Source organism: Chthoniobacterales bacterium, assembly GCA_039930045.1.
Classification (GTDB): domain Bacteria; phylum Verrucomicrobiota; class Verrucomicrobiia; order Chthoniobacterales; family DASVRZ01; genus DASVRZ01.
Map to the genome: position 1 here is coordinate 1 of JBDSQB010000016.1, position 389,528 is coordinate 389,528.

The 389,528-nt window shown below is 58.1% G+C and carries 341 protein-coding genes, 4 tRNA genes, 1 other RNA gene and 2 pseudogenes; 182 read left to right on the forward strand and 166 right to left on the reverse strand.

Translation table 11 applies throughout. The features are described from left to right. On the forward strand, positions 1–1,455 hold a 1,455-nt coding region (locus ABIT76_11465), incomplete at its 5' end, for an ATP-binding protein (protein ID MEO7933764.1). An 11-nt stretch (positions 1,456–1,466) separates the two neighbouring features. Here the strand turns inward: ABIT76_11465 and tyrS are convergent. Beyond that, positions 1,467–2,645 carry a tyrosine--tRNA ligase gene (tyrS, locus tag ABIT76_11470; GenBank protein MEO7933765.1) on the reverse strand — a complete coding sequence of 393 codons (1,179 nt, stop codon included), beginning with the start codon at positions 2,643–2,645 and terminating at the stop codon, positions 1,467–1,469. A gap of 113 nt (positions 2,646–2,758) precedes the next feature. Here tyrS and ABIT76_11475 point away from each other — a divergent pair, with 113 nt between their 5' ends. Together ABIT76_11475 and ABIT76_11480 are read left to right on the forward strand one after the other, a co-directional pair. Beyond that, the gene (locus ABIT76_11475; GenBank protein ID MEO7933766.1) at positions 2,759–3,274 is read left to right on the forward strand and encodes a rhodanese-like domain-containing protein; all 516 of its coding nucleotides are present in this window, start codon (positions 2,759–2,761) and stop codon (positions 3,272–3,274) included. A 297-nt stretch (positions 3,275–3,571) separates the two neighbouring features. Then, positions 3,572–3,922: a DUF6799 domain-containing protein gene (locus tag ABIT76_11480; GenBank protein MEO7933767.1), complete on the forward strand. Its 351-nt coding sequence runs from the start codon at positions 3,572–3,574 to the stop codon at positions 3,920–3,922. Between the two features lie 123 nt (positions 3,923–4,045). Here the strand turns inward: ABIT76_11480 and ABIT76_11485 are convergent, their stop codons facing one another. From ABIT76_11485 to ABIT76_11500, 4 genes are all read right to left on the reverse strand, one after another. Beyond that, positions 4,046–4,720 (reverse strand): response regulator transcription factor, encoded by a 675-nt coding sequence (locus tag ABIT76_11485; protein ID MEO7933768.1) that lies wholly within the window; start codon positions 4,718–4,720, stop codon positions 4,046–4,048. Between the two features lie 27 nt (positions 4,721–4,747). Then, the gene (locus tag ABIT76_11490) at positions 4,748–5,965 is read right to left on the reverse strand and encodes a HAMP domain-containing sensor histidine kinase (protein MEO7933769.1); all 1,218 of its coding nucleotides are present in this window, start codon (positions 5,963–5,965) and stop codon (positions 4,748–4,750) included. 170 nt (positions 5,966–6,135) lie between these two features. Continuing rightward, on the reverse strand, positions 6,136–6,852 hold the full coding sequence (locus ABIT76_11495; GenBank protein MEO7933770.1) for a type II secretion system protein: 717 nt from the start codon (positions 6,850–6,852) through the stop codon (positions 6,136–6,138). A gap of 241 nt (positions 6,853–7,093) precedes the next feature. Continuing rightward, positions 7,094–8,701, reverse strand: a complete 1,608-nt coding sequence (locus tag ABIT76_11500) for an ABC-F family ATP-binding cassette domain-containing protein (protein ID MEO7933771.1) — start codon at positions 8,699–8,701, stop codon at positions 7,094–7,096. A gap of 174 nt (positions 8,702–8,875) precedes the next feature. Between ABIT76_11500 and ABIT76_11505 the strand changes: the two genes are divergently transcribed. From ABIT76_11505 to ABIT76_11520, 4 genes are all read left to right on the forward strand, one after another. Then, positions 8,876–9,388 (forward strand): DUF2231 domain-containing protein, encoded by a 513-nt coding sequence (locus tag ABIT76_11505; GenBank protein ID MEO7933772.1) that lies wholly within the window; start codon positions 8,876–8,878, stop codon positions 9,386–9,388. A gap of 84 nt (positions 9,389–9,472) precedes the next feature. Then, the gene (locus tag ABIT76_11510) at positions 9,473–10,150 is read left to right on the forward strand and encodes a response regulator transcription factor (GenBank protein MEO7933773.1); all 678 of its coding nucleotides are present in this window, start codon (positions 9,473–9,475) and stop codon (positions 10,148–10,150) included. After that, positions 10,147–11,199: a HAMP domain-containing sensor histidine kinase gene (locus ABIT76_11515; protein ID MEO7933774.1), complete on the forward strand. Its 1,053-nt coding sequence runs from the start codon at positions 10,147–10,149 to the stop codon at positions 11,197–11,199. Before ABIT76_11510 ends, ABIT76_11515 begins: the two co-directional genes overlap by 4 nt. Then, a complete protein-coding gene (locus ABIT76_11520; protein ID MEO7933775.1) occupies positions 11,196–13,550 on the forward strand; it encodes a heavy metal translocating P-type ATPase in 2,355 nt (784 codons plus the stop codon). Before ABIT76_11515 ends, ABIT76_11520 begins: the two co-directional genes overlap by 4 nt. 17 nt (positions 13,551–13,567) lie before the next feature. On the opposite strand, the gene ABIT76_11525 is transcribed toward ABIT76_11520, so the two are convergent. From ABIT76_11525 to ABIT76_11550, 6 genes are all read right to left on the reverse strand, one after another. Next, complete coding sequence (locus ABIT76_11525; GenBank protein MEO7933776.1) at positions 13,568–15,355, reverse strand: chloride channel protein; 1,788 nt, start codon at positions 15,353–15,355, stop codon at positions 13,568–13,570. Beyond that, positions 15,352–15,774: a MarR family winged helix-turn-helix transcriptional regulator gene (locus ABIT76_11530; GenBank protein ID MEO7933777.1), complete on the reverse strand. Its 423-nt coding sequence runs from the start codon at positions 15,772–15,774 to the stop codon at positions 15,352–15,354. The genes ABIT76_11525 and ABIT76_11530 overlap by 4 nt, the downstream gene beginning before the upstream one ends. A gap of 71 nt (positions 15,775–15,845) precedes the next feature. Continuing rightward, the gene (locus ABIT76_11535) at positions 15,846–16,232 is read right to left on the reverse strand and encodes a type II toxin-antitoxin system death-on-curing family toxin (GenBank protein ID MEO7933778.1); all 387 of its coding nucleotides are present in this window, start codon (positions 16,230–16,232) and stop codon (positions 15,846–15,848) included. Beyond that, positions 16,229–16,456 (reverse strand): AbrB/MazE/SpoVT family DNA-binding domain-containing protein, encoded by a 228-nt coding sequence (locus ABIT76_11540; protein MEO7933779.1) that lies wholly within the window; start codon positions 16,454–16,456, stop codon positions 16,229–16,231. The genes ABIT76_11535 and ABIT76_11540 overlap by 4 nt, the downstream gene beginning before the upstream one ends. Before the next feature lie 48 nt (positions 16,457–16,504). Further along, positions 16,505–16,891, reverse strand: a complete 387-nt coding sequence (locus ABIT76_11545) for a translation initiation factor (GenBank protein MEO7933780.1) — start codon at positions 16,889–16,891, stop codon at positions 16,505–16,507. Beyond that, positions 16,891–17,517: a hypothetical protein gene (locus ABIT76_11550; GenBank protein ID MEO7933781.1), complete on the reverse strand. Its 627-nt coding sequence runs from the start codon at positions 17,515–17,517 to the stop codon at positions 16,891–16,893. Before ABIT76_11550 ends, ABIT76_11545 begins: the two co-directional genes overlap by 1 nt. Between ABIT76_11550 and ABIT76_11555 the strand changes: the two genes are divergently transcribed. The 9 genes from ABIT76_11555 (at position 17,516) to ABIT76_11595 (ending at position 27,685) form a co-directional block, all read left to right on the forward strand. Next, entirely contained in the window at positions 17,516–18,241 is a 726-nt protein-coding gene (locus ABIT76_11555) for a LysM peptidoglycan-binding domain-containing protein (protein ID MEO7933782.1), read from the forward strand. The genes ABIT76_11550 and ABIT76_11555 overlap by 2 nt on opposite strands. Before the next feature lie 73 nt (positions 18,242–18,314). Beyond that, positions 18,315–19,319: a hypothetical protein gene (locus ABIT76_11560; GenBank protein MEO7933783.1), complete on the forward strand. Its 1,005-nt coding sequence runs from the start codon at positions 18,315–18,317 to the stop codon at positions 19,317–19,319. Then, complete coding sequence (locus ABIT76_11565) at positions 19,316–21,724, forward strand: SUMF1/EgtB/PvdO family nonheme iron enzyme (GenBank protein MEO7933784.1); 2,409 nt, start codon at positions 19,316–19,318, stop codon at positions 21,722–21,724. Before ABIT76_11560 ends, ABIT76_11565 begins: the two co-directional genes overlap by 4 nt. Positions 21,725–21,733: 9 nt before the next feature. After that, positions 21,734–22,585 carry a hypothetical protein gene (locus tag ABIT76_11570; protein ID MEO7933785.1) on the forward strand — a complete coding sequence of 284 codons (852 nt, stop codon included), beginning with the start codon at positions 21,734–21,736 and terminating at the stop codon, positions 22,583–22,585. Positions 22,586–22,608: 23 nt separating this feature from the next. Continuing rightward, positions 22,609–23,319 carry an N-acetylmuramoyl-L-alanine amidase gene (locus ABIT76_11575; protein MEO7933786.1) on the forward strand — a complete coding sequence of 237 codons (711 nt, stop codon included), beginning with the start codon at positions 22,609–22,611 and terminating at the stop codon, positions 23,317–23,319. Positions 23,320–23,418: 99 nt separating this feature from the next. Beyond that, positions 23,419–23,712: a DUF485 domain-containing protein gene (locus tag ABIT76_11580; protein MEO7933787.1), complete on the forward strand. Its 294-nt coding sequence runs from the start codon at positions 23,419–23,421 to the stop codon at positions 23,710–23,712. Positions 23,713–23,723: 11 nt separating this feature from the next. Next, positions 23,724–25,490 carry a cation acetate symporter gene (locus ABIT76_11585; protein MEO7933788.1) on the forward strand — a complete coding sequence of 589 codons (1,767 nt, stop codon included), beginning with the start codon at positions 23,724–23,726 and terminating at the stop codon, positions 25,488–25,490. An 86-nt stretch (positions 25,491–25,576) separates the two neighbouring features. Continuing rightward, entirely contained in the window at positions 25,577–25,804 is a 228-nt protein-coding gene (locus tag ABIT76_11590) for a hypothetical protein (protein MEO7933789.1), read from the forward strand. A 168-nt stretch (positions 25,805–25,972) separates the two neighbouring features. Further along, positions 25,973–27,685: an NADPH-dependent assimilatory sulfite reductase hemoprotein subunit gene (locus tag ABIT76_11595; protein MEO7933790.1), complete on the forward strand. Its 1,713-nt coding sequence runs from the start codon at positions 25,973–25,975 to the stop codon at positions 27,683–27,685. A 107-nt stretch (positions 27,686–27,792) separates the two neighbouring features. On the opposite strand, the gene ABIT76_11600 is transcribed toward ABIT76_11595, so the two are convergent. Together ABIT76_11600 and ABIT76_11605 are read right to left on the reverse strand one after the other, a co-directional pair. Beyond that, positions 27,793–28,728 carry a 5'-3' exonuclease H3TH domain-containing protein gene (locus ABIT76_11600; GenBank protein MEO7933791.1) on the reverse strand — a complete coding sequence of 312 codons (936 nt, stop codon included), beginning with the start codon at positions 28,726–28,728 and terminating at the stop codon, positions 27,793–27,795. A gap of 13 nt (positions 28,729–28,741) precedes the next feature. Continuing rightward, positions 28,742–29,365, reverse strand: coding sequence for a BsuPI-related putative proteinase inhibitor (locus ABIT76_11605; protein ID MEO7933792.1), 624 nt, complete (start codon positions 29,363–29,365; stop codon positions 28,742–28,744). A 63-nt stretch (positions 29,366–29,428) separates the two neighbouring features. Here ABIT76_11605 and ABIT76_11610 point away from each other — a divergent pair, with 63 nt between their 5' ends. The 9 genes from ABIT76_11610 to ABIT76_11650 all read left to right on the forward strand — a co-directional run bounded on the left by ABIT76_11610 (position 29,429) and on the right by ABIT76_11650 (position 39,897). Beyond that, positions 29,429–29,914: a hypothetical protein gene (locus ABIT76_11610; protein MEO7933793.1), complete on the forward strand. Its 486-nt coding sequence runs from the start codon at positions 29,429–29,431 to the stop codon at positions 29,912–29,914. Between the two features lie 156 nt (positions 29,915–30,070). Continuing rightward, complete coding sequence (nusA, locus tag ABIT76_11615; protein ID MEO7933794.1) at positions 30,071–31,318, forward strand: transcription termination factor NusA; 1,248 nt, start codon at positions 30,071–30,073, stop codon at positions 31,316–31,318. A 55-nt stretch (positions 31,319–31,373) separates the two neighbouring features. Continuing rightward, positions 31,374–33,605, forward strand: coding sequence for a translation initiation factor IF-2 (infB, locus tag ABIT76_11620; GenBank protein MEO7933795.1), 2,232 nt, complete (start codon positions 31,374–31,376; stop codon positions 33,603–33,605). Positions 33,606–33,649: 44 nt separating this feature from the next. Then, positions 33,650–34,045, forward strand: a complete 396-nt coding sequence (rbfA, locus tag ABIT76_11625) for a 30S ribosome-binding factor RbfA (protein MEO7933796.1) — start codon at positions 33,650–33,652, stop codon at positions 34,043–34,045. Further along, the gene (locus ABIT76_11630; protein MEO7933797.1) at positions 34,042–35,028 is read left to right on the forward strand and encodes a bifunctional oligoribonuclease/PAP phosphatase NrnA; all 987 of its coding nucleotides are present in this window, start codon (positions 34,042–34,044) and stop codon (positions 35,026–35,028) included. The genes rbfA and ABIT76_11630 overlap by 4 nt, the downstream gene beginning before the upstream one ends. Continuing rightward, a complete protein-coding gene (gene truB / locus ABIT76_11635; GenBank protein ID MEO7933798.1) occupies positions 35,006–35,728 on the forward strand; it encodes a tRNA pseudouridine(55) synthase TruB in 723 nt (240 codons plus the stop codon). The genes ABIT76_11630 and truB overlap by 23 nt, the downstream gene beginning before the upstream one ends. Further along, a complete protein-coding gene (locus tag ABIT76_11640; protein ID MEO7933799.1) occupies positions 35,729–36,667 on the forward strand; it encodes a bifunctional riboflavin kinase/FAD synthetase in 939 nt (312 codons plus the stop codon). Positions 36,668–36,771: 104 nt separating this feature from the next. After that, positions 36,772–38,283 (forward strand): PhoH family protein, encoded by a 1,512-nt coding sequence (locus tag ABIT76_11645; GenBank protein MEO7933800.1) that lies wholly within the window; start codon positions 36,772–36,774, stop codon positions 38,281–38,283. 207 nt (positions 38,284–38,490) lie between these two features. Beyond that, positions 38,491–39,897 carry a PEP-CTERM sorting domain-containing protein gene (locus tag ABIT76_11650; protein MEO7933801.1) on the forward strand — a complete coding sequence of 469 codons (1,407 nt, stop codon included), beginning with the start codon at positions 38,491–38,493 and terminating at the stop codon, positions 39,895–39,897. 59 nt (positions 39,898–39,956) lie between these two features. On the opposite strand, the gene ABIT76_11655 is transcribed toward ABIT76_11650, so the two are convergent. Further along, positions 39,957–40,409 carry a L,D-transpeptidase gene (locus tag ABIT76_11655; GenBank protein ID MEO7933802.1) on the reverse strand — a complete coding sequence of 151 codons (453 nt, stop codon included), beginning with the start codon at positions 40,407–40,409 and terminating at the stop codon, positions 39,957–39,959. 94 nt (positions 40,410–40,503) lie between these two features. Here ABIT76_11655 and ABIT76_11660 point away from each other — a divergent pair, with 94 nt between their 5' ends. Then, the gene (locus ABIT76_11660) at positions 40,504–41,505 is read left to right on the forward strand and encodes an aspartate-semialdehyde dehydrogenase (protein ID MEO7933803.1); all 1,002 of its coding nucleotides are present in this window, start codon (positions 40,504–40,506) and stop codon (positions 41,503–41,505) included. 17 nt (positions 41,506–41,522) lie between these two features. Further along, the gene (locus tag ABIT76_11665) at positions 41,523–42,710 is read left to right on the forward strand and encodes a glycosyltransferase family 4 protein (GenBank protein ID MEO7933804.1); all 1,188 of its coding nucleotides are present in this window, start codon (positions 41,523–41,525) and stop codon (positions 42,708–42,710) included. Here ABIT76_11665 and ABIT76_11670 read toward each other — a convergent pair. From ABIT76_11670 to dinB, 3 genes are all read right to left on the reverse strand, one after another. After that, complete coding sequence (locus tag ABIT76_11670) at positions 42,707–43,978, reverse strand: Amuc_1099 family pilus-like system protein (protein ID MEO7933805.1); 1,272 nt, start codon at positions 43,976–43,978, stop codon at positions 42,707–42,709. The genes ABIT76_11665 and ABIT76_11670 overlap by 4 nt on opposite strands. Further along, a complete protein-coding gene (locus tag ABIT76_11675; protein ID MEO7933806.1) occupies positions 43,975–45,948 on the reverse strand; it encodes an alpha-1,4-glucan--maltose-1-phosphate maltosyltransferase in 1,974 nt (657 codons plus the stop codon). Before ABIT76_11675 ends, ABIT76_11670 begins: the two co-directional genes overlap by 4 nt. Positions 45,949–46,108: 160 nt before the next feature. Continuing rightward, complete coding sequence (gene dinB, locus ABIT76_11680) at positions 46,109–47,179, reverse strand: DNA polymerase IV (protein MEO7933807.1); 1,071 nt, start codon at positions 47,177–47,179, stop codon at positions 46,109–46,111. Positions 47,180–47,221: 42 nt separating this feature from the next. On the opposite strand from dinB, the gene ABIT76_11685 reads away from it, so the two are divergent. Together ABIT76_11685 and rpsT are read left to right on the forward strand one after the other, a co-directional pair. Continuing rightward, positions 47,222–47,824, forward strand: a complete 603-nt coding sequence (locus tag ABIT76_11685; protein MEO7933808.1) for a hypothetical protein — start codon at positions 47,222–47,224, stop codon at positions 47,822–47,824. 77 nt (positions 47,825–47,901) lie between these two features. Next, complete coding sequence (rpsT, locus tag ABIT76_11690) at positions 47,902–48,165, forward strand: 30S ribosomal protein S20 (protein ID MEO7933809.1); 264 nt, start codon at positions 47,902–47,904, stop codon at positions 48,163–48,165. 80 nt (positions 48,166–48,245) lie between these two features. On the opposite strand, the gene ABIT76_11695 is transcribed toward rpsT, so the two are convergent. Next, entirely contained in the window at positions 48,246–48,575 is a 330-nt protein-coding gene (locus tag ABIT76_11695; protein ID MEO7933810.1) for a hypothetical protein, read from the reverse strand. A 109-nt stretch (positions 48,576–48,684) separates the two neighbouring features. Between ABIT76_11695 and ABIT76_11700 the strand changes: the two genes are divergently transcribed. Further along, positions 48,685–49,473: a tRNA threonylcarbamoyladenosine dehydratase gene (locus ABIT76_11700; GenBank protein MEO7933811.1), complete on the forward strand. Its 789-nt coding sequence runs from the start codon at positions 48,685–48,687 to the stop codon at positions 49,471–49,473. On the opposite strand, the gene ABIT76_11705 is transcribed toward ABIT76_11700, so the two are convergent. Beyond that, a complete protein-coding gene (locus tag ABIT76_11705) occupies positions 49,453–50,817 on the reverse strand; it encodes a class I adenylate-forming enzyme family protein (GenBank protein MEO7933812.1) in 1,365 nt (454 codons plus the stop codon). The genes ABIT76_11700 and ABIT76_11705 overlap by 21 nt on opposite strands. A 97-nt stretch (positions 50,818–50,914) precedes the next feature. Between ABIT76_11705 and acs the strand changes: the two genes are divergently transcribed. From acs to htpG, 3 genes are all read left to right on the forward strand, one after another. Further along, positions 50,915–52,861 (forward strand): acetate--CoA ligase, encoded by a 1,947-nt coding sequence (gene acs, locus ABIT76_11710; protein MEO7933813.1) that lies wholly within the window; start codon positions 50,915–50,917, stop codon positions 52,859–52,861. A gap of 327 nt (positions 52,862–53,188) precedes the next feature. Beyond that, the gene (locus ABIT76_11715) at positions 53,189–56,356 is read left to right on the forward strand and encodes a vitamin B12-dependent ribonucleotide reductase (protein ID MEO7933814.1); all 3,168 of its coding nucleotides are present in this window, start codon (positions 53,189–53,191) and stop codon (positions 56,354–56,356) included. Between the two features lie 142 nt (positions 56,357–56,498). Beyond that, on the forward strand, positions 56,499–58,358 hold the full coding sequence (gene htpG / locus ABIT76_11720) for a molecular chaperone HtpG (protein MEO7933815.1): 1,860 nt from the start codon (positions 56,499–56,501) through the stop codon (positions 58,356–58,358). A gap of 239 nt (positions 58,359–58,597) precedes the next feature. On the opposite strand, the gene ABIT76_11725 is transcribed toward htpG, so the two are convergent. After that, positions 58,598–60,241 carry a hypothetical protein gene (locus tag ABIT76_11725; GenBank protein ID MEO7933816.1) on the reverse strand — a complete coding sequence of 548 codons (1,644 nt, stop codon included), beginning with the start codon at positions 60,239–60,241 and terminating at the stop codon, positions 58,598–58,600. Between the two features lie 160 nt (positions 60,242–60,401). Between ABIT76_11725 and ABIT76_11730 the strand changes: the two genes are divergently transcribed. From ABIT76_11730 to ABIT76_11765, 8 genes are all read left to right on the forward strand, one after another. After that, positions 60,402–61,202 carry a hypothetical protein gene (locus ABIT76_11730; protein ID MEO7933817.1) on the forward strand — a complete coding sequence of 267 codons (801 nt, stop codon included), beginning with the start codon at positions 60,402–60,404 and terminating at the stop codon, positions 61,200–61,202. Between the two features lie 50 nt (positions 61,203–61,252). After that, positions 61,253–62,005 carry a Nif3-like dinuclear metal center hexameric protein gene (locus tag ABIT76_11735; GenBank protein ID MEO7933818.1) on the forward strand — a complete coding sequence of 251 codons (753 nt, stop codon included), beginning with the start codon at positions 61,253–61,255 and terminating at the stop codon, positions 62,003–62,005. Beyond that, positions 62,002–62,199, forward strand: coding sequence for a hypothetical protein (locus ABIT76_11740; protein ID MEO7933819.1), 198 nt, complete (start codon positions 62,002–62,004; stop codon positions 62,197–62,199). The genes ABIT76_11735 and ABIT76_11740 overlap by 4 nt, the downstream gene beginning before the upstream one ends. Next, positions 62,180–62,782 (forward strand): DNA-3-methyladenine glycosylase, encoded by a 603-nt coding sequence (locus ABIT76_11745; protein MEO7933820.1) that lies wholly within the window; start codon positions 62,180–62,182, stop codon positions 62,780–62,782. Before ABIT76_11740 ends, ABIT76_11745 begins: the two co-directional genes overlap by 20 nt. A gap of 387 nt (positions 62,783–63,169) precedes the next feature. Beyond that, a complete protein-coding gene (gene hpt / locus ABIT76_11750) occupies positions 63,170–63,709 on the forward strand; it encodes a hypoxanthine phosphoribosyltransferase (GenBank protein MEO7933821.1) in 540 nt (179 codons plus the stop codon). After that, entirely contained in the window at positions 63,706–63,951 is a 246-nt protein-coding gene (locus ABIT76_11755) for a MoaD/ThiS family protein (protein ID MEO7933822.1), read from the forward strand. Before hpt ends, ABIT76_11755 begins: the two co-directional genes overlap by 4 nt. 12 nt (positions 63,952–63,963) lie before the next feature. Next, positions 63,964–65,247 carry a sodium:proton antiporter gene (locus ABIT76_11760; GenBank protein ID MEO7933823.1) on the forward strand — a complete coding sequence of 428 codons (1,284 nt, stop codon included), beginning with the start codon at positions 63,964–63,966 and terminating at the stop codon, positions 65,245–65,247. Positions 65,248–65,314: 67 nt separating this feature from the next. After that, positions 65,315–65,908, forward strand: a complete 594-nt coding sequence (locus ABIT76_11765; protein ID MEO7933824.1) for a riboflavin synthase — start codon at positions 65,315–65,317, stop codon at positions 65,906–65,908. Between the two features lie 76 nt (positions 65,909–65,984). Here ABIT76_11765 and ABIT76_11770 read toward each other — a convergent pair whose 3' ends face one another. The 3 genes from ABIT76_11770 to ABIT76_11780 form a co-directional block, all read right to left on the reverse strand. Further along, positions 65,985–67,109 (reverse strand): M20 family metallopeptidase, encoded by a 1,125-nt coding sequence (locus ABIT76_11770; GenBank protein MEO7933825.1) that lies wholly within the window; start codon positions 67,107–67,109, stop codon positions 65,985–65,987. Further along, on the reverse strand, positions 67,106–68,053 hold the full coding sequence (locus tag ABIT76_11775; protein MEO7933826.1) for a GDP-mannose 4,6-dehydratase: 948 nt from the start codon (positions 68,051–68,053) through the stop codon (positions 67,106–67,108). The genes ABIT76_11770 and ABIT76_11775 overlap by 4 nt, the downstream gene beginning before the upstream one ends. Positions 68,054–68,455: 402 nt before the next feature. Continuing rightward, a complete protein-coding gene (locus ABIT76_11780) occupies positions 68,456–68,950 on the reverse strand; it encodes a hypothetical protein (protein ID MEO7933827.1) in 495 nt (164 codons plus the stop codon). Here ABIT76_11780 and ABIT76_11785 point away from each other — a divergent pair. Genes ABIT76_11785 through ABIT76_11800 form a run of 4 tightly spaced genes read left to right on the forward strand, consistent with a single transcriptional unit; the run spans position 68,937 to position 70,688 of the window. After that, positions 68,937–69,395, forward strand: coding sequence for a hypothetical protein (locus ABIT76_11785; protein MEO7933828.1), 459 nt, complete (start codon positions 68,937–68,939; stop codon positions 69,393–69,395). The genes ABIT76_11780 and ABIT76_11785 overlap by 14 nt on opposite strands. Positions 69,396–69,399: 4 nt before the next feature. Then, a complete protein-coding gene (trxA, locus tag ABIT76_11790) occupies positions 69,400–69,726 on the forward strand; it encodes a thioredoxin (GenBank protein ID MEO7933829.1) in 327 nt (108 codons plus the stop codon). A 21-nt stretch (positions 69,727–69,747) separates the two neighbouring features. After that, positions 69,748–70,209 (forward strand): cyclic pyranopterin monophosphate synthase MoaC, encoded by a 462-nt coding sequence (gene moaC, locus ABIT76_11795; protein ID MEO7933830.1) that lies wholly within the window; start codon positions 69,748–69,750, stop codon positions 70,207–70,209. Continuing rightward, complete coding sequence (locus tag ABIT76_11800; protein ID MEO7933831.1) at positions 70,206–70,688, forward strand: MogA/MoaB family molybdenum cofactor biosynthesis protein; 483 nt, start codon at positions 70,206–70,208, stop codon at positions 70,686–70,688. Before moaC ends, ABIT76_11800 begins: the two co-directional genes overlap by 4 nt. A gap of 3 nt (positions 70,689–70,691) precedes the next feature. Here ABIT76_11800 and ABIT76_11805 read toward each other — a convergent pair whose 3' ends face one another. Beyond that, the gene (locus tag ABIT76_11805) at positions 70,692–71,705 is read right to left on the reverse strand and encodes a glycosyltransferase family 2 protein (protein MEO7933832.1); all 1,014 of its coding nucleotides are present in this window, start codon (positions 71,703–71,705) and stop codon (positions 70,692–70,694) included. 30 nt (positions 71,706–71,735) lie between these two features. Between ABIT76_11805 and hpnJ the strand changes: the two genes are divergently transcribed. Beyond that, positions 71,736–73,157 (forward strand): hopanoid biosynthesis associated radical SAM protein HpnJ, encoded by a 1,422-nt coding sequence (gene hpnJ / locus ABIT76_11810; protein MEO7933833.1) that lies wholly within the window; start codon positions 71,736–71,738, stop codon positions 73,155–73,157. Between the two features lie 2 nt (positions 73,158–73,159). Further along, complete coding sequence (gene murJ, locus ABIT76_11815; protein MEO7933834.1) at positions 73,160–74,722, forward strand: murein biosynthesis integral membrane protein MurJ; 1,563 nt, start codon at positions 73,160–73,162, stop codon at positions 74,720–74,722. Here murJ and ABIT76_11820 read toward each other — a convergent pair. Both ABIT76_11820 and ABIT76_11825 read right to left on the reverse strand, forming a co-directional pair. Continuing rightward, the gene (locus ABIT76_11820) at positions 74,699–75,502 is read right to left on the reverse strand and encodes a PhzF family phenazine biosynthesis protein (protein MEO7933835.1); all 804 of its coding nucleotides are present in this window, start codon (positions 75,500–75,502) and stop codon (positions 74,699–74,701) included. The two genes, murJ and ABIT76_11820, sit on opposite strands and share 24 nt — an antisense overlap. Positions 75,503–75,519: 17 nt before the next feature. Next, positions 75,520–76,806 carry a glucose-1-phosphate adenylyltransferase gene (locus ABIT76_11825; GenBank protein ID MEO7933836.1) on the reverse strand — a complete coding sequence of 429 codons (1,287 nt, stop codon included), beginning with the start codon at positions 76,804–76,806 and terminating at the stop codon, positions 75,520–75,522. A gap of 91 nt (positions 76,807–76,897) precedes the next feature. Here ABIT76_11825 and glmS point away from each other — a divergent pair, with 91 nt between their 5' ends. After that, positions 76,898–78,751, forward strand: a complete 1,854-nt coding sequence (gene glmS / locus ABIT76_11830; GenBank protein ID MEO7933837.1) for a glutamine--fructose-6-phosphate transaminase (isomerizing) — start codon at positions 76,898–76,900, stop codon at positions 78,749–78,751. A 3-nt stretch (positions 78,752–78,754) separates the two neighbouring features. On the opposite strand, the gene ABIT76_11835 is transcribed toward glmS, so the two are convergent. The 3 genes from ABIT76_11835 to rhaT form a co-directional block, all read right to left on the reverse strand. Further along, positions 78,755–79,393 carry a hypothetical protein gene (locus ABIT76_11835; GenBank protein MEO7933838.1) on the reverse strand — a complete coding sequence of 213 codons (639 nt, stop codon included), beginning with the start codon at positions 79,391–79,393 and terminating at the stop codon, positions 78,755–78,757. A 129-nt stretch (positions 79,394–79,522) separates the two neighbouring features. After that, complete coding sequence (locus ABIT76_11840) at positions 79,523–80,773, reverse strand: L-rhamnose isomerase (protein MEO7933839.1); 1,251 nt, start codon at positions 80,771–80,773, stop codon at positions 79,523–79,525. A gap of 4 nt (positions 80,774–80,777) precedes the next feature. Next, positions 80,778–81,938, reverse strand: a complete 1,161-nt coding sequence (gene rhaT / locus ABIT76_11845) for an L-rhamnose/proton symporter RhaT (protein ID MEO7933840.1) — start codon at positions 81,936–81,938, stop codon at positions 80,778–80,780. Positions 81,939–82,322: 384 nt separating this feature from the next. Here rhaT and ABIT76_11850 point away from each other — a divergent pair, with 384 nt between their 5' ends. Then, complete coding sequence (locus ABIT76_11850) at positions 82,323–85,913, forward strand: NEW3 domain-containing protein (protein ID MEO7933841.1); 3,591 nt, start codon at positions 82,323–82,325, stop codon at positions 85,911–85,913. Between the two features lie 70 nt (positions 85,914–85,983). Here the strand turns inward: ABIT76_11850 and ABIT76_11855 are convergent. Further along, a tRNA-Met gene (locus ABIT76_11855) sits at positions 85,984–86,060 on the reverse strand. A 185-nt stretch (positions 86,061–86,245) separates the two neighbouring features. Between ABIT76_11855 and yajC the strand changes: the two genes are divergently transcribed. The 4 genes from yajC to ABIT76_11875 all read left to right on the forward strand — a co-directional run bounded on the left by yajC (position 86,246) and on the right by ABIT76_11875 (position 89,964). Further along, a complete protein-coding gene (gene yajC / locus ABIT76_11860) occupies positions 86,246–86,569 on the forward strand; it encodes a preprotein translocase subunit YajC (protein MEO7933842.1) in 324 nt (107 codons plus the stop codon). Between the two features lie 27 nt (positions 86,570–86,596). After that, complete coding sequence (gene secD / locus ABIT76_11865) at positions 86,597–88,927, forward strand: protein translocase subunit SecD (protein ID MEO7933843.1); 2,331 nt, start codon at positions 86,597–86,599, stop codon at positions 88,925–88,927. 111 nt (positions 88,928–89,038) lie between these two features. Then, positions 89,039–89,236 (forward strand): 30S ribosomal protein S21, encoded by a 198-nt coding sequence (gene rpsU / locus ABIT76_11870; protein ID MEO7933844.1) that lies wholly within the window; start codon positions 89,039–89,041, stop codon positions 89,234–89,236. Between the two features lie 62 nt (positions 89,237–89,298). Beyond that, on the forward strand, positions 89,299–89,964 hold the full coding sequence (locus tag ABIT76_11875; protein ID MEO7933845.1) for a 4'-phosphopantetheinyl transferase superfamily protein: 666 nt from the start codon (positions 89,299–89,301) through the stop codon (positions 89,962–89,964). Between the two features lie 7 nt (positions 89,965–89,971). Here ABIT76_11875 and rpoN read toward each other — a convergent pair whose 3' ends face one another. Beyond that, a complete protein-coding gene (gene rpoN / locus ABIT76_11880) occupies positions 89,972–91,363 on the reverse strand; it encodes an RNA polymerase factor sigma-54 (GenBank protein ID MEO7933846.1) in 1,392 nt (463 codons plus the stop codon). A 96-nt stretch (positions 91,364–91,459) separates the two neighbouring features. On the opposite strand from rpoN, the gene ABIT76_11885 reads away from it, so the two are divergent. Both ABIT76_11885 and ABIT76_11890 read left to right on the forward strand, forming a co-directional pair. Beyond that, a complete protein-coding gene (locus ABIT76_11885) occupies positions 91,460–91,714 on the forward strand; it encodes a hypothetical protein (GenBank protein MEO7933847.1) in 255 nt (84 codons plus the stop codon). 7 nt (positions 91,715–91,721) lie between these two features. Then, on the forward strand, positions 91,722–91,940 hold the full coding sequence (locus ABIT76_11890; GenBank protein MEO7933848.1) for a hypothetical protein: 219 nt from the start codon (positions 91,722–91,724) through the stop codon (positions 91,938–91,940). Here the strand turns inward: ABIT76_11890 and ABIT76_11895 are convergent. Genes ABIT76_11895 through ABIT76_11915 form a run of 5 tightly spaced genes read right to left on the reverse strand, consistent with a single transcriptional unit; the run spans position 91,937 to position 96,835 of the window. After that, positions 91,937–93,319 carry a sigma-54 dependent transcriptional regulator gene (locus ABIT76_11895; protein ID MEO7933849.1) on the reverse strand — a complete coding sequence of 461 codons (1,383 nt, stop codon included), beginning with the start codon at positions 93,317–93,319 and terminating at the stop codon, positions 91,937–91,939. The two genes, ABIT76_11890 and ABIT76_11895, sit on opposite strands and share 4 nt — an antisense overlap. A 57-nt stretch (positions 93,320–93,376) precedes the next feature. Continuing rightward, a complete protein-coding gene (locus ABIT76_11900; protein MEO7933850.1) occupies positions 93,377–94,201 on the reverse strand; it encodes a D-alanyl-D-alanine carboxypeptidase family protein in 825 nt (274 codons plus the stop codon). Further along, complete coding sequence (locus tag ABIT76_11905; protein ID MEO7933851.1) at positions 94,198–95,397, reverse strand: amidohydrolase family protein; 1,200 nt, start codon at positions 95,395–95,397, stop codon at positions 94,198–94,200. The genes ABIT76_11900 and ABIT76_11905 overlap by 4 nt, the downstream gene beginning before the upstream one ends. A gap of 29 nt (positions 95,398–95,426) precedes the next feature. Then, positions 95,427–96,056, reverse strand: a complete 630-nt coding sequence (locus ABIT76_11910; protein ID MEO7933852.1) for a DR2241 family protein — start codon at positions 96,054–96,056, stop codon at positions 95,427–95,429. Next, a complete protein-coding gene (locus ABIT76_11915) occupies positions 96,053–96,835 on the reverse strand; it encodes a CbiX/SirB N-terminal domain-containing protein (GenBank protein MEO7933853.1) in 783 nt (260 codons plus the stop codon). Before ABIT76_11915 ends, ABIT76_11910 begins: the two co-directional genes overlap by 4 nt. 207 nt (positions 96,836–97,042) lie before the next feature. On the opposite strand from ABIT76_11915, the gene ABIT76_11920 reads away from it, so the two are divergent. The 4 genes from ABIT76_11920 to ABIT76_11935 all read left to right on the forward strand — a co-directional run bounded on the left by ABIT76_11920 (position 97,043) and on the right by ABIT76_11935 (position 101,489). Beyond that, complete coding sequence (locus ABIT76_11920) at positions 97,043–98,854, forward strand: ATP-binding protein (GenBank protein MEO7933854.1); 1,812 nt, start codon at positions 97,043–97,045, stop codon at positions 98,852–98,854. Between the two features lie 320 nt (positions 98,855–99,174). Then, positions 99,175–99,906: a L,D-transpeptidase family protein gene (locus tag ABIT76_11925; GenBank protein ID MEO7933855.1), complete on the forward strand. Its 732-nt coding sequence runs from the start codon at positions 99,175–99,177 to the stop codon at positions 99,904–99,906. Beyond that, positions 99,864–101,240: a HAMP domain-containing sensor histidine kinase gene (locus ABIT76_11930; GenBank protein ID MEO7933856.1), complete on the forward strand. Its 1,377-nt coding sequence runs from the start codon at positions 99,864–99,866 to the stop codon at positions 101,238–101,240. Before ABIT76_11925 ends, ABIT76_11930 begins: the two co-directional genes overlap by 43 nt. Positions 101,241–101,252: 12 nt before the next feature. Next, positions 101,253–101,489, forward strand: a complete 237-nt coding sequence (locus ABIT76_11935) for a hypothetical protein (protein MEO7933857.1) — start codon at positions 101,253–101,255, stop codon at positions 101,487–101,489. Between the two features lie 2 nt (positions 101,490–101,491). Here ABIT76_11935 and lpxA read toward each other — a convergent pair whose 3' ends face one another. The 5 genes from lpxA to ABIT76_11960 all read right to left on the reverse strand — a co-directional run bounded on the left by lpxA (position 101,492) and on the right by ABIT76_11960 (position 105,996). After that, on the reverse strand, positions 101,492–102,295 hold the full coding sequence (gene lpxA, locus ABIT76_11940) for an acyl-ACP--UDP-N-acetylglucosamine O-acyltransferase (protein ID MEO7933858.1): 804 nt from the start codon (positions 102,293–102,295) through the stop codon (positions 101,492–101,494). Continuing rightward, complete coding sequence (radC, locus tag ABIT76_11945; GenBank protein MEO7933859.1) at positions 102,292–102,981, reverse strand: DNA repair protein RadC; 690 nt, start codon at positions 102,979–102,981, stop codon at positions 102,292–102,294. The genes lpxA and radC overlap by 4 nt, the downstream gene beginning before the upstream one ends. 13 nt (positions 102,982–102,994) lie before the next feature. Further along, positions 102,995–104,254: a UDP-N-acetylglucosamine 1-carboxyvinyltransferase gene (gene murA, locus ABIT76_11950; GenBank protein ID MEO7933860.1), complete on the reverse strand. Its 1,260-nt coding sequence runs from the start codon at positions 104,252–104,254 to the stop codon at positions 102,995–102,997. Continuing rightward, positions 104,247–105,095 (reverse strand): peptide chain release factor N(5)-glutamine methyltransferase, encoded by an 849-nt coding sequence (prmC, locus tag ABIT76_11955; GenBank protein ID MEO7933861.1) that lies wholly within the window; start codon positions 105,093–105,095, stop codon positions 104,247–104,249. Before prmC ends, murA begins: the two co-directional genes overlap by 8 nt. A gap of 103 nt (positions 105,096–105,198) precedes the next feature. Further along, complete coding sequence (locus ABIT76_11960) at positions 105,199–105,996, reverse strand: SIMPL domain-containing protein (GenBank protein ID MEO7933862.1); 798 nt, start codon at positions 105,994–105,996, stop codon at positions 105,199–105,201. Between the two features lie 53 nt (positions 105,997–106,049). Here ABIT76_11960 and ABIT76_11965 point away from each other — a divergent pair, with 53 nt between their 5' ends. Continuing rightward, positions 106,050–106,640 (forward strand): hypothetical protein, encoded by a 591-nt coding sequence (locus ABIT76_11965; protein MEO7933863.1) that lies wholly within the window; start codon positions 106,050–106,052, stop codon positions 106,638–106,640. Here the strand turns inward: ABIT76_11965 and ABIT76_11970 are convergent, their stop codons facing one another. From ABIT76_11970 to ABIT76_11985, 4 genes are read right to left on the reverse strand one after another with little or no spacing between them, the layout of a single operon-like run. Then, positions 106,641–107,828, reverse strand: a complete 1,188-nt coding sequence (locus ABIT76_11970) for a folylpolyglutamate synthase/dihydrofolate synthase family protein (GenBank protein MEO7933864.1) — start codon at positions 107,826–107,828, stop codon at positions 106,641–106,643. 18 nt (positions 107,829–107,846) lie between these two features. Continuing rightward, positions 107,847–108,701: an acetyl-CoA carboxylase, carboxyltransferase subunit beta gene (accD, locus tag ABIT76_11975; GenBank protein MEO7933865.1), complete on the reverse strand. Its 855-nt coding sequence runs from the start codon at positions 108,699–108,701 to the stop codon at positions 107,847–107,849. Between the two features lie 33 nt (positions 108,702–108,734). Beyond that, positions 108,735–109,460, reverse strand: coding sequence for a ComF family protein (locus ABIT76_11980; protein ID MEO7933866.1), 726 nt, complete (start codon positions 109,458–109,460; stop codon positions 108,735–108,737). Beyond that, positions 109,457–110,347: a CPBP family intramembrane glutamic endopeptidase gene (locus ABIT76_11985; GenBank protein MEO7933867.1), complete on the reverse strand. Its 891-nt coding sequence runs from the start codon at positions 110,345–110,347 to the stop codon at positions 109,457–109,459. The genes ABIT76_11980 and ABIT76_11985 overlap by 4 nt, the downstream gene beginning before the upstream one ends. A gap of 70 nt (positions 110,348–110,417) precedes the next feature. Here ABIT76_11985 and ABIT76_11990 point away from each other — a divergent pair, with 70 nt between their 5' ends. The 5 genes from ABIT76_11990 to ABIT76_12010 are packed head-to-tail and all read left to right on the forward strand — an operon-like array spanning position 110,418 to position 112,793. Next, a complete protein-coding gene (locus tag ABIT76_11990; GenBank protein ID MEO7933868.1) occupies positions 110,418–110,696 on the forward strand; it encodes a hypothetical protein in 279 nt (92 codons plus the stop codon). Beyond that, a complete protein-coding gene (gene bioA / locus ABIT76_11995; GenBank protein ID MEO7933869.1) occupies positions 110,680–111,930 on the forward strand; it encodes an adenosylmethionine--8-amino-7-oxononanoate transaminase in 1,251 nt (416 codons plus the stop codon). The genes ABIT76_11990 and bioA overlap by 17 nt, the downstream gene beginning before the upstream one ends. Beyond that, entirely contained in the window at positions 111,911–112,117 is a 207-nt protein-coding gene (yacG, locus tag ABIT76_12000; GenBank protein ID MEO7933870.1) for a DNA gyrase inhibitor YacG, read from the forward strand. The genes bioA and yacG overlap by 20 nt, the downstream gene beginning before the upstream one ends. Positions 112,118–112,153: 36 nt before the next feature. Continuing rightward, the gene (locus tag ABIT76_12005; GenBank protein ID MEO7933871.1) at positions 112,154–112,423 is read left to right on the forward strand and encodes a type II toxin-antitoxin system VapB family antitoxin; all 270 of its coding nucleotides are present in this window, start codon (positions 112,154–112,156) and stop codon (positions 112,421–112,423) included. Positions 112,424–112,445: 22 nt separating this feature from the next. Next, positions 112,446–112,793 carry a PIN domain-containing protein gene (locus ABIT76_12010; GenBank protein ID MEO7933872.1) on the forward strand — a complete coding sequence of 116 codons (348 nt, stop codon included), beginning with the start codon at positions 112,446–112,448 and terminating at the stop codon, positions 112,791–112,793. Here the strand turns inward: ABIT76_12010 and ABIT76_12015 are convergent. The 4 genes from ABIT76_12015 to ABIT76_12030 all read right to left on the reverse strand — a co-directional run bounded on the left by ABIT76_12015 (position 112,790) and on the right by ABIT76_12030 (position 116,794). Continuing rightward, positions 112,790–113,386: an MBL fold metallo-hydrolase gene (locus ABIT76_12015; protein ID MEO7933873.1), complete on the reverse strand. Its 597-nt coding sequence runs from the start codon at positions 113,384–113,386 to the stop codon at positions 112,790–112,792. The two genes, ABIT76_12010 and ABIT76_12015, sit on opposite strands and share 4 nt — an antisense overlap. A gap of 15 nt (positions 113,387–113,401) precedes the next feature. Next, positions 113,402–113,992 (reverse strand): thioredoxin family protein, encoded by a 591-nt coding sequence (locus ABIT76_12020; protein MEO7933874.1) that lies wholly within the window; start codon positions 113,990–113,992, stop codon positions 113,402–113,404. 33 nt (positions 113,993–114,025) lie between these two features. After that, positions 114,026–116,017 (reverse strand): protein-disulfide reductase DsbD domain-containing protein, encoded by a 1,992-nt coding sequence (locus ABIT76_12025; GenBank protein MEO7933875.1) that lies wholly within the window; start codon positions 116,015–116,017, stop codon positions 114,026–114,028. A gap of 111 nt (positions 116,018–116,128) precedes the next feature. After that, positions 116,129–116,794: a response regulator transcription factor gene (locus ABIT76_12030; GenBank protein MEO7933876.1), complete on the reverse strand. Its 666-nt coding sequence runs from the start codon at positions 116,792–116,794 to the stop codon at positions 116,129–116,131. A 531-nt stretch (positions 116,795–117,325) separates the two neighbouring features. Here ABIT76_12030 and ABIT76_12035 point away from each other — a divergent pair. The 4 genes from ABIT76_12035 (at position 117,326) to ABIT76_12050 (ending at position 120,566) form a co-directional block, all read left to right on the forward strand. Next, complete coding sequence (locus ABIT76_12035) at positions 117,326–118,021, forward strand: hypothetical protein (protein ID MEO7933877.1); 696 nt, start codon at positions 117,326–117,328, stop codon at positions 118,019–118,021. 158 nt (positions 118,022–118,179) lie between these two features. After that, positions 118,180–118,728 carry a hypothetical protein gene (locus ABIT76_12040; protein ID MEO7933878.1) on the forward strand — a complete coding sequence of 183 codons (549 nt, stop codon included), beginning with the start codon at positions 118,180–118,182 and terminating at the stop codon, positions 118,726–118,728. A gap of 35 nt (positions 118,729–118,763) precedes the next feature. Next, the gene (locus ABIT76_12045) at positions 118,764–119,741 is read left to right on the forward strand and encodes a hypothetical protein (protein MEO7933879.1); all 978 of its coding nucleotides are present in this window, start codon (positions 118,764–118,766) and stop codon (positions 119,739–119,741) included. A 3-nt stretch (positions 119,742–119,744) separates the two neighbouring features. Beyond that, positions 119,745–120,566, forward strand: a complete 822-nt coding sequence (locus ABIT76_12050) for a hypothetical protein (GenBank protein MEO7933880.1) — start codon at positions 119,745–119,747, stop codon at positions 120,564–120,566. Here ABIT76_12050 and ABIT76_12055 read toward each other — a convergent pair. Together ABIT76_12055 and ABIT76_12060 are read right to left on the reverse strand one after the other, a co-directional pair. Further along, positions 120,541–121,002 (reverse strand): hypothetical protein, encoded by a 462-nt coding sequence (locus ABIT76_12055; protein ID MEO7933881.1) that lies wholly within the window; start codon positions 121,000–121,002, stop codon positions 120,541–120,543. The genes ABIT76_12050 and ABIT76_12055 overlap by 26 nt on opposite strands. Before the next feature lie 160 nt (positions 121,003–121,162). Continuing rightward, positions 121,163–122,632: an esterase-like activity of phytase family protein gene (locus tag ABIT76_12060; protein ID MEO7933882.1), complete on the reverse strand. Its 1,470-nt coding sequence runs from the start codon at positions 122,630–122,632 to the stop codon at positions 121,163–121,165. Positions 122,633–122,793: 161 nt separating this feature from the next. On the opposite strand from ABIT76_12060, the gene ABIT76_12065 reads away from it, so the two are divergent. Further along, entirely contained in the window at positions 122,794–124,680 is a 1,887-nt protein-coding gene (locus tag ABIT76_12065; protein ID MEO7933883.1) for a potassium transporter Kup, read from the forward strand. Positions 124,681–124,895: 215 nt separating this feature from the next. Here ABIT76_12065 and ABIT76_12070 read toward each other — a convergent pair whose 3' ends face one another. Next, the gene (locus ABIT76_12070) at positions 124,896–126,695 is read right to left on the reverse strand and encodes a DEAD/DEAH box helicase (protein ID MEO7933884.1); all 1,800 of its coding nucleotides are present in this window, start codon (positions 126,693–126,695) and stop codon (positions 124,896–124,898) included. 67 nt (positions 126,696–126,762) lie between these two features. Beyond that, a complete protein-coding gene (locus ABIT76_12075) occupies positions 126,763–127,707 on the reverse strand; it encodes a GDP-L-fucose synthase (protein ID MEO7933885.1) in 945 nt (314 codons plus the stop codon). On the opposite strand from ABIT76_12075, the gene ABIT76_12080 reads away from it, so the two are divergent. The 7 genes from ABIT76_12080 to ABIT76_12110 are packed head-to-tail and all read left to right on the forward strand — an operon-like array spanning position 127,678 to position 132,180. Then, complete coding sequence (locus ABIT76_12080) at positions 127,678–128,424, forward strand: hypothetical protein (GenBank protein ID MEO7933886.1); 747 nt, start codon at positions 127,678–127,680, stop codon at positions 128,422–128,424. The two genes, ABIT76_12075 and ABIT76_12080, sit on opposite strands and share 30 nt — an antisense overlap. 12 nt (positions 128,425–128,436) lie before the next feature. Further along, entirely contained in the window at positions 128,437–129,636 is a 1,200-nt protein-coding gene (locus ABIT76_12085; protein MEO7933887.1) for a bifunctional 3,4-dihydroxy-2-butanone-4-phosphate synthase/GTP cyclohydrolase II, read from the forward strand. A 40-nt stretch (positions 129,637–129,676) separates the two neighbouring features. Beyond that, positions 129,677–130,162, forward strand: coding sequence for a 6,7-dimethyl-8-ribityllumazine synthase (ribH, locus tag ABIT76_12090; GenBank protein ID MEO7933888.1), 486 nt, complete (start codon positions 129,677–129,679; stop codon positions 130,160–130,162). 27 nt (positions 130,163–130,189) lie between these two features. After that, complete coding sequence (gene nusB / locus ABIT76_12095) at positions 130,190–130,615, forward strand: transcription antitermination factor NusB (protein ID MEO7933889.1); 426 nt, start codon at positions 130,190–130,192, stop codon at positions 130,613–130,615. A 7-nt stretch (positions 130,616–130,622) separates the two neighbouring features. Continuing rightward, positions 130,623–131,468 carry a signal recognition particle-docking protein FtsY gene (gene ftsY, locus ABIT76_12100; protein ID MEO7933890.1) on the forward strand — a complete coding sequence of 282 codons (846 nt, stop codon included), beginning with the start codon at positions 130,623–130,625 and terminating at the stop codon, positions 131,466–131,468. 41 nt (positions 131,469–131,509) lie between these two features. After that, positions 131,510–131,791, forward strand: a complete 282-nt coding sequence (locus ABIT76_12105) for a hypothetical protein (GenBank protein MEO7933891.1) — start codon at positions 131,510–131,512, stop codon at positions 131,789–131,791. After that, positions 131,788–132,180, forward strand: a complete 393-nt coding sequence (locus tag ABIT76_12110; GenBank protein ID MEO7933892.1) for a PIN domain-containing protein — start codon at positions 131,788–131,790, stop codon at positions 132,178–132,180. The genes ABIT76_12105 and ABIT76_12110 overlap by 4 nt, the downstream gene beginning before the upstream one ends. 34 nt (positions 132,181–132,214) lie before the next feature. Here the strand turns inward: ABIT76_12110 and ABIT76_12115 are convergent, their stop codons facing one another. The 3 genes from ABIT76_12115 to rpsN are packed head-to-tail and all read right to left on the reverse strand — an operon-like array spanning position 132,215 to position 134,211. Then, positions 132,215–133,612 (reverse strand): hemolysin family protein, encoded by a 1,398-nt coding sequence (locus tag ABIT76_12115; protein MEO7933893.1) that lies wholly within the window; start codon positions 133,610–133,612, stop codon positions 132,215–132,217. A gap of 40 nt (positions 133,613–133,652) precedes the next feature. Next, positions 133,653–133,898, reverse strand: a complete 246-nt coding sequence (locus ABIT76_12120) for a zinc ribbon domain-containing protein (GenBank protein MEO7933894.1) — start codon at positions 133,896–133,898, stop codon at positions 133,653–133,655. Positions 133,899–133,941: 43 nt separating this feature from the next. Beyond that, positions 133,942–134,211 carry a 30S ribosomal protein S14 gene (gene rpsN / locus ABIT76_12125; GenBank protein MEO7933895.1) on the reverse strand — a complete coding sequence of 90 codons (270 nt, stop codon included), beginning with the start codon at positions 134,209–134,211 and terminating at the stop codon, positions 133,942–133,944. 253 nt (positions 134,212–134,464) lie between these two features. On the opposite strand from rpsN, the gene hisI reads away from it, so the two are divergent. From hisI to ABIT76_12140, 3 genes are read left to right on the forward strand one after another with little or no spacing between them, the layout of a single operon-like run. Beyond that, complete coding sequence (gene hisI, locus ABIT76_12130) at positions 134,465–134,854, forward strand: phosphoribosyl-AMP cyclohydrolase (GenBank protein ID MEO7933896.1); 390 nt, start codon at positions 134,465–134,467, stop codon at positions 134,852–134,854. After that, a complete protein-coding gene (gene trpE, locus ABIT76_12135) occupies positions 134,851–136,350 on the forward strand; it encodes an anthranilate synthase component I (GenBank protein MEO7933897.1) in 1,500 nt (499 codons plus the stop codon). The genes hisI and trpE overlap by 4 nt, the downstream gene beginning before the upstream one ends. A gap of 12 nt (positions 136,351–136,362) precedes the next feature. Continuing rightward, on the forward strand, positions 136,363–136,926 hold the full coding sequence (locus ABIT76_12140; protein MEO7933898.1) for an aminodeoxychorismate/anthranilate synthase component II: 564 nt from the start codon (positions 136,363–136,365) through the stop codon (positions 136,924–136,926). Between the two features lie 2 nt (positions 136,927–136,928). Here the strand turns inward: ABIT76_12140 and ABIT76_12145 are convergent, their stop codons facing one another. Together ABIT76_12145 and ABIT76_12150 are read right to left on the reverse strand one after the other, a co-directional pair. After that, a complete protein-coding gene (locus tag ABIT76_12145; GenBank protein ID MEO7933899.1) occupies positions 136,929–137,438 on the reverse strand; it encodes a hypothetical protein in 510 nt (169 codons plus the stop codon). Between the two features lie 27 nt (positions 137,439–137,465). Beyond that, positions 137,466–138,497, reverse strand: coding sequence for a hypothetical protein (locus ABIT76_12150; GenBank protein ID MEO7933900.1), 1,032 nt, complete (start codon positions 138,495–138,497; stop codon positions 137,466–137,468). 55 nt (positions 138,498–138,552) lie between these two features. On the opposite strand from ABIT76_12150, the gene ABIT76_12155 reads away from it, so the two are divergent. Then, a complete protein-coding gene (locus tag ABIT76_12155; protein ID MEO7933901.1) occupies positions 138,553–139,215 on the forward strand; it encodes a L,D-transpeptidase family protein in 663 nt (220 codons plus the stop codon). A gap of 1 nt (position 139,216) precedes the next feature. Here the strand turns inward: ABIT76_12155 and ABIT76_12160 are convergent, their stop codons facing one another. Then, a complete protein-coding gene (locus ABIT76_12160) occupies positions 139,217–140,557 on the reverse strand; it encodes an Nramp family divalent metal transporter (GenBank protein MEO7933902.1) in 1,341 nt (446 codons plus the stop codon). Positions 140,558–140,620: 63 nt separating this feature from the next. Between ABIT76_12160 and mntR the strand changes: the two genes are divergently transcribed. Continuing rightward, entirely contained in the window at positions 140,621–141,052 is a 432-nt protein-coding gene (gene mntR / locus ABIT76_12165) for a manganese-binding transcriptional regulator MntR (protein MEO7933903.1), read from the forward strand. Here mntR and zwf read toward each other — a convergent pair. The 4 genes from zwf to ABIT76_12185 form a co-directional block, all read right to left on the reverse strand. Continuing rightward, complete coding sequence (gene zwf, locus ABIT76_12170) at positions 141,049–142,572, reverse strand: glucose-6-phosphate dehydrogenase (protein MEO7933904.1); 1,524 nt, start codon at positions 142,570–142,572, stop codon at positions 141,049–141,051. The genes mntR and zwf overlap by 4 nt on opposite strands. A gap of 130 nt (positions 142,573–142,702) precedes the next feature. Continuing rightward, entirely contained in the window at positions 142,703–143,482 is a 780-nt protein-coding gene (locus ABIT76_12175) for a ThuA domain-containing protein (GenBank protein MEO7933905.1), read from the reverse strand. 92 nt (positions 143,483–143,574) lie between these two features. Beyond that, a complete protein-coding gene (lysA, locus tag ABIT76_12180; protein MEO7933906.1) occupies positions 143,575–144,861 on the reverse strand; it encodes a diaminopimelate decarboxylase in 1,287 nt (428 codons plus the stop codon). A gap of 146 nt (positions 144,862–145,007) precedes the next feature. Next, positions 145,008–146,471: a hypothetical protein gene (locus ABIT76_12185; GenBank protein ID MEO7933907.1), complete on the reverse strand. Its 1,464-nt coding sequence runs from the start codon at positions 146,469–146,471 to the stop codon at positions 145,008–145,010. 135 nt (positions 146,472–146,606) lie between these two features. Here ABIT76_12185 and ilvD point away from each other — a divergent pair, with 135 nt between their 5' ends. Next, positions 146,607–148,328 (forward strand): dihydroxy-acid dehydratase, encoded by a 1,722-nt coding sequence (gene ilvD / locus ABIT76_12190; GenBank protein ID MEO7933908.1) that lies wholly within the window; start codon positions 146,607–146,609, stop codon positions 148,326–148,328. Between the two features lie 189 nt (positions 148,329–148,517). Further along, entirely contained in the window at positions 148,518–149,342 is an 825-nt protein-coding gene (locus tag ABIT76_12195; GenBank protein MEO7933909.1) for a histidinol-phosphatase HisJ family protein, read from the forward strand. A gap of 6 nt (positions 149,343–149,348) precedes the next feature. On the opposite strand, the gene ABIT76_12200 is transcribed toward ABIT76_12195, so the two are convergent. Together ABIT76_12200 and ABIT76_12205 are read right to left on the reverse strand one after the other, a co-directional pair. Then, positions 149,349–149,822: a CYTH domain-containing protein gene (locus tag ABIT76_12200; GenBank protein ID MEO7933910.1), complete on the reverse strand. Its 474-nt coding sequence runs from the start codon at positions 149,820–149,822 to the stop codon at positions 149,349–149,351. 5 nt (positions 149,823–149,827) lie between these two features. Beyond that, the gene (locus ABIT76_12205; GenBank protein ID MEO7933911.1) at positions 149,828–151,216 is read right to left on the reverse strand and encodes an MBL fold metallo-hydrolase; all 1,389 of its coding nucleotides are present in this window, start codon (positions 151,214–151,216) and stop codon (positions 149,828–149,830) included. Positions 151,217–151,314: 98 nt separating this feature from the next. Between ABIT76_12205 and ABIT76_12210 the strand changes: the two genes are divergently transcribed. After that, entirely contained in the window at positions 151,315–152,724 is a 1,410-nt protein-coding gene (locus ABIT76_12210) for a DUF1800 domain-containing protein (GenBank protein ID MEO7933912.1), read from the forward strand. Positions 152,725–152,736: 12 nt separating this feature from the next. After that, positions 152,737–154,008 carry a DUF1501 domain-containing protein gene (locus ABIT76_12215; protein MEO7933913.1) on the forward strand — a complete coding sequence of 424 codons (1,272 nt, stop codon included), beginning with the start codon at positions 152,737–152,739 and terminating at the stop codon, positions 154,006–154,008. On the opposite strand, the gene ABIT76_12220 is transcribed toward ABIT76_12215, so the two are convergent. Next, positions 154,005–155,276, reverse strand: coding sequence for an NAD(P)/FAD-dependent oxidoreductase (locus tag ABIT76_12220; GenBank protein ID MEO7933914.1), 1,272 nt, complete (start codon positions 155,274–155,276; stop codon positions 154,005–154,007). The two genes, ABIT76_12215 and ABIT76_12220, sit on opposite strands and share 4 nt — an antisense overlap. 88 nt (positions 155,277–155,364) lie before the next feature. On the opposite strand from ABIT76_12220, the gene ABIT76_12225 reads away from it, so the two are divergent. After that, on the forward strand, positions 155,365–156,930 hold the full coding sequence (locus ABIT76_12225) for an NAD(P)/FAD-dependent oxidoreductase (protein MEO7933915.1): 1,566 nt from the start codon (positions 155,365–155,367) through the stop codon (positions 156,928–156,930). On the opposite strand, the gene ABIT76_12230 is transcribed toward ABIT76_12225, so the two are convergent. Beyond that, positions 156,890–157,897, reverse strand: a complete 1,008-nt coding sequence (locus ABIT76_12230; protein ID MEO7933916.1) for a hypothetical protein — start codon at positions 157,895–157,897, stop codon at positions 156,890–156,892. The genes ABIT76_12225 and ABIT76_12230 overlap by 41 nt on opposite strands. Next, the gene (locus tag ABIT76_12235) at positions 157,897–159,387 is read right to left on the reverse strand and encodes an MBOAT family O-acyltransferase (GenBank protein MEO7933917.1); all 1,491 of its coding nucleotides are present in this window, start codon (positions 159,385–159,387) and stop codon (positions 157,897–157,899) included. Before ABIT76_12235 ends, ABIT76_12230 begins: the two co-directional genes overlap by 1 nt. A 144-nt stretch (positions 159,388–159,531) precedes the next feature. Here ABIT76_12235 and rmuC point away from each other — a divergent pair, with 144 nt between their 5' ends. The 5 genes from rmuC to ABIT76_12260 all read left to right on the forward strand — a co-directional run bounded on the left by rmuC (position 159,532) and on the right by ABIT76_12260 (position 165,960). Beyond that, complete coding sequence (gene rmuC, locus ABIT76_12240; protein ID MEO7933918.1) at positions 159,532–161,004, forward strand: DNA recombination protein RmuC; 1,473 nt, start codon at positions 159,532–159,534, stop codon at positions 161,002–161,004. A 224-nt stretch (positions 161,005–161,228) separates the two neighbouring features. Continuing rightward, the gene (locus ABIT76_12245; protein ID MEO7933919.1) at positions 161,229–162,932 is read left to right on the forward strand and encodes a GspE/PulE family protein; all 1,704 of its coding nucleotides are present in this window, start codon (positions 161,229–161,231) and stop codon (positions 162,930–162,932) included. A gap of 5 nt (positions 162,933–162,937) precedes the next feature. Beyond that, on the forward strand, positions 162,938–164,185 hold the full coding sequence (locus ABIT76_12250) for a type II secretion system F family protein (GenBank protein MEO7933920.1): 1,248 nt from the start codon (positions 162,938–162,940) through the stop codon (positions 164,183–164,185). A 44-nt stretch (positions 164,186–164,229) separates the two neighbouring features. Further along, positions 164,230–165,000, forward strand: coding sequence for a tetratricopeptide repeat protein (locus ABIT76_12255; protein MEO7933921.1), 771 nt, complete (start codon positions 164,230–164,232; stop codon positions 164,998–165,000). 63 nt (positions 165,001–165,063) lie between these two features. After that, positions 165,064–165,960 (forward strand): hypothetical protein, encoded by an 897-nt coding sequence (locus tag ABIT76_12260; protein MEO7933922.1) that lies wholly within the window; start codon positions 165,064–165,066, stop codon positions 165,958–165,960. Here ABIT76_12260 and truA read toward each other — a convergent pair. Continuing rightward, complete coding sequence (truA, locus tag ABIT76_12265; protein ID MEO7933923.1) at positions 165,902–166,648, reverse strand: tRNA pseudouridine(38-40) synthase TruA; 747 nt, start codon at positions 166,646–166,648, stop codon at positions 165,902–165,904. The two genes, ABIT76_12260 and truA, sit on opposite strands and share 59 nt — an antisense overlap. Positions 166,649–166,766: 118 nt before the next feature. Beyond that, the gene (locus ABIT76_12270; GenBank protein MEO7933924.1) at positions 166,767–168,335 is read right to left on the reverse strand and encodes a sigma 54-interacting transcriptional regulator; all 1,569 of its coding nucleotides are present in this window, start codon (positions 168,333–168,335) and stop codon (positions 166,767–166,769) included. Positions 168,336–168,541: 206 nt separating this feature from the next. On the opposite strand from ABIT76_12270, the gene ABIT76_12275 reads away from it, so the two are divergent. From ABIT76_12275 to ABIT76_12310, 8 genes are all read left to right on the forward strand, one after another. Next, entirely contained in the window at positions 168,542–168,910 is a 369-nt protein-coding gene (locus tag ABIT76_12275) for a thioredoxin domain-containing protein (GenBank protein ID MEO7933925.1), read from the forward strand. Next, positions 168,907–170,376 carry a TolC family protein gene (locus ABIT76_12280; protein MEO7933926.1) on the forward strand — a complete coding sequence of 490 codons (1,470 nt, stop codon included), beginning with the start codon at positions 168,907–168,909 and terminating at the stop codon, positions 170,374–170,376. The genes ABIT76_12275 and ABIT76_12280 overlap by 4 nt, the downstream gene beginning before the upstream one ends. A gap of 30 nt (positions 170,377–170,406) precedes the next feature. After that, positions 170,407–171,516 (forward strand): efflux RND transporter periplasmic adaptor subunit, encoded by a 1,110-nt coding sequence (locus ABIT76_12285; GenBank protein MEO7933927.1) that lies wholly within the window; start codon positions 170,407–170,409, stop codon positions 171,514–171,516. 1 nt (position 171,517) lies between these two features. Next, entirely contained in the window at positions 171,518–174,646 is a 3,129-nt protein-coding gene (locus tag ABIT76_12290) for an efflux RND transporter permease subunit (GenBank protein MEO7933928.1), read from the forward strand. Between the two features lie 3 nt (positions 174,647–174,649). After that, the gene (locus ABIT76_12295) at positions 174,650–174,982 is read left to right on the forward strand and encodes a hypothetical protein (GenBank protein MEO7933929.1); all 333 of its coding nucleotides are present in this window, start codon (positions 174,650–174,652) and stop codon (positions 174,980–174,982) included. A 22-nt stretch (positions 174,983–175,004) separates the two neighbouring features. After that, positions 175,005–175,451: a hypothetical protein gene (locus ABIT76_12300; protein ID MEO7933930.1), complete on the forward strand. Its 447-nt coding sequence runs from the start codon at positions 175,005–175,007 to the stop codon at positions 175,449–175,451. 62 nt (positions 175,452–175,513) lie between these two features. Continuing rightward, positions 175,514–177,979, forward strand: coding sequence for a glycogen/starch/alpha-glucan phosphorylase (locus tag ABIT76_12305; GenBank protein MEO7933931.1), 2,466 nt, complete (start codon positions 175,514–175,516; stop codon positions 177,977–177,979). A 170-nt stretch (positions 177,980–178,149) separates the two neighbouring features. After that, positions 178,150–179,661: a hypothetical protein gene (locus ABIT76_12310; protein MEO7933932.1), complete on the forward strand. Its 1,512-nt coding sequence runs from the start codon at positions 178,150–178,152 to the stop codon at positions 179,659–179,661. A 301-nt stretch (positions 179,662–179,962) separates the two neighbouring features. On the opposite strand, the gene ABIT76_12315 is transcribed toward ABIT76_12310, so the two are convergent. Both ABIT76_12315 and ABIT76_12320 read right to left on the reverse strand, forming a co-directional pair. Next, on the reverse strand, positions 179,963–180,967 hold the full coding sequence (locus ABIT76_12315) for a site-specific integrase (GenBank protein ID MEO7933933.1): 1,005 nt from the start codon (positions 180,965–180,967) through the stop codon (positions 179,963–179,965). Between the two features lie 74 nt (positions 180,968–181,041). Beyond that, positions 181,042–181,117: transfer RNA gene (locus tag ABIT76_12320), tRNA-Thr, on the reverse strand. A 118-nt stretch (positions 181,118–181,235) separates the two neighbouring features. Between ABIT76_12320 and ABIT76_12325 the strand changes: the two genes are divergently transcribed. Continuing rightward, positions 181,236–181,946, forward strand: a complete 711-nt coding sequence (locus ABIT76_12325) for a YgaP-like transmembrane domain (GenBank protein ID MEO7933934.1) — start codon at positions 181,236–181,238, stop codon at positions 181,944–181,946. 24 nt (positions 181,947–181,970) lie between these two features. Here the strand turns inward: ABIT76_12325 and ABIT76_12330 are convergent, their stop codons facing one another. Then, entirely contained in the window at positions 181,971–183,356 is a 1,386-nt protein-coding gene (locus ABIT76_12330; protein MEO7933935.1) for a family 43 glycosylhydrolase, read from the reverse strand. Between the two features lie 147 nt (positions 183,357–183,503). Between ABIT76_12330 and ABIT76_12335 the strand changes: the two are divergent. The 3 genes and pseudogenes from ABIT76_12335 to lon all read left to right on the forward strand — a co-directional run bounded on the left by ABIT76_12335 (position 183,504) and on the right by lon (position 186,821). Further along, positions 183,504–183,955: pseudogene (locus tag ABIT76_12335) on the forward strand (DUF5069 domain-containing protein). Between the two features lie 26 nt (positions 183,956–183,981). Next, positions 183,982–184,386, forward strand: coding sequence for an Hsp20/alpha crystallin family protein (locus tag ABIT76_12340; protein MEO7933936.1), 405 nt, complete (start codon positions 183,982–183,984; stop codon positions 184,384–184,386). Next, positions 184,383–186,821 (forward strand): endopeptidase La, encoded by a 2,439-nt coding sequence (lon, locus tag ABIT76_12345; protein MEO7933937.1) that lies wholly within the window; start codon positions 184,383–184,385, stop codon positions 186,819–186,821. The genes ABIT76_12340 and lon overlap by 4 nt, the downstream gene beginning before the upstream one ends. Positions 186,822–186,835: 14 nt before the next feature. On the opposite strand, the gene ABIT76_12350 is transcribed toward lon, so the two are convergent. Continuing rightward, positions 186,836–187,717: a hypothetical protein gene (locus tag ABIT76_12350; GenBank protein ID MEO7933938.1), complete on the reverse strand. Its 882-nt coding sequence runs from the start codon at positions 187,715–187,717 to the stop codon at positions 186,836–186,838. Positions 187,718–187,852: 135 nt separating this feature from the next. Continuing rightward, positions 187,853–187,925, reverse strand: a tRNA-Ala gene (locus ABIT76_12355). A gap of 116 nt (positions 187,926–188,041) precedes the next feature. On the opposite strand from ABIT76_12355, the gene ABIT76_12360 reads away from it, so the two are divergent. Beyond that, positions 188,042–188,263, forward strand: a complete 222-nt coding sequence (locus ABIT76_12360) for a DUF2945 domain-containing protein (protein MEO7933939.1) — start codon at positions 188,042–188,044, stop codon at positions 188,261–188,263. Between the two features lie 30 nt (positions 188,264–188,293). On the opposite strand, the gene ABIT76_12365 is transcribed toward ABIT76_12360, so the two are convergent. Next, entirely contained in the window at positions 188,294–188,935 is a 642-nt protein-coding gene (locus ABIT76_12365) for a PIN domain-containing protein (protein ID MEO7933940.1), read from the reverse strand. A gap of 85 nt (positions 188,936–189,020) precedes the next feature. Here ABIT76_12365 and ABIT76_12370 point away from each other — a divergent pair, with 85 nt between their 5' ends. Further along, the gene (locus tag ABIT76_12370) at positions 189,021–189,779 is read left to right on the forward strand and encodes a ZIP family zinc transporter (GenBank protein ID MEO7933941.1); all 759 of its coding nucleotides are present in this window, start codon (positions 189,021–189,023) and stop codon (positions 189,777–189,779) included. A 131-nt stretch (positions 189,780–189,910) separates the two neighbouring features. On the opposite strand, the gene ABIT76_12375 is transcribed toward ABIT76_12370, so the two are convergent. Beyond that, positions 189,911–190,414, reverse strand: coding sequence for a hypothetical protein (locus tag ABIT76_12375; GenBank protein ID MEO7933942.1), 504 nt, complete (start codon positions 190,412–190,414; stop codon positions 189,911–189,913). Between the two features lie 219 nt (positions 190,415–190,633). Between ABIT76_12375 and ABIT76_12380 the strand changes: the two genes are divergently transcribed. Then, a complete protein-coding gene (locus ABIT76_12380) occupies positions 190,634–191,749 on the forward strand; it encodes a hypothetical protein (GenBank protein ID MEO7933943.1) in 1,116 nt (371 codons plus the stop codon). Here the strand turns inward: ABIT76_12380 and ABIT76_12385 are convergent. Beyond that, positions 191,641–191,985 (reverse strand): prolyl oligopeptidase family serine peptidase, encoded by a 345-nt coding sequence (locus ABIT76_12385; protein MEO7933944.1) that lies wholly within the window; start codon positions 191,983–191,985, stop codon positions 191,641–191,643. The genes ABIT76_12380 and ABIT76_12385 overlap by 109 nt on opposite strands. On the opposite strand from ABIT76_12385, the gene ABIT76_12390 reads away from it, so the two are divergent. Continuing rightward, positions 191,970–193,169, forward strand: a complete 1,200-nt coding sequence (locus ABIT76_12390; protein MEO7933945.1) for a hypothetical protein — start codon at positions 191,970–191,972, stop codon at positions 193,167–193,169. The genes ABIT76_12385 and ABIT76_12390 overlap by 16 nt on opposite strands. A 231-nt stretch (positions 193,170–193,400) precedes the next feature. Here ABIT76_12390 and ABIT76_12395 read toward each other — a convergent pair whose 3' ends face one another. After that, a complete protein-coding gene (locus tag ABIT76_12395) occupies positions 193,401–195,545 on the reverse strand; it encodes a prolyl oligopeptidase family serine peptidase (GenBank protein MEO7933946.1) in 2,145 nt (714 codons plus the stop codon). A gap of 62 nt (positions 195,546–195,607) precedes the next feature. Here ABIT76_12395 and nuoD point away from each other — a divergent pair, with 62 nt between their 5' ends. Both nuoD and ABIT76_12405 read left to right on the forward strand, forming a co-directional pair. Beyond that, positions 195,608–196,846 (forward strand): NADH dehydrogenase (quinone) subunit D, encoded by a 1,239-nt coding sequence (gene nuoD, locus ABIT76_12400; GenBank protein MEO7933947.1) that lies wholly within the window; start codon positions 195,608–195,610, stop codon positions 196,844–196,846. Positions 196,847–196,873: 27 nt separating this feature from the next. Beyond that, positions 196,874–197,932 (forward strand): hypothetical protein, encoded by a 1,059-nt coding sequence (locus ABIT76_12405; protein ID MEO7933948.1) that lies wholly within the window; start codon positions 196,874–196,876, stop codon positions 197,930–197,932. 9 nt (positions 197,933–197,941) lie between these two features. Here ABIT76_12405 and epsC read toward each other — a convergent pair whose 3' ends face one another. Next, positions 197,942–198,838: a serine O-acetyltransferase EpsC gene (gene epsC, locus ABIT76_12410; protein MEO7933949.1), complete on the reverse strand. Its 897-nt coding sequence runs from the start codon at positions 198,836–198,838 to the stop codon at positions 197,942–197,944. 1 nt (position 198,839) lies between these two features. Then, positions 198,840–199,907 carry a galactokinase gene (gene galK / locus ABIT76_12415; GenBank protein ID MEO7933950.1) on the reverse strand — a complete coding sequence of 356 codons (1,068 nt, stop codon included), beginning with the start codon at positions 199,905–199,907 and terminating at the stop codon, positions 198,840–198,842. A gap of 109 nt (positions 199,908–200,016) precedes the next feature. On the opposite strand from galK, the gene ABIT76_12420 reads away from it, so the two are divergent. Both ABIT76_12420 and ABIT76_12425 read left to right on the forward strand, forming a co-directional pair. Continuing rightward, positions 200,017–200,994 carry a hypothetical protein gene (locus ABIT76_12420; GenBank protein ID MEO7933951.1) on the forward strand — a complete coding sequence of 326 codons (978 nt, stop codon included), beginning with the start codon at positions 200,017–200,019 and terminating at the stop codon, positions 200,992–200,994. A gap of 69 nt (positions 200,995–201,063) precedes the next feature. After that, positions 201,064–201,672, forward strand: coding sequence for a superoxide dismutase (locus ABIT76_12425; GenBank protein ID MEO7933952.1), 609 nt, complete (start codon positions 201,064–201,066; stop codon positions 201,670–201,672). Positions 201,673–201,737: 65 nt separating this feature from the next. Here ABIT76_12425 and thpR read toward each other — a convergent pair whose 3' ends face one another. Continuing rightward, positions 201,738–202,409, reverse strand: coding sequence for an RNA 2',3'-cyclic phosphodiesterase (gene thpR, locus ABIT76_12430; protein MEO7933953.1), 672 nt, complete (start codon positions 202,407–202,409; stop codon positions 201,738–201,740). Between the two features lie 174 nt (positions 202,410–202,583). On the opposite strand from thpR, the gene ABIT76_12435 reads away from it, so the two are divergent. From ABIT76_12435 to ABIT76_12480, 10 genes are all read left to right on the forward strand, one after another. Further along, complete coding sequence (locus tag ABIT76_12435) at positions 202,584–203,717, forward strand: ABC transporter permease (protein MEO7933954.1); 1,134 nt, start codon at positions 202,584–202,586, stop codon at positions 203,715–203,717. Positions 203,718–203,886: 169 nt separating this feature from the next. Continuing rightward, positions 203,887–204,585, forward strand: coding sequence for an ABC transporter ATP-binding protein (locus ABIT76_12440; protein ID MEO7933955.1), 699 nt, complete (start codon positions 203,887–203,889; stop codon positions 204,583–204,585). A gap of 16 nt (positions 204,586–204,601) precedes the next feature. Beyond that, on the forward strand, positions 204,602–205,540 hold the full coding sequence (locus tag ABIT76_12445) for a biotin/lipoyl-binding protein (protein ID MEO7933956.1): 939 nt from the start codon (positions 204,602–204,604) through the stop codon (positions 205,538–205,540). A gap of 71 nt (positions 205,541–205,611) precedes the next feature. Next, the gene (locus tag ABIT76_12450) at positions 205,612–205,959 is read left to right on the forward strand and encodes an FmdB family zinc ribbon protein (protein ID MEO7933957.1); all 348 of its coding nucleotides are present in this window, start codon (positions 205,612–205,614) and stop codon (positions 205,957–205,959) included. A gap of 9 nt (positions 205,960–205,968) precedes the next feature. Next, complete coding sequence (locus tag ABIT76_12455; GenBank protein MEO7933958.1) at positions 205,969–206,718, forward strand: zinc ribbon domain-containing protein; 750 nt, start codon at positions 205,969–205,971, stop codon at positions 206,716–206,718. 29 nt (positions 206,719–206,747) lie between these two features. Continuing rightward, on the forward strand, positions 206,748–208,046 hold the full coding sequence (locus tag ABIT76_12460) for a hypothetical protein (GenBank protein MEO7933959.1): 1,299 nt from the start codon (positions 206,748–206,750) through the stop codon (positions 208,044–208,046). Between the two features lie 76 nt (positions 208,047–208,122). Then, positions 208,123–208,458, forward strand: coding sequence for a glutaredoxin (locus ABIT76_12465; GenBank protein MEO7933960.1), 336 nt, complete (start codon positions 208,123–208,125; stop codon positions 208,456–208,458). Between the two features lie 2 nt (positions 208,459–208,460). Beyond that, positions 208,461–208,937, forward strand: coding sequence for a hypothetical protein (locus tag ABIT76_12470; GenBank protein MEO7933961.1), 477 nt, complete (start codon positions 208,461–208,463; stop codon positions 208,935–208,937). Beyond that, positions 208,934–209,815, forward strand: coding sequence for a hypothetical protein (locus tag ABIT76_12475; GenBank protein MEO7933962.1), 882 nt, complete (start codon positions 208,934–208,936; stop codon positions 209,813–209,815). The genes ABIT76_12470 and ABIT76_12475 overlap by 4 nt, the downstream gene beginning before the upstream one ends. Beyond that, the gene (locus ABIT76_12480; GenBank protein MEO7933963.1) at positions 209,812–211,311 is read left to right on the forward strand and encodes a glycosyltransferase family 39 protein; all 1,500 of its coding nucleotides are present in this window, start codon (positions 209,812–209,814) and stop codon (positions 211,309–211,311) included. The genes ABIT76_12475 and ABIT76_12480 overlap by 4 nt, the downstream gene beginning before the upstream one ends. Here the strand turns inward: ABIT76_12480 and ABIT76_12485 are convergent. From ABIT76_12485 to ABIT76_12495, 3 genes are read right to left on the reverse strand one after another with little or no spacing between them, the layout of a single operon-like run. After that, complete coding sequence (locus ABIT76_12485) at positions 211,292–212,707, reverse strand: MBOAT family O-acyltransferase (protein MEO7933964.1); 1,416 nt, start codon at positions 212,705–212,707, stop codon at positions 211,292–211,294. The genes ABIT76_12480 and ABIT76_12485 overlap by 20 nt on opposite strands. Continuing rightward, positions 212,704–213,753 carry a hypothetical protein gene (locus ABIT76_12490; GenBank protein ID MEO7933965.1) on the reverse strand — a complete coding sequence of 350 codons (1,050 nt, stop codon included), beginning with the start codon at positions 213,751–213,753 and terminating at the stop codon, positions 212,704–212,706. The genes ABIT76_12485 and ABIT76_12490 overlap by 4 nt, the downstream gene beginning before the upstream one ends. Beyond that, positions 213,750–215,258, reverse strand: coding sequence for a phospholipid carrier-dependent glycosyltransferase (locus ABIT76_12495; protein MEO7933966.1), 1,509 nt, complete (start codon positions 215,256–215,258; stop codon positions 213,750–213,752). The genes ABIT76_12490 and ABIT76_12495 overlap by 4 nt, the downstream gene beginning before the upstream one ends. 100 nt (positions 215,259–215,358) lie before the next feature. On the opposite strand from ABIT76_12495, the gene ABIT76_12500 reads away from it, so the two are divergent. The 5 genes from ABIT76_12500 to pgl all read left to right on the forward strand — a co-directional run bounded on the left by ABIT76_12500 (position 215,359) and on the right by pgl (position 220,906). Continuing rightward, on the forward strand, positions 215,359–217,134 hold the full coding sequence (locus ABIT76_12500) for a hypothetical protein (protein ID MEO7933967.1): 1,776 nt from the start codon (positions 215,359–215,361) through the stop codon (positions 217,132–217,134). Continuing rightward, complete coding sequence (locus ABIT76_12505) at positions 217,131–218,636, forward strand: hypothetical protein (protein ID MEO7933968.1); 1,506 nt, start codon at positions 217,131–217,133, stop codon at positions 218,634–218,636. Before ABIT76_12500 ends, ABIT76_12505 begins: the two co-directional genes overlap by 4 nt. Beyond that, the gene (locus tag ABIT76_12510) at positions 218,636–219,058 is read left to right on the forward strand and encodes a GtrA family protein (GenBank protein MEO7933969.1); all 423 of its coding nucleotides are present in this window, start codon (positions 218,636–218,638) and stop codon (positions 219,056–219,058) included. The genes ABIT76_12505 and ABIT76_12510 overlap by 1 nt, the downstream gene beginning before the upstream one ends. After that, positions 219,055–219,930, forward strand: a complete 876-nt coding sequence (locus ABIT76_12515; GenBank protein ID MEO7933970.1) for a glycosyltransferase family 2 protein — start codon at positions 219,055–219,057, stop codon at positions 219,928–219,930. Before ABIT76_12510 ends, ABIT76_12515 begins: the two co-directional genes overlap by 4 nt. A gap of 73 nt (positions 219,931–220,003) precedes the next feature. Then, on the forward strand, positions 220,004–220,906 hold the full coding sequence (gene pgl, locus ABIT76_12520) for a 6-phosphogluconolactonase (protein MEO7933971.1): 903 nt from the start codon (positions 220,004–220,006) through the stop codon (positions 220,904–220,906). A gap of 5 nt (positions 220,907–220,911) precedes the next feature. Here the strand turns inward: pgl and ABIT76_12525 are convergent, their stop codons facing one another. From ABIT76_12525 to ABIT76_12550, 6 genes are read right to left on the reverse strand one after another with little or no spacing between them, the layout of a single operon-like run. Further along, positions 220,912–222,204 carry an ABC transporter permease gene (locus ABIT76_12525; protein MEO7933972.1) on the reverse strand — a complete coding sequence of 431 codons (1,293 nt, stop codon included), beginning with the start codon at positions 222,202–222,204 and terminating at the stop codon, positions 220,912–220,914. 31 nt (positions 222,205–222,235) lie between these two features. Next, complete coding sequence (gene feoB, locus ABIT76_12530) at positions 222,236–224,119, reverse strand: ferrous iron transport protein B (protein MEO7933973.1); 1,884 nt, start codon at positions 224,117–224,119, stop codon at positions 222,236–222,238. Positions 224,120–224,121: 2 nt separating this feature from the next. Then, positions 224,122–224,352, reverse strand: coding sequence for a FeoA family protein (locus ABIT76_12535; protein ID MEO7933974.1), 231 nt, complete (start codon positions 224,350–224,352; stop codon positions 224,122–224,124). 32 nt (positions 224,353–224,384) lie between these two features. Beyond that, a complete protein-coding gene (locus ABIT76_12540) occupies positions 224,385–224,678 on the reverse strand; it encodes a ferrous iron transport protein A (GenBank protein ID MEO7933975.1) in 294 nt (97 codons plus the stop codon). A gap of 54 nt (positions 224,679–224,732) precedes the next feature. After that, positions 224,733–225,725 (reverse strand): 2-hydroxyacid dehydrogenase, encoded by a 993-nt coding sequence (locus tag ABIT76_12545; protein MEO7933976.1) that lies wholly within the window; start codon positions 225,723–225,725, stop codon positions 224,733–224,735. After that, positions 225,722–226,219, reverse strand: coding sequence for an MOSC domain-containing protein (locus ABIT76_12550; protein ID MEO7933977.1), 498 nt, complete (start codon positions 226,217–226,219; stop codon positions 225,722–225,724). The genes ABIT76_12545 and ABIT76_12550 overlap by 4 nt, the downstream gene beginning before the upstream one ends. Here ABIT76_12550 and ABIT76_12555 point away from each other — a divergent pair. Continuing rightward, positions 226,218–226,817, forward strand: coding sequence for a molybdenum cofactor guanylyltransferase (locus ABIT76_12555; protein MEO7933978.1), 600 nt, complete (start codon positions 226,218–226,220; stop codon positions 226,815–226,817). The genes ABIT76_12550 and ABIT76_12555 overlap by 2 nt on opposite strands. Here the strand turns inward: ABIT76_12555 and ABIT76_12560 are convergent. The 10 genes from ABIT76_12560 to ABIT76_12605 form a co-directional block, all read right to left on the reverse strand. Further along, positions 226,759–228,993, reverse strand: a complete 2,235-nt coding sequence (locus ABIT76_12560; GenBank protein ID MEO7933979.1) for a nitrate reductase — start codon at positions 228,991–228,993, stop codon at positions 226,759–226,761. The two genes, ABIT76_12555 and ABIT76_12560, sit on opposite strands and share 59 nt — an antisense overlap. Continuing rightward, on the reverse strand, positions 228,990–230,495 hold the full coding sequence (locus ABIT76_12565) for a DmsC/YnfH family molybdoenzyme membrane anchor subunit (GenBank protein MEO7933980.1): 1,506 nt from the start codon (positions 230,493–230,495) through the stop codon (positions 228,990–228,992). Before ABIT76_12565 ends, ABIT76_12560 begins: the two co-directional genes overlap by 4 nt. Position 230,496: 1 nt before the next feature. Then, complete coding sequence (locus ABIT76_12570) at positions 230,497–232,206, reverse strand: NirA family protein (protein MEO7933981.1); 1,710 nt, start codon at positions 232,204–232,206, stop codon at positions 230,497–230,499. Position 232,207: 1 nt separating this feature from the next. Continuing rightward, positions 232,208–233,923, reverse strand: coding sequence for a sulfite reductase subunit alpha (locus tag ABIT76_12575; GenBank protein MEO7933982.1), 1,716 nt, complete (start codon positions 233,921–233,923; stop codon positions 232,208–232,210). Positions 233,924–234,020: 97 nt separating this feature from the next. After that, the gene (locus ABIT76_12580; protein MEO7933983.1) at positions 234,021–235,532 is read right to left on the reverse strand and encodes an alginate export family protein; all 1,512 of its coding nucleotides are present in this window, start codon (positions 235,530–235,532) and stop codon (positions 234,021–234,023) included. Between the two features lie 42 nt (positions 235,533–235,574). Next, positions 235,575–236,444: an ABC transporter ATP-binding protein gene (locus tag ABIT76_12585; GenBank protein MEO7933984.1), complete on the reverse strand. Its 870-nt coding sequence runs from the start codon at positions 236,442–236,444 to the stop codon at positions 235,575–235,577. Then, positions 236,441–237,364 carry an ABC transporter ATP-binding protein gene (locus ABIT76_12590; protein ID MEO7933985.1) on the reverse strand — a complete coding sequence of 308 codons (924 nt, stop codon included), beginning with the start codon at positions 237,362–237,364 and terminating at the stop codon, positions 236,441–236,443. The genes ABIT76_12585 and ABIT76_12590 overlap by 4 nt, the downstream gene beginning before the upstream one ends. Positions 237,365–237,366: 2 nt before the next feature. Beyond that, positions 237,367–238,251, reverse strand: a complete 885-nt coding sequence (gene ntrB / locus ABIT76_12595; GenBank protein ID MEO7933986.1) for a nitrate ABC transporter permease — start codon at positions 238,249–238,251, stop codon at positions 237,367–237,369. Between the two features lie 33 nt (positions 238,252–238,284). Beyond that, positions 238,285–239,592, reverse strand: a complete 1,308-nt coding sequence (locus ABIT76_12600; GenBank protein MEO7933987.1) for a CmpA/NrtA family ABC transporter substrate-binding protein — start codon at positions 239,590–239,592, stop codon at positions 238,285–238,287. Between the two features lie 34 nt (positions 239,593–239,626). Then, entirely contained in the window at positions 239,627–240,658 is a 1,032-nt protein-coding gene (locus tag ABIT76_12605) for a CmpA/NrtA family ABC transporter substrate-binding protein (protein MEO7933988.1), read from the reverse strand. Positions 240,659–240,767: 109 nt separating this feature from the next. On the opposite strand from ABIT76_12605, the gene ABIT76_12610 reads away from it, so the two are divergent. The 3 genes from ABIT76_12610 to ABIT76_12620 all read left to right on the forward strand — a co-directional run bounded on the left by ABIT76_12610 (position 240,768) and on the right by ABIT76_12620 (position 248,226). Further along, positions 240,768–241,676, forward strand: coding sequence for a LysR family transcriptional regulator (locus tag ABIT76_12610; GenBank protein MEO7933989.1), 909 nt, complete (start codon positions 240,768–240,770; stop codon positions 241,674–241,676). A gap of 144 nt (positions 241,677–241,820) precedes the next feature. Further along, on the forward strand, positions 241,821–247,814 hold the full coding sequence (locus ABIT76_12615) for a PAS domain S-box protein (GenBank protein MEO7933990.1): 5,994 nt from the start codon (positions 241,821–241,823) through the stop codon (positions 247,812–247,814). Between the two features lie 31 nt (positions 247,815–247,845). Further along, the gene (locus tag ABIT76_12620; protein ID MEO7933991.1) at positions 247,846–248,226 is read left to right on the forward strand and encodes a response regulator; all 381 of its coding nucleotides are present in this window, start codon (positions 247,846–247,848) and stop codon (positions 248,224–248,226) included. Between the two features lie 756 nt (positions 248,227–248,982). On the opposite strand, the gene ABIT76_12625 is transcribed toward ABIT76_12620, so the two are convergent. Genes ABIT76_12625 through ABIT76_12655 form a run of 7 tightly spaced genes read right to left on the reverse strand, consistent with a single transcriptional unit; the run spans position 248,983 to position 253,947 of the window. After that, positions 248,983–250,263: a dihydroorotase gene (locus tag ABIT76_12625; GenBank protein MEO7933992.1), complete on the reverse strand. Its 1,281-nt coding sequence runs from the start codon at positions 250,261–250,263 to the stop codon at positions 248,983–248,985. A gap of 1 nt (position 250,264) precedes the next feature. Next, the gene (locus ABIT76_12630) at positions 250,265–250,855 is read right to left on the reverse strand and encodes a lysozyme inhibitor LprI family protein (protein MEO7933993.1); all 591 of its coding nucleotides are present in this window, start codon (positions 250,853–250,855) and stop codon (positions 250,265–250,267) included. Beyond that, positions 250,852–251,562: a DUF1003 domain-containing protein gene (locus tag ABIT76_12635; GenBank protein MEO7933994.1), complete on the reverse strand. Its 711-nt coding sequence runs from the start codon at positions 251,560–251,562 to the stop codon at positions 250,852–250,854. The genes ABIT76_12630 and ABIT76_12635 overlap by 4 nt, the downstream gene beginning before the upstream one ends. 1 nt (position 251,563) lies before the next feature. Further along, positions 251,564–252,517, reverse strand: a complete 954-nt coding sequence (locus tag ABIT76_12640) for an aspartate carbamoyltransferase catalytic subunit (GenBank protein ID MEO7933995.1) — start codon at positions 252,515–252,517, stop codon at positions 251,564–251,566. A 5-nt stretch (positions 252,518–252,522) separates the two neighbouring features. Then, entirely contained in the window at positions 252,523–253,071 is a 549-nt protein-coding gene (pyrR, locus tag ABIT76_12645) for a bifunctional pyr operon transcriptional regulator/uracil phosphoribosyltransferase PyrR (GenBank protein ID MEO7933996.1), read from the reverse strand. Between the two features lie 56 nt (positions 253,072–253,127). Then, positions 253,128–253,343: a hypothetical protein gene (locus ABIT76_12650; GenBank protein ID MEO7933997.1), complete on the reverse strand. Its 216-nt coding sequence runs from the start codon at positions 253,341–253,343 to the stop codon at positions 253,128–253,130. Between the two features lie 46 nt (positions 253,344–253,389). Further along, positions 253,390–253,947, reverse strand: coding sequence for a YqgE/AlgH family protein (locus ABIT76_12655; GenBank protein MEO7933998.1), 558 nt, complete (start codon positions 253,945–253,947; stop codon positions 253,390–253,392). Positions 253,948–254,040: 93 nt separating this feature from the next. On the opposite strand from ABIT76_12655, the gene ABIT76_12660 reads away from it, so the two are divergent. The 8 genes from ABIT76_12660 (at position 254,041) to ABIT76_12695 (ending at position 261,966) form a co-directional block, all read left to right on the forward strand. Beyond that, on the forward strand, positions 254,041–254,829 hold the full coding sequence (locus ABIT76_12660; GenBank protein MEO7933999.1) for a thiazole synthase: 789 nt from the start codon (positions 254,041–254,043) through the stop codon (positions 254,827–254,829). Beyond that, positions 254,826–255,611 (forward strand): ATP-binding cassette domain-containing protein, encoded by a 786-nt coding sequence (locus ABIT76_12665; GenBank protein MEO7934000.1) that lies wholly within the window; start codon positions 254,826–254,828, stop codon positions 255,609–255,611. The genes ABIT76_12660 and ABIT76_12665 overlap by 4 nt, the downstream gene beginning before the upstream one ends. Beyond that, positions 255,611–256,741, forward strand: coding sequence for a rod shape-determining protein RodA (rodA, locus tag ABIT76_12670; GenBank protein ID MEO7934001.1), 1,131 nt, complete (start codon positions 255,611–255,613; stop codon positions 256,739–256,741). Before ABIT76_12665 ends, rodA begins: the two co-directional genes overlap by 1 nt. 66 nt (positions 256,742–256,807) lie before the next feature. After that, the gene (locus ABIT76_12675) at positions 256,808–257,035 is read left to right on the forward strand and encodes a KH domain-containing protein (GenBank protein MEO7934002.1); all 228 of its coding nucleotides are present in this window, start codon (positions 256,808–256,810) and stop codon (positions 257,033–257,035) included. 12 nt (positions 257,036–257,047) lie between these two features. Beyond that, positions 257,048–258,343, forward strand: a complete 1,296-nt coding sequence (locus ABIT76_12680) for a hypothetical protein (protein MEO7934003.1) — start codon at positions 257,048–257,050, stop codon at positions 258,341–258,343. 10 nt (positions 258,344–258,353) lie between these two features. Then, on the forward strand, positions 258,354–259,352 hold the full coding sequence (locus tag ABIT76_12685; protein MEO7934004.1) for an AAA family ATPase: 999 nt from the start codon (positions 258,354–258,356) through the stop codon (positions 259,350–259,352). Continuing rightward, positions 259,349–261,013, forward strand: coding sequence for a hypothetical protein (locus ABIT76_12690; protein MEO7934005.1), 1,665 nt, complete (start codon positions 259,349–259,351; stop codon positions 261,011–261,013). Before ABIT76_12685 ends, ABIT76_12690 begins: the two co-directional genes overlap by 4 nt. Then, positions 261,010–261,966: an ABC transporter ATP-binding protein gene (locus tag ABIT76_12695; protein ID MEO7934006.1), complete on the forward strand. Its 957-nt coding sequence runs from the start codon at positions 261,010–261,012 to the stop codon at positions 261,964–261,966. The genes ABIT76_12690 and ABIT76_12695 overlap by 4 nt, the downstream gene beginning before the upstream one ends. Before the next feature lie 17 nt (positions 261,967–261,983). Here the strand turns inward: ABIT76_12695 and ABIT76_12700 are convergent, their stop codons facing one another. The 5 genes from ABIT76_12700 to ABIT76_12720 all read right to left on the reverse strand — a co-directional run bounded on the left by ABIT76_12700 (position 261,984) and on the right by ABIT76_12720 (position 272,137). Continuing rightward, positions 261,984–264,134 (reverse strand): ATP-binding protein, encoded by a 2,151-nt coding sequence (locus ABIT76_12700; GenBank protein MEO7934007.1) that lies wholly within the window; start codon positions 264,132–264,134, stop codon positions 261,984–261,986. A 51-nt stretch (positions 264,135–264,185) separates the two neighbouring features. Continuing rightward, the gene (locus tag ABIT76_12705; GenBank protein MEO7934008.1) at positions 264,186–265,061 is read right to left on the reverse strand and encodes a peptidoglycan-binding domain-containing protein; all 876 of its coding nucleotides are present in this window, start codon (positions 265,059–265,061) and stop codon (positions 264,186–264,188) included. Between the two features lie 147 nt (positions 265,062–265,208). Then, a complete protein-coding gene (locus tag ABIT76_12710; protein MEO7934009.1) occupies positions 265,209–266,258 on the reverse strand; it encodes a tRNA-dihydrouridine synthase in 1,050 nt (349 codons plus the stop codon). Positions 266,259–266,264: 6 nt separating this feature from the next. Beyond that, a complete protein-coding gene (locus tag ABIT76_12715) occupies positions 266,265–268,349 on the reverse strand; it encodes a BamA/TamA family outer membrane protein (protein MEO7934010.1) in 2,085 nt (694 codons plus the stop codon). After that, entirely contained in the window at positions 268,346–272,137 is a 3,792-nt protein-coding gene (locus ABIT76_12720; GenBank protein ID MEO7934011.1) for a translocation/assembly module TamB domain-containing protein, read from the reverse strand. Before ABIT76_12720 ends, ABIT76_12715 begins: the two co-directional genes overlap by 4 nt. A gap of 200 nt (positions 272,138–272,337) precedes the next feature. Here ABIT76_12720 and ABIT76_12725 point away from each other — a divergent pair, with 200 nt between their 5' ends. The 8 genes from ABIT76_12725 to ABIT76_12760 all read left to right on the forward strand — a co-directional run bounded on the left by ABIT76_12725 (position 272,338) and on the right by ABIT76_12760 (position 280,985). Next, positions 272,338–273,225 (forward strand): YihY/virulence factor BrkB family protein, encoded by an 888-nt coding sequence (locus ABIT76_12725; protein MEO7934012.1) that lies wholly within the window; start codon positions 272,338–272,340, stop codon positions 273,223–273,225. A gap of 210 nt (positions 273,226–273,435) precedes the next feature. Beyond that, entirely contained in the window at positions 273,436–275,445 is a 2,010-nt protein-coding gene (locus ABIT76_12730) for a CAP domain-containing protein (GenBank protein ID MEO7934013.1), read from the forward strand. A gap of 3 nt (positions 275,446–275,448) precedes the next feature. After that, the gene (locus ABIT76_12735; GenBank protein MEO7934014.1) at positions 275,449–275,727 is read left to right on the forward strand and encodes an acylphosphatase; all 279 of its coding nucleotides are present in this window, start codon (positions 275,449–275,451) and stop codon (positions 275,725–275,727) included. A 1,059-nt stretch (positions 275,728–276,786) separates the two neighbouring features. Continuing rightward, complete coding sequence (locus tag ABIT76_12740) at positions 276,787–277,632, forward strand: ABC transporter ATP-binding protein (GenBank protein ID MEO7934015.1); 846 nt, start codon at positions 276,787–276,789, stop codon at positions 277,630–277,632. After that, on the forward strand, positions 277,629–278,522 hold the full coding sequence (locus tag ABIT76_12745; GenBank protein MEO7934016.1) for an ABC transporter permease subunit: 894 nt from the start codon (positions 277,629–277,631) through the stop codon (positions 278,520–278,522). The genes ABIT76_12740 and ABIT76_12745 overlap by 4 nt, the downstream gene beginning before the upstream one ends. Then, on the forward strand, positions 278,519–279,277 hold the full coding sequence (locus ABIT76_12750; GenBank protein ID MEO7934017.1) for a hypothetical protein: 759 nt from the start codon (positions 278,519–278,521) through the stop codon (positions 279,275–279,277). The genes ABIT76_12745 and ABIT76_12750 overlap by 4 nt, the downstream gene beginning before the upstream one ends. A 17-nt stretch (positions 279,278–279,294) precedes the next feature. Further along, the gene (locus ABIT76_12755; protein MEO7934018.1) at positions 279,295–280,017 is read left to right on the forward strand and encodes a metallophosphoesterase family protein; all 723 of its coding nucleotides are present in this window, start codon (positions 279,295–279,297) and stop codon (positions 280,015–280,017) included. Between the two features lie 5 nt (positions 280,018–280,022). Then, on the forward strand, positions 280,023–280,985 hold the full coding sequence (locus tag ABIT76_12760) for a glycosyltransferase family 9 protein (GenBank protein ID MEO7934019.1): 963 nt from the start codon (positions 280,023–280,025) through the stop codon (positions 280,983–280,985). Here the strand turns inward: ABIT76_12760 and ptsP are convergent. The 4 genes from ptsP to ABIT76_12780 all read right to left on the reverse strand — a co-directional run bounded on the left by ptsP (position 280,977) and on the right by ABIT76_12780 (position 284,636). Further along, positions 280,977–282,737, reverse strand: a complete 1,761-nt coding sequence (gene ptsP / locus ABIT76_12765; protein MEO7934020.1) for a phosphoenolpyruvate--protein phosphotransferase — start codon at positions 282,735–282,737, stop codon at positions 280,977–280,979. The two genes, ABIT76_12760 and ptsP, sit on opposite strands and share 9 nt — an antisense overlap. A gap of 99 nt (positions 282,738–282,836) precedes the next feature. Next, positions 282,837–283,145 carry an HPr family phosphocarrier protein gene (locus ABIT76_12770; GenBank protein ID MEO7934021.1) on the reverse strand — a complete coding sequence of 103 codons (309 nt, stop codon included), beginning with the start codon at positions 283,143–283,145 and terminating at the stop codon, positions 282,837–282,839. After that, a complete protein-coding gene (gene hprK, locus ABIT76_12775; GenBank protein MEO7934022.1) occupies positions 283,145–284,119 on the reverse strand; it encodes an HPr(Ser) kinase/phosphatase in 975 nt (324 codons plus the stop codon). Before hprK ends, ABIT76_12770 begins: the two co-directional genes overlap by 1 nt. 52 nt (positions 284,120–284,171) lie before the next feature. Beyond that, positions 284,172–284,636: a hypothetical protein gene (locus ABIT76_12780; GenBank protein ID MEO7934023.1), complete on the reverse strand. Its 465-nt coding sequence runs from the start codon at positions 284,634–284,636 to the stop codon at positions 284,172–284,174. 81 nt (positions 284,637–284,717) lie between these two features. Here ABIT76_12780 and ABIT76_12785 point away from each other — a divergent pair, with 81 nt between their 5' ends. The 3 genes from ABIT76_12785 (at position 284,718) to ABIT76_12795 (ending at position 287,611) form a co-directional block, all read left to right on the forward strand. Beyond that, on the forward strand, positions 284,718–285,947 hold the full coding sequence (locus ABIT76_12785) for a hypothetical protein (protein MEO7934024.1): 1,230 nt from the start codon (positions 284,718–284,720) through the stop codon (positions 285,945–285,947). After that, positions 285,836–287,134, forward strand: a complete 1,299-nt coding sequence (locus ABIT76_12790; GenBank protein MEO7934025.1) for a hydroxyacid dehydrogenase — start codon at positions 285,836–285,838, stop codon at positions 287,132–287,134. Before ABIT76_12785 ends, ABIT76_12790 begins: the two co-directional genes overlap by 112 nt. Before the next feature lie 198 nt (positions 287,135–287,332). Continuing rightward, complete coding sequence (locus ABIT76_12795) at positions 287,333–287,611, forward strand: hypothetical protein (GenBank protein MEO7934026.1); 279 nt, start codon at positions 287,333–287,335, stop codon at positions 287,609–287,611. Positions 287,612–287,667: 56 nt separating this feature from the next. Here the strand turns inward: ABIT76_12795 and ABIT76_12800 are convergent, their stop codons facing one another. Continuing rightward, on the reverse strand, positions 287,668–288,135 hold the full coding sequence (locus ABIT76_12800; GenBank protein MEO7934027.1) for a cyclic nucleotide-binding domain-containing protein: 468 nt from the start codon (positions 288,133–288,135) through the stop codon (positions 287,668–287,670). Positions 288,136–288,386: 251 nt separating this feature from the next. Here ABIT76_12800 and ABIT76_12805 point away from each other — a divergent pair, with 251 nt between their 5' ends. After that, positions 288,387–289,760 carry a porin gene (locus ABIT76_12805; GenBank protein MEO7934028.1) on the forward strand — a complete coding sequence of 458 codons (1,374 nt, stop codon included), beginning with the start codon at positions 288,387–288,389 and terminating at the stop codon, positions 289,758–289,760. Positions 289,761–289,763: 3 nt separating this feature from the next. On the opposite strand, the gene ABIT76_12810 is transcribed toward ABIT76_12805, so the two are convergent. The 8 genes from ABIT76_12810 to hemE all read right to left on the reverse strand — a co-directional run bounded on the left by ABIT76_12810 (position 289,764) and on the right by hemE (position 298,437). After that, the gene (locus ABIT76_12810) at positions 289,764–290,444 is read right to left on the reverse strand and encodes a response regulator transcription factor (protein ID MEO7934029.1); all 681 of its coding nucleotides are present in this window, start codon (positions 290,442–290,444) and stop codon (positions 289,764–289,766) included. A gap of 2 nt (positions 290,445–290,446) precedes the next feature. Further along, positions 290,447–291,514, reverse strand: a complete 1,068-nt coding sequence (locus tag ABIT76_12815) for a PAS domain S-box protein (protein MEO7934030.1) — start codon at positions 291,512–291,514, stop codon at positions 290,447–290,449. Positions 291,515–291,551: 37 nt separating this feature from the next. After that, a complete protein-coding gene (locus ABIT76_12820; protein MEO7934031.1) occupies positions 291,552–292,436 on the reverse strand; it encodes a helix-turn-helix domain-containing protein in 885 nt (294 codons plus the stop codon). Positions 292,437–292,626: 190 nt separating this feature from the next. Continuing rightward, the gene (locus tag ABIT76_12825) at positions 292,627–293,484 is read right to left on the reverse strand and encodes a radical SAM protein (protein ID MEO7934032.1); all 858 of its coding nucleotides are present in this window, start codon (positions 293,482–293,484) and stop codon (positions 292,627–292,629) included. 24 nt (positions 293,485–293,508) lie between these two features. Further along, positions 293,509–294,618, reverse strand: a complete 1,110-nt coding sequence (locus ABIT76_12830; protein MEO7934033.1) for a ferrochelatase — start codon at positions 294,616–294,618, stop codon at positions 293,509–293,511. After that, the gene (hemG, locus tag ABIT76_12835) at positions 294,615–296,000 is read right to left on the reverse strand and encodes a protoporphyrinogen oxidase (GenBank protein ID MEO7934034.1); all 1,386 of its coding nucleotides are present in this window, start codon (positions 295,998–296,000) and stop codon (positions 294,615–294,617) included. The genes ABIT76_12830 and hemG overlap by 4 nt, the downstream gene beginning before the upstream one ends. Continuing rightward, positions 295,997–297,352 (reverse strand): oxygen-independent coproporphyrinogen III oxidase, encoded by a 1,356-nt coding sequence (gene hemN / locus ABIT76_12840; protein MEO7934035.1) that lies wholly within the window; start codon positions 297,350–297,352, stop codon positions 295,997–295,999. The genes hemG and hemN overlap by 4 nt, the downstream gene beginning before the upstream one ends. A 5-nt stretch (positions 297,353–297,357) precedes the next feature. Then, complete coding sequence (hemE, locus tag ABIT76_12845; GenBank protein ID MEO7934036.1) at positions 297,358–298,437, reverse strand: uroporphyrinogen decarboxylase; 1,080 nt, start codon at positions 298,435–298,437, stop codon at positions 297,358–297,360. Between hemE and ABIT76_12850 the strand changes: the two genes are divergently transcribed. Beyond that, on the forward strand, positions 298,412–300,082 hold the full coding sequence (locus ABIT76_12850) for a nitronate monooxygenase (GenBank protein MEO7934037.1): 1,671 nt from the start codon (positions 298,412–298,414) through the stop codon (positions 300,080–300,082). The two genes, hemE and ABIT76_12850, sit on opposite strands and share 26 nt — an antisense overlap. Positions 300,083–300,161: 79 nt before the next feature. Here ABIT76_12850 and ABIT76_12855 read toward each other — a convergent pair whose 3' ends face one another. From ABIT76_12855 to ABIT76_12875, 5 genes are all read right to left on the reverse strand, one after another. Next, positions 300,162–301,142 carry a malate dehydrogenase gene (locus tag ABIT76_12855; GenBank protein MEO7934038.1) on the reverse strand — a complete coding sequence of 327 codons (981 nt, stop codon included), beginning with the start codon at positions 301,140–301,142 and terminating at the stop codon, positions 300,162–300,164. An 18-nt stretch (positions 301,143–301,160) separates the two neighbouring features. Beyond that, entirely contained in the window at positions 301,161–301,928 is a 768-nt protein-coding gene (locus ABIT76_12860) for a succinate dehydrogenase/fumarate reductase iron-sulfur subunit (protein MEO7934039.1), read from the reverse strand. 3 nt (positions 301,929–301,931) lie between these two features. Then, positions 301,932–303,851, reverse strand: coding sequence for a fumarate reductase/succinate dehydrogenase flavoprotein subunit (locus ABIT76_12865; protein MEO7934040.1), 1,920 nt, complete (start codon positions 303,849–303,851; stop codon positions 301,932–301,934). Between the two features lies 1 nt (position 303,852). After that, on the reverse strand, positions 303,853–304,545 hold the full coding sequence (locus ABIT76_12870; GenBank protein MEO7934041.1) for a succinate dehydrogenase cytochrome b subunit: 693 nt from the start codon (positions 304,543–304,545) through the stop codon (positions 303,853–303,855). An 89-nt stretch (positions 304,546–304,634) separates the two neighbouring features. After that, positions 304,635–306,299, reverse strand: a complete 1,665-nt coding sequence (locus tag ABIT76_12875; GenBank protein ID MEO7934042.1) for a putative transporter — start codon at positions 306,297–306,299, stop codon at positions 304,635–304,637. Between the two features lie 256 nt (positions 306,300–306,555). On the opposite strand from ABIT76_12875, the gene ABIT76_12880 reads away from it, so the two are divergent. Both ABIT76_12880 and ABIT76_12885 read left to right on the forward strand, forming a co-directional pair. Then, positions 306,556–307,347 (forward strand): threonine/serine exporter family protein, encoded by a 792-nt coding sequence (locus ABIT76_12880; GenBank protein MEO7934043.1) that lies wholly within the window; start codon positions 306,556–306,558, stop codon positions 307,345–307,347. Beyond that, entirely contained in the window at positions 307,344–307,814 is a 471-nt protein-coding gene (locus tag ABIT76_12885) for a threonine/serine exporter family protein (protein ID MEO7934044.1), read from the forward strand. Before ABIT76_12880 ends, ABIT76_12885 begins: the two co-directional genes overlap by 4 nt. Positions 307,815–307,831: 17 nt before the next feature. Here the strand turns inward: ABIT76_12885 and pdxH are convergent, their stop codons facing one another. Then, positions 307,832–308,470 carry a pyridoxamine 5'-phosphate oxidase gene (gene pdxH, locus ABIT76_12890; protein MEO7934045.1) on the reverse strand — a complete coding sequence of 213 codons (639 nt, stop codon included), beginning with the start codon at positions 308,468–308,470 and terminating at the stop codon, positions 307,832–307,834. A 74-nt stretch (positions 308,471–308,544) separates the two neighbouring features. Continuing rightward, entirely contained in the window at positions 308,545–310,374 is a 1,830-nt protein-coding gene (locus tag ABIT76_12895) for a phosphoenolpyruvate carboxykinase (GTP) (protein ID MEO7934046.1), read from the reverse strand. Positions 310,375–310,580: 206 nt separating this feature from the next. Between ABIT76_12895 and gap the strand changes: the two genes are divergently transcribed. From gap to ABIT76_12910, 3 genes are read left to right on the forward strand one after another with little or no spacing between them, the layout of a single operon-like run. After that, positions 310,581–311,627 carry a type I glyceraldehyde-3-phosphate dehydrogenase gene (gap, locus tag ABIT76_12900; GenBank protein MEO7934047.1) on the forward strand — a complete coding sequence of 349 codons (1,047 nt, stop codon included), beginning with the start codon at positions 310,581–310,583 and terminating at the stop codon, positions 311,625–311,627. A 29-nt stretch (positions 311,628–311,656) separates the two neighbouring features. Beyond that, positions 311,657–312,412, forward strand: a complete 756-nt coding sequence (locus ABIT76_12905) for an alcohol dehydrogenase catalytic domain-containing protein (protein ID MEO7934048.1) — start codon at positions 311,657–311,659, stop codon at positions 312,410–312,412. Continuing rightward, positions 312,394–312,774: a zinc-binding dehydrogenase gene (locus ABIT76_12910; protein MEO7934049.1), complete on the forward strand. Its 381-nt coding sequence runs from the start codon at positions 312,394–312,396 to the stop codon at positions 312,772–312,774. The genes ABIT76_12905 and ABIT76_12910 overlap by 19 nt, the downstream gene beginning before the upstream one ends. 177 nt (positions 312,775–312,951) lie before the next feature. Here the strand turns inward: ABIT76_12910 and pta are convergent, their stop codons facing one another. From pta to nifJ, 6 genes and pseudogenes are all read right to left on the reverse strand, one after another. Next, on the reverse strand, positions 312,952–315,042 hold the full coding sequence (gene pta, locus ABIT76_12915) for a phosphate acetyltransferase (GenBank protein ID MEO7934050.1): 2,091 nt from the start codon (positions 315,040–315,042) through the stop codon (positions 312,952–312,954). After that, positions 315,039–316,244 (reverse strand): acetate kinase, encoded by a 1,206-nt coding sequence (locus ABIT76_12920; protein ID MEO7934051.1) that lies wholly within the window; start codon positions 316,242–316,244, stop codon positions 315,039–315,041. Before ABIT76_12920 ends, pta begins: the two co-directional genes overlap by 4 nt. Positions 316,245–316,265: 21 nt before the next feature. Continuing rightward, a pseudogene (locus ABIT76_12925) lies at positions 316,266–317,920 on the reverse strand (fumarate hydratase). A 6-nt stretch (positions 317,921–317,926) separates the two neighbouring features. Beyond that, positions 317,927–319,219, reverse strand: coding sequence for a class II aldolase/adducin family protein (locus ABIT76_12930; protein ID MEO7934052.1), 1,293 nt, complete (start codon positions 319,217–319,219; stop codon positions 317,927–317,929). 22 nt (positions 319,220–319,241) lie between these two features. Next, entirely contained in the window at positions 319,242–320,234 is a 993-nt protein-coding gene (locus tag ABIT76_12935) for a dihydroorotate dehydrogenase-like protein (protein ID MEO7934053.1), read from the reverse strand. Next, positions 320,231–323,839, reverse strand: a complete 3,609-nt coding sequence (gene nifJ, locus ABIT76_12940; GenBank protein MEO7934054.1) for a pyruvate:ferredoxin (flavodoxin) oxidoreductase — start codon at positions 323,837–323,839, stop codon at positions 320,231–320,233. The genes ABIT76_12935 and nifJ overlap by 4 nt, the downstream gene beginning before the upstream one ends. Before the next feature lie 142 nt (positions 323,840–323,981). Between nifJ and ABIT76_12945 the strand changes: the two genes are divergently transcribed. Genes ABIT76_12945 through sufU form a run of 3 tightly spaced genes read left to right on the forward strand, consistent with a single transcriptional unit; the run spans position 323,982 to position 326,703 of the window. Continuing rightward, positions 323,982–324,983, forward strand: a complete 1,002-nt coding sequence (locus tag ABIT76_12945) for a sugar kinase (GenBank protein ID MEO7934055.1) — start codon at positions 323,982–323,984, stop codon at positions 324,981–324,983. Beyond that, positions 324,980–326,233 carry a cysteine desulfurase gene (locus ABIT76_12950; protein MEO7934056.1) on the forward strand — a complete coding sequence of 418 codons (1,254 nt, stop codon included), beginning with the start codon at positions 324,980–324,982 and terminating at the stop codon, positions 326,231–326,233. The genes ABIT76_12945 and ABIT76_12950 overlap by 4 nt, the downstream gene beginning before the upstream one ends. After that, positions 326,230–326,703, forward strand: a complete 474-nt coding sequence (gene sufU / locus ABIT76_12955; GenBank protein MEO7934057.1) for a Fe-S cluster assembly sulfur transfer protein SufU — start codon at positions 326,230–326,232, stop codon at positions 326,701–326,703. Before ABIT76_12950 ends, sufU begins: the two co-directional genes overlap by 4 nt. Positions 326,704–326,842: 139 nt before the next feature. Here sufU and ABIT76_12960 read toward each other — a convergent pair. Both ABIT76_12960 and bioD read right to left on the reverse strand, forming a co-directional pair. Next, positions 326,843–326,917 (reverse strand) — tRNA-Asn (locus ABIT76_12960). 61 nt (positions 326,918–326,978) lie between these two features. Beyond that, the gene (gene bioD, locus ABIT76_12965; GenBank protein ID MEO7934058.1) at positions 326,979–327,638 is read right to left on the reverse strand and encodes a dethiobiotin synthase; all 660 of its coding nucleotides are present in this window, start codon (positions 327,636–327,638) and stop codon (positions 326,979–326,981) included. 92 nt (positions 327,639–327,730) lie between these two features. Between bioD and ABIT76_12970 the strand changes: the two genes are divergently transcribed. Continuing rightward, positions 327,731–328,570: a hypothetical protein gene (locus ABIT76_12970; protein ID MEO7934059.1), complete on the forward strand. Its 840-nt coding sequence runs from the start codon at positions 327,731–327,733 to the stop codon at positions 328,568–328,570. Here the strand turns inward: ABIT76_12970 and ABIT76_12975 are convergent. From ABIT76_12975 to ABIT76_12995, 5 genes are read right to left on the reverse strand one after another with little or no spacing between them, the layout of a single operon-like run. Continuing rightward, positions 328,552–329,670: an Lrp/AsnC family transcriptional regulator gene (locus ABIT76_12975; protein ID MEO7934060.1), complete on the reverse strand. Its 1,119-nt coding sequence runs from the start codon at positions 329,668–329,670 to the stop codon at positions 328,552–328,554. The genes ABIT76_12970 and ABIT76_12975 overlap by 19 nt on opposite strands. 3 nt (positions 329,671–329,673) lie before the next feature. Then, positions 329,674–332,262 (reverse strand): DNA gyrase subunit A, encoded by a 2,589-nt coding sequence (gene gyrA / locus ABIT76_12980; protein ID MEO7934061.1) that lies wholly within the window; start codon positions 332,260–332,262, stop codon positions 329,674–329,676. Positions 332,263–332,271: 9 nt separating this feature from the next. Beyond that, entirely contained in the window at positions 332,272–332,688 is a 417-nt protein-coding gene (locus tag ABIT76_12985; protein MEO7934062.1) for a type II toxin-antitoxin system VapC family toxin, read from the reverse strand. 9 nt (positions 332,689–332,697) lie between these two features. Next, positions 332,698–333,051 carry a type II toxin-antitoxin system prevent-host-death family antitoxin gene (locus tag ABIT76_12990; GenBank protein MEO7934063.1) on the reverse strand — a complete coding sequence of 118 codons (354 nt, stop codon included), beginning with the start codon at positions 333,049–333,051 and terminating at the stop codon, positions 332,698–332,700. A 17-nt stretch (positions 333,052–333,068) separates the two neighbouring features. Beyond that, a complete protein-coding gene (locus tag ABIT76_12995) occupies positions 333,069–335,630 on the reverse strand; it encodes a DNA gyrase subunit B (protein MEO7934064.1) in 2,562 nt (853 codons plus the stop codon). Positions 335,631–335,822: 192 nt separating this feature from the next. Between ABIT76_12995 and ABIT76_13000 the strand changes: the two genes are divergently transcribed. Next, positions 335,823–337,310 (forward strand): hypothetical protein, encoded by a 1,488-nt coding sequence (locus ABIT76_13000; protein MEO7934065.1) that lies wholly within the window; start codon positions 335,823–335,825, stop codon positions 337,308–337,310. 125 nt (positions 337,311–337,435) lie between these two features. Here ABIT76_13000 and mutL read toward each other — a convergent pair whose 3' ends face one another. Beyond that, positions 337,436–339,379, reverse strand: coding sequence for a DNA mismatch repair endonuclease MutL (gene mutL / locus ABIT76_13005; GenBank protein ID MEO7934066.1), 1,944 nt, complete (start codon positions 339,377–339,379; stop codon positions 337,436–337,438). Between the two features lie 121 nt (positions 339,380–339,500). Between mutL and ABIT76_13010 the strand changes: the two genes are divergently transcribed. Genes ABIT76_13010 through der form a run of 4 tightly spaced genes read left to right on the forward strand, consistent with a single transcriptional unit; the run spans position 339,501 to position 343,238 of the window. Continuing rightward, positions 339,501–339,845 (forward strand): iron-sulfur cluster assembly accessory protein, encoded by a 345-nt coding sequence (locus ABIT76_13010; protein MEO7934067.1) that lies wholly within the window; start codon positions 339,501–339,503, stop codon positions 339,843–339,845. Further along, positions 339,842–341,302, forward strand: coding sequence for a hypothetical protein (locus tag ABIT76_13015; protein MEO7934068.1), 1,461 nt, complete (start codon positions 339,842–339,844; stop codon positions 341,300–341,302). Before ABIT76_13010 ends, ABIT76_13015 begins: the two co-directional genes overlap by 4 nt. 14 nt (positions 341,303–341,316) lie before the next feature. Beyond that, positions 341,317–341,886 carry a CDP-diacylglycerol--glycerol-3-phosphate 3-phosphatidyltransferase gene (gene pgsA / locus ABIT76_13020; GenBank protein ID MEO7934069.1) on the forward strand — a complete coding sequence of 190 codons (570 nt, stop codon included), beginning with the start codon at positions 341,317–341,319 and terminating at the stop codon, positions 341,884–341,886. Then, entirely contained in the window at positions 341,883–343,238 is a 1,356-nt protein-coding gene (gene der, locus ABIT76_13025; protein ID MEO7934070.1) for a ribosome biogenesis GTPase Der, read from the forward strand. Before pgsA ends, der begins: the two co-directional genes overlap by 4 nt. Positions 343,239–343,360: 122 nt before the next feature. On the opposite strand, the gene ABIT76_13030 is transcribed toward der, so the two are convergent. Beyond that, on the reverse strand, positions 343,361–346,933 hold the full coding sequence (locus ABIT76_13030; GenBank protein ID MEO7934071.1) for a PAS domain S-box protein: 3,573 nt from the start codon (positions 346,931–346,933) through the stop codon (positions 343,361–343,363). A 72-nt stretch (positions 346,934–347,005) separates the two neighbouring features. Between ABIT76_13030 and ABIT76_13035 the strand changes: the two genes are divergently transcribed. After that, positions 347,006–347,545 carry a tetratricopeptide repeat protein gene (locus ABIT76_13035; protein ID MEO7934072.1) on the forward strand — a complete coding sequence of 180 codons (540 nt, stop codon included), beginning with the start codon at positions 347,006–347,008 and terminating at the stop codon, positions 347,543–347,545. Positions 347,546–347,551: 6 nt separating this feature from the next. Further along, positions 347,552–348,073 (forward strand): gamma carbonic anhydrase family protein, encoded by a 522-nt coding sequence (locus ABIT76_13040; GenBank protein MEO7934073.1) that lies wholly within the window; start codon positions 347,552–347,554, stop codon positions 348,071–348,073. On the opposite strand, the gene ABIT76_13045 is transcribed toward ABIT76_13040, so the two are convergent. Beyond that, positions 348,066–348,890 carry an ABC transporter ATP-binding protein gene (locus ABIT76_13045; GenBank protein MEO7934074.1) on the reverse strand — a complete coding sequence of 275 codons (825 nt, stop codon included), beginning with the start codon at positions 348,888–348,890 and terminating at the stop codon, positions 348,066–348,068. The genes ABIT76_13040 and ABIT76_13045 overlap by 8 nt on opposite strands. 84 nt (positions 348,891–348,974) lie before the next feature. Between ABIT76_13045 and ABIT76_13050 the strand changes: the two genes are divergently transcribed. Next, positions 348,975–349,757: a transporter substrate-binding domain-containing protein gene (locus ABIT76_13050; protein MEO7934075.1), complete on the forward strand. Its 783-nt coding sequence runs from the start codon at positions 348,975–348,977 to the stop codon at positions 349,755–349,757. A gap of 261 nt (positions 349,758–350,018) precedes the next feature. On the opposite strand, the gene ABIT76_13055 is transcribed toward ABIT76_13050, so the two are convergent. From ABIT76_13055 to ABIT76_13065, 3 genes are read right to left on the reverse strand one after another with little or no spacing between them, the layout of a single operon-like run. Continuing rightward, on the reverse strand, positions 350,019–350,561 hold the full coding sequence (locus tag ABIT76_13055) for a ribonuclease H-like domain-containing protein (protein ID MEO7934076.1): 543 nt from the start codon (positions 350,559–350,561) through the stop codon (positions 350,019–350,021). Positions 350,562–350,564: 3 nt separating this feature from the next. After that, a complete protein-coding gene (locus ABIT76_13060) occupies positions 350,565–351,215 on the reverse strand; it encodes an NAD(P)H-dependent oxidoreductase (protein ID MEO7934077.1) in 651 nt (216 codons plus the stop codon). A gap of 26 nt (positions 351,216–351,241) precedes the next feature. Further along, positions 351,242–352,222: an ABC transporter ATP-binding protein gene (locus ABIT76_13065; protein MEO7934078.1), complete on the reverse strand. Its 981-nt coding sequence runs from the start codon at positions 352,220–352,222 to the stop codon at positions 351,242–351,244. A gap of 139 nt (positions 352,223–352,361) precedes the next feature. Here ABIT76_13065 and ABIT76_13070 point away from each other — a divergent pair, with 139 nt between their 5' ends. From ABIT76_13070 to ABIT76_13085, 4 genes are all read left to right on the forward strand, one after another. Next, complete coding sequence (locus ABIT76_13070; protein MEO7934079.1) at positions 352,362–353,273, forward strand: MoxR family ATPase; 912 nt, start codon at positions 352,362–352,364, stop codon at positions 353,271–353,273. A gap of 14 nt (positions 353,274–353,287) precedes the next feature. After that, positions 353,288–354,142, forward strand: coding sequence for a DUF58 domain-containing protein (locus ABIT76_13075; protein MEO7934080.1), 855 nt, complete (start codon positions 353,288–353,290; stop codon positions 354,140–354,142). Further along, positions 354,139–356,175: a DUF3488 and transglutaminase-like domain-containing protein gene (locus tag ABIT76_13080; protein MEO7934081.1), complete on the forward strand. Its 2,037-nt coding sequence runs from the start codon at positions 354,139–354,141 to the stop codon at positions 356,173–356,175. The genes ABIT76_13075 and ABIT76_13080 overlap by 4 nt, the downstream gene beginning before the upstream one ends. A gap of 62 nt (positions 356,176–356,237) precedes the next feature. Beyond that, positions 356,238–357,212 carry a deoxyhypusine synthase family protein gene (locus ABIT76_13085; protein ID MEO7934082.1) on the forward strand — a complete coding sequence of 325 codons (975 nt, stop codon included), beginning with the start codon at positions 356,238–356,240 and terminating at the stop codon, positions 357,210–357,212. Positions 357,213–357,217: 5 nt separating this feature from the next. Here ABIT76_13085 and ABIT76_13090 read toward each other — a convergent pair whose 3' ends face one another. Together ABIT76_13090 and ABIT76_13095 are read right to left on the reverse strand one after the other, a co-directional pair. Continuing rightward, on the reverse strand, positions 357,218–358,303 hold the full coding sequence (locus ABIT76_13090; protein MEO7934083.1) for a glycosyltransferase family 4 protein: 1,086 nt from the start codon (positions 358,301–358,303) through the stop codon (positions 357,218–357,220). Positions 358,304–358,371: 68 nt separating this feature from the next. Continuing rightward, positions 358,372–359,316, reverse strand: a complete 945-nt coding sequence (locus tag ABIT76_13095; GenBank protein MEO7934084.1) for an SAM-dependent methyltransferase — start codon at positions 359,314–359,316, stop codon at positions 358,372–358,374. Positions 359,317–359,564: 248 nt separating this feature from the next. Here ABIT76_13095 and ABIT76_13100 point away from each other — a divergent pair, with 248 nt between their 5' ends. From ABIT76_13100 to argF, 3 genes are read left to right on the forward strand one after another with little or no spacing between them, the layout of a single operon-like run. Further along, positions 359,565–361,349 carry a tetratricopeptide repeat protein gene (locus ABIT76_13100; GenBank protein ID MEO7934085.1) on the forward strand — a complete coding sequence of 595 codons (1,785 nt, stop codon included), beginning with the start codon at positions 359,565–359,567 and terminating at the stop codon, positions 361,347–361,349. Between the two features lie 36 nt (positions 361,350–361,385). Beyond that, entirely contained in the window at positions 361,386–362,681 is a 1,296-nt protein-coding gene (locus ABIT76_13105; GenBank protein MEO7934086.1) for an acetylornithine/succinylornithine family transaminase, read from the forward strand. Next, entirely contained in the window at positions 362,678–363,586 is a 909-nt protein-coding gene (argF, locus tag ABIT76_13110; GenBank protein ID MEO7934087.1) for an ornithine carbamoyltransferase, read from the forward strand. Before ABIT76_13105 ends, argF begins: the two co-directional genes overlap by 4 nt. Here the strand turns inward: argF and ABIT76_13115 are convergent. Further along, on the reverse strand, positions 363,583–364,461 hold the full coding sequence (locus ABIT76_13115; GenBank protein MEO7934088.1) for a TIGR01777 family oxidoreductase: 879 nt from the start codon (positions 364,459–364,461) through the stop codon (positions 363,583–363,585). The genes argF and ABIT76_13115 overlap by 4 nt on opposite strands. Before the next feature lies 1 nt (position 364,462). Next, positions 364,463–365,449 carry an N-acetylmuramoyl-L-alanine amidase gene (locus ABIT76_13120; protein MEO7934089.1) on the reverse strand — a complete coding sequence of 329 codons (987 nt, stop codon included), beginning with the start codon at positions 365,447–365,449 and terminating at the stop codon, positions 364,463–364,465. A gap of 199 nt (positions 365,450–365,648) precedes the next feature. Here ABIT76_13120 and ABIT76_13125 point away from each other — a divergent pair, with 199 nt between their 5' ends. Next, a complete protein-coding gene (locus tag ABIT76_13125; protein ID MEO7934090.1) occupies positions 365,649–367,586 on the forward strand; it encodes a PHP domain-containing protein in 1,938 nt (645 codons plus the stop codon). A 5-nt stretch (positions 367,587–367,591) separates the two neighbouring features. Here the strand turns inward: ABIT76_13125 and ABIT76_13130 are convergent, their stop codons facing one another. Next, the gene (locus ABIT76_13130; protein MEO7934091.1) at positions 367,592–370,831 is read right to left on the reverse strand and encodes a M12 family metallopeptidase; all 3,240 of its coding nucleotides are present in this window, start codon (positions 370,829–370,831) and stop codon (positions 367,592–367,594) included. A gap of 186 nt (positions 370,832–371,017) precedes the next feature. On the opposite strand from ABIT76_13130, the gene ssrS reads away from it, so the two are divergent. After that, positions 371,018–371,197, forward strand: a non-coding RNA gene (gene ssrS / locus ABIT76_13135) — 6S RNA. Between the two features lie 269 nt (positions 371,198–371,466). Here the strand turns inward: ssrS and ABIT76_13140 are convergent. Further along, positions 371,467–373,146, reverse strand: coding sequence for an AAA family ATPase (locus ABIT76_13140; GenBank protein MEO7934092.1), 1,680 nt, complete (start codon positions 373,144–373,146; stop codon positions 371,467–371,469). A gap of 251 nt (positions 373,147–373,397) precedes the next feature. Beyond that, the gene (locus tag ABIT76_13145) at positions 373,398–373,577 is read right to left on the reverse strand and encodes a DUF3606 domain-containing protein (protein ID MEO7934093.1); all 180 of its coding nucleotides are present in this window, start codon (positions 373,575–373,577) and stop codon (positions 373,398–373,400) included. 557 nt (positions 373,578–374,134) lie between these two features. On the opposite strand from ABIT76_13145, the gene ABIT76_13150 reads away from it, so the two are divergent. The 3 genes from ABIT76_13150 to ABIT76_13160 all read left to right on the forward strand — a co-directional run bounded on the left by ABIT76_13150 (position 374,135) and on the right by ABIT76_13160 (position 376,618). Next, positions 374,135–374,833: a hypothetical protein gene (locus ABIT76_13150; protein ID MEO7934094.1), complete on the forward strand. Its 699-nt coding sequence runs from the start codon at positions 374,135–374,137 to the stop codon at positions 374,831–374,833. A gap of 129 nt (positions 374,834–374,962) precedes the next feature. Further along, on the forward strand, positions 374,963–376,099 hold the full coding sequence (gene carA, locus ABIT76_13155; protein MEO7934095.1) for a glutamine-hydrolyzing carbamoyl-phosphate synthase small subunit: 1,137 nt from the start codon (positions 374,963–374,965) through the stop codon (positions 376,097–376,099). 12 nt (positions 376,100–376,111) lie between these two features. Continuing rightward, the gene (locus tag ABIT76_13160) at positions 376,112–376,618 is read left to right on the forward strand and encodes an FHA domain-containing protein (GenBank protein MEO7934096.1); all 507 of its coding nucleotides are present in this window, start codon (positions 376,112–376,114) and stop codon (positions 376,616–376,618) included. Here ABIT76_13160 and ABIT76_13165 read toward each other — a convergent pair whose 3' ends face one another. The 7 genes from ABIT76_13165 to ABIT76_13195 form a co-directional block, all read right to left on the reverse strand. After that, a complete protein-coding gene (locus tag ABIT76_13165; GenBank protein MEO7934097.1) occupies positions 376,619–377,953 on the reverse strand; it encodes an outer membrane protein transport protein in 1,335 nt (444 codons plus the stop codon). 41 nt (positions 377,954–377,994) lie between these two features. Continuing rightward, positions 377,995–381,459 carry an ATP-binding cassette domain-containing protein gene (locus ABIT76_13170; GenBank protein ID MEO7934098.1) on the reverse strand — a complete coding sequence of 1,155 codons (3,465 nt, stop codon included), beginning with the start codon at positions 381,457–381,459 and terminating at the stop codon, positions 377,995–377,997. 217 nt (positions 381,460–381,676) lie between these two features. After that, entirely contained in the window at positions 381,677–382,819 is a 1,143-nt protein-coding gene (locus ABIT76_13175; GenBank protein ID MEO7934099.1) for a HAMP domain-containing sensor histidine kinase, read from the reverse strand. A gap of 225 nt (positions 382,820–383,044) precedes the next feature. Next, positions 383,045–383,782, reverse strand: coding sequence for a hypothetical protein (locus tag ABIT76_13180; protein MEO7934100.1), 738 nt, complete (start codon positions 383,780–383,782; stop codon positions 383,045–383,047). A gap of 392 nt (positions 383,783–384,174) precedes the next feature. Next, a complete protein-coding gene (locus ABIT76_13185) occupies positions 384,175–386,751 on the reverse strand; it encodes a PAS domain S-box protein (protein MEO7934101.1) in 2,577 nt (858 codons plus the stop codon). 93 nt (positions 386,752–386,844) lie between these two features. Beyond that, positions 386,845–387,516 carry a response regulator transcription factor gene (locus tag ABIT76_13190; protein ID MEO7934102.1) on the reverse strand — a complete coding sequence of 224 codons (672 nt, stop codon included), beginning with the start codon at positions 387,514–387,516 and terminating at the stop codon, positions 386,845–386,847. Further along, positions 387,516–388,394 (reverse strand): ATP-binding protein, encoded by an 879-nt coding sequence (locus tag ABIT76_13195; protein ID MEO7934103.1) that lies wholly within the window; start codon positions 388,392–388,394, stop codon positions 387,516–387,518. Before ABIT76_13195 ends, ABIT76_13190 begins: the two co-directional genes overlap by 1 nt. Before the next feature lie 457 nt (positions 388,395–388,851). On the opposite strand from ABIT76_13195, the gene ABIT76_13200 reads away from it, so the two are divergent. After that, positions 388,852–389,528: ribonucleotide-diphosphate reductase subunit beta (locus ABIT76_13200; protein ID MEO7934104.1), on the forward strand; the 677-nt coding region annotated here is incomplete at its 3' end.

A 389,528-nucleotide genomic window follows, 5' to 3' on the forward strand; every position in this document is an offset into this window, starting at 1 on the left:
CATGTGGGCGTCGACGGGGGATTCCTCCGGGTGAACGACAAGCTCAGCGAAATCACGGGCTATCCGCACGCCGAGCTGCTGCAGATTACGTTTCTCGAACTCACCCTTCCGGAAGACCGGGCCGAGAGCGACGACGCCCGCCGTGCCATGCTCGCCGGTACGCAAGCGGTCTACGTCGCCGAGAAACGGTACCGGCGCAAAGACGGTCGCATTGTGTGGGTCAACGTCGTCACGACGCCGCTGCGCGATTCGACCGGCGCGCCGAAATATTTCATCTCGGTCTTCTCCGATGTCACCGAGCGCAAGCTCCTCCAGGAACAATTCCTCCGGGCGCAGCGCATGGAGAGCATCGGGACACTCGCCGGCGGCATCGCGCACGACCTGAACAATCTCCTCACGCCGATTGTCATGGGGATCGGCCTGCTCCGACGGGAGAATTCCGACCCGGCGAACGAGCCGCTCTTCGACACGATGGAAAAAAGCGCCCAACGCGGCACCAATCTCGTGAAACAGGTTTTGTCCTTCGCCCGCGGCATCGAGGGCTCGCGGGTGACGATCCACCTCAGCCATCTCATCCGCGAGATCCAGGATTTCGTGCAGAGCACGTTCCCCAAAAATATCCGTTTCGCGGCGAGCGTGCCCAAGGATACCTGGCTGGTGCACGGCGATCCGACCCAGCTCAACCAGGTCCTCCTCAATCTCTGCGTCAACGCCCGCGACGCCATGCCCCAAGGCGGAAGCCTGCGTCTGACGGCGCGAAACTTAAACGTGGACGAACCGTACTCCACGATGCTCCGGACGGTGCCCGCGGGGCGCTATATCCTGCTCGAAGTCGCCGACACCGGCTGCGGAATTCCGGCCGGCGTGCGCGATCGGATCTTCGAGCCGTTTTTCACCACCAAGGAAATCGGCAAAGGCACCGGCCTCGGACTTTCCACAGCTCTCGGCATTGTCAAAAGCCATGGGGGTTTCATGCGAGTCTATAGCGAGCCTGGCAAAGGCACCACCTTCCGCATTTATCTGCCCGCGCACACCGAATTCTCCGGGGAACTCCCCAACTCCCGCGAAGATGAAATGCCGCGTGGCAACGGCGAGCTCATCCTCGTGGTGGACGACGAACCTTCCGTTCGCCAAATCTCCCAGATGACTCTCGAAGCCTTCGGCTACCGGGTCATCGTCGCGTCCGACGGAGCCGAGGCCATTGCGGTTTACGCCACTCGCAGCAACGAGGTCGCCGCCGTCATTACCGATGTGATGATGCCCGGAGTGGACGGCATCGCCGCGATTCAGGTTCTCCTAAGAATGAACCCGAACCTGCCGATCATCGCCGCCAGCGGACTCACCACCGACAGCCAGAGCGCGCGCGCCACGCAAGTCGGTGTAAAGTATTTCCTCCCCAAGCCCTGCACCGCCGGCAAGATGCTGCAGATGTTGCGCGACATCTTCACCACCTGAGGCGCAGAAAACTATCGAACTCGGATCGCCCGCGTCTTGTCGAGCTTCAGCACCTGATTCGACTGCAACTCGATCGGGGTTTTCAAATCCGCAATCTTCAGCCCCGCCAGTTGCACGCTGCCGCCTTCGATCAATCGCCGCGCATCGCTCTTCGACTTCGTAATCTGAAACCCCCGCTCGTAGGCCGCGACGACTAGATGGATAATGTCCGTTCCCACATCGGCCAGGTCGAGCACGGGCAGCGTATCGCTTTCCGCCAGCTTGCGCGCACTGAAGCGCGTCTGGAAATCGGCCACCGCGTGATCCGCATCCGCCGCCGAGTGGAAACGCTCCACCAACCGACGCGCCAGCGACTTCTTCGCCTCCATCGGATGCTGACTCGGATCGAGTTTTTCAAAGAAAAGCAACTCATACCAACGCGCCATCAACTCGTCGGAAATACTCATCACCTTGCCAAACATCGCCACCGGCTCATCGTTCACGCCGATGTAGTTATTCAGACTCTTGCTCATCTTCTGCACGCCATCGAGCCCTTCTAATATCGGCACCATCAGCGCCACTTGCTGCGGCTGGCCTTCCTCTTTTTGCAAATCGCGCCCGACCAGAATGTTAAACAACTGATCCGTCCCGCCGATCTCCACGTCGGCATGAATCATCACCGAATCCCACCCTTGCATGATCGGATATTGAATCTCGTGCGCCCGCACCGGCTGATCCTTCGCCATGCGTTCCTTAAAGTCCTCGCGCTGCAACATCTGCTGCAAAGTCACCCGGCTGTTCAGCTTGATCACCTCCTGAAACGACATCCCCTCAAACCATTCGCCATTAAAGACCGTCTTCGTCCGTGACCGATCCAAGATTTTGAATGCCTGCTCCGTGTAAGTCTTCGCATTCGCCATCACCGCATCGTGGGTCAGTTGCGGTCTCGTCGTCGAACGCCCGCTCGGATCGCCAATCATCGACGTAAAATCGCCAATGATCAGGATCGCCTCATGCCCGAGATCTTGAAACTGCCGCAGCTTCGAGAGGGAAACACTGTGACCCAGGTGAATATCCGGCGCCGTGGGATCGACCCCCAGCTTTACTCTGAGCGGACGCCCGAGTTGCAATTTTTTCAGCAATTCCTCCTCCGATAAAATCTTGGCGGAACCGACACGGAGCTGGGCGAGTTGTTCTTCGGGAGTAAGCATGGCGCCGACATTCTGCCCGCAGAACCCTGACGATTTCCACAGATTTTTTCATGACTCCGGACGGTGTGCTTCTTCGGTTCTAAGAAACGGTTTGCCTGCCGCGTTGTCACCACATGAAGCTCCTCATTTCCTCCTTTCTAGCCCTCGGCACTACCCTCTTTGCCGCCGACCCGATTCCCAATCCTCTCATCGATTACCCCGGCTTCCAGCGCATCGTCACCGAGTCCGCCGCCACCCGCGAGGCGCACCGGCTCACCGAGGCGCAATTCCTTCAGGCTATGGCCGAGCCCGGCGTCATCCTGCTCGATGCACGGAGTGCGTCCATGTTTGAGCTGCGGCACATTCGCGGCGCGATCAACCTCCCATTTACCGACTTCACCGCCGGGAGCCTTGCCAAAGTCATCCCGTCCCAGGCCAGCAAGATACTCATCTATTGCAACAACAACTTCCTCAACAGCCCGCGCGTCTTCGCCTCCAAAATGGCCACCGCCTCCCTCAATCTCTCCACCTACACCTCCCTCGCTTCCTACGGCTACACCAACGTCTTCGAACTCGGCCCGCTCCTGAAAACAGACACCACTTCCATTCCATTCTCAGGCACAGAAACGCTACCGCCTGCGGCCAAATAATGTAAGCCGCCGGGATTAGCCGTTCCCTTGCGACAGCAAAGCCAGGCAATCGCGCGGGTTCACAATGGGGAAGCCGTGAATTTCCTGGAGAACCATTGGCGAGTGAAAAGCCAGCGCCCTCATTCCTCCCACGATTAAAAAATACAATGGAATAAATCTGCACCACGTTTCTCAGATGGATGTAGCACAAATGCCGGACTTGTTTCGGCTGCCATCGGTTACCCGAAGGCTCCGGTTCCCCTCTGTCTGGAGAATTTATGCTGCGCATTAAAAACACAGTCAAAACAAACTCCAAATATGAAAAACAACCTACTGAAATACAGCTTCATCGCTGCCTGCATCGCACTCACGCCTGTCGCCAGCCTTCGCGCTGAGGACGCCATGAAACCCGACGGCACCAACCATGAGAAAAACGAAAAAATGCAAATGGACGGCTGCATGATGATGAATGGCAAAATGATGGAATGCAAAGGCGGCAAGCAGATGGAAATGACCAAGGACATGGAAATGTCGGACGGCACGAAAGTCATGAAAGACGGCAGCGTCATGATGAAGGGCGGCAAAACCATGAAGATGAAAGACGGCGACATGATCGGCATGGACGGCAAAATGATGCCTAGAACGCCAGCCGCCACGATGGCCCACTAAGTCAGACACGACCTAACTAAAAAAAGCCGGAGCGTCACTGCCCCGGCTTTTTTTTATTTTAGGAATGCGAAGGTCGCCATGGGCGAAGCGAATGATGTCGGCTGATGATGAGCGTCCCCCGTTTTACTTCACCAGCTTGTAGCCAAACTCGCGGACGGTTAACAGATGCACGGGCTGATGCGGATCGCACTCGACCTTCTGCCGCAGCGTGGTGATGAATCGGTCGATGCTCCGGCTCGTGACGCGGTTTTCGTAGCCCCAGACTTTGTTAAAAATCTCGTCGCGGCTGAAGGCGTGGTTCGGTTTCCTAGCTAGAAAATGGAGCAGCTCAAACTCCTTGGGCGAGAGTTTCACTTCCAATCCATTGCGAGTGAAACGTCGCGCCGTCATGTCGAGGACGCACGCGCCAAAGGCGATCTGCATTTCCGCCGGCTCGCGGTGACGACGCAGGATGGCTTCGGCCCGCGCGAGCAGTTCCTTGATGCTAAATGGCTTCGTGACGTATTCGTCCGCGCCGAGATTTAACCCGAGCACGACTTCCGATTCCTGCCCGCGCGCTGTTAGGAAAATGATGGGAGTTTCGATCCGTTGCTGGCGGAGCAAGCGGCAGATTTCATAGCCATTGATCTTCGGGAGCATGACGTCGAGCACGATGAGATCGGGTTGGCTGTTAGTAGCGAGTTCGAGTCCACGCTCGCCATCGGATGCCGTGAGCACGCGATGCCCGAGGAAGGCAAAATTATCGCGCAACCCGCGCAGCATCACCGCGTCGTCTTCAATCAGGAGAATGGTTTCCATGTTAGTTAGATGCGAGTTGTACTCCGCTCACGCGGTCGGCAGCCAGACGGTGAAGGTGCTGCCTTTGCCGGGCTGACTCTCGACTGTGATTCGGCCGCGATGCAATTCGACGATGCGTTTCACGATGCTCAAGCCCAGGCCGCAACCTTCCGCGCTGCGGGCGAGGCGGTTGTCGATCTGGTGGAATCGGTTGAAGATCGCCGCGCGTTCGGCGGGTGCGATGCCGATGCCGTTGTCGCGAATGGAGAAGGTCACGCCGCCGTTTTTGCAGCCGACTAACAATGCGATCTCTTTGTTAGGACCCGTGTATTTCCAGGCGTTGTCGAGGAGGTTGTCTAACATGCAGACGAGTGCCGCCGCATCGCCGGGAATGTTAGGAAGATTCGGTTCCAACTCGCTTCGGTAGCTAGTTCCCTCCGCGTGCCGCCGCTGGCCGAGATTTTCCTCCGCCGCGCTGACCATGTCCGCCGCCGCGATGGAACTCGCGGCCAGCCCATCGTTTCCTAACTCGAGTCGCGAGTGAGTGAGAAATTGATCCACCAGACGCGAGAGCCGGGTGTTTTCGCGGGCGAGCAATTCGAGATATTCCGCCTGATCGGGGCAGCGTCCCTCGCGGATCGTGTCGAGCAGCAGCCGCATCGAGGCGACCGGCGTGCGCAATTCGTGCGCCAGCGTGGCGAGCGAACTGGTCTTGAGTTCCTGCGTTTTGATCTGCCGCAGAAAGGCCCAGCCCGCGAGCAGCGCGATGAGGATGTTAGCACTAATCGTGAAGATGGCGGTGCGCGTGTAGCTGTCGATCTGGTCCCGCACCGCCTGCTGGATGAGCGAGCGGTCCGCGGTGTAAAGCTCGACCGTCGCATCCGGCAGCAGCGTCGAAATGTTCGTGCTCGCCACCGGACTGCCCGTGACTTTGGCAGCACCGGCCAGCAGCGTGCGATCCTTCGCCAGCACCCGGATGCGCACCTCGTGATCGAAGGAACGGCGCAGCGCGGCGGCGATGATCTCGGCGGAATGGCTGGGAGCGGCGGCGATTTCGTTCTTCAAAGTCACGCTCAAAGTCCGCGTGGCAATGGAGAGCGAATCCTGCCAGGCCGAGGCAATCATATCGCGCGCGGCCTCGCGTTCCTGCTGCACGGTTTCAAACATGAAACGCAGGAGGAGTCCGGTCGGAATGAGCGGCGCTAGTACTAGCAGCAGCAAGAGCGCGCGAATCTGCCGGGGCTTGATTTCCTGAAGGCTGATCATGAGGGGAACCGGGGAAGTCTGAGACGGAGTGGAACATGAGTCGAGTTCCATCGCACTGTTAGGATCTGGGCAGGGAATTCACACGAAGGCACGGAGAAACACGGAGGGGAGGAGTAGTTGCTCTTTTTCCCATCTCCCTGTTTCTCCGTGCCTCCGTGTGAACCTATATATCAGGGCCTGGCTGGATCGAGCAGGCGCACCGTCGAGCCCATGTATTCCGTCAGCGCCAGAGCGTCCTTCGTGTCGTCGTTGTAACGGGGAATGATCCGGTCCGCACCCGTGCCCTTGGTTTTCACAATGCTCGTGCTGCCATCGACATTCACCACGACCGCCTTTACCCCGCCCCAGGTGCCGCCGAAATCGCCCTCCTGATCGGTGTATTTGCCGGTACCATCCGTCCCGCTCACCAGCAACGGCCAGCTCGACACGCTCGTGGTGGTGAGGCCCTCGATGTAGGAAAATTCATTTTCCCCAGCCTTCACCGCCTCCGTGGCGGGTTCGATCTTGTTATCGCACTTCGCGCCCGTCTTTGAGGGCGGTGTGACGAAGACCTGCTCATTGTCCAGATAGGCGGGCAGCAGATCGCGAAAGGCGTCGTTCGAGGTGATGATAGGTTCGCCCGCCGCCGTCTTCGTAACGGGAAACAGTCCATTGGAATCATTGGCATACATGCGCAGCGCCAGGGCGATTTGGCGGCCATTTTGCATCGAGGTGCTCATGCGCGCCGTCTTGATCGTGGTGGTGTAAACCGGCACCGCAATGCCGACGAGAATGCCGATGATGGTGATGACTACGAGGAGTTCGACCAATGTAAACGCGCCGCTCGGAGTGCGACGCAGCGAGACGGAAGCGCGAGGTGTGAGAGTGAGACGGGAATGTGTTTTCATGGGATGCATTTTGTTTGGGGTTGTGGACGTCTGGGAGACATCCGATGTTGCATCCAATGAAGCAGGGCGATGTTACCGATTGGTTACCGCCGCGTCCGTTTTTAGTGATTTCTAAGCTTTGCGCATGTCCTCACCACGGCGAAGCGACTTTTCCCCATGCACAGACCATTTCTAACTTCCTAACCTCGCGGTGGCGGAAGGCTTGAGGACTTGCCTCGTGATGGAAATGCAACTCCGCTCTTTACTCCGCCGTGAGGGCGGCGCGGGAGTCGGCGAACTGGCTTTTCTCGATGAAGTAATCGTAGCCGCCGGGATAGCTCTTAATCGTACCGTTGTTTACGTGGATGACGCGGTTGGCGAGCTTGCGGATGAAATGCACGTCGTGGCTGATGAAAACCAAAGTCCCGGCGTAGGCTTCGAGGGCGAGGATGAGCGACTCGACGGTGTGGATGTCGAGGTGGGTCGTCGGCTCGTCCATGAGGAGGAGGTTGGGCGGGTTGACGAGAAATTTGATGAGGTTAAGCCGGCTTTTTTCGCCGCCGCTGAGGACTTTGGTTTTCTTGTAGATGTCGTCTTTGCGGAAAAGGAAGGAGCCGAGAATGCCGCGGGCGTCGTCCTCGCGGAGTTCGCCGTTGCTAGCTAATACTTCGTCGAGCACGGAGGCGTCGGGGTTGAGAGTGTCGGCGCGATATTGGGAGAAGTAGCCGATGACGGCGTTGTGGCCGAGATTGCGGGTGCCGCGTTGAAATTCGAGGTTGCCCGCGAGGATCTTGAGCAACGTCGATTTTCCCGCGCCGTTCGGGCCGACGAGCACGGTGCGTTCGCCGCGTTCGATGGTGAGGTCGAGCCCAGTGTAAACTTTGTGTTCGCCGTAAGCCTGGTGGATGCCTTCGAGGGAAATGGCGCGCTGGCCACCGCGCGGCGGCTCGGGAATGTGGAAGCGGAAGGGCTTCTTCGGCGGGAGTGGTTTCTCGATTTTTTCCATGCGCTCGATCTGCTTGATCTTGCTCTGGGCTTGTGACGCTTTGGAAGCGACTTGGCGGAAGCGGTCGTAGAATTCCTGGAGGTTTTCGATTTCTTTCTGCTGGTTTTTGTAGGCGGCGAGTTGCTGATCGTAGGCGGCGTCGCGCTGGGTGAGAAAAGCGGTGTAGTTGCCGGTGTAGGAAATGAGGCGCTTGTCGGAAATGTCGTAGATTTTCTCAGCGAGATCGTCCATGAACTGGCGGTCGTGCGAGATCATGAGGACGGCGCCGGAATACGACTTCAAGTGGGCTTGCAACCAGAGGAGGGAAACGAGGTCGAGGTGGTTCGTCGGCTCGTCGAGCAGGAGCAAATCGGGCTCCATCGAGAGCAGGCGCGACAAGTGCGCGCGCATCACCCAGCCGCCGGACATCTCGCGGGCGGGACGATTGAAATGTTCCTCCTTAAAACCGAGGCCGCGGAGGATTTTCTTGGCCTTGGCCTCGATCTGCGGATCGATCAACGCCTCGTGCTTGGCGTGCGCTTCGAGGTATTCGGGGCCTTCCACAGTGCCCGCTTTTTCCAATCGACTGAGAGTCGATTCGAGCGCCTGGATTTCCCCGGCCTGGCCGGTGGCGACTTGCAGAACGGTCTCGTCGCCAATCGGCTCCGACTCCTGCGGGAGATAGCCGATCATGGTCCATTCATCGCGGTCAATGGCACCGGAGTCGGCCTCGTTTTTGCCGAGAATGACGGAGAACAAAGTGGATTTTCCCGCTCCGTTGGGCCCAACCAGGGCGACGCGTTCGCCGTAATTGACCTGGAGCGAGGCGTTTTCAAAAAGGGTGCGGCCTCCTACGGAGACTTTGAGATCGCGAATAGTGAGCATGGGGCGGGAAACTACGGGATGAGGCGGAAACCTGAAAGCTGAAACTTGAAAGCGGATGGCACTCATTTCCGCATTAGAAAACTCTAATTCGTCAGAAGCCATTTCTCTAATCTTTGGCCCGTAGGGTGCGGAAATGAAGAAGCACATTCGGCCAGCCTTGCCTCAGGAAACAGCATGATCTCATTACCCAATCCACTTCACCCGGCGATTGTCCATTTTCCCATTGTCCTGATTTTAATCGGGGCGTTGGTGGCGGTGGCCGCCGTTTTTCTACGCCGCTGGAATTTATCCTGGATCGCGGCCGGGCTTCTGACGTTCGGTGCGCTTGGGTCGTTTGCAGCCACCTGGTCAGGCGACGAAGCCGGGGAAACCGTTGGCAAGCTCTCCCCGCAAGCCGAAAAGATTCTCGAAGAACATGAGGAATGGGGTGAAATGACGCGCAATGTCGCTCTGGTCGCCGCTTTCCTCGCGGTGGGGACGGTTGCCACGACACGCTTTCCGAAAGTCGCCCGATCACTCTCGGTCGGGGCGGCACTGACAGCCCTCTGGGCCAGCTACTGCGTGGCGGTGACGGGTCATTACGGCGGTCTGCTCGTTTACCAAAACGGCGTCGGAATTACCGCTGTAGCTGACAATTCAATACCTGCCGTTCGGCCTGAGAAGCACGGTGACAAAGACGATGACTAAGCCTTTCCGACTGACGGAAACGGCCAGTTCTACTTACAAAACATAAGCTCGCGACCTGTGCCTGAATTCCTTATTTTTGCGAATATGCGTATCCTCGTCGCTGAAGATGATGCGAAAGTTCGCTCTCATGTCGTCCATGCCCTCCAGGAGGCGGGCCATGCTGTGGACGAGGCCAAAGACGGCGATGACGCACTCTGGTTATTGAAAGAACACCCCTACGATGCGGCTGTGCTGGACATCACGATGCCGGGTCGCGACGGAGTGAGTGTCACCCGCGCCGCCCGGGTGGCTGGATGCACGTGTCCCATTCTCCTGGCAACAGCGCGGGGAGAGATTCGCGATAAAGTGAGCGGACTCGATGCCGGGGCCGACGACTATATTGTGAAGCCCTTTTCCACCGAGGAGCTGCTCGCCCGGTTGCGGGCGCTCTATCGTCGGGCACGGCCGGAGATGGAAGTGGTGCTGCGTGTGGCAGACCTCGAAATCGACCTCCGATCCCGGCTGGCGCGACGTGCGAATCGGGAAATCGTGCTGACCAACCGTGAATTTGCCTTGCTCGAAACCCTCGCCGAAGCGTCACCTCGTCCCGTTTCCAAGACCACGCTCGTCGAACGCGTGTGGGATCAACATTTCGACTCCGGCACCAACGTGCTCAATGTTTACGTCAACTACCTGCGTAAAAAAATCGATCTCCCCGGTTGCACCCCGCTGATCCAGACGATTCGCGGGGTTGGCTTTGCTCTCCGGGAGGAAACTTCATGAACTTCCGGCTGAAGATCGCCGCCTGGTTTACGCTTTCGGTTTTTCTCATCGTAGCGGTGCTGATTTTTACCGCCCATGCGCACCTTGATGGGGAACTGCGCCATGATCGCAAGGATCCTTCGCATCCGGCATATGCCCAGTGGGTCATCCATGGCAGCTACACCAACGCAGAGGTGGAAGACATCCTCGGCGAGCTTCTGCACATCTGGCTTTTGGTGGGCATTCCCCTGGTCGTTGTCAGCGCGGGAGTGGGTTACTTCCTGGCAATCCGGTCTATTCGCCCGATTCGGCAAATCAACCGCGAACTGGCCAGACTTAATTTTCACTCGCTCGACCGCGGTGTGCATGTTCCAGAGAAAGATCCCGAACTCAACTCGCTCGCCCAGCACATCAACGACCTCCTCACGCGACTCGGACGCTCCTATCATGAAATGTCGGAGTTTTCCGCTCAAGTGGCTCATGAACTCCGCAACCCCCTCACGCTGCTGCGGATGCGGCTGGAGTCGGCTGCACCACAATTGCCGGCCGAGTTTTCCGAGGAAATGCAGGAGGGTTTGCGACACCTTTCCAAGCTGGTCGAACGTTCCTTGCTCGCGGCAAAAGCCGACGGCGGTAAATTGGAAACCCAGGCAGCCAACGTGAATCTGGACGCCTTGCTTGATGATTTGCGCGACGGCTACACGCTCCTCTCCGCCGAACGGTCCATTGTTTTGGACTGGCAGGTTGCACCTGCTCTCGTCTGCGTTTCCGACCCCGATTTGCTCCGCCAGATTTTGCACAACCTTCTGGGCAATGCTGTTCGCTATGGGCAACACAAAATCTGCCTCAAAGCGTGGGCTTCCGAGTCAAAAAAGCGTATCATTGTTCAAATCGCGAATCTGACTGGAGACAGCCAACCCACATCCTCCGGCACCGGGATGGGGCTGCGACTCGTTCGAGCACTGGCTCATGCCTTGGTTGAGACTCGCTTCAACAACCGTCATACGCCTCGATTTTTTCTAACCCGCCTTTCTCTACCGGCCGCCACAGCGTCCCAATCTTTAACATGAAATCAAACCAACCCGAAGACAATACTCCGCATTTCATCACCGATCACACCGGGATCGTCGCTCTGGAGCCTGTCGCTGAGGGCGAAAAAGTGGAGATCGCTTTCGACCCGGCGCAGCTCTCCGAAGAGGACATTCGCCACATTGCGCTGGAACACATTCATCCGGTGAAGACCGGGATGCAGCGAGTCGTGTTGCGTTTGGATGGTGAGGCTTGCGAAGCGGCAGCGGGCAAACTGGAGCGCCGCATTCAAAAAGTCCCCGGCGTGCGACGCGCCACGGCCACTTACATCGGACGCGTGCTGTGCCTGACCTTCGATTCCGCCATCTCGGGCGAGGCGAGCGTGATGGAAGGTGTGCGTGCCGCCGGAGCCAAAGTCGAGCCTCTCGAAAAACACGCACCGGGTCCAACTCCTCTCTGGCAACGCCTCCGCACCGGCGATCTCAACGAAGAAATCTCCGTCGCCCTCGGAGTCATTTTCCTCGTTTCGGCCATGCTCGTGAGTCGCACGATGGGCAAAGGCACATTGACCACCGTTCTCTACGTCTGCGCGTATCTTTTTTGCGGGCAAAACGGCGTCCGCTCGGCCATCGCTTCGCTGCGCGAAAAGACCCTGGATGTCGATGTCTTGATGGTGCTCGCTGCCTTGGGAGCGGCTGCTGTCGGCGCGCCATTCGAGGGCGCGTTGCTCTTGTTTCTCTTCAGTTTTTCCAATGTCTTGCAACGCTATGCGCTGGAACGGACACAACGCGCCATCGAGTCGTTGCTCACATTGCGCCCTGACCGCGCCCTGAAAAAAGTCGGCAACTCCACCGAAGTCGTCGCTGTCGATTCCTTGATTCCGGGCGATGTCGTCGTCGTGCGACCTGGCGAACTTCTTCCGGTCGATGGACGCGTCGAAGAAGGCAGCAGCAGCATTAACGAATCGAGCCTTACCGGCGAATCCATGCCCGTCGGAAAAGCGACCGGCGACAATGTTTTCGCAGGCACGCTCAACCAGACGGGTGCGCTGGAAATCGTCGTCACCAAGAAATCCGAAGACTCGACTTTGGCTAAAATGGTCAAGCTCGTCGCCGAGGCGCAGGCCGAGAAATCCGGCACGCAGCGTTTCCTCGAAAAGGCCGAGCAAGGTTACGCCGCCGGAGTCATCGGCCTCACGATCCTCGTCTTTCTCGTTCCGTGGCTGGGTTTCGGTGAATCCTTTGCCATCGCTTTTTATCGCGCCATGACCGTGATGGTCGTCGCTTCGCCCTGCGCCCTCGTCATCAGCACACCGGCGACCGTTCTCTCCGCGATCGGTGGCGCGGCCCGGCGCGGCATTCTCATTAAAGGCGGCGCGCATCTCGAACAAGCGGCCAAGGTCACCATCGTCACCATTGATAAAACAGGCACGCTGACCACGGGCAAACCGACCGTCACCGACGTCGTTTTGGCCGAAGGCTCGTTCGCCGTGGCCGATGGACGTTTGCCCGGCGAAGCCACCAGCCTGCTTTCCATTTGCGCGGCACTGGAGGCGAAATCGGAGCATCCGCTCGCCACCGCCATCGTCACGGGAGCGAAAAAATTGAGCCTCACGCTGCCGGTCGCAACCGAGTTCCAATCGACTCCCGGCAAAGGGGCGGAGGCAGATATCGATGGCACTCGCTATGTCGTGGGCAGCGAACGCCTTTTCCGGGAACTCGCCGCTGCTGGACGCGAAAATTTCCAGGCGAGTTCCAGTCTATTGCAAAACAAAGGCAAGACCTGCATCTGGATGGGCGAACGCCAGGGAAAAACGGTCGTGACCCGCGCGGTCTTTGCGTTGGCCGACACATTGCGCCCCGAAGCCCGACTTCTCACCCAGCAACTCCACGCGCTCGGCATTCAAAAAGTCGTCATGCTTACTGGCGATCAAAAAGGCGTCGCCGCCGCCATCGCTGCCGAGGCCGGAGTCGATGAATTTCGTGCCGAACTTCTGCCCGAAGACAAAGTCACCGCCATTCGCGAACTGAAAAAAGAGGGAATTGTCATGATGATCGGCGACGGCGTCAACGACGCCCCGGCACTCGCCACCTCGCATCTGGGAGTCGCCATGGGAGCCGCCGGAACGGATGTCGCCATGGAAACGGCCGACGTCGTTCTGATGGGCGACAAATTGGAAAACATCGCCACGCTCCTCGGCACCGCGCGGCAGGCCAAACGCGTGCTCATTCAAAACCTCATCTTCGCGAGTTCCATCATTATCATCCTGCTCATTTCCGCGCTGGGCTTCCGCCTGCCGCTCCCGCTCGGCGTCGTCGGCCACGAAGGCAGCACAGTGCTGGTCTGCCTAAACGGACTGCGCCTGTTAGTTTATCGCCCGAAGAAACGCTGAATCGATTGGAACTCGGATCATTTCCGGAACGAACGCCACCAGCCGTCGTCGCGGGTGTGCTCGTGGTGCAGACTGCGCATCCGCGTGGAAAGCAGACTGGTGCGACTGAGATAGCCAACGAGTTTTTTCGCATCAGAGCGATCCACCACGAGCAGCCGCCCGACACCGTGCTGGAGCATCCGCGCCACGGCGTCGTGCATGGATTCCTCGGGATAAGCCGTGACGAGTCGCGTGCTGCCGATATAGCTCAAACTCGCCTCAGAATTTCCCAACGACCGGAGCAAGTCGTGGCGCGTGACGATTCCCGCAAGCTGCCCGGCGGCATCGACCAGAGGCCAGGCTTGATAGGCGGAAATCTCCGGGTCGTGACGCGAAATTCTTTCCGCTAGTTCGCCGACTGTGGTGGTCGCTCCGAGCGTGCGAATTTGCGTGTCCATGAGTTGCGCGACGGTCGCCTGATGAAACACATCCGCCTCAAAGTCGTCTGGAATTTTTAGTCCACGGCGGGCGATTTTCTCAGTCATGATGGAGTTTTTCATCAGCATCCGGGCCGTCAGAAAAGCCAGCGCCGACCCCGCCAGCAACGGCAGCAAACCATTCGGCTGCAGCGTCGTTTCAAAGGCGAAAACCACCGACGCCAGCAAGGCCCGCGAAGCTCCCGCAAAGACCGCCGCCATGCCGAGCAAGCTGGCGACCCGCACATCCAGCCCGCTCGCCGGAAATAAGGTTAGGAGAAACGCGCCGAGCACATTTCCCGCTCCGCTGCCGATAGTTAGGAGTGGAGCGAGAGTGCCGCCCGAAGTGCCGCTGCCGAGGGAGATCGCCCAGGAAATGAATTTCATCACGCAGAGAAACGCGATCGCATTCAGCGGCAGGCGATTGCAGAGGATGTCGGAGATATTCGTGTAACCCACGCCTAAAGTGCGCGGCGCAAACCAGCCGATCACGCCCACCGCGACCGCGCCGATGGCCGGCCACCACATCCAGTGAATCGGTAGCAACTCAAATGCATCCTCGATCCAGTAAACTGCCCTCGTCACGCCGACCGCGAGCACTCCCATCGCTATCCCGATGAGCGCGTAAAATCCGAGTGCCGTGAGCGACACCGGAGCCAGCGCTGGCATCGCAAAAATCGCCTCCGCTCCCTCGAAATGGATGCGCATTCCCGCTGCCGTCGCCGCCGCCAGTGCGACGGGCACCACAGAGCGCGGACGAAATTCAAAAAGGAGCAATTCCACCGCTAGCAAGACGGCGGAGATCGGGCTGCCGAAGATCGCGGCCATGCCAGCGGCGGCTCCCGCAGCGAGCAGGGTTTTTCGTTCCGCCGCCGTGGTGCTCAGGATCTGGCCAAGCAACGATCCGATCGCTCCGCCCGTGGCAATGATCGGGCCTTCCGCTCCGAACGGCCCGCCGGTGCCGATGGAAATCGCGGCCGAGATGGGTTTCAGAAGAACGATGCGCGCCGGGATGCGACTGTGGTTTTCCAGCACCTGCTCCATCGCCTCGGGAATGCCGTGGCCGCGAATCGCCTTCGACCCGTATCGCGCCATCAGACCGACTAACAAACCGCCGATCACGGGAACAACGATGACCCATGCGCCGAGATGATTTCCGGCAGGCGAGACAAACTCGGTGGAGATGCGTCCATAGAAAGAGAGGTTCGTCACCAGCCCGATCAATCGCGTCAAAGCCTGCGCGACAAACGAACTAATCACGCCCAGCACAACCGCAATGGCCGAGATAAAGATGAAAGTCCGGTGTTCGCTGACCGGCGCTGAGTGCGTGGAAACGTGAGTCGAGTTCAATTCGATTCCTCCAGAGTTTGCAGCATGGAGCGCAAGGCTGGCCCGAGACGCGCCAGCTCGGATTTATGAGCGGAGGAAAGGTTTTCCAGCATTCGCTGTCCCTCCGCCGTAAGCCGGAGCGAGACCTTGCGGCGGTCGCTGGCGTCTGGCTCCTTGGTAATGAGCCCGGCGCTACGCATGCGTTCGACGAGCCCGACCGCGCTGTGATGTTTGATTTGCAGGTGCGCCGCCACTTCGCCGACTGTCACCGCCCCGGCTGGCGGACAGGCTCCGATGACTAGCAGCGTCTGGTGTTGTTGTGGGGCGATGCCCTCCGCCAGCGCCGCCTCCTCACTGAAGCGGAGGAATTCCCTCAGTGCTTTGCGAAACGCGGCCAGCGTCTGATAATCCTGCTGGGAGACTGGCTTCAACCGCGACATGGGTTCTGGAAATACATCGCGTCACGATATATCTTGGGCGAGTCAAGTCCAAGAAAAAATCTACGGGACGCTCAGGCCGGTTTGCAGTTGAGTTCCATCCAACTGGCAAACTCCGCTTCCGACATTTCGCGAGCGGCGAGTGCGAGCGTTTTAATCACCGATTCGGCCTCATCGGCGAAGAATTCGCAGCCATTTCTTTCCAGAAAACCGGCACCCAACATGAAGCCAGTGCGTTTGTTTCCGTCGATGAACGGATGGTTTTTCACGACTCCCGCCGCGTAAGCCGCCGCCATTTCCACTAGGGAAGGTTGCCCGTAGGAAAAAAGCTGGCGCGGTTTGGCGAGCGCCGATTCGAGCATATTGTCGTCGCGAATCCCGGCCATGCCGCCGTGTTGGGCCAGCATCATATCGTGTAACGCGAGACACTCGTCGCGACCAAACCAATACGGTTCAGTCACTTGGCGAGTTCCCGCAGAGTGTTGCGATAGCGCCGGCTCAAATTCTCAAACACCGCCATCGATTTGGCGAAATCCGCATTGCCGGTGGTTAGTCGCAAGCCGTCTTTGGCATCGGTGAGCGTAATCGTATCGCCTTCCTGAGCGTTAAGCTGCGCTAGAGCTTCCTTTGGGAGAACGAGGCCGACGGAGTTGCCGATTTTGCGGAGCTTCAGTTCGAGGATCATCTGCTGAACGTAGGCACGAATGTTATAACGTCAAACTCTTCCTCGAATTTAGCGCACGCCAGCGACTTGGAAGCCTTCGGATTCGAGTAGCATTCGTATCTTCGCCACTTGATCGCCCTGAATTTCGATCCGGCGATCTTTCACCGTGCCGCCGCAACCGCAGGCGGCGCGGAGTTTTTTCGCGACGCGCTCGATTACGCTCGCAGGCAGATGCGTGGCGAAATCCTGCACGACGACCACCGTTTTTCCGCCGCGATGCGCCGTTTCTCTCTGGAGAACGACTCGGCCCAATTTCCAGACGGGGTCCACGGGAGTTGCATTCGACTCTGACGGTCCGGGTGGAAGTGAGTCGAGTTGCAGTCCACTGAAAGCCGGGTTCAGCCCGCCCGACTGCGGCTGGTCTGTGGGAATGCGATGCGGCGCGGGACGTTTCATCAGCGCAAATCGGTGGTGAGCCGAACCTCGGAAACTTTGTCGAGTCCAATGATCGCCTGCAACGCGGCGATCGCCTGGTCTGCAGTCAATTCCGGGCTGCCGAGGACGACGCTGCCGGAGTTGCAGCTATATTTCCAAGTCGTGGCGCGCAGGCCAGCCGCCGACTGGAGCCGCGCGTGAATGCCCGAGGTAATGATCGCGTCCTCCATCAGCGACGGCGGTGAATCGCTCAGGCTCAGACGGCGCATCGGAGTCACCCGCCATTCGCGGGCGGAAAGCCGGGTCACACGCCAATTGGAAATCTCGGACGGCAGATCAGCCGAACGTCGTTTGACCTGCGTGTCTTGAGTCGGTGGCGCGGGTTGGGGAACCATCTGCCGCGTCACCGGATGACCCGACGGTTGGAGCGGAATCGGGGCCGGAATGGCCGGCTCCTGCGCCAGCGTCGGCTTCTTCCCTGGAGCGAGAAAAGCATTCGCCGGCGACCCATTGGCTTGGGCAGCGGTTTGCGCGGGAGATTTTTTCCCATTCGTCTGGCAGCCTGCAAGTGAGAGCAGGAGGATGAACAGGAAAGTGAGCGCGCGGATTTTCTGAATGGACGCTGAGCGGGGCGGTGTGTTTACCATGAGAGTGATGCAAGGAAGTCTGAAACGAGAACACCGGTGGCGCAGCGTTTCACACCTGACTGGGATCGCCGTCATTTTATTCAGCTTCACTGCCTGTGAGCAAGTCGTCCGCAAGCACGACGCAAAATTATTGCAGGAAGCCAGTCAGGCCAACCAGCGCGGGGATTATGTCGCGGCGCTGAATCTTTACGAGGCTGCCCTCGACGACTCCACCGCCTCCGCCGACATCCATTTCCAGATGGCGCTCATCTGCGAAACGAAATTGCACGACCCCCTCGCGGCGCTCTTTCACTTCCGGCGCTGCGAACACGTCTTCCCGCGAGGGCCGCACGCTGCCGAGGCCCGGAAATCCTGCGAACGCCTTGAGCCCATGGTCGTCAGTGCGCTTTCCAAGGAAAACATGCTCTCCAAAACGGACGCCGTCATCCTGAAAAACGAAGCGCAGACCCTCCGCAAACAAATCCTCCAACTCAAGGCTCAGCTCGCCGCCGTGCCGCGCCCGGTCGCTGATAAAAACGCCAAAAACTCCGAGCCCGACCCCGAGTTGCTCAAGAAAATGGGCGGCCGCACCTACGTCGTCGAGCCCGGCGACACCCTGGAAAAAATCTCGCGCAAACTCTACAAAAACAAAGGCCGCATCCAGGACCTCGCCGACGCTAACATCAACAACCTGCCCAATCCGAAGAAACTCCAAGTCGGCCAGACCCTCATCGTCCCGCCGTAGAGAGGGAATCTGTTGACGCTGCGGGACGAAATGATAGTAAATCTGCTGCCCCAGCCAAGCGTTCCTTTATCCCGTGACCACTTCTTCTCAAAAAACAGCGATCATTGCTGCGTCGGTGTTGTCGGTGCTCGGGTTTTTTCAACTGGTCGTCGTGGTTATCGTTCTGGTCCGCCATCCCAATGGAACTCCGATCGCAACGGCAGTTCGCCCAGATTCGACTTTAACTCCGGTCGCTCCGACAGCTTCGGCGACAGCCAGGAAAACTCCGGTGCCTGCAGACGCGGCCAACATCGGTCCTGATAACACGCCCGATCTGCCAGAGGCGGCGGTGGCTCCGTCGGAGGTCGATATTTTGGTCAAGCGCGCGACCGACATTCGGGCGAAGGGCGACATGACCGGCACGCTCGCCAGCCTGCGCGATGCGCAGAAGTTGTATCCCGATAATCCGAAAATCGTCGCCGAGTTTGCCACGACTTACGAGCAAATGGGCCTCGTGGACAAGGCGCTCGCCCAGTGGAAGCGCGTGGCGGATTTCGGCGACAAAGCGGGGGATCTCTATGGTGTCGCCGCCGAAAAAGTGCACGCCGGACTGTCTCCGAAAGAGCCGCTCTCCGGGCGCGACGAGGAGGGATTGCAACTCGGCTCGACTCTGGGTTTTACGGATGTGCAGAAGAATTACGAAAGCTCGGGCGATGCCGAAAAGGTGAGCCTGCGCATGGGGATCAAGGCCCGCTCGGGTGCGGCGATCACGGCGTCGGATGTGAATATTCAGGCGATGTTTTACGATTTGGTGGACAACAAGGACGTGCAGCCGACCGATCCGCACGCGACTCGTGTGACATCGGAATGGCTGACGGTGCCCGCCGATTGGAAAGAGGACGGCGTGGAGGTGCTGAAGGTGCGTTATGAGCAAAAACCTCCCGCGTCCGGCGAGAAACCTGCTGTGGAAAGAAAATATCTCGGCTATATCATCCGGGTTTACTATGAAAATGAATTGCAGGATGTGATGGCGGACCCGGTCCGTCTCCTCCAGACTTTTCCACCCCCTGTTAGTTTGCAGAAAGAAATCCCCCAATGAAGATACTGGTCGTCGATGATGAAGAAATCATAGTGGAGTCATTGGTCGAAATCATTCGATCCTACGGAGATTTCACGGTGGAGGGTGTGTTGAGCGGTCCCGATGCGCTGGCCAAGGTGGATGAAATGGGCGGCATCGATCTGCTGATCACGGATGTGGTGATGGATCGGATGGATGGTTTTGCGCTGCGCGATGTGCTGCGAAGGATGCACCCCAAGTTGCATGTGATTTTTGTGACGGGCTATGATTTGAGCGACTACGCGGCAAACGTGGGCGAGGCGTTGATCCTGTCGAAGCCGATCCAGTCCACGGCGATTTTGCAGGAAGTCCACCGTGTATGGGAGGAGATCGAGGGATTGGGCGTGGGTTCTACGCAACCCGAGCCCTCCACGGCGGTGTTTGCCGCGCCGACGAGCACGGCGGAACTGACACCGGTGATCAAGGCGGAGCCGACGGCGGCAACCTCGACCGATCTGCGGGCGCTGGTGCAGAAGCAGGGTTTCACGGGGCAGCTCGATCAATTTCAGCTCGTGGACATTATTCAAATGTGCTGCATGAGCCGGCGCACGGGGCGTCTGCGCGTGTCGCATGGGGTGGAGAGCGGCATTATTTATCTGAGGGAAGGAAACATGACGCACTGCATCGTCGGCGATCTGCGCGGCGAGCACGGCGTGTATAAAATCATCGGCTGGGACGTGGGGCAGTTTACCTTCGAATACGGCATGGTGCCCGAGGAGCAGACGATCATGGTGGGCTGGGAACATCTCGTGATGGAAGGCTGCCGCCGCCGCGACGAGAGCGGGGAGGGGCAGGAGATGCTCACCGAGGCCGAGCGCAGCCTGGTCGGCAAAGTTTTGGGCGATTATGAAGTCGTCCGCAAGCTGGGCGAGGGCCGCTGGGGCGAAACTTACGAGGCGATCCAGGCTTCCGTGCGCCGTCCGGTAGCGATGAAAGTCCTGCGCGCCGATCTGGCGAACGAAGGCAGCATGGTCCAGGAATTTGTGGCCGACGCCAGCACAAAGGCGAACGTGCAACATCCGTCGATCGTGTCGGTCTTCGAGGCTGGGCAATCCAATGGGCTCTATTTCTACACTCGCGAATATATCGACGGGGCGACTCTGGCAGATTATCAGGCGCAGGGAGCGGTGATCGACGACCAGACAGCGTTGAAAGTCATCCGGGTCGTGGCGGAGGCGTTGTCCTATCTCAGCCAGGGGAAAGTGCCGCGCAGCCTGCTTTCGGCGAAAAGCATTTACATCGCCAATGACGGCCGTCCGCGCCTGGCGAATCTGGCTCATGTGAGGCACGATTCCGAGGCTGTCGTGCAACGGGAAATCCAGGAGTTGTCCCGAATCGTGAGCGCTACCATGCAAGGCGCGGTCGGGGCGTCGCCCGGGATGCGGGCGATGCTGTCACGGATGCGGATCGACGGCGCGGGCGGGTTCCTTTCCTATGGCGCTCTGCTGCAAGGGGTGAAAGCACTCGAACCCAACGTCGTCCCGGCGGAGGCCTTTAAGATGAACGAGCGCGACCGCGCCGCGATCAAGGCGGTCGAGGCCGCCAAGAAACAGCAAAAGCGCACGATGCTCTACTCGACCATAGGGATGTTCATTCTGCTCTGGCTGGTCGCAGGGACGTTCTACGTGAAGTTCATCCGCCCGCGCTCGAAGGTGACCAACGTTCTCGTGAAAGTCCCCGCCGGGCCATTCATTTATCAGGACGGCAAGACCCTCAGCCTGCCCGATTTCTGGATCGACAAATACGAGGTGACCATCGCGCAATACGCCGCTTTCCTGGAAGCGTTGGAGAAAAATCCCACGACGAAATACGACGCGCCGAGCCAGCCGAAAGGCAAGTCGCACACGCCGAAGGATTGGGAGCGTTTCTATGTGCAGGCGCGCAAGGCGAAGACGTTTGAGTTTGCCCCGATCAACCTCGATACCCCGATTTTTAACGTCGATTGGTACGACGCCTACGCCTTTGCCAAATGGGCCGGACGCCGTCTGCCGACCGAGCAGGAATGGGAAAAAGCCGCCCGCGGTCCAAACGGCAATCTCTACGCCTGGGGCAACACCTTCGACACATCGAAATTGAACTCAAGCGCCGACTACAATAGCGATCCGCGCGTCGAGGGAACCAAGGACGGCTACAATCGCTGGGCTCCGGTCGATAAACATCCCACCGATAAGAGCGAATATGGCGCGCTCGACATGACGGGTAACGTCTCCGAATGGACCGCCTCTACGGAGCGCGTGATGGGATTCGACACGCCGGTGATTCGCGGCGGTTCCTTCCGGTTGCCCGATTACGAATTGACCAAGCGACGACTGGACCTTTTGCAGGAACAAGCGACCATGTCGGTGGGTTTCCGGACTGTCTCGGACACGCCGCCCGCCGCCAAATAGTTTTCCCCTATGTTTAATCGTCTTCTCATTCTGCTGGCAGTCGTTTGCCTCGGCCAGACCGCTAGCGGTCAGATGCAAGTCTCCCTCGAGATGACGCGCTCGCTCTACATGATGAACGAGCCCGTGCTGGCAAAAATCTCCATCACCAACCTCAGCGGACGCGACCAGAATTTCGCCGACGCGCCGGGGAAACCGTGGTTCAGCTTCGAGATTTTTGCGGGCAAGGACAGCCTGATTCCGCCGGTGAATCCCGATTATCACCTTGGCGAACTCTACGTTCCGACGGGGAAAACCGTCACCCGCAATATCAATGTAACTCCGCTCTACGGCCTCCAGGAATACGGGCCGCACAGCATTCGCGCCGTGCTTTACGACAAGGACAAGGACCAGTATTACACCTCGGCGCGCCGGGCGTTTGAGATCACCGAGGGCCTCCTCCTCTGGAAACAAAGCGTCGGAGTTCCCGCGGAAAACAGCACGCACACTTACTCGCTGCTCACCCATCGACTGCCGGCGGAAAACCGCCTCTACGTCCGCATCATCGACGACACCGGGAGCCGGGTTGTTTCCTGTTTTTCCATCGGACGCGTCCTCTCTTTTTCGCCGCCCGAGCACGTTCTCGACAGCCAGAATAATCTCCACGTCCTGCAAATGGTCGGGCCGAAGGCGTATCTCTACACCTCGATCACGCCCAATGGGGACATCGTTTCCCGCGACCCTTACATTGATGGCCGGTCCAATCCGCATCTCGTTCGCAATGAAAATGGCGAGGTGCGCGTGCGTGGCGGCAAGATGGAGTCGGCCGTGCCTGCGGAAAAGAAACGCAACATTCCGCGTCTCTCGGATCGTCCTCACATCTAGCGAGTCACAGGAAAATAGAGGAAGTGGCGACTCCCATCTTGACCCTGCGGACATTTCCACGGATAGGAGAACGTCCTGACGGCGCGGCTGTTCGGGGCATGGCCAATCTCATGAATCGCGCACGACTCCTCACCTTCCTCGCGGGCATCCTGCTCGCCTTCGGCTGGCTGCCAAATCTACAGGCCGATTCGCTGCGCAACTTCAGCACCGTCGTCATCGACGCGGGCCACGGCGGCCACGATCGCGGCGGCATCCCAGGCAACTACGTCACCGAGAAAACCGTCAATCTCGACGTCGCCGCGCGTCTCTCGCAGAAACTCCGCGCTGCCGGTCTGCGCACCGTCATGACCCGCTCCGACGACACTTTCATTCCGCTCAGTGGCCGGGTCGCCGCCGCCAACTATCGTTCGGGTTGCATCTTCGTCTCAGTCCACTTCAACTCCGCTCCAAACCGCGACGCGCGCGGCATCGAGACCTACTTTTATTCGTCGAAATCCTACCCGCTCGCCGCCGCCATTCATCGCCGGGTCATCACGGTGGCCGCCGAGGACCGCCACATTCGCCAGCGCGGTTACTACGTTTTGAGAAACTGCCGGGCGCCTGCGGTGCTGGTCGAATGCGGCTTCCTCACCAACCGCGAGGACGGGCGGCTCGCCCTCAGCGCCAGCTACCGCGACCGGCTCGCCAGCGAAATCTCGCGGGGCATCCTCGCCGCCCGCCGGAGCAGTTACTAGGCGGAGTTGGCATCTGAGGACAGATGCCTTCCACGGCGTCTTCTAACATTTTTCACTTTTATCATCGACCACGCCCCCGCCGTTTCCTAGAAGAGCGGCATGGCACTCCCCTCTGGTCAGCAACGCACGGCATTTCTGCATTACCTCATGGCGCAACAGCTTCGGCTTTCGATCTTTTGCGCGCTGACATTTCTCGTCGTCCTCCTCGGGTTGCCTCTGGCGAACTATTTTCTGCCCGACCTGATGGCGACGCGGGTTTTCGGTTTTACCCTGACTTGGTTTGTCTTGGGCATCGCATTTTTCCCGTTCGTCTGGGTCATTTCTTATTACTTCATCCGCCGCTCCCTCGCTCTCGAAGCCGAGGAAGTTTCCAAGGCGTCCAATAAAATCTAACTCCCCTCATCATGCATTTCCCCCTGGCTGCCGCTGCGATCGATCCGTGGATCGTGGTTTTCTCTCTCGTCACCGTCGCGATCACGATCTACATGGGCTTTCGCTCAGCGAAAACGTCCAAGACCGCCGGTGATTTCTTCGTCGCCGGACGTAGCGTTTCCGTCGGCTGGAACGCTTCCGCCATCAGCGGCGAATACCTTTCTGCGGCGAGTTTCATGGGTATCGCGGGAATGGTCATGTCCAGCGGCTACGACGCGCTTTGGTATCCGGTTTGTTACGCTTGCGGCTATTTGTTTTTGCTCCTCTTCATCGCCGGACCGCTCCGTCGCTTCGGGGCTTACACGATTCCCGATTTCGCCGAGGGGCGTTTCGATTCGCCTCTTTTCCGCAAGATCGCCGTCGTCTTCGTGCTCTTTATCGGCTTTTTCTACACCATGCCGCAGATGAAAGGCGCGGGGACCACACTCGCCTACATCTTCCCCGGCATGCCGTATTGGGGCGGCGTCGCATTGGTTGGCGGCGTCATCACCCTCAACGTCTCCTTGGGCGGCATGAAAGGCATCACGCTCGTCCAGGCGCTGCAATACTGGATGAAACTTTTCGCCATCACAGTGCCGATCTTCGTCCTGATGTTCGTCTATGGCGGGTATAACAAAAACCTCGGAGCCAACGCTTCTGCACAAACTCCCGCAGCCATCGTCCAGAACGTCGATCGCAAGCCCCTCGTCGAAAAAGCCCCCAAGGACGAAGCCTGGATCGCCCCCTTCGGACCGCTCACCACCAAGGCCGCCAAAGCCGCGCACCTCAGTCCCGAGCAATCCCGCCCTTACTCCCTTCTCTACACTTACAGCCTCATCATCGCCTTGGTCTGCGGCACTGCCGGTCTGCCCCACATCCTCGTCCGCTTCTACACCAACCCCGACGGCGTCGCCGCCAAACGCACCACCATGTGGGTCATGATCCTCATCGGCGTCTTCTACGTATTCCCGCCCGTCTTTGGCGTCATCGGACGCAACCTCATGCCCGAGCTTTACACCGGCCTCACCGGCATCAAAGGCACCGACCAAGTCGTGCTCAAACTCCCCACTTTGATCCGGGAAAAATACGGCGTCCTCGGCTCCATCCTCAGCGGCATCACCTGCGCGGGAGCTTTCGCCGCCTTCATGAGCACCTTTAGTGGACTCCTCGTTTCCATGACTGGCGCCCTCGCTCACGACGTTTACGGGCGGATGCTGCGTCCGAATTCCACTCCCGAGCAGCGGATGAGAGCCTTCAAAGTCGCCGCCGTCCTCATCGGTGCCATCTCCGTCATCCTCGGCTGCTTCGTCGAACCCCTTGAGATTAACTTCATGGTCGGCCAGGCCTTCGCCATCGCCGCCGCCAGTTACTTTCCACTCCTCTTCATGAGCGTCTGGTGGCGTGGAATGACCATGGCCGGAGCCGCCACCGGCATGTTGACCGGCGGTATCTGCGCCCTCATCGCCGCCGCCCTTACCAACGCCAGCAACCTCTCCCTCGACAAAGGCCCCATGGGCCACGTCTTTGCCGGATTCGCCCCCCTCAACCCCTTCTGGGCCCAGCACCCACTCCTGCGCATCCTCTGCGAGCAACCCGCCATCTGGACCGTCCCCCTCGCCATCGGATTGATGGTCATAGTCAGCAAAGCCACCGCCGCCAAAGTCCCCGGAGACGTCGAGACCAAAATGCTCGTCCTGCACGCCCCCGAAGCCCTCGGCTACCGCCAGGACTACATCGCCGAGCACACCGGCGGACATTAAGCGCTCCTTCGGAAGCCGGATATTGATAGCAGACTCAAGGTCGAGGCGTTTCTTGCAAAGGCGAATCGCATGCTTATCGTCTGGCCATGTCACACGAAGCGCGGATTTTGTTTCAAACCCTCTTCACGGTGGGTTTTGTAGTCACCTTGCTGGCGGCGGTCTGGCTGGTGAAGAACGACCAGAAACTCTTCGGTCACAACCCCGATATTCCGGGCGATCACGCCAGCGGGCGCACTTACAACAAGACCATGGTCTGGGCAATCTGGGCGCATGTGGCGGTGCTGACCGGCGCGTTTGCGCTCTACCTGCATTAGGCCCGCATCTGGGGACAGATGTCCTCCAAGGGAGCAGATGCCAGCCGCAGACCTTCCTTGGAGGGCACTTGTCCTCAAGTGCCTCGGCTCGGCTCCCCCTGCAAATGGACCGGCTGTGAATAAAAACTAGGTCATCCGCCATTTTTGAGTATTATTAACGCCCATTTTATGAGCACTGAAACACCCGCCGCCTCGAAGCCTCTCAACGCCAACGAAGGCATCAAAGTCGCCTCCAACCTCCTTCGCGGCACCATTGCTGAGGATCTGGCCGACACCTCGACCGGGGCCATTTCCGAGCAAAACGGCCAGCTCACCAAATTCCACGGCATGTATTTGCAGGACGATCGCGACCTGCGCAATGCCCTTAAAAAAGTCGGAAAGGAAAAGGCATTCGCCTTCATGCTCCGCGTCCGTCTGCCCGGAGGTCGCGCCACGCCCGGGCAATGGATTGCCCTCGACACGCTCGCCGGAGAAATGGCCTCGCCATCGCTCCGTCTCACCACGAGGCAGACATTCCAGTTCCATGGGATTCTAAAGGGCAACGTGAAGGCGCTCGTCCAGCGGATGCACCGGGTGTTATTGGACTCGATTGCCGCCTGCGGCGACGTCAACCGCAACGTCATGGCTCCGCCGAACCCCGAATACAGCGGCGTCTCCCGCAAGGTTTACGATCAGGCCGTCGCCTGGAGCGAATTCGCGCTGCCGAAGACGCACGCCTATCACGAGATTTATCTGGATGAGGAATTGGTCGCTGGCGGCGAGGCCGAGCCGATGTATGGCCCGACCTATCTCCCGCGCAAATTCAAGACCGCCTTTGTGCTCCCGCCATCGAACGACGTGGATATTTTTTCCCAGGACTTGGGTTTCATTGCCATCGTCGAGCACGGCGAGGTCGTCGGTTACAACGTCACCGTCGGCGGCGGACTCGGCATGAGCCACGGCAACGCCGAAACATTTCCTCGCCTGGCCGATGTCCTCGGTTTCATCACGCCAGAGAAGGTCAACGCCATCGGCGAGGCCGTGCTCGTCACCCAGCGCGATTACGGTGATCGCACCAATCGCAAGCACGCCCGCTTGAAATACACCATCGAAGATCGCGGCATCGAGTGGTTTAAGGGCGAGGTCGAACTCCGCTCCGGGATCCAGTTTGAGCCCGCACGGGAGTTCCATTTCACCACCATCGAAGACCCGCACGGCTGGCACGAATGCGCCGACCACACGTGGTTCTACGGCCTGCACATTTTGAGCGGACGCATCAAGGACATCCCCGGCTGGTCCATGAAGACCGCGTTGCGCGAGATCGCGGAACTCCTCAACGGCACCACCGCTGATTTCCGTCTCACTCCGTCGCAAAACCTGAGCATTTCCGGCGTCACGGCTGAGAAAAAGGACGAGATCGACGCCATTCTCGCCAAGCACAGCCTCACTCGCGAAAACCACCACACCAAGCTGCGCCTGAACGCGCTCTCCTGCGTCGCACTGCCCACCTGCGGGCTGGCCCTGGCCGAGAGCGAGCGCATTCTGCCCCAGCTTTTGGAGAAATTCGAAGTCGTCCTCGACGAGGCTGGCCTGCGGGAGGACGCCATCAGCTTGCGCATCACGGGCTGCCCGAATGGCTGCGCCCGCCCGTATCTTGCCGAGATCGGCTTGGTCGGTCGCGCGCCCAACAAATACGCGCTCTACCTCGGGGCGAGTTACAATGGAACGCGACTCAACCGCCTTGTTTCCCCGAGCGTGACCCTCGACGACGCCGTCGCTTTGGTGACGCCGATCATCAAGCGCTACGCCTTGGAGCGGAATGCTGGCGAAGGTTTCGGAGACTTCTGCGACCGCTCCGTGCTCCCCGCCGACGCCACCTTCCACAGCATCGGGACGGTGTAGTTTCGGGAGCGCACGCGTCTCGCGTGCTCCATTGGGCGTCTCGCCCAATGGGTGAATCCAGCTTCCCGGCGAGACGCCGGCAAGGACACGCGAGACGCGTGCGCTCCCTAGAACGTAAATTCGCCTTGGCCTTTTGCTGGAGTTGAAACAGCGGCGTTGCCTAGTTTCGCGGCCTCGGTTTCGATCTCGGCGGTGAGACCTTTGAATTCGCATTTCCGCATCTCGGCGATCCACTCGGGATATTTCGGCGAGATGGTCAATTTCTCCAGCGGCAGGGGCAGGGGAAGATCAAGGTCGAGGCGGACCATTTCGCAGTTTTGCTCGATCTGGGCTCGGGAGCTGATGATTTTCTCGCGGACTTTTTCGCTGGCAATGGCGCTGGGGTTGTCGAGCATGGCGCCGATGCTGCCGAATTGCTGAATGAGTTGCGTGGCGGTCTTCGGGCCGATGCCGGAGACGCCGGGGATGTTGTCCACGCTGTCGCCGATGAGAGCGAGAATGTCGCCAATCTGCGGAGGAGCGACGCCCCATTTTTTCAAGACAGCGTCGGGTCCGAGCAAGGCGTGCGGGTCGGTGGGCTGGGCGAGGTCGGTTTTGTTCGTCGAATAGACGTGGACGAGCGGTCCGACGAGTTGGAAGAGGTCTTTGTCGTTGGTAGCCAGGAGAGTTTCGTAACCCATATCGCGGGCGGCGACGGCGTAGCTGGCCATGAGGTCGTCGGCTTCGTGGCCTTCGAGTCCGAGGCTGGCGAGACCCATCATCGGAACGAGATCGCGGATGAGCCCGAGTTGGGGAATCATGTCGCCGGGCATCTCGGTGCGCTGGGCTTTGTAGTCGGGTTGCAACTGGGTGCGACGTTCGGGAAGTCCCTCGTCCCAGATGACGGCGGCGAGGTCGGGCTGGAGGTCTTTGAGCATTTTCCGCACGGTCTTGACGAAGCCATAGACGGCGTTGGTCGGAGTCCCGGCGGAATTCGTCAGGCCGCGAATGGCGAAAAACGAGCGGTAAACGTAGTAATGCCCGTCGATGAGAAGCAGCTTCATGCGAGTTGCTTGTTTATGGCACGGGGGTGACGGAGACGGTGCCCTCAAGTCCGGGCTGGCCCTTGACGGCGGCGGTGATGAGGTAGGTGTTGCCTGCCGTCATGGTGCGGGTGGGGACGGCTTCGTTGTACTCCAAGCGCTCGCCGGGGTTGATCGTGAGGACGCTCACCTCTTGGGCAAACGTGCGGTTGGTCGAATAGGAGTAGAAGATTTTTCCATCGATGTTGCGTCCGGTGATCTCGATGCGCTGACTGGTGGGGAAGGTGAGCGAAACCATCGTGCTGGTGTAATTGGTGACCAAAATGCGGAGGCCGAGCTGGCTGGTGCCGTGGAGCGACGGCGCGGCGGAGTCGGGTTCGACGGTGACTTGAATGCCTTTCAGGCGGGCAGTGGACGCGGAGTCATTTTTGGCGAACGGATGCAGCACGCGCCAGCCGAGGCCGTGCTTCGGAGCGGGCTGGAAAGCAGTCGCGGCAGCCGACGGAGCGGGGGCGGGTTCGCTGCGGGCGAACGGATGCAAAATGCGCCAGCCGAGGCCGTGCTCTCCGGGCGGATGATATTTGGGAGCCTTGGGTTCGGTGGAGCAGGCGGCGAGGCCAAGCAGAAGGAGGGCGAAAACGGAAGAGCGGACTTGCATTCCAATCGGATACACAAATGGGTTGGAGGTTGCAATGGAGTTCGATTTCGCGGACAAGAGACCATGCGCCGTTTCCTCCTGTTCCCTCTGCTCGTCGTGCTCGGCCTGGCCTCCATCGCCGGAGCGAAAAAATCGCCGCAGGTGATCGTCCGCTTTTACGCTGAGGTCGCGGAAAACAATGGCGATACCTTTGGCACACCAGTGCCGCTGCTCGATGGGTCGGGTTCCATTCGAGTCTCGAAGATCGCCACTGTCTCGGAGCAGGACATCGTGGCGTTCACTCCCTTTCAAAATGCCGACGGCTCGATCGGTGCTTACTTTTACCTCGATGAACACGGCCAGCTCCTCCTCGAAACGCTCAGCATGGAGCAGCGGGGGAAGGTGCTCGTGGCGCTCGTCAATGGCCGTCATGTCGCCGATCTGCTCATCGACAAACGCATCAGCGACGGGATCGCGGTCATTCCCGCCGGACTGACTCCGCAGGATCTCGATCTCATGCGCAAGAAGATGAAATTGCGCGAGAGTCGCAATGCGGCTGTGAAAACGTAGCAGGTTGAACTGACCCAAAGGCGGGAAAATTTTGCCCCCGGAGGCATCGTCCCTTGACGCATCGCCGCCGGTCGGGTATTTGTAGGCCAGTTGATCGAGTGAGCAGAGTGGGAACGACTTCCCACTCTTTTTTGTCTCGACACGAAATTTCAAATCATGAACGCCGAGCTTATTGCCTATATCGACCACCTGGAACGCGACAAAGGGATCAACCGCAGCGTCGTTCTGGAAGCTTTGCAGACCGCGTTGTTGTCCGCTTCTCGCCGTTCCGTCGGTCCTGCCCGCGAAATGCGCATCGACATCGATCCGAAAACGGGCGCCATCAAGGCACTGGCCAACCTGATCGTGGCCGATCCGGTGATGAATGAGCACGAGCAAATCTCGATCACGAAAGCCCAACGGATTAAGAAAGACGCGCATGTCGGCGAGGTCATTGAGGTGGAAGTCACCCCTAAGGATTTTGGTCGTGTCGCCGCGCAGACCTGCCGCCAGACCATGCTGCAACGCATCCGGCTCGCGGAAAAAGAGAACCTTTACGACGAGTTTAAGGATCGCGCCGGAGAGATCGTCAGCGGGACAGTTCGCCGGTTCGAGCGTTCCGACGTGATCATCGACTTGGGCAAGTTTGAGGCGATCATGCCTCAGCGTGAACGGGTTACGACGGAAGATTACAACATCGGCGACCGCATTCGTGCTTACGTCGTTGCCGTGGAAAACGGAGCCCGCGGCCCGGAAATCATTCTTTCCCGCAGCCATCCCAATTTTATCCGCCGTCTCTTTGAACTTGAAGTCAGCGAAATCGCCGACCGCACGGTCGAGATCAAAGCCATCGCTCGCGAAGCCGGTTTCCGAGCGAAAGTCGCCGTTCACAGCAGCATCGACAAAGTGGACCCGGTCGGTTCCTGCGTCGGAATGCGTGGCAGTCGCGTGAAAAACATCGTCCGCGAACTCAACAACGAAAAAGTGGATATCATCCGCTGGAGCGCCGACCCCAAGGAGTTCGTTCTCGAGGCTCTCAAGCCGGCCAAGGTCAAAAACATCGTCATCGACGAGACCAAGAAAGCCATGCAAATCACCGTGGACGAGGATCAGCTTTCCCTCGCCATCGGCAAGCGCGGCCAGAATGCCCGCCTCACCTCGCGCCTAACTGGCTGGGAGATCAATATTTCCAAAGGCGAATCCGCCGCCGACGTCTTCGAGCATCGCGTCTCCGCTGCCGCGAAAGCACTGGCCACACCGCTGGGCATCGAGGAATCCGTTGCGCGTCAACTGGTTACGGGTGGCGTCAGCACACTCGAAATGCTGGCCGACCTAGAAGCAGAGGACATTGCCGGCATCCTCGGAATCGATCCCGAAGCCGCAGCCCCGATCCTCGAAGCCGCCAAAAAAGCACGCGGCGAATGAAACCGCTACCCTCTCACGAGGTGGCAGCAAAAAAGCACTTACTAAAATTTTCTGAATGGCAACACGAGCAACAACCAAATCCAGCTCTCCGACGAAGTCCTCTGGCAAACCGCCATTAGGCAAGAAGCACGTTCCGCACGCTGCTCCTGAAAAAACGGCTCCCGCCGAGCCTGTCACACCGGCTGTTCCTGTCGTCGCCGAGGATCTGATTTCTCCCAAGAAAAAGAAGGTGATCTCGGCCGATGCCATCAAGCCAACGGTTCGCATCGGTGCCGCGCCCATTCACAAGCCGAAGCCCGTCGCTCACGCTCCGGTCGCACCTGCGCCGAAAGCTCAGGCCGTTTCTCTGATCGACGCCAAGCCCGCCAAAAGCGGCGACGAAAAAAAACATCGTCACACATTGCCGCCGATCTCGCGGATCACTGGTGCCAGCACGCCGGTGGCCGAAGTGGTCCCAGCGCCCGTCGCTCCTGTGGAAAATGCCGAACCGGAAGTTTCTGAGTCGGGTGAGATCATTATCCACATCAAGCCGCCGATCATCGTCAAGGAACTGGCGACGCAGCTCAAACTCCGCCCGTTCGAGGTCATCAAAGACCTCATGGCGATGGGTATTTTTGCGAACATCAACCAAACCATCGAGCCCGACACGGCGGCGGCGGTCTGCAAGTTGCATGGAGCGATTTTTGAAGTCGAGAAACGCGAAAAAGGCGGCGGCGTCCACAAGGCCGAGGTCGTCATCGTTGCGCCACCCGCTCCCGTCGAAGTCCAGGAGGACGAACTCGTCCCGCGCCCACCGGTCATCACATTTATGGGCCATGTCGATCACGGCAAGACCTCGTTGATGGACGCCATTCGCAAAACTCGCGTTGCCGCTGGTGAAGCGGGCGGAATCACCCAGCACATCGGCGCGTATTCCGTCGAGCGGAACGGCCATAAAATCACTTTCCTCGATACTCCAGGCCACGCCGCTTTTACCCAGATGCGCGCTCGTGGAGCGAATCTTACCGACATCGTCGTGCTCGTCGTCGCCGCTGATGACGGTCTGATGCCGCAGACGATCGAGGCGATCAACCACGCCAAGGCTGCCAAGGTCAAAATCGTCGTTGCGATCAACAAAATCGATCTTCCTTCCGCCAACGTGGACCGCGTGAAAACGCAACTTCAGGACAAGGGTCTGCAACCCGAGGATTGGGGCGGCGATACGATCTGCGTTCCCGTCTCCGCAACGAAGGGCAAAGGCATCGACGAACTGCTCGAGCTCGTGCTTCTCGAAGCCGAAGTCCTCGAATTGCGAGCTGACCCGAAATCCGCCGCTCGCGGCACCGTCATTGAATCGCAAGTCGAAACGGGCCGCGGTCCGACCGCCACCATTTTAGTGCAAGTCGGCACGCTCAAATTGGGTGATCCATTCATCTGCGGAAATTTCTCTGGCAAAGTCAAAGCGATGACCATCGACACCGGTGCCTCTGTAAAAACAGCCGGCCCCTCGACTCCGGTCAAAGTCCTCGGCTTCACCGGCGTTCCCGCTTCAGGCGACGAATTTCTTGTCATGGAAACCGAAAAAGCCGCCAAGGCTCTCGGGGAAGAACGCCTCCATTCCGTTCGCCAGACGAAGCTCGCCGCCCCGGCGCGTGCCACGCTGGAAAACCTTTTCGACGCGATGGCCGACGAGCAGCACAAGCTCATCGAGATTATTCTCAAGTGCGATGTGCACGGCTCCCTGGAAGCCGTTTCCTCCTCGTTGAACGACATCAAGAGCAAGAAAATCAACCTGCGCATCATCCACAGCGGCGTCGGTCCGATTACCGAATCCGACGTGCTTTTGGCGACCGCATCGAATGCCGTCATCATTGGTTTCAACGTCAAAGTCGAGAACTCCGCAGCCAACTCGGCTCGTCGGGAAGACGTTCAGATCAAGCTGTTTAGCATCATTTACGAGCTCATCGACCAAGTGAAGGAAGCCATGGTCGGCCTGCTCGATCCAGAGACTCGTGAAGCCATCGTTGGCCATGCCGAGGTCAAGCAAGTGTTCGATCTCACCCGCGGCACGGTCGCCGGTTGTATCGTCACCGACGGACGCATCGTTCGCACCGGACGCGCCCGCGTTCTGCGGCGCAAACAGGCAGTGTTCGACGGCTCGATGTCCACGCTGCGCCGGTTTACGGACGAGGTTAAAGAGGTCCGCAACGGTCTCGAGTGCGGCATCAAGCTGGCCAACTACGACGAATATCAAGAGGGCGACATCATCGAGTGTTACACCCTCGAGAAGTTCACCCAGAAGCTCTAGTTTTCATGGGAGTTGCAGTCCATTCTGCGCTCCCCCTATTAGCCATGAACCATCGTCTTCAGCGCGTGCAGGAGCTCATCAAACGCGAGCTCAGCGACATCATCCAGCGGCATATCCGTTTCGATGGCGTCATCGTCACGATCAACGAAGTCGATATCACGCCCGATCTGAAGCAGGCGCACGTCTTCATTTCCGCCCTTGGCGGCACGGGGCAAACGACGAATTACCAGAGCATTCTTCACAAGCTGGAGAGCAATCGAAAAATGCTTCAGCAGGAAATGAGCAAGCGCGTGGTCATCAAATACACACCGCATTTGCACTTCAAATTCGACACCACCGCCGAACGCGCGACGCGGATTTTCTCGATTCTCGAGGAACTCGACAGCGAGGGCAATCCCACGGGAGTTCCATCGGAATCTGAGGACCGCGAGGATTCGTGAACGCCACCTTTGCCGAGATTGGCGACGCGATCGCACGCCACCAGAAGTTCCTTGTCCTGAGTCACATGCGACCCGACGGAGACGCCCTCGGCTGCGAGATTGCGATAACGCTCGCCTTGCAAAAACTTGGCAAAGATGTCACCGCTTGGAACGAAGACGGGATGCTCGCCAAACTGCGTTTCTTGCCCGGTTCTGACTCCGTCGCCAAGCCGACTGAAACTCCGCTGGATTTCGACGTTGTCCTCGTGCTCGACACTGCTGTGCAAGAGCGTGTTGGAACTCCGCTCAAAAGCATCGGCAGCGCTAAAATCTGGATCAACATCGATCACCACCACAGCAACCCGGAATACGGCGATTTGAGTTACATCGACTCGAAAGCACCAGCGACGGGTCAGATTTTGTTCGAGCTGTTCACCGCTCTGGGCTGGGAAATCGACGCAGCGATGGCGGAAAATTTGTTCGTCGCCATCTCGACCGACACCGGCTCGTTTCAATATCCCTCGACCACGGCGCGCACTTACGAGATTGGCGCGGAACTCATCAAACGTGGGGCCGATGTCGGTCGCATCTCTCGTGATCTTTACGACAGTTACCCACTGCGACGCATCCAGCTTTTGCGGTCGCTGCTCAACGAACTAACCTTTTCCAGCGACAACCGCGTTGCCAGCTTCGCTCTCACCCAAGCTGCCGCGCAATCCATCGGCGTCATTCCCGAGGACAATGAGGGTCTCATCGACCACATTCGCGCCGTCGAAGGCGTCATCGTCGCCATCTTTTTCGAGGAGCTTTCCGGAAAAGACTCGGGTCGCATTCGTATCAGCATGCGCTCGAAAGACCCGAAAGTCAGCGTTTCCGCCATTTGCCAGCAATTTGGCGGCGGCGGACATATTTTGGCCGCCGGAGCCCGCATGCGCGGCACGCTCGACGACGTCCGCCGACAAGTTTTAGAAACCACAGATCATGAAATCCGCAGCCACGCTTGACGGCGTTCTCCTCGTCGATAAATCCTCCGAAATGACCTCGCACGACGTCGTCGCGATTGCGCGCCGCACGTTTTCCATGACGAAGGTCGGCCATTGCGGCACGCTTGATCCGCTCGCGACTGGATTGCTCATCGTCGTCCTTGGCAAAGGCACCAAAATACAGGATCTCCTGATGGCAGAGGACAAGGAATACGTTGGCAGTATGAAGCTCGGCGAAACGACCGACAGCCAGGACGCCGACGGCGAAATCCTCGAAATGAAGCCCGTCCCAGAGTTGGATGGAACTCAAATCGAAGCCGCCTTCGCTAAGTTTGATGGCGATTTTTACCAGTTGCCACCGATGGTTTCCGCGATCAAACAACAGGGCGTGCCTCTTTATAAACTTGCGCGCCAGGGCAAAACGGTCGAGCGCGAGAAGCGTTTCGTCCACGTTTACGCGCACCAGATCAATCGCGTGGAACTCCCCGTGATCGACTTTCGCGTCGTTTGCTCGAAGGGTTTCTACGTTCGCACTTACGCGCACGACATTGGAGCGGAACTCGGCTGCGGCGCGCATTTGCAGGCGTTGCGCCGAACGAAATCGGGCAAATTTAACCTCGATCGCGCGGTCACGGTCGACCAATTGAAAAACAGCTCGCTCGACGAATTGCTCTCGAAAGTCATCAGTCTGCCCGAAGTCTCTCGCATGCGCGGAGCGTAGATGAACGCGCTCCGCCGCATCGCCGATCTTGCAGAATTGCCCGGGCCGCTTGCGCTCGGCATCGGAGTTTTCGACGGAGTGCATCTGGGGCATCAGGCGGTGATCGATTGCACGCTAGCCTCGGCGCGTGAGTCGGATGGAACTCCGGTCATCGTCACTTTCGACCCGCATCCGGCGCGGGTTTTGCGCCCGGAAAATCCGCCGCGGCTGCTCACTTCGACTGCGCACAAGCTGCAACTCCTCGCCGCCGCCGGTGTCGAAAACGTCCTGCTCGTGGAGTTCAACCGCGAGTTTGCCAGCCATTCGCCGGGCGATTTCATTCGTTTGCTGGCGACTCATTCAAAGGCACTGAAGTCGATTTGCGTCGGCGAGGATTGGGCTTTCGGACGCAATCGCAGCGGCAATGTGGAGTTTCTGCGAGAGCAGGGGAACGAGTTGGATTTCCATGTGATCGCCGTTCCACCGGTGAAGATCGATGGGGAAATTGTCAGCAGCACGCTGATTCGCCGTGCCGTCGAGGCCGGTGACATCAATCTCGCCGCGCAATATCTGGGGCGCCCTTACACCATTTTGGGAACCGTCGTAAATGGACTTGAACTCGGGCGCACCATCGGTTTTCCGACCGCGAATCTAAGCGCGCACAACGAGCAATTTCCCCCCAATGGCGTTTACGCGATCCGCGCCAGAGTCGGCTCTGACTCGCATGAGGGCGTCGCCAATATCGGCGTTCGTCCCACGGTTAAAGACGCCGCGCCCGGACGTTTGCTGGAGGTGCATCTCTTCGACTTCGATGGCGATCTCTATGGTCAGGACATCGAGGTTTCCTTTCAAAAATTCCTCCGCGCCGAGGAGAAATTTGCCAGTCTCGAAGCTTTGCGCGCCCAGATTGCCTGCGACAGCGCCACGGCCCGCGATTATTTCGCTGCCGGGGGAAAATAGTTGTCGCCAACTGGGGGAATCCCGATTATTCGTGCTGCATCGCGGCCAAACCCGTGAGACTTCCGGAAATCTGAATGTCAGTTTTCCGGCGCAGATATTATCCAATGCAATATCCTTCCGGTCCCAATGATGGGCAGACTGGCGATCTGCAGCTTCCCACTCCCTCGCCTACAAATTCGTCCAAGCGGGCGAAAAAAACTCCAGGCCGCATCAAGAATTACGTTCTCGATACCAACGTCCTGCTCCACGATCCGAACAGCCTGCATCGTTTCGAGGACAACCACGTCTGGATTCCCGTCGAAGTCCTGACCGAGCTCGACAAATTTAAGAACGAGCAAAACGAGCGAGGTGCCAACGCCCGCACCGTGCATCGCACGCTTTCCCAAATTTTTGGCCACAACCGTCCCGCCGTCATCAAGGGCGCGACCATGCCCAACGGCGGCAGCATTCGCATCGCGGTGAATGATCGCGTCGCGAACAAGCCCGACACCAAGCTGAAGCGGTTCCAAACGCTCTTTCCCGAGAGCGGCATCACCGACAATCGCATCATCGCCAGCGCCCTCGAAATCGAACGCCGCTGCCTTGATGGTAGCCCCACGATTTTGGTCACCAAAGACCTCAACATGCTCCTCAAGGCGCTCGCCATCGGATTGGAAGCCGAGGATTATCTCAACGACAAAGTCGAGACCGAGAACATTGATTCGCAGCTCGCCACCATCGAGGTCGCGGCCCACGAATTGCAGCGGTTTGGCAGCTCCCGCGTGCTCACGATTTCCGACAAGCGGACCCGCGACCTGCTGCTCAACGAATACGTTCTCCTCGCCGTCGATGACAACAAAATGCTCCCGGCGCGTCACATCGGCGACGGCATTTTCAAGCGGCTGACCATTCCCGCCGGGCTCGAAATCCCCAAAGGCATCACGCTCAAACCCGCCAACGCCGGCCAGCAATGCCTCCTCGACGCGCTCCTCGATCCCACGATTTCACTCGTCACCTGCTACGGGCAGGCCGGCACCGGCAAGACGCTCATGGCCGTCGCCGCCGGGCTCTACGCGACCTACGGCAACATCTATAATGGCATCACGGTCAGCCGCCCGGTCGTCGCGATGGGCGATACCCTGGGCTTCCTCCCCGGCACCCTCGACGAAAAAATGCGGCCCTGGTTGCAATCCATTTACGACGCCTTCGACGTTCTCCTGCCCCAGCGCTCCTTCCATGGCGAAGGCAAGAATGGCAAAATCAAAAAACTCCCCGAATCTTCTGCCGGCATGCCGCAAATGAAGCCCTACGAGAAGTTGATCGAGCAGGGACTCGTGGAAATCGAGGCGCTTTGCTACATCCGCGGACGCTCCATTCCGAATCGGTTCTTCGTTCTCGACGAGGCGCAGCAAATCACCCCGTTGGAAGCGAAAACGGTCGTCACCCGCATGTCGCGCGGCTCGAAGCTCGTGATGGTCGGCGACCCGGCGCAGATCGATCATCCCTATGTGGACAGCCATTCCAATGGGCTCGTCTTCACCCGCGACCGGTTGAAAGGCCAAGCCATCACCGCGCACGTCACACTCTCCAAAGGCGAGCGCAGCCCGCTTGCCGACATCGGCGCGAATCTGATGTAACTCCTGTTGGAGATACATAAAGAGGCTTCCAAATCGGCCACTGTGAGCTAAATAGCTCCAGATAAATCCCCGTTGTCTGCCCGGTCGATACTTTAATCAACTGAATAATGAACTGTATTGCATGGCCACATGGGGGTAGGCCTTTCTTGAATGGCTAATGGCATCTTCACTGCTTGGTCGGAAACAACATTTAAGCCAACCGACTCCATGAAATCCAACCGCATCACCATTTGCACGACTCAACCTGTTCTCTCTAAAATCATCCTCGCCAGCATTATTGCTGTCAGCGGCCAATTTTCTGTCTCGACGATGAACGCAACAGCCAGAACATGGAATAACGCGGGAATAGACTTTAACACTGCCACCAACTGGACTACTACGACTCCAGGACTGGGAGATGTAGCCCAATTTAATGCGGTCGAAACCGTGCAGCCTAATCTTAGCGCGTCTCTTTCAATTGCCGGCCTTTATTTTAGCGGCACTGGCTCCTCTGGATATGATCTGACTAATACTAACAGCGCTGTTCTCACACTTACTGGCTACAGCACAACCGGCTCAGGGGGCACATCCAATTCAAGCGCCGCAGCCATCCGCTCCGAAATTACTTCTGGCACAAACACGATCGATGCTCCTTTGGTGATTGCACCTGCGGTCGTTCCCAACTCATCAATATTTTACCAAGCGAACGGAGGCACGCTAGTCGTAAATGGCCCTGTATCGGGCGGAACCAATTTGAGCTTGAAGGGAACGAGCGGCGGAATCATCCAACTCAACGGGGGAAATGCCTTTGCAACCGGCTCCATAGATACTGCAGGTATAGTTGTAGTTGTGGGCAACGACAGCGGCTTGGGCAGCGGGACGTTTTCTGTTAATAGCACGGCGTCACTACAAGCTGGTGGTGCCAGCCGAACTCTCTCGAATAATATTGTTCTCGCAGGCAGTACGACACTCAGCGGCAGTAACGCTTTCACTCTCAACGGCACTGTCACCAGTTCTGGTTCCAATAGCCGCAGTCTCACGGTCAGCAATACGGGCGGGGCTATCATTGGAGGGAACTTGGTCCTTCAAGAAGCCACTGCGACAGGCCGAACTTTTACGATCCTCGGCACCTCCGCAGTATCCGTAAATGGCGTGGTGCAGGATGGAGGAACAGGGCCAGCGATACTGAAATACACCGGCTCCAGCACACTGACACTTAGTAACGCCAACACTTATTCGGGAGGCACCCAGATGACCGTAACGGGTAGCACGATCATCGCCAATAGCGATGGAGCCTTGGGCGCGGGGAATGTCACGTTGACCATTGCTGGTGCGACGTTGACTCTGCAAAATGGCACTACTCAAAACTACATCAGCGACAGCGCTACGCTGAGCCTCTTAACAGGAGATACAGTTAATCTGAGTTTTCTAGGCACCGACACTGTTTCCTCGCTAATAATCGATGCCACAGCACAAGCTGCCGGAATCTATAACGCCACCACAAATCCGGGCCTTTTCATCGGCACGGGTTCCATTACTGTGGTTCCCGAGCCTTCTACCTACGCAATGCTGTTGAGTGGTGCTGGGCTGATGATCCTGATGGCTCGCCGCAAGCGTGCTGAGGCTCGCATCTAAATCGCTCAGTTTTTTCAAACAAAGGCGGTTGCGAAAGTGGCCGCTTTTTTTGTTTCCGGTTAGGGTGCAATGTCGAGGGACGTGCCCGTTTCCACTAATGCAAAGAGATCGGCCATCATCGTATTTGTCAGCCGGATGCAGCCGTGGCTGGTCGGGAGTCCGAGTTGATCCTCGTGATTGGTGCCGTGCAGATAAATGTAGCGGCTGCGCGTGTTGGCGTTTTCGGGATCAACGCCGTCCAGCCAGAGAATGCGCGTGGTAATCTGGTCGTCGGGTGAATGCGGATCGGCCAGTGCTCCCGTGATCTGGCGACTGCGAAAGACACTCCCGAGCGGCGCACCGGCCCCGATCTTTTCCGCGATGACGAAATTTCCGAGCGGAGTTCGATTGCTATTGGGCTTGCTGCCGGTGCCGACGAAGGACGATGAAATGGCGCAGGCAAAGACCGGACTTCCATTGCGATGGAGCGTGAGCCGCTGTCGCCGAAGATTGATCTCGATGTGCGTATCCATGCAGGCAATTTAACATCGGCTGGCGGCGGCAGGCGAGGCCTCAAGTTTCCACTTTTCGCAGCGCGGTTTCAGCTTTACCTTCGCAACCCGATTTATGAGCAAGTCCTATCATGTAGCCATTGTGGGCGCAACCGGAGCCGTAGGGATCGAAATGATCCGCGTGCTGGAGCGCCGCAATTTCCCCGTCGCTAAACTCACCCTGCTGGCCTCGGCCCGTTCCGCTGGCAAGACGCTCACCTTCAAGGGCGAGCCTATCGTCGTGCAGGAGCTCACGGAAAACTCTTTCGTCGGAGTGGACATCGCGCTTTTCTCCGCTGGCGGCGGCATCTCGAAACAATACGCGCCGCACGCCGTGGCTGCCGACGCCGTCGTGGTGGATAATTCCTCCGCCTTCCGCATGGACCCAAACGTCCCGCTGGTCATCCCCGAAATCAACGGAGCCGACGCCGCGCAGCATCGCGGGATCATTGCCAACCCAAATTGCACCACCGCGGTCACGCTCATGGCGCTGCATCCGCTGCACGAAGCGTTTGGCGTCACGCGCGTCTGGGCGTCGAGCTATCAGGCCGTCTCCGGCACCGGCGCGGCGGCGATCATCGAGCTCGAGGAGCAGGTGAAGGCCATTGTGGCAGGCACTGAGATTCCGCGCAGCGTTTACCCGTATCAAATCGCCTTCAACGCGCTCCCTCAGGTCGATTCCTTTCTCGACGATGGCTACACGAAGGAGGAGATGAAAATGCAATACGAAGGCCGCCGCATCCTGCATCATTCGCGCTTCAAAGCCTCGGTCACCTGTGTGCGCGTGCCGGTTTATCGAGCGCATTCCGTGGCGATCAGCGCTGAGTTTGAGCGCCCGGTGTCCTTGGACAAAGCCTACGCCGCGCTGCGCCAGGCACCGGGCCTCAAAGTCACCGACGATCCGGCGAACCAAAAATATCCAATGCCCATCTTCACCGCTGGCCAGGACGATTGCGAAGTGGGCCGACTCCGACTCGATTGTGCGCTGGACAACGGCCTCGCCTTCTGGGTTAGCGGCGATCAGATCTTGAAAGGCGCCGCGCTCAACGCCGTGCAAATCGCCGAGCTGCTGGTGTAGATTCGAGTTCCATCGCCATGAGCCGCTTTGCCTATCTGCTGGAGCGGTATCCGGCGTTCACGCAGACGTTCATCGTCCGGGAAGTCGAGGAAATGCGGCGACAGGGTGTCGGGGCTCCGGTCGTTTCCCTGCGGTCAGCGGAGGAAAATGTCCAGTCGAGTTCCAACGTTATCTACGCGCCCGAATCCGACGCTCTCGTTGCCGAAATCAAACGCCGTCGCGCTGCTGCCGAACTTCCAAAAAAGATCAACCAGCGCCTCGAAGCCTGGGGCAAGGAACCTGACAAACTCCGTCTTTACGAAGCCATCTGGACCGGGGATCTCCTGCAAAAACGCGGCATCCGCCATGTTCACGTCCACTTTGCCGGACTCGCCGCGCGCACGGCCTGCCTGATGAAGGAACTCTACGGCATCACCTACAGTTTCACCGGACACGCGCAGGATATTTTCTGCAAAACGGAGCACACCATCGACCTCGGACGCCTTATTCGCGAGGCCAGCGCCGTCATCACCGTCGCCGATTTCAGCGCGAAACATCTCCAGCACACCTACCCCGCAATGGTTAGGAAAATCCATCGCGTTTACAACGGACTCGCCCTCCCGGAAACGCCACCGGAGCGTCGGCCTGGCTCGCCGCCGCTGATTCTTTCCGTGGGGCGGCTGATCGCCAAAAAGGGTTTCGCCGACCTCATCGCCGCCTGCGTCATTTTGAAAACGAGCGGAGTTCCATTCCAATGTCAGATCGTCGGCGACGGGCCGCTGGAAGACGAATTGCAGGCGCAAATTTCTGAGTCGAGCTTGAGCGAAATGGTCACGCTCACCGGTCCGAAATCGCAGTCGGAAATCTCCGCGCTCCTCGACCAAACCCAAGTCTTCGCCCTCGCCGCCGTCGTTCTGTCCGATGGCGACAGCGATAATTTGCCCACCGTCATTACCGAGGCGATGGCGCATGGAGTTCCAGTCGTTTCCACTCGAGTCGCGGGCATTCCCGAGCAGGTGGACGATGGAAAAACTGGCTTCCTCGTCTCCCCCGGCGATGTGGCTGCGTTCGCGGAGAAGTTGAAAATCCTCCTCACAGATAACACCCTAACTCAGGTCTTCGGCCCCGCCGCTTTCGCCAGGGCGCAGTCGGAATTTTCCCTCACAGCGACCGTCAGTCAGCTTCGCAAATTCGTCGTCCCCACGCCGTGGTGGAAGATTTGCTAACGTCCAATCGTAAACGTCTGACCCGTCTTCGTTTCCTTCAGCACGACCTGCTCCTCGCGCAGATCGAGCACCACGTAACGCCGGTTGCCATCGTTCGGCAATGTTAGTTCCTCGCCCACGCGTAAGTGCTGCGATTCATCGGAAAACGGCAATTTCACCTCGGCATACGACGCGCTCGCCGGCGGACGAATCCCCGGAATGAGCCGGATTTTCTGCCCGCCTTTGTCTGTGACTAACAAATCGCTGCCATCATACGGATGCCCGTCCTTATCGACCGATTTCCGGGCGCGCACTTGAGTTACAGTCCAATCGCCGACCACATCGCCCGCCTTCGCTTTTTGCGGAGTTCCATTCTTATCTAACAGAACCGCAGAGTCCTCTTCCACCTTGTCCAACGAATACGGCAGGCTCTCGCGATGATAACCCTTCCAGGTGAGTTTGGCCGCAGCGGGCGGATGCGACGATGGATCGATCGGACTCGTGTCGGCGAGGAATTCCTCACTGTTAGGAAAGCCGTCGTTGTCGCTGTCCTTTTTGAAAATGTTAGCATCGTTCAGATCGAGCCCGAACTTCTTCCACCACGACTCCTCGGATGAGGCCCGCATTGCCTTCAGATCCTTCAACAACGCCTCGCGTCCAGCGAGGTTAGGAGTCGGCACGGGAGTCGCGGCGGTTAAGACGGGAGTTACATTCGACTGTGGCTCCGCGCCAGCATCGAGCAGGAGTTTTTCGAGGGCTTTATTGCCCGACTTTCTAGCATAGGTCAGCGAGGTTAGACCCTCCGGACTCATTGCATCCACCTCGGCTCCGGCCTTGAGCAGCGTCTGGGCCGACTCGGTGTGACCCAGCAAACTCGCCAGTAACAACCCACGGTCCAGATCGTCCTTGGAACTCTCCGCCAGCATCTGCACCGCATCGACCTTGTTTCCGTAGATTGCCTTCATCAGCGGCGTCCAGCCTTCCTTGTCCTTTTGATCGTAGGCTACGTTTTGTTTTCCTAACAACTTAATCACCTCGGTGGCGTTGTTTTCGGCGGCTCCGATCAGCGCGGTCGAGCCATTGTTAGTTGCGGTGTTCACATCCATTCCGGCGTCGAGAAAAAGCCCGACGGCCTTCTCATCCCCGGCTCGGGCGGCGCGAACGAAATCCTCCGCGTTGAACTGGTAGTTCATCTTCAGCAAATCCGATTTCGCGTGGCCCGAGTCGCGTCCGCATCCTGCTAACAATGCGAGCGCCATAACTAGCGCGAAGGATTTGTGGAGTCTCATGCAAGTCGGCGAATGCGGAGAATATGCGCCGGTTTCGAGTCCGGGTCCAGCTTCACAAACTGCCGCACACCCGTCCAAGTGAAGCGGTCGCCGGAGAGAAGATCCTCGGCGAGAAACGGCTCATTTGTGGCGATGCCCCACTCGCGCAGCGGGAGTTCGATGAAGCCCGACTGCGAATAGTTAGGATCGAGGTTGACGATGGTTAGGAGAATGTTATCACCGGCCAGCGTGCGCTTGCTGTAGGCCAGCAGCTGTTCGTTTTCGATCCGTGCGAAACGCAGGTTGGCGTAGATCTGAAACGCGCGGTTTTTGTGCCGGATTCGGTTCAAGCTCGTGATCAAATCCTTGATGTTTCCCGGCGCGTTCCAGTCGCGTTCCTTCCACTGATACTTCTCGGAGTAGTTATATTCCTCCTTGTTAGGATAGGGCTCATTCTCGCATAACTCGAAGCCGCTGTAGATGCCATAGATCGGCGACAGCGTGGCCGCTAATATCGCGCGAATCTTGAACATCGAGCGCGGCGCATTTTGCAAATGCAGCGGGAGAATGTCGGGCGTGTTCGGCCACAAGTTGGCCCGGAAACATTCCTTCATATCGGTCTGGGTCAGCTCGGTGAAATACTCGGTGAGTTCCGCCTTGCTCACGCGCCAGGTGAAGTAGGTGTAGCCCTGGGTGAAGCCCGCCTTCGCCAGCGCCTTCATCATCTTCGGCTTGGTAAAGGCCTCGCTTAGGAAAATAGTATCGGGATACTGAGTTCTAACCTCGCTGATGACAAACTCCCAGAACGCCACGGGCTTGGTGTGGGGATTGTCCACGCGGAAGGTTTTCACACCGTGGCCGCACCAGAAAAGAATAATGTCGCGCATCTCCTGCCAGAGATTTTTCCAATCCTTGCAATAGAAGTTCAGCGGATAAACATCCTCGTATTTCTTCGGCGGATTTTCCGCGTACTTGATCGTGCCATCGGGCCGCTTGAAGAACCAATCTGGATGCTCCGCGACGTAGGGATGATCGGGCGAACTGTTAATCGCGAAGTCGAGGGCGACTTCCATTCCTCTCTTCGCGATCTCGCCGACTAACCAATCGAAATCTTCCAGCGTTCCCAGCTCCGGCGCGACATCCTTGTGACCGCCCCCGTTTGGACAACCCTGATGCCGGTTGCCGATGGCGTAGGGCACGCCCGGTTCGCCCGGCTCGCAGGTCGTCGAGTTGTTTTTGCCCTTGCGATTCGAGAGACCGATGGGATGAATCGGCGGGAAATAGATCACGTCGAATCCCATCGCTTTCGCATCGTCAATGCGCGGCAGACAATCGCGGAACGTCGAGCCGCGGTCGGCGCGACCCTCGGCGTTGCGGGGAAAAAATTCATACCACGCCGCAAAACCCGCGCGTTTCCGATCCACGACGACGCTCACATAAGGCTTCAACTCGGTTGAAAGCGAGCGGTCCTGGTAATGCGTCATCAGCGCGATCAGCTCCGTGTTCTCGGAAATGCGGAACACCTCGTCATTCGCACCGAGCCGGATGCGGTCGGAGAAACGCTTCAGGATCTTCTTGTCGGCGGGCGAGCGGGCCTGTTTCGACGCCGCATCGACGATGGCCGCGCCCTCGAGAATTTCGCTGGTCAGCTCCGTCAGACCGCCGTGAAATTTTTTCTCAAATTCGTGCTGCCACGTCTGAAAAAGATCGGTCCACGCCTCGATCGTTACCTCGTAGGTCGCGTTCTCGAAGAACGAACAAGTCCCCTCCCAGCGATCATTGACGAGGGGGCGCATGACGGTTTGAAACCAATTTGCGTCGCCCAGTTTCCGCCACTTCAGGCGGGCGGTGAGAATGTCGTGCCCGTCGCGAAAAATATCCGCGCTGAGGGTGAGATCATCACCGACGAGGCGCTTGAGGGGATAAAGCCCGCCATCGAGCAGCGGCGAGACATTTTCAATGACGACAGTGGTGCGGGTGGTCGGGATCACGAGATAAGGAAATCAAAAAGGAGAACGCAGGGCAAGGCGCGACTGGCCGCTCCGAGTTCCCTCCGCCGCCGTTCGGCGAATCTGCCTTATGCCGCATGTTACCAGCGCTCAGGCATTTGAGGACAACCGCCCTCCAGAGACTGGCTGGCTATTTCCAGGCTCAGTCGAGTTCCAGTTCCATCTGGGGAATGGCGTCGGGGTCTTGGAAGCGGACTCCGACTCCCATCAGGCGGACGGGTTTGCCGGTGCGGGCGTGACCTTCCCGGAGCAAGGATAGATACGACTGGAACTCGGGCGCGAGTCCGGCGCGATCCACGCTGGTGCGGGTGAAGTCGCTGAATTTCAGCTTCAGGAAAATGCCGGCGATGGGCGGGAGATCCTTCTTGGAAGCGAGGTCGGTTTGCAGTTCCTCGAAGAGAGCGGGCAGGCGCTCGATACAGGCGTCGAGCGTGTCGAGGTTGATGGAATAAGTGCGCTCGGTGCTGAGGGATTTGCGTTCGCGATGGGGTTCGACGGGGCGTTCGTCGTAGCCGCGGCAGAGCTGGTAAAGTTCAAGGCCAAATTTGCCGAAGAGCTGGGCCATTTCAATGCGGCTGAACGCTTGGAGCTGGCCGCAGGTGGTGACGCCAAGTTTCTCGAGTTTGTCGGCGCTGACCCGGCCGATGCCCCAGATGCGTTTGACGGGTAGCGTGTCCATGAACGCCGGGATGTCGTCGGGGCGGATTTGGAATTGGCCGTTGGGTTTGCGCCAGTCGGAGGCGATTTTGGCGAGGAGCTTATTGGGCGCGATGCCGGCGGAGGCGGGGAGTTTTGTTTTTTGAAAGATCTGCCGCCGGATGACGTAGGCGAGCGCGGCGGGATCGCCGTTATGCGCGGTGACGTCGAGGTAGGCTTCGTCGAGGGAGAGGGGCTCGACGAGCGGGGTGTGGCGGCGGAGGATGGCGCGAATCGTCTCGGACTCGGCCCGGTAAACGTCGAAGCGGGTGGGGAGGAGGATGAGTTGCGGGCATTTTTGCAGGGCCTGAAACGTGGGCATGGCGGAGTGGCAGCCGTATTTGCGCGCCTCGTAGTTGCAGGTGGTGAGGACGCCGCGCTGGGAGCTGGTGCCGCCGACGGCGACGGGGAGCCCGGCGAGTTCGGGGCGGTCGCGGATTTCGATGGAGGCGTAGAAGGCGTCCATGTCGAGGTGGATGATTTTGCGTTCGGCGACGGACACGAGCGACGTTAGCACAGGAAACGTGGATATTAATGGAACTCCGCTGTAAATAGGGTCGTGGCTTCCCTCATCCAGCATTCCGTGCAACATCCGGGCCGTGGGTTGCACTCCAACTCGGGAGTCGGCGACTGGCATTTCCAGAATGTGCGTGTGGTGGGTCGGCCGATTCGCATGGAAGTCGAACGGAACCCGAACCCGGCGATGCGGGATCATTTTTGGATCACGATCAGCGTGGCGGAGGTGGGGCCGGTGTTGCTGACGGTAAATACGATGTCGCTGCGGAATGCGCGCGCGGGATTCGACGACCGCATCCGCGTGGGCCGGGTGCGCTGTGCGTTTCATCGGCCGCCGACCGGGGGAATGTCGCGTTCGCGGCTGCTGAATTACGCGTCAATCGAGTCGAACTCTAATGTGTTTTACGAAGTTTATGAGAGGGATGCGCTGGAAAACCTGCTGCGCGAACAGACGGAACGCGCGACCTGGGTGCAAGCCTGGGGTGTGGCCTTCGAGCGGCGCTCGCTCGGGGTGCATCAGATTCATTGCCGCCGGGCGAGCTGCGCTGTGGCGGAGGATTTGCAGCAGATGGACGGAGCGCTGCGGTTTTATCGGGAGAGCGAGGGCGTGGCGGAGATGCTGCTCTTTAAGTATTGCGGGCAGTAGTTTCTCCCGGATGTGGGGAAATCCCGCTTGACTATCGGCGAAGTAGTTTTAGTCTTCGCGTCCCACAAACTCTTTTTATGGCCAATACCAAATCCGCTGCTAAACGCGCCCGTCAAACCATCGTTCGCACCCAACGCAATCGTGCGATTGTTTCCGGTGTGAAGAATCAACAAAAACGCGTCCGCGCAGCCATCGCCGGTGGCAAGAAAGACGTCGCCCTCGCCGAGTCGATCAAGCTCGCCTCCGTTCTCGACAAAGCCGCCAAGCGTGGCGCGATTCACACGAACGCCGCCAGCCGCCAGAAAAGCCGCACCACCAAGGCCATCGTCGCCCTGGCTTGATTTTCCATCCGCACGTCCTGCAGCGTCCTTGAGACGTTGCCAGTTTTAGAAATGCCCCTCGATTCGCTTCGAGGGGCGTTTTAGTTTCCCGTGAAAATCACCGTAATGTCGTAAGTCGTCCCGCAGGCCGACCGCTGGCAATCCACCACGATCGCCTCGGACCGCAACGAATCGTCGTTATCCGAGGCCGCCGGCGCAAAATCCACCAGCAATACCGCCCCGATATTGTGCCGCACCTTTGAGGAAAAACACATTCCCTCGTCACATAGACTCACCTCCACCGCCTCGTGGCTGGCCCTAGCCTCGCTTTCGCATGGGTTATTCGTACCAGCGCCAGCAGAGATCACTTTGGGGGCCACCATGGACGAGTGGCGCGGCCCTTTTTTCGTGAATATACGATTGACTTCCATGCGAGCGGTTTCCCCAGTAAACGATGGAAAAAAATAGCACTCGGCATCGCTCTGTCAAACGGCTCGACCGATCTAATTTCCTGTCGCACATTCCTTTGCAACTCCGCTGATGACCCCGCCCACGCCTGATTTTGACCGTTTCGGAGGCATCGCCCGCCTCTATGGAAAGGCCGCGCTGGAGACGCTGGCGGCGTCGCATGTGGCGATCATCGGCGTCGGTGGCGTGGGCTCCTGGACTGCCGAGGCGCTGGTTCGCTCTGGTGTCGGAGGGCTGACTTTGATTGATCTCGACGACGTTTGCGTGACGAATGTGAACCGCCAGTTGCCCGCGCTCGACGGCGAAATCGGCAGATCCAAGGCTGAGGTCATCGCCGAGCGAATGAGGAAGATCAACCCCAGATTGCAGTGCAACTCGATTCTGGAATTTCTCACCGAAACCAATGCCGACCGGTTGCTCTCCAGCGATTTTCAATTCGTCATCGACGCCGTGGACCGCATGTCGATCAAAGCGCTGATTATTGCAAAATGTGTTGAGCGCCAGATCCCGGTGCTCACCGTCGGCGGGGCGGGCGGACGGCGCGATCTGACTCAGATCAAAATCGGCGACCTCGGCATCACCGGCGGCGATTTGCTTCTGAAGCAGGTGCGCAAAAAACTCCGGCGCGACTACGGCTGGAGCCGGGGCGAAGGGAACGATTATGGCGTCGCCGCCGTCTATTCCGCCGAGCCGCAAATGTTCCCCTGGGCCAACGGTGATGTCTGCGCCACCAAGGAGCCGGAGTCGAATCTAACCATGGATTGCGCGAGCGGTTTTGGCGCGGCGTGCTTCGTCACCGGTGCGTTTGGATTTGCGGCAGCAGGCGAGGTGGTTAGACGACTAACCTTGCGTTCGAGTTAGATAGGATGCAGCCAGTTCGCGGCGGCTGATTTTTCCACGCTCATTCACCGGGATTTGTTCCAGCAGCCAGACATCGGAGGGAACTTGCCATGGGGCGAGGATGTTGCGACAAATGGTTAGGATTTTTTCGCGACTAACATGGCTCGTTTCCACAATGGCAACGGCTAGTTCGCCGCGCCGTTCGTGCGGCACTCCGCAAACAATCGCGCGCGAAACCCCAGGGATTTTTTCGATAATCGTCTCCACGGTTTGCGGGTCGAGTTTCTTGCCCGTGATGTTAATAAAATCGGACACGCGGCCCGTGATGCGAAAGCCCCACGATGTTAGTTCGACCAGATCGGATGGACGGAAAATTCCCTCCAGCAGCGAATCGTTTTCAGTCGCGGGAAAGTAACCCAGCCCGACGGCGGCGCTGCGGACGGCGATCCTTTCGTTTTCCAATTCGACTTCCACTCCACTCATCGGCTGACCGACGAAACCCTGTGGCAGATCGACTTCCTGGCTGGCGTCGTAGCAGATCCCACCGCATTCCGACGCGCCATAAAACGAATGAATCTTGCGCCCATTTTGCGAATGAAATTCCCGGGCAACTTCGCTGGATAAAGGAGCGCCTGCCGTGATGCAAAGTCTCACAGTCGGCGGCAAGGTAAGGTTAAGTCGTGTCAGACTTTGATAGAGAACGGGAATGCCCGCGAGCACGGTGGCGCGCGTGTTAGTCAGCCCGGCTAACATCGCCTGCGGAAGGTTGTCCTGCGAAATGACGAGCGGTATGCCGAAGGTTAGGAGCGGTGTTAGGAGATTGCTGAAACCGTAGGAGTGCGAGAGGGGGACAGCGCCGTAGTTAACATCGGATTCCAGCAGTCCCATCGTCGCGAAGATGTTGTCGGAATCGGCCAGAATCTGCGCCAGCGTAAAGGCGATCAGGCGCGGAGTTCCAGTCGTTCCCGAGGTGACTTTGAGCAGACTCGTGTCGCTGGAAAAAGCCCCATTCGACTCTAACTCGAATCTGGAAATTTTTGAGTCGAGTAAGAGCGCACTGGCACCGGCGGTTTGCAAAATCTGTCGGGTTAGCTCCTCGCGTAACGAGGCGTCGAGCGGCAGCGCGATCTGATTGTTTCTCCAAATCGCCAGCAACACCGCCGGCCACGCGGGATGATTGCCGAGTTGGATTCCTATCACGGCGATTGCCGGAAACGCGGTCAGCTTTTCCTGCCAGACGCCGCTCTCTCGCTCGATTCCGGCAAACGTCGCCAAAACACTTCCATCGGCCGCAAAAAGCGCAGGTTGGTTCGCCTTTTTCTCCAAAACGAGCGACCAGCGTTCCAGCAACGTGAGAGATGACATCGCTGCGATTTTCCCCACCACCCGCTAACTGACAAGGTGGAATTTTCATTTTGGAGATTGTCTCCGAGGGAAGTTTGGTGGAATTGTTAGCACCCCTATGAGCAAACCCCCCGCCGGCCACACCGAAGAGAATCGCGTTTTCAAACCCTCGAAAGAGTTTTCCAAGGCCGCGCGAATCGGTTCGCTGGCTGAATACAAGGCGTTGCACGCCGAATCCATCTCGAAGCCGGAGAAATTCTGGGCGCGCGAGGCGAAGGAGTTGATCTCCTGGGATGCAAAATGGTCGAAGGTGCTTGATTGGAAACTGCCCTTTGCGAAGTGGTTTGTCGGCGGGAAGCTGAATGCCTCTTACAATTGCGTGGATCGTCACGTGGAGAATGGCCGCAAGAACAAGGCGGCGATTATTTGGGAGGGCGAGCCGGGCGAGAAGCGGACGTTAACTTACCAGCAACTCCAGCGCGAGGTGTGCAAATTTGCCAACGTCCTCAAGCGCAATGGCATCAAAAAAGGCGACCGCGTGATTATCTACCTGCCCCAGATTCCCGAGGCGGCGATCGCCATGCTGGCTTGTGCGCGAATCGGCGCAGTGCATTGCGTGGTTTTCGGGGGATTTAGCGCGGAAAGTATCAAGGATCGGATTAACGACAGCGGCGCGACGGCGGTGATCACGGCGGACGGCAGCTATCGGCGCGGGTCGATTGTTCCGCTGAAGAAAAACGTCGATGACGCTCTGAAAACTCTCGATGTCATCAAGCGCGTGATCGTTTTTCGTCGCGCCCATAACGAGATTCACATCGAGGAAGGTCGCGACGTCTGGTGGCATCGGGAAATGGAATACGTCGATGCCACTTGCCCGGCGGTGGCACTCGATAGCGAGCATCCGCTTTTCATTCTTTACACGAGCGGATCGACGGGGAAGCCGAAGGGGATTTTACACACGACAGGCGGGTATCTGGTGGGCACGAGTTGCACGATGAAATATGCCTTCGACCTGCGCGACGACGACATTTACTGGTGCACCGCCGACGTGGGCTGGATCACGGGTCACAGTTATATGGTCTATGGTCCGCTGGCGGTGGGCGCGACGGTTTTGATGTATGAAGGTGCGCCAAACTGGCCGGAGCAGGATCGTTTCTGGAAGATCATCGAAGAATACAGCGTCACCATTTTTTACACGGCACCGACAGCGATTCGGAGCTTCATCAAATGGGGCGACGAATGGGTGACGAAACGTGATTTGAGTTCCATTCGACTCTTGGGAACGGTCGGTGAGCCGATCAATCCGGAAGCCTGGATGTGGTATCACAAGATGATCGGTGGCGAGCGTTGCCCTATCGTGGACACATGGTGGCAGACGGAGACGGGCGCTCTAATGATTACGCCGCTGCCGGGTGCGATTGCCACGAAACCAGGGACGGCGACGCTGCCATTCTTCGGCGTGGATGCCGCGATTGTGGACGACAATGGAGTGGAAGTCGGACCTAACGTTGGCGGCAAACTGGTCATTCGCAAGCCCTGGCCGTCCATGCTGCGCACGATCTACGGCGACAAGGCGCGTTACAAAAAACAGTATTGGACCGAAGTAAAAAATTACTATTTCACCGGCGACGGTGCGCATCGCGACAAGGATGGCTATTTCTGGATCGAAGGGCGCATCGACGACGTTCTCAATGTCGCGGGTCACCGACTCGGGACCGCCGAAGTCGAAAGCGCGATTGTTTCGCATCATTCCGTGGCAGAAGCTGCCGTGGTGGGCCGCCCAGATGAGATCAAGGGCCAGGGCGTGGTCGCATTCGTCACACTGAAGGAAGGCCAGGAAGCTACCAAACATCTCAAGGAACTGATCCGCAAACATGTGGGCGAGGTCATCGGACCCATCGCCAAACCGGACGAAATTCGTTTCGCCGATGCTTTGCCAAAGACGCGCAGTGGAAAAATCATGCGTCGCCTCCTCAAGCAAATCGCCGGAGGTGGTGCGGTCACGGGCGACACCACGACTTTGGAAGATCTAAGCATCCTGGCGAAACTCGCCAAAAGCGAATAGGGAACTCCCGCTCGAAGAAGAGGCCGCGACTCCTGTTTGTGAGCGCGGCGCACGGTTGCCTGTGCTTTTTACCTACTCGCCATTGGGCGTAGCCGGGACGAAAATAATTCGTGTCGGAGCCAGCGGTTTTTAAGTCGCACAGGCACAGCCACTAACGCCGAATGGCGGGCGATTAGATGTCATCGGGACAGCGCGACGCTGGCGAAAACATTTGTCTGGCATCCATATATTGTGGTCTAATTTGGGAAGCGCCCCATATGGAGTGGTTATCCCCAGCTTATTCACAAGCTTGCCCTTTCCCCAAAACAACAAACCCATACCGTTACCATGATCCAATTAGAGTCCGACGTCGAAGCCACTGAAGCCACCCAAGAAACCGTTCCAAGTCGCAGTGTGGCGCCGACGAAGCGCACGCCGACGCCTCGCCAGGGTCTCAAATTTAGCCGGGCATTTTCCACTGAGGGCGTCTCGCCTTTTGACGAGATTGAGTGGGAATTTCGCACAGCCGAGATCACCGATGACGGTGGTAAAACCATCTTCAGGCAGGAAAATGTCGAAGTCCCGAAAAGCTGGAGTGCGCTCGCCACGAAAATCGCCGTCTCCAAGTATTTTTACGGCGACATCGCCCGCGGCACCGATCCCTATGCGGGCGGTCGCGAAAACTCGATACGCCAGCTCATCCACCGCGTCACTCGCACGATCACCGATTGCGGGATTAAAGATGGCTATTTCGCGGACGACGAGAGCGCAGAAATTTTCTACAACGAACTCACCTGGCTGACCCTCAACCAGTATGGAGCCTTCAATTCTCCCGTCTGGTTCAACGTCGGGCTTCATCATCAATACGGCGTCGGCAAAGAGGCGGGACAAGGCAACTGGTTTTTCAATCACGTCACCGGCCAGGCCGAACGCGCCTCCACTCAATACGAATATCCCCAAGGCAGCGCCTGCTTCATTCAATCGGTGGCTGACAACATGGAAGACATCATGCGCCTGGCTCACAGCGAAGCCATGCTCTTCAAATATGGCAGCGGCACCGGCAGCGACCTCTCCACCCTCCGCTCGACTCGGGAGAAACTTTCCGGCGGCGGCAAACCGAGTGGCCCGCTCTCGTTTCTGAAAATATACGATCAAGTCGCCGCGACCGTGAAATCTGGCGGTAAAACCCGGCGCGCAGCCAAAATGAACACCCTCAAGGACTGGCATCCGGACATTGAGGAATTCATCGCCGCCAAGCAAAAGGAAGAGCGCAAAGCTTGGGCGCTCATCGAACAGGGCTACGACGGTTCCTACAACGGCGAAGCCTACGGGAGCGTAATGTATCAGAACGAAAACCTCACCGTCCGCGCCAGCGACGAATTCATGCAAGCCGCCATCGAGGGCCGCGAATGGTGGACCAAGCGTGTGACCGACGGCCAGCCATGTGAACGCAAGGACGCCCGCACCATTCTGCGCGGCATCGCCGAGGGCACGCACGTTTGCGGCGACCCCGGAATGCAATTCGATACCACGATTCATAAATGGCACACTTGCAAAGGCACCGGGCGGCAGAATTCCACCAACCCGTGCTCCGAATACCTCTTCCTAGATAACACCGCCTGCAATCTGGCCTCGCTGAATCTCGTCAAATACAAAAAGGCCGATGGCGCCTTCAACATCGAGCGAATGAAAGACGCCGTGCGCCTCTTCATCACCGCACAGGAAATCATTGTCGATAACGCCTCGTATCCGACCAAGGAAATCGCCGAAAATAGCCACATCTTCCGCACTTTGGGCCTCGGCTACGCCAACCTCGGTGCCCTCATCATGAGCTACGGACTCGGCTACGACTCCGATGGCGGCCGCGCTCTCGCCGGAGCCATTACCAGCGTCATGACCGGCCATGCTTACGAGCAGAGCGCCGTCATTGCCCAAGCCATGGGACCGTTTCCGGGTTACCGGGATTCCCGAGCCACGGGAGTGGAAAAAACGGTTGCGCCGGACAACGTCGCCCCCATGCTCGAAGTGATCGAGTTGCATCGCGCCAGCGTCGCGGACATCGCCGTTTCCGACGAATTCAGCTACCTCAAAGACGAGGCCCTCGCCACATGGGATAAGGCGGTCAGCGCAGGCCGCCGGCACGGTTATCGCAACGCACAGGTCACCGTCCTGGCCCCCACCGGCACCATCGGATTTCTGATGGATTGCGACACGACCGGTATCGAACCCGACATTGCTCTCGTAAAATACAAACTCCTCGCAGGCGGTGGAATGTTGAAAATCGTCAACCAGACCGTCACTCCCGCGCTTCAGAAGCTGGGCTACAGCCCCGAAGAGATCGCGGGCATTATTGCCCACATCGACGCTCACGACACGATCGAGGATGTGACGGACGACGATGGTGGCCTCATCAAATCTGGACTGAAGAGCGAGCACGTCTCGATCTTTGACTGCGCCTTTAAGCCACACAAAGGCACTCGGAGCCTGCATTACATGGCTCATCTGCGTATGATGGCGGCGGCTCAACCTTTCTTAAGCGGCGCAATCAGCAAAACCGTCAACCTCCCGGAAACCGCCACGGTTGATGAGATCGTCCACACCTATGTCGAAGGCTGGAAACTCGGCCTCAAAGCCATCGCTATCTACCGCGACGGCTCGAAACGTTCCGCTCCGCTCAACGTCAAAAAAACCAAAGACATGGGCGGCATCGAATTCAACGCGCCGATTTCAGTAGGCGCTCTCGCCGACCTCGACTCCGAACTTGTCAGCAAAAACGAAATGCAGGCGCGCATTCTCGACTTGGAAAACGAACTCGCCAAAGCCCGCGCCAAGATCGGACAGCCGAGTCGCAATCGACTCACCGACACCCGCATGTCGCTCACCCACAAGTTCGAGATCGCCGGTCACGAAGGTTACATCACCGTCGGCCTTTACGAGAACGGCGAGCCCGGCGAACTCTTCATCCAGATGTCCAAGGAAGGCAGCACGATTGGCGGCCTCATGGACACCGTGGCCACCCTCACCAGCCTTTCCCTGCAATACGGAGTGCCGCTGGAAAGCCTCGTCAAAAAATTCGCCTACCAACGCTACGAACCGAGCGGCTTCACAAAAAATCGCGACATTCGCAACGCCACCAGCATCACCGATTACGTCTTCCGCTGGCTCGGCTGCCAGTTCATCAAAGGTTACCGCGAAGCCACCAGCCCGCGTGAAACACAGCCCGAGCTGGCCATGAAAGAACTCTCCGAAATGGAGAAAAAAGCCGTCAATCGTCCCGTTGCCAGCCTGTCCCGCACGGCAGAACGCGAAATCATGGATGTCCTGACCAACCGCGTAAACAGCGAAGGCACCCCGGAAAGTCTTATCGGCAGCAACACCCACGCAGATCGGGTCAAGGAAGCTCTCGGCAACATGTTCATGGACGTCATTTGCAGCAACTGCGGCAGCAACAAAGTCATCCGTGCCGGAGCTTGCGGCTGCTGCACCGAATGCGGCACCAGCCAGGGCTGCAGCTAAGTCCGCGCTTCATCCCGCTCCTCAAAAACGTCAGCAGCGTCAGCTTCGGCATTTCGTGCCTAAGTTGCTGATTGATTGTGCGTGCACGCCCTTGCAATCTCTCCTGCCCGCGTAAATTCTTTGCCCACACCATCCCTATTTTATGTCCACCACAGCCACACCCGAACGCCACGAATTCCAAGCCGAGATCTCCCAGCTCCTCGACATCGTCATTCACTCCCTCTACACCGACAAAGAAATCTTCGTCCGCGAACTCATTTCCAACGCCGCCGACGCCATCGAGAAGCTCAAATTCCTCCAGACTTCCGGCAAATCCGTCTTCCAACCCGATCTGGAAACCAAAATCTCCATCGCCACCGACGACACCGCGCACACCATCGCCTTCACCGACACCGGCCTCGGCATGACCCACGATGAACTCATCGAAAACCTCGGCACCATCGCGCATTCGGGTTCCAAGGCATTCTTAAAACAACTCACCGAAAACAAAGGCGACACCAGCCTCATCGGACAGTTTGGCGTCGGCTTCTACGCCGCCTTCATGGTCGCCGACAAAGTCTCCGTTTACTCCCGCTCCTACGAAACCGAAGGCGACAACGCCCAGGGCTGGTGCTGGACCTCCGACGGCAAAGGCGGCTACGACCTCGAACCTGCCGACGACCTCCCGCGCGGCACCAAAATCGTCGTCCACCTCAAAGAAGACGAAAAACAATTCGCCACCAAATACACCATCGAGAGCGTCATCAAACGCTACTCCAACTTCGTCAGCGCCCCGATCGAACTCAACGGCGACAAAGTCAACACCGTCAAAGCCATCTGGAGCCGTAGCAAAAGCGAAATCACCGACGAGGAATACAAGGAATTTTTCCACTTCATCTCGCACGAATCCACCGACCCGCTTTACCGGCTCCACTTCAACGCCGACGCCCCGATTTCGATCCAGTCGCTCCTCTTCGTCCCCGAGCGCAACATGGAAAAAATCACCATGACCCGCGCCGAGTCCGACGTCAGCCTTTACTCGAAGCGCGTCCTCATCACGCCCAAAGCCAAGTCCCTTTTCCCCGAATGGCTGCGCTTCCTGAAAGGCGTCGTCGATAGCGAAGACCTCCCGCTCAACATCTCCCGCGAGACCATGCAGGACTCGTCGTTGATGCAAAAACTCAACAAAGTCATCACCGGACGGTTCCTTAAATTCCTCGGCGAAGAAGCCACCAACGACCCCGAAAAATACGCCAAATTTTTTGCCGAATTTGGCAACTGCATCAAGGAAGGCGCCGTCAACGACTACGCCCACCGCGAGCCACTCTCCAAGCTCCTCCGCTTCGAAAGCAGCTTCACCCAAAAGGGGAAAGTCACCTCCCTCGCCGACTACGTCAGCCGCATGAAAGACGGCCAGACCGAGATCTACTACGTCCTCGCCCCGAACCGCGAAAACGCCGAGACCAGCCCCTACTACGAGGGCCTCAAGGCCAAGGGCTACGAATGCCTCTTCCTCGCCGACCCCTGGGACGAATTCGTCATGGACCACCTCCGCAACTTCGACGGCAAAGACCTCAAACCCGCCGAGAAAGCCCAGATCGAAGTGGAACCCGACTCCACCGCCGACGCCCTTAGCGCCGACGCCGCCACCGGCCTCGCCACCTTCTTCCAGGAAACCCTCGGAGCCGACCGCGTCAACGAAGTCCGCGTCTCCAAACGCCTCGCCGACAGCCCCGCCGTCGCCCTCGAAAGCGACAAAATGCTCACCAGCTCCATGCGCCGCATGATGAAACAAATGAACCCCGGTGGCATGGACATGCCCGACGGCAAACCCGACTTCGAGATCAACCCGCGCCACCCCGTCATCGTCCGCCTCGAAGCCATGCGCGCCAAAGACGCCGACCTCGCCGCCAAAGTCGCCGAGCAAATCTTCGACAGCTCCCTGGCCGCCGCCGGCATGTTGGAAGACCCCAGAGCCATGCTAAAACGCATGAACGACCTCATGGAAAAACTCCTCGCCTAACCCGTTGTAGCGGCGGTCTATGACCGCCGTTCCTCGCGCCATTGGTCAAGCGGTCACAGACCGCCGCTAGATTCTCCCGTCCTCGTTCCCAAGTTGCACTTGGGAACGCATTTATCCCGGAAGCTCTGCTTCCCCTTCAGACGCGCCACCAACGAGCGAAGCCTAGTTTTCAAAACATCAACATTCCCAAGTGCAACGTGGGAACGAGAAAATCCCCATTCGCACGCCGCGGTTCTGAATTACGGCACGAGGGAGATCGCCTGCTCGACGGGCTCGGCGGTTTGCACTTTCGGGTCGAGCGAGCGGCCCCATTGCCAGGCGATGACGGTGATCGTTACCGGGAATTTCGCTCGCGGCGGAAGCGCGGTGAGTTTCAAGGTATTGCCGTCGATGGTGGCGGGACCTTCGCGGACGAAATAATACACGGGCAACCCGGAGTCGGCGGTGGCGGTGAGTTGGATTGCACTGGCGGTGCGGTGGATTTGCGCAGGCAGATGGAAGTCGATTTTCTGCGGCTGCCCGTCGGCGTTGCGAACAGGAATTTGCAGGGTGGATTGCTGCACGGGACGCTTAAACTTCGCATCCCCCGGCCAGGTGGCCACGAACCAGGCGTCGTTCCCACGGCGGTCGCCGAGGAGGGAACTGCGATTCAAATCCAGTATCCAGGTATCGGCGGAAATCTGACGCACGGGGCCGGTGATCCGACGGATTTCCACGGGCGGATTGCCCGCGGGTTTCTCAATGATCTCGCCCTCTTTTTTGCCGGTCCAGCGGGTGGGGCGTCCGCCAGGAACCGTGTCGATGAATGCGCCCGTGAGATGAAAAGTCACTCCGTCGGCCTCGGGCAAAAACTTCAGCCAGACCTGCGGGTGGGTGCCCGGACGTTGGGGAACGACTTCGCCGTTTTGCACGTAACCCACCAAGGCTGCCTGTCCGCGATGCTTTTTCTGGAAAGCTTCCGCCGCTTGGGCGATCTCGCCGTCGAAATACCAGAAGGCTTGCGCCGGGTCGCCCTTGTATTCGCCGACCGGGGCGGCGGGTGCGGACGGATCTGTGTTGATCTGGTAACGGTCCACCAGCCAGCCGGTTTTCGTGGGATCGATCGCGTTCAAAGTCACCGGGCCGACTTTGGGAGTAATCTGCGGCAGCCGGTATTGCGCGGCTTTTCTGAGATAGAGCGCGAGAAATTCCACCTTCTCGTCGGTGGCGGCAAAGTGGCCGTCCGCCGGGCAGCCGAGTCCGCTGAGCGGCATCTGCGGGTGGTCGGCCTTGGTTTTAAGACCGCGCGACATGGATTCATCGGCCCACTCGTATTCGCCGGCGGTGACGAGGCCGGGCACGGTATCCACGCTGCGTCCGGCGACTTGAGGGGCCTCTTTTACATCGGGAACATAAGGCCACTGGCCGCTGAATGAGATGCCGGCCAGCACGCGCTCCGGCTTCCAGGCGGCGATATACCACGGGGTGGAGGCGGCGGCGGAATGCCCGACCGGCACGAGCGGTGCGGTCGTGAGTTCTGTGTAACCCGATTGAGTGGCCAGCGCCTGGAGCATGGCGTCGAAACGCTCGCCCGCGCCGAGATCGAACCGGAAGTTGCGATCGAATCCCGGTGCGACCCACACCTCGGCGAAGCCCAGATCAGCGGCGGCTTTGCGGAAAGTGGGATGCTCCAACACGCCTTCCTCCTCCATGTTGTTATGGCCGAAGATGACGCCGCGCACGCGTTGGCAATTCGGCGGAATCCAGAGGTAGGCACGGGGTTGCTCGGTCTGCCCCGCCATCGGCGGCACGGGGACGGACCATTGCCACTCGGCGGCAGGAGCGACAGTGGGAAGGGTAAAAAGAAAGACCGCAAGCCAGCGGCAGAGGGGAGTGAGGTTCATATCGGAGGGGATCGGGTTTGTAAGGAGAGATGGGGATTTTAGTGTCACTGCGCGGCGACTGGAAACCTAGCTGCGGCTGACTGACGCGGTTTAGATTTATTCGATTCATTCTGGGCACGGGGCGTGCTGAATGTTTACGGAAACCCCACAAAAACAATCCATGCATCTTCATAGAAACATCACTCCCAATGGAGTCGCCAAAAGTCTACTCGCCTTCATTGCCTTTTTGGTGATCGCAGATTTGATCGTGGTCTTTCTCGAATATGTCGATGGCTACAAGACGGCGCTGGGTTTCGTGCCGCTCTTCGACATGGATGTGGAGTTTAATTTGCCGAGCCTTTACTCGACGTTCGGCATTCTTCTGTGCGCCTTTACCCTGTTTCACATCGGGAAAATCGCCGCCGCCGACCGCAGTTCCGAGAGCCGCTATTGGCGGGCGATGGGCGGGGTCTTTGTCTATCTCGCGCTCGATGAATTGATCAGCATCCACGAGCGGCTGGACGGCGTGGTCTCGCATTTTCTCGGGCACAAGATTCATCACCACGAGGGGCCGCTCTGGGTGCTGCCTTACGCGGTTTTGCTGATTTGTTTCGGGCTCTATTTCATTCGCTTCTACCTGCGGCTGCCCACGGAAACGAAGATCCAGTTTTGCCTCTCGGGCGTGATCTACGTGTCGGGCGCGGTCGGCGTGGAGATTCTCGGCAACCCCTTCGACAATCACCCGATGGCCGGCTTCATAAAGGGGCTCTATTCCACCCTCGAGGAGACGATGGAAATGGTCGGCATGGTAATGTTTCTGCGGGCCTTGCTAATTTACCTCGCCAACCACACCCGGAGCGCGAGCCACACTTTGACCTTCCATCTTCAGGGGAAAAACACGCCGCCGCCAAGAGAGCTGGACGATCTTTTCGAGACCAAAGCCGTGCGCCAGCCTGCGGAGCGGAAAACGGCGGGCGTCTGAGAAAATAATCCGTGGCGTCGGCGCGGGTCCGTCGTTATTTGTGGAGAGCGATGCAACTCGACTCCCTAGTTCACCACCTCGACGCCGAGTTGCGCACCGGCGAAATTGCCGACTGGTCGGGCGCGTTGAATGGATTGCAACTCGAGAACGACGGGAGTGTGAATCGGATTGGCGCGGCGGTGGATGCCACGCTGCCGGTGATCGAAAAAGCCATCGGAATGGGAGTCGATTGCCTGCTGGTGCATCACGGGCTTTTCTGGGCGGGAGCGCAGCCGGTGCGGGGCGCGCTCTACCGGAAATTTAAGGCGGCCATGGACGCGAATCTCGCCATTTACAGCTCCCACCTGCCGCTCGACTTGCATCCGACTCTGGGGAATAACATTCAGCTCGCAACCCGCCTCGGGCTGACTCAGCTCGCGCCATTCTTTCCTGAAAAAGGGCAGCTCATCGGCATTCGCGGCGTCTGCGAGATGCATCGCGACGAACTCATCGTTCTCCTCGAAGAAACGCTTGGAACCCGCCCGCACCTCGCTCCCGGCGGACCCGCCATCGTCCGGGAAGTCGGGATTGTGACCGGCGGCGCGGGAGCCGAAATCGCCCGCGCGGCTGCCGCCGGACTCGACACGTTTATCACCGGAGAGGGGCCGCATCACAGTTACGGGATGGCCGAAGAGCTGGGTCTGAATCTTTTCTACGGCGGTCATTATGCGACCGAGACCTTTGGCGTGAAGGCGCTCGCCCGGCATGTCGCGGTGACCTTCGATCTCCCGTGGCAATTCATCGATCACCCGACCGGCCTGTGAAATTTCTCGTTCTCAGTCTCATTGCACTCTTGCTGGCTGGTTGCGAGACCGACCCGGAGTCGCGCGATTTCTTTTACTCGGGCTGGATGCATCCGCAACAGGGCTCCGACGAGCGGATGTATGGCAAAAAAGGCCCGCCGCCAAACGAGGGTGGACGCTCCATGGAATCGCTGGATGAAGTTCCCAGCCGATAGCGCGCCGTTGCCGCGGGCGTTTTTTCAGCGCGATCCGCTGGTCTGCGCACGCGAAATGATCGGCTGCGAACTGGTCTGGGACGAGTGCCGCGGCCGAATCGTCGAGACGGAGGCGTATGCGGAATTTGGCGACGAGGCGTGCCACACGTTTGCGCGTCAGTCGGCGCGGAAATTCATCGCGGAGCAACCACCGGGAGCGGCTTACGTTTACCAAAATTACGGCATTCACTGGCTGCTGAATGTTCTCATCAAAGGCGGGCAGGGGAATGGCTTCGTGCTCATCCGCGCGATCGAGCCGACGCAGGGAATCGAGAAAATGCGCGAGCGCCGCAAGCTGGAGCCGGTGCGCCAGCTTTGCTCCGGGCCGGGAAAACTGACGGTCGCCTTCGGGATCGGGCGCGCCGAGCACGGGTTCGATCTTTGCAGTGATCCGAGTCACGCCTTTTACTCGTCGCAGAGTGCGATGGAAGTCGAATCAGACGTTCGAGTCGGCATCACGAAGGCTGCGCATTTCCCCTGGCGCTTTGTCGAGCGCGGCTCGCCGTTTCTGAGTGTGAAGGTGAAGTCCGGCATCACCCCATAAAAAGACCGGGGCAATCCCCGTAAAGAGATTGCCCCGGCGAAATCAGTGGTAACGATTTACTTGGACATACCGGTCGTCGATGCGCCGGTGGTGCTCATCGTTTCCTTCTTGTGTGCACACGCGCCTAGGCTGAGTGCGCTCGCTGCGATAGCAACGATTGCGAGAATTTTGATAGTTTTCATAGTTATTTCCCTCCTTTCTTGAGCGGGTAGCTCGGTGACAGATTTAGGGGCTGCCAGTGGGACTGACAACACTTAATTCCAAATCTTTCACCTAACCATCGCGTGAAAAGAAAAATGGGGCCCTCTTTTTTTTCCAAAATGGGGTTGTTCTTTCCTGACAAACTCCGCCATCTTGCGCAGTGCCACGGCCCTGGCATTCCTTATTATGCAAGAAGATCTCTCCAAAGTCCTCCTTCACACCTCCACCATTTTCGCGCGGCTCGATGAAATGGCGGCCACCCTCACCGAGGAATACGCCGGGCGCGAGCTCACTGTGCTTTGCCTGATGAGCGGTGCCTTCATGTTCGGCGCCGACCTCCTGCGCCGCATCCCGCTGCCCTTGCGCATTATCTGTCTCAGCGTCTCGTCCTACCACGGCGGCACGTCCACGAGTGGCCAAGTTACCTTCCAGGCCGCCATGCCCGACCTGGAGGGCCGCCATGTTCTCATCATCGACGACATCCTCGACACCGGGCTGACTTTGAGCTGCCTCCGGGAAAAAATCTTCCGCGAAACGCACACCCTCAGCACGAAGATCTGCGTCCTGCTTCGCAAAAACACTGGCGCTGACCGTCCCATCGAGGCGGATTACGTCGGGTTCGACATTCCGAATGAATTCGTCGTCGGCTACGGTCTCGATTTCCAGGAGAAATACCGCAACCTCCCGTTCATCGGCGTCCTCCGAAACGAAGTCGCCGGTCTGTGACCATTCGAATTCAATTCTTTTCGCGGCTGCGGGAGATTGGCGGTTCAGCCGTGCTCGAACGCGAAGTGGCACCCGGCACCACCGTCGGAGCGGCCTTGGCCGAGTTGGAGCGCGATCTGCCGAAACTGGCCGACTGGCAGGGGAAACTCCTCCTCGCCGTCGGAGTCGAATTTGCCCCGCACGACCAGATTTTGCAGGCAAACGATCTCCTTAGTGTGATGCCACCCGTCCAGGGCGGCTGATTTTTTTCCCCAATGATTGCTGCCACACTCCAGCCACATCCGGCGATGATTCTGCCGTTTGCGCTCCTGCTTTTCTGCATCGCCGCCATGCCGTTCGTTCACCGGCATTGGTGGGAAAGTCACTACCCGAAGATCGCGGTCGGTCTTGGACTCATCACGGCTGGCTACTACGTTTTCGCCCTGCATCACCCGGAGCGCATGGCCCATGTGGCGCTGGAATACGTCAGTTTTATCGCGCTCATCGGCAGCCTGTTCGTCGTCTCGGGTGGCATTCATATCCAAGTCAAAGGCGAGGCCACGCCACGGGTAAACGTCCTTTTTCTCGCCATCGGCGGCGTCCTCGCCAGCATCATCGGCACCACCGGCGCGTCCATGCTCCTCATTCGGCCTTGGATTCGGATGAACCGCTATCGCATCACCGCTTTTCACATCGTCTTCTTCATTTTCATCGTCAGCAACGTCGGGGGCGGGCTCACCCCGATTGGCGATCCGCCGCTGTTCCTCGGATTTTTGAAGGGAGTTCCATTCGGATGGGTCATCGAGCATTGCTGGCCCGCCTGGCTGATAACCATGGGACTCCTCCTCGCCGTTTTCCACGTCCTCGACCGGAGAAACTTCCGCCGCGCGCCGCAGACCGTCCGCGACCAGGAAACCGCCCACGAGTCGTGGAAATTCGACGGACTCCATAACCTCCTCTTCCTCGGCGTCATCCTCGGCGGCGTTTTTTGCCCCACGCCCTGGCGCGAAATCCTCATGATCGCCGCCGCGCTCGGTTCGTATTTTTCCACCCGACGACACGTCCATCGCATCAACGATTTCTCCTTTCTCCCGATCCAGGAAGTCGCCTGGCTCTTCGCCGGCATCTTCGCCACGATGGTTCCTGCGCTCGACCTTTTGGAAACCCATGCCGCGTCCCTCGGAGTTAGCCAGCCGATGCAATTCTACTGGTTCAGCGGCATCCTCTCCGGCCTGCTCGACAACGCCCCGACCTACCTAACCTTCCTCGCCGCCGCCTTCGGTTTGCAAGGCCTCAGCCTCGACAACCCCGCCCACATGGAGACGTTTCTGGCCACGCGCACGCACGATCTGATCGCCATCTCACTCGGCTCCGTCTTCTTTGGAGCCATCACCTACATCGGCAACGGCCCCAATTTCATGGTGAAATCCATCGCCGACCGCGCCCAGGTCGAGACGCCCGGATTCGTCGGCTACTTCCTGAAGTTCGCCCTGCCGATCCTGCTCCCGATCTACTTTTTAATCGGCCTGCTTTTTTTCTCACGCTTCCACCTTTTCTGATTTCCTGATTGTAATTCTCCCTCCCGATGGAAACCTGACTTTCCGTCAGCCCTCTCTATTCTCCCAAATGTTTACCGGAATCGTCGAAGAAATCGCCCAGGTGCAATGGTTGCGTCGCACCGCCAAGAGCACCCAGCTCCTCCTCACCAGCCGCTACGGCAAACGCGTCAAACGCGGCGACAGCGTCGCCATCAACGGCGTCTGCCTCACCGTCACCTCGCATCGCGACGACCAGATCGGATTCGAACTCCTCGAAGAAACCCTCAGCCGCAGCAACCTGCGCGACGTCAAACCCGGCTCCCACGTCAACGTCGAACGCGCCATGCGGGCCAGCAGCCGCATCGACGGACACCTCGTCCAAGGCCACGTCGATTGCGTCGGCACCGTCGCTTCCTTTGAGCAACAAGGGGCCGATCACCGGCTCGAAATCCTGTTTCCGCCCGACTTCAGCCATTACATCGCCTTCAAGGGAAGTATCTGCGTCAACGGCGTCAGCCTCACCGTCGCCGAAGCGGGTGAATCGAGCCTCGTCTGCTGGATCATCCCCTTCACCTTTGAAAACACCAACCTGCGCCACCTGCAAAGCGGCGAAACGGTGAATCTGGAATTCGACATTCTCGCCAAATACGTTGAGCGCATGTTGATCCGCCGCGAAGGCTGACTAAATAGCGGCGTCAAGGGACTAAGTATTGGCGTCAGAGGACTAAGTATTGGCGTCAGGGGACTAAGTATTGGCGTCAGCCTTGGAGTGATTGCAAAAAGCGAGCAAAAAACTCTGCGCCGCGCTCCAGTTCGGCGACTTCGATCCATTCGTCCGCCGTGTGGGCTTGCGATATCGAGCCGGGTCCCATCGCTATCGACGGGATGCCCGCCGCTGCAAACATCGCCGCGTCACAAAACCACGGGGCACCGACGGGTTTTGAGCCGAGTTCCATTAAATTCGCGATGAGCGGATGGCCGGTTTCGGTGTGCAGGGCAGGGGATTGTTTGCTGACGGTCACCGTGGCTGTGGGACAAACGAGTTGGATCTCCTGCGTCAGCTGGGCGAGGAAATTTTCCATGCCGGGGATGGTCCGCACATCGACCTCGAGCTGGCAGTTGTCGGGCACGACGTTGATCTTTTGTCCGCCGCGAATCACCCCGGCGCTGATCGTCGGAGAGCCGAGAATCGGATGGAACTCGTCTGCGAGCCGGGGCGCGAGGCGTTCCTCGATGCAGCGCACGACGCGGGCCATGTCGTAGATCGCATTCTTCCCCAACTCGGGCCGCGAGCTGTGCGCCGCCAGACCGTGCGTGGCGACCTCGAGCCAGATGCTGCCCTTGTGGGTGTGGACGATTTCCATGGAAGTCGGCTCGGCGACGATCACAAAATCCGCGAGGTCGTCCGCTGCCGCTGCGATGGAACCGGCCTGGCCCGCCTCTTCATCCATCAGGCCGAGGAAAATGATTTCGTGCGAGAGATCGGCGAGCTGGTGGCGCATCTGCCAGAGCGCCCAAAGTTGCGCGGCCATCGGACCCTTGGTGTCGCAAGCGCCGCGTCCGTAGAGTCGTCCATCGCGCACCTCGCCGCCAAAAGGGGCGACTTCCATTCCACTCACGCCGACCGTATCCGTGTGCGGCGCGAAGGCGAGACGTGGTTTCTTTGCAGTCGAGTTGGAGTGAAATCGGGCAACGACATTGGGCCGTCCCGGGAGGATTTCCACGAGGGAAACGTCGGCCCCAGCCTCACGGAGGAAGCCGCAAAGGTAGTCAGCGATGGCCTTTTCCCCGATCTGATCGGTGCCCGGATCGCCCGCCGGGTTGACGCTCGGAATGCGGATCAACTCACGGGCGAGATCGAGGACGGAGCCGGGCATTTTCATTGCTGCTGGCTGCGATACCAGGCGACAAATTTCGGGATGCCCTCGGCAATCGGAGTCTTGGGGGCGTAACCGAGGAGGCGCCGGGCTTTGCTGATGTCGGCGAAAGTGCGCGGCATGTCGCCAAGCTGCTCGGGGAGGTAATTGATGAGGGCTTTCTTGCCGACGGCGTCTTCGATTTTGGCAATGAGCTGGGCCAGGGTCGTGGTCTCGCTTTCGCCGAGATTGAAGATGTCGAAGAGCTCGCCCTGGTAGTCGATGGCCCCCTGAATGCCCTGCACGATGTCGTCGATGTAAGTATAATCGCGTTGGGTCGAGCCGTCGCCAAACTGGTCAATGGCGATGCCTTGGTCGATCTTTTTGGTGAATTGATGGATGGCGAGGTCGGGACGCTGGCGCGGTCCATAAACGGTGAAGAAACGCAGGCAAACGATGCGGATGCCGTAGAGGTAGGCGTAGTTCGAGCAGATCGTTTCCCCGGCCAATTTGGTCGCCGCGTAGGGGGAAAGGGTCATGCTGAGGCGTTGTTCCTCCGAAAAGGGGACGACTTGCGACGCGCCGTAAACCGACGAGCTGGAGGCGAAGATGAAGCGTTTCACCCCAGCCTCGCGAGCAGCTTCGAGCATGTTAAAGGTGCCCTTGATATTGGTGTCGAGATACAGCTCGGGGTTCTGCATCGAAGGACGAACGCCGGCGCGCGCCGCGAGGTGAACGATGGTGTCGTAACCGCCGTCCTTGACGAGTTTTTTGACCACGGCCTGTTCGCCGAGATCGACCTGATGCAGGCTGATTTGGTCGAGAACACCAGCGAGGTTGGCCTTTTTCACCTCGGGGGAGTAGTAGTCGTTGAAATTGTCGAGGACGCCGACGGTGTCGCCGCGTCGCAAGGCGTGTTCCACTAGATTGGAGCCAATAAATCCGGCGCCGCCGGTCACAAGAAGTCGCATATTTCACAGACAATGGAGGAAGAGATTTCGGTGGTAAAGCACGTTCCTGAGCCGACTTCCATCGCACTCACGGCGATTTGTAAGATGTGGCCGGAAAATATTCGCAATTTGGCTCGGTGGACGATTGACAATAATTTCGCCGGGTGCGATACCACCGAGAGCCAGCAGTGGATTGTCTGGCAAATAAATTTCACCCCAGAAGCACCCCATGAGCGACGAACCTAAAAAAGAAACAGTCAGAATCACCCTTCCACCCCGTCCGATGGGCGGTGGTCCCGGCGGCCCAATGGTCAAGCGCGAGACGGTGCGCATCAATCTTCCCCCGGTCGGAAATACCGCGTCGCAAAACCCGGTGATCCCCCAAGCGGGCCTGCCAACGACTTTGCCGCCGTCGCCTGCTTTTCAGCCGCGTCCGGTGAATCCAGTGCCGTCTATCCCGAGCGCCTCGCCGACTCCGAGCGTTTCGGCAGTGCCGTCAGCAACGCCCTCAACTCCGGCTGCGCCAACATCGCCCCAGCCATTCACGCCATCGGCTCCACAGGCCTTTGCGCCCAAAGCATTTACCCCGATGCCGACAGGCCAGCCATCCGTGGCCGCCGTTCCTCCAGTGGGAACCACTCCGAGCGCTCCAGCTTCGTCTGGTCCCACCGCGGTGCCCGCTTTCCGTCCGGTTTCTCCAGTATCGCCAGTTGGCGCGACTCCCAGTTCGCCCTCGGCTCCGACTGCGACGACTCCAGTGGGAGTTTCAACTCCATCACCGACGCCCAGCGCACCAGCGGCGATGCCTCCGATGGCTCGTCCTATGCCGCCTGTGGCTGGTGGAACTCCTCCGACGGCTCCCGGATTGCCCGGTGGCATCCGCCCAACCGCTCCCGGCGCGCCTGTGACTCCGCTCATTCCGCCGTCGAGCCTCGGCAAACCCGGCATGCCTCCCGCCGCTCCCGGCGTGGGCGTTCCACCTCCTTCCGCACCGACCCTGCCGACGGCAGGTGTTCCTCCTCTCGCGCCAGCAGCACCGATCGCCAAGCCAGCCGTGCCTGCGAATGTTTCCGCTCCGAAAGCCACGTCTGAAGTGGCTCCGGTAACGATGAAACCCAGCCCGAAAAAGGAAACCGCCCGCATCCAGATTCCGGCGCAAGCGAAGGATTTGCCCAAAGCCACCGTGCGCTTGCAGCAAACCGTCCCGCTAACCAATCCGACGAGTTCGATCAAACCCGCGATTTCTCCGGTCACCGTTACCCAGACCGGCGGGGGCGATTCCCTCAGCATGCCGCTCTGCGTGGGCGCATTCGTCTTTGCGCTCATCGCATTCCTGATCCAGCTTTGGATCTTTCTCATCTAATCTTATGGCCAGCGCAAATATCGTCACCGTCACCGACTCTTCCTTCGATTCCGACGTTCTGAAATCCGACAGCCCCGTGCTCGTCGATTTCTGGGCCGAATGGTGTGGACCCTGCAAAATGATCGCCCCGATTCTTGACGAGATCGCCTCGGAAAATTCCGCCATCAAGATCGCCAAGATCGACGTGGATGCCAATCCCGCGACTTCCAGCAAGTTCGGCGTTCGCGCCATTCCGACACTGCTCATCTTCAAAGGTGGCGAAGTGGTGGATAAAATCGTCGGCCTCGCCAGCAAAAAAGCCTTGGTGGACAAGCTGGCTGCGGTCGCCTAAGGCCCGCTTTTTTCCACCGGCATGACCGCTGGTTCGCAACTGACTCACGTCGATGCCACCGGCGCGGCTCGCATGGTCGATGTCGGAGCCAAGCCAGTCATTCAGCGCGAGGCGGTCGCCAGCGGGGAGATCACCTTGTCGTCCGAAGTCATCCGGCTGATCCAGTCGGATGCGATTGCCAAGGGAAACGTCCTCGCGGTGGCTCGCGTCGCCGCGATTCAGGCGGTCAAAAACACGGCGAGTCTCATTCCACTCTGCCACACCCTGCCGATTGATGCGGCCAGCGTCGATTTTGAGTGGAGTTCCAATGGGCTCACCATTCGCTGCACCGTCCGCACCACGGCGAAAACCGGCATCGAAATGGAGGCGCTCACTGGCGTTTCCGTGGCTGCGCTGACCATTTACGACATGTGCAAAGCCGTGGACAAATCCATGTCCATCAACGGAATCCAACTCGTCTCGAAAACGAAAACACCTCTATGAATCCTCAAGTTGGCATCATCACCGTCTCCGACCGCGCTTCCATCGGCGTTTACGAAGACAGGGGCGGCCCCGCACTGGCCGAAGCTTGCAAGAACTACGGTTGGACCGTGGCCGCAGACGTGCTTGTTCCCGATGAGATTGATGCCATCGCTTGCGCCGTCGAATCGCTTGAAGTCCAGGGCTGCCAGCTCATTCTCACCACCGGCGGCACGGGTGTCGCCCTGCGCGATGTTACGCCCGAGGCCATCCGCAGCGTCATGCGAGTCGAACTCCCCGGTTTTGGAGAAATCATGCGCGCCGAGTCGATGAAGATCACGCCGAACGCCATTCTTTCCCGCGCCATGGCTGCCATCGTCGGCAAATCGCTCGTCATCGCGCTTCCCGGCAAACCCAGCGGCGCGGTCGAATGTCTCAGCTTCGTCTCCGGGACGATTCCCCATGCGGTGGAAATCGCCGCCCGCATTCCGACGAGCTGCTAAACGCTACCAGCGCGTCCCAAACCAGCGCAGCCTTGGACTGACCCCGGCCTCGCGATGGATTTTTTTGGCCGCCTTTCGCAACGGATGGAGCAGGCGATACAGCGAGTCGTCCTCGCGCATGGCAAAACGGCGGTCGCCATGTCGCAATTCCCCGCGATGCACCGAGGAAGCCATCCATTCCGAGGCGAGTTGCATGGCATTCATCGAAACGAGGCGAGTCAGATGCCAGCTGTTTCCCAGCACATAGTCCGGTGACGCGAGAATTCGTTCCCCGGCTTTCCTGCGTTCCTCCGTTTTTTGCTGATGACGATGCGGCAGATGGTGGATGATCAAATCTGCGGCAAATTTACTTTTGCGAGACATGCCCTCCCAGCGGTGGCCGCCCTGTTCGATGAGCAGACCGCGGTCGGCGCGAAAGAAGCACTTGTGCAACGGCTCCAGCAGACTCACCGGAATCCGGCCATCGCGGGCATCTTCCCGATTCGTTTTGGACTGCTCCAAAGTCTCAACCGTCACCCAGCGCGCGTGCAAGGCGCAACTCAGCCGCGGGCTGCGCTCCGACATGGGCACAAAATAATTTTGCACCGCCACACGCTGGCCTGGTTCCTCGTCTTTGCAGCGGCGAAAAATCGTCGCCAGTTTCCTGGAACCCGGATCCCAGAACTCGTCCGCGTCGATTGGCACAATCCATTTCGCACCTTGCGCGAGAGCGGTTTGAGCGAGTTCGTTGGTGATGCGTTTTTGCTCGAAGGGCCCGTCGTGTCGCGTCACCGATACGGGTCCCATTCGGCTCATCGTTTCCAGCAACGCCTCTGTGCCATCCGTCGAGCCATTGTCCACGACGTGAATCCGATCCAACCCGAGTCGGAGATGATGCAGCAGGTTGAAAGCAATCACGTCCCACTCGTTGCGCACGACCATCACACCGTGAATGCCCGTCGCTGGCTTGGCTGGGATTTCGCTCATGAAGGGCGTGATGCTAAACCGGCTGCGGGCCGCGTCAATCCGCTTGCTCATCGCGGGGTCACCGCCGATAAATCAGGGACCATGGAATGCCGTCCGACTTTGTTTTTAAATCCACCGTCGTGGCAGGGCTTCGATGGAGGCGCTGGCTCCCGCTACCAGGCGAAACGCGAAGTTCGCTCGTTCTGGTATCCCACCTGGCTCGCGCAGCCGGCCGCTCTGGTGGATAATTCCCGGCTCGTCGATGCTCCGGCGGACGATCTGTCCGTCGATGACGTCCTGAAAATCGCCCGCGACTACGAGGTCGTGGTCATTCACACGAGCAACCCAACTTTGCGCGGCGACGCCTTGCTGGCGGAGGCCTTGAAAAATCAGAAACCGCAAACCAGCGTCGGCCTCGTCGGAGCGCAGGCGGCGGTGCTACCCGACATCACCATCGGCGCTTCCGAGGCGATCGACTGGGTCGGCAGAAAGGAGTTTGATTTCACTTGCCGCGACGTGGCGCTCGGAAAACCTCTCGCCGAAATCACCGGCCTCTCTTACCGGCACGAGGGCAAAATCATTCACAACAGCGAGCGCGCTCTCATCCACAATTTCGACGAATTGCCCAGCGTGATGGACATCTACAAGCGCGATCTCACCATCGAAAACTACGCCATTGGCTACCTAAAACATCCCTACGTTTCCCACTACACTGGGCGCGGATGTCCGGCGCAATGCACCTTTTGCCTCTGGCCGCAGACCGTCGGCGGGCACCAATATCGCGCCAAATCCCCCGCCGCTGTCGGTCGCGAAATGGCGCACGCGAAGTCCTTGTTTCCACAGGTGAAAGAGTTCTTTTTTGATGACGACACCTTCACCGCCTACGCGCCGCGAGCCCGCGAGATCGCCGTGGAAATGGGAAAACTTGGAGTTACCTGGAGCTGCAACGCGCGCGCCAACGTCAACTACGAGACGCTGAAAACGATGCGCGACAACGGACTTCGATTGTTATTGGTCGGCTACGAAAGCGGCAGCCAGGCCATCCTCGATAACATCAAAAAAGGCGTCACCATCGAGCAGGCGAAACGTTTCACCAAGGACTGTCACGCACTCGGCATCACCATCCACGGCACCTTTATCGTTGGCCTGCCCGGCGAGACGCCCGCCACCATTCGCCAGACGATGGAGTATGCCAAGGAACTCGATTTGTTTTCGATTCAGGTCAGCCTCGCCGCGCCATATCCGGGCACGGAATTGTATCGTCAGGCCATGGAAAACGGCTGGTTTCGCGAGGGCGATCTAGTCAACGACGCGGGCCAGCAAATCGCCGCGCTGGAATATGCGGATCTCACCAAAGAGGAAATTTTCGCCGCCGTGGAGAAGTTCTACAAGAGCTACTACTTCCGGTTCAAGCCGATCAGCCGCATCGTGAAAACCATGTTGCGGGACAAGGACGTGATGAAGCGCCGACTGCGCGAGGGCGGGGAATTTTTCAAGTTTCTCCAGTTGCGCGGAGTTCGATAACAATGGCGGCCAAATCCCGCAGTGCCAGCTTCCTCGTTGCCGCAGGAATTTTACTGAGCCGCATCGCCGGGCTCGTGCGCCAGCGGGTCTTTGCACATTACTTCGGACAATCGGCGGCGGCGGACGCCTTCAACGCGGCGTTTAGGATTCCTAACTTCCTGCAAAATCTCTTCGGCGAAGGCGTGCTCTCCGCTTCCTTCATCCCGGTTTATTCGCGATTGCTGGCAGGCGACGATGAGAAAGAAGCGGGCCGCGTCGCCGGGGCCATCGCGTCGATCATTTTGTTAGTCGTCTCCAGCATCGTGTTAGTCGGCGTGCTTCTAACACCGTGGCTCGTCAGCGCCATCGCGCCCGGATTTGTCGGTGAACGCCGAGAGCTCACCATCGTGTTGACGCGCATTCTTTTTCCCGGCGCAGGACTGCTAGTACTATCAGCGTGGTGCCTGGGAATTTTGAACAGCCACCGCAAATTTTTTCTCTCCTACACCGCGCCGGTTTTGTGGAATGTCGTGATGATCGGCGCGATGTTTTGGTGGGGCCGCCATTCGACTCAAAGTCAGCTCGCCGTCTCACTCGCCTGGGCCTCCGTCGCAGGAAGCGCCGCGCAATTTCTCATTCAGCTTCCCGTCGTATTGCGCTGTGCCCCAGCGATTCGGCTCGGCGCGAGCTGGAAAAATCCGGCGGTGCAAATCGTTACACGCAACTTCGTTCCCGTCTTCATCGGACGCGGCGTGGTGCAGCTCAGCGCCTTCATCGACGCGTTGATCGCGAGTCTCCTGCCTATCGGCACGGTGTCCGCGCTGGCTTACGCACAGGTGCTCTACACGTTGCCGGTGAGCTTGTTTGGAATGTCCGTTTCCGCCGCCGAACTGCCCGAGATGTCGTCGGCGCGCGGCACGGAGGAGGAAGTTTTCGCCTACCTGCGGAAGAGGTTGGATAAAGGTCTAACTCGCATTGCGTTTTTCATTGTGCCCTCGGCGATGGCGTTTCTAGCCTTGGGTGATGTTCTGGTCGCGGCGCTTTTTCAAACCGGAAAATTCACTTCCGGGGATGCAAACTACGTCTGGGCAATCCTTGCCGGCTCGACGGTTGGATTGCTGGCCGCGACCCTGGGACGGCTCTACGCCTCCACCTACTACGCGCTGCAAGACACCAAAACTCCGCTCAAGTTTGCCATCATCCGGGTCGTGTTAGTTACGGTGTTAGGATATTGGGCCGCAGTCATTTTGCCAGGCTGGATGGGCTGGAGCGCCGTCTGGGGCGGGGCGGGGCTCACCGCTTCCGCAGGCGTTGCGGGGTGGGTGGAATTTTTCCTCCTTCGCCGCAAGCTTAATCAGAAAATCGGCCCCACTGGACTCCCCGCTGGACTAACTTCACGGCTCTGGACGTCGGCTTTGTTAGCAGCAGGATTGGGCTGGTTGGTAAAACTATCTCTTCCAATCGAGTTGCATCCGATTGTGCGCGCGGCGGTGATTCTGCCGGTTTTTGGAGCGAGTTACTTCGCCTTGGCCGCAATTTTCAAAGTGGAGGAAGCGTTGGCGCTATTCCGGCGATTGCGGCGCTAGCCATTCTACCCGGCTCATCAACACGGCCTGGCCTTTTAGAAGGATCCGGTTGCCTTGAATGCTAACTTTGACCACACCGCCGCGTGCGCTGGCTTGATACGCGGTGAATTCATTTTTGCCTAACTTCTCCTGCCAGAACGTCGCCAGCGTGCAATGGGCGGAGCCGGTGACAGGATCTTCCGCGATGCCGGCGGATGGCGCGAAGAAGCGCGAGATGAAATCGAACTCCGCCGCTGCGCTGCGGCAGGTAACGATGATTCCTCGAACGGCAAACGCCATCAGTCGAGAAAAATCTGGAATTAGCGCGCGCAAAGTCGCTTCATCCGCCACTTCGACTAACAGATCACTGGAACTCCGCAGCACGGAAACTAACTCGCAACCGAGCGCCTCGGCCAGACCGCCCGGAGTCGGGCAGGGGACCGCGATGTTAGTCGGGAAATCCATTTCGATCCAATCGCCCGCACGGCGACATCTGAGCCAGCCGCTGGTGGTGAGAAATCGCGCCTCCTCATTATGATCTAACTCGCCTGTTTTCCACAGAATCATGGCGCTCGCCAACGTGGCATGGCCGCAAAGATCGACCTCGACCGTGGGCGTGAACCAGCGCAGCGACCAGCCGTCCTTGATAGGATGCAGAAACGCCGTCTCGGATAGATTCATCTCGCGAGCGACGAGTTGCATCCAACTCGCATCACGCGGAGCATCGAGCACGCAGACCGCCGCCGGATTTCCTTGGAATGGAATTGCGGTGAAAGCGTCAACGACCCAGAGAATCGTCATGCACTTGGATGTGACGTCTAAATCCAGCGGCCAGCGGGGATGACGCCGTTCTTGGGGATAACGATGATGCCGTCCCTCACGAAGAAGCCGTCGCCGTCCATGTGGTCGGGTTTGCCTTCGGGCGTGATGACGCAGCCGTCGCCGATGCGGGCGTTTTTGTCGATGATGGCGCGGTCCACGACGCAGTTTTTGCCGATGCCGATGGCGGGCAAGCCGGCGGGCGGGGTGGTTTCGTAGAAGTCGCTGCCCATGATGACGGAGTGCCGCACGGTGGCCCCGCTATTGATGATGGATCGGATGCCGATGACGCTGCGTTCGAGGGAGCAGTCGGAGATGATGCATCCGTCGGAGATGATGGCCTGGCGGACCATGGCGCCGTTGATCTTGGTGGCGGGCAGGAACCGGCGGTGGGTGTAGATGGGGCTGTCCTTTTCGAAGAAGGAGTACTCGGGGACGAGGTCGGTGAGTTTGAGGTTCGCCTCGAAGAAGGCGCGAATGGTGCCGATGTCTTCCCAGTAGCCTTGGAAAATATACGCGCTGACGTGCCGCTCTTTGATCGCGGTGGGGATGATGTGTTTACCGAAGTCGGCGAAGTCGTTATCGAGGCATTCCTCGAGGACTTTGCGGTTGAAGACGTAGATGCCCATGGAGGCCTGATAGAGATCGGAGTCGGCTGGCTGGCCGAGTTTCTTGAGGAGGTCGGCTGGAATGCGAAGGGTGTCGAGGACGGCGGGGTCTTTGGGTTTCTCCTCGAAGCGGGTGATGCGGTAATCGGCGTCGCTGTCCATGATGCCGAAGTCGGTGGCGGCAGCACGGGCGACGGGAATGGTGGCGAGGGTGATGTCGGCCTTGGAGCGAATGTGGCTGGCGAGGAGGTCGGCGTAGTCCATCCGGTAGAGCTGGTCGCCGCTCAGGACGATGTAATATTCATACGGGTCCTCGAGGAAGTAGCGCATGTTTTGCCGGACGGCGTCGGCGGTGCCTTGATACCAATGGGAGCCCTCGGGGGTCTGCTGCGCGGCGAGGATTTCGACGAAGCTCTTGGTGAAATGGTCGAACTGGTAGCTGGCGTTGATGTGGCGGTGGAGGGAGGTGCTGTTAAACTGAGTGAGGACGTAAATTTTCCGCAGGCCGGAGTTCAGGCAGTTCGAGATCGGGATATCGACGATGCGATATTTTCCACCGAGTGGGACGGCGGGTTTGCTGCGGTCCTTGGTGAGGGGATAGAGCCGGGAGCCAGCTCCGCCACCCATGATGACAGCGAGGGTTTTCCGAACGACAGAGGGGAGATTGAGGGTATCCATGGCGGGTAGCATTGACTCATTGCGGCGGAAAGTCACGCCTGAACCTTTCACTTTTCAGCGACAATTTTTCCTCCTAAGCTCTGCGCCAACTATGTGTGGAATTGTTGGTTACATCGGTCAGGCAGAGGCGAGTCCCATTCTATTGGACGGGCTTCGGCGCTTGGAATATCGCGGCTACGACTCGGCCGGTCTCGTGACGGTGTATCAGGGCGCGATGCAGATTCGCAAAGCCGTTGGGCGCATCGCCAGTCTGGCCGAGCATCTTGAGAAACAACCCGTCTGCGGCACGATCGGGATCAGCCACACGCGCTGGGCCACCCACGGGCCGGCGACGGAGACCAATGCCCACCCGCATGTCGATGCCAGTGGCCGGCTGGCGATCGTTCACAATGGAGTGATTGAGAATTACCAGACGATCAAGGCCGGATTGGTGGCTGAGGGGCACACCTTCCAGAGCCAGACCGACACCGAGGTGCTGGCGCATTTCATCGGGAAATATTACGACGAGGCGGGTGGGACGCATGGGGCCTCGCGCCTGCTCGATGCCGTGCGTTCCGCGCTGAAAGGCGTCATCGGGACTTACGGCCTGGCTATCACGCATCTCGACGTGCCGGAGGTGATCGTCGGCGCGCGCCGGGGCAGTCCGCTGGTGGTAGGCCTGGGCAAAGGCGAAAACTTCCTCGCGAGCGATCCGCAAGCCATCGTCGCCCACACGCGCGAGGTGATCTATTTGAAGGACTACGACATCGCCTGCGTCGGGCGGGATTCGTTTGAAATCAGCAGTCTCGTGGGCGCAGTGACGGGGAGTTACGAGGTGACCAAGGTGGAATTCACCAGCGACGACATCGAGCTCGGGAAGTTTCCGCACTACATGCTGAAGGAGATCTACGAGCAGCCGAACAGCGTGCGCGACGCCATGCGCGGGCGGCTTTCCAACGAGGACGCGACGGCGATTCTCGGCGGCTTGAACATGACTTCGCAGGAACTCCGTGCCGTCGAGCGAGTGGTTCTCACCGGTTGCGGCACGGCGTCGCACGCGGGCTTGGTTGGCGAATATCTCATCGAATCGCTGGCGCATCTGCCTGCCGAAGTGGAGATCGCGAGCGAGTTTCGCTACCGCAATCTGCCATTGAGCAAGGACACACTAGTCTTCGCGATTTCGCAGAGTGGCGAAACCATCGACACGCTGGCCGCCGTCCGCGAGGCGCAGCGCAAGGGGCAGCGCACGCTCGGCATTTGCAACAACGTCGCCAGCACCATCGCGCGCGAATGCGGTGCCGGAGTTTACATGCACGCCGGGCCGGAAATCGGCGTCGCCGCGACGAAGTCCTTCACCAGCCAGGTGACGGTGCTGACTTTGATTTCACTCTTGCTCGGACGCATCCGAAATCTGTCTGCGACCGAGGGACTGCGTATCGTCAAGGCGCTCGAAGCCATCCCCGGCCAGATCGAGCAAATCCTCACCCAGAGCGAGCACATCCGGCACATCGCGGAGAAATATGCCGACGCCAAGTCGATGCTTTTCCTCGGGCGCCAATACAACTTCCCGATCGCTCTCGAAGGCGCGCTGAAGATGAAGGAGATCACCTATATTTCGGCCCAAGGCTACCCCAGCGCGGAGTTGAAACACGGCGTCATCGCGCTGGTCGAGCCGAGTTTGCCGAGCGTTTTCATCGCGCCGAGCGACGGCGTTTTCGAGGCCAACTTGAACAGCATCGAGCAAGTCAAGGCGCGCCAGGGCCCGGTCATCGCCATCGGCACCGAGGGCGAAACGGAACTCAGCCGCATCGCGGACGACGTCATCCACATTCCCGCCTGCCCCGATTATCTCAGCCCGCTGTTGACGGTGATTCCACTGCAACTCCTCGCTTACCACACCGCTGTCGCTCTCGGTCGCGACGTGGACAAACCCCGCAATCTCGCCAAAAGCGTGACGGTGGAATAAGCTCTAACTCGAAAAGGAAATATTAATGAAATCCGGCTCGATGGCCGGTTTCGGAGTTGGATGCGGACGCGGCTGTGATGCGGGTGCGGTTGTGTCGGATGGTGCGATCAGCCCGCGTAGTTGATCCACCGATTTCTCGATGCTGCTAAGAATGTGAGCCGCCTGCGGATGGGAAATGCGCGCGCCGCGAACGCTGACTAGTGGGGACGGGGGCTGCTCCTGAGCGGCTGTGAGTTCGCTGGCGAGCTTGGCGATTTCCCCGGCATGTTCGCTCTTCATTTTTTCCAATTCCTGCTGCAGCGCGTCGCGGTCGGCGGCGGCTTTTTGCAAGAGGAGGTCCAAGGCCGTGGCGCGCATCGCCTCATTGGCCAGCCGATGGCGCTCCTCCCGCAGCTCCTCGATGTCCTTCTGGAGTTGAGTGAGGCTCTTCTGTGTTTTCTCAAAAACGTGTTTGAGCAGCGCAAACTCGTTCGATTTTCCGGCGAGTTGACACTGGAGATCCTGCGACATGGCGTTGGCTTGCTCGAAGTCGTTTTGCAACGCCTCAAAGTCCGCCCGCAGCGACGCGCTGAGATGGATATTGACCCCGGAACTGGCGGGTTCCTCGGGGGCGGGGGATGAAGCGGAAAGGTCGTCGGGCACAAGCGTGGATTACAAATTCACCTGCAAAGCTAGAAGCAGAACGCGAGCCCAGCCGCAAATGACTGTGCGTTTCTTCCATTTTTTCGAGGACCACTCCCTCTGTAACCCCGAGGGCCGGGCTTGTCCGACTTAGCTGCGCTGCGAGAGAATCTGCCGCTCGTGGGCCTGAACCTCGCGCAGCCAGGCCGCGCCGATGGGCGTGTTCTGGCGGCGACAATATTCATCCCAGACGATGCCGAAGGGCAGCGTTTTCATCTCCTCGATCAAGGCGAGCCGCGAGGTGTTGTCGCCTTGGGTTTCCATTTCGCGGAGCGTGGCGGTGGGTTCCAACAAGGCGATGAGCAGTGCCTTTAACGTGCTGCGGGTGCCGATGACCCAGGCCGCGATGCGGTTGATGCTGGCGTCGAAAAAGTCGAGTCCGATGTGAGTCCGCGACAGGAAATCGCCACGGACGACTTCCTCCATGATGGCGCGGGTCGGGTCGTCGAGGAGGACGACGTGATCGCTGTCCCAGCGAACGCCGCGGCTGACATGCAGGAGAATCTCCGGGACGAATTGGAGCGTGGAGGAAATCTTGTCTGCGACACTTTCCGTGGGATGAAAGTGGCCCGCGTCGAGGCAGTAGAGCTTCTGGTTTTTCGTGGCGTAAGCCAGATAAAATTCGTGCGAGCCGACGACATACGACTCCGACCCGATTCCAAAAAGTTTCGATTCCACGGCGTCGAGGTTATGGCGCGGGTCGAGATTTTCCTGAAAGATCGCCCGGAGCGAGGCTTCGAGGAGTTCACGCGGACCTTTGCGATCGACCGGAATGTCTTTCGAGCCATCGGGAATCCAGACGTTCGTCACGGTCGGCGAGCCGAGCTGGCGTCCCATGTCTGCCCCGATTTTGCGGCAGGCAATGCCGTGATCGATCCAGAACTGGCGCACTTTTTCGTCGGGATGCGTGAGGGTTTTTCCGTCATTGGCCAGTGGGTGCGAGAAATAAGTGGGGTTGAAATCCAAACCGAGTCCGCGTGTCTGGCACCAGTCGATCCAGCTTTGAAAATGTGTGGTGGTGAGGGCGTCGCGCTCCACTTTTCCGGCGGTGAAATCGGCGTAGCAGGCGTGCAGATTCAGCCGATGCCGGCCGGGGATGAGCGAAAAAGCCTTGTCCAGATCGGAGCGCAACTCGTCCAGCGTGCGCGCTTTTCCAGGGTAATTTCCGGTGGCTTGAATGCCGCCGCCGGTGATTCCAGTGCCGGGGTTTTCAAAGCCGCCGACGTCGTCGCCCTGCCAGCAGTGGAGTGAGATTGGTATCGAAGTCAGACGTGCGAGGGCGGCGTCGGTGTCCACGCCGAGCGCGGCGTATGTTTCTTGAGCGAAGGTGTAGGGATTCATAAAATTAGTGGCCTTTTAACCAGGTGCCGTAGCCAATGATGACGGTGGAAAGAATGAGCACCGCGATGCCGGTGGCGATGAGCCGGTGGACCTTCGGGCTGGAGCCTTTCCATTCGCGGAAATAGACGCCCCAAAGGGTGCTGAAAATGATGATGCTCGCCATGTGCAGCGTCCAACTGGCGAAGCCAAATTTACCCATTTGCGTCTCGCCCATGGTGTAGAAGAAAAATTGCAGATACCACGTGACGCCGGCCAGGGCGGAGAACAAATAGTTGCTCAAACGCGGCACTTGGAGGTCACCTGCCGGTGCGCTGGCGGCGGTGTGAGACGGGCCGTGTTCACCTCCGCCCGCTCCACTGTGGCCGGCGTGCTCTGGCTTTACCGTGGCGCTGATATACTGGTAGCCGGTGCGGTTTTTGAGGTTGAGAAACAGGCACCAGATAAAGTTGGTCGTGAAGCCGCCGAGGAGCACAACCACAAGCTTGGGCAGTCCGGTCCAGATAACGTTGGTGCCCGCAGCTAGCGAGGCAGTTCCGATGGGATTGCCAGCGGCCAGGGCAAAGGCGAAGCAAGCGCTCATGATTCCCGAAAACGTGGCGACGAGGAGGCCTTTCTTGAAGTCAAACTCGGCTATCGCCTGCGTCTTTTCGGCACCAGACATTTCCTTTTCCTTGGTCAACCCAGCGAGCGCGGCGATGCCGATGCCGAGCAAACAGACGGCCACGCCAGCGAGGGTGACCTGGCCCGGTGTTGTCGAGGCGATCTGCGCGATGGATTCCGCCACGGGAATGGACGGCGCGAACATCTTGAAGATCGGCGGGAGGAGCGTGCCGAAAGCGGCGCAATAGCCGAGCGCGACACCCATGCCGAGCGACATGCCGAGATAGCGCATGGTGAGCCCGAAGGTGAGTCCGCCCAAGCCCCACATGGCTCCGAAGAAATAGGTCCACCAGAGTGTGGGTGTGGTCTGTTGATGCAGCACGCCGGCGAGATCTTTCGTCATGAGCGACGCCAAGGTGACCGGGCAGATGATCCAGGAAAAGAAGCCGCCGACGAGCCAGTAGGTTTCCCACGACCATTTACGGACGCCTTTGTAGGGCACGTAAAAGCTGCCGGAAGCGAGGCCGCCCAGCCAGTGAAAGAAGACGCCGAGGATGGGATTCATAGGGGAGAATTGTTGTTATGGATGACCAAAGATTCAGGCTGGCCCTGTGTTTGTCGACGCCGATATTCAAAATGTGACAAAGTTTTGGGTTCTGGCACCGCGATGAAAGTCTGCTGAAGCGCTTCGCCCACCGAATCTTTCACTTGGGCCAGCGGAGTCGGCGCGGCAGACGCGAGCGTGGTCCAGAAGGCGAGCAGAAGGATTCTTTGTCATTCGGGAAACGCGTCGGGGGAATATGAGTTTAAGAGGGAAATAGAAAATCAGCCATCATCCGTGAATCCACAGATTACGCCCCCCTTGGCAGGTGCAATACAGTGGAACTCGAACTCAAAAATTTTCGGCATGAACACCCCGGCTTCATCGCCTAAGCTGACCGCAAATTTTATGAAATCCCCCCTGCTGACCCTCGGTCTGTTTGCTGTTTTTTGTCTTTTTTCCGTGAAGGCGGCGGAGCTAACGCCGCTCGTCTTGCCTTTGGGCGGCGCGGCCTTTGAAAACTGGAAGGGCCTCGAATCTACCGCTGGAGCCGCGACTCTGAAATGTCCCAGCGAGGCGGTTTTTCGTTATCCGGACGGCCCACGCGGCGCTTACAAACACGGCTTCCGGAACTTCAATGACGGCACGGCGGACTGGCATTTTTTTTACGGCGTGCAGATGGAGGTGCAACTCGCCGATGGGAGTCCGGTGGAGTTGATCTCGACCATTTTTCCAGCCAGCAAGGACCCGGGCCGGGGCTGGTCGACTCTCACTCGATTGAGCGGTCCGGACTGGCACACGGTCACGCTGCCGTGGTCGGCATTTGGCGCGCCATCCGCGAACCGGTCGTGGTTGTTTCAGGTGAAAGAACTCAAGCTCGCCGTGCGTCCGGTGGATGGAAAATCGGCGGGCCCGCTGCAAATTCGCCATCTGCGAGTCGTCAAAGCGCCCGCTGTTTCCCTGGAAAGCGAAGTCCTCGGAAAAGCCGCCGCCGCCGGTGAGACCGCGACCTACAGCGTTACCGTCGGCAATACATCCGCGGTGCCTCAATCGGTCGTCCTCTCCTTCGCGCCGTATGGCTGGGAAGCCTTTCCGCCGAGTGTGACGCCGTCCGCCTTGGACCTGGCTCCGGGCGAAACCCGGAAGCTGGAAGTGCGCGTGCAGGTTCCCTCAAACGCGCCGGCTGGCGGACACGAAAAGCAGGTGCTCCAAGCCGTCGGCAACGGCGACGCGGCGGCCCGTTCTGAGCTGACTTTCATTACTTCCTCGCGGGTGGCTTACCCGAACATTCTTCATACCAAGGAGCGCTGGGATGAAGTCCGCGCCAAGGTGAAAAATTATCCGTGGGCGAAGCAGGCGCAGGATGAAATGGTCGCCAAGGCCGAGAAATGGCAGGTGCCCGACGTCGCGCCCGCGCCCGGGAACGACCCCGACGACACGATGGGGCCGTTTCTTTTCAAGACTTCTGTCGAGCACGACATGATGGCCTGTGGCGTTTCCTGGCAGCTCACCGGCAATCGTGTTTATGCCGAAAAAATCGCCCGGTTTCTGCGCAATCTCTCCAATCCGGCGAATGGCTACCCGACCACTTTGCGCGGGTGCAATCAGGCGCTCGTGCAGGAGGGGCATTTCTTTCAGCACATCGCGATGGCCTACGACATGGTCCACGAGTCAGGAGTTTTCAGCGAGGCGGATCATCAGCAGATCGAGGCGACGTTCCGGATTTTCATGGAGACGATGAACCTCGCGAGTCTGAATGGCTCGATCAACAACTGGAATCTCTCCGAGGTCACCGGCGCGTTGTATTGTGCGCTGACTTTGCAAGATTTCAGCCTCGCCGAGCGTTTCTTTTCCGGTCCGGCGGGCGTCTGCGACCAGCTCTCCAAGGGAACGATGGACGACGGCTGGTGGTACGAATGTTCGATCAGTTACAACGTCTGGTGTGCCAGCGAATTTTCCCAAGTCGCCCTCGCCTTGCAGCCGTGGGGGATCAATTTCAAGGACATGTGGTTGCCCGCGAGCTATCTGCCGAGCGTGATGCTCAACGCTGAACTGAACGGCGGCGCGAAGCCTGCGGCCGGGGCCGGCCAGCCACCGAATCGGCCCTTTGGCATGACGCCCGAACTTTGGGGGCCGAACACCCGGCCCTATCGGAAAATCACTGATCTCTGGAACAGCCTCCTGCCATATCTCGACTATCGCGGTGTGATGTTTGGCGTGAATGATTCCTCTGAAAATCTGGTTGCCACTCCGCGTGCCGAGGTGGGCGGGCAGCCATTCGAGTTGGCTTATTATCTGTTTCGCGATCCGGCCTACGCGGCCATCGCCCGGCTCTCTGCCAAACGCGATCTGCTCTATGGCGTTCCCCAGCTGCCCGACAAGACCACCGAGCGTTTCCTCAACTCCGCCAGCGCAGACAATGTAGGGCTCGTCATGCTGCGTTCCCAGACGCCGGATCGACCGATTCGCGAGCAGATCCAAGCCGTGCTCCACTATGGCATCCACGGCTGGGCGCACGGGCATTTTGATCGTACAAGCCTGCTTTCGCTGATGCGTTACGGGCGTAGTTTCTACAATCCAGAGATGATCTGGTACGGCTACGAGCCGTTCATGTACAAGTTTTACGTGCAGAACTCGGTCGCGCACAACATGGTCGTGGTCGATCAGAAAAATCAGGAGGCCTCGCCCGGCGAGCGCACCCTATTTCACACGGGGAAAATGATGCAAACCACGTCCGTCGAGACCGTTTCCCGGTGGTCGAATCCACCCTACGGCGGCATGGTTTACGACTACGTGCCGGTGAAAACCTTTGAGGAAAAAACCTGGCGAGAGGGACGTTTCGTGCCGATTCCGGAGAATCCGCCGACGTATGGCACGCTCACCGATTTCACCGAGCCGATCCTCCAGCGCCGTCTGATGGTGGTCACGGATGATTACGTCGTTTTGGCGGATTACCTGAAATCGGAGCAGCCGCACACCTTCGAGAGTCTCTACCAAATGAAGGGTTTTCTCGGCCTCGACGCGCCGGATAAAACGCCGCTCCGGCACGACGCGCAGTGGACTTCCAATCCACTCAGCAGTGCGCAATTTGTCACCGACGCCGACTGGTTTTCCGTCACCGCGCCGGCAATAAGCCGCTTCGAAATACGCTTCGGCCCCGGCGCTGATAACACTGGAACTCGTGCGGAAAACAGCGAGCCGGGCGTGCTCCAGCTCGACGTGCATTCGCTCTGGCCGCAGAAGCAGGAGATCATGGTCGCCACCGCGCCCGAGGATCATGCCGTGGAAAAACGGCTTTTCTACACCGTGCGCGGCGACGGCAAAACGCTGGCCGAGGGAAAATTTGGCGCGTGGATTCTGGGCCAGTCCGAGATCGACGTTCCCCTCGACGGCTTGAAACAACTCGAACTCGAAACCCGCACCGAGCTGGCGAAAATGCCCACGCTTTTCTGGGCCAATGCCCGGATCGTCACCCGCGATGGAAAAGAGATTCCAGTTAGGCAGTTATCAGCGCAATCCGAGAACGTCGTCGCTCCGAAGGCGCCGGGTCAGGATTACTTCGGAGGTCCGATCAAAATCGCCGGCGTTCCCTTCACCGAAGCCACCGCCGCCGAGCCGCAGGATGCGAAAAAATCTGCCTTCGTCCGCGTCGATCTGAGCCAGGTGCAGGCCGTTCGCTTCAAGGCGACGCTGGGGGGCGATTACCCGCTTGGCGACGAAAGCCAGCGTCGCAAAACCTACGCCATCAAGGCTCCCGGCGGGAAAACGAAAGAGGCGCGTTTTCTCACCATCATCGAGCCTCACGAAAACCAATCCGTCATCCAATCCGCCCAAGCCACCGACGCCGATCACATACGAGTGCAACTCACCGATGGACGAGTTCAGGAGATCACCTTGAAGAGTTTCACCGGCCCAAAAAACGAGCCCGCCGTGGAAATTACCGAGACGAAAAACGGAACTGCGATTCGTTCCGAGACAACGCTCCAACCCGCTCCATAACGAATCGCGAGTCTGCAAAAAAGGCCGCAGTCTGAGACTTTTCTGCGGAGAAACCACCTCTAAAAAGAAGTGGTTGCGGGGCTGGGATTTGAACCCAGGACCTTCAGGTTATGAGCCTGACGAGCTACCAGACTGCTCCACCCCGCGTTTGAAGAAGGCGACCATACCAGCACGAAACGAGGGCGCAAGGACGATTTTCAAAAACCTGCCAGCATTAACCTCGCCCAGAGGTATTTTCTGTTTGCTCCCACGGGGCAACTGCATTACTGAATCCATCCCTCTCTGATCGGCTAATTGCCCGGTCTTTGACTTCAGCCTTCTAAATAAGACCCATGATATTTTCCAGTTTTACTCTTCTCGCCCAGGCGACTCCGAATGCCAATCCTTTGAGCAGCCTGCTCCCAATCCTGTTCCTGGTCCCGATTTTTTATGTGCTGATCATTCGGCCACAACAAAAGCGGCAGAAGGAACTGAAAACCCTCATCACCAGCATGAAGACCGGCGACAAGATCATCACCAATGCCGGTCTTCACGGCATCGTCTCGAATGTGAAAGAGAAAACCTTCCTCCTGAAGGTCGCTGACAACGTCAAACTCGAGTTCGACAAGTCGGCCGTGGCCGTGGTCGAGTCCCGTTCCGATGTCGTGGAAGCCTAAGCGCTTCAGCTATTTCCCCACTGATTTATGGTTCTGTCGCCCGCCCTCACTTTCGGTCTCGGCATCGTCCTGCTGATTCTTTTTGCCGTCTATTTTGCCGCCGAGGAGCCGCGTCGGAAACGTATTGCCGGCTTGGTTTTGACGCTGTTTATCACGGCGTTTTGCATTCAGTCGATGACGCCGTTTGATAAGAAGATTCGACTCGGACTCGACTTAAAAGGCGGCACGTCCTTCCTGATGCGCCTCGTCCGCGAGAACGACGATAAAGGCCAGCCGCGGAAAATTTCCAAGGACCAGCTTGATCAAGCCGTCGAGACGATCCGCAAGCGCGTGGATCAATTTGGCACCGGCGAACCCGTCATCAGTCCGCAGGGCGAGGATCGCATTTTGGTCCAGATTCCCGGCTTGAAAACCGAGGATGTGGAAATGGCGCGTCAGCAGTTGGAAAAAGTCGCCAAACTGGAGTTCAAGCTGGTGCATCCCGAGAGCCAGTCGCTGGTTCCGCAGATCGAGGCAGGCACGGCTGTAACTCCTCCCGGTTACCGTGTTCAGACCGAGAAAGTGGATAAAAAAGGCGACAAACCGAACAAGGTTTTGGTGAAGCAGCGCGCAGAGATGAATGGAACTGGAATCGAAGCGGCTTACCCGCAGTTCGACGGCATGAAATATCTGGTGGCGATGAAGTTCACCAAGGAAGGCACCAAACAATTTGCCGATCTCACTGCGAAAAATGTGGGAAATCAGCTCGCGATTGTCCTCGACGGCGAAGTGCAGTCGGCACCTGTGATTCGCGAGGCGATGCCCAATGGGCAGGCGACGATTTCTGGAACCTTTACCGACACGGAAGTGCGCAATCTTTCCAGCGTTCTCGAGAATCCGCTGCAAACTCCTGTGAAAATCGACGAAAGCCGTAGCGTCTCCGCCACATTGGGCCAGGACTCGATTCATTCCGGCATTCTGGCGGGTTTGCTCGGGGTCGTGGTCGTGGCGATTTTCATGGCCATTTATTACCGAACAGCCGGTGTGGTGGCTCTCGTCGGCTTGGTGGTGAACATCGCCATTTTATTTGGTGTGATGTCGCTTTTTAACTTCGTGCTCACACTTCCGGGTATCGCCGGCATCATTCTCACGATCGGCATGGCGGTCGATGCGAACGTCCTCATTTACGAACGGTTGCGTGAGGAACTGGCCACCGGCAAATCCATCATCGCCGCGGTGGAGGCGGCGTACGAAAAGGCTTTCAGCGCCATTTTCGACGCCAACGCTACGACTCTCATCACCGCCGCGATCCTCTTCTGGCAATCCAGCGGACCGGTCAAAGGCTTCGCCGTCACCCTTATGGTCGGCATTATCGCGTCGCTCTTTTCCGCCTTAGTCGTCACCCGCATGTGCTTCGGCTGGATGACACATTTCGGCTGGTTGAAGGAGTTCACCATGATGAACATTCTCTCGAATCCGAAGTTCGATTTTCTCGGCAAACGCAAGATCGCGGTGGCTGTTTCCGTGATTGTCCTGCTCGCTTGCGGGGCCATTTTCGCGCTGCGCGGAGAGAAAAATTTCGGTGTGGACTTTCGAGGTGGCGACTTGCTTTTGATGTCGATGGAAAAACCGATCACCGATGCCGAGGCGCGCGCCGCCCTGGGACGTGACGATCTGGTCGTGCAAAGCGAAACCGCCGGCACTGCCAAATACCTGCAAATTCGCGGCCCATTTGACTCCAGCCCGGCTGTGGCTCAAAAACTGATCGCCAGTTTTCCCGATGCGGGCCTGAAAATCAGCCAGAAAGACACCGTCGGAGCCCTCGTCGGCAAGCAACTCGCCCAGCAATCCCTCATTGCGCTCGGACTCGGCATGTTGGGAATTTTGATTTACGTCACGATGCGATTTGAGCTGTCGTTCGCCATTGGAGCCTTAGTAGCCGTGCTCCACGATGTCGTGATCACGATTGGCATGTTTGCTCTGTTCGGACGCGAGCTTTCGCTGGTCATGGTGGGCGCTGTGCTGACGATTGCCGGCTATTCGATCAACGACACCATCGTCGTCTATGACCGCATTCGCGAAGGCTTGCGCAGTGGTCGCAAAGGCTCCGTGCAAGAAATCATGAACGCCAGCATCAATGAGACCCTGAACCGCACCTTCCTCACCGGCGGCGTGACGCTGATGTCGATGATGGGCCTTTATTTCCTCGGTGGCGACGCGCTCAACGACTTCGCTTTCGCCATCCTGATCGGCATTCTGGTCGGCACTTATTCCTCCGTCTTCATCGCCTCGCCAGTCGTTCTCTGGTGGTCGAAATGGAAAGGCGAAGCACTAGATCGCCAGATCAAAGCCAGCGATCTGGTCGTCGTTCAGGGATGATGTTTTCCCACGTAGTTTCTCAGAAACGCCGGTTGACGACATAACAGAAGCCAGCTAATCTCCACCCTCACTCAACAGATTTTTTAACCAGCCAAAACCACTAAATACATTATGCCAGAGGTAATTGTTCGCAAAGGAGAGCCCATTGATCGCGCTCTTAAAAGACTCAAAAGCAAGCTCGACGCCGAGGGAATCATGGAGGAAGTCCGCCGCCTGCGTGCGTTTGAGACTCCGGTCCAGAAGACCCGCCGCAAGGCCAAGTCCAATGCGAAAAAAGCGAAGCTGAAATTCCGTTTCAACCCAGCCTAACTCGTTTTCCAAAGATTTTCGAAAATCCCGCTGCCCATTGGGTTGGCGGGATTTTTTCGTTTATGACTCCAGCGACCATCTGGCGGAAAGCGCCCGCCGAACGGCATTTGCCGCAGGACGAGATTCATCTCTGGCGCGCGTCGATTCAGGAACTGCTCCCGCAGGCCCAAGTTGCAGACTTATCTGAACAGGAAAGAATCAAACTTGGCGCGCTGAAAAATGAAACCGTCCGAGCGCAGTTTTTCGTGTCGCATTGGCTGACGCGTCAGATTTTGGCCAGTTACCTGCAACTGGCGCCCTCGGAGTTGCAGTTCAATCAGAGCAAAGCTGGCAAGCCCAATTTGATTGGAACTCCGCTGGAGTTCAATCGAAGTCACTCCGGCGGCTGGCTCGTCCTCGCTCTTTCGACAAAAGCAGTCGGCGTGGACATCGAGAAAGTCGGACTGCGCTCTCAAATGGACGCGATTGTCGAACGCTGGTTTGAGGAGCCGGAAAAAGAGGAATTTCGCCGTTTATCGGACGCTGAAAAGCCAGCGTTTTTTCACAGCCGTTGGACGCAAAAAGAAGCCGTCCTGAAAGCCTGGGGAGTCGGTCTGGTTCAGCTCAGCGACTACGCAAAATTCCAGAGAGCGTCCTGGAGCTGTCGTTTTGAGCCCGCGCCCGGCCTCGCTGGCTGCGTCGCCCAAGTGGACCTGACGCCGCGGCAGTTGCAGTTCTATCGGGCCTGAGTCGAGTTCAATACTGCTTGCGCAGATTGCTCGGCAGAATATTCAACTCGTTGCGATACTTGGCCACCGTTCGGCGTGCGATGGGAATGCCGCGTTCCGAGAGAATTTTGACGATGTCCTTGTCGCTGAGTGGACTGGAAGTGTCCTCGTTTTTTACCATCTCGGCGATGCTGCCCTTCACGCTGGTATTGCTCATGTTTTGCCCCGCATCGGTCTGATATCCGGGCGTAAAGAAATATTTCATGTCGAATACACCCTGCGGCGTGGACATGTATTTGCCGGAAATGGCCCGGCTGACGGTTGTTTCGTGCACGCCGACGATGTTGGCGATCTGCACCATGGTCAGCGGCTTCAAATGCGCCGCGCCATTTTCGAGAAACTCCTGCTGATGCTTCACGATCTCGGTCGCGATGTTATGAATTGTCTGCTGGCGCTGGTGGATGCTCTTGATGAGAAACTTCCCGCTACGAATTTTTTCGCGAATGTAATCCTTCACCTCGGCCCCGTTGCCTTCCTGCGACATAAGATCCTTGTAAGTGTTGCTGATGCGCAGATGCGGGATTTGTTCGCCATTGAGGGAAATGGTGAATTCGCCGCTGATTTTCTCCACGTTTACGTCGGGCAGCACGTAGTTATTCGGGTCCGGCGTGAAAACCTGGCCGGGTCGCGGGTCGAGCGTGCCGATCATATTGGCGTGCCGCTGGACTTGTTCGGGCGACATTCCGAGTTTGCGTCCAATCTCCGGAAAACGGCGTTTGCCCAAGTCGGCGAGGTGGTTTTCCACAATGCGATACTCGGCGGAATTTTCTTTGCCCAGCCGCCGAAGTTGAATCATCAGACAATCGCGCAAATCGAGCGCACCAACGCCGACGGGATGAAACCCCTGCACGACATCGAGCATTCTCCGAAAATTTTCCTCGGGAATGCCGGTGTTCATGGACATTTCCTCGGGCGTGGTTTGAAGAAAACCAACGTCGTCGATGTTGCCGACAATGAGTTCGGCGGTGCGGCGATCATCCTGGTCGAGATCGAGCATGTTGAGCTGATCGAGTAAATGCTGCTGGAGCGTTTCCTCGTTCACAATGGAATCGAAGAAAAATTGGCGCCGCTCTTCCTCGTCCGCCGTGCGCCCGGAGTAACTGCTGCTCTGCGCCATGTAATCGCGCCATTCCTCATCGAGTTTGGCTAGCTTCTCAAACTCGTCCTTAAAGTCCTCCATCTCCCGCTGCTTGTCCTCAATGCTCGGCTCGGTGATGTCTTCCTCGATCACGGGATTGGTCTGCATCTCCTGCTGAATGATGTTGCGCAGCTCGATCATGGGAGCTTGCAGAATGGCGAGACTTTGTTGCAACTGCGGTGCGAGCACCTGCTGCAGCGACATGTTCTGGGACTGGTGCATTCCTGAAGCCATTGAGAAGACAGTATCTGGGTATATTTCCTGCTGCAAGACTATAGTGCGGCAAATCGCTCCCCAACACCCACTCTCCCAACGCTCATGAAAATTCCCGTTCCCTATTTGTTGACTGCCGCCGTGCTGGCGTCGCTCGCCTGGATGCTCCCGCTCGGGGCGCAAAGCCCCGCAGGCACCAGCGATGAACTCGTTCCACTCGTGCAGGCGATCACGGCGCAGCAGAAGTTAATCGATGAAAATCAGGCCAGCATCGACAAGAGTCTGGCCACCATTCAGGAAGATCTGCGGCAGGCGAAAATCTACGTCAGTCGCGCGGGCAAAGCCAAGGGAACAAAATAAGCACGAAATGAAACCCATTTATCTCATCCTCACCACGCTCTTTCTGGGAGCCACATCGCTGCGAATCCATTCACAAAGTAAACCCTCGGAAAGCGCCGGAGCCGCTCTGATTCAAATCAAAGCTGCCAACGAATCTTTGATCACGCGTCAGGCCGCGACTTTGGAAGTGCTGAAAGCGATGGAAGCCGACTCGAATCAGCTTCGCATTGTGGCGAAGCGCGGCTAAACCAAAACGTCCTTGTCGCCCTTTTTGATCTCCAGCTTGCGATAAAGCGTCGCAATGCTGATGTCGAGCATCCCGGCTGTTTTCTCCCGGGAATCGTTGTTAAAGGCAAGCGTCTGCTCAATGTAACGGCGCTCCATGCCGCGCACAAATTCGTCGAGTTTTTGGCCGATGCGCCATTCGACGTTCGGTCCATTGACTGTGGTGTCGTGATTATTGGCGACGTGCGGCGGCAAATCCTCGGGCTTGATTACGCCGTTATCGCACAAGGCGCAGGCGCGTTCGACGGCATTTTCCAGTTCGCGCACATTGCCCGGCCAACTGTAGCGACCGAGGAGTTCGAGTGCTTTCGGCTCGATTTTCTTGGGCTCGGTGCTCGTCTGCGACGCGTTTTTGGCTAAAAAATGATTCACCAAAAGCGGCACGTCTTCCAGACGATCGCGCAGCGGCGGGAGTTCCAATGGAATCACAGCCAGGCGGTAATACAAATCCTCGCGGAATCCGCCGCCCTTGATTTTTTCGCTCAGAGCCTCGTTGGCGGCAGCGACAACGCGGACATTGATTGCCACGCTTTTCGTTTCACCAACCCGACGAATATGACGCTCTTGCAGCACGCGCAGCAGCTTGGTTTGCAACGCAGGGGCCATGGAATTCACCTCATCAAGGAAAATGGTGCCCTCGTTGGCTTCTTCGAAAAGGCCCAATTTGTCCTGCACCGCGCCGGTGAAAGAGCCTTTTTTGTGACCAAACAATTCCGACTCCAGCAAGTTTTCAGGTAAAGCCGAGCAGTTGATCGCGACAAATGGATGATGCTGGCGATGGCTGTTGAAGTGTAAAGCCCTGGCGACCAGTTCTTTACCGGTGCCGCTCTCGCCTTGTATCAGGATCGTGCTGTCGGTGTCCGCAACCTTGGCGATGAGATTGTAGATCGCCTGCATCTTGCCGCTTGTGCCGATGATATTCTCAAATTTGTATTTTTCCTTTAGTTCGCGTTTGAGATAGACATTTTCGCGAATGGCCGCTTGGAAATCCAAGGCGCGCTGCACAGTCAACTGTAACTCGTCGATTTTGAAGGGCTTCGTGATGTAATCGAAAGCGCCGAGCTTCATCGCATCCACGGCCGTTTCCACCGAGGCGTAACCGGTGATCATAATCACCGCCGTATTCGGGAGCTTCTCCTTGCACTCTCGGAGGATGTCGAATCCGCCGACTTTTTCCATTTTGATGTCGACGATAACCAGTTGAGGCGCAGCCTTTTCCAACTGATCCAGGGCGGCGACTGAGGAGCTGAATGGCATCGCTTGATGCCCTTTTTCGCGACAGAGAGTGGCGATGACTTCGACCATGGAAGGTTCGTCATCAACGATCATTATTTTGGCCATATTGAAACGATTTTATCTCAACGATGAGAATCGGCAATCCAAAATTGCAACTGATTATCAGAATTGAGTGGAGGCAAATCCGAAGTCGAGCATCTTGGTGCTGTCTTCCCAGATTCCGGGGCGATTCGTATGCAACACGACTGCGAGATATTCGCGCCCGTCGCGGAGGGCGCTGCTCACCAACACCTGCTGCGCCTGACTGGTGTAGCCTGTCTTGATACCGATACAACCCGGATAGCGCACGAGCAGCCGGTTGTGATTGCGGAGCGGCACCATCCCACGCGGCGACTGCCAGTCGAAGGCTTGGGTGCGAACGATTTCGCGGAAATACGGCAGTTGCATCGCGGTCCGGCTGATCAGCGCCAAGTCGTGCGCCGTGGTGTAATGCTGCGGGTGATGCAGCCCGTTGGGGTTCATGAAATGACTGTCAGTCGCCCCCAACTCGGCGGCGCGTTTCGTCATCTTTTCGGCAAAGGCAGCCACGCTTCCGGCGTTGTCGCGGGCGAGGGCCATAGCGACGTCGTTGGCGCTTTTCAGCATCAGACCGAAGAGCAACTGCCTCCGCGTGTAAGTTTCGCCCGGCTTGAGATCGAGCGAACTCGGCTCCACTTTCGTGTCTTCCAACGTGACTGTGACAATGTCGTCCAAGTGGCCGGACTCGATGATCAGCAACGCCGTGAGAATCTTCGTAGAGCTCGCCGGGAAAAAACGCTGGTCCGCATTCTTCTGCCAGAGAAATGTGCCAGCGAAACTATCCATCACTGCGGCTCCCCCGGCGGCCACCACCAATTCACCGGGAGCCGGTTTTACCTCCGCTGATTCGCATGGAACTCCACTGCAAAAAAGCAGGGCAGCCGCGGTGAGGCAGGCGAGCGTTTTCATGCACCGACGACCTCGCCCGCGATCATCATCCAAGGGATCGGGCGTTTGTTTTGCAGGATGGTTTCGTAAACTTCCGAGGTCCGAATGTCTCCCGCCGGGATGGCAATCGCATCCGCCCAAGCACCGGGCCGGAGCACGCCGAGCTTGTCGGGCTGGCGGAGCGATCGCGCCGGATTGCGCGTGACCATTTCCACGATTTCGACCGGAGCAACGTCTGGGAAAGCCTCCGCGAAACGGCGCATTTCGGCAAAGAGATCGAGCTTGTCGTTGCTCGCGAGACTGTCGCTGCCGAGGCTGATATTCGCATTCGCGGCGAGCAGTTTCTCGTAAGGAAACACACCGTGCTGGAAAAACTGGCTGCTCTTCGGACAATGCACCACGTGGATCATTTCCCCCTGCGACCAACGTGCCAGCAGGGCGTAATCGTCGGCGCTCAATTCATTCAAGTGCACCAGCAGCGCGTCCGGTTTCAGGCAGCCATATTCGATGACATAACGCAGCGGAGTCATCCCTCCGCAATCGCTCATGTCGCGCCCGAGACTCTCCAGAAACTCATAGAGCGGGCCGGTGGCGTCGAGCAGCATTTGCATCTCCTCGGAGGACTCGGCGACATGGGTGGTGACGAGCAAATCACCCGCCTCTGCCGCCGCGGTGGACAGCCGGTAAAGCTCCGCCGACGCCGTGTAAGGCGCGTGCGGACTGAGCGCGAAATGAGTCAGCTCCGACTCCGCTGGATGGAAGAAACGCAGGGCGCCGCGCATGGATTCCTCGCTGTGATTGCGCTGGCGGATGTCCAGCATTTCGTAACACCACCATGTGCGCAGCGGGAGCTTCGGCTCGCGATCCAGCAGCTCGGGAAACGACTCGATATTCACCACCGTCGTCGTGCCGTGGCGGAGGAGTTCCGCCGCACCCGCGAGTGTCGCGGCGAGATAATCGTCGTCCGTAAGATTGCGCTTCGCCGCATTGATCCGCTGAATCCATTTCGCAAACGTCGTTTGAGTCAGAATCAAATGCCGCAGCGAGCTAAATTCCAAGTGGCAATGAGCGTTGATCAGGCCCGGCATCAGGATCACCTCGCCGAGATCGACTTTGCGCCCGGCGTGTTGCGCGGCGAGATCGTCATACTTACCGAGAGCCACGATTTGGTCGCCTTCGACGAGCAATCCACCATCCTCGATGGGCGGGGAATCCATGCTGACCAAGTGGCGGGCTCGATAAAGAATCATGCGGGGGCTCTCTTTACCGTCTCGCGGGCGGCGGCGACAAGGATATTGCAACATTCTTCGCAGGGCAGGGGAATGAAACCGCGCCCGCACTCCAGCAGATCGTGACCCAACTCCAATTTCCCTGCTGGCAGACTCGTGATCGCCACCCCCGGCTCGATCTGCCAGGTGATCGTCTTCAGGCAGCGATTCGGTGGGCAGACCTCGCCGATCAACGCGTCGGCTTGTTCGTTGGTGATCTTACCCGCCACGCGATACATGCCCGACTGGCGATTCAACGTCTCGCGCAAATCCACCGGACGTCCGGCCTTTTCCTCAAACGCCGCCGCCGTCCCCAGCATCGCCGGATAGAAAAACTCCAGCGCCCGCACCACGTCCTCAAGACTGCCCAACTCCAGCCGCCAGCCGCGCTGCAACGTCGGCGCACTGCGCAGCGGACGATATTTTCCCGCCGCATCCAGCTTGCCGAGTTCGATAGCGTCCTCCGCCTGCTGATACGACTGCAACTCCCCCGGTTCATCCAGATAGTGATGCAACTCGAATCCTTCCGCCGTCCGCCCGATTCGCACCTCGCCCAAGTCGGCGCGGCCCGCCTCCAGCCACGCGGCTAATTTCTCCGCCAGCTTCATACGGCCAGCGCGTGTTTCTCATCAAACGCCGCCACTTGATCCAGAATCACGTCCGCCAGCAGAGACGATGTCCCGATGGCGCTTGCGTAGTAAAGCTGCCGCCCGCGCAACGGCACCGGATTTTGCCGAGTCGCCCCCGCCTCCATCCCCAGTAACACAGGGATGTCCTCATAACTATGTAACCCGTCTGCGATAAAAAACGGCACCACCACCACATGCTTCAGCGTCGTCAGTTGATCCCACTCCGCCACATTCGGCGACTCCTCCATAAACGCATCCACCACCTCGCCAAATTGCCCCAGCGCCCGAATCCGCGCCACCTGATCGCGGATCGCCCGCGCCGAATTATCATTCAACCCCGTGCCGTGCCCCACAATGATGAGACTGATCGCAGCCAAGTCCACTCCCGGTGCCACCTCGCGGGCGCGTTGCAGGAGCAGGCCCGTCATATTGGCGTGATTCCCCACCGGCTCGCAGTATTTGATTACCCGTCCATCGCGCTCGGTGATTGGCCCATTTAACCCTAACTCCCGCGGCAGCACCGTCTGGGTAAAATACCCTTCGCTAATAAAATTCGGCACCACATAGACCTCGTCCGCCTCCACCATCCGCCAGATCTGACGAAAACTCGGCTCCTCCTTCCAGAAACAGACATGCACCTCGGCAAAAATCCCCCGCGCCCGAATCGTCGCCGCGTGGAGATGCGTCGGCCCGCTGGAATCCGGGTTCAGCGTGGACCCATGCCCGGCCAGAACGAGAGCGCAGCGAGATTTATCCATGCCCTCATCTACGATTGAAACCGCCCTCCCGACAAGACTTCGGCGAAAAAATGCGCCAACCCTCGTTTGGGCGCACTTGGCTGGGAAACTTCAGTTTCTATGGGACTCAGACTTTCGGACGAAACAGAAGCTGAGGCGTGTTGATTTGGCTGTTGGAAGAGGCTTCCAACTTGAAAAGTTCAATAGAGTCCGCAATTTAGGGGCGTCATGCCGAATCTGACTTCGCCTGCCACTCTCCGGGAACAAGCCGCGCTGCTGGATCGCCACATTTTCCATCAGTCGCTGCGGAGTGCGACGCGGGCGGTAATGATCGGTCTCGGAGTTCCCAGTCTGGCGTTGCTGGGGATGATTTTTATTCTCCTCCGTGCCTCGGCCTGGGTGGAGCACACGGACGCGGTGATCGCGCAGGCGCATGAGGTGGAGACGACGATGCTCGCGATGCAGGCCGGGTCGCGGGGTTTCTGGCTGACGCATGAGGAGGCTTTTCTGGCTCCCTACACGGAGGGCGAGGAGGCGCTGGAGGGTCGGCTAAAGGGATTGCAGAATCTGGTGTCGGACAATCCCTCGCAAACGGCCCAAGCCGGGAAAGTGGAGGCTGCCCTGCACGAGTGGCGGTCGCGGCTCGCGGCCTCGATGGCGGAGGAGCGCACCGCGCCGACGAGTCTGCAGCTGGAGGCGAGCGCTGCACTGTCGGCCCGGGCGAGGCAGGAGTTAAAGACCTTTGTCAACGAGGAGGAGCGCCTGCGCGATGAGCGGGTGCGCCGTGTTAAATGGTCGGTGGCCGTGCTCTTCGCCACTCTGGGCGGTGTCGCGCTCGTGGGCATACCTTGGTTGACCCTGCGGTTGAAGAGTCTGCTGCGCAAACTCAATGCCACCTATAGTACGAGCCTCTCGGCGGTGCATCGGCGCGCGGACGAGTTGCATGTGACTCTAAACTCGATCGGCGACGCGGTGCTGGCCACAGATAGCACGGGGCGGGTGGAATTTCTCAATCCCGTGGCGGAGGAGATGACGGGCTGGACGAATGCGGAGGCGCAAGGGAAGCCGCTGGAGGCGGTGTTTGTTATTTTCAACGAGGAGACGGGTGCTACGACCGAGAACCCGGTCGCCCGCGTACTTCGGGAAAATGTGGTCGTGGGTCTGGCGAATCACACCGTGCTGCGTTCGCGACAGGGCGTGGAGGTGGCGATTGAGGATTCTGCGGCTCCCATCCGCGATGAAGCGGGGAAGGTGCTGGGTGTGATTCTCGTTTTCCACGATGCGAGCGCGAGTCGCGAGGCTGTGCGCCTGCTGGGGATCGCCAAGAAAAAGGCCGACGAGGCGAACCGCTCGAAGGATGCGCTGCTGGCGACGCTCTCGCACGAGTTGCGCACGCCGCTCACGCCGGTGCTGTTTGCGGTGGAGTTTATTCGTTCTCACCCGGAGCTGCCCGCCGAATTGCTGGAGGAAGTGGCGATGATCAAGCGCAACATTCAGGTGGAAGTGCGGCTGATCGACGATTTGCTGGATATTTCCAAGATCATCCAGGGGAAGCTGTTTCTGGAGTTGGAGCGGCGGGACATTCACGACTTGATCGTGCTGGCGATGGAGATGGTGCGACCCCAGGCGGTGGAGAAAAAGATCGAGCTGGTTTGCGAGTGCGAGGCGTCGAAGCGGGAGTGGCGGGTGGACCCGGCGCGTTTCCAGCAGGTGATCTGGAATCTACTGCGCAATGCGATCAAATTTTCGCCGGATGGCGGGAGCATCCAGGTCATCACTCGCGAGAAGGAGGGCGGCGGTCTGCGGATCGAGGTCATCGATCACGGCATCGGCATCCAACCCGAAATGCTGGGGCGGATCTTCCAGCCCTTCGATCAGGGCGAACTCCGGGAGAATCATCGCTACGGCGGCATGGGCCTGGGGTTGGCGATCAGCAAAGCCGTCGTGGAAGCGCACGGGGCAACGATTCGAGCGGTGAGCGAAGGCCTCGGTCGCGGCGCGCAGTTTATTGTGGAATGGCCCGCGCCCGACGCGAAGTAACGGGGGGCAGGAGGGTTATTTTGGCCGTTTCAAGCAGCGAATCGCGGCTGTTCTAAAGGGGGGATAAGCCAGAGGCCGGGGCGGCGGCAGAAGGGGCGCGGGCCGCTGAACCGGGGCATGGCGATGCGCGGCACCTATGACTGGAAGTGGGAGCTTCATTAGTCACGGAGTTATAGTTCAAAGTGGGCGGAGTGGAAGTGAGACGATGAGAAACAGTTTACGGCCTTTGCTGGCGATTGCTCGTTTCCGTGGAAGATGCGTTGCGGCTCATCTTTTCCCGCTTGCGGGGCGAATAGGGATTAGGCTTGGCTCTCTCGATCATGCGTTTTGTGTTTCTCTTTTTGTTATTGATGCCGGGCGTGATCGTCGCCGCGCCGCTCGATGGGGTGGGGCAACTGATCGTGAGTGTGGCACCAGACTGGAACTCGAATCAGGGCCAGCTCCGGCTTTTCAATCGAGTGGCAGGGAAATGGCAGCCCGCGTCTCCGGCGATCCCGGTCCTCTATGGAAAGAATGGCCTGGCCTGGGGCCGCGGCGTGCTGGGTCAGGAGCAGGCGGGCGCGCACAAGGTGGAACGCGATAAACGCGCTCCGGCGGGGCTGTTTGCCATAGGTAAAATCTATACCTACGACGCTGCGCTGCCGCCGGGGGCGGATTATCCGTTTCACACCGTGGGGCCGAACGATGCCTGGGTGGATGACCCGCGGCTGCCGCATTACAACGAATTGGTAACGGTCGATCCGCAAAATCGCCCCGAGTGGTGGGAGCGGCAAAAGATGCGGCACAACGACGCGGCTTACCGTTGGCTGGTGGAGATCCGGCATAATCGCGACGACATCGTGCCGGGCGACGGGAGTGCGATTTTCTTTCACATCCGGCGCGGGCCGACGCGGCCGACGGCGGGTTGCACGACCATGGCCGAGGCCGATCTGGTGTCGCTCATTCGCTGGCTGCGGGCTCCGGCGCATCCGCATTATGTGCTGCTGCCAAAGTCGGAATACTTGAAGAAATGGCGCGAGTGGGGTCTGCCGCCACCGGAGGCGATGGAATGAAGCTCTGGATGCGCTTGCTGGAGTGGCTCGATGGGTTTGTGGACGACAAGTTCCGCTCGAACCCCGATGAGTTGCGTCACGCCCGGCTGGTGGTGAACTTCGGCTACCTCGGCGGCATTTTTGGGTTGATCTACTGCTGCTTCTACCTCGCGGTCGGCCACTACTGGGGCGCAGGGATTGTGATGATTTGCACGCTGGGGCTGCTCTCGGTGGCGTTCAGCCGGTTTCAAAACAGTGTGCGCGCGGGGAACCTGATTGCGTTCTATCTCACGCTCGGTTTCGCCGGGTTGTCGGCGGTCGAGGGAGGAGTGGAGGGTCACGCGGTAAGCTGGCTGGCAACGGTGCCGATCAGCGCTCTCGTCCTCGCCAACCAGCGTTCGGGCGTTCTCTGGTTCATCGGCTCGCTCCTGGGAACGATGTTTTTCGCGGGGCTCTACGGCATGGGGTATCGCGTGCCGATTCGCTACGACGCACATTGGCATCCGCTGATCACGGCGATGGGTTACGTCAGCCTCACGCTGTTTGCCGGCATTCTGGGTTTCATCATCGAGGGCGGACGCAAAAGCGCCTTTCTCCGCATGGAGCACGCGCTGAAGAATCTCCGTTTCGCCAACGACCGGCTGGAGGCGCTCAACCAGGAGAAAACGCACATCTTGCAAGTCGTCGCGCACGACCTGCGGAGTCCGTTGCAAGCCATCCTCGGCCACAGTTCGCTCATCGCCGAAGGCATCGTCACCGATCTGCCGCAGGTGCAGGCGAGTGGGGGTCAAATCGTAAAAACGTCGCGACGCATGTCGCATTTGATCGACGATTTGCTCGATCTGAACGCGATGGAGGAGGGCCGTTTCACCCTGAATATCGCGCGGGTGGATTTTTCCGAGATGGTCGTCGAAGCCGTGCAGCATCATCGGTTCGTCGCGCAAAACAAGGACATCACACTGGAAGTCCACACACCGCAGGAGACGGTCTTCGTTCTAGCCGACGCCAAACCGACGCTGCAAATCCTCGATAATCTCCTCTCAAACGCGATCAAGTATTCGGCCAAGGGCACCACGACTCGCATCGCACTGGAACTCCGCGAAAAATTCGCCGTTCTCTCCGTCCAAGACGAGGGCCCCGGCTTGAGCGAGGAGGATCAGGCGAAGCTTTTCCAGAAATTTACCCGGCTCACCTCGCAGCCCACCGGCGGCGAATCCTCCAGCGGCCTCGGACTTTCCATCGCTAAGAAAATGACCGAATCCATGGGCGGCACGATCGGCTGCCGCAGCCAGCTCGGGAACGGCTCGACATTTTTCATAGAATTGCCCGTGTCTGCGGAGAGCGACCTTGTGTGATATTCTAATTCCATGAGCGGGCTCTTTCTCACGGCTGGACGGCGGCTGCGTTTGCTCGCGGAAAACGATCCTCACACCCATTGGTGGAGCCTCGACGAGACGCGTTTTTGCAACCGCTGCGAACACCTCATCGTCGGCCGGGACATCGTCATCACGCTGGACGAGCACGAGGCGCCGCACTTTGCCTGCCCGAGTTTTCGCTGCCCCGGCACCTTTGCAAACTGGGAATATCCCCAACTCCATTTGTAACGTTAATCTAGAGAACCGGGTGTGTCGGCGCTCGCAATCAGGGCGCAGATGCCGCGCTTTTTCGCTGCGCGGATGAACTCAAAAAACTCCGCCGCCTCCGGTCCCCATGGGCGTTCGTCCGAGGCGGCGAGGGCTTGGGAGACGTTCAATCCGCTGCGATAGATCAGGGCGAAAGCGGCCTTGATTTCATTGCGCGTCTCGGGCGAAAACCCGGCGCGTTTGAGTCCGATCGCATTCAGCCCGGCGACGGTGTTGATCTCGGCAGCCATCGTGAATGGCGGGATGTCTTTGCTGAAACCGGAAAGTCCCTGGGCGATGACGAGTCGTCCGATGCGCGTGTGCTGATGCACCACGCTGCCGCCGCCGAGAAAAACGCGGTCGCCCACAGTGACGTGGCCAGCCAGCAGGACGTTGTTCGCGAGGATGACATGGCTGCCGATCGCGGTGTCGTGGCCGAGGTGCGCGCCAGCCATCAGGAAACAATCGTCGCCAATCTGAGTCAGGCCGTTCTCTTTCGCGCCGCGATGAATGGTCACGTTTTCGCGGATGACATTTCGTTCGCCGATGACGACCTGGCTGATGGTCATTCGATTGAAACTCACGTCCTGCGGATCGCCGCCGAGAACCGCGCCGGAGTGGACGATGTTGCTAGCGCCCAGCTTCACAAAGGGATGAATCACCACATGGGGATGCAACTCGCAATCGTCGCCGAGGGTGACATTTGCGCCGATAATCGAGTAAGCGCCGATGTTGACATTCATCCCTAACTCCGCTGCGGGATCGATGATGGCTGTGGGATGAATCATAGGATGCCGCTCTCGCGATAGCTGTAATAACCCCGCTTCGTTTCCGTGGGAACGCCGCAAATGAGGTGATCCATCAGACGCACCTGCATGAGCTGCGCAACCTCGGCCAGACGGCGGGTAAATTGGTTGTCCGCCGAACTCGGCTCGGGATTTCCCGAGGGGTGATTGTGGACAAGGATGAAGGCGTAAGCCTGGCTCGCCAGCACCGGCCGGAAGATGAGCGGAATGTGGGCGACGGTCTCGTTGATGCTCCCCTTGGAAACCTCCTCGATGCTGATGAGATGAAGCTGGGTATTCAGCAAAACGACCTGCAGCGACTCGGTGGAAAGCATCCGCATTTGCGCGCCGAGAAACTGGTAAATGACCTCTGGATTATCAAATGGCTCGGTGGTGATCCGCTCGTAACCAAGCCGATGGCCGAGGGCAAAAGCGGCGGCGAGTTGCACGGCTTTGGCGGGTCCGACGCCCTTGATTTTGCTGAGTTCCTGCACTGAGCAGCGCGCGATGGCGGTGAGCGTCTGGTAGCGCGTGAGCAACTGGTCGGCCAGCTCGAGGACGTGCGTGCCCTCCATCCCAGTGCGCAGGAGAATGGCGATCAACTCGGCATTGGAAAGCGACCCGGCTCCGTGGCGTTGCAGCCGTTCGCGCGGCAGCTCGTCGGCGGGAAGTTCCTTCAGGCGCGCCATTAGATCAAAGGATTCAGGCCTTCACGCGCTCGATCTGGGCACCGAGGTTGTTCAGCTTCTCGTCGATGGATTCGTAGCCGCGGTCGATGTGGTAAACGCGGTTGATTTCCGTGATGCCCTCCGCCTGCAATCCTGCCAAAACCAGCGCCGCCGACGCGCGCAGATCGCTCGCCATCACCGGGGCCGCGCTGAGCCGTTCCACCCCGCGAATGACCGCCGTCGAAGCTTCCAGATGCGCCTGCGCACCCATGCGTTTCATCTCCGAAATGTGCATGAAACGCTGCGGAAAAACATTGTCCGTCACCGTGCTGAGTCCGTCCGTGGTCGCGAGCAAGGCGCACATCTGGGCCTGCATGTCGGTCGGAAAACCAGGGTAGGGTTCGGTGCAAATCTCCAGCGATTTCCCCGCGCCATTGGCTTTGACTCGAATGGAAGTCGCCTCAATTTCGAGGTGATGCCCCGCAGCAATCAGCGCGTCGGTCACGGCCACGAGATGACTCGGATCGAGCCGGGTGATGTTTACATCGTCACCCGCGATGGCGGCGGCGGCCAGAAATGTGCCCGCTTCGATGCGATCGGGGATGACATCGTGTTCGGCCCCGTGGAGTTCCTCGACGCCCTCGACGACGATTCGATGCGTGCCCGCGCCTTCGATTTTGGCTCCCATTTTAATGAGGAAATTCGCCAGATCCACGACTTCGGGTTCCTCCGCCGCGCCGTCGATGACGGTCGTTCCCTCGGCGAGCACGGCGGCCATCAGGACGTTGCCGGTGCCGAGAACGGTGGAGCCAAATTTGCCGCTCAGATTCACGGTGTTGCCGATCAGGCGGCTCGCAAAAAGTTTTACATCACCCGATTGAATCCGCACCGCCGCGCCGAGCGCCTCGAAGCCACGCAGATGCAAGTCGATTGGCCGGTCGCCGATCACGCAACCGCCCGGCAGCGAGACGGTGGCCTCCTTTTCACGTCCGAGCAGTGGCCCGAGAATGCAGACCGACGCGCGCATTTTTCGGACGATCTCGTAGGGCGCGGTCGTCTTGATTTTCTCCGCCTTGATCTGGACGGTGCCGCTGGCGCGCTCGACCTCGGCCCCGAGGCTGCTGAGGATCTGGAGGAGAAAATGCACGTCGCTCAAGTCAGGCACGCGGCGGATGATGCACGGTTCCTTCGTCAGCAGTGTCGCGGCGAGAATGGGCAGCGCGGAGTTTTTCGAGCCGCTGATGCGGACCGTGCCAGTGAGGCGGGGGCCGCCGTGAACGAGAATTTTATCCATGTGGTGCGATGAGAAATCGGGGGACGCCTTGATAGTCTTTTTCGATGCGAATGTCCCGGAAATTTGCGGCGCGCAATAAATCGGCGACCCGCTCCGATTGGTCGTGCCCGATTTCCAGGGCGATGAATCCATTGGAACTCAAATGGGCCGGAGCCTGCGCGATGAGGCGGCGAACCAGATCGAGCCCGTCCGGGCCGCCATCGAGCGCGGACACCGGATCGTGCTGCACCTCGCGGGCCAGCCTCGGAATTTCGCCCGCTGGAATGTAGGGCAGATTGGCCACGATCAGATCAAACTCGCCTGTCGCCGACCCCAGCAGGTCGCCCGATACGAATGCAACTCGACTGGAAAGCTCCAGCAGCGCGGCGTTTTCCCCAGCGAGCGCGAGTGCAGCGGGCGAGAGATCGATGGCGGTCACGTCAGCCTCGGGCCATTCGGCGGCGAGAGTGAGCGCAATGATGCCGCTCCCGGTGCCGACATCGACCACTTTCACGGGCCGCCCTCGCAGCAGCGGCAGGAGGAGTTCGATCAATCGCTCCGTCTCCGGTCGCGGCACGAGCGCACGGGAGTCGCAGCGGAATGTGCGCCCGTAAAATTCCTCCGTGCCGAGCAAATGCTGCAACGGCACCCCCTGGCTGCGGCGTTTCACGAAGTCGCGCAACGGAGCCAGCTCGTCCTCAAATAACTCGCGCTCCGAGTCCATATAGAGCTCGATGCGTTTCACCTTGAGAACATGCGCCACGAGATGCTGCGCATTCAGCCGGGCGCTTTCCACGCCATGTTTCTCGAAATAGCCCGTCGTGGACTGGAGGATTTCGAGGACAGTTTTGCGCGCAGCCATGAGAAGAGGGCAAGGCTTACCAGCGAATCCCCCCAGCGGCAAGTGGGGTTTGGTTCAAGCGGTGAGTCTGCGGTGCCAGCCTGATGTCATCTTCGAGTCGCTCTCACTTCACCTCAAACTCCGCATGGACAATCGTGATGATGTCTTTCTCCAGCGACGATGTGTCGTTGTTGCCCTCGTTGGAGGTCGCAGTTTCATTCGCCGGGTTGATGTTGATGATTCCCATGTCGGCGGTGACGAGTTTGCCGATGGAGGCATTACCGGCGGATTGCAGGATATTCTCGGCTCGCGTGCGGGCATCCTTGGCGGCGGCGGCGAGCATTTCGACCTTCAGGTCGCCCAGCTTGGTATAGAAATAATTCGGTGACTCAGAATTGACCGTCACGCCTTGTTCCAGCAGCGAGGTGATTTCCCGCGAAGCTTTTTCCACTCGCGAGACATCCGTGGAACGCACGGCGACGACCTCGCGACTGCGGAATCCCTTGGAAACTTTGGTTTCGCTGCGGACGGCTGTCGTGGTGCCGGGCAAGACTTTGTCTTCGATCACTTTTTCAAAGAGCTCCTCGGAGGAGGCTGACTGAGGGATGATTTCCTCGGCTTTGATGCCTTGGGCCGTGAGAAAAGCGACCACTTTTTCGCGTCCTTCTCGCGATGTTTTGTAAGCTGCGGCGCGATCTTCGCCTCGGCCTTCCACCGTTGCCTGCCATTGGATCAGATCGGAGACGATCCGTTTTTTGGCCGAGCCAGTGATGCGGATGTTGTGCTTTTCCGGACGGTAGCGAACTTGAAACCACCGTTGGGAAGCGATCGCTGTGCAAAGAACCAAGGCTATCGCAATGGCTAACGAGCCGATAAAGCGAAGATCGAGGGCAGTTCGGGAGGATTCGTCAGGTGTTCTCATAGAGGGGTCGATCACTGCATACTCAGGGACAACCACTTTAGCCATCGCAAACTATGGCGACCTCCCATTTTCCCGTTGGTGGCAGTGGGGGATTTGCGCTAATTTGCGGCGTGCGCAAACTGGTGTCCCTCCTTTTTATTCTCTCGGCAGGGGTGGTCCTTGGGCAGGAGTCGCGGCAGGAAAATGAGTCGGAGGGGATGAAGCGCATCCTGCATCCGACCCTGAATGCGGCGACGGATTTGCAGGACAAGGCGTTCTACGGCGGGGCGGACAAGGGATTTTCCACCAATGCGGGGAATGTGAAGACGTTTCACTGGATCGATCTTTTTCGCCTGAAGGCTTTTGCCGGCTCGAAGAAATACGGCGCGAACGATTACTGGACGGGCGACTACGAGGCGGGCGGAAAAAAGGCACGAACGCAGGGAAATTACACCATTCCCAATGCCGACACGAAGACCGAGGTAAAGACGAATCCGGTGAAGGAAGATCGCGACGCGGGCAAGACGCAGGAGACGCGGGACTACGATAAAAACCGGCCGTTTCTAGTGCCCGGAAAGTCGCAGAAGGTGCTCGACGCGCAGGAGAACTCCAAAAAAGCGCTGACGGTGGACGATGTTAGGAAGCTGCTGAACACGACGCGCTAGCTATTGCGTGGTGGTCCTCGCCTTCGGCTCGTTTTGAAAGTGGGCCAGCGCATCGCCGACCAAAAAAAGGCTGCCGCAAACGAGCAGGGGCGGAGGAGCGACGAGGGCCTGCGCGAGCGATGAGGCGATGTGAACAGGCGCAGAACTAACCTTGGCGATTTGCGTCGCCAGATCGACGGGAGCGAGGCTGCGGGGAGAGCGGGGTGCGAGACAAATCCAACTCGCGGCCAGCGGGGAGAGTGCGCTCAAGGTGGCGTCGATTTCCTTGTCGCCTAACATCCCGATGAGGATGGTCGGTTTCGCTGCCGGGCCATCCGTTTGCCAGGTTTTGACGAGCTCCCCGGCGGCGGCGGGATTGTGCGCTCCGTCGAGGTAAATGCCGGGGCGAATCTGCTGGAAACGTCCGGGCCAACGGACGTTTTTCAGACCGGTGGCGATGCTCGCAGAATCGATTGGAACTCCGATGGTTTGCAGGGCGGAAATGGCGAGCGCGGCGTTCCATTTTTGATGCTCGCCGCTGAGTGCGATGGAACTCGAATCGCAGGGATCGTCGAGGATGGTTAGCAGCGGTGTGGCGCGGCGGAAGACTTCGAGCACTTCCGGCGCTTGCGGCCCGGTGATGGCGGGGATGCCGGGCTTGATGATGCCGGCTTTTTCGGCGGCGATTTTCTGCAGCGTGTTGCCGAGCCATTGGGCGTGGTCGAGGTCGATCCGGGTGAGGACGGATACTGCGGGGGTCACGATGTTAGTCGCATCGAGGCGCCCGCCCATGCCGGTCTCGAGGAGGATGATTTCGCAGGCGTGTTTTTTGAAAAGGAGCAAGCCGAGCGCAGTGGTGATTTCAAAGAAAGTCGGATGCGTTTCCCAGTCGGCGACGATGTCGCGAATGCGGGTGAGGCCGTCGGCGATTTCGATGTTAGTCGCATCGGTGCCGTTGATTTTGATGCGCTCGTTGTAGTGGACGAGATGCGGCGAGGTGAAGAGTCCGGTCGTGCAGCCGGCGGCGCGGGCGACGGACTCGGCCATGGCGCAGACGGAGCCCTTGCCGTTGGTGCCGGCGACGTGGATGATTTTTCTAGTCGGGTTGCAGTCCAATGCGACTGCCAGCCGGTGCATGTTTTCCAGGCCCAGCTTGATGCCGAACATCTGGGTAGAATAAAGCCAGTCGAGGGATTCCCGATAATCCATGGCGACGGCGAAAAGGAGCTAGGCTGCGTGTCGCTTCGGAGTGAAGTAGGTGAGGATTTTCCCGAGGGTGCTGCGCATTTTCCGGCGGTCGCAAATGAGATCAACGAGGCCGTGCTCGACGAGAAATTCCGCCGTCTGGAAACCCGGAGGCAAATCCTGGTGCGTGGTTTCCTTGATCACGCGCGGGCCGGCAAAGCCGATCATGCATTTGGGTTCGGCAATAATCAGGTCGCCGAGCGAGGCGTAACTGGCCATGACGCCGGCGGTCGTCGGATTGGTGAGGATGGAGAGATAGGGGAGTTTCGCCTGGGCGTGGCGGGCGAGCGCGCCGCTGGTTTTGGCCATTTGCATGAGACTCAACATGCCCTCGTACATGCGCGCACCGCCCGAGGCGGAGACGACGATGACGGGGATGCCCTCGGCGGTGGCAAGCTCGATGGCGCGGGTGATTTTTTCCCCAACGACGGAGCCCATGGTGGCGGCGAGAAATGAGAAATCCATCACGGCGATGCTCACGCGGTGGCCTTCGAGCGTGCCAGTGCCGGTGATGACGGCGTCCACGAGGCCGGTGTCTTTCTGGTATTTGCGGAGGCGGTCGGCGTAAGTGGAGACGCCTTTGAAATTCAGCGGATCGACGGAGGCCATGCGGGCGTCGCGCTCCTGAAACGAGCCGGGGTCGAGCAGCAACGCGATGCGTTCACGCGCAGACTGGGTGAAATGGTGGTCGCACTTGGGGCAGACGCGGCTGTTTTCCTCGAGTTCGAGATTGTGAATGACCTCGCCGCAGCTCGGACATTTTTGCCAGAGACCTTCGGGCATATCTTTTTTCTTGGTGTTGTCGGTCTTGATTTTCGGTTTGGAAAAAATACCCATGGGAGTTGCAGTGTTATGGAGTTTCGGAAAAAATCAGCCCCTTGCCACGCAGATGGCGCGGACGCTGGCAGCCCCGCTGGCGAGCAGGACGCGGGCGCACTCGTTGAGCGTGGACCCGGTGGTCAGGACGTCATCGACGAGAACGAGGTGTTTGTTTTGCACAGCCGTATTCTGACTCACGTGAAAGGCATCGTGCAAGTTTTCCATGCGCTCGGCCCGGTCAAAGGAGGTTTGCGTCTGGGTGCGGCGGACGCGTTTCAACGTATGGAGCAAGGGAAAATGGAACTCGGCCGCGAGAATTTCGGCGAGGAGCCGGGCCTGATTGTAACCACGCTCGCGCTGGCGCGTGGCGTGGAGCGGCACGGGAATGAGCGCGTCGATGGGAGTCGCAGTCATCCGCGAGTCGTCGAGCGTGTCCGCCAGCCAGCCGGCGAGCGGGCGGCGAAGGTGCTCGCGGTGATTGTATTTGAAGTCGTGAATGAGGTTGCGGACGAGGCCCTGGGCGTGACGCGACGCGACGGCGCAGGTGAAATGCATGGGCCGATCCTGACAATTCGGACACTGAAATTCCGTGTCAATCGCGCCGTCAAACGGATGCGAGCAGCATTGGCAAAACGGCGGCTTCACCCGGCGCGTGAGGCGGGTGCATTTCGCGCATAGCCAGCCCGATTCGAGCCGACACTGGCAGCCGGCGCAGAGTGGCGGGATCAACAAATCCGCCGCCGTCTGCGTCCAGCGTTGGAGTGTGGGAAACGTCATCGCGCGGAGTTTTTGCGGAGCGTCAGCCAGACTAAAACGAAGAGCAAAAGCATCACGCCGAGTGCTCCGAAACCGATGGTCAGGTCGGTGTCGAACCACGGCATCGCGTTTCGTTTCACGTCATATTTCGCCAGTTTGGTGAAGGAAAATTTGCTCAGGATCACCCCCGAATGCAGGCCGATGGAGAACCACAAACCGCGCGTTTTCATGGCCGCGTAACCGAGCGTGCAGCCGAGGATGAAGAGCGTGCCGCAGCCGGCGAGGACGAGCTGCGGATGCGAGAAACGTTCGAAGGAAAGGGGAATCAAATGGAACCCGGAAAGCCAGGTGACGGACTTGGCGGCGATGACGGTGTCCATCGGTTTCAGGAAGTGGACGACGGCGTAGAGCGCCGAGACGAAGATCAGCGCCCACCAGCGATTCGACGAGCGGGTGACGAGCTTGGTCAGCGCGCCGCGGAAGAAATATTCCTCGATCACGGGCGCGACGATGGCGGTCAAAACCACGCTTTGGACGCGGCTCCAGGGGAGGGGACTTTTCCAGTTCCAGTAATCGAAATGGATCAGCCCAAAGACGAGCGCCGTCAGAACGAAGAACGCCAGGAGGAAGCCGATGACTAAATTTTTGAGCGGAGTTGGATCGTTTTGAGCGAAGAGCACTTTCGCGCCGGGCAAATGCAGCCAGCGGCAGATCGGCACTAGTAACACCACCGCTGCGATCAATATTGCGCGGTGAAAATACCGCTGAAAGTCGCTCTCATGGAGAATCCGCAGCCAGTGATGCTGATGCCCCAGCCAGTTGCCCGCCCAGAAAAGCCACGGGGCCAGCAGTGCGCCAAACAACACGACGGCAGCGAAGTAAACGAGGATTTTAAGGCTGTCTTTCAAGAATGAGGCGGTTTGAAGTGACCCGTTTTTAGAGTGGTCAAGACGCGTCCGCCAGTGAAAAACTGCGCGTGTGCACAACGAACACACATGGAAGGAACGGACCGCTGACGGCGACAAACGCGAGGTGCGCGCGGTGAAATTTGGCGGCAACTGGCGCATCCAGGCCAAGCTCCGCAACGATCCGCAGTGGACCTATTTCGACACGCCGCTGATGGACGATTTGCTGGAGTTGCGCGAGGTGCTTTTTCGGAAATATCAGCGTCGGCGCGCGGCGGTCGAGGACGTGCTTTTGATTAACAGCCTCATCGTCAAACGCGGCGGCGAGTCGAAATATGCCGACTCCGAGTGAAGTCATTGCGCTGGACAAGGCGCACGGCTGGCACCCGTTTACTCCGATGGCGCAGTGGTGCGATCCGGCGCATGAGCCGCTGGTCATCGTTAGTGGCGACGGGCCCTATTTATTCGACTCGAATGGAAATCGTTACCTCGATGGAAATTCCTCGATCTGGACGAATATCCACGGGCATCGGCATCCGAAAATCAACGCGGCCATCGCGGCCCAGCTTGAGAAAATTGCGCACGTTTCGTTTCTCGGTTTCACCCATCCACTGGCGGCGGAACTCGGCGCTCGGCTCTGCGGTTTCTTTCCAGATAACACTCTAACTCGCTGCTTTTTTTCCGACGACGGCTCCACTGCGATGGAAGTCGCCTTGAAAATGTCGGCGCAGTTTTGGGAAATGACCGGCCAGCCGCAGCGGACGCGGTTTGTGAGTTTTCGGTCGGCGTATCACGGCGACACGCGCGGCGCAGCGAGCTTGGGAGACATCCCGCTTTTTCGCGGAGGACTCGGGGCGCAGGATTTTCCAGCGGCGCGGGTTTCCAGTCTGGAGGAGCTGTCCCGCATCGAGGCGAATGACGTCGCAGGCATCGTCATCGAACCCATCATTCAAGGCGTCGCCGGCATGAAACCGTGGCCGGTGGGAATGCTGGCGGAACTGCGCAAATGGACAGAATCGAATGGAACTCACCTCATTTTGGACGAGGTGATGACGGGCTTTGGGCGCACCGGGAAAATGTTTGCCTGCCAGCACGAGGACGTGATTCCCGACTTTCTCTGCCTCGCCAAAGGACTCACCGGCGGCTACCTCCCGATGGCTGCGACGCTGACCAATGAGACGATTTTTCGCGCTTTCCAAGGCGATGTCAGCCGGACGTTTTTCTACGGCCACAGCTACACCGCAAACCCGCTGGGTTGCGCCGCCGCGATGGCGAGTCTGGATGTTTTCGAAGAGGAAAAAACGCTGGAAAACTTGCAGCCAAAGATCGCTTTCCTCGGAGAAAAACTGGCCGAGTTAGGGCGTAATCACGCGGTCAGCTTTCGCCAATGCGGCTTCGTCGCCGGGATCGACGTCCCGCCCGGAACCGGCGCGAAAGTCTGCCTCGCCTCCCGCGCTCATGGATTGCTCACGCGCCCGATTCGCGACACCGTCGTCCTCATGCTGCCGCTCTGCGTCTCGCTCGCGCAGATTGCAGAATCCGTCGCTGCGCTCGATAGTGCCCTCCATGAAGCCGAATCTCGTTAAATGCCCCATTTGCGGGAAGGAAAATGAGTTTTTCTCCGAGCCGACCGGGCCGTTTTGCTCGGCACGTTGCAAGAATGTCGATCTCTACGGCTGGCTCAAGGAGGAATATGTCATTAGCGAGCCGCTGCGCCCCGATCATCTCGCCGAATACGAGGAATTGTCGGGCGAGGATCTCGACCGGCCTTAAAAAGACTTGCGGATTGGAAAGTTAGCCATACGATGTATGGCAATGAAAATGACCATGCATATCGACGACGACTTGTTAAGAAGCGTGATGGCGGAATATGGCTGCGACTCCAAGACGGAAGCCGTGGAGATGGCTTTGCGCGAAGCAGACCGGCGAGCCAAATTGAAAAAATTTGCCACCGCTGGCCTCGGCTTCACCGCCGACGAATTGCGCGATGCCGTGGAGCCCGATTACGATGTCATGAGCCTGCGCGTAGCCGAGGCGCCTGCCCGATATGGAAAATCTGGAAGCTCCGACGCTCGTTGATTCTAATGTGTTCATTGGCCTCATGCGCAAAGGGCTCGACCCGGCGGAGACGCTGACGCAGACCGTGTCGCTGACCGATCTGGCGACGTGCGGCATGGTGCGCCTGGAGGTGCTGCGCGGGGTGAAAAATCCCCGTGTGCGCGACAAGCTCTCCAGCTTTTTCGATGTGCTGCAAAATGTCCCCACCGACAACCGGCTCTGGGAAGAGGCGGCCAGTCTCGCCTGGAAACTCGACCGCGTGGGGCGTGTGCTGCCCGCGCAGGATATTCTCATTGCCGCGTCCGCCATGCGGGTGGGTGCGGTGGTGCTGACGGCGGATGCTCATTTCCAAAACATCCCCGGTTTGCGTGTGAATAAATGGGTGGACTAATCCACCAGTGCGGCGAGCCGTTTTGAGGTTTCGCCTCGAACTGGCAGGCCGTGGGCGAAGCAGATCGTGCTCACATCGAGCGTTGTTAGCAGTTGCAGACTGCGCCGCATTTGCTTGGCGTCGGTGGCGTATTTGTCGGGCAGGGGAGCGAAGGAGAACGAGTCGAGATTGATCACGATGTCGCCGAGGATGAGCAGTTTCTTTTGAGGGAAATAGAACCCGACTTCCCCCGCTCCCGCTCCGGGAAGTGTTAGGACTTCCAATCCATTCAGGCCGTCGGGAAATGGCTCAGTCCCGATGGAAATTTCCGCCGCCGCCTCAGGATGCGCGAAGACGGGAACGCCGTAGCGGTCGCGATAAAACGCAGAGTCGCGCTCGTGGTTTCCATTGGTTAGAAGAATCGCTGACACCTTCGCCGGCAACTCCTCCAATTGACTCAAACCCGAATGTGTTAGTCGAATCGGATCGACCAAATAAAGCATTCCGCCGCAGCCCACCGCGTGGCTGGTGATCTCGACTTTGGCTTGCGCCGAATAGGCCTGCCAGAGATGGACGCCGGGCTGGACTTCCTGAATTTCCTCGGCGGCAGCCATAAGCAAACCGCGAGGTTAGTATTTAACTCCGCAGCCGTAGGGCTTCGACGTACTAACAGTGACCGGATTGCCCGCCATGGCGGCGTCGAGTGTTGACTTCACATAGTTCTCCGCAGTCGCGATGTCGGCGGGATCGGCGGACGGTTTGTTATCAATGCCGCCCTGGTAAATGAGGTTGCCCTCGGGGTTAATGATGAAGATGTGCGGAGTCGTTTTCGCACCGTAGAGATGGCCAACTTTGCCATCGTGATCTAACAATAGCGCCGTGGGGGAGGTCTTCTTCTCAGCGGCGATTTTGTTATACTCCTCGGGAGAATAGTTACCCTGCTTGCCAGTGGCGGAGGAGTTGATGGAAAGCCAGACGACGCCTTTGTTAACATAGGTCTTTTGCAGCGTCTGCATGTTGGAGCTGTCGTAGTGTTTCCTAACAAATGGGCAATCCGGGTTATACCATTCGAGGACCACAAACTTGCCTTTGAAATCAGTCAGCGAATGCGTCTTTCCCTGCGTGTCGGTGAGGGTGAAATTTTCCGCGGGTTTGCCGACTTCCACTGCCGCAAACACAGGCGAAAGAAGTCCGATGAGAAGGAGGGCGAGGAGTTTCATGTTAGCCTGAGACAGAAGGAAGATAGATTGCGTTCAAAGTCGTCCCAAGGCATCAAGCACCGTCTGCGGCGTGAGCAATTCTGGAAGCACCACCGCCGGCCGCGAACGGTCCGCTGGATAGATCAGGTAGAGTGGCACTCCGGCGCGTCCATATTGCTTCAGCACGCGGGTAATTTCCGGGTCGCCGTTGGTCCAGTCGCCTTCGAGAAAGAGGACGTTTTTCTCTCGAAACACCTGCTGCACGGCGGCGGAATCGATGGCGACGCGCTTGTTGACCTTGCAGGAAAGACACCAGTCGGCGGTGAAATCGACGAAGACAATCCGTTCGCCAGCCAGAGCGCGATCCAACTCGGCTGCAAAACTTTTCTGCCCGACTGGCGTTTCTTTCACCGGACGAAACCAGCCCAGCGTCACCGCGATGCCGCCGAGGACGACTAACAGTGCGATCACGCCAAATCTGCGGCTTCCCGGCGACGCGACCGGCGTGAGAAACGCCCCATAAATCCACGCGCCCAATCCGCAGAGCAGGAGCAGCGCGCCGAGGAAAACGATGGCGTCGATGCCGAGTTGACGCCCCACGATCCAGACAAACCAAAGCAGCGTCGCGAGCAGGAGAAACCCCATGAATTCCTTCAGCCGCACCATCCAGAGACCCGGCTTTGGCAGAAATCGCATCCAGCCCGGATTCGCGCAGAGCAGCAGATAGGGCGCGCTCATTCCGAGGGCGATGGCGGCGAACACCGAGAGCAGCGCCGGCGCGGGCTGGGTGAGCGCAAAAGCCAGCGTCGTCCCCAGATACGGCGCCGTGCAGGGCGTCCCGAGGATCGTCGCAAAGACGCCCTGGAAAAACGCCCCGCCGTAGCCGTCGCCCGTGTCGTCCAGTTTCGTCGTGGCGCTGCCGGGCAGGGTGATCTCGTAAACGCCGAGCAGATTCAGAGCGAAGAGGAAAATGAGCACGGCGATCCCGATGTTAAACCATGGGTTTTGAAACTGCTGCGCCCACGAGATTTCCCGTCCGGTCGAACGCAAAATCAGCAGTACCACGCCGATGCCGAGAAACCACGCAAACATGCCGCCAGCAAAGGCGAGCCCGAGCCGAAACACGCGCTGCCGCGACTCGCCCGCTTGTTTGACGAATGAAAACATCTTCAGCGAAATCACCGGCAGCACGCAGGGCATGAGGTTCAGGATCAGCCCGCCGATGAAGCCGAAAAGCAGCGCCGGGAGCAGGGTGAGGCTGGAGGTCGAAGCTGGTGTGGCTTGAGTGGCGCTAGGGGTTTTCTCGCCGACCATTTCGATGAAACTCCCATCCGCAGTTTGCAGGACGCCCGGAATTTTCTTGGCGGGCTCGCTGCCGTCGAGCAGGGGAATGGTGACCGTCAATCCATTGCCGGTTTGCTGCAAAGTCGGATGTCCCACGAGCACGCCATCCGGTGGATTGGGAAAATAATTCGTTTCCGAGCCGTCACCGATGGGCCCGGCGATAAAGAACTCCAGCGCCTTCCCAGTGCTCTTCCATTCCACTTTTAGACTGGGCGCACGCTCCGGGATGCGCTTTTCATACCGCTCAAACTCCGCTCTGTTTTCCTGATTCCCCGGGATGGTTAGTTGCAGTTCCGCCTTGCCCGGCACGCAGAGTTTCTCGCAGACCAGCCAAGACGCCTTCGCCCCAATTTCCACGGGAGTTCCATTCCAATCCTTCGGCGGTGTCACCGTCGCAAAGAGCAGCACCTCGCCCGAGTAAACATACACCTGCAAGCCGCCGTCCTCGTTGTCCACCGTGGGCGCGGGCCATTGCAACTCCCCCGCGACAAACCCCGGCGGGAGCGTCCATTCGATCTTCGTCGGCAAGCCCGAATCGCCCGGATACCGCCAATACGTGTGCCAGCCCTCCGCCATTTTCAGGAGCACGCCCACACGAAATGGCTTTCCCGCCTGCACCTGCGTCGTGTCGGCAATGAGACGCGGCTCTACGAGCGTCTTCCCCTGATAATTCTGCGCCTGCGCCGGCCAGAGCGTTGCCATCCACAGGAGACAGAGAAAAAAGCCGGACCGGAAAAAATTCACCGCACTACCTACCATTCCCCCGCGCCCCGCGCAAAACCGCCCCGCCCGGCACTTGTCCTCAAGTGCCACCTACCCCTCGCGCAACTTCCCGCCCGTCACATAATACATCGCCTGACGCTGCAACTCGTGACCCGTCCGCAGCCCCAGCTTGTCCTTGATCTTGCCGCGATAGCTTTCCACCGTCTTCACACTCACCCGCAACTCCGCCGCCACCGTCTTCGTCGCCGCGCCGCCGCCGATCAGTCGAAAAATTTCCAGCTCCCGTCGCGTCAACGACTCCACCCCATTCGACCGCAACTCCACCCCGCCCGACGCCAGATTTTCCAGCAGCAAACTCTCCACTTGCGGACCCACCATGCGCCGCCCCTCCGCCGCCTCCAGCATCGCCCCGAGCAGCGCCGACACCGGGTCCAGCCGCGTCACATACCCCAGCGCCCCCGCCTGCAACGCCCGTTGCACCGTTGTCGCATCCGCCTGCCCGGTAAACACCACCACCCGCGTCGCAGCCGACCACTGGGGCAAGTCCTGGATCAGCGTAAACCCATCCGCCAGCACCGCATCGAGCACCAGCAAACCCGGCTGCCATTTCGCGCAAAGATCGCGGGCCGACCGGGCGCACGCCGCCTCCGCGCACACCTCCAATCGGTCATGCGCCTCCAGTAAATGACGCACCCCCAGCCGGGCCATCGGCTCGGCATCCGCCACCACCACTTGGATTTTTTTGGACTTAGGCATACATCCCCTTTCAAAAACAGCAATTCGCTGATCCGTTCCTAATCCAATCGATGAGAAAACGGCAACGTAAATAATCAGCTTTTTTCTTAATCCCGAGAAACCCCGCTTCCGGCAAGCCTGAAAGGAACTTCAGCCAAGCCCCGATTACAGGTCTCTGCGATTTCTGTTTTCATCCATCCATGCCCCCACCTCGGATCAACATCGCCTCCGCAATGCGCTCCGGCTGGACCATTTTTCCGCACGGTGAAATCGTCCTACCGCACGGCGGAGCTTTTTCAGCGGAGTTGGGGACGATTCTACCGCACGGCTGGAGAGTTTCACTGCACGGTCAGACCATTCCACCGTGCGGAAGAACCGCCCTGCCGCACGGTCGGCCCCTTTCACCGCACGGCAGAATCTCCCAACCGTGCGGCAGAATGATTCCACCGTGCCGGAAAATCATTTCACCGCGCCGAAAAACCGCTCTACCGCAGTAAAACACCCTCCAACGCCTCCCAAACACCCGCAAACCAACTCCAACACCCGTTCCTCATGGCCAAATCCGACTACATCTCCTCCAACGACGAGGCATTTTCTGCCCAGTTGCTCACCTTTAAGACCAACATTCCCGCCTACGCCACCACCCTGGGAGTAACCCCAGCCGTGGTGACCAGCCAAGCGGCGGACTCCGATTATTTCGCCTACGTCCTCACGGGTCAGGGCCTTATGCGCAATGGCTCCCAGCAGTGGACCTCCTGGAAGACCATCGCCCGCAACGGCGGCACCCCGCCACCCACCGGAGCGCCCATGCCGCCCGCCTTTCCAGCCAGCGTCACCGCCACCGCGCCGGGGATCGAAGTCCGCTTTCGCGCCTTGGTGAAGTCGATCAAGGCGCACGCCAACTACAACATCTCCATCGGCGAGGCCCTCGGCATCGAAGGCACCCAGGAAACCGCGCCCGACCTCACCACCATTCAGCCCGACATCGAAGCCAGCGTGAGCGGCAACCGCGTCAATATCGATTGGGGCTGGGGCGGCAAAGGAGCATTTCTCGACCAATGCGAGTTGCAGGTGGATCGCAGCGACAGCAAAGGCTTTGTCTTCCTCTCCATCGACACCACCCCCGGCTACACCGACAGCACCCCATTCCCAGCCACCCCAACAAAGTGGACCTACCGCGCCATCTACCGAGTGAACGACCAACAAGTCGGCCTCTGGAGCAAGCCGGTGAGTGTGTCGGTGGGGTAACTTCCACCCTAAGTCCACTAGACATGACAAAAAAGATCATACAAAAGCCGTGTTTGTTACTGTGCATTTTGATTGTAATCAATGTATTGGGATGCTCCAACTATTCCTCATATCGTATAATCAGCAAAGACCCGCCTCCGTCTCATGATCCATATCCTGTGCTGAAAAAAAATCCTGTAATTTCTGAGGAATCTTTTAACGTTTATGAGTCGGAAAAGGAAAGCGAATTGTATTATTATGTGCCCCTTCAACTAGAGCCGTTCAAAGGACAGAATACGGAGGTAATGGGAAATGCCCTCTTTAATAAAAATAACAACCATTGGATTTTTTCTATTCCGGTTGGTCCTGCGGCAGGTAGCTACAACTCCGCTTTAGAAAAGCTAAAAGCTATTCACCCCAAAGCAAGTTTAGGATTCTATCCAGTTGCAAACTACAGTATAGCACCGATAACAGACCCTGGGGACCCAAGTATAATATCTAGCACAATTGTAGCTAGCAGCGGAGATCCTATCCTAGCCTTGCTTGTTATACAAACGAAAGGTCGGGAAGCTGGGGAAAGTATAAGAGATCTTCTTGGTTTGCCTTCAGGATTTCTTGCTCAAGCTGTCTTTACCATTCTTGCCAAGGATGGTAACTCTACTCAAGAAATAAGGATACAAGCGAGCATTAGAATCGGCAGTATAAACTTAAGCTCCACCACTCACTAAAACCCCAACAACTAACAACTAACAACTAACAAATTATGATACTACTATACGATATTGCAAAATCTGGCCCATATGCGACGATTTACAGAGACTCTAATGATGCGAATTTATTTTATTTTTCACCAGAATTTGCTGAGGTCAGAATATTGCCTAGTCACCGATTAGCATTTGGCGCTAGAATGTTTCATAAGAATCCAAATATACCCGATGACGGATTTTCGCTTTACAACTTTGGAGTAAAAGCTGTCGTGCCGAGTTCCATTCTTACTAACACTCTTGATGAATTGAAACAACAATATGGTCCCAATGTAAGTCTAGTTGCAATCCCGTCACAAAATCCTACTCTCAGTCCATTAACACAGGGCATTTACACAAATATCAACTGCCAAGCTAATGGAGGTAATATTCATACTGATCTTGCGTGTTCTTTTCGAGTGCCGGAAGATCTGGAACCCGATATGTCGAAGTTCTTCAAATCTGCGTTGGGTTGGGCTGGTGCCATCGATTATAAGGTGCGCACTAAGAAGACATCTTTTGAATGGAAGATTACCGCCAACTGGCATCGGGTTCAGACTCATTTCAAAGCTCAAACCAGCGTGTCTCATTGGTTTGTAAAAACAAACTTGTCCTACGAAACTAGAACGCTTATCGAAAATGACACAATTAAGGTCGAAATAAGTGGGGGTACGCCAAGTGATAAAGAAAAAATTTACACTATGGCAGAAAAAGTGGCCGCGAGACTATTCGTGCAAAGTCTCGAAGAAACGCCTTTACCTGCACACCCCTCAGGGGCCGTTGTCTGTCTGAGCATTAACTATAGCAAAATAGAAGAAGACAAGACTAGCATTAGCATGGGAAGCGAAAGCGATTTCGAAGACCGTGAAATGAGTATCGCTGTGTATGTACAAAATATACCAGCAGACTATTTTTCAGGGTTCGATAAGAAAATTGCAGCCGCTGCAGAGGCGTTCGCGCCAAGTTATCCTCCTGGCTTTGAACTTGGATTTGTGTGAAATATGGAACAGCCCATTTTTAATATTTCCGAGCAGATCGGGCAGAATACGCTACATCCAGATTTTCTTGATTCTAAATTGTGGCACATTGAGCCGCTTCCAAAATGGAGCGTTCTTGATTCCCAAGTTGGTGTGCAACTTGCCATTTTCAGGTCCTTTGTATCTTTCGAAGTTACACAACAAGAAATGGACTCCTTTTCTCAAGCAAAACCAGGATGCCGCTTTTCGTTGATTTCGCCGCTTATAGTCAACGGTCAGCCAATTTCGAATGTTACTACACATTCACCACATTCTATAACAGTCAGAACCCTTCCGAATTTACCTTTACCGAAGTATGCGTTTGAGGCTCTGTTGCGAGTTAATGAGGCCGACTACCCAAGTTTAGAAGCAGCAATCCGAAACGCTTATAATAATAAAACACTATTTCGTGGACCTGTTAATTTTGTGTTGAGCGGAAAGGAACTAGTTTCTTCTGCTGACATTCAGTTGGATTTGCGCAAGGCTGCACTGGACGTTTCTAACAGCCTGCATGGAATTCCTGCACCGTACACTAATTCATTCGAAGCGATCGTTGGCTGGGTTGACCTTAATCTTCCAAATATTGTCAGGCCGATAACAAATATTCCGCTTCCTGCAACGTACAGACATGTCATTGCAACTGAGTTGGCCAAAAGCGTTTTGTTTGAGACTGGGGAATTGGAAGTGTTCGACAATGGGATCAAAACAATGGGGTATGGCGTTCGCCAACCTGTGGAACTTGCCCCCGAAATGAAGATGCACCTTGTAAGGTCGCAATCTCTCACTTTGAACCAGCGAATTTTTTAGGATGAATTGGGCAGTCGAAGATGTGGAGTTGCTCGAAGTCGGTGAGGACGGCTAACGGCGTGCCAGCATTCCACCCGTAACGGAGAGTCTGGAAAGCGGCGTCGGCGTCGGTGCGAAGCTGGATGTGGGGCTTCTTGGCCTCGTAGAAAAAACGGGCATCGCGAAAGTTGGGCGCGACGTGGAAGGCGTAATCAGCGCGACGATTGGCCCCGGCGATTTTCTGCGGGTCCTCGACTTTCACTTCCTGAGCGTAGGGGTTCTTTTGGAGCTGATGGGTTACGTCCCAACCGAGCGCCTGCCAGAGTTTGTCGATGAAGCTGATGCGGGCCTGAGCTTCGGAGTAGCTGGGGGAAAGATAGTGGACTTCGTTCGCGGAGAAGTCGGCGATGAGCTGGCAGACGGCGGCGTGAGCGGAATCGAGGTCGTGGCAGAGCATGATCGGGCTGCATTATGCCTGCGACATCTGCAACGGCGAGAAATTTACTCGGCGGTGATAGTTTAATCGCATGAAAAAAGGCGCGCCCGGTGTGGACGCGCCTTTTTTGTTTATTTGACCGTTGTGAGTTACGAAAAAACTCGCCGGGGTCAGAGTCGTTTCACAGGCGGCGGCGGTGGGTGATGCCGAAGAGGGTGAGGGCGCCCAGGAAGATGGCGCTCCAGGTGCCGGGTTCGGGGACGGCTTGCTGCTGGAAGACGGTGGGGCTGCTGAGGGCGGTGCCGTTGGCGGTGGTGGTGCCGAGGTCGGCGTCGCTGAAGCTGAAGGCGTAGATGTTGCTGGGCCCTGCCACGCCGGGGACGAAGTCGTTGTCGTTGCCGACGTAGAGGGTGTGGATGCCGGGTGAGAGGTCGAGTCCGAAGGTGGCTCCCTCGAGTTTGGCGGGTATGTTGGCATCGGTGATGCCTCCGGTGTTGAGCGCGACCCGGAGGTCGAGGAAGAGGCTTTTCGTGACGGCGTAGGTGAGGAGGTTGGCCTCGCCGCTGATGCCGGTGCCGGCGTTGAGGGCTCCGATGTCCACGGCTCCCGTGAGGTCGATCTTGTAGAGGCGCTTGACCACGGCGGTGGTGCCGTCGCCCTTGCCTTTGCCGTCGCGTTCGAGGACGAGGAATTCGTGGCTGTTGATGGCGAGGATTTCGCTGCTGTTGTAGGTCTTGCTCTTGTCGATGAGGAAGTTGTCGTAAACGTATTCGTGGGTGGTGCCAGTGGCGATGTCGATGGTGACAATGCGGTTGGCGCGCCCGCCGTCGCCGCCGTCCTGGGCGAGCGGGCTTTGCATGAATCCGATGAGAGTCGTGCCGTCGGGGGTGATGGCGAGGCCTTCCATGCCTTTGTTGGTCACGCGGCCAGAGGCGGTGTTGCTGCTGATCTCGGTGGCTCCGACGGAGTTTTGATTGGCGATGGCGTAGCCGGCGGGGAGATTGTAGGTGGCGGTGCGCTGGCCGGAGGCGCGGTCGAATTTATAGACGTAGGGGCCGTATTCGTCGGCGATGAAGACGCTCTGGCCATCGTTGGAAACGCGGATCGCCTCGGGGTCGAAGCGGGCGTTGTTGACATTGGCCGAGGTGCTGCCGCCCGTGCTGCCGAAGTTGTCGGAGCGTCCGTTGAAGTAATAATGGCTGGCGTCGTTGGCTGCCGGGGTGGCGGCACCGTAGTTGAGAGCCGTCGGGCTGTAGAGCAGGGTGGTGCCGGTGAGCGTGGGAGTGAGGGTGTAGGGCAGGCTGCCAGAGGCGGTGTTGGTGAGAGCGAGGTTCAGCGTCTCGAACCGGCCCGTGTAGGAGGTGGTGTTATCAATCGCCGCGCCGCCGGTGTAGGTGGTGGCATTGGGCCCGCGATCGGGCGTGGCGACGAAGGTGGTGCCGCCGGCCCAGGCGAGCCCGGAGCCGATGCCGCCGAAGACGTTGTTGCTGTCCACGCCATTTTCCAAAAGATTGGTCTGCGTGGAAAAGTCTGTGGTGTTGCCAAAGGTGCCGATGGCGATGAGGCTCGGATTGGCGGAGACGGGTTGAATGGCGAGCAGCGCGGCGGCGGCCAGACTGGCGGAGAAGATGTGTGAAGCGTGTGGTTGCATGGAATGGCGATGGTTGGGTTGGTTCGCGCAGGGGACCGGGTCCTCTCCGCGCCGATCCTTATGCAACACAACCGGGCCGCTGGCACGCGGTGTATGGTTACGTTTTCATGACAGAGGGAATTTGACACAGCGGGCCAATAATTGTCTCCTCCCACTCGCCCATGCATCATCAACGCAGCAAAACTCTTGGACTTTCCCTCGCGGCGCTGGGCGTGGTCTATGGCGACATTGGCACGAGCGTGCTCTATGCCTTTAAGGAATGCCTGCATCACGGGTTGCAGACCACTCACGAGATCATTGGCGTGCTCTCGCTCATTATCTGGACGCTGTTTCTCCTCGTGGGCATGAAATATCTCGGCCAGATCATGCGGGCCGATAACCAGGGCGAGGGCGGCATTCTCGCGCTGCTTTCCCTGACGGGTCCAAAGGGCCAGCCGCGCCTCGGCCGCTCCGGCTTGGTGATCGTGGCCGTGGGCATCGGCGGCGCGGCGCTCTTGTATGGCGATGGAGTGATTACCCCCGCGATCTCGGTCTTGTCGGCGGTGGAAGGTTTGCTCATCGCCACGGAGAAACTCAGCCCATTCGTCGTGCCGCTGACGCTGGGGATTCTCGTTGGATTATTCGCGCTCCAATACAAGGGCACGGGGTTGATCGGGAAATTTTTCGGGCCCGTCATGCTGGTCTGGTTCGGCACGTTGGCGGTGTCGGGCATCATTCAAATCACCAATCATCCCTCCGTCCTGCACGCGCTCAATCCGCTGGAGGGTTTCCAGTTTCTGATCCATCACGGCAAGGCCGGATTGGTCATCATGGGCAGCGTTTTCCTCGTCGTCACCGGCGGCGAAGCACTCTATGCCGACATGGGACATTTCGGGCGCAAACCCATCGCCATCGCGTGGAATTGCCTCGTTTTTCCCGCACTCATCCTGAACTACCTCGGGCAGGGCGCACTCGTCCTCACCAACCCTGCGGCGCGGGAAAATCCTTTCTTCTTCATGGTGCCCGAGGCGCTGCTTTATCCGCTTGTCGCCCTGGCCACGGCGGCCACCATCATCGCCTCCCAGGCGCTCATCTCCGGGGCATTCTCCTTGACCATGCAGGGCATTCAGATGGGCTACATCCCGCGGATGGAAATCCTCCACACCTCGCAGGAGGAGCACGGGCAAATCTACATTCCGAAGCTCAACATCATGCTCGCCATCGGGTGCGCGGCGCTCGTTCTCACCTTCCAGAGTTCCACCGCACTGGCCAGCGCCTACGGCATTGCGGTCACCCTGACCATGCTCTCGACCACGTTCCTTTTCTACTTTGCCTCGCAGCAACTCTGGGGCTGGCACTGGGTGCGATCCGTCATTTTCTGCGCCCTCTTCGGCTCGCTGGAGCTGGTTTTCTTCGCGGCAAATTCCTTGAAAATCCTCCACGGCGGCTGGTTTCCGCTCGTCGCTGGCGCTCTCATTTTCACGATCATGACCACTTGGAAAACGGGTCGCCAGATTTTGCAAAGCCGGCTCTCACCTGGCATGCCGCTAGATGATTTTATCTCCTCCATCAGCCTCGCCGGAACGCTCTCCGAGGAGAACAAACTGCATCGCAGCCACGGCACGGCCATCTTTCTCGCGAGCAATCCCGTAGGCACTCCCAATGCCTTGGTGAAGAACATCAAACACAACCAAGTCGTCCACACGCGCAATATTTTCCTCACCATCCTCACCGACAAAAGCCGCGCCTACGTGCCCGTCGAGGAGCGTGCGGAAGTGTCGGATCGCACCGAGGGCTTCTGGCGCGTGGTCACGAGTTTCGGCTTTATGGAGAGCCCGCACATCGCCGAAGTCGTGCGCGCCGCCAAGGAAAAAGGGCTCATCATCCAGCCCGAGCGTACCACGTTCTTCGTGGGCAAAGAGCGCATCGTCGCCTCCGGCAAACCCGGCATGGCGCTCTGGCGCGAGCATCTTTTCGTCTTCTTGAGCAAACACTCCGAGAACGCCGCCGACTTCTTCCAGCTCCCGCCCGACCGCGTTTACGAAGTCAGCCAGGTCGTGGAGATCTGAGTCGAGTTCCAATCGATTCTCCGCGCGGAGCAGAAAACTAGTCCACTGAACGCGAAACGTCTTTTTGGGGCCTGTAAACGTCTCCACGCGGTGGGTAAACGGCTGCCGCAGGGTAGAAAACGTCTGCGCACACCCCGGAAACGTCTCCGAGTGGGCTGCAATCGTCTTTTTGCCCCAAGTAAACGTCTTTGGGACGCCCGAAAGTCGCTTTCGGGTTAGCCCGAGACGACGACGCTGAGTTTTTTGCCTTTGAACTCGATGCCGTTGAGCTTTTTCAGGACGGACGTGAGCTGACTTTCAGCGATATCGATCAAAGTCGCGTGGTCCTGGAGAATGATCGCGCCGATGTTTTCCTTTGGGATCTTGGAGGCGCCAGCGATCACGCCAACGAAGTCGCCGGGGAAGACGCCGTCGTCCCGGCCGATGTTGAATTTGACGCGGGTCATGCCTGGCTCGTGGGAGAGCGGCTCGGCGTTGTCCATGTTTTTGCGGCGTTTGGAGGGGCCACGATCTTCGAATTGATCGCCGCCAGCAGGCCGGTCGCTGAAGGTTTCTTCGCGGCGTTCGCGGCGATTGGCTGGCGGGGCGACGCGGGCACCTTCATAACGTGGATATTCGCGCTGGCCGCCGCCGAAGTTTCCCTGCGGACGATCATCTCGGGAAAAGCCGCGATCTCCACCGCGCTCGGGACGCTGCGGGCGATCCTCAAAAATGGGCTCAGGGTTTTGCTCGGAGTTGAGCAAGTGAATGAGGGCCGATGCGATGTCCGTCGGCTGGTGCCCTTGGGACAGGAGTCGGTCGATGAGATCGTCGTGTTTCTTGTATTTGCCGCCTTCGAGGGTCTCGCGCAGGGTGTCGAAGAAGACGTTGACGCGCTTGACCTCGACCTCGTCGGCAGACGGGATTTTTTCCCGGCGGATCTGGCTTTTGGTGAAACGCTGGATGTTTTGCAGTTTGTAAACTTCGCGGCCGGCCACAAACGTAATCGCGCGGCCCGTGCGCCCGGCGCGTCCGGTGCGTCCGATGCGGTGAACGTAATCCTCGCCGTCGTGCGGCAGATCGTAGTTGAAGACGACTTCGATGTCGTCCACGTCGAGACCGCGCGCGGCGACGTCCGTCGCCACGAGAAACTCGATCTGGCGCTTGCGAAATTTATTCATCACCCGCTCACGGAAAGCCTGGGAAATGTCGCCGTGCAATTTATCGGCGGAATAGCCACGGGCGACGAGGTGATCGGTGAGTTCGTCGCACATCATCTTGGTCGCGCAGAAAATGATGCCGAGCTTGATGTCCTGGAGATCGATCAGGCGGCAGAGGACTTCCAACTTCGAGCGGCGATCCACTTCGTAATAGACCTGCTCGATTTGCGGAACGGTGAGTTCCTTCGACTCGATCTTCACGCTTGTCGGGTTCTTCGTGAAGGTGCGAATGAGGTCCTGGATCGGCTTCGGCAGGGTGGCGGAAAAGAAAACCGTCTGACGCTCCACCGGCGCTTGTTTCAAAATCGTGCGGATGTCATCCACGAAACCCATGTCCAACATGCGGTCGGCCTCATCGAGGATGATCATTTTTAACTGGTCGAGCCGGAGCGACTTGCGGTCGAGGTGATCCATCACGCGACCTGGAGTGCCGATGATGATTTGCGCGCCGTTTTGCAGGCCGCGGAACTGGCGCTCGTAGGATTGGCCGCCGTAAATGGGGAGTTCGCGCACGCCGCGTTTGAACTGGGCGAGCCGGGCAATTTCCTCGGCGACCTGCACGGCGAGTTCGCGCGTCGGACACAAGATCAGCACCTGCGGCGCCTTCAGGTCGCCATCGACTTTTTCAATCGCGGGAATGCCAAACGCGGCGGTTTTCCCCGAGCCGGTCTGTGACTGGCCGACCACATCGACGCCCGTCATGAGCACCGGAATCGCGGCGGATTGGATGGGTGACGCCTCCTCGTAACCGACCTTGTCGATCGCCTTCAACAACTCTGGCGATAGGCCAAGTTCCGTAAATAATTTCTTCTGCATCGGCCCTATTTAGCGCGGAATGGCCCAAAAGTCCGTCGAAATCTGGATGAGTCCGAGACAATCCGCTTTAGGATGCGCCTTTAGCGTCGCCAGCGCCTTGTTTCAGATACCAGTGATAGGTGCTGGCGATGCCGTCGCGGAGGTTGATCTCTGGCATCCAGCCTTGCTCGCGGAGAAGCGTGCTGTCCATGAGCTTGCGCGGCGTGCCGTCGGGCTTGCTAACATCGAACTCTAACTCGCCTGTAAACCCCACGACTTCGCAGATGATCTCGGCCAGCTCGCGAATGGTGACGTCGTCGCCGTAACCGACATTGATCAGGTCGGGAGCGTCCGATTTTTCCAGCAGAAACCGGCAGGCGCGGGCGAGGTCGTGATTGTGCAGAAACTCCCGCCGCGGCGTGCCGCTGCCCCAGATGCCAACGCTTTTGTCGCCGCGCTCCCTGGCCTCATGGACCTTGCGGAGGAGCGCCGGGAGCACGTGAGACGACTGCAAGTCGAAGTTGTCGCCGGGGCCATACATGTTAGTCGGCATCGCACTGGTGAAGTTCGCGCCGTGTTGTTTGCGATAGGCGGCGCAGAGTTTGATGCCTGCAATTTTGGCGATGGCGTAGGCTTCATTGGTCGGCTCTAGCGGACCGGTGAGAAGTGACGATTCCAGGATCGGCTGCGGGGCAAATTTCGGGTAAATGCACGAACTGCCGAGAAAGAGCAATCGCTGCACGCCGGAGTCGTATGCGGCTGAAATGAGGTTGTTTTGGATCTGCAGGTTTTGCAGCAGAAACTCCACGGGGAAATCGTTGTTCGCCTTGATTCCACCGACCTTGGCTGCTGCGATGATGACGGCCTGCGGCTTGGTTTCCTGGTAGAAATCCCGGACGGCTTTCGTGTCAGTCAAATCCAACTCGGATCGCGTTTTCGTGATCAAATTCGGGTAGCCAGCCGCAGTGAGTTCGCGCACAATCGCGCTTCCGACCAGCCCGCGATGACCCGCTACAAAGACAGATTCAAACATGCGGCTACGATATGGTGCATCGGGGTTTTTTGGGCAAGCGTTTTCCCCGTCAAAGCCCAGAACGCCCAATCCGGGAAAATCCACGAACTGGTCTCGTGGCTGCTCACCAACGACGAGTCGTTGCGAGCGATGCCGTTTGCAGAAGTCATCGCAGCCACCTCGGGCAAGCGCATCATTCCGATCGATCGGGAAAAAGACGCCGCTATTTTGCAGCAGATCGGGAGTACGATGGATATCGTTCTAACTCGCATGAACGCCGAGAACAGCCCGGTGAAAAAGACGGGGCGCATCAATGAGGCATCGCACTTTTTCGAGGACGCGATGCAGGAGGAGCTTAATAAAATTCCTGGCTGCAAATGCGGTTTCCCTCTCACCGCAGACGGCAAAGTCCAGCGTTCCGGTTACCCGGACTTGCAGCTCGATCTCGCCGACGGACGCACCTTTTATCTCGACCCGAAATTACTCGCCAAGGGCAGCCGCGCGAGTTCGTTTCGGACCTTCTATTTCGAGCCGCGCATGGGCACGAACAAGGTGAACCGCGACGCCTGTCATCTCGTCGTCGGTATCGAACACGATTTCGCGGCGACCGGACGTTTCCTGAGTTGGGAACTGATCGACTTGTCGCAGTTTCGCGTGCAACTGAAGGCGGAATTTCAAGGATCGAACCGCGATCTTTATCGGGATGAGGCGGTTGTCGGACGGGGAGAACCACATTAGACTCCGACTCGCATGGAAAGTTCTTTCGACAGCATAGATTCCGTCATCGCCGACATCGCCGCCGGCAAAATGATCGTCGTGACGGATGACGCGGACCGTGAAAACGAGGGCGACCTGCTGATGGCGGCCGAAAAAGTGACCGCAGCGGATGTCAATTTCATGGCCATGCACGCCCGTGGATTGATCTGCAACCCGATCACCGAGGAACGCGCCGCCGCGCTCGGTTTGCAACGAATGGTGGCGCACAACCGCGAGATGTTTCGCACGGATTTTACCGTTTCCATCGACGCGGCGCAGGGCATCACCACCGGAATCAGCGCACAGGATCGGGCGGCGACGGTGCGGCTGCTGGTCGATCCCTCGGCGACGGCGGAAAGTTTTGTGCAACCCGGCCACGTTTTTCCGCTGCAAGCGCGTGCGGGCGGCGTCCTGCGCCGGGCGGGTCACACCGAGGCGGCGGTCGATCTGGCGAAAGCGGCCGGACTCCAGCCAGCGGGAATGATTTGTGAGATCCTGAACGACGACGGCTCGATGGCGCGCCTGCCGGAACTGCTGAAATTCAAGGAAAAGCACGGGCTGAAAATCTGTAGCATCGAGGCCTTGATCGCCTGGCGCCGCTGCCGCGAAAAGCTGATCGTCCGCGAGCAAGTCGTGCAAATGCCGACCGATTACGGCGACTTCCAACTCTATCTTTACCGTTCGCAAATCGACGGGGCGAATCATCTCGCGCTCGTGAAAGGCCCGATCCAGACCGAGAAACCGACGCTCGTGCGAGTCCACAGCGAATGTCTCACCGGCGACGTGTTTGGCTCGCGCCGTTGCGATTGCGGGCCGCAGCTCCAGGCGGCTTTGAGTCAAATCGAAGCCGAGGGCAACGGCGTCCTCGTTTACATGCGGCAGGAGGGACGCGGCATCGGACTCGCGGGAAAAATCAACGCCTATAAGCTCCAGGAGGAAGGGCTCGACACGGTCGAAGCCAACGAAAAACTCGGCTTTTCCATGGACCTGCGCGATTACGGACTTGGCGCGCAGATTCTCGCCGACCTCGGCGTTTGCCGGATTCGTTTGCTGACCAACAATCCCAAGAAAATCGTCGGACTCGAAGGCTACGGCATGGAAATCGTCGAGCAGCTCCCCATTAAATCCGTTCCAAATCCGCACAACGAAAAGTATTTGGCCACGAAGAAATTCAAGATGGGCCATCTTCTTTAGTTGCGAGCCGCCTCGTTTTTTCCGATTCTGATCCTTCGCCATGTCGAACGCCCTTCCCACACGCCCACGCAATCTGACCGCCAAGCGGAATTTCGCCATTGTGGCCAGTCAGTACAACCCGAAATACGTCCAGGGCTTGGTCGATTTCACCTCGAAGGAACTCTACGCCAACATCCCGAACGCCGGCATCGCGCTGTATCAGGTGCCTGGCGCGTTTGAGATTCCGCTCCTCGTCCAGGAACTCGCCCGGCGCGGCGGAGTGGACGTCATCATCGCGCTCGGAGTCATTATCGAAGGCGAAACGGGGCACGCCGGCCACGTTGCTGCGGCGGTGACCGATGCGTTGATGAAGATTTCCCTGAGCGCGCGCATCCCGATCATTCACGAGGTGCTCTCGGTAAAAAGCGAGGAGCAGGCCGCGAAACGCTGCCTCGAGCCAGAGATCAATCGCGGCACCGAGGCCGCCCGCGCCGCTGTTCACATCGCCGCCGTCATGGCCGACCTCAAGGAAAAAAACGCCATTTAGGCCGCAGTCGAACGCACTTCAATTTTTATGGGAAAACGCCGCGATGGACGCGAAGCCGCCGTCCAATATCTTTATCATCACGACCTGAATTCAGGCGAAAACGCGGGCACTCCCGAGGACTTTTGGGAACTCCGCCCGGCCAAGCCGAATGTGCGGGAGTTTGCCATGCAACTCGTCGCCGGAGTGCAAGAGCATGCACCGGAAATCGACCGCCGCATCTCGCGCTACGCGGAAAATTATCAACTCGGCCGCATGTTGGCCGTGGATCGCAACATTCTGCGGCTGGCCATTTACGAGATGAATTTCGCAAAGGACGTGCCACCGGTTGTGGCGATCAATGAGGCCATCGAGATTGCGAAAAAATTCGGAGCCGACGAGTCGAGCCGCTTCATCAACGGCATTCTCGACCGGGCGAAACAGGACGTGGCGCGCCCCCTACGCACAGTGAACTGAAACTCGGATGGCTTTCGGTTTTTTTAAGAACCTGGTCCAGAAATTCGCCGGCAAACCGGTCGATTGGGATGAGTTGGAGGAAACGCTGATCCGCGCCGATCTCGGGGTGCCGATGACGCTGAAAATTGTCGCCGAATTGCAGACGCGCGAGAAAATTACCGCCAACGATATCGCCGAAGTCACGCGCGAGCAGATCGAAAAAATCCTCCCGTATTACACTCAGCCGCTGCGACCGTTTCCGGATCGTCCGAAAGTCATCCTCATCGCGGGCGTCAACGGCACTGGCAAAACCACTAGTACAGCCAAGCTCGCCCATTTTCTGAAGGCCCAGCGCCACAGCGTCATCCTCGTCGCAGCGGATACGTTTCGCGCCGCCGCCATCGAGCAACTCGGCATCTGGGCCAGCCGCATCGGCGTGGAAATGATCCAGGGCCAGTATAACGCCGATCCCGCTGCGCTTTGCCATGACGCCTGGCAAGCGGCGAAAAGCCGCAACATCGAGTTTGTCATCTGCGACACCGCTGGTCGCCTACACACGAAGCACAACCTGATGCAGGAACTCGACAAGGTGAAACGCATCCTCGCCCGGCTCGACCCCGAGGCGCCGCACGAATGCTGGCTCGTGGTCGATGCCACCACCGGCGGCAACGCCTTGCAGCAGGCGAAGGAATTCAACCAAATCCTCGGCCTCACCGGCGTGATTGTAACCAAGCTCGACGGCAGCGGCAAAGGCGGTGTTCTCGTGGCCATTCAAAACGAACTCGGCATCCCGGCCAAATTCATCGGCACTGGCGAAAAACTGGAAGACCTCTCTGCATTCGACGCCCGAGAGTTCGTCGAAAAAATCCTCTAATTTTCAGTTGCGAGTGGTGTCGCGCGGTAATACGATACCACATGAGTTACGCATTAACCCGCACCAGCATGGCCCTCGACCAAGGAACCTTGGGAGCTTTGCAGAGTCTGGCCCAGAAATGGCAGATATCCAAAGCCGAAGTCATGCGACGTGCTGTCCAGAAAATGAAGGAGGATGCTGAGCGTGAAGAACAAAGACAAAGTCCCTTGGAAGCTCTCGCCTGGCTGCAAAACGGTGGCGGTCTTAGCCCGGAAGAAGCTACCCGACTTCGCGAGGAAGTAGCCGCCGAACGTGTGGCCAAGCGATACTGGTGGGAAGAATGATTCACCTCGATACGAATCTGCTGATCGACCTTGTTACCGTTGGTTCGCCGCACGTGGCGGTCATTGAAAATTGGCTCAATAATGGAGAAAAATTGGGCACCTCGGCGATTGCCTGGTCGGAATTTTGCAATGGGCCGCATACCAAGCAACAGAAGGACTCCGTGTTCGCCGTCCTGAATCGAGAAGTCTGCGATTTTACCTGGCAACAGGCGGAGCAGGCATCACGGCTGTTTCATTACACTGGACGCCGCCGCGGGTCTCATGCGGATTGCATGATTGCGGCCTGTGCGATTCTGAAAAACGTGCCGGTTGCCACTCGCAACGTCGAGGATTTTAAGAAATTCGTGCCGCATCGCTTGCAGCTTCTGCCAATCGAGACGCTGGACTAAGATTCGGCTTTAACTCGAATCAAAGACGACAAAATTACTCGTCGTCCTCGGAGTCAGTTTTCACCAGCGGCGCGCGCTGGAAGTGGACTTGGAGCACGCGGCGACCGTCGGTTTCGGTAATGGTCGCGAGATATTCCTCGATGCGAACGCTTTCGCCTTGTTTCGGCAAATGGCCGAGCAAATGCGTGACGTGTCCGCCGACGGTGCTGACCTCGCTGCTTTCGAGGTGGAGATCGACCAAATCCTGCAATTCGTAGAGGCCGAGGCTGCCTTTGACGGTGAATTCGTCCTCGTTCACTTTCTTGAATTCGTTGTCGTCGGTGTCGAACTCGTCCTGAATTTCGCCGACCAATTCTGCGAGGACGTTGTCCAAAGTCACGATGCCGACCGTGCCGCCAAATTCATCGACGACGGCGGCCAGATGCGACTGTTTGCCGAGAAAAAGCTTAAGCAATTTCTCCAGCGGCATCATTTCGGGCACGGGCAGCAGGTCGCGTTTCAGAGCCATCAGATCGGGCGCCGGCTTTTGCATGGCACGAATGAGATCCTTTACGTGAACGAGCCCGATGGTGTTGTCGAGATGCTCTTTGCAAAGTGGAAACCGGGTGTGGCCCGACTCGATGGCTTTCGCGAGATTGGTGGCGAAATCCTCCTCAATATCGAGGGAAACGACCTCGCCGCGCGGGGTCATGATGTCGCGCACAACTCGCTTGCGCATGTCGAGGGCGTTCATCAGGATTTCGCGGCCGAGCGAGCTGACTTCCTCCGATTTCTCGCTTTCGGTAAGGATCACGCGGAGTTCCTCCTCGCTGTGGGCGAGTTCGGTTTCACTCACCGGATCGACGCGAAAGACGAGTTTGAGGATTTTATTGGCCGATCCATTGAGCAGAAAAATGGCGGGCTTGAAGATGTAATGAAACGCCGCCAATGGCCGGGCGACGAAGAGCGTGACCGACAGCGCCTGGCGAATGGCGAGCGATTTCGGAGTTAATTCCCCAAGGACGATGTGGAGAAAGGTGATCAGAGTGAAGGCCGCACCGAAGGCGACGCCGGAAATCACCGAGTGCGATGTGACTCCGATCTTGAAGAGCAGCGGCTGCACCATCGTGGCGAGATACGGTTCGCCGACCCAGCCGAGGCCGAGCGAGGCGAGCGTGATGCCGAGTTGCGTGGCGGAAAGGTAGGCGTCGAGATGACCAGTGACGTGCCGAGCGAATTTCGCGCCTTTCAGCCCTTCGTCGATCGCGGCCTCGATCTGCGTCCCGCGCACTTTGACGAGGGCAAACTCGGCGGCCACGAAAAATCCATTCAGAAAAACGAGGAAGCCGATGACGAGCACCTGCCAGAGAATGACGCCCGAGTCGGACCATTCCGACTGCAGGACGTGGCCGTTCTCCGTGACGGCTAATAAAAAAGGTGAAAAGGCAACCATGGGTGAGTGCTGAAATTAATTTCCCGCTGCGGGAAGCGTCTCAGAGCCGCTCGTAGGTTCCTGTATCTTTTTTTTCCAAGACGGTAAAGCCCGCCTTTTTCGCTTCGGAAATGGAAACCGGCTTGGTCAGGCTTGGAGTGTTGACCGAAGAAATGACCTTGCGAACCGCTTTTTTGCAGAGCGGACATTGCGTCAAAGCTGGGCGGGAAACAGGACGGCGGAGTTCGAATCGCCCCTGGCAGGTTGTGCAATCTCCCTCCACCAGCTCGTATTCATAGATCGGCATGGCGGAAAAAAGGAGGACGCCAGCGCTGGCTGGCTGAGTTGGATTACCAACTGGACTTCGTAATCCCAGGGATGAGCCCGTGGGAAGCCAGTTCGCGGAAAGTGATGCGGGAAACTCCGAAACGGCGGAGGAAGGCGCGGCGGCGGCCACTGACCGAGCAGCGATTGACGACGCGGGTTGGGCTGGCGTCGCGGGGAATGGATTGCAAACCGACGTAATCGCCCTTCGCTTTGAGTTCAGCACGAATGGCGGCATATTTAGCCACGGTTGCTTTTTTGCGGTCGTTACGTTCGATCCAGGATGTTTTTGCCATAAGAAAGGTCGGCAAGATAGAGGCGCGGAGTTGGTTTGCAACCACTTTTTTCAGCAAAACGCGCATCGCCCTCCTGTGGAAAAAATCCGTTGCCTTCCGCCCGACTTGGGGCAATTCTCCTGCCGTGAGTTTACCTGCAATCCACTGGTGGCATTGGTAATCGAGTCCGATCCCTTCGATCCGGACTCCGCTTGTTTTTCCCGGCCATCCTTCGGCCATTTCACTGCAACTCGACTCTCTTTTTCTCTTTTCCATGAACCTCAAATACAACTCCGACGGCCTCATTCCCGCCATTGTCCAGGAAGCCAGCGACACGCCCATCCCGAGCGGGCGCGTGCTGATGATGGCTTGGATGAACGAAAAAGCCGTCGCCGACACGCTCGCCACCGGCAAGATGCATTATTGGAGCCGTTCGCGGCAGAAATCGTGGTTCAAGGGCGAAAGCAGCGGACACACCCAAGAAGTGGTGCGCTGGTTCATGGATTGCGATCGCGACACGCTGCTCTTTGAGGTGCGGCAAAACGTCGCCGCCTGCCACACGGGCCACGTCAGTTGCTTCTTTCAGGAGCTCGATAAGAATGGAACTCCGCTCGCCGTCAACGAGGCGAAAGCGTTTGATCCCGATGCCGTCTATCACCCATGAGTGCGATCCTGCCCAGCTACGAGGATTTTCTCGCCAAGACGGCTCAGGGAAATCTCATCCCGATCTATACGGAACTCGTCGCCGACTTTGAAACGCCGGTCTCGGCCTTTCAGAAAATCGACACGGGTGAGAATACTTTCCTGCTCGAATCCGCCGAGACCAACGACCACGTCGGGCGCTATTCCTTTCTCGGGAGCAACCCCTCCGTCGTCTTCGAGAGCCGAGATCGGGAAATCCGCATCGTCGAGAACGGCTTGGAAACCGTCTTCACCACCGACACCGATCCACTCGCCGAACTGGAGAAACTTATGTCGCGCTATCGACCCGTCCGCGAACCGGCGTTGCCTGCGTTCACCGGCGGTGCGGTCGGGTTTCTCACCTTCGACGCCGTGCGTTTCTTCGAGCCGAGCGTCGGCCCGTCGCCCAAGGACGATCTCGGTCTGCCGGAAACGAAATTCCTCATTACCGACACGCTGCTCGCCTTCGACCACCGCAGGCGCAAGCTCCAGATCATCGCCAACGCCTATTTGCCCGAGGGCACCGATCCGCGCTCTGCGTATGACTCCGCCAGTCAGCGCATTGCGGATATTGTTAACAGACTCCGCCAGCCTGTTGCCTTCGAGCCGCTGAATACATTGGAAGTCCGATCACCGGTCACACCGACTTCTAACACCACGCACGACGAATACTGCGCGACGGTCAGCCAAGTGCAGGAATACATCCACGCAGGCGACATTTTCCAGATCGTGCCGTCGCAGCGATTCGAGATTCCCTACACCGGCGAACCGCTCGATTTCTATCGGTCGCTGCGTTCGGTCAACCCGTCGCCGTATCTCTTTTGCTTCCGCTTTTCTCCAACCTTCGCCGTCGTCGGCAGTTCGCCGGAAGTGCATGTTAGATTAACTAACAAACTGGTCGAAATCCGGCCCATCGCCGGGACGCGCAAGCGCGGTGAAACTCCGGCCGAGGACGATACGAATGCAACTCAACTCTTGGCCGATCCGAAGGAACGCGCCGAGCATTTGATGTTAGTCGATCTAGCTAGAAACGACGTGGGCCGCATCGCGGAATACGGCAGCGTGCGCGTGACGGATTTCATGACCATCGAGCGTTACAGCCACGTCATGCACATTGTTAGTAATGTCGTCGGCACCTTGCGTGGCGACCGCACCTCTTACGACGTGATGAGGGCCACTTTTCCCGCCGGAACCGTCTCTGGATCGCCGAAAGTTCGCGCCATGCAGATCATCAATCAGGTCGAGAAAAACAAGCGCGGCATCTATGCGGGTGCGGTCGGTTACTTCGGTTTCGACGGCGCGCTCGACTCCTGCATCGCCCTGCGCACCGCTGTTCTGAAGGACGGCAAAGCCTACGTGCAAGCCGGCGGCGGAGTCGTGGCCGATTCCACTCCCGAGGGCGAATATCAGGAGACCGTCAACAAAGCGATGGGCCTCATGAAAGCCTTCTCCCGCGCACAGCAACTAACCAAATCCTAACATCCGACTAACATGGTCCTGGTCATCGACAACTACGACTCGTTCACCTACAATCTCGTGCAGTATTTCGGCGAACTCGGCGCGGAACTGTTAGTCAAGCGCAACGACGAAATCACCCTCGAAGAAATCGCGCAACTCGCCCCCGAGCGCATCGTCATTTCACCCGGCCCCTGCACACCGCGCGAGGCGGGCATCAGTTGCGCCGTGATCGAGAAATTTGGACCTCACATTCCCTTGTTAGGAGTCTGTCTCGGGCACCAGAGCATCGGCGACGTCTATGGTGGCAACGTCATTCGCGCCGGACGCCTCATGCACGGCAAAACCTCGCCCATTCTGCACAACGGCACGGGCGTGTTCGCCGGCCTGCCGATGCCCTTCGAGGCCACGCGCTATCATTCATTGTTAGTTGAACGCAGCAGCTTCCCCGACGTGCTGGAAATCACCGCTGAGACGGCTGAGGGAGAAATCATGGGCCTGCGCCACAAAGAATTTCCCATCCACGGAGTCCAATTCCACCCTGAGTCGATTCTAACTCTCGAAGGTAAACAGCTCCTGAAAAATTTCCTGTCGCTCTGAGGTTAGCTCTTGGCCGCGTTGGTGACGAACTCGGTGAAGGTTTTTTCCAGCTTCTGCACGGTGGCTTTGGGGCCGGTCATTTTGATAAAGATCAGACCCGAATCGGTCTCGATGATCGCGCCGCAAAGGGCGTAATCGGGCAGGGGAGTCGTCGGTCCGCCGGGCATTCCGCTGGTGAAGGTGCCCTCGCTGCGGGCGAAGGTGATGGTGCGGTGGTTCATTGCGACAGTGGCGCTTTCGCCCTTGGTCGCGCTCTCGGAGAATTGCCCGAACCAGCGCTGGATGTTTTGGTTTACGCTGCCGCCTTGGTCTTTGCCGAAGGTGAAAAAGGAGATCTCGGCGGCATCTGCGCCCGCACTGGTGCGCCACGTGGCCTTGCGCATGGGCGAGGTCACCGGCACATCGACCCAGTCCACCGGGGAAGTGAAGGTAAGGTTTTCCACGGTGAGTTTGAGCGGTTCGCCCGCGAAAAGTGGGGCGGCGAGGAGCAGAAGGAAGGGCCAGAGTTTCATGGAAGTCGAATGGTGTTGGAATGTGTTTTAAGGCTGGGCCGGGCGCAAGCCGGATGCGCTGACTTCGACGCGGCTGGCGTAGGTGCCGGCTTTGAAAACGATGGAAGTCGCGAGCACGCCGCTGCCGCTGTCCTCGATGGGGAGCTCGCGGGTTTCGCCAAATTGCAACGCCACGCTTTTCGGCAGGCCGAGGCTGGAGGCGACTTCGATCGTGATGGGTTCCGGGCTGTTGTTTTGCAATGTGACCACGCCCCGGCGTTTGCCGTCGAGGGCGGGCGTGAGGACGAGTTTGGCCGGGCTGGCGAGGAAGGTTCCGAGGCCCTCGCCTTGCAGGTTGATGAAGGCGGGTTTAGTGCCCTCGAAGATGAGGCGTCCCTCGCATGGGCCGTTGGTTTTCGGGGTAAAGAGGACGTCGATCTTGTGTTTTTCCCGCGGCTTGAGCTGATAGGTGGCCGCCTGCACGAGATGCCACGGTTCGCTGATGGTGATTTTGCCGCTGAGGATTTCGCCACCTTCGTTCACCACCACAAAACTGTCGCTGGCGGTCTGGCCGGTGAGCGTGGCGGGAAAAGTGAGCGCGTCGGGCACGAGCAGGCGGCTGGGAGAGGTCGTGATCGTGATCTTCGCCTGACCCGGCGAAAAGGGGCCGCCCGCCGCCGAGCGCACGCCGAAGACAAACGAATCTTGATCGCTTTTCAGGTCGCCGGAGTGCCGATAGGTGACGTCCACGCTGTCGAGTCCGACGGTTTTCGAGCGAATGATGCGTCCGTGCGCCGGTTTTTGCAGGAAGCTAAACTCCAACTGCCCACCGCCGCTGGCGATGCCGTGCAGCCGGATGACGACCTCCCCAGCGCGATCCACGCTGGCGCTCGCGACGTCGGCCAGGGCGGTCGGCTGGTTGCTGCCGGTGCCCGCCGGTTTTCGTTTCACCTTCGGAGTCGTATCCAAGTCGGCCCAGAGCGGTTGCGTGGACCATAAAACGACCCCGCAGGCCAGCACCCGCAACCCGCTTTGGAGCATTCCAAAAACTGGCGGCAATTTCCTGATTGAAGAGGGCATGGGACTCCCTTATACGGTGGGGCCAGCTATTTCCCTGTCAATTCCAGATTCCCTCATGCGCCGTCGTTTTGTCTCTCCTCAATCGCCTCGTGGATGGAAAGTTTTCTGGTGTTCGACCGGTGCGACGCTGGCGCTGACGGGAATGATTTTCGCCGGGGCTCCCGCGCCAGTAGCGACGCCTGCTCCGATGATTCCGCCCAAACTCACGACGACTCAGAAGTCGGCCCAGGAATTGATCGGCAAACAGGAGCCGCCGAAAATCACCCCGCGTGTGCTGGAGCAAATGACGCCGGAGACGAGTTCCATTCTAGTCTCGCTCTCGAAGCAGCGCGCCTACCTGATGCTCGGCGGCGAGATCGCAGTGGACACGCCGATTTCCTCGGGAAAAAAATCGCGCATGACTCCGAAGGGTCGCTTCAAAGTCCTTGAGAAAGACAAGGATCACCGGTCGAGCGTCTATGGCACGTTTGTGGATCGTCAGGGTCGTGTGGTGCGCGGCGGGGTGAGCACGCGGATCGATTCGGCTCCGAGCGGCACGCATTACGTGGGTGCGCCGATGTTGTTTTTCCTGCGGCTGACGGATGAGGGCGTCGGCATGCACATCGGGATTTTGCCGGGCTACGCGGCGTCGCATGGCTGTGTGCGGTTGCCAGCGGAGATCGCGCCAATTTTCTACGAGAAAACGAAGGTCGGCACGCGCGCGGAGATCGTGGACTGAGTTAGAACAAGGTCTCGACGAGCAGTTTCACGTTCAGGCCGATGATGAGAATGGCCGAAGCCCACCCGAGGATTTTGATCCAGAGCGGGTTGACGAATTCGCCCATTTTGCGCCGGTCGCTGGTGAAACGCACGAGCGGCCAGACGGCAAACCCGAGCTGCATGGAGAGGCAGACCTGGCTGGCGACGAGCAGTTTGGTCGTCTCGCCTTCGCCGTAAAGTCCGATCACGATGACCGCGGGAATGATGGCCAGGGACCGCGTGACGAGCCGGCGCGCCCACGGTTTCATGCGGAAATTGAGGAAGCCCTCCATCACGATCTGACCCGCCAGCGTGCCGGTGAGAGTCGAGTTCTGGCCCGATGCGAGCAAGGCGATGGCGAATAAAATGCCCGCTCCGGTGACGCCGAGCACGCCATCGAGGAGGTGAAACGCCTCCTGGATTTCGGCGACATCCTGGTGGCCGGTATTGTGAAACGCGGCGGCGGCCAGAATAAGGATCGCGCCATTGATGAAGAGGGCAAACATCAGCGCCACCGTGGAGTCGATCGTGGCGAAACGGATGGCCTGCCGCTTGCCGCCAGGGGTGGGTTCGATGGCGCGCGTCTGCACGATGGAGGAGTGCAGATACAGATTATGCGGCATGACGGTCGCGCCGAGAATGCCGATGCTGATGTAGAGCATTTCGGGGTTGGTGAGGATGGCGGCGGAAGGCACAAACCCCAGCAAAACTCCGGTGATGCTCGGTTTCGCCAGAAAAAGTTCGGCCACAAAACACCCGCCAATCGTGGCGATGAGGACGATGACGACCGCCTCGATGTAGCGGAAACCGCGCTGTTGCAGGAGCAGGATGATCATCACGTCGAGCGCGGTAATCAGGCAGCCCCAGACGAGCGGGATGCCAAAGAGGAGTTGCAGTCCTATCGCGGAGCCGACGACTTCGGCGAGATCGCAGGCGATGATTGCCAGTTCGCACAGCACCCATTGCATGATGACGACGGGCTTGGAATAACTGTCGCGGCAGGCTTGGGCTAGGTCGCGCTGGGTGACGACGCCGAGTTTCACGCAGAGGTGCTGCAGAAGGATGGCGATGAAGTTGGAAATGAGGATGACCGCCAGCAGGGTGTAGCCAAACTGCGCGCCGCCCGCGAGATCCGTGGCCCAGTTGCCGGGGTCCATGTAACCGACGGCGACCATGAAGCCGGGTCCGGCAAACGCGGCCAGCCGCCGCCAAAACGAGGCGTTCGATGATAACAATGGAACTGGAATCGAGCCGTTGACTTCGGCGAGCGATTTCATGGTGCCGGTGCGCAGCCAGGCGGTGGAACTTGCTTCAGACTTCATAATGTAGGGGATGCTACGTTTTACAGGATTGACTCGTCAATGGAGCTTTTGTAATTTCTTTTCATGCCTGCCGAAGTCATCCAAGAAGTCACTCCTGAAACGGCGGCTTTTCGCCAGGTGCGTCATCAGCACGCGAGTGAAACGGCGCAGGATTACGTCGAGGCCGTGGCGGATTTGATCGAGGAACACGGCGAAGCGCGGGCCGTCGATCTCGCCCGTAAACTGGGCGTGACGCACGTCACGGTGAGCCAGACCGTGACGCGCCTACAGAAGTCGGGCCTCATCCAGAGCCAGCCGTATCGGTCGATTTTTCTAACCGATGAAGGCCGCGAACTAGCCGCCAAATGCAAGGCGCGCCACCTCGTGATCGTGGAGTTTCTCAAACGCCTCGGCGTCTCCGAGGAAATCGCCATCAGCGACGCCGAGGGCATCGAGCATCACGTCAGCGAGGAAACGCTGGCCGCAATGCAGGCGTTCGAACCGAAGTCGGCTTAGAATTTCCGCCAGCAGCGCTCGTCTTGATTGATGAGATCGTCGGCCTCTTTCGGCCCCCAACTGCCGGAGGCGTAGAAGCAGAGCGGGACGTTGTCGTCGTTCACCTGCCAAGCTTTTTCGATCTCGTCGATGAACTTCCACGCGAATTCCACTTCGTCGCGGCGGGCAAACAAGGTGGCGTCGCCAGCCATCGCATCGAGGAGGAGTCGCTCGTAGGCCTCGGGCGTGGCTTTGTTGAAAGTCGTGCCGTATTTGAAGTCCATCTTTACGCGCTCGATCTGCACGGCAGCGCCAGGTTTTTTCGAACCCATGCGCAGGGAAATGCCCTCGTCGGGTTGAATGCGAATGACCAGCTCATTGCGATCAAACCCGTCTGTGGCCTTGTTGAAAAGCACCGGCGGCGCCTGCTGGAATTGGATCGCGATCTCGGTCCCGCCCTTCGGCAAACGCTTGCCGACGCGGACGTAAAACGGCACATCGGCCCAGCGCCAGTTGTCCACGTGGAGGCGGAGCGCGGCGTAAGTTTCGGTGTTCGACTCGGGGTTCACGCGCTCCTCGTCGCGGTAGGCTTTGACTCGCGCACCATTCAGCGAACCGGCGGAATACTGGCCGCGAACGACGTTTTTCCCCACCGCCTCGGTGCCTATAAGCGGACGCAGAGAGCGGATGACTTTCACCTTTTCATCACGAATCGAGTCGGCGTGAAGATCGACCGGCGGTTCCATGGCGACAAGGCAGAGAAGCTGGAGCAGGTGATTTTGCACCATGTCGCGCAAGGCACCGGCGCCTTCGTAATAACCGCCGCGACCCTCAACTCCGAGCGGTTCGCTGGCGGTGATCTGGACGTGGTCGATGTAACGATGATTCCAGAGCGCTTCCCAGATGGAGTTGGCGAAGCGGAGAACCATGATGTTTTGCGCGGTTTCCTTGCCAAGATAATGGTCGATGCGGAAGGTATCGCGCTCGCGGAAGGAGCCGGCAACGACTTCGTTGAGGTGGTGAGCGGACTCAAAGTCGGTGCCAAAAGGTTTTTCAACGACGACACGCGCCCAGGCACCCTCGGGGGCTTTGTTGAGGCCGGCGGCTTTCAAGTTGACGAGGATTTCCTCAAACTGGTCCGGTCCGGCGGCGAGATAAAACAGGCGGTTGCCCTGAGTCGCGCTCTCGGTGTCAATTTTATCCAACTCGACTGCGAGCGATTTGTAGCCCTCGACATCGCTAAATTCGCTGCGGTGATAGGTGATCGACGCGGCAAATTTCGCCCAGAGCGCCTCGTCGATTTTCTGACGAGAAAACTTCTTCGTGGCCTCTTCCAGCTCAATGCGGAACCCCTCATCCGTCTTCTCGCGGCGGGCAAAAGCAACGACCCGCGTGCCCTCGGGGAGATCTCCGTCGGCGGCCAGATTGTAAATGGCGGGGATCAGTTTGCGATGGGTCAGATCGCCGGTGGCACCAAAAATGACGATGGTGCAGGGCTGGGGAATCGGACGGGTGGGTTCGGTGACGATGGGTTTTTCCATGAGGTAATTGGGTTGGGCAACCGCCTGAGCCTGGCACTCACCGGTTGCGCATGAGGGGAATAAGGTAAACCCCTACGAGCTTCAATCAGAAATCCACATTAACCGCAAAACCACGGCTGCCAGCGCGGCGTTATTTGTAACCAGCCTCGCCCTCTTTGTGCAGGCGGGGACCTTTGGCTTCAAGCGGTTCGGGAGCCTTTTCGATGGGAATATTCGGCGCGCTGTCGATCCAGCGGCTGCCCTCGGGTGCGGCCCAGTGGACGGCGTTTCGCAGGACGAGCTGCACGTTTTTGTCGTGATAAATCGGGTACGTCTCGTGGCCGGGGCGAAAGTAGAAAATCTTCCCGTTGCCGCGCTTCCAAGTCGCGCCGGAACGGAAGACCTCACCCCCCTCAAACCAACTGATGAAAATCTGCTCGTCAGGAGAGGGGATGCCAAAGGGCTCGCCATACATTTCCGTGTTGGGCAGCTCGAAATAAGGCCCGAGTCCCTGCACGATCGGATGGCCCGGATTGCACACCCAGAGCCGCTCTTTTTCGCCCGCCTCGCGCCAGGTCAGGGAACAGCTTGTGCCCATCAGGCGCTTGAAGATTTTGGAATAATGCGCCGAGTGCAGCACGATCAATCCCATGCCCTGAAGCACGCGCTCCTGCACGCGGGCCACGATTTTATCCTCCACCTCCTGGTGTGCGCAATGTCCCCACCAAAGCAGCACGTCGGTCTCGGCGAGCACAGCCTCGGTCAGCCCGTGCTCCGGCTCTTGCAATGTCGCTGTGCGGACTTCCAATCCACTGTCGGCGCGCAATCCGGCGGCGATGCATTCGTGCATTCCCTCGGGATAAATCTCGCGAACGATGGGGAGTTTTTGTTCATGGACGTTCTCGCCCCAGACGGTGACTTTCAGCATAATGTTAGGAGTGTTGAATGAAGACAAAGGCACTTGAGACAAGTGCCCTCCAGGGAGTGTCTCTGGAGGGCATCTGTCCTCAGATGCCAGGGGGGTTAGTCGGTAGTCTCGCCCGCGATCAATTCATCCCAAGTTTCGCGGCGGCGGACCACGCTGGCCTTGTCGCGGGTCACCAAGATTTCCGCCGGGCGCGGACGCGAATTGTAGTTCGACGCCATGGCAAATCCATACGCGCCGGCACTCATCAGCGCCACCACAGCGTCCTGCGTGAGCGGACTTACATCGCGATCTTGCGCAAAGAAATCGCCGCTCTCGCAGACGGGGCCCACCAGATCGATGCGCTCCGTGATCACGTCCTCCGCCTTCCGCACCGGCACGACTTCGTGGAAACCCTGGTAGAGCGCTGGGCGAATGAGGTCGTTCATGCCCGCATCGACGATCACAAATTTCTTACTCTCCGCCTGCTTCACATAATGCACCCGCGTTAGCAGCACGCCGGCGTTGCCCACGATCAGGCGACCGGGCTCGAAGAGAATTTTCACGCCCAGGTTCTTCAAGAGCGGCACCACCGATTGCGCATACTCCTCAATCGTGATCGCGGGCGATTCCTCCTGCTTCCACCACGCCTCCTGACCGGCCCCGATGGAATCGTGGTAAACAATCCCCAGCCCGCCGCCGATGCTAAAAAACTCGATCCCATGATCGCGCTTCAAGTCGGCCACCAGCGGGAGCATCTTCGTCACCGCATTGGCAAACGGCGCGCTCTTCGTAATCTGCGAGCCGATGTGCATCTGAACGCCGCGCAAATGCAGATGCGGCAACTTCGCAGCCGCCGCGTACACGTCGCGAATCCGATCAATACCGATGCCAAACTTATTGTCGCTCTTGCCCGTGGAAATGTATTTGTGCGTGCCCGCCTCCACGTTTGGGTTCACCCGGATCGCCACCGGCGCGCGCAAGTTCAGGCGCTGGGCGACTTCGTTAATCCGCAGCAGCTCGGCCTCGGATTCGACATTGAAACTGTGAATGCCCTCGCGCAGGCCCTGCTCGATCTCCTCGGTGGTTTTTCCCACGCCGGCAAAGGTGCATTTCGAGGCCGCGCCGCCCGCTTTCAGGACGCGGAAAAGTTCGCCGCCCGAGACGATGTCGAAGCTGCAACCTTCCTTCGCGAGAAGGTTCAATACGGCCAGATTCGAGTTGGCTTTGACCGCGTAACAAATCTGATGATCCAACTCCGCCATCGCCCGATCCAGCCGCCGGTAATGGTCCAGAATCGTGGCCGAGCTATAAACATAGAGCGGAGTTCCATGTTGATTGGCGAGCGTTTCGAGATCGACATCCTCACAGCGGAGCCGCCCGTTTTGATATTGAAATGAGTGCATAAAGGAACGCTCATCTTGGGCAGAAAGAAGCCGGACTCAATCGAAAAAGGTGAGTTTGAGAGCCATCGCCCAAGAGTCGCAAGTCTCGATTTGTTAACCGACGGTGTCTGCTACATGCGTTCGCAGCCGCTTTTGAAGCACGCCGGTTACTGAGGAAGTGGCAGGCTCACCCAGACCCAATCCCCTTTTTCCCTCGCTTTATCGGCTACGCCGTCGTCGTCTTTCTCATTCCAGCCAATGGACCAGATGCGGTAGCGGCCATCCGGCTCCAAGCGATAACGGAGCGGCTGTCCATCGATCGGGTCCAACGGAATCTGGGGAAGAAAACCGGGCTGCAAGGCTGCGAGTTGAGTGGGCCAGGACTGGTGAACCAGACGGCAGCGTTCGAGAGCGATGGCGACTTGGGCGGAGTTGAGCCGGGCCGTCGTCTCGGCTGCACCGACCTGCAATGTACTAAAAACAGGCAGAGAGATAGATGACAGCAGGTGAAGCATGCGCTGGGGAAAGGTGTCTTCTTCTTTAAATCTAGCCTCCAGTTCATGGGCTTTCGCCACATGGACTCGACCGCGAGCCGTATCGAGCACTCCATCCATCATCTGTTGCATATACTGCGAGTAATAAGCTCTGTCTGCGAGCCAGATGCCCTTGGGAATGCGATTCGCGCCAGTTAACTTGAGCATGGAGGTGGGGTCTAATTCGCCAAGCGTCCGAGCTGGGTCGGACCCTAATTGGCGGCTGAAATGGAAAAAGGCCGCCCGCTCCTTGCCGAGTGCACTGGTTATCTGGGCAAGCGGCTGGCAGGTGCTTATTTCTGCGGCCAGTTCTTGCAGTTGCGCATCGTTCCATACATGGGTGGCCAAGCCCTCACGGATGGCTGTCGCAGCCTTGGCTTCAATGGTCGAAGCTACCAAATGCCCGATCAGTGTCTGACTTGGCTCCGAGGCTCGGGCGAGAAGGAGGATGGTTTGAATATCTTGCAATGAGTCCCCGCTGTTTCCCAAGCGAATGCTTGTGATGGCCCGTAGAGAGTAGAGGGCGCTGAGCTTGTCCAACACAGTAAGGTGCGGAAGGCTCATGGCGAAGGTGCGCTCGTATTTGACGGGCGCCCTCATGCGAGGCTGCTCGCGCAAGTCGCGGGCGACTTCGTCCAGGGGAGCGCCCAGATTGATAATGGCCTGCCGGATGTCGGCCAGCGGTGCGCCGTAAGCCGGGGCAAGTTGAAACTCGGGCGAGGCGTGGACGTATTTTTGCCAGGCCGCAGCGTCGAATGGCTCCTCGCTTTTCACATTCATCTTCGGTGGCGGCAGCGTCTTGCTGGGAAGCGCCCAAGCCTCGGTGCGCGCCTTCGCTGTGATAAATTCCGGCGTGCCGCTGTCGGCGAATATGCCCGTCAGAAACGGGCTGAGAGCGAAGTTTTCCGCATCTGAAATCGGCGGCGGGATGATTTCCTGCAAGGTGACCGGCTCCCCTCTGGCACGCAGGTTCGCCTCCGCTTTTTCCCACTGGCGGGCTCCATACCACTCAATGCCCAGAGCTGGAAAAACGATCAACAAAACCAATGCTGCCATGCACCCGACGAGGATTCGTATGAGCAGCTTCTTTTTCGTCATGATCTGACTCAAGAAAGGCGAAACGGCGTGTCCTTGTCCATCTTTGTCGCACTCCCGGCTGGCACGCGGCTGGTTACTTCATCCGGTGAATTCGCGTTTGCCTTGGTGAGGCGCGCGATTTAAATCTAACTCCCCATGTCCGACACCATTCCCAACGCCCAACGTCTCCATTCCTCCCTCGTTCTCGACGGTGACGAGCGCGCCCCGTCCCGCGCCATGCTTTACGCGGTCGGGTTTAAAAAAGAGGATTTTGCCAAGTCCCAGATCGGTATTGCTTCCACCTGGAGCATGGTCACGCCGTGCAACATGCACATCGACAAGCTCGCCATTGAGGCAGGCAAAGGCGTCGATGCGGCAGGCGGAAAATCGGTCATTTTTAATACCATCACCATTTCCGACGGCATCTCCATGGGCACCGAGGGGATGAAATATTCGCTCGTTTCCCGCGAGGTCATCGCTGATTCCATTGAGACCGTTACCGGCTGCGAAGGCTTCGACGGCTTGGTCGCCATCGGCGGCTGCGACAAAAACATGCCCGCCTGCATCATGGCCACCGCGCGGCTCAACCGGCCCGCCGTCTTCGTCTATGGCGGCACGATTTTGCCCGGCTGTCTGACTGGGATTCTGGCGGGTCAAAAAACCGAGCGCCTGCTCGATGTCGTCTCCGTTTTCGAGGCGGTCGGTGCGCACGCCAATGGGAAAATCTCCCGCGACGAGTTGCATGAGATTGAGTCGAATGCCATTCCCGGAGCCGGTTCCTGCGGCGGCATGTACACTGCCAACACCATGGCCTGCGCCATCGAGGCACTCGGCATGAGCCTGCCCAACAGCTCTGCGCAAGCCGCCATTTCTCCCGCGAAAATGGCCGACGCCTCGAATGCTGGCGCGGCAGTTCTGCATTTACTGAAGGAAAACATCCGCCCCCTCGACATCATGACCCGCGAGGCTTTTGAAAACGCCATCACGGTCGTCATCGCGCTCGGCGGCTCGACCAACGCCGTCATGCACCTCCTCGCCATGGCACATTCGGCGGGCGTGGCGCTGAAAATCGACGACTTCACCGAGATCGGCAAACGCGTTCCCGTTCTCGCCGACCTCAAGCCGAGCGGCAAGTTTCTCATGTCGCAGCTCGTCGAAATCGGCGGCATCACCCCGCTCATGAAACAACTGCTCGACGCCGGACTTCTCCATGGGAGTTGCATGACAGTCACCGGCAAAACGGTTGCCGAAAACCTCGCCAGCGTCGCCCCGTATCCGGCTGGACAGGAAATCATCCGCGCCATCGACAATCCGATCAAAAAGGACAGCCACCTCGTTATTCTCTACGGCAACCTCGCCACCCAGGGCGCGGTCGCGAAAATTTCCGGAAAAGAGGGCCTGCAATTCACCGGCACGGCCCGTGTTTTCGAGAGTGAAGAAGCCGCCATGCACCGCATTCTCGACGGCACCGTCGTCGCGGGCGATGTGATCGTCATCCGCTACGAAGGCCCCAAAGGCGGCCCCGGGATGCGCGAAATGCTAGGGCCCACTTCCGCCGTCATGGGCCGCGGCCTCGGCAAAACCGTCGCCCTCATGACCGATGGACGTTTCTCCGGCGGCAGCCACGGTTTCGTCGTTGGCCACGTTACCCCCGAAGCCTATCTCGGCGGCAACATTGCCCTCATCCAGAACGGCGACGAGATCACGATTGACGCCGAGACCCGCGAGATCAACGTCCACGTTTCCGACGAAATTCTGGCCGAACGCCGCTCCCACTGGACCCCGCCCGCGCGCCGTTACACCAAGGGCGTGCTCGCCAAATATCAAAAAATGGTCAGCACCGCTAGCCTCGGAGCCGTCACTGATTTGGACCTCTGACGGGAGCGCACGCGTCTCGCGTGCACTTTTTGGCGTCTCGCCGAAAAGCTTCTTCGGCGAGCTATGCCACGGTTAGCGCCTGCGAAAGCCACTAGGCGGGACGCCCGCTGGATACACGCGAGACGCGTGCGCTCCCGAAGCACTCCCAAAACTCGCGTCCCATCCACATTCTGCTAATTTCACCACCCCATGCCCGAGCCGCTCCTTTACGAAAGCCACCTGCACACCCCGTTGTGCCGGCACGCGGTCGGCGAACCGGAGGAATACGCCGCCGAAGCCGAGCGAAAAAACCTGCGCGGCATTATCGTTACCTGCCACAACCCCATCCCGAATGGCTACTCCGCCCACGTGCGGATGCGACCCGATCAATTTGACGAATACATCGCCCTCGTCGCCCACGCCCGCGCTGCCTGGGACGGACGCGTGGACGTTCTACTCGGACTCGAATGCGACTACGCCCCCGGCCTCGAAGCTGATGTCGCCATTCTCTTAAAAAGAGCGGACTTCCATCACGTCCTCGGCTCCGTGCACACCCAGGTGAAGGAATACCGCACCCGCTACGACACCGGCAGCGCCTTCGAGTATCAGCAAACCTACTTTCACCACCTCGCCCTCGCTGCCGAGACCGGCCTCTTCGACACACTCTCGCATCCAGATCTCGTCAAAAACCAAGCCCCGCACGAGTGGAATTTAAGTCGCATCTTTCCCGACCTCCAGCGCGCCCTCGACCGCATCGCCGCCACCGGCATTGCGATGGAACTCAACACTTCCGGCCTGCACAAAGCCCTGCCCGAGATGAATCCCGGACCCGAGATTCTCGCCGAAATGCAGAAGCGCGGCATCCCTGTCGTCCTCGGAGCCGACGCCCATCAACCCCAACGCGTCGGGGCCGATTACCCGCTCGCCCTTCGCATGTTACAAAGCGCCGGATATAAAAACGTGAGCCTATTTCTCAATCGCCAGCGCCAGGAAATCCCCATCGCGGACGCCCTCGCAAGCTTGGAACGAGTTTGAGCCGACTCAGGCCCAGGTCGAGTAAGGGCGCTTTGAAAGTTGCGAGTTGTGGTAGCGGAAATCGGTGGAGACTTCCGCGCCAAGCCAGGGTGGGGGAGTGAACGGGGTTTGCTCCGACGGAAGCTCGACTTCGGCAATGAGGAGGCCCGCGTTCGCTCCGAGAAATTCGTCGAGTTCGATCACGAGTTCGCCGTGAGGAATGCGATGGCGGATTTTCTCGATGATCGGATTCGCACAGCGCGTGGCGAGCATTTCCTCGGCGTCGGAAAGCGGGATGGTGTATTCAAATTCGGCGCGGCTGAGGCCAATCACGGGGCCTTTGATCGTGAGCCAAGCCTCCACGTCGGCAATGCGGACGCGCACGGTGGCGGGCGGGCCGTTGACCAGATAACCTTGGCGCAGGCGGCGTCCGGGTTGGGTTAAAAACGCGCGCCAGGAGTCGTCGCGGACGAGAAACTTGCGTTCGATCTCGACTCCCATGGGACTTAGAGCGCGATCTTTTCGCCCGGCGGCGGAACGATTACGCGCATGGCCGGGGCGCGCTCGGCGAGTTGCGAGCGGAACCACTCGATGGCAGCCACGTCGCCGTGGACGAGCACGGTGGTGGAGGCGTTGACCCGCAAAATGTAGTCGAGCAAATCCTCGCGGTTGGCGTGGGCGCTGAAGTCGAATCTCTCCACCGTGGCGTTGAGAGTGAGCGGCGGCTGGCTCCGGTCGAGCACGACCTGGCTGCCCTTGGCCGCGCTGCGCAGAACGCCGCCGGGTGAGTCGGGCGCTGCGTAGCCGACGAAGAAGACGGAATGTTTTTCATCCTCGAGAAACTTCCGGGCGAAGACATTCGAGAGCGTTTTCTCGGTCATCATGCCGCTGGAAATGGCGAAGATTTTCCCATGGCCGGGCGACGCGTGCTGGGCTTCCTTGCCACCGAGAACGTAGGGCGCGACGATGTCGAGGAGCTGCAAACCCTGGTACGCGCGCGGCGTGGCACGGGAGAGTTCGTCGTGGATCATCGTCATTTTCGCGCTCAAGCCGCCGATATAAATGGGAGTCGCCTGGGCGAGATCGCCGTCGCGTTTCATCTCGTAAATGAGGGTGAGCACCTCCTGCGTTTTGCCAATCGCGAAGACGGGAATGAGGATCGAGCCGCCCCGAGCGAAGGCGTCCTTGATCGCGGCGACGAAGCGTTTCTCCTCGGAGTCGCGCGTGAGTGTGGCGGGAGTCGGGTTGTCGCCACGAGTCGTTTCGATGATGAGAACGTCGATCGCTTCCTCGGGAAATTTGGCCGCCTGACTAAGGGTCTGGTTGCGGAAATTCACATCGCCCGTGTAGAAAACCGTCTTACCGCCTCCTCGCAACATCACACCGGTGGAGCCGAGAATGTGCCCTGCATCGATCAGCTCGGCGGTGAAATCTTCGTCATCCCGATGGCGGCGTTCCCCGTCGATGCCGAAGGTCTGGTTCAGCGGCATGTAGTCCCAGCGGCCCACCATTCCATCGAGTTCGCGGTGAGTGAAAAGCGGGAAATCGACCGTGCCGAGTTCCTCGCGCTGGCGGGTCATCACGTTCACCGAATTATGCAGCATCGCCTCGCCCAGTCGGCTCGTGGCGTAGGTCATAAAGACGCGGCTCTGCGGATGCTGCCGCATGAGCACGGGCAAAGTGCCGATGTGATCCTGGTGCGCGTGGGTGACGATGATCGCGTCGATGTGCTCGCCTTTGACGAGGTTGAGTTGGGGCGCGGCCTGCAAACCCTCCTCCTTGGGATGCATCCCGCAGTCGAGCACGATGTTTTTCCCGCCGAGTTGCAGGTAGTAGGAGTTGGCCCCAATCTCGGTGCGGCGCGTGAGATTGGTGAGGGAAATGGAGTCGGTCAAAATAGGGAGTTTTCTGGCGGTTACTGGAGAGCCGACGAGGGAAATTGTAAAGGGCGAATCCTGCGCAACTATTCCCGTGGAAGTGAGTTAAAAGAGTCATGCTTCCTCCAGCCGATGCCGCCAGTTGGACCCGCGATGCCGCCGCGCATTTGCTGGGCCGGGCGGGCTTCGGCGCGACTCCACTGGAAGTCGAATCCACTTGGAAACTGGGACGAGCAAGGGCGATCGCGGCGTTGTTCGTTCCACCGCCGCCGGGACCGGAGTTGCAACTCGCCAGCGCGGAACCGGAGGCCACTCCGCGTGCCGATGTTCTTACAATGACGCCTCAAGAGCGCGAGACACTGAAACGCCAGATCCAGCAGCAGAATCGGTTGGACCTCGAAAAAATTCGCGGCTGGTGGATCGGGCAAATGGTCAATCCGCCTTCCGCCGTCCTCGAGAAGGCGACCCTATTCTGGCACGGCCACTTCGCGACGAGCGTGCAGAAAGTCAAAAGCGCCGCCGTGATGTGGCAGCAGAATCAGCTTTTGCGGAAGTTCGCCTTTGGCAATTTTCGCGACCTGGTCAAAGCGATTTCTTGCGACCCGGCGATGGTGGTCTGGCTCGACTTGCAACAGAGCCGCAACGGCGCCCCGAATGAAAATTTCGCCCGCGAGCTGATGGAACTTTTCACCCTCGGGATCGGGCATTACAGCGAGGATGACATCAAAAATTCCGCCCGTGCTTTCACCGGTTATCGCACGCGTCTGCGGCAGGCGAAGTTCGACTACATCGAGCAGCAGCACGACGACAGCGACAAAGTATTCATGGGAAAAAAAGGCCGCTTCAGCGGCGACGACATCATCGACATCATCTTCGAGCAGCCCGCCTGCGCCGAGTTTATCTGCACCAAGCTCTGGACCTTTTACGCTTACGAGGAGCCCGAACCCGTGTTGATCGGCTCGCTCGCTCACACGCTGCGGCAGGCAAACTACGAGATCCGCCCGGTGCTCATGGAGATGTTTGGCTCAAAGGCGTTTTACCGCGACAAAGCCATGGCGACCCAGATCAAAAGCCCCGTGCAACTCATCGCGCAAACCTGCCGCACATTGGAATGCAACCCACCTCCAAGCTTTGCCCTGCAATTCATCATGCGCAGCCTCGGCCAGATGTTGCTGGCGCCGCCGAATGTGAAGGGCTGGGACGGCAACCGCTCCTGGATCAACACCGCCACGCTGGCGAGTCGCATCCAATTCACCGACTCCCTCGCTGGCGTTGGCACTGTCGAAAAACAACGCGGTTTCGCCGGAAATCTGCCTCTGGAAAAACTCGTCACCGACGAAATGCTGAACGACTGCGTGAAGCTGATCGACGGATTTACCTTCCGCCTGCTCGACGCCCCGATCGACCAATCCACCCGCGCCGATCTCATCGCCGACGCGGAGAAATATTCCAAGCCACTCTCGCGAACCGCCGTCAAAGAGGCGCTGGCCAAAGTCATGCGACTCCCCGAATTCCAACTCGTCTAACCTCTCCAGCCCATGAACAACGACTCCAACTTTTCCCTGCAATCGCGCCGTCAGTTTCTCACGCGGCTCGGGCTCGGTGCCGCCGCCACGTGGACGCTCCCGATTTTTCTGGACCAGACTTTTGGCGCATTGGAGAACGCCGCGCCGACTCTTACCCAGGCGCTCACGGGCAAGGATTCTCCCATTCTCGTCGTGCTCCAGCTCGCCGGCGGTAACGACGGACTCAACACGCTCATTCCTTACTCCGACGACAACTATCATCGCGTCCGTCCACACATCGGAGTTGCACCCGAAAAAATTCTCCGTCTCGACGATCATCTCGGGCTTCATCCGAATCTAACTGGACTGAAAACGCTCCACGACGAGGGACTTCTAACCACGATCCAAGGCGTTGGTTATCCGAATCCGAATCGCTCCCACTTTCGCTCCACGGAAATCTGGCAGACGGCCTCCGATGCTAACATCAGCGAGAAACACGGCTGGCTCGGGCGCTACTTCGACAACGCCTGCCAGGGTTGCGATCCGACCGTCGGCGTGAGTCTGTCGAACGAGATGCCGCAAGCCTTCACCGCCGCGACTCCGACGGGCATCTGCCTGCCGACTAATAATCGTAGGCTGAATGACAAGGGCGAAGAGGAGGAGATGGAGGCAGGCGGGAGTTCCATTGATATGTTAGGAGGCGGATCGCGCTCGAAGCTGAGTCCGCTCGATTACCTCAAGCGCACCAGCCTCGATGGAAAAATGAGCAACAAAAAAATCAGCGCCATTCTCCAGAAAATCCCCGCTCCATTGGGTTTTCCTAACAACGAGCTGGGCCAGCAATTCAGCACGATCTCGCGCCTCATCGCCGGCGAATTGCCGACGCGCGTTTACTATTTGAGTCTGGGCGGATTCGACACGCACAACAATCAGCAGCCAACCCACGAGCGACTGATGGGCACGCTTTCCAGTTCCATCACGGCCTTTGTTCGCGAGATGCAGCGCCAGGGAAATTATCAGCGCGTGATGTTGCTAACCTTCTCCGAGTTTGGCCGCCGCGTTGCGGAAAATGCCAGCGGCGGCACCGATCACGGAACGGCCGCGCCGATGTTCCTCACCGGTGGCGCGATTGCTCCCGGCGTGCATGGAAAAGCGCCAAGCCTGACCGATCTCGACCACGGCGATTTGAAATACACGACCGACTTCCGTTCGATTTACGCGACAGTTTTGGACAAATGGCTGAAGACGGATTCGCGCAAAGTTCTCCAGGGAAAATTCGCCATGCAGGACTTCGTGAAAGCCTAGCTAACCTTGATCCGCTTCACGAGCGGGATGTGTTTGTTCAGCCAGGCGAGGAAGAAAAAAACGCGCAGCCGCCACCAGACTGCGAACGATAAATCGGTGCAGCCAGCCAGTACGGCGTTGATGGAGCAAACCATCCGCCAGCGATTGTAAGGCTGGAAAAATATCTGGGCGAAATGGAGCTTGTAGAAGTTCTCGATGAACTCCCAGTAGATCGCGATGCGCTTGCGATTGTCCTTTTCGTAACGCTTCATTTCGGAGGTGAGTGCCTGACCCGTTTTGAGTGCGGAATTCACGGCCCGCGCACCTTGCTGGGCGCTGGTCATGGCCAGCAAAACTCCGCTGGAAAACATCGGATCGATGAAGCCCGAGGAATCGCCCACGCGCACCACGCGCGGCGAGACGAGCGTTTCGTTTTTGTAGGAAAAATCCGTGATGACGTGGAGCGGTTCCAGCATTTCCGCATTTTTGAAATGCCTCTCGACGGCCGGGGTACTGGCGACCGCGTCGTCGAAGACTTCCTGCGGCGTTTTTCCGAGCGCCTTGAAGTCGGCGGCATCGATCACGAGGCCGACGCTGGTTTTGTTAGGAGCCAGTGGAATCAGCCAGCACCAGGAGGCCTCGCGGCGCACGATAAGAATGTCGCCCGCTTCCTCGCCGTCCGGCATGTCGAGGCCGGCGAAATGACTGAAGATGGCGAGCTTTTTGTGAGTTGCATAGTACTCACGCAGCGACTCGCGATTGGCGGTAAAGTTAGTCAGGCCGCTGGCGTCGATCAGATAAGGCGCGGTGACCTCGTGCTCAATGGCATCGGCGCTGCGGTAGCGGATGACGACACGGTCCTTTTCCACGCGATGCTCGAGCACGATACTTTCCTCGCGGACGACAGCTCCGGCCTCGCGCGAATGGTGCAGAAGGATGTCGTCGAACTTCGCGCGCTCGACCTGCACGGCCTCGGGATATTTCGTGAATGAGCCCTTGGAAAAATCCAGCCGGTTGCGGCGCGTTCCGTTGCCCATGACGAATTGCGCGGCGCGTTTTTTGGTGAAACCAGCGGCGGCGATTTTCTCCCAGACACCGAGATCCTCGAAGATGCGGCGGTTGTAGGGCAGGAGCGATTCGCCGACATGGAAGCGGGGAAATTTCGCCTTCTCCAGCACGAGCACGCGGCGTCCGGCCTGGGCCAAAGTCGTCGCCGCGGTCGAGCCTGCCGGGCCGCCGCCAATGACGATAACGTCCCATTTTTCGTCTGAATCGGATGTAACTGGCATGGCCGGGAACTTTGCTGGATTCTCCATTTATCCGCAAGTCGGTTTGAGTCGTATTGTCATCGGAAAGAAATTGTGAATGATGACACCGATGAATTTTGAAACATTTCCCGAGACAGCGAATTACGATGTCGTCGTCATCGGCGGCGCTCTGTCCGGCGGGGCCACGGCGACGCTCCTCCTGCGGCACAATCCGGGGATTCGCGTCCTGATCGTGGAGAAATCGGAGAAACTCTCCCGCCGCGTGGGCGAGGCGACGGTGGAGGTGAGCGGGTATTTTTTCTGCCGCGTGCTCGGGATGACGCAATACCTGAACGAGAATCATCTGGTGAAACAGGGTCTGCGTTTCTGGTTTGCCAATGACGAGGTGGAGTCGCTCGGCGAGGCCAGCGAACTGGGCGCGAAATATCTCTCGCGGATTCCCTCGTTTCAGTTGGATCGCGCCGCGTTTGACGAGGAAGTGCTGCGCCGCGCGGGTGAGGCCGGGGCGGTGATTGTGCGTCCGGCGATGGTCTCGAAAGTGCAGCTCCAGCCCGGTGGCGAGCAGACGATGGAGGTCCGCCATAAGGATCAAACTCAAATGGTGACCACTCGCTGGATCGTCGATGCCTCGGGTGTGGCCGCAGTTTTGGCGCGGAAAGAAGGTTGGTGGAAATCGAACACGGAGCATCCGACAGCGGCGGCGTGGGCGCGCTGGAAAGGGGTGAAGGATTGGGACAGCCGCGAGCTGGCGCTGAAATTTCCCGAGTGGTCGAAGGCCGTTTACGGAATGCGCAACACGGCGACGAATCACGCCATCGGCGACGGCTGGTGGAGCTGGTGGATTCCGCTGAAAGGCGGCGACGTGAGCGTGGGAATCGTGTTTGACCAGCGGCTGGTGGACTTCCCCAGCGAGGGCGGAAAAATCGGCGACCGGCTGAAGACGTTTCTCATGAAACATCCCGTCGGCAAAGAGATGCTGGAGCACGCGGAATACAACGAGGAAGACCAGCATTGGCGGCGGAATCTGGCGTATTACAGCACGACTTTTTGCGGCGATGGGTTTGTGCTGGTTGGAGACGCGGCGGCGTTCATGGATCCCTTTTACAGTCCCGGAATGGACTGGGTCGCCTTCACCAGCAGCAGCGCGGCGAACCTGATCACGGAGCAGCGCAAAGGCATGAACACGGCGGAGACTTACGAGCGTTACAACCGCGATTTTTCGGTGAGTCACCGCCGCTGGTTCACGTCGCTCTACAAGGACAAATACGAGTACATGGCCGAATACGACCTGATGAGCATGGCCTTTAACATGGACCTCAGCCTTTACTATTGGGGCGTGGTCGAGGGGCCGTTTAACCGGGGCGAGACGGCTCTCTTTGCGCCGCCGTTTTCACCACCGAGCGGGAGGATTTTTTCGGCCTTGATGAGCACTTACAACCGGCGTTTTGCGAAGATCGCCCGCCTCCGCCGCAAGGAAGGACGGCTCGGAAAAATGAACCGGCTGAATCGGTTTCTGATCCCCGGCTTCAAGCTGAACCGCGGCAACATGCTGACTTTCATTCCGATGTTAGTCAAATGGGCCGCGCTGGAAGTCCGCGAAGGCTGGCGCAGTTGGGGCGGCGAGGACCCGATGCCTATTTCAGCAGCAGAAACTGTTGCGCAAACTCCTTCGTAAACAGCTCGGCTCCGGTGTCGTTGAAGTGGTTGATGTCGGCCAACAGTTTCCGGTCGTAAAAGTCTGGATAAAGCTTGGGGTTTGAGAAATCCATGACTGGCACATCGCCCATCAACTTCGGATCGGGCGCGTAGTTGCGCCGGTAGGCCAGGGGCGGAATGTAAACGATCATCCGGCCGCCGAAGGACTCGATCAGGCGGCGTTTTTCTGCCAGCTCGCGCAAGTCCGCCGAAGAGCCGTAATCGGAGGTGGCAGGAGTTTGGGCGAGATCAGCCACGCGCTCCTGGAAAATCTTCCATTGCGATGAAGCGAGCGGTTTTTGTCTGAGAACCTCGTAGCCCTGCCACTCGCCTTGGAAGGTTTGCTTGAGGGATTTCGGCGACTTTTCAAAGCGGGCCTGCACGATTTTCAAGCCACGACCCAGGTTCAACTCACGGGAAACAAACCGGCGCGTGGCGTAGGTAAACGAATCCCAGCGATTGCTCACGGCGATCTCCCGGGGAGTGAGCGTCCACAAGCGCCGCATCACGGACTGGAAACGTTTCGGATCGAGCCAGTAGCTCTTGCGAATGGTTTCTGCGCCGCGATCCGAAGCCGACTCGATGGGAATGGCGCTGTACTCGACCACGACATTTTTGAGCGGCTTTTTCCTTTTAGCGAGAGCCGCCTCCAGCACGTAGGTGTCCTCGGGCGCGCACATGCCGTTGACGCCAAGATTAAAGGAACGCGTGGGATGTCCCGCCGCCGCCATCGCTTCATCGAAAAGGTCCGCGCGGATGTGGCGGTTGACCCGGCTGGAGCCGATGAAAAGCGTGTCGTATTGGTCGCCATGTTTCTGCAGCCATCGGATTTTTTCGGAGACCGACACGACGTAGGGAGAGGGGAGTTTGCGTCCAATGAAGAGTGCGGTTCCGACCAGGCCGGCGAGGAAAAGCAGCACGCAAAGAATGGAATTTAGGGAGCGCATCAGAATTGAAAATAGATGAACGGCGCATACTTCACCGGAATGAAAAGGATCACCACCGCTGCCGTTGCGCCGAGGCCGAGGGCAAAGGCGGCGTCGGGTCCCTTGCGCCACCAAGTCGAGAAAACGCGGCGGAAATTCAGCCAGTGAATAAAAGCGAGCCCGGCGAAAACGTAGAGCAAGCGGACGTCGAGCGACTTCGCCTTTTTGGGTGAGTGGAGTTCCATTCCCATGAAGCCGCGCAAGGTGTGGAAAGCGCGCTCAAAGTCGGCTCCAGTCATGGGCTTGGTGAGATCGGCGGCGCGGAAGAAAATCCAGCAGACGCAGACGAAATAGAACGTCAGCAATGTCGCAAAAATCCGCCAGGGCAGCGTCTGCCGGATCGACTTCCATTGCAATGTCAGCCGGTCCCATTCGCGGTGCAGAACGAGCGCGAGACCGTGCAGCGTTCCCCAGATCACGAACGTCCAGCGCGCGCCGTGCCAGAGGCCGCCGAGGATCATCGTGAGCATCAGATTTCGGTAAATGAACGCCTTCGTGCCGCGATTTCCGCCGAGCGAAATGTAGAGGTAATCGCGCAGCCAGGTGGAAAGACTGATGTGCCAGCGCCGCCAGAATTCCGTGGAACTCGCCGCAAAATACGGGAAATCGAAATTCTTCGTCAGCTCATAGCCGAGCAGCCGCGCGATCGCGATCGCCATGTCGGTGTAGCCCGAGAAATCGCAGTAAATCTGCACCGCATAGAGCAGCACCGCGATGATCGCGCTCAAGCCCGTGTAGGCGTGTGGATTGCCAAAATATTGATCCACAAACGGCGCGACGCTGTCGGAGACGCAGGCTTTTTTTACGAAGCCGACCAGAAACAAAACCAGCGCGCCGCGCACATCGACATCGGCCCAGCGGCGCTTCGTCTGGAGTTGCGGCAGAAAGTCGTTCGCCCGCACGATCGGACCCGCGACCAACTGCGGGAAGAATGAAATGAAAGTCGCCAGGTTGAGCAGATTCCGCTCGGCATCCCGGTGCCGCCTATAGACCTCGATGGTGTAACTCATCGACTGGAACGTGTAGAAACTGATCCCGACCGGGAGGATGATTTTCAACGTGCTGGCCGAGGCCGGCAACCCGATCCAGCGGGTAAAATCGACTGCGGATTCGAGGAAAAATCCCATGTATTTAAAGTAAACGAGGACGCCAATATTGATCACCAAGCTGACCAGCATCCATGCCTTCCGGACGCGAGTTTCATCGTTATCCTGAACCTTGATCCCGACGACGTAATCCATCGCGGTTGAGGCGAGGAGCATGAAGGGAAACCACCAGCCCGCCGGGAGCGGTTCCCCAGAGAAGACTCCAACTCCGATGAAAAACGCGGAGTAAAAAACGTAGCTGCAGACCAGCAGCCAGACCTTGCGCGCCGTGTTTCCCCGCAGCGACCAATAGACCCCGAAGATCAGCAGAAAAAAAATGAAGAAGCGCAGCTCGACGAATAGCATGGGACTTCTATCTAAGAGCAGTTTTGCGGATTTCCATGAGGGACAGCAGAGTGTGGAGAAACAAATCTGGCGTCAAACCTGCAATGCGACTTGGCGGAAGCTCCGCCCTTGCACCGTCCGATTTTCGCGGCATTCTCAACCGAGATGAATTCCACCTTCGCGCTTCTCTTCGCCGCCGGCTGCGTTACAGGCGCCGTCATCCTTTGGCTTATCCTGCGCGCCCGCCATCGCGGTGAAACTCAGCTTGCCGAGGAACGTCTTTCCGCCAAGGAAACCCGGCTCTGCGAACTCCAGGTGGAACTCGCCCGCTGGACCACCGAGGCGACTCAGAATCGACTCGAACTCCAATCGGAAAAAATCGCCCGCGCGGGCTTCGAGCAGGCCGCAGCCGAGGTCCCGGCGCTCCGCAGTTTGCTCGAGACATTCCGCTCCGAGTCGGCTCAACAGCGCGAAAAACTCGCCGACATGGAAGCCCGCTTCGAGACCGAACGTGCCGGTTTTCTGGAAAAGCAGAAGCTCCTCAACGAGGCCCAGACTCAGATGGCCGACGCCTTCAAGGCACTCTCCGCCGAGGCGTTGCGGACGAACAATCAATCGTTTCTCGAACTGGCCTCCACGAAACTCACCCAGTTTCAGGACGCCGCAAAGGCCGACTTGGAGAAACGCCAGACCGCCATCGACCAGCTCGTGCTCCCGGTGAAAGAGTCGCTCGGGAAATTCGACACTCAGATTCAAGAGCTCGAAAAAGCCCGCGTCGGCGCCTACGAAGTCCTCCGCGACCAGGTGAAATCGCTCGGCGAAGGCCAGACGCTCCTCCGCTCCGAGGCCGCGAATCTGGTGAAAGCCCTCGGCACCCCGCGCGTTCGCGGACGCTGGGGCGAGATCCAGCTCAAACGCGTCGTCGAGATGGCCGGGATGCTCGACCATTGCGATTTTCAGGAGCAGCAAAGCGTCACCAACGACGAAAACGCCCGGCTCCGGCCCGACCTCATCGCGCGTCTGCCCGGCGGAAAAAACGTCGTCGTCGACGCCAAAGCCCCGCTCGCCGCCTACCTCGAAGCCATGGAATGCGAGGACGATGCCGCCCGTTTGCTCAAGCTGAAGGAGCACGCGCGCCACATTCGCGACCACATCAAGGCGCTCTCGGCCAAGTCGTATTGGGACCAATTTCAGCCCGCGCCCGAGCTCGTCGTGCTCTTCATTCCAGGCGAAATGTTTTACAGCGCCGCGCTCCAGATCGATCCGACTTTGATCGAAACCGGCATCAACGAGCGGGTCATCCTCGCCACGCCGACCACGCTCATCGCCCTGCTCAAGGCCTTTGCCTACGGCTGGCGCCAGGAAAATCTGGCCGAGAATTGCCAGAAAATCAGCGAGCAGGCGCGGGAACTTTACAAACGCATCCAAGTCCTCGGAACGCACTTCAACTCGATTGGCAAAAACCTCCAGCACGCGGTCAACGCCTATAACCAGACTGCCAACTCCCTTGAAAGCCGATTGCTGGTGACAGCGCGCAAGTTCCAAGACCTTGACGTGGCGACCAGCGAGAAAGAAATCGACCCGGCATTGATCGTGGAAGCCATCCCGAGGACCACAGAAGATCGTCCGCTGCTTTAAAAAGCGTTCGATTTCCCCGGGAGTGCACGCGTCTCGCGTGTTCCCTTTTGCGTCTCGCGAAAGGGCTATTTCCGGAAGAACTTTGAGGCGAGACACCTCAAAGAACACGCGAGACGCGTGCTCTCCCGAAGCAGGAGGCCAAAGACGGCGAGGCTGTCACAACTTTTTCGGCAATGACTTGTTTAAGCCGATGGAGTAATGTCCGGCCCGACCCCCTTTTCTGCATGACTTTGATCGAACCTCTTACGCGAGTTGCAGTGGAATCCAACTGCGGCGACCCCGAGGCCTGCCGTGTGGCATTACGTGAGGCGGCGACCCAGCAAAAATCCCTCGTGGCCACCGTTCTCGATGGCAAACTGGCCGATGAAACCCCATTTCTCCAAGGCGTCGCGGGCTGGCTCAAAATGCCGTGGTGGAGCGAAAATCTGGAAACGATTTCCGCTCCTTTGCGTGATCGGATTCCCGCCCGGCTCGCCTTGCGGCATCGCGTGGTGCCGGTGAAACACGAGGCCGACGGGTTGACTTTGGTCACATTTGACCCCTTTGATTTGCTGGCCCGCCAGACGGTGGCGCGGGCCGTGGAGGAGCCGGTGCATTGGGCCATGGCGACGCGGACGCAGATTTTGCAGACGCTGCGCCAGGGTTACGGCATTGGAGCGGAGACGTTTGAGGAGATCATGGAGGGCCGCGATGTGGAGGACATGGCCCTGGACATGCGCGAGGAAACGCAGGTGCTGGACCTCGACGACAGCGAGGCCTCGGTGGTGAAATTTGTGAACCAAATCCTGCGCGAAGCCCTCGAGGAACGCGCCACGGACATTCACGTGGAGCCGCTCCAGGACGATCTCCAGATCCGCTATCGCATCGACGGCGTGCTCCACGAAATTCCCGTGCCGCCGAAGATCAAAGTGCTCCAGGCGTCGGTCATTTCGCGTCTGAAAATCATGGCGCATCTCGACATCGCGGAGCGCCGTCTGCCGCAGGATGGCCGCATTCCATTGGAACTCGAGGGCAAGCCGATCGATGTTCGTGTGGCCACGATTCCGTCGGTCTCGGGCGAGAGCGTGAGCCTGCGTTTGCTGGGGCAGGAGCAATTTGATTTTCGGAAACTGGGCCTGGACGAGGCGAGCGAGGCCAAGATTCGCGCGCTGCTGGCGATGCCAAATGGGATCATCCTCGTCACCGGACCGACCGGTTGCGGCAAATCGACTTCGCTTTACACTTTTCTCAGCAGCCTGAACACGAAGGAACGGCGCATCGTTACCATCGAGGACCCGGTCGAGCACAAGATTTCTGGCGTCATCCAGATCGCGGTGAAACCCGAGATCGACCTGACGTTTGCGCGCGGGTTGCGGGCGATTCTGCGCGGCGATCCGAACGTCATCATGGTCGGAGAAATGCGCGACGTGGAGACGACCGAGATCGCCATCCGGGGCGCGCTCACGGGTCACTTGGTCTTCAGCACGCTGCACACAAACGATGCCATCGGCGGCATCACGCGTCTGATTGACATGGGAGTCGAGGCGTTTCTGGTCGCGGCCTCGGTGCGCTGCTTTATCGCGCAACGTCTGGTGCGTCGGCTCTGTCCGTTTTGCAAAAAACCTGCGACCCACTCCCATGCGTATCTGGCCCAGGTCGGATTTCCGATGGATCACGCGGACCATATTTTCTCGGCGAACGGTTGCGACCGCTGCCGGCACACTGGTTACGAGGGACGCACGGCGATTTTTGAAATTGCGATGGTCACCGAGCGGATGCAGGACTTGATCACGCAACGAAAATCGGCGGCGACGATGAAGAGTCTGGCGATCGAGGAAGGCATGGTGCCGTTGCGCCGGTTTGGCTGGGAAAAAGTGATCGACGGCACGACCACAGTCGAAGAAGTGTTGCGCGTGACTACGGCGGATGTGGACGTTCTCGACGAATAGCGCATATGCCGAAATTTGCGTATGAGGCAGTGAAGACGACAGGCGAGCGGATCGCGGGGGAGTTTGAAGTGGCGAGCAAGGCGGAGGCTTACAAGCGGCTGGACCGCGAAAAGTTGCAGCCGATTTCGTTGAAACAACTGGGCGCAGTCGAATCTAACTCCGATGGAAAAAAAACGGCTGGAGTTGCAGTTGAATCGAGCGGCCCGATCCGGTTGTCGCGCAAGCAGATCATTATTTTCACCGAGGAAATGGGCGATCTGCTCGAGGCCGGACTCCAGTTGGAACCAGCCCTGCGTATCATGGAAGAGCGCGAGGAAGCGTCGTCGATCAAGCGCGTGACGGCCTCGCTGCGGCAGCAGGTGCGCGACGGCGTCAGCTTTTCCACGGCTCTGCGCAACTCGTCTGCAAGCTTTGGCGACTTGTATTGCAATCTGGTTTCCGCAGGAGAATTGAGCGGCGCGCTCCCGCAAATCCTTCGACGCCAGAGTCAGTATCTCATCGCGATGGACGAGCTCCAGTCGCGTGTGGTGCAGGCGCTGATTTATCCGGCGTTTATCTTTCTGGCGGGCATCGCGCTGCTCTTCGTATTCATGACGGTGCTCGTGCCGCAGCTCACGGTGTTGTTTAAGAAAACGGATCGCGGGCTGCCGCTGGTCACGAGCCTCTTGATCGCGGTGAGCGATTTTTTTGTGCATTACTGGTGGGCGATGCTGATCGTGATGGCGGCCGGCATTTACGGGTTTCTGCACTACATCCAGCGCGATGAGGGCAAGCTATGGTGGCATCGCGCGCAGCTCCGCATGCCGCTCGTCGGTAACGTGCTGACCTCGCGATATTACACGCAGTTTTCCCAGACGATGGCCAATCTCCTCGGCAACGGCGTGCCGCTTCTGAGTGCGCTCAAACTCATGAACGCCGCCACGGGAAACGTCTTCCTGCGCGGCCTCATGACGCGCGTCGTGGACATCGTGGGCGAGGGCGGTTCGCTGACCCGCGCGATGAAGCGCGTGGGAGGATTTCCCCCGCTCTTCCTCGACATGGTGGCCGTCGGCGAGCAAACCGGCGACATGGCGTCGTCCCTCGAAAAAGCGGGCAATCGCTACGACAAGGAGTTGACCAAAAAGATACAGCGCCTGACCGCGCTCATCCAGCCCGTGGTTATTTTTGTGATGGCGATCCTCGTCGGCGTGGTGGCTTACAGCATTATCACCGGCATCTTCCAAGCCATCTCGGGACTGCGCACCGGGGGCTAGGTTTCAGATTGTCAAAAGCGCGTGGAAAGTAGTTACTAAGAACCGTGCGCGCCCACCTCCTTACCGTTCTGCTTCTCGCCGCCCCGACCTTGAGTTGGGCGCAATCCGATTTCCGGCTTTCCACCGCGAACATGCCGAAACTGGAGGACGCGCTCATCCCATTGCCGCCGCCGTTGGGCGACACGATGGTCCGCGAATCGCTCGATATGTCTCGCACTCCCAAGCCGAAGCCCGAGGAGGTGCTCAAGCAGGCGGTGAATGCGTTGAAGACCCGGCAATTTGCCGAAGCGCTCCCGCAGTTGGAGTATCTGCAAGCTTTGCAGCCGACCAAAGGCGCGCAGGTGACCGACCCGGATTTGCTGATTCTGCGCGGCTGCATTTACGCCGAATCCGGCCACCAGGAACCGGCGGAAAAAATCTTCAAAAAAACCGTCCTCATCTCCCCGTCGCATCCGTGGGCGCGGCTGAACCTGGCCGAGTCGCAGCTTGCGCAAAAGAAATATGCCGACGCCGAAAACACCCTCTCGATCCTCGCCCTGTCGCGCCCCGAGAGCGAAGTCGTGCGCTTCAAATTAATCCTCGCGCTGGCTTTGCAGAAAAAATTTCCCTCTGCGGAACAGGAATTGCAATACCTCGAGGAGCATGCGAACACGCCCGCCTACTATTTTGCCAAAGCCGCCATCGCGTTCTCGCGCGGCGACGCGGTGCACGGGCAGGACTTGGTTGAACAGGCAAAAAGAAATTATGCTGAGGCGCAGACGGGATATTTCTACAATAGCCTCGTTGCCCAAAGCTGGCTCCCGAAGCAGCCGTGATTCGAGTCGCACTCGTATCACGGATCGCGCGGGGAGCCATTCGGAGGTAACTTTATTGCCGCTATGAAACTCTCGCTTTGCGATGGGGATTATCTGGTTTTGTCCGATCTGCACATCGGGCATCAGGCCTCCGCCGTGCAAAATGTGGACGTTCTCACGCCGCTCCTCGTGCCGGGGCGCACCCTGATTTTCAATGGCGACACCTTCGAGATGCGCCGCGCGGTGGATCGCGAGAAAGCGGTGAAATTTGTGGCCGACTTGAAGTCGATTCTGCGCGACGCGGGCGTCAGTGCCGTCTTTATCAACGGCAACCACGACCCGGTCATCAGTGAGGTCAACCACCTCGAATGCCACGAAACCGCAGTGCTCATCACCCATGGCGACGTGCTTTTCCACAACGTCGCGCCCTGGAGCCTGAACGAAAAACTTTACCGCCAGGCCCATGCAAAAGAGCTCGCGCTCCTCAGCGACGAGCAGAAAAACAGGCTCGACTTCCGGCTCGCCGCGCTCCGCCGGGCCACGACCAGCTACGACATCACGCATCCCGTGGCCAAGCCCGGACTCGCCGGTTCCGTCGTCCATTTCCTCGAAACGACGTGGCCGCCGTGGCGTCCGTTGTCCATTATCCAGAGTTGGATGGAAGTCCCCTCACGCGCAGAAAAATTTGCCAAAACCTATCGTCCCGAGATGCGGACCATTCTCATTGGCCACTCGCATTTCGCAGGAATCTGGGAGCGAAACGGGTTGCGCATCATCAACACCGGCGCGGCGATGACTGGATTTCGCCCGCGCGCCGTCCGCTTCGAGGACCATCGCATTTCCGTGGAAAGACTCGTCTGGTCCGGCGGCAAACTGCATCTGAGTTCCATTCTGGCCTCGTTTGACCTCGCGCAGCCGAAAATCAATAGCCGACCTTCATCAAATACAACCCCGCGGCCGGAGCCGACAGGCTGGATTTAATCGAACTCGGATCGCGCAGAAAACGCTCCAACTCGACCAGGTCCGATTTCCCCTGGCCGACGCGCACGATGTTCGCCGCGAGCATCCGCACCATCTTGTAGAGAAAGCCTTCGCCGAAGAAATCCAGCGTGATCAGCGGCCCCGCCCGGCGTAGGGAAATCTTCCAGATCTCGCGGACTGTCGAGGTTTCCTTCCAGCCTCGGTTCGCGCAGAACGCCCGAAAATCGTGGCGGCCCACCAGCATCGCGGCGGCGGCGCGCATGAGGTCGAGGTCGAGGTGCTTCGGCACGTGCCAGGCGCGTTTAAGTTCTAATGGATTCATCCAGTCGGCGTTAAAAATCCGGTAGCGATACGACTTCGATTTCGCGGAGAAACGCGCGTGCCATTCTGCTGGTTTCGGCCGCACTTCGCGCACCCGTATTTCCCACGGCAGATGCGCGTTCAGGGCCAGCGCCCATTGCTCCAGCGGCACGCTGTGAAACGGCAGATCGAGGTGCGCCGACTGCGCCAGTGCGTGAACCCCCGCGTCCGTGCGCCCCGCGCCATGCACCGCCGTTTTCTGCCCGACGATCTTCGCCGCTGCGCGCTCCAGATGATCCTGAATGGCGTTGCCCGAACGCTGCGACTGCCAGCCGTCAAACGGCGTGCCGTCGTAGGCGACCAGGATTTGCACACGTTGAAGTTCCATCAGCCGGGGATCTTGCCGCTAAAAAAGGAAATTGCCACCGAGAACGCAGAGAATGTTGCTAAGCCGATGCCCACGCTTTGCGCAGCGGTCGAAAGCTTGAATGTCCGAAAACGCGTCCTTACAAAGTCGTCGGCTTCTTTAGTTCCCACTTGTTGATGCGCGAGAGAAGTGTCGTAGGTTTGATCCCAAGAAGCTCTGCGGCGCCCTCGGGGCCTTTGATCCTCCAGTTCGTCTTGGTCAGGATGCACAGGAGGTTGTCGCGCTCGCGGATTTGGAGTTCCGCCTCCGTGAAGAACCCGGGTTCCTCCACTCCGCCGGTGACCGCATCGAAACGTGAATCCACTGTTGGCGAAGCAGGCGCTGGGGTCTGGAGCGGCAGGTCGAAGTCCAGACTGCCACCGCGAGCCAAAATAGCGGCGCGCTCGATGACGTTCCGCAACTCGCGCACGTTGCCGGGCCAGTCATAGCTTTGGAGCTTTACCACTCCTGCCCGGGTGAGCCGGGGCTTCGCGCATTTCAAATCCTTCGATGAGAGTTCGACGAAATGCTGTGCGAGGAGTGGAACGTCGTCTTTTCTCTCCCGCAGGGGAATCACTTGGATCGGAAAAACGTGCAGCCGGTAGTAAAGGTCTTCGCGAAAACGACCGGCGGCTACACTCTGTTTTAAATCTCGATTGGTGGCGGCGACAATGCGGACATTGGCGGTGCGAGTGCGATCTTCGCCGACGCGCTCGTAGCGTTTCTCCTGGAGGACGCGCAGAAGTTTGCTCTGCATCTCCAAAGGCACTTCGCCAATCTCATCGAGAAAGAGCGTGCCGCCCTCGGCCGTTTCAAAACGACCCGCGCGGTCCTTGATTGCGCCGGTGAATGAGCCGCGGACGTGTCCGAAAAATTCGCTCTCGAATAGCTCTTTCGGAATGGAGGCGCAGTTCACCCTGACCAAGGGCTTGTCGCTGCGCGCACTGCGCCGGTGGATTTCGCGCGCGACCAGCTCTTTGCCCGTGCCGGTTTCGCCCTGAATCAGCACGGAGGCGTCCGTGGGCGCGACGAGATCGATCTGACTGACGAGCTGGCGCAACGCGTTGCTTTGACCAATCAGATCGCCGAACGCCCGGGCTTCGCTCACCTCTTCCTGCAAGTAGGCATTGTGCAGTTCCAGTTGTGCTTTAAGCCGCTGGATTTCTTCAAAGGCACGGGCATTAGCGATCGCAGCGCCGAGGTAGTTACCAAACATCTCGCCGTAAGGAAGCGACTCCGGCAGCAGATCGTGACGCAAGAATCCAGCTATCACTCCCATGACCTCGTCCTTGAATGCAATCGGAACAACGGCGAACGCTTCGATTCTCTCCCGCTTAAGCCACGCCGGATCGGCCGATTGTTTCCAATCCGAGTCGGACTTGCGGCGTGCGGTTCGTTGCCCAGTCGCGGCAACTTTACCAAAAATACCTGTCCCGACCGGGATGGGATTCACCGGTTCGCTGAGTCCCGGAGGAGTGCTGCCTGCGGCCACGGCCAGGTGCAGGCAAGCATCGGCCTTATCGATGATCCAGATTTGGGTGAAGGCCACGTCAGGACGAGCTACGGCTCTGGTGGCGAATTTATGCAGTAGCTTTTCGAGCGACAACTCGTTCGCAGCGTCGAGGAGCATCTGCACCGCATAGTTGGGATCAAAGCGACTATCGCTCATCGGTTCCATGCAACGAGGGCAGCAACTGGCGGACAATTTGTCCACCCCAAAATGGTTCGATGGTTCGTCTGTTCGATTTTCCGAACCGGGGTTCGAAGAAGCGCTAAATACTTAAGTGACTGGAGGATAGGTGTTTACGATGAGCCAACCTCGATTGGCACGGCGAATGCAAAAGACGTAGGCCATTAGAAATGTCAGTCGAAAACATGAACCCGACTCACAACAACTTATATTTAAAATTCGTCAGCGAGGTTTTGCAGGCCAAAGGAATTGTTCTGGTCGCGTTCTGGGCACCTTGGAGCAAACCCTGCCAAGTCATGGATCCAATACTGCTGGAAGTCGCACAGACTTGTGCCGGCAAAATCGAGGTCGTGAAGGTGAATGCCGACGACAACCCAGATCTAAGCCTGTGGCTCGGAGTGCAACACATTCCGACTTTGCTCCATTTCGAGGCAGGGAGCTTGCGTGATCGCCTGGTCGGCACAGCCAGCAAGGAAGCGATCCTAAACCTTCTGTCGGTCGACAGCGAAGCCGGGCATAGAAGCGCCACTCCAAGCGAAGGAGAAACTATATGAGCACTGGAAACGTCCATCTTCTCCGTGTTCATGGTGCGCGAATCGGGCTGCTCACTATTGCTCTGGCTTCCCAGGTTCTACTCTTTCCGGCCGGTCTTGTCTGGGCGGCTAGCGAAGAGCTGTCCGAGCTAACACGTCCACTTTCCAAAGTCGAAGCTCTCAATCTGGCGCTGGATAAGAATGGCACGATTCGCGAAGCTCGAAAGGAAGTCGAAGCCGCAGCGGGAATAGCCATCCAAACACGCGCGATCCTTTTTCCCAAGCTTCTCAGTGGAGCGACTTATGCAGCGCGACAAGACTCGCTGATCGAAGCCAACCGCGACCGCACGATCTCGCCAGTGCAAGTGGATGTTCCGGCGATTCCCGCGCTCGGACTTGCTGAAAAAACACTTTCCATCGGCGGCGGAGAAACTCCGAAAATCAACAACCAGGCGTGGGGTGCGGACATTCGGATTGTGCAGTCTATCTATGAAGGAGGACGAATGCTTTCCGCCGCGCGAACTGCGCGCTTGATCCGCGAACAGGCGTTGCTCGTCTATCAAAGCATTGTCTCGGATACGTTACTCAGCGTTGCCAATGCCTACGACGACGCGCTCGGTCGCTCCAAACAAGTCGAAGTGCGTGAGCAGCAGGTCAACTTTCTTACCAAGTATCGCGATGACACCAGGAAGCGGTTCGAGGCGGGAACGCTGCCTGAGTTTGATTTGATTCGGCAGGAGGTCGAAGTCGCAAACGGCACGGCTCTGCTCGTGCAGGCTCAGGGCAGCTATCGGATAGCTAAACAGAAGCTTGTCGAACTGCTCGGCTATGATCTCCCGACGGATACGACGGACAATCTTCCGCTTAACCTTACTACACCGCTGGTAGCCAGTTCTTATCCGCACGATCTTTCCGCCGCACTAGCTATGGCGATTACTAACAGGACGGAGCTTGCGGCATTGGATAAGGAAGAACACCTGCGCGACGAGGCTATCATCAGTGCCAGGGCCGGAGCAAAACCGAGCGTGCAAGCTTTCGCCGGATACGAGGTCATCAGCCGTACGGTGACGCGCAATGCCGGGGACTACGTGAACGGCGGCCTTGCCGGGGTGCAAATGTCCTGGCCGATTTTCGATGGCTTTCTAACCAAGGGCCGCGTGGACGAAGCCAAAGCTAGACGGAGCAAGGCTGCTGAAGCAAAGGCAGAGACTACCCGGGTCGTTGAACTACAAGTGCGTTCAGCATGGAGCGAACTGCGCACGGCCGAGTCTGTCCTAACTGCGCAAACCGAGAACATCAAGAAGGCGGTGCGCGCACTCGAGTTGGCTGGCTCTCGTTACAACGTGGGGGCAGGCACGCAGATCGACGTGCTGAACGCGCAGACCGCTCTCACCGACGCCCGCGGCTCTTATGTCGATGGCCTGCGCAACTACTCGGTCGCGTGTGCCACTCTTATGCGGGCTACCGGCGAAGACCTTAAAGATTGAAACGTTAACACCTAAAAACTGGAGATACTGATGAAGATACAAAATTATATTTACCCAAGACCCTTAGTTCTGGGACGCCTTGCCATTCCGATGGCCCTCGCACTACTAGCCATGAGCGCGTGCAAGAAGAAAGCCGAGGCACCGCCGGTGATCCGACCGGTCCGCTCGATCGTGGTTGAAAAGCGTGAAGTTGGAGATCCCATTGTCGTCACCGGCCATCTGCGCGCACGCGACGAGGTCAATCTTGCCTTCCGGATTGCCGGGAGGATTATTCAAAGAAAAGTGGATGTCGGTGATAGGGTCCAAGCCGGGCAGATAGTGGCGCTGTTGGATCCAGAAGTAGAACGAAATGCCCGGAACTCCGCGCAAGCAGACCTGGCTGCGGCGCGAGCCGCTCTTGACCAATCGGAAGCATTTGAAAGGCGTCAAAAGAAGTTACTTAGCGATCGGGTAATATCCCCAAATGAATACGATATCGCCTTGCGCCAACTCAAGACGACGCAAGCGCAGTTGGATGCGACGCAGGCCCGACTCAAATCCGCCGAAGAACAGTTGAGTTACACTGAACTCAAATCCGATGCCGCAGGCGTGATCACGCAGAAGGGGGCCGAGGTGGGCGAAGTCGTGCCGGCGGGGGCGATGGTCTTGAAGGTGGCGCAGCAAAGCGGCCGCGATGCCGTTTTCGACATGCCTGCCCAAGCTATTCGCGACGGCTTGTCGTTAGGTGAGCAAGTTGAGATTTGGCTCGCGGACAATCCCGAGATCAAGGTAGCCGGGAAGCTCCGCGAAATATCGCCGCAGGCCGATCCGGTCACCCGCAACTATCAGGTCAAAGTCGAACTCGACGATCCGCCGTCGGGAATGTTTCTAGGCGCGACAGTTCTTGGGCGTATCAAGCTGAAAGCAGAGTCGCAGATCGAAGTTCCTTCTTCGGCGCTGACGATGATTGAAGGAAAGCCCGCGATCTGGATTGTAGATGTTAGGGGTCAGGGCGTGCATCGGCGCGAGGTCGCTGTCGTGCGCTATACGCCGGCCGCGGTCCTCGTGAAGGACGGACTTACATCTGGCGAAAGGGTAGTTACAGCCGGAGTGCAGACGCTCCATGAAGGTCAAATCGTAAAACTGTTAGGAGGACACTAAGATGAAAGGCTTCAATCTTACCGAGTGGGCGATCCACCATAAGGCACTCGCCATCTACTTCATGATAGTTAGCATTGTGGCCGGAGTCTCGGCCTATCTGCACCTGGGTCGCAATGAAGACCCTGAGTTCACCGTGAAGACAATGGTAGTCCAGACGCTCTGGCCTGGCGCAACTCAGGAAGAGACGGTGAAGCAGGTAACTGACCGCATCGAGAAGAAGCTACAGGACACGCCAAATCTCTATTATTTGAAAAGCTATACCGTGGCTGGGCAGTCCACAGTCTTTGTCTATCTACTAGAGTCCACGCCGAAGAAGGATGTGCCGGACCTCTGGTATCAGGTCCGCAAGAAGGTCTGCGATATTAGGCAGACGCTTCCGCAAGGAGTCGTGGGGCCGTTCTTCAACGACGAATTCGGCGACACTTATGGGATTATCTATGCCTTCACGGCGGATGGCTTTAGTCACCGGGAATTGCGCGATAACGCGGAAGAGGCGCGCTCGCGTCTGCTGCGAGTGAAAGATGTGTCCAAAGCCGAATTTCTTGGCACCCAGGACGAGCGCATCTATGTCGAGTTCTCCACGCATCGCCTAGCCGAACTCGGCATGGACCGCATGGAACTCATCAAGGTGCTAGTCAGCCAGAACGCCGTGGTTCCTTCCGGCGTCATCCAGACGAAGAATGAGGCAATGCTTATGGATGTGACCGGACGGTTTGAATCCGAGAAGGATCTGGCGCAGGTCAATTTCTCCTTTGGCGGAAAGATGCTGCGCCTAAGTGACATCGCGACCATCACACGCGGCTATGCCGACCCCCCGCAGCCGGTCTTCCGCGTCAATGGCAAGGATGCCATCGGTCTGGCGCTCTCGATGCGCGCCGGCGGCGACATCCTTGCTTTGGAAAAAAACCTGCATGAGGTGATGGAGACATTCAAAGCGGAGTTGCCCGTTGGCATTGAAACGTTCCTAGTCTCGAATCAACCCGAGGTAGTTCACCGCTCGGTCGATGAGTTCATGGAGGCGCTGTGGGAAGCTATCGCGATTGTCCTTGTCATAAGCTTTCTGAATCTAGGTCTGCGGGCGGGCCTGGTCGTGGCGACTTCGATCCCGCTGGTGCTGGCCATCGTGTTTGTCACCATGCAAATCTTCGGGATCGACCTACAGCGCATCTCGCTCGGCGCGCTGATCATCGCGCTGGGGCTGCTCGTCGATGACGCGATGATCACCATAGAGGCGATGGTCTCGAAGGTGGAACATGGATGGGACTCAATCAAAGCGGCGATCTTTGCTTATGCCTCCACTGCTTATCCGAGACTTACCGGCACGCTGGTGATCGCGCTCGGCTTTGTGCCGGTAGGTTTCGCCAAGAGTTCGGCGGGCGAATATACCTTCACGCTCTTTGCTGTAGTAGTCATCGCCGTCCTTACCTCCTGGGTCGTTGCCGCGCTCTTCACTCCGCTCATCGGGACGATGCTTCTAAAGCCCCACAAGCACGACAACAAGGAGAAGAGTAAGCATGAAGGTGGCGGGCGTCTTCTAACTGGTTATCATCGTTTGCTGCTCTTCACGATGCGTAACTCCAAAGTAACGCTGGCGGTGACGATCGTAGTCTTCGGCCTATCGCTGTGGCTCGCGCGGTTTGTGCCCAGCCAGTTCTTTCCCGCGTCGGATAGGCCGGAACTTGTCGTTGATCTGCGCCTGCGGCACGACGCCTCCATTTATGCCTCGGATACGGCTTCGCAAAAGCTCGACGAAATCCTCCGCAGCGATCCCGATATTGTCCACTGGAGTTCCTATGTCGGCCGCGGGGCGATCCGATTCTACCTGCCGCTCGACGTGCAGTTGCAGAACGATTTCTTCGCGGAAACAATCATCGTCACTAAGAGCCTGAAAACGCGCGAGCAGGTCAAGAAACGTCTGGAAACCGCGCTTCAGGAAAAGTTCCCCGAGGCAGTCGGGCGGGTCTTCCCGCTTGAGCTGGGACCGCCCGTGGGCTGGCCGGTCCAATACCGGGTTAGCGGCCCTGACTTATACAAGGTGCGGGAACTTTCGGACAAGCTGGCCGGAATCGTGGGAGAGAGTCCCGACGTGAAAAACGTGAGCTTTAACTGGATGGATCCAATCCGGAAACTCCAGATTCGCGTGAATCAGGATGAGGCCCGGCAGCTAGGGCTCAGTTCGGCGGCGGTTTCGCAGTTGATCAACGCCGCCGTCACGGGCATCTCCGTGACTCAAGTGCGCGATAGTATCTATCTGATTGACGTGGTGGTGCGAGCCGAGGCCTCGGAACGCATGTCCCTGGAAACCATCCGCACCTTGAAGATACCGCTTCCGAACGGACGCTCGGTGCCTTTGACCGAGCTGGCCAGCATCAATTACGCGCAGGATTTGCCCCTCGTTTGGCGTCGCGACCGACTGCCTACCCTGACCGTCCAAGCCGAGACCAAGGATGGCGTGCTGGCGGCGACTGCCGTGGCAAACCTCGCGGAAAAAGTCTCCGCGATGAAGCGCCAACTACCGGCCGGCTACAAGATCGTTGAAGGCGGCAGCGTCGAGGAAAGTGAGAAAGGTCAGTCCTCCGTCCTAGCGGTCTTCCCGCTCATGCTCGTGCTGATGATCACGGTCCTGATGTTCCAGATGCAGAGTTTCAGCCGCCTCTTTCTGGTCTGCAGTGTCGCGCCGCTGGGTGTCATTGGTGTGGTCCTGGCGCTCTTGGTCACGCAAAAGCCGATGGGGTTCGTGGCCATGCTGGGCACCGTCGCGCTGATCGGCATGATCATCAGAAACTCGGTGATCCTGATCGACCAGATCGAAACCGAGAAGGCCGCGGGACGCGCGGGTTGGGATGCCGTGGTCGAAGCATCCCTGGTGCGTTTTCGCCCGATCACACTCACCGCACAGGCGATGATTCTGGGCATGGCGCCGATCGCGCCGACCGTCTTCTGGGGCCCCATGGCCTATGCCATCATGGGCGGGCTCGCGGTGGCCACCGTGCTGACTCTGATCGCACTGCCGTCGCTCTACATTAAGTGGTTCAAGATCACCGAACCCAAACTGGAAATACCCGCTGAGCCGCATCCAACCGACCCTGCTCTCGCCGCCAGGAATATCGAAGTACTAACAACTCACTAACTTATGGAACCCGAAAATCTCAACATCGAGGAAATCATGAAATCCCGACGGCACTCCGTGGAGGAATCGCTGACCACCATCAGCGTAGCGGAGTTAAAGATGCTGACCGACGAACTTTTTCCATTCAACGATCATCCCTGGTTGGAAAAATTCCTGACCGTGATACACGATCCCGCGAGCGGAACATTCCATCACGCAGTCGTTGATAATCGCGTCGATGTTCTTTACTGCCACAACAAGGATATCGGCATGTGGTTCATCCCAGGTAGCGGGAAGGGACCTTTGCAACCGGAACAGTTAAAGATCATGCGGGAAATCGTCGAGAGGGGAACTTGACGATGCAACTTACGACCACTCTATGGATAGCTCGTTAACCAACGCCCTGGCCGCTGTGTTAGGCTCGCTGGTCGGCGGTTCAGCGACGATGGCGACTGCATGGATCACCCAAAAAACATCGACAAAGCGCGAGCTGGTCCGAGAGGAGTTGCACAAGCGCGAAACGCTTTACGACGAGTATATCTGCGAGTGCTCGAAGCTGGCCATCGATGCATTGGCGCATGGGATTGAGCAGCCGGAGAAAATGTGGTCTGCCTATGCCTTGCTCAACCGCATCCGACTTTCAGCATCTGCGGCAGTGGTCGCTGAGGCGGAAGCGGTTCTGAAGCGCATTTCCGAGCAGTATTTCTCGCCAAACGTATCGCTCGACGAGTTCCGCGCTCTTGCGCTGTCGCAAGAGGACGATCTGCTCCAGTCGCTGGGCGCGGCGTGCCGGATCGAACTCGAGGCCATTCGTTCCGAGGGATAGGGCCGTCGGACATTAACCCCATCACTCCATTTCAAAACTGCCAAAACAACCTCACCCGAGCCATGACAACCTCCAGGAACCCAACTTTACTAGCACGATACAATTGCGGACCGGTGAAACTATCCGGCGATCCCAATGCTCTCTATGAGCGGCATTTCACGTTCGACCAAGTCCTCGCGGAAGAGGAAGCCACCGCCCGCAACAAGTTCGAGGCCATCGCGCGTTCCGTGCGTGACGTGCTTTCGCAACGCTGGCTGAGAACCGAGCAGACCTGTCGGCAACGCAACGCTAAGCGTGTTTACTACCTCTCGATGGAATTTTTGCTCGGTCGCGCCCTGGCCAACAACATCTCCAATCTCATGATTGCTCCCGAGGTTCAGCAATTCTGCCAGCAGCATCGGCTTGATCCGCTTCAGATTATTGAGCAAGAACCGGACGCCGGTCTCGGCAACGGCGGATTGGGCCGGTTGGCGGCATGTTTCCTCGATTCCATGGCGACCCTCGGCCTTGCCGGCATGGGCTACGGCTTGCGCTACGACTACGGCATTTTCCGGCAAAGCTTCCGCGACGGCTGGCAGGCCGAACAGCCCGACCACTGGCTCGCCCGGCCCGATCCGTGGGAAGTGGCGCGGCCAAATGAAGCTGTCGAAGTGAAACTCAACGTCTCCTTCGAGATTCGTGGCGGTGCGCTGAGCATCGTCGAAGGTCGCCCGTCCACGCTGATCGGCATTCCGTATGACCGGGCCGTGATCGGCTATGGCGGAAAGACCATCAATACGCTTCGACTTTGGGCGGCCAGCACGCCCGACTACTTCGATTTTGCCCAATTTAGCACGGGAGATTTTGTTGGGGCATTGGCCGAAACTCTGACCGCCGAAACCGTCACCCGGGTGTTGTATCCCGACGACACGACCATCGCCGGAAAAGGCCTGCGGTTTCTTCAGGAGTATTTTCTCGTGGCGTGCTCGCTGGCGGATCTCGTTCGCCGTTTCCGCGCCGGAGGCAACGATTGGTCCGCGTTGCCCGACAAGGTTGCCATTCAGCTCAACGACACACATCCAACCCTGGCCGTGCCGGAGTTGATGCGCCTGCTGTTGGACGAGGCGAAGCTGAGTTGGGACGATGCGTGGAATTTCACCCAAAGCACGTTGGCCTACACCAACCACACGCTGCTGCCCGAAGCGCTGGAGAAATGGCCCGTGCAGTGGTTCAAGGACCTCCTGCCGCGTCATCTCGAAATCATTTATGAAATCAATCGCCGACTCCTCGACGACGTCCAAGCCCGGCATCCTGGCGACGAGGGCCGCATCGCGCGCGTCAGCCTCATCGAAGAAGGCACCCACCCGCAAGTGCGCATGGCGCATCTGGCCATCGTCGGCTCGCACAGCACCAACGGCGTCGCCGCGTTGCATTCAGAGTTGCTCAAGCAGCGGGTGGTGCCGGATCTCGTGGAGATGTTTCCCGAGCGGTTCAATAATAAAACCAACGGCGTTACGCCGCGCCGCTGGTTGTTGCTGGCCAACCCCTCACTCGCGGCAGTCATCACCGAAGCCATTGGCGATGGCTGGATCACCGATCTCGCGCAGTTGGAGAAATTAAAACCGCTCGCCGACGACAGCGGTTTTTGCGCCGCAGTAGCCGCCGCGAAACGGCAGGCCAAGCTGCGATTCATTAAATGGATGGGAAGTCCCGGAATCAATCCCGACACCATTTTCGACGTGCAGATCAAACGCATCCACGAATACAAACGGCAACTGCTGAACGCACTGCACATCGTCGTGCTCTACAATCGCCTGCGCGAGAACCCGCGGCTCGATCTATTGCCACGCACGTTCTTCTTCTCTGGCAAGGCCGCGCCCGCTTACCACTTCGCCAAGCTTGTCATCAAGTTCATCAACAACCTGGCCGGTACGCTCGATGGCGATCCAGCCGCCCAAGGTCGGTTGAAGGTGATCTTTGTGCCGGACTATCGCGTCTCTGTCGCGGAATACCTCATCCCGGCGAGCGACGTGTCCGAGCAGGTATCCACGGCCGGCTACGAGGCCAGCGGGACCAGCAACATGAAATTTATGATGAACGGCGCGCTCACCATCGGCACGCGCGACGGGGCCACCATTGAAATGGCCGAGGCAGCCGGCGAAGAAAACTTCTTTCTGTTCGGCCTGAACGCGGAACAGGTCGAGGGCAGTCGTGGTTGTTATAATCCACGCTGGCACTACGAAAACGAATCCGAGATTCGAGCCGCGCTCGACTTGATCGCCAGCAACCATTTCAGCCGAAACGAACCCGGTATTTTCACACCTATCCTCGATGCATTGCTGCAAAACGGCGACCGCTACCGGCATCTAGCCGACCTCGCCAGCTACACCCAGGCCCAGCAACGGCTGGAGAAATCGTACGCCGACCAGCCTGCGTGGACCCGCAAGGCGATCCTGAACATCGCAGCGTCCGGCAGATTTTCCAGCGACCGCACCATTGCGGAATACGCCAAAGAGATTTGGAACGTCACCCCATGCTTCACCGACTAACCAGAACCTCGCCATCCCGTCCACGCGGCAACATGGAGCCGGCTATCGGGCTCGAACCGATGACCTGCTGATTACAAATCTTCCGTTATTCATAGGGTCTGTAACAGAAACACTGTCACACTTTATATATCGGCGAGCTGGCTTATTGAGCTGGCTAGAAAGATCCGAAAATGAGTGACTGGGGATCTGTTGCGTCTCGGCTGACTGCTGGCAATGGCTACCCCGGCGGCGTTGTCGGGTCGGCAAATAGCCTGAGTCCCACGAAAGGCGCGTCAGGCTTACAGATTGGCTCGACACAGGCAGGCGCGGAGCTGGGGCGATTGCCGACGAAGGAGGACATCGGCGGCGTTGGCTTCCAGCGGATCGCAACGGATGGCGGGCAACCGGACCCAAGAGGCGGCGTGTCAGCAAATCGGCCAGCCTCGGACATTCCAGACTCTGGAAAACGTCGTTACACTCTGCGGCGTGGCCTTCACAGCGGACTTGAGATCAAACTGACGCCGCAAGGCGTCAGGAAAGCACTTCCTGCGCCTCCACGCGCATTCACCTACCACGCACAGCCTAAACGCGATGCAGCAGCCGCACAGGGCGAGAAATATGGTGTTTCGGCGTCGTCGGCGTTAGTCGGCCACGGAGTGGCCGGCGAAGCCGATGCGCTTCCTTGTCTATTTAGAAACAACTGCACCGATTCCATAGGAGAACCGGTGCGGAAGCTGACCGGTGCGGAGCGGAAACGCGCTCACACGTGCATGGAAAATGCGCAGCATTTCATTAATCATTACGGCCTCGAAAACTGCGGGTTTCTGACAATCACGCACGCCGAGGACGGACCAATCGGCTTCGGCGAATTTCAGCGGCGTCTCCACTCCGCCATGACACATTTCCTCCGGCCAGCCTTCGACGATTACATGGGCGCACTCGAATTTGCCAAACGGGAACACCTCCATTTCATCGTGGCGTGCGGAACGGATATCAGAACTGGCTTCGACTTCGATCATTACCACGAGACGATGATCTGGCAAAAAAGCGGGCGCAAAGGCCCGAAGCCGGTTGGGAACTTGAACCGCTGCGAATGGCTCAAGGAAATGCACGCGTCCTTGTGTGACAGATTGCCAGATTACGGGCTAGGACGCGCGGAACTGGTCCCAATCTGGAAAAGTGCTGAGGCAGTCGGATACTACCTCGGCGGCTACCTCTCGAAGTCGATCCCGAACCGACTCCCGGAACACAAAGGCGCAAGGTTCATGCGCTACAGCAAAACCGCTCCTCGGATCGTCAAGGGTAGCTTTGCATGGCTGGGTGTTCACTCATGGCTCTGGCGACAAAAACTGGCTACTTTCGCAGCACACCACGACTGCAAAGACGAGGCGGATTTGAAGTCAATCTTTGGCACGCACTGGGCCTATCACATGAGAGCCGCAATCCTCGCAACGGATTTGTCCTGGTATTTAACGGGGCACCACGCAAAGGCTGATGGCAGGGGAGACGAAAACATGGACTTGGACGCTCCGTATTACCCGCCAGCCCGCCCGATGACAGGCAGGGAAGTGAGAAAAATGCTTAATGATATCGAAATCAAAAAGATAGTCGAAGCGCATCCGGTTCACTTAAGGGAAACGAGGGAATCTCCGGGTTACCAACAGGCGATAGCGGAGTGGGAAAGCTACAACCGGCCCTTCTAGGAAAATGTCATACAAAATAAATGAAACGTCATACATACAAGGAGAAAAAAGCAGCTTATCTCAGAGGCAAATAGCCCTACTTTATGAAATACAGCGACATCATTTGCATTCCGCCTTCTGCAAGACTTATCCGTCTTGAGGCAGCTGCTGCTTACGTGGCAGGAGAACAAAACTTAAAAGGAGCGGTGCAAGCAGGTTGGTTCAAGCCTGTGGTAAAACATAAGGGCTGTACCGCATACGATGTGAGAGACTTAGATGTCGCGATAGACCGCGCAAAGCTGGATGGAGAATGGCCCAAGTGTCAGCCTGCGCGGTCAATGTCAGAGTCCTGAGCAATCAGATGAGCATAATGCCGCTCTACCACTTGGATGCCATCGCCCAGCCAGATGGCTGTCTTGGACATCGAAACTCCAGCACTAACCAGCAAGCTGGCAAAGGTGTGTCTCATGGTGTGGGCGGTGACCCACTCACAGCCTTGCTCGGCCATATAGTCATCGAAAGGACGACGGAAATCATAACGATATTCGCTAACTCCATGCGCGACATCCGGTTTCACAATGTAGCCGTCACAGCGGGGAATACTGGCAAGAAAAGCCTCCAACCTTTTGGAAAGGGGAATGGTGCGCCCTTTTCGGTTCTTGGTTTGAAAAGTATCTGTGTTTTGTACTCGCAGCAGCCCCGCGTTCAGATCAACCCAGTTCCACCTGGCTTCGATGATTTCATTTTTTCTAAGACCTGCATGGAAGCCAAGGTTCAGAATCAATGCCATTTCTGGACTCGGCGCATTCTCCAGCAACTGATTTCGCAATTCAGGCGAGCAGAAACGCTCTTTGGCAAGTTCCGAGACTTTCGCCATTCGGAAGTTGAACGGGTTTTGGCGGATCTTGCCTTCTGCCAAAAGCCAAGAAAAAAAGCCTTTCAAAGCTCGCACATACGACTGTGCGGCGGCTTCGGTCATCCGGGCGCGTTGCTCCGCAAACCACCGTTTTGTCACATTTTCTGTCACAGCAACGACGCTGATGCTTCCAATGTCGCCGATAAACTGGAAAATAATTCGTCGAGACCACGAGCTGGTTTTCTTGCTGTGGCGTCCTTCCTTGGCTCGGGAATTCAAATACTTCTCCGCCATAGCTTCCAGCGTGTGCTTGTCGTCGCTAGGGACGCTTCCCTTGATCTCTACTGCCCTCGTAATAGCCGAGGAAAGATCGGCGGTTTGCAGGCTGAAAAATTGCCGTTTTCCTCCTGTTTGGATCGCAAGCCAGTAAACAGAGCCTCGGAGGTAAATGCCTTTGGGAAGATTCTTCACGCAAGTGTCACACTTTCGCTGTCACACTTTCAAAGTCAAACCAGAGCAAAGCAGCCCTCTCTAGAGGGAAAATATGGAGCCGGCTATCGGGCTCGAACCGATGACCTGCTGATTACAAATCAGCTGCTCTACCAACTGAGCTAAGCCGGCAACTACGAGGGGTTAGAAATAGGCGGGATCGCTGGTGCGTGCAAGGTGAAATCTCGGTCGCGCACACTCCGTTTCGCTTCATGCATCCGTCGAGGGGATGGATCGCGATGTTAGTTATATGGCCCTCACAACCCAACCTTTTGCCCACGTCAAAGCACTGGACGACATTGCCAGTGAAAACCGCTCCACCAATGTCAGCCACGCCGAGCGGATCGGCTCGCTGGTAGCCGGGAGTGCGCTGATTGTTCTCGGACTCGCCAAGCGTTCGACCAGCGGAGTTTTACTCTCACTCGTCGGCGGTTTGCTGGTGCATCGCGGAGTCACCGGCCACTGCAGAGGCTACGCAGTGCTCGGCGTGGACACCGCGCGGCACGATCACCGGGGCGTGCCGGGAAATCATGGACACAAGATCGAGCGCAGCATCCGCATTCACCGGCCTGCGAATGAGATTTTTACCTTCTGGCGCAATCTCGAAAACATCCCGAAATTCATGGCCCGTGTGAAATTTGTCGAGGCTTCCAGCGGGCAACTTTCGCATTGGGTCGCCAAGGGACCGGGTGGAGTTACAGTCGAATGGGATGCGGAAGTCATCAACGAGCATCCCGACCAGATGATCGCCTGGCAGTCGCTACCGGGCGCGGAAATCGAGAGCGCAGGCTCGGTCTGGTTCACCCCACACGGCGACATGACGGAGGTGAAACTTTCCATGCAATATCATCCACCGATGGGTGCGATCGGGGACGTGGTGACGAAGTTTCTGGGCGATTTGCCAGATCGCGAGATCGAGGAGGATCTGGCCCGGCTCAAGCAGTTGATGGAAAATGCGTGAGCCCTGATTCGATTGGAAGTCGGCTCAAAAAACCGACCATTCCCAGAGCGCGGGACTTTGAGTCCGGTTGGGCTTGGGAAAAACCAGTCGCAGAAATCGAGCTTCGACCGGTTTGTCGATGATTACCGGTGAACCGGACGCTGGCGTGGTGAGATAGTTCGCCAGCGGATTCCAGCTTTTGCCATCGAGCGAGGTTTCGACGGAGCAGAGATAGGACTTCCAAGCGTATTCAAAACGAATTTCCTGGCTGGTGATTTTCTGAACTTGGCCCAAGTCGAGTTGCAGCCAATTCTCCGGCGAATCCGGCGCGGGCGCCCAGCGAGTTGCATAGTTATCGTCGAGAACGCAAGCCGCGCCGGTGAATTCATCCTTCACACTCGACGCGGTCGCGGTGGCTTTTTCGGCCAGATTGACGCGACCTTGGAGCCGGTTTTGCAGGAAAGCCGAGCCGTCGTGGGAAGGGACCACATTTTCCATGAGCCCGTCGGCGGCGAACTTCAACTCATCCACGCAGACTTGACGACCGATGAATTTCGGGTCGAACGGAATGCTGTGGCGATGATACAAAATGTAGGTGCGACCCTCGTGGGTGAAGATCGCGTGGTGGCCGGTGCTGAGGATGTTGTTTGCCTTGTCGCTTCGCAGGACCGGACTGTTGCTCGCCTCGGTGAACGGCCCGAAAGGCGTGTCGCCCATGGCGTAATGCACCGCGTAAGTTTCCTCGATCGTCTTGCCGTGCGAATACATCAAATAGTAGTGCCCCGCATGCTTCGTCATGAAGGGACCCTCGAAATAATTCTTCGGCGTTACGTCGCGGACTTCTCCGTCGAAAGTGACCATGTCGGGCTTCAGTTTCACCGCCCAGCATTTGCCATTCACCCAATGCAAACCGGATCCCCAGTAGAGATAGGCCTGCCCGTCGTCATCGATAAACCCCTCGGCATCAATCATATGGAACCCAGGCCGGAAGGTTTGTGCGATGAGAGGCTTGTCGCCGAGAAGGTTTTTCCACGGCCCGGTTGGTGTGTCGGCCACGCCGGCCCAGACCTCGTTATGGACCGAGACATACATGTAAAATTTCCCGTCGCGTCCGCGCAAAACGGACGGAGCCCAGACGCTGGAACTGCCGCCGGTCGGGCTTTTGCAGAGGGATTTCGTGGGCCAGTTCAGGGTTCGGAACGTCCAGTTTTTGAAGTCGGACGACTCCCAGCAACCGAGCGTTTCGTCGCCCCACGGATCAAGCGTCGCGTAGATGTAATGTTTGCCGCCAAACTCCAGAATCGACGGATCGGCGTAGTATCCGGGCAAGATCGGATTGGTGGAATGCGGCGCGCGTCCGGGCAAGTCGGCGGAGTGCGCCAGCGGGCTAAACATGACGGTGAGCGCGAGGAAAACAGAGGGGAGTTTCATAAAAATGGGCGGGTTGATTGTGCGGGAAGTCGAGTTCCAATGCACTCCGAAAGATGCCTGGCGGACAGGGCGTTATTTTTTGACACGCATTCACAACGAGGGAACGATTATTTTGCAGGGGCTTTCATTCCAACCAACACCACACACATGAATACCACATTACCCAACACAAAAGACCTCAGCACCGAACCGCCGCGCAGCGCACGCGAGCGGATTCACGATTATGCGATCATCGCCCGCACGCTCGACAAATGTCGTGCGTCCATCGCCGGAATGCTGGGGGAGTATTATTCGATTGTCCGCTCGACAACATGCTTTTCGGCTTCAAGGAAGTGAGCGGAGACGACTTTAAGGCCCAGGTGGAAAGCGGCGCGAGCGATGAGGAAGTTGCTGCCTGGCTCGACAAGACTGGTCTCAAGAAAACGTCCGACGAAGTGCGAGCATGGAGTGACCGGGTGGAGGCTTACAAACCCTTCGAGGATCTGAACAAACGCGAGTGGTTTGAGCAGGAATGCGAGCCGCTCGGACTCGATCCGAAGACGAGCACGCTCTTCGATTATCTCGACGCCGACGACGAGGTGTTTCGCAGCAAAAAGTAGCCTGTCTGGCGAATAAGGGAGCAATCATGGCGCGCATTTCCGATCTGAAAGTGCGGCTCTGGTCGGGCCATGTCGGCGGTTGGGAATGGCAGCATACGCTGGTGACTCGCGGTGGAAGCTGGCAGCCGGCGATCAACGCGTTTCGCTGCGAGAAATGCGTCTGCATCTGCGTCGATCTTTCGGGTGTGAATAAGGGCGACATCGAAGTGCAAGTCGAGCCGCGCCAGGTCGCGATCAGCGGCGTGCGCAACCCGCCCGAGCCGTTGGACGCCGACCGCAAGCCGCTGCAAATCATCGCCATGGAGATCGATTATGGGGCGTTTTCCCGAGTGATTCCGCTGCCAGTTGAGGTCGATGTCGGGCAAGTCACCGCCGAGCAGGAGCAGGGATTGCTCTGGATCGAGCTGCCCATTTTGAGGAACGACCCATGACCGCCAAGGACGCTCCCCAAGTCAGCTCGCCAAATGTCCGCGTGTCGTCGTCCGGTGCGTTCGCCGCTGGTGCGGATGATGGCGCTCCATTGCCGGACGAAATTCCGATTTTGCCCTTGCGCGGCGTGGTCATTTTTCCAGGCGCGATTCTGCCGCTGACCGTCAGCCGGGACTCATCGCTTAAGCTTCTCGACGAGGCGATGCCGCAGAGCAAAGTCATCGGCGTCATCACGCAGCGCGACGAGCGGATGAACGAGCCGACCCCCGCTGATTTGTATGAAACTGGCTGCGCGGTGAATGTGCTCAAACTCATCCCGCAAGGCTCCAAAGGCCTGCTTCTCGTCGTGCAGGCAACACAGCGATTTGGGCTCCGCAAATTCACCCAGACCGAGCCGTATTTTCGCGCGGAGATTCAGCCGCTGGAGCAAACGCAGCCGCCGCCGGACGACAAGCAATGGCAGGCCGAGGTCCGCAATTTGCGAGACAGCGCGGTGCAACTCCTGCGCGTGCTGCCCGACGTCCCCGAACAAATCAGCAGTGTCGTCAGCACGCTCACAGACCCCATTTTGCTGACGGATTTTCTCGCGCCCAACCTCGATATCGATCTGGCTCAAAAGCAGGCGCTGCTGGAGGAACTCGACGTAACCAAACGTGTCCGCGCGCTCCAGACGCACATCGCGTCGCGGCTGGAGATTTCTGAGATTCAGCAAAAACTCCAGAAGGATGTGGCCTCGCGTTTCACCGACGCCCAGCGCCGCGCCTATCTCCGCGAGCAGATGGAGGCGATCCGGCACGAGCTCGGCGAGGACGACGCCACCGAGGGGCAGGAGCAGGAGGAACAACTCCGCGTGCGCCTCCAGCAGGCCGGGCTGCCGACCGACATCATGGCGCAGGCCGAGCGCGAATTAAAGCGTCTGAATTTCGTTCCATCGGCCAGTCCGGAGCATTCGGTGATCGTGAGTTATCTCGAAACACTGGCCGAATTGCCGTGGCAGAAATTGAGCGAGGACGCGCTCGATCTCGATGAAGCCCAGCGCGTGCTCGACCGCGATCATTTCGGTCTGGAAAAAGTGAAACGCCGGCTGATCGAGTTCCTCGCCGTGCGCAAGTTGAACCCCAATGGGCACGGCCCGATTCTCTGTTTTCTCGGCCCGCCTGGAGTTGGAAAAACGAGTTTGGGCCAGTCCATCGCCGACGCGCTGGGGCGGAAATTTGTTCGTGTTAGTTTGGGCGGACTGAGGGACGAATCGGAGATTCGCGGTCATCGCCGCACCTATGTTGGCGCGATGCCGGGGCGGCTGATCCAGGAGTTGCGCCGCGTCGGCACGCGCAATCCGGTGATGATGCTCGACGAGTTGGATAAAATTGGCAGCGACTTTCGCGGCGACCCGGCGAGCGCGTTGCTGGAGGTGCTCGATCCGCGCCAGAACCACACCTTCGTGGATCGTTATCTGGATGTGCCGTTCGACTTGTCGAAAATCATTTTCATCGGCACGGCCAACGCCATTGATCCCGTTCCGGCTCCGCTGCGCGACCGCATGGAAATCATCTCGATTCCGGGTTACACGCGACGCGAAAAACTCGAGATCGGACGCCGCTATTTGCTGGATCGTCAGCTCATCGAGAATGGACTCAAACCCGGCCAGTGCACGTGGGACGATGCCGCGCTCGACAAGCTCATTAACCAATACACTCACGAGGCTGGCGTGCGGAATCTGGAGCGCGAAGTCGGCGCTGTCTGCCGCTACGTCGCCGCGCAAGTCGCCCGAGGCAAAACCGACCATATCCATGTGACTCCCGAACTGGTTGAGGAAGTCCTCGGGCCGCCGCGCCATGTGCAGGAGGATCGGTTAAAAGTCAGCCTGCCAGGCATCGTCACCGGGCTCGCCTACACGCCCTATGGCGGGGAGATTTTGCACATCGAGGCGGCGCGTTTTCCGGGAAGAGGCGAGTTGCGGCTCACTGGCCAGCTCGGCAACGTGATGAAAGAATCCGTCGCCGCCGCGATGAGTCTGGTGCGTTCACGCGCTGACCAACTTGGCATTGCCTCGGAGAATTTCCGCAAAACGGATGTTCACGTTCACGTGCCCGCCGGGGCGGTGCCGAAGGATGGACCGTCCGCCGGCGCGGCGATGTTTACCGCGCTCGCGTCGCTTTTCACCGATACGCCGGTGCGCGCCAATGTGGCCATGACGGGCGAGGTGACTTTGCGCGGACTTGTGCTGCCGATTGGCGGCTTAAAAGAGAAAAGTCTCGCCGCCATGAGTGCCGGAATCGACACCGTCATCATTCCGAAAGGCAACGAAAAGGATCTCGTCGATGTGCCCGCTGAGGCGAAGGAATCGATCCGGTTTTGTCCGGTGGAGACCGTCGATGAAGTTCTCGCCATCGCCTTGGAAACTACCGCCCGGGGCATTCCCGAGGCGGTGCAGTAAACAGCGTTCCCGTTTTATTCGTCCGGGAATAGCGGCAGATTTGCCTGACTCTCGTCCTCCATCGGCGAATCCTTGATGACCTCGCCCTCGGCCGCCGCGCTGCCGAGTTCCCAGAGGAGCCAGTCGTCGTTTTGCACATATTGCTTGAGCTTGTTGTCCCAGCGTTTGGGCACTTCGCGGGCGAGTTTTTCTAAAAACGGCAGCAGCGGATTCTGCGGCGGATGCGCCTTTTCCTGCTCGTCGAGCGGCGTTGATTCCCAGCCATACTGGCCGTGTTTCCCTTGAAAACCAAAGCCATCGAAGAAATGTCCGCCGCCGATCAGCGGCATATACCAGAGGCTCGGGATGCCCTTCGGATTGGGCTTGATCGGAGCCTCCACGGCGAGGCGCTCGATCAGGTCGAGACCCTTCGGATCGTTCGCCAGATGCGCCCGCAACTCGTCCAGCGCGGGGAAAGTCACGGGCGGCGTGACGAACAGCACCGGCTTAAACTGCAATCGCGACAGCACGATTTCATGCACGGTCCCGACGCTGTAAATATTCGTCGGCACATAGGCAATCGTGAAATCGCTCGTGTCCACCATGCGCAGATCGATGTGCAGCGTTTCCCAGAATTTCTCAGCGCAAGCCGCGCGCGTTTCATCGCCTTCCTGGCCTTGCTCGAAAGTCCAGTTGTCGCGCACGTCGATGGTGTTCACATCCTCGAGTCCATACTGATGCAACCCCCGGACGGTCGGCTTGTGCCACGGATCGAAAACGACCGCGCCATAGGAGCGCAGAAAGTCGCCAATGCGATTGCGCCAGCCAAATTTCTTTTCATTCGCCCGGGAGGCCACGAAGTCCATCGGACCGGAGAGATAAACACGCGCACCACGGAGGAAATTATGCGATTTCATTCCGCAAAACTAACAGGCTCTAAACGACAAGCCAACCCGCAAAAAAGCGGGCGGAGTTGCATAGTTATCTGAGCCTCAGCGGGGAAGTTTTGAAAAGTCCTGCGTGATTCTCAATCGCTATGGTTAAGAAAAACGTGGAGCCTAGGGGATTCGAACCCCTGACCTCCTCAATGCCATTGAGGCGCTCTACCAACTGAGCTAAGACCCCGTTCGTTGCGGGAGGGGTAGAATATCCAAGAGAAGGGACTTGTCACGAAATTTATTCTGGCCGCGCCCCGTCTGTTTTTCACGCCCGCCAAGCGACTTCCAATCGTTTCTCCTAACATGGCGAAAGCAAAGTCCCTGCAACCCGGCGCCCCAGTCGAATGGAAGTCCTCCCAAGGCACCGTCCAAGGCACCGTGAAAAAGAAACTGACCGTCCCGACGAATATCCGATCGCATGAAGTCGCCGCGTCGCCTGAGAACCCGGAATACCTCGTCGAAAGCGACCAGACCGGAGCCCAGGCCGCGCACAAGCCAGCCAGCATAAAAAAGACCCGCTCATAAGAACGCGACTCGCCTCCGCCGCACTTGGCTCTAACTCTTCGAGAGCGAATACTCCACCGCACCCTTTGCATCGATCGTCAGATGCTTCTGCTTTTGCAGCTTCTCGATCAACTTCTCCACCGTTTCCTCCGTCGTCGGCTTGAGCAACGACAGCAACTGACTCATCAGCGTCTTCTTCCGCTTGGGACGACTGTTCACATTTTTTCGCAACTGCGCCAACACCCGCGCCAGCGGATCTTCCATTGGAGTCGGCGCGGCGACAGGCGCAGCCTTGGGCACATAACAAAACGTCAGCGTCGCAAAATCGTCATGACGCATCGCCCGAACGTGACGACTCTTCAGATGCTCCACCAGCGGGTCAAAGCCGGTGTCCTTCGAGACAATGTGGAAATAACCCGTCGGATCGCTCAAGACCGCGCGTCCCAGATAATAGGCCAGGGCAAAATCCAGCGCGTTCCTCCCCGAGGTCGTCAACCGGATCAACTGCACGCAGGCGGCGTGTTCCATCAACTTCTCCACCAGCGCCACATCCAGCTTGGTCTGCCGCGCACCTAGCAATAGGATGAAACTCACCGTCTTCGCTCCGATCACACTCGGATCGACTGTGGGCACATTCTCGCAGTCCACAAAGACATGATTCATCGCCGGGCCGGGTTCAGGGGAGGTGTTCATGGATGCTCGGGGAAGACGGGCCAGCTTAAAACAAACCTGCTTTTTTAAGCAACGAAACCCCGCTCACCTTCGATTTAACAGCAGAATGTTCCCCATCTGGATTCAGGCAGGCTTTTGGGGATGGCTCGCGGGCTCGGCCTTGCTCATCGGAGCTGCGGGCGGCTTTTACCTGAAGATCCCCCAGCGCCTCATCGCAGCCATCATGGCCTTTGGCAGCGGCGTCCTCATCTCCGCGCTCTCCTTCGACCTCATGGAAGAAGCCTACAAACGCGGCGGATTCGACTCCACCGCCATCGGCTTCGTCGGTGGCGCGGCGGTTTATACCGGGGCCAACTGGCTCGTCAACCGCGCCGGTGCCAAACACCGTAAACGCTCCGGCAGCCAGCAATCCTCCGAATCGCAAACCAAGGGCAGCGGACTCTCCATCGCCATCGGAGCGCTCCTCGACGGCATCCCCGAATCCATCGTCATCGGCGTCAGCCTCATCGGTGCGGGCCGCGTAAGCTGGGTCGCCGTCGTCGCCATCTTCCTTTCCAACCTGCCCGAGGGCCTCTCCTCCTCCGCCGGGATGCGCCAGGCGAAACGATCCGCCGCCTACGTCTTTTCCGTCTGGGGTGGCATCGCTCTTATCTCTGGCATCGCGTCGCTCCTTGGCTACACCATCTTCAGCCACTTCTCGCCCGACATCATCGCCGGCACCACGGCGGTCGCTGCCGGAGCCATCCTCGCCATGCTCGCCGACACCATGATCCCCGAGGCCTTTGAAGAAGCGCACGATTTCGCCGGCCTCATCACCGTCCTGGGCTTCCTCGCCGCCTTCATCCTGACCAAACTCGACGGCTAGCATTCTCAAAAGGTAGGGGACGAGCGGCCTCGCTCGTCCTCAACGTGGCATATCCGGCGCTGACGATCAGAATGCTCATCCGCAGCGTCGTACAAACGGACATGCGGGCCGCATGTCCCTACCTGGATCGGCTACGGCTTCGGGGTGGGCGTTGAGGCAGGCACCTCTACAGAAATCCCCAGAATCATCTCGGGTGTCGGAGACGCCATCGCTTCCCCGCGAATCATCGGCGGGGTGGGAGTTGGCGTCGGGGGAGGGGCCACTTTCCCCATCACGATCTCGCCATCCGCATTCAGCCGCACACCGCGATGTTCCCCTCCCGTGGCGGGCGCTTCCGCTTGGACACTGGCAGCACCCATCGGCAGCAACACCGCGAATATCGACTGCACCCCGGCCACCCAGCGCCGCCAGCGCGAAGCGCGATGCTGGATCGCTCCCGTGGGAGTCTGGAAATAAGCCACGCAAACCCTCGCCGCCGCCTCCACCTCGCGGGCCAGCCGCTCGGTTTCCTTCGGAGACGCCAGCGAAAGATTATGCACATCCTTCTGGCAATGATCGCAAAACCGCCGGCTGGCTCCTCCCGTCAATTCATCCCATTGCTTGGGACACGGCACGCCGACTTTCAATGATCTCATACCCACAACACTCTCCGCCGCACCTCTTTCTTAGAAAAATATCGTGAGCGAAGAGGACATTCCTCCACACCACGCAACCCTCAGCCGCACGGGAGCGATCATTCGTGGACACATCGGGCCGGAAATTCGTCGAGGGAAACCATCCCCTCAAGAGCTCGGGACGCTTTCAAGCCGATGTCTATTGGACGAGAGCGACTTCTCCCAGCTAACTTCGAGGAAATGTCATTTCGGTTGCTCGTTTCGCTTGTTGTCTATGGGTCGTTCGCTTCCTCTTCGCTGCTGCTTGCGCAGGAGCGCGATGCCGAACTGCCGAAAGTGGTCGTCTCGGTGGATGATCCATCGCCCCTTCGCGAGGTGGCGGAAACGCAGTTGAAGGCGCTGCTGCCGACGGTGCAGCCGAAGGCAAAGCCCGAGTCCACGATCGCGAAGACGGGCGAGTTCGTTCTGGTCGGCGATCTTTTCAAAAACGGCGGAACGTATGCCCTGGCAGAGCTCCATGCCAGGGCGGGGGAGGAGACGGCTGGGGTGGCTTTCGTGGAATGGATAGACGGCCAATGGGAGTTGCGTGGGCTATGGAAGATCGAAACGGTCTGGCGGCCAAAGGAATGGAAGTGGGATGGAAAAAACGGAGATGATTATCTGCCGATCAAGCCTGCGACGGAACCATTTAAGTTGGTGGATCTGAGCGGCGATGGCGTGCCGGAAGTGATCTTTGCCGGGGAGGTGGAGAAATATTATCAGGAGCATTACCTGCTGCGCTTCGATCCCGCGAAGCATCGGCTCAATCTCGTAGCCTCAGCGATGGGCGAACCGCAAAAAGCCGGGAAATACGTCCGGCTCGATTTCAACTCGGGACGTCGTGCCATTTGGGGGGAGTCGCAATTTTTTGAGTGGAGCGACGGTGCACTCATCAAGAAGGCGTCCTGGCACGATGAAGTGGGATACGGCACGAACGACCCGACGTTTGTCGAAGGAGAGGGGATCGGGAAGGATGACAAGTTGGAGACGATCCGGGTAGGCATGGGACACGGTGCCGATATGAATGACTCCGATCCGTATGTTCTCACAAAAAACGAGCAGCCCTATGGAACGCTGTCGATTACTTGGAAGGCGCAGGAAGCGGGGGCAGATGTCTCAATGAGCGATGTGGAGAATCGGTGGCTTTTCGAGAAGATCACCCGTCTGCCTGCGGCGCTTTATCCTGATGCTGAGGAAGCCAGAAGAGATCATCCATTACTCCGTTTTGAAGATGTGGCGACCGTGCAAGTCACCGGCGCAGCCGAGGCGGAGGGCCTTTTTCGAGTCCGAAAAAGTAGTCCGAAACCACATCGCTGACGCCTGCCGTGGCGGCTCGAGAGATTCGGATGGAACTCCGCTGGCGCGGCTTGCAATCCGGCGGCCATCTTGAGGCTGTGCCAGGCGGCGACACGGGCGTCGTTCAGGCCGGTAGTGAGCAGAACGCGGGGTCGCGGCTGTTGATCGATATCGCGGTTTCCTTTTGGTTTGTGACAGATTCGTCTTGTGACGATCCTGCATGGTTGGTTACCTCCGAAGGATGTTCCCCCGCATATCCTCCGCTCTTGCCCTCACGGGTGTCTGTTTCTCCGCCTCTTTGTCGTCAGCCTCCGCCAATGAGGTTCGCGCCACGGTGACGATCAATGACAGTGGCACGCTCATATTTCAAAACCCCAACTCCACGGGCGCTCCCTTGAGTCCGTCGGTCTCCGGCACTTACGGTTCGTCCAGCGTCGCGGCCTCCATGGGCGCGGTGGCGGTCGATCTCGATCTGGCCGGACGGCCCACCGGTTCCGACAGTGCCACCAGCGGGGCGACTTGGAAGGAAGATTACACGATTCTGGGCGGCAGCGGGGCTGGCACGGCAAACTTCACTTTCTCCCTGACCGGCACATTTACGGCGGGCAATCTTATCGGATCGGATCAGGTGAATTACGGCGCGAACGCCTTTGGCAACTCCTTGGACAGTGCGCAATATCAGAGCGGCAACGTCCTCTCCGGCGTGCTGCCACCGCAGACCTATACGGTGCCCGTGGCGTTTACCTACGGCACGCCTTTCACGGTGTCGGGCGGTCTTTCGGGGGGCGCGAACCTTTCCGGCAGTGTCGGGTTTGGGCATATCCACATGGCCTTGCGCGAGACCGGGTTTACGGTGGCCGGGGGAAATTACACGGCGAGCTCCGCCGGTGGCACGAGTCGGGGTGGAACCTTCGCCTCGGGAGCGGACTACACAGGATTTACCCTCGCCAACAGCGTCGGGCACACGACCACGGCCACCCTCGTGGGCGGCACGGCAGGTGCGGATCGGGACATTTCGTTGAACTTCCTCTCGCCTAATGGAAGCCTGCAGGCCGCGAGCGATATCGTGGATGTAAAAGGCCCGTTGACCGATGTCTTTGTCCTCCAGCTCAACTACGATCTGGCTGCCGCCAATACACTCTTTGGCGGAGATAACGGACTTTTCCTCGCCTGGTTTGATACGGCTACCGGCGTCTGGAAAAACGCGGTGGCGGGAAACGAGGGCGGCACTTCTACTTTCTTCAATCGCGCCTACAATCCGCTGACCGATTTCTCGCTCGGCAACTGGGGCATTGACACCACGGCGCACAACGTCTGGGCGGTGGTCAACCACAACAGCGAATACGCGGTGACCGCCTCGCCGACGCCCGAGCCCGCGAGTTGGCTCTTACTCGGATGCAGCGGCCTCGTTCTCGGCTATCGCCGTTTTCGCCGGGCGTAAGGTTGCTTCTTAGGCGACTTCCATCTCTTTGAAGCCCGCCATACCCTCGTTCCCAAACTCCCGTTTGGGAATGCCTTGTCTCCGAAACTCCGTTTCCTTTGGAGTCGTCGCATCGGGGAAACAGGAAAACGAGTCGGACGAATCGCAGCCGGGGAAACAGGAGTTTCCCAAGCAAGTGCGTTCCCAAACAGGAGTTTGGGAACGAGGGGCGACAACGGAATCTTGGCGTGGTTATTTCGCGGGAACGGCGACTTCGAGTTCCTTGAAGAGGAAGCTGTAAACGTCGGCGTCTTCGTCGATGGTGATGCTGAGGGCGGTGCCCATGCCGTGGCCGGCTCCGAAGTTGACTCGCAGTAAAATGGGGTTCGGCGAGGACGTGGCTTCTTGCAGGGCGGCGACCATCTTGAGGCTGTGCCAGGCGGCGACGCGGCCGTCGTTCAGGCCGGTGGTGAGGAGGACACTGGGGTATTTGGTTTTATCCACGACGTGATGATAGGGCGAGTAGGCGTGGAGGGCGTTGAATTGGGCGCGATCTTTGACGGTGCCAAACTCGGTGATGTTAAATTCTCCATTGGGCTCCAACTCGGTTCTCAGCGCGTCGTAGAAGCCGACGTAGGAGACGACGGCGCGGAAGAGTTCCGGGTGCTGGGTGAGGGCGCCGCCCATGAGCAAGCCGCCCGCGCTGCCGCCTTCGATGGCGAGTTTGTCGGGGCGCGTGTAGTGGTTTTCAACGAGGAAACGCGCGCAGGTGGCGAGGTCGTCGATGGTGGTTTGCTTGTGAGTCAGATTCGCGGCTTTGTGCCAGGCTTCGCCGTATTCGCCGCCGCCCCGGAGGTTGGCGACGATGTAAAGGCCGCCGCGTTCGAGCCAGAGTTTGCGCGAGAAATCGAAGTTGGGTTCCATGTTAATCCCGTAGGAGCCGTAGCCGTAGAGGATGGCGGGCGCGCTGCCGTCGGGCTTGAAGCCGGCGGGTTTGATGATATTCAGGGGAATGGAGGTGCCGTCGGGGGCTTTTGCGAAAGTGCGGGTGACGGTGATGCCGCTGAAATCGACGGGTGAGGTGGAAGCCAACGCGGTTTTGCGGGATTGGCCGGTGGCCGGGTCGTGGCTCCACCAGGCGGTGGGCGCGATGTAGGAGGAGAGGCGGTAGAGAAGCTGGCCATTGCGCAGGACGTGCATCTCGCGAACGGAGGTGACGTCGGGTGTGGCGATGATGTGTTCCGATTTCTCCGTGGAGCTGATGAAGCGGATGCGAGACGGGCCTCCGATCATGTCGCGCAGGTAGAGTCCATTGGAACTCGGTTCGAGGTCTTGAATAACGGCGTCGCTTTCGGGGACGAGCGGAGTGGTGGGCTGATCCAGGGCGCTGGCGGCGAGGGTGAGGACTTTTCCCTTGGGGGCGTCTTTGCGGGAAAGGAGGTAGAGGGTTTGGCCGTCGAGGCTGGGGCCGACGGTCTTAATGGCGTCGGGGAAATGAGTGATCTGCGTCCATTTTCCTTCGCGGAGGACGAAATGTTCGTAATCGCCGCCGTCGCCATTCGAGACGCTGGCAATGATGAGGCTGCCGTCGTGGCTGGTGGCGAGTTCGACTTCAGCAATGCGGGGGAAGTCTTTTCCAAGCGAGTAAGAGTCTTTTTTAGGGTCATCGCCGAGGGTGTGATGCCAGATTTGCTGGAAGAAATGTTCGTCGGCAGCGGGACGTTCGCCGGGCGCTGGATAACGCGTGTAGAAGAGGCTTTTGCCGTCGCCAGCCCAGGCCACGCTGCCGCCGCCGGTGGGGTATTGGACGCGCGGGATGGAGTCGGGGAGGGGTTTGCCGGTGGCCACGTCGAAGATGCGGAGCGTGCCGTCCTCGGAGCCGTGCTTCGAGAGGGAGACGGCGAGCAGTTTGCCGTCCGGCGAGGGCACCCACCAATCAATGGCAGTTGCGCCGGTGGAATCGAGGGATTGCGGGTCGAGAACGATCTTTTCCTCAGCCGGGGCGTCGGGCGAGGGGAGGAGAACGATGAGCGGCTGCTCCTTGGGCGGCGCGAATTTGTTGGCGAAGAGGCCAGCGGGAGTTTCATTCAAACCAGAGTAGCTCATGGTGAGCGCGGCATACCATTTGGTGAGGGTGTCTTTAATGGCGGCGCGCTCGGGGATGGCGTCGAGGAACTTCCGGGTGCGGTCGTTTTGCGCGGTGGCGAAGGTTTTGACGGCGGGATCGGTGGCGCTTTCCATCCACTGGTAGTTGTCGAGGACATCGACGCCGAAATACGAGTCGATGACGGGTTTTTTCTCCGCCTTCGGGAAGTCGAGCGCATCGGCGGCGAATGCATTGAAACTCGCCTGAAAAACGAGCGCAAGGATCAGGCTGCGGGCGAAGTGTGTCATCATGGGGAATGTTTTCGCACATTGCGCTTGCGAGGGCGAATCCTCCTTATTAAAACCTAAATCGAATGGCTACCGTCGAACTCGAATCACCAGACACACTCGCCCGGACCGCGCAACACTTGGAAAGCAGCGAAATCCTTGGCGAAAAACTGACCCTGAACATGGGTCCATCGCACCCGGCGACGCACGGCGTGCTGCGCATTTCACTGGAACTCGACGGGGAAGTGATCACCAAGGCGACGCCCGACGTGGGCTACCTGCATCGCGGCGACGAAAAAATCGCGGAGAACATGCAATACAACCAGTTCATCCCTTACACGGACCGGCTGGATTACCTCGCACCGCTGGCGAATAACGTCGCCTACGCCTGCGCCGTGGAGAAACTCATGGGCTGGGAATTGCCTCCGCGCGGCAAGGCGATCCGGGTGATTTGTTGCGAACTCGCCCGCATTTCGGCGCATTTGCTGGGCCTCGGCGCCTTTGCGATGGACGTGGGCGCGATGACGGTCTTCCTCTACACGTTCACGGAGCGCGAAAAAATTTATAACCTGCAAGAGGTGCTGACGGGGGCACGGTTTACGACGAGTTACACACGTATCGGGGGTCAGATTCGGGATGTCACCCCGGCGTTCATCGCGCAGATGGTGCAGTTTTTGGATGAATTTATCCCGAGCTTGAACGAGACCGACGCCTTGCTGACGCGCAACCGCATTTTCGTGGATCGCACAAAGGACGTGGGAATCATCACCAAGGAGCAGGCCATCGCCTTCGGACTTACAGGCCCGAATCTGCGTGGGTCGGGCGTCGATTACGACGTGCGCAAGGCCAATCCGTATCTCGATTACGAGCAATACAACTTCGATATTCCCGTGGGCTCGGTCGGCGATTGTTATGATCGCTACCTCGTTCGCCTCGAAGAAATGCGCCAGAGCGTGAAGATTCTGCGTCAGGTAGTCGCGAGACTGCCCGAGGGTCCGATCAACTACGTCGATCCAAAAAACATGGCCGCTCCCAAGGCGCAGGTGATGACGAAAATGGAGGAGCTGATTCACCATTTCATGATTCACACGGAGGGCATCGATGCGCCCGTGGGTGAGGTCTATTTCGGTGCGGAAAACCCGAAGGGTGAGTTGGGCTTTTATATCAACAGCAAGGGCGGCGGCGTGCCGCACCGGATGAAGATCCGCGCCCCGAGTTTCGTGAACCTAAGCATCCTGTCCACGATTCTGCCGGGCCACATGATGAGCGATGTCGTCGCGATTCTAGGCTCGCTCGATTTCGTGATGGGCGAGAGCGACCGCTGACGAGTCGCGATTGTTTCGGAGGCAATCATGAAACGAAAACTCCAGATCGCCCTTCTCAGTGTCAGTCTGCAGTCGGCGTCGGCTTTCAACATCGCGATCGATTACTCGAACGACTCGACAAATTTCTTCGACAACTTGACCGCCAGGGCGACGCTGGAAAAAGCGGCTGCCGATCTCAGCGCGGCGATCACTTCGTCGCTCGCACCCGTGACGACCGACGTTTACACCGGCACCAATGGCAGCACGACCTCCACATTCGATTGGGACCTGACTTACACCAACCCAACGACGGGAGCGGCGGTCACTTTGGACACGTTCACAGCGGCGGCAAACACCTTCACCATCTACGTCGGAGCCCGACCCATCTCGGGAACGGCCCTGGGCCAGGGTGGCATCGGCGCAGCGGGATTTTCGTTCGGTGGCTCGGGTTCCGGGTCGCAATGGACCGGCGCGGTGGCTGCTGCCGAGGCCGCCTCGAATGCCGGCATGGGACGCGGCTCCAATGTGACATTCAATTCAGCCAGCGACAGCGCGACTCTGGGATCCAGCACGGCGAATTACAATGTTAGAACCGGCCCGATGATTGGCAATATGTGGTTCGACAACGACAGCAACAACGATGGCTCCATCGACGACACCGTGATGCTGGGCAATTACTGGAACTTCGATTACGCGAACAATTCATTCGCTGGCAAAAACGATTTTTACTCGGTGGCGCTGCACGAGATCATTCATTCCATTGGCTTCAGCGGCTCCGAAAGCTGGGATGGTGAACATTCCGGCACGACCTGGCTGGGTTCCAGTGCGGTCGCACTGAATGGCGGCACCGGCTCGGGGTTGCTGGCTTCGGATGAAGCTCACATCGTTTCTGGTTACTCCAGCACCCGACTCGACACGGGCGCGGTGCAGGAGGCAGTGATGGACCCAAGTCTGACGCAGGGCACGCGCAAATATCTCACTCAGATGGACCTGGCCATGCTCCATGACATGGGCTACCAAGTCGTCCCGGAGGTAAACACCAGCGCGCTGCTGGCGGTGGGGCTCGGAGGTTTGCTTTGGTTCAGGCGCAAAGCCGTCGCCAGATAAGACTGCAACTCAGATTGACCAGTCGCCGCCGTCGAGACCGGGGCGCTTGTTTTTGTCGAGGATGTTGAGTTGTTTTTCCTCGAAATAAACCAGCGACCGCTTCGGGACGCCGTGCGTGAGAAAGACGTTTGCGCCGATGGTGCTGCCCGCGCCGATCACTGTGTCGCCGCCCATGATGGTGGTGCCGGCGTAAATCGTGACGTTGTCCTCGATGGTTGGGTGACGTTTCTTTCCGCGCAGTTGCTGGCCGCCGGCAAGGGAGCGCGCGATGAGGGAGACGCCCTGATAAAGTTTGACGTTGGTGCCGATCTCGGACGTTTCGCCGATGACCACGCCCGTACCGTGATCGATGAAAAAATTCGAGCCGATCCGAGCCCCAGGATGAATGTCGATCCCGGTGCGGGAATGCGCCCATTCGGTCATCATGCGCGGGATAATGGGGAGTTCCGCGAGATAAAAAAGGTGCGCCATGCGTTGCACGGCAATCGTCTCAACGAACGGATAGGAGAGGATGATTTCATCGTAACCCCGTGCCGCCGGATCGCCCTCGAAGGCAGCCGCAACGTCGGTTTTGAGGATTTGCCGGACGCGCGGCAGGGCGCTGAGAAACTCGGCCACCATTTTCTCGGAACGCGCGTCGGGGCAATTCGGATCCCCCAGGCGCAGGCTTTTGCAGATCTCGACTTTGAGCGCATTGGCGACCACTGCGACGCGCTCGTTCGTCACCCTTTCCACGTGCTCCCGGAGGAGCGGCGCATCGTCGTGGAACCCCGGGAAAATGAGGCTGAGCAAGTCCTCGCAAATCTTCGCGATGGCGACCTTCGACGGGAGGTTGGCGCCGTCGAGATGGTTGATGCCACCCGACTCGTGGTAGGAGGCAATGAGTTGCTGCGCGATGTCTTCCACGTTAGTAGGCACCGACCGACACCGCGGTGAGATAGGTCTGGCAGTCGATGCCGGTGCGCTGGCGATATTCGCGGGTGAAACGCGCAATGATCGCGTCGGCCTTCGTTGGATCGATCAGCGAAACCGTCGCGCCGCCAAAGCCGCCGCCGGTCAGCCGCGAGCCGTAAACGCCGTCCGTCGTTTGCGCTATTTCCACAAGCGCATCCAACTCGGCTGTGCTGTTTTCAAAGTTGGTCCGCGAACTCTCGTGCGACTCAAACATCAATTTCCCAAATGCCGCACCGTCGCCCGCGCGCAGGTCTTCGACGCCGGCGAAGACGCGCTCGTTTTCGCCCGTGATATGCAGCGCGCGGCGGCGGGTCAGCTCGGGCATGTCGGCTTGGCGCAGTTGCTCGCTGGTGACGTCGCGGAGTGCTTTCACACCCAAAATGCGGGCTGCCTCGAAGCATTGTTCGCGGCGTTCGTTGTATTCGCCGCCGGTGAGCTGGTGCTTCACGCCGGAGTTCGTGATCAACAACGCCAGTCCCGGTGGAAACGCTACCGTGCTCACGGTTTCGGCACGGCAATCGAGATAGATCGCGGCATTTTCTTCTCCGAAAACCGACGATGCCTGGTCGAGCAGGCCGCAATTCACGCCGACAAATTCGTTTTCCGCCCGTCGGCAGAGCTTCGCCCGCGCCATGGGCTCCAGCGAGTAGCCGGATAATTTTTCGATCAAAAGACAGGTCGCGACTTCCAATGCGGCCGAACTCGACAGGCCAGCCCCGGTCGGCAGCGTGCTGGAAATTGACGCCGAAAACCCGGGCACCTCGTAGCCGTCCTCGAGTAACATGCGAATCACTCCGAGCGGATAATTGGCCCATTGATTCGTCGTCAACGGCTCGGGCCAGCGGTAGTCGAGGTCGTGGCGCACCTGCGGCCCGTCGGATTGCAAAAGCAGGATGCTGTTTCCAGAGAGATCGCCTGTGACCGTCACTCCGCGGTCGATCGCCGCCGCGAGGACGACACCTTCATTGTAGTCGGTATGATTGCCGAGTAATTCGACCCGGCCGGGAGCATAGGCTTGCATGGGACGCTCTGTTTACATGATTCGATTCGTTGCGGCAAGAAGGCAATCGCAGCGGGCGGGTTTGGCGATTGACCTCGGCAATGCCGCGCGGTCATCCTGCGTTTCTTCCATGAATCCATCCACCTCCCGCACTTCCATTGGTCTCCTTGTCGCTCTCACGCTCGCCGCGTCCGGGTTTGCCGTTTATCAGCACGGCCAACTCGGAGACCAGGCCAGCCGGATTGCCGCCCTGCAAAAAACCATCGCCGCGCGCGACGTTTCCCTCGCCGACGCTCGGATCGCCGCCCAAAAAATCGAGGCGGAAAACAAAGCCCTCGATGAGGAATCGGCCACGCTCCGCAATAAACTGGCCAGCCAGATCGCACCCGAAGTCGCTCCTGTTTCTCCAGAATCGACTCCAACTCCCGCCGAGCCTGAGAAGAAAAATCCCTTCGGCAGCATGATGGAGAAAATGATGAAGAACCCCAAGATGCTCGACGCCATCGCGGCGCAGCAAATGGCCGTTCTCAAGCCGATGTATGCCGATCTCGTGAAGCAACTCAAGCTCACGCCCGAGGAAACGGCGCAGTTTTATGACTTGCTCGGGAAACAGACCTCCCAAGCGATGCAAGCCGGGATGAAGATGATGTCCGGCGACAAAAACGCCATCAAAGACCTCACCAATGCCTCGAAGGACGAAATGAAAACGCTCCTTGGCGACCGTTATTCCCAATACGAGACCTACCAGAAAACCATCCCCGACCGGGCGATGCTCAGTCAGATTTCTTCGCAAATGGCCGCGCGCCAGCTCCCGTTGCGCACGGATCAATCCAACGGGCTCCTGCAAATCATGCAGCAGGAAAAATTGAACACCGCCAAGTTCACCGCCGCCAACACCGATCCGCAGAAACCCGATTTCAGCGCCAAAGCCCTCGACGACACGATCAACGCCACCGAGGAACGCAACACACGCATCCTGGCCAAGGCCAAAACCCTTCTCACGCCTGAGCAATGGAACGCCTTTGCCGACCAGCAGAAGCAGACGCTGCAAATGCAAAAGATGGGCATGGAAATGGCCAAGGGAATGATGTCCGGCCCATCAAAATAATAGACACTTGCCACGCGGCGAGCCGCGTTTACTTTTCGCAGATAACAATCTAACTCCACTCTAAAAACTATGGCTTACGAACTACCACCACTCCCTTACTCCAACGACGCGCTCGAGCCCCACATCGACGCGAAAACGATGGAAATCCACCACGACAAGCATCACCAGGCTTACATCACCAACGCCAATAACGCGTTGAAGGATTACCCCGAACTCGCCGCACTGCCGGTCGAGGAATTGCTAGCCGACCTCTCGAAAGTCCCCGAGGCGATTCGCGGTCCGGTCCGCAACAACGCGGGTGGCCATGCGAACCACAGCCTGTTTTGGAAAATTCTCGGCCCTAACGCGGGCGGCGCTCCCACCGGCGAACTCGCCTCCGCGATCGACGCCAAGTTTGGCAGCTTCGACGCCTTCAAGGAAAAGATTCAGACCTCCGGCGCGACGCGTTTCGGCAGCGGCTGGGCCTGGCTCGTCGTCAAAGGCGGCGAACTCGACGTCATTTCCACGGCCAACCAGGACAGCCCGCTTATGGACGGCGCGACCCCGATCTTCGGAGTCGATGTCTGGGAGCACGCTTATTATTTGAATTACCAAAATCGCCGTCCCGATTACTTGAAGGCGATCTGGAACGTCATCAACTGGGCCGAAGTAGCTAAAAACTACGCCGCCGCCAAGTAGATAAGGCTGCAACTCGAATCAGAAAAAGCCGCTCCTCACCGGGGCGGCTTTTTTCATGCCGTCGCCTACAAAGCGGCGTTTTGGGCCTCCAGATCGTCTCTTCCGGCACTGATTTTCAGCGGATAGCGGGCTTCAACACGGTAGGTCGTGCCGCTGGGGGCGCGCTGGCTGGAGTAGAGGACGAAATCGCGCACGGGCCACATGCCGAAGTCGTCGTTGGCGTGCTGGCGCACAAACGGCTGCAACGTTTCCGCCGAGACGCCCTCCATTCGGGCCAGGGTGATATGCGGCTGGTAGGCGCGCAGATCGGCTTGGAACCCGAGGTTCACCACTGCGTCCTGGAGGTGTTTGTAGAGCGCGAAAAGATGCGGGTGTCCATTGCCGACGCCGACCCAGAGCACATTCGGACGGCGTCCGCCCAAGAGGCCCATGTCGCGCACGGGGAGAAAAAACGAGCCGACCTGGATGCGGCTCACCGCCTCGTCGAGCTCGCCCTCGCGGTCGGGCGTCACATCGCCGAGAAAGCTCAAAGTCAGATGAATCTGCTCCTCGCGCACCCATCGGACGTTGCGGATTTTCGGGTCGAGTTCGGTGAGTTGCGAGCGGAGCGGGCGGGGGACTTCGAGTCCAAAGAAGAGCCGTTTCGTGCGGCGGCGAAATTCTCCCAGCGGCTTCTGCGGAGTGCGCAGCGGTGGAAGTGGCGAGCGAAACGGCTTCTGCGGGGTGCGTGATTCCATGGTTTTTTGGGAACAGTCTTCTAACTAGCAATATTACGCGCCATTTCTCAGAATGATCGTCTCTGCCACCACGTTCAGGCGTCTGCCTGATGCTCGAAGAATGGGAAAAGGCGGAGTTGCATACGACTCACTCGCGGGTTGCAAAAAAACAGCTGCCGCCGAACACTGCCTGCGATGCTGCGCATTGCGATCTTCATGCTCATTCGCGACCGGGCGAAATACGCCATGCTGGTCTGCGGGCTCACCTTTTGCGCGCTGCTTATGTCGCAGCAATCGTCGGTTTTTTGCGGGCTGATGATGTGGTGCACGGCGACGATCCGCAACATCGGCGCGCCCGTCTGGGTGATGGATCGGGCGGTGGAGCAGGTGAACGAGGTGACGGCGATGCGCGAGATCGAGGTGAACCGTGTCCGGAGCGTTCCCGGAGTGGACTGGGCGGTGCGACTCTATTGGGGGCTGACCCAGACGCGATTGGAGGACGGATCGTTTCAGCAAATCCAACTCACCGGACTCGACACGGCGACACTGGTGGGACGTCCGGCGGTGATGAAAGAGGGCCGAATCGAGGATCTCAGACTACCCAATGCAGTGATCGTGGACCAGGTAGCGAGGGAAAAGTTTGCCAAGAAAGGACTCAAACTCCACTTGGGCACGACGTTTGAGATCAACGACAAGGAGGCACGCGTCGTCGGCATCTGCGAGACGGCGCGGAGTTTTTTCGGTCAGCCGTATGTTTACACGACCTACGATCGCGCGCTGGAATACGTGCCGTTTGTGCGGAAGCGGCTGAGTTTCATCCTGGTGCAACCGCAGGCGGGAATCTCGCCTGCCGAGTGCGCCAGCCGCATCTCAAAACTACCCGGACTGCGCGCGGTCGAGGCGGAGCAATTCAAGTGGGACACGATCTGGTGGTATATCAAAAACACGGGAATCCCGATCTCGTTTGGCACGGTCGTCCTGCTCGGGATCATCGTCGGCGTGGCCATTTCGGGGCAGACGTTTTACCTCTTCATCCACGAGAATCTGCGCTATCTCGCCGCGCTCAAGGCGATGGGCGTAACGATGCCGACGCTGGCGAAAATGGTCTTTCTCCAAGCCTTCGTCGTCGGAGCGGTCGGCTACGGCATGGGCGTAGGACTCGCCGCGCTCTTCGGAAATCTGGTCATTAAAAAGGGACAGCCGCCGTTCTTCATGCCGTGGCAGATTCTGGCCTTCACCGGCGGCGTGATCATTTTCATCTGCTGCCTGTCAGCGCTGTTTGGGTTGCGGAAAATTGCCAGACTGGAGCCAGCGGTGGTCTTCAAATGACGGCGTGGAATGGAAACTTCCCCGGGAGCGCACGCGTCTCGCGTGTTCCCTTTTGCGTCTCGCGAAAGGGTCGGCCTAGCCATCGGACGGGACGTCCGCTGGAACACGCGAGACGCGTGCGCTCCCGAAAATTAGCATCCGAGTTCCATTTGAATGGGGAGGGATTCCGATGAAACACGCCGCTGTCGAAGTTGAAAACGTCGTCAAAACCTTCAGCACCGGCGACCAAAACGTCTTCGCCCTGCGACAGGTGAATTTTGCCGCGCAGTTTGGCGAATTGCTCATGATGGTCGGCCCGTCCGGCTGCGGCAAAACGACCTTGCTTAGCGTCATCTGCGGCACGCTGGAGATTGATGAGGGTCGCATCTGCACGCTGGGCCACCCGCTCGTTGACATGAAACCGGGCGAGTTGACGAAGTTTCGCGGACAGAATATCGGCTTCATTTTTCAGCAATTTAATCTGATCCCGACGCTCACGATTGTTGAAAACGCCTCCGTGCCGCTCCTCATCAACGGCCATTCGCGCAAGGAAGCCGAGGAGCGCGCGGCGCATACCATTTCCGAACTCGGGCTCGGCGACCGGTTGCATTCGTATCCAAGTCAACTCTCGGGCGGACAGCAGCAGCGCGTGGCGATTGCCCGAGCACTGGTGCATGAGCCGAGGCTGATTATTTGCGACGAACCCACCGCCTCGCTCGACGCCAGGAGCGGCCACAAAGTGATGGAACTCCTCCAGAAAACGGCCATTCGCCCCGACCGCGCCGTGATTGTGGTGACGCATGACAGCCGCATTTTTGAGTTCGCCGACCGCATCGCCGAGATGGAAGATGGCGTGGTGAAAGGCATCCACGCGCAGAAAAAAACCTGATCTGAGTTCCAATTCTATGTTCCGCAAACCCACGTTTTACCTGGCTGTCATCGGAGTGGTGATGGCCTTTCTGCTGGTCTCGAAACTGCGCCGACCCGATCCGAAGGTCGCGCCGCTGGCCCAGCCGACGTCCGCGCCCTTTGCCAATTCGCTGGGAGCGAGCGGACTCGTCGAGTCGGTCAATGAAAACGTCCGCGTCGCGCCAACCAGTGCGGGCTTGGTTTCCGAAGTCAACGTGACGGTCGGCGACATGGCAAAAAAGGGCGACGTCCTGTTTTCTCTCGACGCCCGCGATGCCAAAGCGGCCATCGTCAGCCAGCAGGCGCAGGTCGGCGTGTTGCGGAGTTCCATCGCCTTGGCCGAGGTCGCGCTGGCGGATAAAAACGACACGTTGCGACGAATCGAGAAGTTGTCGAAGAGTCAGGTCTCCAGCGAGGACGAGCGGACGCGGGCCGATTTTGCCGCGCGCCAGGCGTCGGCCAATCTCGGAAAAGCCCGCGCCGAACTGGAGCAAGCCGAAGCGGATCTCAGTCGGGCGAAAGTGACTCTGGAGCGGCTGACCACCCTCGCACCGCGCGATGGCCGCGTCCTCCAGGTGAACATTCGCGCCGGAGAACAAGCCGTGCTCAACTCCGACACGCCCGCGATGCTCCTGGGCGACGTGGATCAATTTCAACTCCGCGCCGACGTGGACGAAGACTACGCCTCGCACGTCGTCCCCGGCAGCGAGGCCGTGGCGTTTCTGAAAGGTTCGCGCGAGAAAAAAGTCGTGCTCCATTTCGTCCGCATCGAGCCGTATGTCGTGCCCAAGCAATCGCTCACCGGCCTCAGCAGCGAGCGCGTCGATACCCGCGTCCTGCAAATCATCTACCGCTTCGAGCGCCCCGATTTCCCCGTCTATGTCGGCCAGCAGATGGATGTCTTCCTCAACGGCGACGTAGCGAAAAAGATGTAACTCGGCTCGGGGCGCGAGCGCGGCACGAAGATTGCATTCGTGGCGCACTGCTGGTATTAACAGCCACCACCATGCCCACCTACGAGTATCACTGCGAGAAATGCGGTAAAAATTTCGACGCTTATCAATCGATGAAGGACGATTCCTTTAAGACTTGCCCGAAGGAAAAATGCCAGATGGAAGAGTGGGGCGAGGGCACGGTGAAACGCCAGATCGGCACGGGCGCGGGGCTGATTTTCAAAGGCTCGGGCTTCTACATCACCGACTACCGGAGTGAAAATTACAAGGCGGGTGCCAAGAGCGATAAGAGCGACGGCGGCAAAAGTGGTTCCTCGCCCGCGCCTGCCGCAAGCGAAAGCAAACCCGCTCCGAAAGCGGAAACTCCGAAGCCCGCCACCCCCAAACCAGCAGCCGACTAATAGACACCGATGAGCACTCTCAAATGTCAGGAATGCGGTCACGAAAACGAAACCCAGCGCGTTTATTGTCATAGCTGCGGCGCGCGCCTGGATCGCTCGACCCTCGTTGAGGAAGCGAAAAAGCCGCAGAAAGTGGTCAAACCCCAACGCGTAGCCGGGGCAAACGCTGGCACGTTGAAGGTCGTCAAAACCTTCATCAAGACCGTCCTTTTTGCCTTCATCGCAGCGTGCCTCATTCAAGCTGCGCGGCCACCTGCCGACGCTCCATCCGACCAGAAGGAGATGGGTGCCGAGATCATCGACGCCCCGTCGCTCTCCGTGGAAATGGAAGAGGCCACCGAGACTCCGCGCCGCCTCGGTTACAGCGAGGGCCAGCTCAATGCATATCTAAAGAACCGGATCAAGGCCCCGAAAAATCCCCAGATTCCGGCTTGGGCGATCACCTACGATGCGTCGTTTGTTCATCTCCAGACAGGCGCGTTTCGGATCACGAAAAAATACCTCCTCTTCACCCTGCCGGTCTATATCGGCGGCACCTACGTTCCCACAGTCGGCGCGAGTGGACTGGAACTCCAGCCTCTCGCCGGCCACATTGGCAGCCTGTCTCTGCCGGGTCTGCTCTACGACCAGCTCGATCAATTTCTCTTCGCCGATTACATTAAAAACATGAAGCAGGAAGCCAGTGCCGCCAGCAAAATGAAATCCATCGAGGTGACTCCGAAAATGGTCGTCATGACTCCCGGCACGGCCAAGCGTTAAATCGCAACTGCAGTTTTCCCCCTCTGCAAATGCCAACGCGGCACCATCTCCTAACCATTGCCCTCGCAGCATTGTTAACATCGCCGCTGCTGGCGGTGAGCAATCGCAGCACGAGCGGTTCGCAGCAGTTCACCGTTACCTGCGCCGACCGCAGCCTGCGGCAAAATCTCGCGGGTGCTTTCGACGATGTTAGACGCGGACTTTTCACCGAGCTGGGCATCCAGTTGGGTGCTCCCACGCAGATCGATGTTAACATCACTCCGCGCAAAATTGTCGAGTACAACGCCAGCACCTGGAACATGCGCTGGCTCGACGCGCCGAACGGTGCCCGCGTGCAGCTCGACATCCTCGTCGATGACGACATGCGCGAGCAACGCCTCCAGGAACACATTGTTAGTGCACTTCTCCTAACCATTAAATATCGCGACAATCCACCAGTCGGCGGCCAGATGTATTCCGAGGCTCCGGCATGGTTGGTGGAGGGACTTTCCGAAAAAATCCGGCTACAAACGCGGGAGCCGGATGCAGCGCTGTATCGCGGGCTGCTCAACGGCAAGAGCGTGCCCGATCTGGTGAGTTGGATGAAAGTCGATCCGGCGAAACTCGATACGACTTCGCTGGGTATCTACCGCGCCTACGCCTGCTCGCTGCTGAATTATTTTCTGGATGAACCCGGCGGAAACAAGAAGCTCACCGAGTTTCTCCAGAAGGCTCCGACGGATTCCAGTGGAGCTATCGACTGGCTGGCGAAGGCGTTTCCTAACATGGGCGCTGGCGGCAAGAATCTTCCCAAATGGTGGTCGCTCAGCCTCGCGAAATTGTCTTCCTCCGATCGCTACATGGCTTGGTCGGGTCAAGCCACCAACGACGCGCTGGAAAAGATGTTAGTCGTGAATTTTTCGCAGAATGGCGAGGCGAAAAAGTTCACGCTCGATGAATACCAGGACTTCCTCAAACTCCCGGAAAGTCGTCCCGCGCTCGCGATGTTAGGCAACGATCTGGCCCGGCTCTCGATTCACGCGCACCCGCTTTTTCGACCGGTGGTGAGTGGTTATCAGGACGTTCTCGACCGAATGCAGCGTGGCAAATTAAAAAATCTCGCGGGCAAACTGGACGAGTTGCAGCAGCTTCGCGCGCAACTCCACCAGCGGCTGCAAGACGTGAGCGATTATCTAACGTGGTTTGAGGCGACGCAGGCCGCGCAGCAGGGGCCGGGCGAGTTTGATGGTTATTTCCGGCTCATGCAGACGCTCCACGCTGCGCGTCCGCCGAGCCGGGAACCCATCGGACGCTACCTCGATGCGATGGAAGCCGAGTTAAAAAACTAGCTGCAGTTCATCCGGGCCGGGCAGCTCTCGGCACAAAGAAACTTGGCGAAACCGGCTCCTGTGCTACCCTTCACGCATGGAAACTCCTGTCATCACTGCCTACGTCAAAACTCAATGCGGCTGGAGCGGCGGCGTTCGCGCCATCCTCGCCAAATACAATCTCGCTTATACCGAAAAAGACATCATCAAGAACCCCGCCTTTCGCTGGGAAATGGAGCAAAAGAGCGGTCAGCCCCTCTCGCCATGCGTCGAAATTAACGGCGTCATGCTCCCCGATATTTCCGGCGAGGAAGTGGAGCGTTACCTCCTGCAAGAGGGACTCGTGGGCGAAAATAACGCACCCGTTGGAGTGCCGACGAACGCCCCCTGCACCGATGAGCAGCACGCCGCGATGCTGAACGTAAAGTTCTAGCCTTGCCGCTGTCGTCACAGTTTGGATCAGTCTGGAGCCGGGTAAAGCACTGGCCGTTCGTCTGGGTTTTTGTCATCGCCATTGCGCTGCAATTCATCGGAGAGCGGTTTCCGTTTTCGCCGTTCCCGATGTATTCCGGCTTCTCGAAAGAGACGACCGTGCTCTATGTGACGGATGCGAAAGACGAGCCGCTGGCGATCAAAAAGGTCTTCCGTCTGGACGCGTCAAAGGTCAAAAAAGCCTACAACAAAGCCCTCATCGCCATCTGCAAAAAGAACGGTCGCGACGATGGCGATGCCACTCCCGCCGACGTGCAGGCGGCCGGAAAATACATGGTGGAATTTCTCCCGACGCAAGCACGCGGGGAGGCGATGGAAAAGAAATTGCGCGAGGACGGGCTGCGGCTGTATCGCATTTCTTTTGAGATGACCAAGGCCGGCATCAGCCAGTCCACTGAACTCGTGGGGGCATCCAGATGAAACTGGCCTTGCGCGATACGGTGGTGCGCTATGCGTCGTGGGAGACGTTTTTCATGCGGCTGTTTGTGCTCTGGCCGTGCTGGAGTCTGATCGAGCGGCAGGTCGTCGCGGTGCAGCCGACTCCCAATGGACTGGCGCATTTCATGAACCTCACATTTCTGGCCAATCCAGCGGTGCAAAACGGCGTCATGATTGCGTTTTTTGTCGCCGGTTTTTTCTACGTGATCGACCGGCTTGCCATCCCGGCACTGGCCATTATCACGGGCATTATGATTGCCAAAGGGACGCTGATTAACTCCCAAGGCGCGATCAACCATTCGTTGCAACTTCTCACGCTCGTGATGCTGACCCAGCTCATTGTGCAGGTCGTCGCGGCGGTGAAAAAATGGGCTCAGTCCGAGAAGCAAATCCAAGCGATGCATTGGGTCAAGATCGTCATCGCGGCCAGCTACGTGTCGTCGGCCTTCGTAAAACTTTTCGCCAGCAACGTCTTCTGGGTCGCCCGCGTGCCGTATCTCGCGCTGCAAATCATCAAGTCGAACTTGCAGGCGTATTACACCGATCTTGAGCCGATGGCGACCGGCTGGGTGGCGGAGTTTCCCTATTGGGTCGCGAGCCATCCGAATCTGGCCCGCGTCTTTTTCAGCGGCGGCCTGCTCTTGGAATTGTTCGCATTTCTCCTGCTTATCAACCGCCGCTGGGCGCTCGCGATGGGAGCGATCATCCTCATTTTCCACGAGTCGATCAGCTTCCTGATGAACATCGATTTTAAGAACCACGTCTGGATCGTGCTCATCTTTTTGATCAATGTCCCGTGGTTGTTGTATCAGGCTTGGCGCTGGGGCACCGGGCGCAAAAGCCTGCCCGAGCTCTCATGAAACGCGGCTGGTGGCTGCTGCTCTTTGCCGTCGTCGGTCTCTGGCTGAACACACGGCAGAATCATTTCCCATTTTACTACCATCCCGATGAGGTAAAAAAGGTGGACCAGATTCTCAGCGGCGAGCGGAATTTCAATCATCCGCTCCTCATGCTGAATGTGGTGGAACTCGCCTGGAAAGCGCAGGGAAGTCCCGCAGATCGACAGAGAGTGGTGGAACTCGGACGTGAGACGTCGGCGGTCTTTTGCGTGATCGGGACTTTGGCTTTTATGCTCGCCGCGTGGCGCTGGCGCGGACCACTGGCCGGAGTCGCTGCGGGTGCGTTCCTAACCTCCCATCAGCAAGTCTTCGAGCTGGCGCACTACTTCAAGGAAGACCCTGCGCTCTATGCCGGAGTTGGGCTTTTTGCGTGGGCGGCAGTGGCGTTTTATCAGCGCCCAACTTGGACTAAGCTCGTGCTGCTGGCCGTGAGCCTGGCCCTCGCGGCATCGGCCAAATATCTCGGAGCCATTCTGATCCTGCCCGCGCTGGTGCTAGTCTGGTGCCGTCCCATTCCCGACCGAAAAAAGCTCGCACAAATTGGCATTTTGCTGGCGCTGGTCATTGGCGGTTTTGTCCTCATCAACCTCCCGATTTTCTTCAGGCTGGATATTTTCGAAGCCAGCTTCGGGAAGGAAATGAACTGGGCCGTGAGCGGTGAAAAAGATGTCACTCGCTCGGTGCCGCATTCGCTTTACCTGAATATTTTCGTCGATAACACCACGCCTTTGATCTGGCTCTTGCTGGCCGCATTTGGGTTCCATTTGTTTCGGCGCAAACCAGCGGATCGCTTCCTCACCTGGTGCCTGTTGGGAACGCTGCTTGGCTGGATGATTCTGCTTTCGTTTTCGCCCAAAACGAATGACCGCTACTTCCTGCCGCTGACGGGTTTGATTGCCATCCTGGCCGCCGCTGGATTCGCTTTTCTCGCGGCGGAATGGAAGGAAAATCCCAAGCTGCGCTGGCTGCCCTATCTGCTCGTCATCGCAGCGGTTGGCTGGGAAATCCAGAAGACGCAAACTTATCTCGCCGCTTTTGCTGTGGATGATCGAGTCGAGCTGGTCGCGTGGATCGACGAACACATTCCGGCCACAGAAACCATCGGCTACGACACCAAAGTGAACCTGCCCGACATCGAGGTGTATCACGATCTGGCGCATCCTTTGCCGCATCGCTTGCTGAGGAAATTTTACGCCGCCGATCTTGGCACGCCGGAGTATTTCGAGCGCGAAAAAATTCGCTATCTCATCATCACCGAATCGGCTTACGGCCGATTCTTTCTAACCTCATTGAAGGCCAAAAAAGGTCAGTCATCCGAATTCGAGCGCCGCACGGCGTTCTACCAAAAATTGCGCGAACAGCCACCGCTCTGGAGTCGTCCGCGCTCCACCGTGCTCTACCTGCATCCGGGGCTGGAAGTCTATCGTTACGAGCCGGCTAGAACTGAAAATAAATAAAGTCGCTCGTGATGTTGTTCGACGCGATCAAAGTCAAAGCCAACAGCAGAATCGCGAGTGCCGTCTGACCCGCCCAGACTGGCCATGTGGAAGATTGTGGCAGCCATATCTTGATGCGTTTTTCCAACAAGGCGTGAACGATTAGCGGCACTCCAAACAGAATCGCCGCCATTGCAAAAAAGCCGCCGATTCGCCAGTCATCGACGGTGGCTTTCCAGGGAGATTGTTGCAGATGCTGCCAAAGTCGGGCGGTGTTTTGTTCGCGGAAAAGTAGCCAGCCAATGTTGACGATGAGAAAGGTTAGAAGCCACTTGGAGGCGATTGTAAAACTGCCGGTCGCTTTTGCCCAACGCGGGGCGGCGAGATCGATCCAGCGCCAGACAACGAGCGCCAGTCCATGCCAGGCACCCCACAGGATAAAGTTCCAACTCGCGCCGTGCCAGAGGCCGGAAAGCAGGAAGGTGATGAGCAAATTTCTTACAATTTTTGATTCCCGGCAGCGCGAACCACCGAGCGGAATAAAGACGTAATCGCGAAACCATTTGCTCAGGGAAATGTGCCAGCGATGCCAGAAATCACCCGGACTGGTGGCGGCGTAGGGGTGATTGAAATTCAGCATCAGATCGAATCCCAGCAGCTTCGCCACGCCGCGCGCGATGTCGGTGTAAGCCGAAAAGTCGGCGTAAATCTGCACGCAAAAACAGAGCGTTCCCGCCCAGACTAAAGGGAAACTCGGATCGCTGAGGGCGAAGGCTTTGTTGCAATAAATCGCCACATTGTCGGCGATGACGCGCTTTTTGAAGAGGCCCCAGATGATGAGAAAAAGTCCGTTGCGAGCTTCAATCCAATCGAAGCGGCGTTGTTTTTCAAACTGCACCAGCATGTGCCCGGCGCGCTCGATCGGACCCGCGACAAGCTGGGGAAAAAAGCAGAGGTAACTCGCGTAATCGAGCAGCCTGCGACAGGCCCTGATCTGGCCGCGATAGACATCGACGACATACGAGCAACTCTGAAATGTGTAGAAAGAAATTCCCACCGGCAGCAGCACCTGCCAGTGCGGAGCGGTCCAATCGAGGCCGGCGATATGGATCAAACTCCCGAGGTTTTCGACGAAGAAATTGCAATACTTAAGCGAGGCCAGCAGACCGAAGTTGGCGGTGAGAATGAGCCCGAGAAACCATTTTTTGCGAGCCGGATGATCTTCGATGGCGCGGGCCGCGAAGAAATCCAGAAAGGTCGTGATGACTAACAAAATCACCCACCAATGCGTAATGTAGCCGTAGAAGAAATAACTCACCGCGATGAGAAACGCGTTCTGCAATTTCCGTCCCAGCATCCAGTAAATGCCGAAGACAACGACGAAGAAAACGAGGAAGTCGATGCTGTGAAAAATCATGGCAGAAGAGGCTGCATCCGCTGCCAGAAATAGTTCGTCCACCACGGCTTGGCTGTCTCGGAAAGGTGGTCGCCGTCCTGATACATCGACAGAGTGATCGAGGCGTCGTTCGTTTCATCGAAGAACACGCAATGCCGGCTCGCCATCCACTTTCGCAGGTTCGCAATGTAAGCCGTCATCTCCTCGGATTGCGGAGTGATGTTGTTAGGACCGGGCCGGCATTTCACCCGAAAAAAAACCAGCGGAGTTCCATTCTTATCTGCGAGATCTACGATATGCGGGAGAAAGGATTTTTCCGGCGACGGATCGAAAATTCGTGGGCGCCCATCCTCCGAATTATCCACGGAGGAATCTTCCGCAGGCAGTTCTGCGGCGAGATCGGAGCGCAGCGAAGTCAGATTGAAACGCTTCTCCATGACGGCCTTTCGGTCGTCTTTTTTTTCACCAAAGGCGGTGAAGTCGAGTGCTAGATTTTCGAGTCGGGCGTGAAACTGCGCCGAGGCATTTTTGGAATAAAAAAGCCCGTTGGGTTCGACCAGCCAGCGGCGGGTCCAGGCGATTGCATCCCATGGTTTCGGCGGGTCGGGCAGGAGCAGTTTAGTGACGAGTTTGTCTTCGCCCAAGCGCACGCGATCGAGGTTGGCTTGATACAAACCATCGACGCGAAAACGCGGCCAGGTGAGATACTGATTTCGGAAAATGAAAATGACGGCTCGCGGTTTGACGCCCGATCTAACAATCACGTTTTTGAAATAAAGATACCACGCCGCCGAACTTGCTCCGCCGCGTGCGTAGAAGAAAAATCGTCGTCCGCTCAGTTGCGAGATCGGCTCGGGGTCCATCCTCGTCGTGAGCATGGAATCGCCGACGACGATGTAATCTGGGTGCGCGTTTTTGAGGTCGGCGATTTGTTCCGCCAGCTTGTCGGAGACGACATTTTCGGAGGCGAGATTGCGTTTGTTGGCGAACTGCCGAAACATGGCGAGTCCGCCCAGCGGCACCAAAATAAGAAAGGCGACGAGCTGCCAAAAAGAGCGGACTCTCATTGATCTGGAGCGATCTGATAGAGGCGAATGCCGGGGTGAAGGTAAATGATTTCGCCGACGGGACTTTCCCAAACGGGGTTTCCGGTGGCGAAAAGTTCCCGATAAAAGGAGGCGCGCCGCTCGAACTCGGCTTGTTTTTCTGAGTTGGGTTTAAGTCCGTTGAAGAAACGATTGTAGGTCTGGCGGGTGACGGCGACGTAGCGGACGTTTTGTTTTCTGAGTGTGTCGAGCGACCCGAGATCGGCGACGAATTCGGAGTTGAGAATCTGGCGATTTTTCCAATGAGGATCGGAGAGAAGATCGACGCGCTCATCCTGCGCAATGATGGCGGCGGGAGTGGTTTTTTGGTCGATCCATTGGCGCAAACCGCCGCGCGCGTCGGTGGAGAAGTCAGCGTAAAGATGTTGCCAGACCGAAAAGCTGGCAACGGCCCCTGCCATGACGGCGACGAGGGCGATCAGCGCGAAAATAAGCCGGGTTTTTATCTGCCATGATTGGCGCATGATCAGGCCGGGAGCGAGGCCAGCGAGGAATGAAAACAAGGTCGTCGCGGGAAGGACGTAACGTGTGGCGGTCTTTGGCGAAAACGAAAGCAGCGCGAGAAAAAAGAACGGAAAAAGCAGTGTGAGAAGCTGGGTGGCCGTGCTTTTTTTCCAGGCGACTAACATCGCAATGGAAGTCAGCCCCAAGCCAGCCCAGATGCCGATGGGAGTAATCTCGTGCAGTTTCGCCAGATAATAGGCGTGCGGCACGTCGCGACTGAGGCCGCGATGTCCGCCGGTGGCCCCGTTCATTTCGCGTCCCAAACCGTTACTAAAATCGATCCAGTGTCGGAGCAATGGCCAATCGACAATGATGATTGTGATGACCAATCCGCCGAGAAACCAAAGGAGGAGCCGGGCACTGTTTTGGCGGGATTTCAGAATGAGGAGCGGGAGGACAAAGAGCAAAATGATCGCTCCCAGATATTTGCCAGAAATGGCGAGAGCGGAGGCGACGCCGAGCAATGCGGCTGTGGTGGGACGCGGTGTTTTCCAAAAAACATCCAGCGCCAGAAACGTCGCGGAGAGACCGAAAAGCAGCGCCGCATCTTCCTTGAAATAATGAGCCAATTCGAATCCAAGTGGATTCAAAACGAGCAGGATCGCCGCGCCCCAGGCCGAAGCCCAGCCGCCCCAGCGCCCGGCGAGAATGGTCAGCGCGACGACCGACAAAGCGGTAAAACTCGCCGAAACCCAGCGCCCGGCGATGGCAGCGTTGAGCGGATTTTTTTCCATCAGCCCGGAATGATACGCGGCGCTCGTCGTGGTGAGGAGAAGCAGCGGGTGGAAAAAATTACGTCTTCCCGACACGATCTGGCGCACCTTGGTGTCCTCATCGGGGTGATAAGTGTAGGGAAAAGTATTGTGCCGCGTGCAGACGACGAGTGTGGTGAGGCCGACGAGAACCAGGAAAATCAGCAGCCGCCAGGACGGACGAGCAGGGGAGGTGGATTCGAGCAGCACACGTTCAAAATAGTTTTTCGCAGGTTCTTGGCGAGCGCAAATCTGAGTGGGTATATGCTGGTCAAAATGGGTGGCAGACGGCATTTTTAGCGGCTCACTCATGAATTTGTCTCTTCCGCTGGTCGGCCAAAAACTGGATGCCGCAGTTGCCGCCCTCGATGCGCTCGGAAAAAAAACGACCCGGCTTGCAGTCGAATGGAACTCGCGTTGGACGAAGCCGTGGATGCGCTGGGCGGAAATCCTGGCTGCGCTGGCACTGGTCGCGGTGAGCTGTTTTTACCTGTACCAGATCGCGCAAATCATGGTGACGAATCCGCTGCAAGGCGACGAGGTGGGCACGATCAAGACTTTCAGTTCCAAGGGTGCCAAATACGTGGCGACCCATTATGGCGTGGCGAAAAACCACATTTTCTTCAACCTCCTAAACGCTTGGACCCCGCATTCCAAGGATTACACGCCGTGGCGCGGACGCTTCTGGTCGTTCGTGGCTTTTGCGGCGTTGCTGACCTTGGCGCTGCGATTTTTCCTCCGGCGTCAATGGATTTTGGAAGGCGCGTTATTTTTCTTTTTCTCGACCACCAGCCAGAAAATGCTGGAGACGAATCTGGCAGCGCGTGGCTATGGGCTGCTCGCTTTTTTCACACTGACGGGCTGTCTGCTCGTGCATCGTTATTTCGAAAAACCCGGCTGGAAACCCGCCGCCTGGCTCTGCGTCTGCGTGACGCTCGGCACTTACACGATGCCGCATTACATCCTCTATGGCGGCGTGTTAATTTTGCTGCTTTTCCTGCGCACTTGGGACTGGCGGGTGTGTCTGCTCGGCATCGCCACGGTCATCGCGATCGGCCTGCTTTATGCGCCAGTGCTCAGCCAACTCTCCGCCGTGGTGGGAAAATATGCGGACACTTACGGTGAGTCGTATCCCGATTTCAACGCAGTTTACACCACCATCAGCTATTATTTATTGCAGCAAAAACCCTGGGTTGTTTTCGCAGCTCTGATGGGAACCGGGTTCGCTCCATTTGTCCTCTGGCCACGAACGGATTCCACCGCCAAGCCACTCCAAATTTTGGTCGTCGCCGCGTTTCTTTTCCTCGTGATTTGCCTCAAACTCGAAACGCCGCGCCTCCGCACCACGGACTTCGTCACCATTCCATTGCTTTTCACCGGCGTGCTCGCGGCTGGACGAATTTATCGGTGGGAACACATTTCGAGTCTGCGTCCGCTGCTCGCGCTGGCCTGCGTGGCGCCGCTGATTTTTAGCACTTGGACACGCGCCAACGACTTCCATTTTACTCCCAAGGAAAACTACCTCGGTTCCGCTCAAATCATTCGCGCCATCTTCCCAGCGGGCGTCGCGGTGCACGTCAACGAGCGACCCGACAAACTCCAGCACACGCTCCCGGCGGGTTACGTGAGTCCAGTTCCATTTGACTCGGAAGCGTGGAAACGCGGGGAACTTGTCATGCTCGACTCGGACTTTCGCACGACGGAACGCTTCGCTCCAACCGGCGTCAGCGCGGACGCCATCGAGTTGCGGGTGAAGCAGGCGAAGGGTGGCTATCAGGCTGTTTCCTTCGTGCCTCCGAATAACGATTTGCTCGTTTGGACGCAAAACCAGCCGGGGCAAATCGAGATTAAAATCAAACCCGGCCCGCCGCTTTATTCGATCAACATTCTCACCGAAAAAACTCGCGAGGCTGGCGAATGGCAGTTTGAAAACGAGAGAAACCTCGCCAAAAAAATCCAGAGTTTTCCGTCGCAGAACGGCACGCTTTACACCATCACGGGCATTGGCAAGCCGCCCGTTTCGCTGCGGTTGCGGCTCAATCCACCCGCCAATGTCCTGCGAATCTGGGCCGTTCCCGGCAAATGAATTCCGATAAAGATGCAACTCGCCTCTGGCTGCTGCTCTGCCTGCCGGCACTGATTCTGAGCGCGGTGATTCGCTGCACGCTGCTGGCAGGCTGGCGCGACGGATTTTATTTTGGACCCGACTCCGAAGGCTATTGGCGCGGCGTTTACAGCTTCTTTCATCACGGCGGATTCGACGTCGCCTCGAAACGCTCCTGGGGTTATCCGGCCCTGCAATTGCTCTCGCCGTTTGGCCCGCTCAGCCCCGGCTTCACGGCGGCTCTGATCCAGCATTTTGTCGGCTGGATCGCGATTTTTCCGCTCGCAGCTATCGTGCGACGGCTGATCCCCGAATGGCGTTGGTTCGTAGTTCCGATCACGGTCGTCTTTGCGCTCGATCCTCTGCTGGCGTTCTGGGAACACATCCTGATTGCCGATTCGCTGCTCGTCACCCTCGGGCTCGCCATTGGCTGGGCGGCGCTGGTTTACTGGCAAAAACCAAGTTGGAAAATAGGCGCGCTGGTTCTCGGTTTGATCTTTCTCTCGATGTCCGTGCGCCCGGTCGGTCGCGCGCTCTGGGCGGGCTTTCTGCCGGTCATTTTACTGGCATCGGGGCTGCCTTGGAAACAACGCGGGTTCCATTTCCTGGTGGCGTTGATTTTCATTTTTCCGGCGATCTCGCTGACCAAAGTAAAGCAAGGCGATGACCTCCTTTTCGGCTCCGTTTTTCCTTTCATTCCAACGACTGGCGGGAAACATGCCGAACTCAAACCTGAGATTGCGCCGCTGATCGAGGCCGGTCGCGCCAATCTCTGGCAGTTCGTGCGCACCGGGCAAAAAGAAGTCTTCGTAATGACGCTGGGCCAAAACCCTGAACACACGCTCGGGCCGAAATTTGCCGCTCTCGACAAGAAGACATTCGCCGTGGTCCGCCACGACCTGGCTCGCGAGGCGATTATGCATCATCCCTTTGGCTGCTTCCAGATTGCGATGCTGAAGATCTACTCTGTGTTGGCCAACGACGTAAAATCTCTCCGCATCCGCCCGGCTCGCTTCAACAGCATTCACTCCAAATTTCTGAGCGAGGGCAACACCCGGATCGCGCCGGATTTCGCCGCTTGGTTTTTGCGAGATTCCAGCGCCACCACGCCGGAAGGTATCCGCCGCATCCTCGACGATCGAGTGCAACCCGGCTCACTCGGGCAGCTCTACATCCGCGTCTTTCCGTGGCTGGAAAAACATTTCATGCTGTATCATTTGAAGTCCTCTCCGACTCTTCCCGCGCCCAGCTCGGTCGTGCCGCTGGTGCTGTTTCTGGTCGGAATCGTCGGCTGGTTTGCGCTGCGGCTCGGCAGTGGACTTATCCCACTGCTTTCGCTGAATGCAGCCTATCTCGGCCTCACGTTTGGGGTCGGCCGCGCCGTGCAACGCTACCGGCTTCCGTCCGAATACTTCTTCATCCTCGGCATTTTCCTGGGCATCCTCGTGCTCTGGCGGATCGGGAAAAATTTTCATCCCCGGTAATGGTCTCTAAACTCATCTCACCAGCACTTTTGCGTCGGTTGTTCTTCTTCGTTGTCGGCGGCCTGGTCAGTTTTCTGCTCAACCTGATACCCTACAAACTGCTCACACTCGAGTTCCATTGGACTCACAACCCGGCCTACGCCGTTAGTCTCACATTCGTCACGCTGCTGATGTTCTTCTGGAATTACCGGGTGAATTTTCCCACCACCAGCCTCTGGCACGACTGCGCCTGGCGTTACCTGACCGCGACCGCCGTGGCTTGGACGGCCAATTTCCTCCTCGTCGGCTGGTTGAAAGCGCATCTCGTCGTTGCCGCCGCCATTTTTGTGGTGGGTTTTGTCATCGCGCTTTTTAAGTTTGTCCTCTACCACAGTTGGGTCTTTCCTCATCGCCCGACCACCAACGAACTGCCGACCTTGTGAACACCACGCCTCTTTCCCAGCTTTCCGTCACCGTCCTCATTCCGGCTTACAACGAAGTCGATGCCCTGCCGGAAACCGTCGCCGCTGTCTCGGCCCACGCGCATTTGCTGGCGAATCTGGAGATCATCGTCATCAACGATGGCTCGAGCGACGGCACGGCGGAGGTGGCGGCGCGGCTGCCCGTTCGCGTGATCAATCATGAGACCAATCACGGTTACGGCGCATCGCTCAAGGACGGCCTGCGCGAGGCGAGTCACGACTGGATCTTGATCATCGACGCCGACGGCACCTATCCCATCGACCAGATTCCCCGGCTGCTCGAGGAGAGCGACGGTTACGACATGGTCGTCGGGGCGAGAACGGGGGAAATCGTCCAGGTCCCACTCTTGCGGCGTCCCGCGAAATGGATCATCACCCGGCTGGCGGAATATCTCAGCCAGCGGAAAATCCCCGATCTCAACTCCGGTCTCCGCCTCTTCCGCAAGGAAATCGCGATGAAGTTTTTCTCGCTTTACCCGGACGGGTTTTCGTTCACGACCACGATCACACTCGCGATGCTCACCAATCGTTATCGGGTGAAATTTCTCCCGATCAATTACCTGAAACGCATCGGCAAAAGCAGCATCCGGCCCATTCACGACTTCGTAAATTTCACCCTGCTCATCATTCGTATCTGCGCCTACTTCAAGCCGCTGAACGTCTTCATTCCCCCGTCGTCGCTGCTCATTCTTCTGGGCCTCATCAAGAGCGTCATCGACTACAATCACCAGGGACATCTCGGCTTGCTCGGGGTCAGTCTCGTGCTGACCGGTATTCAAATGCTCTTCATCGGACTGCTCGCCGATCTGGTCGATCAGCGGATGAAAATGTAACTCGACACGTCATTCTCCGAGGTGAAGAAGCGACTTTTCTTTTAGCCAGTTGGTAGGATGGTATTTACACCAAATGGAAAAGCCTCCCCATGGAACCCAGCCTTTGAAGGTGCCTCCGGTTTTTGTGCCGACGGTGGTGCCCGAGCGCGAATGGGTGCCGATCCAGACGCGCAAAAACGGGTTTCGCCCGAAGAGCCTGGAAAAGCCGCCGCTCCGACTCACCCCAGCCGTGCCGGACGGGGAACATCAGCCGCTCATCTTGCCGGGCAACACCCGCGATTCCCTGCGCAGGCGCACTCATTTTCAACAATTCCCATCGATGTCCGACATACTCCACACTACCAAATTCGTTGACGCTGCCACCCAGCACATCCTCAACCACGCCGCCCGGGCCATCGTCGAACGCGGTCGTTTTTTCCTCGCCCTCAGCGGCGGCAGCACACCCAAGGCGATCTACCAAAAACTCGCCGACATCGCCCCCGACACCAGTCGATGGGTCATCACCTTTGGCGACGAACGCTGCGTGCCGCCGGACCACGCGCAGAGCAACTTCAAGATGGCCCACGAAGCCTGGCTGTATCGGGCCGACGCCACCGTTCTGCGCATCAAAGCCGAACTCGACCCCGCCGCCGCCGCGCAGGATTACGAGGCGCAGCTCGACGCCTTCCCCGACTTCCGACACGACCTCATCCTCCTCGGCATGGGCGACGACGGCCACACCGCCTCGCTCTTCCCCGGCAGCGAAGGACTCCAGGAAACCCAGCGACGCGTCATCGCCAATTTTGTCCCCTCGCTAGGCGTCTGGCGGATCACGCTCACCTTTCCATTTATCAACGCCGCGCGGAGCATCGTCTTTTTGGTAAACGGAAAATCCAAACAATCGCTCGTGGAATCCATCCTCCGAGGCGGCACGGATTATCCCTCCGAACGCATCACGCCGACCGACGGCCAGCTCCTCTGGCTCCTCGGCGAATAATTGTCTTACTCGAAACGGAGAGCTTTTACTGGGTCGAGTCTTGCGGCGAAGTAGGCGGGGATGAGGGCGGCGATGGTGCAGATGATGAAGCCGCTGATGCAGATGGTGGCGACGTCGCGGGGGACGATGACGGCGGGGATTTGGCCAAATTGGTAGATGGAGGAGGGGAAGATTTCCATGTGCAGGACGCGGCTCAGCCAGGCGCGAAATTCGTTGCGCTGCGAGACGATGAGGATGCCGAGTCCGAGTCCGCTTAAGGTGCCGAAGAAGCCGACGACGACGCCTTGCGCGAGGAAGATCCAGAGGATCTGGCTGACGCGCGCGCCGAGGGCTTTGATGACGCCGATCTCGCGTGTTTTCTGGACGGTGGTGGTGATGAGGGTGCTCATGATGCCGAAGGCGGCGACGATGACGATGAAGAGGAGGAGGAAAAACATGACGTTGCGCTCGACGGTGATGGCGTCGAAGAGGGCGGAGTTGGATTCGATCCAGGTGGTGACGTCGTTGGGCGGCTGGAGCTGTTTCCTCAGAGTGGTTTGGAACTCGGGTGCGCGGTCGGCGTCGGTGGTTTTCACGCTCAGGCCGTGGACGTTGTCCTCGAGGGTGTAGAGTTCCTGCGCGACATTCAGCGGCACGAGGAGGTAATCGGAGTCGTAGGAATAGCGTCCGCTGGTGAAGATGCCGGAAATGGTGACGTCAATGGGGAGGACGAGTTCGCGGGCCTTGGCGAGGGCTTCCTTGTTGTTGGGTTCGGCTCCGGCTTTGTCAATGGAATCGAGGATTTGGCTGATGTTGCTCGGCGAATAAACCGAGAGCGTGTCGCCGACGCCGATGCCGAGAGTTTCGGCCAGATCAGAGCCGATGATGGCGTTGTTGCCCGAGAGATCGTAACTGCCGCTGCCTGCGGGAATGTATTGTTTGATGGACGAAACGCTTTCCTCCAGAGCCGGATCTATCCCGCGAATGTAGGGGGCGAGACGACGGTTGTTGTATTCGACGAGCACCCGGCCCTGCACAAACGGGGCGACCGCCGTGACGCCGGGGATGGTTTTGGCGTCGGCCATGATTTTGCGCCAGTCGTGGAGGATGCCGTCGCCGTGAATGGTGAGATGTGCATCGAACCCGACCACTTTTTCGCGCAGTTCACGGTCGAAACCAGTCATCACGCTGAGGACGACGATGGGCACCATGACGCCGAGCATGACGCCGGCGATGCAGATGAGGGTGATGATCGAAAGAAAGGTGCGCTTCGGCCGGAGATAGCGCAGGGCGAGGAAGAAAGTGAAGGGAAGTTTCAAGAGCGGAGTTTTGAGCGGAGTTAGAGCCAACTCAAAAACCGAGGGCGCGTCCAGCTTGATAGAGCACGAGCGTCGTGAGGTAGGCGAAACCGGTCATGTAGAAGAACTGAAACGCGGGCCAGCGCCAGGAGTTGGTCTCGCGTTTGACCACGGCGAGCGTGGCGATGCATTGCATGGAAAAGACGAAGAAAACCATGATGCACAGCGCGACCAGCGGCGTGAAGACGAGGCGTCCGTCGGGCCAGTGATCCTTCAGCAAGGCGAGGCGCAGCGGCTCGGTGTTTTCGTCCGCGCCGTCGATGCTGTAAACGATGCCCATGGTGGAAACAAAGACCTCGCGGGCGGCTTGCGCTCCGATGAGGCCGATGCCGATTTTCCAATTGAATCCCAGTGGAATGAGGGCGGGTTCGATGAAATGCCCGACGCGCCCGGCGAAGCTCCCGGAGAGCCCGGCGTCGGTCTTAGGGAACGTGGAGACGAACCAAAGCAGGATGCTGAGGCCGAGAATCAGCGTGCCGGCGCGAGTGAGAAAGGCTTTGGCCCGCGAGAGCATGTGCTGGAGAACGGTGAAGACCCCGGGCAGGCGGTAGGGGGGGAGTTCGAGGACCAGCGGCGGGGGTTCGCCCCGCAGAAAGGTACGTTTGAAGAGCAGCGCGAAGAAGAACGCCGCCGCAGTGCCGAGGAGATACATCAGCATCATCAGCCCGGCTTTTTCACCCGCCGAAGCGCCTCCGCCAGGGATGAGCGTGGAAATCATCAGCCCATAGACGGGCAGCCGTGCCGAGCAACTCATGAACGGCGCGACCAGAATCGTGGCCAACCGGTCGCGGGGACTTTCGATCGTCCGCGTGGCCATGATGCCCGGAATCGCGCAGGCGTAGGAGCTGAGCAGTGGGATAAAGGATTTTCCGTGGAGCCCGACCCGGCTCATCACGCGATCCATGATGAATGCGGCGCGCGCCATGTAACCGCTGTCTTCCAGCAGGCCGATGAAGAGGAAAAGAATGAGGATTTGCGGAAGGAAAACGAGGACGCCACCGACACCGGCAATGACGCCGTCGGTCAGCAAATCGCGCAAGTCGCCCGCAGGCATCGTGGCCTGGATAAACCCGGAGAGTTTACTGAAAGTCGCGTCGATGAAATCCATCGGATAGCTCGCAAACGTGAAAATGCTCCAGAACATGAGGCCCATGAGCCCGAGAAAAACGACCCAACCCCAGACGGGATGAGTGAGCACGGCGTCGATGCGATCCGTGCGGTCGTCGGCGTTGACGTCTGAATAGGTTGTCACTCCGTTCGCAATGATCCCGATCTGGTCGTAGCGCGCGGAGATCGCGGCCTCGGAAACGTTGTCCAGATTTTCAAAATCCTTATGCGGATGCAGGTTGGGCTGGACGGGCTGAGAAAGGGCGAGTCGCAGGGCAATCAGGCCGTTGGCATGATTCGCGGTCGCCGCCACGACTGGGCAACCGAGATGTTCGGAGAGAAGTGCGAGATCGATTTTTTCGCCTCGGGCGGCGGCCATGTCCATCATGTTGAGGACGACAATCGTGGGCAATCCGACTTCCAGCACCTGCGTGGCGAGGTAAAGATTGCGCTCCAAATTGGAGGCGTCGAGGACGCAAATCACGCGATCCGGCGCGGGCGTGTCGGGCTGCAATCCGAGCAACGTGTCGCGGGTGACGCGTTCGTCCGGCGACTGCGGCACGAGGCTGTAAGTGCCGGGCAGATCGATCAGGTCGCGCTTTTCCCCATGCTGGGTGAAGAACGATCCGACTTTCTTTTCCACGGTGACGCCGGGGTAATTGCCGATCTTCTGGCGCAGTCCGGTGAGGGCATTGAAGATCGTCGTCTTCCCGCAATTCGGGTTGCCGACGAGCGCGAACGTTAGGTTCGTAGAGGCGACGGTGGACATTTTTAAGAGGCGAGTTGCACTTGGATCAGCTCCGCCTCGTGACGCCGCAGCGAGAGCCGGTAGCCGCGCAGCTCGATCTCCAGCGGATCGCCCATGGGAGCCCAGCGGACGAATTTGACCTTGGTGCCAGGGAGCAGGCCCATTTCGCGAAGGCGCTTGGTGCGTTCCAAGTCACCGGTAAACGCCACGACCGTGGCCATGAGGCCGGGAGTCAGATCAGAAAGTAAAGTCACGGAATCCGCCATCGCAGAAGAGGCGCGAAAACTCAGGCGCGGCGATTTTCCAACGGAGTTGCACTCGATTCATACGGTTTAAGCATGATGCAATTTCCCAGTTCGCGGCTGAGCGCCAGTCGCACGCCGCAAACCTGACAGATCAAGTTGCTGCCGCTGGAAAGCTTGATGACTTGGGCCGACTCGCAGAAACCCATTTCGCGCAGGCGCTGGCAGACTTCGGGCTTCGTGTTCAGCGCGTGAAGCTGCATTTTTTTGCCGACTGGGGCAGCGAGCAATGTCGTTGGCTGAAGCAGGCCAATTCCAGGAGCGCAATGCGGTTTCACACCGGGACGATGCCGTGTTTGAGATCAAGTCTCAAGAAAAATCTAGCTTTGCGGCTATTTTTTCACTTCATTCGGCGATGAGCGCCCCGCGAGGAAATCGCTGGCGTTGCTCAGAGTCGTCTCGGCGATGTTCGTCATGGCGGTTTTGGTGAAAAACGCCTGATGCGACGTGATCAACACATTGGGAAACGTCAGCAGCCGCTGCAACGTGTCGTCTTGAATGATTTCGCCCGATAAATCTTGGAAAAACACCTCCGCCTCCTGCTCATAGACATCGAGCCCGACGTAACCGACCTGCCCCGATTTCAAGGCGCCGACCAGCGCGTCGGCATCGACCAAAGCCCCGCGGCTGGTATTGATCAGCATGACGCCGCGCTTCATTTTCGCCAGTGATTCGGCGTTGATGAGATGAAAAGATTCGGGCGTCAGCGGCAGGTGCAGGCTGATGATATCCGACTCCGCGAAAAGCTGGTCGAGCGGAACGTAAGTGCCACCTTCGGAGATAAATTCCGCTGCTGGATACGGATCGTAGCCGAGGATTTTGCAACCCATCGCCTGCAAGGGACGCGCGGCGAGACGGCCGATTTTTCCGGTGCCGATGATGCCGACGGTGGAATCATGCAGGTCGAAGCCGAGCAAGCCTTCGAGTGAAAAATTTCCCTCGCGCACTCGATTGAAAGCCCGATGCGTTTTTCGATTAAGCGTAAGAATCAGCGCCAACGTGTGCTCGGCCACCGCATACGGCGAATAGCTAGGAACCCGCCGCACACTCATTCCAAGCCGGGCGGTGGCGGCGAGATCGACGTTGTTGAAACCGGCGCAGCGCAGCAGGATCAGCCGCGTTCCCAACTCCGCCAGCGATTCGAGAGTCGCGGCATCCACGATGTCATTCACAAACACGCAAACCGCATCGCAGCCATGGGCCAGAACCGCAGTCGCATTCGTCAGCCGCTCCTCGTAAAAAGTCAGATCGTAGTGCCATTTCGCATTGCCTGAGACGAGGAACTCACGGTCATACGGCTTCGTGGAAAAAACAGCGATTTTCATAGCAGGGCGAGCACATTCAACTCACACGGGCCGACTTTCAGCGCGCCGTCCGACAAAATCCTCGCCCGCAATCCTCCGAAGCCCTCCAGCGCCTCTTTCGCGCCCTCGCCGATCACGCGATCCATCCAGAAACAGGGCCGCGCTTCCTCCGTGCCTGCAAACCAGACACCCTGCATCTGAAACTCCACACCGACCAGCGAGTTCAAGTCGAGTCCGGTCGTAATCACGTTGCGACGAAAAACCGAGGGACTTAGCTCATTCGAGAAATTTTCCCGAATTCGCTCCACCGTTTCCCAGGCAAAAAACGTGATCTGACCCTTGTAATCCGCCTTGTGATTGAAATACCGGTCGCCCACGATCCCGCCGCCGCTGCGACATTCGACTTCCATGCGATTCTCCGAAGGAAATTCATCCGGCTCGCGGCCCTTGTGTCCCACAAAATTATGCGCGCGCGAAATGAAGATGTGCTTGATGGCCGGACTTTCGCTATTCATGAGAGCCAGTATGGAGGAACCCCGCGCCAATGTCGATCAACCGGCACCATTTTCCGCTGTGCTGCTGTCCGGTGGCAAATCGAGTCGCATGGGATTTGATAAAGCGACTTTTCAGATCGACGGCGAGCCACTCTGGCAGCGTCAAATAAAAATCCTACAGTCCATCGGCGCTGCCAAAGTCTTCATTTCCGGTGCCATCGTCGGCCCCTGGCACGGGAGTGGGATCACCGTGTTAGAAGACGAGATTTCTGGTCTGGGGCCGATGGGCGCACTGGCTGGAATTTTGGAAAACATCTCCACGGACTTGGTGCTAGTACTAGCGGTGGACATGCCGGCCATGACTGTGGAATTTCTAACCAATCTGCTAGCACGTGACGCCGCCGTGGTTCCGAAAAATGGCGAATACTACGAGCCGCTCGCCGCCGTTTACGCCAAGTCGAGTTTGAGTCTGGTCCGCTCATTTCTTGATCGAGGACAGCGCAGCCTGCAGGTTTTTCTGCGCGAAGCCGTTGCGCAGAAAACCATGAAAGTCCACCCTGTCAGTTTTGCTGAGGCGGCTTTTTTTTCCAACTTGAACGAGTTGCCGGCTCCAGTGTGACCGCGCAATATTTGTAGGAAGGCTGATGCGAGTAAGGGTCGAATGCCGGAAAGGTAAGCTGATTCAACTCCGGGTAATGCATCGGAATAAACACCTGGCCCGCCCGCATTGTCGAAGTGATGAAAGCCGTGGCTGAGATCTTGCCGCGTCGCGATCTAACTATAATCTGTGTATTCGCCTCGATCTTCAGACGCGCCGCATCAGCCGGACTAACCTCGACGTAAACATTAGCCGGGTAGAGCTTGCGCAGAATGTCGGACTTCCCTGTGCGCGTTTGCGTGTGCCATTGCGCCGAGGTGCCGCGCCCGGTCAAAAGCACCAGCGGAAACTCCGCAGCCACCGGCTCGGCCACGGCACGAGTGGACTCAAAGATGAATCGCGCCCGCCCATCGGAATGATAGTATTTTCCATCTTCAAAAAGACGCCGCTGCACCGCGGGAAGGTCCTCCTCTCCCTTCGTAAAAGGCCATTGGATTCCTCCGCAATCGTCGATCATTTGGTAGTCGCGAATGCCGCTGATATCGCATGGCTGATCCCGGCTCAATTCCTTCAAAATCTGGAAGACTGCCTCAGGCGAAGTCCATTTCTGAAACATTTCCCCGCATCCCCAGCGCTGGGCAATGAGACGAAAAATATTAAAGTCCGACAGCGCCAGACCCGGAGCGCGGGAAACTTTTTTCATGAGGCCGAAACGCCGCTCGGAATTAATCAAAGTCCCTTCCTTTTCACCCCAGCCAGCGGCGGGTAAAACGAGGTCCGCAGTTCTAGCCGTTTCCGTGTTGCCATACATGTCCTGGACGACGAGAAAATCCAGCTTCGCCAAAGTGGCGCGGGCCCAGTTTTGATTGATCCAGGAATGGGCCGTGTTAGTCGCCACAATCCACAAGCCCTTGATGCGGCCCGCCTCGATCCCAGCCAGGATCTGATGGTAGGGCAGGGAGTTTTTGTTAGGAATGCTGGCGTCCTGAATATTCAAAACCGACGCGACTTTTTGACGATGCACCGGGTTGAGAAATTCGTGGCCGCCCAACATGTTAGTCGTGTTGCTAAAGAGCCGTGAGCCCATCGCATTGCACTGGCCCGTAATGGAGTTGGCTCCGGTGCCGGGACGGCCCATGTTTCCGGTCATCAGCGCGATGTTAATGATGGCTTGCGCGGTGCGGGTCGCCTCGTGGCTTTGGTTCACTCCCATCGTCCACCAGAGGGAGACACGTTGTCCTTTTCCGATTGTCTCCGCGCAATGTTCTATGGTTGCGATGGTTAGTCCCGTGGCAGCCGCCACCATCTGCGTGTCGAACCCCTGCAAAAATTCGGTGAAGGCGGAATAGTTAGTTGTGTGTTTCTGAATGTAATCCAAGTCCACCCAGTTTTTACTAACTAGAATCTGCGCGATGCCGTAGAGGAGAGTGAGATCGCTCTTCGGCTGCAAGGCGAGATGCTGAGTGGCGGCCATCGCCGTCTCAGTGGCGCGCGGATCGAGCACGATGATCTCCGGCTGATGGGAGTTAGACATAACTCGCTGCCACATGATCGGATGCGCGATGCAGGGGTTTGCGCCGATGAAAACTAACACATCGCTCTCCTCGAAATCGGAGTAGGTGAACGGCGGCGCGTCGAAGCCAAACGACTCCTTGTAAGCCGTCGTCGCCGTGGCCATGCATTGCCGCGTGTTCCCGTCGCCATGAATGAGGCCCATGCCAAATTTTCCCAGCGCGCCGAGAAAGGCGAGTTCCTCGCAAGGCATTTGCCCAGTGCCCAACCACGCGACGGACTCTGGTCCGTGCTGAGTTAGAATCGACTGAAAGCGGGAACAGAAAACGTCGATGGCCTGGTCCCAGTTCACGGCCTCCTGAAGTCCAGTTGCCGGGTTTTTCAGCAGCGGCGAGATGGCGCGATCTGGCGAGCGCAACGGAGTGAGCGCCTCCCAGCCTTTCGGACACGCCATGCCGAGATTCACGGGGTAGTCTGTTTCCGCTGAAAGATTGATCGCCTCGCCGTCTTTGAGATGCACCTTCAACCCGCAGCCGGTGGAGCAAAATCCGCAGACGATGGTCGTGGTGGCATCCGGCGTAAGCTGGCGCGGAATGTTACCCAGCCCAAATTCGCCCGGATGCTGCACGAGATCGCTGGTGAGCGGGCCTTCCCACGTGCGAAGATGTTTGGTGAGAAACTTCATATTCCGCCGGGCATGCGATGCGCGACGCCAGCCATGAAAAAGCAGGCGCGCTCGATAAGTTGGGCGAGGAGAAGGGCGGTGATAGCAACCAGGGGAGTGCCTGCGCTGCAGAGCGCCAAAACGAGTAACAAGGCACGCGCCCATTGCAGGCTGGCCAGCGGTCCGAAAAGAATCGCGCTGGATTTGGTTAGGGCAGGATTTTTTAGCAATGCTAGCTCAGAGAGGCCAATCATTAGAAGAACCCCGCAGCCAATCAAGGTTAGAGACGAGTTCCAGAAGCCAGCGATAGCCAGTCCGAGTCCAATGGCGGTTCCAAAGAACTTCAGAAACGTCATCGGCCAGCTCCAGAATGGTCGGCGGGTGTCGACGTAGATCATGCAGGAAGTGGACACAGCGGCGACTCCCATAATGATCGTTGTCCAGATGAGGGGAATGGTTAGTTTCTGGAGAAAACTTGGGAGCGAAAACGGCAGCAAACCCAGATAACCCCAGGCTGTCAGCGCCGACGCTAGCCCGGCAAATGCGGAGAACGCCATGATCTCGCGGCTCATCCAGGATTTTCTCCAGCCAAGAAAAGCGCGCCAGGCTTTCAGCGGCTGACCGAGGTGCAATACGCTCAAACCCAAGCCTAAATTCAGCAAGGCAAAGCCCACGATGTTAACCGTTGCCTGATGGAGCAGCAGTCCGTTGACCACAAAAATTCCCACGGCAGCCTGCGTGAGCACGAGCATGAAGACCAGCGGCCAATGCGCGTGCTCGATCCGGATTTTGCCTCCGTCCGCCGGTTGACCGTTGGCTGGATGTGCGCTCGTATAGCTCGTGGTGGGTCGAGTGTAACTCGAATCAAAAGCGCCCGGCAGCAGACGGTCGCCGGGTTGCAGATTTTTCCGCAGCGTCTCCTGGCTAACTATCTGAATCGCTATCGCGCCGCTCGGGCAGGCCTGCACACAGGCAGGGGCCTCGCCGACAGCCAGGCGCTGATGACACATATCGCATTTTCTAACAATGCCGCGCTTCTTGTTATACTTCGGAACGTCGTAGGGACATTTCAAAGTGCAATACTGGCAGCCGATGCATTGATCATCGAGGTGATGGACGATGCCGGTTTCCTCATCTTTTTCGTAAGCTAGTACGGGGCAGCCTTCCGCGCAGGCCGGATCGAGACAATGATGGCAGGCGGTCGTTACAGTCTGCTGATAAGCCACGCTTTCGTCGGCGATTCGCAGCAGGCCGATGTCGCGCCAGGCCTCGCCCTCATCGAGGCCATTCATCGAGTGGCACGCACTTACACAGGCCTTGCAGCTGGTGCATTTGTCGAGATCGACGGCAAAGGCATATTGCTCGCCAGCTTGTGGTCGGCTGAGCGGAATTAGGTCGCGATAGTAGCGCTGCTGCGAGTGGCCCTGCACCTGATTATGCTTTTGCGAGAAACGTTCCACCGCCGTCAGCGACTGCTGTTCGGCCAGCAGTTTTTCGATCAGGCTTTCGTCGGAGACAAGCATGTTAGGAGAACAATACCTGCAAAGCGTTGAGATCGTGGCGCATGGTGAAGGCTTGGAAAGTTTCCTTGTGCTGACGCTCGGCCAGATAAACGCGCAGCATTTTTTCCAGGGTGGTCTTCAATGCATCGATGGTTAGTGCCGAGAACACTTGGCGACCGACAGCCTGGTTTTTGCCAAATCCGCCGCCGACGAAAACGTGATAGCCTTCCATGCTTTCGCCGTTGATCTTGGTCTTTGTTCCTAACAATCCGATGTCGCCCATGTAATGCTGGGCACAAGAGTTGGGGCAGCCTGTGACGTGGATGTTAACAGGCTGGTCGAGTTGCACTTTTTTGTCGAGATAGTCGGCGAGTTCGAGGGCCACATCCTTGGTGTTGGCCTGGGCGAGTTTGCAGTAGCTATTGCCAGTGCAGGCGATGAGTCCGCTGCGCAGATGCGACTGTTCGGTGGCGAATCCAATCTTTCTCAACGCCTTCTGAACTGTGGCGACAAACGCCTCCGGCACATTGGGGATGATAAAGTTCTGCCAGACTGTTAGACGAATCTCGCCGCTGCCGTAGAGATCGGCGATTTCAGCGACGCGGGTGAGTTGCTTCGGATTAAGCACGCCGACGGGAATGGCCACGCCAACGTAGTGCAGACCGCGCTGTTTTTGCGGATAAATGCCGACGTGACTATGCGGCAATTCCTGACTCGCGTGCCGAATCGCATCTAACTCCAATGGGGTCTTGGTTAGACTGTAACCCAGCAGTTTTTCTGTCTCTCCGATGTATTGATCCAGCGTCCAGGTTTCCAGCAAATGTTTCAGCCGCGCCTTCTTGCGATCACCGCGATTGCCGTTGGCGATATAGACTCGCACCATTGCCGCGATGACCTTGTTTAACTCGGCAGGTTTCACTAACACACCAGAGTCGCGGGCAAACGCTTTGTGTCCCGTCGCTCCACCCAAGGCGATGCGGAAGAAGATTTCTTCACCGACTTTCACCGCCTTCGCGCCGATGTCGTTAGTATCCTCGACGGTTCCGATCAGGCCGCCGCCATCGTAGGCGATATTGAATTTTCGCGGCAGATCGTAGAAGGCGCGATCATTCAAAATAATCTGGCCCATTTCGCGGCAAAACGGCAGCACGTCGATCAGTTCGCAGGGATCGATTCCAGCGGTCGGATTCGCAGTGAGATTGCGAATGTTATCCGCCCCAGAGCCGCGCGTGTGCAAGCCCACATGCTGGATGCGGCTGAGAACATCGGGCGCATCCTTCGGCTGAATGAGCCGGATTTGCAGATTGGCGCGCGTGGTGATTTGAATGTAACCCGTCGTGAGTTCCCGGGCGATGCTGGCAATTTCCCGAAGCTGATAGCTCTGCAAGACGCCGCCAGGAATGCGCAATCTGGCCATGTAGGCTTCCTTGTTAGGAGTCAGGAAAAACAGGCCGTTCCACTTGAAGCGGAAGAGGTCTTCCTTGTCTGGAGCTTTGTTAGCAGAGGCGTGTTCCAGCAAAACGGGATAGGCGTCGAGCGGATGCAGCTCGCGCTTGATGCGTTCCTCCAGAATGAGGTCGTCGAGGGACACTCGGGATGCCGGCGCAGGGGTGGCATCCGCGTCGCTGAAGCGAAGGCCACGAGCTGCCGCGCCGGCAAAGAATCCCGTGAGGTATTGCGTCTGTTCCTGGTTGAGCGGGTGACCCGCGACTTCGGCAAATGGTAGTTCCATATTAGTAAACGTCGCGTTGGTAGCGTTTTTCAGTTTTCAATCGGGAGACATATTCCTTGGCGGCCTCGGGTGTTTTGCCGCCGAACTTTTCCGCGATGGTGTGCAGGGCGTTGTCCACGTCCTTCGCCATGCGGCTGGCGTCGCCGCAGACGTAGAAATGAGCGCCCTCCTCCAGCCAGCGCCAGAGTTCCTCGCCAGCTTCTAACATGCGGTCTTGCACATAGATTTTCTCCGTCTGATCGCGGGAAAATGCGAGGTCGAGCCGGTGCAGATGGCCGTCCATTTGCATGGAAGTCAACTCGTCCTCATAGAGGTAGTCGGTGGAGCGTTTCTGGTCGCCAAAGAAGAGCCAGTTTTTGCCCGTGGCGCCTGTGACGCGGCGCTCCTGGAGGAAGGCTCGAAAGGGTGCGATACCGGTGCCGGGCCCGACCATGATGACCGGCTTGCTAACATCGGCAGGCACACGAAATCCATGCGAGGTCTGGATGAAAACGGGCACGGGCATTTCGGCGTGACAGCGATCCGCGAGAAACGTGGAGCAGACGCCTTTGCGCAATCGACCGTGACTCGCATGGCGCACGGACGAGATGGTTAGATGCACCTGGCCGGGGTGCGCCTTGGGACTGGAGGAAATGGAGTAGAGCCGGGGCTGGATTTTCTTGAGCAATGGAATGAACGCCTCCAGTGCGATGGGAGTGGTTAGGAAATCGATGATCTCGCGGCCCCAGAGATAGTTGCGCAACTCGTCTTTGCTGGATGGTTCCAGTAGAGCGGCGAGTTCCGGGTGGGTGGTGGCGATGTGTTTGAGGAAATCCGGCGATGGCTTGGTGATTTCGTAGTTGTTTAGGAGCGCATGGCGGAGCGATGTCTCGGCTCCATCGGGAGTCATCACGGCTTCCTCGCCATCGCAGCGGAGGGCGGTGATGATTTCCTGGACGAGTTCCGGGCAATTCTGCGGAATGACGCCGAGGGCGTCGCCGGTTTCATAAGCCACTTCGCAACCTTCCAGACTAATCTCGAAATGGCGCACTTCCTTGGCCGATCCATCGCGGTTGAGCAGGCGATTGGTTAAAAGTCTGGCGGGAAACGGGTTTTTCTTCGAGCCCAGAGGAAGCAGATCGACCAGTTCTTCTTTGGCTTCCACAATAACGGAAGTGAGGGCGCCGAAGACGGAGGTGGTCCAATTCTTTGCCGGTGCCTCGTATTCCAAATCGCAGTCGATGCGAGGCGCGATGCGTTGCGCGCCTAGCTTTTCCAATAGTAGATCGCAGTCTTTGCCGAACTTGCAGAATTCCGAGTAGTTGGTATCGCCAAGCGCGAGCACGGAATACTTCATATGCGCCAGTGACGGAGCGGAGTCGGAGTTAAATGTCTTCCAGAAATCCAGCGCGTTGTCGGGAGGTTCGCCGTCGCCATAAGTGCTGGTGACGATGACGACATTTTTTTCCTGGGACCAATCGACCTTGCCGTGTTGATCCAGACCAAGCGCGCGTGAGGAAAAGCCCGATTGCGCGGCTTCTTTCGCGAGACGTTTGGCGAGAGTTTCCGCCGTTCCCGTCTGACTCCCAAACAAGATCAGCAATGGCTCCGCCGGTGCTTGCAACGCGGGTGGAGTCTGAGTCGAATGGGAAAATAACCCCGCGAGAAAACCATTCAACCAGAGGCGTTGCTCTGGCGTGAATGGTGCATCGGGAGGTATGGATGGAATGCCTGACATGAAATGTGAGTAACTGGTTATGTGGTCCGCTGTAGAGGATCGGCACACGCCGACTTGCAGCGGACCACAACCAGGAGATGCTAAGTGTTGCTAACTGTTAGAAGTTGAAGGTGGTCTGCACGTAACCGAAGTCGGCGTCGCTGTCGGCACCGGTGTCGGAGAGATACTGACCTGCGAAGAAGTGGCTGTAGCCGACTTGGATGGACGCCCATTTCTTGACGTTCCAGGTAACGGTGACATCGGCTTCTGAACCGGCAAAGCTGTCGGCGTTGCGGGCGGCTGGAGTGAGCGCGCGCACCGGAGTGATGCCGTTGGCGCGATACCAGACGTCGTCGGTCGATTCCAGCCAGAATGCATGGTAATCAAACTGGACGGTGATCGATTTCGCAGGCTGCAATTTCAACTGAGCCGCGAGTTCCTTCATGTTCTGCCAAGAGAAAACGTCCATGTAACCGTAGAACTTGTGGTTCGTCGGGAACAGATTTTGGAACGTCTCCGAGCTGCCGTCAGTCGGGTCGTTGTCGCCGCTGCCGTAGTTGCCTTCGATGCCGAGACGTGGTGTCCACGGAGCGTCGAAAGTATAACCAGCGCCAGCGTGAATCGCGTAGGCTGTTAGATCAAGACCGCGCAGTTCGCCGGTCTGGAAAGCAGCTTCCGCCTCGTAGTCGAATCCGACTAGCTTCGTTGCTGACTTGGTAGCGGGTGCCGTGGATTTACCGTCAGCGATGGATTTGCCATCAGCCGCTGGAGCCTCCTCATGATGGAAGACGCCGGGCTTGGATTTAATCCGGAAACCAAAGGTGGCGAAATCGGTGTTGCCCGTCGCCGCAGGCAGATAGCGCGAGTTAGTATCCTCGTGCAAATGCAGGACGTAGAGATCCGTGGTTTGGAAGCTCAGCGCCGTGGTGCTGAAATACAAGCCGCTGAAGATCTGGCCGCGATTGGTTTCATTTCCGTTGAAGGCATCGGACTGGTTGTAGGAACCGCGCTCCGGCACGACCACCGTCGAGGCAAAGGCGTCGATGGACCATTTTTCCGCTGCGTAACGGGCTTTCACCGCGTCGAAAGTACGCCCGATATTGTTCCAGTCGAAGCTGCCGATCAGGCGCTCGTCGCCATAGCTGAGAACCTGGCGGCCAACGGTGAGCGTGAAGCCTTTGGGGTCGCCAAACTGGAGATAAGCCTGACGTAGATCGAAGGCATCATCGCCCTCGGCTCCTAATATCGTGGGATAATCGGGACGATCCGAATACGCTTCACGGGAATCCTGTCCCTGCACGTAGATTTTCAGCCAGGAAGCTGGTTTGACCGCGACTCCGATGCGGAAACGCTGGAGCAGCCACGAGTCGTCGGTGAGGACATCGACATCAGAATTGAAGTCAAAGTTGTTCTCACGATACTCCCCGCGCAAGCGTTCCTGGACGTCGAAAACAACGGCTCCATTGAGGAAAGACAGCGGATTTGCCCCTTGTTTGTCGATGGGAACGATGGTTTTGTTAGGTGTTGTCGCGAGCGTCATGTCCCCGCCAAAGGCCGACGTTCCGGTTGCAAGGAGGGTTGCCAGGAGCAGTTCTGGCAGCCCTCTCAATTTTACAGATGTTTTTTTCATTAGTTTTATTAGTGTTTTTTGTTTGGTTTCCGCCAGTGGAGGTTAGGCACTGGCCAGAGTGGTGAGAGCGCCGAAGTCGGTGCTGTGAATATTAGTCGCGCAGCCGTCGGCACCCGATAGATATGGAACTCGCTCGTGCGCCCGCACTTCCAAAAAGTGAATCAGGTGCTCGCGCAGCTTGTAGTAGTCGGGGTGCTCCATGATCTCCTTGCGCTGGCGCGGACGGGGGAATTTTACCTCCAGAATGTCTCCGATGGTCGCCTCGGGACCGTCGGTCATCATCACGATCCGGTCGCTGAGAAAAATGGCCTCATCGACATCGTGCGTCACCATCATGGCGGTGATGCGTTCCTTGCGCCAGAGGTCGAGGAGGACCTGCTGCAACTCGTAGCGAGTGAGGGAATCCAGCATCCCAAACGGCTCGTCGAGCAGAAGCATTTTCGGCTTCAACGCGAAGGCGCGGGCGATGGCGACGCGTTGGCGCATTCCCTGGGAAAGCTCGTCAGGATACTTCTCCATCGATTCGCCGAGGCCGACTACAGTTAGGTAGTATTCAGCGATTTGCTGGCGCTCGATTTTATCCGCGGTGTAGAAAACCTGATTGATGCCTAACATCACATTTTCCCGGGCGGTCATCCACGGAAGCAGGGAGGGGGACTGGAAAACAATGCCGCGATCCGGTCCCGCGCCGTCGATCTCTTTTCCGGCAATGACGATGACGCCCTCAGTGATTTCACTCAGGCCCGCGAGCATCATGAGCTGGGTGGATTTTCCACAACCGGAATGGCCGATGACGGTGGTGAATTCACCTTTCGCGATCTTCAAATTGAAATCCTTCACGATAACGGCGCGTCCGCCATCCGCCTTGGGATAGGACTTGGTTAGCTGCGAGATTTCCACGTAGGCGCTCATGATTCGACTTCCACGGAAATGGGTTGGATTTCACTCTTGCGCACCGGTTTGCGTCTGTTGCGAAAAAGAAAACTGTGGCGTCCTTTGGTGAGATCCTCGGGCTCGATGTCGGGGAGAATCAGCTTCCTAACAATGGCTGCTCCGGCGGGCTTTTTGCACGATTGCAGGCGTTCGATAATCTCGTTGCGCAGGCGTTTGCCCTCGATGGATTCGAGCGCGGCCTTGCGGTTCTCCGAACGCGGGAGTGTGACGGGGATGGACTCCAGCAAAGTCGCCCGAGGTCCGGGTGTGAGCGGGATCACGCGGTCGGCCAGGAGGATCGCCTCGTCGGGGTCGTTGGTAATGAGAACGACGGTTTTTTTATCCTCCTGCCAGAGTCGGCTGATCTCTTCCTGGAGATTGGCGCGGGTCAGCGCATCGAGGGCGCTGAGCGGCTCGTCTAACAAGAGGACTTTGGGGTTGATCGCCAATGTTCTAGCCACAGAAACGCGCTGTCTCATGCCGCCGGAAAGTTCGCTGGGGAGCTTGTTGCGGGCCGGGGTTAGATTGACTGTAGCAATGAACTTCTCGATGTGTTCACGGCGTTTCTCCACGGTCCATTCCGGGAAAACCTGATCGACGGCTAGCGCGATGTTTTCATAGACGCTCAACCACGGGAGCAGGCTGTAGTTTTGAAAAACAATCCCGCGATCCGGGCCCGGGCCTTCCATTTTTTCGCCAGCCAGCCGCACCTCGCCGGAGTCGGGTTCGATCAATCCGGCAAGCAGGGACATTAGCGTGGTTTTTCCGGTGCCGGAATAGCCGATGATGGCAACAAATTCACCCTCCTCGATCTCGAGGTTAATATCGGCCAGCACCTCGCTGCGATTCCAGCGGGGACCGTAACCTTTGCTAACTTGATGCACGCTGAGAAAGCTCATGGTTAGATCGATTTGAAGCGGGCTTCGATGAAGCTCATGGCGCGGTCGAGTATAAGTCCGATCACGCCGATGGTTAGGATGCAGAGAATGATGCGCGAGTAGCTGCCGGCGTTGTATTCCTGCCAGAGAAATCCGCCGACTCCGGGGCGGCCTGTTAGCATTTCCACGGCGACGATCACCAGCCAGGCGATGCCCAGCGAGAGGCGGAATCCGGTGAACATATACGGCAGCGTCGCCGGGATGAGGACTTTGAAAAGCGTCTTGCTGCGGGAGAGTTTGAGCACCTTCGCGACGTTCAAATAATCCTGCGGTATCGCCCTAACTCCGACGGCGGTGTTCATCACAGTCGGCCACATGGCGCAGACGGCGATGGTGAACAAGGCGGCGGCGTCGGACGCGCCGAAGACGGTCTTCTGATGCGCATCGACCAGCTTTACCGAGCTAAACAAGACGAGGCCAAGTGGAAACCATGCCAGTGGCGAGACCGGGCGCAACACCTGGATGATCGGGTCTGCCGCCTTGGTAAAAGTCTTCGACAGGCCTAGGAAAAATCCAAGCGGCGTGCCGATGACCAGAGCGATGATATAACCCTGAGTCACCAGCCCCAGCGAGAGCGCGGTGAAAGCTAGAATGCCACGGTCGAGTTCCCCGCGTTTGGCGAAGGGCTGCACGATGTAGGCTTTGCTAGCTTTCCACGCAATCGTCGGGGTGGGGAGATCGGGGGAAATGCCAGTGCGCACGTTCTTGGTCACCATGTCGCCAAACTCATCCGCAACTCGCGTCGTGACCGTCTTGCCGGCGATCACCTGCCACAGGATCAGGAAGCAGGCGATCCCGATGAGGGGCAGCAACAGGCTGTCCAGCTTGAAGCGTTTGATGAAGTCCATGGTGAGTTAAAACAAGGTTAGTAAAGTGCTAGGTCACGCCTTGAGATTCTTGATCCCGAAGCTGTTCACATAGGCATTCAAGTCGCCTTTGGGGTCGAAGGTCACTCCGTCGAACAAGGTCTCGGGTTTCTCGTCCAGACCGCCGTGGGTGTAGCCGATTTCCTTCATTGCCTCCTCGTAAATATCGGTGCGCATGACCTGCTTCGAGAGCGCGGCGGCCTCCGACATGTCGGAGGTGAAACCCCAGCGGGTGAGCTGGGTCATCCACCAAGTGGCGTATTTCGGCTGCGGATAATTGCAGTTTCGGTCGCTGAAGATCATGTAGTTCGGATCGCGGAAGATGCGGCCGTCGCCCATGATGTATTTGCCTTGCAGACGACTCAGGATCGTCTCTGGCGGGCAGTTAATGTAGGTCGCGGCGCTGACGATCTTGGCTTGTTCTTCGCGGTTACTCATGACGTCGAGCCAGACGCTGGCCTCGTGGAGCGCTTTGAGAATGGCTTTGACCGTTTTCGGATTTTTTGCGGCAAATTCCTCGGTGAAGGCGCAGACTTTTTCCGGGTGATCCTTCCAGATCGCCTGAGAGTTGATCGCTGTGTAACCGATGTCCTCGGCGATGGAGCGGGCGTTCCAGGGTTCACCCACGCAGAAGCCGTCCATCTTGCCGACTTTCATGTTGGCCACCATCTGTGGAGGCGGTGTGGTGATGAGGGAAATATCGGCGTTGGCACCTGCGGCGTCACCGGGATTGATGCCACCCGCTGCGAGCCAGTAACGGAGCCACATGGCATGCGTGCCGGAAGGAAAAGTCATCGCAAAAGTCATGGGTGTGCCCGAGGCCTTGGCGGCATCGACGAGCGGCTTGAGCGCCTTGGGATCCTCGGCGACTTTGCCCTTGAGAGAGTTGGCGAGGGTGATGGACTGGCCGTTGCGATTGAGCAGCCAGGGAGCGATCATCGGTTTTTTGGGAGCGCCGCCGAGGCCGAGAGTCGAGGCGATGGGCATGCCGAGCAGCATGTGAGTCGCCTGGATGTCGCCATTGGAAAGCGAGTCGCGGATCGCAGCCCAGCTCGCGCCTTTGGCGACGGTGGAATTGATGCCGTATTTTTTGAAGAGGCCTTTTTCGTGGGCGATGACGATCGGCGAGCAATCGGTCAGCGCAATCATGCCGAATTTGATGTCGGTCATTTCCGGGGCGTCCTCTGCGGCATAGACGGAGCCGACAAAAGCCTTGGGCAAACCGGCGAGCAGCGCGGCGATGCCCGCAGTCTTGGCGGTGTTGGTTAGAAAAGAGCGGCGGGAGAGCGGCGTGCGCAGTGGAGTTAGGTTGTTATCGTGCATGTTAGGTTGGAGTTAGATGTTGGTTAGATTGGAGTTAGGTTTTGGTCAGGTGTTGGGCTTGCTGGTAGATGTCGGTGCGGAAAAATTCGTGCAGGCGATGCGCGGGAATGGCCGCCGGATCGGGAAACAAACCGTGCGCCTTCATCTGGCCGCAGACCCAGCGGCCGCGTTCGAGCGTGGGTTCATTGGCCAGCGGCCCGGAGAAAACGTGGAAGTCGGGCATTTTTTCCACGCGACCGTGGCCGAGATCGAAGAGCCCGCCCAAACTCGCCCGCACAGCCTGGATGGGGACGTTGAGATATTTGCGCTGGGCCAGACTCTCGGCCACACGCTCGCGATTTTCCGGCAACTGGCAGAACTGGCACGCCTCGATCAAGGCGGCGATGAGAGCCAGATGCTGTGGAGCCTTTTCCTCGGCAAAACTCTGGCGGACCAGCAATGCCTTCTCGGGGTGACCCGGAGCCAGCTCGCTGCTGCAGGCGACGATCCAACCCTGTTTTTTCATCACCGCCATCGAGTTCCAGGGTTCTCCGACGCAATAGCCGTCGATATGGCCCGCGTGCAGATTCGCCAGCATTTGCGGCGGCGGCACCACGACGATTCTCACATCCTGATCTGGCGTGATGCGGTTTTGCAGCAGCCAGGAACGCATCAGGAAATTATGCGAGGCAAAGTGGCTGGTGACGGCGAAGACGTAATCGCGTTCTTTTCGTTTTACCTCGTCCTGCAGCGAGAGGCCATTGCGCACGCCGCGCTTCCAGAGCGATTCGGAGAGCGTGATCGCATTGCCATGGAGGTTAAAAATAAAACCCGTCAGACACGGCGCGGCGATGGAACCCAGACCGCAACTAGCGGCGATCACCGAGCCCGCCGGGGCGTGGGCGGCGTCGAGTTCCTTATAAATGATCTTGTCGCGGATCGTCGCCCAGCCCGCCTCGCGATGGAGTCGGACGGCGATGCCATGTTTCGCAAACAAACCCAACTCCGCCGCCATGATGACGGGAGCAGCATCGACCAGCGGCACGAAGCCGAGTTGGAGCGCTATGGATGATTTGGTGGCAGGCACTGTGAATTTTTTGTTCATCCCCGACATAGCCGCCCGTGTGCCAGATTTAGCGATTGGATGCAGAAACAGATTGCAACTCACACATGCATACCATTAAAAAAATTCATAGATGGCCCAACTGATTGATAGTAAGCAACTTCGCGCCTTTGCAACGCTCGCCAAGACGGGAAGCTTCACGCAGACCGCGCGCCAATTAGGTGTGACTCAATCGGCGATAAGCCATGCGGTGAAGGGTTTGGAGGCCGATGTGGGGTGTCGTCTTTTAGACAGAGTGGGTAAAAGCGTGATCCTGAATCAGGCCGGTGAGCAGTTTCTAACTCGAGCCGAAAAGATCCTCAAAGAGATGTCGGAGGCTCGCACGGAACTTGGCAAGCTCGGCAAATGGGGCACGAGCCGGCTGCGCATCGGTGCCAGCACCACAGCCTGCCAGTATATTATTCCAGCAGTGCTGCGAGAGTTTAAAGAAAGTTTCCCACAGTGCTCGATTGCGATCCAAGTTGGCGACACACCGGAAAATATCGAGGCGCTGCGCTCGCATCAGATCGATCTGGCGGTGAACCTCGAACCGCGCCGCGACGACTTGCTGGAGTTCCGCGAATTGTTCACCGACGAACTGCAATTTCTCGTCAGCCCGCTCCATCCGTGGGCGGTGAGCGGACGGGCGGACCGGAGCGAGATCGCGGCGCAGAATTACATTGTTTACAGCAAGAAAAGTTACACCTTCGAGATCATTGAATGGTATTTCCGCGAGGAGGGCATCTCGCTGCACAGTTTGCTGGAACTCGGCAACATGGAGGCGATCAAGGAACTCGTGAAACTCGGCCTCGGCATCAGCGTGCTCGCGCCGTGGACCGCCGACAAGGAGCTCACCGAGCAATCACTCGTCGCCGTGCCGCTGGGCAAACGGAAACTCAAGAGACGCTGGGGCGTGCTGCATTGGCGCGAGCGTCGGCTGAGTCTGGCTGAGGAAACTTTCATCGGCCTCTGCGAAACGGTTTGCGCTGGATTGGGAGGTTAGAAAACCCATTGCTGCGGGGTGGAATCCGGGTAGTTATTTAGCAAGCACTCTCAGGGGCCAGCCCTATGGACCACTTCAGGTTTGATGACAAGCTGGAGCCCGGTTGCTTGACGTTTTATTCACTTTCAATCGGTCCGCAGCCCCATGAGCAACTCCCATTCACATTCGTCTGACGAGGAAAACGACTCCGGCAAGGGCGGACTTCCAGACGTTTCACCGGACTGTGTGGAGCAGGAGGCAGTGGACGAAATCGACAACATCGTGCCGAGCTACGGCTACCAGATGCTGCCGATGGTTTGCCTCGGCGGCTCGGCGGGCGGGATTCAGGCGTTGCGGGAGTTTTTCGAGGCGATGCCGGCGGAGAGCGGAATGGTTTTCGTCGTCATCCTGCACCTCTCGCCGGAGCACGAGAGTACGATCGCCGACATTCTCCAGCGCTCGACGAAGATGCGGGTCAAACAGGCAAACGATGGCGAAAAAGTCGAGGCCAACTCGGTTTACGTCATTCCGCCGGGCAAACATCTCACCGCGACCGACGGCCATTTGCGTCTAACTCCGCTAGAGCGCGTGCGCGGGAAACGTGTGGCGGTCGATCTGTTTTTCCGGTCGCTGGCCGACTCGCATGGGCCGCATTCCGCCGCCATCGTTCTCTCTGGGGCCGACGGCGACGGAGCGCTCGGCATCAAGCGGATCAAGGAACGCGGCGGGCTGACCATCGCCCAGGATCCGAACGAGGCGCAAACCTCCTCCATGCCGATCTCGGCCATCAACACGGGCATGATCGACTGGGTGCTGCCCGTGCAGGAAATGCCCCGGCGATTGGTGAATTATTTCGAGCTGGAAAAAAGGGTCATTGTTCCCTCCGAGGACGGACCGCAACCCGCCATTTCGCCAGCGCCCGAGCCCTCGGAGAGCGAGACCGCGCTGCGCGAGGTGCTGGCATTTTTGCGGACGCGGACCGGGCGCGACTTCAGCTATTACAAACGCGCCACCATTCTACGCGGCATCTCGCGCAGGATGCAGGTGAATGGAGTGGACGACCTCCCTGCGTATCTCGCCTTTCTGCGGATGCACACGGGCGAAGCCGGGGCGTTGTTGCAGGATTTGCTCATCTCGGTGACGAATTTTTTCCGCGACCGTGAGGCCTTTGAGGCGCTGGAGGCGCGCATCCCGGAGCTGTTCAAAAACAAGGGACCGTCGGACAGTGTGCGTGTCTGGGTCGCCGCCTGCGCCACGGGTGAGGAGGCGTATTCCGTCGTTATGCTGCTCACGGAATATGCCAGCACACTGGCCACGCCGCCCTCGCTCCAGGTCTTCGCCACGGACCTCCATGACGAAGTCGTGCAGATCGGGCGCAATGGCATCTATCCCATGGCCATTGAGGAGGACGTCTCGGAGGAACGCCTGCGCCGGTTTTTCATCAAGGTCCACGACGGCTACCGCGTTCGCCGCGAAATTCGGGAGGCGGTGCTTTTCGCCTCGCACGATCTGCTGAAGGATTCACCGTTTTCCCGGCTCGACATGGTGACGTGCCGCAACCTCCTGATTTACCTCAATCGCGAGGCGCAGGCGCGGGCGCTGGATATTTTCCATTTCGCGCTGCGGCTGGAGGGACTGCTATTTCTCGGCTCGTCGGAGTCGGTCGAGGACGGCTCGCTGCTCTTCCGGATTCTGGACAAGAAATTTCGCATCTACGCGCATCAATCCGTCGCCCGGAGCAATCTCCCCATGCCGATGGGTTCCGGCGTGGTGTCGCGCTCCTATCAAGTGCATCCGGGCTCGCACAGCCTCATCGTCGCGGGCCGGCAGTTCAATCCTACTCAGGTGCCTCTGCCGCTGCCCGGCGTCATTGAGGACCGGGAAAATCGTCCGACTTGGAGCGCAATCCACTTTCATTTGATCGAGCGGCTCGCGCCGCCCTCCATCTTGGTAAATGCCGATTACGAGATCTTTCACATGTCGGAATCAGCCGGCCGTTTCCTCCAGCACACCGGCGGCGAACCGACCAAGAATCTATTGCAACTCGTCCACCCGACGCTGCGAATCGAGTTGCGGGCGACTCTCTTTCGCGCGGCGCAAAGCGGCGAGGAGGCCGAGGCCGTGCGGGTGCCATTCGACCAAAACGGCAAGCCCCATCGTGCGAACATCCGCGTCTCGCCCGTCGGCGACGTGGCCCCGGGTTATCTGCTCGTCGTCTTCGCCGTCGAGGAGGTCTCCACGGAGGAACGCAGGGAACCGTCGGTGAAAACCAACGATTCGGTCCTGCAAAATCTCGAAAAAGAGCTGACGCACGTGAAGGCCAACCTGCGCGACACCATCGAGCAATACGAGGCGGGCACGGAGGAATTGAAGGCGAGCAACGAGGAATTGCAGGCGATGAACGAGGAACTCCGCTCGGCCACGGAGGAGCTCGAGACGAGTCGCGAGGAACTGCAATCGGTAAACGAGGAACTGACTACGGTGAACCTCGAAATGAAGGGCAATGTCGATGAACTCGGCCAGGCCAACAGCGACTTGCACAATTTGATGGCCTCGACCGACATCGCCACCATTTTCCTGGATCGCGAGCTGCGGATCATGCGTTTCACGCCGCCGGCGGTCGGGCTGTTTCATTTGATTTCGAGTGACATCGGACGACCCCTGGCCGACTTGAAGCACCGACTGGAATACCCCAGTCTCATTCCCGATGCTGCGAGCGTGCTGAAGACGCTGGCTGTGGTCCGTCGCGAGGTTTCCAGCGGGTCCGAATGGTATCTGGTCCGAATGCTGCCTTACCGCACGATTGAGGATCACATCAATGGCGTCGTCCTCACTTTTGTGGACATCACGGAGTCGCGCCAGGCGCATCTGGCATTGCGTGATTCCGAGGAGCGGATGCGTTTCGCGCTGGAGGCGGCGAACATCTACGGATGGGAAATGGACCCGGCGACTGGCCAGGTGCGTTACGTCGGCAACCGCACGCGAGTGCTTGGCTTCACCCTGCCGGAGACTCGCCCGGAGATTATCGACATCATTCACCCGGAGGATCGCGCGCGGGTGGAGGACGCATTCGAGAAGGCGCTCGCGGAGAATGGCCGGTTCGACTCGGAGTTCCGCTTCGTGCATCCAGACACGGGGGAAATCGTTTGGCAAAGCTCCCATGGCGTCTTCTTGGAGCGAAACGGCCAGGGTCGTTTCGTGGGCATCACGCATAACATCACCGAACGCAAACGCAGCGAGGCGACGCGGATGAATTTCCGCCAGATCTTCGAGAGCGCACCGGGCAAATACGTCGTGATCGAGCCCGACACCTGCAAGATCATGGCCGTGAGCGACGCCTATTTGCAGGCAACCGGGACGACCCGCGACACGTTGATGAACCGCAGCATCTTCGAGATTTTTTCCGAGGATTCGCAGGAGCAAACGCAGACCAGCGAGAACATGCGGGCCTCCTTCGAGCGGGTGCGAAAGGAGAAACGCGCCGACCCCATGGCGGTCCAGTATTACCCGCTGACCAACCCCGACGGACAACTCGAGGAGCGTTGGTGGAGCCCGGTCAACGCGCCCATTTTTGGAGAAGGCGGCGAGCTAGCCTACATCATTCACCGCGTCGAGGACGTCACGCCGTTCATCCAGCGCAAACGCGGCGAGGGCCGGGAGGACGAGGCGTTTTCCGAGCTGGAGGATCGCACCAAACTCATCGAGGCCGACATCATTCTGCGCGGCCAGGAGTTGCAGCAAGCCAACGAGCAACTCCTCGACACCCGCGCCCGGCTTGAGGCCACGCTCTCCGCCGCCGAGATCGCCACCTGGACTTGGGACATTCCCAACGACCGGCTCATCGCTGATAAGAATGCCACCCGCCTCTTCGCCGTCACGCCCGAGGAGGCCGCCGGTGGTCCGCTCTCAGCTTACCTCCGCAGCGTGCATGAGGACGATCGTCCGCCGCTGGAGGCCGCCCTGGCCGAGGCGATGAAGAACGGGGATTTTGAAGCCGAATACCGCGTCTATGACCAGGACAGCGCACTCCGCTGGGTCGTGGCGCGGGGTGTCATCGAGTTTGATTCCGATGGAAAACCGATCCGCTTCCCTGGCGTGCTCATCGACATCACCGAGCGCAAACAAGCCGAAACCCTGCTCCTCGAACAGAAGAACATCCTCGAACTCATCATCAGCGGCCATCCCCTGGCCGAGTGCCTCACCGAACTCACCGCCTCTGTCGTCCGCCTCCAGCCCCACGCGCGGGGCGTGATCCTCGTGGCCGACGAGGCGCGCACGAGATTTCCCCACGCTTATTCAGCTGACCTTGATCCCACGTTTGGCGAAGGCTTGAGCGACGCTCCGATCAGCGAACTCGTCACCGGCACCACCGCCGAAGGGGTTTACCTCTACAACCCGGTGACTTGCATCGATATTGCGAACGAGGAGAAATGGTCCCAGTCCTGGCGCGATCTTTGCCTTGCCCATGGTATTCGCGCCTGCCACTCCGAGCCCGTCATTGGCGGCGACGGACAGCCCATCGCGTCGTTCTTGCTCTGCTTCGACGAGGCGCGCCCACCGAGCGAATGGGAGCTGCGCATCGCTAGTTTTGGAGCCTACGTGGCCAGCATTATTCTGGAGCGCGACCGCGCCGCCAACGCTCTCAGCGAGAGCGAGGAACATCTCCGGCTGATCGTCGAAAACGCCCGCGAATATGCCATTTTCTCAATGGACTTGGATCGGCGTGTCACCAGTTGGAACTCGGGTGCGGAGCGCCTCCTGGGCTTTACGTGCGACGAAATCATCGGTCAGCCCGCAGACATCATCTTCACTCCGGAGGATCGCGCGAACAACATCCCGCAGACCGAGGCCTCGGTGGCGCTGCGCGATGGCCGCTCGATGGATGAACGCTGGCACATTCGCAAAAATCTGGAGCGTTTCTGGGGCAGCGGCGTGATGATGGCCATGCAGGACGGGGCCGGGAAAAAGGTCGGGCTGGTGAAAATCTTCCGAGATATGACTGAGGCTCGTCTCGCCGATCAGGCCCGCCGCCAGGCCGAGGAACGCTTCCGGGTCTTCGTCGAATCCGTCCAGGATTACGCCATTTTTCTACTCGATGCCGAGGGAAACATCACGAGTTGGAATCAGGGTGCGGCCCGCATCACCGGCTACAATGAGGAGGAAGTCCTCGGCCAGCATTTCTCCCTTTTTGAGGTGCCCGAGGACAACGTCCGCCGCAACCTGGCCGAGCTGGAAATGGTGAACGCCCGCCGTCTGGGCCGCTCCGAGAACGAAAGCTGGCGCATGCGCAAAAATGGCGAGCACTACTGGGTCAATGAAATCATGATCCCGCTGCAGGAGGGCTTTGCCAAGATCAGCCGCGACCTCACCGAGCGGAAAATGTTTGAGGACGAGCTCACCAAGCTCCTCGCCGCCGAGCAGACCGCCCGCGCCGAGGCCGAGGCCGCCGGCCATGCCAAGGATAACTTCCTCGCGGTGCTTTCCCATGAATTGCGCACCCCGCTCACGCCTGTGCTGATGGCCGTTTACAGTCTGGCCAAGATGCCCGAGATGGGCGCTTTGCCCGAGTATGTTGGCGAATCTTTCGCGATGATCCAGCGCAACATTCTCCTCGAAGCCCGGCTGATCGACGATCTGCTCGACCTCACCCGCATCGTCCACGGCAAGATGGAACTCGAGCGCGACCCGGTCGATCTGCACCAGATCGTGCGCCATGCCGTGGAGATTTCGCAGGGTGACCTTCAAGCCAAAGAGCAAAAGCTCGAGGTCCGGCTCGAAGCCGAATCGCCACAGGTCAGCGGCGACAAATCGCGCCTCCAACAGGTCTTCTGGAACCTCCTGAAAAACGCCTCCAAGTTCACCCCCGAGCAGGGCGCCATCACCATCCGCAGCTGGAACGAGCCGGGATCCATCGTGGTCTCCGTCACCGACACCGGCATCGGCATTGCCCCCGAATCGCTCACGCAAATCTTCGAGGCCTTTACCCAGGCCAACGAAACCATCAAGCGCCGGTTCGGCGGCCTCGGCCTCGGTCTGGCCATCGCCAACGCCACTGTCACCGGCCTTGGCGGCACGCTCGATGCCCAGAGCGAAGGCGAGAAAAAAGGCGCGACCTTCGTGGTGCGACTCCCCATTTTATCAGCGAAATCGGAAGGTTGAAAACACCGCAACTCCCTGATATTTCACCCCCATGACCTCACCCGGCGTCACGCGTCCCCTCTGCATCTGTCTCGTAGAAAACCACCCCGACACCCTGCGTTTCCTGAAGCTGTATCTGGAGCAAAACGGCCATCAGGTTCACACCGCCGTCACTCTCGAACAAGCCCTGCGGCTGCTTGCCGAGTTGGATTGCGATGTGCTCCTGTCCGACATTGGCCTGCCCGACGGCGATGGCTGGGAACTCATGCGCCAGGTGTCCAAGCCGATCTACGGCATTGCGATGAGCGGTTTCGGAATGAATGCCGACCGCGAAAAAAGCCGTGCTGCCGGGTATCGTCATCACCTGCTGAAACCCTTTATGCCCGAGGAGTTGGATACGCTCCTCGCCGAAGCGATTCAAGAGCGGGGCTAAAGCATCATTTTCCGCGAAAGGGCGCGGGCTTGGAAGTGTGGCCGGTGATGGCACTTGAGGACAAGTGCCCTCCAAGGGGTGCTGGAGGGCATCGGTCCTCAGATGCTGGTTCCTCTCAATTCGGGAGTCGGAAATGGGTTTACTGTCGGGAGAAACCGCATTTCCGACCACAGGAATGGGGTTATTTTCCAGAAGACCTGCATTCCCGATCCCGGGAATGGGCTTATTTTCCAGAGGGTGGCCCTTTCGGGAGCCGGGAATGGACTTATTTTCCAGAGGGTAGCCCATTTCCGATCCCGACATGGAGGTATTGGCGAGAGGGTAGCCATTTCGGGATGGGTTTGGACAGAATTGGATAGAAATCTGTCCGAACCCTGCACTTTTTCCCGTAGAGCCCTCAAAGGGGACTTTCAGTGCTCTCAGCGGATATCCCGATTAGTCTTGTAAAAGCTGGAGCGTAAATGCCAAGGGGAGCGCACGCGACTCGCGTGCGGATGGGGGCGACTCGCCCCCATTGTCTGATTCCCTTTCGCGGTGCCGCATTGCTGCTGGAACGCAGTTTCGGCGAGTCGCCGAAACCCACACGCGAGTCGCGTGTGCTCCCCAGAAAGTCGTCCGCGCACCCCCCTCTTAGAGGGCGTCTAAAAAGTCTCGAAAACAGGTAGGGACATGTGGCCTCGCATGTCCTTGGACCGCATGGAGCAGACGAGCGGGGCCGCTCGTCCTACCATCCAACAGAAGCCAAAGGGACTTGAGTCATTGCCCAATTTCCCAAACCGTTTTCCCGCCGACAATGGTGCGGACGGCGCGACCAGTCAGTTCGTGGCCGTGAAATGGGGTGTTGCGGCTGCGGCTGGCGGAAGCGTCCTTGTTCACCGTCCAGGCGAGTGAGGGATCGATCAGCGTAATGTCGGCCACGGCTCCGACAGCCAGCGTTCCCCGGTCGAGCCCCAGCAAACGCGCCGGTTCCAAGGTGAGCAGCGCGATGAGGCGCGGCAGGTCGATGGCGCGATTTTTCCTCACCAAGATGTCGTGAAAAAGGCCAAACTCCGTTTCCAGCCCGAGGATGCCGAAGGGAGCTTGGTCGAACTCCACTTCCTTCTCGTAGTTGCAATGCGGCGCGTGATCGCTGGCCAAAACGGTGATCGTGCCGTCCGCGATGCCGCCGATGAGCAGGTCGATGTCGCGCTGGGTGCGGAGCGGGGGATTCATTTTGAAATTGGTGTCGAACCCGCGAATCGAGTCATCGGTGAGCGCGATGTGATGCGGGCAGACCTCACCGGAAAGGGGAATCCCGCGACTCCGGGCTTCGCGCAAAATCCGCACACTGCCGCCGCTGCTCAGGTGCTGGCAATGAATGGGCGTCTCGCACAACTCGGCGAGCATGGCGTTGCGCTGGACGATGATTTCCTCGCCAATCGCCGGCCAGCCGGGCAGGCCCAGTTCGGTGCTCACGCGGCCCTCGTGCATCACGCCCTTGCCTACCAGGTTGGTGTCCTGGCAATGATCCATCACGACGAGGCCAAACATGCGGGCGTATTCGAGGGCGCGCCGCATCAGCTCGTGGTTTTGAATGCAGCGCCCGTCGTCGGTCAGGGCAACGATGCCGGCCTTGAACATGGAACCAATGGGTGCCAGCTCCTCGCCGGCGATGCCCTTGGTGATCGCGCCGGTGACGAAAACATTGATCACACCCTCGGCAGCGGCCTTTTCCTTGATCCAGGAAACGACGCTCGGCGAATCGACCGTGGGCGACGTATTCGGCATGCAAACGACCGAGGTAAATCCCCCGGCGGCGGCGGCGCGCGTGCCGGAGGCGATGGTTTCCTTGGCCGATTGACCCGGCTCGCGCAGGTGGACATGCAGGTCGATGAGGCCGGGCGCGATGACCAAATTCGTGCAGTCGATCACCTCGGCCGCGAGCACACTGGAACTCGAATCAGAAATTTTTCCGTCGATGACGAGCAGGTCGCCAATGGCATCACGATGGCTGGCCGGGTCGATGATGCGGCCGTTTTTGAGAAGAATGGAACTCATGTTAGAAAAATGTGGCAACGTCTCCGGGAGCGCACGCGTCTCGCGTGTTCTTTGAGGTGTTTGCTTTGCGCTTCCGCGCAAACCCTACGGGCTGCCTGCGGCAGGCTATCTCGCCCCGCTCGGTTCGCCTCAAAGCCGAGTTAGAGAGAGGACCATTTACGTCAAAGCCCTTTCGCGAGACGCAAAAGGGAACACGCGAGACGCGTGCGCTCCCGGAAGAGCGGCTTGCGCCGGAGACTTCTGGCGTGCTGATGGCGAGAAGTTTCTGGAAATGAGCGGTGCGCTCTTGGGTGAGTTGCGTCTGCGTGTTAGAATAAATGAGAGAGGCCAGACTGCCGCCTCGGGCCTCATCATCGGCGGCGTAATCGGCTTCCGCATCGCGAAAAACGACCCACGCGCGCTGGGCGGTCTTCAGTTTTTCCCTAGCCTCTGCGTCGCATTGGGTGAGCAGTTTCTGATAAACTTTATTGAGGCGCGTATCGGCTTTTTCAAAGTTCCGCTGCGCCACCAAGTTCATCTCCCTCTGACTTTGGGAGAAAGCGCTCGCGACCGTGACGACGACTAACACAAGAATGAGCAGGAGGCGGTTCATTTGGGAATTTCAGGCTTATGCAGGGCCTCGCGCAGGAGATCGATCTGGATCTGCTGGATCTCCAGCAGGCGCTGCGATTGTTGCTTGAGTAGATGATCGACTTTTTCGTGGAGGTGGCGGATTTCCAGCTCGGCCTTGAGGTTGATTTTGTAGTCGTGCTCGGCGCGAATGCGATCCTTCGCCTCCTGCCGGTTCTGGCTCATCATGATGACTGGTGCCTGGAGCGACGCGAGTGCGCTGAGGAGCAGATTGAGCAGGATAAACGGATAAGGATCGGGCGGCCGCCGGCTCAGAATCAACGTGTTGATGATGATCCAAATAGCCAGAAAACCGCCGAAGGCCAGGATGAAGGTCCAGCTTCCGCCAAACGACGCGATCTTGTCGGCCAGCTTTTCGCCGAAGGTGAATTGTTCATCAAAGGAATCGTTGATGTTCTCATTGAGAATCTCGTGTTCCCGCAGACTCCGCACCACGTCTTCCTCAAGCGCGGTGATCTCGCCCATGTCGTCCTTTAGCGCCTGGCTGATGTAGTCGGAGCGATACTTGTTTAACTCGTCGTTCGAGATCAGGCTTTCCTCACTGAGCTCTGGGTGGGCACTAACAATCAAGCTGGCCACTCCGGGTCGAATGGCGGACAACGGCACCAGCTCGTCCATGGGAAGTGTGCGCTGGCTGATCGCGCAAATGCCGGTGTCGTGCTGGATCATTTTACGCGGTGAGTTTGCCGCTGCCGGCGCAGAGGTAGAGGACGGCCATGCGCACGGCGAGGCCATTGGTGACTTGGTCTAATATGACGCTGCGGCTGCTGTCGGCGAGGTCGCTGTCGATCTCGACGCCACGATTAATCGGCCCCGGATGCATGATGAGACATTCCGGTTTCAGTCGTTCGGCGCGAGCTTTGGTGAGACCAAAAAGCGAGGTGTATTCGCCGAGGCTGGGGAAGTATTCCTTGCGCTGCCGCTCATGCTGGATGCGGAGAAGATTGACCACATCGACTTCGGGCAGAATGGAATCCAAGTCGTGTGTGACCGAGCAGCCGAGTTCCTCGAAGACCTTCGGGACTAACGTCGTCGGCCCAACCAGGGTGACTTTCGCACCGAGCTTGAGCAGCGTGTGAATGTTAGAACGCGCCACGCGACTGAAGAGAATATCGCCGATGATCGCCACGTGCAGTCCTTTGATGCGCCCAAGTTTTTCCTGAATGGTGAAGGTATCTAACAAAGCCTGAGTCGGATGCTCATGCGCGCCGTCGCCGCCATTGATGATGCTGGCTGAAAGACGCTCCGCAAGGAACTGCGCCGCGCCCGCCGAGCTGTGCCGTAGGACGATAATGTCGGCCTGCAACGCTTGCAGATTCAGCGCCGTATCCTTGAGCGTTTCGCCCTTGGTTAGACTGGAACTCGACGCAGAAATATTAATCACGTCCGCACTCAGGCGAAACGCGGCTAACTCGAATGAAGTGCGAGTTCTCGTGCTGGGCTCGACGAAGAAATTGATCATCGTCTTTCCCCGAAGCGCCGGGACTTTTTTAATCTCACGAGTGCCCACAGTTTTGAAGGCAGCAGCGGTGTCTAACACGAGTCGGATTTCATCCGCGGAAAGCTCCTGAATGCCGACGAGATCTTTACGAGTCCAGGTTGTGGAAGAAGGTGCGGTTGCCATGGGAGTTAGCTTTTTCTCAGCCAGACGGAATCGCCTTCTGGATCGACGTTGGTGAGGCGGACCATGACGCGCTCGTTGCGCGAGGAGGGGACATTTTTCCCGACGTAATCCGGCCGAATCGGCAACTCGCGGTGCCCTCGATCCAGCAACGATGCGAGTTGAATGCGGGCGGGGCGTCCGAAGCTGGAAATCGTGTCTAGCGCAGCGCGGCAGGTACGTCCGGTGAAGAGCACGTCGTCGATCAGGATGATCGTGCGATCCGTGAGATTGAGCGGGAGAATCGTCTGCTGCGGGGAGGGGAGTTTGCCGCGCAAATGATAGTCGTCGCGATGCATCGTGACATCGACGACTCCTGTTTCGACTGGCTGGCCCTCGAAGCTGGTGATGTGTGCCGCGAGGCGGCGGGCGAGTTCCACTCCTCTCAGCGGGATGCCGGCGAGAACGATCTGACTGAGATCGGGATTTTGTTCGACGATTTCGTGGGCGATGCGCTTGATCGCCCGTTCGATGGCTGGGGCATCCATGAGCAGGACGCCGTTTTCTGGTGATGTCATTTGAAGTTCCTTTCGCGGTCTCACAGGGCCGGATTAAAGGATGGGGTTGGGTGAGTTTAAGGGGAAACGTTTTGTTTTTTGCGATTCTCGCGCCAGGTGGAGCGGTGTTTCACGATCCATTCGAGGAGAGCTTTTTCGAAACCGATATCGTGGCCGGATTTCTCGCTTTCGATCCATTTGTGACGGAGAATTTCTTCCCGTTCTGCCAAAAACTCCCGATACAGCACGGAATTTTTGACCAAGTCAGACGAGTCGTCTTTTTGAGGGTCCATTGGAGGGGGATTTTGTGGAAATCGATCAGGAATGCAACTCAAAATTTTAATTCAAACTCGGATCGTTCGGCATTTCGGCGAGCAGCTTCAAGTTGGGATGTATTCGCGACACGAGTTTTTTCCAAGTCGCATGGTCGGCGTAAAGCAGGTCGCAATGCGCCTGGTTTGGGTCCTGAATCAGCCAGGTGTTTTCCTCGATTTCCCGTTCGAGTTGACCCGCCTCCCAGCCGGAATATCCGATCAGCGCCATCGTGCGCGAAGGGTCGGTGACGAGATCGTCCTCCTCGTCTGCGGTGGTTTTTATAGAGTGATGAACCGTCAGTTTTCGCAGCAGCGGGTCCCAGTCAAACATCGCCAGAAGCACACTGTTGGTCGCGACCGGACCGCCGAGATGCAGCTTCGCCTCGGCGAAAATCGGTGAGATTCCCAACGCGCCGAGTTCCTCGAAAGTCTGCGAGATCGGGCGGTTAATGATAAAGCCAAAGGCCCCGGTGAGCGCATCGTGTTTCGCCAGATAAACGATGCTGTGGCGGAAGTTGGGATCACGCAGATTCGGGTGGGCCAGCAGGAGTTTTCCAGTGAGATTGAAGAACTCGGGAATCACATCGGCAAATTAGAACAGTCGAATCGACATGCAACTGGAGCGCGTCGTTTCTTTTTGCTGAAAATTCGGCCGGGCCTGTTATTTTTCGCGTTCATGCCCAGCCAACTTTTGCGTATCGCCGACCGGGAATTTTCCTCGCGCCTCTTTCTCGGGACCGGGAAATTTTCCAGCAACGAATCGATGCGCGATGCGCTGGAATCGAGTGGAACTCAAATCGTGACCGTCGCCCTGCGCCGCGTCGATCTCACCGGGAAGAGCGATCCTTTTGCCAACATTCTCGACTTCATCGACCCGAAAAAATATCTTCTGCTGCCGAACACGAGCGGCGCGATGAATGCCACGGAAGCCGTCCGGCTCGCGCGTTTGGCCGTCGCGGCGGGCCTGCCGAAATGGGTGAAACTCGAGATCCATCCCGATCCGCGCTGGTTGCTGCCGGACCCGATTGAAACTTTTCTGGCCACGGAAATCCTTGTGCGCGAGGGCTTTGTCGTCATGCCTTACATCAACGCCGACCCGGTGCTGGCCCGTCGTTTGCAGGATGTCGGCGCCGCGACGGTGATGCCGCTGGGCGCGCCGATTGGAAGTCATCGCGGGATTCGAACCCGCGACCAGATTGAGATCATTATCGAGCAAGCCACCGTGCCGGTCATCGTCGATGCAGGAATCGGCGCACCCAGCCAGGCTGCCGAGGCCATGGAAATGGGAGCGGACGCCGTGTTGATTAATACCGCCATCGCCGTTTCCAGCGATCCAGTGCAAATGGCGCGCGCCTTTGCCACCGCCGTGGAAGCGGGCCGGGTGGCATACGAGTTAGGTTTGATTGGGCCGCAATCGACTGCGAGTCCGACCAGTCCGCTGACCGGATTTTTGGGAAATTTATGAGTCTGCTGGAGGTGAAAAATCTTCGGGTCTGGTTTGAAAAACCGGCCGGCCTCTTCACTGGCAAACCGGAGCCGGTGAAAGCAGTCACAGACGTTAGTTTCTCCATCGAACGTGGCACGACCGTTGGCCTCGTCGGCGAAAGCGGCAGCGGCAAAACCACTATTGGCAAGGCTCTGCTCAAACTCGAAAAAGCCACCTCCGGCGAAGTCCTTTTCGAGGGAAAAAGCATTCTCCCTCTCACAGAGGCCGAGTTCCGTCCGTATCGCCGCCGGATGCAGATGATTTTTCAAGACCCCTACGGCTCGCTCAACCCGCGACTGACCATCGAGCAAATCGTCAGCGAACCCTTGGAAATTCACTTCCCGGAAATGAACCGCAACCAGCGCCGGGATCGTATCGCCGAGCTGCTCAATCTAGTGGAACTCAACCCCGATTTTTCCAGCCGTTACCCGCACGAATTCAGCGGCGGCCAGCGCCAGCGCATCGGCATCGCGCGAGCGCTGGCGGTGAAGCCGGATTTCATTGTCTGCGACGAGGCTGTGAGTGCGCTCGACGTTTCCGTGCAGGCGCAGGTTGTCAATTTGCTCCAGGATTTGCAGGAACAACTCGGGCTGACCTACCTCTTCATCGCGCACGACCTCGCGGTGGTCGAGCACATCAGCGACCAAGTCCTCGTGATGTATCGCGGTGAAATCGTCGAATCGGCCACGGCCACGGAGATTTACCAAAACCCACAACACGCCTATACCCGCCGCCTGCTCGAAGCCGTTCCCACGATTTAATGCATCCGCTGCTCAAAAAACTCCTCGGCCTGAACTGGCTGCTTTTCGGACTCATGCTCGCCCTGTGCATCTTCGGCGTCTTCGCCGTTTACAGCGCGACCTGGATGCGAACCGACAGAAATCTCGCCAACATCTGGACCAAACAAACGACTTGGATGCTGATCAGCCTGGCGGTTTATTTCGTGCTCGCGCTCGTCGATTATCGCTGGCTGAAATGGGGCGCTCTACCCATTTATGTGGTTGGCATTCTCTCGCTCGTGGCGGTGATTCTTTTCGGGGTGACGAGGTATAACGCGAAAAGCTGGCTGGATCTGAAAGTAATGATGTTTCAGCCCTCGCAACTGGCCCTGATGGCTTCCATTATGGTCATTGCGCTCGTCCTGAGTCAGTTGCAGAAACTCCACCCGCTCCTGCGCATCCTCATTACCGGAGCCATCGTCGGCGCACCGTGGCTGATGATTCTCAAGCAGCCCGACCTCGGTTCGTGCATTGTCTGGGTGCCCGTCGTCATGGCGATGTTCTTCATCGGCGGCATCCCGAAACGCTACCTGCTCACCATGCTGCTCATCGGTGCGGCGCTCATTCCCGTGGCGATTACATTCGTCTTAAAGCCGTATCAGGTCCGGCGGCTCACCACGTTTCTCCACCCCGAACAGGATAAAAGAGGCGAGGGCTGGACGATTAACCAATCGCTCATCGCCATCGGTTCCGGTGGCTTCGAAGGCAAGGGTTTCAAGGCTCCCAATACGCAAAATGAACTCGGCTTTCTCCCGGAGACCATCGTCCACAACGACTTTATTTTCGCAGTCATCGGCGAACAGCACGGCTTCCTGGGCGGCGCTGCTTTGGTCACGGTGTTTGGCGCACTGCTCGTCACCGGTCTCTATATGACCTCCCAAGCTTCCGACCCGTTTGGCCTCCTCATGGGCACGGGAATTATGACGCTCATTTTCACGCATACCTTCATGAATATCGGCATGACGATTTCCGTAACGCCGATCACCGGATTGCCGCTGCCGTTCATCAGTTACGGCGGCTCGTTCGTGCTCATCATCATGGCCGGGCTCGGCATTTTGCAAAGCATCTGGATTCATCGCGAGCCGACCGAAAAACGCCGCAGCTTGCGCTAAAAATTCGGTTGAAAAAAGAGCCACCTTTTGCTTGCCAGCGCGGGATTGGATTGTTCTACTCCTCGCGTGGAAGAATTCTTGGAATTTGTCATCAAAGGCCTGGTGGATTTCCCGGATGAAATCGTCATCGTCAAACACGAGGCCGATCAGCGCGTCCTCTTCAACATCCAAGTGAATCCCGAGGACGTTGGCAAAATCATCGGCAAACACGGGCAAACCATCGGTGCCATTCGCGCAGTGCTTTCCGCCGGGGCAGCGCGCCACGGATTGAAAGTCGCGGTCGAACTCATCTAATAGAAGGCCGTCATGTCCGAGGCCGAGCAATTCTGGAAATCCCGGGCGCGGCGGGTGGCGTGGAAGCAAAATATCGCGAGCTGGCTCACGGTTTTCCTGCCAGTTTTTCTCGGGGCCGCCATCGTCGGCAGTTGCGCGATCCTCATCCTTCGCCGTCAGGAGCAACCGCTCGTTCCGGTGATTTGGATCACGCTCGCCGTGCTGCTGACCGGCGCGCTGATTGGACTCAAACTCCAATGGAAAAAATTTTGGTCCGCAGTCGATGGCATGGTGCGGCTGGAGATTTCCATGCGCCTGCACAATGGCCTCACCGCCGCGCGCGCGGGCATTTCCGCATGGCCGCAACCTCGGGAAAATCTCACAGACGCCCTCGACTGGCGCTGGCGAAAAGTCACGTGGCCGATTCTTGCCGGCATCGCGCTCTGGCTCGCCGCGAATCTCGTTCCCGTGCCGGGTCTGACTCGAACCGTCGCCCGTCCACAGGAACAGCCGCCCGCCTGGGCCGAGGTGCAAACCACGATTGATGCGCTCAAGAAAGAGGACGTCGTCGAACCCGCCAGCCTCGAAAACGTGCAGGATCAGCTCGACACTTTGCGCGGTCAGGACGCGAAGGAATGGTACGACCACGCCAGTCTCGAAGCGGGCGACAACCTGCGTGCCGAGACGGATCAGGCGATTCGCGACCTTCAAAAAAGCCTCCAAGTTTCCGCCGACACCGCCGCCAAACTGATGCAGGCCGGTGACACTCCGCTGACCGACAACGACTTGAAAGCGATGAACCAAGCTCTGGCTGGAGCCTTGCAAAATTTGGAAAATGGCAAGCTCGCGATCAACAAGGACTTGCTGAAGAAGCTCCAAAAGATGGACCCCAAATCGCTGAAATCGCTCAGTCCAGAGCAGCTCGCCCAGCTTCAGCAACAACTCCAAAAAGGCGCGGGTGCCTGCCAGTCCTGCCTCGCCCCCGGTCAGGGCGGGAAGAAAGCGGACTCCGTTTTCGCTGGCATGGAGAAACCCGGACAATCTGGCGGCCCGGGCGGCGGGGGTGGTCCCGCTCCACTGACTTCAAAAGCGGACACGGTCAATTTGCACACCAAGGAAACCGACACGATCAGCAACGACGACCTCACCCGCGCCCTGCCCGGCGACGTGGTTGGGTTGAGTAGCGGCGAGCATCAGGTGGATAAAAACCAGACTGCGCCCGTCACCACAGCAGGCCCCATTTCCAGTAATGGCGAAGGCGGGCAGGCCGTCTGGAAAGACAATCTCACTCCCGCCGAGCGCGCCACGCTGGGCCGCTATTTCAAATAAGCTCACTTTCATGAACCACGTCACCGAATCCGAAATCACCCCGGCCTCCGCGCATTTGCAGCGACTTCGAGCCGCGTTGCAAACCGTCCTTTTCGGACAGGAAACGCTCATCGACCTCGTCATCATCGGACTGCTTTCCCGTGGGCATTTGCTGCTTGAAGGCCTTCCCGGCTTGGGCAAAACGGAACTCGTCAAAGGCCTCGCCAGCACGCTCTCGCTCGTGGCCAAGCGCGTGCAATTCACCCCCGACCTGCTTCCCGGCGACATCACAGGCAATCCCATTTTGCAGGAAATCGATGGTCAGCGACGCTTCGTTTTTCAGCCGGGGCCGCTCTTTGCCAATCTGGTTTTGGCCGACGAAATCAATCGCGCCTCGCCGAAAACGCAGTCCGCGCTGCTGGAGGCGATGCAGGAACGGCGGGTCACCGTTCTCGGCGAGACGCATGAATTGCCCGATCCATTTTTCGTTTTGGCGACCCAGAATCCGATCGAACTCGAGGGCACGTATCCGCTGCCCGAGGCGCAGTTGGATCGTTTTCTCTTCAAGCTCGAAGTCCGCCGCACAAGCGTGGAAGTGATCGAGCGCATCGTAAAAAACCGCGAGATCGGAATGGAACTCGCCTTGCAGCCAGTGCTGAGCCACGAGGAATTGCAGGCCGTCACCGCCATCGCGCGCCGGATTTTTCTGCCCGATGTCGTGGCGAATTACATCGCACGACTGGTCGAGGCGACACATCTCGCCGCCGGGGTGAAATACGGTGCCAGTCCGCGCGCCGCGCTGGCTTTGGCTGCCTCCGCGAGGTCGCGCGCTCTGCTGGAGAAACGCCTCAACGCGAGCTTCGAGGACGTGCAGGCCGTGGCGGGTCCAGTGCTGCAACATCGGCTCGTGCTCGACTACAGCGCGAAGCTCGACGGCACGACTTCGAGTCAAATCGTGGCGCAATTGCTGGAGTCCGTGCCGGCGCAAAACAAAGCCGTCGCCGACATTCTGCAAGCCGCCAAAGTATGAGATTCTGGTGGCTCCTTTTTCTCTGCGCCGCCTCCGCCTGGGCTGGATCAACGCAGACGATTCCGACGCAGGATCGAAGCGGCATTCAGATCAAAGTCGGCCAGCTTTTCGATGAGCAGCCGCGCTCGGGTTACGCTCCGCTGAAGATCACGATCACCAACGACACGCCGTCCACGCACTCGTGGGATTTTACCTTTCAGAGCCCCGGAAACAGCTACGGCGCGAGGGGAAACACGGTCACGCTCCAGCAATCTTTTTCCGTCCCCGGCAATGGCGAGCGCGTCTTCGAAGTGCTCGTCCCGCTGGCAATCATCGGGCCGTCGCAATATGTAAACAGCTCGCTCTCGGTCCAGTCCGAGGGCTATGGAGTGAGCGCGAGCAGCATCCAACTCGCCACGAAAGGCGGTGGACGCGGTTATAGTGGTCCGGCGGTCGGTTACAGCCTGGAAATAGATCGTCAATCCGGCTCGGAGATTCGGGAGAAATTGGAAAAAGGCTCGGTCACTTTCAATGCCTCCATCGACTTTGCCCGGCTACCTGCCGACTGGCGCGCCTTGTCCGGATTCGATAAAATCTGGATCACCGGCAATGAGTGGACCGCGCTGCCTCCGGCGACGCGGCTGGCAGTCGAGCAATGGGTGGCGACGGGCGGCGTTTTGCATGTGTTTACGACTGCCGCCGCACCTTCGACGGAACGCCGCGGCTTCGGAGAAATCAAGACCGTGGAGCTGGCCGGTGCCTTCCAGATTGCAATGGAAGTCGAACGTAACAAAGCCAGCATCAGCACGCAGTTGAGCGACGGATATCGCTCCAACTGGCCCAATAAAACGCTCGTTCCGCCCTACCGGCCCAACTCGATTTTGCTCATTGGCATCATCGCGGTTTTCGGCATCGTCGTTGGCCCGGTGAATTTCTTCATCTTTGCCCGGCGCGAGAAACGGCATCGCATTTTCTGGACCACGCCGCTGCTCTCCATTGGTGGCGCGCTACTCGTCGGCCTCACCATTCTCGTGCAGGACGGCTTCGCTGGCTGGGGCCGGCGTCTGGCCCTGATTCATCTCCTGCCGGAGCAAAATTCCGAGGTCGTCCTGCAAGAGCAAGCCTCCCGCACCGGCCTGCTCACCGGCAGCGGATTCGAGTTTGATCGCACTGCGCTGATCGAGCCGATCACCCTCGATAATCTGCCGCAGGCAGCCGTCTTCGATGGCACTCACATTTCCGGCAACTGGTTCAGCAGCCGCCGCATTCAAGGCCAATGGATCGCCGCCGTCCGACCGTCGCGGGCGAAGGTGCAAATCGTCAACGCCAGTGAAGTCGCCCAAGGTCAGCCGCCGAAAATTCTCTCCAGCATCGGCGCGACGCTGGACAACTTTTTCTGGGTCGATGCCACCACCAATCGCGTCTGGCACGGAACCGGGATCGGACCGGGCCAGACGGTGACGCTTTCGCCAGTCGATTCCGCCGCGATGGAGTCTCAGCTCAATCTGAGTTTGAAGGGGTTGCCCGGCCCGCGCCTAGAGGCCATGCGCCGCCAGATAACCATGCAACCCAACTCATTTTACGCCACCGCCCGCGCACCCAAGGACGCCCTCATTTCCACGCTGTCCTCCATCCAATGGCGTGACGATCGCGTGCTCTACACCGGCCCCGTTTCTCCATGAGCACGCCGCCTCCACTCCCGCCGAAACCGGTCATTTCGGTGCGCCAGCTCACGCGCAGCTTCGGTAACGTTCACGCTGTGCAGGGACTGAGCTTCGATGTCTATGCGGGCCAGGTCGTCGGCTTCATCGGAGCCAACGGCGCGGGAAAAACGACCACCATGCGCATCATGACCACACTCGACATGCCGACATCCGGCACCGTGGAAATCTGCGGTTGCGACGTGGTAAATTTCCCCGGTGAAGTGCGCCGCCGCATCGGCTGGATGCCCGACGCCTACGGCAGTTACGATCATATGTCGGTCGCGGAATACCTCGATTTCTACGGACGCGCCTTCGGTTTGCAAGGCGGCGCAAGGCATCAGCGGCTGCGCGAAGTGATGGCTTTCACCGACTTGGAAATCCTCTCGGCACGTCCGGCGAACAAGCTTTCCAAGGGCCAAAACCAACGGCTCTGCCTCGCGCGAACGCTGTTGCACGATCCCGAGGTGCTCATTCTGGACGAACCCGCCGCCGGGCTCGATCCGAAGGCGCGCATCGAATTTAAGAACCTCATCCGCCTGCTCGCGGAGCAGGGGAAAACCATTTTCATCAGCTCTCACATTCTTTCGGAACTCGCCGAAATGTGCGACACGATGCTCTTCATCGACCAGGGCCAAGTCGTGCATTTTGGCAGCGCCGCGGACCTGAAACAGCAGGACGGCGCGGCGGCGGTGATCCTGGTCACAGTCGCTGGTGACCCGAAGATTTTGGTCGAATGGATCACGCTTCAGCCCGGTCTGACACTGGTCGATGCCACTCGCGAAGGCGGTCGCATCCGGCTCGCCGGAAGCACGGACGAGGAGATCGCCGCCTGCCTGCGCCAACTCGTGAGCGACGGCATTCCGGTTCTGGATTTCCACCGCGAGCAGCGCCGTTTGGAAGATGCCTTCGTGGATATTTTGAAGGCGCAATAACAACCTGACTCGACCTGCTACTGCGGTCTGATCTCGACCGGACGATCCAGATATTCGCGGACGCGACGGACGAGAACCTGCGGCGGAAATGGTTTCTGGAGCACTTCCAGATGGCGGTCGATCACGCCCTGGTCGCTGATGTCGTTTTCTGAGTAACCGGAAACGTAGAGCGCCTTCATTTGCGGCTGGAGCGGCGCGAGCATCTGGACGAGCGCCGGACCGTGCATCTCGGGCATGAGAACGTCGGTCACCACGAGGTGAATGCCGGCGGCGTCGTGCTCCTGCACCGTGCGAATCGCCGCACTTGGGCAGTCGGCGCTGAGAATGTTGTAACCCGCGTCCTTCAGCACCGCGCAGATCAGCTCGCGAACGACTTCTTCGTCCTCCACGACGAGGATTGTCTCGAAGTTTTCAGTAGGCTCGAGTTTGGGCGCAATGGGCTGCGACACCTCGATTTCCGCGGCTTCGCACGGGAGATAAATCGAGAAGGTCGTGCCTTTGCCGATCTCTGTATCGACGGTGATCGAGCCGCCGCTCTGGCGCGTGATCCCGTAAACAGTGGCGAGCCCGAGCCCGGTGCCTTTGCCCGGTCCTTTAGTGGTAAAAAACGGCTCGAAGATGCGGTCCTTCGTTTCCTGGGTCATGCCCAGACCGGTGTCGGTGACGGCGAGAACGACAAATTTTCCAGGGTGGAGTTCCATTCCTCTCGTGGCGATTTCGTCCGCGTCGAGCATGACGTTGCTGGTGGTGATGCTAAGTGTGCCGCCGCCGGGCATGGCGTCGCGGGCGTTCACGCCGAGGTTCAAAATGATCTGCTCGAGCTGCGTCGGATCGGCCAGAATGCGCGGTTCGTCCGCCCCGGCTTCGATGGAAATGTGGATGTGCTCGCCGATGACGCGGCGGAGGAGTTTCTCCATCTCGGCCACGAGGGCATTCAGATCGAGCACTTTTGGCTGGAGAAGTTGCTTGCGGCTGAAGGCGAGCAACTGGCGCGTGAGACTGGCCGCCTGCTCGCCTGCTTTGCGAATGAGGCTGGCCCATTCCAGAGCGGAGCCGTCGTCTTTGAATCTGTTTACCAGCAACTCGGAGTAGCCGATAATAGCGGTGAGGAGGTTGTTGAAATCGTGCGCGATGCCGCCCGCGAGACGACCGACGGCCTCGAGTTTTTGCGCATGGCGAAGCTGCTCCTCGGTCTCGTGCAGCGCGTCCTCCGTGCGGCGAAAATTGAGGATCAACTGCGCGAGCTTGCCAAATTCATTAGACTCGCGGCTGAGAGCCTCCAGACCCTCGGGACTTTCTGCCGCCAGATTATGCGAGATGAGGTGCAGCGGTCGGCGCACCCAATGCATGAGGCAAAAGGCGAGCACCAGAAAGAGTCCCATCGCAAAGGCAATCAGGTAATGAAACAGCCGTTCGCTGGCGCGATTTAGCTCGCGGATGATCGGTGAGTCGTGCTCTACCAGAATCTCGGCGGCCGGTTTTCCGTTCCAGCCGGCCAGGGTGCGGGAGAATCGAATGCGCCCCGACTCCTCGGCGCTGGGTTGGGCCAGGGCGTTTTGCGTGGGCACGATCTTGATCGAATACTCGGTGAAAAGCGCCATGCGGCGGATGTTTTCGTCGATCCAAAACTGGCCCACAAAGAAGCTGCCCTGCGGCGCGGTCTCGCGGAACCGGTCGCGCGACGGATGGATCGTGCCGCCGCGAATTTCCATCCAGCCCTGGGGCACTTGGATGAAGAAATGACAGGTGCGCTCCTTGGTGAACAGCGCGTCGAGCGCCTCGCGTGGGAGCGGGAGATTTTTCAGCTCGTCGGTGTAGCGATTGTTTCTCGAAAAGAAGAGCGACTGGTCCGGCCGATAGATCCAGATCGCGTTCGCGCCGTAGGTCGTGAGCGTCTCGTCGGTGAGGTTTTGATCGGCCCAGGTTTTGTCGCCTTTTTTGATCGCGAGCACCATTCCATCGGAGATCGGAGCATCCTCCACGAGCGCCTTGAGTTGGTCGCCTCGCTGCTCCAGAAACTGGTCGAAAATGCGGCTGCGCTCCGTGGCGCGCGCATCGGCGATGGCCTTAAACTTCGCCTTTTCCGATACATTCAGCGCCACCAATCCGCCGACAAAAGTCGCGACGATCAGCAGGAGCAGCAGCAGTATTTTGGATTGGATCGTCATGCGTGCGCACCGGAGCAAAGGCCAGATTGAAATCTAACTCCCGACTGGCTGCTAGAGTCGGACGCGGTGTTCTTCGATGGCAACAATGCGGGGGTCGGCAGTGGCGGCATTGATCGTAATACGATTTTCGGTCTGGCCGCGAACGACCTTGCCGTGATTTTTCAGGGTAAAATTCACGCGATAAGTCATCACGATTTCGCCGCGACGGGAGTTCCAGGAAATTCCCAGAACAGGGCCGATGATGTATTTGCGCGAGGGCCAGCGCTGGTAGTAGCGCTTCAGGCTGCTCTCGACGATGCGACGATCGACCACGCCATTGGCGAAATACGACACGTGGTCCGCATAGAACTGCAACTCGTTATGGGTGTCGTTCCGGCTGACGGCTTTCAGGTAATTTTTGACAAACCGCACCAGCTCCACCGTCTCCATCCGCTGACTGGACTGCGATGTTTTCCGCTCCGATTGCAACACCACCGGCTGCACGCCAGACGGCTTGCTGCGCTTGGCCTTGGCTGCTGACGCGCTGGTTTTTTCTGCGGGAATTTTCTCTGGCGCAATGCTGGCGGGCGCGACGCCAGTCTCAGCTCCGATCTGCTGGGCCTCGGCGGCGACATCGATCTTCGCATCGCTTTTCAAGATTGGCTCCGCAGGCCAGTCGAGTTCCTTCGGCGGAGCCTCGTCTGGCGAACGCGGGAGCAGCCCGAGCGAACGCAGCGTGTCGTGATCTTCGCTGCCATTTTCGGCAAATCCCTTGCGCTTCTGGTAGCGACGCGTTGCTTGTTCCAACTCCGTCGAACGCTGTCCGTCGATGTCGCCGAAATACACATTGCGCCGACGGAGTTCCTCCTGCACGGCGCGGACTTGTTCATCGGCCCTCGCAGTTCCGGCGAGCAACAACAGAGTGAGAAGAAGCTTTTTGGAGATCATAAGCGGATAAACTGTGTGCATGATACGGATCAAACCCGCCACGTCACGCACAGATTACGCCTGAATCCGGTAAATTGCGTGTATTGAAGATGAACAAGGCACCGAAAAACTGTATTAATCGCCGAAGCGCGGCGGGTTACGGTCGAGTTAGACCGCAATCACCGGCGGCGCGCTGCTTGGGTTGAGCGTGCGATTTTCTGGAAACGGCTGGAGCGGCAGCGGCTCGTCGTGATCGAGAAATTCGCGGCAGATGGCGAAAAAATCCGCCCGCGTATGGCAGCGGCGAATCTGATGGAGAAATTGTCCCGTCGGTTCGACTCCGGCTCCGATGAAGTTCATGTATTTCTTCATCTTCTGCACCTGCGACGCCTCACGAATCGCCGGTTCGCAGACGGCTTCGTAAAGCGCCTCGATGTAGCCGAGCACGTCGCGTCCGGTCGGCAGAAACATCGGATCGCCTGCCAGCAGTTCGCGCACCTGGCGGAAGATCCACGGGTTGCGGATCGCGCCGCGTCCTAACATCGAACCGCGAGCGCCCGTTTGCCGCCAGACTTCCAGAGCGCGAGCGGCGGTGCTGATGTTTCCATTGGCCAACACGGGGCATTTCATCACCTCGGCGGCGTGCTGGATAAAGTCGTAACGCACCTCGCTCCAATACATTTCCTTCACCGTCCGCCCGTGGACGGTGAGAAGGTCGAGCGAGTGTTTTGCCAATATGGGCAGGAGTTTTTCAAACGTGTCAGAGGTATCAAACCCGACTCTCGTTTTCACTGTGAAACGCACCGTGATCACCTCGCGTAGCGCACTGAGAATCGCGTCCACCTGAGCCAAGTCGCGCAGCAATCCGCCGCCCGCGCACTTCCGATAAACCACCGGCGCGGGACAGCCGAGATTGAGGTCGACGGCGACGATGGGAAGCTCCTGGAGGAGCCGCGCATTTTTCACCAGCGACGGAATGTCGTTGCCAATCATCTGCGCAATCACCGGACGCCCCGTCGGATTTTCCGTGATGGAGCGCTTGATGTAGGACTCCAGATGCGAGACCGGATGCACGCGAAAATATTCCGTGTAGTAAACGTCTGCGCCGCCGTAGTGCGCCATCAATTTCCAGAACGGCAGGTCGGTGACATCCTGCATCGGGGCCAGCGCCAGCACGGGAGTCGGGCCCGTTCTGGCGAATATTTCTGCGGCGTTCATCAATGGCTAGAATGCCACGCCGAAGCTGAAATGAAAAGCGCCGCCGGACTCGCCCGGACGCGGGTCGGGATTGATCCCGTAGTCGAGCCGAAGGGGACCCACCGGAAGGTTGTAGCGAATGCCGACTCCCACACCGTAACGGAAGTCGGATGTGGAAAAGAAACTGCCATCGGCGGGCACATTTCCCGCATCAATAAAGGCCGCGCCCTTGATGTCGCCAAAGATGGGATATTGAAATTCTGCGTTGAGTATGGTCCGACCCAAACCGCCAAGCGGATAGGTGTTTAGGTAGAGCGGACCCAGCTGTCGTTCGTCGAAGCTTCTAACAGTCGTGCCGCCGCCGTTGAAGTAACGCTCGTCGATGGGCACATCGTTCACATCACTCGAAGTCATGTAGGCCGCCGTGCGTCCGCCGAGTGCGAGCAATCCCTTGCCAATGGGCAGGTAGTAGGAGACGCGCAACGACGCCCGCAATCCGCTGCCACCGCTGCTGATTTGCTCGTAAGCCAGTGAGGCGTCTGTAACCCAGCCCTCGCCGGGAGCGAGCGGGTTATTTCGGAAATCCAAGGTGCCGCTGATGCCCAATGTTAGTGTCTGATAATCGAGCGGTCCTAACAATAGCGGGTCATCTATTTCCAAGGGACTCGCCTGCGAGGTTTTCAACTCGGCGAAGAGAGCGCCCTTGAGATTTTTTGTGAACTTCCGGTTGAGCTCGCCGCGCACGCCGAGATCGAAAATGGAGTAGCCGTCGTTGTCGATGGAACGCGAAAAAATCCGCAGCCGCAGCTCGTTGCCGCGCGTGATAAACCACGGATCAACATACTCGATCCTGCCCGTCAAACCGCGCTGCGACATTTCAATGGAAGTCAAAAGCGGACGTCCGTAACCCAAGAGATTGCGGTCCTGAAAAGTCGCCCCGACAAACCCGCCTTCGTAGGTCGCAAAACCCGCATAGACGCCGAACTCTTTCGCCGGATTTTCCTTCACGTCGATGTCGAGCCGGATCTGGTTTCCATCAATCGGCACCTCTTTCAAACGGAACTCCGAGAACAATCCGGTCGAGACCATTTCGCGATAGATCTCATTCATCTTCTCCGGCTCGTAAGTCTGACCGGCGAGCGAGGAAAAACGCTTCGGAATAAAGTCCGGTTTCAGCCGTTCGGTGCCGCGCACACTCACGCCGTCGAAGATAAAACGGTAGCCCGTGTTCACCACCAGCTTGAGATCGACCAGTCCGTGCTCCTTGTCGAAAATGACATCCGTGAGCGCGACCTCCGCCTTGAAGTAGCCCTCGGACTTCAATTCAAATTGGATTTCGCTCTGCATCGAATCCATTCGCAAATCGGTCGCTGGAGCCTTCAAAATGTCCGCGAGTTTGAGTCGAATCCTAGCTTCGAGTTCCGGCGACGCGCCGACGATGTCGATACGGCGAAACCAATATTGCAAGCCTTCCACGACACTCACGCCGAGATTCGCGACGGACAGATCCGCGCTGTAGCCCACGGGCCAGGGCTCCACCTTCGCATCGAGATAACCCTCGGAATGATAGAAGGATTCGAGCCGCGAAATGCCCGTTTCGATGTCCTGCTCGACATAGGGAAGCACCTTCAGAAACTTCGAGAAACGCTCGCGGGTCGTGCCCAGCAAAAAGTCATTCAGCGTCATGTTAGGATAATGATCATTCCCTTGGTAGGTGATCGGCCCGACATTGGTTAGCGGCCCCTCAACGATATTCAACTCGAGCGTGCGCCCGTCGTTGGTGATCTTCCAATCCACCATCGCAAAACCGTAGCCGTGGCGGCGATAGTACACCTCCACGTAGAAGGCCACGTCATCGGCTCGCGGCGGAGTGAGGCCGCGCGCCTCGATGCCGGAAATAATCTCGCCCGCAGCGGTGCGCAGATCCTCCTCCTGCACGCCCTTGATGCCGGAAAACCTAACATCGACATGGACATTCTGGCGCGGCTCGGCCACCGGCGGCGCTTGGGAAAATTCCTGGTTGGCCGCCGTGGCGTCAGCCTTCGTCGCCTGCGCGATAACGATGTGACTCGACTGCAAAACCGCTAGTACTGTGACGAGTAGTTTCTTCATTTGAAACGCAGAAGATAACGGACCTGGCCACGCACGCCGCCGGTGATGTCCAGATCGGCGAGCACCTGCCAGTGGTCGGTGAGCCGGAGGCGCGCGGTGGCGGATTCGCGTCCTGTTTTTGGATCGACATTGCCGACTTGCACGTCGATGCGATCACTCAGCGGACTCTGCTCGAAGCTCTGCTTTCGCTTGAAGATTTTGTTGTAGTATTTCTGGATGAACAGCGACCCGGCGCGTCCTGCCAGCAATTGCGGATTTTCCTGAATCTCAGTCTGCGTCACACCCGTGGCGAGCAATGTTAGAATGTCCTCCTGGGTAAGCGGCGGCTGACTGAGAAAAAGCGTCTGCGGCTTGGCGGCATCGCCCCAGATGTAGGCGTCGATGGTGTAGTCGCGCACCACGGATTTGCCGCGCAGATCGAGCACGGGACTAAGCGGCGGCAGGTCTTTGCTGAAATAGATATTGCCGTATTCGATGTCGAGCCGGCTGAAGGGCAGAGACGCGCGCAGCTTCGCGATGACCACGTTTCCATCGAGCGTCGGAGCGAGTCCGGTGCCGGCGAGTTTGAGGTCAATCAGCACCTCGCCATTGGCCAGGTTGCCGGTGACTTTGAAGGCGTCTTCCGTCTTGATCGCGATGTTAAATTTCCAATCGCGCAATGGTGGCGTGGGAAAACTGAGGTTCGGTTTTTTGCCCGCAACCGCCGGAGCCGGGCGACCCGGAAGATTGATCGGCAGCACGTCGATCTCGCGGAAAAACCGGCTGTCGGTGATTGCAATCTTGCCGCCGACTTCGGCTGCATTCAGCGGACCGCGCACGGTTAGATCGAAGTTGGAACGCACGATCACCGAGTCATTTCTAACAAAGAGAATGCTTCGTCCTTGCAAGGCGATGTCGAACGTCGGCTCGGCCGGTTTGGTGAGATTGATCGAACCGCGCGCGGTGAACGGACCGCCGGCCAGATCGCCCTTCACTTGCGAGAGGGTGAGCACATTGTTCTTGAAGTCGAGATTGGCGGTGAGATCACGCACATCCGGCAGGCTGTCGTCTCGGAAAATCAGCGAGCGAACATTCGTCCTCAATCCGCCCAGAAAACGCGGCTTTTCCAGCGTGCCCTCGACCGTGACATCGAGCCCCACCGTGCCGTCAATGCGGTTGATCATTGCCACATACCGCGGCACAATCGCGAGCGAAGTCGGCGGCAGCACGACATGCGCGGCGATGGGCAAGTTAGGACTGATCGAGCCTGTGGAAATGATCGAGGCGAGTTCCAATGGAATGCTGCCCGAGAGCGTGATCGGCTGGAGCGACGGCTCGCGAATGTTGCCCGTGAGGTTCGCGCGCTGGTTGGCGATGGCGACGTTGATCTCGCCGGAAATGGGCTGGACTTGCTTTGCCTTGTCGCTCTGGACGTCCTGCATTTTCAACGCAATCACCGCGTCCAGATTGCGCAGCGAGCCCTTGGCCTTGACGTCGAGACTGACCCGGCCAGTCGCGGGGGGAATCATGCCGATGTCGGTGAAAAGACCGCCGAGCTGCACGTCTTTTCCGACGAGATCGATCGCAATCGGCTCATCGAGCGGGAAACGTTTTTCGCTGTTGGAAATGTTCTCAAAGTCGATTGGCAGCGCGAGACTTCCCGCGAGCCGCAGCTCCTGATTTTGCGTGAGCTTGAGGTTGTCGATCTTCAAGACGCGGTTGAAATAGGAGATCGTGGTGGCCAGATTTCCTTTGCTAGTACTCAGGTCGATTTGCGGAAACTCGGCCTGTGTCGGCGTGTAATATCCGGCGGTGTGGAGTTGGATTCCTTTCACCGAGGCGTAGGCGGCGTCCTTCACATCCAGCGAGAGCCGGCCTTCGTGCTGACGCTTGCTGAGGAGGCCAGTTCCATTCCAATCGAGCTGGATCGTGCCGGCGAGCGGCGTGTCTTTCATCGACTCGCCCATCAGTGGTTTAAACTGCACCAGATCGGCCAGTCGTGTGCTCACCTGGGCGGCGTAATGATCCTTGCTAACCAAGTCAAATTCGCCTGTCGCCTGAATGAAACTCTCGCCCGGCATGTCGAGCAAAAACTGGCTCAAACGCGCCACGCCATTGGCCGCAGACGCGTCGATGGCGAGCGTGCCGAGAGCGACGCCTTTGTGGCCGAGTTCGATGGCCTCGACCTCGAGCCGGCCCTCGAGCTGGGCCGTTGCCCAATGCAAATGTCCGCTGCCTTGGGCGCGTCCGGTGATGATCGGACTGGCGGGATCGACGGAGAATTCGTTGAGCGCGGGGCCCTTGATCTTCAAGGTTAGATCGAGCAGGCCGGGCAGGGGACCGGCGGGTTTTTCTTGAAAGACAAACGTGCCGGTGGTGCGCACGGAATTTTGCCCACGAACGATCTCGACAGACTCGATGTTAGCTTTTTCATTCGTCGATCTCACCACCGCGCCGACGCGGTCGATCTGGTAGCCGCTGATTTTGAGCGCACTCGTGGAAATGTTCGCCACGATGCCGCTGTTTTCCCACCACGGTTTCTCCCAGTCGATAACACTGGAACTCGACTTGGAAAACGTCGCCGTGGCCGTCGCTGAGTCGAGTGTGAGGTTGCTCACGGCGAGCGCAGTTAGGTTCGAATCGAGCTTCGCCTGGATCTGCGACGGCGACGCCTTGACCGTTGCTGTGACGCTGGCCGAACCGGTCGCATCGGGAATGAGCGCGCCAAAATCTGGCAGGTTCGCCGATAGCAAAACATCGGCCAGCAGCGGATGTGCCCTGGTGTTTTTTCCCGGCAACTGCACCGTGCCGCCGAGAGTGACCCATTCCTCGCCCTTTAGCAGCGCGGTCTCGGAAAGCAGGAGATGGCCATTGGTGATCACGCCCTTCACCGCCGCTGTGTCAAAGGCCGTTTTCCCAAACGCGGGTTTGTTAACGTGCAAATTCAGGCCGCCGTTCCAAGTCGCCAAATCGCCAGCCTGACCGTCGATGCGCACGTTGAGCTGATCGAGCACGCCAGCGAGTTGCAGCGTGGGGCTCACAAACGCCGCGACCTGCGGGAGATCGATCTGACTGCCGGCGACAGCGAGCGTCATGTTGCCCGTGGTGTCCATGTTAGTCAGGGAAAAATCGGCCGACAACGTGCCGCCAAAAGTCTGTGCTGCGAGCTGCGCGGTGAGTTGCTGCTCGCCCAGTTTCGAGGCGTTGACCTGCAACCGCGTGATGGCGAGATTGTCCAGAATGACTAGGTTCTCCAGAATCAGATCGCGGTTGTGATAAGACGTCTGGCCGTGGAGATGATCGAAGGTGCGATAGGCGGGAATCGCAAGATGATCGATGCTCACGACGCCCGCCTGATCGGGCAGGAGGGTGAGGTTGGCGTTGTCGAGAGCGAGCAGGCCGGTGGGCGTTTCGACTTTCACTCGAATGCCCCGAATATCGACGAGCCGTGGGAAGGGAATGGCAAACGAGCCGCTCTTTTTCTTCGGCTTCGGTGGTGACGGTTTCGTGGCGTCGAGCTCCAGGTCGAGATCGTGCACCTCGACGCTTTCGATGAAGTTGGGCAGACCCTTTGTGAGCCCGTCCCAAGGATGATAACGCAGGGCCAGCCGGTCGAGTGTGAGCTTTTTCAGCGGTCCCGGCTCCAGCACGCGGACTTTGACTTTGGACAATTCGAGTGAGGTAAATATCGTCCCATCGAGTTGGTAGGCGATCTGCATGTGGCCGGATTTTTCCGCCATGCCGACGCCCCAATTTACGAGTCCGAAGATGATCACCCGATGAAAGACGGCGAGCAGCAGAATCAGCACGCCCAGCGTTCCCAAGATCCGACGAAGCCAGCACCTCCGCGGTTTTTTTAGGGGAATCGTCGGGGCGTTTTCATCCATGTCAGAGTCGTATCAGGGTTAAAAGGAGTCAGGGCGGAATTATTTTTCTCGGCGTAAATCGGCTTTGATAGCTATTTTGGCGGTATGCGAATCAGCCGTCCGGGGAGAATAACCGCGCCAATATGGTAAAAGCAAATGCCTCTGGCAATCCTTCCGCTCTCATTCGACTCTGGCGGCTAGTCAGCACCTCGATGCTGCGCTACAACGAGATCGACGGCGAGCAGCGCGCGGCATCGTTTGCCTATTACGCGTTTTTCTCGCTCTTCCCGCTGATTGTTCTTTTGGTGACGACCGTCGGCGGCAGCCTGCTGAAAGATCAGGCCACGGCTTCGCGCACCGTCACCGACATGTTGCAGCAATACATCCCGCTCTCGCCGGTGGATCAACTCGCTATCGTGAAAACGGTGGACGGCTTCATTGCTGGCCGTGGCTCCGCTGGAGTGGTCGCCTTCGTCACACTGGCCTGGAGCTCGCTGCGTTTTTTCCAAGCCCTCACTCGCGGGGTGAATCGCGCCTGGGGCACGAAGGAATATTCCTGGTGGCATCTCCCGATCAAGAACCTCGGCATGGTCGCGCTCTTCGCCAGCGGCATGGTGCTCGGCGGGATTTTGCCGACCGTGCTCACCGTCGTCCGGCGTTTCACTCCCCAGAAAATCTGGGTCATCCCCATCTTCTTCGACATCGCCTTGTCCGCCGTGCCATTCGTCATTCTCTTCTACGTCATCCTGCTTTTTTACAAATACGCGCCGCGCACCCAAGTCTCGATCCGCGATGCCGTGCTCCCTGCGCTGAGCATCGCCGTCATGCTGAAAATCGTGCAATATTTCTTCGGCATCTACCTGCGCAGCTACAGCAATTTCAACATCATCTACGGCACCTTTGCGGGCGTGATGGCCCTCATGCTCTGGATTTACATCACCGGCTCATTGCTCATCTTCGGTGGCTGCCTCTGTGCCGTGCGCAAGGAAATGAAAGTCGCCGCCGGAGTCAGCCGCCGCCGGAAAAACTAACGATACATCCGCCGGGCGAAAACCCTGCGAACTAGGGTCGTATTTATGATCACAATGCTACTCGTTTACCTTGCCATCATGGGTCTTTTCATCGGGGCATGGTCCCGGGGATTGCCCGACCGGCGCCAGTAGGGAAAAAAAGTTTTTACCGGGCTGAAGTTAGGCCCGTCCTGTGCTCTAATAGTGCGCATGACTAAGCCCGGGACTCACATGGCCATCAGATTTCTCATCTGCGGCCTGCTCGGCTTCCTTCTCGCCAATGCGACGGCGCAGTTGTCCGTCAATCCCGTGAGCCGCGAGGAGAGCCGCATCTTCTACGAGGCGATCTATCCCGTTTCGGAAAACATCGCCTCCGGTTGGAATGGCGACGTCGCCGTCGGAGACGCCGGGACCACCACCTCCGCCTTCAAAAATGCGGTCTATCTTCGGGTTAACTATTTCCGGGCCATGGCTGGCGTTCCCGGCGGCATCGTGGACAACGCCAGTTTCAGCGCCGGAGCCCAGCAGGCGGCGTTGATGATGTCCTCGAATGGAAAACTCAGTCATACGCCGACCAGCGACTGGATCAATTACTCCTCCGCTGGAGCCACTGCCGCTGGCAAATCCAACATCGCCCTCGGCAACACTGGCAGCGACGCGATCAATGAATACATGGAGGACAGCGGCGCGACCAACACCATGGCTGGCCACCGCCGCTGGATTCTCTACCCGCAATCCACCCGCATGGGTACTGGCGACGTCCCGGCCACCGGCAGTCTTTTCTCCGCCAACGCCCTCTGGGTCCAAGACTCCACGACCTTCAGCCTGTCGCGCCCGACCGTGCGAGATACCTTCGTGGCCTGGCCGCCGAAGGGTTACGTGCCTTACACCGTCATCTATCCGCGCTGGAGCTTTTCCTATCCGGGCGCGAATTTTTCCAGCGCCAGCGTCAGCCTCCAGCGCAATGGAAGTCCTGTCTCAGTGACCAAGGAAACCATCGCCAACGGCTACGGTGAAAACACGTTGGTTTTCATCCCCGGCAACCTCGATCCCGATAACTGGCCCGGTCCCGTTCGCCCGAGCGCCGACACTGCGACCAGCGTCACCATCAGCAACGTCGTCATCGGCGGCACCGCCCGCAGCTTTTCCTACACCGTCACCGCCTTCGATCCACTCAAACCCGGCTCCGGCACCGTCACGCCCGTCATCAGCGGACCGTCCGCCCCCGTCGTTGGAACGGCAAACGCCTACAGCGTCAACGCACTCCCGCTCGCCACCGGTTACCAGTGGAAACGCAGCACCTTCGCCACCTACAACACCGTCACTGGAGCCGAGGCCGACGGCCTGGTCAGACCTACAGGCTACAGCGTCCGCGACAACACCGTCCAGGCATCCGGCTCTTACTCGTATCACCTCGCGCAGCCCGGCTTTGTGACCAGCCAGTTTGTCCTCAACGCCCCCATCGTTCCCGGCAGCGGAGCCGCATTGAACTTCCAAAGCCGCCTCGGCTACGCCACCTCCGACCAAGTCGCCACCGTCCAGGTCTCCCTCGACAACGGCCTGCTCTGGGACACCCTTTGGACGCAACCCGGCACCGGCGGCGCGGGCGAGGGAACCTTCCAATCCCGCACCATCTCCCTCGCCGCCTACTCCGGACGGGAAATCCAGATTCGCTTCCTCTACAATCGCGGACACGGCTCCGCTTACCCTCAGACCAGCGAGGGCGTCGGCTGGTATGTTGATAACATTTCCCTGTCCGGCACGCAGACCCTCGGCGGCAGCACTTTGAGCGGGATCAGCGCCAGCCAGAGCTACAGCTTCACCCCGTCGTCGGCAGGCACCTACGCGTTGCAAGTCCGCCCGCAGGTCTATGGAAACTACCTCCTCGGCTGGAGCGCCATCCGCAGCGTCAGCACCAGCGGCACGCCACCGCCAGTCGTCCAGAACCGCATCGTCCGCCTCAGCGGCTATCTCGCCTTTGGCACCCGCCGGGTCCGCACTCGCAACTACCGCACCCTCACCATCTGGAACGACGGCAACGCGCCACTCACCGTCAGCTCCATCGGCTATCGCAGCGGCTTCAGCGGCGCTTGGTCCGGCGCCATCGCCCCCGGCGGACACCAGAACGTGCGAGTCATCTTTCGCCCCACCTCGCGCCGTTCCTACGTGGGCAACGTCACCGTCCGCTCCGATGCCACGGGCGGCGTCAACATCCTGCGCATCTCCGGTCGCGGACGCTAAATCATGGGCAAAGTGGCCATGCGAGTCTTCTACGACGGACGCGTCCAAGGCGTCGGCTTTCGGGCCACCGTCCGCTGGATCGCCGAGGGATTTGAAATCACCGGCTGGATCAAAAACCTCCCCGACGGTCGCGTCGAACTCCTCGTCCGGGGCGAGTCCCGCGAAGTGCGCGACTTCCTCGCCGCCATCCGCGAAAGCGAACTCGCCAGCCACATTAAATCCGCCCTCGAAGAGCCGACTTCCATAGAAATGGGACAACGCGGCTTCTCCATCACCGCCTAAGTTCTTAAATCCTGTGTGGCTTTCGCGGGAGGCATTTTCCCCGAAAAACTTGCGGCGAGTTGGATAATAATCCGGGACACCGGTGTTGCCGTTGCTACAAAGCTCGTCAGATTTCTCACACTCAGCCATGACGGATCGTATCACCGCAATGCAGAGAAGAACCCGGCGCGGTCATCACCGGGGGCTGAATCCGACCCTGCTCCCAGCCATCCGCCCGCTCGTGTTTTGCCCGATCCCGAGGATACCAACGCGGCGAATACCACGCTGCCAGCGGTGAATGGGTAGATAGAGTATATACTAGGCTCTTTCACTGCTTTTTGCGCACCCACATTGCTATGCAAAAGAGAACGCTCGCCCATACCTAATTTGTGAGAAGACATGCCACACGAAAATGAAGCCCAACGAACGAGATGCTAAGGCAGTTTGGCACAACGGAGCTATCCCGGTGGCTCTCCGGCGTGGCGGGTCTCAGCCTATACGCCTTCGATTGCCGTTCGCTGCAGACAATCGCGAATGGTTGAAAAACGGCCCAAGGAAAAAGGAGCCTGAATGGAATACCGAAAAGAAGTTTTGGGAGCTTCCGTCGTCGCGGTTCAACGAGTTGGTTGAAAGGCTTCTTGAGAGGTTTGGACGTCTTTATATCATTCAGCCATACCGCGAGATGGAGGTTTGTGCCCTGCTTGTATGAATGCAGAAGGATTTGAGTGTCAGTGTTCGTGCATGGGAGCTAACCATGGCTCGGCGAATCATGGTGGTTGGTTTGAGGTAACAGAGACTTTCGCCGTCAAGTATGGTGAGAGCAGGCTGGCTTGCCGGTTACTGACTAAAGCCAAAGAAACCAGCAATACGATAACGTTTTAGATTCGATAGAGCGGTCGCGAAACTCCTGATTCGCCAGTGACGCGGGTCTGGGGAAGGAAACAGAGTTTCCCAGCCAAGTGCGTTCCCCAAACAGGAGTTTGGGAACGAGGGCGAACAAGGCGCACTTGCAGCGGGCGTTGGATATGGCGTCATCACTTCCCTTGCATGAGGCGGGGTTTCTTTCAATAGTGTGGGCCTGTGGAAACCCCCGCTGTTGCTGTTCGCAATCTCACCAAGATTTACCCGATCCCATTTCGGAGGGAGAAGCTCGTGGCGGTGCGTGATCTCACGCTGGAGGTGGCGCCGGGGCAGGTCTATGGATTGCTCGGTCCCAATGGCTCGGGCAAGAGCACGACGCTGAAAATCGTCCTCGGGCTGGTGACTCCGACTCGCGGGACGACGGAGATTTTTGGCCGCGACAGCAGTCTGGTCGAGAGCCGCGAGGAAGTGGGGTTTCTGCCGGAGAATCCCTATTTCTACAAGTATCTCACCGGCGAGGAGGCGATCCGGTTTTATGGAAAAATTTGCGGCTTGAAGCGCGATTATCTGGAAGCGCGCGTGGTGACTTTGCTCGAAATGGTCGGGCTCACCGATGCGCGGCACCGGCGGCTGGGCGGTTACTCGAAGGGGATGTTGCAGCGGATCGGCATCGCGCAGGCGATGGTGCAGGAGCCGCGCCTGCTCGTGCTCGATGAGCCGACGGCGGGTGTCGATCCGGCGGGTTCGCGGGAGATTCGCGACATGATCGTGGGGTTGAAGGCGAGGGGAATCACGGTGCTGCTTTGCTCGCATCTCCTGGCCCAGGTGCAGGAAATCTGCGATCGCGTGGGCATCCTGTCCAAAGGGCTGCTGGTCCGCGAGGGACCGCTGGAGGAACTCATTTCCATTGAAAACCAGACGGAGGTCGTCATTCAGGACGCGTCGCCGGAGTTGCTGAAAAAGATCGAGGCGCTGGTGGCGGAGAACGAAGCTCAAGTCCTCTGGGCGCGCCGCCCGCAAACGACTTTGGAGCGGTTGTTCCTCGAAGAAACGGAGAAGAAATGACGACGACCACACCCAGAAAGCGGAAGTTTTTTTCCTTCTCCCGCGTCCAGGCCATCGCCTGGAACACGCTCACGGAGCTGGTGCGGCTAAAGGTGTTTTATTTCCTCCTCCTCTTCGCGCTGGTGATCATCGGCAGCTCGCTGTTCATGATCCAATTCACCTTCCAGCAGGAGTTTCAGGTGCTGAAAGATGCGTCGCTCGGCGCGATGACGATTTTCACGTCGCTCTTGGCGATTCTGGCGACGGCCAATTTGCTGCCAAAGGACATTGAGGATCGGACGCTCTACACGATTCTGGCGAAACCGGTGCCGCGTTTTGAGTATCTCGTCGGGAAACTGCTCGGGGTCTTTTTGCTCCTGCTGATCTCGGTGATTTGCATGTCACTCGTCTTCGTCGTGGTCCTCTGGCTGCGGCAGACGACGGTGCTCGCGCAGGTGCAGGCGGAGTTTGCGCGCAGTCCCGAGGACTTGGTCGTAAAGGTGCGCGAAGTCCGCGCGGCGGGGCTGACCCCTGCCATTTTCGAAGGCGTGACTTTGATTTATATCAAGGCCTGCCTGCTCGCGTCGCTGACGCTGCTCATCTCGACTTTCGCCTCATCGGCGATCTTCAGCACCATCGTGGCGGTCGTCGTTTATTTTATCGGCCATCTGCAATCAACCGCCCGCGAATACTGGCTGGCCGATAGGAATGTGACTTGGCTCACCCGGGTTTTCACCGCGCTCGTCTCGCTTATTTTCCCCGATTTGCAGTTGTTCAACCTCGTGGACGACATCGTCGCAGGCAATCCGGTGGCGACCGCGCTTTTCCTGAAAACCTGCGGGCTCGGCTGCCTCTACATCCTTTTCTACACGCTGGCGGCGCAGTTCATCTTCGTGAAAAAGGAGCTGTGATGCGGCGGCTCGCGCTCATCGGATTGATCCTCGGCTTCGGCGCGCTGCGGCTGCCATTGGAGTTGCATTTGAATCAGGAGCATCAGGCGGCGCAGTTTCGCACGGCCAAGCTCGATCTTTCCCTCCGCGAACGCATCGGGCAGGCCAATTTCATCGCCGCGCTCAGCGGATTTCGTGCGCCCATAGCGGATATTCTGTGGATTCAGGCGCATACGGCCTGGGAGAAAACCGAATACGGCATCATGGCCCACATTTTCGACAATGTGACCTCGCTCCAGCCGCGGAACTTCTATTTTTGGGACAACGCCGCCTGGCACATGGCTTGGAATGGGAGTGTGTTCGCCTTTGAAAATCCGAAGCAGCCGCGGCTGGCCATTCGGAAAAAAGAGCAGCGCGAATTCTTCGATCTGGGAGAAGATTTTCTCATTCGTGGGATTAAGAACAACCCGGAGAGCTACCAGTTGCATCAAACTTACGCGCTTTTCCTCGAACAAAAGCGGCAGGACGAGTGCGGGGCGTCCGAACAATACCGTTTGGGGGCGAAATTGAAGGATGCACCGGCTTATATGGAGCGCGCGGCGGCGATTCATCTGGCGAGATGCCCCGGAAGTGAGAAGGTGGCATACGATCAGCTACGTAACCTGTGGCAGCGCGGAAAAGACGAACGAAAGCCGACCGTCATCACCCTACTTAAGACGCTTGAAGACCAACTCCACATTCCCGAAGAACAAAGGATTTACAAATCCGCCCGCTAAAAGATAATTCCACGCTCATGCGTTTTGCCATTTTCGGAGATATCCACGCCAACCTCGAAGCCTTGCAGGCGGTGCTCGCTGATGCCCAAAAGCAAAATTGCACGCACTACGTTTGCATGGGCGATGTCGTCGGCTACAACGCCGATCCCCATGCCTGCGTGCAGATTATTCGCGAGTTGGATTGCCCTGTGGTGAAAGGGAATCACGACGAACAGGCCGCCATGGTCGAGGCGCTCGACGGTTTCAACCCGCTGGCCGAGGAAGCCCTCAACTGGACGCGCGAAAACCTCACTCAGGAGGACAAAAACTGGCTCCGCGAAATGCGCATGGTGCGTCAGGTCCGCGATTTCACCATCGTCCACGCCACGCTCGATACGCCGCACAAATGGGGCTACGTCTTCAACCAGCTCGATGCCGCCGCGAGTTTTAGCTACCAGCACACGTCCGTTTGTTTCTTTGGCCACACCCACGCGCCGCGGGTTTACATTCGCGACGGCGCGGTCATCGGTCTGCCGCTCGATAAATTGAAATTCGAGATGGGCAAAAAATATTTCATCAACGTCGGCAGCGTCGGGCAACCGCGCGACGGCGACTGGCGTTCCGCCTACACGATATACGACGCGAATCGGAACTTTATTGAACTTCGCCGAGTCGAGTACGATATCGATCTGGCCCAAGATAAAATCGTCGCCGCCGGACTTCCGCAACGCCTCGCCGACCGTCTGGCCTTGGGAAAATAATCTCCGTGGATGATCCCCAGCGGATTCTGATTCTCAAGCCGTCGTCCCTCGGCGACGTGGTTCACACCTTGCCCGCCGTGGCCGCGATCCGGGCGCATTGGCCGCAAAGTGAAATCGCCTGGCTAATCAACCCCGAATGGGCACCGCTGCTGGAAGGCAATCCTGATGTAACTCGCATCATCGAGTTTCCGCGTCGTCAGTTTCGCGGCTTACGCGGCTGGCTGCGGATTCCTTCCTGGCTCGCCTCGCTGGGAAACTGGACGCCCGATCTGGCGCTGGATTTCCAAGGCTTGCTGCGCACGGCGTTGGTCGCGCGTTTTCTCGGCTCGAAGAAAATCATCGGCCTGTCCGACGCTCGCGAAGGTGCCTCTTTTTTCTATCACGAAACCGTTCGCCTGCCCCGCACTCCGCTGCATGCAGTCGAACGCTACTCCCGTCTCGCCCGCCATTTGAGTGTGAGTGAAATGGAGCCGCCCGTCTTCCATTTGCCCGAGGGAAAACGGCCTGCTGGCGATCTGCCCGAGCGTTTCATTTTGCTCCATCCCTTCTCGCGCGGTGAGGGGAAGTCCATGGAAAGCAGCGATGTCGCCCGGCTCTGTCGCGACTTGCAGCCGCATCATGTCGTCCTCGTCGGCGGCGAGAAAACCGTGGATCACCTGCCGGAAAACGTCACCAATCTCCTCGGTAAAACGACTTTGGGCGAACTCATTTGGCTCATCCGTCGCGCCGATTTTACGGTCAGCGTCGATTCGGGTCCCATGCATATCGCGGCGGCGATCACCTCGCGACTCCTCTCTATTCACACCTGGAGCGACCCGCTGCTGGTCGGTCCTTACAATCGCGAAGCCTGGATTTGGAAAAACGCCGCGATCTGCCGCATGGGCGATTACCAGCCAAGTCCGGTGCAGAAAATGGATGCGCCGAGTCCGTCCGAAATTGCGGAATTTGTGCTGGCCAATCTAGCCTAGCAATTCGCCGTAATGCTCGCGGGCGTGAGCCTCGACCACCTCGAGGATTTCCTGCGCGGTGTCGAAGTTCAGTACGTGATCGGCGAGCCGCTCGCACTCGCTTTGATTGAGCGTCTGCACCGCCCGCTTGATGCGCGGCACCGACGGCACGGAGGCGCTCAATTCATCAATCCCGAGTCCGAGCAAAAGCGGAGTCAGACTCACATCACCCGCCATTTCGCCGCAGACGCCGACCCAGATGCCGGCGGAATGCGCCGCGCGGACGACCATTTTAATCAACCGCAAAACTGCCGGATGCGTCGGCTGGTAGAGGTGTGCGATCTGCTCGTTCACGCGATCGACGGCGACGGTGTATTGGATGAGATCGTTGGTGCCGATGGAGAAGAAACTCACTTCGCGCGCCAGCAAATCGGCACAAAGTGCCGCGCTCGGGACTTCGATCATCACGCCGACGTCGAGTTTTTCACCAAAAGCCTGGCCTTCGCCGCGCAACTCGTTTTTGCATTCGAGTAAGATGGCGTTGGCTTTGCGCAATTCCTCCAAACTCGAGATCATGGGATACATGATCCGCACGTTTCCGACGGCGCTGGCTCGGAGGATGGCGCGCAACTGTGTCTTGAAAACCGGGACGTTTTCCAGACATAGCCGGATGGCGCGGCAGCCGAGAAACGGGTTGGGTTCCTTGCGTTCGTTGCCGACGAATTTATCGCCGCCAATGTCCATCGTGCGGATGATGACCGAGTGCGGCAATGTCGCGCGGGCGACTTTCAGGTAAATCTCGTATTGCTCCTCCTCGGTGGGGTAATCGGTGCGGTTGAGGTAGAGAAATTCGGTGCGATAGAGTCCGATGCCTTCCGCGCCGCTTTCCTGCACGGCGGGCAGGTCGTTGGTCAATTCGATATTGGCAGAAAGGACAATGCGGCGGCCATCGAGCGTGGTGGAAAGCGTCTCGCGCAGTTCGCTGAGGCGTTCCTCGACCTGCTCCTTCTGGACCTCGATCCGGCCATATTTTTCCAGCGTCGCCGCCGTCGGATTGATGAAGACGCAGCCCTGATAGCCGTCGATCAGGATGGTCTGGCCCTCGTGCAGATGGCCCATGAAATTCTCCAAACCGGCCACCGCCGGAATGTCGAGCGACCGTGCCATGATGGCCGTGTGCGATGTCTTGCTGCCGCCCTCGGTGGCGAAGCCGAGGACAAATTCGCGGTTCAGCAGCGCCGTGTCGGACGGAGTTAAATTTTGCGCCGCGATGATGTGCGGGTAATCCACCGAGGACAGCGGACGGCCGGTTTTCCCGAGCAGATTGCGGATCACGCGCCGGGTGACGTCGTGAATGTCGTAGGCGCGTTCGCGCAGATACGGGTCGTCGATTTTGCTGAGGGTGTCGGAGTAACGATTCGCCACGCTCAGGAAAATCGTCTCCACGTTGAGCTTCTTCGCTTCAAGCGTCCGCAGCACTTCGTCGATCAAGGTCCGGTCCTCGACCACGAGCAGATGCGCGTCGAAAATACTCGCGTCCTTGGCCCCGATGGCCACGGCGATCCGCTGCTGCATGTCGATAATCTGGGCTCGGGTGGCGATCAAGGCTGCCTCGAAACGCTGCACCTCGTGCGGGAGATCGGCCTCGGTCAGTTCGATGCAAGGCGGCACTTCATCATCCGAGTGATGAATATAGAGCGTCCCGTGCGCGATGCCTGGGGCGACAGGAATTCCCTCAAAAGTTTTTTCTTGAGAAAAGTCGAGGTCGCTCATGGTCAAACCCCTGATAGCGGTCTGCTTCTGGAAAAGCAATCCTAGAATTCCGCCGTCGAAAAAACGGACTCTGATTCGACTGCAACTCCGCCCTGCGGCCTATTCCTCGTCGAATTTTCGGGAAATTAGGTCCTCGATCTCGCCGATCGCCTTCTCGGCATCCGAGCCATCCGCCGTCACGATCAATTTCGATCCTTGTCCCGCCGCCAGCATCATCAGCCCCATGATGCTTTTGCCATTCACTTGCTCGCCGTCCTTCTCCACCCAAAGCTCGGCTTTGTGGCGATTGGCGATTTTCACAAACATTGCGGCTGGGCGCGCGTGCATCCCGAGCCGGTTTACGATCGTCAGTTCCTTGGTGATCTTCTTCGCGCTGGTGTCTGTTGGCTTTCTACTGAGGAGTCCCATTACTGATTAGTCCTATTTTCCATCAAACTTAGCAACCGCTTATTGAACTCCATCGCGCTATTTTGGCCCAAACCCTTCAGTTTTTGGTCCAGAGCCGCCACTTCGATCAACCGCGCCAGGTCGCGACCCATTTTCACCGGGATCAGAATGTGCGGCACGTGAATCCCCAGAATCTCGTAATATTGCTGGTCCAGCCCGATCCGGTCCACCTCCTCCAGCTCGTCCCAATCTTGCAGCGTGACCACCAGATCGAGCCGTTTCTCCAGTCGGATGCTCCCGATGCCGAAGATCGAGGAAACATTGATCACCCCGATTCCTCGCACCTCCATGTGGTAACGCGTCAAATCCGGCGCTGTGCCCACCAAATCGCGACCCTCCAAGGCCCGAAACCGCGTCACATCGTCCGCCACCAGGCTGTAGCCGCGCTCAATAAGGCCCAGTACGCACTCGCTTTTGCCCACCCCGCTTGCCCCGCGCACCAGCGTGCCCACGCCCATGATATCGACCATGCTCCCGTGCACCGAAGTCGTCGGGGCGAAATCCATTTCCAAGGCAATCGTCGCCGCATTCGTGAACCGCATCGTCACCATCGGCGTCAAAAACACCGCCACTTGTTGCTTCACCGCTTCCTCCAGCAACGGCTTCGGAATCACGGCGCCCCGCGAGAAGACCAGGCACGGGATGTTCCGCGCGCAGACTTTCTGAAATCGCTCGCGCATCACCGCCGGGCCGAGCGTTTTCAGGTAAGTCAGTTCCGCACTGCCGATCACTTGGATGCGTTTCTCGGCGAAATAACTGAAGAAACCCGAGAGCGCGAGTCCGGGTCGATTGATCGTCGGTTCGCGAATCTCCCGGTCGAACCCGACGGCGGGCCCGACCAGCTTTAACCCGAGAATCTCGGCATGGCGGGCATAAAACTCCGCAATGGTCATCACGGGTTTTTTGACGGGAGATTTCTTGCGGGGAGGAGCCATGTGCAGAGCACGATAACCAGCCTGCGCCGTTCTTTCACGCCTAAATTGCCAGCTAAAGCACGCGCAGGATTTTTGTCTTCGGCTGCAATGTGCTGTCGCCCTGACGGCGGTCCTTTAATTGCAATCCGAGCGGCGAATCCGGCGAGAGCACGGTGATCGTTTGCCCACGCACGCTCACTTCCAATCCACCGGCGGCGGGCGCGAGAAAGAACCAGAGTGTCTCGGTGGGAAAGGCGAGTTCGATCAAAGCGCCGAGGCTGATCGGCGTCGTCTCGGTGAAATCCACCACCGGAATCACGGCGATGGCGTCGAAGGCCTGGCGCGCCACCAGCGCGTGCTTCGCCATGCCGTCGGCGAGATAATTTTCCTCGGTCGAGCGCGTGTCGTATTTCCCCTCGGCCTTGGTCTGCGCGTCGTTGCCGGAGGTGCGGGCCTGCTTCGAGGTGGTCACATACGTCTCAAACTCCGCCCGCAACGCGGCGAGGATGGCTTCGACGACCTCTGATTTTTGGAACACTCGAACCATTCTAGGAATGTTTGCCGGCTTGGCGATGTGCAATTGCTTTGCGCCCGGCCCGGATGCGCTAAACTACCGGCCATGTTTCCTTTCCTCACGCAGCTTTTTCTCTATGGCTTTTGCATCGACGCGGTGCTGTCGTTTTGGGCGGAGTTGTATCACATTCAGAGCGGCTCTTTTTCGGAAATACGGATGCTGATCGCCTTTTCCGCGCTGATGCAGGGAACGATTCTTTACGTCTGCATGGCGTTCACGCGGCGGCTGTCGTTCCGTCTCGTCGGCTGGCCCGCGCTCTTCCTTTTGTGGGCGAATCTCACCGGCTGCTTTCCGCTGCCGATGTTTTACCTGAAGCAGCCCGGCCTCTGGATGGCCAGCGTGCAAATGCTGATGGCTTTCAGCCTGATCGGAGTCGCATGGCACTCGCAGGCAGTGGCGGGTGGCCCTGGTTTTCTCGATCCGGCGATGGGCCGCGAGGGATTCACCTGGCGGCGCTTCCTCCGCTTTGCCGGGGCGAATTTTTTCCTCCTGCCGTTGCTGGCGATCACGGCCCTTCTCGGAAACGCGGTCGAGAGCATCGAAAAAGCGACCGCCGGTTACGTGCGGCTGCGCCCGAGCGGGTTGTATATCACGCAATCGAGCTTCACCAAGGATCGCCATACTGTGGCCCTGGACGGCATGGTGCACGTGGCCGACGCGGACTTTTATCAGACGATCAAATGGGGAATCGACGGCGTGAAAACGCTCGTGCTTTTGGAGGGCGTGTCGGATGAAAATCACCTGCTCTCCGGCGGCTTGGGAATGGAAAAGCTGGCGAAATATTTCGGACTCAACTCCCAAATGGAGCGTGGTGAATATCGCCAGACGCTCGACAAAATGACCGCCAAAGAGGACGCAGGAGAAGTCGCGGAAGATGGCTCGGTGGAGATCGACCAGGAAGTGGATGTGCGACGCGCCGATGTGGATGTGAAGACGTTTCGCCCGCAGACGATCAACTATTTGAAGTCCGTCGCGCTGCTCTACCAATCGACTCAAACTGGAAAAATGGAGAGTTTTCTCAAAGTCATGGAGGACAAAAAAGACGTGCTGCAAAACGACCGCGTCGTCCGCGGTGCGATGGAAGATATTCTCATCAACCGCAATACGCACCTCATCCGGCAAATCGAAAAAGGCTTGGAAACGCACAATCGGATCGTGGTCCCGTGGGGCGCGATGCATCTCGCTGGCATCGAGCAATATCTGCGCTCGAAAGGCTTCAGCGAAGTCAGTCGCGAAGAAAAACCTGCGGTGCTTTTCTGGAAATCGCGCCCGTAAAAGAGGCGTTTCTCGTTTCATCCGACTTGCAATCTAATCGGTTAACTGTTGTTCCATCTGGTGAAATAGCGATTTCCCTGCATAGTAGTAGCCCCGTTTTGAATCAGACGTCTTTTTCACCTGCCGCCGCCCAAGATATGATGAGCAGCACTCCAGCAGAGCAGAGTTTTGGAGTGACGCCACGGGTGGTCAAAGCAGCTTTTTTCGGTGACACCGGGCCCGTTGGGGAAACGCTGGAGCAGGTGTATGGCGTCAGCCGTTTTGAAAAACTGGGCCAGCTCACGCAGTTATATCCGACGATTGTCACCTCGGAAAACCTGCAGGCCTGTCTGCCCGAACTTCAGGGTATGGAGGTGATTTTCTCGACGTGGGGGATGCTGGCCCTGACTGAAGAGCAGCTCGACCAACTGCCCGCGCTGAAGGCTGTTTTTTATGCGGCAGGCACGATAAAATACTTTGGCCTGCCCCTGCTGAAGCGCGGAATTATTGTCTGTAGCAGCGCATCCGCCAACGCAGTGCCAGTGGCCGAATTCACCCTTGCCCAGATACTTCTCGCCAACAAAGGCTACCACCGCAACATCCGCGAATATCGAGCCACATCCGATTACGCGCAGGCGTTTATTGGACCGGGAAATCACGGTGTCACGGTCGCACTTCTAGGCGCAGGCCAGATCGGGCGGAAACTGATCGAACTTTTGCGGCCTTTCGAGGTGAACATCGTTGTCTTTGATCCCTATCTAACTCCCGAGAACGCCACCCGGCAGGACGTGAAAAAAGTGGATCTCTCCACGGCTTTTTCCAGCGCAAATGTCGTTTCCAATCATCTGGCGGACATTCCCTCCACCTTCGGCATGATCGATGGCGCGCTACTTTCTTCGATGATGGAGAATGCCACGTTCATCAACACCGGCCGCGGCAGAACGGTGAATTCAGACGACCTCATCTCGGTGATGCGCGCGCGGCCCGACTTGACCGCCTTGCTCGATGTGACTGAACCGGAACCGCTGTCTGCGGATGCGGAGTTATGGTCACTGCCGAACGTGGTTATCACGTCGCACATTGCGGGTTCAAAGGGCCGGGAAGTGGAACGCATGGCCGACTTTGCGATTGCAGATTTCGTGCGCTGGACCCGTGGCGAGCCGCTGCATCACGCCGTCAGCCTCGAAGCCATAGAACGGCTGGCCTAAGGTGGGTTAGAGTAGCGTTTCTAGCCGTTGCGGACAGGCGGCTTCGTGATGTAACATCGCTGGTTTGAGTTAGATCCTCTTCAGGAAATAGGGCGGACCAGCTTTGAAAAAGCCTTTCTTCTGCGTGTTGCTGGCGCTCGTTTCTTATTTTGCGTTTAAGCTGATTGCTTGTTACATTTCACAACAAAGGAGTTAACCATGTCATTACTACCCGAAGAAAAATTACTCGTCAGAGATCGCAACGTCATCGCGGTTGTGCTCAGCGCCGTTCCCGGAGCGGGCCAGCTTTACAAGGGGCATTATGCTGCTGGCATCGTGCTGATGCTGGCCATGCCATTTGCCATCGTCGCCGGTGTGCTGCTTAGTCCCGCGACCATGGGAATGGGCCTACTGCTGCCCGTGGCACTCTGGGCATTCGCCGGAGTGGATGCGTATCTGGAGAGCGATTTGCGGAAACACCGCTGGAGCCTAATCTAAGTGGCTGTAGGAGAGTGAGCGGTCAAAATCAACCGCCAATCGCCCCAATCTGTTGCTTAGTGAGCTGCGTTTTTTGCCTGGAAATTGACTAGCTGTAGCCGGGCCGCACGCAGCCTTTGTCCCATGATGCCTGCTACTCTCAACGTCAGCTCGTAACCAAACTCAGGGTGGAGCTTCCCCATGGACCGGAGGAAGGATGCTGACACAGCGATCACTTCCGTCACGTTCACCGCACGAGCGCTAAACCGCCAGCGATAAGGCGGGAACATCCACGACCAGCCGAGGGCGTCTCCGGCGCTTATAGTTTGCACGATAATTGTCTCGCTGCCCACCGTTGTCGTTTCCAAGGCTACGCGGCCTTGATGGACGAGATAAAAGTGAGTCGCCGGTTTGTGTTCTTGGAAAAGTAGTTGGTCGGCTTCGAAACGTATCAACGTTGCCGCCTCGCAAAGCATTGATAAATAGCGTTCATCAAAGCCTTCAAAAAAAGGATGGTTGCAGATTATTTCGTTGAGGATCTGCATGGTAAAATTCTAGGGCGATGTGCGTTTGGGGTAACGACCTGCGACATGGCTGTAATCTCGCCCAATGTCTGCCCTCTGCCTAACCATTATTTATTTAGACCTAAACATTTTCTGGCTTTGATAGAGCTAAACCGGTATCTGCGATATCAGTGCTTCGCAGCAAGATGGGTGTGACGAAGGACAAATGAAGTGGAGTCCTGGCTCCATGACGGCAGTAACTTCATGGGATCCGGAGAGCATCTTAGAACACCATGACATCACTCTTAAAAACACGTCTCATCAGCGCCACACTTTTCCTGCTGCTGTTCATGGCAAGTCCCCTCGCGGGAAACGCGCAAACTAAAGCTGATTTTGACGAACTCAAAACACAACTCCTGACTCTGCAACAGAAGACTGCCCAACTGGAAAAGAGACTCGCGCAAGCGGAATCCAGGCATGTTTCTGCGGCGGCTAGCAAATCAATCATCGAATCCGATCTGCCCATAGTTCAGGCCGATGAAAAAGGTTTTGACATCCGGTCTCGGGACGAAAAATTTTCCGTGCACGTCGGGGGATACATTCAGGCTGACGGACGGTTTTTTAGTCAAGGTGACGATCAGCATAAAAGCATCGACACATTTATGATGCGCCGTGTGCGTCCGATATTGGAAGGAACTGTGGCCAAGGACTTTCACTTTTTCATCATGCCCGATTTCGGTGATGGCAAGGCGGTCCTTCAGGATGCCTTCATTGAATACACGCGCTATGAGGCAGCTCAATTTCGCGTTGGAAAATTCCGCGAGCCGGTTGGTTTGGAGATGTTGCAGTCGGCCAAGGATCTGCTTTTTATGGAGCGCGGATTGCCGACTAACATTGTGCCGATTCGCGATGTGGGCGCCATGTTGAGCGGTCAGTTTATGGGCGGAGTATTGAACTATCAGGTTGGTATCTTCAATGGGGTGCGCGACGGAGCCAGTGGCGACAGCGACAATAATGACGACAAAGACGTGGCCGGGCGACTTTGGGTTCAGCCTTTCAAGCTAACAAAGATCGCGGCGCTGCAAGGGCTCGGCTTTGGCGTTGCGGGCACTTATGGTGAAGAAACCGGATTGCCACCTGAATATAAAACGCCGGCGCAGCAAATCAGTTTTCACTACAACGCCAGCACCGTTGTCGATGGCGACCGTTATCGCATCGTGCCGCAGTTTTATTACTCGTGGGGTCCGCTTGGGTTACTCGGCGAATATGCGCTTTCAAAGTCCCAGGTTCGCAACGGGACCACGGCGGCACCGATCGAGAGCGATGCGTGGCAGCTCGCCGCGACTTACGTTCTAACCGGTGAGAATGCTTCCTTTAAAGGAGTGAAGCCGAAAAAAGATTTTGGAGAAGATGGCTTCGGTGCGTGGGAACTCGCGGCGCGTTATGGCGAGTTGAATGTCGATCAGGATGCGTTCCGACTGGGATTTGCCGATGAGCAGGATTCTGTGCGGTCGGAAAAATCTTTTGAGATTGGACTTAACTGGTATCTAAACCGGAATGTTAAAGCCGTGCTTGATTGGGAACACACCTCATTTGTAGGCGGTGATCTAAAGGGCAATCGTGAAAGCGAAAACGCCCTTCTGACGCGTGTGCAACTAGCGTTCTAACAATCAGCCGCCCGCATTTTGGCTGGCTGTCCAGCGAGCGGCGTAGGAAGTGAGCTCGGGCGCAGTTCTGATGCCGAGTTTGTCTTTGATGTGGACGCGATGCACTTCGACGGTTTTCGCGCTGAGGTGCAGTTTGGCGGCAATCGCGGAAGTGCTTTCGCCGCTGCCGAGGAGTTGGAAAACTTCAAACTCGCGATCGGTGAGTTGTTCTATCGGAGAATGTGGGGCATCGTCGCGCCGGCCCGAAAATATCTGCAATATTTTGGCGGACATTTGTTCGCTCACGGCAATTTCACCTGCGAGCACTTTGCGGATAGCGGCCAAGATACGTTTGCCGCCCTCTTTCTTCATCACATAGCCGCGCCCGCCCGCTCGCAACACGCGCTCCGCGTAAACGCTTTCGTCGTGCATCGAGACGACAAGGGTCGCGATGTGCGGGTGCATCACGGCGATGTCCTTGACGAGTTCCAGCCCACTCTTGCCCGGGAGTGTGATATCTGCGAGGACGACGTCCGGTTGTGACGTTGCAATTAAATCGAGCGCTTGAGCCGCAGATTCCGCCTCACCGCAAACTTCGAGGTCCGGTTGATTGCCAATTAAATTCCCCAGCCCTTCGCGCATCATCGGGTGGTCATCGACCACCAGGATGCGCTTTTTGGGAATGGTTATTGGTTCGAGAGACATGGTCAAATCCCGGTTAAAGGAGCCTGACGAAAGGCGCACGTGACCACGGTTCCCTGGGTGCCAGCGGCTTTCACGTCGAGGGTTCCTCCGATCACCCCGGCACGATATTTCATGATCCTCAGCCCCATTCCTTCGTTGGTTTTTTGCGGTGGTGAAAAGCCTGCGCCGTTGTCGGTGATTGAGAGAATGATTTGTCCGTCATCTTCCTTGAGCGAAATGGTGATCTCAGTTGCCTTGCCGTGTTTGATCGCATTGTTAATCGCTTCCTGCGCGATTCGGTAAAGGTGCGTTGCGGCTGCAGATTCGGCGATGTTAACTGGCTGCTCACTTACGAACCAGCAGCGCACATGAAAAAGTCGTTCCGTATTTGCGGCCAGTTCGCCAAGTGCCGCCATCAATCCGGTTGCTTCTGTTTCCAGGGGCGAGAGCCCGCGCGCCACCATGCGCGTCTGCTCGATGGCGCGTTGCACGTGTTCCGCAATCCGTGCGGCCTGGACTGACTCCGGGTTCGATGTGGCGGCAAGTTTTTCCTGAAGCAGTTCGCTCATCAATTCAATCCCCGCGAGGCTTTGGCAAAGATCATCGTGCAAATCCTGCCCGATTCGTTGCTGTTCACGATCGCTGATTTCGAGGATGTCTTTTTCCATCCGTTTGCGCTCAGTAATATCTCGCACGATGCCGGTAAACAGCTTCCCATTCGCCAGCCTCCCTTCGCCCACCGAGAGATCCATCGGAAACACAGAGCCGTCCTTGCGCTGACCGACCACTTCGCGGCCGATACCGATGATTTTCGCTTTGCCGGTGTGCTCGTAATTCTTGAGGTAACCGTCATGTCCCTCCCGGTACGGCGAGGGCATCAGGGTGCTCACGTTTTTTCCAATCATTTCCTCCGCACTCCAGCCGAACAGCTTCTCGGCGGCGGGGTTCATCGATTGCACGACGCCACGCTCGTCGATGGTGATGATTCCCTCGACGGCCGTGTTCACAATCCCGCGAATCCGCTCCTCGCTGTCACCCAGTGCCGCTGCAGCGAGTTGGCGCTCGGCTTTCATTTTGGCGGTTTCTTCCACGCGCGCAGATTACGCGACGTTGCGAGCCCGGGCAACCTCACGCTGCCACGGCAATCTCCCCACGATATTCCGTGGGCGATTCTCCGGTGATATTTTTGAACACGCGATTGAAATGCGTGAGCGACTGGAAGCCCACCTCGAACGCGATTTCGCTCACCCGCAAATTGGGATTTAACAAAAGGTTCTTCGCCTTTTCGATCCGGACTCGCGACACGTAATGGGTGAAATTGAGCCCGGTAGCTTTCTTGAACATCTTGCAAAAATAAAACGTGCTGGTGTTCACTGCCTTGGCGACCTGACCTAGCGAAAGGGCGTCGCCCTGATGACTGCTGATGTAGTTCTTTGCACTTGTGATCATCGGCGGCTCGGTGTTCTGCTGTTGCACTAGGAGTTGATTGCTCACCGTTGCGAGATGTTGTGCGAAAATACCGAGCAAAGCGACGACCGCGCCATATTGCTTGGCCCCGACCACGCGGGTCGCAAAATAGGCCTGGCGCAGATCGGGTTGGGTGGAATCCACTCCCCATTTTTCCAACTGTTTCGCCGTGCGGTTGAATTGTCCGATAGTCGGTTTCTTCTGGAAAATCTGCCCGGTTTGTAAGAACCCAATCACCTGATCGCCCGAACGAACCGGGATCGCCGTGTCGCTCATTCCTGAAAAACAGGTGACGGTCTGGGCTTCTTCCTGAGCCGACTGCGAAAGTTGTTCCTGAGTCCGCAGACAGGCGGCACAGGAGCCATTCCGCTTCGCCATGATTGCGCAAAATGCGTTTTCGTTTTTCCTCGTCCGATGAGGAAGCTGCCACGACTCGACCGGTCGCAAAGTTACCGGAAGTCCAGTGGCATCGGTAAAAGCGTGCTCGTAGTCCTGGTAAATTTTTGAATGTGACAGCGTCTCGATGAGGTCTTTGTTGGCAAACATGGTTTTACTCCGGTTAAACGCCTAGGCAATCGCAGTGCCGTTGTAGACTGGCTTTGCTAATCTTGCTGGGCATAAAAGCAATTTATGCGAAACGGCGCGTGCAACAATTGGGCGATGTCCCCTTTGCGAGTTGTGGTCTATTCACGATGAGGCATAAGGAAATTCCTTATACGAACGAGTCACGGTCGGATCAGAAAACTTCGGCCTGAATCCCGGTCTCCTCCCGCACGCGGCGTGCGATGGCCGACAAACTTCGCAACGGCAAATGGGCACAGCCGGGACGAAACACCGGTCGGTGCGCAGAATAGATCTGAACGCGGTCGATTTTCGCACCACGATCCACTACCTCACGCAACCGTGCGATATACGCGTCAATTTCACCCACTGTCGGCTCTGCCCCATCAATCAGGGGGAATAAACTTTGGATGACCACCGGGCGTTCTTTTCCAATGGCGACAATGTTTTTGAGCACTTGCGCCAGCGTAACATTCGGTTTGTTCACGCGATCCATGTAAGCCTGTGTGCCTGCTTCGAGCTTGGCCCAGATTTCGTCGTGTGAATTCAGGAACGTCATGCCCGCCCGCACCTCGGGATACTGCAGACCCGTGCAATTCGTTATCAGGACGATCTTAAAAGCCGGAAATCGTCCTTTCGAGCGAAAGTGCGTCACGGCCTCGATGACTTCGCAAAAATTGGGGCAGAGTGTCGGCTCGCCATCGCCGCTGAGCGCGACTTCCTTGAGTTGCAGCAGTTCCGGTGGAATTCGCCGGTAGGCGGGCAAAGCACGCAGACCGTCGTCACGTACTAGTGTCAGTGTCTGCTCCAGCTCGCGACTCATCTGAGCGATATCCACAACACGGTCGCCCCCGTGTTCGCGACGATCGACTTCGCAATAGACGCAGTCGAAATTACACCGCTTGTCGGGATTCATATTCACCCCGATGGACAAACCGCCTGCGCATTCGGAGATGACGCAATAGACAAAGCGGTTGCCGAGGAAATTGCGAGCCGGGGTCGGTGCCAATGTGCTGGAGGGGTGCGTCATCATTTCCCATTGCTAACATCGGGTGTTTTAATTTCTTTGCTCCGCGCCGGTTGGCATTTTCTTTGGAAATCTTGGCCGTTTGCGACGGGCAACCACTTCCTCAGTGGATTCGTCCCATTTTTTGAGGTCGCCGAATTGGCGATCCACCATGTTGGAGAGAGCGTCAATCCATGCCGGATGAGTGTTCAGACAGGGGATGAGTGTCAGCTCTTCACCACCAGCCTCCTGAAAAATTTCGCGTCCACGCACGGCAATTTCCTCCAGTGTTTCCAGACAATCGGCGACAAAGGCCGGACACATCACGAGCAGCTTTTTCACCCCGGACGCACCCAGCCGCGTCAGCTCGTGATCGGTGAAAGGTTGCATCCACGGCTGGCGGCCGAGACGCGATTGATAGGAGACGGAATATTTAGACTCTGGCAGATGCGCCGCGCTGGCGAACGCACGCACGGTAGCCAGACATTGCGCCCGATAACAAGTGCGGTGGGCTAAACTCGGCGTCTCGCAGCAGCTTTTCGTCGCCAGACAATGACAGCCCGTGGGATCAGATTTGCGAAGCTGTCGTTCCGGCAGGCCGTGAAAGGTTAGAAGCAGGTGATCATAGTCTTCATGCAAATACTTCGATGCGCTGGCCACCAAGGCATTGATGTAATCCGGTTCCGCATAAAACGGTGGCTGGATGGTGAGGTGCATTTTTGGATTGCCCCGCCCGGCAATTTTCCGCACGTGTTCGACAGCGGACTCATAGCTGGCCATCGCGTATTGCGGAAACATGGGAATGACATGTAGATCGTCAACGCCGTGGGCCCGCAGCGAGAGGATCGCGCCTTCTATCGATGGCGACTGATAACGCATGCCGAGCGCCACCGGTATTCCCAGCAGTTCTTGCAGTTCATGCTGCACGTTACGACTGGTGACCACGAGAGGCGATCCTTCCGGCGTCCAGATGGAACGATAAGCCCTGGCCGAATGTCGCGGGCGAAAGGGTAAAATGCATCCGTAAACGATCAGGAAACGCAACAGCCATGGCACGTCGATAACGCGGCTATCCATGAGAAATTCGCGCAGATAGCAGCGCACATCGCGCACGGATGTCGAATCGGGTGAACCTAGATTAACGAGGAGAACGCCTTTCATAATAGAGATGGAACTTGGGTTTCTGACATAAACATCCCGACGCGCGCTGCGGCACAGTCACCGGACACAATGGAGTTTCCGAGTGAAATACCATCGCGATAACTGCCTGCAAAATAGAGGCCCGGCGCTTCTGCCTCAGCGTGGTCGATCACTTTTCGAAATCGCTCGAAGCCAACGTCATATTGCGGAATGGCATAACGTTGCAACACCTGATGCTCAAAAACCGGCGGACCTTTTACTCCGAGAAGTTCTCGCAAATCCTGCAACGTCGCTTCCCGGCGCGTGTCCGCATCGCGCAACGCGAGACGCGAGTTTCGGCATCCGCCGATAAAATTGGTTAGTAAAACATGCCCTTCAGGTGCCCGTTCCGGAAAAAGGCTGGATGAAAAAGTTGTGCCCAGGATCGATCTCTTTTCGACTTCCGGGATCAACATTCCGAATCCATCCAGAGGGTGCTCCACGTCTTCGCGACGAAAACCCAGCGCCACCACGCAGACCGGCGGATGATGGATTCCGGCCAGCGGAGCGAGTTCCACTATTTCACGGGACCCGCAAACGATTTTCGCTAGTTGGTGAGCGGGTGCTGCCAGCACTACGGCTGAGTGCTCGACCGGCCCGTTCGTGTGATCCGATTCCACTTCCCAACCACTCTGAGTCTGAGTTAGAACCCGAACTGGCGACCGCAAATGGATGGAAGCTCCCAGTCGCTTAGACAATGTATCGGTCAAAACCCGGAGGCCGCCGTCGAAGGAAAAACGCGTCGCTGTTTCAATCGATTTTTCCGTGCGACGCCGGCGCTCGCGCGCACCGCGAATTTTTCCGACGATGAGAGAACCGTAGCGCTGCTCGACCGCATGCAGTTTCGGAAATGCGTGACGCACCGAAAGTCGTTTAGGGTCCCCCGCATAGACGCCCGCGACGAACGGATTGATCGCGTAGTCGAGGAATTCGCGTCCCAGTCGGCGTGTGACGAAATCCGCCAGATTTTCATCGCCGACCGCTCGGGAGAGAAATGGCTCTGCGAGCAACCGCAATTTCGCAGTCGGTGAAAACAAACGGGTCGCCAGCATGTCGAAAGCCGAATGCGGTATGGGCAGTGGTTTGCCATTACGAACAATGTAATTTTTTTGGGCATTCGGCCCGGGATGGGAGCGGCGGGATTCAAGCCCCAGATCGCGGACCAGTGCGCCGATTTGTGGGGACGTTTCCACAATCGTGCCTGGTCCGCATTCGACTAGAAATCCATCCTGCTGAATCGTGTTAATCATTCCGCCGACATGGCTGCCCGCTTCATAAACGGTCACGGCATATCCGCGTTGTTGCAGGCGGAAAGCAGCGGTTAATCCAGTGATTCCTGCTCCGACGATAGCGATTGATTTCATATGGCTTTGGAAAATTGCGCACTCTTCCGTCCGGACGCGTAGGCGTCGAAGCGCACCGCAATGTTGCGGACTAACAGCCGTCCGAGCGGTGTGACTAACAATCCATCGTCACGGAGTTCCAGCAGTCCATCGGCAGCGAGGTCATCCAGCGAAGCGAGTTCTTTCCCAAAGTATTCGCGCACCTCGACGCCTAGCATCCGGCGGAGGTTTGAAAAATCGAGGCGCATGTCGCACATCAGCCGGTTGATGAGTTGACGCCGAAGCAGATCGTCTTCGGTGAGGACATAACCTTTCACCACGGGGAGTGTATTTGCGTCCAACGCCGCATAGTAACCGGGCAGGTCTTTGTGATTCTGCCAGTAAGTGCCATTGGCTTGCGAGATGGCCGACATACCAAACGCATGAATGTCCACTTGTCCGCACGTGCTGTAGCCCTGAAAATTTCGCTGCAGCGTTCCCGTGCGTTGCGCCACGGCCAGCTCATCGTCGGTCCGCGCAAAATGATCCATGCCAATATAAACGTGACCGTGGCTGGTGAGCTTCTCGACGGTCCGCGCGAGGATTTCCATCTTCTCTTCCGGCGTCGGCAGGACTTTGAAAATAGTTTGCGCGGGTTTCATCCACGGGACGTGCGCGTAGTTGAAAACAGCCAGGCGATCGGGCTGCAACGTCAGCACGGCATCGAGCGTGTTTTCAAATGACTGCGGTTTCTGGAACGGCAGTCCGTAGATGAGGTCGATATTGATCGAATCGAATCCGCCTGCGCGCAGCCAGTCCACTGTCGCACTCGTCTGTTCGTAGGGTTGAATGCGATGAATCGCCGCCTGCACCGAGGGATCGAAATCCTGAACTCCCAGCGAGGCCCGCCGGAAGCCCGCATCCCGCAGCGCTGTCACATGGTCGGGAGTCAACTGTCGCGGATCAATCTCCACACTGCCCTCGAAGTTAGCCGCCAGTTTGAAGTGCTTCCGAATAATCCTGCCCAGGGCATGCAATTCCTCCGGCAAAAAGAAAGTGGGAGTGCCGCCGCCGAGATGGATTTGCACAACCTGGCTTTCCGGATGAATACGCCGGGCCACCATTTCTATTTCGCATTCAAGATATTCGAGATACCGAGCGCTTTGAATCTGTTGCGTGGTGATGATGTTAGTGCAGCCGCAGAACCAACAGAGCGCGCGGCAGAACGGCAGATGAAAGTAGAGGGAGAGGGGGCGGGGCTTTTCCTGCTGCCGATCCAGTCTCTCCAGAATCAGGTCTTCGGAGATCGGCTTAAAATGAGTGGCTGGCGGATACGACGTATAGCGAGGGGCCGGGACGTTGTATTTGCGAATGAGATCAAGATCGACGCGCATGGAGTCTATCTAAAATTTCGCACCGTTTCGACCAGGGTCTCGATGCACTCCAGTTTCGCCGTGGGCGGCACGCCGTGGCCGAGATTGAAAATGTGGCCGTTCTGGCCGCGCATTTCATTGAGAATACGTGTGGTTTCTGCCGCCACGATTTTCGGTGTCGTGCGGAGTAATGAAGGATCCAGATTTCCCTGCACCGCGAGATGGGAGGGAAGCAGTTTTCGCACATCAGCCAGCCGCATGATCCAGTCCACGCTGATCACATCCGCGCCGGTGGCTGCCAGCGAATCCCACGCGCCGTGCGTGCCTTTTGAAAATAAAATCACCGGCACCTGATCATGGATTGCCTCGATGATTTCTGCGATCCAGGAACCCGACGCAGCTTCGAAATGGTCCGCGCCGAGCAGGCCGCCAGAGCTGTCGAAAATTTGCACCGCATCGACGCCGGCGTTGATTTGCAGTTGGAGAAAAACAATCACCGCCGAGGTTATTTTTTTCATCAACCCTGCGAATATTTTCGGCTGGGTATGGAACAGGTTCTTGGCCTTGGAAAACTCCCGTGCGCTGCCGCCTTCGAGCATGTAATTGGCGAGCGTCCAAGGCGAACCCGCAAATCCCAGCACTGCGTGGCGTTCGCCGACCGCCGTTTTGATCAGGCTAAGTGCCTGCGCCGCATAGTCCAACCGATCAGCCACGCCCTCTGGGTTGAGCCGGTCAATGTCCGCTGCACAGTGAAGCGCGAAATCCATCTCGATGCCGCCCCCATCGCGAAAGTGATAGGGTTGTCCTAGCGCTTCGGCGACCACGAGAATATCGCTGAATAGAATCGCCGCATCGAAACCAAATCGCCGGATGGGCTGGAGAGTAACCTCGGTGGCGAGCTCCGGTGTGCGGACCATCTGAACGAACGAATATTTTTCCCGCAAGGCCCGATATTCCGGCAAACACCGTCCGGCTTGTCGCATGAGCCAGACCGGTGGATAATCCACGGGCTTGTTTTCACACGCCGCCAAAAAGCGGGAGCGGTGGCTCATGGGGAGCCGTGGATGAGTGATCTTCAGGTTGGGTTCGATCAGTAGCTCAGGCATGGGTTGGTGCTTAACCTTCGAGGCAGTTGCCTGCTGCCACTACGCGTCACTTGGCTGGAACTTTGCGGATATTGCCGACCAATATTGCCGCCGGTCCGGTGCTTGCGCAGGGCTATTTTCCCGTCACCGGCAAACGGTGGTTGCCAAAAGACAAGATGGGGAGAGTGCCTCTGCGTGGACGGGTTATATGAACATGTCAGCAGGGCCACCACGGAACCCGCAACATCACATCATCATGTTATATCCTAAAATCATTCAAGGCGGTATGGGAGTGGGCGTCTCCGGGTGGCAGTTGGCTTCTGCGGTTTCCTCGCTCGGCCATCTGGGCGTCGTCTCCGGGACAGCGATCGAGATTGTCGTGGCACGCCGCCTGCAACTCGGCGATCCGAATGGTGACATGCGCCGGGCATTCAAAAGTTTTCCGATCCCCGAGATTGCTGAACGAGTGCTAACACAATATTTTATCGAAGGTGGCAAACCTGCGGACCATCCGTTCAAGCCGGTGGCTCTTTTTTCGACTCAGCCAACGCGCAGCCTGGCCGAACTAACTGTGGTGGCGAGCTTCGCCGAAGTTTTTCTAGCCAAGGAAGGACACGACGGCGTGGTTGGAATCAACCTGCTGGAAAAAATTCAACTGCCGACGCTGCACGCGATCTTTGGAGCCATGCTGGCGCAAGTGGACTATATCCTGATGGGGGCTGGAATCCCGCGCGCGATCCCCGGAATTCTCGATGAACTCGCCAAAGGCAAATCGGTCAAGATGAAGCTCGATGTGGAAGGCGCGGATGCCGGCAAGGAGTTCTTTTGCACGTTAGATCCCGAGGCATTCTGCGGCAGACCCATGGTGCTGAAACGATCCAGGTTTCTAGCTATTATTTCCTCCGCAACGCTCGCCATCGCGCTGGCTCGGAAATCCACGGGACACGTGGATGGCTTCGTGGTGGAGGGTGCATCAGCCGGAGGGCACAACGCGCCGCCCCGTGGTCCGATGCAACTCAGCGAGAAAGGTGAACCCATTTACAGCGAACGCGATCTTCCCGACTTGGCTAAAATCAAAGCCTTGGGTCTTCCGTTCTGGCTGGCTGGTTCCTATGGGCAACCCGGAAAACTGGCTGAAGCGCTCAGCTTGGGTGCGACCGGAATTCAGGTCGGAACGCCTTTTGCCTTCTGTGATGAATCCGGGATTGATCCCGGTTGGAAGCAGCGGGTGATTGCAAAATGTCGTGCAGCGGAGATTGAAGTCTTCACCGATCCGGTCGCTTCTCCCACGGGGTTTCCGTTCAAGATTGTGCAGATGGATGGCACCGTCTCTGAGCCGGCGATACAGGAGGGTCGAGTGCGTGCTTGTGACCTCGGTTATCTGCGGCACACCTATAAAAAAGAGGATGGCCGTCCAGGATATCGATGCCCTGGAGAGGCCGTGGACAGTTATGTTAGGAAAGGCGGCGACGCAGCGGACACCGTGGGCCGCAAATGCGTTTGCAATGGTCTGCTCGCAACCATTGGCCTGGGTCAAATCCGCCCGGGAGGTCAGGATGAAAAGCCCTTGATAACAGCCGGAGACGATCTCGCACAGATCGTCGATTTTTTGCCTGCTGGCCGCGACACTTACAGTGCCGGGGATGTGATCAATCGTCTTCTTTGAAGACACGCCAAGCCGTTAATAAGAAAGCCCAGATAAAGTTTCCTCTATCTGGGCTAACTAAATGGGCTCAGAGCGCGTCTTAGAAAAGATTGGCGACGAGGGCTTTTTCCTCCTGCAATTCTGCGACGCTGGCGTCGATGCGGCTCCGCGAAAAATCATTGATCGGAACGTTCTGGACGATCTCGTAGTTAGTACCGTTGCTGCGGATGGGGAATGATGAAATCAGTCCCGCTTCAACGCCGTAAGATCCGTCCGAGGCGACCCCCACACTCATCCAGTCACCCGCAGGCGTGGGCGTTGTCAGGGCGCGAACGGTGTCCACCACTCCATTTGCCGCTGAGGCCGCCGAAGAGGAACCACGGGCTTTGATGATCGCCGCTCCGCGCTGTTGCACCGTGGGAATAAAGACTTCCTTCAACCAGGACTCGTCTTTGATAACATCGGTTACCGGCTGGCCGCCTATTTTGGCGTTGTAAAAATCAGGATACTGCGTCGCGGAATGGTTTCCCCAGATCGCCAGGTTTGTCACCGAAGTAACATGCACGCCGGCACGGATGGCGAGCTGGCTTTTGGCGCGATTTTCATCGAGGCGCGTCATGGCGAACCAGCGATCCGCTGAAATTCCCTTCGCGTTGTTTTTCGCAATCAGCGCATTCGTGTTACAGGGATTGCCGACGACCAGTACCCGCACATCGGAAGCGGCATTGCCTTCGATGGCCTTGCCCTGGCTGGTGAAAATCTTCCCATTAATGCCGAGTAGATCCCCGCGTTCCATCCCCGCTTTACGTGGCACGGAGCCGACGAGCAGAGCCCAGTTGACGCCGCGAAATCCTTCGTCCAAATCCGAGGTGGCCACGATCCGGTTGACCAGCGGAAAGGCGCAATCCTGTAATTCCATGACTACGCCTTCGAGAGTTCCGAGAGCGGGTGCGATTTCGATCAGTTGCAGTTCGACCGGTTGGTCGGGACCAAACATGGCACCGGAGGCGATGCGAAACAGGAGGGAGTAACCGATTTGACCGGCAGCTCCCGTGATGGCGAGTTTAATGGGTGTTTTCATAAAAGGAATGAGGTGCGGTTATTTGCCGACGGTGTCTTTGAGCACGGCTAGCGAGTATTCGCGATTGAGCATCGCGATGGTGGAGGACTTGATTTCCACCGGACAAACCGCCTCGCACTCGTAGTAATTCGAGCAATTGCCGAAGCCCTCTGCATCCATTGCCTTGACCATGCCCAGGACGCGACGGGTGCGCTCTGCCGCTCCTTGCGGGAGCAATGCCAGATGGGAAACTTTTGCGGCGACAAATAACATCGCGGAGGAGTTGGGACAGGCAGCGACACACGCGCCACAGCCAATGCAGGCCGCGGCGTCCATGGCTAGATCAGCGTCGCCCTTGGGAATCGGGATGGCATTTCCGTCCGGGGCTGATCCCGCGCGTGCGGTGATAAATCCGCCTGCCTGCTGAATGCGTTCGAACGCACCGCGATCCACAATCAGATCCTTGATCACCGGGAAAGAGTTGGAGCGCCACGGCTCGACATGGATGATTTGCCCGTCCGTAAAATGTCGCATGTGGAGCTGGCAGGTCGTCGTCGCACGCTCGGGGCCGTGGGCCACGCCATTGATGACCAGCGAACACATGCCGCAGATGCCTTCCCGACAATCGTGATCGAAGGCAATGGGTTCCTCATTTTTCGCGACGAGACGCTCGTTCACGATGTCAAGCATTTCGAGAAAGGAGCAATCGGTCGGAATGTTTTCCGCGGGATAGTTGGCGAATGCACCGGGTGCGCCAGCATCACGCTGCCGCCAGATACGCAAAGTTAGATTCAAGGCACTCTTCATAAATTATTTGTAGCTGCGGACAGCAAGATGAATGTTATCGAACTCCAGGGGTTCGATATGTCGAATGGACTGGCCTGATTCACCGGCATATTCCCAGGCTGCGACGTGCGCAAAATGCTCGTCGTCGCGGAGGGCTTCGCCGTCGGGTGTTTGAAACTCCTCGCGGAAATGACCGCCGCAGGATTCCCGGCGTTGCAGCGCATCCAGGCACATCAATTCTCCGAACTCGAGGAAATCGGCGACACGACCGGCCATTTCCAACGACTGATTGAGATTGGCTGATTGACCGAGGACGTTGACGTTTTTCCAGAATTCCTCGCGGATGTTAGGAATCTCGGCGAGCGCCTCTTTGAGTCCTGCTTCGGTCCGTCCCATGCCGCATTTGTCCCAGAGCAAAAGACCCAACTGACGGTGGAAAGAGTCAGGCGAGCGTTTGCCTTTGATGTTGAGAAGTTGTGCCGTGCGTAATTTTACATCGGCAACCGCTTTTTGGAATTCAGGGTGTTCCGTGGTGACCTTTTTGCTGCCGTGTTCGGAGAGATAATTTCCAATCGTGTAAGGAACTACAAAATAGCCATCGGCCAACCCCTGCATCAGAGCACTAGCTCCGAGACGGTTCGCTCCGTGATCGGAAAAATTTGCCTCACCTAGCACGTGCAATCCGGGCAGGTTGGACATCAGATTGTAGTCCACCCAAAGGCCGCCCATGGTGTAATGGACCGCCGGGAAAATGCGCATGGGAACCTGGTAGGCATTCTCAGCGGTGATCTTGTGATACATTTCGAAAAGATTGCCGTAACGCTCGCGAATCACCGGCTCGCCAAAACGCTTGATGGCATCTGCGAAGTCGAGGTAGACGCCGAGCTTGCCCGGTCCGACACCGCGTCCTTCATCGCAAACCTGCTTGGCTGCACGGGAAGAAATATCGCGTGGAGCGAGATTGCCGTAACTGGGATATTTTCGTTCGAGATAGTAGTCGCGCGCCTCTTCCGGGATCGAAGCCGGTGGTTTTTCACAATCCTCCTTCTTCTTCGGCACCCAGACCCGACCGTCATTCCTCAGGGACTCCGACATGAGAGTTAGCTTCGATTGAAACTCCCCGTGAACAGGAATACACGTGGGGTGAATTTGCGTGTAGCAAGGGTTGGCAAAATACGCGCCTTTTTTGTGGGCGCGCCACGTGGCGGTGACATTGCAGCCTTTGGCGTTGGTCGAAAGATAGAAGGCGTTTCCATAGCCGCCGGTGGCTAGAAAGACCGTGTCGCCTGCGTGTGAGCTGATTTCACCACTCACCATATCTCGGACCACGATGCCTTTGGCATGACCGTCCACCAGCACCAGATCGAGCATTTCGCTGCGGGGAAACATTTCGACATTTCCTGCGGCGATCTGCGCGTTCAATCCGGAGTATGCGCCGAGCAGAAGCTGCTGGCCGGTCTGGCCGCGGGCATAAAAAGTTCGCGAGACCTGGGCGCCGCCGAACGAGCGGTTGGCGAGGAGTCCGCCGTATTCACGAGCAAACGGAACGCCTAGCGCGACGCATTGGTCAATGATGGCCGCGCTCACTTCGGCGAGCCGGTAAACATTCGCCTCGCGGGCGCGGAAATCACCGCCCTTGATGGTGTCGTAAAAGAGTCGTTGGGTGGAATCACCGTCGTTTTGGTAATTTTTGGCCGCATTGATGCCGCCTTGCGCAGCGATCGAGTGGGCGCGTCGCGGGCTGTCCTGATAACAGAAGCATTTCACCTTGTAGCCCATTTCGCCGAGACTGGCGGCTGCGCTGGCTCCGGCAAGACCCGAACCAACGATGATGATGGTGTATTTGCGGCGATTGGCCGGATTGATCAGCTTGGATTCAAACTTATGTTTCTCCCACTTTTTTTCCAGGGGACCGGTTGGGATTTTGGCGTCGAGAGTCGTCATGTTAGTGGTGCGCAGGCAGTTTTAACAACCCGAGCAGAACGGCCGCGGGGATTGAGATGTAACCTGCGAAAATTAGGAACGATATCGCCGGGCTGATCATGGCGAGGGGCTTGGCAAAATTGCGGGTGCGTCCGCCGAGAGTTTGCAGAAAACTTTGAATGCCGTGGCTCATGTGCAGGCAGAGGAGGAAGATGCCGAGAATGTAGAAGGCCGAGGCGCGCCAGTCCTGGAAGCCGGCAATCATCATCGAATAGACATCGTGACGGCCCGCTGCATCGTGCCAGGTTCTCCAATCCGGATGAATCTTCAACGCGGTGAAATGGAGCAGGTGAAAGATGACGAAACAGAGGATGATCGATCCGCTGGCGGCCATGGTTCTTGCAGCAATGGTAGCCGCGACGGTTTTGGTAACCGCGTATTTATGTGACCGCGCCCGACGGTTCCCGATGGCCAGTCGGACAGTCATCAAAATGTGAACGACGATGGTGGCGAGCAGGAACCCGCGAATCACCCACAAGAGGTCGCCGAGGCTTTGCAGCCGTTCGGCGTAAACGTTAATCATTTCCTGTCCGAGGAAAATTTGAAGGTTGCCGATCATGTGACCGGTGACGAAGCCGACGAGGATCACTCCACTAATGGCGACTAACCATTTTTTGCCGATGGATGATTGATAAAAGGAAATCAGAGAATGCATTTTTAAAACTTGGCTAACGTAAGGGTGACGTCCCATCTGCGCTTACCGGCAATTGCCTAGGACGGCTCATAATTTGTCCTGCCTCGTGGTTACATGAACAGCAGGACGAGTATTTGAGCGCACACCACACGGAGGAGCATGGTGAGAGGATAGACGGTGGCGTAGGAGACCGATGGCGCGTCGGAACCACTGACAGTGTTGGCAAAAGCCAGCGCCGGTGGATCGGTCATACTACCGGCCAGCAGACCGCAGATACTAATGAAGTTGGTCTTGCAAAAGAGTCTCGCGAAGAGCCCTACGATGAGCAGTGGAAGGATGGTAATGATTCCAGCGAGTGCCATCCATTTAAGCCCATCGCCGTGAACCAGAGTCTCCACGAATCGCTCGCCGGAATGCAGCCCGACACAAGCGAGAAACAGGACAATGCCGAGTTCACGGATCGCGAAGTTTGCGTTGATCGGCATATACCAGAGCAAGCGTCCAATGCGACCGATGCGTGCAAGGATGATGGCAACTAGGAGCGGGCCGCCAGCCAAGCCTAACTTGACCGGCGCGGGAATGCCAGGAAAGGCAACCGGGATACTGCCCAGCAAGACGCCCAGACCGATACCTAGAAAAATCGGGATGAGTTCGGTGTGGTTGAGCTGTTTGACCGAATTTCCCAGTTTCTCGGCGGCGCGTGTGATGTCTTCATCGCGACCAACCAAAACCAGCATGTCACCAAATTGTAGCCGCTGATTTGGGGTGGCACTCAACTCAATTTCGGCGCGGGAGACGCGCGTCACCGTTACGTCGTAGCCCTGCAGAAAATTCAATTCCTGAATCGACTTTCCGAGCGTGTCTTTTTGGGTGACAACCACGCGACGGCTGACGAGCTGGCTTTGCAGCGTTCTCAGATCAAACGAGCTGATCTCGCCTGCGATCAATCGCAACTCCTCCAGTTTCTCGCTGGGGCCGATGGCGAGCAGCGTGTCTCCGAGATGAACAATGTCCTCCGGCCCCGCGAGGGAGACCTCTTCGCCATGTTTGATGCGCGATATCACCACACCAAGCGAATCGAACACGGGAATTTCGCGAATTCGCTTACCTTCCAGATTGTGGTTATCGATTAGAATGTTGAGGTGCGAAAGCGTGGCCTGTTTGCCGGTGACGCTGAGAAGTTCGGTCGTTTCCTTTTTTAAGTTGATACTAAAAAGCGCCCGCAGAAAGAGCATGGTTAGAATAATGCCCAGAATGCCAAACGGATAAGCCACGGCGTAACCCAGGCCGGGTAGTGAACTGGCATCCACTGCGGCGTGCGGCAGACTGCGGATGGCTTCCTGAGCCGCACCCAGCGAAGGGGTATTGGTGGTTGCGCCAGAAAAAAGTCCCACCGCCACCGCCATGGGAACACCGGCCCATTTGGAGATGCCAACAGCGATCCCGGCACCAAGCAGAACGATGGCGGCAGCCATGAGATTGAGCGGCAACCCTTGTTGACGTAACGATGCAAAAAATCCGGGTCCGACTTGCATACCGATCGTGTAAACAAAGAGAATCAAGCCAAACTCCCGCGCAAATTCGAGCACCGTATGATCAATGGTGACGCCTAAGTGTCCCAGAAACAGGCCGGAGAATAGGACCCCCGCGATTCCGAGGCCGATCCCTTTAATCTTCAAACTGCCCAGCCCCAACCCGAGGACGGCTACTACTGCCAGAATCAGCACAGCGTGCGCCATGCTCTGGCCGTGAATGAGTTCGGTAAGCCAGTTCATAAACGAAGGTGGGCGGAAGATTTGGTCCGAGGGGTGGAGTTTGGCGGGAATGGCGACATGCTTCACTAGCGTCACTCGCCCGCAGCTAACTGACTACGCGTGGCTTGTGTATTTCTCCACGAAACTTGGTGTTGCGGTAACTTCTCTTCGTTTTGGACATGCATAGCAAGAAACAGTTGCTTCCGGGCAAGACATGGACAGCGAATTTGCTTCGCTGTGTCAGGTTTGGGGAACGATGGACACGATTGATTTGCCAATGCTTGAAACGACAATACCGCTCGCGAACGACCCGTCGCTGACTCTGGTGGCGCGCCTCTGTATTTCCGCAGGGAAACTTTTGCTGCAAAGCGGAGCCAGTGGAAGGATCGTCAATGAGGCCGTGTCGGATATTAGCTCGGCGCTGGGATGTGATTCTGCGGAAGTGTTAGTCCAGCACGCCGCAGTGCTGGTGACCATCCATCGCGGGGCAAAATCCTGCATGCAAATGAGCAAGGCCGCCGAGCATGGAGTCAACCTTCGACGCACGCAGGCGGTGCGTCAGATCATCCGGGATTTGATCGCCAAAAAACTGGATTGCGCGGCTGCACAAAATCGGATGGATCGCGTGCTGGAAACGACAGCAGCGTATCCGGTCTGGATGGTTTGTGTGGCCACGGGAGTTGCCTGCGGTTCTTTTGGCCGTTTGCTGGGCGCGGATTGGCCTTCGTTTTTGCCGACACTGATCGGTAGCGCCTGCGGGCAATGGTTGCGTCACACGCTCTTTCACAAGCGCCACAATATATTCGTGGTTGCCGTCTCTGTTAGTTTTCTTTCGGCTTTTATCGCCGGATTGGGCGCCCGACTTAGCGGCAGTGCGAATGTTCCCCTGGCCTCCGTCGCGGCCGTCTTATTGTTAGTACCCGGAATTGCCATCCTGAATGCCCAAGTGGACATCTTGGAAGGTAAGCCGAATCTAGCCGCTGCCCGCGCCCTGCGGGTGCTCTATTTGTTGCTCTTTATGGCGCTGGGTCTCGCCCTCGCTCAAGCCCTCGTTCTACCACATCCATGAATCCCATCATCCTTCACATTCTTCACCAGGCGCTTTTCGGCGGTCTCGCCGCCGTCGGTTTTGCCGTTCTCTTCAATACTCCGCCTCGCATGCTGCCGCTCTGTTTTGGAGCTGGAGCCCTGGCTCTCGCAGTGAGAACCAGCGGACAGGACCTTGGCTATTCTCTGGCCGTCGCTTCTTTTTTTGCGGCTTTGCTGCTGGCGATTGTGGACAAGCTCTGGCAGGAATTTCCATCTCCGCGCGGTTCCGTACTAGCAGTGTCGGGCTCGATTCCGATGATACCCGGCAGCCTTGCTGCAAAAGTGTTCATGAGCGTTTTTGCCTTTCTCCGCACGGGGAAAAGTGTCGGCACCGACGCGACAATCGCTACTTGGGATAATATGTTGATGTTGATCTTTACCCTCGGGGCAATCGGCACTGCCCTGGCCCTGCCATCCTTGGTTCCTCCTGTGAAACAGGAAGCCTAGTTCGCCCATTTTTTAATTCAGGGCGCGAGGCGGGCGATAACCCACGAGTCATCCGGTTGCCAGACATATTCAAAACGATCGTGCAACCGGTGTGCTCCGCCCTGCCAAAACTCCAGCCTCTCCGGCACGACGCGATAGCCGCCCCAAAATGGTGGCAGCGGGATCTGGCCGTCGCCGAATTTTTGTTTCATGCCTTCCCACGCCATTTCCAGAATGCGACGCGAAGTAATGGCCGCGCTTTGTTTCGACGCCCATGCCGCCAATTGGCTTTCGCGCGGACGGCTGATGAAGTAGTTGAGCGTTTCCATCGTTGATAAGGCAATGGCAGCGCCGGTGACAATGACTTGGCGTTCTAGTGCCAGCCAAGGGAAGAGCAAAGAGACGTGAGGATTTTCGCGAATGTGCTGCGCCTTGCGACTCTCCAAGTTAGTAAAAAAAACGAAGCCTCGCTGGTCGCAACCTTTGAGCAGCACTGTACGGAGCAGGGGATGTCCTTCGTGATTCACGGTGGCCAGACTCATCGCGGTGGGCTCAATCGTTCCGGCCTGAACGGCTTGCTCGAGCCAAAGGCGAAATTGAGCGATCGGATCGGGGTCGAGTGACTCGCGCCGCAGCTTATCGCGAGTGTAATCGCGCCGGATGTCTGCCAGATTCATTAGTTAGATTATAAACCAAAAAGGCCCGCGCTGCGAATGCAGCGCGAGCCCTCGGGAGGGAATGGGCGTTGATCTTACAACCGCGAGATCAGCAATTCGCGCTGGAACAACAATTCTTTCGGAAGATCCGCGTGCAGGTTGATGAATAACTCATCCTGTAGCATCACTTCACGTTTCCAACCCTGGACGTCGATGGCCAATGCTTCGCGCAGGGTTGCCTCATCATAGTTCTTGATGCCGGTGATATCGATGTCTTTAGGATCGGGCATCCAGCCGAGAGGAGTTTCCTCTGCGTAAACGGTGCCGTGGCAACGGTCAATGATCCACTTCAGGACGCGCATGTTGTCGCCGAAACCGGGCCAGAGGAATTTACCGCCTTCGCCTTTGCGGAACCAGTTGACGTGGAATATTTTTGGTGGGCGCGTGAGCTCTTTGCGCATCTCCAGCCAATGCGCGCAATAATCGCCCATGTTGTAGCCGGCAAATGGTAGCATTGCGAAGGGATCGCGCCGGACCTGGCCGAGTGTTCCGGCCGCGGCTGCGGTCATTTCCGAACCCATGGTTGCACCAAGGTAGGTGCCGTGAATCCAGTTGAATGCCTGGAAAACCAGCGGCATCGTCGTGGCTCGGCGTCCCCCGAAGATAAAAGCGCTGATAGGAACACCTGCTGGATCGTCTGCCTTGTCGTCGAGCACGGGATTGTTCGCCATCGGCGCGGTGAAACGGGCGTTGCCGTGTGCGGCAGTCCGGCCGCAGTCGGGTGTCCAGGCTTTCCCGGTCCAATCCGTGAGCTTGGCGGGCGGAACGTCAGTCATTCCTTCCCACCAGACATCGCCGTCTTCGGTGAGCGCAACGTTGGTAAAGATGGTGTCCTTGCTGCAGGAATTGAGCGCGTTGGCGTTCGATTTTTCCGAGGTTCCTGGCGCGACGCCGAAATAACCCGCCTCGGGATTGATCGCGTAGAGTCGTCCATCCGCACCCGGTTTGATCCATGCAATGTCATCGCCGATCGTGGTCACTTTCCAGCCCTTGAGTTCCGGTGGTGGAATCAGCATGGCGAAGTTAGTCTTTCCACAAGCGCTGGGAAAAGCGGCTGCCGCGTAAGTTTTTTCACCTTCAGGTGATTCGACGCCAACGATCAGCATGTGCTCGGCCATCCAGCCTTCGTCACGTGCCATGCAGGAAGCGATGCGCAGGGCGAAACATTTTTTGCCTAACAATGCATTGCCGCCGTAGCCGCTGCCGTAGGACCAGATTTCCCGGGTTTCGGGGAAATGAACGATGTATTTGGTTTCCCGGTTGCAGGGCCAGGAGACATCTTTTTGTGCGGGTGCGAGCGGTGCGCCGACGGAATGGACGCAGGGAACGAATTCCCCTTCGTCGCCGAGAACATCGAGCACGGCGCTGCCCATGCGAGTCATGATCCGCATGTTCACCACGACGTAGGGAGAGTCGGAGATTTCCACACCAATATGGGAGATGGGCGAACCGAGCGGGCCCATGCTGAACGGCACCACATACATCGTGCGGCCACGCATACAGCCTTGGAAGACACCATTCAGTGTCTTGCGCATCTCGGCAGGATCGGTCCAGTTGTTAGTAGGACCCGCGTCGCGTTTGCGTTTGCTGCAGATAAAGGTGCGGTCTTCAACACGCGCCACGTCGCTTGGATCGGAGAGGGCGAGATAACTGTTGGGACGTTTCACCGGATTCAGGCGTGTGAAAGTGCCGGTGCCGACCATTTGTCCGCACAGCCGGTCATATTCTTCCTGCGTGCCGTTGCACCAATAGACGCTCTCGGGCTGACAGAGCTTTTGCATCCGCTCGACCCAGGCGAGCAGCGATTTATTTCGAGTGATGGGCGCAGTGGATTTAGTTAGCGGTAGTTCAGATACAGTATTCATTGCGGCATCATTCTTCCACAGTTGCGTCAGCCGCGATCCACAAGGGTTGTCCAACACCAAGCGTTTCTTGTTCTTTTAGTCATCATGAACTCACGAAACATCCTTGGCAATTTCTGCGTGTCTTCAGGCAAATCGTGTAAAGCGGAATTTCACTTCATCGCCCAAGTTGACGGCAGTTAACCAACCAACACTACTCAACATACTTTATGATTAAAATCGGCATCAATGGCTTCGGCAGAATCGGACGGCTCGTGTTTCGCGCCATCTGTGATCAAGGTCTTCTCGGCAATACTATCCAAGTCATCGCAGTCAATGACCTGGTCCCGGCAGACAACCTAGCTTACTTGCTGAAATACGATTCCACCCAAGGTCGATTCAAGGGTGAAGTTAGCAGCGCCAAATCGGATCCTTCCAAAGCGGAAGACGATCTTCTCATCGTCAACGGCAACGAGATTAAATGTCTCGCGGTCAAGGAAGGTCCCGCAGCATTGCCATGGAAAGAGCTGGGCGTGGATATTGTCGTGGAAGCAACCGGACTTTTCACCGAAGCGGCAAAAGCCAAGGGACACTTGGACGCCGGCGCAAAGAAAGTGCTCATTTCTGCCCCTGGTAAAGGCGAGGACATCACCATTGTCATGGGAGTCAACCACGAAAAATATGACGACTCCAAACACCACATTATTTCCAATGCCAGTTGTACCACGAACTGTCTCGGACCGATCGTGCATGTCTTGTTGAAAGAAGGTTTTGGGATCGAAGAAGGTCTGATGACTACGGTACATAGCTATACGGCCACGCAAAAAACCGTCGATGCTCCTTCCCGCAAGGATTGGAAAGGCGGACGGTCCGCTGCGCTGAATATCATCCCGTCTACTACAGGCGCCGCGAAGGCGGTGGGCCTGGCCATTCCCGAAGTGCAGGGCAAGCTAACTGGCATGGCCTTCCGTGTGCCGACGCCGACTGTTAGTGTCGTCGATCTAACAGTTCGCACCGAAAAGGAAACGTCCTACGCGGAAATCTGCGTTGCCATGAAAAAAGCGAGCGAAACCTACCTCAATGGCATACTAGCTTATACAGGTGACGAGGTTGTCTCCAGCGACTTCATTCACGACACGCACTCGAGCATTTTCGATTCGGGTTCCGGCATGGGCCTGAACAGCCGATTCTTCAAGCTAGTAAGCTGGTATGACAACGAATGGGGATACTCCGTGCGTTGCGTCGATCTGATTCGTTACATCGCAGGTAAGATGTAATCCGGCGCCCCTCGATTGACCCTATTCGCATGAGCAATCTCCATAGTAACCGCGCCAGAGCCGCCGTGTTGACGGCGCCGAGCCGGATCGAAATCCGGGAGTTCCCCATTCCGGAAATCAAGGACGATGAAATCCTTCTCGGCATCGAAGGCTGCGGCATTTGCGGCACCGACGTGCATGAATATAAACGTGATCCCTTCAAACTCATTCCAGTCGTGCTTGGGCACGAAGGCACGGGAACCATCCAAGTGCTCGGATCGGAGGTGAAAACCGACAGCGCGGGAGAGTCGCTCTCTATTGGCGATCAGGTGGTAACATCCGTGCTGGTGCCGCACGACTGCGAATTCACGAAGGATTTCCCGGCACGCTCAAACCTCAGCGATGGACTCGGTGTTTACGGGCTTTTCCCCGACTCGGAGGACTACCACTTGAATGGCTACTTCGCCACTCACATGGTGATTCGGGGGGGCTCGACCGTTTTCAAAGTGAATGGCATGAGCGTAAAGCAGAGAATGCTCATCGAGCCCATGGCGGTGACAGTGCATGCGCTCGAACGCGCAAAAACCACAGGATTGCTGAACTTCGCTAGTACCGTCCTCGTGCAAGGTTGCGGGCCGATCGGGCTGATGATGATCGCAACGCTTTTTGCCAATGGAAATGGGAATATCATCGCGGTGGACAGCGTGCCGCAGCGTCTCGAAATGGCCGCACGCATGGTGCGGCGACAACTATCGACGTTAGCACGAAAGAGGCGGCGGCGAGGCTGGTGGAAGTGCGTTCGCTGACCAAAGGGCGCGGAGTCGATTTTGCCTTTCAATGCACGGGCGTTCCCGCTGCTGCGGCGGCGATCTGGAAATATGTGCGCCGCGGCGGCGGCTTATGCGAAGTCGGTTTTTTCATGGACAATGGCGAGTGCTCGATTAATCCGCATGAGGACCTCTGTAAAAAGGAAATCACCGCTGTGGGTTCTTGGGTTTACACGGCGGGCGAGTATCCGGTCGCCATCGCGATGATCCGACATCTGGCGCGAATTGGGATTCAGATTGAAGACCTCGTGACGCACACCTTTTCACTCGACGAAATCAACCAGGCGATGGAAACAAATATCGCGATGGAAGGTATCAAACTGGCAGTCGTGCCAAGTTAATCAGAGCAGTTTAAGAAGTGTAGCCGCGCAAGAGTAGGAACTTGAGTGGGAAAACTCTGTGGAGCACATGCGCTACGCAGACGAAAACTGTCGTGAACTCGCCGCTATTCCATGCGCTGACAATTACTGGAAATGTTGTGAGCGAGGTTTGCTCCGCTCGATTCACGTTATCACGTGTCACTCGGCCGCTTGAACGGCGGTGAGGGCGATGGTGTAGATGATGTCGTCAACTAGCGCGCCGCGTGAGAGATCGTTAACTGGGCGTCGCAGGCCCTGAAGCATGGGGCCGATCGAGATGACGTTAGCGCTTCGTTGCACCGCTTTGTAGGTGGTGTTCCCGGTATTCAGATCGGGAAAAACGAACACCGTCGCACGTCCGGCGACCAGACTGTCCGGTGCTTTTTGTTTGGCGACGTCGAGCGTGGCTGCGGCGTCGTATTGGAGGGGACCGTCGATGAGTAACTCGGGTCTCAATCCTTGAGCGATGAGAGTTGCCTCGCGCACTTTTTCCACATCCACTCCCGAGCCACTTTCGCCGGTGGAATAGGAAATCATGGCCACGCGTGGAAGTATGCCAAAGCGAGCGGCTGAGTCCGCACTCTGAATGGCTATTTCTGCCATCGTTGCAGCGTCTGGATCTTGTATCACCGCGCAATCTCCATAGACCAGAACCTGGTCTGGCAGACACATGAAAAAGACCGACGACACCGACTTGATACCCGGCTTGGTTTTGATGAGTTGAAGCGCAGGCCGGATAGTATTCGCGGAGGAGTGAACCGCACCCGAGACCAAGCCGTCCACCTCGCCGAGTGCTAACATCACCGTGCCGAGCACGACATTGTCTTCGAGTTGATCGGCCGCGGACTGGCGCGGAAGATTCTTGTGCTTTCGCATTTCAACCAAGGCATCGACGTAGTTGACGCGGACCGCGTCGGCGTCAATAATTTCGACTCCGGGGGGAAGCTGCACATCCTGCGCAGCGGCGACACGTCGAATCTCGCCGGGATCTCCCAGCAGGACGCAACGGGCGAATCCGCGTTCTGTGCAGGTGGCCGCCGCACGAATGGTGCGAGGCTCCGAGCCTTCGGGAAGGATGATTCGTTTGTTAGCCACACGGGCGCGTTCGGTGAGTTGGAAGCAGAAAGCGGCTGGCGAAAGACGCGTTTCAAGATCGCGCTTGCACCGTTCCTCGATCCACTTGGCGTCGATGTATTCGGACACAAATTCCATGGCTTCATTGATGCGCTGTGAATCATCCGCAGGCACCTCGGTGCTCATGGCGTTAAGGCGGGAGGCGGTGTCGTAGGAATTCGTCTGCACGCGCAGTACTGGCAGACCGCTGACAATTCCGGGATAGCAAAGTTTGTAAATTCTCTCGTCCAGCACGGTATCACCGGTGAGGACGAGACCGGCAATCGGGATTTTATTGAGCGCGGCCATGCATGTCGCCAGCAGGATATCGTCACGATCCGCCGGCGCCACGAGGATGTTTCCAGGCCGAAAAACGTGCATCATGTTAGGCACCGTTCGTGCCAGCAGATGGATCGCTTTCACACGCCGGGAATCGATTTCGCCAGCGGATAGAATTTCCGCGTCCAGATGGCGGGCAATGTCGATCGTGCGACAATAAGTGAGCGCCTCGTTTTCCGGAACAAAGCCGACCAGCGGAGGCATGGTTTCGGACAAGGCTTCATAAGTTTTTCGTGCAGTGCGCAAGGCCTCCGCCGGATTTATTTCGCCTACACGAACGCGGTTTAAAATGCAGCCTGCAATTCGGCTTCGGTCGCCGCTCGCGAAACGTCGCGCGGCCAGATCGATTTGATCGCGAAGCTGCTGGGTCAGGCCGTTGGCGGCATTCCCCACAAGAATGACTTCCGCGCTCAACGTCCGAATTAATTCCGCGTTGAGCTTGCCAATGTAGGAATCGTCCGCGACCGGCACCAAACCTTCCATCACCATGATGTCGACATCCTGAGAGGACTCGTGGAATTCCCGCATGACGATCCCCATCAACTCATCGATTCGACCTTCGCCGACCATCTTTTCGGCGCGGTCCAGACTGATCGGCGTCGCGGGCCGAAGGCTCGTTGTCGCGCGGATAAAATGGGTTGAGCGATCGGGCCCCTCCTCACCGAGCATGATCTGGCCAATGGGTTTGCAAAATCCGACACGCAACCCGCGTTTATCCAGCGCCCTCACGAGTCCTAGCGAAACTGCGGTGATGCCGGCTTTGCTGGAGATCGGAACGAGGAAAAAAGTGTGTTTCATGAGGGATCAAGTGGTTTGAGAAATTCTGCAGTGCAGGCGGCAATGGCGCGTTCCTCGCTGGTCGGAATCACGAGACAGGTGAGGCCCGAATCCGCCGAAGTAATCCTGCCATTGGTGTTTGCCCCGTGAACTGCGTTTAGCGCCGGATCGAGCTTCGGGCGCAGGAGAGCCAGGAAATCCAGTGTCCGCTCGCGAACTCGTGAGGTGTTTTCTCCAATGCCGCCTGTGAAAACCAGCGCATCGACCCGATCCAGTCCGGCCGCCATCGCGAGGACACCTTTGGCGAGACGATAACAAAAAAGATCAATCGCGAGAGTGGCGCGCTGGTAGCCTTCCCCGGCGGCCTGGATGATGGCGCGCATGTCGTTACTCACTCCGGAAACGCCCAGTAGCCCGCTCCGTCGATTGAGCATTTCATTAACCTCTTCAGCCGACATGCCGGCGACGCGCTGGAGATAGGATTGGATGTTAGGATCCACGTCTCCGCTGCGCGTTCCCATCATCAACCCCTCCAGCGGCGTCAGGCCCATCGTCGTATCGACGCTCTTTCCGTCGCGAATGGCGCAGGCACTGCATCCGTTTCCCAAATGCGCCGTAATCAGATGCAACTCCGACAGCGGTCTGCCCAGGCTTTCCGCCGCTTTTCCCGCCACATATTGGTGACTGGTTCCGTGTGCTCCATAACGCCGAACCGCATACTTTTTGTAAATTTCGTAAGGCAACGCATAGGACCACGCGTGCTCAGGCATGGTTTGATGAAATGCCGTGTCGAACACCGCGACGTGAGGCACGTTGGGAAAAATCTTCCGCGCAATCCGAATCCCGATCGCGTGGGCGGGGTTGTGCAGCGGTGCCAGATCGCGACAGAGCTCGATCTTCGCCAGCACGTCCGAGTTGATGAGGGTGGCTTTGTTAAAATATTCGCCGCCGTGAACCACACGATGCCCGACTGCATCGACATGCAGTGGTTTTCCGAAAGCTTCTTCCAAGACATGGACCGCTTCCGTGAGAGCTTGTTCATGGTCCGCTCCGGCAAAGTCTCTAGTCGTTTCCAAGCCACTGATCTTCCAGCGCCCTGTAGCATCGGGACCGCCGAGACGTTCAAAGACTCCCTCCGCGCGAAATTCGCCACCAACGAGCAATGCGAATTTCAGCGACGAGCTGCCACAGTTAACAACGAGAATGTGGGGGAGGGGATTCATGGAGTTTGGCGGATCGGCAAGTTAGGAGGCGTCCGATGGCACGCATTTGGCGCATGAACCGTTGTTGATTTGCTGAAAAAAATCGTTGCCTTTGTCATCAACGAGAATGAACGCCGGAAAGTCTTCGACTTCAATTTTCCAGATCGCTTCCATTCCGAGTTCGGGATATTCGAGGACCTCGACTTTCTTGATATTATTCTGGGCGAGGATGGCCGCCGGACCGCCGATGCTTCCGAGATAGAAGCCTCCGTAACGCTGACAGGCGTCTGTGACCTGCTGGCTGCGGTTTCCTTTGGCTAGCATAACCATCGAGCCGCCGTGGCTCTGAAAAAGATCGACATAGCTGTCCATCCGTCCTGCCGTGGTGGGTCCGAACGAGCCGCTGGGCATCCCCTTGGGCGTTTTGGCGGGACCCGCGTAATACACGGGATGCGACTTGAAATAATCCGGCAGGCCCGCGCCGGAATCAACGCGCTCTTTCAACTTGGCGTGCGCAATGTCGCGGCCAACGATGATCGTGCCGTTCAGCGAGAGTCGCGTGGCGACGGGATATTTGGTTAGTTCGGCGCGAATTTCAGCCATCGGGCGGTTCAGGTCGATTTTGACAACAGTGCCTTCCGTGGCGTTTTTCCGGTAACTTTCTGGAATGAAACGCTCCGGGTGATTTTCGAGTTTCTCGATCCAGACACCGTCGCGATTGATTTTCGCCTTAATGTTGCGATCCGCCGAACAGGAGACGCCCATCCCGACCGGACACGACGCGCCGTGCCGCGGCAGACGGACCACGCGCACATCGAGTGCAAAATATTTCCCGCCAAATTGCGCCCCAATCCCGAGATCCTGCGCAGCCTTGAGTAAACGTGCTTCGAGGTCACGATCACGAAATGCCTGGCCGGTCGCGTTGCCTTTGTCAGGGAGCGCGTCGAGATATTTTACCGATGCCAGCTTCACGGTTTTCAGGCACGCCTCGGCGCTGGTCCCGCCGATGACGAACGCGATATGATAAGGTGGACACGCTGCGGTCCCGAGGCTTTTCATTTTTTCCACGAGTGTCTTTTCGAGAGTCTTGGGATTGAGGAGTGCCTTGGTTTCCTGAAAGAGGTAGGTTTTGTTCGCCGAGCCGCCGCCTTTGGCGATGAAAAGAAATTTATACTCGTCGCCATCAGTCGCGTAGAGGTCGATCTGCGCGGGCAGATTATTTCCTGAGTTTTGCTCCTCATACATATCGAGGGCCACCGTTTGCGAATAGCGCAGATTTTCCCGCGTGTAGGTTTCGCAAATACCTCGTGATAGTGCTTCCTCGTCGCCACCGCCGGTCCAGACTTGCTCGCCTTTTTTTCCGACCACGGTTGCCGTGCCGGTATCCTGACAAAATGGGAGCACGCCTTTCGCGGCGACCTCCGCATTGCGCAGCAGGGTGAGCGCGACGTAGCGGTCGTTTCCGCTGGCCTCTGGGTCATCGAGAATCGCTGCCACCTGGGCGGATGCGCCGGGCGCAGCATGTAGGAGCAATCGTGAAACGCCGCACCGGCCAGCTTGGTTAGGGTTTCCGGCGCGACCTGCAGGATGGTTTTGCCTTGGAATTCCGCCGTCGAAACGCCGTCCGGGCTCAGTTGGTAGTATTCGGTCCCGTCTTTCCCGAGCGGGAAAGGTTCCTGATAGGTAAAGCTCGACATAAATTTTTATACTCCCGGAAATGCCGCGAGAAGATCCCGGATCACCTCATCGTTCATCGGGCTGATTGGACCGACTGCGCGGCTTTGAATGATCGCCGTTGCGGTGGCTTCGAGCACTTCGAGGCGGTCGAAGGCGTCGAGGACAGTCCGCCCGGCAATGAGCACTCCATTATGCCGCAGGAGAGCGACAGGATTAGCCGGTGTGACGATTTTTGCCACTTCCCTGCAATCGCCAAACAGATGTTCAAACGGAATGGTCTGCACGTCCTTCAGGAATAAATAACTCTCCGGGATGGTGCGCGTATCGAGAGGGAAATCACTAACACAAAACGAGCTCGCATGAACCGGCATGGCGTTGGTGATTGCATGGATTTCCGGATGCGCCTCGTAAATGGCTGAGTGCAGCATGACGGCACGGCTGGGCATGCGGTGCTCGGGGCGTTGGCCATCACGAATAATAACCATGTCTTCAAGTTTCAGCTCGCGCCGGTCCACAAACGCCGGGGTAATCATAAACGCGTCCTCGTCGATTCGCGCGGAAAAGGTTCCTTCAGTACTAGTCATTAATCCATGCGCGTAGGCGCGGTGGACGAAATCGCAAATTTCTTTGCGCAGCTCCTTGCCCCGACTGGTCGGTGTGCGCGGCTGGCAGACCGGCAAAAGATTACGCGGCTTTTTCGATAGCTCAATCTGCTCATCGGTCAGCGAATGGACGCTCCCCAACTGGTTGGCATAGATGTTGGTTTGCGCGGTGAATTCCAATGTTTCAAATCGCTTGAAGGCATCGGCCAGATCGGTCCCGCCGATCACGACTCCGTGATTTTCGAGTACGACACAATTCGGTTTTGACGCTGCCGCAAATTCAGCCGCTATCGTTTTACCGAGCTCCTGACTACCCGGTACCTCATAACGCGCAAAGGCCACTTTTCCACACACATGCCATGGCTCGGGAAAAAGTCGTGTCTCCGGCACCTGGCTGCAAATGCTGAAGCTAACGAGGGCGCTCGGATGCGCGTGGATGATCGCGCGAATATCCGGACGTGCCTGATAAATGCTAAGGTGGAACGGATTTTCGGATGATGCCGGATGCAGTCCGTCGCGTTTCCCGTCGGGATGAATGCAAACAATATCCTGCCGTCGCAGGCTGCCTTTGTCGACCCTGGCCGGTGTGATCCAGACGTCGTCATTTTCATCACGCACAGAAACATTGCCGCCGGATGTGGTGGTCATGTTGCGTCCGTAAACGCGCTCCATGACGGCAACAATTTGATCGCGTGGATGAAGGAGATGGAATGTCATTATAAGTTTATTGGATTAAAAATCAGGGGCGCCATCCTTGCAGGACACGCAGATAATTGGCGCGCTCAAAGGCGGCGGGATCGGGGCAATGCCGCAGGCTCATCGAACCGCGGAGCTGATCGAGAGACTCATATTCGTGCTCCTCCAGCCAGCTGGTCATTTCGTCAAGGACACCACCGAGCCAATCCGGGCCACGCTTCAGCAACGCAGAAACCATCTGCACCGCATCCGCGCCGGTCATAATGGCTTTGATCGCATCTTTGGCCAGGTGGACGCCGCCGGTCACAGCGTAGGAAGTTTTCACGCTTGCACTCAAAATCGCGAGCCAGCGCAGGCGCAAAAGCAACTCGCTGGAATCGGAAAGTCGCAGTGCCGGCACGACTTCCAGGGTCTCGATATCGATGTCGGGCTGATAGAAACGATTGAATAGCACCAGTCCATTCGCTCCGCTGTTAACGAGGGTTTGAGCGATATGAGGAAGTGCGGTGAAGAATGGCGAAAGTTTCACGGCTACTGGAATCGTGACATTCGATTTCACCGCCTCGAGTATCTCCGTGGCGCGTTTCAGTACATCGCCTCCGCTTTCGGTTGGTGATGTGGAAATGAAGTAAAAATTCAGCTCGAGCGCGTCCGCGCCGGCCTCTTCCATTAAATGCGCGTAGTTCACCCAGCCTCCCAGCGTGGTGCCATTCAGCGATGCGATCACAGGCAGTTGCACAGCCTCTTTGATCCGTGCGATTTGCGCCAGGTAATGATCCGGTGTTAGTGCGAATTCCAATGGGTCCGGCATGAAACTTTGCGCTTCATTGAAGAAGTTGTTGTGCTGCTCAAAATTTTCCGTGTAGAGGCGATCCTCAGTCGTAATTTGTTCTTCAAACAACGAGTGCATCACGATTGCGGCAGCGCCGACATCTTCCAGACGACGCACTGTGTCGAGGTTATCCACCAGCGGCGACGCCCCGGGCATCAACGGGTTCTTGAGTTTCAGTCCGAGGTAGTTGGTCGAGAGATTCATGGTTTTTCCTCTGCCCCGGTTGTTAGCGTTGCCAGTTGCTCGTAGCGCTTCCACCGGCGTTTCAAGTCATGCTCAGCCTCGATCATAAGGTGTTTGAACCGCACCGGATCGCTCTTTTCCACCATGCGGAAACGCAGTTCGTTTTGGAGATAATTGATCAGCGGAATCTTGGGCGGACCGCTATCGAGCTGGAGCAGGGGCTGTCCGATTTCCTGTCGGCGGGGATCGAACCGGAATAACGGCCAGGTCCCGGAATCGACGGCGAGTTTTTGCTGATTGAGCCCCAAGTGCAGCGAGTAACCGTGCGCAATACAATGGCTATACGCAATGATCAGCGACGTGCCTGGAAAACTCTCGGCTTCCTCTATGGCTTTGACCATCTGGGAATCCTTCGCGCCGAAGGCAACGCGGGCGACATAGATCGAGCCGTAAGTCATCGCGATGCGACCGAGATCTTTTTTAGGCCGCGCTTTTCCTCCCATGGCAAATTTCGCGCTGGCTCCGAGCGGAGTTGCCTTGGATTGCTGGCCTCCGGTGTTCGAGTAAACCTCGGTGTCGAGCACGAGAATGTTAACATTGTAACCGAGCGACATCACATGGTCGAGGCCGCCGAAACCGATGTCATAAGCCCATCCGTCGCCGCCGATGATCCAGACGCTTTTCGGAACGAGAAATTCCGCCAGCGTTTCCAGTCGCCTGGCTTCCGGGGTAGTAACGCCCCGTAATTTTTCCCGCACTAACAGCACGCGCTCCCGTTGTGCCGCGATGGCTGCGTCGCCCTGTTTCGGGGCGTTGAGTATTTCTGTGACGAACGCGTCGCCGAGTTGCGGAGCGAGCTGGCCCAGTAGTTCGATGGCCATCTCTGCCTGCTTATCAATTGCGAAACGCATGCCCAATCCGTATTCGGCGTTGTCTTCAAACAGCGAGTTCGACCATGCCGGCCCGCGGCCTTGAGCATTCACCGTGTAAGGTGTGGTTGGCAGATTTCCGCCGTAAATCGACGAGCAACCAGTCGCATTCGCAATAACGGCGCGGTCGCCGAACATCTGCGTGACGAGCTTGATATAAGGTGTTTCTCCGCAGCCCGCGCAGGCCCCGGAAAATTCGAACAATGGCTCGCGAAACTGGCTGCTTTTGACTTCCGGTTTAAGCTTCGTCACATCCGGCGAAGGCAGCTTGAGAAAGAAGTCCCAATTGACGCGCTCCGTCTCACGCAATGCGGGTTGTGGCTGCATGTTGATGGCTTTGCGGCGTGGATCCGCTTTGTCTTTCGCGGGACAAACCTGCACGCAAAGGGTGCAACCCGTGCAATCCTCCGGCGCGACCTGAAGCGTATATTTCAAGCCCGGGAATTCCGCCGAACGGAAATCAACGGCCTTGAAAGTTTCGGGAGCGTTCGCCAGTGCCTCGGGTGCGTAAAATTTCGGGCGAATCGTGGCGTGTGGGCAAACCAGAGCACACTTGTTGCACTGGATGCAGAGGTCGGTTTCCCAGACCGGAATTCGGTCTGCGATGTTCCGCTTTTCCCAACGAGCGGTTCCGGTCGGCCAGGTGCCGTCCACAGGAAAGGCGCTCACGGGCAGAAGATCGCCTTTGCCGGAAAGGATCGTTGCAGTGACTCTCTGCACGAACTCAGGCGCGCCCTCATACTGCGCCGATAACCCGCCTTGCCAGCCTGACAAGCCGGTCATAGTAGAACCTTCGATGGAGGCATCTTCAGCGATCCATTCAGGAATGGAAACTTCGTGTAATCCTGCGAGCGCTTGGTCCACGGCAGCGAAATTCTGTTGAACAATCGACGCTCCTTTTTTGCCGTAGGTCTTCTCGATCGCGTGTTTGATCTGAGCAATCGCTTCGTCCCGTGGCAGCACTCCGGAAAGAGCGAAAAAGCAGGTTTGCATGATCGTGTTGATCCGCCCGTTCATGCCGGCTTCGCGGGCTACGGTGGAAGCATCGATCACGTAGAATCGCAGCCGCTTAAGTCGAATAACCTTCTGCGCTTCCAGCGGCAAACGGCTCCACACTCGGTCGCTGGAAAATGGGGTGTTCAGCAGAAAGGTCGCCCCGGGAATGGCGGAATCCAAGATATCCAACTGTTCGAGGAAATGGAAATGGTGGCAGGCAACAAAGCTCGCCCGCTTGATCAGGTAATGCGACGCAATCGGTCGAGGGCCGAAGCGCAAATGCGAGATTGTAATCGCGCCCGATTTCTTCGAATCGTAAACAAAATAACCTTGTGCAAAATTCGGCGTCTCTTCGCCAATGATTTTGATCGAGTTCTTGTTCGCGCCAACCGTGCCGTCGGAACCGAGTCCGTAGAAAACGGCCCGAACCACGTCGTCAGGTTCGATGTCAAAGGCGGGGTCCCATTCCAGGGATCGGCCGCCCACGTCATCATTGATTCCGATTGTGAAATGGGTCCGCGGACGCTTCTTTGCAAGCTCGTCGAAAACTGCCTTGGCCATAGCGGGATCAAACTCTTTGGAAGATAGTCCGTAGCGTCCCGCAACCACAATGGGCTCGACTTCGAAATAGTCTGCATAGCCGTTCATGCGTGCTTGCGCGAGACCTGCAACGACATCGAGATAGAGTGGATCGCCCACTGCGCCAGGCTCTTTGGTGCGGTCGAGCACGGCGATACGGCGGACGGTTTTTGGCAGAGCGTTGATAAAGTCCGGGACGGAGAATGGCCGGTAAAGCCGGACCTTCAGGACTCCGACGCGGCCGCCTTTTTCGTTGAGCGCGCCCGCCGTTTCCTCGGCTGTTTCCGCGCCGGAACCGATTGCCACAATGACGCGCGTGGCTTCTGGATGACCGGCATAATCGAAGAGCTGATATTGTCGTCCCGTTAGCTCCGCAAACCGATCCATCAATTCCTGCACCATGCCCGGCACCGCGTCGTAAAATCCATTGCAGGCTTCGCGTGCTTGGAAATAGACATCGGGATTCTGTGCCGTGCCGCGAATCGCTGGTTTGTCCGGCAAAAGTGCCCGTTCCCGAAATGCGCGGATACAGTTTTCATCGACCATCGCCCGCAGAGTTTCGTCATCGAGCAATTCGATTTTTGCGATCTCATGCGAAGTGCGAAAACCGTCGAAAAAATGCATGAACGGCACGCGGGTCCGCAGCGTGGCGCAGTGGGAGATAGCAGCAAGATCCTGCGCTTCCTGGACGGAATTGGATGCCAGCATGGCCACGCCCGTCTGCCGACAGGCCATGACATCGGATTGATCGCCGAAGATCGAAAGCGCATGCGTCGCGATGGCACGCGCAGTCACGTGAAAACAAAATGGCAGCAGCTCGCCCGCGATTTTGTAGAGATTCGGAATCATCAGGAGCAACCCCTGGGAGCAGGTAAAAGTCGTGGTCAATGCGCCCGTTTGCAGCATCCCGTGGACAGCCCCCGCGACGCCTGCTTCGGATTGCATCTCGACCAGGCGCGGGATGGTTCCCCATAAATTTGTGCGCTTTTTAACCGACCAATCATCACAAGACTCCGCCATTGCTGACGACGGGGTGATCGGATAAATTGCAATCGTTTCGCTAAACCGATAAGCGACTGAAGCTACCACTTCGTTCGCATCCAAGGTGGCCTTCTTTGTCATGAAATCAGTTAAAGGGCGGCAGGCACTTTGCGCTCACCGTATTTTGTCCGATTCCGGTCATTTTCTGATGAGCAAGCGACAATGCTTATTGAACAAGCGAAGAGTGGCTCATTCGAGCGACAGGGCTTATGTATGACTTTCAATGGCCACACTTGCAGCTTTCGGTGAAATTCTTCTGCGTCTCAACCCTCCCGGCTACCAACGTATTTCGCAAGCTGGGTCGTTCGAGTTCAGTGTGGCTGGAGCCGAAGCCAACGTGGCGGTGGCCTGCGCAAGTCTCGGGCATCAGACTTACTTTCTCTCAGTGGTGCCGGAAAATGAGGTCGCGAGCACTGCGTTGCGACACCTCAATTTCTGGCACGTGAATACGGATCGGGTGATTCTGGCGGGCCGCCGTCTCGGGCTTTACTATCTTGAAAATGGCTTCGCCGCCCGACCTTCCAACGTGATCTACGACCGGGAAAACTCGGCCATCTCAGAAGCCGATCCGACGATCTATGATTGGTCAAAATTGCTCGCCGGTTGCGATTGGTTTCACACTTCCGGCATCACTGCCGCGCTATCGGAAGTGGCCACCAGGGCAACCGCTGCGGGCCTGCGTCACGCCCACGAAGCAGGGCTGCGGACAAGTTTTGACATGAACTACCGCCGGAAACTATGGTCCCCGCAGCACGCCCGCGCCGCCATTGAATCCATGCTGCCAACGATCGATCTTTTGGTTTCCAGTCCTGATCAGCTCTCCGATATTTTCGGTCTGGGTTCGGTTGGTGGTGAAGAAGCGGAATCGGCTGAACAGCTTGCCGCCGAAGCTGTCAGAAGACTCCCGATCCGCTCGCTGGCAATGACCCTTCGTAAAACGGAAAATGAGCGGCACTATCGCGCGGCGGTCTGGGCGGACGCGGAAAAGACCGTCCGAACCCCGTGGCTGCGTTGCGACATTCTGGAGCGGATTGGGGGAGGTGATGCTTTTTCCGGCGGACTTATTTCCGCGCTGATGGAAGGGCAAAGCGGCGAGGAGGCTGCCATATTCGGTGTCGCAGCAGCATGCCTCAAGCACACCATTCCGGGCGACTTTATCAAAATGACGCGCGAAGAAATCAACGCCATTGCCCGCCAGGAAAAATCCAGAGGCGTGGCGCGATGAACGAGTCGGAAGCTCCACTCATCCAACGTCCCAGTTTGGATGCAGTCCGCGATGATTTTCCTGCGCTTCATCAGCAGATCCACGGTTTCCCGTTGGTCTATCTGGACAATGCGGCGACCACGCAAAAGCCCCGGCAGGTGATGGAAACCCTTGCGCGTTTTTACTCCGAGGATAACAGCAACGTCCATCGAGGCCTGCACGAACTGAGCAATCGTGCGACCGCAGCCTTCGACCAAGCGCGGGTCACGGTGGCGCGGTTTTTGAATGCCCCGCACCCCGAAAACATCGTCTTCACTCACGGAACGACCGAGGCCATCAATCTGGTCGCCAACGCCTGGGGCGGTAAATTCGTGAAAGCAGGTGACACAATTCTGCTCACGGAAATGGAGCATCACAGCAACATCGTGCCGTGGCAACTGCTCGCAGAACGCGTCGGTGCAAAAGTCGCTTACGTGCCGGTGACGGGCGATGATGGTCTGCTCGATTTGGATGTGGCGGAAAAGATGCTCGCACAAGGTCCGAAGATTTTTGGTTTTACCCATATTTCCAATACACTGGGAACGATCAACCCCGTGCGCGAACTCTGTGCCCTGGCCCGAAAGCAGGGCGTCGTCACGCTGGTGGATGCAGCGCAAAGTGCAGGCCACATGCCGGTAGATGTGCAGGAACTGGACTGTGATTTCCTCGCGTTATCCGGACACAAAACATGCGGACCGACGGGCACGGGCATCCTTTATGGCAAAGCGGAACTGCTCGAATCCATGCCGCCATGGCATGGCGGTGGCGAAATGATCAACAGCGTTTCGTATGAGAAAGCGTCCTTCAAGGCGCCACCTGCCCGGTTTGAGGCGGGCACTCCTAACATCGCGGGTGTGATTGGTCTCGCCGCTGCGCTCGACTACCTCGAAAATGTTGGCCGCGCGGAGATTTTTGCTCACGATCAAGGTCTCGCTCAAGATGCCTTCCAACGACTCCAGAGCATCCCGGGTATCCGTCTTCTCGGGCCTGCAACCGGTCGGGCGGGATTGGTCACCTTTGCCTTGAAAGAAGCGCATGCGCACGATGTGGTCATGCTCGCCGATCAACGCGGTGTGGCATTGCGGGGAGGTCATCATTGCAACCAGCCATTGATGCGCAAACTGGGGCTGGCCTCTTCCGTTCGGGCGAGTTTTTATTTTTATAACACTGCGGATGAAGTGGATCGACTGATTGAAGTCATTCGCGAAGTACACCAATTTTTCAGCCGATGAACTTCGACGAAATTTACCAGGACATCATTCTTGATCATTGCCGCGCACCGCGAAATTTCGGCCCGATGGACGATGCGGACATTACCACCGAAGGAGAAAATCCGACCTGTGGCGACGAGATCAAACTCCAACTCAAAGTGCGTGCCGATGAAATCGAAGACGCGCGTTTCACGGGTCAGGGCTGCGCGATCTGCATGGCCTCAGCTTCTCTTATGACGCGGACCGTTAAAAAACATTCCACGACCTTTGCGCAAAAGGTATTCGAGCAATTTCACGGGGCCATTGGCGGCCAAACGGAGAACCTCGACGCCCTCGGTGATCTCGCCGCACTTGCTGGAGTGCAACAATTTCCGCAACGCGTCAAATGCGCCATGCTCCCATGGGAAACACTTCGGGTGGCCCTCACCCAACACGCCTCGATCGCTGTGGATCACAGCCTGAATCACGACTTCAGCAACCGCGGAAAATAGTCAAGGTTAAGATAGTATCATCTTGGGGTGAATGAGTAGCCATCCAACCTGCGCAACTGGTGTCTCGCAGCATTGGGCTATTCCTCGCCAAGTGGCCTCTGGGAAATGTGAGAAGCTTTTGCATTACAGCCTTATGACTTGGCTCCTGAGGTAGGATTTGAACCTACGACCAATCGATTAACAGTCGATCGCTCTACCACTGAGCTACTCAGGAATTTCCGCAACTGGCGGGTTGTATAATTGGACCATGGCGTTGGTTCCAGCAAGAAGTTTTTCTAGAGAAATAACGGGTGGATTTTCTCAAAAATAGCCTTGGGCAGAACGGATTGCCCAGTCTCGATTTCGCCCAGCACCGGGACCGGTGTGCCATGGAGAAGATCCTCTAAAACGCTCTGGTTTGTCAGGCAAGTGGGGTCGTCTGGGCAAATAGGAGCTAGGTTATTGAGAATAATTCCCGCACAGGTCAGCCCGGCAGATTGAATGGCATGAAGGGTGAGCAGGGTATGGTTTAGGACTCCGAGCCGGTTCGCTGCTATGAGGAGCACCGGCAGGCCAAGCTCCCGAGCCAGATCTCCTGTGTTGTAGTCGCGATGAATGGGTACCTGCCACCCGCCGACGCCTTCGACGATGACCGCTGGAAAACGCCCGCGTAACGCCTCCCAGTCCATCCGAATCTGACCCAAGTCTATGGGTCGTTCTTCGATGATGCTGGAGGTGTAGGGCGACGCCGGAAACCGCATCCAGACCGGGTTGCAGGCATTGATCGTGAGGGCGTCATCGGACGCTTTTGCGAGTTGAACCGCATCATCGCGGTCTCCGCAGCAGATCGGTTTGAAGCCAACGGCAGACACACCCGTTGCCCGGAGCTGACGGATCAATAGACACGAAAAATGCGTTTTCCCCACTCCAGTGTCGGTGCCGGTGATAAAGATCATGCCCTGATTTAGATGGAACCCAGCCCAGAAAACAAGGCTGGACGGGCCGGCGTTGACACCGTCCGCCTCAGAGTTTAACCTTTTCCTCCGATATGAAGCGGCAAATCCTCCATTTTCTGACTTCGGCAAGCGTCTTGCTGGCGCTCCCGTTGTCAGGGCTTGCTCAACGCGACAGCGGTGGTCTCGACTTCACTTCGAGACTCCGAGAAAAAGTTTTAAGCAAGGTGGATGCTCTCCAGCCAGTGGTTTTCAAGGCCACCACTCTCGGCAAATATGCATGGAAACCGGACATCGTGACGACGGTGTTTTGGATCGGGGAAAGTCCGGGTGGCAACAACCCTGTGCCCAATCATGCCAGCAGTTGGGACAAGGAATGGGGCCGCAACTACGGTGGCTATGACAATCCGAATCCGGCTTACCGACGAGGCTTTGTTCCGGCTAACTTCGTGCCGCGACAGAATCCTTTTTACATTGCGCTGCCTTACAACGATGTCATGCGAGGAGGCACGAAACCCGAGGCGCCTAGAGTCATTCCATGGTTTCGGTCTGCTTTTGAACGTCCCGGGAAAACGGTCTGCAAGGGCCGCTGGATTGCCATACGCAAGGGGGCGCGGGTCTGCTACGCGCAATGGGAGGATTGCGGTCCCTTTCGCACCGATCACTGGGAATATGTCTTTGGCAATGAGCGTCCGCGGCGCAATTTGAACCAAGGTGCCGGCTTGGACGTCTCCCCAGCCGTGCGGGACTATTTGGGAATGGCCGGCACGGATGTGACCGATTGGAAATTTGTGGATTTCGATGAGGTGCCGCAAGGTCCGTGGTCGCTCTATGGCGACAATAATACCTTTGTGCAGAATCGCCGAAAACGGGCCGATGTGATTGTGCGCAACACCATTGCCGATGGTGTTGAGGACTATTCGGTCAAAGAATAACCGTTGGCTGCATTCGACGCAGTCCATTCACGATAAATCAGCGGCGAGATTTCCGAAGGTTTAATCTCGCTTCGGCCTCCCCAGAAGACGTTGGTGTAGCTGACTGGGATTCCGATCTTCGCGAGATGCGCGTCGATGGCCGCTTTGTGTTCCAGCAGACGCGGTTTCTCCGTGCCGTGGGCTACGGCCATGATGTTCACATTGCGGAACTCCGGCCCGCCTTCGCGCCAGTAGCAATGGGTCAAAATATCGTGTCTGCCTATTTCTGATCCGGCTTCGATTTCCCGACCAGCGGGGATCGCCCAATGGAAAAGTCCATTGAAACGCGTCACGCGCACGCCGGTTTGGGAAGGCTTCACGTGCTCAAGAAAAGTGGAAAAGCGCCCGATGACTTTTCTCTGATTCAAGGCTTCCGCCGTCTCGCAAAAATCCTCCAGAGAAACCCCGGCTTCCTCAGCGCGGGCCAGCCACGGATTGGCGGTGATTTCGTCGGGAGCAAACTCGCGTTTCAGGCTGAGAAGGATTTTCCATTCGTGGTCCGTTAGCTGGACGACTCCGGTTTTAATCATCAAGGCAGGAGTTACAGCCTTGTCTCCAGGTTCGATGGTTTTGCGACGAACATGACCCACACCCAAGGCAAAAATTCCCTTGGCTGGCATCAGTCGGTAAGTCTCTGCACCGGTCAATTCGCAGAGCAACTGGCAATGCGCGTCCAAGCTGAATCCAGCGGGGACTTTGACCGTGGTCCAGAGTTTGTATTCCGACCCGGCGGTAATGGAGTCGGTCGAGCGGATGACGACGTGACCCGAAAACGGATCGGTCTTCGACATAAAATCAAAGGCGGAGTCCAGTTTGTCTGCGTCGATTTTCCAAGCGACCAAGGCACCTTCCGCCAGATTCGTGGCGATCAAGGTTTGGCGAACCCGGCGCACGGTTTTTGCCTCCAACATGGCCCGAATCCGCTCAAGGACGGTGCTCAGCGGCAGTCCGCATTGCTCCGAGATTTGGGTAAATGGCTCGCGGACGAATCCTGGGATTTTATCCTCGGAGACAGCCAGAATTTGAGCGTTGATCGGGTCGTTGTGCTCGGTCGGAATCATATCTTACTCCGCCGCGCTTTCCTCGACGACCGCATCGTCCTCCTCGGTGGCGACAACCGGCGCGATGCCCTGGAGGCGCTCGCCTTCGCGCATGTCGATGAGAATCACGCCCTGCGCGTTGCGTCCCGTGGTGCGGATGCCGGCGACTTTGGTGCGAACCATTTTGCCTTTGTTGGTGATGAGCATGATTTCGTCATTTTCGCGAACGGTGAGAGCGCCGACGACGCCTCCGGTTTTCGCGTTGGTCTTCATCGTGATAACGCCTTTTCCACCTCGCGATTGGAGTCGGTAAACCGGGCCATTTTCGTCGTCGAATGGAGTGCGCTTACCGAGTCCATTTTCGCCAGCGACGAGAAGGGTGGAGTTCGGATCAACCAATGCGACGCCCACGATATAATCTTTTTTATCAGGACGAATGCCCCAAACGCCGACGGTGTCGCGGCCTTGATCGCGCATCTCTTCCTCGCTGAAACGAATACTCATGCCTTCGTGGGTAATGAGAACAATTTCTTTGAAACCATCAGTGAGTTTGCACTCGATGAGCTGGTCGCCTTCTTCGATTTTGATAGCGATGATGCCGCCTTTGCGGATGTTTTTGAAGTCGGAGAGATTTGATTTTTTAACGATGCCGCTCCGCGTGGCGAAGACAATGTGCAGCTTGTCGGTCCAAGTTTCCTCGTCCGTTTTCTGACCTTGGATTCGGATCGTAGTGGCGATTTTTTCGTTGGGCCGAAGCTCCAGAAAATTCGCGATGCTGCGCCCGCGACTGGCCCGGCTCATTTCGGGAATTTCAAAAACGCGTTCGACGTAGCAGCGTCCGTCCTGGGTAACGAAAAGCAGGAAATCGTGAGTCGTTGCTGTAAATAAACTCTCCACAAAATCGCTGTCTTCATCCTCGTGTTGCGATTCGCGCGCGACCATTCCGATGACGCCTTTACCTCCACGACGTTGCGCTCGGTAAGAACTGACGGCGGTTCGTTTGATGAAGCCGTTGTGGGTGATGGTGATGATAGTCCCCTCGTCGGCGATGAGATCCTCGATGCTAATCTCGCCCTCGGCGGCGACGATTTGCGTTCGGCGTTCGTTGCCGTATTTGCGCTGAATTTCGCGGACTTCCTCCTTGATCATGGTGAGGACGCGCATCTCGTTGGCGAGGATGTCGAGGAGGTTTTTGATGACGGCGACGAGGTCGTCGTATTCCTTCTTGATCGCATCGCGCTCGAGGCCGGTGAGTTGATAGAGTCGCAGGTCGAGAATGTGCCCGACTTGCTTGTCGCTCAGTCGATAAAAACCATCGGCGACGCGTTGCTCGTTGCGAATGAGAACGCCCAATCCTTCCACCACTGCGCGGCTCCAGGAGAGTGCGGCGAGACGATTTTTTGCGTCATCGCGGTCATTTGAGTCGCGAATGATTCGGATGAAATCATCGAGATTATCGAGAGCGATAAGCAGGCCTTCCAGCTTCTCCGCGTCGGCCTCGGCTTGGGCTAGCAAATATTTCGTGCGGCGAATAATCACCTCGCGTCGATGCTCGATGTAACAACTGATCGCGTCTTTCAGTGACAGCAGACGCGGCTTGCCACGGTCGATCGCGAGCATGTTTACACTGAAGGAGGACTCCAGCGGCGTGTGCTTGTAGAGATTGTTGACAATCACCTTCGGATTGCCGTCGCGCTTCAAGTCGATCACGACTCGCGTGTCCTCCGAACTCTCATCACGAACATCGCTGATACCGGTGAGAACTTTCTCGTTTACGAGATCGGCGATTTTCTTCACGAGTTCCGCACGATTCACGTTGAATGGAATCTCGGAAATGATGATCTGTTCGCGGCCACCCTTGATTTCTGTGGTGCCGATGCGGCCGCGAACTCGCACCGAACCGCGGCCAGTTTCAAAATACTGTTTGAGACCTGCATAGCCTTGAATGATGCAACCCGTCGGGAAATCCGGTCCTTTTACAAACTCCATCAAGCCCTCGATCGTGATGTCTGGATCGTCAATTTGGGCGCAAATGCCATTGATGACTTCGCTCAAATTATGCGGCGGCATGTTGGTCGCCATGCCGACGGCAATGCCTGTGCCGCCATTAACCAGCAAATTCGGAAACGCCGCCGGAAACACTGTAGGCTCGGTGCGAGTTTCATCGTAATTGGGAACGAAATCCACCGTGTCCTTGTCCATGTCCTGCATCAGGGCCGCGCCCAAATGTTGCAGTCGCGCTTCGGTATAACGCATCGACGCAGGTGGATCGCCTTCGACCGAGCCGAAGTTGCCCTGGCCATCGATCAGCATCTCGCGCATCGCCCAAGGCTGGGCCATGTGGACGAGCGTAGGGTAAATCGCCTGATCGCCGTGCGGATGGTAGTTGCCCATGGTTTCGCCGACGATTTTCGCGCACTTCAGATGCTTACGATTTGGCTGCACGCCGAGATCGTTCATCGCATAAAGAATGCGACGTTGGGAAGGTTTCAGACCGTCGCGTGCATCGGGCAGCGCACGGGAAATAATGACCGACATCGAGTAATCGAGAAACGATTTAGACATTTCCTCGGCGACGTTGACCTTTTCGACTTTTTCGTTGGAGTTATACATGTATGTAAATTATTCGGGGAACACTGGGATGTGCAGCAGTTTGGCCGCATCCCTCATGCGTTTATCAGTGGCGCAAAGTGGAAAATCCTGACTCGAATCACACGCCGCCACGTGAATGGAATCCAGTGTGCGCAGAGGCACTGAGGGATGACATCGATCCAGAGTATGTCGGGCTTTTTTCAAGGTCAGGCTGTCCATAGAATGGATTTCGAGGCGCTCGTCCGCGATCCAGGAGGAAAATTCCTTCCAAGCCTGTTCGCGTTCCAATTCGGTAATGGATTGGGTCCGCTCCTTGGCCAGAAGAGCGGCCAGAACTTCCGTGACAGCCAGCTCGCTCGTGGAGATGGAATTGCCGGGAATCGCCTGTCTGAAGACGTGACTATCCGGCTCATCGACGAGCAGTTTAATGATGATGGCCGTATCCAAATACACGATTTACCATCCTCGGCTGTCGCGATCTTCCCGCACGAGCTCGTCTGCCGTCGAGCCGCCGCGCCATGGAACTGGCTGGAAACCAGCGGAGAAGGCAAATGGCTTCGACTTGCGACCTGCTTCTGCAGAAACCAGCCGAGCCTTGGGTTTACCATTGCTGGTGATGACGACCTCGCGTCCTTGCTCCACCAGATCGAGCAGGCTGGAAAGCTGCGCTTTGGCCGTGCGAACGGAAACCATCTGCTCGCTGCCGAGAAGGCTGATGTCGTTCACGGCTGCGGATTCAAACGGCAAACCGTCGGTTAATCTGCTGGATAAAGTCGGCTTCATTCCATTATTGTAGTCACGCGTAGTCACGTTGCAACTATTTTCCTTTAAACATCCAGACGGGCGTTCAGTGCATTGTCCTCGATGAATTGCTTACGCGGCTCAACGACGTCACCCATTAAAACGGTGAACATGCTGTCGGCTTCGATGGCGTTGTCCTCGTTGAGATCGACTTTGAGCAGGCGACGTTTTTCGGGATTCATTGTGGTCTCGAAAAGTTGTTTTGGATTCATTTCGCCGAGACCTTTGAAGCGCTGGATGGAAAGTCCTTTCTTTCCGATCTCCAGAATCTTGCTGAGGATTTCGGGAATCGAAAACAGCCGATGAATCGTCGCCTTCTCTCCTTCACCCTCGGTCATCTCGAAAATGGGCTGATCACTGTTTGCATAATGATCGATCTTGAGTCCTTTGCGGGCGAGTTCGTCGATGATCTTCTGCACCGTGGCCGACTCGTGCAACTCCACCAAACGCGCACGCCGGCGCAGCATCGAATCCTGTTTTTTAGCCGCTGGTTTTTCAGGCAGCGGTTCCAAAGTCAATTCCGCGGAAGGTTGCTCCTCGAAGATGTTTAAGTCGCGATTCTCCTCGTGGAAGGCGCGCAATTCCTTCTCGGTTGGGAAGAACGTCGTCCATTCCGTGTTGCCCTCGCGCACTTTCACCAAATAGCCTGGAAGCAGGCCGGTCTTTGGATCACGCTCGTTTAGATAAGCCTCAAACTCGCCTCCGTGCCGCCGAATCGCATCGTTAAATTTGGCAAGGCGCTCGAGCAGTTCGAGCACGTCTTTCAATTGCGTCGCGCTGAAAATTTTCCCATCGCTGAGATGCTTCAATTTCACTTCGTCCGCGCCGAGTGAGATCAAAATCTTATTCAATTGCGCGTCGTCATCGACGTATTCCTCGCGCTTCTTGCGCTTGATCAAATAAAGCGGCGGACAGGCGATGTAGATTTTTCCCTGCTTCACCAGTTCCGTCATTTGCCGGTAGAAAAAAGTCAGAAGCAACGTGCGAATGTGCGACCCATCTACGTCGGCATCGGTCATGATGATAATCCGTCCGTAGCGCAGTTTTTCGATGTTGAACGAACCTTCCTGATCGCCGCTGCCAATGCCGGTTCCGATCGCCGTTATCAGCGTTTGGACCTCAGTGTTTTGCAGCACCTTATCGAGGCGCGCTTTTTCCACGTTAATGATCTTCCCCTTGATCGGCAGAATCGCCTGGAAACGCCGGTCGCGTCCTTGTTTGGCCGAGCCGCCCGCGGAGTCACCTTCGACCACGTAGAGTTCGGTCAAAGCTGGATCGCGTTCAGAACAATCTGCCAATTTCCCTGGAAGTCCGCCACCGGTCAGCGCGCCTTTGCGGACGGTTTCGCGCGCTTTGCGGGCCGCTTCACGGGCACGAGCCGCCATCAGACATTTCTCGATGATGCGTTTTCCGACATTCGGATTCTGGTCGAAATGGAGCATCAATCCCTCGTAACTCACTGAGCCCACGATGCTTTCGACTTCCGGCGTAATCAGTTTCACCTTCGTCTGGCTCTCAAACCGCGGGTCGGGATGCTTCACACTCACGATCGCCGCGAGTCCTTCGAGCACATCGTTGCCCGTGATCGCCGGTTCCTTGTCTTTAATCAGATTGTTGTTCTTCGCGTATTGATTGATCGCCCGGGTCAGCGACCCGCGAAAACCGCTGCTGTGTGTGCCGCCGTCTGGATTCGGCACCGCGTTTGTGTAACACAAAAGCTGCTCATTATACGTGTCGGTGTAGTGCAGCCCGATCTCCACGATCACCTTCTCGCGCGTTCCCTTGATCATGATCGGCTTCGGATGCACCACCGATTTGTTCTCCACCAACCGGCCGACAAACTCCTCGATCCCTCGCGGATGCATCACCTGCACCGAATGCGGACTTTCCACGCGCTCGTCCAGAAAGGTGAAACTGAGCGGCGCATTGATGTAAGCCAGGTCGTTTAGACGGGTAATAATCCGCTCCGCCTTGAACTCCAAAGTCTCCTGAAAAATCTCCGAGTCCGGCATGAACGTAATCAAAGTGCCGGTCGTTTTCTTCGTGTTCGTCTCCGCCACCACGTGGAGCTGCGTCTTCGTCACGCCGCGCTCAAACGACATCGCATGCACCTTGCCCTCGCGAGTCACCTCCACCTTAAACCACTCCGAAACCGCGTTCACGCACTTCGCTCCGACACCGTGGGTGCCGCCGGAATACTCGTAGTTTCCCTGGCCATATTTGCCGCCGGAATGCAATCGAGTCAGAACCAATTCCACGCCCGGAATGCCTTCCTCCTTGTTGATGTCCACCGGAATGCCGCGTCCGTTGTCCCGGATCGAAATGGAGCCGTCGCTGTGAATCGTCACGTCGATATGCGTGCAATAGCCCGCCAGAAATTCATCCACCGAGTTGTCCAGCACCTCGCTCACGCAATGATGCAGCGCACGTTCATCGGTGCCGCCGATATACATGCCGGGCTTTTTGCGGACAGCCTCCAACCCCTTGAGAGAACTCAAGTCATCGGCGTTGTATTCGGATTTTTTGGAGGCGGTCTCGGAGTTGAGGCCGGTGAGAGGGAGGGAGTCGAGAGATGGGCTGTCAGCCATAGAAAACGTTTGGATTTACTGAGCGGGAAGTTAGCGGGTTTCCACCCAAATAACAACGCTTTTCTTCCGGCTAAACCCACCCGACACCACGAGATAGTGTGGTCGCGCCCGAGCCAGACCACAATTGGTGCTTTCCCGGTCCGAAAAACTCCGTGATCGACAACTTCCTCCCGCCAGAGGATTTTTGTCGCCTTGAAACGCGGGCTTCTTCTCCTCCTCAGCTTGGTGTTGATCGTCGCCGCGCGGCTCTGGAACCACGACCAGATTTTCGTCGGTCAGGAAACGTATTTCGTCGATGCCGACTGCTACTCGCGCATGACCCGCGTCGCGGCCGTCGTCGCGCATCCAGGCACGATTTTGCGGTATCACGACTTTGAAAACTGGCCCGCCGGCACCACGCCGCACACCACCGCGCCACTGGATTACTGCATCGCCGCCGTCGCCTGGATCACGGGTCGCATCGACCTGGCAGGCGCGATCACGCCCATTTTAATGGCACTCGCCTCGGGCCTCATCCTGTGGAAATGGGCCCGCCGCTTTCGCTTCGTCACCCAGGTTGCCGTGCTTCTCACCTTCGCCGTCAGCCCGATCCTCGTCCACGGCACCGTGCTCGGGCGCCCGGATCACCAGGCATTGCTCATCCTGCTCCTCATCGCCGCCTTCGCCACCGAATGGGAAATGCCGCAGTCACAGTCGAGTTTCATTCCGATCTGCAACGGACTTGCCTGGGGCCTCGCCCTTTGGACTTCGCTCTTTGAACCTTCCATTCTGCTAGGAGCCGCGGTTTTGCTGGGCATGGCGGCGAATGGAAAAAAATGGTTCAACCGCCAGCGCGCGATCTCCGCCATCACGATGGGACTCGCCCTGCTCGTCGCGCTCCTCATCGAACACTGGCATCTCGGCCCGCTCCCGACTGGGCCCCTCTTTGCACGCTGGTCGAAGTCGATTGGCGAACTCGCTCCACTCGGCTGGTTCTCGAAAACGTATTTGAGCTGGTTCGGACTCGCCCTGCTGGCGCTGCCGTTTGCGCTTTTTCGGAGTCGAGTTGCATTCCAATGGGGCGGGTTGCTTGTGCTCACGTTCATCCTTTGCACGACCGCCGCGCGCTGGGGGTATTTCCTGGGCATCGCCGTGATTTTCACCCTGCCATTCCTCTTAGAAAAATGGCGCGCGCCGTGGGTTGCCGTCCTCTTTTTTCTCGGTTTCTGGCCGGTCGCAGCGGAATGGGACTCGCGTCTCTGGCCGTCGCAGCCGGAGCAGGAACGCCTTGCTGAACAGGCCGAGGACTACCGCGAACTCCGCCAGATTTGCCAGTCCATCGACGGCGGCGGCGTCATCGCGCCGTGGTGGTTGTCGCCGCCCATCGCGTATTGGAGTGGGGCGAAATGTGTGGCCGGTAGTTCGCATCAGAGCCTGCCGGGGAACGAGGATGTCGCGAATTTCTATCTGAGTCGATTCCCGGAAAAAGCCCGCGATATCGCTCTGCGTCGGCAAGTCCGCTGGGTCGTCGCGTATGAGCCGGAGCGCGTTCTTTCCACCGCTTCCGGTTTGGTGGACATCCCGGCGGCGAACGACGCCCTCGGCGCCACCATCTATAATAGCCCGCGTCGCGCCCCGGCCTTTCTGCAACTGGAAAAGGAAACCCAGTTCTTCCGATTGTATCGGGTCGTCGATCCATAATCCCCGGGAGCGCACGCGTCTCGCGTGTTCCAGCGGACGTCTCGTCCGGTGGTGGAAACGGCCCTTTCGCGAGACGCAAAAGGGAACACGCGAGACGCGTGCGCTCCCGGGGAAGCCAGCTCCCGCTACACCTTGCGCCCGAATTTTTTCTCCAAGTCCCCGTAGTCGAATTGGATCAAAGTCGGACGGCCGTGGGGGCAGCAATAGGGGAGGTCGCAGGCCAGCAAATCCTGAATGAGATGCACCTGTTCCTCGCGATGCAGCACGTCGTTCGCCTTCACGGCGTGACGGCAGACCGTCTTGGCGATCACGTCTTCGCCGAGGCGCAGACTGCTCGTTTGCGTCGTGGCGGAACGCAAATCGTCGATCAGACGTCGAATCAACGTCAGCGGATCGCTCGTTTTAATGAAACTCGGCAGCGCATCGACCTTGTAAGTGGTATCGACCACGCCGTCGCCAAAGGGCTCAATGCCGATCCCCATCCGGTGCAACGTCGCGAGATTTTCTGAGAGCCAGGCGTGATCGCGCGGCGCGACGCCGAGGGTCAGCGGCAGAAGGAGGCGTTGCGAGGCGACTCCCCGCGTTTCCATGCTGCGCTGGAGTTGTTCAAAGAGGATGCGCTCGTGGGCGGCGTGCTGATCGACGAGGACCAGGCCGTCGGCGGACTCGAGGAGAATGTAGAGTTTGCCCAAGACGCCGAGGATTTTGAATTGGGGCACTGGAATGCCGGTAACCAAGTTGGCACTGCCTGTTCCGGCGTCGGTTGAGGCATTCGCAAAACTCGGAATGCCATTCCCGGTGTCGGTTGAGGCATTCGTGAAACTCGGAATGTCGTTCCCGGCGTCGGTTGAGGCGTTCGTGAAACTCGGAATGTCGTTCCCGGCGTCGGTTGAGGCATTCGCGAAACTCGGAATGCCATTCCCGGTGTCAGTTGGGGCATTCGTAAAACTCGGAATGCCGTTCCCGGCGTCAGTTGGGGCATTCGTGAAACTCGGAATGCCATTCCCGGCGTCAGTTGGGGCATTCGTAAAACTCGGAATGCCCGAAATGGGCGAAAGTTGCCGCTGCCAACTGCCCCGGGTCGATTCCAATGTCACTCGAATGGCCCGTGCCAAAATCTCCCGCACCAGACCCGGATCGCGGAAACGGACCTCGCGCTTGGCCGGGTGGACGTTGACATCGACGGCGGCGGGGTCCATTTCCAGAAATAGGAACGTGATCGGGTGCTGGCCGCGCATCAATGCGGTGTGATAGCCCTCGCGCAGGCCGTGGTTGATGGAGAGGTTTTCCACGGCGCGTCCGTTCACGAAACTGATCTGCTGGCTGCGATTCGACCGCGAAATGCCCGGTTTGCCGATCAGGCCCCAAATACGGATGCCGGCGTCGTCGATCACAGGCATCTCGACCAGTTGCTCGACGAACGGACTTCCATACAAATCGCGCAACCGCTCGGTGAGCGTGGCCGAAGCTGGCACTTGGAAGACCGTCCGGTCGTCGCGCAAATAGGTAAACGCCACACCCGGATGCCCGATGGCCTGGAGGTGCAGGGCGTGTTCGATGTGGCTCGCCTCGGTGTTTTCCGTGCGCAAAAACTTGCGCCGCGCGGGCAGATTATAAAAAAGTGAGCGGACTTCGATTTGAGTCCCCGGAGCCTCGCCACTGGAGCGGACGGCCTCGATTTTACCGCCGGAAATGAGGATTTCGGTGCCTTCCTCGGCGTCGCGTGGACGGGTGCTGAGGCGAAAACGCGACACGCTGGCGATGCTCGGCAACGCTTCCCCACGAAACCCGAGCGTGGCGATGGCGGCCAAATCTGATCCGAGTCGGATCTTGCTCGTGGCGTGGCGTTCGAGGCAAAGGAGGGCGTCGTCGCGGTCCATGCCCGAGCCGTCATCGACGACCTTGATCTGCGAATTGCCGCCGCGCCGGATGAGGACTTCGATGCGTTTCGCGCCTGCGTCGAGGCTGTTTTCGACGAGTTCCTTGATGACCGACGCTGGCCGTTCCACGACTTCGCCCGCCGCCACTTGATTGGCAACGTCTTCGGGAAGGAGGCGGATGGAACCCATGCGGGAAGAATAAGAGGAAAGCTGAAAGCTGAAACCTGAAACTTGAAGGAAGACGGGGCGGCGGCTGCTTTTCTTCAGGTTTCGGGTTTCAAGTTTCAGGTTTCTCTTCTACTTTCTCCCCATGATGACCATTACGGAAAGTGCTGTCGCCGAACTGAAATCGCTGCTCGCCGCCAAAGGTCTGGGCGAGGGGAGCGGGCTGCGGATCGGCATCAGCAAGGGCGGTTGCGCCGGGCTGCAATACGATATGGAACTGGGCGAGTCGCAGTCGAATGACGAGGTGAGCGAGCGCGATGGCGTGCGGATTTTTGTGGATGCCGAGGCGGCGCGTTTGCTCGGCGGAGCGTCGCTCGATTATGTGGACGATCTGGCCGGGGCCGGGTTCCGAATTGTGAATCCCAATGCGGCGCGAAGCTGCGGCTGCGGGACGTCGTTTGAGCCGGCAGAGACGGCGGCTGGGGCGTGAAGCGTCAGGCCAAAAACGACCGGCCCGGCATGGCCGTGGATGTGGAGTTGCTCTCGGAGCGGCAGTTGCGCGCGAAGAAGGGTCAGCGGGATAATCTCTACGCGTGGACGGTATTCATTCTCCTGCTCATCGGGGTGGTTTTTATCTGCTGGATTGGGAGTTTCTATGTTTTCCAGCATCCGGAAAATGCCAGGAGCTACAAGATTCTGCGCAAGCTGAAGAAGATCGATCCGCCGAAACGTTTCGAGCCGACGCTGGCGCCGAACGGGCGGTTTTATCATGCGAAGGATTTGGTGAAACTCTACGCCGACAAAACGGATACCGAGCTGGCCAAGATCAATCTGGAGCTGCTCCAGGCTTACATTGGGAATTACGGCGTCAAAGAATTTCAGGTGCCGTATCTGATGGGTCATTTCTCGGTTTTGCAATCGCGGGCGCTGACGAAGTCCGACTTGCTGACCACGGGTTACGTGGCGCTGGCGCGTTCGTTGGAGGAGCCGAGATTGATCATCGAGCAGCTTTATCCCGCCGAGCCGGAGGCGACCGAGGACCTGCGCCAGATGTTGCAGCCGGGTGTGGAAATCAAACTCGAACGCACTTACGATCTGTCTGCTGTGTTGCACATCGAGCGGCTGCCGAACGACGCCTGGCAGGTGACGATTGTGCCATTAAACTACGACTCCTATGGCCTCGGCGACGGACGCGAAGTCCATCTGGAGCCGCCCTTGATGCCGAATCTGGCGGGCCTGCTGCCCGTGTTGGAGCCGCGTTTGGAGGAGGAGGCGAGTTCCAATGCAATCGCAGGCGGAAAAGGCAAATCGCCGACTCCGGTGAAAGAGGATGCTCCCGTGCTCGCTCGCAGCGGACCGACGCCCGATCAATCGGTGATCCGCGTGGCCAAAGCGCTGCCGTTGAAGGAACTGCCTCCGCTCCCGAAGGCGACGCCGACTCCGGCGACCGTGGCCCAGTCGAGTCCGACTCCGATGGTGCTGGCGGCGATTCCATTGGCCACGCCCACGCCTGCGGAAACGCCGATGCCTACGCCCGCTGCGACGCCGAAACCGGTGATCATTTCCTCGGCGGCTCCGACTCCCAAGGCGGTGGCGAGCTGGCCCACGTATCGGGCCGGCCAGATGCCGCGCGGGCGGCTCATTGACGTTCCAGACCTCGACGCGCTCGCGAAAAACGGCGGCCCAAAGAGCACCATGTATCTCCAGGGTGATTTCACGGTGAAAGCCATCGACGGCAACCGCGCCGTGATGCGCGCGAACTCCCGAAACTTGCTCGGACTCGGTTCAGCGCCGCGCGTGATCGTGGAATATCCAGCAGGACGGACCGCACCCGGAGCCGGGTCGCAAGTCAGCCGCGACAGCAGCCGGCCCTTTCAAATCACTGCCGTTCGCCGCGATGCCAAAGGCCAGATCAATGTGTTTGTCCGAGAAGTGACGGAGCCGTAGAGTTGAGTTCCATCATGATCACGACGGCAAGCAAAATCACCCTCGGGCGGATTTTTCTGATCCCGGTCTTTGTGTTGTTTGCGTGCTATTACGGGCAAAGTGTGCGCCATGGCGAGCCGCAGGAATGGATGCGCTTCACGGCCATCGCAGTGTTTCTCCTCGCGTCCTTGAGCGACGGCATCGACGGCTATGTGGCCCGCCATTACAACCAGAAGAGCCAGCTCGGAGTCATCCTCGACCCCATCGCCGACAAGGGCCTGCTCCTCGCGGCGCTGATCACATTGTCACTCGCAAACTGGCCTTACGAATTGCCGATTTGGTTCATGGTCCTCGTCATCGGTCGCGACATCGTGATCGTCTCTGGCAGCATGATCCTGCAACACCTCAACGGCGACGTGCACATTCGTGCGAGCTTCTTTGGAAAAATTTCCACCGTCCTGCAAATGACCGCCATCGGCTGGACCATGCTGCAGCTCCCGCATTATCTGCTGCCGATCTACGCGGCGGGCCTGTTCACTTTAATTTCTGCTGTCGGATACATCCTCGACGGCTTGCAACAATTGAAGCACCCTCCCGCCAAATGAATTCTCTAGTCGCCATCGTCGGTCGTCCCAATGTCGGAAAATCGGCCCTCTTCAACCGCCTCGCCGGACGCCGGATCGCCATCGTCCACGATCAACCCGGAGTCACCCGCGACCGGCTAAACGCGCTTTGCAAACTGGGCGACAAGCCGTTTGAAATCATCGACACGGGCGGCATCATCGCGACGACGAATGACAACTTCGACGAGGCCGTGCGCGTGGAGGCCGACATCGCGATGGCGACGGCGCAGGTGATATTATTCGTGGTCGATAGCACGGCGGGCTTCACCCCGGCGGATCAGGAACTGGCGAAGATTTTGCGCCGGGCGGACAAGCCGGTGCTGCTGTTGGTGAACAAGATGGATCACGCCAAACACGAGGGAATGGAGGAGGCTTTTTCCCGGCTCGGGTTTGAGGTGTTTCCGATTAGCGCCGAGCACAATCGGGGCATCAACGCCGTCGTGCAGCGCGTCGAGGCTTTGATCCCGGAAACGGAGGAAGAGTCGAATGCAACTCCCGACAAACCCATTAAGATCGCACTCGTGGGCCGTCCGAACGTCGGCAAATCGTCGCTCATCAATTCCATCTTAAACGACCAGCGAACCATCGTCAGCGATGTCTCCGGCACGACCCGCGATGCGGTGGACATTCCGTATCGGCAGGGCGAGCAGGATTATCTCTTGATCGACACCGCAGGGATACGGCATCGCTCGAAGCAGGACACATCGGTGGAAATCTTTTCCGTGATGCGCTCCGAGAAAACCATCCGCCGCGCCGATCTTTGCGTGCTCGTGCTGGATGCTGCCGTCGGCCTCACCGCGCAGGATAAAAAGATCGCGGGCCTCATTCAAAAAGCTGAGAAACCCTGCATCGTCGTGATCAACAAATCCGACTTGCTCGACAGCGCGGGCAAGGATGCGCGCCGTGATTATTTGCAGATGCTGGGCACGGAATTGTTCTTCCTCGACCACGCTCCGAGGGCGCTCGTTTCCGCAAAAACCGGGCAGCGGATGGAGGATCTTTTCAAGTGCATCGAACGGGTTGTGACTCAGTCGAAAAGCCAGCTCGCGACCGGCCCGCTCAATCGTTTGCTGAAGCAGGCGCTGACCGCGCATCCGCCGCCAGTGGTGGGCAACCGGCGCTTAAAGATCTACTATGCGACCCGCATCGACGACAAACGCCGCGACCTGATTCCCGTGCCACGCTTCCTGTTTTTCGTGAACAAACCCGACGCGCTTACGCAGACTTACGAGAAATATCTCGAGGGCCAGATTCGCGCGGCGACAGCTTACGAGGGACTTCCGGTGATCTTCAAACTCCGCGAACGCGAGCACACCACGCCGGGGCCCGTGTAGCAGTTGGCGTTTCTCCGGGAGCGCACTCGTGTTCCAGCGGACGTCTCGTCCCATGGCGAGAACCGGCCCTTTTGCGAGACGCAAAAGGGAACACGCGAAACGCGTGCGCTCTCGGAGAATTTCTAGCCGATCAGCGAATCTTCTTCCTGATCAAGCACGGCGCGGACTTTGCGGGCGAGCGTGCGTGCGGTGAAAGGTTTTCGCAGGAAATAGGCCTCGTCCTCACCGATATCCTCGCGGCTCAACATGTTTTCGAGGTAGCCCGAGGCGAAGAGAATTTTGGTCTCGGGATAGGTGATTTTCATCCAGTCGGCGAGTTCCTTTCCGCCCATTTTCGGCATCACCACGTCGGTTAGAAGCAGATCGATCTTGGTGCCGTTGACTGTCTTCAAGCAATCCTGCGCCTCGATTCCGTTGCCCGCCTCCAAAACTGTGTAACCCAGCGAGCGCAGGATGTTCGTCGTCAGCGGGCGCACCGCCGGATCATCCTCCACGACGAGCAGCGTCTCTTTTCCGCCCTGCACTTTGACGTCGGCAATGCGGTTGGTCTCGCGTGCGCCATCAGAGATCATCTTCGGGAAATACACGTCGAACGTCGAGCCGCGACCGAGCTTCGAGTGGACCGCGACGTAGCCGTTGCTCTGCGTGATAATGCCGTAACACGTGGCCAGCCCAAGCCCGGTGCCCTTGCCTTTTTCCTTGGTCGTGAAGAACGGCTCGAACAAATGTTCCTTCGTGTGATCGTCCATGCCGGTGCCGTTGTCGCTGAGCGAAAGCAGCACGTAATCACCGGGAATGATTCCCGGAATATCGGCGACCAAGTCGGGACCGACAGTGACGTTGGCGGTGCGAATGGAGAGCACGCCGCCCTCGGGCATGGCGTCGCGGGCGTTGATTGCGAGATTCAAAATGACTTGCTCGATTTGACTCGAACCCGCCTTGATGTCCGCCAGGCTGTCGTCGAGCAGGGTGCGAATCTCGATCGTTTCGCCGATGAGTCGGGCCAGCATTTGATACATGCCGCCGATGGATTTGTTGAGCGCGACGCGAGTCGGCTGGAGATTTTGCTGACGGCTGAAGGCGAGCATCTGGCCGGTGAGCGAGGCGGCGCGCTCGGCGGCTTTCTGGATTTCTGCCGAGTTGCGACTGAGCATGGTGTCGCGCTCGATCATGCTCAGATTGATGTCGTTGTAGCCGATGATGGCTGTGAGCAGGTTGTTAAAATCGTGCGCGACACCGCCGGCGAGACGTCCGATAGCCTCCATTTTTTGCGACTGCCGGAACTGGGTTTCCAGTTTCTTGATGCTGGTGATATCGGTGTAAACGGCGACGTAATGCGACACGCGTCCGTCCGCATCCACGATCGGAGAAAGGCTAATCGCGCTCTGAAATATCGTGCCGTCCTGACGATAGCTGCGCATCTCGACTGAGACTGGTTGCTCGCGGATGATCGCTTTTTCGATGGCCTCGACTTCGCTGATTTCGCTCTCACTCCCAGTCAGCACGCGCCAGTTTTGGCCGAGAAGTTGGTCGTGCGTGTAGTGGGTGATTTTTTCAAATGCCGGGTTGGCGTAAATGATCGGGAACGACCCGTCGGGATGCCGCGCCATGATGACGATTCCCTGGCTGATCGCCTCCATCGCCTTGTCGCGCAAACGGAGGGCTTGCTCCGTGCGGCGGCGCTCGGTGACATCGAGAAACATCGCCACCATCTTGCCGGGCACGGTTTGAAATGCATTCACCTCGTAAGCCGCGCGCAGCTCGCCGCCGTCGTAGAGCACCTGGTCGGTCCACGAGGCTTTTCCCTCACCCGCCGCGCGTCGGTACATGCGTGGAATCTCGGTGCCGGAGAGCGCGGGAAACGCTTCCTCGATGGTCTTGCCGAGGACGGCCTCGTTCTCGAAGCCCATGAAATTTTGCGCCGCAGGATTGGCTCCGATCAGGATCAAGTCCTCCCCGTCGCGCATTTCGTAAATTTGAATGCCCATCGGCGACGACTCGATCACAGAGCGAAATTTCTCCTCGGACTCGCGGACGGATTCCTTGATCGACTCACGGAGCGTCACGTCCTGCACGAGCGAGGCTGCGCCGATGACGTGACCTTTTTTGTCGGCCAGCGGCGTGTTAAACCACTCGCAAACGATCCGGTCGCCATTCTTGGTGATGTTCTCGTTGATGCTCCGAACCGGTTCGACCGTATCGACGATCTTGCCCCAGACTTTGGCCACATTCTCGCGAACGTTCTCGGGCACGATCAATTCCTGACCCAGCTTGCCGATGGCTTCCTCCTTGCTGAACCCGAAGATGCGCTCGGCGGCGGGATTCCATTCTGTGATCTCGAAATTCTGATTCCACTCGATCACGCCTAGCGCGGTTTGCTGGATGTGCAGATTTAGCTTTTGCTCGGACTTGCGAAGATCGTCCTCGGTTCGCATCTGCTCGGTCACATCCTGGGCCAGAAAATGAATCGCCGATTCGCCAAAGAAATCCGCTGAGCGGACTGTGAGTCGAACCTGGATTTTGTCTCCGCTTTTCGTCTTCAGCGAAGCCAGACTCGTTTCCGGTTTGCTCGCGGGGCTGGGTGAACTCGTCGGCACCTCGGCTACCAGCAGTTCGGACACATTCAACTGGAGAAATTCCTCGCGCGAAAAACCCAGGCGCTTGATTGCGGCCTCGTTGACCGCGACGATTTTTTGCGTTTGCGGACTGTAAATCCAGAGCGGATCGGGGCCGCTGTTGAAGAGCTCGCGATAGCGCCGCTCGGAGTTTTCCAGATGCTGGCTGCGGGCGAAAAGGTTAGTCGTTGTCGCCGAGACGAGCATGCTGACCACCGCGCAGACGATGATGAACATCTGCGCCTCCTGCGTTCCGCCCCAGGCCCCGCTGCTGGCGGTCTGAAATGGTCCAAACCCGTGGAGCGTGCCCCAGACGGTGATCACCGCTACCACCAACACAAAGGCCGTCGCCACGCGCTGGCTGAATCGCAGCGCGGCCCACGTCACGAAAAAGAACATCAGAAACGGCAACGAGCCGAAGTAGTTTTGCTGCTGCGGAGAGGTAAAGATGATCCAGCTCAAACTCGCCCCCAGAACGAAGCCGACCGCACATTCGATCTTGCGCCCGAGGGTAAACGACTGGCGCCCCGGGTTTGCCCAGGCCAGAATCGTCGGAGTCATCACCAGCGTGCCGAGGATGTTGCCCGTCCACCAGAGGAGAAATGTGTCGGTGGTGGCGTAGCCGCGCACCAGGCCACCGATCACGAGAGAAGCTGTCCCGAAGATCGCGCTGCACAGACTCGCCAGCAGACCCGCGTAGAAAATAACCTGAAGCGCATCATTCAGCTTGCCGATGCGTGGGCTGAAATTTTTCGACCGCCGCAGGAGCCACGCGCCGAGGAGAGCCTCCAGCGTGTTGCCTGCCGCGATGCCACCGCTCACCCCCAGCGGAGTGTGCGCGAGGAAATTCACCACCATCGCCCCCGCAAAAATGGCGGGCCACAGATTCAATCCAAACAAATAGAGCACCGCAATCGAGACCCCAGCCACTGGCCAAAACCCGGTGTAATGTCCATCGACTGACGTGTGGGACAGGGTGAAATGCCCGATGGCGATATAGATCGCGGCGAGGACGATGACCTTTGCCAGCCACTTCAGAGGTGGCCGGGAGAGGATGGGACTGAGGAAAGAGGGAGGCATCGAGGGAAGGGATTAGTTTTTGTAGAGTTCTTCCGCTTTGCAAGCCCTCTCTTTGAGAGTAATAGCGAACTCATGTCTGCACCCACACCAAACGATTACGACGAGAAGCTGCGGGAGATGGGGAATTATCTGTTCACTCTCGACCAGGACGGCGACGTGGCGCATCGAGACGGCGACATCGTGCGCGTGACCGAGATCGAAAAGGAGATAGAACGGCTCGCACGCAAGGCCGATCATTTTACCAAGGTGGACGGGCCGCATTTCATCCTCGCCAGCCTCGTAAAAGGGCTCGCGCTGCGAATGCTCAAACGCTGGGAAGAGGCGTCGCAGGCATTCCTCGATGTGCTCGACGAGAACCCCATGAACGGCGAGGCCTGGCTCGAACTCACTTGGTGCCTGGGCGAGCAGGGCAAGTGGGATGAAGCCCGCATGGCTGCCGAAAAAGGCACCGATATCTATCCCGATGTCTCCGCCGCGTGGGGCAATCTGGGGCACGTCCTCATTCAACTAGGCGACAAAAAAGCCGCCGCCACCGCCCTCCAGAAAGCCGTGCAACTCGACCCGCAAGACCTTCGCAACCACGAACTTCTCGGCCAAATCTCCGGCTCCTAGATAACCATGGAACTCGCCCAGCGCATCCAGACCTATCTCGGTTCGCAGCCGCAGATTCACCCCACGGCCTTCATCGCCAACACTGCCACCGTCCTCGGTGCAGTCGAGCTTGGGGAAAACGTCAGCATCTGGTTTAGTGCCGTGCTGAGGGGCGACATCAACCGCATCGTCGTCGGCCCCGGCTCCAACGTGCAGGACGGCGCAGTCCTCCACATCGCCGACGATTATCCGTGTCTCGTCGGCGCGAACGTCACCATCGGCCACGGAGCCATTGTCCACGCCTGCACCGTCGAAGATGAAGTCCTCATCGGCATGGGCGCCACCATCCTCGATGGAGCCGTCATCGGTCGCCGCAGCATCATCGGCGCTGGCGCGTTGGTCACCGGAAAATCCATTATCCCGCCCGGCTCCCTCGTCCTCGGCTCCCCGGCCAAAGTCCTCAAACCCCTCTCCGAGACCGAGCAAAACAGCATCAAAGAATGGGCCGAGAAATACGTCGCGCTTTCGCGGGTTTATCTCACTAGATAGCTGTCGCGAAATCGCCGATGACGGGGAGGCGGCGGAGGTGGGCGCCCATGCGGGGGATGCAGGCGATGAGGGCGCGGGTGTAGGGGTGTTGCGGTTCGCGGATGACGCGCTCGGCGTCGCCTTGCTCGACGATCTCGCCGCGATACATCACGATCACCCGGTCGGCCAGGCCGCGAACGAGGCCGAAATTATGGGTGATCATGAGGATAGACATGGCGAGTTCGGTCTTTAACTCCTTCAGCAAACCGATGACCTGCGCCTGCGTGGTGACATCGAGCGCGGTGGTCGGTTCGTCGGCCACGAGCAGGTTGGGCCGGGCGCAGAGGGCCATGGCAATCATCACGCGCTGCTGCATGCCGCCGCTGAGTTGAAACGGACGCGCATCGAGCCGGCTGGCGGCGTTGACGATCCCGACTTTCTCCAGCCAGAAGATGATTTCGCGGTCGAGGTCGCTCACGTCGGGCCGGTGGAGGCGAAGCATTTCGGCGAGTTGCGAGCGGATGCTGCGAACGGGGTTGAGCGAGGTGGAGGGTTCCTGGAAAACGTAGGCAATCTGGCGTCCGCGGAGTGAGCGGAGTTCTATTTCATTCATGGCGAGCACGTCGCGGCCCTCCCAGAAGATGCGACCCGCCGGATACGAGACGGGCGGCGAGGGAAGCAGGCGGGTGAGTGCGAGCGCGGTGACGCTTTTGCCGCTGCCGCTCTCGCCCACGACGGCGAGGGTCTCGCCTTTTTCGATGGCAAAACTGATGCCATGGACGACTTCATTTCCGCCAAAGGCGATGTGCAAATCTTCAACGCGCAGGAGTTCGGGCATGGGGAACATTTAGTCACAGTGGGCACGGAGGGCACAGAGAATTTTGTGTTCTTTGCGTTCTTTGTGGTTCAATAGTTTCCCGACATGCGGACACTTTCCTTTTTTCTCATCCTCCTCTGCGGCCTTGCCTCTTGTGCGAAGAAACCCGAGGCCGCCAAGCCGATCGTGATTGGGATGGAACTCAACTTTCCGCCGTTTGAAATGAAGACGCCCGCAGGCGAGCCGAGCGGCGTGAGCGTGGATCTGGCGCAGGCGATGTCGCAGTTTCTCGGTCGCAAAATTCAGATCGAAGACATGCCGTTCGACGCGCTCATTCCATCGCTCAAGACTGGCAAGATCGACCTCATTCTTTCCTCCATGACGCGCACTGAGGAACGCGCGCAGTCGATTGATTTCTCCGATCCGTATCTGAGCACCGGCGTCTCGATTCTGGCGGGCAAAAACTCGGGCATTAACAGCGTCGCCGACCTCGATCAACCCGCCCGAACCATCGCGGTGAAGAAGGGGACCACGAGCCACATCTACGCGACGGAGCATCTAAAAAAGGCGAAGGTGCTCGTCTTCGATAACGATGGAACTGGAGTCCTCGAAGTGACGCAGGGCAAGGCCGATGCGTTCCTCTACGACCAGATGTCGATCTATCAATATTACAAAAAAAATCCCATGACCACGAAGGCGATCCTGGAGCCGTTTCAGAAGGAGAACTGGGCCATCGGCATCCGCAAAGACAACGACGCGTTGCGTAAAGACGTCAATCGTTTCCTGGCGGATTTCAAAGCTAGAAAAGGCTTCGACGCCCTCGGTGACAAGTATCTCGGCGAAGACAAGAAAGCCTTCGCAGCGATGGGGTTCCCGTTTTACTTCTAACTACCTTGCGGGTTGTTAAGCTTGCAGAGTATGAGAGGACTAGCGAACTGACATAGACCCGTTGGGGTCGGCATATCTATAGACAATCGAGTTTCAGTTCAATCAGGTCCGTAGGACCGGCATCGTCTAGCTTGAGGAATTCCAATGTCGCACCTGCGGCGCTCAAGTATTTTTTCTAGCTTGCTGCTATAGATATTAGGCTCCCACGGAGCCATTAGCTGCGTTATGTGCGATTCCGAGTCGCTACCGTTAGGTTTCTCCCTAACTCCACTCGACCGGGAACGATTTCTTCTGGTTGAACTTGTCGTGGTAGTGGCACTTCTTGTTTTCCACTCCGTATTCGTGGACCATTTTGGTGACCTTCACGTCGAAGCAGCAATACTCGGCGATGTCGTGGATGCGGCCTTCTTTCCACCACTTGAGGGCGTCCATGCCGTCGGCGGTTTTGCCGACTCCGAGCGAGGCTTCGGCCAGTGAGTCGAGCTTCACGCGGTGGCCGAGTTTTTCCTCCACCGTCACTAACATATCGAGCGTGCGGCATTGGTCGGGCAGGTCGAGGATGGTGTAGCCCATGAGGACTTCGTAGTCGAAGCTGATGACGTTGAAGCCGACGACGAGATCGGCGCGGATGAGTTGTTGGATGAGTTCGTTGACGTTGCGTTCCTGATAGATGCGATACTCGCCGAGCTTCGTGCTGTAAGTGACGCCGATGGACATGCCCATGTCGCGCTTGCGGTCCCAGCCGCCGGCGTCGTTGGCGGTGCGGCGGGTTTCCAGATCGAAGTAAACGATGTCGCGACTCATCCCTTAAATATGCAGGACGACTTCGCTCGCTGGAAAGCGAACTTTCGGCACCGCGGCATATTTATCGGACGCGGCCCGGTAACCGACGGTGCAGGTGACGACCGAGCGGAGTCCCATGGTATTGAGGCCGAGGATCTCGTCGTATTTCGCGGGATCGAAACCTTCCATCGGGCAAGTGTCGATGCCAAGGAGCGCGGCGGAAGTCATCAAATTTCCCAGCGCGATGTAGGCCTGGCGCGTGATCCAATCCTTCACAGTGAGTCCAAACGGCGGGTCGGCGATGAAGTTCAAGATCACGTTTCTGTAGCCTGCGAGAGATTCCACTGGAACTCCTCTGGCGGCGGCGGTGTGCTCGATAAACGTATGCACATGGGCGTCTTCGAGTTCCGTCTTCACAGCAAAAACGACGACGTGTGAGGCATCAGCAAGCTGGCGCTGACCCCACGAAACGGGCACGAGCGAGTCCTTCACCGCCTGGTCGGTGATGATGATAAATTTCCACGGCTGCAAACCGAACGACGAGGGCGTGAGGATGAGCGATTGCTCCAGCGCGGCCCAGTCCGCGTCGCGGACTTTGCGGGTGGAGTCGAAGTTTTTCGTGGCGTAACGCCAGTTGAGAGACGCGAGAAGAGTGTCGGCGGTGATGGTTTGCATGGTTGATGATACGAATGAAACTGGGATCACAGTTTCTGCTGTTCGGCAAAAACTTCGCCGATTACGTCCTCAATGGGCACTTCGCCGACGCCGAAATCGGAGATCGGCAGACGTTCCAAGAGTTGGCGGCAAACGAGCGTCACTTGATCCTTCGGCACGCGCAGGCTGGCCGTGCCGGGCGCACCCTCGATGACGGTGCCGTAGGCGGAAAGGTCGTGCTTCGCGCCGTCGGAGAAGGTGAGCGTAAGGATTTTGTAACTCGCAAACCGGTCCACGATGGACTCCAGCGGGCCGTCGAAAAACAATTTCCCGTGGTCGATGATTAGCACGCGGCTGCAAAGTTCCTCGATGTCCTGCATGTAATGGCTGGTCAGGATCGTGGTGATTTTTCGATCACGATTGTAATAGCGGAGAAACTCACGCACTTTTTTCTGGCTGATGACGTCGAGGCCGATGGTCGGTTCATCGAGAAACAAAATGCGCGGCTGATGGAGCAGGGCGGCGATGAGTTCCATTTTCATGCGTTCGCCGAGACTGAGTTCGCGCACCATGATGTTCAGCTTGTCCTTCACATCGAGCAGCTCAGTGAGTTCGTCCACCGTGCGTTGAAACTGGGCCGTCTCAATGCCGTAGATTGCGCGATTGAGTTCCAGCGATTCGCGCGCCGGCAAATCCCACCAGAGGGCGTTTTTTTGCCCGAGGAGCAGCGCAAACTGCCGCTTCAACGCATCCTGCCGCAGCCACGGCGTAAACCCGAGCACGGTGGCCGTGCCGCTGCTCGGATGGAGCAGGCCGGCAAGCATTTTCAGCACTGTCGTTTTCCCCGCGCCATTGGGCCCGAGAAATCCGACAAACTCGCCTTCCTCAATCGAAAACGACACATCGCGCGCGGCGTAAAGTTCCTCGTATTCGCGGTGAAAAAGCCCCTGCACCGCACCCTTCAGACCGGGGACTTTCTTGTAAGTGCGATAGGCTTTGGTGAGGCCCGTGGCCTGGATGGCAGACATGTCGCCACTAGATAAACGACATCGCGGCGTCCGACAACCCGCTTCCCGAGAAAGCATTTCGCTGCGCGGCACGCACGTTGCTCTTTACGGATGGGGAATTTCGGTGACTGTGTCGGCACCGGCGTTCCCCAAACAAATTGTGAGACCTAAAATAGACGAACTCGTGGCCCAGCTCGGGCAAATCATTGTCGGCAAGGAGCAGCAGCTTCGCCTCGCCATCGCCTGCATTCTCGCCCGCGGCCATCTTCTCATCGAGGACGTTCCGGGCGTGGGAAAAACGACGCTCTCGCAGGCCATCGCGTTCTCCCTCGGGCTGGCCTTTCGCCGCATCCAGTTTACCAGCGATCTGCTGCCCGCCGACATCCTCGGCAACTCTATTTTCGACCGCGAAACGAATCGCTTCGTCTTCCATCGCGGCCCAATTTTTTCCAACCTAATCCTCATCGACGAGGTCAATCGTGCTACGCCGAAGACGCAGAGCGCACTCCTTGAGGCGATGGAGGAGAATCAAGTCTCACTCGACGGCCTGACCCATCCGCTGCCGAAGCCATTTTTCGTCATCGCCACGCAAAATCCCACGAATCAGATCGGCACATTTCCGCTGCCCGAGTCGCAGTTGGATCGCTTTATGATGCGCATCCATCTCGGCTTTCCCGACCGCGAGCGCGAGCGCGAAATGCTCCTCGGCGGCGACCGCCGGCTCATGACGAAACAACTCAAACCCGTCTTTCCCATCGAGACGTTGGTGGATCTCCAGGAGAAAGCCGCCGCCGTTCACGTCGCCCCGGCTTTGCTGGATTATTTGCTGAACATTTTCCAGGCCACCCGTGAGCGGCATCGAACTGGACTCAGCCCACGCGCCGGTCTCTCTATGCTCGCCGCCGCGCGCGCCTGGGCCTTTATTCAAGGCCGCGATCTCGTGCTACCCGAGGACGTGCAGGCGATTGCCATGTCCGTGATGGCGCATCGTCTGGGCGATGACTCGGGTGTGGTCGGCGAGCAGGGCCAGTCGCTCGCCCGTGAAATCCTCGAAACCGTTCCCGTGGATTAACGGAGATTTCCGCCATGCCGACGCGTCACTTGGTGAGCCTCTTCGCGGTCTTGATCGCCGTCGGGTACGCGGCCGTGAGTCAGGGAAACGGCCCGGCATATCTGCCGGCGTATGCGCTGATTTCGCTCTTACTCGTGTCTTGGCTGCACAACCGCGCGAACGTCCAGCAACTCGAGCTCACCACCCATCGCGAGGCCCATGGTTTCGCGGGCGCCGTCCTGCTCCTGCCTTTCAAGCTCGCCAACAAAAAGAAGCGCTTAAAGTTTGGCCTGCAACTCACCACGACGCTTGGTGGCAGCGCCAGCGTTGGCAAACTCGAAACCGAAATCGAGGGCGCGATCAGCGTTCCCAATCTACAGCGCGGGGTGCATCGGGTGAATCAATTGGAAGTCGCCAGTATTTTTCCGCTGGCCGTCTTTCGGGCAAGATCACGGCACCCAGTTTCCTGCACCTGCTATGTGTATCCCGAACCCATTGGAGAGCGGGAAATTCCCCTCGGCGGCGGAGTTGGCACTCCTGAGAAAAAGGGCGAACGAATCAGCGGCGACGATTTCGCCGGCGTCCGCAATTACCTCGTCGGCGAGTCGCAGCGGCACATCGATTGGAAAGCCGTCGCGCGCGGCCAGCCGATGATGATCAAGCAATTTGAATCCACTTCGCAGCAGGAAATCTGGCTGAGCAACAACAGCCTGCGCTCGCTCGATCTGGAGTCGCAGCTTTCCCAAATGGCGCGCTGGATCATGCAAAGTGAGCGGGCTGGTTTGCGCTACGGGTTGCAGTGGAATGGAACTCGCATCGCGCCCGGTCAGGGCAACACGCACTACCATCGCTGCCTGCGCGAGCTGGCCGCCGTGCCTTCGGTAAAATGAAGACAAAATCATTTTACCACCTGCCGCTCTCGTCATTGCAATGGCTGCTCACGGGCCTCTTTCTGGCTGCGCTGCCGCTCTGGTTTCAGCTTAAGTCGGCGATCATTTTCAGCTTTCTAGGATGTCTCGTTTGGCGCTTTATCTTGGAACGAAAAGGTCTGAAATGCCCCGGACTTTGGGTGCGTTGCGGCGTCGGCGTCATCGGAGTTCTGATGTTATACGGGCTCAACGGGACTTTGATTGGACTGGAGGCTGGCATGGGACTGCTGCTGTTTTTGATCGCGCTCAAAGTCCTCGAAATGCGCACCGAGCGCGAGTTCATGCTCCTCGGTTTTCTGGCGTTTTTCATCCTGCTCACCTCGCTCTTTTTCTCTCAGACACTGCTCGTCTGCGTCTATGTCTGCGCCGTTTTTATCGTGCTCACCGCGACCATCGTGCAATTCACCGGAGGTGCGGCGGAGGGATTTCGGCTGCGTTCGCTCCTGCGTTACACCGGGATGCTGGTCCTGCAAACGCTGCCGCTGGTCGTGCTCTTTTTCGTGTTTCTGCCGCGCATCAAAGGCGGGAGTTTGCTGCAAATCAACAAACCGAAGGGCGCCCAGTCTGGCATGTCCGAGCAGATCAACCCCGGCAGTTTCGCCGAGCTGGCGCAGAATGATGAAGTCGCCTTTCGCGTCGATTTTCCCGATGGCGTGATGCCGCCCTACAACGAGCTTTACTGGCGCGTGGCCGTCTTCACGGATTGCCACGGCCTGAGCTGGCGCGCCGACAAGCGCGAGCGGCAAAACATCATGGCCAAGCCCCGGCTCACCGGCCCCATCGTCACCCAGCGCATCAGTATGGAACCCCACAGCGGCTTCTGGGTTTACAGCCTGGATCGTCCGCTCGCTGGATCGGGGCCAGTTTCGATGGTCACGGGAAATGTTTTATCGCTGAATGTGCCGACGCAAGACCGCCTGAATATCCGGGTCATTTCGCAGTTGGGGAATGATCACACGCCGATGTCGGGCAAGGACCAGGAAGCGCTCACCCAAGTGCCGCCGGACATCGCCCCGCGCAGCCGGCAGATGGTGAATTCCTGGCTGCAAAAAACGCGGCAGCCGAAGGAACTGGCCGGTCTGGCGCTGGCCTTGTTTCGCAAGGAAAAATTTCGCTACACACTGTTGCCGGGAACTTACTCGCCGGATGGTTTGGATGAATTTCTCTTTGATCGGAAACTCGGTTTTTGCGAGCACTACGCGGCGGCCTTTGCGACTTTGATGCGAATGGCCGGGGTGCCCACGCGAATGGTTGCGGGCTACCACGGCGGCGAGCCCAATCCGTTTAGCAATTACCTCATTGTTCGCCAGGCCGACGCCCACGCCTGGGTCGAAATCTGGTCGGAAAACGACGGCTGGCAGCGCATCGATCCGGTGGACTCGATCAATCCATTGCGGGTCGATCCAGACACGCCGCTCGCCTCGCGTTTCCCCGTGGAAACCGCCAGCGGAAATGAAACCGGCACCGGTCGCAACAGCAGCAATCTCGTGCAAAGCCTCCTGCGCGGCGCACGTCTCGGCTGGGACACAGTCAACTTCCAATGGAATCTACACGTCGTGAGCTACGACCAGGAATCGCAGCGCGACTTCTACAAAGTCCTCGGCATTCGCAGCCTCTTCTCGTGGCGGCTGATTAGCATCCTACTCGGCGGCATGTTGGCCGTCCTCGGGGTGGTCTGGTTTCTCGTGCGGCAAAAGCCGGAAAAACCGGATCGCTCGCTCATCTTGTATCGTGAATTTTGCCGATTGCTGGCTCGTCATGGGCTGGCTCGTCATGGGCTGGCTCGTCATCCCAATGAAGGTCCGCTCGACTTCGCCGATCGAGTGCGGAATCACTTCCCCGAGCACTCCGAAAAACTGGCCGCCGTCTTCGATCTTTTCATCGGCTTGCGCTATGGCAGCGCCGACTCGCGCCCGCAGGAACGTCAGATTCAGCTTCTCCTCAAAGAACTCCGCCGCACCCTGCGCCGCACGAAAACACCCATTCGAGTCTGACTCGAATTTCTTCGGAAACCGGACTTGCGCCCGGCGGTTTTGGACACATCATTACCGCTCTTATGTCATCACCCGTCCGCGCTTTCATCGACCACCACTACCGCCACTTCAACGCCGCCTCGCTGAAAGACGCCGCGCAAGGTTACGAGGCGCATCTCGCCGGCGGTGGGAAAATGATGATCACCCTCGGCGGCGCGATGAGCACAGCCGAACTCGGCCTCTCGCTTGCGGAGATGATTCGCCAGGACAAAGTCCATCTCATTACCTGCACTGGCGCAAATCTGGAAGAGGACATTTTCAACCTCGTGGCGCACGATTTCTACGAGCGCGTGCCCAATTATCGCGAACTCACGCCCGCCGACGAGCAGGCACTTCTGGAGCGTCACATGAACCGCGTCACCGATACTTGCATTCCCGAAATGGAGGCGATGCGCCGCATGGAAACCGCCATGCTCGAAGTCTGGATGGCCGCCGACGCGAAGGGTGAACGCTATTTTCCGCACGAGTTTTTTTATCAGGTTTTGCGCAGTGGAAAATACGAGGAGCACTATCAGATCGATCCAAAAAATTCCTGGATGCTGGCGGCTGCGGAGAAAAATTTGCCCATCGTCACGCCCGGCTGGGAAGATTCGACTTTGGGAAATATGTACGCGGCGGCGGTGATTCGCGGCGACGTGAAAAATGTCCATACCGTCCGGACCGGTATCGAATTCATGACCTGGCTCGCTGAGTTTTACACGCAAATCACCAAGGACACCACGCTCGGAATGTTCCAGATCGGCGGCGGCATTGCGGGCGATTTCCCGATCTGCGTGGTGCCGATGTTGCACCAGGATTTAGAGCGGACTTCCGTTCCACTCTGGGGCTATTTTTGCCAGATCAGCGATTCCACCACCAGCTACGGCAGCTATTCCGGCGCGGTGCCGAATGAGAAAATCACTTGGGGAAAACTGGCTCAGGACACGCCGAAATTCATCATCGAAAGCGATGCGACTATTGTGGCCCCGCTGATTTTTGCCTACCTGCTCGGCTGGTAAAAAACTCAGTAAACCATCTTCTGCCCGCGCAGTGCCGACTCTTCCTGGAGGACTTTTTCGCGGGCGCGCTTGATGGCGGTTTCGTAGATGCGCAGGTATTGCGTGACCATTCCGTTCTGGCTGAAATGGTCGATCACGCGCTGGCGCACCTGACGCCGGTCGATCGTGCGGACTTGGCCGATGGCTTCAATGAGACTTTCGTACCCAGTGACGAGATACCCGGTTTTCCGATGCTGGACGATTTCCAGATTCGAGCCGGAGCGCAATGCGATGACCGGCGTTCCGCAAGCCATCGCCTCGACCATCGAGAGCCGGAACGGCTGCGGCTTTTCACTGAGATGCACCAGTGCCAGGGCGCGGCCAAAAATCTCGTTGCGCCGTTCGCGGCTGATCGGGCCAAGATAAATCAGGCGATGATCGGAGGCGAGGGGATGGATCACTTTCTCGAAATAAGGCGCGTCCTCGATCGGACCACCGACGACTAGCGGGACGTTCATTTTGTCGGCAGCCTCGATGATTCTCTCCAGGCCGCGATTCGGCGCGATGGTGCCGACGAATAAAAGGTAATCGCCGGGGCTGTTGTTCAGCCGGTATTCCTCCAATGGGACTCCGGGTAAAATGGTGGTCGTGTAAGGCAGTCCGGGAAGTTTGCTGGCCTCGCTGATAGCGATGTAACTCGAGTTGCGCGCGAAGCGATGGAAGATCGGCAACTGCCGCGAGGTGGGCGTTTCGTGCAGCGTGAGGACGACCGGCGTGTCCACCATTTCCGTGTAAGCCAGCGCCGAAACGTCGGTGTGGCAATGGATCACATCAAACTCGTGCGCCCGGGCAAAAACCTCGGCCGTGTGCAGCAAATTCCAGACTCCGGGATCGAGCGCGCTGTCCTCGCGCAGCGGTCGCGGACAGATCGCCCGCAGCTTCGCCGTGCTCGTGGAATCTGCCGTGGCGAAAAGCGTCACGTCCAGCCCGCGAGCCACGAGGCCGTCGGCCAGACTGGCGGCGATCAATTCGCGAATGCCGGAATGCCGGGGTGGGGTGCGCCAGTCGAGTGACGAGACAATGGCGATGCGCATTCGGGGTTCTGATTTCATGCGGGGAACGACGATACAACCATGTCAGTGCATTAACTAAAGCAAGAAGTGAACCATTCGGAGAGGTGTCAGGCAGTGCTGCGGCTTTGTTGCAAAACTTTGAAGGCGCTGCCTGCTCCAATGGGATCGAGCACGCGGGCCTCGCCGGTCGTCTCGGGTGTGAGATGGCCGAGGTGGCGGGTGATAAATTCGCGTTGGGTTTCGAGGAGATCGTTGGCGAGCCCGGCTTCGGCCCCCCAATTTTGCAAGTCGGTGAAATTAACATCGGCAGTGAGATCCTGCTGGCCGATGCGCGTATAGATTTCGGCTCCTTCGACGCGCTGATGATGAAAATATCCCCGGACCGTTCCCTGCGGCTGACGGTGGTAAAGCGCGGGAAAAATGTCGCCATAATCAATCGTCAGCCAAGCGCCACGGGTGAGCAGCGGAGCTGTTTTCAGGAGTTCCTCGCGATAAGCTGCGTGCACTTCGATGATCTGATTTTCCGGGAGCGCAGCAACGCACTCCAGCAGCGGCCTGCAAGATTCCTGAATCTGACCACATTCGAGTTTGAGTCCAATCTCGTGCCATTCCGATCCCACCCGGCGCAATCTCCGGCAGGGATACGCATCGACGAGTTCATTGGAAAAAATCAGGGCCATTCCTTCAGCAGCCTGAAGCGCGTCTGCGATGGAATCGTGCCAGCGCACATTGCGGCCGCGAAGTTTTTCCTTCTGGCGCTGACGCAACGGTTGGGAAATTTCCACGAGGTGATACGTCAATCCCAGCCGCCCGAAAATCCCCAAGCTTTGCAGGATGGTCGCAGCCATCTCTCCCGTGCCGCCGCCGACCTCGACGAGATGCCAGTGGAAGTCGAATCGGAAGCGCTTTTTCTGGTCTTTCGCCCAGCGAGCGATGGCTTGCCCAAGCGGTGAATTTCCCTGCGCGGATGTGGTGAAATCTCCCGTGCGGCCCACGTCCCGGATCTGGGTGGCATAGTAACCAAACTCCGGATCGTAGAGCGCAGCAGCCATGAATTTTTCGAACGAAAGCCAGCCGTCATGCCTCGCGATTAGCGCCCGCAATATCGCCTCGGATCGCGTGGAGGAAGGTTTGAAATCGACAGACATTATCAATTGTGGCTAAAAAATGCGGGCGGCGAGGTAATTGTATTCGCTTTTTTAAGAGAAGACTGTACATCCGCACTTTGCAGATGGGAATTTTGACTCACAAATAACATTCTTCTTCTCTGCTGCTGCCGTTCTTATATAGATTCCCGCTTATGAAATTCCGCGCCTTGCTCACCAGCCTTTTACTTGTTTCGCAGCTTGCGTTCGCTCAGGACAAGCAGACCAGCGAGCAGTTATATCAGGAGGCTTACGAAAATTTCGTCAAACGCGATTATACCGCCGCCTCAGCCTCGCTGGATAAAATCAATCCGGTCGATCAGAAAAAAGCCGACATTCTCAACCTGCGCGGCGCGATCTACAAGCGGCTCGGCGAGTTGGACAACGCCGCCAATGCCTACAGCGACGCGCTCAAGATCAACCCGAAAGACTGGGTGCCGAAGTATAACCTGGCCGAGGTGAATTTTCTGCGTGAGCAATACAAGCCGGCCCGCACTTTTCTCGAGCAAGCCCTGGCCTCCATGCCCGAGGCAGACCGTCTGCAAAAGCAGGATCTGATTCTCTACAAAGTGTATCTGACCTATCTGCTGCAAGGCGACGATGAGAAGGCCAAACTGCTCCTCGATAGTTTCGACATCAACTCGCCAAACCCGGTTTATTATTTCGCCCAAGCCGCTTGGAGCTATAAGAAAAAGGACCTCGCCAAAGCGAAGACTTGGGTGAACTCCACCGACGGTCTCTATTCGCAGGACCTCCGCAACAGCTATAGCCAGGCTCTCGTTGATGTCGGCTGGCTCGAGCCTTCAGAAGGAGTCGCCGCCACATCGCTCACGGCCAATCCCGCACCAAGCGTCACTCCAATGGAAGTCGCCATGACTTCGCCGACCCCGGCTGCAGCAGTGGTTCCGCTGGCGACCAACAATGCGACTCCCATCGCGGTGGTCGAGCCGAGTGCCACTCCACAACCTTCTGCCACGTCGGCAGCGACTCCGGTGGCCTCCATTCCGGAGCCTGCCGTTGCGAGCGAAACCAAGAAATCCGACAGTGGTTTCATAGCCAAGATCATCGCCGTCCTCGCCCTGCTGGGCGTGACCTCGATTCTTCTCATCAATCTCGCCAAAAAGAGCCGCATCGTTCCTCCGCCTGAGGACAACATCGGCTACGACGCCATTGCCGCCAGCGGCAGTCCCGACGCCACAAATGCCATCGCCTTCAGCCCCGAGGGCACGGGAGTCGTCATTGAGCAGGATGAAAATGGGGGAGTCCCTCCGGCGGCCATTCGAGTTTCACCGATTCATCGCGAATACCCCGAGGCAGCCGCCGACGCTCCGACGCGCAAGGGCCGCAAAACCTCCACTGGGAAAACTTCGTCGGGCGGGAAACCTTCTCCGAAATCGGTTCTCAACGCCGAAACCAAGGAGCCGGTCTCGCTCAAGAAGACGCCTGCCAAGGCTGCTGTGAAAACCACTTCCGCTGCAGCCGCACCTGCTGCCCGATCCACCAAAGCCGCCAAGCCAGAGGTAAAGCCAGCACCTGCCGCCAAAGCTCCGACCAAGCCCGCCAAGGCAACCACGAAATCCACGGGCGGCAAGCGCGTTCGCCTCGTTCCAGTTTCAACCATTGACGTTCCGCCGCCGGAAGTGCCGCCAGCCAAGCTGATGGTTTCCAACATTGAAGTGTTGCGCGCCGATCCCACCAAGGAATCCGCACCAGCCGAGGCCAAGCCTGCTTCCAAACCCGCTTCCAAGACAAAAGCCAAACCTGCCAAGGCTACCGCCAAAGTCGCAGCCAAGCCCGCTCCGAAAGCCCCGGCTCCGCGTCCAGCCTCGCTGATCACGATCCCAGAGTTTGAAGATGCTGGTTTGGAACCCGCTCCGACCACTGTCATTCGACTGGTACCCGAATCTGCCCCGAAAGAGGACGATTCGAAGAACGTCTAGGTTCTTCGTTTCCACTTGGCCGCCCGGTCGATTGCCATGGTCGAACCCACGACATCCAGCTCTGTCACAGAGCTTTACGAGCAATTTGTGCTGCCGACGTATGGGCGTTTTCCCATCGTTATCGAGCGCGGCACGGGCTGCCATGTCTGGGATGAAAATGGCACGGAGTATCTCGATTTCGGAGCCGGCATCGCGGTCTGTTCCATCGGTCATTCGCACCCGCGACTGGTCCAGGCCATTGCGGATCAGGCGGCCAAACTGATTCACACCTCGAACCTGTATTACACCGCGCCGCAAGGGAAACTGGCCCAGCGTCTCGCTGAATGCATTGGAACTCCGGGCAAAATTTTCTTCTGCAACAGCGGCGGCGAAGCCAATGAGGGACTCTACAAACTCGGGCGCAAATACGGCTCCGTCACCGGTGGCACGCGCCATGAAATCATCACTTTCGAGGGCTCCTTCCACGGACGCACCATGGGCGGCATTTCCGCCACGGCGCAACAAAAAGTGAAGGTCGGGTTCGACCCGTTGCTGCCCGGTTTTCGTCACGTTCCCTTCAACGACGTTCCGGCTTTGCTCGCAGCGATCAACGACAAAACCATCGGCATTTTGGTCGAACCCATACAAGGCGAAGGCGGCATTAACTCGGCAAACGCGGAGTTTCTCCGAACCCTGCGCAGCCTCTGCGACGAGCACGATCTGCTCCTCATGTTCGACGAAGTCCAATGCGGTCTCGGACGCACCGGCGACTGGTGCGGCTGGAAAACTCTTACTGGCGACGACCTTGTGCCCGACGCGATCAGTTGGGCCAAAGGCATCGCCGGCGGTTTTCCAATGGGCGCGTTTTGGGTGCGGAGTAAACCAGTCGAACTCGCCGACGGCACAACTTCTCGTTTGTCCGATCTTTTTGGCCCCGGCACGCACGGCACGACTTTTGGCGGCACGCCGCTGGCCTGCGCGGCAGCCCACGCTGTTCTGGATGTGATCGAGGAGGAAAACCTCTTGGAAAACGCCACGAGGCGCGGTGCCTACGCGTTGCAAAAAATTCGCGGTTTACAGTCGCCGCACATCCGCGAAGTGCGCGGGGCCGGTCTGATGATTGGCATCGAACTCGACTCAGCGCTTCCGCAAAAACTGCAACAGCCGACCAAAACCTCCTCGCAAATTCTCGTCCAATTGCTCCACGAACAGCATCAACTCGCCATTCCGGCGGGAGCCAACGTGGTGCGCTGGCTGCCTCCGCTCAACGTCACCGAGGCGGACATTGATCAAGCCGTCGGACAACTCGCCGCCGCGCTGGCCGAGTTGGATTCCAATCTCGCCAGCGTATGAAAAATCTCCTCTCCATGCGCGAGTTGGAGGCGGCGCAGATTCGCGAACTGGTCGCCCTCGGAGCCGTGATGAAGGCGGAGCGCGGGCACCACGCCTCGCATCCGCTGCGGCACGAATGCTGGGGCATGATCTTCAATAAATCTTCTACTCGGACGCGAGTTAGCTTCGAAGTGGGCATTCGCGAACTCGGCGGTGACGTGCTGTTTCTCTCCGCGAATGATATTCAACTCGGGCGTGGCGAGCCGATCAAGGACACCGCGCGTGTCCTCGGGCGTATGTTGCATGGGGCAGTCATCCGCACGTTCGCGCAGGCCGATGTGGTGGATTTTGCTAACTTCAGCGGACTGCCGACGATCAATGCGCTGACCGATGAAGAGCATCCCTGCCAGGTGCTCGCGGACCTGCTCACGATGCAGGAAAAACTCGGGCGCATCGACGGAACGAAAGTCTGTTACGTCGGCGACGGCGACTCCAACATGGCGCGTTCCTGGATCTGGGCGGCGGAGCGGATTGGCTTCGAACTGGTTATTGCCGCACCCAAAAAATACCAGCCATCTGATGCGTATCTCACTCAACTGAAGAGCGGCACCGTCACCTGTAACGAGGACGTTTTCGCCGCCGCGAAGAACGCCGATGTCCTCTACACCGATGTTTTTGTGAGCATGGGGCAGGAGGCGGAAAGCGCCGTCCGACTGAAGGAACTGGCGGGGTATCAGATCAATTCCGCGCTGGTCGCCGAGGCGAAAAGCGGCGCGCTGGTGATGCATTGTCTGCCGGCCTATCGCGGCAAGGAAATCACCGAGGACGTGCTCGAAGCTCACGCGCAGACGATTTTTGATGAGGCCGAAAACCGGCTGCACGCGCAAAAGGCCGTGCTCATGCAAGTCTGCCGCAAGGCGAGTTAGACCAAATCGTCGAAGGCAGATTTCAGCGTCGGGTAGCTGAAGGAAAAGCCGCTTTCGATTGCTTTTTTTGGCAGCGCCCGCTGACTTTCCAGAACAATGCTGGAGAGATCGCCGAGAGCCGCGCGAATCAGAAATTCGGGAACGGCAAACACAGTCGGGCGATGCAGCGCCGAGCCGAGCGCGTGGGTGAAGGCGAGGTTGGTGCATTCCTCTGGAGCCACGGCGTTAATGGGACCGGCGAGTGTTTCGTTTTCCAACGCGTGCAGGTAAAGCGCGGCGATGTCGGCGAGATGAATCCACGGCAGGTATTGCTGGCCGTGGCCCATTTTACCTCCGAGACCAAGGGAAAATATCCGGCGCAAAAGCGGGAACGCGCCACCGCTTTTCGCCAGCACCATGCCGGTCCGTAGCTGGCAACTGCGGATGCCGTGTTCCTCAGCCGACTTGGCTTCTGCCTCCCAGACTTCAGACACCTCGGCGAGAAACCCGGAGCCGGGACCAGCGGTTTCATCGAGTTTTTCCGCGCCGCGATTTCCGTAGAACCCGGTGCCGGACGCGCAGAGCAAAATCTTTGGCCCCTGGCTCGCCATGCTTTGCACCAAGTGCCGCGTGCTCTCACGGCGGCTGGCCACGATGAGGCGGCGTTTTTGCGAAGTCCACAGGCCGATGACCGGTTCGCCGGCGAGATGAATGATCGCATTGAGTCCGCTGACATCTACCGGCTTTTCCAGTGAAAACAGACGCACATCGTTGCAGCCTGGCAGCTTGGAATGCGCTTTTCTCGAGAAGCCCGTGATTTGGTGTCCGCGTTGCTGGCAGAGTGCGGCGAGCGCGCTCCCGATGAGACCCGTCACGCCGGTGATCCCGACTTTCATTTTAATCAAACCGCCGGTGCAGCCAGGCCACCGGGAAACGATCGCCAGGGCAATCGGTGGGCACGGGATTGATCTCCTTGTGAGCGCGAACGATGGAATATTTTCCCTCGACCTTGCCGCAACGGCTGCGCAGATAACGAATGAGTTCGTCCAGCGCCTCGAGTTGTTTCTGAGTCGGTTTGTCGCGGTTGAAATCGCCAACCAGGCAGATGCCGAGTGAGATATAATTCAGGTAATCGCTGTGCACGTGGCCGCCGTTGATCTGCTTCACCCAGCGGCTGCCGAGTTCGATCTGACCATCACCGGTCGAGGTGCCGTTACCGATGACGAAATGGTAGGCCATGCCGTTCGGCATTTTGCGCGTGTGCCGATGGTAGTAATCGAAAATCTTCGCGTTGCCCTGCCGAGTTCCACTGTTATGGACGACGATATATTTCCAGCGGCCGCGTTTGACTGGGGCACCGTCGATGCCGCGTTTCACATTGCCGACGATGTAGCGATACTTCGGCCCACCCCACCAACTGCGCGGGGGCGGAACGACTTCCACTTCTTCGTTGCCCGAGCGCCGGATGGTGATCGGAGCCTGCGGAGTGGCAGTGCTTTGGAAAAATGGCTTCGCGGTGGGCTTGGGAAATGGCGTGGGCGCGGGCGTCGGAGAAGGCGTGGCGCGCGGCGTGCGCTCGGGCGTCTCCTCAGCGGTCGGACGGGGAGTCGGACGCGGCGTTTCCTCGGGAGTTTCACGCGGCGTCTCGCGGGGAGTGCGGCGCGGCGTGGGTGTCTCCTCCGGTGTTTCCACCGGAGTGGGTTTGGGGCGAGGGGAGGATCGGGGTTTCGGAGTCGCAGTCGGCTCGGGCGGCAGCGTGTGCATTTGCTCGCGGGCCTTTAGAAACATCTCGCGCTTTTTCCGCGTGTCGTCCGAGATCTGACTCTGCGAAAACGATCCGCCCAGCAGGAGAAACGCGAGAACGAGGGACAAATGGCGGAGCACGGAGCGGAGAGTAAAAGAATTGTCGAAGTGAGGCAAGGCACGCTTGGAAAAATCCACTTTTACTCCCGTCTCGGTTTCGTGAGAAAGGTTACGATCCGGTGACGACGCCGGAAAAATCTTCCCAAAAGCCGTCGCCTAAGTTATTCACAGCTTGTTCACAAACGAACGATTTCCCGCTCCCCCACAGCTCTCATTTCCTATGAAGAAAATCCTCATTTTCACCGCAGGTTATGGCGAAGGCCACAACACCGCCGCCCGCAACATCCGCGACGCGCTCGAGTTTATCGCCGCCGACGAAGTCCAGGTCGAAGTCCTCGATCTCTTTGAAACCTGTTACGGCAAACTCAACGAGTTCGTCAAAAAAGCCTACCTCACCGCCATCAACAAAGCCCCCAAAGTCTGGGGCAAAATCTACGAGCTGATCGACAACACCCGCATGGTCCAGAGCAACATGGTGGCTCTCGGTCGCATGAAAAAAGCGTTGGCCGAACTCCTCCAGAGCACCGAACCGGACGTCATCCTCTGCACCTATCCGATCTATAATTATCTCATCGACGATATCTATAGCGACGGACGCCCTCGGCATTTCTCCCAAGTCACCGTCATCACCGACTCCCTCACGATCAACTCCGTCTGGTATCGTTGCCACAGCGATTACCTCCTCGTCGCCAACGACGACAGCGCCCGTGTCCTCCGGCAGGCCGGCATCGAGGACGAAAAAATCCGCGTCTTCGGCTTCCCCGTCACCCATCAATTTGCCTCGCTCACCAGCCAGCGCGGCCCCATGGAGAACGTCCTGAAAGTCCTCTTCATGATCAACTCCGGCAAAAAGGAAGCTCCCGAAGTCGCCCGCAAACTCGCCGCCCGCAAAGACGTGCAACTCACCGTCACCGTCGGACGCGACCTCACCCTGCGGAAGGAAATCGAAGACGCCGTCTCCGGTGCCGCCAACCCCGTGGAACTCCACGGCTGGACCACGAAAATCCCCGAACTCCTCCTCTCCCACCACGTCCTCATCAGCAAAGCCGGGGGAGCCACCGTGCAGGAATCCATCGCCAGTTGCACCCCCATGATCATTACCCAGGTCGTCCCTGGGCAGGAGGAAGGCAACGCCCGGCTCATCGTCGAAAACCACTGCGGCACCCTCGCCACCAACGCCGACGCCATCGTCAGCGCCATCGATATTGCCCTCGAGGATCGCGGCGCGCTTTACCAGCAATGGCAGACCAACATCACCCGTCTCAGCCGTCCCGAAGCCTCCCTCGACATCGCCCGCTTTGTCCTCGAACTCGGTGTCCCCGACAACACGCCCCCGCGCAAGATCGCGAGCTTCGACCGCCACGTTCCACCCGCCTCCAGCTCGCGCAACCTCCTGATGTGCGACCTGCACACCCACAGCCATTTCTCCGACGGCAAACTCAGCATCCGCGACCTTGTCGATCTCTACGGACAGCACGCCTTCGACGCCCTCTGCATCACCGACCACATCTGCGACCACCAGCGTTTATTGGGCAAACTCACCAACCTCACTGGCATGGTCCTCACCCCCGATCAAGTCTCCGAATACTTTGAAACCATCGAGCGCGAAAAGAAGCGCGCCTGGGAAAAATACCGCATGATCCTCATGGCCGGGCTCGAGTTTAATAAAGATGGGCTCACCAAAAAAACCTCCGCCCACCTCCTCGCCATCGACCTCCAGCAACCCATCGACCCCAGCCTCAGCATCATCGACACCATCGCCGAGATCCACCGGCAGGGTGCGCTCGCCGTCGCCTCCCACCCGCACGAATTCAAATCCGCCTGGGGCAAGGACACCCTTTACTTCTGGGAAAACATCGACACCTACGCCCCGCTCCTCGACGCCTGGGAAGTGGCCAACCGCGACGACATCTTCAACCCCGTCGGCCTGAAGCGCCTGCCCTTTATCGCCAACAGCGACTTCCACAAACCGAAACATCTTTTCTCCTGGAAGACCGCCCTCTTCTGCGAAAAAAGCCCCGAAGCCATCAAAGAATGCATCCGCATCAACCGCGACGTTTTCATCACCCTCTACCGCGACGCCAAGATCGGCTTCAGCCACAGCCAGTTGGAAGAGATCGAGACGACGCCTCTGATCCCGCTGCAAATGGCCGGGTAAAAATCCTATGGCGCTCCGGTCGCGACAATGTTGCCGGCAAACTCCGAAGTGTTGTTTGAAGAGCTGGTCGCAGTGGCCGAAACGCTGTTGCCAATCGGAATGGGCGACGTGAAATAAACGCTAAAAGAACCATTGCCTGAGCCATTCGTGGCCACATTTGTGTAGCCCAGAAAGTAGCGGCATCCGCCATGCTGGGAGGCATCGCCCGCAGGCCCGTGGAAAAATTCGATGCGATAGGATTGATTGGGCTGGCTGTTGAGAGTTCCGGTGAGTGTGGTCCGTGTCGAGCTAACCAAAACAGAGGTTAGAATCGGGAAATTTTGCAGAGTATTGGGGCCGGTATCGGTGTCGCCGATATCATTGGCGGTGACGCCAAACCCATCCTCGCTGCCTGCGGCCAGGTTGATGGCGAGTTGCGCGTTTCCGTAGATGGCGTTGCGCTGGATGCGGTTGCCAAACGTGGTGGCGTCGAAAAGGTCGATGCCGCGCAGGTTGTTTCCAGAGATCAGATTGCCCTGGCCGGAGTTGAGGCCGCCAATGAGATTGCCCGTGGCACCGGAAAAGAGGGCGATGCCACTCCACATGTTTCCAATGGCTGCGGTGGAGCCGGCATTGAGGCCGATGGTGTTGTTGAGAATGGAGTTATTGGAGGTGCCTGCGCCGCTGAGAGAGACGCCGTAGTTGCCGTTGCCGGAAATGATGTTTGGAGTGCCGATGTTGCCGATGACGTTGGCCTGCGCTTCGCCGAAAATATCCACGCCGCTCCAGCCATTGGGCAGGGCCGATGTGCCGGCCGGGTTAAGTCCGATGTAATTGTAGGTGATGCTGTTCGAGTTGGTGCCGGTGCCGGAAATGGTGATGCCCTGCTGCTGGTTGCCGGAGATAAAGTTGCGCGCGCCGGAGACAGTGCCGCCAATGAGGTTGCCCTGGGTTCCGCCGAAGAGGGCGACACCCGGCCCGACGTTGGCGCTGGCGGCAGTGCCGGGGCCGTTGAGTCCGATATAATTGGCGGAGACCGTGTTGCCATTGGTTCCCGCACCGTAGATGCCGATGCCGCGATAGTTGTTGCCAGAGATGTAGTTGCGGGAGGCGGCGCTGATGCCGCCAATGGTGTTGGCCGTGGCGGCGCCAGAGATGTCGATGCCGACATTATTGGGGATGGCCACGGTGCCGGCAGGGCTGAGGCCGATGTAATTGCCGGCAACCACATTGCCACTACTGCCTGTTCCATCGATGGCGATGCCCTGGCCTGCATTTCCCGAGATGTAATTACGGCTGCCGGAAACAGTTCCGCCGACCGTGTTGTTTTGCGCGCCTCCATAGATGCCGACTCCCGAGAAGGCGTTGGCGCGGGCGGCGGAACCAGTGGAATTGAGGCCAATGTAATTGGCGGCGATGGTATTTTGGTTGGTGCCGACTCCGCTGATGCTCACTCCCTGACTGGCGTTGCCGGAAATGACATTGCGGCTGGCAGAGGTGGTGCCGCCGATGAGGTTGCCACTGGCTCCGTCGGAGATTTGCACCCCGGCATAACCGTTGGGCACAGATGTGAGTCCCGTATTATTCAGGCCAATGAAGTTGCCGGAGACGATGTTGCCCGTGGTGCCGGGATCGGCAATGACGATGCCTTGCTGTGTGTTGCCACAAATGACGTTGCGGGCTGTGGAGGTGGTGCCCCCGACGGTGTTGCCACTGGCTCCGGCAGCGATGGTGATGCCAGCGTATCGATTGGCGAGGGCGGTGACACCGCTGTATTTGGTGCCAATGTAATTGCCCAGAACCCGGTTGCCGCTGGTGCCGGAACCTGTGATGTAAATGCCGGAGGCTGTGTTGCCAGAGATCACGTTGCGATCTGCGGCAGTGGTGCCCCCAATGCTGTTATTGATGGCTCCGCCGCTGAGGGTGATGCCGTCGAAGGCATTTGGCGCGGCAGTGGTGCCGTTCCAGCTCAGGCCGATGTAGCAACCCACGATTTTGTTGGCCTGGGCAGCAGCGCCTGTGATGAGGATGCCTTCCTGGGAAAAACCATAGATGACGAGGTGGCGGATGGTGCAGTTGGCTGACACCAGCTTCAAACCTGGCGCATAAACATCCGGCGGCTGGGCATAAGTGCCCGTGAGGACAATGGATGGGCCATACGGATTGGTGTCTCCACCCGCGAGGGTGCCATCGATGGTGGTATTATCCCCGGGAGCGAAAAGCGGGGCAGAAGGACGAATGGCAAAGACATGGCCGGCGTACCCCGGGTCGGTGGTCGGGATATTAAAAGTGATCGTCGTCCCCGGATGATCGAAACCATAATAAAGCGCCGCGCGCAGACTGCCGGGGCCGCTGTCCCGGGTGTTGGTCACGATGGGCGACAAAGCCGTAGCCGCGCCATAGAGGATCGCCATCCCGGCGCGGTCACCGGGGCTGAGTGGGCGATCGTATTGCTGACCGTAAATGTCGAGATACGCACTGTAGGCGGGTTTCGGCTCGATGGTGTTGAGAGTGGCGGGATTGATCGAAAAAGCATTCCGCGCGTAATGCATGATCGAATAAAAATCATACGGCCCATTATTCAGCGAGCTGGGTATGAGGGTGAAATTCCCGTTGCTGGCACCTCCATTGATATTCGACGTGAGGATGTTCACATACGTGTCGCGGTCGGAGCGTTGATGCTCGTGGATGAGCCCCAGGGTGTGACCGATCTCGTGGAGAAGCGTTCCCCGATTCCAGCTCCCGATCAGAAACGTTTGTGCCGGGCCCACCATGCCCACGGCGGATTGTCCGCCTGAAATAGCGGCATTCTCGACCCACATGTAATTTGTCTGCGTAGTGCGTGGGGTAAATTGCACATTCGCAAAAGTGGTCCACTCGGCGGCGGCATCACGAAACGCGCGTTGATGGGCAGCCGTAACGCCGCTGGCAAACGCATAATAAACAATCCCACCGGGCCATTTGACGAGTCCACTCGGACCCGCGCTGCTGGGAGTGGCACTGAAAGTGGAGACGCCTCCCTTGCTGGTAGTGGACGTTCCAGCGAGATGATCACGCCAATTTCTAATCACCCCCGCCCGGACTTGCATATCCCCCAGACTCACCAAGTCGTCGTCGCTGGTGGTTTTCTGGAGGATTTGGTTATAGGCAGCGAGGCTTGCCGAGGCAGTGCTGCTTTTGATTTGTGCCCAACCGGTGGCCAAAGGCACCAGAAACAATAAAACGACGATCCTTTGCAGAATAACGCGGATAAGTGGAATGGACACGAGCATGAGAATCCTTTCGCAGATGGGCAGAAGATTTTTCTAGCCAGATCCTGCCCAAAACACAAGCGGCGAAGATTGCCCGGACGCACAGTTCCGATTGACAATGTGGAGACGAAACCGCTAGTCTTGCCGCATTGGGAAATGAGACAATCCCATTCGTGGTTTTAGTTCTTTGCGACGTTTGAATTTGCCCTGCGGTGTGCGGGATCAAAGGTATCAACTCCCGGACCGATAATTAATTATTCCTTGGAGGCCGGTTTGGACGGTCAATGACAGGCCTTAATTGGAAGTCAGCCACCGAACCACAAGCCACCACCCTTACTTGGGGGAACGGGAAAGGTGCCTGAACGGCATTGCGGGGCATATTCAGACGTTGCGGAGAGTAGGGGTTGGCCAGTGGCTTGCTGTTCAGCGACGAAAATTAAACGTGTACGATGGGGCGAATACAGTCGTCCGTGATGAGACGGTCAAAGCGAAATAATTAGAAGGCAGCCGGGCGGTAAACGGCGGCATCGAGTGCAGCGTGGGCGTCCTTGAGCAGGTTGGCACTAAGGAGTTCGAGCGTACGTTAGAGGGTGCGCAGTCCGCCCTGGAGCTTCGGCAACGCATCCGCCCGGATACGTCGCATCACGCTATCACGCTTGGAAGACGACTGATTTTACAAACCGCTTTGCTTGGTCCGCGGCCTCTGACGAAATCATCTCACGCGTGAAAACATCTGCGACGAATGCGGGCCCATGCCCGTCTGCTGCTGGGAAAAAACATTCCAGTTCGCCAACGGGTACCACATGGATGCGAAGGGCGGCAAGAGCAGCGAGGAGCTGCTCCCCCGTCCGATAGTCTTGTCCCTTTAGAAAGGAAAGCCCCACGCTCTTCACCTGTTGCCATGGTGTCGCTCGCCGCAGCAGCCTGTCTATTTCCTTTCCTGCCTTCTTGGGAAAAATCGGCTCCGTTATGTCGTTAAGGATGCCAGTAATTGCGTCACGGGTTTCTTGAGTCGAAAGCTCCGGCTTTTTGTGGCTGATGACGTGATGCACCGGCTTCCAGAGCGTTTCGATTTGTGTCCAGTCCCCGCCGTGTGCCTCGACGATGGATCGAAGAGGCTCTTCAGCGCTGAGGACATCAAAATCCGCCACCGTCGAAATTGGAACACCGACACGCTTCAAAGCGCGAATCACAACCGGCATACGACTTTTCCCGCCGCAGTGCAGAAAGAGTAGATCTGGTCGGCGCAGCGTCGCGTCGTATTGGCAAAGCTCGTCGAGCACCGCTCCATAGAGAAGACAATCGGAGTCACTCTCGCAAAGGACTACCGCTTCGTGGAACAGACCATCCAAGACGTTGGAGTAGCGCAGGAGCGGGTCTTTCCATAACTCTTGAATTTCCGTGGCCTGCAATTCGTTCACGCGATTGACGTTCCCGTCGCGAGTGAGGCGAAGCACGCGTGTTCGGGCGTTCCCAGCATCGAGCACGCCTTTCAGGAAGTCGCCGCTATGAGTAGCAATGATTGTCTGTGCTCCGGCCGCCTTATCATTAGCGAGCACCGTTCCGAGGAGGCGTGCCTGCGGTGGGTGGAGAAATGCCTCCGGTTCGTCGAGCAGGATCACCGACCATTCGCCAACAGTGACCTGCAATAGCACGCCGATGTAGCTACGAATTCCGTCGCCCTGCTGGTGAACCGGCTCCAGCTTTTCAACCGCTCGAACATATTCGACCGAAACACGGTCCTTTCCAGCAGGTGGAATGGGTCGCACGCCGCAATAAAGTGGTATTTTGGTTCCGGCATTACGATGAACGACAAGGTCTTTATCGAAGGCGGCTTTGAAATAGGTTGAAATCCGGCTTTCAAGGCTGTCATCGCGGGCAAGAAACTGAATCGGGTGACTTAGCGACTGCTCAGTAAATGGAATGTTCGGCGCTGGTTCGCAAGTCTTAAGACGCTCCTCAGTGTTGATCAGCGTCGCGAAGATACCCGTTGCTTGGCCAGGCCCTTCAGGCAGTTGCCAGAAATGAGAGAGGAACTCTATCTGGAAGTTGACGTCGCGGAAACTCACCATTCTCTGCGCTCCTCCACGGACACAGCCTAGCGCCTCGATGTGTTTTAAAACATCTTGATGGGTTCCTTGACGTCGACTCTTCACAGCGCGGATGACCTGCGTTGGCGGTTCATTCTTCATCCGGCTTAAAACATCCCGGAGCGCACGACTCTTGCCGGTGTTATTTGGCCCAACGATGAGCAGCAAGTCGCCCGTCTCCATGGTGACCGTTGTCCCGTCGCTGAAGGTTAGTGTTTCGATCGTGAGAGAGGGCTTCATAATGCTTGGGAAAGGCGATCGAGGAAGATTTGTGCCTGCCTTTTTTCTTCCACTGTGATGTGGGCCTGAGTCCATGCGACAAAGGCTGCTAGTTTGTGGGTAAGGGGGTCGGTCATGTGCGAAGACTAATGATCACCACAGGTAGTAGACGAGGCCGTTTGAGTACCGTTGAAATGAACAAATATCAGAAGCGATTAAAAAATATCGTCGGGAAATACACACATCTCCCGACGATATTTTTTTCATTCAGGCTATTTACCAGCCAAATAAGCTGCCACGTGGTGCGCTCCATTGCCTACCGCATGAACTGCTTCCCTCAGTTTCGCTTCGGTGCAGCCAAAATGGCCGGTCCAATAGCGAACTTCCCAAGATTCCGTAAGACTTATCTTACTAGCATCTTGAGGCCGACGTTTATTTAAGTCATCACTCATAAACTTTGTTCCTTTCTAAGCACCCACAACTGATTGGGGGTAACGCGTCAACAAACCACATTACTATGTGGTTTCAAGGCTTTGCTTGGGTTGAACAACCCGCGCCAAACCCACAAATCATACGTCTGGCCTTTTTAACGCTGAAACATACCCCTCTCTCACCCAAACATAACGTCCTTCGACCCAAGCATACCCATCTTGAAGTCAAACATAGCGCCCTTGCACCCAAACATAGCGGTCTTGAAGTCAAACATAGCGTCCTGCAACTCAAACATAGGCCTCTTTCACTCAAACATGGCGGATGTGAGGTAAAACATACGGCTTTGCAGTGGTGACATTCGCGCAGTGAAAGCAAACATACGCAATCGGCTGTCGATCTTTGCGTCCTCGCAGTGGTGCATGGCGGGCTTGCAGGCAAACATAGGCGTCGTGAAGGCAGACATAGGCGTCTGCAAATCGGGTTTTCGGGTGGTCTGGCAGTGAATCTTGCGAGAAAAGCAGAGTTTTGAACTATTTTGGCTGGATTGGCTCGTCCTCTGCTAAGGCTTGCGGGGTATATGACTAATTCGCAGAAAAACAAGCTGAGCATGTTCCTCGCCGTGCTCGGGATCATGCAGAAATACAATGCCGAATGGATGTCGCTGACGGCGTTTGCCGCCCTCGTGACGCAACTCGGCGATCTCGCGAAGTCGATCCAGGATGCCAGCGGCGTGCAAGGAACTCCGCAGACGGGTATCGCTGGGGGCAAAAGCCGCAAGCAGGTCGAGATGGCGGAATTGACCGTGTCTGCGGCGGGCGATCTGCATACGCTGGCGGTGACGGAAAAGGATGATGTGCTGGCGGCGAAAGCCGATGTGGAACTGACGACGCTGCTGCGGATGGAGGACACGCTGGTGGGGCCGTATTGCCGTGGGCTTTACGATCTGTGTCTGGCCCGTGCGGCAGACATCGCATTGCTCGGCACGACCGCGGCGGATTTGGCGGAACTGGATGCGGCGATTACGGCTTACACGCCTCTGGCGACGGCTCCCCGGCAGGCGATTGTGGTGGGCGCGGGGGTGACGGGGAACATCCTGCTCGATACGACGAGCGGGATGACGCTGCTCACCAAGCAACTCGACAAGGCGATGCGGAAGTTTAAGCGCAAGAACCCGGAGTTTTTCAATGCCTACACGAGTGCGCGCATCATCGTCGATCTGGGTGGCGGTCATGCGGACAACTCTGGGGAAACGCCCGCTCCCCCGCCTGCGCCTTAGTCGCCTCCTTTTCTTCCATGGCACGGTGGGCCTATTCAGACGTCGCAGAAAAGAGTGCGATGAAACTCGAATGGTTTTTTCGTGATTTTCTGATTTCCTGATTCATTTCCTTGGCGCATCTTCACCGCGATGAAACGAGCGATTTTGGCATTGGAAGATGGACGGGTTTTCGAAGGCGAAAACTTCGGCGGCACCGGGACGGCGGTTGGGGAGATTTGTTTTAATACCTCCATGACGGGCTACCAGGAGGTGCTGACCGACCCGTCGTATCGCGGCCAGATCGTGGCCATGACGTATCCGCTGATTGGAAATTATGGCATCACGTCCGAGGACGACGAGAGCAGCGAGCCGCATGTGCGCGGGTTTGTGATCGAGGAACTGGCCGAGCTGGCGAGCAATCATCGTTCGCAGGAATCGCTCGGGGATTATCTCGCCCGGTGGAAAATCTGCGGCATTCAAGGCATCGACACGCGGGCGCTGACCAAGCGGTTGCGGGTGGCCGGGGCGATGAAGGCCTGCATAACGACCGAACTCGCCACGGGAGCCGAGGCGATCGCCGCGGCGCAGAAAGGGAATGGCGTGGTCGGCATGGATTTCGTGAAGGAAGTGACGGCGGCGGAGCCGTTTGCCTGGGACCCGGATGACACTCAAAGTCCCGAGTGGGACGGCGATAAATATCTCGCGCTGCCGCCAGTGAAGCATCACATCGTGGCCTACGATCTCGGGATGAAGCGGAATATTTTGCGCCGGTTGCGCCAGAAAGGATTCGCCGTGCAGGTGGTGCCCGCGACGACGAAGGCGGCGGACGTGCTGGCCTTGAATCCGGATGGCATTTTTCTCTCGAACGGCCCCGGCGATCCGGCGGCGCTGGATTATGTTTTCCAAGAAGTGCGCGAGTTGATGGGCAAAAAGCCAATCTTCGGCATTTGTCTGGGGCATCAGATGCTCGGCCACGCGTTTGGCGGGAAGACGTTTAAGCTGAAGTTTGGCCATCGCGGCGGCAATCAGCCGGTGCAGGATTTGAAAACCGGCAAAGTCGCCATCACGGCGCAAAATCACGGCTTCGCAGTGGACGCCGATTCGCTGCCGCCCGAGGTGGAGGTGACGCATATCAACCTGAACGACGGCACGGTCGAGGGCTTGCGCCACAAGGAATTGCCGATCTTCAGCGTGCAATATCACCCCGAGGCTGCGCCCGGTCCGCACGATGCCACGTATTTTTTCGACGAATTCTCCAAACTCATTGATACGCAAAAATCGAAATGATAGGTTAACGCTATGGCCACCCTCCAGATTTCCCTCCCCGACGGCGAACAAACCCACGAGCTCACTGAGGAAGTGATCACGATCGGGCGCGTCTCCGACAACACCATTCACATCGACGACGCCTCGGTGTCGAGTCACCACGCGCAAATCACCACTCGCGACGGGCACTTTGAACTGGAGGATCTGGATTCGACGAATGGCACCCGAATCAATGGCCAGCGTCAGAACAAAGCCACGCTGACAGATGGAATGCGGATTCGTTTTGGCCAGGTGGAGGCGACTTTCTCGTCCGGTTTTGCAGGGGAAAGCCTGCCGCTGCCAGAGGCGGAGGAGATCGATGTGAAAGTCGGCGACCAGACCAAACGCCCGGCGGATTTTACCAATTCCTCGCCGTTTGGCCGTCGCAGCGGGAAGAAAGACGGCAGCGGCAAGGCGATTCTCGCGCTCGCTGTGTTGGTGATGCTGATCGCGTGCGGGGCCATTTATCTGGCCTACACGATTCAGCCTCCGGGGATGTAATCAGAAATTCAGGCCGTAGGTGAGGCCGAGCCAGTGAGATTCGAGTTGGATTTCACTGTTGGAATATTCGCCGGCTTTGAGCTGGGACTGGGAAACGGATTGCGTCTTCGGCAGATGCCATTGCCAGGAGAAATCGAGGTGCCAGGCCGGTTGCTGATAACCAATGCCCGCGCTGACGATGGAGTCGTCGATTGCCGCAGCCAGCGGCGTGAGGGTTTCACTGGGAACGACCTGGGTCGAGTAAGCGTAACCGGCGCGCGCACGCCAGGCGTTGGCGATTTTGTATTCGGCTCCGACTCGAATGATTTTCTGATCGCGCCAGCCGAGCGGAACGACATCGGTGAATTGATCGGAACCGACGAGTCCGTTGACGACGGTGTTCGAGCTGTGGGAAAGCGTCACCGGCAATTCGTCGAAGGCGTTCGACCAGTTGATCCAGTCAAATTCAGTCGTCAGCAACAGCTTGTCCGTGGCCTGCCAGGCGATGCCGGCCTCGATCTTTTGCGGGAGCTTGGTCACCACTTTCGCGTCGGCATTTAACTCTGGCTCGACTGCGGCAAATCCACCGCCGAGCGACTGCAACTGCGCTGAGAGATTCGCCCGTGCGTCGCCTTTGGTCCGAAATTCACTGGGTGTCGTGTAAGCGGCGGAGATCCGCAGCGAGGGCAGGGGGCGGAGTGTGAATCCGATCTGACCCACGGCGGCGTAGCCCTCGGTGTCGAGATCGAGCCGGGTCTTGAAGCCCTGGAGCGTGGGCTGGCTCTGGAAAATGTAGGCTGTGTTCAGGGCGTTGTGATTGTAGATGAAACCGGCGGAAACCCCGGCGCTGAACCAGGAGGAAACGTCGGCGGCGACTCCGGCTTGAAAATTGTAGGCGAGAAATTCGGAACGGTGGCTGATTACACCGTAACTCGTCCGTTCGTCCACGCCGCCCTCGCGGTCGCGATAACGCCAGTCGGTCGAGGCCGCATACGACGGCGCGGCGGAAAGACCCCAGCGAATGGCTGGATGACCGCTCGGCAGCGCGATAGCGACGTCGCCGAGGAAGTTGATCCGGTTGCGCAGAGTGGAATCTTTCTCGCCCGTGCGAGTGAGAGTCGCATGGAGAAAAATGCCATCGACCGAGACTTCGGCGCTCCCGCGTTTGGTTTCCGTGAGGGCGGCGGGATTGGTCATCATGGCCTCCAGCGGAGAACCGGCGACGGCCACACTCGCGCCGCCCATGGACTGGGTGCGAGCGGTAAATCCATCGCGCACCAAGCCGGCGCTCCAGGCACTGGCGGCAGTGAGCAGGCTGAAAGTCAGAAATTGGGAAAAGGACGACCGGAGTTGCATCCCATTCCAAGACCAAGTTTCGTGCCAGCGGCGACGTGATTTTACGAACGTCGAATGCGCAACTGGCGTCGCAGCGAGAGATAAAGAATCCCGAGGAGCGCGATCGCGGAACTGTGGAGAACGAGGGCGTCGAAGAAGAAAACGCCGAATTCGTGGCGGAAGTGGACCTGTTTCGTGCCGAAGAAAACGTTGATGAGAAGATGGTCGCCGTTCTCGCCAGAACGCCGGTAATCGGCCTGTTCCGTCTCGGCCTTGCTGACCAGATCAAGGATCTTTTGATTCACGTAAACCTGATCGACCGTGAGATTTTTTGACCGCCGCTCGACGGGGATGATTTTCACTTCCTGCCCGGCAAGAATGCGATCCATCTCGGCGAGTTGCGCGTCGATTGCCTCGGGGGAATGTCCGGCGATGCCGCTCAGGCGAGAGAGGCCGTCCTTGAGTTGGTTTAGGCGGGTGAGTTCCAGCGGAGTGCGGCTGGCTTTGAGTTTGGATCGAATCGGCTCGATGGCGGCGGTGAATTCCTCTTGCCGCATAGTGAAGGGATTGAGCTTCGCCTGCGCGACGACGATCGCTTCGTAGGACCAGCGCAACGGCATGAACTGGCAGATGAACGGGACTTTGAGCTTGCTCTGGTCCTGCGCCGAACTGGCGGGATCGTGCTCGGAGAACCAGCGGTTGATGGAATAAACGAAGTCGAGATTGCGGTTCATCTCCTCGTATTTGATGAGCGCGCCGCCGAGGATCATCTGGGGAATGAGCACCATCGGAACGATGTTCGCGGCAGTCTTGGCGTCGTTCACCAGAGACGAGACGACGAGTCCCATCGCGATGCCCCAGATCGAGGTGGTGACCATCCAGATGAAGTGCCACCAGAACATGCCGCGGATTTCCAGAATGGCGTTGCCGATGAGGAGAAAGAGGACGCATTGCAGCGCGCCGAAAAGGGTGAGCGTGAGGGCCTTGGCCGCGACGTAATAACCGAGGCGGACATTCAGATTTCGCTCGCGCTGGAGAACCGTCCGGTCCCGGATAATGTCGTCGGCGCTATTGGTCAGCCCGAGGAACATCGCGACGATCAAGGCCACAAACAAGTAAGTCGGAATGTGATACGCCGAGGCGAAATCGTAGTGCGCCGCCTCGCTGAATTTGAGGACGAACCCGACTAGCAGCGCCAGCAGCGGCGCGACTACTGTCGTGATGACGAGGTTGGCTTTGTTGCGCAGTTTGCTTTTGAAAGCGCGGGCGAGCAACGTGCGAAACTGCGTCCACTCGTCGCGCCAGCGGAACCAGCGTTCGCGATCCTTCAGCGTGCTCGGCTTGGCTTGGGGCAGCTCGCGTTTCAACGAGATCTGCCGCATGTCCTGGAAAAGGCGATGCGACTCGTATTTATCGCGCCAATAGTCGGGCGAGTAACGTCGCGCCGGCACGAGTTGGCTGCGGCTGTTTTCCTCGTAAATGATGTCGCCGCCGAGGTCGCGCAAGGGCGTTTCCAGCACGTCGAAGATGAACTCGGGTCGCGTGGTGCCGCAGGTCGGGCAGCCGCCGAGTTCGTTGCCGTATTGCTGCTGTTGCTCGGCTTTGGCGAAGTATTGGAGCATCTCCTGCGGCGTGCCGTAGAAGACGAGGCGGCCGCCTTTGTCGAGGAGGAGCGCCTTGCTGAACATCTGGAAAATTTTCGATGTCGGCTGATGGATCGTGACGAGGACAATCTTGTTGTGCGCCATGCCGCGAATGATCTCGATGACGTGCTCGGAGTCCTTCGAGGAGAGACCGGAAGTCGGCTCGTCGAAGAGGTAAATGTCGGCCGAGCCGATCATGTCGAGGCCGATGTTGAGGCGTTTGCGCTCGCCGCCGGAGAGGAATTTTTTGCTGGAACTGCCGACCAGCGAATCGCGGCGCTCGGCGAGTCCGAGTTCAATCATTTTCGCGTCGATGCGCCGCCAGCGATCCTTGGCAGATAAGTGTGGAGCCCGAATGGCGGCGGCAAAACCGAGGTTCTCCGCGATGGTGAGATGCTCGTCGAACGCGTCATCCTGTGGAATGTAGGCGACGTAGCTTTTCAGCTCCTCCACATGATCGTAGAGCGATTCGCCATTGAGTAAAACCGTGCCGCCATTCGGCTGCAACCGGCCTGCGAGGACGTTCATGAGCGTGCTTTTTCCGCTGCCGCTCGCGCCCATCACGCAGACCATTTCGCCGCGTTGCACGGTGAAGGAAATGCCGTCCACAGCGGTCTCGTCGGCGCGAAAACGATGGTTCAGATCCAGCACGTCCAACTGCCGGATGATGTTGCGTTCCTCCTCGATGATGCGCTCGGAAAAGTCGCAGCGCAGGATCTGCCCCGTGTCGATGCGAATGGTGTCGCCGTCCTTCAAATTCGCGCTGTGTTTGACCGGAACATCGCCGACCAAAATCGGACGATCCGCCTGCAAGACGAGAACCTGGCCGACGCGCTCTTCGTAGTCGCAGAAAATTTTCAGCAAAATCTCACCGCTCGTTCCGGGTGAGAGCAAAATGTCGTCCTCGTCGAGCAAACTGGGGTTGTTCGAGACGAGGTATTCCGACTTCGTGGCCTGGAGATGGAAACGTCCGCCCATGGCCCGGGCGCGGCGGCGGAGGTCGGAGAGCTCGAGTTCGTTGCCGGTGGGGAAAACCAGTTTGTCGCCCAGATTGGCGGTCACGCTTTTGCCAATGACAAGTGGTTCGTCGTGCAGGGTGGCCTCGACTTTGCGAATCGCGGTGACTTCCACGCGGAGTCCGAAGCGAACCTGGAGCTGCGAGTCGCGGTTTTTCGTGCGTTCGACTTCCACTTCGTCGTCGGAGTGGACCGTGACGTAAACCACCGGAATACTGACGTTTTTCTTGGCGTTGAAATAGGCGACGAGATCCTGGTGCGCCACGACCTGCTCATCGACGATCACGCGCTGGCCCGGATAAATGCGGCAGAATTGACCCGGAGTCAGCGGGCGTCCACGAACGACGACGGGCTTTCGCGCGAGATTTTTCAGCAAAATCAAATCGTGATAGCGATAGGCGGTGAGACGTTCCCCCTCGTCGAGACCTTGCAAGGCGACGTCCTCCTTTTCACTAGTGCCGAAGGTCAGCGACTCCAGCGGTGAGGTGCCTTTTTGATACACCGACGTGTCGGCTGTGTCCGAGGCGTTGAGTTGATAAACGATGTCGATGGCCTGGGTCGCCATGCCGAGCGACGACATGAATGAGTAATAAGCGATGACCTGATCCTGCTTCAGTCCGGCCTTGAAAATGAGATCGTAAAGCTGCACGCCGAGGAGAATCTTGCGGTCGTCGCTCAGATCGGAGGCCAGTTTCTGCGCCATCGCAGTTAGATCCTGCTGCTCGTTCAGAGCCTGGCGAAACAAACGTCGCAGCTCCGAATAGACCGCTTCTGGATAATCGTAGCGCAGAAACCCTAGCGACGAATCGACCTCGTCCTCCTGCAACTCGCCGTCGATTTTCGTAAATGCCGCCAGCACTTTGATCATCAGTGGAAGCAAATTCGCGCTTTCCGAGACCGCGCTCCGCTTCCTCATTGCCTTCCTCGCAGTGGCGCGGGAGCGATTCACGGCACGATGCCAGGCAGGTGTAATGGCCGTCAGCCGATCGACCATTCTCTTGCCAAAAATCGCCAGGGAACTCACTCCGCAGTCCTTATCACGCGTCGAGTCCCTTGGAAAGAGAGGAACCCCGAGAGCGTGAGTTTCAGCTCGCCCCGGCGAGGGCGTGGCGCGGCAGGTCGATCGTGAAAATACATCCACCGCCCGGTTTATTGCGCGCGCTGATCGAGCCGTGGCTCGCTTCCACACTGCGCCGACAGATCGTGAGCCCGAGCCCCATGCCGCTCTTGTTTTCGCCGCCTTGGTGGAAGGGGAGAAACATCTTTTCCGCCTCGCCCGGAGGCAGGCCGGGGCCGCTGTCCTCCACTTCGATAAGAATGCGCCTCTCCACGGCGTAGGCGTTTAGCGTGACCTCGGTCCTTCGCTCGGTGAATTTGAAGGCGTTTTGCAGCAGATTTCCCACGGCGGCCAGAATCAGGTCGCGGTCCGCCTCGAGGGCCAGGTCTCTATCGACACTTCCCACCACCAGCGCACATTCTTTCGCCTGGGCTTCCAAAATGGCCGACAGCCGCACTTCCGCGATCAATTCCGCCAGCGAGAATCTCTCATGCTGGAGTGGAATGCCCGCAGCGATCTTCACCTCGGCCAGCGAGCGATCGATCAGATTGCGCATTCCCACCAGACTGCGATCCAGAATTCCTCCGGTCGCTCCACTGATGCCGACATCGCCCAGCTTGATCATGGTCAATGCGAGCGTCGCGGTGTTCAAATAATTGCGTAACTCGTGCCCAAACATCCCCATCCGCACATTGACGTTTTTCTCCTGTTGATCGGCGGCATGTGAGGCTTGCTGATAATTAAATTCCGTCACCGCCACCGAGATGCCGTTGTCGAGGCAGCGGTTCAGGGTGCGAAACTCATTCACTTGAATGGACTTTTTCATTTCCACCGCCAGATCCGTGATCGCCTGGCAGAGATCGCCATAATCGCGCACCACCTGTTCCACGGTATAGCCACGCCTGGAAAGATCGCGTCCGTGCAAGGTGGATGTCGCACCCATCTCCGACTGATCGGGCATTGCACCCCCGGCTGATCCGGAAACCGTGTAACTCTCCATCGGTTCCTCCGACTGCTCGATTTTGAGCGTCTCAATGAGTTGATCGAGAAAAGGCGGGACGCCGTGGTTCGTCTCGCCCACGGGCATGGATGGCCTGCCTCGAAGCACGGCCTTGGCTTCGCAGCGTGCGATAATCTCGGAGCGATGAGTGGTTAGGAATTGATACAACACACCCAAGTTTGTAGAGCGCCCTTACCCACCGATCTATGGGGTGAAACCCTACTCCGCCGCCTGCTGCATAGGGTAAACCCTAAGTCGGGTTACACCCCATGGGCGGGAGTGTTGCATTCACTTAAAGTTGAGGCCTTGGAAAACCACTAATTCCCCCCAGAAACCTAAAAAGCCCGCTGGAAAGTCATTCCAGCGGGCTTTTTTAACGGACGGGGCTTTTCCTATTTAAGGAGTGGGCTGCACCGGCGGTGTCGGAGGGGTGGGGGTGTAATCCGTCGGCACCTGAGAACGAATCATGTCTCCCTCCGGCGTGCCTTCGGGGAAGACTTTAGTCGCCTCGGCATACCAGGCGATGCATTCGTCTTCGAGACGGGCAAAGAGCACATTGAGCACTCCCGCGCTGCGCCGCCATTTGGTGAGCGCGGCTTTATAGGTTTTCTTCAAGGTCGCCAGCATCGGGGTCGTGGTCTGGCCCGCACCGGCGGCACCGTCGAGCAGGAGCTTGAATTCGGGCAATCCCTTGCCTGGGGCGGGAAGAAAGGGGGCAGCGGTTTGTTCCTCCCATTCTTCCCAAGCGGCCAGCAAATCGTCGGCTTCGTCCTCGACCGTGCGGCGGCTGTCGCCACGGGAGGAAAGGTCGTTCACGATTTCGATCAAGCCGGGCATCGTGGCGGCGCGCACACGCATCACGCCCACCGTGAGCAGAGTGAATTTATGGAGGGCGTCGAAACGCGCATCAAGCAGACCGCGCGCCGAGAGCATGGCGGCATCCAGGCCCTTGACGATGCCCGCCAGTGTATCGCTTTTGGTGGCATCGAGTGCGAGCAGGTCGGCATCCCAATCGGCGAGGGATTTGAGGGGCCAGGTCCAACTCGCCTCGTTGGCGAGCGTGGCTTGGGCGGCGCGGGTTTTCTCGACGCGATCTTTAATAAAGTCCTGACTGGTGGATATTTCGGTGCTCATAAGTGGGTGTTCAATAAGTTTTACTGACGTGAATACGGTTCCATGTATTAAACAGGGGTAGTTTTTGCAAACCAAAAACAAGAATAATTCGGTAAAAAGAGCCCTATTCTCTGCGACCATCGCTTTGATCTCCTGGTGCATCGACGCGCTGCCTACCTGCCTCGCTGCCAGTTCCAAGGGCATCGCTGGCCGCCCGCCGTGCATCGACTTCCCTTCGGCGTGCTTCGCTCCCAGCTCGCCGTGCATCGACACGTCTCCTACGCCGTAGGAATACCCCCTCCTTCCAAAATGACGTGCCCGATGCTCCGTGGGAAGCCCCCGAGTGACGTTTTTGCCTTATCCGCCTCCCAAACGAGAGGGCTCCCTATCGCCGACGCAGTGCCACCGTTTATTTAGAGAGGATGGAGGAGTTGGTGAATTTGCCGAAGCATGGTCTCGGCAGAGTAGGGTTTGGCGAGGAAATGTTCGATGCCAGCCTGGCCCGCCCTGAAGGTGCCGATGTTTGAGCCCTGGCCGCTGGCGGCGATGATGAGGACGGAGGGGTTGATTTTTTGCAGGGCGTAGATGGTGGCGGCCCCGTCCATGATGGGCATCATCATGTCGGTGAGGACGAGGGCGATGTCGCCCCGATGCTGGGCGTAGGCTGCGATGGCTTCGGCTCCGTTGGTGGCACTGATGACGCGGTAGCCATAGGTCTGCAAGGTCTGCGTGGTGACGGTGATAATGGAGGGTTCGTCGTCGATGAGAAGGATGATCTCGCCATTTCCCCGTGGTATTGCGACCATAGCGGCTGCTGACTGGGTGGCGGCGTCCCCTGTGGTAATGGCGGGGAGGTGGATGATGAAGGTGGTGCCGCGACCGGGGGTGCTGTGGACGTTGAGGATGCCGAGGTGGCTTTTAACGATGCCGAGGACGGTGGAAAGGCCGAGGCCGGTGCCTTTGCTAAAGTCTTTGGTGGTGAAGAATGGCTCGAAGATTTTATCAATGACGTCGGGTGGAATACCGGAGCCCGTGTCGATGATGGTGATTTTCACATACCGTCCTGCTTGGGCGGGCGGCGACATGCGGGCGTAGTGTTCGTCGAGTTCGCAATTCTCGACGGTGATGGTGAGATGGCCGCCGTCTGGCATGGCGTCGCGGGCGTTGACGCAAAGGTTGAGGAAGACCTGGTAAAGCTGGGTGGAATCGCCGGAGATGGGCCAGATGCCCTGGGGGATACTCGTCTGGAGGCGGATATCCTTCGGGAAGGTGTCGCGGACGATGGCTTCGAGGTCCCCGAGAACGGCCTTGATCTGGATGGGGATGCGCTCTCCCTCGACGCCCCGGGCAAAGGAGAGGACCTGGCGGACGATACTGGCTCCGCGCAGGGAGCTGGCTTCGATGGTGTCGAGGATGCGCCGGGCGGTGGGATCGGTGACCAGATCCTTGAGAACCTCGATCGACATCATGATGGGGGCAAGGATGTTATTGAGGTCGTGGGCGATGCCTCCGGCGAGGGTCCCGATGCTCTCCATGCGCTGGGCGCGGAGATACTGGGCCTCGGCTTTCTTCTTTTCGGTGATGTCGATGTTAATGGTGAGGACGGCCTTGGGCTGCCGCTCGTTGTCGCGAATAAGGGTCCAGCGCGAATCGACGGTAATGGGCTTGCCCTCCTTGGTGAGTTGTTTGACTTCGCCGGACCATGCGCCCTGTTCGAGGACGGTCTGCCAAATAAGGTGCAGCCGGGTGGGGTCGGCGTAGTGCCCGCTGGGTTTGTCGCGTCCGATCATTTCCGCAGCGGTCCAGCCGTAGATGTGCTCGGCACCTTTGTTCCAGAAGAGGATGCGCCCCTGCAAGTCGCGGGCGATAATGGCGTCGCGAGCCTTGTCCATGAAGGCGACCTGCTCGGCGATCTTCTCTTCGTCGCGTTTGCGGTCGGTGATGTTGCGGAAGGTCCAGATTCTGCCGAAATGTTCGGGGTGCCGCATCTGGCTGGTGGCCCAGGCGAGTTGGCGACTGTCGTCCACCTCGGAAACCAGTTCCGGTGGGATCCCCCACAGTTCTGTGAGGCGTTGGTTTTGGATGATTTTCTGTTGCTGGTTGTCGGTAACGAGAATGCCATCGGGAGAGGAATGGACCTGCGCCTCGAAGAAGGTGGTGCGCCAAAGCAGCAATTCGGCGTTCTTTTTCTCTTCGGTGATGTCGCGTGCGATGGCAGCGAAGTGGGTGCATTTGCCGGCTTTGTCGAAGATGGGGGCCATATTCACATCCATCCAGTATTCGCTGCCATCCTTTCGGTGAGTGAGGATCTGGCGATGAATGTGCTTCTGCTGGATGAAGGCTTGGTAAATCTCTTTGAGAACACGACCGTCGGTGTTTTTGCCATGCAGAAAACGGGGGCTGCGACCGAGTGACTCGTCGGCCGTGTAGCCGGTAAGTCGCTCCATCGCCCGGTTGACAAAGACGATGAGGGGGCCGGGTTCGTGGATGGGACCGGCCTCGGTGATCATGACGAGGTCATTTAAGTTCGCTACACAACTGTCGAGCATGGTGAGGCGCTGGTCGATTTTTTTGCGCTCGGTGATGTCGCGTATGTTGCATTGGACGGCCTGGTGATCGCCTTCCTGATAGATGTTGCTCACGAATTCGACCTCGCGACGTTCGCCGCCCTTGGCTCTCAACGGGAGATTCGCGTAACGAACGTAGTGGTCTCGCTGCAACTCGCGAAAGGTGGCTTGGCTGGCAGTCTCATCCTGGAGCAGGCCGATCTGCCAGAGTTCCTTGCCCAGCAATTCCGCCCGCGTGTAGCCGAGGAGCTCGGTCATATACGGATTGGAGTCGATGATTTTCCGGCTATCGGGATCGAGTATGAGGATGCCGTCGCGGGCGGCTTCAAAGAGGCGGCGATAACGCAGCTCGGAAAAGCGCATTTCGAGGGAATCGGGGGTTTCGCCGGAGGTGGAAGTAGGGGGAAGGAATACAGGTTTCATGGCACTTGGACAACACGACGCGAGGTCGCGGTGATAAAGTGCGTTATAAAAACCGCTCCTGTATGTGGGGTATAACCCTACCTAGAGACGCTTCTAGATAATGGTAATCTGCACGCTGTTCTCGATGATGCCGGAGCTGATGGCGTAGCGGGTGAGGCCGGCGGTGTCGTGGATGTCGAGCTTGGCCATGAGGTGCTCGCGATGTTTCTCGACGGTCTTGATGCCGATGCGGAGTTCGAGGGCGGTGGCCTTGTTGGTTTTGCCCTCGGCGATGAGTTGGAGGACTTCGCGTTCGCGGGAAGTGAGGGTGGTTAGTTTTTTCTTGAGCTTGCCGGGAAGGGAAGTCTGGTGGCTGCGGAAGCGTTTCGCGATGGAGGGCGTGAAGTAAGTGCGGCCCAAGGCGACCTCGCGGATGGCGTGAGTAAGGAGCGAGGCGGAGGATTGTTTTAAGAGGAAGCCGGAGACGCCGCAGGCGAGGGCTTGCTCGACGTAGGCGTCGTCGGAGTGGGCGGAGAGGATGAGGATCTTGCAGGCCGGCTGGGCGAGGCGAATCTGGCGGGCGGCTTCGAGGCCGTTCATGCGCGGCATGGCGAGGTCGAGGAGGAGGATGTCGGGCTGGAGCTGGCGGGCAAGGGCCACTGCGGTCCGTCCGTCGCGGGCCTCACCGACGATGCTGAAGTCGGGTTCCAGTTCGAGGAGTGTGCGGAAGCCCTCGCGAACCATCATGTGATCCTCTGCCAACAGAATGGTGAGGGATTTTTTCATCAGAGCTGGATCTCTGCGGTGGGAGTGGCGGCGACGCTGGGGGTGCGGCCCTTGGCATCGACGAAGGGGAGTTGTGCGCTGATGGTGGTGCCTTTGCCGGGGGCGGACTCGACGAGGAAGCTGCCGCCGACCATTTCGACGCGCTCGCGCATGCCGAGGAGTCCGAGGCGTTTCTGGCGCTTGGCAAAGAGGACGCGCTCGACGGCGAAGGAACGTCCGTTGTCATGGATGGTCATGCGAATGGTGTTGCCCGATTTCTGAATGCTGACCTTTACGTGGGTGGCGCGGGCGTGCTGGGCGATGTTCGTGAGGGCGGACTGGGCGACGCGGTAAAGGACGGTGCGCCGGGCGTTGCTGAGTTTCTCGACACCGGCGAAGGCGGTAAAGGCGACGAGGACCTTGGTGCGTTTGGTGAAATCCTTCAGGTAGGAATGGAGCGCTGGAATGAGGCCGAGGTCATCGAGCAGGGTGGGGCGGAGGTCGCGGGCGAAACGATGGACGATGTTGACGGATTTCTCGACGAGCTTCTGGGTGAGGGCGATCTTGGCCTTGAGCCCCTGGGTGTTGATGGTGACTTCCTTTGTGAAGGTGGCGAGGTGGACGTTGATGGCGGTAAGGGTCTGCGCGATGTCGTCGTGCAGTTCGCGGCTGATTTCCTTGCGCTCCTGTTCCTGGGCAAAAAGGACTTGGTGGGTCAAGTGGCGCAGTTGCTCCTGCATGAGGTGCGATTCCTTGAGGAGAAGGCCGTGGTGAAGCTCGCTTTTGAGAAGGTTTTTCTCAACGACGAGACGACGAGCGACTTCTTTTTTGAGTTCGACTTTGGCTTCGATGAGAGCGAGCCGAAGCTGGACAGGAGTAGTGGCGGGTGTGGTTTTCATGCGGAATGGAGTCCTCGCCCGTACGACAATATCCTCGCCGAGTGTCGTCCAGTAAGCAGGGCTTGTATATGCGGTAAAACCCGACCAGGGAAAAAGGGCCAAATGAGTCATCTTATCCTTGTTTATGGCCCCAAAATTATTTTCAGAAAAGTGCTCGTGATCGTTGACAACTTTCGCTAAAACCTCCATATCTGGTGCGGTTCTTTTCCAAGAGGCACAACATGTTGTGCATAGCCTGTGAACAACTGACTGCCCTGAGCGATCAGTTTAAGCATAAAAAAAGAGAAGCATTTGGCCCCTGCGGCTGAGCGCCCAAACTTCTAAAATGCGTCTTTTCAGCAGTTTGCGAAATGTTCCACGATCCTGAGCGGTCCTGGTCCATTTCGGCTGAAGGTTATTCACACTTTTGGAATCAAGCCCTGTCTCCGCCATCCCGCCACCTATCATCGAAAAATCCATGCTTCAACCTGCTCCAGAAAACGACCTCGACTTCAATGCCACTGAGGAAGGCGATTACGTTATTCACCGCCTCGGCACGAAAACGTTCCGTCTCGACAAAACCAAGGCCCGCGCCCGGCTCGCCGGGAAAAAAGTCATCAACGGCCTCCGCAGCGCCGAACTGAACATTCTCCCGCTCAAATACCACGAGGCCTACCGCATCTATAAACAGATGAAGGCCAACCATTGGGAACCGGACGTGATCGACATGTCCAAGGACTGCGCCCAGTGGAACACCGGCGTCCTGTCGGCCAAGGAGCGCTGGATCATTGAAATGGGCGTCGGCTATTTCTCCGCGGCGGAAGGCATCGTCGGCGATTCCGTGCTGCACGTCATCGAGGACAACCTCACCGCGGCGGAACTGAAGCACGCGTCCCTGCGGCATATCGCCGAGGAGTCGATCCACATGGACTCGCTCCTCCACATCATCGGCTCGCTGAACATCGACCTCGACGAAGTCACGGCCAAGTTCAGCGACATCCCGAGCGTGCAGCGCAAGAACGCCTACATCACCCGGCAGATGCCCGAGTTGAAAATGGGCATCGACCTTACGCAAACGGTGAACAAGCAGAAGTTCGCCAAGGCTATCTTCGGGATCACGCAGATCATGGAAGGCACCCAGTTCTACGCGCTGTT

What these genes read in the sequence shown, in the direction of transcription:
- tyrS (MEO7933765.1), bottom strand. Translation starts at nt 2,645, where the DNA reads ATGCTTACTCCCGAAGAACAACTCGCCCAGCTCCGTGTCGGTTCCGCC.
- ABIT76_11475 (MEO7933766.1), top strand. Translation starts at nt 2,759, where the DNA reads ATGAAGCTCCTCATTTCCTCCTTTCTAGCCCTCGGCACTACCCTCTTT.
- ABIT76_11480 (MEO7933767.1), top strand. Translation starts at nt 3,572, where the DNA reads ATGAAAAACAACCTACTGAAATACAGCTTCATCGCTGCCTGCATCGCA.
- ABIT76_11485 (MEO7933768.1), bottom strand. Translation starts at nt 4,720, where the DNA reads ATGGAAACCATTCTCCTGATTGAAGACGACGCGGTGATGCTGCGCGGG.
- ABIT76_11490 (MEO7933769.1), bottom strand. Translation starts at nt 5,965, where the DNA reads ATGATCAGCCTTCAGGAAATCAAGCCCCGGCAGATTCGCGCGCTCTTG.
- ABIT76_11495 (MEO7933770.1), bottom strand. Translation starts at nt 6,852, where the DNA reads ATGAAAACACATTCCCGTCTCACTCTCACACCTCGCGCTTCCGTCTCG.
- ABIT76_11500 (MEO7933771.1), bottom strand. Translation starts at nt 8,701, where the DNA reads ATGCTCACTATTCGCGATCTCAAAGTCTCCGTAGGAGGCCGCACCCTT.
- ABIT76_11505 (MEO7933772.1), top strand. Translation starts at nt 8,876, where the DNA reads ATGATCTCATTACCCAATCCACTTCACCCGGCGATTGTCCATTTTCCC.
- ABIT76_11510 (MEO7933773.1), top strand. Translation starts at nt 9,473, where the DNA reads ATGCGTATCCTCGTCGCTGAAGATGATGCGAAAGTTCGCTCTCATGTC.
- ABIT76_11515 (MEO7933774.1), top strand. Translation starts at nt 10,147, where the DNA reads ATGAACTTCCGGCTGAAGATCGCCGCCTGGTTTACGCTTTCGGTTTTT.
- ABIT76_11520 (MEO7933775.1), top strand. Translation starts at nt 11,196, where the DNA reads ATGAAATCAAACCAACCCGAAGACAATACTCCGCATTTCATCACCGAT.
- ABIT76_11530 (MEO7933777.1), bottom strand. Translation starts at nt 15,774, where the DNA reads ATGTCGCGGTTGAAGCCAGTCTCCCAGCAGGATTATCAGACGCTGGCC.
- ABIT76_11540 (MEO7933779.1), bottom strand. Translation starts at nt 16,456, where the DNA reads ATGATCCTCGAACTGAAGCTCCGCAAAATCGGCAACTCCGTCGGCCTC.
- ABIT76_11545 (MEO7933780.1), bottom strand. Translation starts at nt 16,891, where the DNA reads ATGAAACGTCCCGCGCCGCATCGCATTCCCACAGACCAGCCGCAGTCG.
- ABIT76_11555 (MEO7933782.1), top strand. Translation starts at nt 17,516, where the DNA reads ATGAGAGTGATGCAAGGAAGTCTGAAACGAGAACACCGGTGGCGCAGC.
- ABIT76_11550 (MEO7933781.1), bottom strand. Translation starts at nt 17,517, where the DNA reads ATGGTAAACACACCGCCCCGCTCAGCGTCCATTCAGAAAATCCGCGCG.
- ABIT76_11565 (MEO7933784.1), top strand. Translation starts at nt 19,316, where the DNA reads ATGAAGATACTGGTCGTCGATGATGAAGAAATCATAGTGGAGTCATTG.
- ABIT76_11570 (MEO7933785.1), top strand. Translation starts at nt 21,734, where the DNA reads ATGTTTAATCGTCTTCTCATTCTGCTGGCAGTCGTTTGCCTCGGCCAG.
- ABIT76_11580 (MEO7933787.1), top strand. Translation starts at nt 23,419, where the DNA reads ATGGCACTCCCCTCTGGTCAGCAACGCACGGCATTTCTGCATTACCTC.
- ABIT76_11585 (MEO7933788.1), top strand. Translation starts at nt 23,724, where the DNA reads ATGCATTTCCCCCTGGCTGCCGCTGCGATCGATCCGTGGATCGTGGTT.
- ABIT76_11590 (MEO7933789.1), top strand. Translation starts at nt 25,577, where the DNA reads ATGTCACACGAAGCGCGGATTTTGTTTCAAACCCTCTTCACGGTGGGT.
- ABIT76_11595 (MEO7933790.1), top strand. Translation starts at nt 25,973, where the DNA reads ATGAGCACTGAAACACCCGCCGCCTCGAAGCCTCTCAACGCCAACGAA.
- ABIT76_11600 (MEO7933791.1), bottom strand. Translation starts at nt 28,728, where the DNA reads ATGAAGCTGCTTCTCATCGACGGGCATTACTACGTTTACCGCTCGTTT.
- ABIT76_11605 (MEO7933792.1), bottom strand. Translation starts at nt 29,365, where the DNA reads ATGCAAGTCCGCTCTTCCGTTTTCGCCCTCCTTCTGCTTGGCCTCGCC.
- ABIT76_11610 (MEO7933793.1), top strand. Translation starts at nt 29,429, where the DNA reads ATGCGCCGTTTCCTCCTGTTCCCTCTGCTCGTCGTGCTCGGCCTGGCC.
- nusA (MEO7933794.1), top strand. Translation starts at nt 30,071, where the DNA reads ATGAACGCCGAGCTTATTGCCTATATCGACCACCTGGAACGCGACAAA.
- infB (MEO7933795.1), top strand. Translation starts at nt 31,374, where the DNA reads ATGGCAACACGAGCAACAACCAAATCCAGCTCTCCGACGAAGTCCTCT.
- rbfA (MEO7933796.1), top strand. Translation starts at nt 33,650, where the DNA reads ATGAACCATCGTCTTCAGCGCGTGCAGGAGCTCATCAAACGCGAGCTC.
- truB (MEO7933798.1), top strand. Translation starts at nt 35,006, where the DNA reads ATGAAATCCGCAGCCACGCTTGACGGCGTTCTCCTCGTCGATAAATCC.
- ABIT76_11640 (MEO7933799.1), top strand. Translation starts at nt 35,729, where the DNA reads ATGAACGCGCTCCGCCGCATCGCCGATCTTGCAGAATTGCCCGGGCCG.
- ABIT76_11645 (MEO7933800.1), top strand. Translation starts at nt 36,772, where the DNA reads ATGCAATATCCTTCCGGTCCCAATGATGGGCAGACTGGCGATCTGCAG.
- ABIT76_11650 (MEO7933801.1), top strand. Translation starts at nt 38,491, where the DNA reads ATGAAATCCAACCGCATCACCATTTGCACGACTCAACCTGTTCTCTCT.
- ABIT76_11655 (MEO7933802.1), bottom strand. Translation starts at nt 40,409, where the DNA reads ATGGATACGCACATCGAGATCAATCTTCGGCGACAGCGGCTCACGCTC.
- ABIT76_11660 (MEO7933803.1), top strand. Translation starts at nt 40,504, where the DNA reads ATGAGCAAGTCCTATCATGTAGCCATTGTGGGCGCAACCGGAGCCGTA.
- ABIT76_11665 (MEO7933804.1), top strand. Translation starts at nt 41,523, where the DNA reads ATGAGCCGCTTTGCCTATCTGCTGGAGCGGTATCCGGCGTTCACGCAG.
- ABIT76_11670 (MEO7933805.1), bottom strand. Translation starts at nt 43,978, where the DNA reads ATGAGACTCCACAAATCCTTCGCGCTAGTTATGGCGCTCGCATTGTTA.
- rpsT (MEO7933809.1), top strand. Translation starts at nt 47,902, where the DNA reads ATGGCCAATACCAAATCCGCTGCTAAACGCGCCCGTCAAACCATCGTT.
- ABIT76_11695 (MEO7933810.1), bottom strand. Translation starts at nt 48,575, where the DNA reads ATGGAAGTCAATCGTATATTCACGAAAAAAGGGCCGCGCCACTCGTCC.
- ABIT76_11700 (MEO7933811.1), top strand. Translation starts at nt 48,685, where the DNA reads ATGACCCCGCCCACGCCTGATTTTGACCGTTTCGGAGGCATCGCCCGC.
- ABIT76_11705 (MEO7933812.1), bottom strand. Translation starts at nt 50,817, where the DNA reads ATGTCATCTCTCACGTTGCTGGAACGCTGGTCGCTCGTTTTGGAGAAA.
- acs (MEO7933813.1), top strand. Translation starts at nt 50,915, where the DNA reads ATGAGCAAACCCCCCGCCGGCCACACCGAAGAGAATCGCGTTTTCAAA.
- ABIT76_11715 (MEO7933814.1), top strand. Translation starts at nt 53,189, where the DNA reads ATGATCCAATTAGAGTCCGACGTCGAAGCCACTGAAGCCACCCAAGAA.
- htpG (MEO7933815.1), top strand. Translation starts at nt 56,499, where the DNA reads ATGTCCACCACAGCCACACCCGAACGCCACGAATTCCAAGCCGAGATC.
- ABIT76_11725 (MEO7933816.1), bottom strand. Translation starts at nt 60,241, where the DNA reads ATGAACCTCACTCCCCTCTGCCGCTGGCTTGCGGTCTTTCTTTTTACC.
- ABIT76_11730 (MEO7933817.1), top strand. Translation starts at nt 60,402, where the DNA reads ATGCATCTTCATAGAAACATCACTCCCAATGGAGTCGCCAAAAGTCTA.
- ABIT76_11735 (MEO7933818.1), top strand. Translation starts at nt 61,253, where the DNA reads ATGCAACTCGACTCCCTAGTTCACCACCTCGACGCCGAGTTGCGCACC.
- ABIT76_11745 (MEO7933820.1), top strand. Translation starts at nt 62,180, where the DNA reads ATGAAGTTCCCAGCCGATAGCGCGCCGTTGCCGCGGGCGTTTTTTCAG.
- hpt (MEO7933821.1), top strand. Translation starts at nt 63,170, where the DNA reads ATGCAAGAAGATCTCTCCAAAGTCCTCCTTCACACCTCCACCATTTTC.
- ABIT76_11760 (MEO7933823.1), top strand. Translation starts at nt 63,964, where the DNA reads ATGATTGCTGCCACACTCCAGCCACATCCGGCGATGATTCTGCCGTTT.
- ABIT76_11765 (MEO7933824.1), top strand. Translation starts at nt 65,315, where the DNA reads ATGTTTACCGGAATCGTCGAAGAAATCGCCCAGGTGCAATGGTTGCGT.
- ABIT76_11770 (MEO7933825.1), bottom strand. Translation starts at nt 67,109, where the DNA reads ATGAAAATGCCCGGCTCCGTCCTCGATCTCGCCCGTGAGTTGATCCGC.
- ABIT76_11775 (MEO7933826.1), bottom strand. Translation starts at nt 68,053, where the DNA reads ATGCGACTTCTTGTGACCGGCGGCGCCGGATTTATTGGCTCCAATCTA.
- ABIT76_11780 (MEO7933827.1), bottom strand. Translation starts at nt 68,950, where the DNA reads ATGAGCGGAGTCACAGGCGCGCCGGGAGCGGTTGGGCGGATGCCACCG.
- trxA (MEO7933829.1), top strand. Translation starts at nt 69,400, where the DNA reads ATGGCCAGCGCAAATATCGTCACCGTCACCGACTCTTCCTTCGATTCC.
- moaC (MEO7933830.1), top strand. Translation starts at nt 69,748, where the DNA reads ATGACCGCTGGTTCGCAACTGACTCACGTCGATGCCACCGGCGCGGCT.
- ABIT76_11800 (MEO7933831.1), top strand. Translation starts at nt 70,206, where the DNA reads ATGAATCCTCAAGTTGGCATCATCACCGTCTCCGACCGCGCTTCCATC.
- ABIT76_11805 (MEO7933832.1), bottom strand. Translation starts at nt 71,705, where the DNA reads ATGAGCAAGCGGATTGACGCGGCCCGCAGCCGGTTTAGCATCACGCCC.
- hpnJ (MEO7933833.1), top strand. Translation starts at nt 71,736, where the DNA reads ATGGAATGCCGTCCGACTTTGTTTTTAAATCCACCGTCGTGGCAGGGC.
- murJ (MEO7933834.1), top strand. Translation starts at nt 73,160, where the DNA reads ATGGCGGCCAAATCCCGCAGTGCCAGCTTCCTCGTTGCCGCAGGAATT.
- ABIT76_11820 (MEO7933835.1), bottom strand. Translation starts at nt 75,502, where the DNA reads ATGACGATTCTCTGGGTCGTTGACGCTTTCACCGCAATTCCATTCCAA.
- ABIT76_11825 (MEO7933836.1), bottom strand. Translation starts at nt 76,806, where the DNA reads ATGGATACCCTCAATCTCCCCTCTGTCGTTCGGAAAACCCTCGCTGTC.
- glmS (MEO7933837.1), top strand. Translation starts at nt 76,898, where the DNA reads ATGTGTGGAATTGTTGGTTACATCGGTCAGGCAGAGGCGAGTCCCATT.
- ABIT76_11840 (MEO7933839.1), bottom strand. Translation starts at nt 80,773, where the DNA reads ATGAATCCCTACACCTTCGCTCAAGAAACATACGCCGCGCTCGGCGTG.
- rhaT (MEO7933840.1), bottom strand. Translation starts at nt 81,938, where the DNA reads ATGAATCCCATCCTCGGCGTCTTCTTTCACTGGCTGGGCGGCCTCGCT.
- ABIT76_11850 (MEO7933841.1), top strand. Translation starts at nt 82,323, where the DNA reads ATGAAATCCCCCCTGCTGACCCTCGGTCTGTTTGCTGTTTTTTGTCTT.
- yajC (MEO7933842.1), top strand. Translation starts at nt 86,246, where the DNA reads ATGATATTTTCCAGTTTTACTCTTCTCGCCCAGGCGACTCCGAATGCC.
- secD (MEO7933843.1), top strand. Translation starts at nt 86,597, where the DNA reads ATGGTTCTGTCGCCCGCCCTCACTTTCGGTCTCGGCATCGTCCTGCTG.
- rpsU (MEO7933844.1), top strand. Translation starts at nt 89,039, where the DNA reads ATGCCAGAGGTAATTGTTCGCAAAGGAGAGCCCATTGATCGCGCTCTT.
- ABIT76_11875 (MEO7933845.1), top strand. Translation starts at nt 89,299, where the DNA reads ATGACTCCAGCGACCATCTGGCGGAAAGCGCCCGCCGAACGGCATTTG.
- rpoN (MEO7933846.1), bottom strand. Translation starts at nt 91,363, where the DNA reads ATGCACCAGTCCCAGAACATGTCGCTGCAGCAGGTGCTCGCACCGCAG.
- ABIT76_11885 (MEO7933847.1), top strand. Translation starts at nt 91,460, where the DNA reads ATGAAAATTCCCGTTCCCTATTTGTTGACTGCCGCCGTGCTGGCGTCG.
- ABIT76_11890 (MEO7933848.1), top strand. Translation starts at nt 91,722, where the DNA reads ATGAAACCCATTTATCTCATCCTCACCACGCTCTTTCTGGGAGCCACA.
- ABIT76_11895 (MEO7933849.1), bottom strand. Translation starts at nt 93,319, where the DNA reads ATGGCCAAAATAATGATCGTTGATGACGAACCTTCCATGGTCGAAGTC.
- ABIT76_11900 (MEO7933850.1), bottom strand. Translation starts at nt 94,201, where the DNA reads ATGAAAACGCTCGCCTGCCTCACCGCGGCTGCCCTGCTTTTTTGCAGT.
- ABIT76_11905 (MEO7933851.1), bottom strand. Translation starts at nt 95,397, where the DNA reads ATGGATTCCCCGCCCATCGAGGATGGTGGATTGCTCGTCGAAGGCGAC.
- ABIT76_11910 (MEO7933852.1), bottom strand. Translation starts at nt 96,056, where the DNA reads ATGAAGCTGGCGGAGAAATTAGCCGCGTGGCTGGAGGCGGGCCGCGCC.
- ABIT76_11915 (MEO7933853.1), bottom strand. Translation starts at nt 96,835, where the DNA reads ATGGATAAATCTCGCTGCGCTCTCGTTCTGGCCGGGCATGGGTCCACG.
- ABIT76_11920 (MEO7933854.1), top strand. Translation starts at nt 97,043, where the DNA reads ATGCCGAATCTGACTTCGCCTGCCACTCTCCGGGAACAAGCCGCGCTG.
- ABIT76_11925 (MEO7933855.1), top strand. Translation starts at nt 99,175, where the DNA reads ATGCGTTTTGTGTTTCTCTTTTTGTTATTGATGCCGGGCGTGATCGTC.
- ABIT76_11930 (MEO7933856.1), top strand. Translation starts at nt 99,864, where the DNA reads ATGGCGCGAGTGGGGTCTGCCGCCACCGGAGGCGATGGAATGAAGCTC.
- ABIT76_11935 (MEO7933857.1), top strand. Translation starts at nt 101,253, where the DNA reads ATGAGCGGGCTCTTTCTCACGGCTGGACGGCGGCTGCGTTTGCTCGCG.
- lpxA (MEO7933858.1), bottom strand. Translation starts at nt 102,295, where the DNA reads ATGATTCATCCCACAGCCATCATCGATCCCGCAGCGGAGTTAGGGATG.
- radC (MEO7933859.1), bottom strand. Translation starts at nt 102,981, where the DNA reads ATGGCGCGCCTGAAGGAACTTCCCGCCGACGAGCTGCCGCGCGAACGG.
- murA (MEO7933860.1), bottom strand. Translation starts at nt 104,254, where the DNA reads ATGGATAAAATTCTCGTTCACGGCGGCCCCCGCCTCACTGGCACGGTC.
- prmC (MEO7933861.1), bottom strand. Translation starts at nt 105,095, where the DNA reads ATGGCTGCGCGCAAAACTGTCCTCGAAATCCTCCAGTCCACGACGGGC.
- ABIT76_11960 (MEO7933862.1), bottom strand. Translation starts at nt 105,996, where the DNA reads ATGAGAACACCTGACGAATCCTCCCGAACTGCCCTCGATCTTCGCTTT.
- ABIT76_11965 (MEO7933863.1), top strand. Translation starts at nt 106,050, where the DNA reads ATGGCGACCTCCCATTTTCCCGTTGGTGGCAGTGGGGGATTTGCGCTA.
- ABIT76_11970 (MEO7933864.1), bottom strand. Translation starts at nt 107,828, where the DNA reads ATGGATTATCGGGAATCCCTCGACTGGCTTTATTCTACCCAGATGTTC.
- accD (MEO7933865.1), bottom strand. Translation starts at nt 108,701, where the DNA reads ATGGGTATTTTTTCCAAACCGAAAATCAAGACCGACAACACCAAGAAA.
- ABIT76_11980 (MEO7933866.1), bottom strand. Translation starts at nt 109,460, where the DNA reads ATGACGTTTCCCACACTCCAACGCTGGACGCAGACGGCGGCGGATTTG.
- bioA (MEO7933869.1), top strand. Translation starts at nt 110,680, where the DNA reads ATGCCGACTCCGAGTGAAGTCATTGCGCTGGACAAGGCGCACGGCTGG.
- yacG (MEO7933870.1), top strand. Translation starts at nt 111,911, where the DNA reads ATGAAGCCGAATCTCGTTAAATGCCCCATTTGCGGGAAGGAAAATGAG.
- ABIT76_12005 (MEO7933871.1), top strand. Translation starts at nt 112,154, where the DNA reads ATGGCAATGAAAATGACCATGCATATCGACGACGACTTGTTAAGAAGC.
- ABIT76_12010 (MEO7933872.1), top strand. Translation starts at nt 112,446, where the DNA reads ATGCGCAAAGGGCTCGACCCGGCGGAGACGCTGACGCAGACCGTGTCG.
- ABIT76_12015 (MEO7933873.1), bottom strand. Translation starts at nt 113,386, where the DNA reads ATGGCTGCCGCCGAGGAAATTCAGGAAGTCCAGCCCGGCGTCCATCTC.
- ABIT76_12020 (MEO7933874.1), bottom strand. Translation starts at nt 113,992, where the DNA reads ATGAAACTCCTCGCCCTCCTTCTCATCGGACTTCTTTCGCCTGTGTTT.
- ABIT76_12025 (MEO7933875.1), bottom strand. Translation starts at nt 116,017, where the DNA reads ATGGCAACGCTCTGGCCGGCGCAGGCGCAGAATTATCAGGGGAAGACG.
- ABIT76_12030 (MEO7933876.1), bottom strand. Translation starts at nt 116,794, where the DNA reads ATGCCTAAGTCCAAAAAAATCCAAGTGGTGGTGGCGGATGCCGAGCCG.
- ABIT76_12035 (MEO7933877.1), top strand. Translation starts at nt 117,326, where the DNA reads ATGGCCAAATCCGACTACATCTCCTCCAACGACGAGGCATTTTCTGCC.
- ABIT76_12045 (MEO7933879.1), top strand. Translation starts at nt 118,764, where the DNA reads ATGATACTACTATACGATATTGCAAAATCTGGCCCATATGCGACGATT.
- ABIT76_12050 (MEO7933880.1), top strand. Translation starts at nt 119,745, where the DNA reads ATGGAACAGCCCATTTTTAATATTTCCGAGCAGATCGGGCAGAATACG.
- ABIT76_12055 (MEO7933881.1), bottom strand. Translation starts at nt 121,002, where the DNA reads ATGCTCTGCCACGACCTCGATTCCGCTCACGCCGCCGTCTGCCAGCTC.
- ABIT76_12060 (MEO7933882.1), bottom strand. Translation starts at nt 122,632, where the DNA reads ATGCAACCACACGCTTCACACATCTTCTCCGCCAGTCTGGCCGCCGCC.
- ABIT76_12065 (MEO7933883.1), top strand. Translation starts at nt 122,794, where the DNA reads ATGCATCATCAACGCAGCAAAACTCTTGGACTTTCCCTCGCGGCGCTG.
- ABIT76_12070 (MEO7933884.1), bottom strand. Translation starts at nt 126,695, where the DNA reads ATGCAGAAGAAATTATTTACGGAACTTGGCCTATCGCCAGAGTTGTTG.
- ABIT76_12080 (MEO7933886.1), top strand. Translation starts at nt 127,678, where the DNA reads ATGACCCGCTACAAAGACAGATTCAAACATGCGGCTACGATATGGTGC.
- ABIT76_12075 (MEO7933885.1), bottom strand. Translation starts at nt 127,707, where the DNA reads ATGTTTGAATCTGTCTTTGTAGCGGGTCATCGCGGGCTGGTCGGAAGC.
- ABIT76_12085 (MEO7933887.1), top strand. Translation starts at nt 128,437, where the DNA reads ATGGAAAGTTCTTTCGACAGCATAGATTCCGTCATCGCCGACATCGCC.
- ribH (MEO7933888.1), top strand. Translation starts at nt 129,677, where the DNA reads ATGTCGAACGCCCTTCCCACACGCCCACGCAATCTGACCGCCAAGCGG.
- nusB (MEO7933889.1), top strand. Translation starts at nt 130,190, where the DNA reads ATGGGAAAACGCCGCGATGGACGCGAAGCCGCCGTCCAATATCTTTAT.
- ftsY (MEO7933890.1), top strand. Translation starts at nt 130,623, where the DNA reads ATGGCTTTCGGTTTTTTTAAGAACCTGGTCCAGAAATTCGCCGGCAAA.
- ABIT76_12105 (MEO7933891.1), top strand. Translation starts at nt 131,510, where the DNA reads ATGAGTTACGCATTAACCCGCACCAGCATGGCCCTCGACCAAGGAACC.
- ABIT76_12110 (MEO7933892.1), top strand. Translation starts at nt 131,788, where the DNA reads ATGATTCACCTCGATACGAATCTGCTGATCGACCTTGTTACCGTTGGT.
- ABIT76_12115 (MEO7933893.1), bottom strand. Translation starts at nt 133,612, where the DNA reads ATGGTTGCCTTTTCACCTTTTTTATTAGCCGTCACGGAGAACGGCCAC.
- ABIT76_12120 (MEO7933894.1), bottom strand. Translation starts at nt 133,898, where the DNA reads ATGCCGATCTATGAATACGAGCTGGTGGAGGGAGATTGCACAACCTGC.
- rpsN (MEO7933895.1), bottom strand. Translation starts at nt 134,211, where the DNA reads ATGGCAAAAACATCCTGGATCGAACGTAACGACCGCAAAAAAGCAACC.
- hisI (MEO7933896.1), top strand. Translation starts at nt 134,465, where the DNA reads ATGAACCTCAAATACAACTCCGACGGCCTCATTCCCGCCATTGTCCAG.
- trpE (MEO7933897.1), top strand. Translation starts at nt 134,851, where the DNA reads ATGAGTGCGATCCTGCCCAGCTACGAGGATTTTCTCGCCAAGACGGCT.
- ABIT76_12140 (MEO7933898.1), top strand. Translation starts at nt 136,363, where the DNA reads ATGGTCCTGGTCATCGACAACTACGACTCGTTCACCTACAATCTCGTG.
- ABIT76_12145 (MEO7933899.1), bottom strand. Translation starts at nt 137,438, where the DNA reads ATGAAACTCTGGCCCTTCCTTCTGCTCCTCGCCGCCCCACTTTTCGCG.
- ABIT76_12150 (MEO7933900.1), bottom strand. Translation starts at nt 138,497, where the DNA reads ATGCCCTCTTCAATCAGGAAATTGCCGCCAGTTTTTGGAATGCTCCAA.
- ABIT76_12155 (MEO7933901.1), top strand. Translation starts at nt 138,553, where the DNA reads ATGCGCCGTCGTTTTGTCTCTCCTCAATCGCCTCGTGGATGGAAAGTT.
- ABIT76_12160 (MEO7933902.1), bottom strand. Translation starts at nt 140,557, where the DNA reads ATGAAGTCTGAAGCAAGTTCCACCGCCTGGCTGCGCACCGGCACCATG.
- mntR (MEO7933903.1), top strand. Translation starts at nt 140,621, where the DNA reads ATGCCTGCCGAAGTCATCCAAGAAGTCACTCCTGAAACGGCGGCTTTT.
- zwf (MEO7933904.1), bottom strand. Translation starts at nt 142,572, where the DNA reads ATGGAAAAACCCATCGTCACCGAACCCACCCGTCCGATTCCCCAGCCC.
- lysA (MEO7933906.1), bottom strand. Translation starts at nt 144,861, where the DNA reads ATGCACTCATTTCAATATCAAAACGGGCGGCTCCGCTGTGAGGATGTC.
- ABIT76_12185 (MEO7933907.1), bottom strand. Translation starts at nt 146,471, where the DNA reads ATGACGAAAAAGAAGCTGCTCATACGAATCCTCGTCGGGTGCATGGCA.
- ilvD (MEO7933908.1), top strand. Translation starts at nt 146,607, where the DNA reads ATGTCCGACACCATTCCCAACGCCCAACGTCTCCATTCCTCCCTCGTT.
- ABIT76_12195 (MEO7933909.1), top strand. Translation starts at nt 148,518, where the DNA reads ATGCCCGAGCCGCTCCTTTACGAAAGCCACCTGCACACCCCGTTGTGC.
- ABIT76_12200 (MEO7933910.1), bottom strand. Translation starts at nt 149,822, where the DNA reads ATGGGAGTCGAGATCGAACGCAAGTTTCTCGTCCGCGACGACTCCTGG.
- ABIT76_12210 (MEO7933912.1), top strand. Translation starts at nt 151,315, where the DNA reads ATGCTTCCTCCAGCCGATGCCGCCAGTTGGACCCGCGATGCCGCCGCG.
- ABIT76_12215 (MEO7933913.1), top strand. Translation starts at nt 152,737, where the DNA reads ATGAACAACGACTCCAACTTTTCCCTGCAATCGCGCCGTCAGTTTCTC.
- ABIT76_12220 (MEO7933914.1), bottom strand. Translation starts at nt 155,276, where the DNA reads ATGCCAGTTACATCCGATTCAGACGAAAAATGGGACGTTATCGTCATT.
- ABIT76_12225 (MEO7933915.1), top strand. Translation starts at nt 155,365, where the DNA reads ATGAATTTTGAAACATTTCCCGAGACAGCGAATTACGATGTCGTCGTC.
- ABIT76_12230 (MEO7933916.1), bottom strand. Translation starts at nt 157,897, where the DNA reads ATGCGCTCCCTAAATTCCATTCTTTGCGTGCTGCTTTTCCTCGCCGGC.
- ABIT76_12235 (MEO7933917.1), bottom strand. Translation starts at nt 159,387, where the DNA reads ATGCTATTCGTCGAGCTGCGCTTCTTCATTTTTTTTCTGCTGATCTTC.
- rmuC (MEO7933918.1), top strand. Translation starts at nt 159,532, where the DNA reads ATGAATTCCACCTTCGCGCTTCTCTTCGCCGCCGGCTGCGTTACAGGC.
- ABIT76_12245 (MEO7933919.1), top strand. Translation starts at nt 161,229, where the DNA reads ATGACTTTGATCGAACCTCTTACGCGAGTTGCAGTGGAATCCAACTGC.
- ABIT76_12250 (MEO7933920.1), top strand. Translation starts at nt 162,938, where the DNA reads ATGCCGAAATTTGCGTATGAGGCAGTGAAGACGACAGGCGAGCGGATC.
- ABIT76_12260 (MEO7933922.1), top strand. Translation starts at nt 165,064, where the DNA reads ATGAAACTCTCGCTTTGCGATGGGGATTATCTGGTTTTGTCCGATCTG.
- truA (MEO7933923.1), bottom strand. Translation starts at nt 166,648, where the DNA reads ATGGAACTTCAACGTGTGCAAATCCTGGTCGCCTACGACGGCACGCCG.
- ABIT76_12270 (MEO7933924.1), bottom strand. Translation starts at nt 168,335, where the DNA reads ATGAGCGATAGTCGCTTTGATCCCAACTATGCGGTGCAGATGCTCCTC.
- ABIT76_12275 (MEO7933925.1), top strand. Translation starts at nt 168,542, where the DNA reads ATGAACCCGACTCACAACAACTTATATTTAAAATTCGTCAGCGAGGTT.
- ABIT76_12280 (MEO7933926.1), top strand. Translation starts at nt 168,907, where the DNA reads ATGAGCACTGGAAACGTCCATCTTCTCCGTGTTCATGGTGCGCGAATC.
- ABIT76_12285 (MEO7933927.1), top strand. Translation starts at nt 170,407, where the DNA reads ATGAAGATACAAAATTATATTTACCCAAGACCCTTAGTTCTGGGACGC.
- ABIT76_12290 (MEO7933928.1), top strand. Translation starts at nt 171,518, where the DNA reads ATGAAAGGCTTCAATCTTACCGAGTGGGCGATCCACCATAAGGCACTC.
- ABIT76_12295 (MEO7933929.1), top strand. Translation starts at nt 174,650, where the DNA reads ATGGAACCCGAAAATCTCAACATCGAGGAAATCATGAAATCCCGACGG.
- ABIT76_12300 (MEO7933930.1), top strand. Translation starts at nt 175,005, where the DNA reads ATGGATAGCTCGTTAACCAACGCCCTGGCCGCTGTGTTAGGCTCGCTG.
- ABIT76_12305 (MEO7933931.1), top strand. Translation starts at nt 175,514, where the DNA reads ATGACAACCTCCAGGAACCCAACTTTACTAGCACGATACAATTGCGGA.
- ABIT76_12310 (MEO7933932.1), top strand. Translation starts at nt 178,150, where the DNA reads ATGAGTGACTGGGGATCTGTTGCGTCTCGGCTGACTGCTGGCAATGGC.
- ABIT76_12325 (MEO7933934.1), top strand. Translation starts at nt 181,236, where the DNA reads ATGGCCCTCACAACCCAACCTTTTGCCCACGTCAAAGCACTGGACGAC.
- ABIT76_12330 (MEO7933935.1), bottom strand. Translation starts at nt 183,356, where the DNA reads ATGAAACTCCCCTCTGTTTTCCTCGCGCTCACCGTCATGTTTAGCCCG.
- ABIT76_12340 (MEO7933936.1), top strand. Translation starts at nt 183,982, where the DNA reads ATGGCGCGCATTTCCGATCTGAAAGTGCGGCTCTGGTCGGGCCATGTC.
- lon (MEO7933937.1), top strand. Translation starts at nt 184,383, where the DNA reads ATGACCGCCAAGGACGCTCCCCAAGTCAGCTCGCCAAATGTCCGCGTG.
- ABIT76_12350 (MEO7933938.1), bottom strand. Translation starts at nt 187,717, where the DNA reads ATGAAATCGCATAATTTCCTCCGTGGTGCGCGTGTTTATCTCTCCGGT.
- ABIT76_12360 (MEO7933939.1), top strand. Translation starts at nt 188,042, where the DNA reads ATGGCGAAAGCAAAGTCCCTGCAACCCGGCGCCCCAGTCGAATGGAAG.
- ABIT76_12365 (MEO7933940.1), bottom strand. Translation starts at nt 188,935, where the DNA reads ATGAACACCTCCCCTGAACCCGGCCCGGCGATGAATCATGTCTTTGTG.
- ABIT76_12370 (MEO7933941.1), top strand. Translation starts at nt 189,021, where the DNA reads ATGTTCCCCATCTGGATTCAGGCAGGCTTTTGGGGATGGCTCGCGGGC.
- ABIT76_12375 (MEO7933942.1), bottom strand. Translation starts at nt 190,414, where the DNA reads ATGAGATCATTGAAAGTCGGCGTGCCGTGTCCCAAGCAATGGGATGAA.
- ABIT76_12380 (MEO7933943.1), top strand. Translation starts at nt 190,634, where the DNA reads ATGTCATTTCGGTTGCTCGTTTCGCTTGTTGTCTATGGGTCGTTCGCT.
- ABIT76_12390 (MEO7933945.1), top strand. Translation starts at nt 191,970, where the DNA reads ATGTTCCCCCGCATATCCTCCGCTCTTGCCCTCACGGGTGTCTGTTTC.
- ABIT76_12395 (MEO7933946.1), bottom strand. Translation starts at nt 195,545, where the DNA reads ATGATGACACACTTCGCCCGCAGCCTGATCCTTGCGCTCGTTTTTCAG.
- nuoD (MEO7933947.1), top strand. Translation starts at nt 195,608, where the DNA reads ATGGCTACCGTCGAACTCGAATCACCAGACACACTCGCCCGGACCGCG.
- ABIT76_12405 (MEO7933948.1), top strand. Translation starts at nt 196,874, where the DNA reads ATGAAACGAAAACTCCAGATCGCCCTTCTCAGTGTCAGTCTGCAGTCG.
- galK (MEO7933950.1), bottom strand. Translation starts at nt 199,907, where the DNA reads ATGCAAGCCTATGCTCCCGGCCGGGTCGAATTACTCGGCAATCATACC.
- ABIT76_12420 (MEO7933951.1), top strand. Translation starts at nt 200,017, where the DNA reads ATGAATCCATCCACCTCCCGCACTTCCATTGGTCTCCTTGTCGCTCTC.
- ABIT76_12425 (MEO7933952.1), top strand. Translation starts at nt 201,064, where the DNA reads ATGGCTTACGAACTACCACCACTCCCTTACTCCAACGACGCGCTCGAG.
- thpR (MEO7933953.1), bottom strand. Translation starts at nt 202,409, where the DNA reads ATGGAATCACGCACCCCGCAGAAGCCGTTTCGCTCGCCACTTCCACCG.
- ABIT76_12435 (MEO7933954.1), top strand. Translation starts at nt 202,584, where the DNA reads ATGCTGCGCATTGCGATCTTCATGCTCATTCGCGACCGGGCGAAATAC.
- ABIT76_12440 (MEO7933955.1), top strand. Translation starts at nt 203,887, where the DNA reads ATGAAACACGCCGCTGTCGAAGTTGAAAACGTCGTCAAAACCTTCAGC.
- ABIT76_12445 (MEO7933956.1), top strand. Translation starts at nt 204,602, where the DNA reads ATGTTCCGCAAACCCACGTTTTACCTGGCTGTCATCGGAGTGGTGATG.
- ABIT76_12450 (MEO7933957.1), top strand. Translation starts at nt 205,612, where the DNA reads ATGCCCACCTACGAGTATCACTGCGAGAAATGCGGTAAAAATTTCGAC.
- ABIT76_12455 (MEO7933958.1), top strand. Translation starts at nt 205,969, where the DNA reads ATGAGCACTCTCAAATGTCAGGAATGCGGTCACGAAAACGAAACCCAG.
- ABIT76_12460 (MEO7933959.1), top strand. Translation starts at nt 206,748, where the DNA reads ATGCCAACGCGGCACCATCTCCTAACCATTGCCCTCGCAGCATTGTTA.
- ABIT76_12465 (MEO7933960.1), top strand. Translation starts at nt 208,123, where the DNA reads ATGGAAACTCCTGTCATCACTGCCTACGTCAAAACTCAATGCGGCTGG.
- ABIT76_12475 (MEO7933962.1), top strand. Translation starts at nt 208,934, where the DNA reads ATGAAACTGGCCTTGCGCGATACGGTGGTGCGCTATGCGTCGTGGGAG.
- ABIT76_12480 (MEO7933963.1), top strand. Translation starts at nt 209,812, where the DNA reads ATGAAACGCGGCTGGTGGCTGCTGCTCTTTGCCGTCGTCGGTCTCTGG.
- ABIT76_12485 (MEO7933964.1), bottom strand. Translation starts at nt 212,707, where the DNA reads ATGATTTTTCACAGCATCGACTTCCTCGTTTTCTTCGTCGTTGTCTTC.
- ABIT76_12490 (MEO7933965.1), bottom strand. Translation starts at nt 213,753, where the DNA reads ATGAGAGTCCGCTCTTTTTGGCAGCTCGTCGCCTTTCTTATTTTGGTG.
- ABIT76_12500 (MEO7933967.1), top strand. Translation starts at nt 215,359, where the DNA reads ATGAATTTGTCTCTTCCGCTGGTCGGCCAAAAACTGGATGCCGCAGTT.
- ABIT76_12505 (MEO7933968.1), top strand. Translation starts at nt 217,131, where the DNA reads ATGAATTCCGATAAAGATGCAACTCGCCTCTGGCTGCTGCTCTGCCTG.
- ABIT76_12510 (MEO7933969.1), top strand. Translation starts at nt 218,636, where the DNA reads ATGGTCTCTAAACTCATCTCACCAGCACTTTTGCGTCGGTTGTTCTTC.
- pgl (MEO7933971.1), top strand. Translation starts at nt 220,004, where the DNA reads ATGGAAAAGCCTCCCCATGGAACCCAGCCTTTGAAGGTGCCTCCGGTT.
- feoB (MEO7933973.1), bottom strand. Translation starts at nt 224,119, where the DNA reads ATGTCCACCGTCGCCTCTACGAACCTAACGTTCGCGCTCGTCGGCAAC.
- ABIT76_12545 (MEO7933976.1), bottom strand. Translation starts at nt 225,725, where the DNA reads ATGAAAATCGCTGTTTTTTCCACGAAGCCGTATGACCGTGAGTTCCTC.
- ABIT76_12555 (MEO7933978.1), top strand. Translation starts at nt 226,218, where the DNA reads ATGAGAGCCAGTATGGAGGAACCCCGCGCCAATGTCGATCAACCGGCA.
- ABIT76_12550 (MEO7933977.1), bottom strand. Translation starts at nt 226,219, where the DNA reads ATGAATAGCGAAAGTCCGGCCATCAAGCACATCTTCATTTCGCGCGCG.
- ABIT76_12560 (MEO7933979.1), bottom strand. Translation starts at nt 228,993, where the DNA reads ATGAAGTTTCTCACCAAACATCTTCGCACGTGGGAAGGCCCGCTCACC.
- ABIT76_12565 (MEO7933980.1), bottom strand. Translation starts at nt 230,495, where the DNA reads ATGCTTGTCTCCGACGAAAGCCTGATCGAAAAACTGCTGGCCGAACAG.
- ABIT76_12570 (MEO7933981.1), bottom strand. Translation starts at nt 232,206, where the DNA reads ATGGAACTACCATTTGCCGAAGTCGCGGGTCACCCGCTCAACCAGGAA.
- ABIT76_12575 (MEO7933982.1), bottom strand. Translation starts at nt 233,923, where the DNA reads ATGTCAGGCATTCCATCCATACCTCCCGATGCACCATTCACGCCAGAG.
- ABIT76_12580 (MEO7933983.1), bottom strand. Translation starts at nt 235,532, where the DNA reads ATGAAAAAAACATCTGTAAAATTGAGAGGGCTGCCAGAACTGCTCCTG.
- ABIT76_12585 (MEO7933984.1), bottom strand. Translation starts at nt 236,444, where the DNA reads ATGAGCGCCTACGTGGAAATCTCGCAGCTAACCAAGTCCTATCCCAAG.
- ABIT76_12590 (MEO7933985.1), bottom strand. Translation starts at nt 237,364, where the DNA reads ATGAGCTTTCTCAGCGTGCATCAAGTTAGCAAAGGTTACGGTCCCCGC.
- ntrB (MEO7933986.1), bottom strand. Translation starts at nt 238,251, where the DNA reads ATGGACTTCATCAAACGCTTCAAGCTGGACAGCCTGTTGCTGCCCCTC.
- ABIT76_12600 (MEO7933987.1), bottom strand. Translation starts at nt 239,592, where the DNA reads ATGCACGATAACAACCTAACTCCACTGCGCACGCCGCTCTCCCGCCGC.
- ABIT76_12610 (MEO7933989.1), top strand. Translation starts at nt 240,768, where the DNA reads ATGGCCCAACTGATTGATAGTAAGCAACTTCGCGCCTTTGCAACGCTC.
- ABIT76_12615 (MEO7933990.1), top strand. Translation starts at nt 241,821, where the DNA reads ATGAGCAACTCCCATTCACATTCGTCTGACGAGGAAAACGACTCCGGC.
- ABIT76_12620 (MEO7933991.1), top strand. Translation starts at nt 247,846, where the DNA reads ATGACCTCACCCGGCGTCACGCGTCCCCTCTGCATCTGTCTCGTAGAA.
- ABIT76_12625 (MEO7933992.1), bottom strand. Translation starts at nt 250,263, where the DNA reads ATGAGTTCCATTCTTCTCAAAAACGGCCGCATCATCGACCCGGCCAGC.
- ABIT76_12630 (MEO7933993.1), bottom strand. Translation starts at nt 250,855, where the DNA reads ATGAACCGCCTCCTGCTCATTCTTGTGTTAGTCGTCGTCACGGTCGCG.
- ABIT76_12635 (MEO7933994.1), bottom strand. Translation starts at nt 251,562, where the DNA reads ATGATCCAGCACGACACCGGCATTTGCGCGATCAGCCAGCGCACACTT.
- ABIT76_12640 (MEO7933995.1), bottom strand. Translation starts at nt 252,517, where the DNA reads ATGGCAACCGCACCTTCTTCCACAACCTGGACTCGTAAAGATCTCGTC.
- pyrR (MEO7933996.1), bottom strand. Translation starts at nt 253,071, where the DNA reads ATGACATCACCAGAAAACGGCGTCCTGCTCATGGATGCCCCAGCCATC.
- ABIT76_12650 (MEO7933997.1), bottom strand. Translation starts at nt 253,343, where the DNA reads ATGGACCCTCAAAAAGACGACTCGTCTGACTTGGTCAAAAATTCCGTG.
- ABIT76_12660 (MEO7933999.1), top strand. Translation starts at nt 254,041, where the DNA reads ATGCCCAGCCAACTTTTGCGTATCGCCGACCGGGAATTTTCCTCGCGC.
- ABIT76_12665 (MEO7934000.1), top strand. Translation starts at nt 254,826, where the DNA reads ATGAGTCTGCTGGAGGTGAAAAATCTTCGGGTCTGGTTTGAAAAACCG.
- rodA (MEO7934001.1), top strand. Translation starts at nt 255,611, where the DNA reads ATGCATCCGCTGCTCAAAAAACTCCTCGGCCTGAACTGGCTGCTTTTC.
- ABIT76_12680 (MEO7934003.1), top strand. Translation starts at nt 257,048, where the DNA reads ATGTCCGAGGCCGAGCAATTCTGGAAATCCCGGGCGCGGCGGGTGGCG.
- ABIT76_12685 (MEO7934004.1), top strand. Translation starts at nt 258,354, where the DNA reads ATGAACCACGTCACCGAATCCGAAATCACCCCGGCCTCCGCGCATTTG.
- ABIT76_12690 (MEO7934005.1), top strand. Translation starts at nt 259,349, where the DNA reads ATGAGATTCTGGTGGCTCCTTTTTCTCTGCGCCGCCTCCGCCTGGGCT.
- ABIT76_12695 (MEO7934006.1), top strand. Translation starts at nt 261,010, where the DNA reads ATGAGCACGCCGCCTCCACTCCCGCCGAAACCGGTCATTTCGGTGCGC.
- ABIT76_12700 (MEO7934007.1), bottom strand. Translation starts at nt 264,134, where the DNA reads ATGACGATCCAATCCAAAATACTGCTGCTGCTCCTGCTGATCGTCGCG.
- ABIT76_12705 (MEO7934008.1), bottom strand. Translation starts at nt 265,061, where the DNA reads ATGATCTCCAAAAAGCTTCTTCTCACTCTGTTGTTGCTCGCCGGAACT.
- ABIT76_12710 (MEO7934009.1), bottom strand. Translation starts at nt 266,258, where the DNA reads ATGAACGCCGCAGAAATATTCGCCAGAACGGGCCCGACTCCCGTGCTG.
- ABIT76_12715 (MEO7934010.1), bottom strand. Translation starts at nt 268,349, where the DNA reads ATGAAGAAACTACTCGTCACAGTACTAGCGGTTTTGCAGTCGAGTCAC.
- ABIT76_12725 (MEO7934012.1), top strand. Translation starts at nt 272,338, where the DNA reads ATGGTAAAAGCAAATGCCTCTGGCAATCCTTCCGCTCTCATTCGACTC.
- ABIT76_12730 (MEO7934013.1), top strand. Translation starts at nt 273,436, where the DNA reads ATGGCCATCAGATTTCTCATCTGCGGCCTGCTCGGCTTCCTTCTCGCC.
- ABIT76_12735 (MEO7934014.1), top strand. Translation starts at nt 275,449, where the DNA reads ATGGGCAAAGTGGCCATGCGAGTCTTCTACGACGGACGCGTCCAAGGC.
- ABIT76_12745 (MEO7934016.1), top strand. Translation starts at nt 277,629, where the DNA reads ATGACGACGACCACACCCAGAAAGCGGAAGTTTTTTTCCTTCTCCCGC.
- ABIT76_12755 (MEO7934018.1), top strand. Translation starts at nt 279,295, where the DNA reads ATGCGTTTTGCCATTTTCGGAGATATCCACGCCAACCTCGAAGCCTTG.
- ptsP (MEO7934020.1), bottom strand. Translation starts at nt 282,737, where the DNA reads ATGAGCGACCTCGACTTTTCTCAAGAAAAAACTTTTGAGGGAATTCCT.
- ABIT76_12770 (MEO7934021.1), bottom strand. Translation starts at nt 283,145, where the DNA reads ATGGGACTCCTCAGTAGAAAGCCAACAGACACCAGCGCGAAGAAGATC.
- hprK (MEO7934022.1), bottom strand. Translation starts at nt 284,119, where the DNA reads ATGGCTCCTCCCCGCAAGAAATCTCCCGTCAAAAAACCCGTGATGACC.
- ABIT76_12785 (MEO7934024.1), top strand. Translation starts at nt 284,718, where the DNA reads ATGTTTCCTTTCCTCACGCAGCTTTTTCTCTATGGCTTTTGCATCGAC.
- ABIT76_12795 (MEO7934026.1), top strand. Translation starts at nt 287,333, where the DNA reads ATGTCATTACTACCCGAAGAAAAATTACTCGTCAGAGATCGCAACGTC.
- ABIT76_12800 (MEO7934027.1), bottom strand. Translation starts at nt 288,135, where the DNA reads ATGCAGATCCTCAACGAAATAATCTGCAACCATCCTTTTTTTGAAGGC.
- ABIT76_12805 (MEO7934028.1), top strand. Translation starts at nt 288,387, where the DNA reads ATGACATCACTCTTAAAAACACGTCTCATCAGCGCCACACTTTTCCTG.
- ABIT76_12810 (MEO7934029.1), bottom strand. Translation starts at nt 290,444, where the DNA reads ATGTCTCTCGAACCAATAACCATTCCCAAAAAGCGCATCCTGGTGGTC.
- ABIT76_12820 (MEO7934031.1), bottom strand. Translation starts at nt 292,436, where the DNA reads ATGTTTGCCAACAAAGACCTCATCGAGACGCTGTCACATTCAAAAATT.
- ABIT76_12825 (MEO7934032.1), bottom strand. Translation starts at nt 293,484, where the DNA reads ATGATGACGCACCCCTCCAGCACATTGGCACCGACCCCGGCTCGCAAT.
- ABIT76_12830 (MEO7934033.1), bottom strand. Translation starts at nt 294,618, where the DNA reads ATGAAAGGCGTTCTCCTCGTTAATCTAGGTTCACCCGATTCGACATCC.
- hemG (MEO7934034.1), bottom strand. Translation starts at nt 296,000, where the DNA reads ATGAAATCAATCGCTATCGTCGGAGCAGGAATCACTGGATTAACCGCT.
- hemN (MEO7934035.1), bottom strand. Translation starts at nt 297,352, where the DNA reads ATGCGCGTCGATCTTGATCTCATTCGCAAATACAACGTCCCGGCCCCT.
- hemE (MEO7934036.1), bottom strand. Translation starts at nt 298,437, where the DNA reads ATGCCTGAGCTACTGATCGAACCCAACCTGAAGATCACTCATCCACGG.
- ABIT76_12855 (MEO7934038.1), bottom strand. Translation starts at nt 301,142, where the DNA reads ATGAAAACACCCATTAAACTCGCCATCACGGGAGCTGCCGGTCAAATC.
- ABIT76_12860 (MEO7934039.1), bottom strand. Translation starts at nt 301,928, where the DNA reads ATGAAGAGTGCCTTGAATCTAACTTTGCGTATCTGGCGGCAGCGTGAT.
- ABIT76_12865 (MEO7934040.1), bottom strand. Translation starts at nt 303,851, where the DNA reads ATGACGACTCTCGACGCCAAAATCCCAACCGGTCCCCTGGAAAAAAAG.
- ABIT76_12870 (MEO7934041.1), bottom strand. Translation starts at nt 304,545, where the DNA reads ATGCATTCTCTGATTTCCTTTTATCAATCATCCATCGGCAAAAAATGG.
- ABIT76_12875 (MEO7934042.1), bottom strand. Translation starts at nt 306,299, where the DNA reads ATGAACTGGCTTACCGAACTCATTCACGGCCAGAGCATGGCGCACGCT.
- ABIT76_12880 (MEO7934043.1), top strand. Translation starts at nt 306,556, where the DNA reads ATGCTTGAAACGACAATACCGCTCGCGAACGACCCGTCGCTGACTCTG.
- ABIT76_12885 (MEO7934044.1), top strand. Translation starts at nt 307,344, where the DNA reads ATGAATCCCATCATCCTTCACATTCTTCACCAGGCGCTTTTCGGCGGT.
- pdxH (MEO7934045.1), bottom strand. Translation starts at nt 308,470, where the DNA reads ATGAATCTGGCAGACATCCGGCGCGATTACACTCGCGATAAGCTGCGG.
- ABIT76_12895 (MEO7934046.1), bottom strand. Translation starts at nt 310,374, where the DNA reads ATGAATACTGTATCTGAACTACCGCTAACTAAATCCACTGCGCCCATC.
- gap (MEO7934047.1), top strand. Translation starts at nt 310,581, where the DNA reads ATGATTAAAATCGGCATCAATGGCTTCGGCAGAATCGGACGGCTCGTG.
- ABIT76_12905 (MEO7934048.1), top strand. Translation starts at nt 311,657, where the DNA reads ATGAGCAATCTCCATAGTAACCGCGCCAGAGCCGCCGTGTTGACGGCG.
- pta (MEO7934050.1), bottom strand. Translation starts at nt 315,042, where the DNA reads ATGAAACACACTTTTTTCCTCGTTCCGATCTCCAGCAAAGCCGGCATC.
- ABIT76_12920 (MEO7934051.1), bottom strand. Translation starts at nt 316,244, where the DNA reads ATGAATCCCCTCCCCCACATTCTCGTTGTTAACTGTGGCAGCTCGTCG.
- ABIT76_12930 (MEO7934052.1), bottom strand. Translation starts at nt 319,219, where the DNA reads ATGACATTCCATCTCCTTCATCCACGCGATCAAATTGTTGCCGTCATG.
- ABIT76_12935 (MEO7934053.1), bottom strand. Translation starts at nt 320,234, where the DNA reads ATGAATCTCTCGACCAACTACCTCGGACTGAAACTCAAGAACCCGTTG.
- nifJ (MEO7934054.1), bottom strand. Translation starts at nt 323,839, where the DNA reads ATGACAAAGAAGGCCACCTTGGATGCGAACGAAGTGGTAGCTTCAGTC.
- ABIT76_12945 (MEO7934055.1), top strand. Translation starts at nt 323,982, where the DNA reads ATGGCCACACTTGCAGCTTTCGGTGAAATTCTTCTGCGTCTCAACCCT.
- ABIT76_12950 (MEO7934056.1), top strand. Translation starts at nt 324,980, where the DNA reads ATGAACGAGTCGGAAGCTCCACTCATCCAACGTCCCAGTTTGGATGCA.
- sufU (MEO7934057.1), top strand. Translation starts at nt 326,230, where the DNA reads ATGAACTTCGACGAAATTTACCAGGACATCATTCTTGATCATTGCCGC.
- bioD (MEO7934058.1), bottom strand. Translation starts at nt 327,638, where the DNA reads ATGATCTTTATCACCGGCACCGACACTGGAGTGGGGAAAACGCATTTT.
- ABIT76_12970 (MEO7934059.1), top strand. Translation starts at nt 327,731, where the DNA reads ATGAAGCGGCAAATCCTCCATTTTCTGACTTCGGCAAGCGTCTTGCTG.
- ABIT76_12975 (MEO7934060.1), bottom strand. Translation starts at nt 329,670, where the DNA reads ATGATTCCGACCGAGCACAACGACCCGATCAACGCTCAAATTCTGGCT.
- gyrA (MEO7934061.1), bottom strand. Translation starts at nt 332,262, where the DNA reads ATGTATAACTCCAACGAAAAAGTCGAAAAGGTCAACGTCGCCGAGGAA.
- ABIT76_12995 (MEO7934064.1), bottom strand. Translation starts at nt 335,630, where the DNA reads ATGGCTGACAGCCCATCTCTCGACTCCCTCCCTCTCACCGGCCTCAAC.
- mutL (MEO7934066.1), bottom strand. Translation starts at nt 339,379, where the DNA reads ATGGGTTCCATCCGCCTCCTTCCCGAAGACGTTGCCAATCAAGTGGCG.
- ABIT76_13010 (MEO7934067.1), top strand. Translation starts at nt 339,501, where the DNA reads ATGATGACCATTACGGAAAGTGCTGTCGCCGAACTGAAATCGCTGCTC.
- pgsA (MEO7934069.1), top strand. Translation starts at nt 341,317, where the DNA reads ATGATCACGACGGCAAGCAAAATCACCCTCGGGCGGATTTTTCTGATC.
- der (MEO7934070.1), top strand. Translation starts at nt 341,883, where the DNA reads ATGAATTCTCTAGTCGCCATCGTCGGTCGTCCCAATGTCGGAAAATCG.
- ABIT76_13030 (MEO7934071.1), bottom strand. Translation starts at nt 346,933, where the DNA reads ATGCCTCCCTCTTTCCTCAGTCCCATCCTCTCCCGGCCACCTCTGAAG.
- ABIT76_13035 (MEO7934072.1), top strand. Translation starts at nt 347,006, where the DNA reads ATGTCTGCACCCACACCAAACGATTACGACGAGAAGCTGCGGGAGATG.
- ABIT76_13040 (MEO7934073.1), top strand. Translation starts at nt 347,552, where the DNA reads ATGGAACTCGCCCAGCGCATCCAGACCTATCTCGGTTCGCAGCCGCAG.
- ABIT76_13045 (MEO7934074.1), bottom strand. Translation starts at nt 348,890, where the DNA reads ATGCCCGAACTCCTGCGCGTTGAAGATTTGCACATCGCCTTTGGCGGA.
- ABIT76_13050 (MEO7934075.1), top strand. Translation starts at nt 348,975, where the DNA reads ATGCGGACACTTTCCTTTTTTCTCATCCTCCTCTGCGGCCTTGCCTCT.
- ABIT76_13055 (MEO7934076.1), bottom strand. Translation starts at nt 350,561, where the DNA reads ATGAGTCGCGACATCGTTTACTTCGATCTGGAAACCCGCCGCACCGCC.
- ABIT76_13060 (MEO7934077.1), bottom strand. Translation starts at nt 351,215, where the DNA reads ATGCAAACCATCACCGCCGACACTCTTCTCGCGTCTCTCAACTGGCGT.
- ABIT76_13065 (MEO7934078.1), bottom strand. Translation starts at nt 352,222, where the DNA reads ATGTCTGCCATCCAGGCCACGGGCCTCACCAAAGCCTATCGCACTTAC.
- ABIT76_13075 (MEO7934080.1), top strand. Translation starts at nt 353,288, where the DNA reads ATGCCGACGCGTCACTTGGTGAGCCTCTTCGCGGTCTTGATCGCCGTC.
- ABIT76_13080 (MEO7934081.1), top strand. Translation starts at nt 354,139, where the DNA reads ATGAAGACAAAATCATTTTACCACCTGCCGCTCTCGTCATTGCAATGG.
- ABIT76_13085 (MEO7934082.1), top strand. Translation starts at nt 356,238, where the DNA reads ATGTCATCACCCGTCCGCGCTTTCATCGACCACCACTACCGCCACTTC.
- ABIT76_13090 (MEO7934083.1), bottom strand. Translation starts at nt 358,303, where the DNA reads ATGAAATCAGAACCCCGAATGCGCATCGCCATTGTCTCGTCACTCGAC.
- ABIT76_13095 (MEO7934084.1), bottom strand. Translation starts at nt 359,316, where the DNA reads ATGGCTGCTGCGCTCTACGATCCGGAGTTTGGTTACTATGCCACCCAG.
- ABIT76_13100 (MEO7934085.1), top strand. Translation starts at nt 359,565, where the DNA reads ATGAAATTCCGCGCCTTGCTCACCAGCCTTTTACTTGTTTCGCAGCTT.
- ABIT76_13105 (MEO7934086.1), top strand. Translation starts at nt 361,386, where the DNA reads ATGGTCGAACCCACGACATCCAGCTCTGTCACAGAGCTTTACGAGCAA.
- argF (MEO7934087.1), top strand. Translation starts at nt 362,678, where the DNA reads ATGAAAAATCTCCTCTCCATGCGCGAGTTGGAGGCGGCGCAGATTCGC.
- ABIT76_13115 (MEO7934088.1), bottom strand. Translation starts at nt 364,461, where the DNA reads ATGAAAGTCGGGATCACCGGCGTGACGGGTCTCATCGGGAGCGCGCTC.
- ABIT76_13125 (MEO7934090.1), top strand. Translation starts at nt 365,649, where the DNA reads ATGAAGAAAATCCTCATTTTCACCGCAGGTTATGGCGAAGGCCACAAC.
- ABIT76_13140 (MEO7934092.1), bottom strand. Translation starts at nt 373,146, where the DNA reads ATGAAGCCCTCTCTCACGATCGAAACACTAACCTTCAGCGACGGGACA.
- ABIT76_13145 (MEO7934093.1), bottom strand. Translation starts at nt 373,577, where the DNA reads ATGAGTGATGACTTAAATAAACGTCGGCCTCAAGATGCTAGTAAGATA.
- ABIT76_13150 (MEO7934094.1), top strand. Translation starts at nt 374,135, where the DNA reads ATGACTAATTCGCAGAAAAACAAGCTGAGCATGTTCCTCGCCGTGCTC.
- carA (MEO7934095.1), top strand. Translation starts at nt 374,963, where the DNA reads ATGAAACGAGCGATTTTGGCATTGGAAGATGGACGGGTTTTCGAAGGC.
- ABIT76_13160 (MEO7934096.1), top strand. Translation starts at nt 376,112, where the DNA reads ATGGCCACCCTCCAGATTTCCCTCCCCGACGGCGAACAAACCCACGAG.
- ABIT76_13165 (MEO7934097.1), bottom strand. Translation starts at nt 377,953, where the DNA reads ATGCAACTCCGGTCGTCCTTTTCCCAATTTCTGACTTTCAGCCTGCTC.
- ABIT76_13170 (MEO7934098.1), bottom strand. Translation starts at nt 381,459, where the DNA reads ATGATCAAAGTGCTGGCGGCATTTACGAAAATCGACGGCGAGTTGCAG.
- ABIT76_13180 (MEO7934100.1), bottom strand. Translation starts at nt 383,782, where the DNA reads ATGAGCACCGAAATATCCACCAGTCAGGACTTTATTAAAGATCGCGTC.
- ABIT76_13185 (MEO7934101.1), bottom strand. Translation starts at nt 386,751, where the DNA reads ATGAAACCTGTATTCCTTCCCCCTACTTCCACCTCCGGCGAAACCCCC.
- ABIT76_13190 (MEO7934102.1), bottom strand. Translation starts at nt 387,516, where the DNA reads ATGAAAAAATCCCTCACCATTCTGTTGGCAGAGGATCACATGATGGTT.
- ABIT76_13195 (MEO7934103.1), bottom strand. Translation starts at nt 388,394, where the DNA reads ATGAAAACCACACCCGCCACTACTCCTGTCCAGCTTCGGCTCGCTCTC.